The organism is Halobacillus sp. Marseille-Q1614 (assembly GCF_902809865.1).
Classification (GTDB): Bacteria; Bacillota; Bacilli; order Bacillales; family Halobacillaceae; genus Halobacillus_A.
The window spans coordinates 2067739-2529111 of sequence record NZ_CADDWH010000001.1 but is presented as its reverse complement, the minus strand read 5'-3'; the positions used below and the strand labels follow the sequence as shown (position 1 = coordinate 2529111).

The 461373-nt window shown below is 42.5% G+C and carries 438 protein-coding genes, 17 tRNA genes, 3 rRNA genes, 2 pseudogenes, 10 riboswitches and 2 other annotated features (2 of these 472 cut by a window edge); of the genes and pseudogenes, 331 read left to right on the top strand and 129 right to left on the bottom strand.

The annotated features are described in order from the left end of the window. Both HUS26_RS12680 and HUS26_RS12675 read right to left on the bottom strand, forming a co-directional pair. A protein-coding gene (locus HUS26_RS12680; RefSeq protein WP_173917499.1) for a TerC family protein crosses the window boundary here: on the bottom strand, positions 1 to 236 show its 5' end (the start). 547 nt of this gene lie to the left of the window's left edge; 236 of the gene's 783 nt are visible here — the first part of the coding sequence; the start codon lies at positions 234 to 236; the stop codon falls past the left edge of the window. 478 nt (positions 237 to 714) lie between these two features. Further along, entirely contained in the window at positions 715 to 903 is a 189-nt protein-coding gene (locus HUS26_RS12675; RefSeq protein ID WP_173917498.1) for a YjzC family protein, read from the bottom strand. 192 nt (positions 904 to 1095) lie between these two features. Here HUS26_RS12675 and HUS26_RS12670 point away from each other — a divergent pair, with 192 nt between their 5' ends. The 4 genes from HUS26_RS12670 to HUS26_RS12655 all read left to right on the top strand — a co-directional run bounded on the left by HUS26_RS12670 (position 1096) and on the right by HUS26_RS12655 (position 4877). Then, positions 1096 to 1698, top strand: coding sequence for a DedA family protein (locus HUS26_RS12670; protein WP_173917497.1), 603 nt, complete (start codon positions 1096 to 1098; stop codon positions 1696 to 1698). Between the two features lie 240 nt (positions 1699 to 1938). Next, positions 1939 to 3195, top strand: coding sequence for an MFS transporter (locus HUS26_RS12665; RefSeq protein ID WP_254434196.1), 1257 nt, complete (start codon positions 1939 to 1941; stop codon positions 3193 to 3195). Beyond that, positions 3149 to 3766: a TetR/AcrR family transcriptional regulator gene (locus HUS26_RS12660; protein WP_173917496.1), complete on the top strand. Its 618-nt coding sequence runs from the start codon at positions 3149 to 3151 to the stop codon at positions 3764 to 3766. The genes HUS26_RS12665 and HUS26_RS12660 overlap by 47 nt, the downstream gene beginning before the upstream one ends. An 85-nt stretch (positions 3767 to 3851) precedes the next feature. Continuing rightward, positions 3852 to 4877, top strand: coding sequence for a hypothetical protein (locus tag HUS26_RS12655; protein ID WP_173917495.1), 1026 nt, complete (start codon positions 3852 to 3854; stop codon positions 4875 to 4877). Between the two features lie 34 nt (positions 4878 to 4911). On the opposite strand, the gene HUS26_RS12650 is transcribed toward HUS26_RS12655, so the two are convergent. Together HUS26_RS12650 and HUS26_RS12645 are read right to left on the bottom strand one after the other, a co-directional pair. Further along, a complete protein-coding gene (locus tag HUS26_RS12650; protein ID WP_173917494.1) occupies positions 4912 to 5391 on the bottom strand; it encodes a site-2 protease family protein in 480 nt (159 codons plus the stop codon). 69 nt (positions 5392 to 5460) lie between these two features. Further along, positions 5461 to 5697, bottom strand: a complete 237-nt coding sequence (locus HUS26_RS12645; protein ID WP_173917493.1) for a hypothetical protein — start codon at positions 5695 to 5697, stop codon at positions 5461 to 5463. A gap of 202 nt (positions 5698 to 5899) precedes the next feature. Here HUS26_RS12645 and HUS26_RS12640 point away from each other — a divergent pair, with 202 nt between their 5' ends. Both HUS26_RS12640 and HUS26_RS12635 read left to right on the top strand, forming a co-directional pair. Continuing rightward, complete coding sequence (locus HUS26_RS12640; protein WP_371809586.1) at positions 5900 to 6745, top strand: DUF1206 domain-containing protein; 846 nt, start codon at positions 5900 to 5902, stop codon at positions 6743 to 6745. A gap of 138 nt (positions 6746 to 6883) precedes the next feature. Further along, positions 6884 to 7945 carry a bifunctional transcriptional activator/DNA repair enzyme AdaA gene (locus tag HUS26_RS12635; protein WP_173917492.1) on the top strand — a complete coding sequence of 354 codons (1062 nt, stop codon included), beginning with the start codon at positions 6884 to 6886 and terminating at the stop codon, positions 7943 to 7945. A 267-nt stretch (positions 7946 to 8212) separates the two neighbouring features. Here HUS26_RS12635 and HUS26_RS12630 read toward each other — a convergent pair whose 3' ends face one another. From HUS26_RS12630 to HUS26_RS12615, 4 genes are read right to left on the bottom strand one after another with little or no spacing between them, the layout of a single operon-like run. Continuing rightward, positions 8213 to 9646, bottom strand: a complete 1434-nt coding sequence (locus HUS26_RS12630) for an alkaline phosphatase PhoX (protein ID WP_173917491.1) — start codon at positions 9644 to 9646, stop codon at positions 8213 to 8215. Between the two features lie 14 nt (positions 9647 to 9660). After that, positions 9661 to 10392, bottom strand: coding sequence for a twin-arginine translocase subunit TatC (gene tatC / locus HUS26_RS12625; protein ID WP_173917490.1), 732 nt, complete (start codon positions 10390 to 10392; stop codon positions 9661 to 9663). A gap of 26 nt (positions 10393 to 10418) precedes the next feature. Continuing rightward, complete coding sequence (gene tatA / locus HUS26_RS12620) at positions 10419 to 10637, bottom strand: twin-arginine translocase TatA/TatE family subunit (RefSeq protein ID WP_173917489.1); 219 nt, start codon at positions 10635 to 10637, stop codon at positions 10419 to 10421. Positions 10638 to 10653: 16 nt separating this feature from the next. After that, positions 10654 to 12408 (bottom strand): alkaline phosphatase, encoded by a 1755-nt coding sequence (locus tag HUS26_RS12615; protein WP_173917488.1) that lies wholly within the window; start codon positions 12406 to 12408, stop codon positions 10654 to 10656. 352 nt (positions 12409 to 12760) lie between these two features. Between HUS26_RS12615 and HUS26_RS12610 the strand changes: the two genes are divergently transcribed. The 29 genes from HUS26_RS12610 (at position 12761) to hutH (ending at position 49853) form a co-directional block, all read left to right on the top strand. Then, positions 12761 to 13981, top strand: a complete 1221-nt coding sequence (locus HUS26_RS12610) for a Bcr/CflA family efflux MFS transporter (RefSeq protein ID WP_173917487.1) — start codon at positions 12761 to 12763, stop codon at positions 13979 to 13981. A 144-nt stretch (positions 13982 to 14125) separates the two neighbouring features. Further along, positions 14126 to 14947, top strand: coding sequence for a carbonic anhydrase (locus tag HUS26_RS12605; RefSeq protein ID WP_173917486.1), 822 nt, complete (start codon positions 14126 to 14128; stop codon positions 14945 to 14947). A gap of 818 nt (positions 14948 to 15765) precedes the next feature. Then, on the top strand, positions 15766 to 17037 hold the full coding sequence (locus HUS26_RS12600; protein ID WP_173917485.1) for an ABC transporter substrate-binding protein: 1272 nt from the start codon (positions 15766 to 15768) through the stop codon (positions 17035 to 17037). Positions 17038 to 17147: 110 nt separating this feature from the next. After that, complete coding sequence (locus tag HUS26_RS12595) at positions 17148 to 18044, top strand: carbohydrate ABC transporter permease (protein WP_173918838.1); 897 nt, start codon at positions 17148 to 17150, stop codon at positions 18042 to 18044. A gap of 3 nt (positions 18045 to 18047) precedes the next feature. Continuing rightward, complete coding sequence (locus tag HUS26_RS12590) at positions 18048 to 18887, top strand: carbohydrate ABC transporter permease (RefSeq protein ID WP_173917484.1); 840 nt, start codon at positions 18048 to 18050, stop codon at positions 18885 to 18887. A 72-nt stretch (positions 18888 to 18959) separates the two neighbouring features. Continuing rightward, positions 18960 to 19973, top strand: coding sequence for a LacI family DNA-binding transcriptional regulator (locus HUS26_RS12585; protein WP_173917483.1), 1014 nt, complete (start codon positions 18960 to 18962; stop codon positions 19971 to 19973). 35 nt (positions 19974 to 20008) lie between these two features. Next, on the top strand, positions 20009 to 21355 hold the full coding sequence (locus HUS26_RS12580; RefSeq protein WP_173917482.1) for a GH1 family beta-glucosidase: 1347 nt from the start codon (positions 20009 to 20011) through the stop codon (positions 21353 to 21355). Between the two features lie 64 nt (positions 21356 to 21419). After that, positions 21420 to 24395: a carbohydrate binding domain-containing protein gene (locus HUS26_RS12575; protein WP_254434194.1), complete on the top strand. Its 2976-nt coding sequence runs from the start codon at positions 21420 to 21422 to the stop codon at positions 24393 to 24395. A 718-nt stretch (positions 24396 to 25113) separates the two neighbouring features. Beyond that, complete coding sequence (locus HUS26_RS12570; RefSeq protein ID WP_173917481.1) at positions 25114 to 25506, top strand: VOC family protein; 393 nt, start codon at positions 25114 to 25116, stop codon at positions 25504 to 25506. Positions 25507 to 26008: 502 nt separating this feature from the next. After that, positions 26009 to 27097: a hypothetical protein gene (locus HUS26_RS12565; RefSeq protein WP_173917480.1), complete on the top strand. Its 1089-nt coding sequence runs from the start codon at positions 26009 to 26011 to the stop codon at positions 27095 to 27097. Further along, the gene (locus HUS26_RS12560; RefSeq protein ID WP_173917479.1) at positions 27084 to 29252 is read left to right on the top strand and encodes a molybdopterin oxidoreductase family protein; all 2169 of its coding nucleotides are present in this window, start codon (positions 27084 to 27086) and stop codon (positions 29250 to 29252) included. Before HUS26_RS12565 ends, HUS26_RS12560 begins: the two co-directional genes overlap by 14 nt. After that, on the top strand, positions 29253 to 29813 hold the full coding sequence (locus HUS26_RS12555) for a 4Fe-4S dicluster domain-containing protein (protein WP_173917478.1): 561 nt from the start codon (positions 29253 to 29255) through the stop codon (positions 29811 to 29813). It abuts the gene before it with no gap. Between the two features lie 12 nt (positions 29814 to 29825). Next, positions 29826 to 30350 (top strand): ubiquinol-cytochrome c reductase iron-sulfur subunit, encoded by a 525-nt coding sequence (locus tag HUS26_RS12550; RefSeq protein WP_173917477.1) that lies wholly within the window; start codon positions 29826 to 29828, stop codon positions 30348 to 30350. Beyond that, entirely contained in the window at positions 30340 to 30546 is a 207-nt protein-coding gene (locus tag HUS26_RS12545) for a hypothetical protein (RefSeq protein WP_173917476.1), read from the top strand. Before HUS26_RS12550 ends, HUS26_RS12545 begins: the two co-directional genes overlap by 11 nt. Continuing rightward, positions 30533 to 30862 carry a hypothetical protein gene (locus HUS26_RS12540; protein WP_173917475.1) on the top strand — a complete coding sequence of 110 codons (330 nt, stop codon included), beginning with the start codon at positions 30533 to 30535 and terminating at the stop codon, positions 30860 to 30862. The genes HUS26_RS12545 and HUS26_RS12540 overlap by 14 nt, the downstream gene beginning before the upstream one ends. After that, positions 30831 to 31118, top strand: coding sequence for a hypothetical protein (locus tag HUS26_RS12535; protein WP_173917474.1), 288 nt, complete (start codon positions 30831 to 30833; stop codon positions 31116 to 31118). Before HUS26_RS12540 ends, HUS26_RS12535 begins: the two co-directional genes overlap by 32 nt. After that, positions 31111 to 32631, top strand: a complete 1521-nt coding sequence (locus HUS26_RS12530) for a nitrate/nitrite transporter (protein ID WP_173917473.1) — start codon at positions 31111 to 31113, stop codon at positions 32629 to 32631. Before HUS26_RS12535 ends, HUS26_RS12530 begins: the two co-directional genes overlap by 8 nt. 717 nt (positions 32632 to 33348) lie before the next feature. Further along, positions 33349 to 34248: an endonuclease I family protein gene (locus HUS26_RS12525; RefSeq protein ID WP_173917472.1), complete on the top strand. Its 900-nt coding sequence runs from the start codon at positions 33349 to 33351 to the stop codon at positions 34246 to 34248. Positions 34249 to 34273: 25 nt separating this feature from the next. After that, positions 34274 to 36064: a sigma 54-interacting transcriptional regulator gene (locus HUS26_RS12520; protein ID WP_254434193.1), complete on the top strand. Its 1791-nt coding sequence runs from the start codon at positions 34274 to 34276 to the stop codon at positions 36062 to 36064. A gap of 128 nt (positions 36065 to 36192) precedes the next feature. Then, positions 36193 to 37392: an iron-containing alcohol dehydrogenase gene (locus HUS26_RS12515; RefSeq protein ID WP_305792005.1), complete on the top strand. Its 1200-nt coding sequence runs from the start codon at positions 36193 to 36195 to the stop codon at positions 37390 to 37392. 23 nt (positions 37393 to 37415) lie between these two features. Next, the gene (locus HUS26_RS12510) at positions 37416 to 38765 is read left to right on the top strand and encodes a GntP family permease (RefSeq protein WP_173917471.1); all 1350 of its coding nucleotides are present in this window, start codon (positions 37416 to 37418) and stop codon (positions 38763 to 38765) included. A 72-nt stretch (positions 38766 to 38837) separates the two neighbouring features. Next, on the top strand, positions 38838 to 40298 hold the full coding sequence (locus HUS26_RS12505; protein WP_173917470.1) for a CoA-acylating methylmalonate-semialdehyde dehydrogenase: 1461 nt from the start codon (positions 38838 to 38840) through the stop codon (positions 40296 to 40298). A gap of 98 nt (positions 40299 to 40396) precedes the next feature. After that, positions 40397 to 41842 carry an AraC family transcriptional regulator gene (locus HUS26_RS12500; RefSeq protein WP_254434292.1) on the top strand — a complete coding sequence of 482 codons (1446 nt, stop codon included), beginning with the start codon at positions 40397 to 40399 and terminating at the stop codon, positions 41840 to 41842. 277 nt (positions 41843 to 42119) lie between these two features. Beyond that, positions 42120 to 43790 (top strand): urocanate hydratase, encoded by a 1671-nt coding sequence (hutU, locus tag HUS26_RS12495; RefSeq protein WP_173917468.1) that lies wholly within the window; start codon positions 42120 to 42122, stop codon positions 43788 to 43790. 13 nt (positions 43791 to 43803) lie between these two features. Then, the gene (gene hutI / locus HUS26_RS12490; RefSeq protein WP_173917467.1) at positions 43804 to 45066 is read left to right on the top strand and encodes an imidazolonepropionase; all 1263 of its coding nucleotides are present in this window, start codon (positions 43804 to 43806) and stop codon (positions 45064 to 45066) included. Further along, positions 45063 to 46067, top strand: a complete 1005-nt coding sequence (locus tag HUS26_RS12485) for an agmatinase family protein (protein ID WP_173917466.1) — start codon at positions 45063 to 45065, stop codon at positions 46065 to 46067. The genes hutI and HUS26_RS12485 overlap by 4 nt, the downstream gene beginning before the upstream one ends. A gap of 274 nt (positions 46068 to 46341) precedes the next feature. Further along, complete coding sequence (locus HUS26_RS12480; protein ID WP_173917465.1) at positions 46342 to 47670, top strand: YjiH family protein; 1329 nt, start codon at positions 46342 to 46344, stop codon at positions 47668 to 47670. A 118-nt stretch (positions 47671 to 47788) separates the two neighbouring features. Next, positions 47789 to 48229, top strand: coding sequence for a hut operon transcriptional regulator HutP (gene hutP, locus HUS26_RS12475; RefSeq protein WP_173917464.1), 441 nt, complete (start codon positions 47789 to 47791; stop codon positions 48227 to 48229). 106 nt (positions 48230 to 48335) lie between these two features. Next, positions 48336 to 49853: a histidine ammonia-lyase gene (hutH, locus tag HUS26_RS12470; RefSeq protein ID WP_173917463.1), complete on the top strand. Its 1518-nt coding sequence runs from the start codon at positions 48336 to 48338 to the stop codon at positions 49851 to 49853. 210 nt (positions 49854 to 50063) lie between these two features. Here the strand turns inward: hutH and HUS26_RS12465 are convergent, their stop codons facing one another. Continuing rightward, positions 50064 to 51344: an SGNH/GDSL hydrolase family protein gene (locus tag HUS26_RS12465; RefSeq protein WP_254434192.1), complete on the bottom strand. Its 1281-nt coding sequence runs from the start codon at positions 51342 to 51344 to the stop codon at positions 50064 to 50066. 244 nt (positions 51345 to 51588) lie between these two features. On the opposite strand from HUS26_RS12465, the gene HUS26_RS12460 reads away from it, so the two are divergent. From HUS26_RS12460 to cysI, 3 genes are all read left to right on the top strand, one after another. Beyond that, on the top strand, positions 51589 to 54048 hold the full coding sequence (locus HUS26_RS12460) for a glycoside hydrolase family 13 protein (protein WP_254434191.1): 2460 nt from the start codon (positions 51589 to 51591) through the stop codon (positions 54046 to 54048). Between the two features lie 195 nt (positions 54049 to 54243). Beyond that, positions 54244 to 54354: riboswitch (SAM riboswitch) on the top strand. Between the two features lie 196 nt (positions 54355 to 54550). After that, positions 54551 to 56359 (top strand): assimilatory sulfite reductase (NADPH) flavoprotein subunit, encoded by a 1809-nt coding sequence (locus HUS26_RS12455; protein ID WP_173917461.1) that lies wholly within the window; start codon positions 54551 to 54553, stop codon positions 56357 to 56359. Positions 56360 to 56378: 19 nt separating this feature from the next. Next, positions 56379 to 58118 carry an assimilatory sulfite reductase (NADPH) hemoprotein subunit gene (gene cysI / locus HUS26_RS12450; RefSeq protein ID WP_173917460.1) on the top strand — a complete coding sequence of 580 codons (1740 nt, stop codon included), beginning with the start codon at positions 56379 to 56381 and terminating at the stop codon, positions 58116 to 58118. A gap of 90 nt (positions 58119 to 58208) precedes the next feature. On the opposite strand, the gene HUS26_RS12445 is transcribed toward cysI, so the two are convergent. From HUS26_RS12445 to HUS26_RS12425, 5 genes are read right to left on the bottom strand one after another with little or no spacing between them, the layout of a single operon-like run. Then, positions 58209 to 59300 carry an endospore germination permease gene (locus HUS26_RS12445; RefSeq protein ID WP_173917459.1) on the bottom strand — a complete coding sequence of 364 codons (1092 nt, stop codon included), beginning with the start codon at positions 59298 to 59300 and terminating at the stop codon, positions 58209 to 58211. Continuing rightward, complete coding sequence (locus tag HUS26_RS12440; RefSeq protein ID WP_173917458.1) at positions 59297 to 59467, bottom strand: hypothetical protein; 171 nt, start codon at positions 59465 to 59467, stop codon at positions 59297 to 59299. Before HUS26_RS12440 ends, HUS26_RS12445 begins: the two co-directional genes overlap by 4 nt. Next, positions 59457 to 60263, bottom strand: coding sequence for a Ger(x)C family spore germination C-terminal domain-containing protein (locus tag HUS26_RS12435; RefSeq protein WP_173917457.1), 807 nt, complete (start codon positions 60261 to 60263; stop codon positions 59457 to 59459). The genes HUS26_RS12440 and HUS26_RS12435 overlap by 11 nt, the downstream gene beginning before the upstream one ends. Positions 60264 to 60293: 30 nt before the next feature. Next, the gene (locus HUS26_RS12430) at positions 60294 to 60662 is read right to left on the bottom strand and encodes a hypothetical protein (RefSeq protein WP_173917456.1); all 369 of its coding nucleotides are present in this window, start codon (positions 60660 to 60662) and stop codon (positions 60294 to 60296) included. After that, entirely contained in the window at positions 60659 to 62158 is a 1500-nt protein-coding gene (locus tag HUS26_RS12425) for a spore germination protein (protein ID WP_173917455.1), read from the bottom strand. Before HUS26_RS12425 ends, HUS26_RS12430 begins: the two co-directional genes overlap by 4 nt. Before the next feature lie 151 nt (positions 62159 to 62309). Between HUS26_RS12425 and HUS26_RS12420 the strand changes: the two genes are divergently transcribed. Then, entirely contained in the window at positions 62310 to 63020 is a 711-nt protein-coding gene (locus tag HUS26_RS12420; RefSeq protein WP_173917454.1) for a GDSL-type esterase/lipase family protein, read from the top strand. A gap of 174 nt (positions 63021 to 63194) precedes the next feature. On the opposite strand, the gene yfkAB is transcribed toward HUS26_RS12420, so the two are convergent. Next, positions 63195 to 64328, bottom strand: a complete 1134-nt coding sequence (yfkAB, locus tag HUS26_RS12415; protein ID WP_173917453.1) for a radical SAM/CxCxxxxC motif protein YfkAB — start codon at positions 64326 to 64328, stop codon at positions 63195 to 63197. 176 nt (positions 64329 to 64504) lie between these two features. Between yfkAB and HUS26_RS12410 the strand changes: the two genes are divergently transcribed. Beyond that, complete coding sequence (locus HUS26_RS12410) at positions 64505 to 65488, top strand: ring-cleaving dioxygenase (RefSeq protein WP_173917452.1); 984 nt, start codon at positions 64505 to 64507, stop codon at positions 65486 to 65488. Positions 65489 to 65555: 67 nt separating this feature from the next. Here HUS26_RS12410 and HUS26_RS12405 read toward each other — a convergent pair whose 3' ends face one another. After that, positions 65556 to 66272, bottom strand: coding sequence for an N-acetylmuramoyl-L-alanine amidase (locus HUS26_RS12405; RefSeq protein ID WP_173917451.1), 717 nt, complete (start codon positions 66270 to 66272; stop codon positions 65556 to 65558). Positions 66273 to 66844: 572 nt separating this feature from the next. Between HUS26_RS12405 and HUS26_RS12400 the strand changes: the two genes are divergently transcribed. The 5 genes and pseudogenes from HUS26_RS12400 (at position 66845) to HUS26_RS12380 (ending at position 70809) form a co-directional block, all read left to right on the top strand. Then, on the top strand, positions 66845 to 67822 hold the full coding sequence (locus tag HUS26_RS12400) for a sodium:calcium antiporter (protein WP_173917450.1): 978 nt from the start codon (positions 66845 to 66847) through the stop codon (positions 67820 to 67822). A gap of 38 nt (positions 67823 to 67860) precedes the next feature. Further along, positions 67861 to 68064 (top strand): annotated as a pseudogene (locus tag HUS26_RS12395) (transposase); the annotation flags it as partial. A gap of 295 nt (positions 68065 to 68359) precedes the next feature. Continuing rightward, the gene (locus HUS26_RS12390; RefSeq protein WP_173917449.1) at positions 68360 to 68587 is read left to right on the top strand and encodes a hypothetical protein; all 228 of its coding nucleotides are present in this window, start codon (positions 68360 to 68362) and stop codon (positions 68585 to 68587) included. A gap of 135 nt (positions 68588 to 68722) precedes the next feature. Further along, positions 68723 to 70090 (top strand): alkaline phosphatase, encoded by a 1368-nt coding sequence (locus HUS26_RS12385; RefSeq protein WP_305792004.1) that lies wholly within the window; start codon positions 68723 to 68725, stop codon positions 70088 to 70090. Positions 70091 to 70146: 56 nt separating this feature from the next. Further along, on the top strand, positions 70147 to 70809 hold the full coding sequence (locus HUS26_RS12380) for a DUF4352 domain-containing protein (protein ID WP_173917448.1): 663 nt from the start codon (positions 70147 to 70149) through the stop codon (positions 70807 to 70809). Positions 70810 to 70845: 36 nt separating this feature from the next. On the opposite strand, the gene HUS26_RS12375 is transcribed toward HUS26_RS12380, so the two are convergent. Both HUS26_RS12375 and HUS26_RS12370 read right to left on the bottom strand, forming a co-directional pair. Beyond that, positions 70846 to 71463 carry a superoxide dismutase family protein gene (locus HUS26_RS12375; protein ID WP_173917447.1) on the bottom strand — a complete coding sequence of 206 codons (618 nt, stop codon included), beginning with the start codon at positions 71461 to 71463 and terminating at the stop codon, positions 70846 to 70848. Positions 71464 to 71654: 191 nt separating this feature from the next. After that, the gene (locus tag HUS26_RS12370) at positions 71655 to 72449 is read right to left on the bottom strand and encodes a CAP domain-containing protein (RefSeq protein ID WP_173917446.1); all 795 of its coding nucleotides are present in this window, start codon (positions 72447 to 72449) and stop codon (positions 71655 to 71657) included. A gap of 519 nt (positions 72450 to 72968) precedes the next feature. On the opposite strand from HUS26_RS12370, the gene HUS26_RS12365 reads away from it, so the two are divergent. From HUS26_RS12365 to HUS26_RS12345, 5 genes are all read left to right on the top strand, one after another. Continuing rightward, positions 72969 to 73934: a MoxR family ATPase gene (locus HUS26_RS12365; RefSeq protein ID WP_173917445.1), complete on the top strand. Its 966-nt coding sequence runs from the start codon at positions 72969 to 72971 to the stop codon at positions 73932 to 73934. After that, complete coding sequence (locus tag HUS26_RS12360) at positions 73931 to 75196, top strand: DUF58 domain-containing protein (RefSeq protein WP_173917444.1); 1266 nt, start codon at positions 73931 to 73933, stop codon at positions 75194 to 75196. The genes HUS26_RS12365 and HUS26_RS12360 overlap by 4 nt, the downstream gene beginning before the upstream one ends. After that, entirely contained in the window at positions 75196 to 77403 is a 2208-nt protein-coding gene (locus tag HUS26_RS12355) for a transglutaminase domain-containing protein (RefSeq protein WP_173917443.1), read from the top strand. The genes HUS26_RS12360 and HUS26_RS12355 overlap by 1 nt, the downstream gene beginning before the upstream one ends. Before the next feature lie 28 nt (positions 77404 to 77431). After that, positions 77432 to 77533, top strand: a riboswitch (purine riboswitch). A gap of 95 nt (positions 77534 to 77628) precedes the next feature. Next, positions 77629 to 79167, top strand: coding sequence for a glutamine-hydrolyzing GMP synthase (gene guaA / locus HUS26_RS12350; protein ID WP_173917442.1), 1539 nt, complete (start codon positions 77629 to 77631; stop codon positions 79165 to 79167). Positions 79168 to 79245: 78 nt separating this feature from the next. Next, positions 79246 to 79347, top strand: a riboswitch (purine riboswitch). 164 nt (positions 79348 to 79511) lie between these two features. Then, entirely contained in the window at positions 79512 to 80846 is a 1335-nt protein-coding gene (locus HUS26_RS12345; protein ID WP_173917441.1) for an NCS2 family permease, read from the top strand. 36 nt (positions 80847 to 80882) lie between these two features. Here HUS26_RS12345 and HUS26_RS12340 read toward each other — a convergent pair whose 3' ends face one another. After that, on the bottom strand, positions 80883 to 81308 hold the full coding sequence (locus tag HUS26_RS12340; RefSeq protein ID WP_173917440.1) for an Hsp20/alpha crystallin family protein: 426 nt from the start codon (positions 81306 to 81308) through the stop codon (positions 80883 to 80885). 205 nt (positions 81309 to 81513) lie between these two features. On the opposite strand from HUS26_RS12340, the gene HUS26_RS12335 reads away from it, so the two are divergent. From HUS26_RS12335 to purD, 14 genes are all read left to right on the top strand, one after another. Then, on the top strand, positions 81514 to 82065 hold the full coding sequence (locus HUS26_RS12335; RefSeq protein WP_371809631.1) for a DUF2179 domain-containing protein: 552 nt from the start codon (positions 81514 to 81516) through the stop codon (positions 82063 to 82065). Further along, positions 82034 to 82234 (top strand): NETI motif-containing protein, encoded by a 201-nt coding sequence (locus tag HUS26_RS12330; RefSeq protein WP_173917438.1) that lies wholly within the window; start codon positions 82034 to 82036, stop codon positions 82232 to 82234. Before HUS26_RS12335 ends, HUS26_RS12330 begins: the two co-directional genes overlap by 32 nt. Before the next feature lie 79 nt (positions 82235 to 82313). Then, a riboswitch (purine riboswitch) is annotated at positions 82314 to 82414 on the top strand. A gap of 180 nt (positions 82415 to 82594) precedes the next feature. After that, complete coding sequence (purE, locus tag HUS26_RS12325) at positions 82595 to 83086, top strand: 5-(carboxyamino)imidazole ribonucleotide mutase (RefSeq protein ID WP_173917437.1); 492 nt, start codon at positions 82595 to 82597, stop codon at positions 83084 to 83086. Then, the gene (gene purK, locus HUS26_RS12320) at positions 83076 to 84203 is read left to right on the top strand and encodes a 5-(carboxyamino)imidazole ribonucleotide synthase (protein ID WP_173917436.1); all 1128 of its coding nucleotides are present in this window, start codon (positions 83076 to 83078) and stop codon (positions 84201 to 84203) included. The genes purE and purK overlap by 11 nt, the downstream gene beginning before the upstream one ends. 18 nt (positions 84204 to 84221) lie before the next feature. Further along, on the top strand, positions 84222 to 85514 hold the full coding sequence (gene purB, locus HUS26_RS12315) for an adenylosuccinate lyase (RefSeq protein ID WP_173917435.1): 1293 nt from the start codon (positions 84222 to 84224) through the stop codon (positions 85512 to 85514). Between the two features lie 33 nt (positions 85515 to 85547). Then, entirely contained in the window at positions 85548 to 86270 is a 723-nt protein-coding gene (purC, locus tag HUS26_RS12310; RefSeq protein WP_173917434.1) for a phosphoribosylaminoimidazolesuccinocarboxamide synthase, read from the top strand. Next, a complete protein-coding gene (purS, locus tag HUS26_RS12305) occupies positions 86258 to 86503 on the top strand; it encodes a phosphoribosylformylglycinamidine synthase subunit PurS (protein WP_173917433.1) in 246 nt (81 codons plus the stop codon). The genes purC and purS overlap by 13 nt, the downstream gene beginning before the upstream one ends. Further along, the gene (purQ, locus tag HUS26_RS12300; RefSeq protein WP_173917432.1) at positions 86504 to 87187 is read left to right on the top strand and encodes a phosphoribosylformylglycinamidine synthase subunit PurQ; all 684 of its coding nucleotides are present in this window, start codon (positions 86504 to 86506) and stop codon (positions 87185 to 87187) included. Further along, positions 87171 to 89399 (top strand): phosphoribosylformylglycinamidine synthase subunit PurL, encoded by a 2229-nt coding sequence (gene purL / locus HUS26_RS12295; RefSeq protein ID WP_173917431.1) that lies wholly within the window; start codon positions 87171 to 87173, stop codon positions 89397 to 89399. The genes purQ and purL overlap by 17 nt, the downstream gene beginning before the upstream one ends. Beyond that, complete coding sequence (gene purF, locus HUS26_RS12290) at positions 89375 to 90787, top strand: amidophosphoribosyltransferase (protein ID WP_173917430.1); 1413 nt, start codon at positions 89375 to 89377, stop codon at positions 90785 to 90787. Before purL ends, purF begins: the two co-directional genes overlap by 25 nt. A 19-nt stretch (positions 90788 to 90806) precedes the next feature. Beyond that, positions 90807 to 91829 carry a phosphoribosylformylglycinamidine cyclo-ligase gene (gene purM, locus HUS26_RS12285; protein WP_173917429.1) on the top strand — a complete coding sequence of 341 codons (1023 nt, stop codon included), beginning with the start codon at positions 90807 to 90809 and terminating at the stop codon, positions 91827 to 91829. Next, a complete protein-coding gene (gene purN, locus HUS26_RS12280; protein WP_173917428.1) occupies positions 91826 to 92407 on the top strand; it encodes a phosphoribosylglycinamide formyltransferase in 582 nt (193 codons plus the stop codon). Before purM ends, purN begins: the two co-directional genes overlap by 4 nt. Next, positions 92404 to 93942 (top strand): bifunctional phosphoribosylaminoimidazolecarboxamide formyltransferase/IMP cyclohydrolase, encoded by a 1539-nt coding sequence (purH, locus tag HUS26_RS12275; protein WP_173917427.1) that lies wholly within the window; start codon positions 92404 to 92406, stop codon positions 93940 to 93942. Before purN ends, purH begins: the two co-directional genes overlap by 4 nt. Before the next feature lie 16 nt (positions 93943 to 93958). Next, positions 93959 to 95236 carry a phosphoribosylamine--glycine ligase gene (gene purD, locus HUS26_RS12270; RefSeq protein ID WP_173917426.1) on the top strand — a complete coding sequence of 426 codons (1278 nt, stop codon included), beginning with the start codon at positions 93959 to 93961 and terminating at the stop codon, positions 95234 to 95236. Here purD and HUS26_RS20260 read toward each other — a convergent pair. Then, positions 95201 to 95305: an EYxxD motif small membrane protein gene (locus HUS26_RS20260; RefSeq protein ID WP_371809584.1), complete on the bottom strand. Its 105-nt coding sequence runs from the start codon at positions 95303 to 95305 to the stop codon at positions 95201 to 95203. The two genes, purD and HUS26_RS20260, sit on opposite strands and share 36 nt — an antisense overlap. A 144-nt stretch (positions 95306 to 95449) precedes the next feature. Here HUS26_RS20260 and HUS26_RS12265 point away from each other — a divergent pair, with 144 nt between their 5' ends. From HUS26_RS12265 to rlmD, 14 genes are all read left to right on the top strand, one after another. Next, on the top strand, positions 95450 to 97195 hold the full coding sequence (locus tag HUS26_RS12265) for an adenine deaminase C-terminal domain-containing protein (protein WP_173917425.1): 1746 nt from the start codon (positions 95450 to 95452) through the stop codon (positions 97193 to 97195). Positions 97196 to 97244: 49 nt separating this feature from the next. Further along, on the top strand, positions 97245 to 98240 hold the full coding sequence (locus tag HUS26_RS12260) for a DUF3048 domain-containing protein (RefSeq protein WP_173917424.1): 996 nt from the start codon (positions 97245 to 97247) through the stop codon (positions 98238 to 98240). A 14-nt stretch (positions 98241 to 98254) separates the two neighbouring features. After that, positions 98255 to 98557, top strand: coding sequence for a YerC/YecD family TrpR-related protein (locus tag HUS26_RS12255; RefSeq protein ID WP_173917423.1), 303 nt, complete (start codon positions 98255 to 98257; stop codon positions 98555 to 98557). A 269-nt stretch (positions 98558 to 98826) separates the two neighbouring features. Next, positions 98827 to 99507, top strand: coding sequence for a heptaprenylglyceryl phosphate synthase (locus tag HUS26_RS12250; RefSeq protein WP_173917422.1), 681 nt, complete (start codon positions 98827 to 98829; stop codon positions 99505 to 99507). Positions 99508 to 99531: 24 nt separating this feature from the next. Then, positions 99532 to 101757, top strand: coding sequence for a DNA helicase PcrA (gene pcrA / locus HUS26_RS12245; RefSeq protein ID WP_173917421.1), 2226 nt, complete (start codon positions 99532 to 99534; stop codon positions 101755 to 101757). 13 nt (positions 101758 to 101770) lie between these two features. Beyond that, a complete protein-coding gene (gene ligA, locus HUS26_RS12240) occupies positions 101771 to 103774 on the top strand; it encodes an NAD-dependent DNA ligase LigA (protein ID WP_173917420.1) in 2004 nt (667 codons plus the stop codon). 12 nt (positions 103775 to 103786) lie between these two features. Next, entirely contained in the window at positions 103787 to 104935 is a 1149-nt protein-coding gene (locus HUS26_RS12235) for a CamS family sex pheromone protein (RefSeq protein ID WP_173917419.1), read from the top strand. Between the two features lie 438 nt (positions 104936 to 105373). Further along, complete coding sequence (gene pruA, locus HUS26_RS12230; RefSeq protein WP_173917418.1) at positions 105374 to 106924, top strand: L-glutamate gamma-semialdehyde dehydrogenase; 1551 nt, start codon at positions 105374 to 105376, stop codon at positions 106922 to 106924. Positions 106925 to 107436: 512 nt separating this feature from the next. After that, complete coding sequence (putP, locus tag HUS26_RS12225) at positions 107437 to 108948, top strand: sodium/proline symporter PutP (RefSeq protein ID WP_173917417.1); 1512 nt, start codon at positions 107437 to 107439, stop codon at positions 108946 to 108948. Between the two features lie 183 nt (positions 108949 to 109131). Beyond that, complete coding sequence (gene gatC, locus HUS26_RS12220) at positions 109132 to 109422, top strand: Asp-tRNA(Asn)/Glu-tRNA(Gln) amidotransferase subunit GatC (protein WP_173917416.1); 291 nt, start codon at positions 109132 to 109134, stop codon at positions 109420 to 109422. A gap of 12 nt (positions 109423 to 109434) precedes the next feature. After that, complete coding sequence (gene gatA / locus HUS26_RS12215; protein WP_173917415.1) at positions 109435 to 110904, top strand: Asp-tRNA(Asn)/Glu-tRNA(Gln) amidotransferase subunit GatA; 1470 nt, start codon at positions 109435 to 109437, stop codon at positions 110902 to 110904. Beyond that, positions 110904 to 112334 (top strand): Asp-tRNA(Asn)/Glu-tRNA(Gln) amidotransferase subunit GatB, encoded by a 1431-nt coding sequence (gene gatB, locus HUS26_RS12210; protein WP_173917414.1) that lies wholly within the window; start codon positions 110904 to 110906, stop codon positions 112332 to 112334. Before gatA ends, gatB begins: the two co-directional genes overlap by 1 nt. 202 nt (positions 112335 to 112536) lie before the next feature. After that, complete coding sequence (locus HUS26_RS12205) at positions 112537 to 113454, top strand: diacylglycerol kinase (protein WP_173917413.1); 918 nt, start codon at positions 112537 to 112539, stop codon at positions 113452 to 113454. Between the two features lie 91 nt (positions 113455 to 113545). Next, positions 113546 to 114925 (top strand): 23S rRNA (uracil(1939)-C(5))-methyltransferase RlmD, encoded by a 1380-nt coding sequence (gene rlmD / locus HUS26_RS12200; RefSeq protein WP_173917412.1) that lies wholly within the window; start codon positions 113546 to 113548, stop codon positions 114923 to 114925. 107 nt (positions 114926 to 115032) lie between these two features. On the opposite strand, the gene katG is transcribed toward rlmD, so the two are convergent. Together katG and HUS26_RS12190 are read right to left on the bottom strand one after the other, a co-directional pair. Further along, the gene (gene katG / locus HUS26_RS12195) at positions 115033 to 117270 is read right to left on the bottom strand and encodes a catalase/peroxidase HPI (protein WP_173917411.1); all 2238 of its coding nucleotides are present in this window, start codon (positions 117268 to 117270) and stop codon (positions 115033 to 115035) included. Between the two features lie 362 nt (positions 117271 to 117632). Continuing rightward, entirely contained in the window at positions 117633 to 119222 is a 1590-nt protein-coding gene (locus HUS26_RS12190) for a BCCT family transporter (RefSeq protein ID WP_173917410.1), read from the bottom strand. 353 nt (positions 119223 to 119575) lie between these two features. On the opposite strand from HUS26_RS12190, the gene nirB (HUS26_RS12185) reads away from it, so the two are divergent. The 16 genes from nirB (HUS26_RS12185) (at position 119576) to HUS26_RS12110 (ending at position 138612) form a co-directional block, all read left to right on the top strand. Next, positions 119576 to 121894, top strand: a complete 2319-nt coding sequence (gene nirB, locus HUS26_RS12185; RefSeq protein WP_173917409.1) for a nitrite reductase large subunit NirB — start codon at positions 119576 to 119578, stop codon at positions 121892 to 121894. Positions 121895 to 121931: 37 nt separating this feature from the next. Then, on the top strand, positions 121932 to 124064 hold the full coding sequence (locus HUS26_RS12180; protein ID WP_173917408.1) for a molybdopterin oxidoreductase family protein: 2133 nt from the start codon (positions 121932 to 121934) through the stop codon (positions 124062 to 124064). A 120-nt stretch (positions 124065 to 124184) separates the two neighbouring features. Then, complete coding sequence (gene nirB, locus HUS26_RS12175; RefSeq protein ID WP_173917407.1) at positions 124185 to 126596, top strand: nitrite reductase large subunit NirB; 2412 nt, start codon at positions 124185 to 124187, stop codon at positions 126594 to 126596. 22 nt (positions 126597 to 126618) lie between these two features. Then, on the top strand, positions 126619 to 126942 hold the full coding sequence (nirD, locus tag HUS26_RS12170) for a nitrite reductase small subunit NirD (RefSeq protein WP_173917406.1): 324 nt from the start codon (positions 126619 to 126621) through the stop codon (positions 126940 to 126942). 25 nt (positions 126943 to 126967) lie between these two features. Continuing rightward, entirely contained in the window at positions 126968 to 127747 is a 780-nt protein-coding gene (gene cobA, locus HUS26_RS12165) for a uroporphyrinogen-III C-methyltransferase (RefSeq protein ID WP_173917405.1), read from the top strand. 146 nt (positions 127748 to 127893) lie between these two features. Then, entirely contained in the window at positions 127894 to 128370 is a 477-nt protein-coding gene (locus tag HUS26_RS12160) for a DUF2243 domain-containing protein (RefSeq protein WP_173917404.1), read from the top strand. Next, a complete protein-coding gene (locus HUS26_RS12155; protein WP_173917403.1) occupies positions 128363 to 129151 on the top strand; it encodes a cytochrome c oxidase assembly protein in 789 nt (262 codons plus the stop codon). Before HUS26_RS12160 ends, HUS26_RS12155 begins: the two co-directional genes overlap by 8 nt. 160 nt (positions 129152 to 129311) lie before the next feature. Further along, a complete protein-coding gene (locus tag HUS26_RS12150; RefSeq protein WP_371809630.1) occupies positions 129312 to 130958 on the top strand; it encodes an SLC13 family permease in 1647 nt (548 codons plus the stop codon). Positions 130959 to 130971: 13 nt separating this feature from the next. Beyond that, positions 130972 to 132174, top strand: coding sequence for an MFS transporter (locus HUS26_RS12145; RefSeq protein WP_173917401.1), 1203 nt, complete (start codon positions 130972 to 130974; stop codon positions 132172 to 132174). A 166-nt stretch (positions 132175 to 132340) separates the two neighbouring features. Next, positions 132341 to 132447: riboswitch (SAM riboswitch) on the top strand. Between the two features lie 263 nt (positions 132448 to 132710). Then, positions 132711 to 133442 (top strand): phosphoadenylyl-sulfate reductase, encoded by a 732-nt coding sequence (locus tag HUS26_RS12140; RefSeq protein ID WP_173917400.1) that lies wholly within the window; start codon positions 132711 to 132713, stop codon positions 133440 to 133442. Next, the gene (locus HUS26_RS12135; protein ID WP_173917399.1) at positions 133439 to 134518 is read left to right on the top strand and encodes an inorganic phosphate transporter; all 1080 of its coding nucleotides are present in this window, start codon (positions 133439 to 133441) and stop codon (positions 134516 to 134518) included. Before HUS26_RS12140 ends, HUS26_RS12135 begins: the two co-directional genes overlap by 4 nt. Next, positions 134505 to 135653: a sulfate adenylyltransferase gene (gene sat / locus HUS26_RS12130; RefSeq protein WP_173917398.1), complete on the top strand. Its 1149-nt coding sequence runs from the start codon at positions 134505 to 134507 to the stop codon at positions 135651 to 135653. Before HUS26_RS12135 ends, sat begins: the two co-directional genes overlap by 14 nt. 24 nt (positions 135654 to 135677) lie before the next feature. Continuing rightward, complete coding sequence (cysC, locus tag HUS26_RS12125; RefSeq protein WP_173917397.1) at positions 135678 to 136271, top strand: adenylyl-sulfate kinase; 594 nt, start codon at positions 135678 to 135680, stop codon at positions 136269 to 136271. 32 nt (positions 136272 to 136303) lie between these two features. Next, positions 136304 to 137065 (top strand): uroporphyrinogen-III C-methyltransferase, encoded by a 762-nt coding sequence (gene cobA / locus HUS26_RS12120; protein WP_173917396.1) that lies wholly within the window; start codon positions 136304 to 136306, stop codon positions 137063 to 137065. Positions 137066 to 137083: 18 nt separating this feature from the next. Continuing rightward, positions 137084 to 137809, top strand: a complete 726-nt coding sequence (locus HUS26_RS12115) for a sirohydrochlorin chelatase (protein ID WP_173917395.1) — start codon at positions 137084 to 137086, stop codon at positions 137807 to 137809. Positions 137810 to 137826: 17 nt separating this feature from the next. Beyond that, positions 137827 to 138612 carry a uroporphyrinogen-III synthase gene (locus HUS26_RS12110; RefSeq protein WP_173917394.1) on the top strand — a complete coding sequence of 262 codons (786 nt, stop codon included), beginning with the start codon at positions 137827 to 137829 and terminating at the stop codon, positions 138610 to 138612. A 23-nt stretch (positions 138613 to 138635) separates the two neighbouring features. Here HUS26_RS12110 and HUS26_RS12105 read toward each other — a convergent pair whose 3' ends face one another. The 3 genes from HUS26_RS12105 to HUS26_RS12095 form a co-directional block, all read right to left on the bottom strand. Continuing rightward, on the bottom strand, positions 138636 to 139241 hold the full coding sequence (locus HUS26_RS12105) for an NAD(P)-binding protein (RefSeq protein WP_173917393.1): 606 nt from the start codon (positions 139239 to 139241) through the stop codon (positions 138636 to 138638). Positions 139242 to 139401: 160 nt separating this feature from the next. Further along, entirely contained in the window at positions 139402 to 142854 is a 3453-nt protein-coding gene (gene metH, locus HUS26_RS12100; protein WP_173917392.1) for a methionine synthase, read from the bottom strand. Beyond that, a complete protein-coding gene (locus HUS26_RS12095; RefSeq protein ID WP_173917391.1) occupies positions 142820 to 144688 on the bottom strand; it encodes a bifunctional homocysteine S-methyltransferase/methylenetetrahydrofolate reductase in 1869 nt (622 codons plus the stop codon). The genes metH and HUS26_RS12095 overlap by 35 nt, the downstream gene beginning before the upstream one ends. 68 nt (positions 144689 to 144756) lie before the next feature. Continuing rightward, a riboswitch (SAM riboswitch) is annotated at positions 144757 to 144864 on the bottom strand. A 609-nt stretch (positions 144865 to 145473) separates the two neighbouring features. On the opposite strand from HUS26_RS12095, the gene HUS26_RS12090 reads away from it, so the two are divergent. The 3 genes from HUS26_RS12090 (at position 145474) to HUS26_RS12080 (ending at position 149426) form a co-directional block, all read left to right on the top strand. Beyond that, on the top strand, positions 145474 to 146853 hold the full coding sequence (locus HUS26_RS12090) for a YjiH family protein (RefSeq protein WP_371809582.1): 1380 nt from the start codon (positions 145474 to 145476) through the stop codon (positions 146851 to 146853). Between the two features lie 221 nt (positions 146854 to 147074). After that, positions 147075 to 148391 (top strand): aspartate aminotransferase family protein, encoded by a 1317-nt coding sequence (locus HUS26_RS12085; protein WP_173917389.1) that lies wholly within the window; start codon positions 147075 to 147077, stop codon positions 148389 to 148391. Positions 148392 to 148478: 87 nt separating this feature from the next. Beyond that, positions 148479 to 149426, top strand: coding sequence for a CBASS cGAMP-activated phospholipase (locus tag HUS26_RS12080; protein WP_254434190.1), 948 nt, complete (start codon positions 148479 to 148481; stop codon positions 149424 to 149426). Positions 149427 to 149560: 134 nt separating this feature from the next. Here the strand turns inward: HUS26_RS12080 and HUS26_RS12075 are convergent, their stop codons facing one another. Then, the gene (locus HUS26_RS12075) at positions 149561 to 150301 is read right to left on the bottom strand and encodes a VCBS repeat-containing protein (protein ID WP_173917388.1); all 741 of its coding nucleotides are present in this window, start codon (positions 150299 to 150301) and stop codon (positions 149561 to 149563) included. A gap of 157 nt (positions 150302 to 150458) precedes the next feature. On the opposite strand from HUS26_RS12075, the gene HUS26_RS12070 reads away from it, so the two are divergent. Next, entirely contained in the window at positions 150459 to 151535 is a 1077-nt protein-coding gene (locus HUS26_RS12070) for a cell wall metabolism sensor histidine kinase WalK (protein WP_173917387.1), read from the top strand. 89 nt (positions 151536 to 151624) lie between these two features. Here HUS26_RS12070 and HUS26_RS12065 read toward each other — a convergent pair whose 3' ends face one another. After that, positions 151625 to 152080 carry a hypothetical protein gene (locus HUS26_RS12065; protein WP_173917386.1) on the bottom strand — a complete coding sequence of 152 codons (456 nt, stop codon included), beginning with the start codon at positions 152078 to 152080 and terminating at the stop codon, positions 151625 to 151627. Positions 152081 to 152178: 98 nt separating this feature from the next. Between HUS26_RS12065 and HUS26_RS12060 the strand changes: the two genes are divergently transcribed. Next, complete coding sequence (locus tag HUS26_RS12060) at positions 152179 to 152409, top strand: excisionase family DNA-binding protein (RefSeq protein ID WP_173917385.1); 231 nt, start codon at positions 152179 to 152181, stop codon at positions 152407 to 152409. A 274-nt stretch (positions 152410 to 152683) separates the two neighbouring features. Here HUS26_RS12060 and HUS26_RS12055 read toward each other — a convergent pair whose 3' ends face one another. Then, positions 152684 to 153064, bottom strand: a complete 381-nt coding sequence (locus HUS26_RS12055) for a RidA family protein (protein ID WP_173917384.1) — start codon at positions 153062 to 153064, stop codon at positions 152684 to 152686. Between the two features lie 191 nt (positions 153065 to 153255). On the opposite strand from HUS26_RS12055, the gene HUS26_RS12050 reads away from it, so the two are divergent. The 7 genes from HUS26_RS12050 (at position 153256) to HUS26_RS12020 (ending at position 160522) form a co-directional block, all read left to right on the top strand. Then, positions 153256 to 153618: an N-acetyltransferase family protein gene (locus HUS26_RS12050; protein WP_371809581.1), complete on the top strand. Its 363-nt coding sequence runs from the start codon at positions 153256 to 153258 to the stop codon at positions 153616 to 153618. A 258-nt stretch (positions 153619 to 153876) separates the two neighbouring features. Next, entirely contained in the window at positions 153877 to 154173 is a 297-nt protein-coding gene (locus tag HUS26_RS12045) for a hypothetical protein (protein WP_173917383.1), read from the top strand. A gap of 130 nt (positions 154174 to 154303) precedes the next feature. Next, the gene (locus tag HUS26_RS12040) at positions 154304 to 155884 is read left to right on the top strand and encodes a long-chain-fatty-acid--CoA ligase (RefSeq protein ID WP_173917382.1); all 1581 of its coding nucleotides are present in this window, start codon (positions 154304 to 154306) and stop codon (positions 155882 to 155884) included. A 104-nt stretch (positions 155885 to 155988) separates the two neighbouring features. Next, positions 155989 to 157431, top strand: a complete 1443-nt coding sequence (locus HUS26_RS12035) for an NAD(P)H-binding protein (RefSeq protein ID WP_173917381.1) — start codon at positions 155989 to 155991, stop codon at positions 157429 to 157431. A 56-nt stretch (positions 157432 to 157487) separates the two neighbouring features. After that, positions 157488 to 158429, top strand: coding sequence for an aminoglycoside phosphotransferase family protein (locus tag HUS26_RS12030; RefSeq protein WP_173917380.1), 942 nt, complete (start codon positions 157488 to 157490; stop codon positions 158427 to 158429). Between the two features lie 62 nt (positions 158430 to 158491). Next, positions 158492 to 159217, top strand: a complete 726-nt coding sequence (locus tag HUS26_RS12025; protein ID WP_173917379.1) for a metallophosphoesterase — start codon at positions 158492 to 158494, stop codon at positions 159215 to 159217. Between the two features lie 117 nt (positions 159218 to 159334). Beyond that, entirely contained in the window at positions 159335 to 160522 is a 1188-nt protein-coding gene (locus tag HUS26_RS12020) for a sugar MFS transporter (RefSeq protein ID WP_173917378.1), read from the top strand. 41 nt (positions 160523 to 160563) lie between these two features. Here HUS26_RS12020 and HUS26_RS12015 read toward each other — a convergent pair whose 3' ends face one another. From HUS26_RS12015 to HUS26_RS20255, 4 genes are all read right to left on the bottom strand, one after another. Next, positions 160564 to 161619 (bottom strand): SDR family NAD(P)-dependent oxidoreductase, encoded by a 1056-nt coding sequence (locus HUS26_RS12015; RefSeq protein ID WP_173917377.1) that lies wholly within the window; start codon positions 161617 to 161619, stop codon positions 160564 to 160566. Positions 161620 to 161644: 25 nt separating this feature from the next. After that, a complete protein-coding gene (locus tag HUS26_RS12010) occupies positions 161645 to 162454 on the bottom strand; it encodes an alpha/beta fold hydrolase (RefSeq protein ID WP_173917376.1) in 810 nt (269 codons plus the stop codon). Between the two features lie 198 nt (positions 162455 to 162652). Further along, entirely contained in the window at positions 162653 to 162805 is a 153-nt protein-coding gene (locus HUS26_RS12005) for a hypothetical protein (RefSeq protein WP_173917375.1), read from the bottom strand. Continuing rightward, positions 162787 to 162876: a hypothetical protein gene (locus HUS26_RS20255; protein WP_371809628.1), complete on the bottom strand. Its 90-nt coding sequence runs from the start codon at positions 162874 to 162876 to the stop codon at positions 162787 to 162789. Before HUS26_RS20255 ends, HUS26_RS12005 begins: the two co-directional genes overlap by 19 nt. 558 nt (positions 162877 to 163434) lie before the next feature. Here HUS26_RS20255 and HUS26_RS12000 point away from each other — a divergent pair. Continuing rightward, positions 163435 to 164883, top strand: a complete 1449-nt coding sequence (locus tag HUS26_RS12000; RefSeq protein WP_173917374.1) for a carbon starvation protein A — start codon at positions 163435 to 163437, stop codon at positions 164881 to 164883. Between the two features lie 30 nt (positions 164884 to 164913). Here the strand turns inward: HUS26_RS12000 and HUS26_RS11995 are convergent, their stop codons facing one another. From HUS26_RS11995 to HUS26_RS11970, 6 genes are all read right to left on the bottom strand, one after another. Next, positions 164914 to 165123 (bottom strand): helix-turn-helix domain-containing protein, encoded by a 210-nt coding sequence (locus HUS26_RS11995; RefSeq protein ID WP_173917373.1) that lies wholly within the window; start codon positions 165121 to 165123, stop codon positions 164914 to 164916. Beyond that, positions 165113 to 165265 carry a YvrJ family protein gene (locus HUS26_RS11990; RefSeq protein WP_173917372.1) on the bottom strand — a complete coding sequence of 51 codons (153 nt, stop codon included), beginning with the start codon at positions 165263 to 165265 and terminating at the stop codon, positions 165113 to 165115. The genes HUS26_RS11995 and HUS26_RS11990 overlap by 11 nt, the downstream gene beginning before the upstream one ends. Next, positions 165256 to 165753: a sigma-70 family RNA polymerase sigma factor gene (locus tag HUS26_RS11985; RefSeq protein ID WP_173917371.1), complete on the bottom strand. Its 498-nt coding sequence runs from the start codon at positions 165751 to 165753 to the stop codon at positions 165256 to 165258. The genes HUS26_RS11990 and HUS26_RS11985 overlap by 10 nt, the downstream gene beginning before the upstream one ends. A 121-nt stretch (positions 165754 to 165874) precedes the next feature. Then, entirely contained in the window at positions 165875 to 166063 is a 189-nt protein-coding gene (locus HUS26_RS11980; RefSeq protein ID WP_173917370.1) for a hypothetical protein, read from the bottom strand. Between the two features lie 135 nt (positions 166064 to 166198). Continuing rightward, a complete protein-coding gene (locus HUS26_RS11975; protein ID WP_173917369.1) occupies positions 166199 to 168232 on the bottom strand; it encodes a bifunctional UDP-sugar hydrolase/5'-nucleotidase in 2034 nt (677 codons plus the stop codon). 564 nt (positions 168233 to 168796) lie between these two features. Then, positions 168797 to 169906: an NADH:flavin oxidoreductase gene (locus tag HUS26_RS11970; RefSeq protein ID WP_173917368.1), complete on the bottom strand. Its 1110-nt coding sequence runs from the start codon at positions 169904 to 169906 to the stop codon at positions 168797 to 168799. Positions 169907 to 170050: 144 nt separating this feature from the next. Here HUS26_RS11970 and HUS26_RS11965 point away from each other — a divergent pair, with 144 nt between their 5' ends. Next, positions 170051 to 170677 carry a flavodoxin family protein gene (locus tag HUS26_RS11965; protein WP_254434189.1) on the top strand — a complete coding sequence of 209 codons (627 nt, stop codon included), beginning with the start codon at positions 170051 to 170053 and terminating at the stop codon, positions 170675 to 170677. Between the two features lie 32 nt (positions 170678 to 170709). Here the strand turns inward: HUS26_RS11965 and HUS26_RS11960 are convergent, their stop codons facing one another. After that, positions 170710 to 172089 (bottom strand): DUF2254 domain-containing protein, encoded by a 1380-nt coding sequence (locus HUS26_RS11960; RefSeq protein WP_254434188.1) that lies wholly within the window; start codon positions 172087 to 172089, stop codon positions 170710 to 170712. Positions 172090 to 172389: 300 nt separating this feature from the next. On the opposite strand from HUS26_RS11960, the gene HUS26_RS11955 reads away from it, so the two are divergent. Continuing rightward, positions 172390 to 172746, top strand: coding sequence for a DUF2512 family protein (locus HUS26_RS11955; protein ID WP_173917366.1), 357 nt, complete (start codon positions 172390 to 172392; stop codon positions 172744 to 172746). Between the two features lie 138 nt (positions 172747 to 172884). On the opposite strand, the gene HUS26_RS11950 is transcribed toward HUS26_RS11955, so the two are convergent. Continuing rightward, on the bottom strand, positions 172885 to 173250 hold the full coding sequence (locus tag HUS26_RS11950) for a CrcB family protein (protein WP_173918830.1): 366 nt from the start codon (positions 173248 to 173250) through the stop codon (positions 172885 to 172887). A gap of 2 nt (positions 173251 to 173252) precedes the next feature. Beyond that, positions 173253 to 173630 carry a fluoride efflux transporter CrcB gene (gene crcB / locus HUS26_RS11945; protein ID WP_173917365.1) on the bottom strand — a complete coding sequence of 126 codons (378 nt, stop codon included), beginning with the start codon at positions 173628 to 173630 and terminating at the stop codon, positions 173253 to 173255. 142 nt (positions 173631 to 173772) lie between these two features. Between crcB and HUS26_RS11940 the strand changes: the two genes are divergently transcribed. Continuing rightward, positions 173773 to 174735, top strand: a complete 963-nt coding sequence (locus HUS26_RS11940; protein WP_173917364.1) for a RimK family alpha-L-glutamate ligase — start codon at positions 173773 to 173775, stop codon at positions 174733 to 174735. Positions 174736 to 175127: 392 nt separating this feature from the next. Here HUS26_RS11940 and HUS26_RS11935 read toward each other — a convergent pair whose 3' ends face one another. Then, positions 175128 to 176189, bottom strand: a complete 1062-nt coding sequence (locus tag HUS26_RS11935; protein WP_173917363.1) for an NAD(P)/FAD-dependent oxidoreductase — start codon at positions 176187 to 176189, stop codon at positions 175128 to 175130. Positions 176190 to 176419: 230 nt separating this feature from the next. Here HUS26_RS11935 and HUS26_RS11930 point away from each other — a divergent pair, with 230 nt between their 5' ends. The 4 genes from HUS26_RS11930 (at position 176420) to HUS26_RS11915 (ending at position 180556) form a co-directional block, all read left to right on the top strand. Beyond that, on the top strand, positions 176420 to 177796 hold the full coding sequence (locus HUS26_RS11930; protein ID WP_173917362.1) for a Glu/Leu/Phe/Val dehydrogenase: 1377 nt from the start codon (positions 176420 to 176422) through the stop codon (positions 177794 to 177796). 480 nt (positions 177797 to 178276) lie between these two features. Then, positions 178277 to 179344: a C45 family peptidase gene (locus HUS26_RS11925; RefSeq protein WP_173917361.1), complete on the top strand. Its 1068-nt coding sequence runs from the start codon at positions 178277 to 178279 to the stop codon at positions 179342 to 179344. A gap of 431 nt (positions 179345 to 179775) precedes the next feature. Next, entirely contained in the window at positions 179776 to 180156 is a 381-nt protein-coding gene (locus HUS26_RS11920; RefSeq protein WP_254434187.1) for a nucleotidyltransferase domain-containing protein, read from the top strand. Next, entirely contained in the window at positions 180146 to 180556 is a 411-nt protein-coding gene (locus HUS26_RS11915) for a DUF86 domain-containing protein (protein WP_173917360.1), read from the top strand. The genes HUS26_RS11920 and HUS26_RS11915 overlap by 11 nt, the downstream gene beginning before the upstream one ends. Before the next feature lie 36 nt (positions 180557 to 180592). Here the strand turns inward: HUS26_RS11915 and HUS26_RS11910 are convergent, their stop codons facing one another. Continuing rightward, positions 180593 to 181075 (bottom strand): DinB family protein, encoded by a 483-nt coding sequence (locus HUS26_RS11910; protein WP_173917359.1) that lies wholly within the window; start codon positions 181073 to 181075, stop codon positions 180593 to 180595. A 298-nt stretch (positions 181076 to 181373) separates the two neighbouring features. Here HUS26_RS11910 and HUS26_RS11905 point away from each other — a divergent pair, with 298 nt between their 5' ends. Continuing rightward, the gene (locus HUS26_RS11905; RefSeq protein ID WP_173917358.1) at positions 181374 to 182615 is read left to right on the top strand and encodes a dicarboxylate/amino acid:cation symporter; all 1242 of its coding nucleotides are present in this window, start codon (positions 181374 to 181376) and stop codon (positions 182613 to 182615) included. Between the two features lie 59 nt (positions 182616 to 182674). Here the strand turns inward: HUS26_RS11905 and HUS26_RS11900 are convergent, their stop codons facing one another. Further along, positions 182675 to 183637: a bile acid:sodium symporter family protein gene (locus tag HUS26_RS11900; protein ID WP_173917357.1), complete on the bottom strand. Its 963-nt coding sequence runs from the start codon at positions 183635 to 183637 to the stop codon at positions 182675 to 182677. Positions 183638 to 183808: 171 nt separating this feature from the next. Between HUS26_RS11900 and HUS26_RS11895 the strand changes: the two genes are divergently transcribed. From HUS26_RS11895 to HUS26_RS11880, 4 genes are all read left to right on the top strand, one after another. Then, complete coding sequence (locus HUS26_RS11895; protein ID WP_173917356.1) at positions 183809 to 184078, top strand: hypothetical protein; 270 nt, start codon at positions 183809 to 183811, stop codon at positions 184076 to 184078. Between the two features lie 126 nt (positions 184079 to 184204). Next, positions 184205 to 184486: a hypothetical protein gene (locus tag HUS26_RS11890; RefSeq protein ID WP_173917355.1), complete on the top strand. Its 282-nt coding sequence runs from the start codon at positions 184205 to 184207 to the stop codon at positions 184484 to 184486. A gap of 246 nt (positions 184487 to 184732) precedes the next feature. Next, positions 184733 to 185164: an N-acetyltransferase gene (locus HUS26_RS11885; protein ID WP_173917354.1), complete on the top strand. Its 432-nt coding sequence runs from the start codon at positions 184733 to 184735 to the stop codon at positions 185162 to 185164. Between the two features lie 26 nt (positions 185165 to 185190). After that, positions 185191 to 185655, top strand: a complete 465-nt coding sequence (locus tag HUS26_RS11880; RefSeq protein ID WP_173917353.1) for an NUDIX hydrolase — start codon at positions 185191 to 185193, stop codon at positions 185653 to 185655. Positions 185656 to 185710: 55 nt separating this feature from the next. Here HUS26_RS11880 and HUS26_RS11875 read toward each other — a convergent pair whose 3' ends face one another. Continuing rightward, positions 185711 to 186178, bottom strand: a complete 468-nt coding sequence (locus tag HUS26_RS11875) for an Lrp/AsnC family transcriptional regulator (protein WP_173917352.1) — start codon at positions 186176 to 186178, stop codon at positions 185711 to 185713. A gap of 305 nt (positions 186179 to 186483) precedes the next feature. On the opposite strand from HUS26_RS11875, the gene nikB reads away from it, so the two are divergent. The 10 genes from nikB (at position 186484) to msrA (ending at position 196263) form a co-directional block, all read left to right on the top strand. Further along, positions 186484 to 187425 carry a nickel ABC transporter permease gene (nikB, locus tag HUS26_RS11870; RefSeq protein WP_173917351.1) on the top strand — a complete coding sequence of 314 codons (942 nt, stop codon included), beginning with the start codon at positions 186484 to 186486 and terminating at the stop codon, positions 187423 to 187425. Between the two features lie 33 nt (positions 187426 to 187458). Then, positions 187459 to 188346 (top strand): ABC transporter permease, encoded by an 888-nt coding sequence (locus HUS26_RS11865; RefSeq protein WP_173918828.1) that lies wholly within the window; start codon positions 187459 to 187461, stop codon positions 188344 to 188346. Between the two features lie 17 nt (positions 188347 to 188363). Next, entirely contained in the window at positions 188364 to 189890 is a 1527-nt protein-coding gene (locus tag HUS26_RS11860) for a glutathione ABC transporter substrate-binding protein (protein ID WP_173918827.1), read from the top strand. Between the two features lie 6 nt (positions 189891 to 189896). Further along, positions 189897 to 190916, top strand: a complete 1020-nt coding sequence (locus HUS26_RS11855) for an ABC transporter ATP-binding protein (RefSeq protein ID WP_173917350.1) — start codon at positions 189897 to 189899, stop codon at positions 190914 to 190916. After that, the gene (locus HUS26_RS11850) at positions 190879 to 191853 is read left to right on the top strand and encodes an ABC transporter ATP-binding protein (protein ID WP_173917349.1); all 975 of its coding nucleotides are present in this window, start codon (positions 190879 to 190881) and stop codon (positions 191851 to 191853) included. The genes HUS26_RS11855 and HUS26_RS11850 overlap by 38 nt, the downstream gene beginning before the upstream one ends. A gap of 103 nt (positions 191854 to 191956) precedes the next feature. Further along, positions 191957 to 193567, top strand: coding sequence for a gamma-glutamyltransferase family protein (locus HUS26_RS11845; protein ID WP_173917348.1), 1611 nt, complete (start codon positions 191957 to 191959; stop codon positions 193565 to 193567). A gap of 24 nt (positions 193568 to 193591) precedes the next feature. Further along, positions 193592 to 194173 carry a chromate transporter gene (locus HUS26_RS11840; RefSeq protein ID WP_173917347.1) on the top strand — a complete coding sequence of 194 codons (582 nt, stop codon included), beginning with the start codon at positions 193592 to 193594 and terminating at the stop codon, positions 194171 to 194173. Continuing rightward, entirely contained in the window at positions 194170 to 194700 is a 531-nt protein-coding gene (locus tag HUS26_RS11835) for a chromate transporter (RefSeq protein ID WP_173917346.1), read from the top strand. The genes HUS26_RS11840 and HUS26_RS11835 overlap by 4 nt, the downstream gene beginning before the upstream one ends. Positions 194701 to 194774: 74 nt before the next feature. After that, a complete protein-coding gene (locus tag HUS26_RS11830) occupies positions 194775 to 195467 on the top strand; it encodes an AIM24 family protein (RefSeq protein WP_173917345.1) in 693 nt (230 codons plus the stop codon). An 81-nt stretch (positions 195468 to 195548) separates the two neighbouring features. Next, positions 195549 to 195671, top strand: a riboswitch (SAM riboswitch). Between the two features lie 118 nt (positions 195672 to 195789). After that, positions 195790 to 196263: a peptide-methionine (S)-S-oxide reductase MsrA gene (msrA, locus tag HUS26_RS11825; protein WP_173917344.1), complete on the top strand. Its 474-nt coding sequence runs from the start codon at positions 195790 to 195792 to the stop codon at positions 196261 to 196263. 375 nt (positions 196264 to 196638) lie between these two features. Here msrA and HUS26_RS11820 read toward each other — a convergent pair whose 3' ends face one another. From HUS26_RS11820 to HUS26_RS11810, 3 genes are all read right to left on the bottom strand, one after another. Beyond that, positions 196639 to 197169, bottom strand: coding sequence for an RDD family protein (locus tag HUS26_RS11820; protein ID WP_173917343.1), 531 nt, complete (start codon positions 197167 to 197169; stop codon positions 196639 to 196641). Between the two features lie 13 nt (positions 197170 to 197182). Continuing rightward, the gene (gene sppA, locus HUS26_RS11815) at positions 197183 to 198172 is read right to left on the bottom strand and encodes a signal peptide peptidase SppA (RefSeq protein ID WP_173917342.1); all 990 of its coding nucleotides are present in this window, start codon (positions 198170 to 198172) and stop codon (positions 197183 to 197185) included. A gap of 79 nt (positions 198173 to 198251) precedes the next feature. Continuing rightward, the gene (locus HUS26_RS11810; protein WP_173917341.1) at positions 198252 to 198761 is read right to left on the bottom strand and encodes a GNAT family N-acetyltransferase; all 510 of its coding nucleotides are present in this window, start codon (positions 198759 to 198761) and stop codon (positions 198252 to 198254) included. A gap of 76 nt (positions 198762 to 198837) precedes the next feature. Here HUS26_RS11810 and eutH point away from each other — a divergent pair, with 76 nt between their 5' ends. Next, a complete protein-coding gene (eutH, locus tag HUS26_RS11805; protein WP_173917340.1) occupies positions 198838 to 199911 on the top strand; it encodes an ethanolamine utilization protein EutH in 1074 nt (357 codons plus the stop codon). A gap of 13 nt (positions 199912 to 199924) precedes the next feature. Here the strand turns inward: eutH and HUS26_RS11800 are convergent, their stop codons facing one another. From HUS26_RS11800 to HUS26_RS11775, 6 genes are all read right to left on the bottom strand, one after another. Beyond that, entirely contained in the window at positions 199925 to 200446 is a 522-nt protein-coding gene (locus HUS26_RS11800) for a ribonuclease H-like YkuK family protein (protein WP_173917339.1), read from the bottom strand. Between the two features lie 480 nt (positions 200447 to 200926). Then, positions 200927 to 201163 (bottom strand): hypothetical protein, encoded by a 237-nt coding sequence (locus HUS26_RS11795; RefSeq protein WP_173917338.1) that lies wholly within the window; start codon positions 201161 to 201163, stop codon positions 200927 to 200929. A gap of 36 nt (positions 201164 to 201199) precedes the next feature. Next, the gene (locus HUS26_RS11790) at positions 201200 to 201889 is read right to left on the bottom strand and encodes an MFS transporter (protein WP_173917337.1); all 690 of its coding nucleotides are present in this window, start codon (positions 201887 to 201889) and stop codon (positions 201200 to 201202) included. An 82-nt stretch (positions 201890 to 201971) separates the two neighbouring features. Beyond that, positions 201972 to 202511, bottom strand: coding sequence for a uridine kinase (locus HUS26_RS11785; protein WP_173917336.1), 540 nt, complete (start codon positions 202509 to 202511; stop codon positions 201972 to 201974). 15 nt (positions 202512 to 202526) lie between these two features. Continuing rightward, a complete protein-coding gene (gene argS, locus HUS26_RS11780) occupies positions 202527 to 204203 on the bottom strand; it encodes an arginine--tRNA ligase (protein WP_173917335.1) in 1677 nt (558 codons plus the stop codon). 147 nt (positions 204204 to 204350) lie between these two features. After that, positions 204351 to 204571: a binding site (T-box leader), on the bottom strand. A 128-nt stretch (positions 204572 to 204699) separates the two neighbouring features. Then, on the bottom strand, positions 204700 to 205227 hold the full coding sequence (locus tag HUS26_RS11775) for a hypothetical protein (RefSeq protein WP_173917334.1): 528 nt from the start codon (positions 205225 to 205227) through the stop codon (positions 204700 to 204702). A 93-nt stretch (positions 205228 to 205320) separates the two neighbouring features. Between HUS26_RS11775 and HUS26_RS11770 the strand changes: the two genes are divergently transcribed. The 4 genes from HUS26_RS11770 to HUS26_RS11755 all read left to right on the top strand — a co-directional run bounded on the left by HUS26_RS11770 (position 205321) and on the right by HUS26_RS11755 (position 209304). Next, entirely contained in the window at positions 205321 to 205644 is a 324-nt protein-coding gene (locus HUS26_RS11770) for a thioredoxin family protein (RefSeq protein WP_173917333.1), read from the top strand. A gap of 296 nt (positions 205645 to 205940) precedes the next feature. Continuing rightward, on the top strand, positions 205941 to 206783 hold the full coding sequence (gene proC, locus HUS26_RS11765) for a pyrroline-5-carboxylate reductase (RefSeq protein WP_173917332.1): 843 nt from the start codon (positions 205941 to 205943) through the stop codon (positions 206781 to 206783). A gap of 27 nt (positions 206784 to 206810) precedes the next feature. After that, on the top strand, positions 206811 to 207944 hold the full coding sequence (proB, locus tag HUS26_RS11760; protein ID WP_173917331.1) for a glutamate 5-kinase: 1134 nt from the start codon (positions 206811 to 206813) through the stop codon (positions 207942 to 207944). 97 nt (positions 207945 to 208041) lie between these two features. Next, a complete protein-coding gene (locus tag HUS26_RS11755; protein ID WP_173917330.1) occupies positions 208042 to 209304 on the top strand; it encodes a glutamate-5-semialdehyde dehydrogenase in 1263 nt (420 codons plus the stop codon). 648 nt (positions 209305 to 209952) lie between these two features. Here HUS26_RS11755 and HUS26_RS11750 read toward each other — a convergent pair. After that, positions 209953 to 210414 carry a nuclease-related domain-containing protein gene (locus tag HUS26_RS11750; protein WP_173917329.1) on the bottom strand — a complete coding sequence of 154 codons (462 nt, stop codon included), beginning with the start codon at positions 210412 to 210414 and terminating at the stop codon, positions 209953 to 209955. A gap of 57 nt (positions 210415 to 210471) precedes the next feature. Between HUS26_RS11750 and HUS26_RS20050 the strand changes: the two genes are divergently transcribed. Next, complete coding sequence (locus HUS26_RS20050) at positions 210472 to 210726, top strand: nucleotidyltransferase domain-containing protein (RefSeq protein ID WP_254434186.1); 255 nt, start codon at positions 210472 to 210474, stop codon at positions 210724 to 210726. Positions 210727 to 210800: 74 nt separating this feature from the next. Continuing rightward, a complete protein-coding gene (locus tag HUS26_RS20045; RefSeq protein ID WP_254434185.1) occupies positions 210801 to 211220 on the top strand; it encodes a hypothetical protein in 420 nt (139 codons plus the stop codon). Between the two features lie 36 nt (positions 211221 to 211256). Here HUS26_RS20045 and HUS26_RS11740 read toward each other — a convergent pair whose 3' ends face one another. Next, entirely contained in the window at positions 211257 to 212357 is a 1101-nt protein-coding gene (locus tag HUS26_RS11740) for an NADH-dependent flavin oxidoreductase (protein WP_173917328.1), read from the bottom strand. Between the two features lie 319 nt (positions 212358 to 212676). Here HUS26_RS11740 and HUS26_RS20040 point away from each other — a divergent pair. From HUS26_RS20040 to HUS26_RS11705, 8 genes and pseudogenes are all read left to right on the top strand, one after another. Continuing rightward, a pseudogene (locus HUS26_RS20040) lies at positions 212677 to 212873 on the top strand (acyl-CoA dehydrogenase family protein); the annotation flags it as partial. Positions 212874 to 212877: 4 nt separating this feature from the next. Next, positions 212878 to 213657, top strand: coding sequence for an SDR family oxidoreductase (locus tag HUS26_RS11735; RefSeq protein WP_173917327.1), 780 nt, complete (start codon positions 212878 to 212880; stop codon positions 213655 to 213657). Between the two features lie 23 nt (positions 213658 to 213680). Beyond that, the gene (locus tag HUS26_RS11730) at positions 213681 to 214547 is read left to right on the top strand and encodes a 3-hydroxyacyl-CoA dehydrogenase family protein (RefSeq protein ID WP_173917326.1); all 867 of its coding nucleotides are present in this window, start codon (positions 213681 to 213683) and stop codon (positions 214545 to 214547) included. A gap of 11 nt (positions 214548 to 214558) precedes the next feature. Further along, complete coding sequence (locus HUS26_RS11725; RefSeq protein WP_173917325.1) at positions 214559 to 214957, top strand: thioesterase family protein; 399 nt, start codon at positions 214559 to 214561, stop codon at positions 214955 to 214957. Positions 214958 to 214970: 13 nt separating this feature from the next. Beyond that, the gene (locus tag HUS26_RS11720; protein ID WP_173917324.1) at positions 214971 to 216026 is read left to right on the top strand and encodes a phosphotransferase family protein; all 1056 of its coding nucleotides are present in this window, start codon (positions 214971 to 214973) and stop codon (positions 216024 to 216026) included. Then, positions 216027 to 216755 (top strand): 2-phosphosulfolactate phosphatase, encoded by a 729-nt coding sequence (locus HUS26_RS11715; protein WP_173917323.1) that lies wholly within the window; start codon positions 216027 to 216029, stop codon positions 216753 to 216755. It abuts the gene before it with no gap. Between the two features lie 96 nt (positions 216756 to 216851). Next, positions 216852 to 217637, top strand: a complete 786-nt coding sequence (locus HUS26_RS11710; RefSeq protein WP_173917322.1) for an enoyl-CoA hydratase/isomerase family protein — start codon at positions 216852 to 216854, stop codon at positions 217635 to 217637. Between the two features lie 6 nt (positions 217638 to 217643). Further along, positions 217644 to 218618: a quinone oxidoreductase gene (locus HUS26_RS11705; protein WP_173917321.1), complete on the top strand. Its 975-nt coding sequence runs from the start codon at positions 217644 to 217646 to the stop codon at positions 218616 to 218618. Positions 218619 to 218644: 26 nt separating this feature from the next. On the opposite strand, the gene HUS26_RS11700 is transcribed toward HUS26_RS11705, so the two are convergent. Further along, on the bottom strand, positions 218645 to 219124 hold the full coding sequence (locus tag HUS26_RS11700) for a hypothetical protein (RefSeq protein WP_173917320.1): 480 nt from the start codon (positions 219122 to 219124) through the stop codon (positions 218645 to 218647). A gap of 530 nt (positions 219125 to 219654) precedes the next feature. Here HUS26_RS11700 and HUS26_RS11695 point away from each other — a divergent pair. Next, the gene (locus HUS26_RS11695; RefSeq protein WP_173917319.1) at positions 219655 to 220719 is read left to right on the top strand and encodes a hypothetical protein; all 1065 of its coding nucleotides are present in this window, start codon (positions 219655 to 219657) and stop codon (positions 220717 to 220719) included. Positions 220720 to 220773: 54 nt separating this feature from the next. Here the strand turns inward: HUS26_RS11695 and glnA are convergent, their stop codons facing one another. After that, a complete protein-coding gene (glnA, locus tag HUS26_RS11690; RefSeq protein ID WP_173917318.1) occupies positions 220774 to 222084 on the bottom strand; it encodes a type I glutamate--ammonia ligase in 1311 nt (436 codons plus the stop codon). 231 nt (positions 222085 to 222315) lie between these two features. Here glnA and HUS26_RS11685 point away from each other — a divergent pair, with 231 nt between their 5' ends. Then, positions 222316 to 222780, top strand: coding sequence for a DUF2188 domain-containing protein (locus HUS26_RS11685; protein WP_173917317.1), 465 nt, complete (start codon positions 222316 to 222318; stop codon positions 222778 to 222780). A 77-nt stretch (positions 222781 to 222857) separates the two neighbouring features. Beyond that, positions 222858 to 223052 (top strand): YwbE family protein, encoded by a 195-nt coding sequence (locus HUS26_RS11680; protein ID WP_173917316.1) that lies wholly within the window; start codon positions 222858 to 222860, stop codon positions 223050 to 223052. A gap of 543 nt (positions 223053 to 223595) precedes the next feature. On the opposite strand, the gene HUS26_RS11675 is transcribed toward HUS26_RS11680, so the two are convergent. From HUS26_RS11675 to HUS26_RS11665, 3 genes are all read right to left on the bottom strand, one after another. Further along, complete coding sequence (locus HUS26_RS11675; RefSeq protein ID WP_173917315.1) at positions 223596 to 224588, bottom strand: acryloyl-CoA reductase; 993 nt, start codon at positions 224586 to 224588, stop codon at positions 223596 to 223598. Next, entirely contained in the window at positions 224589 to 224816 is a 228-nt protein-coding gene (locus HUS26_RS11670; RefSeq protein ID WP_173917314.1) for a hypothetical protein, read from the bottom strand. It abuts the gene before it with no gap. A 119-nt stretch (positions 224817 to 224935) separates the two neighbouring features. Further along, a complete protein-coding gene (locus HUS26_RS11665; protein WP_173917313.1) occupies positions 224936 to 225601 on the bottom strand; it encodes a hypothetical protein in 666 nt (221 codons plus the stop codon). Positions 225602 to 225749: 148 nt separating this feature from the next. Between HUS26_RS11665 and HUS26_RS11660 the strand changes: the two genes are divergently transcribed. Next, positions 225750 to 226301 carry a M15 family metallopeptidase gene (locus HUS26_RS11660; protein ID WP_173917312.1) on the top strand — a complete coding sequence of 184 codons (552 nt, stop codon included), beginning with the start codon at positions 225750 to 225752 and terminating at the stop codon, positions 226299 to 226301. 286 nt (positions 226302 to 226587) lie between these two features. Here the strand turns inward: HUS26_RS11660 and HUS26_RS11655 are convergent, their stop codons facing one another. The 4 genes from HUS26_RS11655 to mreBH all read right to left on the bottom strand — a co-directional run bounded on the left by HUS26_RS11655 (position 226588) and on the right by mreBH (position 229317). Then, positions 226588 to 227508, bottom strand: a complete 921-nt coding sequence (locus HUS26_RS11655) for a ketopantoate reductase family protein (protein WP_173917311.1) — start codon at positions 227506 to 227508, stop codon at positions 226588 to 226590. A 15-nt stretch (positions 227509 to 227523) separates the two neighbouring features. After that, on the bottom strand, positions 227524 to 227874 hold the full coding sequence (locus tag HUS26_RS11650) for a DUF1428 family protein (protein ID WP_173917310.1): 351 nt from the start codon (positions 227872 to 227874) through the stop codon (positions 227524 to 227526). A gap of 14 nt (positions 227875 to 227888) precedes the next feature. Further along, on the bottom strand, positions 227889 to 228182 hold the full coding sequence (locus tag HUS26_RS11645; RefSeq protein ID WP_173917309.1) for a hypothetical protein: 294 nt from the start codon (positions 228180 to 228182) through the stop codon (positions 227889 to 227891). Positions 228183 to 228309: 127 nt separating this feature from the next. Next, on the bottom strand, positions 228310 to 229317 hold the full coding sequence (gene mreBH, locus HUS26_RS11640) for a rod-share determining protein MreBH (protein WP_173917308.1): 1008 nt from the start codon (positions 229315 to 229317) through the stop codon (positions 228310 to 228312). 165 nt (positions 229318 to 229482) lie between these two features. Between mreBH and HUS26_RS11635 the strand changes: the two genes are divergently transcribed. The 7 genes from HUS26_RS11635 (at position 229483) to HUS26_RS11605 (ending at position 234163) form a co-directional block, all read left to right on the top strand. Next, positions 229483 to 230229 (top strand): YkgJ family cysteine cluster protein, encoded by a 747-nt coding sequence (locus HUS26_RS11635; RefSeq protein WP_173917307.1) that lies wholly within the window; start codon positions 229483 to 229485, stop codon positions 230227 to 230229. Then, positions 230219 to 230854, top strand: coding sequence for an MOSC domain-containing protein (locus HUS26_RS11630; RefSeq protein WP_173917306.1), 636 nt, complete (start codon positions 230219 to 230221; stop codon positions 230852 to 230854). The genes HUS26_RS11635 and HUS26_RS11630 overlap by 11 nt, the downstream gene beginning before the upstream one ends. A gap of 21 nt (positions 230855 to 230875) precedes the next feature. Then, positions 230876 to 231241: a DUF1992 domain-containing protein gene (locus HUS26_RS11625; protein WP_173917305.1), complete on the top strand. Its 366-nt coding sequence runs from the start codon at positions 230876 to 230878 to the stop codon at positions 231239 to 231241. Between the two features lie 103 nt (positions 231242 to 231344). Then, positions 231345 to 232010: an SOS response-associated peptidase gene (locus HUS26_RS11620; protein WP_173917304.1), complete on the top strand. Its 666-nt coding sequence runs from the start codon at positions 231345 to 231347 to the stop codon at positions 232008 to 232010. Between the two features lie 98 nt (positions 232011 to 232108). After that, positions 232109 to 232654, top strand: a complete 546-nt coding sequence (locus tag HUS26_RS11615) for an RNA polymerase sigma factor (RefSeq protein WP_173917303.1) — start codon at positions 232109 to 232111, stop codon at positions 232652 to 232654. Then, positions 232651 to 233070: a zf-HC2 domain-containing protein gene (locus tag HUS26_RS11610; protein ID WP_173917302.1), complete on the top strand. Its 420-nt coding sequence runs from the start codon at positions 232651 to 232653 to the stop codon at positions 233068 to 233070. The genes HUS26_RS11615 and HUS26_RS11610 overlap by 4 nt, the downstream gene beginning before the upstream one ends. Then, positions 233063 to 234163, top strand: coding sequence for a hypothetical protein (locus tag HUS26_RS11605; RefSeq protein ID WP_173917301.1), 1101 nt, complete (start codon positions 233063 to 233065; stop codon positions 234161 to 234163). The genes HUS26_RS11610 and HUS26_RS11605 overlap by 8 nt, the downstream gene beginning before the upstream one ends. Before the next feature lie 90 nt (positions 234164 to 234253). On the opposite strand, the gene HUS26_RS11600 is transcribed toward HUS26_RS11605, so the two are convergent. Then, on the bottom strand, positions 234254 to 235633 hold the full coding sequence (locus HUS26_RS11600) for a sodium:alanine symporter family protein (RefSeq protein ID WP_173917300.1): 1380 nt from the start codon (positions 235631 to 235633) through the stop codon (positions 234254 to 234256). 226 nt (positions 235634 to 235859) lie between these two features. On the opposite strand from HUS26_RS11600, the gene HUS26_RS11595 reads away from it, so the two are divergent. From HUS26_RS11595 to HUS26_RS11585, 3 genes are read left to right on the top strand one after another with little or no spacing between them, the layout of a single operon-like run. Beyond that, a complete protein-coding gene (locus HUS26_RS11595; protein WP_173917299.1) occupies positions 235860 to 236339 on the top strand; it encodes a low molecular weight protein-tyrosine-phosphatase in 480 nt (159 codons plus the stop codon). Further along, positions 236339 to 236671 carry a YtxH domain-containing protein gene (locus HUS26_RS11590; protein ID WP_173917298.1) on the top strand — a complete coding sequence of 111 codons (333 nt, stop codon included), beginning with the start codon at positions 236339 to 236341 and terminating at the stop codon, positions 236669 to 236671. Before HUS26_RS11595 ends, HUS26_RS11590 begins: the two co-directional genes overlap by 1 nt. A gap of 27 nt (positions 236672 to 236698) precedes the next feature. Beyond that, a complete protein-coding gene (locus HUS26_RS11585) occupies positions 236699 to 237511 on the top strand; it encodes a YihY/virulence factor BrkB family protein (RefSeq protein WP_173917297.1) in 813 nt (270 codons plus the stop codon). A gap of 286 nt (positions 237512 to 237797) precedes the next feature. Here HUS26_RS11585 and HUS26_RS11580 read toward each other — a convergent pair whose 3' ends face one another. After that, positions 237798 to 239714, bottom strand: a complete 1917-nt coding sequence (locus tag HUS26_RS11580) for a heavy metal translocating P-type ATPase (RefSeq protein WP_173917296.1) — start codon at positions 239712 to 239714, stop codon at positions 237798 to 237800. A gap of 217 nt (positions 239715 to 239931) precedes the next feature. On the opposite strand from HUS26_RS11580, the gene HUS26_RS11575 reads away from it, so the two are divergent. Then, positions 239932 to 240801, top strand: coding sequence for a transporter substrate-binding domain-containing protein (locus HUS26_RS11575; protein ID WP_173917295.1), 870 nt, complete (start codon positions 239932 to 239934; stop codon positions 240799 to 240801). Between the two features lie 14 nt (positions 240802 to 240815). Then, a complete protein-coding gene (locus HUS26_RS11570) occupies positions 240816 to 241508 on the top strand; it encodes an amino acid ABC transporter permease (RefSeq protein ID WP_173917294.1) in 693 nt (230 codons plus the stop codon). Between the two features lie 252 nt (positions 241509 to 241760). On the opposite strand, the gene HUS26_RS20035 is transcribed toward HUS26_RS11570, so the two are convergent. After that, positions 241761 to 241985, bottom strand: a complete 225-nt coding sequence (locus tag HUS26_RS20035) for a hypothetical protein (RefSeq protein WP_254434184.1) — start codon at positions 241983 to 241985, stop codon at positions 241761 to 241763. A gap of 164 nt (positions 241986 to 242149) precedes the next feature. Between HUS26_RS20035 and HUS26_RS11560 the strand changes: the two genes are divergently transcribed. The 4 genes from HUS26_RS11560 (at position 242150) to HUS26_RS11545 (ending at position 245433) form a co-directional block, all read left to right on the top strand. After that, positions 242150 to 242923: a metal ABC transporter ATP-binding protein gene (locus HUS26_RS11560; RefSeq protein ID WP_173917293.1), complete on the top strand. Its 774-nt coding sequence runs from the start codon at positions 242150 to 242152 to the stop codon at positions 242921 to 242923. Next, a complete protein-coding gene (locus tag HUS26_RS11555; protein WP_173917292.1) occupies positions 242920 to 243777 on the top strand; it encodes a metal ABC transporter permease in 858 nt (285 codons plus the stop codon). Before HUS26_RS11560 ends, HUS26_RS11555 begins: the two co-directional genes overlap by 4 nt. Next, positions 243774 to 244184 (top strand): Fur family transcriptional regulator, encoded by a 411-nt coding sequence (locus HUS26_RS11550; protein WP_173917291.1) that lies wholly within the window; start codon positions 243774 to 243776, stop codon positions 244182 to 244184. Before HUS26_RS11555 ends, HUS26_RS11550 begins: the two co-directional genes overlap by 4 nt. A 214-nt stretch (positions 244185 to 244398) precedes the next feature. Then, positions 244399 to 245433, top strand: coding sequence for a metal ABC transporter solute-binding protein, Zn/Mn family (locus tag HUS26_RS11545; RefSeq protein WP_173917290.1), 1035 nt, complete (start codon positions 244399 to 244401; stop codon positions 245431 to 245433). Positions 245434 to 245451: 18 nt separating this feature from the next. On the opposite strand, the gene HUS26_RS11540 is transcribed toward HUS26_RS11545, so the two are convergent. Continuing rightward, positions 245452 to 246621: an MFS transporter gene (locus tag HUS26_RS11540; RefSeq protein ID WP_173918826.1), complete on the bottom strand. Its 1170-nt coding sequence runs from the start codon at positions 246619 to 246621 to the stop codon at positions 245452 to 245454. 138 nt (positions 246622 to 246759) lie between these two features. Between HUS26_RS11540 and HUS26_RS11535 the strand changes: the two genes are divergently transcribed. The 13 genes from HUS26_RS11535 (at position 246760) to HUS26_RS11475 (ending at position 258949) form a co-directional block, all read left to right on the top strand. Further along, positions 246760 to 247152, top strand: a complete 393-nt coding sequence (locus HUS26_RS11535; RefSeq protein ID WP_173917289.1) for an OsmC family protein — start codon at positions 246760 to 246762, stop codon at positions 247150 to 247152. 183 nt (positions 247153 to 247335) lie between these two features. After that, the gene (locus HUS26_RS11530) at positions 247336 to 247950 is read left to right on the top strand and encodes a YitT family protein (RefSeq protein WP_173917288.1); all 615 of its coding nucleotides are present in this window, start codon (positions 247336 to 247338) and stop codon (positions 247948 to 247950) included. A gap of 58 nt (positions 247951 to 248008) precedes the next feature. Next, on the top strand, positions 248009 to 248797 hold the full coding sequence (locus HUS26_RS11525) for a YfkD family protein (RefSeq protein ID WP_173917287.1): 789 nt from the start codon (positions 248009 to 248011) through the stop codon (positions 248795 to 248797). A gap of 318 nt (positions 248798 to 249115) precedes the next feature. Beyond that, positions 249116 to 249262 (top strand): SE1561 family protein, encoded by a 147-nt coding sequence (locus HUS26_RS11520; RefSeq protein ID WP_173917286.1) that lies wholly within the window; start codon positions 249116 to 249118, stop codon positions 249260 to 249262. Between the two features lie 101 nt (positions 249263 to 249363). After that, positions 249364 to 250680, top strand: coding sequence for a Na+/H+ antiporter family protein (locus HUS26_RS11515; RefSeq protein ID WP_173917285.1), 1317 nt, complete (start codon positions 249364 to 249366; stop codon positions 250678 to 250680). A 90-nt stretch (positions 250681 to 250770) separates the two neighbouring features. Then, positions 250771 to 251547 (top strand): delta-lactam-biosynthetic de-N-acetylase, encoded by a 777-nt coding sequence (gene pdaA, locus HUS26_RS11510; protein WP_173917284.1) that lies wholly within the window; start codon positions 250771 to 250773, stop codon positions 251545 to 251547. A 69-nt stretch (positions 251548 to 251616) separates the two neighbouring features. Continuing rightward, positions 251617 to 252489, top strand: coding sequence for a DNA-3-methyladenine glycosylase (locus HUS26_RS11505; RefSeq protein WP_173917283.1), 873 nt, complete (start codon positions 251617 to 251619; stop codon positions 252487 to 252489). Positions 252490 to 252656: 167 nt separating this feature from the next. Further along, on the top strand, positions 252657 to 254534 hold the full coding sequence (locus tag HUS26_RS11500) for an ATP-binding protein (RefSeq protein WP_254434288.1): 1878 nt from the start codon (positions 252657 to 252659) through the stop codon (positions 254532 to 254534). 228 nt (positions 254535 to 254762) lie between these two features. After that, the gene (locus tag HUS26_RS11495) at positions 254763 to 255611 is read left to right on the top strand and encodes a YitT family protein (protein WP_173917281.1); all 849 of its coding nucleotides are present in this window, start codon (positions 254763 to 254765) and stop codon (positions 255609 to 255611) included. A gap of 435 nt (positions 255612 to 256046) precedes the next feature. Next, entirely contained in the window at positions 256047 to 257621 is a 1575-nt protein-coding gene (gene mbcS, locus HUS26_RS11490; RefSeq protein ID WP_173917280.1) for an acyl-CoA synthetase MbcS, read from the top strand. Continuing rightward, positions 257618 to 258058 (top strand): GNAT family N-acetyltransferase, encoded by a 441-nt coding sequence (locus HUS26_RS11485; protein ID WP_254434183.1) that lies wholly within the window; start codon positions 257618 to 257620, stop codon positions 258056 to 258058. The genes mbcS and HUS26_RS11485 overlap by 4 nt, the downstream gene beginning before the upstream one ends. Before the next feature lie 128 nt (positions 258059 to 258186). Continuing rightward, complete coding sequence (locus tag HUS26_RS11480) at positions 258187 to 258609, top strand: hypothetical protein (RefSeq protein ID WP_173917279.1); 423 nt, start codon at positions 258187 to 258189, stop codon at positions 258607 to 258609. An 85-nt stretch (positions 258610 to 258694) separates the two neighbouring features. Continuing rightward, positions 258695 to 258949, top strand: coding sequence for a hypothetical protein (locus tag HUS26_RS11475; RefSeq protein ID WP_173917278.1), 255 nt, complete (start codon positions 258695 to 258697; stop codon positions 258947 to 258949). 30 nt (positions 258950 to 258979) lie between these two features. Here HUS26_RS11475 and HUS26_RS11470 read toward each other — a convergent pair whose 3' ends face one another. After that, on the bottom strand, positions 258980 to 259252 hold the full coding sequence (locus tag HUS26_RS11470) for a hypothetical protein (protein ID WP_173917277.1): 273 nt from the start codon (positions 259250 to 259252) through the stop codon (positions 258980 to 258982). 322 nt (positions 259253 to 259574) lie between these two features. Between HUS26_RS11470 and HUS26_RS11465 the strand changes: the two genes are divergently transcribed. Then, positions 259575 to 261209, top strand: coding sequence for a BCCT family transporter (locus HUS26_RS11465; protein WP_173917276.1), 1635 nt, complete (start codon positions 259575 to 259577; stop codon positions 261207 to 261209). 27 nt (positions 261210 to 261236) lie between these two features. Here the strand turns inward: HUS26_RS11465 and HUS26_RS11460 are convergent, their stop codons facing one another. The 3 genes from HUS26_RS11460 to HUS26_RS20250 all read right to left on the bottom strand — a co-directional run bounded on the left by HUS26_RS11460 (position 261237) and on the right by HUS26_RS20250 (position 263688). Then, positions 261237 to 261947, bottom strand: coding sequence for a DUF5694 domain-containing protein (locus HUS26_RS11460; protein ID WP_254434182.1), 711 nt, complete (start codon positions 261945 to 261947; stop codon positions 261237 to 261239). Between the two features lie 15 nt (positions 261948 to 261962). Beyond that, positions 261963 to 262904: an LLM class oxidoreductase gene (locus HUS26_RS11455; protein WP_371809580.1), complete on the bottom strand. Its 942-nt coding sequence runs from the start codon at positions 262902 to 262904 to the stop codon at positions 261963 to 261965. A gap of 568 nt (positions 262905 to 263472) precedes the next feature. Continuing rightward, on the bottom strand, positions 263473 to 263688 hold the full coding sequence (locus tag HUS26_RS20250; RefSeq protein ID WP_173917275.1) for a PilZ domain-containing protein: 216 nt from the start codon (positions 263686 to 263688) through the stop codon (positions 263473 to 263475). 166 nt (positions 263689 to 263854) lie between these two features. Here HUS26_RS20250 and HUS26_RS11445 point away from each other — a divergent pair, with 166 nt between their 5' ends. Both HUS26_RS11445 and HUS26_RS11440 read left to right on the top strand, forming a co-directional pair. Then, positions 263855 to 265654, top strand: coding sequence for a M3 family oligoendopeptidase (locus HUS26_RS11445; protein ID WP_173917274.1), 1800 nt, complete (start codon positions 263855 to 263857; stop codon positions 265652 to 265654). Beyond that, positions 265654 to 265950, top strand: a complete 297-nt coding sequence (locus tag HUS26_RS11440) for a 4a-hydroxytetrahydrobiopterin dehydratase (protein WP_173917273.1) — start codon at positions 265654 to 265656, stop codon at positions 265948 to 265950. Before HUS26_RS11445 ends, HUS26_RS11440 begins: the two co-directional genes overlap by 1 nt. Before the next feature lie 161 nt (positions 265951 to 266111). Here the strand turns inward: HUS26_RS11440 and HUS26_RS11435 are convergent, their stop codons facing one another. Continuing rightward, a complete protein-coding gene (locus HUS26_RS11435; RefSeq protein WP_173917272.1) occupies positions 266112 to 267038 on the bottom strand; it encodes an RluA family pseudouridine synthase in 927 nt (308 codons plus the stop codon). A 217-nt stretch (positions 267039 to 267255) separates the two neighbouring features. Between HUS26_RS11435 and typA the strand changes: the two genes are divergently transcribed. Beyond that, entirely contained in the window at positions 267256 to 269097 is a 1842-nt protein-coding gene (gene typA / locus HUS26_RS11430; protein WP_173917271.1) for a translational GTPase TypA, read from the top strand. A 670-nt stretch (positions 269098 to 269767) separates the two neighbouring features. On the opposite strand, the gene HUS26_RS11425 is transcribed toward typA, so the two are convergent. Then, positions 269768 to 270550, bottom strand: a complete 783-nt coding sequence (locus tag HUS26_RS11425; protein ID WP_173917270.1) for a FixH family protein — start codon at positions 270548 to 270550, stop codon at positions 269768 to 269770. A 112-nt stretch (positions 270551 to 270662) separates the two neighbouring features. Then, entirely contained in the window at positions 270663 to 271343 is a 681-nt protein-coding gene (gene bshB2, locus HUS26_RS11420; RefSeq protein WP_173917269.1) for a bacillithiol biosynthesis deacetylase BshB2, read from the bottom strand. A 181-nt stretch (positions 271344 to 271524) separates the two neighbouring features. Between bshB2 and nadE the strand changes: the two genes are divergently transcribed. From nadE to HUS26_RS11405, 3 genes are all read left to right on the top strand, one after another. Further along, positions 271525 to 272274: an NAD(+) synthase gene (gene nadE / locus HUS26_RS11415; protein WP_173917268.1), complete on the top strand. Its 750-nt coding sequence runs from the start codon at positions 271525 to 271527 to the stop codon at positions 272272 to 272274. A gap of 6 nt (positions 272275 to 272280) precedes the next feature. Beyond that, entirely contained in the window at positions 272281 to 272832 is a 552-nt protein-coding gene (locus HUS26_RS11410) for a cysteine hydrolase family protein (protein ID WP_173917267.1), read from the top strand. 394 nt (positions 272833 to 273226) lie between these two features. Beyond that, positions 273227 to 275152, top strand: a complete 1926-nt coding sequence (locus HUS26_RS11405) for an endonuclease MutS2 (RefSeq protein ID WP_173917266.1) — start codon at positions 273227 to 273229, stop codon at positions 275150 to 275152. A 368-nt stretch (positions 275153 to 275520) separates the two neighbouring features. Here the strand turns inward: HUS26_RS11405 and HUS26_RS11400 are convergent, their stop codons facing one another. Genes HUS26_RS11400 through HUS26_RS11390 form a run of 3 tightly spaced genes read right to left on the bottom strand, consistent with a single transcriptional unit; the run spans position 275521 to position 276772 of the window. Next, entirely contained in the window at positions 275521 to 275835 is a 315-nt protein-coding gene (locus HUS26_RS11400; protein ID WP_173917265.1) for a multidrug efflux SMR transporter, read from the bottom strand. Beyond that, positions 275835 to 276185: a multidrug efflux SMR transporter gene (locus HUS26_RS11395; RefSeq protein WP_173917264.1), complete on the bottom strand. Its 351-nt coding sequence runs from the start codon at positions 276183 to 276185 to the stop codon at positions 275835 to 275837. The genes HUS26_RS11400 and HUS26_RS11395 overlap by 1 nt, the downstream gene beginning before the upstream one ends. Before the next feature lie 2 nt (positions 276186 to 276187). Beyond that, complete coding sequence (locus tag HUS26_RS11390; protein ID WP_173917263.1) at positions 276188 to 276772, bottom strand: TetR/AcrR family transcriptional regulator; 585 nt, start codon at positions 276770 to 276772, stop codon at positions 276188 to 276190. 182 nt (positions 276773 to 276954) lie between these two features. Here HUS26_RS11390 and HUS26_RS11385 point away from each other — a divergent pair, with 182 nt between their 5' ends. Then, positions 276955 to 277176 carry a hypothetical protein gene (locus HUS26_RS11385; RefSeq protein WP_173917262.1) on the top strand — a complete coding sequence of 74 codons (222 nt, stop codon included), beginning with the start codon at positions 276955 to 276957 and terminating at the stop codon, positions 277174 to 277176. Positions 277177 to 277277: 101 nt separating this feature from the next. Here HUS26_RS11385 and HUS26_RS11380 read toward each other — a convergent pair whose 3' ends face one another. Beyond that, positions 277278 to 277760 (bottom strand): hypothetical protein, encoded by a 483-nt coding sequence (locus HUS26_RS11380; protein WP_173917261.1) that lies wholly within the window; start codon positions 277758 to 277760, stop codon positions 277278 to 277280. Positions 277761 to 277902: 142 nt separating this feature from the next. Here HUS26_RS11380 and HUS26_RS11375 point away from each other — a divergent pair, with 142 nt between their 5' ends. Then, positions 277903 to 278307 carry a GNAT family N-acetyltransferase gene (locus HUS26_RS11375; protein ID WP_173917260.1) on the top strand — a complete coding sequence of 135 codons (405 nt, stop codon included), beginning with the start codon at positions 277903 to 277905 and terminating at the stop codon, positions 278305 to 278307. Between the two features lie 40 nt (positions 278308 to 278347). Here HUS26_RS11375 and HUS26_RS11370 read toward each other — a convergent pair whose 3' ends face one another. The 4 genes from HUS26_RS11370 to HUS26_RS11355 form a co-directional block, all read right to left on the bottom strand. Beyond that, positions 278348 to 279118 (bottom strand): SDR family oxidoreductase, encoded by a 771-nt coding sequence (locus HUS26_RS11370; protein WP_173917259.1) that lies wholly within the window; start codon positions 279116 to 279118, stop codon positions 278348 to 278350. A 64-nt stretch (positions 279119 to 279182) separates the two neighbouring features. Beyond that, positions 279183 to 279956, bottom strand: a complete 774-nt coding sequence (locus HUS26_RS11365) for an ABC transporter permease (protein ID WP_173917258.1) — start codon at positions 279954 to 279956, stop codon at positions 279183 to 279185. After that, entirely contained in the window at positions 279934 to 280851 is a 918-nt protein-coding gene (locus HUS26_RS11360) for an ABC transporter ATP-binding protein (protein ID WP_173917257.1), read from the bottom strand. Before HUS26_RS11360 ends, HUS26_RS11365 begins: the two co-directional genes overlap by 23 nt. Positions 280852 to 280856: 5 nt before the next feature. Further along, entirely contained in the window at positions 280857 to 281066 is a 210-nt protein-coding gene (locus HUS26_RS11355; protein ID WP_173918822.1) for a PLD nuclease N-terminal domain-containing protein, read from the bottom strand. Positions 281067 to 281587: 521 nt separating this feature from the next. On the opposite strand from HUS26_RS11355, the gene trpE reads away from it, so the two are divergent. Genes trpE through pabA form a run of 7 tightly spaced genes read left to right on the top strand, consistent with a single transcriptional unit; the run spans position 281588 to position 288113 of the window. After that, the gene (trpE, locus tag HUS26_RS11350) at positions 281588 to 283099 is read left to right on the top strand and encodes an anthranilate synthase component I (protein ID WP_173917256.1); all 1512 of its coding nucleotides are present in this window, start codon (positions 281588 to 281590) and stop codon (positions 283097 to 283099) included. Further along, positions 283096 to 284118: an anthranilate phosphoribosyltransferase gene (gene trpD / locus HUS26_RS11345; RefSeq protein ID WP_173917255.1), complete on the top strand. Its 1023-nt coding sequence runs from the start codon at positions 283096 to 283098 to the stop codon at positions 284116 to 284118. The genes trpE and trpD overlap by 4 nt, the downstream gene beginning before the upstream one ends. Continuing rightward, complete coding sequence (gene trpC / locus HUS26_RS11340) at positions 284111 to 284872, top strand: indole-3-glycerol phosphate synthase TrpC (RefSeq protein ID WP_173917254.1); 762 nt, start codon at positions 284111 to 284113, stop codon at positions 284870 to 284872. Before trpD ends, trpC begins: the two co-directional genes overlap by 8 nt. Continuing rightward, positions 284869 to 285528 (top strand): phosphoribosylanthranilate isomerase, encoded by a 660-nt coding sequence (locus HUS26_RS11335; RefSeq protein WP_173917253.1) that lies wholly within the window; start codon positions 284869 to 284871, stop codon positions 285526 to 285528. Before trpC ends, HUS26_RS11335 begins: the two co-directional genes overlap by 4 nt. Next, positions 285509 to 286702 carry a tryptophan synthase subunit beta gene (gene trpB / locus HUS26_RS11330; RefSeq protein WP_371809579.1) on the top strand — a complete coding sequence of 398 codons (1194 nt, stop codon included), beginning with the start codon at positions 285509 to 285511 and terminating at the stop codon, positions 286700 to 286702. The genes HUS26_RS11335 and trpB overlap by 20 nt, the downstream gene beginning before the upstream one ends. Position 286703: 1 nt before the next feature. Beyond that, positions 286704 to 287504, top strand: coding sequence for a tryptophan synthase subunit alpha (gene trpA / locus HUS26_RS11325; RefSeq protein ID WP_173917252.1), 801 nt, complete (start codon positions 286704 to 286706; stop codon positions 287502 to 287504). Between the two features lie 27 nt (positions 287505 to 287531). Further along, positions 287532 to 288113 carry an aminodeoxychorismate/anthranilate synthase component II gene (gene pabA, locus HUS26_RS11320; RefSeq protein WP_173917251.1) on the top strand — a complete coding sequence of 194 codons (582 nt, stop codon included), beginning with the start codon at positions 287532 to 287534 and terminating at the stop codon, positions 288111 to 288113. 50 nt (positions 288114 to 288163) lie between these two features. On the opposite strand, the gene HUS26_RS11315 is transcribed toward pabA, so the two are convergent. After that, the gene (locus tag HUS26_RS11315) at positions 288164 to 288505 is read right to left on the bottom strand and encodes a general stress protein (RefSeq protein WP_173917250.1); all 342 of its coding nucleotides are present in this window, start codon (positions 288503 to 288505) and stop codon (positions 288164 to 288166) included. A gap of 179 nt (positions 288506 to 288684) precedes the next feature. Between HUS26_RS11315 and HUS26_RS11310 the strand changes: the two genes are divergently transcribed. Beyond that, positions 288685 to 288757 (top strand) — tRNA-Ala (locus tag HUS26_RS11310). Positions 288758 to 288864: 107 nt separating this feature from the next. On the opposite strand, the gene HUS26_RS11305 is transcribed toward HUS26_RS11310, so the two are convergent. Continuing rightward, positions 288865 to 289596, bottom strand: coding sequence for a poly-gamma-glutamate hydrolase family protein (locus HUS26_RS11305; protein WP_173917249.1), 732 nt, complete (start codon positions 289594 to 289596; stop codon positions 288865 to 288867). Between the two features lie 568 nt (positions 289597 to 290164). Then, positions 290165 to 290311: riboswitch (cobalamin riboswitch) on the top strand. 135 nt (positions 290312 to 290446) lie between these two features. On the opposite strand from HUS26_RS11305, the gene HUS26_RS11300 reads away from it, so the two are divergent. From HUS26_RS11300 to HUS26_RS11220, 17 genes are all read left to right on the top strand, one after another. After that, on the top strand, positions 290447 to 290986 hold the full coding sequence (locus HUS26_RS11300; protein WP_173917248.1) for a cob(I)yrinic acid a,c-diamide adenosyltransferase: 540 nt from the start codon (positions 290447 to 290449) through the stop codon (positions 290984 to 290986). Continuing rightward, the gene (locus tag HUS26_RS11295) at positions 290983 to 292353 is read left to right on the top strand and encodes a cobyrinate a,c-diamide synthase (RefSeq protein ID WP_173917247.1); all 1371 of its coding nucleotides are present in this window, start codon (positions 290983 to 290985) and stop codon (positions 292351 to 292353) included. Before HUS26_RS11300 ends, HUS26_RS11295 begins: the two co-directional genes overlap by 4 nt. Further along, entirely contained in the window at positions 292346 to 293860 is a 1515-nt protein-coding gene (locus tag HUS26_RS11290) for a cobyric acid synthase (RefSeq protein ID WP_173917246.1), read from the top strand. The genes HUS26_RS11295 and HUS26_RS11290 overlap by 8 nt, the downstream gene beginning before the upstream one ends. Continuing rightward, complete coding sequence (cobT, locus tag HUS26_RS11285; RefSeq protein ID WP_173917245.1) at positions 293857 to 294924, top strand: nicotinate-nucleotide--dimethylbenzimidazole phosphoribosyltransferase; 1068 nt, start codon at positions 293857 to 293859, stop codon at positions 294922 to 294924. Before HUS26_RS11290 ends, cobT begins: the two co-directional genes overlap by 4 nt. Positions 294925 to 295193: 269 nt before the next feature. Further along, positions 295194 to 296198, top strand: coding sequence for an ABC transporter substrate-binding protein (locus tag HUS26_RS11280; protein WP_173917244.1), 1005 nt, complete (start codon positions 295194 to 295196; stop codon positions 296196 to 296198). Next, positions 296161 to 297225: an iron ABC transporter permease gene (locus HUS26_RS11275; protein ID WP_173917243.1), complete on the top strand. Its 1065-nt coding sequence runs from the start codon at positions 296161 to 296163 to the stop codon at positions 297223 to 297225. The genes HUS26_RS11280 and HUS26_RS11275 overlap by 38 nt, the downstream gene beginning before the upstream one ends. A gap of 4 nt (positions 297226 to 297229) precedes the next feature. Continuing rightward, complete coding sequence (locus HUS26_RS11270) at positions 297230 to 298693, top strand: adenosylcobinamide amidohydrolase (protein ID WP_173917242.1); 1464 nt, start codon at positions 297230 to 297232, stop codon at positions 298691 to 298693. Next, a complete protein-coding gene (gene cbiB / locus HUS26_RS11265; RefSeq protein WP_173917241.1) occupies positions 298694 to 299647 on the top strand; it encodes an adenosylcobinamide-phosphate synthase CbiB in 954 nt (317 codons plus the stop codon). Between the two features lie 13 nt (positions 299648 to 299660). Next, positions 299661 to 300743 (top strand): threonine-phosphate decarboxylase CobD, encoded by a 1083-nt coding sequence (gene cobD, locus HUS26_RS11260; RefSeq protein ID WP_173917240.1) that lies wholly within the window; start codon positions 299661 to 299663, stop codon positions 300741 to 300743. After that, positions 300737 to 301270 carry a bifunctional adenosylcobinamide kinase/adenosylcobinamide-phosphate guanylyltransferase gene (locus tag HUS26_RS11255; RefSeq protein WP_173917239.1) on the top strand — a complete coding sequence of 178 codons (534 nt, stop codon included), beginning with the start codon at positions 300737 to 300739 and terminating at the stop codon, positions 301268 to 301270. The genes cobD and HUS26_RS11255 overlap by 7 nt, the downstream gene beginning before the upstream one ends. Continuing rightward, entirely contained in the window at positions 301271 to 302044 is a 774-nt protein-coding gene (cobS, locus tag HUS26_RS11250; RefSeq protein WP_173917238.1) for an adenosylcobinamide-GDP ribazoletransferase, read from the top strand. Next, positions 301996 to 302616, top strand: coding sequence for a histidine phosphatase family protein (locus HUS26_RS11245; protein WP_173917237.1), 621 nt, complete (start codon positions 301996 to 301998; stop codon positions 302614 to 302616). Before cobS ends, HUS26_RS11245 begins: the two co-directional genes overlap by 49 nt. Continuing rightward, on the top strand, positions 302568 to 302999 hold the full coding sequence (locus HUS26_RS11240; RefSeq protein WP_173917236.1) for a bifunctional adenosylcobinamide kinase/adenosylcobinamide-phosphate guanylyltransferase: 432 nt from the start codon (positions 302568 to 302570) through the stop codon (positions 302997 to 302999). The genes HUS26_RS11245 and HUS26_RS11240 overlap by 49 nt, the downstream gene beginning before the upstream one ends. Position 303000: 1 nt before the next feature. Next, positions 303001 to 303510 carry a histidine phosphatase family protein gene (locus HUS26_RS11235; protein ID WP_173917235.1) on the top strand — a complete coding sequence of 170 codons (510 nt, stop codon included), beginning with the start codon at positions 303001 to 303003 and terminating at the stop codon, positions 303508 to 303510. Between the two features lie 276 nt (positions 303511 to 303786). Continuing rightward, positions 303787 to 304557, top strand: coding sequence for an ion transporter (locus HUS26_RS11230; RefSeq protein ID WP_254434181.1), 771 nt, complete (start codon positions 303787 to 303789; stop codon positions 304555 to 304557). 352 nt (positions 304558 to 304909) lie between these two features. Beyond that, on the top strand, positions 304910 to 305695 hold the full coding sequence (locus HUS26_RS11225; RefSeq protein WP_173917233.1) for an SDR family oxidoreductase: 786 nt from the start codon (positions 304910 to 304912) through the stop codon (positions 305693 to 305695). A 233-nt stretch (positions 305696 to 305928) separates the two neighbouring features. Next, positions 305929 to 307104 (top strand): hypothetical protein, encoded by a 1176-nt coding sequence (locus HUS26_RS11220; RefSeq protein WP_173917232.1) that lies wholly within the window; start codon positions 305929 to 305931, stop codon positions 307102 to 307104. A 100-nt stretch (positions 307105 to 307204) separates the two neighbouring features. On the opposite strand, the gene HUS26_RS11215 is transcribed toward HUS26_RS11220, so the two are convergent. Next, positions 307205 to 307798: a TetR/AcrR family transcriptional regulator gene (locus tag HUS26_RS11215; protein WP_173917231.1), complete on the bottom strand. Its 594-nt coding sequence runs from the start codon at positions 307796 to 307798 to the stop codon at positions 307205 to 307207. 233 nt (positions 307799 to 308031) lie between these two features. Here HUS26_RS11215 and HUS26_RS11210 point away from each other — a divergent pair, with 233 nt between their 5' ends. The 7 genes from HUS26_RS11210 to HUS26_RS11180 all read left to right on the top strand — a co-directional run bounded on the left by HUS26_RS11210 (position 308032) and on the right by HUS26_RS11180 (position 316537). Continuing rightward, positions 308032 to 309192, top strand: a complete 1161-nt coding sequence (locus HUS26_RS11210) for a CaiB/BaiF CoA-transferase family protein (protein WP_254434180.1) — start codon at positions 308032 to 308034, stop codon at positions 309190 to 309192. 21 nt (positions 309193 to 309213) lie between these two features. Beyond that, positions 309214 to 309981, top strand: coding sequence for a 3-hydroxyacyl-CoA dehydrogenase (locus tag HUS26_RS11205; RefSeq protein ID WP_173917230.1), 768 nt, complete (start codon positions 309214 to 309216; stop codon positions 309979 to 309981). Positions 309982 to 310167: 186 nt separating this feature from the next. Then, a complete protein-coding gene (locus HUS26_RS11200) occupies positions 310168 to 311148 on the top strand; it encodes a nitronate monooxygenase family protein (RefSeq protein WP_173917229.1) in 981 nt (326 codons plus the stop codon). 77 nt (positions 311149 to 311225) lie between these two features. After that, positions 311226 to 312380, top strand: coding sequence for an acyl-CoA dehydrogenase family protein (locus HUS26_RS11195; RefSeq protein ID WP_173917228.1), 1155 nt, complete (start codon positions 311226 to 311228; stop codon positions 312378 to 312380). Positions 312381 to 312918: 538 nt separating this feature from the next. Beyond that, positions 312919 to 313515, top strand: a complete 597-nt coding sequence (locus HUS26_RS11190) for a YpjP family protein (protein ID WP_173917227.1) — start codon at positions 312919 to 312921, stop codon at positions 313513 to 313515. Positions 313516 to 313694: 179 nt separating this feature from the next. Then, positions 313695 to 315248, top strand: a complete 1554-nt coding sequence (locus HUS26_RS11185) for a BCCT family transporter (RefSeq protein WP_173917226.1) — start codon at positions 313695 to 313697, stop codon at positions 315246 to 315248. A gap of 455 nt (positions 315249 to 315703) precedes the next feature. Continuing rightward, positions 315704 to 316537: a YitT family protein gene (locus HUS26_RS11180; protein ID WP_254434286.1), complete on the top strand. Its 834-nt coding sequence runs from the start codon at positions 315704 to 315706 to the stop codon at positions 316535 to 316537. 82 nt (positions 316538 to 316619) lie between these two features. Here the strand turns inward: HUS26_RS11180 and HUS26_RS11175 are convergent, their stop codons facing one another. After that, positions 316620 to 318107, bottom strand: a complete 1488-nt coding sequence (locus HUS26_RS11175; RefSeq protein WP_173917224.1) for a BCCT family transporter — start codon at positions 318105 to 318107, stop codon at positions 316620 to 316622. Between the two features lie 276 nt (positions 318108 to 318383). Here HUS26_RS11175 and HUS26_RS11170 point away from each other — a divergent pair, with 276 nt between their 5' ends. The 15 genes from HUS26_RS11170 to HUS26_RS11100 all read left to right on the top strand — a co-directional run bounded on the left by HUS26_RS11170 (position 318384) and on the right by HUS26_RS11100 (position 340230). Beyond that, positions 318384 to 319901 carry a tagaturonate reductase gene (locus HUS26_RS11170; RefSeq protein ID WP_173917223.1) on the top strand — a complete coding sequence of 506 codons (1518 nt, stop codon included), beginning with the start codon at positions 318384 to 318386 and terminating at the stop codon, positions 319899 to 319901. A gap of 21 nt (positions 319902 to 319922) precedes the next feature. Next, positions 319923 to 321350: a glucuronate isomerase gene (uxaC, locus tag HUS26_RS11165; protein ID WP_254434179.1), complete on the top strand. Its 1428-nt coding sequence runs from the start codon at positions 319923 to 319925 to the stop codon at positions 321348 to 321350. Positions 321351 to 321367: 17 nt separating this feature from the next. Next, positions 321368 to 322858 (top strand): UxaA family hydrolase, encoded by a 1491-nt coding sequence (locus HUS26_RS11160; protein WP_173917222.1) that lies wholly within the window; start codon positions 321368 to 321370, stop codon positions 322856 to 322858. Between the two features lie 72 nt (positions 322859 to 322930). Then, positions 322931 to 323788 carry a sugar phosphate isomerase/epimerase gene (locus HUS26_RS11155; RefSeq protein ID WP_173917221.1) on the top strand — a complete coding sequence of 286 codons (858 nt, stop codon included), beginning with the start codon at positions 322931 to 322933 and terminating at the stop codon, positions 323786 to 323788. A gap of 12 nt (positions 323789 to 323800) precedes the next feature. Continuing rightward, entirely contained in the window at positions 323801 to 327886 is a 4086-nt protein-coding gene (locus HUS26_RS11150) for a bacterial Ig-like domain-containing protein (RefSeq protein ID WP_173917220.1), read from the top strand. Between the two features lie 75 nt (positions 327887 to 327961). Beyond that, entirely contained in the window at positions 327962 to 329269 is a 1308-nt protein-coding gene (locus HUS26_RS11145) for a multi antimicrobial extrusion protein MatE (RefSeq protein WP_173917219.1), read from the top strand. 84 nt (positions 329270 to 329353) lie between these two features. Beyond that, complete coding sequence (locus HUS26_RS11140; RefSeq protein ID WP_173917218.1) at positions 329354 to 331081, top strand: sensor histidine kinase; 1728 nt, start codon at positions 329354 to 329356, stop codon at positions 331079 to 331081. Positions 331082 to 331085: 4 nt separating this feature from the next. After that, positions 331086 to 332645 carry a response regulator gene (locus HUS26_RS11135; RefSeq protein WP_173917217.1) on the top strand — a complete coding sequence of 520 codons (1560 nt, stop codon included), beginning with the start codon at positions 331086 to 331088 and terminating at the stop codon, positions 332643 to 332645. Between the two features lie 192 nt (positions 332646 to 332837). After that, positions 332838 to 334142 carry an ABC transporter substrate-binding protein gene (locus HUS26_RS11130; RefSeq protein ID WP_173917216.1) on the top strand — a complete coding sequence of 435 codons (1305 nt, stop codon included), beginning with the start codon at positions 332838 to 332840 and terminating at the stop codon, positions 334140 to 334142. Positions 334143 to 334360: 218 nt separating this feature from the next. Beyond that, complete coding sequence (locus HUS26_RS11125; RefSeq protein WP_173918818.1) at positions 334361 to 335212, top strand: carbohydrate ABC transporter permease; 852 nt, start codon at positions 334361 to 334363, stop codon at positions 335210 to 335212. Between the two features lie 60 nt (positions 335213 to 335272). Beyond that, positions 335273 to 336070 (top strand): carbohydrate ABC transporter permease, encoded by a 798-nt coding sequence (locus HUS26_RS11120; protein WP_173918817.1) that lies wholly within the window; start codon positions 335273 to 335275, stop codon positions 336068 to 336070. A 23-nt stretch (positions 336071 to 336093) separates the two neighbouring features. Beyond that, the gene (locus HUS26_RS11115) at positions 336094 to 337203 is read left to right on the top strand and encodes a glycoside hydrolase family 105 protein (protein ID WP_173917215.1); all 1110 of its coding nucleotides are present in this window, start codon (positions 336094 to 336096) and stop codon (positions 337201 to 337203) included. Positions 337204 to 337251: 48 nt separating this feature from the next. Beyond that, a complete protein-coding gene (locus tag HUS26_RS11110) occupies positions 337252 to 338553 on the top strand; it encodes a Gfo/Idh/MocA family protein (protein ID WP_173917214.1) in 1302 nt (433 codons plus the stop codon). Between the two features lie 38 nt (positions 338554 to 338591). Then, on the top strand, positions 338592 to 339233 hold the full coding sequence (locus HUS26_RS11105) for a YesL family protein (RefSeq protein WP_173917213.1): 642 nt from the start codon (positions 338592 to 338594) through the stop codon (positions 339231 to 339233). 76 nt (positions 339234 to 339309) lie between these two features. Further along, a complete protein-coding gene (locus tag HUS26_RS11100) occupies positions 339310 to 340230 on the top strand; it encodes an AEC family transporter (RefSeq protein WP_173917212.1) in 921 nt (306 codons plus the stop codon). On the opposite strand, the gene HUS26_RS11095 is transcribed toward HUS26_RS11100, so the two are convergent. Together HUS26_RS11095 and HUS26_RS11090 are read right to left on the bottom strand one after the other, a co-directional pair. Beyond that, complete coding sequence (locus HUS26_RS11095) at positions 340222 to 340914, bottom strand: rhamnogalacturonan acetylesterase (protein ID WP_173917211.1); 693 nt, start codon at positions 340912 to 340914, stop codon at positions 340222 to 340224. The genes HUS26_RS11100 and HUS26_RS11095 overlap by 9 nt on opposite strands. Further along, positions 340911 to 341900: a LacI family DNA-binding transcriptional regulator gene (locus tag HUS26_RS11090; protein WP_173917210.1), complete on the bottom strand. Its 990-nt coding sequence runs from the start codon at positions 341898 to 341900 to the stop codon at positions 340911 to 340913. The genes HUS26_RS11095 and HUS26_RS11090 overlap by 4 nt, the downstream gene beginning before the upstream one ends. A gap of 190 nt (positions 341901 to 342090) precedes the next feature. On the opposite strand from HUS26_RS11090, the gene kduD reads away from it, so the two are divergent. Beyond that, positions 342091 to 342846, top strand: a complete 756-nt coding sequence (gene kduD / locus HUS26_RS11085; RefSeq protein WP_173917209.1) for a 2-dehydro-3-deoxy-D-gluconate 5-dehydrogenase KduD — start codon at positions 342091 to 342093, stop codon at positions 342844 to 342846. Positions 342847 to 342922: 76 nt separating this feature from the next. Then, positions 342923 to 343900, top strand: coding sequence for a dienelactone hydrolase family protein (locus HUS26_RS11080; protein WP_173917208.1), 978 nt, complete (start codon positions 342923 to 342925; stop codon positions 343898 to 343900). A 140-nt stretch (positions 343901 to 344040) separates the two neighbouring features. Here the strand turns inward: HUS26_RS11080 and HUS26_RS11075 are convergent, their stop codons facing one another. The 9 genes from HUS26_RS11075 to HUS26_RS11035 all read right to left on the bottom strand — a co-directional run bounded on the left by HUS26_RS11075 (position 344041) and on the right by HUS26_RS11035 (position 353530). Further along, complete coding sequence (locus HUS26_RS11075) at positions 344041 to 345057, bottom strand: ABC transporter ATP-binding protein (RefSeq protein ID WP_173917207.1); 1017 nt, start codon at positions 345055 to 345057, stop codon at positions 344041 to 344043. Further along, the gene (locus HUS26_RS11070; protein ID WP_173917206.1) at positions 345057 to 346001 is read right to left on the bottom strand and encodes a C40 family peptidase; all 945 of its coding nucleotides are present in this window, start codon (positions 345999 to 346001) and stop codon (positions 345057 to 345059) included. Before HUS26_RS11070 ends, HUS26_RS11075 begins: the two co-directional genes overlap by 1 nt. A gap of 27 nt (positions 346002 to 346028) precedes the next feature. Further along, on the bottom strand, positions 346029 to 347123 hold the full coding sequence (locus tag HUS26_RS11065; protein WP_173917205.1) for a dipeptide epimerase: 1095 nt from the start codon (positions 347121 to 347123) through the stop codon (positions 346029 to 346031). 19 nt (positions 347124 to 347142) lie between these two features. After that, the gene (locus tag HUS26_RS11060; protein ID WP_173917204.1) at positions 347143 to 348066 is read right to left on the bottom strand and encodes an LD-carboxypeptidase; all 924 of its coding nucleotides are present in this window, start codon (positions 348064 to 348066) and stop codon (positions 347143 to 347145) included. Positions 348067 to 348138: 72 nt separating this feature from the next. Further along, on the bottom strand, positions 348139 to 349770 hold the full coding sequence (locus HUS26_RS11055) for a peptide ABC transporter substrate-binding protein (RefSeq protein ID WP_173917203.1): 1632 nt from the start codon (positions 349768 to 349770) through the stop codon (positions 348139 to 348141). A 32-nt stretch (positions 349771 to 349802) separates the two neighbouring features. Beyond that, entirely contained in the window at positions 349803 to 350801 is a 999-nt protein-coding gene (locus HUS26_RS11050; RefSeq protein WP_173917202.1) for an ABC transporter ATP-binding protein, read from the bottom strand. 5 nt (positions 350802 to 350806) lie between these two features. Further along, on the bottom strand, positions 350807 to 351760 hold the full coding sequence (locus HUS26_RS11045; RefSeq protein ID WP_254434178.1) for an ABC transporter permease: 954 nt from the start codon (positions 351758 to 351760) through the stop codon (positions 350807 to 350809). 1 nt (position 351761) lies between these two features. Next, positions 351762 to 352694, bottom strand: coding sequence for an ABC transporter permease (locus HUS26_RS11040; RefSeq protein WP_173917200.1), 933 nt, complete (start codon positions 352692 to 352694; stop codon positions 351762 to 351764). A gap of 11 nt (positions 352695 to 352705) precedes the next feature. After that, positions 352706 to 353530 (bottom strand): M55 family metallopeptidase, encoded by an 825-nt coding sequence (locus HUS26_RS11035; RefSeq protein WP_173917199.1) that lies wholly within the window; start codon positions 353528 to 353530, stop codon positions 352706 to 352708. A 331-nt stretch (positions 353531 to 353861) separates the two neighbouring features. On the opposite strand from HUS26_RS11035, the gene HUS26_RS11030 reads away from it, so the two are divergent. After that, entirely contained in the window at positions 353862 to 354563 is a 702-nt protein-coding gene (locus HUS26_RS11030; RefSeq protein ID WP_371809577.1) for a phosphatase PAP2 family protein, read from the top strand. Between the two features lie 15 nt (positions 354564 to 354578). After that, on the top strand, positions 354579 to 354746 hold the full coding sequence (locus HUS26_RS11025) for a YqaE/Pmp3 family membrane protein (RefSeq protein WP_173917197.1): 168 nt from the start codon (positions 354579 to 354581) through the stop codon (positions 354744 to 354746). A gap of 24 nt (positions 354747 to 354770) precedes the next feature. Here HUS26_RS11025 and queE read toward each other — a convergent pair whose 3' ends face one another. Genes queE through queC form a run of 3 tightly spaced genes read right to left on the bottom strand, consistent with a single transcriptional unit; the run spans position 354771 to position 356626 of the window. Next, positions 354771 to 355502, bottom strand: coding sequence for a 7-carboxy-7-deazaguanine synthase QueE (gene queE / locus HUS26_RS11020; protein WP_173917196.1), 732 nt, complete (start codon positions 355500 to 355502; stop codon positions 354771 to 354773). Next, positions 355495 to 355962: a 6-carboxytetrahydropterin synthase QueD gene (queD, locus tag HUS26_RS11015; protein WP_173917195.1), complete on the bottom strand. Its 468-nt coding sequence runs from the start codon at positions 355960 to 355962 to the stop codon at positions 355495 to 355497. Before queD ends, queE begins: the two co-directional genes overlap by 8 nt. A gap of 1 nt (position 355963) precedes the next feature. Next, positions 355964 to 356626 (bottom strand): 7-cyano-7-deazaguanine synthase QueC, encoded by a 663-nt coding sequence (queC, locus tag HUS26_RS11010; RefSeq protein WP_173917194.1) that lies wholly within the window; start codon positions 356624 to 356626, stop codon positions 355964 to 355966. Positions 356627 to 356709: 83 nt separating this feature from the next. Then, positions 356710 to 356754, bottom strand: a riboswitch (PreQ1 riboswitch). A 370-nt stretch (positions 356755 to 357124) separates the two neighbouring features. Here queC and HUS26_RS11005 point away from each other — a divergent pair. From HUS26_RS11005 to HUS26_RS10945, 13 genes are all read left to right on the top strand, one after another. Then, entirely contained in the window at positions 357125 to 360172 is a 3048-nt protein-coding gene (locus HUS26_RS11005) for an efflux RND transporter permease subunit (RefSeq protein ID WP_173917193.1), read from the top strand. A gap of 440 nt (positions 360173 to 360612) precedes the next feature. Further along, the gene (locus tag HUS26_RS11000; RefSeq protein ID WP_173917192.1) at positions 360613 to 361566 is read left to right on the top strand and encodes a DUF6612 family protein; all 954 of its coding nucleotides are present in this window, start codon (positions 360613 to 360615) and stop codon (positions 361564 to 361566) included. A 133-nt stretch (positions 361567 to 361699) separates the two neighbouring features. Further along, the gene (locus HUS26_RS10995; protein ID WP_173918816.1) at positions 361700 to 362314 is read left to right on the top strand and encodes a class D sortase; all 615 of its coding nucleotides are present in this window, start codon (positions 361700 to 361702) and stop codon (positions 362312 to 362314) included. Between the two features lie 24 nt (positions 362315 to 362338). Next, entirely contained in the window at positions 362339 to 362881 is a 543-nt protein-coding gene (locus HUS26_RS10990) for a GNAT family N-acetyltransferase (protein WP_173917191.1), read from the top strand. A 12-nt stretch (positions 362882 to 362893) separates the two neighbouring features. Further along, positions 362894 to 363460 (top strand): GNAT family N-acetyltransferase, encoded by a 567-nt coding sequence (locus HUS26_RS10985; protein ID WP_173917190.1) that lies wholly within the window; start codon positions 362894 to 362896, stop codon positions 363458 to 363460. A 126-nt stretch (positions 363461 to 363586) separates the two neighbouring features. Then, entirely contained in the window at positions 363587 to 364084 is a 498-nt protein-coding gene (locus tag HUS26_RS10980) for a GyrI-like domain-containing protein (RefSeq protein WP_173917189.1), read from the top strand. A gap of 158 nt (positions 364085 to 364242) precedes the next feature. After that, a complete protein-coding gene (locus tag HUS26_RS10975) occupies positions 364243 to 365457 on the top strand; it encodes an EAL domain-containing protein (protein ID WP_173917188.1) in 1215 nt (404 codons plus the stop codon). 91 nt (positions 365458 to 365548) lie between these two features. Beyond that, positions 365549 to 366769, top strand: a complete 1221-nt coding sequence (locus HUS26_RS10970) for a hemolysin family protein (protein ID WP_173917187.1) — start codon at positions 365549 to 365551, stop codon at positions 366767 to 366769. A gap of 134 nt (positions 366770 to 366903) precedes the next feature. Then, positions 366904 to 367647, top strand: coding sequence for an SDR family oxidoreductase (locus tag HUS26_RS10965; protein WP_173917186.1), 744 nt, complete (start codon positions 366904 to 366906; stop codon positions 367645 to 367647). 416 nt (positions 367648 to 368063) lie between these two features. Then, entirely contained in the window at positions 368064 to 369515 is a 1452-nt protein-coding gene (gene gucD, locus HUS26_RS10960) for an alpha-ketoglutaric semialdehyde dehydrogenase GucD (protein WP_173917185.1), read from the top strand. 139 nt (positions 369516 to 369654) lie between these two features. Next, complete coding sequence (gene rpsN / locus HUS26_RS10955) at positions 369655 to 369915, top strand: 30S ribosomal protein S14 (RefSeq protein ID WP_173918815.1); 261 nt, start codon at positions 369655 to 369657, stop codon at positions 369913 to 369915. A gap of 24 nt (positions 369916 to 369939) precedes the next feature. After that, positions 369940 to 371106, top strand: coding sequence for an FAD/NAD(P)-binding protein (locus tag HUS26_RS10950; protein WP_173917184.1), 1167 nt, complete (start codon positions 369940 to 369942; stop codon positions 371104 to 371106). Positions 371107 to 371121: 15 nt separating this feature from the next. Further along, positions 371122 to 372312, top strand: coding sequence for a GTP-binding protein (locus tag HUS26_RS10945; protein ID WP_173917183.1), 1191 nt, complete (start codon positions 371122 to 371124; stop codon positions 372310 to 372312). 60 nt (positions 372313 to 372372) lie between these two features. On the opposite strand, the gene HUS26_RS20030 is transcribed toward HUS26_RS10945, so the two are convergent. The 3 genes from HUS26_RS20030 to HUS26_RS10935 all read right to left on the bottom strand — a co-directional run bounded on the left by HUS26_RS20030 (position 372373) and on the right by HUS26_RS10935 (position 374297). Beyond that, positions 372373 to 372690 (bottom strand): cytochrome P450, encoded by a 318-nt coding sequence (locus HUS26_RS20030; protein ID WP_254434285.1) that lies wholly within the window; start codon positions 372688 to 372690, stop codon positions 372373 to 372375. 85 nt (positions 372691 to 372775) lie between these two features. Continuing rightward, entirely contained in the window at positions 372776 to 373129 is a 354-nt protein-coding gene (locus tag HUS26_RS20025; protein WP_371809576.1) for a cytochrome P450, read from the bottom strand. A 52-nt stretch (positions 373130 to 373181) separates the two neighbouring features. Next, entirely contained in the window at positions 373182 to 374297 is a 1116-nt protein-coding gene (locus tag HUS26_RS10935; RefSeq protein WP_173917182.1) for a DUF2515 domain-containing protein, read from the bottom strand. A gap of 174 nt (positions 374298 to 374471) precedes the next feature. Here HUS26_RS10935 and HUS26_RS20020 point away from each other — a divergent pair, with 174 nt between their 5' ends. The 7 genes from HUS26_RS20020 to HUS26_RS10900 all read left to right on the top strand — a co-directional run bounded on the left by HUS26_RS20020 (position 374472) and on the right by HUS26_RS10900 (position 379573). Then, complete coding sequence (locus tag HUS26_RS20020; RefSeq protein ID WP_173917181.1) at positions 374472 to 374690, top strand: ATP-binding cassette domain-containing protein; 219 nt, start codon at positions 374472 to 374474, stop codon at positions 374688 to 374690. 97 nt (positions 374691 to 374787) lie between these two features. After that, a complete protein-coding gene (locus HUS26_RS10925) occupies positions 374788 to 375684 on the top strand; it encodes a LysR family transcriptional regulator (RefSeq protein WP_173917180.1) in 897 nt (298 codons plus the stop codon). 167 nt (positions 375685 to 375851) lie between these two features. Then, positions 375852 to 376385 carry an acyl-CoA thioesterase gene (locus HUS26_RS10920; protein WP_173917179.1) on the top strand — a complete coding sequence of 178 codons (534 nt, stop codon included), beginning with the start codon at positions 375852 to 375854 and terminating at the stop codon, positions 376383 to 376385. Beyond that, on the top strand, positions 376385 to 376759 hold the full coding sequence (locus tag HUS26_RS10915) for a hypothetical protein (RefSeq protein WP_173917178.1): 375 nt from the start codon (positions 376385 to 376387) through the stop codon (positions 376757 to 376759). The genes HUS26_RS10920 and HUS26_RS10915 overlap by 1 nt, the downstream gene beginning before the upstream one ends. A 103-nt stretch (positions 376760 to 376862) precedes the next feature. Further along, positions 376863 to 377675, top strand: coding sequence for an ABC transporter permease (locus HUS26_RS10910; RefSeq protein ID WP_173917177.1), 813 nt, complete (start codon positions 376863 to 376865; stop codon positions 377673 to 377675). Between the two features lie 21 nt (positions 377676 to 377696). Beyond that, positions 377697 to 378470 (top strand): ABC transporter ATP-binding protein, encoded by a 774-nt coding sequence (locus tag HUS26_RS10905; RefSeq protein ID WP_173917176.1) that lies wholly within the window; start codon positions 377697 to 377699, stop codon positions 378468 to 378470. Positions 378471 to 378532: 62 nt separating this feature from the next. After that, positions 378533 to 379573 (top strand): ABC transporter substrate-binding protein, encoded by a 1041-nt coding sequence (locus tag HUS26_RS10900; protein ID WP_371809627.1) that lies wholly within the window; start codon positions 378533 to 378535, stop codon positions 379571 to 379573. Positions 379574 to 379605: 32 nt separating this feature from the next. Here the strand turns inward: HUS26_RS10900 and HUS26_RS10895 are convergent, their stop codons facing one another. The 3 genes from HUS26_RS10895 to HUS26_RS10885 form a co-directional block, all read right to left on the bottom strand. After that, positions 379606 to 380382: a TatD family hydrolase gene (locus tag HUS26_RS10895; protein WP_173917175.1), complete on the bottom strand. Its 777-nt coding sequence runs from the start codon at positions 380380 to 380382 to the stop codon at positions 379606 to 379608. Positions 380383 to 380803: 421 nt separating this feature from the next. Then, positions 380804 to 382324 carry an AbgT family transporter gene (locus HUS26_RS10890; RefSeq protein WP_173917174.1) on the bottom strand — a complete coding sequence of 507 codons (1521 nt, stop codon included), beginning with the start codon at positions 382322 to 382324 and terminating at the stop codon, positions 380804 to 380806. A 261-nt stretch (positions 382325 to 382585) separates the two neighbouring features. After that, the gene (locus HUS26_RS10885) at positions 382586 to 383806 is read right to left on the bottom strand and encodes a dicarboxylate/amino acid:cation symporter (RefSeq protein WP_173917173.1); all 1221 of its coding nucleotides are present in this window, start codon (positions 383804 to 383806) and stop codon (positions 382586 to 382588) included. 178 nt (positions 383807 to 383984) lie between these two features. On the opposite strand from HUS26_RS10885, the gene HUS26_RS10880 reads away from it, so the two are divergent. Beyond that, the gene (locus HUS26_RS10880; RefSeq protein ID WP_173917172.1) at positions 383985 to 384356 is read left to right on the top strand and encodes a VOC family protein; all 372 of its coding nucleotides are present in this window, start codon (positions 383985 to 383987) and stop codon (positions 384354 to 384356) included. A gap of 17 nt (positions 384357 to 384373) precedes the next feature. After that, positions 384374 to 385444: a nitronate monooxygenase family protein gene (locus tag HUS26_RS10875; protein WP_173917171.1), complete on the top strand. Its 1071-nt coding sequence runs from the start codon at positions 384374 to 384376 to the stop codon at positions 385442 to 385444. Here the strand turns inward: HUS26_RS10875 and HUS26_RS10870 are convergent. After that, positions 385436 to 386014: a DNA-3-methyladenine glycosylase gene (locus HUS26_RS10870; protein ID WP_173917170.1), complete on the bottom strand. Its 579-nt coding sequence runs from the start codon at positions 386012 to 386014 to the stop codon at positions 385436 to 385438. The two genes, HUS26_RS10875 and HUS26_RS10870, sit on opposite strands and share 9 nt — an antisense overlap. A gap of 131 nt (positions 386015 to 386145) precedes the next feature. Between HUS26_RS10870 and HUS26_RS10865 the strand changes: the two genes are divergently transcribed. From HUS26_RS10865 to HUS26_RS20015, 8 genes are all read left to right on the top strand, one after another. After that, on the top strand, positions 386146 to 386790 hold the full coding sequence (locus HUS26_RS10865; RefSeq protein ID WP_173917169.1) for a FusB/FusC family EF-G-binding protein: 645 nt from the start codon (positions 386146 to 386148) through the stop codon (positions 386788 to 386790). A gap of 262 nt (positions 386791 to 387052) precedes the next feature. Further along, a complete protein-coding gene (locus HUS26_RS10860; protein WP_173917168.1) occupies positions 387053 to 387907 on the top strand; it encodes an effector binding domain-containing protein in 855 nt (284 codons plus the stop codon). Positions 387908 to 388090: 183 nt separating this feature from the next. Beyond that, positions 388091 to 388987: an NAD(P)/FAD-dependent oxidoreductase gene (locus HUS26_RS10855; RefSeq protein WP_173917167.1), complete on the top strand. Its 897-nt coding sequence runs from the start codon at positions 388091 to 388093 to the stop codon at positions 388985 to 388987. Positions 388988 to 389010: 23 nt separating this feature from the next. Beyond that, positions 389011 to 389415, top strand: coding sequence for a VOC family protein (locus tag HUS26_RS10850; protein WP_173917166.1), 405 nt, complete (start codon positions 389011 to 389013; stop codon positions 389413 to 389415). Between the two features lie 143 nt (positions 389416 to 389558). Next, positions 389559 to 389801: a hypothetical protein gene (locus tag HUS26_RS10845; RefSeq protein WP_173917165.1), complete on the top strand. Its 243-nt coding sequence runs from the start codon at positions 389559 to 389561 to the stop codon at positions 389799 to 389801. 318 nt (positions 389802 to 390119) lie between these two features. Continuing rightward, positions 390120 to 390197: a putative holin-like toxin gene (locus HUS26_RS20245; protein ID WP_371809626.1), complete on the top strand. Its 78-nt coding sequence runs from the start codon at positions 390120 to 390122 to the stop codon at positions 390195 to 390197. Between the two features lie 724 nt (positions 390198 to 390921). Beyond that, positions 390922 to 391053: a YpzI family protein gene (locus HUS26_RS10840; protein WP_173917164.1), complete on the top strand. Its 132-nt coding sequence runs from the start codon at positions 390922 to 390924 to the stop codon at positions 391051 to 391053. Between the two features lie 94 nt (positions 391054 to 391147). Beyond that, a complete protein-coding gene (locus HUS26_RS20015) occupies positions 391148 to 391240 on the top strand; it encodes a putative holin-like toxin (protein WP_254434176.1) in 93 nt (30 codons plus the stop codon). 3 nt (positions 391241 to 391243) lie between these two features. Here HUS26_RS20015 and HUS26_RS10835 read toward each other — a convergent pair whose 3' ends face one another. The 4 genes from HUS26_RS10835 to ectA all read right to left on the bottom strand — a co-directional run bounded on the left by HUS26_RS10835 (position 391244) and on the right by ectA (position 394373). Further along, positions 391244 to 391696 (bottom strand): VOC family protein, encoded by a 453-nt coding sequence (locus HUS26_RS10835; protein ID WP_254434175.1) that lies wholly within the window; start codon positions 391694 to 391696, stop codon positions 391244 to 391246. Positions 391697 to 392037: 341 nt separating this feature from the next. Further along, a complete protein-coding gene (locus HUS26_RS10830; RefSeq protein WP_173917163.1) occupies positions 392038 to 392430 on the bottom strand; it encodes an ectoine synthase in 393 nt (130 codons plus the stop codon). A 101-nt stretch (positions 392431 to 392531) separates the two neighbouring features. After that, positions 392532 to 393812 carry a diaminobutyrate--2-oxoglutarate transaminase gene (gene ectB / locus HUS26_RS10825; protein WP_173917162.1) on the bottom strand — a complete coding sequence of 427 codons (1281 nt, stop codon included), beginning with the start codon at positions 393810 to 393812 and terminating at the stop codon, positions 392532 to 392534. 42 nt (positions 393813 to 393854) lie between these two features. Then, positions 393855 to 394373: a diaminobutyrate acetyltransferase gene (ectA, locus tag HUS26_RS10820; RefSeq protein ID WP_173917161.1), complete on the bottom strand. Its 519-nt coding sequence runs from the start codon at positions 394371 to 394373 to the stop codon at positions 393855 to 393857. A 596-nt stretch (positions 394374 to 394969) separates the two neighbouring features. Here ectA and HUS26_RS10815 point away from each other — a divergent pair. The 7 genes from HUS26_RS10815 (at position 394970) to HUS26_RS10785 (ending at position 402581) form a co-directional block, all read left to right on the top strand. Beyond that, positions 394970 to 396364 carry a PTS mannitol transporter subunit IICBA gene (locus tag HUS26_RS10815; protein ID WP_254434282.1) on the top strand — a complete coding sequence of 465 codons (1395 nt, stop codon included), beginning with the start codon at positions 394970 to 394972 and terminating at the stop codon, positions 396362 to 396364. Between the two features lie 262 nt (positions 396365 to 396626). Next, positions 396627 to 398741 carry a BglG family transcription antiterminator gene (locus HUS26_RS10810; protein WP_173917159.1) on the top strand — a complete coding sequence of 705 codons (2115 nt, stop codon included), beginning with the start codon at positions 396627 to 396629 and terminating at the stop codon, positions 398739 to 398741. A gap of 6 nt (positions 398742 to 398747) precedes the next feature. Further along, on the top strand, positions 398748 to 399185 hold the full coding sequence (locus HUS26_RS10805) for a PTS sugar transporter subunit IIA (protein WP_173917158.1): 438 nt from the start codon (positions 398748 to 398750) through the stop codon (positions 399183 to 399185). Between the two features lies 1 nt (position 399186). Continuing rightward, a complete protein-coding gene (locus HUS26_RS10800) occupies positions 399187 to 400320 on the top strand; it encodes a mannitol-1-phosphate 5-dehydrogenase (RefSeq protein ID WP_173917157.1) in 1134 nt (377 codons plus the stop codon). 337 nt (positions 400321 to 400657) lie between these two features. After that, positions 400658 to 401368, top strand: coding sequence for a metallophosphoesterase (locus tag HUS26_RS10795; protein ID WP_173917156.1), 711 nt, complete (start codon positions 400658 to 400660; stop codon positions 401366 to 401368). Between the two features lie 60 nt (positions 401369 to 401428). Then, on the top strand, positions 401429 to 402238 hold the full coding sequence (locus HUS26_RS10790) for a DUF692 family multinuclear iron-containing protein (protein ID WP_173917155.1): 810 nt from the start codon (positions 401429 to 401431) through the stop codon (positions 402236 to 402238). Positions 402239 to 402329: 91 nt separating this feature from the next. Next, a complete protein-coding gene (locus tag HUS26_RS10785) occupies positions 402330 to 402581 on the top strand; it encodes a hypothetical protein (RefSeq protein WP_173917154.1) in 252 nt (83 codons plus the stop codon). A gap of 23 nt (positions 402582 to 402604) precedes the next feature. Here HUS26_RS10785 and HUS26_RS10780 read toward each other — a convergent pair whose 3' ends face one another. Then, positions 402605 to 404059, bottom strand: coding sequence for an MDR family MFS transporter (locus HUS26_RS10780; RefSeq protein WP_173917153.1), 1455 nt, complete (start codon positions 404057 to 404059; stop codon positions 402605 to 402607). 815 nt (positions 404060 to 404874) lie between these two features. Between HUS26_RS10780 and HUS26_RS10775 the strand changes: the two genes are divergently transcribed. The 5 genes from HUS26_RS10775 to HUS26_RS10755 all read left to right on the top strand — a co-directional run bounded on the left by HUS26_RS10775 (position 404875) and on the right by HUS26_RS10755 (position 410341). Beyond that, positions 404875 to 405204, top strand: a complete 330-nt coding sequence (locus HUS26_RS10775; protein ID WP_173917152.1) for a four-helix bundle copper-binding protein — start codon at positions 404875 to 404877, stop codon at positions 405202 to 405204. A gap of 203 nt (positions 405205 to 405407) precedes the next feature. Continuing rightward, positions 405408 to 405624 (top strand) — a binding site (T-box leader). Between the two features lie 50 nt (positions 405625 to 405674). Then, a complete protein-coding gene (locus HUS26_RS10770; protein ID WP_173917151.1) occupies positions 405675 to 406916 on the top strand; it encodes an argininosuccinate synthase in 1242 nt (413 codons plus the stop codon). Continuing rightward, complete coding sequence (argH, locus tag HUS26_RS10765) at positions 406909 to 408282, top strand: argininosuccinate lyase (RefSeq protein ID WP_173917150.1); 1374 nt, start codon at positions 406909 to 406911, stop codon at positions 408280 to 408282. Before HUS26_RS10770 ends, argH begins: the two co-directional genes overlap by 8 nt. An 89-nt stretch (positions 408283 to 408371) precedes the next feature. Next, positions 408372 to 408475, top strand: a riboswitch (SAM riboswitch). A gap of 112 nt (positions 408476 to 408587) precedes the next feature. After that, entirely contained in the window at positions 408588 to 409757 is a 1170-nt protein-coding gene (locus HUS26_RS10760) for an acetyl-CoA C-acyltransferase (protein WP_173917149.1), read from the top strand. Between the two features lie 233 nt (positions 409758 to 409990). Then, positions 409991 to 410341: a hypothetical protein gene (locus tag HUS26_RS10755; protein ID WP_173917148.1), complete on the top strand. Its 351-nt coding sequence runs from the start codon at positions 409991 to 409993 to the stop codon at positions 410339 to 410341. Positions 410342 to 410507: 166 nt separating this feature from the next. Here HUS26_RS10755 and HUS26_RS10750 read toward each other — a convergent pair whose 3' ends face one another. Continuing rightward, a complete protein-coding gene (locus tag HUS26_RS10750; protein WP_173917147.1) occupies positions 410508 to 411695 on the bottom strand; it encodes a M14 family metallopeptidase in 1188 nt (395 codons plus the stop codon). Between the two features lie 103 nt (positions 411696 to 411798). Between HUS26_RS10750 and HUS26_RS10745 the strand changes: the two genes are divergently transcribed. The 6 genes from HUS26_RS10745 (at position 411799) to HUS26_RS10720 (ending at position 417520) form a co-directional block, all read left to right on the top strand. Then, entirely contained in the window at positions 411799 to 412983 is a 1185-nt protein-coding gene (locus HUS26_RS10745) for a DEAD/DEAH box helicase (protein WP_173917146.1), read from the top strand. Between the two features lie 336 nt (positions 412984 to 413319). Beyond that, positions 413320 to 413961 carry a class I SAM-dependent methyltransferase gene (locus HUS26_RS10740; protein WP_173917145.1) on the top strand — a complete coding sequence of 214 codons (642 nt, stop codon included), beginning with the start codon at positions 413320 to 413322 and terminating at the stop codon, positions 413959 to 413961. 3 nt (positions 413962 to 413964) lie between these two features. After that, complete coding sequence (locus HUS26_RS10735) at positions 413965 to 414423, top strand: S-ribosylhomocysteine lyase (protein WP_173917144.1); 459 nt, start codon at positions 413965 to 413967, stop codon at positions 414421 to 414423. Positions 414424 to 414446: 23 nt separating this feature from the next. After that, a complete protein-coding gene (locus HUS26_RS10730; RefSeq protein WP_173917143.1) occupies positions 414447 to 415373 on the top strand; it encodes a PLP-dependent cysteine synthase family protein in 927 nt (308 codons plus the stop codon). Further along, a complete protein-coding gene (locus HUS26_RS10725; RefSeq protein ID WP_173917142.1) occupies positions 415370 to 416506 on the top strand; it encodes a bifunctional cystathionine gamma-lyase/homocysteine desulfhydrase in 1137 nt (378 codons plus the stop codon). Before HUS26_RS10730 ends, HUS26_RS10725 begins: the two co-directional genes overlap by 4 nt. Before the next feature lie 360 nt (positions 416507 to 416866). Further along, positions 416867 to 417520, top strand: a complete 654-nt coding sequence (locus HUS26_RS10720) for a TraR/DksA C4-type zinc finger protein (RefSeq protein WP_173917141.1) — start codon at positions 416867 to 416869, stop codon at positions 417518 to 417520. Positions 417521 to 417559: 39 nt separating this feature from the next. On the opposite strand, the gene HUS26_RS10715 is transcribed toward HUS26_RS10720, so the two are convergent. Continuing rightward, complete coding sequence (locus tag HUS26_RS10715) at positions 417560 to 417919, bottom strand: Lin0512 family protein (RefSeq protein WP_173917140.1); 360 nt, start codon at positions 417917 to 417919, stop codon at positions 417560 to 417562. 210 nt (positions 417920 to 418129) lie between these two features. Further along, complete coding sequence (locus HUS26_RS10710) at positions 418130 to 418945, bottom strand: GNAT family N-acetyltransferase (RefSeq protein WP_173917139.1); 816 nt, start codon at positions 418943 to 418945, stop codon at positions 418130 to 418132. A 203-nt stretch (positions 418946 to 419148) separates the two neighbouring features. On the opposite strand from HUS26_RS10710, the gene HUS26_RS10705 reads away from it, so the two are divergent. Continuing rightward, positions 419149 to 419820 carry a DUF3298 and DUF4163 domain-containing protein gene (locus tag HUS26_RS10705; RefSeq protein WP_173917138.1) on the top strand — a complete coding sequence of 224 codons (672 nt, stop codon included), beginning with the start codon at positions 419149 to 419151 and terminating at the stop codon, positions 419818 to 419820. Positions 419821 to 420003: 183 nt separating this feature from the next. Here HUS26_RS10705 and HUS26_RS10700 read toward each other — a convergent pair whose 3' ends face one another. The 3 genes from HUS26_RS10700 to HUS26_RS10690 form a co-directional block, all read right to left on the bottom strand. Beyond that, positions 420004 to 420552: a GNAT family N-acetyltransferase gene (locus HUS26_RS10700; protein WP_173917137.1), complete on the bottom strand. Its 549-nt coding sequence runs from the start codon at positions 420550 to 420552 to the stop codon at positions 420004 to 420006. A gap of 267 nt (positions 420553 to 420819) precedes the next feature. After that, positions 420820 to 421956: an amidohydrolase gene (locus tag HUS26_RS10695; protein WP_173917136.1), complete on the bottom strand. Its 1137-nt coding sequence runs from the start codon at positions 421954 to 421956 to the stop codon at positions 420820 to 420822. 96 nt (positions 421957 to 422052) lie between these two features. Next, complete coding sequence (locus tag HUS26_RS10690) at positions 422053 to 422955, bottom strand: TIGR01777 family oxidoreductase (protein WP_173917135.1); 903 nt, start codon at positions 422953 to 422955, stop codon at positions 422053 to 422055. 94 nt (positions 422956 to 423049) lie between these two features. Between HUS26_RS10690 and recX the strand changes: the two genes are divergently transcribed. Continuing rightward, positions 423050 to 423865: a recombination regulator RecX gene (gene recX, locus HUS26_RS10685; protein ID WP_173917134.1), complete on the top strand. Its 816-nt coding sequence runs from the start codon at positions 423050 to 423052 to the stop codon at positions 423863 to 423865. 363 nt (positions 423866 to 424228) lie between these two features. On the opposite strand, the gene HUS26_RS10680 is transcribed toward recX, so the two are convergent. Then, positions 424229 to 425020, bottom strand: a complete 792-nt coding sequence (locus HUS26_RS10680) for an HAD family hydrolase (RefSeq protein ID WP_173917133.1) — start codon at positions 425018 to 425020, stop codon at positions 424229 to 424231. Between the two features lie 186 nt (positions 425021 to 425206). Here HUS26_RS10680 and glcT point away from each other — a divergent pair, with 186 nt between their 5' ends. From glcT to HUS26_RS10665, 3 genes are all read left to right on the top strand, one after another. Next, positions 425207 to 426049, top strand: coding sequence for a glucose PTS transporter transcription antiterminator GlcT (gene glcT / locus HUS26_RS10675; RefSeq protein ID WP_173917132.1), 843 nt, complete (start codon positions 425207 to 425209; stop codon positions 426047 to 426049). 477 nt (positions 426050 to 426526) lie between these two features. Next, on the top strand, positions 426527 to 428569 hold the full coding sequence (gene ptsG / locus HUS26_RS10670) for a glucose-specific PTS transporter subunit IIBC (RefSeq protein WP_173917131.1): 2043 nt from the start codon (positions 426527 to 426529) through the stop codon (positions 428567 to 428569). A gap of 11 nt (positions 428570 to 428580) precedes the next feature. Next, a complete protein-coding gene (locus tag HUS26_RS10665) occupies positions 428581 to 428847 on the top strand; it encodes a phosphocarrier protein HPr (protein ID WP_173917130.1) in 267 nt (88 codons plus the stop codon). 45 nt (positions 428848 to 428892) lie between these two features. Here the strand turns inward: HUS26_RS10665 and HUS26_RS10660 are convergent, their stop codons facing one another. Next, positions 428893 to 429552, bottom strand: a complete 660-nt coding sequence (locus HUS26_RS10660; RefSeq protein ID WP_173917129.1) for an SDR family oxidoreductase — start codon at positions 429550 to 429552, stop codon at positions 428893 to 428895. Between the two features lie 95 nt (positions 429553 to 429647). On the opposite strand from HUS26_RS10660, the gene HUS26_RS10655 reads away from it, so the two are divergent. Beyond that, positions 429648 to 429986 carry a YfhH family protein gene (locus tag HUS26_RS10655; protein WP_173917128.1) on the top strand — a complete coding sequence of 113 codons (339 nt, stop codon included), beginning with the start codon at positions 429648 to 429650 and terminating at the stop codon, positions 429984 to 429986. 41 nt (positions 429987 to 430027) lie between these two features. Here the strand turns inward: HUS26_RS10655 and HUS26_RS10650 are convergent, their stop codons facing one another. Both HUS26_RS10650 and sspK read right to left on the bottom strand, forming a co-directional pair. Beyond that, positions 430028 to 430165, bottom strand: coding sequence for a YpzG family protein (locus HUS26_RS10650; RefSeq protein ID WP_173917127.1), 138 nt, complete (start codon positions 430163 to 430165; stop codon positions 430028 to 430030). Then, entirely contained in the window at positions 430165 to 430329 is a 165-nt protein-coding gene (gene sspK / locus HUS26_RS10645; protein ID WP_082234833.1) for a small acid-soluble spore protein K, read from the bottom strand. Before sspK ends, HUS26_RS10650 begins: the two co-directional genes overlap by 1 nt. Positions 430330 to 430439: 110 nt before the next feature. On the opposite strand from sspK, the gene HUS26_RS10640 reads away from it, so the two are divergent. Next, positions 430440 to 430706 carry a YfhJ family protein gene (locus HUS26_RS10640; protein WP_173917126.1) on the top strand — a complete coding sequence of 89 codons (267 nt, stop codon included), beginning with the start codon at positions 430440 to 430442 and terminating at the stop codon, positions 430704 to 430706. 33 nt (positions 430707 to 430739) lie between these two features. Here the strand turns inward: HUS26_RS10640 and HUS26_RS10635 are convergent, their stop codons facing one another. Beyond that, positions 430740 to 431741, bottom strand: coding sequence for a metal-dependent hydrolase (locus HUS26_RS10635; protein WP_173917125.1), 1002 nt, complete (start codon positions 431739 to 431741; stop codon positions 430740 to 430742). Between the two features lie 58 nt (positions 431742 to 431799). Between HUS26_RS10635 and mutY the strand changes: the two genes are divergently transcribed. After that, positions 431800 to 432888 carry an A/G-specific adenine glycosylase gene (gene mutY / locus HUS26_RS10630; RefSeq protein ID WP_173917124.1) on the top strand — a complete coding sequence of 363 codons (1089 nt, stop codon included), beginning with the start codon at positions 431800 to 431802 and terminating at the stop codon, positions 432886 to 432888. A gap of 9 nt (positions 432889 to 432897) precedes the next feature. Here the strand turns inward: mutY and HUS26_RS10625 are convergent, their stop codons facing one another. Beyond that, a complete protein-coding gene (locus HUS26_RS10625) occupies positions 432898 to 433107 on the bottom strand; it encodes a cytosolic protein (RefSeq protein ID WP_173917123.1) in 210 nt (69 codons plus the stop codon). Between the two features lie 335 nt (positions 433108 to 433442). On the opposite strand from HUS26_RS10625, the gene HUS26_RS10620 reads away from it, so the two are divergent. The 4 genes from HUS26_RS10620 to HUS26_RS10605 all read left to right on the top strand — a co-directional run bounded on the left by HUS26_RS10620 (position 433443) and on the right by HUS26_RS10605 (position 437376). Beyond that, entirely contained in the window at positions 433443 to 434504 is a 1062-nt protein-coding gene (locus tag HUS26_RS10620) for a LysM peptidoglycan-binding domain-containing protein (protein WP_173917122.1), read from the top strand. A gap of 141 nt (positions 434505 to 434645) precedes the next feature. Then, a complete protein-coding gene (locus HUS26_RS10615) occupies positions 434646 to 434840 on the top strand; it encodes a gamma-type small acid-soluble spore protein (RefSeq protein WP_173917121.1) in 195 nt (64 codons plus the stop codon). A 174-nt stretch (positions 434841 to 435014) separates the two neighbouring features. Further along, positions 435015 to 435542: a DUF402 domain-containing protein gene (locus HUS26_RS10610; RefSeq protein WP_173917120.1), complete on the top strand. Its 528-nt coding sequence runs from the start codon at positions 435015 to 435017 to the stop codon at positions 435540 to 435542. 61 nt (positions 435543 to 435603) lie between these two features. After that, the gene (locus HUS26_RS10605) at positions 435604 to 437376 is read left to right on the top strand and encodes an ABC transporter ATP-binding protein (protein ID WP_254434174.1); all 1773 of its coding nucleotides are present in this window, start codon (positions 435604 to 435606) and stop codon (positions 437374 to 437376) included. Positions 437377 to 437513: 137 nt separating this feature from the next. On the opposite strand, the gene HUS26_RS10600 is transcribed toward HUS26_RS10605, so the two are convergent. Continuing rightward, positions 437514 to 438581 (bottom strand): aromatic acid exporter family protein, encoded by a 1068-nt coding sequence (locus HUS26_RS10600; protein WP_173917118.1) that lies wholly within the window; start codon positions 438579 to 438581, stop codon positions 437514 to 437516. Between the two features lie 129 nt (positions 438582 to 438710). Continuing rightward, positions 438711 to 440009, bottom strand: coding sequence for a glutamate-1-semialdehyde 2,1-aminomutase (locus tag HUS26_RS10595; protein WP_254434173.1), 1299 nt, complete (start codon positions 440007 to 440009; stop codon positions 438711 to 438713). A gap of 220 nt (positions 440010 to 440229) precedes the next feature. Between HUS26_RS10595 and HUS26_RS10590 the strand changes: the two genes are divergently transcribed. The 5 genes from HUS26_RS10590 (at position 440230) to perR (ending at position 443375) form a co-directional block, all read left to right on the top strand. Further along, positions 440230 to 440631: a two pore domain potassium channel family protein gene (locus HUS26_RS10590; RefSeq protein ID WP_173917116.1), complete on the top strand. Its 402-nt coding sequence runs from the start codon at positions 440230 to 440232 to the stop codon at positions 440629 to 440631. A 69-nt stretch (positions 440632 to 440700) separates the two neighbouring features. Then, positions 440701 to 441171 (top strand): thioredoxin-dependent thiol peroxidase, encoded by a 471-nt coding sequence (gene bcp / locus HUS26_RS10585; RefSeq protein WP_173917115.1) that lies wholly within the window; start codon positions 440701 to 440703, stop codon positions 441169 to 441171. Positions 441172 to 441309: 138 nt separating this feature from the next. Then, on the top strand, positions 441310 to 442260 hold the full coding sequence (locus tag HUS26_RS10580; protein ID WP_173917114.1) for a D-2-hydroxyacid dehydrogenase: 951 nt from the start codon (positions 441310 to 441312) through the stop codon (positions 442258 to 442260). 4 nt (positions 442261 to 442264) lie between these two features. Then, positions 442265 to 442819, top strand: a complete 555-nt coding sequence (locus tag HUS26_RS10575; protein WP_173917113.1) for a cob(I)yrinic acid a,c-diamide adenosyltransferase — start codon at positions 442265 to 442267, stop codon at positions 442817 to 442819. 112 nt (positions 442820 to 442931) lie between these two features. Further along, positions 442932 to 443375 (top strand): peroxide-responsive transcriptional repressor PerR, encoded by a 444-nt coding sequence (gene perR / locus HUS26_RS10570; protein ID WP_173917112.1) that lies wholly within the window; start codon positions 442932 to 442934, stop codon positions 443373 to 443375. A 142-nt stretch (positions 443376 to 443517) separates the two neighbouring features. On the opposite strand, the gene HUS26_RS10565 is transcribed toward perR, so the two are convergent. After that, positions 443518 to 443895, bottom strand: coding sequence for a YgzB family protein (locus tag HUS26_RS10565; RefSeq protein ID WP_173917111.1), 378 nt, complete (start codon positions 443893 to 443895; stop codon positions 443518 to 443520). A gap of 132 nt (positions 443896 to 444027) precedes the next feature. On the opposite strand from HUS26_RS10565, the gene HUS26_RS10560 reads away from it, so the two are divergent. The 29 genes from HUS26_RS10560 to HUS26_RS10420 form a co-directional block, all read left to right on the top strand. After that, entirely contained in the window at positions 444028 to 444900 is an 873-nt protein-coding gene (locus tag HUS26_RS10560; RefSeq protein ID WP_173917110.1) for a nucleotidyltransferase-like protein, read from the top strand. A 338-nt stretch (positions 444901 to 445238) separates the two neighbouring features. Beyond that, positions 445239 to 446807 (top strand): 16S ribosomal RNA (locus tag HUS26_RS10555). A gap of 169 nt (positions 446808 to 446976) precedes the next feature. After that, a 23S ribosomal RNA gene (locus HUS26_RS10550) occupies positions 446977 to 449898 on the top strand. Between the two features lie 170 nt (positions 449899 to 450068). Next, positions 450069 to 450182, top strand: a 5S ribosomal RNA gene (rrf, locus tag HUS26_RS10545). The 16S, 23S and 5S rRNA genes sit together here with 15 tRNA genes alongside, the layout of an rRNA operon. Positions 450183 to 450191: 9 nt before the next feature. Continuing rightward, a tRNA-Asn gene (locus HUS26_RS10540) sits at positions 450192 to 450266 on the top strand. Positions 450267 to 450270: 4 nt separating this feature from the next. Next, positions 450271 to 450363: transfer RNA gene (locus HUS26_RS10535), tRNA-Ser, on the top strand. A 17-nt stretch (positions 450364 to 450380) separates the two neighbouring features. Next, a tRNA-Glu gene (locus HUS26_RS10530) sits at positions 450381 to 450455 on the top strand. Positions 450456 to 450461: 6 nt separating this feature from the next. After that, positions 450462 to 450537: transfer RNA gene (locus HUS26_RS10525), tRNA-Val, on the top strand. Positions 450538 to 450573: 36 nt separating this feature from the next. After that, positions 450574 to 450650, top strand: a tRNA-Met gene (locus tag HUS26_RS10520). 13 nt (positions 450651 to 450663) lie between these two features. Continuing rightward, positions 450664 to 450740: transfer RNA gene (locus HUS26_RS10515), tRNA-Asp, on the top strand. Between the two features lie 62 nt (positions 450741 to 450802). Further along, positions 450803 to 450878 (top strand) — tRNA-Phe (locus HUS26_RS10510). Positions 450879 to 450889: 11 nt separating this feature from the next. Then, positions 450890 to 450965: transfer RNA gene (locus HUS26_RS10505), tRNA-Thr, on the top strand. Positions 450966 to 450975: 10 nt separating this feature from the next. Then, positions 450976 to 451061, top strand: a tRNA-Tyr gene (locus tag HUS26_RS10500). Between the two features lie 21 nt (positions 451062 to 451082). Beyond that, positions 451083 to 451153: transfer RNA gene (locus HUS26_RS10495), tRNA-Trp, on the top strand. Between the two features lie 11 nt (positions 451154 to 451164). Then, a tRNA-His gene (locus HUS26_RS10490) sits at positions 451165 to 451240 on the top strand. A 19-nt stretch (positions 451241 to 451259) separates the two neighbouring features. After that, positions 451260 to 451334, top strand: a tRNA-Gln gene (locus HUS26_RS10485). A gap of 4 nt (positions 451335 to 451338) precedes the next feature. Beyond that, positions 451339 to 451410 (top strand) — tRNA-Gly (locus tag HUS26_RS10480). A gap of 55 nt (positions 451411 to 451465) precedes the next feature. Continuing rightward, positions 451466 to 451539: transfer RNA gene (locus HUS26_RS10475), tRNA-Cys, on the top strand. A 4-nt stretch (positions 451540 to 451543) separates the two neighbouring features. Next, positions 451544 to 451625: transfer RNA gene (locus tag HUS26_RS10470), tRNA-Leu, on the top strand. A 336-nt stretch (positions 451626 to 451961) separates the two neighbouring features. After that, on the top strand, positions 451962 to 452558 hold the full coding sequence (locus HUS26_RS10465) for a hypothetical protein (RefSeq protein ID WP_173917109.1): 597 nt from the start codon (positions 451962 to 451964) through the stop codon (positions 452556 to 452558). 401 nt (positions 452559 to 452959) lie between these two features. Then, positions 452960 to 454390, top strand: coding sequence for a sodium:alanine symporter family protein (locus tag HUS26_RS10460; protein WP_173917108.1), 1431 nt, complete (start codon positions 452960 to 452962; stop codon positions 454388 to 454390). Between the two features lie 354 nt (positions 454391 to 454744). Beyond that, positions 454745 to 454818: transfer RNA gene (locus HUS26_RS10455), tRNA-Gly, on the top strand. Positions 454819 to 454940: 122 nt separating this feature from the next. Next, a complete protein-coding gene (locus HUS26_RS10450) occupies positions 454941 to 456647 on the top strand; it encodes an ABC-ATPase domain-containing protein (RefSeq protein WP_173917107.1) in 1707 nt (568 codons plus the stop codon). A 19-nt stretch (positions 456648 to 456666) separates the two neighbouring features. Next, positions 456667 to 457800, top strand: a complete 1134-nt coding sequence (queG, locus tag HUS26_RS10445; RefSeq protein WP_173917106.1) for a tRNA epoxyqueuosine(34) reductase QueG — start codon at positions 456667 to 456669, stop codon at positions 457798 to 457800. Between the two features lie 68 nt (positions 457801 to 457868). Continuing rightward, a complete protein-coding gene (locus HUS26_RS10440) occupies positions 457869 to 458417 on the top strand; it encodes a methylated-DNA--[protein]-cysteine S-methyltransferase (protein WP_173917105.1) in 549 nt (182 codons plus the stop codon). Between the two features lie 448 nt (positions 458418 to 458865). Further along, positions 458866 to 459720 carry an amidase domain-containing protein gene (locus tag HUS26_RS10435; protein WP_173917104.1) on the top strand — a complete coding sequence of 285 codons (855 nt, stop codon included), beginning with the start codon at positions 458866 to 458868 and terminating at the stop codon, positions 459718 to 459720. A gap of 50 nt (positions 459721 to 459770) precedes the next feature. After that, positions 459771 to 460247, top strand: coding sequence for a tRNA (uridine(34)/cytosine(34)/5-carboxymethylaminomethyluridine(34)-2'-O)-methyltransferase TrmL (gene trmL, locus HUS26_RS10430; protein WP_173917103.1), 477 nt, complete (start codon positions 459771 to 459773; stop codon positions 460245 to 460247). A 331-nt stretch (positions 460248 to 460578) separates the two neighbouring features. Next, the gene (locus tag HUS26_RS10425) at positions 460579 to 460830 is read left to right on the top strand and encodes a hypothetical protein (RefSeq protein WP_173915196.1); all 252 of its coding nucleotides are present in this window, start codon (positions 460579 to 460581) and stop codon (positions 460828 to 460830) included. 132 nt (positions 460831 to 460962) lie between these two features. Continuing rightward, positions 460963 to 461373 carry the 5' portion of a hypothetical protein gene (locus tag HUS26_RS10420; protein WP_173917102.1) on the top strand. Its footprint extends 246 nt past the window's final position, so only the first 411 of its 657 coding nucleotides appear in the window; the start codon lies at positions 460963 to 460965; its stop codon lies beyond the right edge, outside the window.

The following is a 461373-nucleotide window of genomic DNA, read 5'->3' as shown; positions in this document are numbered from 1 at the left end:
GCTCCAATGGCCTGCACCTGCCAAATGTGTACAAGGTAAGAAATGACAAACAGTGAGCCGAAGCGGAAGATAAACGCGCCGGCTAAACCATAAAATAAGGCTTTCTTTCTTTTTTCCTCGGGAAGGTGCTTTACCATCGTGGCAATAACGAGAGCATTGTCAGCCGCCAAGATTCCTTCCAACCCAATCAGAATGAGCAGTACCCAGCCATACTCCATTAATAAACTAATGTCCAATTCGTTTTCTCCTTTATTGTTATTTTGCGGGTAATGATTTAGCCGCGAAATTCTGAATTTGCCCGCGATTTTTCACAAAAAAGCCGCTATTTTTTCAGTTTCGCCGCGAACAGCTGATTATAAGGCTGACATCGTTCTCCTCCTTTAAAATTCAAACAAAAAAGACCTTTACCAATTTGGTAAAGGTCTTTGGATGTGTACATTTATCCCTTTACCATGATGGCAAAGGTCTCGCAAACAACTTAATGTTGCCAGTTAAGCCGGTGACCAATCGTCACGTATTGTCGACATAACTGTAAGCTACTCCCCTTTGGAGTGTTATTCGCTCTATAGTGAGCACATTTTTTACTCAATATCTGTAGTTATATATTATTCGGTTTCCTGTAGAAGGTCAATAACTTTTTTCAAAAAATGGAATTCCGCTTCGATTTTATCACTCTTGCAGCGTAAACTATAGAGCAGGGGATTGTACGATCAATTATTTAACTTTTTTCCAGTAGGCTGCTTCTTTGCTGGAACGAAGCGGCGGGAAAGTTTCTCCGCTTTCAAGCTTAACGTGTTTTTCATCTTCTGTAGGGTTGCTGTTTTTTCTGCCGTCTGTTAAACCGTCAAATTCGTAAGTGCCGCTTTCTGGTGCTTTTTCTCCTGTCTTGTAACGATCTGCCATCTTACATCATCTCCTTAATTTTACTTATTTTGTTAACTAGTATGTTATATATCCAGGTAATAGAGTACATAAACATGTTTTTAAAATGGAGTGGGTTTGTAAAGATTTTCGTTCATTTGGAAAATTCTATCAAAAAAACTGGTTTTCGTTGTATTATGAGTATAACTTGTCCTGATGCCTAAGGAGGATACTATGGAAGATTGGTTAATGGGAATTATTAATAATTATGGATATATGGGAATTCTAGTTCTGATCGCGCTTGAAAATATTTTTCCACCGGTGCCTTCAGAAGTTATTTTAACCTTTGGAGGTTTTGTCACTACTACATCTAATTTGAGTATCTTTGGAGTAGTGATGGCCTCTACAGCCGGATCGGTTCTTGGGGCAGTAGTACTTTATGGGATCGGCCTGCTGCTAAGTGTAGAAAGGCTTGAAAGGATAATTGAGAAGTGGGGGCATATTCTGAGACTGACGAAACAGGATGTGCGCAAAGCGGACAAGTGGTTTGACCGTTATGGGCCGTGGACCGTTTTCTTCTGCAGGTTTGTCCCGTTAATCAGGAGCCTGATTTCGATCCCTGCAGGTATGTCTAAGATGAATGTGGCAGTTTTCTTTGTTTTTACAACACTGGGAACTCTGATATGGAATGTAGTTCTCGTCTATTTAGGGGCCTCGGTCGGCGAGTCGTGGGAAGAAATTGTCGGCTACATGGATGTATATTCGAAATTCATTTATACGATATTGGCTGTTCTCATTGTGGTTCTAGTTGTAATGTATATAAAAAAGAGAAGATAAATGTTTGAGGAGCCTTAAAAAGGCTTCTTTTAGTTTGATTATCATTTAGGAGCTTCTAGTAAAAACATGAACATATAGAGAATAACGATTAGATTAGTTCTTTAGCCATTTAGCCATATTTTACAAAAGGAAAAAAATTTTAAAAAACAGTTGCAAAACGACATAAGTGTCAATATAATAAAAGTATTAAAACGACATAAATGTCGTTATTGAGAGTGGGAACTAAAAATTAGCAGGTTATTGAGAAACCAAAGCTATGTAACCCTGATGTCGGCTCAAGCGATTTCGAGTATTGGTGACTGGTTGAGTATTGTAGCTGTAATTACTCTTGTCGGTTTAAAGTGGGAAGCTAGTCCGATGCAAGTTTCACTCGTTTTCTTATGTTTGGCAGTGCCGATGGCATTGTTAGGACCTGTAGCAGGGATGATGGCCGATCGATTTAACCGTAAGGGGTTGATGATCGGGAGTGACTTAGTTCGCGCAGGGTTGATTCTCATGCTCTCGTTCGCTGAAACGCTGTGGATGATATACTTATGTTTGTTTGTGATCGGCTTATTTTCAGCACTGTTTGTTCCTGCGAAAAATGGAAAGTTGAAAGAAGTAGTTGGGGATGGTGAAATGAAAAGTGCGATGTCCATAACCTCGATGATCGATTCTACTACAAAGGTTATGGGTCCGCTGTTAAGCGGGGTTCTTGTAGCTGCATTTGGAGCACAAATCGTTTTTATCATTGATTCAGCTACTTTTATTCTTTCAGCTGCTCTTTTGTTTTTCTTGCCAAAATCCTCCTGCTCAAGGGAAATTGAACGAGAAACAGAAGAGGTTAAGGGTTCTTTCAAAAAAGATATATTAATTGGATTCTCCTTTATTAAATCAAACCGGTTTATGCTGGTGGGAATGTTCTTTTTAGGGATGAGTATGCTGGTGTTACAGCTATCTGATTCTCAAATAATCGTACTTTTAAGGCAGCTTACTTCACCTTCCCCGGATTTATTTGGCTATGCAGTTACAGCTGCTGGGGTTGGGATGTTTTTATCGGGCCTTGTGCTTACTAAAAAAACGGATTACACCCCTTTTTCCCTCATGCTTCTCGGTGTTTGTGGAATCGGACTCAGTTTTGGTATGATGGCTTTATTGACATACTTTGATATGGGAAATTCAATTGTATGGGTTCCTTTAACGGCATTATCAGCTGGTTTTACAGCGGCATTAGTATTTGTACCTTTCCAGGCTGCTGTACAAGTGGATACACCTGTTCATATGACTGGCCGAGTGTTTGGAGTCATAAACAGTGTGATGACAACGGCAACGATAATAGGACCTTTACTCGGGGGCTGGCTCTCTACAGTAATGGGAGTCATTCCAACGTTTATCATTACAGGGTTGCTTCTGCTTTTGATCGCATTTAGCGGATGGGTAACCAAACAAAGAATAGAGCGGAGGGAAGAAAATGTCTCCGAAAGTCAGCGAGGAACATCTGAGGCAGCGGCGAAATAAAATCTTAACTGCTGCGAAGCGAGTTTTCATTGAGCATGGATATGAACGAACAACGATGAAGCATGTTATGGAAGCAGCAGAGGTAAGCAGGGGAGGTCTTTACCAGTACTTCTCCAATAAAGAAGATTTATATGAAGCTATTTTAGAAGAAAACATGACACAGATAATTTCTAAAAATCAAAAGATATTGGCAGGGGAAGTTGATTCTTACTGGAATTTGCTTCTTCAGAGGATCTTCGGTAAAGATGGCCAGCCAGATGATGAAATGGATCCACTTGCTCCTAGCAATCTCGAATTCTTTATCACCGGCAGAAATGATCAACGGAGAAGAAAGTATGGACAGTCACGTTATCGTCATGGATTTATGCTTTATGCCGATGTCATAAAAGCCGGTCAAAAAAAAGGAGAATTCAGCAGCAAATATGATAGTGATTTAGTTGCTAAGTCGATTATCTCTTTTATCGACGGACTGGCCCTGGACCACGCGATCTTACCGAAGGAAGAAATACAGTTAAAGAAACAGTCTGAATTGTTTATAGAATATTTAAAATTAGCTCTTCATGTACGGTAAGTACGAACCCTTAGAAGCGGGTTCGTTTTTAATGTATAAAAAACCTTATCATAAAAGTGTAAGTTGTATAGAAAAGAGGGCAGCTATGGAGTATAACGAAAAGGTGAAAAAAATTAACCCCGCTTCCGCTTCCATTATAATGGCTTTAGGAATTTTTCTGTACGCCGCCATTGAAGCCTTTCCTTTTTTGGATCGAATCATGTTACAAATTCTCACAATTATTTTTGCCATAATTGGAGGTATCGTATATAAATCTCTCACACGGCAAATCCTTCAAAAAGAATTTTTGGTTACTTTACTAAACAATCCTGTAAATTCCTTTGTAATGGGGACATGGATTGCTGGCCTAGCAGTTTTATGCGAAGTGATCACTAAATATTTTCCTGAGTTAATAACCGCCATGCAAGGAATTACAGTTCTAAACACTTGTCTTTATATATTTTTCATCGCAAGCTGCGTATATAACTTTAAACAGCTGCTCGAGCGGCCGACCGATCATTCGCCCCATGGGGTCGTCTTATTATCAACAGTGGCCACCCAATCTCTCGTTATATTATGGGTGGATATGTTCTCTTTTCTCCCAGATACTGTAATCATATTAGCCATGTCATTAGGTTTAGTTTTTTATATTCTCGGTGTGCGTTTAATCATTAAACGTTATACAGAGCATAAATGGTCCATTACTGAAGACTGGACGAATAGTAATTGTATTATTCATGGCGCTCTTTCCATTACTGGTCTGGCACTGGTATCGTCTGAAATAATGCCGCCTTTATTTATGCTCATATTTTGGCTTGTTGTCTTTGGGGTGTTAGTAGGGGTAGAGGTGCTGGAGATAACGAGAGCTGTCAAACGGGTCCGCAGATTTGGCTGGAGAAAAGGAATTTTCACTTATAATGTTAGTCAATGGTCACGGAATTTTACCTTTGGTATGTTTTATGCTTTTACGATGATGAGACATCAAGATCCCTATTATTTAAACAGCATGTACGATTTTCATGCAGGATTTCTCACAATTTGGGTCTGGGTGGTGTTCTTCTTTCTCGCAGGAGAAATTATCTTATGGATAGGATCTAAATGGCAGTCTTTATGGACGCCGTCTAGTATATAGAAAAAAGCTCTCTAGCTATAGAGAGCTTTTTTCTTTAGTCAATTGGATCCGCGGCTTTGCCGTATCGAATGACATCGTGGATGGCCATGCCATCACTCGGCTTTCCATCATCATTTCGATAAGGGAATAAGGAAAAGAAAATAAAGTAAATAGAAAAATAGGCATACTGATAAAAGAATAACGTCGCCGGCAATACGTCTATAGTAATTAAATAATTCATAATTAATATGACGATCAGGTTAAAGAGACTTCCTGCCAAATAAATAGAAACATGAGCCCATGTTTTGTTATAGGACAAAGCTTCATATTGGCACCATCCCTCCATGAAATACTTTTTCTTTATTTCTAAAGGCCCGATATTAAAAAGGGTTTTTCCGGTACCTATACAAAATTTTATTTTTCCGCCAAATAACCTGGCCGTAAATACGTGACCTGCTTCATGGACAAGGGTTACGATGGGCAGAATCAAAAAGAAATTCACAAAAAACATGGGGATATCACTGAGAGTAAACATAAAAACCTCCAAACAAATGAGTGAATAGACCTATAAGGAGAGGATGTTTGTCTTATGAAAAAGGAGGTTTTAAAGAACCTGTTTTAATAACTTAATTTTCAAAGTTTTTTCTTTTTCAATACAATAAAGGTAAGGGTGTCTTTCTAAGGGGAAGTATTGTACCGTTGTGGGAACAATTTTAAGATGGTGAAAAAGTTGATCATTCGAATGAATGGTTTCTAATAAGAAACTGCAGTCATTTCCATCATTATCCGTAAACTGGGCTTGTGTAAATCCTGCATTTTTAATAATCGGAAGTAATTCCAAAGTAAAGACTCCTTAAATTCAGGCATGAACCAACCTTAACATATTCCTTTCGTATTATCCTCATATAGTGATTGGTAATTGTATCTAAAGGCATATATTCCTTTTTTATCAGCTTTTAAACTGGAACTTTCAAGTGGGTTTCTATTTTTAGTATAAAGGGAAGGATGGAAGGGAGAACTTCATAGGAAATGAGGCGTAGGAAATGGGTATGGATACTACTGGAAATATGACAGCTGAACAGGCAAAAGAAGAAATTAAGCCATGGGTCAGACGTTTAGCGAGAGCTGGTTATATGGCGAAAGGGCTGGTTTACTCCCTTGTTGGACTTCTTGCTTTTATGGCTGCCATCGGTATAGGAGGTAAAACAACAGGAACGACTGGAATGCTTAGATCTCTAGCTGCGATGCCTTTAGGGAATACACTTTTATGGCTGATCGGAATTGGATTGACTTTTTATATTATCTGGGTATTTATTAAAGCTATTAAAGACCCGACAAACGAAGGAACAGATGTAACTGGGTTAATTGCCCGAACCGGTTATTTCGTAAGTGGAATTATTTACGGAACCCTGGCCTTTAATGCTTTTAAAATTGCAATGAATGCCGGAAACGGAGGAGGCTCCAAACAATCGATGTCCGCACGGCTTCTTGAAATGCCTTTAGGTGCGTGGATCCTCGGAGCGGTTGGGGCTGTCACTATTGGATATGGTATTTATGAATTGTATGGCGGTATCAGCCAGAAATTTTTAAATAAATTTCGAGTGGGAGAAATGAGCAGGCACGAGAAAAAAGCAGCCAAGAGATTTGGGACAATGGGGTTAACCGCACGTGGCATTGTTTTAGGCCTTATTGGTTTTTTCATCATTCAAACAGCCCTGACGCATAATCCTGATAAAACAAGAGGACTGGATGGGGCACTATCAGAAGTAGCTAAGCAGCCTTTTGGCCAGGTGCTGTTAGGTTTAGTGGCGCTAGGTTTAGTCCTCTATGGCGTATATCAAATGATTAGAGGACGTTATGAACATATGAGCTTCGGAAAACGAAAGTAAACGATATGGCATGGGCTTCCTGCAGGGACCTATGCTTTTTAAATGAATAGATTGATAAATTAATGCCTGATTTTCGGCTGCGCTGATTTATCCAGCGATTATAATTAAGGTAGCAGCATATGAAAGAGGTGGAGGGCAATGCTTACTTTAGAAGTCGAAAAAGAATACTACCAGGCATTACTTGATCGAAAAGCAGAATATGAAGGGGTCTTTTTTGCAGGGGTAAAGACGACAGGTGTCTTCTGCCGGCCAACCTGTCCTGCAAGAAAGCCAAAATTCGAAAACTGTGAGTTTTTTGAAACGGCAGAACAAGCTCTTCTTGCTTCGTTTCGTCCCTGCAGACGTTGCCGGCCTCTCTCACATCCAGACCATGTTTCCGAGGTTGTACGAACTTTAGTGGATGCGGTGGAAAAAGAACCGGAGAAGCGATGGAAAGACGAAGATCTTCAGGCTTTTTCCATTGATCCTTCAACGGCCAGAAGACAATTCAAAAAAAGGTTTGGTATGACTTTTGTGGAATATTCAAGGGCTAGACGAATGGGAATGGCTTTTAAACAGATAAGATCCGGCCATTCCGTAATTGATACCCAGATTACAACGGGTTATGAATCCAGCAGCGGGTTCAGGGACGCGTTTTCTAATATAATGGGAGCACCGCCCGGGCTCCAAGAGGAGTGTAACGTACTGAAGGCTTCCTGGATTGATACAAAGCTTGGCCCTATGGTAGCTGTTGCAGATGACCAGGCTCTATATTTATTAGAATTTGTACAGCGGCGAGGGCTGGAGCGAGAAATCGAACTCTTGCGGCAAAAGACAAAGTCGGCAATCATTCCAGGCTCCACAAAAATCTTGCATTCCATTGAAAAAGAGCTGACTGACTACTTTGAAGGAAGCTTAACGGCGTTTAAAACGCCTATACACATGCTGGGCTCTCCATTTCAACAACAAGTATGGAACGCATTGAGGGAGATACCTGCAGGGGTGACCCGTTCATATGCAGAGGTGGCTGCATCGCTGGAAAAACCTTCTGCTTATCGTGCTGTCGCAAGTGCAAATGGAGCTAATCAACTGGCCATTATCATTCCCTGCCATAGAGTAATTAACTCAAATGGAGAATTGGGAGGATATGGCGGAGGACTGCCGAGGAAAAGATGGATGATCCAGCATGAACGAAAGATAAGGTTGATAACTGAAAATTAACCGAAAGTCACAGTAATGTTTTGCGCAGTCTCAAAGTTTTGATTTTCTTAGCGGAAGGCGAGGTAATTTCGTTCCCTTTCTGCGGACGACCTGACAAAGCCGCCCTCACTGTGCGGTGTCTTGCCAGCCTGTTCTTCAGCAGGAGTGTCTCAAATTACCTTTACTTTAACAACATCATACGTATTACTCATCTCTTCCTTAAAAAGAGCTATTGAAGATAAGAAAAGCCGGGCCGAATTTCGGCCCGGCTTTTCTTATTCTTATATGTTAGCTAATTGGTATTCCATGACGCTGAAAAGCGGCAGCTTCCAAATCGGACATTCCATTCACTTCTGCAAAAGCTGATAATTTATCAGATAGCTGCGGTGCATATTGTGTAGGTGGAGCTGCATGTCCCATCTGTCTTCTGCGGCCGGCATTTTTTCGAGCGAAAGGTCCCCAGATGGCAAAAGTAAGACCGGGAGTCTGAATATTCATAAAGAAGGTATCTCCGTTAGCTGAAAAAGTTGGTCCTGCCAGTTCAGAATCGTTCAAGCGACTTTCCGCAAAGACGTAGGTTTCTCCTTCAGGTGTCATTCCTATCATGCGGTCAATTCCGTCACCATCTTCGGCTATCCAGAGATCTCCCCATGGGGTAATACAGATATTATCCGGCATTTCCAAATCGTTCTTGGACGTTGATTCATAGAACAGCTCGAGTGTATTGGTCGATGGAATATAGCGGTAGACTCGTCCTAATTCCTTGTCGCCGGCAGATGTGTCATCGAACCAGAAGACCCCTCCTTCAAAATAAGCCCCTTCTAAACGGCTGAATTGAATACAGCCTTTCTGGCCGGCCTCTAAGGTCGGTTTTTCTGGGTCCACATCTTTCCATACGATACCAAATTTTTGTCCGGTATAGAATTCGCTCGTTTGATCAGCGCTCATTTCTTCCATTGCGGCCGCCTGCAGCGTACCACCTTTTTGAAGAGCGCCAATTCTTTGGCTGCGGTCGTTTGGGATAAACCGGTACAGATAGCTTGGTCCTGCATCTTCTGTTAAATAAACGATTCCTGTAGCTGGATCAATCGCCGTTGCTTCATGGGAAAAGGCACCCATATCTCGAATCGGCGTCCGTGACAGCTTATTTTCCGGATCGTTTGGATCCACTTCAAAGACATAGCCATGGCCTTCTTCCAGCGTTTCTTCACATGTGAGCCACGTTCCCCAAGGGGTCGCGCCGCCTGCACAATTTCGTATCGTCCCGGAAGAAGATACGTACTCTTTCTTAATCTTGCGGTCAGGGCCTACGATAAGGGTGGTCGTGCCGCCGGTATGATCTTTTTGATATGGATTTTTCCCAATGACAGGGTACTTCGTATTTCCATCTAGTTCATGATTTCTTACAAGAATTGTAGAGTTATTGGAGCCAGGAAAAGCTGCCATGCCGTCAAATTTTTCAGGGATGGGCCGTCCATCAGACAAAGATTTTCCTTCCTCAGAAATAATTCGGTATTGGAAGCCTCTTGGCAGGTTGAGGATACCTCCTGGATCTTTTACAAGCGGTCCATATCCGGAAAATCCTTTCTTAGAACTTCCAGGAGAAGCTAACGCTTTGCTTTCACTAAAAGATAGAAGCCCAGTGGAGCTTAAAGCTATAGCTGCTGTGCTAATTCCTCCTGCCTTTAAAAAATCACGTCGGTTCATATTATTAGTATTCATTTACTTTGCCTCCTTTAAGCTGCTGAATGTTCGGCTGAAAGCTTTAATTGTTTTTTGTAGACAACACTCGATAAGGTGATGCTGATTTCATACAAAAGCAGTAAGGGTACAATGACCAGCACGTCTGAAAGAAAATCGGGCGGAGTAATGAGTACGGATACGACGATCAGAATAAAGTAAGACACCTTTCTTGCTTTTTTAAGGCGTATCGGATTTAAAATCCCAAGCCGTGTCAGGAACAGAACGACTAACGGCATTTCAAACAACAGTCCAAATGGTACGGTAAGGCTTAGCATGAAGCGGAAATATTTATCAGCGGTAAACATCATTTCAAACTGGCCTTCAGACAAGGACAATAAAAAACCAAGCACGATAGGAAACAGTAATAGGTAGCCAAATGCTATCCCCGCCAGAAAAAGAAAGAAGAGGGGAGGGATGAATCGCAGTGTGATTTGCCTTTCCCTCCTGCTCAATGCGGGTGAAACGAACCGCCAGACTTGAAAAGCCGCCACAGGTATGGTCAGAGCCATAGCAATTACAGCAGCAATCATAAGGTAAACCCACAGAATTTCACTTGGTCCAAGAACTGCCAGCTTAGTATTTAAATCCTTGATCAGCCAGCTGTAAATAGGCTTTACGAAAATAAACCCAATCACTACAAATCCGATAAACGACAGGAGCGTAAGAATAATCCGGTTCCGAAGCTCTTCTAAATGCCCGATGAGCTGCAGGTTTTTACCATCCACGACTTGTTCCTCCCATGCTGTGAATTCTATCCTGCTGAATTATTCTGCTTCTTGTTTTCAGAAAGATCATCTGCCTGCCCCTTATCTTTTCCATCACCAGAAATCAAGTCGTGGGAAGCATTTTTAAACTCTGTTAACGTTTTGCCGAAGGCACGGCCGATTTCCGGGAGCTTAGATGGTCCGAATATAATCAGGGCAATGACCAGGATTAAAATTAAACCTGGGATACCAATGTTTGTCAGCATAAATAAGGTCCTCCTCTTATTGTGTTAAGTTCAGCTGCTTTTGTTTTTCTGACTGGATCTTATGTGCTTTATCATGGGCTTCATAGCGGTCCATCTCTACTTCATTAGACGACTGCTTTCCTTGTGGGACGATGGCAGCTGATATTTCCTTGAGTCCTTCCTGATCTTTTTCATAAACGAAGGATGCTCTTGTAGATATATCAGCTCCCGGCTGAGTTACAAATGGAATAACGCGGTAGTCTGTTTTCCACTGTGAAGGAGTGACTTCGCAGCGGACGTAACCCCGGTAATCGTTAAAAAATTTAATATGCTGGTTCTGCTCAAGGATCCGGTCTGTATCTGCCCGTTTATCAGCACCATTGCCGCCGGATGTGATGGAAGTACCGACAAACTCAGCACCGAGAATACGGGATTTTAAATCATCAAAATCTGCTAATAAGTTAGATGCCCAGTTGGCATGTACATCTCCTGTTAAGACGATTAAATTGTTCAGGTTTTTATTGCCGGCAAAATTGGTTATCCGCTCGCGAGCTGGTGTGTAACCATCCCACCCATCCATGCTGTATAATGGGTCTTCCGGGCTTGGCCCGTAGTTGCGTTTAGCAAAGAAAATTTGCTGAGCCAATACATTCCACTGAGAGTGGGACTGCTGAAGGCTATCGAGCAGCCATTTCTCCTGTTTTTCTCCGAGAAGTGTGCGTGATGGGTCAAGGGACTCTTCAGTCTGCGGAGAGCTTTTATCGCCATTGGCTTGATCCGAGCGGTATTGACGAGTATCTAATACATAAAAGTCAGCTAAATCCCCGTAAGAAAAGTTCCGGTATAATTTCATATCTGGTCCATGAGGCATGGAGGATCTGCGCAGGGGCATATGCTCGTAATATGCCTGGTAGGCCGCAATTCTGCGTTTCACGAATTCTTCTACAGATTGTCCTTTCTCCGGAATCTGGTCTGCATAATTATTTTCTACTTCATGGTCATCCCACGTGACGACCCATGGAAAAGCTGCATGAGCTGATTGCAGATCCTTATCGGATCGATACTGAGCATGACGGTTTCGATAGTCTTCCAATGTTCTAATTTCTGGACCTTTGTGCATTCTTACATTCCCTGTGCCTGCTACATATTCGTTTGGACCATATTCATATATATAGTCTCCGAGGTGAAAGACGAGGTCGAGCTCTTCTTTTGCCATATGCTTATAAGCTGTGTAATAGCCGTGTTCATACTGCTGACAGGAAGCAAAAGCAAAAGCAAGACTCGATACAGGTGTGCCGGGGGCCGGGAGCGTTTTAGTTTTGCCCGTTGGACTGAAGTCCTGCCCGGCTTTAAAACGATAGTAATAAACCGTGTCAGGCTTAAGGTTTTCAACCTCAGCATGGACAGAATGTGCCAATTCAGACATAGCGATTTCTGATCCTCTTTGAACAACATTCCTGAAATGATCATCTGTGGCTATTTCCCATTTAACCGCAATATTGCGGTTCGGCATCCCGCCGCCATTTAGCGGGTCTACAGCTAATCTCGTCCATAATACAACACTGTCATGCAGAGGGTCTCCTGAAGCTACACCCAGTGTAAAAGGATAGTTTGTAAAATTCTCTTCAGCTTTTACGTGTACACTGCCTAAGGATTGGGCAATGACCATTCCAAGAGAAATCCCGGCAATTTTTCCCGCCCCATGAATAAAATCTCTGCGGCCTAAATCTTTTGCTAACGTTTGTTCATTCAGCTGCTGAATTAATTGATCCATTGATCTTTTTTCTGTCATTCGATCTGCTCCTTTCTCATGTATGTAACACTTGCTATTATAGGAGCTCATTTTTAAGAAACTGTTAATGATTGTAAATGCAAAAGGGGAGAGGTTGGGACATATTTCCTGGGAGATGAATTTCGCAATGAGAGGTAAAAAAAGAGGATGCGTCTTGGGAGTGGGTGGATGATGATATAGGATTAGTAATATAATCCTGTATTTTTTTACAGTTTAAAAATGAAATCTAAATATTACCATCGATTGTGGTAATATTTTAAATATTGGCCAGCGAGTTTAAAAGTCTTATAAAAATGGTAGATTTACTGAGGGCTTATTACTAATAGATTGGCAGGAAAGGTGTTTTTATATTATGATTCATAATCCAACAGGAAAAGAGCGTTTAGCGCTGGCTTTTCTGCTCGGTATGCTTGGGATTTTAGGTCCTTTAAATATAGATATGTATCTGCCGAGTTTCCCAGGAATTGCGAGTGATCTAGAAGCCAGCGCTTCGCTTGTGCAGCTCAGTTTAACGACTTGTTTAATTGGACTGGCGGTCGGTCAGATTGTAGTAGGTCCGATCAGTGATGCTCAAGGAAGAAGGAAGCCATTAATCATTTCGTTATTATTATTTGCACTTTCTTCTCTCCTTTGTGCGCTGGCGCCGAATATTACGATTTTAGTCGCCGCTCGTTTCCTCCAAGGCTTCACTGCTTCAGCGGGGGTTGTTCTTTCTCGTGCTGTTGTTCGTGATGTATTTTCAGGAAGAGAGCTTACTAAATTCTTTGCATTATTAATGGTGATCAATGCAACAGCGCCGATGATTGCTCCAATGGCTGGTGGAGCGATTCTTCTCCTACCATTTTCAAACTGGCAGTCGATATTTTACACGCTTAGCTTACTTGGGCTGTTAATTGTTTTAACAGTTACGATGAAGTTACCGGAAACATTGCCGCCGGAGAATCGAATTCCGAGCTCAGTCGGCAGTTCAGTCCGTACCATTGGAAGCCTTTTTAAAGATCGTTCATTTATTGGCTATGCCCTGACGATCGGATTTGTCCATGGTGGAAGCTTTGCATATGTATCGGGAACTCCGTTTGTCTATCAGGAGATTTACGGAGTATCACCCCAGGTGTTCAGTATCTTATTTGGAATAAATGGATTGGCGATTATTTCAGGGAGCTTTATTATCGGAAGGTTAGGCGGGATTATTCATGAGCGGACATTGCTTAAAACAGCGGTAATTATTGCAGTCACAGCGACCTCTGTTCTTTTAACCATGACGATAGTAAAAGGACCGCTGGCCTCAATCGTTATCCCGATCTTTATCTATATGACTTCGATGGGAATGGTCTTAACGAGTACGTTTACCCTTGCCATGGAAAAACAGGGGCATCGAGCTGGAAGTGCAAGTGCCGTATTAGGGATGCTCCCGTTATTGTTCGGATCGTTCGTTTCCCCTCTTGTTGGGATTGACGAGACAACGGCTGTACCAATGGGCGCTATTTTATTTAGTACTTCATTTATAGGGCTGGTCTTATTCTTTACTTTAACGAAGCAGCCAGACCAGCTGACACAGCAAGAAGCGAAATAAAAGGATCACTTCATGTGATCCTTTTTTATATGCTTTTAAACTTTTGATCCTAAAGTCTAGATTATTTTTTTATGAAAGAGGGGAAGCAAGTGATTAATTGGATTTGGAATAAATTAACTGAAGTAAAAAGGAGATGAATACTTAATGTCTAAGAAGCTCGCTTATCCATTTATGGCGATATCGATTAGTTTTGGAATCGCAGGGTGCCAGGAACAGACGAGAGAAACGGGAGCGCCTCAAAAAGAAGAGCAAGGCTCCGGGGAGGAAGAGAATTTAGAGCCTGCAAAATGGTCTTACCAAGGGGAGACAGGACCTGAGCATTGGGGGGAGATCGCCCCTGAATACTCGGCCTGTGCAGAAGGAGAAGAACAATCACCTATTAATATAGATTTCTCTCAAACCGTTAAAAAGGACGAAATGGAAAGCATCAAAACTAATTATCAAGAATCCTCCTTCACCTTAGTAAATAACGGTCATACTATCCAAGCAGAAGCAGCAAGTTCAAATAATAATATCGTCATTGATGGAGAGGAATATCAACTTAAGCAATTTCACTTCCATACACCAAGTGAACACTTATTTAATGACCAGTCCTACGCTATGGAACTCCATCTGGTACATGAAAGTGAAAGTGGGAAATCAGCGGTTCTTGGAGTGATGATGGAGGAGGGGGAGAAGAACGATGCTTTAGCTGAATTCTGGGATGAACTGCCTTCTGAACAGACAGATGAAAAATCGGGCCTGGAATATTCATTGGATGCTTCAAGTTTGCTGCCTGAAGATCAAACAACGTTTCAATACGGAGGTTCCCTTACCACACCTCCTTGTACGGAGGGAGTACATTGGATAATCTATGAAGAACCCCTTGAACTTTCTAAAGAACAAATCCAATTATTCGAGCAGATTTATTCTGATAACCATCGACCTGTCCAGCCTCTAAACGACCGTGAACTCATTACACGTTAGGTCTTAATTATATATAAGAAAAATCAATGAAGATTAATAAAGACTATAAAAAATCCTGACATCACAAAAGTGATGTCAGGAAAACGTTAAACAACTTAGGTGACCCAACCATGTAAGAATCATCCGTGATCTTACATATTTTTAAACTATACCTCGAAGGATAATTCCCTAAGAATTCGTTTCCTCCAGTCAGTGGTTAAGTCTAATTTTTTCACCATACCTTGATAAAGGATGATGTATCCTTGCAAGAGTACACTTAAATGTTAAACTACCTCTTTAGGGTGGGATATTCATTCCTATTGAGGTCATCGTCTTACAAGTTAAATGGTAAAACGAGCTCTCTCTACAGTGCTTTTAGCATGCAGAGCCTATCTGGATGGCCTGATATAAGGGCGTTTCCCCATTCCTCTCCACAGGTTGTGTTCCCTTTTATGACCATCATTTTATTCGTTTTGGAAACGAATTTACGATGGTTGAGCCACCTAAGCTGTTTATTTAATTTTTTTATCTTTTTCACACTCTCATTATAACACCATAAGACGAAAAGGTACATAATTTTTTAAGAAAATGTTAGCGTTTACATAGTTGTCATAACAATTAATGTGCTTAAAGGGATCCTTGTGTAGGAAACCGGTTTACTTAAAATTTGATGAATTTTAAAAATATTTATAAAAAAGTTTTTGAAAACGAATACATTACACCTTATAATCAACTTAAGTTTTCAAATTAATTGATTTTTTTTAGAGTTTTAGGAAACCGGTTTCGTTAATTTGGAAGTTGTTGTTTTTTGAGTGAAAAATTGGAAGGGGAAGGCTTAAATGAGATTGAAGAAAAGTTTGCTTTTAGTGCTGCTGCTAAGTATAAGCGCGTTTCTTTTTGCCTGCAGCGGAGATGATTCGGCTTCAGGAGAAGGAAATGTAACTTTAGATTTCTGGGTGTTTGGAGCAACGAATTATGAAGAGTTAGCGAAGGCTTACGAGGAAGAAAATCCTGATGTAAAAATTAATATTAAAAAATCTGAATTAGAAGATCATCATAACAGTCTTTTTACTGCTATATCAGCAGGGACAGGCGCTCCTGATCTTACAATGATTGAAGTAGATCAGCTCGACAGGTACAGGGAAGCACAGGAACGGTTTGTTAATTTGTATGACTTAGAGGCTGACGAAATTCAGGATCAATACTTAGAGTGGAAGTGGAACGTGGCAGAAAACGGAGAAGGAGATTTCCTTTTTGGACTTCCAACTGATATCGGACCAAAAGCAATGTACTATCATACAGAAGTGTTTGAAAAAGCTGGGCTTCCTACAGATCCAGATGAAGTCAGTGAATTAATTTCATCACCTGAAGCTTTCGCGGATGCTGCCGATAAAGTGTTAGAGGCTGCGGATAAACCAATGGTGGATAGTATGGAAATGGCGTTTCGTGCCAATATGGATGCACTTGAAGAAAGTTATTTTAATCGTGATGGAGATTTATTGATCAATGAAGAAGGTAACGGCGTAAAAGATGCTTACGATTACGCGGTTAGTTTAAACGAAGAAGGATATGTCGGCGACTATGAAATGTGGACACCTGAATGGGCTAATGCTCTAAATAAAGGAGATTTCGCAGTTGAAATGGCGCCCGCTTGGCTTAAAGGCTACATGACAGAGAATGCTCCGGAAGCTTCCGGTAAATGGAGAGTGACCACTCTGCCTGAGAAGTTTGCTGGTAACTGGGGAGGATCTTATGTATCCATTCCGGCAGAAACAGAACACAGTGAAGAAGCTTATGAATTTGCCAAGTGGCTCCTTTCACCAGAGAATCAAATGAAGTCCTTTACGGAAAACGGTCTGTTCCCTTCTACACCTGAAGTGTATGAGATGGAAGAATTCAAGACTAACTCTGATGAATATTTCGGCGGTCAAAATACAGCCGCATATTTTGCAGAAGCGGCCAAAGAGATTCCGGAAGTTTACAAAGGACCTAAATATGTAACAGTTAACAATGAAGTATTAATGGCTCTAAGAAATGTTCAGGAAGGCGGAGATCCAGAGAAAGAGTGGCAGGATGCTGTAGAACGTATTGAAGGCTTACTGCAGAGATAAGTACAAGGGAGGCCGGATGATTTCTTAATCTGGCCTTTACTATGTCAGGAGGTAGAAAATTGGAAAGTGTAGAGAAACAGCAGTATGTCTCCTCTTCAAAAGTCAGCAAAATGTCTGAGAAAAAGAAGGATATGCTCTCTGGTTATTTGTATGTTGCTCCTTTCTTTATCATTTTTGGAATAATTGGTCTTTATCCTGCCGTTTTTAGTATTGTTCTGGCATTTCAGGAGTGGAATGGTCTTGGAGAAATGGATTTTGTTGGTCTTAGTAACTTTACGATTGTCCTTCAGGATCCTTTATTTTGGAAATCCTTGTACAATACCGTCATTATTGGCCTGATGGGGACAGCCCCTCAGCTGATTGTCGGCTTAATTTTGGCTTGTTTTCTTAACATGGCGGCGATCCGGTTTACGAACTTTTTCAGAGTTACGATCTTTATGCCATACATTACCTCTATGGTAGCCGTGGCGTTAGTATTTGGAGTATTTTTCAGCAGCAATGAAACAGCGCTTGCTAACTATGTGATCGGCTGGTTCGGCATTGATCCGGTAAGCTGGAAGACGTCTGAGTGGGGAGCCAAATTTGCAATTTCACTGATGGTCTTCTGGCGGTGGGTAGGCTATAACACGATTATTTACTTGGCAGGCCTGCAAAGTATTCCGAAGCATTTGTATGAAGCAGCGACAATTGATGGAGCGAATAAAGTTCAGCAGTTTATTCATATTACTATTCCTTTATTAAAACCATTTATTTTACTGACAGTATTCATGTCAACTGTAGGTGCACTTCAGTTATTTGCTGAGCCTACTGTATTTCTAGGCGGATCTGCTTTTACACGTGATGAAGCGATGACGGTTGTTATGTACTTATACCGAGATGCATTCAGCTTAGGTTCATTTGGTACTGCCTCAGCTACAGCAGTGCTGCTCCTGATTATAATCGTTGGAGCTGCTGCGCTCAATACTTGGTTAACATCAGGGGCCGGCCGCAGAAAGAAAGGGGCTTAAACTATGGAACAGCATCGAAAAAAAATATTTAAGCCTGGAAACATTCCGGTGTACATTACTTTAGGGATTGCATCAATTCTATCAATTTTTCCATTTTACTGGATGCTGGTAATGGCCACACAGCCCAGCGCTGCGTATAATTCCATTCCGCCTACACTGGTGCCTGGCACTATGCTTGTAGAAAACTTTCAGAAGGTATTGGATACGATTCCGTTTTTTCAGGCGATGTGGAATACAATCCTGCTATGTACAAGCGTAACGGTTGTTGTATTGCTGATCAGTTCGCTTTCCGGGTTTGCATTTGCTAAATTTTCGTTTCCCGGGAAAAACTTTTTGTTTATCTGTATTCTCCTAACGATGGTGATCCCGCCTCAATTAGGGCTGATTCCGCAATACTACTTGATCTCTCAATTAGGGTGGCTCGATACATTGTTTGGTGCGGGAGTATTATTCTTATTAAACCCGTTGGGAATTTTTCTAATGCGGCAGTATATCAGCGAATCTGTACCAGATGAACTGATAGAAGCTGCCAAATTAGATGGATGCTCGAACTTTAGAATTTACCGAAGCATTGTACTGCCGATTATTAAACCGGCCTTTGCTACGCTTGGAATTATAGTGTTTACCCTCGTATGGGGAGAATTTTTATGGCAGTTCACGGTTCTGCGCGATCCCTCTTCTTATACATTACAAGTGGCGCTCGCTTCATTAAACAATGCTTTTCGGGTTGATTTTGGAATGCTGCTTTCAGGTGTATTCTGGGCAACGGTTCCATTGATTGTGATTTTCCTTATTTTCAACAAATGGTTTATTTCCAGTATTACGGAAGGTTCGATTAAATAAGCGATGCTACTCTAGCCGATTGTTGATACAATAAGTTATTGAGATGGCGGTTCCTTAAGGAGATGTAAAGAGATGGATTTAACTATACGGGATATTGCAAAAATGGCTGGTGTATCTCCTGCTACTGTGTCAAAAATTATCAACAACTATGGCGGCATCAGCGAAGCAACAAGAGACAAAGTATATAAAATCATTAAAGATACAAAATATCAGCCGACTTTCTCTGCGAAGTCTTTAGCCACTAAGAAATCAAATTTAATAGGCTTGATTTATGCAGGGAAAATCAATGTAGACTTTAAACACCCATTTTTCAATGAGGTTGTGAACACTTTTAAGAAAACAGTCGGTGCCCAAGGATATGACCTTCTCTTATTTTCCAACGAGAAATTTTATCAGGGGGAAAGTCAGTATTTGGAAAGGTGTAAGCATTTCCACGTTGATGGCTGCCTGATTATTGCGGGCGATGAAATAGAAGAGGAAATCCTTGAGATTGCCGAAAGTGATATTCCTTGCATCGGCATCGACCTTAAGCTCGACGGGCCGAAATCGAGCTATATTATGACGGATAATGCGAAAATAGGATTAAAAGTTGTAGAGTTCTTCTACTTAAATCAAATAAGAAAGATTGCTTATATTGGCGGGAAACAGGATTCTCTTGTAGCAGGCATTCGTAATCAGGGCTTTGTCGATGCGATGGAGCAATTTGGACTGTCTATAAAAGACGAGTGGATAAAATTTGGAGATTTCTTCGAGGAAAGCGGCTATACAGCTATGAAAGAAATATTGCAGGAGAAAGAATTACCTCAAGCTGTTTTTGCTGCATCGGACATGATGGCGCTTGGAGCTCTTAAAGCAATTAAAGAAAAAGGGATGTCTGTGCCTGAAGATATTCAATTAATCGGCTGCGACGATATTGAAGCCTGCCGATACAGTGATCCGCCGCTTACCACCGTCAAGCAGGATAAACAGAAATTAGGGAAGCTGGCTGCTAATATGCTGAATGATCTCATTCAAGGAAACAATAATATTCACCCGGTAAAAGTGGATCCAGAACTTGTAATTCGATCATCCAGTATAGAAAGTTAGGTTTCCTCTTACACGCTAGTAATGGAGGTTATCGAATGACAACAATAGAATTTTCAAATGAATTAAAGTGGGGAGCGGCCACCGCTTCCTATCAGATTGAAGGAGCGGCTCATGAAGACGGGAGAAGTCCTTCAATATGGGATACTTTCTCGCATACTCCGGGAAACGTAAAAAATGGAGACCACGGGGATCAAGCCTGTAACAGTTACCACTTATATAAAGAGGATATCCAGCATTTAAAGGAGCTTGGAGTGGACCTCTATCGTTTCTCGATTTCCTGGTCGAGAGTGATGCCTGAAGGAACAGGAAGCTTGAATGAAAAGGGTGTCGCCTATTACCGTAGCTTGATTGAGGAGCTGCTCAATCATAATATTAAACCAATGATTACGCTCTATCACTGGGATCTCCCTCAAACTCTTCAAGATAGGGGAGGCTGGGAGAACCGTGCCACTATCGTTGCTTTTGAAGAGTATGCTGAGGCTATGTTCAAAGAGTTCGGAGGTCAGGTGAAAAGCTGGATTACCATTAATGAACCATGGTGTGCTTCCTTTCTATCGAATTACTTAGGGATTCATGCTCCCGGAAAAAAGGACTTGCAGGCAGCGGTTGATGTATCACATCATCTATTGACCGCCCATGGGAAAGCTGTTCAGTCTTTTAGAGAGATCGTACCTGATGGAGAAATCGGATATGCACCAAATATCGGCTGGCTGGAACCTTTTAGTGCGGACGTGGAGGATCAGGATGCGTGCCGCCGCGGCATGCTATGGCAGAAAGAATGGTTTATGGACCCTGTATTCAAAGGATCATATCCAGAAGAGCTCATCCTACTGTTTGAAAAGCAGAACGCCTTTTTAAAAATTGAAGAAGGAGACCTTGAGCTTATTTCGCAGCCTATTGATTTCATGGGCATTAATTATTATACAGGCAGCCTGGGACGTCATCAGGAAAACGCAGGATTGTTTCAAGTGGAAGAGATTCCTCTTGACTACCGTCAAACAGATATAGGATGGCCGATTTACGCGGATGGTTTTTATAAAGCCCTGACGGATCTAAAAGAAACGTATGGGGACATTCCTATTTACATTACAGAAAATGGTGCCTGCTATAATCACGGAGTGGAAGACGGCAAAGTCAACGATCAGGAACGGATTGACTACTTAAAACAGCACTTAACTTCTTTGTACAGAGCCATAAAAGCAGGGGTGTCGATTAAAGGATATATCGTCTGGTCACTGCTTGATAACTTCGAGTGGGCAGAAGGATACGAGAAAAGATTTGGCATCATTCATGTCAACTTTGAAACATTCGAAAGAACAAGGAAAGAAAGCTATTATTGGTATAAGAATACTATTGAAAAGCAAAGGTTTGAGATAACCTAATTTTTTTCGATATTAACGCAACCGGTTTCCTAATTGGGAGAATTCAATTTTAAGGAGGAGTATTTTGAAAAAACTCTTAGTTGTCCTTTTAACGTTAACTGTTGTTTTTCAAGTTATGTCACTGCCTGTCTATGCAGAGAATGACAAGGCAGATGAAAGGGTCGAGTATTGGAAAGACAGAGGGCTGCTTGCGGAGCTGAATCAGAACAAGAATGAAAATGCAGAGATGACTTATGCAGAATATGCCGTACTGCTTGGGAATTTGTTCAATATCAGCAGTGAGCGTATACTTGAATTCTCTAAAGATGCCGGGTTCATAGAAAAGAACGAGAAGGCGGCCATTAAACAGGCGGCAGCGGTAAATATTCTTCAATCTTTATTACCTGAATCCTTTACAAGCGAATGGGAGGAAGGTTCAAACCATCCATTAAAGCGGATCGATGCGATTTTAATGGTCGACTCCCTTATCCAGGGCTACTTTTATAAGCAATGGACGTACGCAGATCAGCATATTAAAGGAAATGCCTGGATCAATCATTCTGATGTTTCTTTAGAAAACACCTCAATCAATGGTGATCTTTTTATTACTGAAGGTGCCGATCCGGGAAACATCATCTTGAAAAATACGAAAGTCAGCGGCACGCTCTATATTGATGAAAAGCTTCAGAATAAAGTGAAATCCGTTAACTCGGACTTAAACAAAGTCGTTATCGTGGATGCGGACCAAAAGGAATCAGACTGGTCTCTCGTATGGTCCGATGAGTTCATATCTAGCGAAATTGATCAATCGAAGTGGTCGCATGATACTGGAAACTGGCTTGTAGACGAAAATGGCGAGGGAATCTCTCCGGGCTGGGGCAACAACGAATTACAGTATTACACCGATTCATCAGATAACTCTTATATCGAAGACGGTAAACTGGTCATCGAGGCTAAAGAAGAAGAGGAACCTGTCAGTGACTCATTTGGAAGTTACGACTATACTTCAGCTAAGTTAACATCCAAAGGGCTTTTCAGCCAAAAGTACGGAAAATTCGAAGCAAGAATGAAGCTGCCTGAAGGTCAAGGCTATTGGCCGGCCTTCTGGATGATGCCTGAAGATGGAGTTTATGGGGACTGGCCGGTTTCCGGTGAGATCGATATTATGGAAGCAGCCGGAAAAGATACGAGTAAAATCGGCGGTACGATTCATTACGGAGAGGAATATCCGAATAATACTTACAAAGGAACCGAGTACCATTTTCCTGAAGGAGAAGATTACACCGACTTCCATACGTACTCTGTTGAATGGGAACCAGGAGAAATACGCTGGTACGTTGATGGAGAATTATATCAAACATTAGATAATTGGTTTGGTAAAGGGATGAACCAGTCTGATAAATATGCTTTCCCTGCTCCATTTGACCAGGAATTCTATTTAATTATGAATCTAGCGGTTGGCGGCTGGTATGGCGGCAATCCGGATGAATCTACAGAGTTTCCTGGAAAAATGGAAGTAGACTATGTAAGAGCCTATGAGCTTACAGGTCGTGATTATAAAGAGCCTGTAGAACCTGTTGTTGTAAAAGATGAGCTGCCGGAAGATGCCAAACAGCCATTAGAAGATGGAAACTTAATTTATGATAACGAGTATAATGAGCCTTTTACAATAATCGATCAGCATGAAGATACGTTTAACGAGAATTATTGGAATCTTGTCCAGCTGCCGGACTTTCAAGGGAACGGCACCATTGAGAAGGAAGAGCTAGACGGCATTCCTTTTGCAAAAACAAATGTGGGTAATCCGGGCAATGCTCTCTGGTCTCTGCAGCTGATTCAAAAGCTTGCGATTCTTGAAGGTAATACGTATCGAGTTACTTTTGATGCGAAATCTGATACCAATCGTAATATGATGACGAAGATTTCCGGTGGAGAAGAAAGAGGATTTGCTAATTATTCCGGAGAGAAAACGATTGAGCTTAGTGATCAAGTTCAGTCCTATGAATATACTTTTACCCTAAACCAAGATACAGATCTAGGCGCTCGCATAGAGTTTAATATGGGAAGCAACGGAACGGCACCTGTCTGGATTGGAAATGTCCGAGTCGAAAATATCACGGGGGAATATGAGGAGAATAACTCAAAGCCGCCTTTAGCGGATGGAAATCTCATTTATAATGGAACTTTTGATCAGGGGGATATGACAAGAACCAGCTACTGGGAACTTGTGACATCAGAGCAGTCTTACGCTGAAATGAGCGTTTCTGAAGAACAACGAGAAATGCAAGTTGATATTCTAAAAGAAGGTGTAAATCCTGAAGATGTTCAGTTAAAACAATCAGGGATCCCATTGGAAAAAGGGGAAGATTATGAACTGACATTTAACGCAAGAGCAGAGCAAAACAAAACCATCGAAGTAGATTTAGTAAGTGAAGATGGCAGAGAAATCTATAAGAGCGAAGCGATCACACTAACCGAAGAAATGGAAAATCATACTGTAGAATTTACCATGCCGGAATCCGCTCCAAAAGGACAGTTGACGTTTATGGTCGGCGGTCAGCCTGGTGACGTCTATTTAGATAATGTAAGAATGATTCAAACATCCAGCGACATTGAGCTTTATCCATTAAAAAATGGTGATTTTTCATCAGGTCTAGACCATTGGACTGAATATATTCACTTCGATGCGCAAGCGAATGTTTCAACTGACGAAGGTGTGCTGAATGTAGATATTCAAGAGGGCGGGAATGAAGCCTGGAGTGTTCTTATGGAACAAAAAGGTCTTTCGTTATCGAAAGGAATCACTTATGTTCTCTCTTTTGACGCGAGTTCCAGTGTGGCAAGAGATATTGAAGTTACCCTTGAAAATGACAATTATCACCGTTATTTCAATGAAGTAGTTGCTGTAAATGAAGACAAACAGCGCTTTGATTTTGAGTTTGATATGACGGCTGATGACCAGGCTTCGCTTAAATTTTTGATGGGGAAACTAAGTAAGGAACATGATATTACAATTGATAATGTAGTACTTGAAGTGAAAAATGCAAGCGAATATGAATGATAAAAAGGCTATCCTCTTTAACTTGAGGATAGCCTCAGCTTGTAGAGAAACCACGTGTTTTTTAAACGACCGACTTCCTTTCAAAGGATAAGATGCAGCGAAGGGCTCCGGGAAACGGATCGCTTTCCATGGGCGTACGGTGAGCTTCCTTAAGGCTTCGCCTTTTAGGAATCTCACCGTTTCCTTTCGCCCTTATCCTCATAAGTTTTTCTCTCTCGTTCTATTAGCTCTCTTCATGGAGCCTGAACTCTTAAGGATGCGATGTACCAGGTGAAAAGTCAGCTTACTCCTCTTCTCACATGAATAGGATTCCATTCCTTTCTCTTCGTAATGGGGAGGGAGGCAGCGAGACTCCTGCGGGAAATGCAAGACTGGCTAGCCCCCGCAGGGCTTAAAAGCCCGAGGAGGATTGCCGTCTTCCCCGTGGAAAGTGAGGTGGTTCCCGACCCATTTCTCCCCTTTTATGGCCAATGGAATCCTGCCTGCTACGCTAGGCTTTAACAGAAAACTATATAAAAAAAACCTGTTGTGACTTTCTCGACAGCCTGAGGCTATCCTCTTTAGATTTGCAGAACCTACTAAGCAAGCGGAACCAAACCTTATCAGACCAAATGAAATATTTTTGTAAAATAATAGTAAGCGAATTTAGATATGGATGTTACCGCTTTCTTGATATAATGGACGAATAGATGACTATTATTTATAAGGAGCGGATAAGGTGGAAAAAGTTACGCCATTTCTGATGTTTCAGGGACAGGCTGAAGAAGCGATGAATTTCTATACAACTTTAGTGGAAGACTCTAAAATTAAGGAAATCACCCGTTATGGATCTGAAGAGGTCGGTAAAGAGGGAAGTGTTATGCAGGCGATCTTCTCATTAAAAGGACAGGAGTTCATGTGTATTGACAGCCATGTGCATCATGAGTTTACTTTTACGCCTTCGTTTTCCATATTTCTTACTTGCGAGAGTGAAAAAGAGATTGATCAGCTTTACAGCAGTTTGGGAGAAGGCGGGGATAAATTAATGCCGCTGGACGATTACTCTTTCAGCCGGAAGTTTGCCTGGATTGTTGATCAGTTTGGGATCTCGTGGCAGCTGAACCTTCCGTAGACAATTAGTTAAAAGATATTTAGTAGTTAGATGCAGGAGAGTCTTTTAGGGCGAGGCGAAGGGATCGAATCCTTCGAGGCTTCTGTGGAAAAACGGGCGATCCGAGACCCCGCGTCTGTTGGGCACGGAAAGCGTGCGGTCTTCGAACCCGCAGCTATATAATATAAGGCATACAACGAAGAGGTCGAAATCTAAATAAAGAGCTGTGAGACATTATCGGCAGCGTTAAGCTCTTACCGGGCATTCCCGTAAGAGCTTTTTTGTATGCATAAAAAGCCGCAGAAAAAGGAGAGAAAGTTCGAGGGGAAAATGAATATCATAGCATGTAGTTCTAACCTTGATAAGAAAGAGGGTGGCCATGTTGAAAGTCATCTGATAAAGATATAGGGGAATCCCCCTTTTCGATATCGGGAAGTTCCCCTATTACAAAATCAACAGTAAATTTCTATACTGAAATTATAGGTTTTGGGAAAAAGAACCAGAACTGGGGAGGAAGAAAGACATGGAAGAAACTGTGCAAAGAAATATAGGAAAGACCACCCGTTCTTTTGATAATGCGTTCGCTTCAAAGTTTGCTAAATCTGTTTTTATATCGATAAGCATTCTTGTAATTCTTTCATTCATCGGAACGAGGATGTTCACTCATGTTGATTTAAATTTATACGGCTACATAATTGGAACATTTGTCTTTATCGGGGGATTCTTCTACCGATTTATTGCCTGGGGAGAAAGGCCTCCAACGAAAATATTCATAAAAAAAGGAATCCGTCTGTTATTTCGAAAGTCTACTCCTAAAACGTCCTTGGAGCACTTAGGAACTTATAAATTTATTTGGAACCGCGGGATTTATCGATGGACACAGCACGTAATGCTCGGCTGGGGTGTTATCCTTTCCTGCCTTGTCACTTTTCCGCTCGTGTTCGGATGGATATATTTCACGATGGAGGAAGGAGGTTATTACACGGTCGTCGCGATGGGGATCGATGTAATGACAGTGGATGCTGACGGGATCATTGCTTTCTTCTTTTATAATGCTCTTAACTTTACAGCCATTATGGTAATCATTGGAGTATGTATGGTGCTCTACCGCCGTTTGAAAAACATGCAGGCCAGAGCTGAGCAGAAGTTCATCTATGATTTTCTCCCGCTGTATCTCCTTTTATTTATCAGTATTACAGGCTTGATTTTAACTTTTATGAACGTATTTTTACATGGGGCGGGCCACTATGTCATGTCAATGATCCACCAATACTCGGTGATTATCACTCTGATTTATCTGCCTTTTGGAAAGCTTGCTCACATTCCTTTCCGGCCTCTTAGTGTGTTTGCGCGAAATTACCGCGAACATTACGGTGAGCAGTCGATGAAAAAATGCAAAGTATGTAACGAGAAATTTGTATCTACGGAACAATCTCAGGATGTCATTCAAGTACTCGGACAAAATGAAATTGATTTTCATATGGAGAAAGAAGGATTTCATTTGGCGGAGTTGTGCCTGCCTTGTCGCAGAAAATACCGCGTAGCTAGATTTTCTGGATTTCCTACACATGAAGTGAAGACGAAGGAGGCCAACCAAAATGCAAAGGGATAAATTTTTCCGCGAGATTGAAAACGTAAAGCACCCGAATGAGAAGCTGATTAAGACGCACTGCAGTTATTGCGGGATGCAGTGCGGGATGAACTTAAGGGTGAATACTTTGAATAATAAAATTATCGGTGTAGAACCACGATACGACTGGCCGGTGACGGTTGGGAAAATGTGCCCGAAAGGAGTTACAGCTTACCAGCAGACGAACCATGAAGACCGGCTGCTGCGTCCATTAATTCGTGATGATCAGTCACTGAAGGGGACGAAGGAAGGTTTTCGCGAAGCCAGCTGGGAAGAGGCCTATGATCTGATTGTCAGTAAGTTTAAGAAACTGCAGTCAAAACATGGGAAAGACAGCCTTTCTGTGTTTAGTGGTGTATCGATGACCAATGAAAAATGTTACCTAACCGGGAAGTTTGCCAGAGTAGCGTTAGGCACAAGGTACATTGATTACAACGGACGCTTCTGTATGTCCAGTGCAGCGGGTGGATTCTTGAGGTCTTTCGGAGTTGATCGCGGTTCGACCCTGCCATGGACGGATCTTCACGAGACGGATTGCTTGTTTATCGCTGGAAGCAACACGGCGGAATGTCACCCTACTTCCATGTTTCGCGTTTGGAATGTGCAAGAGCGCGGAGGATATATTATTGTCGTTGACCCGAGGGAAACACCTCTCGCTAGGAGAGCGGATGTCCATCTTGACTTAAAACCCGGGACTGACCTTGCGTTAGCCAACGGAATTCTTCACCTTTTGATTGAAAATGGTTATGCCGATGAAAATTTCATCAAAAACCATACAAACGGGTTTAAAGAAACAAAAGCATTAGTAAGGGATTTCACACCTGAATATGTGAGCCATATCACAGGAGTGGCCACTGAAAAAATTGAACGGGCAGCTGAGATTTATGGGAAGGCTCCTAACGCGGTGGTTATGTTTGCCCGCGGTATCGAGCAGCAGCATAAAGGGGTAGACAATGTCTCTGGCTATACGAATATGGCGCTTGTGACCGGGAAGATCGGCCGGCCGAAATCCGGAGTTGCCACATTCACAGGCCAGGGAAATGGGCAGGGCGGCCGTGAACATGGTCAGAAATCAGACCTGCTCCCGGGTTATCGTAAAATTACCAATCCACAACACGTAAAAGAAGTGTGTAAAGTATGGGGTATTACACCAGAGGAAATGCCCAAACCAGGGGTCTCCGCTTATGAAATGTTTGAGCTGATGAATGAAAAAGAAATCCGCGGCCTTTACCTGCTTTGTTCCAACCCGGCTGTTTCAGCTCCCAATTTAAATTTTGTGAAAAAAGCAATGAAAAACCTGGATTTCATGGTGTGTGCTGACTTTTACTTATCTGAATCGGCAGAGTTCGCCGATGTAATTCTTCCTTCTGTAACTTGGGCGGAAGATGAAGGAACGGTCACTAATCTGGAAGGGAGAATTATAAAAATCAATAAAGCCCAGGAGCCGATTGGAGAGGCTAAACCCGATTGGCAGATTCAAATTGAATTGGCGGAGCGTCTTGGGAAAGAAAAGTACTTTTCTCATTTAAAATCAGCGAGAGATGTGGCTGAAGAATTCAGGCTGGCTTCTAAAGGTGGAAACGCTGATTACTACGGCGCTACGTGGGATAAGATCGATAAGCAGGATGGGGTGTTCTGGCCGTGTAAAGATGAAAGTGATACAGGGACTCCTCACATGTTTTTAGATAAAAAATTCTATCATCCTGATGGGAAAGCGAAAATCTGTGCTCTGCCTTACCGGCCTCCCGCAGAAGAGCCTTGTAAAAAGTATCCGCTCCGCCTAACGACAGGGCGGGTCGTTTACCACTACTTATCCGGTAATCAAACGAGAAGGATACCGTTTTTAAAAGATATGTGTCCAGAAGCTTATGTGGAGGTTCACCCAAAAACAGCAGCTGTGTATGAGATCGAGCATGATGAAGAAGTCCGGCTTTATACGCGAAGGGGAGAAAGTATCTATAAAGTGAAGATAACAGAAGCGATTCGTAAAGATACCGTATTTGTTCCTTATCATTTTGGTCATGAAGAAGCGATTAATCTTCTGACGATTGCAGCGCTTGATCCAATATCTAGAATGCCGGAGTTCAAAGCGTGTGCAGCTCAAATTAAGAAATTATCACCTAAGAAGGTGCTGTAAATGAAAAAAAGATTATATATCGAATTAGAGAATTGCATCGGCTGCCGTTCTTGTTTAGCGGCGTGTACGCAGTGTGGAGGACATGAGCAGCGAAACAGAAACTATGTCTATGACGTGAATCCTCATGTCAGCCGTCAGACGATGCCGCTTATGTGCCTGCACTGTGAGAATCCGGCTTGTGCCAGAAGCTGTCCGGCGCAGGCGATCCAGATTCATGAAACAGGAGCCGTTTTATCTGCCTTAGTTGAAAAGTGTATTGGCTGCCAAAACTGTACGATTGCCTGCCCTTATGGTATTCCTAAATTCGATGAAGAACAGAACTTAATGTATAAATGCGACCTTTGCATTGACCGTACGAAAGACGGTATCCCGCCGATGTGTGCCAGTGTCTGCCCTTCCAACACGCTGCAGTGGCTTACGGAAGAAGAAATTGAGCAAAAACAGCAGAAGCATGACCTCGATAATGGGAAATGGGTGACCAGTCTGCCATATCTCGAAGGGAGCACAAACGTTAAAGTGAATCTGCCTGGCATATTACAAGGAACGGAGAAACTCTTTTAAGGAGGAGACCTAATGACAGATCGAAATGATAACATCCCATTTGATGAAGATAACTATACCCATAATATCAATCGAAATAATGAGCGGATGCTGGATCGAAGAGGCTTTATGAAAACATTAGCTGGAGCGGCAGGTCTATTTGCGGTGTCTACCCTGCCTTGGGGAGCCGTTGCAGCCAAAGAGTTAATGGGCCTTGGCAATAAAGAATATCCTCACCAAAAAATTGCGGATGTAAAAGACGTAGCACCAGGAGAGTCTGTGAAATTTACTTTTCCAAGCGAGCATGACAGCGCCCTGCTCATCCGCCTGAGTGAAAATAACTATGTTGCTTATCAAAATGCTTGTACCCATCTAAGGTGTCCCGTCTACTGGGTGGAAGAAGAGAGGGAGATGATCTGCCCGTGTCACCACGGAAAGTTTGATGCGTTTACGGGAGCTCCTACAGCAGGACCGCCTAGACGGCCGCTCCCGGAAATAGAAGTGAAGGTGGACAATGGCAGCATCTATGCGGTAAGGGTGAAGCGATATGAAGCGTAGCTATTGGGGAGTTCTGGCTCTTAGTTTTATCCTTTTGCTTAATATCGTTTTTACTCAATTAGTCGTTCATCAGTTTTTTTATGAAAATTATTGGACGACGCTTGTGTATGCCGCATGTAACCTTCTTTTATTTCCTGCGGCACTAATCATTTATAAAAAAGAAAGAGACAGGGGTGCCGAACATGAAAATAAATGAAACGTATTTAGATTTCTGTTTTATACAAGAGACAACGGGCAGCCTGGCCGGTGATGTGAACAATATGTTCAAACGTATCTTCAGCGGCCAGCGGTTAAATTGGTATATGGATGAGAAGTCAGAAGATGGAATAGAAGTGGTCGTTGCTGAGGTGAAAGGAATGAGCAGCTGGACTTCCGTGGAAGAAGTAATTCACCACCTTGATGAAAATGCCGGAGAAGAATTCTGGGAAACACTGCAAGGTTATCAGTTTAATGTTTATCCAGCAGGGGGGTGCAGCAGCTGTGGGCAGCGTGAGAGTCGAAGAATTAATTGAGTTTGTTTCTGAAACTGTTCAGGTATGTATTCATGGCTGGGAAGGGGAAGACCGGGCCCCTTGGGCAGATAAATATATCGCAAAGGTTGAGAGATGCCCAGACGCTACGCATGTACGTGTCTATTTTGATGATTTCTATTTTCTAGCCGTTCCTCTTAACAGTGAAGTTGAGAGAGCCGCCGGAGAATGGTCAGCTTTTGATCAGAGAACAGGCCTGTCTTATGTCATTCGATATAAGGAGAAGGAAAATGTATAAACTTCAGCTTCCATTACAAACATTAAATCTTGTAACTGGATTCATGGTTTGGGTGCTGATCTCCTCATTGCTGCCTTTTATTACTGAAGATATCGCCATTGCTCCAGACCAAGTGGCTTGGGTGACCGCCGTTCCGGTAATATTAGGGTCGCTCCTGCGTATTCCAATGGGGTATTTCGCCAACTTGTTTGGGGCTCGTCTAGTCTTTATTGCAAGCTTCTTGTTTTTACTATTTCCTGTTTATTACCTTAGTGAGGCGGATACATTTGTTGATTTGCTGATCGGGGGATTATTTCTAGGGGTAGGAGGTGCGGTGTTTTCAGTGGGGGTGACGTCCCTTCCGAAGTACTATGAGAAGTCAAAACACGGATTCGTCAACGGTATTTATGGGGCAGGAAATATTGGTACGGCCTTGACCGCTTTTTCCGCCCCCGTTGTGGCTGCTAGTTTCGGCTGGTCATTTACGATTAAACTCTATATGGGATTACTGCTCATTTTTGTGATCTTAAACTTTTTTCTGGGAGATAAACAGGAAACTCGAGTGAAGTCTCCGTTGGCCGATCAGATAAAAGGGATTTATCGAAATGAGAAATTGTGGCTTTTCTGCCTTTTTTACTTTATTACCTTCGGATCTTTCGTTGCATTCACTGTCTACCTTCCGAATTTTCTCGTTGCTAATTTTGCTTTAGATAAAGTGGATGCGGGCTTACGAACAGCAGGATTCATTGCTGTAGCTACCTTCCTGAGGCCTGTTGGCGGCTGGCTGGCCGACCGTTTTCATTCACTTATTCTGCTCATGTACGTATTTGGCGGATTTACTTTGGCGGCAGTGCTGCTATCGTTTGCTCCAAGTATCGGGCTGTACACAGTCGGCTGTATAACAATTGCCGGGTGTGCAGGTGTAGGGAATGGAGTCATTTTTAAACTCGTCCCTATGTATTTTCAAAAACAAGCGGGAATCGCAAACGGAATTGTTTCAGCAATGGGCGGCTTAGGGGGATTCTTCCCGCCATTAATCTTAGCATCTATATACCAGTTGACAGGACATTACGCGATCGGCTTCATGGCGCTCTCACAGGTGGCTTTAGCAAGCTTAATCCTCGTCATTTGGTTGTACTATCAAGATAAGCTTTCCGTATCCCACCAAGTAATGACGACTACACCGCTTGGAATGATGGTCACTGATATAAATGGAAACATTCTTACGGTCAATCCAGCATTCACTAACTTAACAGGCTATACGGCCGAAGAGTCAATTGGCAGCAATCCGAATATGTTAAAGTCAGGGAAACAGCCGGACTCTTTTTATACGGAGATGTGGCAAACGATTAAGACAAAAGGTTATTGGCAGGGGGAAATCTGGAATAAGAGAAAAGACGGAAGTTATTATTTAGAATGGCTTACCATTAACGCTATAAAAGATGATGCAGGCGAAACCATCCAGTATGCTGGAGTATTTAGCGATATGACAGAAAAAATAAGCCACCAGGATGAAGGCCAGTTAGTTGAATAAATTACGATCGAAAGCTCTGCTTGAAAAATAAGCAGAGCTTCAGCTTGTAGAGAAACCTCATGCTTTTTAGATGACCGACTTATCTTTTAAAGGATAGTGCAAAGGGCTCCGGGAAACTGATCGCTTTCCTTGGGCGTACGGTGAGCTTCCTTAAGGCTTAGCCTTTTAGGGATCTCACCCTGTACTTTCTTCCCAAAGGAGTCTCCCCGTTTCCCTTCGCCCCTATCCTGATAAATTTTCTCTTTCGTTCTATTGGCTCTCTTCCCGGTGTCTACGCTCTTAAGGATGCAGGAGACCTGGTGAAAGGTCAGCTGATTCCTTTTCTCGTATGAATAGGATTCCATTCACCTTCCCCCTTGTAATGGGGAGGGAAGTATCGAGACTCCTACGGGACAAGCAAGACTGGCAAGACACCACAGGGCTTAAAAGCCCGAGGAGGCTTGCCGTCTTCCCCGTGGAAAGCGAGGTGGTTCCCGACCCATTCGTCCCCTTTTATGACCAATGGAATCCCGCCAACCACGCTAGAGGAAACTCCATGAGAAAAAACTGGTGCCTGAAGCTCTGCTTGAGAAATAAGCAGAGCTTTTTTGTTTAACTAGAAAATTTTTGCAGGGAATTCTCTGGCATTTGAAGAAACTCTTATTTATAGCGGTGCGGTGAAGGCGGGATCCCTAAAGCCAGACAATCGCACCCTGACTTCAAAAGGAGGAATCGAAATTGGCGATAAGTGCTCATGAAAAAGAGGAGCTCCTTTCTGTAACTACAGATTCCGAGCGGTTAAGCAATATCCTCACTAAGGCTGTTAAAACGAAGAAAGAACTTCAGGATAATGAGAAGCCCTACTATGACAGGGAGAAAGATAAGCAGGCAGTAGAACAATACTATAAATCTATTAATCTTGAACAAATAAATATAAACGAGTTAGGAAAACTGCTGAAGGAAACTCACAGCCGTCCGCTCCGCTATGATCCGAGTGAATATGTGTATCCCTGGGTTGATTTACGTCCTGACGGCAAGTTAAAGAGCATTTATTCCGGGGAGAATCGTGAAGTAGAAGACGTTATCAAGGAAGACTATGAAACTTCTATTAAGCGTGAAGAAGCAATTGAGATGGCGGAAGCAGTGGAACAGGACCAAGTGAAGGTGTTAGAACAGATTGCCAGTAAGTTTAAATATAACTGTGAGCATGTCGTTCCGCAGTCTTGGTTTGACAAGCAAGAGCCTATGCGGGGAGATCTGCATCATCTCTTCACGTGTGAACCAGTATGTAACTCGATTCGCAGTAACTACCCGTATCATGATTTTAAAGATTATGAGCCGGAAAAAATGAAGGTCAGCCGGATAGAAGATAAGTGTGGAAAAGCTGAGGAAGAATTGTTTGAGCCTGAGTTTGCAAAAGGAACCGCAGCCAGAGCGATGCTTTATTTTTTAGTCCGGTATCCTGAAAAAATTGAGAAGGAACATAAAGATAAAATAGATATCGAACTTCTATTTAAATGGCACAATGGAGATCCGCCCGCGGAATATGAACTTCACCGCAATCAAGCCATCTATGAGATTCAAGGCAACCGCAACCCTTTTATAGATTTTCCCGATAAAATTACAGCTTTAAAATAGCAGCTATGCAGAGAAGGTGAGAACTGTGCAAAATGAATACCTTCAAGACTTAGAGGTAAATAATGAGGAGAAATTACTGAAGGTCGAGAACTGGATGTCTCCACTGCCCTTTTATATAACGATAGAAAAAACAGCAAGAGAAGCGGCTGGGAAAATGGAAGAGCTGGATCTTGACTGTCTTCCGGTAATTGATAAGAATCGCTTCCCTGTTGGTGTCCTGACTGCAAAATCACTACTGCATCGATTTGTGCGCGGCGAAATTGATCAGCAGATCGGGAAGGTGCTCACCAATGAAAAGAGTTCGGTCGTTTCCTGCCAGGATTCTCTTCTTGATGTCATGAAACTACCGTCTGAGCAATTTTGTGTGGTTGATCATAAAGGGGAATTGGCAGGAACGCTTTCTAAAAGTGAAATGATCGAGGGACTTTCCCGGCTGGTAAATGACCTTAACGAAAAGGAACATACGGCTGAAATATTGAGTGAAATCCTTGAGAGTACGTATGAAGGGATAGCCGTTGTCGATGAGCACGGGATCTTGCTAGAATTTAATGAGGCCTACAGCCGGTTTACAGGGATCGACAAAAAAGACGCTGTCGGCCGCCATGTGAGGGACGTCATCGACAACACTCATCTCCCGGAAACACTGAAAACAGGAATGCCTGAACGCGGCGTTATTCAATATATTCAAGGCCAGGCTATGATTGTTCACCGTCTGCCTATCTGGAAGAATAATAAAGTCGTAGGAGCTATCGGTATACTGATTTTCGAAGGTGTTTCTGAAGTCTACCGTATTTACGAAAGAATCCAGAAGAATTCAACGGAGAATCAGGAGAGTCAGCCTTACTTATCAAATGAAAAACTGTCAAAAAATAAGATGACATTAGATCGGATCATCGGCGACAGTGAAAGTGCGGCCAACATTAAGCGACTCGCCCGTAAAGTTGCCAAGACGAATGTGACGGTTTTAATATCCGGAGAAAGCGGGACAGGAAAAGAGATGTATGCAAGAGGAATTCATCATTTAAGTTCTCTGTCACCAGGTCCATTTATTTGTGTGAACTGCGGAGCCATACCTGAGGCCTTATTTGAATCAGAATTGTTCGGTTATGAAGAAGGAGCTTTTACAGGAGCGAAAAAAGGAGGCAAACCGGGTAAATTCGAATTAGCGGCAAATGGAACGCTCTTTCTTGATGAAATCGGGGAGATGCCTTTAATGATGCAGACGAAGCTCCTTCGAGTGCTTCAGGAAAAAGAAGTGGGACGTATTGGGTCTGTGAAGGAACAGCCGATCGAGTTAAGAATTATTGCCGCAACTAATCGGAACTTAAAGGAAATGGTAGCTGAAGGAACCTTCCGGGAGGATCTTTATTATCGAATCAACGTTATTGAGATTCCTATTCCGCCGCTGCGGGACCGCTCAGAAGACATTCCTCAGCTTGTGTCTACCTATTTAGCAGATCTTTGTGAGAAGCATCAATTACCGGAAAAAGTGATAACTTCTGAAGCTATGAAAGCTTTCCTGTGCTATTCTTGGCCGGGAAATATAAGAGAGGTCATAAATACATTAGAAAAACTCGTCGTCCTGGTGGATAGAAAAACCATTGAGCTTAAGGACCTCCCATCTGTTATGAAAAATGGAGTGACGGAAGAAAAGGAAGAAAACGAGGGATTGATGAAGAAAGCTAAAGTGGAAAGCGAAAAAGAACTGATTCGAAATACATTAAGAGAAATGAAAGGAAACAAATCAGAAACAGCAAAGGCATTAGGCATTCACCGTACGACCCTTTATCATAAGCTGAAAAAATATGGGTTGTAGCGTTTCAGCAACAGAGTGTAGCTTTTTTCCTACAATCTACCTGGATATGTAAGCGTTATCAAAGGGTTTGAACTTGGCACTTTTTTTGCATCTATAGGGATAAGGGAAAATAAAGGAGTGTGAATATAGTGGAAAGCTATGCTGTGTTAAGAATGCCTCAAACCATTAATTACGGAAGAGGGGCTTTTGAAAAAGTAGGGGAAGAAGCAGCAGGAAAGGGAAAAAGAGCGCTGATTATTAGTGATAAGATTATGGACCAGCTCGGTTATGTCAGGGAAGGACGTAATCATCTGGATCAGGCGAATGTGGAAAGTGTCGTTTATTTAGGTGTTGAATCGGAGCCGACTGATATTTATGTCGAGGAAGCTCTAACATTATGTAAAAAAGAAAAATGCGATGTCATCATTTCCATTGGGGGCGGCAGCTGCATTGATACAGCAAAGGCTGTTTCCATACTTGCCACTAATGGCGGGTATATTGGAGATTATATGGGTGGTAAAAAAATAGCGGGTACCGATCCGATTCCGCACATTGCTGTACCGACGACAGCGGGCACGGGGTCAGAGGCTACAGATGCTACCATCATCACAAACACAGTCAGTGATGTAAAGATGATGATTAAGCAGCCTGCCTTTATGCCGAATATTGCGATTGTTGATCCGCTGCTGACGATCTCTTCACCGCAGCATGTAACGGCTGCGACCGGAGTGGATGCCCTCAGTCATGCAGTAGAAGCCTATATTTCAAGAAAGTCTCATCCAATGACAGACGTGATTGCTTTATCTGCGATGAAGCTGATCATAGATAACATTGAAAAAGCTTATGAGCATGGAGATGATCTCGAAGCGAGGGAAGCGATGTGCTTAGGGTCCCTGCAGGCAGGGATTGCTTTTTCCAATTCTTCGGTCTGTTTAGTACATGGCATGTCCCGTCCGATTGGGGCTTTATTTCACGTTCCTCATGGTTATTCCAACGCGATGCTTCTGCCGGCCGTGCTGGAATTTAGTAAAAATGACGCGGTTGAACGGCTTGGCGATGTAGGGGCTATTTTTATGAAAGAAGAGGAAGAGTATACAATGGAAGAGGCAGCTGACCTGGCTGTTGACTCTGTTAAAAAGCTCTGTCTCAAATTAAACATCCCTAATCTAAACGGGTGGGGAATTGATAAACAGGAATTTGAAAGCGTTATCAATAAAATGGCATCCGATGCTTTAGCCAGCGGAAGTCCAGCCAACAATCCGCGGGTCCCCCGGCAGTCTGAAATAGCAGACTTATACAAAGTCTGCTATGACTATAATTTTTCAACAGCGAGCAGAGTTGCCAGATAATTCATGATGGGGGGGAAGCCAGGATGGATATTATTGGAATGCTGGGGCTGATAGCCTCACTCGTTTTACTTATTTATTTAACAATGAAAGGAATAAACATCATCATTGCAGCCATTCTCAGCTCTGTTGTCGTTGCGGTAACAGGCGGGCTGAATTTAGAAACTGCTATTACTGAAAACTATATGGAAGGTTTTACAGGTTACTTTGCATCCTGGTTTTTAGTGTTTTTACTAGGAGCTATATTCGGAAAGATCATGCAGGAAACAAAGTCAGCAGAAAGTATTGCCCAATGGATTAAAAATACGTTTGGCGCAAAGCGGGCTGTTTTTGCGGTAGTAGCCGCAGCCGCCATCATGACCTATGGAGGGGTTAGTCTATTTGTCGTTGGCTTTGCAGTCTACCCGATTGCTGTATCCTTGTTCAGAACAGCAGATTTACCGCACAGATTTATACCTGCTGCTCTTGTGTTTGGGTCGGTATCATTTACGATGACATCTCCCGGATCTCCAGAAATTCAGAATATTATTCCTACAGAATTTTTTGGGACAACGCCTACTGCCGGAGGGATCATTGGTGTTTTAATAGGCCTGTCTATTATGGTATCAGGCGGGTTATGGCTTGGGCGCATGGTGAGAAAAGCTTCGGCTGACGGCGAAACGTTTATGCTCCCATCGGAAGCTGCAGCAGGAAAAAATGAAACAGCGTCTGCTGTGGAAGCGAGAACGGAAGAAAATCTGGACCCTGAAGCTCAAGCTCTGCCGAATATTATAGTATCTGTTTTGCCATTAGTACTGGTTATTGTGCTCTTAAATATATTAGGTCAATTTATGAATCCTACCACCGCCTTGTTGATTGCATTAACATTGGGGATATTTTTAGCCTGCACCATGATGTATAAGTTTTTAATAGAATTCTGGGGATCGCTTGCCGCAGGGACACAGAATGCTTTGGTGGCTTTGGCCAATACTTGTGCGGTTGTCGGATTCGGAAGTGTGGCTGCCCAGGTCTCCGCATTCGATAGTTTAGTTGATGGCCTTGTTAACATGCCGGGGCCTCCTCTGCTCAGTCTGGCAGTAGGGGTAACTCTCATTTGCGGACTTACAGGCTCAGCATCTGGCGGATTAGGAATCGCCCTCCCGATCCTTGCTCCCCTCTACATGGCTCAAGGATTAAATCCAGGAGAAATGCACAGGGTGGCCGCTTTAGCTTCAGGCGGGATGGACTCCCTGCCGCACAATGGATATGTCGTTACGACAATACGTGCAATTTGTGGAGAGTCTCATAAGAGAGCCTATAAACCTGTCTTTATATTAAGTGTGCTGATTCCATTAGCAGCTATGTTCTTAGCTGTAATAGTTTATTCTATTTTTTAATTTTATGAGCTTAATAGAGAGGGAATCCGCTCCCTTTTCAAACAGAACAAATTTAATAAAGGAGAGGATCATATGACACAAACAACTGTAAAGGAAATTAAAAACTATATCGGCGGTGAGTGGGTGGAAGCAGCCACCACCAGGACGGAGGAAGTATATAATCCGGCAACGGGAGAAGTTATCGCTCATGTGCCAATTTCAACACAGGAAGATGTGGACAGGGCCGTGCAGAGCGCGAAGGAAGCATTTCAGGAGTGGAAAGAGGTAGCTGTACCGCGCAGAGCACGAATTCTGTTTAAGTTCCAGCAGCTGCTTGTTGATCATTGGGATGAGCTGGCGGAGATTGTTACAATAGAAAACGGAAAAAACTTTAAAGAGGCAAAAGGCGAGGTTCAGCGCGGAATTGAGAATGTTGAATTTGCGGCGGGGGCGCCAACGTTAATGATGGGCGATCAGCTGCCTTCTATAGCAGCAGGACTCGATTCAGCCGTTTATCGTTATCCGATTGGAGTCGTCGGAGGGATTACACCATTTAATTTTCCAATGATGGTGCCGGCCTGGATGTTCCCAATGGCGATTGTAACAGGGAATACGTTTGTTCTAAAACCATCCGAACGCACACCGCTGCTCGCCAATCGTCTTGCTGAGCTATTAAAAGAAGCGGGACTGCCTGATGGCGTATTCAACATTGTACACGGTGCGCACGATGTCGTGAACGGACTGCTTGATCATAAAGATGTCCCTGCCATCTCATTTGTAGGCTCACAGCCGGTGGCCGAATATGTGTATAAACGCGGTACGGAGAACTTAAAACGTGTTCAGGCATTAGCAGGTGCGAAAAATCATTCTATCGTATTGGAAGATGCCAACATCGATAATGCGACCACACAGATTTTAAATGCTGCATTTGGATCAGCCGGGGAGCGCTGTATGGCCGCTTCTGTAGTAGCAGTTGAAGAATCGGTGGCTGATGAATTTATTGAAATGCTTAGTCAAAAAGCAAATGAAGTAACGATTGGAAATGGAATGGACGAAGGAATTTTTCTCGGACCAGTCATTCGCGAAAATCACAAAGAACGGACATTGAACTATATCGAAACAGGGGAAAAAGAAGGCGCTACTCTCGTCCGCGATGGTCGGACTGATGAAGAAGCAAGAAGAGAAGGCTATTTTGTAGGACCAACTATTTTTGATAATGTCACAACAGAAATGAAGATCTGGCAGGATGAAATTTTCGCGCCTGTACTTTCTATCACTCGTGTAAGAGATCTGGAGGACGCCGTGAGGTTAACCAATCAGTCCCGCTTTGCTAACGGAGCCTGCTTATTTACGAAGGATGGAGGAAAGGTAAGGCAGTTCCGTGAAACCATTGACGCCGGCATGCTTGGTGTAAATATCGGTGTTCCTGCCCCTATGGCCTTTTTCCCATTCTCGGGATGGAAGGATTCTTTTTACGGAGATTTGCATGCGAATGGAAAAGACGGTCTTGAATTCTATACGAGAAAAAAGGTATTAACATCACGCTGGGTATAAAATCTTCCAGAACCCCTTCTTTAGAAAAGAAGGGGTTTTTCTTATGCTAATATGGAAGTATAAGAAGTCAGGCAGGGAGGTGTACCCATTTGTATAAAATGATGATTGCTGACAGGGATCAGCAGGAAGCGGCGGGTCTTAACTGGCTGGTTGATAAATATTCGTTTCCTATTTCCGAGTCTAAACAGATCTCGGAGCTGGCAGAGGTTATGGCAGTCCTGGAAAATGAGCGCCCGGACGTGCTCTGTCTTGAACTCGATATGGTCCCGGAAGAAAAGTGGGACATGATGAAGACGTTTATTGACCGTTATGTCCATGAAGTGATAGCGGTGACAGCTGAATCTACTTTTGAGCGGGCGATGCAGGCGATGAGTATTAAAGCTTTGGATTTATGGGTCAAGCCGCTGTCTCCAAATTCAGTAAAGCGATCGCTTCAGCAGGCCTTCCATAAGCTTTCGAACAGTGTCCGGGCTTTAGAAGACAATTACTCTGTGCCGTCCATCCGTTACGAATCACTTTTTATGGAAGACCACCTCTCCTTTCAATACCCTGTATATCTCGTGAAAACGGAATCTATGGACGATCTCGCCGTTTTGCGTTCGTTTATCGATCAGTTCGATTTTTATTACCAGCCGCTCGTTTTCTCTACAAGTGACCGGATTGCCCTTGTGTTTCAGGAGTATATTTCTGAACCGTTAAAGCAGGCACAGAACTTTATGCAGGAATGGGATCGTGAAGTTGGAAAGCCGCTCGTGATCGCCGTGCATTCTGAACCAGGGGAAGAATCCCTTCACCAAATTTATATGAAGCTTCGTCAGGTCATGGAGACGACCTTTTTCACCGGATACCAGCAGGTGCTTACAAAAGTATACGAGTGGCAGGACATGGATCCATTTTTAACGATGACAGAGCAGCGGACCTGGGTCTACATGCTCGATGAAGGGCGGAGAGACCAGATCAAAAGCTGGCTCTATGAACAATTCTTTAACATCAATCCTCCTTATCCCGATCCCGGGCTGCTTCGAACGAGGTTAACGAGCATCTTAGCTCAGGTTCGCCGCTTCATGATTCGAAAAGGGATGATAGATGAAGAGAATGAAAAGATGTATAAACGAGTGTTTGACAGTATCTTGTACAGCCCTGTCCTTTATCGGATCGTCCAGGATCTTATCTTGTTTATTAATGATTTACTAGGGGTGATTGCTGAAACGCCGGGCCCTGGGAAAAAGGATGCAATCGAAGAAGCGATTGTATATATGGAAGAACATTATCGAAAGGCTGAATTGACTCTTCAGGACGTAGCCGACCATGTGCAGCGCAATCCTTCTTATTTAAGCTATCTTTTTATGAAGCGATACGGACGTTCATTCCGCGAGGTATTAAGTACGATTCGAATTCAGGAGGCGAAAGAGCTGCTTGTTGCTTCTGATGATACGATTCAGTTAATAGCTGATCAAACGGGTTATTCAAGTCCTAATTATTTCAGCCGGGTATTTAAACAAGCTACCGGTAAGACGCCAAATCAATACCGCCGGCGTCATTAGCACTTGGTTGTACTCCGGGAAGGGCACCTTCCAAATGAAACGGGCTGCCGCTCTTAACCTAAAAGCTGCTTATATAAGCGGCTTTTTTTATTTAGAGATACACTTAAAAATAATAAAATTATATTTTCTAAAATTAGTGCTGTAATAAATGGAGTTTTTAAAGCATATCTTTATCCTTGGCATAAAATGAATCCATTTATTCAAAAGCGGATGGTCTATTTTCTGAAAATTCTAAGTGCTAATCTTTAGATATCAAATGGAAGAGAGGACGGATGAGATGTCTAAAACACAACCAAGCAGAGTGAAACAATACAGCGGTACAGAGCTTCATACAAAGGGATGGATTCAAGAGGCGGCCTTGCGGATGCTGAGTAATAACCTGCACCCTGATGTAGCCGAAAATCCCGATGATCTTGTTGTCTATGGAGGGATTGGCAAAGCTGCCCGCAACTGGGACGCTTATGAAGCTATTGTTGAGTCGCTTCAAAAGCTGGAAAACGATGAAACTTTATTGATCCAGTCTGGAAAACCTGTTGCTGTTTTTCGATCTCATACAGATGCACCAAAAGTGTTAATCGCCAATTCGAATCTCGTACCGGCCTGGGCGGATTGGGAGCATTTTCACGAGCTCGATCGAAAAGGACTCATGATGTATGGACAAATGACGGCAGGCAGCTGGATATATATTGGCAGCCAGGGGATTGTTCAAGGGACGTATGAAACATTTGCCGAATGTGCGAAGCAGCACTTTAAAGACGGCTTAAAAGGGACGATTACATTAACGGCCGGACTTGGAGGAATGGGCGGAGCTCAGCCGTTAGCCGTTACGTTAAATGGCGGCGTTTGTATCGCCATTGAAATAGACCCGCACCGGATTCAGCGCCGGCTGGATACGAAATACTTAGACACTTCTACAGACAGTCTTCAGGAAGCAATTAAACTGGCGGAAGAAGCTCGTCGCCAAAGAAAAGCATTATCTATCGGTCTGTTAGGAAACGCGGCTGAGCTTTTGCCGGAAATGATTGAAAAAGGGTTCGTGCCTGATGTGTTAACAGACCAGACTTCCGCTCATGATCCTCTCAATGGCTATATACCAGTGGATATGACGCTGGAGGCTGCAGCAAAGCTTCGAAAAGCAGATGAAAACAAATATATTCGCCTGTCAAAACAGAGCATTGCGGCTCATGTGAAAGCGATACTTGATATGCAGAGAAAAGGCGCCGTCACTTTTGACTATGGAAACAACATTCGCCAGGTTGCTAAGGATGAAGGAGTGCAGGATGCTTTTAATTTCCCTGGCTTTGTACCTGCCTATATCCGTCCACAGTTCTGTGAAGGAAAGGGGCCGTTTCGATGGGTAGCTTTATCAGGAGATCCGGAAGATATTTATAAGACGGATGAAGTGATTTTACGGGAGTTCAGCTATAATAAGCACCTTTGCAATTGGATACGTATGGCTCGGGAAAAAATTAGTTTTCAAGGATTGCCGGCTAGGATTTGCTGGCTCGGTTACGGCGAAAGAGCCCGCTTTGGGAAAATCATTAATGATATGGTAGCAAGCGGGGAGTTAAACGCTCCAATTGTTATTGGTCGTGATCACCTGGATTCAGGGTCGGTTGCCTCGCCAAACCGTGAGACAGAAGCGATGAAAGACGGCAGTGATGCGGTCGCGGACTGGCCGATTTTAAATGCAATGATCAACAGTGTGGGCGGTGCCAGCTGGGTGAGTGTCCACCACGGAGGCGGTGTCGGTATGGGGTATTCTCTGCATGCTGGGATGGTTATTGTTGCGGACGGAACGAAGGAAGCCGAGCAGCGTCTTGAACGAGTACTTACGACCGATCCAGGGATGGGAGTGGTCCGCCACGTGGACGCCGGCTATGAATTAGCTGAAAAGACGGCAGTCGAGAAGGGAATTCAAATTCCGATGTTAAAGAAAAAACAGTAGGAGGGTTGTTTCTATGGGAGATTCATTATTAATTAAAAATGCGGCGCAGCTGATTACGATGAAGGGGCATTCGGATAAACCGGCTGTCCGCTCCGCCATGTCGGATTTAGATGTAATTGAAAATGGGGCTGTTTATATCGAAGAAGGAAAAATTTTTGAAGCGGGACCGAGTGAAGAGATCTGTGCGAAATATGAAGCAGATAAGCAGATAGACGCTTCTGGAAAAGTAGTTACGCCAGGATTAATCGATCCGCACACTCACCTCGTCCACGCCGGCACAAGGGAAAATGAGTATGCGATGAGACTTAAAGGAAAAACATACATGGAGATTATGGAAGCTGGCGGAGGAATACATGCCACTACACGGGCGACTCAGGAAGCAAGCCATGAAGAACTTTATGAACAGTCGAAAAAGCGTCTCAATAAATTTTTATTGCACGGGGTTACGACTGTCGAAGCAAAAAGCGGCTATGGACTGACACTTGAACATGAAATGAAGCAGCTTGAAGTAGCCAAAAAGCTGAACGAAGATCACCCGGTAGATATCATTTCTACCTTTATGGGGGCTCACGCAATCCCGATGGCGGAAAAAGAAAACCCAGAGCCGTTTATCGATCGAGTCATTAATGAAATGATTCCGAAGGCAGCGGAGCAGAAGTTGGCCGTGTTCAATGATGTGTTCTGTGAAAGAGGAGTTTTCACCCCGGACCAGTCGAAGCGGATCTTAGAAGCCGGCAAGGAGCATGGCTTAATTCCAAAAATACATGCTGATGAAATCGAGCCTTATGCAGGTGCAGAGTTAGCCGCCTCTGTCGGTGCCATTTCAGCTGATCACCTTTTAAAAGCTTCTGAACAAGGAATTAAGGATATGGCAGAAGCGGGAGTCATCGGAGTACTGCTTCCGGGAACCGCCTTTTTCCTTATGGCTGAATTTGCGCATGCCAGAAAAATGATCGATGCTGGTGTGGCCGTCGCGCTTTCGACCGACGCCAACCCTGGTTCGTCTCCAACGATTTCTCTGCCATTCATTATGAACCTCGGCTGTTTGAAAATGGGGATGACGCCTGAAGAGGTGATCACAGCAACAACCATTAATGCGGCTCATGCGATCGGTCAGGCAAAAGAAGCAGGAAGCTTAGAGGCTGGTAAAAAAGCGGACCTTACGATTTTTGATGTTCCTAACTATTTAACACTTTCCTATCAATACGGTATGAACCATGTAGATACCGTTATAAAAGGTGGTAAGCCGCTGGTAGTGGGAGGACAGCTGCAATGAGCGGGTACCCATATCCGATGCTTGAACCTCCCATGATGATCTATCCGAAGCAGACAGATCAGACGAGAGATTTAAAAGTTCATGAGTGGATCGAAAATGCAGGCAGCTCAACGCCCGAATGGGAGAAGTATGATGTAACCATTCTTGGTGTCCCCCTTTCCAAATCGTCGATCAGCACCTCTGCGGCGAGTGATAACCCTGAAGCGATGCGGCAGGTTTGGAAATCGTTTGGTACCTACAATTTGGATGAAGATATCGATTTAGCTGAGTTGAATGCGATCGATTTAGGAAATGTAAAACAGCATGCTACAGATATTCCTTCAACCCACGAAAAAATTAAAGAAGCGATGGCTGCGATGAGAACTCATCATCCGCACACTCTGCCGATTTCTCTTGGAGGCGACCACTCGATCACCGCCATGCTGATTAAAGGGTGGAAGCAGGTTCATTCTAATGAAACGATAGGAATCCTGCAGCTTGATACCCATTTTGATTTGCGCGATTTAAATGAATTCGGCCCGGCTAATGGTACCCCGATCCGCAATCTGATTGAAAGCGGTGCGGTTAAAGGGGCACATGTTCACAATATTGGGCTTCACGGATTTTTTAATGCAAAAGAACTCAAAGACTATGCCAATGAACACGGCATTAATTATGTGACGATGAAACAGGCGCGGAATAAGAAAATGGCTTTTGTGATCCAAGAGGCTTTAGATCAATTAAGCCAGGAAGTTGATACGATTTATTTAACCGTAGATATGGATGTGCTGGATATCACCCACAATCCGGCAGCTCCAGCAGCGACGCCTGGGGGGATGTATACTCACGAACTATTTGAAGCTGTACAGTTAGCCGGAGAGTATCAGAAGGTAAAAGCGATGGATATCGTCTGTCTGGATCCTCGAAAAGATATAGGAGGCATGGCGGTTAAAAGCGCTGTGCATGTGATGCTCTCATTTTTAACAGGTGTTTGTAAAAGGAAGGGGAGATATTCCTCTTAAGCCGAAGATAACGAGAAATGTTTGACAACGGTCTCCGCCCAAAGGAGCAGCATATTTTCGCTTTGAAGCGAAGGGATCGAATACTACGAGTCTCTGCAGTGCGTTTTTTCGCGAGGAGGCTCGGGCGTTCGTCCGCGAAAAAGGGAATGGTATTCGTCTCCAAAAAGCAAGCTGCAGAGTTAATTAGGTTCACTATAACTTAAGGCGAAGTTATATCATCGCCATTTCTTTTTATAAAATGTTTTCCGAATATTCATACTAAGGAGGAAAGAATATGGAATCTGTCAAAACGGAAACGCCGATTAATCCCACCGTAACTCCTCGTTCTAGTGTCTGGAAATTTTTTATATTCAGCTTCATTGGTGTGGTCACATTTTTTATTCCAATGACGATCAATGGAACTTCTTCTATTTTACTTGACCATATCGTTACTTATCTTCAAACATCGTTCTCTGCTGTTGTCCCTTACTATGCGCTAGCTGTTATTATTTTAGGGGCTGTTTACCCGTTTGCTGCTGGTTCTTGGAATAAAGATGCTGTTAATGTTGTGTTATCTATCTTCAAGGTGCTAGGGGTAGCAGTTGCTTCTATGTTAATTTTCGGTTTCGGACCAGCCTGGCTGTTTAGTCCTGACATGGGACCGTTCCTTTTTGAAAAGCTTGTTATTCCTGTTGGTTTATTAGTTCCAGTTGGTGCCGTGTTTCTAGCGCTACTTGTCGGATACGGCCTTCTTGAATTTATCGGAGTCATTCTTCAGCCTGTTATGCGTCCAATTTGGAAAACTCCCGGGCGCTCAGCTATCGATGCTGTCGCTTCATTTGTCGGGAGTTATTCGATCGGCCTTCTAATTACGAACCGCGTATTTAAAGAAGGAAAATACAATATTAAGGAAGCTACGATTATTGCCACAGGTTTCTCTACCGTTTCTGCTACTTTTATGATCGTTGTAGCGAAAACGCTTGGCTTAATGGACATCTGGAATACGTACTTCTGGGTGACGCTCTTTGTTACTTTTGCAGTTACTGCGATTACCGTCCGGATTTGGCCGCTGAATAAGATGAGTGAAGAATATTATGTAGGGAAAGAAGATCCTGAGGAAGTGATTAAGGTGAATCGGGTAAAAGCTGCGTGGACTCAAGCTATGCAGGCAGCTGAGAAATCTCCTTCCTTAGCTAAAAATGTCTGGATGAACTTAAAAGACGGTTTTATTATGACGATGGCGATTCTTCCCTCGATTTTATCGGTTGGTCTGCTCGGCTTAGTCCTTGCTGAATTTACGCCGGTCTTTGATATTTTAGGGTATATCTTTTATCCATTCACACTGCTGATGCAGGTGCCGGAACCGTTATTGGCTGCCAAAGCTTCTGCTATTGAAATTGCGGAAATGTTTTTACCGGCACTACTCGCAGCAGATGCTCCGCTGGTTACTAAATTTGTAATTGGCACAGTTTCGATATCGGCTGTCTTGTTCTTTTCTGCACTGATTCCTTGTATTCTATCAACAGAAATCCCTGTCAGTATTCCAAAGCTGATCGTCATCTGGATTGAACGGACGATACTTACGATTATTATCGTGACGCCGATCGCCTATCTTTTACTATAAATGATACGAATGAATCGGCCGCACATACGATAAAATATACAATAACATGCCATTGACAACCAATTAAGAAAGCGTTTACAATTTAAGTAGTAAGCAGTTACTAGGTCAGGTGAAAACGATGACTCAAAAAATTCCAATAGGGAAGCTGGCAATGCTTGTAGCATCGCTGACACCCGAAGAGCTGGAGCCGTTTGCTGATCAGTTAAAAGACGTTGACTACTGTCAAGGTAAATCAGGTTCTATGAACATGCAGAAGGTCATATCAGCTGTTGAAACATCAGCGAAGAGAAATCAAATTATTTCGGATGAACTTTATCGTGAAACACATGCTCTCTATCACGCGATTTTAGAAGCGCTGGAAGGCGTTATGCGCGGGCAGATGGCTGCCGGCGATATGATGAGAACCGTAGGACTAAGGTTTGCGATTGTGCGAGGATCGCCATACGAGAAGCTGGATGAAGGAGAATGGCTCGCCGTCGCGTTTTACGGAACCATTGGAGCACCGGTAAAAGGGCTCGAACACGAAACGTTCGGTCTGGGAATAAATCATATAGGGTAGCTGCCTATAGTCAAAAGTTATAAGGAGGCGGCAATGGTATTTGGTATGCCATTGTCGCCTCCTTTTTATTTGAATGAATAGAGCATAGAAAGAAGGGGGAACCAACATGATTGTCTTAAACGGTTTGAACTTAACTTTAGAACAAATGAAGAGAATTTTATATAATAATGAGCCGATTTCTATTGATCCGGCAAGCATGGAGAAAGTAAGACAAAGCCGGGAAGCTGTCGAAAGAATTGTGGCGGTGCAGAAAACGGTATACGGAATAAACACAGGATTTGGGAAGTTCAGCGATGTACGGATTCGTGAGGAAGATGTCGATAACCTCCAGCTTCATTTAATTCGTTCACACGCCTGCGCTCTTGGAGATCCTTTTCCGGAAAAAGTAAGCAAAGCGATGGTCGTTCTGCGGCTGAATGCACTGCTGAAAGGATTTTCCGGCGTAAGACCCTGCATCGTCAACCGCCTGTGTGACCTTGCCAATAATGACCTGATTCCGGTCATCCCTAGTCAAGGATCGCTTGGCGCGTCAGGCGACCTCGCTCCGCTTTCCCACCTTGCTTTAGTTCTGATCGGTGAAGGGGAAGTCCATGATGAAGGAAAAATTAGACCGACAAAGCAGGTTTATCAGGAGCAGGGTTACCTGCCTTTAGATTTAAAAGCGAAGGAGGGGCTTGCACTGATCAATGGCACTCAGGCGATGACGGCGATGGGAGTAGTGAATTATATAGAAGCTGAACGGCTCATCGATCAATGTGATTGGATCGGAGCGATGACGCTTGAGGCTTTAGAAGGAATCATCGATGCATTCCATCCTGCCATTCACGAAGCCCGCGGCTACCCTGAACAAATAGAAGTAGCCAAAAGAATCCGTCATTTGACGCAAGGGAGCAGGCTGATCACACATCAAGGCGAAAAAAGGGTACAGGATGCATACTCCCTCAGGTGCATCCCTCAAGTTCACGGTGCTTCCAGGCAGAGCCTCGGATACGTAAAAGAGAAATTGGAAATTGAAATGAATGCGGCTACGGATAACCCGCTCATCCTCGAAAATGGGCAGACAATCGTCTCAGGAGGGAATTTTCACGGGCAGCCGATTGCTTTAGCGATGGACTTTTTAAAAATATCAGCAGCGGAAATGGCGAATATATCGGAGCGCCGCATCGAAAGGCTGGTCAACCCGCAGTTAAATGATCTGCCGGGCTTTCTAAGTCCTGATCCCGGCCTGCAGTCGGGAGCGATGATCATGCAGTATGCTGCCGCATCGCTCGTGTCGGAAAATAAAACACTTGCTCATCCGGCCAGCGTTGATTCGATTCCTTCCTCCGCTAACCAGGAAGACCATGTCAGTATGGGAACGACGGCAGCCCGCCATTGTTATCAAATCATCAGAAATGCTCAGAAAGTGGCCGCAATTGAATTGATTTGTGCCATGCAGGCGCTTGAGTACCGTGGGATTTCATTAGCATCTGGAAGCGCAAGAGAACTGTTTTCTAAAGGAAGAACAGTAGTCCCTTCGATAACAGAAGATCGAGTTTTTTCAAAGGATATTGAAGCACTGGACGAATGGCTCATTAGCGGCCGGTTTGACTGGTCTGTACAAACGTCATCAGTGGCTAACTAAAAAAGCTATCGTCTGTCGGGGAAATCTCGACAGACGATAGCTTTTTTTACATTACTCTAAGCATATTTGTATCAAATGAGAAGGGTTTAATGTATTGAAAAGAGAAAGTCCGTCAGCATATGAAGAAGATTTCCCTCCACTTAGGTGAAGGGAAGTTTTTCGCTCCCGGATCCTACTTGAAAAATTGTATAAAGATCTCGAGGTTCCAGCTTATTCTTCGAAAATAGAAAGGTCAATCGTTTCTGCAATTTTTTTATATCCTTCATCATTAGGGTGGAGATTGTCTCCGGCATCATATTCAGGGAGAAAGCGCTTTGGCTCTTCAGGGTCCCTGACTGCTTTGTCAAAATCGATCACTCCATCGAATTCTCCGCTCGTTCTGATCCACTCATTGACTTCCTGGCGGGTTTTTTCGCCTTTTTCTGTATACATGCTTGATCCTTTAAAAGGGGTTAAGGTTCCGCCATAAATTTTAAGCCCTTTATCGTGAGTGGCGTCGATGACCTTCTTCATCTGCTCAATAATTTTTTCTGAATCATAGTCAGGGTGATGCCTGATATCGTTTAAGCCTTGGTGAAGAATGACGCCTTCGACTCCTGTCTGGCTGAACACATCCCGATCCAGCCTGTCGAGGGCATTCTCACCTTTTTCCGGCGGGCTGTTAATCAATTGGTTTGCCGAGATGCCTGCATTCAGAACAGACATTTTCACTTCAGCGTCTTCTGAGTTCATACGGTCGGCTAAATAATCAGGCCAGCGATTATTGGCATCTATTTCCGAGTAGTTCCCGTTCGCAATCGAACTTCCTAGGACAACGAGAGCTCCTTTTACCGAAGGATCTGCTGTAACATCTACGGCCTCAAGCCAAAACCATGATTCTTCTTCTGTTTCAAAATTTGAAGCACCGGCTTCGGATACATGATCACCGGAGCTGATGTAGTTTGTCTGCATCGAACGCGGGTGCCAGGTTGCCGGGCCTGTTTTTTCATTTGCATAGATAGACACGGCCAGCTCTTTTTCACTCTTCACCTTTAAAGGAATAGGATCGCTAAACTTTTTCTCTCCTGGAGGAATGGTGACCTTCTCTTTCCCGTCAAAGGTTATCTTTTGGTCGGTATCAGGGTCAATTTCTGCTCCGCCTTTTGATACCGCTGCATGGACTTTCTCAATAGTCAGCGGCTCTTCACCGAAAGCATTCGACAAGCGGATCCGCATTTGATCTCCGTCCATCTGCGGGTGGACAACCATTCTTACGGTTTGATCCTTAAAGCCTTTATGAGAAACCCCATCCTCAAAAGGTGCTTGCATGCTTGCTGCCCAGGCACCTACCCAATCGCCTTTGACAGTCTTTATCTCTGTCTCAAGAGAAGAAGCTCCATCATCGTCCTTACCGATCCAGGCTACATTTATAAAATAGAAAGAAATAATGATGATTCCAATAAGAATATATAGTGCGCGTCGTCTCATTTTTAATTTGCCTTTCTTGTTCATTTGCATATTCTCCTTCAATTGACATCATTCGATATATTTTACCCTTTTATTGGGGGTGAAAACCAGAAAAGATAGCAATCTAAATCGGTGAATAAGCTGATATGATGGATTAGCGCTCTAACCTAACACAGGGCGGCGGAGTAAGACATTCAGCAAAAAGGCCTAAACCTTTATAACTATAGACTTCTTAAGGAAATTCCATTATTATGAAAACGATTACATTAATAGGAAGGAAGAGATGCATTTGAAAAAGTTACTGCTGGTAATAGTCGTTGTCCTTTTTTTAATGACTTTTGTGCAACCGATTGCGCAAATCGAATCGAATGCTGATGAACAGACGTATGACACTGTAGTTCTGCGAGGAAGTGCAGATTCACTAGATTGGGGATCTAACAATAACCCGCTTACATATGACGAGGAAAACAAGTATTGGGCCAGTGCGCCAATTACTCTCGAAGGCGGAAAAACAGTTGAATTTAAGTATGTTTATGATGGTAATTGGATGCCTGGTGCTAATTTAACGTTTACTCCTCCGCAAGACGGCGACTACATTTTTACCTTTTACCCTGACGAGGAAAGAAGAGTGGATGTTCAGCTTGCCGATACTTCTTCAGGAAGCTTAACGTTAAACCTGACGGTACCTAAAAACACGCCGGGTTGGGTGGTTCCGACACTTGCTTCCAATCTTAACAGCTTCGATTATAAGGTCAGCCCGTTAACTAAGGTGGCTGAGGGAATTTATGAAATTGAAGTTAGAGGAGAAGCGGGGGATCGCTTAGAGTATGTATACAGCTTGGGCGGCGAATCGTATAAAGAAGTCATCGATGCACCAAGGGAAGCGACTTTTACTGAAGATAATCAAGTGTATAACGACAAAGTCTCTGAATGGGAAAACATTCCTGTTGCCCATCAGGTCACTCACAATTTTAACCATACACCTTACACCCCTGATAAACATGATGAACCGAAAGTCACAGTTACGGTTGAACATTATGGGCCGATTGATGAAGGAGCTGTTTACTTTACAACAGATGGTTCCTCCCCTGAAGGAAAACGCGGCGATGCAGAAAATGGAAAAGTTACCGGACTTAAGGTAGTTGAAACGACTTCAAACAAAGAAGGGTTATACACTTCGACTTTAGAAGGAACGATTCCTAAGCAGAAAAATAATACACGTGTGAAGTATAAAATTGACGTATGGAATTCTGGAAGCGAAGGTTCTCAGTTTGCCGACAACAATTCGTTAAGTTCCGATGAAGCAACAGAGTTTGCCTATTATGTGGAAGACTATCAATCACCAGAATGGGCGAAAGAATCGATTATCTACCAAGTGTTTGTCGATCGTTTCCGTGATGGAGAAGAAAGCAACAACACATCAACAGATCCTTCTCTTCCAGAGGATGAGAGGCTGAAAGGCTGGATGGGCGGCGATCTGCAAGGCGTGATCGAGAAGCTTGATTATATTGAAAGCCTTGGTGTAAATACTCTTTGGGTTTCTCCAATTTATGAGGGTCCTTATTCCCACGGCTATCATGCAACAGATTTCATGAATGTCGATCCGCGTTTTGGCAGCAATGAATTGATGAAAGAGTTAGTTGATAGGGCTCATGAGAGAAATATGAAAGTCGTTTATGACCTTGTGCCGAACCACGTTTCAAACAAGCATGATTTTTTCCAGGATGCTGTTGAAAAAGGAGAAAGCAGTCAATATTATGACTGGTTTACTTTCTTAAAGTGGCCGGATCAATACGAAACTTTTTATGATGTAAAAGAACTTCCGGAATTAAACAACGACAATCCGGAAACGAGAGAATATATGCTTGAGACTGTGGTGCCATTTTGGATGGATGAAATCGGTGTTGATGGTTTCCGTTTAGATTATGCCAAAGGTCCAAGCTACAGCTTCTGGGTCGATTTCCGTCATGCGGTGAAGCAGAATGATCCGGACGCATTCATTTTTGGAGAGGTATGGGACAGCTTAGAAAAAATTACGTCATATACTGGGAAATTAGATGGGGCCATTGATTTTGAAACGCAGACGGCTATTTACGAAGCGATGATCAACGGAGGAAGCATGAACGATTTTGGAGCTTCGTTAGACCGGATTTTCAGCACCTATCATGACGAATTTATTCCGGCAACCTTCTTAGACAGTCATGACGTCCCAAGGTTTATTTACGAAGCTGAGGGAAATACGAATACATTGAAAAATGCGGCTTCCCTGCAATTTACCCTGCCGGGCGCTCCAATCATTTATTACGGAGATGAAGTCGGATTATCTCAAAGCGGTGATCATAACCTTGTGGATGAGTGGAAAGATCGCTACTATCGTGAAATGATGCCCTGGGATCAAGATGAGCAGGATCTTGATGTGAAAGCACACTATCAGAAATTAATTGAAGTGAGAAAAGAAAATAAGGCTCTGACTGAGGGAGAACTAAAGATTGTTCACAGCACAGAGGATCTTCTCATTTATGAAAGAGCGGCAGGCCAGCAGAAAGTGGTGGTTATCGTCAATCAGGGAGATGAGAAGCAAAGCGTCGAACTGCTTGATATTTATAATCAAAGAACACCGAATACCGTTATGTTCGAACCACTTCTTGAAGACAAACCTGTAATTAAAGGGAAAAAAGGAAACTTGGCCATAGAAAGCCCGGCCCAATCTGTAGAAGTTTATAAAGTAAAAGGGAAACTCTATAACTAATCAGGTACCAGGATCCGATGATTTATCATTCGGTACCTGGTACGTTTTTTTATGTATCGGTACCCGGTACTAAATAGCTGTAAGGACAATTTAATACTGATCGGAATTGTAGGATTTTTTTCAAAATGTATTGACAATTGGCTCAATAAAGCATAAGATATGTACCATTAATTGCCTTAAAATTTCATAGCGGCTTTCTTATTGAGAGAGGTGGAGGGACTGGCCCTTTGAAGCCTCGGCAACGGGTCTGGATTTCTTTTTCAGATACTGTGCCAATTCCAGCAGGGATGACCTGAAAAATAAGAAGAAGGAATCATAATGATATTGATTAGCCTCTCTTCTTATTTGGAAGAGGGGCTATTTATTATTTTATGTAAATACCCGACTAAACAACTATGATTACACTGACTTACATAGTGTATAGGGAGTGATTCTAACCTAGGGTTGTATCCTTTTCCATCAGGGGTCTTACGATTTTATAAAATTTGGCGAGGTGGTATTTTTGCAACTTAAAGAAAAGAACAGTCCGTTTGATCAAGTGCAGGCCGAACAGCTCAATCAGCTGCTGCCTACTCTTACAGAAGCCCAAAGGCTGTGGCTGAGCGGTTACTTAGCTGCACCTTTAGCAAATGGTGCAGAAACACAGGTCAGTAATGCCGGAAGCAGCCCAAGTAAAACGAGGGAAATTACAATTTTATATGGTTCTCATACAGGAAACTGTCAGTCGCTGGCTGATGAGTTCTCACAGAAATTAAAGCAGCAGGATTATCAGGTGAACGTCGCTTCTTTAGATGATTTTAAGCCTAAATCTTTAAAGAAAGTAGAGGATTTGCTTGTTCTTACAAGTACCCATGGTGATGGGGATCCGCCGGATAATGCGCTCTCTTTCTATGATTTTCTTCACAGCAAACGGGCACCGAAATTAGAAGGGGTTCGGTATTCGGTACTCTCACTTGGAGACAGCTCTTACGAATTTTTCTGCCAGACAGGTAAAGATTTTGATAAGCGGTTAGAAGAGCTAGGCGGGGAGCGGATTTTCTCCCGCGTAGATTGTGATTTGGATTTTGAAGAGCCGGCTAATGAATGGTTTAATGGGGTCTTAAATGAAATTGCTCAAGGCCAGGAAGAGCAGCAGTCACATGGGGCTGCTCCCGCTTCAGTTGTCAATATGGATAGCCAGCCTTCTTACTCACGAAGCCATCCTTTCCAGGCGGAAGTGTTAGAAAATATTAACCTGAATGGACGTGGGTCGAACAAAGAAACGCGTCATTTAGAAATTGATCTTGAGGGGTCTAATCTTGAATATGAGCCTGGCGACAGCCTGGGAATTTTCCCTGAAAATGACCCTGAATTAGTCAACAAGCTGATTGAACTTATGGGATGGAATCCTGAAGAAAGTGTATCGATTAATAAGCAGGGAGACCTGCGGGCGATCCGTGCCGCATTGTTGTCTACTTTTGAGATTACAAGTCTTACTAAGCCATTATTAGAAAAAGCAGCTGACTTAACAGGCAGTGATCCACTTAAAAAACTGACAGCACCCGAGAACGCTGAAATCCTTAAAGAATACATCTATGGCCGAGACTTGTTCGATTTAGTTCAGGATTATGGTCCATGGGAAGTGAAGCCACAGGACTTTATACAAGTGTTACGCAAAATTCCTGTCCGTCTGTATTCGATTGCAAGCAGCCAGAAAGCTAATCCTGATGAAGTGCATCTTACAATCGGTGCCTTAAGGTATGATGCCCATGGCCGAGAACGCTCCGGCGTCTGCTCTGTGCAGTGTTCAGAACGATCTGAGCCAGGTTCCACCCTGCCGGTATTTGTTCAGCGCAACCAAAACTTCAAGCTGCCTCAAAACCCTGACACTCCAATTATTATGATAGGGGCAGGAACAGGGGTTGCTCCTTACCGTGCTTTCCTGGAAGAAAGGGAGGAGACGGAAGCTTCAGGAGGTTCCTGGCTATTTTTCGGGGAACAGCACTTTGTTACTGATTTTCTATATCAGACTGAATGGCAGAGATGGCTGAAGGAAGGCGTGCTGACTAAAATGGATATCGCATTTTCCAGGGATACTTCAGAAAAAGTATATGTTCAGCATCGTATGCTTGAACAGAGTGAAGCTTTGTATGAATGGCTGCAGGCCGGGGCCCATGTTTATGTATGCGGGGATGAAAAGTATATGGCGAAGGACGTCCAGGACACGCTGCTTGCGATCATTCAGAAAGAGGGAGAATTGAACGAAGAGGAAGCGAACACCTATCTTAATGAGATGCGTAAAGAAAAACGATACCAGCGTGATGTTTATTAATAGAGAGAGGAGCTTTTGAATGACAAAAAATAGATTTCCTGAACAGCACGGCCCTCCCAGTGAAATGGAAGATATAAAGGAACGCAGTGATTTCTTAAGAGGGAACCTGACGGAAAGCTTCGCTGAACGATTAAGTGCGGGAATTCCTGATGAAGAAACAAAGCTGCTTAAATTCCACGGGAGTTATATGCAGGATGACCGGGATGTCCGCAATGAGCGTAAACAACAAAAGCTTGAGCCGAACTATCAGTTTATGATCCGTGTACGACTGCCGGGAGGTGTCGCCACCCCTGAGCAGTGGCTGACGATGGATGAGCTCGCGGTGAAATACGGCAACGGTACAATGAAGCTTACGACAAGACAGACATTTCAGCTCCATGGCATTTTAAAGTGGAATATGAAAAATACAATTCAAGGGATGAACGAAGCGCTGATGGATTCGATTGCTGCCTGCGGGGATGTAAATCGAAATGTTATGTGTAACTCAATTCCTTATCAGTCTGATGTTCATGCAGAAGTGTATGAGTGGTCCCGTAAGCTCAGTGAACATTTGCTCCCGAGAACGAGAGCTTATCATGAGATATGGCTTGATGAAGAGAAAGTGGCCGACACCAGGGGTGAAGAGGAATCCGAACCGATCTACGGCCCGCTTTATTTACCACGGAAATTTAAAATCGGTGTTGCAGTGCCTCCTTCTAATGATGTCGATATCTATTCACAGGATCTGGGATTCATTGCGATCCTGCAAGGTGGCAAGCTGCAAGGCTTTAATATTGCGGTAGGCGGCGGAATGGGGATGACCCACGGGGATACAGATACATATCCTCAACTCTCGCGCGTAATCGGCTTCTGCAAGCCAGAACAGATGATTGAAGTCGGTGAAAAAATCCTTACGATTCAACGCGATTATGGAAACCGCTCAGAAAGAAAAAATGCCAGATTTAAGTATACGGTCGATCGGAAAGGTCTCGATTGGATTCGAAATGAGTTAAACGAAAGATTAGGATGGAGTGTTGAGGAAGCACGTCCCTATAATTTTGACCATAATGGCGACCGTTACGGCTGGGTAAAGGGAGACGGGAAATGGCATCTCACTCTTTTCATTCAAAATGGCCGGGTGAGAGATACGGAAGATTATAAGCTGATGACTGGTCTTCGTGAACTTGCCAAAGTGCATACGGGTGACTTCAGGCTGACCGCTAATCAGAACTTGATCATCTCTAATGTGTCCGAGGAGCAAAAAGGTAAAATCGATGAGCTCGTCGCAAGTTATGGATTAACAGATGGAAAAGAAAACTCGGCACTCAGACGGAATTCAATGGCGTGTGTTGCTTTTCCTACGTGCGGTCTTGCGATGGCAGAGTCCGAACGCTACCTTCCTTCATTAATTGATAAAATTGAAGATATGCTTGATGAACAAGGGCTGCGTGATCAGGAGATCATTATCCGCATGTCCGGCTGTCCAAATGGCTGCTCACGCCCGGCGCTTGGTGAAATTGGCTTTATCGGTAAAGCCCCGGGTAAATACAACATGTATTTAGGCGCAGGATTTGCAGGGGATAGATTAAATAAAATGTACCGGGAGAATATTGGCGAAGAAGAAATCCTTCAGGAGCTCAAGCCTATCATTTCTCACTATGCAAAAGAGCGTAAAGAAAATGAACATTTCGGAGATTTTGTCATTCGCGCGGGGTATGTAGAAAAAGTAAACTCCGGCCTTGATTTTCATAAGATGGAAGAAGGGGCAGGAAATAAATAAATTATTGATTAAAGCCTGTTGAAAGCTCTCAACAGGCTTTTTTCATTGTTTCCTATATATCTGTTTGTAAATAATCTGCAAGGTTTCCTGCTAGGATGTATTGACCTTTACTTTTCTCATGAAACCAATCAAAAATATTAGGATAATAAAAAAGTAAAGGGAAAACCAATATAAGGTCCAGCTCGTATTTACAAAGTTATTGAAATCCATAATAGACTTATGCAAATGGTTACTCATTGCCCAAATAAGTACACCGATTGGTATAACAAAGAAATAATAATTGGACGATTTTGCTAAATGCTGCAAGCCAATCATGGCTACTAAGAAGCATGCCGTTATTTTAACGAATAAACCATTTATCCAGGCGACGGCCATCAGGATTTCTACTCTTTCAAAGACAGTGATAAAGTCGATATCTCTCAGTACGGAATAGGTTGGATAGGATTCTCGTCCTACCATATAGGCGCCTTCATCTCCAATGATAAAAAAAACGGTCACTGACAGAATAAGGCCGCCGACAGCGATTCCGGATAAAAAGGTCATCATAGCTTTTTCTTTCTTCTCCATATATTGAAGGAAGGTACTTAATATCAGAACTTCAATGAACGGGAAGCCTAAGGTAGGGTAAGCCCCTTCAAAAATAGGGGCGAAACCAGTGTTGAAAATAGGTTTTATCTCTAGAAAGTCGAATTCTTCAGTGACTAAAAGCAGTGAACCCAGCAGGAACAATATGACCAAGGGAAACAATAATTCACTTACGAGAAAAAGCTTTTTCACACCCAGCACTGCTGTGTAGGATACGAGTACAAGAATCATAATTTGATAAACCCAGGGATGAGAGTAAGGGATAACACTCACTACCATGAAATTACTAAGATTTCGAACAACAAGAGCGGCAAGATGGATAGCATAGAAAATAATAAGCAAGTTAATAATGGTTCCGCCCCATTTGCCTGCTGCTTTATCCATTAGTTCAAACAGAGAAGGGTAATTATATTTTTTAAATAGGAAAAGGTAAAGCGCCATTAAGAGTAATCCTATGATTGTCGCCAGCAGCATGGAGATCCATCCGTCCTGCTTAGCCCCTGCAACCGTAAGCGCCGGAGCCATGAGAATGGAGCTGAAAATGATAAAGTTAAAAACAACACTAAAAAACTGATAATTGGAAAGCTTAATCTTCATGTTTTACCTCCAAATAAAGCTTCATAGACAGGCTCATAAATCCCCTTCAGCCCTTCAGTGATCGGAATATTGATGTCCCATATATAGGAAAAGGCATACACGAACGAAAACACCCATACTCCAGAAATAAATAATTTTTCTTTTAGTGTTTTTTTATTATTCTTCATTATTATCGACTCTCGCTCCGGTGGATTCTATATAGATATTTACATCGGCTTTTACTTTCATGTTTTCATATAAGTTTCCCCAGTTGTCCTTTTCTTTCTTCCATTGTTTTGGGTAGTTTCTGGAAATCTGGTTTCGAATGCCGAAATAGTCTAACCCTTGCTTCTGAGCATTTGTTACGGCGGTCTCCAAATCTTTTTTTATCGAGTCATTTATTACTTTTTGAAGCTCTGTGATTCCCTTTGTCGTTGAAAGTTTATAGTCACAATGAAGACCTTGTAAGGAAAGGTGGCCTTTTAGCTGCAAATCGTAGGTTAATTGACTATTCTTAAGTTTAGGCTTCGCTTTTATTTTCATTTCTTTTAATAAAAATTGAATGGATCCTTTTCCTTTGTTTTCAGGGCAGCTGATATTATAGGATTTTACCTTGTTCGTTTTTTTAGTGATAATACTCCAGGCAATCGAATCTTTTTCTGACAGCCAATCGACTAAACGGGATTTATTAAATACAGCAAACCCTGTTAAACGGACGGCATTCATATTTCCTTCAATATTGTTTAATGTTTCAGAGCTTGAAGAGTCATATTCTTTACTGACCTTCTCTATACCAGTAACTACAGGATCCTGCTGATCAGCATACCTCCACCGGATAAAATCTTCTAATTTTATCCCGTCTTTCAAACTCAACTTGCTATTGGGCATATAAATTAACTGTTCCATGTTCTGAGCGGATGAGTTTTCCAAGGGAGGAAATGTGTTTAAAATATGGTTCGCTGTATCCTCTTTCGCAATAAACACTAAATAACTGTCTCTTATTTCATAATGACGCTACAAAAAATTAACAAGAAGGTCCACCCCTCTTTCCTTTGCAAATTCTTCACTTATAACGAGTGTTGAGATATGAGGAAAAAATAGTTTACGTGATATTAAATTCTTAGAGTTTTCTACCGCTTCAATAATATCTTTTCCTTCACTTTCAAAAGTATAGGCATTCGCCTGACTCACTCCGCCTGCAACAGACTGACCACCAGCTTCTGACTGAGGGTTTGTTGCTTGAAAGGTGATCTTTACCTCTTCATTTTCTCCTAAGTCTACACCTATACCTGTAAGAATAAGCAGATCATCTAATTCCTGTTGTCCGCTGCACCCGCTTATCAAACCAAGCGTGCAAAAGAGGATAAAAAAGATACGCTTCATGTTTTTGCCCCCTGTTTCTTTTTGGATTGACGGGAACTCCACCATAGGGGGAACCTCAAGATCGTATCTATTTGTTTCTTTAAAGAAAATGGCGCAAATGGATACATAAAAGGGCGCCCCAGCGACTGCAAGGAAACGAGGTGTACACATAGTATTAATGAAAAAATCATCATTCCAAATACTCCGGCTGTTCCGGCAAATATAATCAGCACAAATCTTAGGATACGAATCGAGCCTGCAATAGAATAGTAGGGGTTCGCAAAGCTGGCAATTGCGGTCAAGGAAACGACGATTACTATAGCAGGGGACACAAGTCCGGCCGAAACAGCGGCTTCACCAATTACGATAGCCCCTACAATTGAAACAGCAGGCCCAATCGGCCTTGGCATGCGAATGCCTGCCTCCCTTAATATTTCAAAGATAAACTCCATAATTAAAGCTTCAACAATGGCAGGAAAGGGGAGACCTTCCCTCTGAGCAGCCAGGCTGATAAGAAGATCAGTAGGGATTAATTCCTGATGAAAAGTAGTTAGTGCTACATAAGATGCCGGCAGGGCAAAAGCAATAATGAAAGCCAGCATATGGATCCAGCGCAAAAAAGTAGATAAATCAAAACGGTTATAGTAATCCTCAGCTGTTTGAAAGTAAGAAATAAAGGTGGCCGGTCCAATTAATGCGAAAGGCGAACCTTCCATCATGATCGCCAGCTTTCCTTCTGTAAGAGCCGCACAGACCACATCAGGGCGTTCGGTATCTATTAATGTAGGAAAAGGGGAGTATCCTTTTTTCTCCAACACTTCCTGCAGCATTCCGGTCTCGAAAATTTCTTTGATTTTACTGTTCATTAACCGGTCATAAACGAGGTCTAGTGCCTCCTCATCTACTAAACCATCAATATAAGTAATGAAAACAGAGGTCTGACTCAGCTCGCCCACGGTAAATCTTTTGAAACGTAGTTTAGGGTTTGTAATTCTTCTCCGGATAAGGGTGGAATTAACGGCGAGTGTTTCAACAAATCCTTCCCTTGGTCCTCTAACCATCGTCTGCGAAGCTGGTTCTTCAATAGACCTGGTCTCCCAGCGCTGATCAGCTATTAAAAATGCCTTATCACTCTTGTTAACGAATATCAGAACATGGCCTCGCAGAATCGCTTCGGCAGCTTTAGAGAGCTTTTCTGTTTTCTTCAGAGTTTGGGGAATCTGAATATGCTGCTCAAAATCTTCTATTAACCGGTCTTTTAAAGAGTCATTTTCCTTAAACCAGCGCATAAGCGGGGGAATGACGCTCAGTTCGATGTCTTCTTTACTGATTAATCCATTTATATAAACAATGGCAAACGAAGAATGTTTATAGTTAAATACTCGGTAAGTCAGGTCAAAAGGACGCCCGAGCAGCATTTTTAAATGATCGATATTCTTTTCGATATCCGGAAAGATCGGCTGTGAATCTGCAGATTGAACCGATGAAGATTCACCGTTTGAATTATTCGTTTTCATAAACGCAGCTCCTCGTCCTTTTTTTATCATTGTCGCCTTAAGGGAAGAAAAATATTCTATAAAATTAGAATTTAGTTTAGGAGACAATTACGGTTTAACAGCATTAGGAAAAGGGAAGTTTACAATCCTAGACAGATAGAGGAGGATCATCATGAAAAAAATAATAGGAATTGCAGCAGCAGCGGTTCTAATCATCGCAGCTGTAATCTGGTATATAAATTCTAATCAGCAAAATGATATAGCTGCTACGAAGGAAGAAGACCTTTTTGCATTAGGAGATTCCTTAACTTATGGAGTAGGAGATGAATCAGGGGCTGGCTATGCAGAAAATTTAGGAAAACTGCTGACGGAAAACAAACAAGGCAAAGTTTCCGTACAGAATTTTGGAATCCCCGGCCAGCAGACCGACGGTTTATTAGAACAAATCAACCGGCCGGATATAGAAATGCAGTTAAGTGATGCCGAGTACTTTGTCATTTTTATTGGGACGAACGATTTAATTAAAAGTAACGGCAATGACTTGCAGCCTCTCTATGATGAGCGTATTCAAAAAGGAAAAGAAGACTATGTAAATAATCTAAGAGAAATTTTTAAGATTATTAGAGAAGAGAATCCTGATGCACCCATTTTATTCTTAGGTCTTTATAACCCTTATCCTGATTCTGCAGAAATTGAAGAAGTGGTCACAGATTGGAATGATACGAGTAAAGATCTTGTAGGCGACTATGAGAAGATTAAGTTCATATCGACAAATGATCTCTTTAAGGAAAAGTCAACCGAATACTTTAGTGATGAACTGCACCCGAATAAAAAGGGATACGATTTAATTACACAAAAGATCCTGGAGGAGTATGATTTTTAGGGAAGTTTCATTAAATAAGTGACTAAAAATTAGTGACTAAAATAAAGAGCCTGTAGTGAAACTTTCACTACAGGCTCTTTATTATCTGTTCGGCAAGCTATTGCAGCCTCGTTATCAGCGAAAGGCGGCAGGGGAATCTCTCACTTCGCTTGAGGGGTCTCGTTTTGGCCTCAACTATCTATTCAAGGAAATATTAGCTTGTTTCTTCTGGAAATCAACGTCCTGATAATATGTGTTTTTTACGAGCAGGTTCGGTCCGAGACACTGGGCAGCCGGGCAGTGACAGTTCAGTGCCGCCGCTGTCTTCGTGCCCATCCACTTTTTAAATGCGTCTGGAAGAGATGTATTCTGAATGTTACCAAGAGCGGGCTCATCTCCAAAGTCAGTGACGTTGACTTCCCCTGAAAATATGTTCACATTAAGACGAGAGCGTCCGTCCGGGTCGTTTCGTACCGTTACATTTGGCGCTTCATCCAGTCGTTTAAGCATATCCAAGTCTTCTCTAGAAGTATTGCATGGATAAAAAGGAAGGGTGCCGAAAAGCATCCATGTGTCCGGATCGCGGTAGTCGAGCAGACGAATAATTCCTTCACGCATTTCTTCTAAAGATAAGGTTTCAAGGTTGCTTGCGAAATCTACGGGATACATAGGATGTACTTCGTGCCGGGCACATCCCATTTCTAAAATGTGGTCATGGATTTTTTCCAGGTGGGGAAACGTCCGCTTGTTGAGCATCGTTTCCGCCGATACCATAACGCCTTCTGCTGATAAAGCCTGGCTGTTTTCAACTAAGCGGTCAAAGTATTTCGCGCGGTTTTTAAAATTGGGGCGGCGCTCCATATTGGCAAAGCCTGTCTCCGCAAACTCTTCCACCGTACCCCAGTTATGAGAAATATGAAGGACGTCTAAGTAAGGTATAATCGCTTCATACCTGGAAAAAGGAAGAGTGAGATTCGAATTAATCTGGGTGCGGACACCGCGTTCATAGGCGTATTTTAACAGCGGCAAAACATATTGCTCGACTGATTTTTTTGAAAGCATAGGCTCGCCGCCGGTGATACTTAATGTACGCAGATGCCTGATTTCATCCAAACGGCTGAGAATTAAATCAATCGGCAGCGCATCTGGATCTTTATTTTGAAGAGTGTAGCCGACAGCACAGTGGGCACAGCGCATATTACATAAGTAAGTGGTGGTGAATTCGACATTGGAGAGGGTCATCTCTCCATGTTCCTCTACATCCATGTAGGCTTCCCACGGGTCGAAAGTTGGAGAGAGCGCGGTAAAAGGTTTTTTAGCAGCTGACATGTTAGTAAAACTCCTTTTAACATTAACAAATCTTTTTTTATTGTATCACGTTTATGAGAAAACAAACTATGTTTAAAAAAGAATAAGACAATTATCTTGAATTTGAGATAAATAGAAGATACGATAGAAGTAAAGAATATAACTATACGCGGAATCTATACGATGGAGGAATGAAAATGAATGAATTAAAAGGCATACACCATGTGACGGCGATAACGAGCAGTGCTGAAAAAAACTATGAATTTTTCACATATGTGCTTGGCATGCGCTTAGTCAAAAAGACGGTAAATCAGGATGACATTCAGACGTACCATTTGTTTTTCGCGGATGATAAAGGAACCCCGGGTACGGACATGACATTTTTTGATTTCCCCGGCATTCCTAAAGGCTCGCATGGAACCAACGAAATTTCGACGACTTCATTTCGGGTTCCTTCTGATCAAGCTCTTGAGTACTGGGTGAAACGATTTGACCGTTTAGACGTTAATCATAAAGGAATTAAAGAAAGATTTGGGAAGAAGGTTCTTCCATTTGTTGATTTCGACGATCAATCATATGAACTAATTTCGGATGAACATGATGAGGGAACAGCCCCCAGAACCCCTTGGCAGAAAGGGCCGATCCCGCTTGAATTTGCGATTACCGGTTTAGGGCCTATTCATATACGAATAGAGAACTTTAAGTATTTTAAAGAAATGCTTGAAAAAGTGCTGCGATTTAAAGAGATCGATGAAGAAGGGGCCTTTCACTTGTTCGAAGTAGGAGAGGGAGGAAATGGGGCCCAGGTAGTTGTTGAATACAACCCGGTTCTGCCTCAGGCTCGTCAAGGATATGGAACGGTCCACCACACAGCCTTTCGTGTAGAAGACCGCGAAGCACTTGAAGAATGGATTGAACGTATCCCGCGGTTCGGATATCGAACATCTGGTTACGTAAACCGTCATTATTTCGAATCCTTATATGTGGGTGTTGCCCCGCAAATCCTATTTGAATTTGCAACTGACGGGCCGGGTTTTATGGGTGATGAACCATATGAAACCCTTGGGGAAAAATTATCTCTGCCTCCGATGCTTGAACCAAAGCGTGAAGAAATTGAACGAACCGTTCGTCCGATTGATACAGTCAGAAGTACGAAAAATATTGACAAAGAATGGGAATAAGTAAAAAACCGCCAATAGGGCGGTTTTTTCTCAATGGGTGCTGTATAGGTCTGCCAGATCGTATTTCTTAGTTGTCAAAATAATTGATGGCGCCATCTGTGATTGCTTGGGATACTTGAGCTTGATAGGCATCAGTTTCTACTAAAGCACCTTCCTCCGAATTGGATAAAAAGCCAAGCTCTAATAGAGCAGCAGGGCTTCTATTTTCTCTAAGTACATGGAAGTCTCCGAATTTGACTCCATCATTTTGGCGGTTGGTTTGACCAGCCAGCTCATTTTGAATCTGCCGGGCAAGGGAAGAATCACTATAGTAATAGCTGCTGATACCTTTAGCACTAGGAGCGGTGCTTGCGTTGTAATGGAAACTGATAAATGCATCTGTATTTGAGGAATGGCTGATCTCTACTCTGTTTTCTAATGTTAAGTATTGGTCACCGGAACGGGTCATCGTTACATCTGCACCGGCTTCTTGTAATCGAGCGGAAGTGTACTGCGCTGTTTTCAGGTTAACATTTTTTTCGTAGTTCCCACTTACGCCTACAGCCCCAGGATCAAAGCCTCCATGACCTGGATCGAGCGTAATATGTACTCCTTCTAGCGGAGAAGAAGAAGAAACGGGTACTAAATAATAAGCAGCAACCCATCCTGTTTCACCATTATAGCTGATTTTAGCCCAGCCGTATGTAACTTCATTCACCGATATAACTGTATTATCAGGAAGAGATCCAATGATCGGTGCATCTAGGCTTGGAGAGCTCCTTACATTTAGGGAGTCAGCATCCACTTGGTATTCCCCGTTACTTTGAGCATGTGCAGAACCTGGTGAGAAATAAAAAAGAATACCTATAGCCAGTAGTACGGTAAATAAGGTGAGGATTGTTTTTTGATTCAATTGTGGCAGAAATGGAATAATGAATGCTCCTTTCTCTAGTAATTTAATAGAATGTGATACTGGTAACCTATAAGCTATCCATTAATTTCATTTCATCATATCAATTATCTTCATGATTACAATACGTTCTCAAATAAACTGGACGAAATACCATGAATATAGGAATAAAAAGGAAAATGGATATAGGGATGATCATCAGATGAGGACTTTCCTCTAGGGGCATTAGGACAGGTTTACACAGAGAGCATACATAACAGCTTTTTTCTTGACTGTACCTATTAAAGTAAATATAGTGTAGGTTAACAAGGGGAGTAGCGACCGTATATTTGCGGCTTATGAATCGTCAATTCAGTAGATTACTACTCGGTTCATAAGGCTCTATTCTGTTAAGTTCGCGAGACCTTGGTGCATATTCTGTACCAGGGTCTCTTTTTATTTGCTCTAATTAATGAGAGGAGATAGGTATGGTTTATATTATCTTTCTGATTGCCGCTGTGATTGTCGTATTAGCTGCAGTTCAACTCAATAAATATGGAGATATTATTAGTAAAAAGTCAGTGTTAAGCGGAGCGGCCGTGGGAACTTTCCTCATTGCAGGTGCTACGTCCCTGCCTGAACTGACAACAAGTTTGACAGCTGTTTATATTGATAATCCGGATATTGCCGTAGGGAATATGATTGGAAGTAACGTGTTTAATTTATTAATATTAGCGGTTGTTGATATTGTTTATAGACGGCGCCGTTTATTTCAGAGAGTTGGCAGAAAGCATCACTTGAATTCAGCGGTCATTGGGCTGGTGTATATGGCGATAGTAATCTTTGCCCTTTTGAATCCCATTTCCTTTGAGATATTGGGTGTTGGGGTAGAAATGCTCTTCATTGTAGCGATTTACATTGTAATGACGAAATTCTTGTCCAATAGTGAGGAAGAAGAGGAGGCTGCACCGGCAGCTGAAGAAAAAAAGTCTGGAAAAGATTATAAGTTAAAAAAAGCCGTTATTCGTTTTATTCTGTTTGCACTTCTTGTGTTTGCCGCAGGCAGTGTGTTGGCGGTTTCAGGAGATCGGCTGGCTCAGGTTTCCGGCCTGAATGCAAGCTTTGTCGGTAGCTTCTTAATCGCAGCTTCTACTTCACTGCCGGAATTAGTGACGGTGCTGGCAGCATTTAAGATGGCCAATTACGGTATGGCTGTAGGCTCTATTCTGGGAAGTAACTTATTTAATATGCAGCTTCTGGCTATTACGGATGTCGCCTTTCGAGATGGTGCGGTGCTGGCAGCTGCAGATACGTCGCATGCTTACATGGCCGGTCTTGGATCATTTATGACCCTCGTAGTTATTTACCTGCTGTTCCGGCCGAAAATCTCCAGCAATTGGAGGTATGCTTTGCCTTCACTCGTGGTAGGTGCAGTTTATATAGTAACTTCATTTCTTTTGTTTTAAAATTTTGATTTTTATTTAAAAAGGGGGGAGCCATAGATAAAGAGCAGGTTCGTTTGAACCGACTTTCCAATGAAGGGAAGTGGATTTATCGCATGAGAAAAGTAAAGGTTGAGCGTAGCTTCGCAGATTCAAAAGAACTGCATGGGCTGTGTTATTGTCGCTTGCGCGGAAAAGAGAAAGTTCGAGAACAGGGGCTGATGACAGCTGCCTGTCAAAACATGAAAAAACTCTCCTCCACCTAGCTAGGGTGAGCTAGATGGAGGAGAGTCTTTTTCGGCTATAAGCTAGAGCGAAGGAGCACAGACCGTGACACTCCTGCGGAAAAACGGGCGATCCGAGACCCCGCAGTGTGGGCGTTCGTCCGCGGAAAGGGAATGGTCTGTGCTCCTGGAGACAAGAAAAAAGCTTGTAGAAAAACACGGGGTTTCTCTACAAGCTGTAAATTCCTCCCAGTTGTGGAGGGCTTTTTCATTTGCATGATTTAGACTTTTTAACATATAATAAGAACAAATGTTCGTGTTTAAAGGAGGGCTTACTATGGATTGTTTGCTGAATCGCTCTGCTGAAACGAAGGAGAAGTTAGAGATCATCTACATTACAAATAGCTGGGATATTTCTCAAAGGACAATAAGAGTGTTAACTGTTCAATCTGATAAAATACTTGCTTATTGCTTTCTAAGAGAAGAAGTTAGAACCTTTTCCAAAGACCAAATTCTCTCCGTTTTCCCTTATAAACCTGCCCAGAAAAATTTGCTCTCCTCTTAATTACTCCTCTTAAAGATTTATTGAAAAACCAGAAAAATTATATATTTTACAAACTGTTAATACTTTCTAAATATAGTATTAACAGTTTTTCTTTATCATTTTCTTTGTGAATACATATCTGAGGAGGAAACAGTTTTGTTTAACAAGAAAATATCTAAGAAATTATTACCTATTGCAGTAATGTCTACGGTTATATTAAGTGGTTTTGGATCAACTGCTGCTAACGAAGCAGCGGCAGCTCCTAAGCAAGGAAATAATGCCGAAATAAAAAATGTCATATTCTTAATCGGGGATGGTATGGGAACGTCTTATACTTCAGCATATCGTTACCTTAAGGATGATCCATCTACTCCTTATACCGAAAATACCGCGTTTGATGATCATTTAATTGGGATGCAGGAAACTTATTCCTGGGATGATGAAGAAAGTATCACGGACAGTGCAGCAGCAGCCACATCTATGGCAGCAGGAATTAAAACATATAATAATGCGATTGCAGTGGACAAAAATAAAGAGGAAGTGAAAACTGCACTTGAGCTGGCCAAAGAGAATGGTAAATCTACTGGTCTAGTATCCACTTCTCAAATCAACCATGCAACACCAGCTTCTTTTGGGGCTCATGATGAATCACGCCACAATTACAATGATATTGCCGATGATTATTATGTTGAAAAAATTAACGGTGAACATAAAGTTGACGTAATGCTTGGAGGCGGCACAACTTATTTTGATCGTGAAGACCGTAGCCTGATTGAAGAATTCCAAAAGGATGGATTTTCTTACGTAGACTCCCGGGAAGAAATGCTTAAGGATGACAGTGCACAGGTACTTGGATTGTTTGCACCAAAAGGTATGGATAAGATGATTGACCGGACGGAAGAGACTCCGTCTCTTGCAGAGATGACATCATCCGCAATCGATCGTCTCGACAAGAATAAGCAAGGGTTTTTCCTGATGGTTGAAGGCAGTCAAATTGACTGGGCCGGCCATGATAATGATGTCGTATCTGCAATGAGTGACATGGAAGATTTCGAAAAAGCATACAAAGAGGCTATTGAGTTCGCTAAGAAGGATAAACATACTGTAGTGATTACAACAGCTGACCATTCAACTGGCGGTATGGCAATGGGGCGTGACGGAGAATATATCTGGAATCCTGAACCAATTAAAGCAGCCAAGCGTACACCTGACTTTATGGCGCAAGAAATTTCTGATGGAGCTGAAGTAGAAGAAACTTTAGCGAAGTATATTGACTTGGATCTTTCTAAGGATGAAATAAACTCAGTTAAAAAAGCTGCGGCAGATGGAACAACGGTAGAAATTGATAATGCAATCGAGCGTATTTTCGACCTTCGCTCTGGTACTGGCTGGACAACAGGTGGTCATACGGGTGAAGATGTGATTGTTTATGGTTACGGGCCGCAATCCCAGAACTTTGCAGGATTGCATGATAATCATGAAGTTGGACAAAAAGTTATGGAGTTATTAGGTAAGAGTAAGTAAAAGCTTTTAGCGGGGCGCTTCTATGTCCCGCTATATTTTTGCAGGAGGATTTTAATATGAAACTTCTTTTCTTGCTTTGCAGTGTTTTCATTATATTGGCGGGGTGTGCAAACGATCAGCAGGTTAATGAAAGCCATGCCGAAGAGAATGCCGGCGGAGAAAAAGCAGAAGAAACAACCAAAGAAAAAGTGAAATATGTTAATAACCCACAAGCTTCTGATGATCGTAATTTAGACAATCCAGGGGAAATAAATGAAGATACGGATGGCGTACTTGAACTTAAAACTATCTCTAAAGATAATGAGAAGTTTAAAGTCGGTCCTATGGAAATGGAAATAGAACATGTAAAGGTATTAAATTATTCCCCTTCCCCTGACTTAATCGATTTCTTTCATGCCTATACTCATGAGGAAACCAATTTCGATTATGTGAAACTTAGAGTTTCTATTACAAACACATCGGATAAAGTAACCGATTTTGCTCCTGTTTCGGTATTAAAAACCGGGCAGGGGGAAGAGAAGGATTTTGAGGATGATTTTTATCTGGAAAATTTATACGGCAAGTATGAGCCGGGCGAGGAAAAAGTCGGAGACTTAGGCTTTGTATTAGAAAAAACAGATACAGAGAAATTAAAAGATTTAACGATTACAACAAGTGATGCTTTTGATGCGGAAGGGAATTCACTAGAAGAGGCAGAGAGCATTACGATTAATTTTTAACAGAAAAGACTCTGCGAGTAAGCAGAGTCTTTTTTTTTAATCTTCTTGCTCAGTAATTTCTCCACAAGCGATCCGTGCGCCTGCGTCTCCGGATGGCTGTGATGCATGATCATCCGCCTTAGCATGAATCACTAAGGCTGTCCCGTCTTCAGCTAATAGAGAATTATCGGCTTCTTTCTCCAATGTAACATTTTCAGCTGTGAACTCCTTCTGAACTGTTCCGTCTTCACCTACCTCTAAGTTTGGTAAATCACCGGCGTGAGGGCCGTCTTCTGATTCAGTACCGTGGCTTGCATCCGTCGGGTTAAAATGATCACCGGCTGATTTAAATTCAGGAGCTTTGCACAGCGCTGCTTCATGGACATGAAATCCATGTTCTCCTTCAGGAAGATCAGAAGCTTCTACATTAAATAATACTCCATCCTCCTGGTCGATGAGCTCTGCAGTGCCAACCTCATCTTCGTCTCCATTCATTAAGGTGACGTTCACCATATTGGCTGTTCCGCCGCTTTGATCCGTTTCTTCTTTATTAGCCTGCTGCTCAGAACTCTCTTCGCCTGTTCGCGGAGCATCTGACTGTGTATCATCACCGCCGCAGGCAGCCAATAACCCTGCAAGCAAGAAAAGCAATAATAAAATGATCCAGTGTTTCATCAGCATTCTCCTTTTTAAGATTAGTACTAGCTCTTTTTACGATCTAAGGAGTACATAAACCAAAATAAGCAAAATTCAATCTTTCTTCCTATTATTAGGAGATATCTTCTATTCTATGAATATAAAAAAGTCGGATGGGAGATAATAAATAAAAAAAGAACCTGCCAATTTGGCAGGTTCTCTTGATTTAATTATTTTCCGATGAACATTTGAGTCCAGTAGTTCCCACCTTCAGCGTGACCTACACCGATGTGAGTAAAGTTAGGATTCATAATGTTCTCGCGGTGACCTTGACTGTTCATCCAGCCTTGAACAACCTGTTGTGGAGAAGTTTGCCCTTTAGCAATGTTTTCACCAGCTGTTCTGTAGTCAATACCATATGCTTTCATCATATCAAACGGTGACCCGTGAGTTGGGCTGTTGTGAGAGAAGTAGTTATTTTGCTGCATATCTAGTGATTTGTCTTTAGCTACTTTACTAAGCTCAGTGTCTAGTTGAAGAGGAGCTAGACCTTGCTTCTGTCGTTCTTGGTTAGTAAGTTCTACAACTTCTTTTTCAAAGGCAGAAACTTCAGATGCTGCCTGGTTATCTTCAGCAGTCTGCTGCTCTTGTACTTGCTGCTGCTCGGCAGGCTGTTCCTGTGCTTTAGGTTGTTCTTGTGCAGGCTCTTCAGCTTTAGGTTCGGCCTTAGGCTGCTCTTGCTTTGGAGCAGGCTGTTCTTGTTTAGGCTGCTCTTGTGCTGGCGCAGGTGTTCCTTGAAGACTTGGGAAACCAAACTGCTTCAGCAGTGATTGGATATCAGCTTGTTGAAGGTTGTTACTTTTCAGGGCTTCTTCATTTTCGTAAACCCAGTTTAGTACGCTTTCTATATTAACGTTCGCTTGCTTCTGTACTTGCTGTTCTCCTGTAGAAGCTAGTAATGTTGCAGGTGAAGCTAGTAATGATAGAGCAAGCGCTCCTGAGATGATAAGTGACTTTCTCTTCATACGTAAATTCCTCCTGAGTAAGTTTTTGGTCTTGTTCGACAATTTCATACTACCATCGGATTTTTGTAATATAATAGGAGAGAATTGGAAATTGAGAGAAAAAAGAATGATAGAGTGTCAAAAGTCCCGTATACCTGTCTTTAATTGCCTTTAAATCGTTGAGACATCTGGGATTTCCTAATATTTCAAATTCAGACATCTGAATTATAGATTGGAAGATTTATGTTTCAATATATAAAAATTAGTATTTATTAAGCCTTGACAGTGTTTCCGAGCGGTATGTAATGTTACAAATGTTACTGTCATATTACAATATTTACTGTAATATAATAGAGGCTGTCCTAAATTGAGGAAATAAGTAGAATACTGCATTATTTCCCCGGAAATAACAATATACTTGCTGTATATAAGAGCATATTTCACCGACCACAATTTTTGTCGTAATACTTTCGATATAGTATAGTTAAAATAGAATTAACTTTTCAGAAAATAGGGTCATAGAAACGGGGGATTTGACGAATGAGTAAGCAGACGTTTATACATCAGCCCAAGATTTCAGAAGTCTTAAATAACGTCAATAAAGTTATGATTGGCAAGGACGAAGAGGCTCTGTTAAGTATTGTAGCTTTGCTGGCAAAAGGCCATGTTTTATTGGAAGATGTCCCGGGCGTTGGGAAGACAATGCTTGTGCGGACACTCGCTAAGTCACTGGACTGTGAATTTAAAAGAATTCAGTTCACCCCTGATCTACTGCCGTCTGATGTGACAGGCGTCTCTATATATAATCCGAATACATTAAAATTTGAGTTCCGTCCTGGTCCTATTTTAGGAAATATCGTTCTGGCTGATGAAATCAACCGTACGTCCCCTAAGACACAGTCTGCTTTACTGGAAGGTATGGAAGAAACGAGTATTACAGTAGAAGGGGAAGCTGTGCCATTAAAAGAACCTTTTTTTGTAATGGCCACACAGAACCCGATTGAATATGAAGGCACTTACCCGCTGCCGGAAGCCCAGCTTGACCGTTTTTTACTAAAGCTGAAAATGGGATATCCAACTGCGAAACAAGAAATGCAGATGCTGGCTCGCACTTCAGGCAGTCATCCGCTTCATGAAGTCAGCGCTGTATTAAATCGTGAAGAACTTGTTGAGCTTCAGCAGCAGGTTTCTGATGTTTATGTCGATGAGACTGTTCACCATTACATCGTGAATTTAGTAACAGGAACACGTCATCATAAAGGAGTTTACCTTGGTGTAAGCCCGCGCGGATCGATTGCTTTAATGAAAGCGGCCAAAGCTTATGCCTTTATACGGGATCGGGATTACGTGCTCCCTGATGACGTAAAGTATTTAGCTCCGTTTGTGATGTCCCATCGTATGATCCTTACATCAGAAGCCAGGTTCGAAGGAACTGCCCCTGAAGCCATTATTTTTGAACTTCTGTCTGAGACTTCTATCCCAGTACAGAGGAATGTGCGTGAATGAAACAGACTTTTCAATTTACAGCCAGAATAATCACTGTCGTATTGATTTTCGCTGTGCTTTTTTCATATGCCATGTTTCAAGGAGGTTTTGTCAGCTGGTTTCTATTTATCAGTTTTCTGCCTTTTCTTCTCTATATGGCTGCTCTTACTTTCTATAGAATAGATCGCTGGGAAGTTAAACGAACATTGTCTAAGCGGGTAGCTACAGCTGGAGAAACGATTACAGTGGATATTTCTATAGATCGCAAGTTCCCATTCCCTATGTACTACTGTGTAGTGGAAGAATATTTTCCTGAGTCTCTCATGAAAAAGGACCTCCGTTTAGATAAATTTAAAAAGATGAGCGAAGAGACAGATATGGAAGAGAAAAGGGTTGTCAAAAAGGTCTCTTTCCCGTGGATGAAGCGAAAGCTTTCTTACCGTTATGTTTTGAATCATATACCTCGCGGAGCTCATCAGATTCGCATGCTTAGAATAAAGACAGGAGATTTCTTTGGCTTTATTAGAAAAGAGCATGTGTTTGAAGTGGAAGATCATTTAGTAGCTTTTCCTTATCAGCGTCCAGTCCGGCTGTCAGAGAAAGCGTATAGCTTTGAACAGGGGGCTAGTCCATCTTTTAGGCTTAATGAAAAAAGCACTAACGTCGTTTCAGGCGTCCGGGAATATGTACCGGGGGACAGGGTGTCCTGGATTGATTGGAAGAACACGGCCAAGAACAGGCAAATGATGACGAAAGAGTTCGAACAGGAAAAAAACGTAGAAATGCTGCTTATCTTAAATGCCGTCCATCATAATGGAATGCATCCTCTAAGCTTTGAAGGAGCTGTGGAATTCAGTGCTTCCCTGCTGGGTGAACTGCATAATCGTTCCTCACAGCTTGCTTTTATGACGCTTGGCGATAAGAAGCGCTACTTTCCGATTCAGCAGGACCCTATGCAAAAGGGGAACATTGAAAAACACCTTGCTGAAATCCAGCCTATGGGCGTGGTCTCTTTTGCGAAGCAGCTTGAAAGAGAAAGATCAGCCCTTCCCAGGGGAATGGTTGTCATGGTCGTGAGCCATCAATTGGATGCTCAAATTGTAGAAATCCTCTTCAGGCTTGCCCAGAAAAGCAAACAGGTCGTATTTTTTTATGTAAAGCCTGCCCGTCAGTTAGATTTTAAGGATCATAAACTCATGAAAAAACTATCAAACTCGAGGCTCCGCGTTCAGCTGTTAACAGAAGAGCAGCTTAGCCAGAAGGAATTTGAGGTGAGTACATAATGAACCTCACCAGGCCGCAGCAGACCATCTATCACAGTTTAATTTATATATGTGGATTCTTGCTGTTTTTAGAATGGCTGCGCCCACTTGATGAAATTGCTGAATTTAATAACGTAGGAATATTTTTTGTATACGCCGGTTACTGTTTCTTTATCTCATTTCTGCAGTTCTCGTGGCTGATCTCTGTGCCGTTAAAGTTGGCAGGGTTAGTCTTTATTATAGATGGCTCTTACATTGCGGAACGGATTTTCAGCAGGGATTGGTTCTCTGCCATTTACGATCAGTTTCTCTATAATATTCATATTATCCAGGCACAAGAGTGGTGGCAGATGACGCCGATGTTTAGAACGCTGTTGTTCCTTGTGCTTTTATGGCTGATGAGTTACCTCCTGTATTATTGGTTTATAATAGCGAAGCGCATGCTCCTCTTTATCCTTATGACGATTATTTATGTAACCGTCATTGATACATTTACGATATATGACGGAAAATGGGCAATCATCCGTACATTTGTGGTGGCTATGATTGCTTTAGGACTCACTCACTTTTTCAAAGAAATGGAAAGAGAATCAATTGCGCTAAATAACCAGAAATTCACGTGGATGGCTCCGCTCATCACATTCGTCCTTTTTGCTTCCGTCTTAGGATATGCAGCACCGAAGCTTGAGCCTCAGTGGCCTGACCCTGTGCCGTATTTGACAAGTGGAAATCCCGGAGCCGGTTCAGGATATGGAGATGGTGTGCAAAAAGTGGGCTATGGAGAGAATGATTCTCGTCTCGGAGGCGGTTTTATTCAAGATGATACGTTAGTTTTTCGGGCTTTTGCCCAGGATGATCAATATTGGCGCATCGAATCTAAAGATACGTACACAGGCCGGGGGTGGGAGGACACCTTGCAGGGGGAAACAACAATGGTTTCTCCTTTTGACTTGGAATTTAGTACTTTTACCGAAAATGTTGAAACAGAAGAAAGGGTCTCTTACTTGTCTTTTACAGGAGAGGCTAACTTTAACAAGCTCGTCTATGCTTACGGGGCGCGGTCAGTTAACCGTTTTCCGCAGGACATGAGTTTGCAGCTTCATAATTATACGGGTGAAATTGATACCTTAAGGGGCGGCAATCCAACTCAGGTCGAGAGTTATATCCTTGATTATGATTCTCCTTCCTTTGAATATAATCAGCTTCGGGAAGCGAGTGACGAAGATCCTGAAGAAATTATTGAGTTTTACACTCAGCTGCCGGACAGTCTTCCTGAACGGGTAAGGGAGCTGGCCGGAGAGATTATTGATGATCAGGACAATCGTTATGATCAGGTGAAAGCTGTGGAGACTTACTTTTCGGCGAATGGCTTTGAATATGAAACAGAAAATGTAGCTGTACCTGGAGAAGAGGAAGACTATGTCGATCAGTTCTTATTTGAAACCCAAGTCGGTTATTGTGATAACTTTTCTACTTCCATGGTTGTGCTGCTTCGTTCCCAAGGCATTCCAGCCCGGTGGGTGAAAGGCTTCACTGGCGGTGAGCGTCTGGAAGAAAGAGCTGCAATTGAAGGGGAAGAATTAAGTATTTACGAAGTCACGAGCGGGAATGCCCATTCGTGGGTAGAAGTGTATTTCCCGGATGTCGGTTGGGTTCCATTTGAACCAACACAAGGCTTCTCCAACAATACGGACTTTTTCCTTGAAGTGGAGGACAGCGAAGGCAGTGATGCTGAAACCGAAGAAGGTGGAGGAGCCTCTGAAGCTGAAGAAAGCGACATGGAAAATCCAAACCAGGCTGCCCAGCAGGATCAAACAGAGACTGTTGAAGGGGGAGCAGCTGATTCAAATAATGACAATTTCCGCCTGGCTCCGCTTTTAATTGCCTTAGCAGTAATAGCCTCTTTAGGATCTGCTGCCTACTTTACAAGGTTCCGGTGGCTGTCGGGAATTTATGGTCGACGGTTTAAAAACAATCCGAATGGAGATACGTTTGAACGGGCTTATCTCTTTTTACTAAAAGCACTTGAGCATAGAGGCCTGAAGCGCTACTCTGGTCAGACGCTCCGTGATTTTGCAGCGAGGGTGGACTCCCGTTATCAATCGGGCGAGATGAGGCAATTAACCCATTATTATGAGCGAACGCTGTATCGTAATGAAATGGACCGGGAATCTTCAGGGAAAGTCACAGAATTATGGGAAAATTTAATTAAAAAGACATTGTCTTGATTCAAGACGCGGCGATTGATAGAATGAATAAAATCAAACGAACTACCTTCATATATCCTCGGTAATATGGACCGAAAGTCTCTACCGGAGCACCGTAAATGCTCTGACTATGAAGGCAGAAATTTCTTGTACTTAAAGGACTTCTGCCTTCACGTGTATTTAACGGGAGCGGAAGTCTATTTTTATAGGGGTATCGTTATATCAATTAAAGGAGCTGAAGAGCATATGGAACAAGTGCAGGGTATGATTCTTGTCCTTGACTTTGGAAGTCAATATAACCAGCTGATCACACGTCGGATTCGTGAATTTGGCGTATATAGTGAATTACGCTCACATAAGGTTACAGCTGAGGAAATTAAAGAGATCAATCCGAGCGGTATTGTATTATCCGGAGGTCCAAATAGTGTATATGGAGAAGAAAGCTTTCGCTGTGATGAAGAGTTATTCGAACTCGGCATTCCTGTCCTTGGCATCTGTTATGGAATGCAGCTGATGACTCACCACTTTAACGGAAAAGTAGAAAGAGCTCATCAAAGAGAGTATGGAAAGGCTGATATTTCGGTGAAAAACGATCCAGTTATTTTTAGAAAAACACCGAAAGAACAAACGGTATGGATGAGTCACAGTGATAAAGTAATTGAAGCTCCCGCAGGGTTTATGGTAGATGCGACGAGTCCTTCCTGCCCGGTAGCTGCCATCAGTAATGATGAAAAGCAAATGTACGGCGTGCAGTTCCATCCGGAAGTCCGTCACTCAGAATACGGTAATGACATCTTGCGCAGCTTTGTATTTGATGTATGTAACGCAGTAGATGACTGGACGATGGAGCATGTCGTTGAAATGGAAGTAGAAAAAATCAGAAAAGAAGTTGGCGACCGCAAAGTTCTTTGTGCGTTAAGCGGAGGGGTCGACTCTTCTGTAGTAGCCGCCCTTATTCATAAAGCGATTGGAGATCAGCTGACGTGTATTTTCGTTGATCACGGGCTGCTTCGTAAAAATGAAGCGGATGATGTCATGCGGACACTAGGTGACGGTTTTAATATGAACATCATCAAGGTGGATGCAAAGGACCGTTTTCTAAGCAAATTAGAAGGCGTATCTGATCCTGAGAAGAAACGGAAAATCATTGGTAACGAGTTTATTTATGTATTTGATGATGAAGCGGGTAAGCTGAAGGATATTGATTTCCTTGCTCAAGGTACTCTTTATACAGATATTATTGAAAGTGGAACAGACACGGCTCAAACGATTAAGTCCCACCACAATGTAGGCGGTCTGCCTGAGGATATGGAATTTCAACTGATCGAACCACTAAATACTTTATTTAAAGACGAGGTTCGTGCACTCGGTCTTGAACTAGGAGTGCCTGAACATATCGTTTGGAGACAGCCGTTCCCGGGGCCGGGTCTTGCGATTCGAATTCTTGGAGCCGTTTCTGAGGACAAGCTCGAGATTGTTCGTGAGTCTGATGCTATCCTAAGAGAAGAAGTCCGAAATGCTGGTTTAGAACGCGATATTTGGCAATATTTCACCGTCCTTCCTAACATCAAGTCTGTTGGAGTAATGGGGGATGAGCGAACGTATGACCATACGATAGGGATTCGTGCGGTTACATCAATTGATGGCATGACTTCTGATTGGGCGCGTATTCCTTGGGAAGTATTAGAGCGCATCTCTAATAGAATTGTAAACGAGGTAGACCATGTCAATCGTATCGTGTATGACGTTACAAGTAAGCCGCCTTCCACAATTGAATGGGAGTAAAACGAACATTATCTGCGTTTTTATGTGTTAACGTTCGGTTTTTAGGTTGACGACATTTGTCGACACTTGTATGATAGAGAAAGAATTAAATAATCCTGTCGTATAATTTTGGGGATATGGCCCATGAGTTTCTACCGGACCGCCGTAAATGGTCTGACTACGCCGGGAAATTACTGCACGTCTGTAGTTTGTGCAGCTCATTTCCTGTTTGTAATGGTAGAACACTCTCGGCCGGCTGCTGAGGGTGTTTTTTATATGCTCTTATTCTTAAATGATCACGCTGCCTTCAGCAACCCCTTAATGAAAGACAGACTGGTTGATAAAAAAGGGGAGGAACATCAGTAATGAAGAAATTTTTTAACTTCGAAGAACACGGCACAAATTACCGTACAGAATTCCTGGCGGGTATGACGACTTTCTTAGCTATGGCTTACATTTTATTTGTAAACCCGGCCACTCTGGCTTTAACAGGTATTGAGGAACTGCCTGAAGGTGTAACCCGTATTGACCAAGGTGCCGTCTTTACAGCCACAGCTATTGCTGCTGCTATCGGTACGCTTGTTATGGGGATTTTAGCCAAGTATCCTATCGCCCTTGCTCCTGGAATGGGCCTTAACGCATTTTTCGCTTATACAGTTGTTCTTGGCTATGGCATTCCATGGGAAACAGCTTTAGCTGGGGTGCTGGCGTCTGGTCTGATCTTTATCGTGTTAACACTAACTGGATTACGCCAAAAAATTATTAATGCAATTCCTGCGAACCTGAAGCTTGCCGTCGGTGCTGGAATTGGTTTGTTTATTGCTTTTATTGGTTTTCAAAACAGCGGAATTGTCCAGGGGAACCCGGACACCCTCGTTTCTTTGGGAGATTTAACACAGCCGACAACCCTGCTTGCGATCTTCGGAATTATTGTATCTGTTATGTTAATGGCTCTTGGCATTAAAGGCGGAATTTTTTACGGAATGATTTTAACCGCGATTGCTGGTATGGTGACCGGATTAATCGCACCTCCGACGGCTGTTACCGATGTGGTAGGCCAGCCGCCGAGTATGGCTCCAACATTTGGTGCTGCTCTTACTCACTTTGGAGAAATCTTTACGCTTGAAATGCTTGTTGTCATTTTAACTTTCCTGTTTGTAGACTTTTTTGATACTGCAGGAACGTTAGTGGCTGTTGCGACACAGGCTGGCTATATGAAAGATAATAAATTGCCGCGTGCCGGCCGTGCGCTTTTTGCGGACTCTACGGCAACAGTTGCAGGTGCCATTGCCGGTACATCCACAACGACTTCTTATATTGAATCAACGGCAGGTGTAGGAGCTGGAGGACGTACAGGGTTTGCTTCCGTTGTGACAGCTGGGTTCTTCCTGCTTGCGTTATTCTTCTCTCCATTATTGTCTGTGGTAACTGCTGAAGTTACAGCTCCCGCTCTTATTATCGTCGGTGTGCTTATGGCTTCCACATTAAAAAATATAGACTGGGATCAATTTGAAATTGCAGTTCCAGCGTTCTTTACGATCGCAGCTATGCCGCTTACGTACAGTATTGCTACTGGAATTGCGATGGGCTTTATCTTCTACCCAATTACGCTTTTATTAAAAGGAAGAGGAAAAGAGATCAACCCCCTCATGTACGTGCTGTTTTTCATATTCATCCTGTACTTCATTTTCCTTGCTTAATCACAAATAAAAGGCCCTAATTTATAGGGCCTTTTCTCACTCATCCTCCAGGTGGCGGATTTTGATGGGTTTAGGATTGGTTGATTCTGAAATAAATCGGTGGAGCTGAATGATTAACAAGCCGTGTTTGTAGGTAGCTTCAATTTTATCACTGCGGACAGGGAATGGAAGGTCGATTGAACGTTCAAAAGCACCTGTTGCAATTTCAGATTTGATTTGATGGCCGCCTCTGTGGTTGATATTGATCGTACCTTTAATTGTCAGTGTGGCATGGTTGACAAGGACATCGACATTTTTAGGATGATTCATGCCGGGAATATTCACCATACAGAGCAGTTCATTATCGTACTGATAAATGTTCATATGGGGAATCGACGGGGCCATCAGTCCCTCAAAGTCTCCCCAGAAATCCTGGCCGAAAAAACGATCTAAATTTTGTTTCCAATCCTCAAATGGGTTCATAATAAAAAGTCTCCTTCCGTTCGACAAACTTTTTAAGAAAATCTTGTTGTGTAAGCAAGATGTGATGGTATATAGTGTATGCAGATTGTTCATTTGGGTGAAAGTCCCAGTGTGGGCGCATCACGGTGAGCGGTCGAATATGCTGATGCTTTTCATGAAGTTGTGAAAGGCATAGGAGGAATAAAATTTGCTGCAGAACCCATGGATGATGGTTTCCATCATATTAATTGTCAACATCGTTTATGTCTCGTTTTTTACACTTCGGATGATATTTACTCTAAAGGGACAGCGTTATTTTGCGGCGTTTATTAGCACGTTTGAGATTCTCATATATATTATTGGGTTAGGACTGGTGCTCGACAACTTAAATCAAATCGAGAATGTGATAGCTTATGCAGTCGGTTACGGTCTTGGTGTCATCGTTGGCATGAAGATCGAAGAGAAATTGGCTCTCGGCTATACGACTGTCAATGTGATTTCTTCCAATCCGGATATTGAATTCACACGTAAACTCAGGGATGCAGGTTATGGAGTAACCAGCTGGTCTTCTTACGGGATGGAAGGAGATCGTTTAACGATGCAGATCCTTACCCCCCGCAAGTATGAACTTAAGCTTTATGAACAAATTAAATCCATTGATCCTAAAGCATTTATCATCGCCTATGAACCGAAGCAGATCCACGGAGGATTCTGGGTGAAGCAGGTGAAGAAGGGGAGGATCCGCGATGCCCAAAAAGAACAGCAAGAAGCGTTATGAAGTCGGTGAGAAAGAAACGATTGGGCAGTGTCTTGATCGTATGAAGAAAGACGGTTATGTTCCTGTACGCCGGGCAGAAGAACCGATTTTTAAAGAATATGTAGAAGATGGTGAGAAAAAATTTGAACCCGTAGGAAGAACGATCGTTTTTCATGCGGTAAAACAATAAACACGAACAATATTGTTTGCGGATTTGTTAACGTTCGTTATTTGGATTGACGACAGAACCAGTTACTGCTATGATGAAAGCAGAATTGCATATTGGACCTCATATAAGTCGGGAATATGGCCCGAACGTTTCTACCTGGACACCGTTAATGTCCGGACTATGAGGGGAGACCCAAGCAGCTTATTTATTTTACTGGCTCTACGTCTGCCTGTTTTTCTCCTCTCATACGAGGGAGAAAAGCAGGCTTTTTTAATTGGTACTGTTAAACGACTATGTTGATTTTGTAGAGATTCTCTCAAAGAATCAAAAAAACAGCCTTTTAATTAGAGAGCGACTAATACGTTGAAAAAGAGGGATAACATGGCTCAAGTTGGAGTGATAATGGGGAGTATCTCAGACTGGACAACTATGGAAGAAACTTGCAAAGTACTGGATGAACTGAACATCAGTTACGAAAAGGAAATTATCTCGGCTCACCGCACACCTGATGATATGTTCCGTTACGCAGAAGAAGCCCGGGAAAAAGGGTTGAAAGTGATTATTGCGGGAGCAGGAGGGGCCGCTCACCTGCCGGGAATGGTCGCTTCAAAAACGACGCTTCCGGTCATTGGAGTTCCTGTTCAATCCAAAGCATTAAGTGGAGTAGACTCCCTCTATTCGATTGTCCAGATGCCCGGAGGTGTTCCAGTAGCCGCTGTAGCAATTGGTTCGGCTGGAGCGAAAAACGCAGGAATATTAGCAGCTGAAATGATAGGCGCTTTTGATGAGCAAGCTGCTCAGCGCCTAGAAAAATACCGTGATCAAATGAAAGAAAAAGTAGAGGATATGCGAGGTGAACTTCGTGATCAATAAAGTCGTGAAGCCTGGAGATACCATAGGAATTCTTGGAGGCGGCCAGCTGGGACGAATGATGGCAGTCGCTGCTAAGCATATGGGTTACCGAATTGCCGTACTTGACCCTGCAGAAGACTGTCCGTGTGCCCAGACAGCTGATATCCATATTAAAGCAGAGTACGATGATACAGCGGCAGCCAAGGAATTGCTTGAAGTCAGCGACGTCGTTACGTATGAATTCGAAAATGTTGATTTGAAAGTAGCAAAGCTTCTTGAGGAAGCAGGTAAACTTCCGCAGGGAGCATATTCCCTCGAAGTGACCCAGAACCGGGAAAAAGAAAAGCAGGTGGCTGTAGATGCCGGCCTTCCTGTTGCAGAATTCGCGATTATCGAATCCTGGGACGAGCTCAATGAAGCTGTTGAAACAATCGGCTATCCTTCCGTCGTTAAAACAATCAGTGGAGGCTATGACGGTAAGGGTCAGCTTAAGCTTGAAAGCAAGCGGGATTTAATGGACGCCGAGAGCTTTTTGAAAGAAGGCGGGAAATACATCGTTGAACAATGGCTTCAATTTGATCTTGAAATCTCTCAAGTATTTACGAGAAGTCTTGATGGAGATATTACTTACTTTCCAATAGGGGAGAATGCCCACCGCAATCAGATTTTACATGAGACGAGAGTACCGGCTCCAATATCTTCGAAGGTAGAAGAAAAGGTGCATGAAGCGGTAGCCGTTCTTTCAGAAAAGATGAACATTGCCGGCACCTTTGCCGTAGAAATGTTCGTAAAAGACGGCGAAATTTATATCAATGAAATGGCACCAAGACCTCATAATACCGGCCATTATACGATTGAAGCCTGCAATGTTTCCCAATTTGAACAGCATATAAGAGCCATTTGCGGACTTCCGCTGCTGCCGATTTACAGTTTTCCGGCAGCTGTGATGGTCAATGTGCTTGGCAAGCACCGGGAAATTCTGCTGTCAAAACTAGCAGACTATCAAAACATGCACCTCCATGATTACGGAAAGCAGGAGTCCCGGACGAACCGTAAGATGGGGCATATCACTTTTATTGGAGAATCATTGAAAGACATTGATAAACTTATAGCAAAAAATCAGATTCATATGTGGTAATACACGAGGAGGAAAACAATGATAGAACGTTATACAAGACCTGAAATGGGCGCAATTTGGACAGAAGAGAACCGTTACCAAGCTTGGCTTGAAGTAGAACTGCTGGCTTGTGAAGCCTGGAGCGAGCTTGGGGTTATCCCAAAAGAGGATGTTGAAAAACTAAGAGAAAAAGCTTCTTTTAACATCGAACGTATTCACGAAATTGAAGCGGAAACGCGTCATGATGTCGTAGCGTTTACACGGGCGGTTTCAGAAACAGTCGGTGAAGAGCGCAAGTGGGTGCACTACGGACTTACTTCTACGGACGTAGTCGATACAGCACTGTCCTATCAGCTTAAGCAGGCCAATAAAATCATTCGCAAAGACCTAGTGAATTTTATTGATATTTTAGCAGATAAAGCGTTAGAGCATAAGCACACGGTCATGATGGGCCGTACACATGGAGTACATGCGGAACCGACAACTTTTGGCTTAAAACTGGCCCTCTATTATGAAGAGATGAAGCGTAATCTGGAGCGCCTGGATTTAGCGATTAAACATATTGAAGTCGGCAAGCTTTCAGGAGCCGTAGGAACTTACGCGAACATTGATCCATTTGTTGAGCAGTATGTGTGTGAAAAGCTGGGCTTAGAAGCAGCACCGGTTTCTACACAAACGCTGCAGCGTGACCGCCATGCTCACTACCTATCTACACTATCCCTGATTGCAACATCTATTGAAAAAATAGCCGTAGAAATCCGTGGGCTGCAGAAAACGGAAACGCGGGAAGTAGAAGAATACTTCGCCAAAGGGCAAAAAGGCTCCTCTGCGATGCCGCATAAGCGAAATCCGATCGGTTCTGAGAACATGACAGGAATGGCGCGTGTCGTGCGCGGCCACATGCTGACAGCTTATGAGAATGTTCCGCTCTGGCACGAGCGCGATATTTCTCACTCTTCAGCGGAACGTATTATTTTACCTGATGCTACGATTGCGCTGAATTATATGCTGAACCGCTTTGGAAACATCGTGAAAAACTTAACGGTTTTCCCTGAACGTATGCAGGAAAATATGGAGAAAACCTACGGACTCATTTTCTCCCAGCGTGTCCTGCTTACGCTTATCGATGAAGGGTTTGTACGCGAAGAAGCCTATGACCTTGTACAGCCGAAAGCGATGGAATCATGGGAGCGGGGAATTCCATTTAGAGAACTTATTGAAGCAGATGAAAAAATTACATCTGTTCTATCCAAAGAGCAGCTTGATGCCTGCTTCGATTACAAGCACCACTTAAAACAGGTTGACCGCACATTTGACCGCATCGGACTATAAGGTTTAATCAATTCAAATCGCGAGGTGTTCTTAATGAAGGGTTCTCTTTTATATGAAGGAAAAGCGAAAAAGGTGTATCACGTTGAAAACGAACCAGAACAGCTGATTTTATCTTACAAAAATGACGCCACAGCCTTTAATGGGAAGAAAAAAGACCAGTTTGAAGGCAAGGGACGGCTCAATAACTTAATAACGTCGAAAATTTTCGAGTATTTAAAGCAGCAGGATTTAACTTCCCACTTTATAAAAGCACTGAATGATACAGAACAGCTTGTTGCAAAAACGACAATTATTCCATTAGAAGTGGTTGTCCGAAATATTGCCGCCGGGAGTATCACAAGACGGCTCGGAATAGATGAGAAGCAGATATTCAACCCGCCGCTTGTTGAACTTTTTTATAAAAAAGACGAGCTGGATGACCCGATTATCAATGATCAGCATGCCCTTTATTTAACAGACGTCAATGAAGAAGAACTGCAGCAGATTAAAGATTCAGCCCTTACGATTAATGAACACCTTAAGGATTTGTTTAAGCAGACGGGCTTGAACTTAGTAGATTTTAAACTGGAGTTCGGCCGCCTGCCGGATGGCACAATTGTTCTGGCGGACGAGATATCCCCGGATACCTGCCGGTTATGGGATGAAAAAACAGGCGAAAAAATGGACAAAGACGTATTTCGCGAAAACTTAGGCGACTTAATCTCTGTATATGAAAACATATTACAACGACTGGAGGAAAACACATGCGCAAAGTAAAGATTTATATCACTCTAAAAGAAGGCGTACTTGATCCACAGGGAAAGGCTGTACAGAACTCATTACACTCTCTTGAGTATAAGAACGTAGCTGATGTACGTGTCGGCAAATATATGGAAGTAATGCTTGAAGACTCGAAAGATATTGAAGAGCAAGTCGATAAAATGTGTGATCAGCTTCTGGCCAATCCAGTCATTGAAGATTATTCCTACACGATCGAGGAGGTCGTTTAAGTGAAATTCGCTGTCGTCGTTTTTCCAGGTTCCAACTGTGACCGGGACATGTACTATGCAATTACAGAAGCGCTTGGAGAAAAAGCTGATTTAGTCTGGTATCAGGAAGCTGACCTTTCTTCCTATGATGCTGTTCTTTTACCGGGCGGATTCTCTTACGGAGATTACCTGCGTCCAGGTGCGATTGCTTCGACATCTGGCGTTATCGAGCAAATTCGCGAAGCTGCCGATGCAGGGAAGCCGATCCTTGGGGTATGCAACGGGTTTCAGGTGCTTTTAGAAATGGGACTGCTTCCTGGTGCGATGCTGCCAAATAAACACCTGAAGTTTATGTGTCATTATGAAACGTTAATCGTTGAAAACGCCGATACGATGTTTACCCACCATTATGAAGATCAAGAGGAAATTGAGATCCCGATCGCACATGGTGATGGTAATTACTACTGCGATGAAAAAACGTATCAAAACCTTTTAGCCAATCAGCAGATTGCTTTTCGATATAAAAATAACCCAAACGGTTCAGTGGCTGATATCGCTGGCATTACCAACGAAAGCGGAAATGTCCTTGGCATGATGCCTCACCCTGAACGTGCCGTTGATTCACTTGTTGGAACAACAGACGGTCTTCGTTTGTTCCAGTCGATCCTTACTCATTGGAGGGATAAGCATGCCATCAAAGCTTGAAGTCAGCCCAGAACAGATCAAAGAACAGCAATTGTACAAAGAAATGGGATTAACCGATGAAGAATTTCAGTCTGTTGAGGAAATTCTCGGACGCCTGCCGAACTATACAGAAACAGGGCTTTTCTCTGTCATGTGGTCCGAACACTGCAGCTACAAAAATTCCAAGCCTCTTTTACGGAAATTTCCTACCGAAGGGCCGCACGTCCTGCAAGGTCCGGGAGAAGGAGCAGGTATTATAGATATTGGTGATGAACAGGCTGTTGTTTTTAAAGTGGAAAGCCATAACCACCCTTCAGCTGTCGAGCCTTACCAGGGAGCGGCAACTGGGGTTGGCGGAATCCTGCGCGATGTTTTTTCAATGGGAGCGCGCCCGGTTGCACTTTTAAACTCGCTGCGTTTTGGTTCACTAAAGCAGCCTCGCGTAAAATATCTGTTTGAGGAAGTCGTTCGCGGCATTGCCGGCTATGGTAACTGTGTCGGAGTGCCGACAGTCGGTGGTGAAGTCCAGTTTGATGATGCATATAACGGTAATCCGCTCGTTAACGCGATGTGTGTAGGTTTAATTGATCATAAAGACATCCAGAAAGGCATTGCCGCTGGAATCGGAAACACCGTCATGTATGTCGGTGCCAAAACAGGACGGGACGGTATTCACGGAGCGACCTTCGCATCTGAAGAACTATCTGAAGAGTCTGAAGAGAAACGTCCTTCTGTTCAAGTCGGCGACCCGTTTATGGAAAAACTGCTCATTGAAGCCTGTCTGGAAGTCATCCATCATGATGCGCTTGTCGGGATTCAGGATATGGGGGCTGCCGGCCTTACATCTTCAGCCAGTGAAATGGCGAGTAAAGCAGGAACAGGCATGCTTATGAACCTGGACTTAGTGCCTCAGCGTGAGCTTAATATGACTCCATACGAAATGATGCTTTCAGAATCCCAGGAGCGCATGCTGCTCGTTGTGGAAAAAGGACGTGAGGAAGAAATTGCCGAAGTTTTCCGTAGGTACGATCTAGAAGCTGTGTCTGTCGGGGAAGTAACTGACGACAAGCGATTCAGACTTAAGCACCTCGGCGAAATCGTTGCCGATGTTCCTGTTGATTCATTAGCAGAAGATGCACCCGTTTATCATCAGCCTTCTGCTGTACCAGCTTATTATGAAGAATACCAATCGATGGATAATTACGTCCCGGAGATTAGCAGCTACGGTGAGACGTTAAAGGAACTGCTTCAGCAGCCAACGATTGCAAGCAAAGAGTGGGTCTATGATCAATATGATTCAATGGTACAGACGAATACGGCTGTCACTCCAGGTTCGGATGCGGCAGTAGTGCGCGTACGCGGAACGAAGAAGGCTTTGGCAATGACGACTGACTGTAATTCCCGCTATATCTATCTTGATCCGGAAAACGGCGGCAAAATTGCTGTTGCGGAAGCAGCACGCAACATCGTTTGTTCCGGCGGACGTCCGCTTGGTATTACAGACGGGCTGAATTTCGGCTCGCCTGAGAAACCGGAAATCTTCTGGCAGATGGAAAAAAGCGTGGAAGGGATGAGCGAAGCGTGCAGCGAACTAGGCACGCCGGTCATCAGCGGAAACGTCTCTCTCTATAATGAATCCTTTGGAGGACAGGCTATTTATCCGACACCAATCGTAGGCATGGTTGGTCTGATCGAAGACATCAGCCATATCACTCAGTCCCATATGAAGAACGAAGGTGACCTCATTTATGTTATCGGTGAAACTTATGAGGAATTTGGAGGCAGTGAACTTCAAGGGCTGCTCGAAGGACGTCACTTCGGAAAGGCGCCTGCAATTGATCTTGAAATCGAATCAATTAGGCAGAATCAGCTCCTTACAGCTATTCAAACAGGGATTATTGAATCTGCACATGATTTAGCAGAGGGCGGACTGGCTGTTGCGTTAGCCGAGAGTTTATTTGACCAGGAGCTTGGCTGTGAAGTGGAAGTAAAAGGAGATTTAACAGCGGCGTTATTCTCTGAAACACAGTCCCGCTTCTTAGTTTCTGTTAAACCAGAGAACCAATCAGCTTTTGAAAAGCAGATGGAGGATATTACCCTTCTAGGAAAAATTACAGGAGATGGGGTGTATCACGTCCAATCGGAAGGAAAAACCGTCGTGGAAGAGCAGACAACTATATTAAAGCAGCTTTGGAAAGGAGCTATTCCATGCTTGGTGAAATCAAAGGACTAAACGAAGAATGCGGAATTTTCGGTGTGTTCGGTCACCCGGATGCATCTCAGCTGACGTATTACGGATTACACGCCCTGCAGCATCGCGGCCAGGAAGGGGCAGGAATTGTTACAAGTGATGGCGGTCAAATGAAAGCAGCCAAAGGTCATGGCTTGATTTCGGAAGTATTCCCACAGGACCGTTTAAACGATCTCGACGGAAATATTTCTATCGGCCACGTCCGTTACGCAACAGCAGGTGATGGAAGCTTTGAGAATATCCAGCCGCTCATGTTCCGTTCGCAAACCGGCGGGCTGGCCCTTGCTCATAACGGTAATCTTGTGAACGCCCAGGCGTTAAAAGGACAGCTTGAGGCCCAAGGTTCTATTTTACAGACAACGTCAGATACAGAAGTTGTCGCTCACCTTATTAAAAGGGCCGGACACCTGCCGATGCATGAAGCGATTACTCAGGCCTTATCTATGATTAAGGGGGCTTATGCCTTTTTAATCATGACCGAAGACAAAATATATGTAGCTAATGATCCTCGCGGCTTAAGACCAATCAGCATCGGTTACTTAGGAGATGCGTGGGTCGTATCTTCTGAAACATGCGCGTTTGATGTCATCGGTGCCACGTATGAACGTGAAGTTATGCCTGGCGAACTGCTTATCATCGATAAAGACGGCATTGAATCGAAACGCTTTTCAGCACCGATCCAGCGCACACTTTGTTCTATGGAATACGTATATTTCTCCCGTCCGGACAGCAACCTCGATGGGAAAAATGTTCATGCGGCAAGAAAGCGTATGGGTAAGAAGTTAGCACAAGAGGCTCCGATCGAAGCGGATGTCGTAACAGGTGTACCGGATTCGAGTATTTCAGCAGCTATTGGTTTTGCTGAAGAATCAGGAATTCCATATGAACTTGGATTAATCAAAAACCGTTACGTAGGCCGTACGTTTATACAGCCTTCACAGGAGCTTAGAGAGCAAGGGGTGAAAATGAAGCTGTCTGCAGTGCGAGGGATCGTGGAAGGAAAGCGTGTTGTCATGGTTGATGATTCGATTGTGCGCGGAACGACGAGCCGGCGAATTGTTAAGCTTCTAAAAGATGCAGGTGCGACTGAAGTACACGTTCGAATCGCTTCACCGCCTATTCAGAACCCTTGCTACTACGGGATTGACACTTCCACGAGCGGAGAGCTGATAGCAGCTAACAATACAGTAGAAGAAATAGAAGAACTTATCGGAGCGGACAGTCTGTCATATTTAACCGTGGATGGCCTGAAAGATGCGATTTATCAAGGGCAGGAATCCTTGAACCATGGCGGCTGTGCGGCTTGCTTTACTGGAAACTATCCAACAGAAATCTATCCAAACACTGTCCCGCCTTACGAAAAGGCTTAAAGCAGAGGAGGACTCACCTATGAGCCAATCTTATAAAAAAGCTGGAGTCGATGTAGAAGCCGGCTATCAGGCTGTCGACCTAATGAAAAAGCATGTAAAGCGAACGATGAGACCTGAAGTGATCGGAGGGTTAGGGTCATTTGCCGGCTTGTTTGATATCAGCTCGATGTCCTATAACCATCCGGTTCTTGTCACAGGGACAGATGGAGTAGGCACTAAGCTGAAGCTTGCATTTGAAATGAATAAACATGACACGATCGGCGTCGATGTCGTCGCTATGTGTGTGAATGATATTGCAGCTCAGGGAGCAGATCCTCTTCTTTTTCTAGATTATATTGCTTGCGGAAAGAATGAGCCGGAGAAAATTGAGCAAATCGTTAAAGGGATTGCCGATGGATGTGAGCAGTCTAATTGTGCGCTCGTCGGCGGTGAAACAGCGGAGATGCCGGGGATGTACAGCCCGGAGGAATACGACTTAGCCGGGTTTGTCGTCGGCATGGCTGACAAAGATCAACTGATCACAGGAGAATCTGTTCAACCGGGAGACGTTCTTATCGGCCTTCCGTCAAGCGGTGTTCATTCCAATGGTTTTTCTCTCGTACGAAAGATTCTTGAAGAGCAGGGTCTTAATCTATCTGACGCTTATCCCCCTTTTAATAAGCCTTTAGGTGAAGTTCTTTTAACACCGACAAAGATTTACGTTAAAGCTTTGCAATCCTTAAAGGAAAAAGTCCAAATCAAAGGGCTGGCTCACGTAACGGGCGGCGGATTTTATGAGAATATTCCTCGTGCACTTCCTAAAGGGTACGGTGTGAACTTAAAAGAAAACAGCTGGGAGGTTCCAGCCATCTTCAACTTCTTGCAGGAAAAAGGAGATCTTTCGATGACGGAGATGCTTGGAGTTTTTAACATGGGAATCGGAATGGTCGCTATAGTAGAAGAGCATGACGCAGACGCAGCTCTAGCTGCTTTAAAAGAACAGGGAGAAGAAGCTGTTCAATTCGGATATGTCACAGCACAAGAAGGAATTCAGTGGTCATGAGTAATAAAATAGCTGTTTTCGCTTCAGGGACAGGATCCAACTTTGACGCGATCATGGATGCTGTGGAAGCAGGAGAACTTGATGCAGATGTCAGCCTGCTCGTTTCTGATAAAATACAGGCAGGCGTAATCGAAAAAGCGCAGAAGCGGGATGTCGATACCGTCGTCTACAGCCCGAAATCATTTTCAGATAAAAAGGCGTATGAGTCCGCTTTGCTGGCTGACTGTCAGTCAAGAAATATAGAGTGGGTTATTCTGGCCGGATATATGAGATTAATCGGACCGACGCTGCTTGAGGCCTATCCTAATCGCATCATTAACATTCATCCTTCACTGCTGCCTGCTTTTCCAGGGAAAGACGCAATTGGCCAGGCGATGGATAAAAAGGTAAAAGTGACAGGGGTTACGATTCATTTCGTCGATGATGGCATGGATACAGGGCCGATTATTGCCCAGGAAGCGATATCCATTAAAGAAGGTGACACGAAGGAAGAGGTTCAAAAGAAAATACAAGCTGTCGAACACCAGCTTTATCCTCATGTCATTCAATCATTACTCACCAAGGAGGAAGCCAAATGACAACTAAAAAACGTGCACTGCTCAGCGTATCAAATAAAGAAGGGCTTACAGATTTTGCGAAAGGCCTTGTCGAGCTAGGATATGAATTAATCTCTACGGGAGGAACAAAGCGTGCGATTGAAGAAGCGGGACTTCCTGTGCTTTCCATTTCAGAAGTAACTAATTTTCCTGAAATTATGGATGGACGTGTGAAAACCTTGCATCCTTCTGTTCATGGCGGCCTTCTGGCGAAAAGAAGCAATGAAGATCACATGCGCCAGCTTGAGGAACTTGAAATTGAGACGATTGATCTTGTAGCCGTTAACCTTTATCCGTTTAAAGAAACGATTGCTAAGCCTAATGTAACGGATGCTGATGCCATTGAAAATATCGATATCGGCGGTCCAACTATGCTCCGTTCAGCTGCGAAAAGCTTTGAAGATGTCGTGGTGGTTGTTGATCCTAAAGACTACAAAGGCGTAGTTGACAGTCTTAAAACAGGAGAGCTGTCCTTTGAAGCCCGCAGAAAGCTGGCTGCCAAGGTTTTCCGTCATACAGCGAACTATGATGCTATGATTGCCGGTTATTTTGCCGATTTGACAGAAGAAGCGTATCCGGAAACCTACACGGTTACATACGAGAAGGTTCAGTCGCTTCGCTATGGAGAAAATCCTCACCAGACCGCTGCTTTTTATAAAAAAGCGAATCATCAGGGAGCTTCACTTGCTCACGCTGAGCAGCTTAATGGAAAAGAGCTTTCCTATAACAATATTCAGGATGCCAACGCTGCGCTTGACGTCGTTTTAGAATTTACAGAACCAGCAGCGGTAGCTGTTAAGCATATGAATCCGTGTGGTGTCGGTACTGGAGAGACGTTGTTTGAAGCTTACGGTAAAGCATACGCAGGCGACCCTGTGTCCATTTTTGGAGGCATTGTTGCCCTTAACCGTGAAGTAGACGAGGAGACAGCGGCCAAACTTAAAGAAATCTTCCTTGAAATTATTATTGCCCCTTCTTTTAGCGAGGGAGCGTTAGAGATCCTGACGAAGAAAAAGAATCTTCGCCTGTTAACGGTAGAAATGAACAAGCCGGAAACTCAGACGCATAAGTTAACTTCAGTAAGCGGCGGTCTGCTCGTTCAGGATACTGATGAAGGATCTCTTGAAGATGTCGAACTTGAAATAGCAACGGAACGCCAGCCTACAGAGCAGGAACTGAAAGATCTTGAACTTGGCTGGAAAGTTGTAAAACATGTAAAATCCAATGCAATTGTTGTGGCGAAAGGAGATCAGACGCTTGGTGTTGGAGCCGGCCAGATGAATAGAGTCGGAGCGGCCAAAATTGCTTTCGAACAAGCGGGTGAACAGGCGAAAGGCGCGATCATGGCGTCAGATGCATTTTTCCCAATGCCGGATACAGTAGAAGCTGCTGCGGAAGCTGGAATTACGGCGATCATTCAGCCGGGTGGATCGAAGCGCGACCAGGATTCCATTGATGCTTGTAACAAACATGGCATTGCAATGGTCTTTACGAAAATGCGCCACTTTAAACACTAGTAGAGGAGCTGACGAAATGAAGGTATTAATCATTGGCCGTGGAGGCCGTGAACACAGCTTAGTCCAGAAATTTGCAGAAAGCCCTCAAGTTACACAAGTATATGCGGCTCCGGGAAATGCCGGCATGCAGGAACAGGCAGAATGCCTGCCTTTTTCAGAAACTGACCACGAGAAGCTCGTAGGCTTCGCTAAAGATCAGCAGGTCGACCTCACATTTGTAGGGCCTGAAAACCCTTTGCTCGATGGAGTCGTCGACAGCTTTCAGGAAGCCGGGTTACAAGTATTCGGTCCGACGAAGGCTGCTGCGCTTATTGAAGGCAGTAAGCATTTTGCCAAACAGCTGATGCAGAAATATGAAATACCTACGGCACAATATGCTGCATTTACAGATGCAGATCAGGCTAAAGAGTATATTCAGAAGCAAGGTGCTCCTATCGTTGTTAAAGCAGACGGATTAGCTGCAGGAAAAGGTGTAGTAGTAGCAGAAACGGTGAAACAAGCGCTTAAGGCCGTGGATGATATGCTTTTAAATCAGCAGTTTGGTGAAGCGAGCGAAGAAATTGTTATTGAAGAGTTTTTAGAAGGAGAAGAGTTTTCACTCATGGCATTTGTTCATGGAGAGAACGTCTATCCGATGGTTACAGCACGAGATCATAAACGCGCCTATGAGAACGACGAAGGCCCTAATACGGGCGGAATGGGTGCTTATGCTCCTTCACGAGTGGTCACTGAAGAAACCTATCAATACGCGATTGAAAATATTTTAAACCCGACAGCGCGTGCACTCCTTAAAGAAGATCGTTTTTTCTCAGGTATTTTATACGCAGGGCTTATCCAGACAACGGAAGGTCCAAAAGTAATAGAATACAACGCCCGCTTTGGCGATCCGGAAACGCAGGTAGTCCTGCCGCTTCTTGAGAACGATCTTTTTCAAGTGATTACAGATGTTCTTGAAAACAAAGATCCTCATCTTCGCTGGGCAGATGAAGCGTGTGCAGGAGTGGTTGTTGCTTCTGCCGGTTATCCAGGCTCTTATGAAAAAGGCGTACAGCTCCCGAAATGGACTCCTTCAGAGGAAGTATTTACGATTCACGCCGGTACGAAGAGTAACGGAGAGCATTACTTATCAGACGGTGGACGTGTTCTTTTATTTGGAGCAAAGGGAGAAACGCTGGCCTCTTCGTTGGAAAAGGTTTATCAGGCATTAAAGGTCTTCGAACCCCAGGATAAGTTCTTTTACCGGACGGATATTGGACGATCAGTCTCGGTTTCGCCTGATCAAAACGTAGAGTAAGGCAGCGATTGTACCAATGATGACTGAGATGACAAAACCTACGTCAGTTAAGTATTCCAGGAAATTCATTTAATAACATCCTTTACTTTATAAGGCGGGCTATCCCGCCTTTTTTATTTTTTTCAATACATATGTGCTCGAAGCGTTTGCTTTTCTTAGCGAACGCTTTCGTGGTGTGTTACGATATAAAAAATGACTCAGGGGGTGAGCTCCATGAATGAACAACGCTTCCGCTGGCGAAATCGGCAGCTTAGAGAACATACAGCTGTAGTAGACGGAAAGCTGGCACCTACAAAACTCATTAAAAATACAACCTATCTAAATGTCTATCTTAAACAATGGCTCAAGGGCCATATTTGGATCTATGAAGACAGAATCATATATACAGGGAAAGAGCTCCCGGCAATGACGGAAGGGACAGAGGTGATTGAGGCTGAGGGCAGCTTTGTTGTCCCGGGCTACGTTGAGCCGCATGCTCACCCATTTCAGTTATATAATCCCCGTAGTCTGGCTGATTATGCAGTGCAGACAGGAACGACAACACTGATTAATGACAATTTAATGTGGCTGTTCTTAATAGATCAAAAGCAGGCCTTTTCACTGCTGGAGGAATTTATGAACTTATCGGCTTCTGTTTTCTGGTGGGCAAGGTTTGATTCTCAGTCAGCACTGCAGGAAGATGAGCAGCTTGAGTTTGATGAACAGATTCTTCCGTGGATTCAGCACGATGCCGTGATTCAGGGCGGAGAGTTAACAGCCTGGCCTCACGTGCTTTATGGCGGAGATGATCAAACGCTTCACCGCATGCAAGAGACGAAACGGTCCCGCAAGCCGCTTGAAGGTCATCTTCCTGGGGCATCCTGGAAGACACTTGTAAAAATGCGTCTGCTCGGTATTGATTCTGAACACGAATCTATGACCGCCGATGAAGTCATCGCACGGGTGACTTACGGCTATCAGACCGGACTGCGCTATTCCTCAATCAGACCGGACCTTCCGGAAATATTGGAAGGCTTGATGGAGAAAAACATAAAAAACTTTGATCATATGATGTTTACAACTGACGGCTCGACGCCTAACTTTTACAGGGAAGGAATTATTAATCCTTGTATTCAAATCGCGATTGAAAAAGGGATCGATCCTATTGACGCGTATATGATGGGGTCTTATCAGCCGGCCCGCCATTTTGGCATTGAGGACCGTGTGGGGAGCCTGGCTCCGGGAAGAGTCGCTCACTTAAATTTCCTGGATAACCCAAACAATCCTCACCCTCATTCTGTCCTGGCAAAAGGAGAGTGGGTGAAAAAGGATAATCAGCTCGTTAAAGACCAATCGGAGATTAATTGGAAGAAAAACGGAGTCGGACCACTTGATCTTTCCTGGGAGCTGACAGAAGATGATTTGCAGTTTTCCATGCCTGTTGGAATGGAAATGGTAAATGACGTTATTATGAAGCCATATCCTGTAGATATTGAGGCTTCTGTTGAGCGATTGTCCCATGACCATAATGAAGCGTTTCTAACCCTTATTGACCGTGATGGAAAGTGGAAAGTCAACACAATATTGAAAGGGTTTACAAACTCATTGGGCGGTTTAATCAGTTCCTATTCTAATACAGGCGATATTATTATTTTAGGGAAATCACGTAAAGACATGAAAATGGCTTTTGACCGCATGAAAGAGATTGGCGGCGGCCTTGTGCTCGTAGATGAAGGGAAGGTAATCTTTGAGCTTCCGCTGTCATTAAGCGGAATGATGGCTGATCTGCCAATGACGGACTTGATGAAGGAAGAAGTGAAGCTGCGAAACTGCCTGAAGACTTATGGGTACAAGTTCGGTGATCCGGTGTACACCCTGTTATTCCTATCTTCTGTCCACCTTCCATTTGTCCGCATTACGCCGCAGGGCTTAATGGACGTGAAAAAGAATGAGGTTCTATACCCCGCCATTATGAGGTAAAATAAAAGTTAGAAGAGAAAGATATCATATGGATGAGGGGTATAAGAGAATGAAAAAATCAGGGATCCTTTTTCTTAGTATCCTGATTGTGCTTCTTACTGCCTGCAATAAACAAGGGGAAAGTAAGACCGATGACGGCCGAGAGGAAGTCAGCGGCTCCGAATACGTTTACCCTCTAACAGGGGAAAGCAGTAAAGAGCCGGTGGACCAACGTGTAATTGCTGTTATGGTAAACAACCATACAAACGCAAGGCCGCAATCAGGATTGAGCCAGGCGGATGTCGTTTATGAAGTGCTGGCTGAAGGTCAAATTACAAGGTTTTTAGCCTTATTCCAAAGCAGCCTGCCGGAAACGATCGGCCCTGTTAGAAGTGCACGTCCTTATTATATGGATATCGCAAAAGGTTTCGATGCGCTTTATACTTATCATGGAGCAGCTGGCTTTATTAATCAGCAAGTAAGGGAAAGCGGCATTGACTATGTGGATGGAGCGAAATATGATAATGATGGGATGCTTTTTAAGAGAACGACTGACCGTAAAGCCCCTCATAATTCTTATCTACTCGTAAATGGGATAGACCCGCTCATTCAAAGTAAAGGTTATCAAATGGAAAAAAACATCGAACCACTGCCGTTTAGTGAAGAAACTGACATCAAGGGGAAAGCTGCAGAGAAGGTGACCATCACTTATGGTAAGAACGAGATTGTGCAGTATGAATTCGATTCTGATCGCAAGCAGTACCTTCGTTTTAGCGATGGAGAGCCTAGTATTGATCAGGAAACCAATCAACAAATTTCCCTTGATAACGTATTGATTGTTCACGCTTCTCATGACGTAATAGATGAAGAAGGCCGGCGCGATATCGACCTTTCCTCAGGAGGGGAAGGATATTTGTTGCAAAATGGACGGCAATTTGATGTAGAATGGAAGAATACAAAGGGTCGAATTCTACCATATAGAGATGGCAAACCTGTCTCTTTTTCGAAAGGACAGACATGGGTGAATATCATACCTGATGATCCTGGCATAGTAACGACAGAGTAATGGGAGGGAAATTAGTGCAGATTGATAAATTACGAGGCAAGACCCTCGACCAATTGTTCGAAGCAATTCTATCACTAGAGAATGTAGAAGAGTGCTATGAATTTTTTGATGACCTGGCAACGATGAATGAAGTTCAGTCGTTAGCCCAGCGGTTAGAAGTAGCTCGAATGCTGAGAGAAGGCTATACCTATCACAAAATTGAAACAGAAACAGGGGCCTCCACAGCAACGATTTCTCGAGTGAAACGCTGCTTAAACTACGGAAATGATGCGTATACTCTGGCACTCGACCGTGTGCAGGAGAAGAGAACGAAATAATAGAGCTGGCCAAAAGCTCTTCTTTAAAAAATCTTCGGTGGAATTTACCGAGGGTTTTTTTATGCTTTTTTTCTTGGCTGTTTCGTAAACGGAACTAAACACTTTGAACATCTTTCATTAAGCAGCACTTAGTCTTTTTCTAAATGGATGTTCTTTTCGTAGTCTCAAGATAGACTTTCTTTCGTAAAATCTTCTCGATCAATTCATGTGGGAATCGAAAATTTGCTATAATATATGAATGGACAAAAGGACCTTGGAGGAATAAACACTTGTTACAAGTAAAGGATTGGCAGCATGTTTTTAAATTAGACCCTAACAAGCCGCTGGATGAAGCATCCCTAATGAAACTTTGTGATTCAGGAACAGATGCCCTTATGATCGGAGGTACAGACGGAGTAACCTTTGAAAAAGTATTCGATCTCTGGGATCGAGTGCAGCATTATGATATAACCTGTGTTTTAGAGCTTTCTAACCTGGAAGCGATAATGCCGGGATTTGATGGTTATTTAATTCCAACCGTATTAAACAGTAAAGATAAACAGTTTGTGGTCGGCCTTCATCATGAAGCGGTCAAGGAATATGGAGATCTCATTCAATGGGACGATGTCTTGGTGGAAGGCTACTGTGTAATGAATGAACAAGCGAAGGTTTATCAGGAAACTAACTGTCAGCTGCCGGCTGTCAAAGATGTGGTGGCGTATGCTAAGATAGCGGAGCACATGTTTCACCTGCCGATTTTTTACTTAGAATACAGCGGAACATGGGGCGATCCAAAGCTTGTAGAAGAAGTCAGCAGAGAACTTGATAAGACACTTCTCTTCTATGGCGGAGGGATTGAGTCGGAAGAGCAGGCAAGAACGATGAAGCAGTATGCTGATGTAATTGTCGTCGGCAATATTATATATGAAGATATTCAGGCAGCGTTACGAACGGTAAAAGCCTGTAAATAATTTTTGAAAAAGGAAGGTGTCCTTATGACTCAAGCGATGCATCCGTTAGTCAAAGGATTGAATGAACAGCAGCGAAATGCGGTGACCCATACGGAAGGACCGCTTTTAATCATGGCAGGAGCAGGAAGTGGAAAGACGAGAGTGCTTACACACCGAATTGCCTACCTGCTTGAAGAGAAAGAAATCTCACCAAGAAATGTTTTAGCGATAACTTTTACCAATAAAGCTGCACGCGAAATGAAAGAGCGAGTCGAAAAACTCGTAGGTTCAGAAGCGGAAAAAATCTGGATGTCTACGTTCCACTCGATGTGTGTACGAATTTTGCGCCGAGATATTGATCGTATCGGATATGACCGCAAATTTTCTATATTGGATTCCAGCGACCAGCTTTCCGTGATTAAACAGGTGTTAAAAGAATTGAATCTTGATCCTAAAAAGTGGGATCCACGTGCGATGCTTGGAGCGATCAGCAACGCGAAGAATGAACTAATTACCCCAGAGGAATACGTGAAGGATGCAGCGTCCATTCATGAAGAGCAGATTGCTCAAGTGTATAAGTTTTATCAGAAGAAATTACGGAAAAACCAGTCGCTTGATTTCGATGACTTGATCATGCAGACATTGACTCTATTTGAGCGCCTGCCGGAAGTGCTTGAATACTACCAGCGCCGTTTTCAATACATTCATGTGGATGAGTATCAGGATACGAACCACGCACAGTATCAGCTCGTTAAACATTTAGCTAGCCGATATCAGAACCTGTGTGTAGTCGGTGATTCCGATCAGTCGATCTATCGCTGGCGCGGAGCGGATATTACGAATATTCTTTCTTTTGAAAAGGACTATCCGGCCGCACGCACGATCCTGCTTGAACAGAACTACCGATCCACAGAGCTGATTTTAAATGCAGCCAACCAGGTGATAAAAAACAACTCTGGACGTAAGGCGAAAAATCTATGGACCGACAACAACGGCGGACAGAAGATCCAATATAAAGAAGCAGGAACAGAGCGTGAAGAAGCTCTTTATATTACCGATCAAATTGAATATTTAACGAGAACCGGGCAGTTTAACTATAAAGACATCTCCATTCTTTACCGCACAAATGCCCAGTCGCGTTCAATTGAGGAAACTTTTGTGAAGGCCGGGATCCCTTATCAAATGGTGGGCGGAACAAAGTTCTATGATCGTAAAGAAATTAAAGACCTGCTTGCCTACCTTCGTTTAATCGCCAACCCCAATGATGATTTAAGCTATCAGCGGGTCGTCAATGAGCCGAAACGCGGTGTAGGAAAAACAAGCCTGGAGAAACTACAGGTATACGCGGCGGATCATGATATCTCTTTATATGAAGCTTCAGCTGAAATTGATTTTGTCGGTGTCAGTGCTAAAGCAGCGAAATCGATTATGAGTTTTTATACAATGATTAAAAACTGGACACAGCAGCAGGAATTCTTATCAGCAACAGACATGGTCGAACAGGTCATTGAAGTTACGGGTTATGAGGAAATGCTGAAAAACGAAAAAACATTAGAAGCCCAAAGTCGGATAGAAAACATCGAAGAATTCAAAACCGTTACGAAGAACTTTGAAGAAAGCGCGGAAGACAAAACTCTTGTCGCCTTTTTAACCGACCTTGCCCTTATCGCAGACATTGACACGATGAATGATGATCCTTCAAGTGATGATACAGTTACGTTAATGACGCTTCACTCTGCAAAAGGGCTTGAGTTCCCTGTCGTGTTCCTTATTGGCATGGAAGAAAACGTCTTCCCACACAGCCGCTCACTTATGGACGATGATGAGATGGAAGAAGAACGCCGCTTATGCTATGTAGGGATCACACGGGCAGAAAAGCAATTGTATTTAACGCATGCAAAAATGCGTACATTGTTTGGCCGTACGAACATGAACCCTGTCAGCCGGTTTATCGGTGAGATTCCTCAAGATCTGCTTGAAGGAAAAGAGGAGAAAGAAACTCTTCCATTCTTCAATCAAATGAAGGAGAAGAGCTCTGCCCAGGCGGCCCCTTCTAAGAAGAGATTGCCTAAGCGTGTAGAGAAACAAACATCCGGTGGAGAGAAGATCTCCTGGCAGCCAGGCGATAAAGCCAGCCACAAAAAATGGGGAGAAGGAACAGTCGTTAAAGTGCAAGGTGAAGGGGAAGCTATGGAACTTGATATCGCGTTCCCGGCTCCTACCGGCATTAAACGACTATTGGCGAAGTTCGCCCCTATAACGAAAGCGTAAGGAAGTGTTGGATATGAACCAAACCGAAGCCCAGCAGCAGCTAGAAACATTACGAAAACAACTCCATCGCTATAACTACGAATACCACACGCTCGATAAGCCGAGTGTTTCTGATTATGAATATGATAAAAAGATGCGTGATCTGCTTGATATCGAAGCGGAGTTCCCCGAACTGATTACACCGGACTCGCCTTCTCAGCGGGTAGGTGCCGAACCGCTGAGTGCTTTTCAGAAAGTACGTCACAACGTACCGATGCTCAGTCTTGGGAACTCATTTGATGAGCAGGAATTAAGAGATTTCGACCGCCGCGCCCGTCAAGGGACGGAAGAAGAAGTCAAGTATGTCTGTGAGCTGAAAATTGATGGTCTGGCGGTTTCCCTTACTTATGAAGATGGGGTGCTCGTGCGGGGAGCTACCCGTGGAGATGGAACAACAGGTGAGGACATCACGGTCAATTTACGTACGATCCGGAGCATTCCTCTTCGTCTTGATTCCCCGGAAACGCTTGAAGTCCGTGGTGAAGCCTTTATGCCGAAAAAATCATTTTTAAGCATGAATGAAACACGGGAAGAAAAAGGGGAGGTTCCTTTTGCCAATCCGAGAAACGCAGCGGCCGGCTCTTTAAGGCAGCTTGATCCTAGGATTGCTGCTAAGCGTAACCTGGACATTTTTCTATATGGTGTAGGTGAATGGCAGGGTGAGTCTTCCAAGTCACACAGTGAGCGTTTAGAACGCATGAAGGAGCTTGGCCTAAAAACTAATCCCGAATGGAAAAAGTGCGAGACGATTGATGAGGTCATCGAGTATGTGAACAGCTGGGTGGAGCGCCGCCCGGATCTTGATTACGAAATTGACGGGATTGTTATTAAAGTGGACAGGCTCGACCAGCAGCAGGCTTTAGGATTTACCGCGAAAAGTCCAAGATGGGCGACAGCTTATAAATTTCCGGCAGAAGAGGCGGTAACGAAGCTTAAGGATATTGAACTTAGTGTCGGCCGCACAGGGGTGGTCACGCCTACGGCTATCTTAGAACCCGTTCAGGTAGCAGGTACGACGGTGCAGCGCGCTTCTCTGCATAATGAGGACTTAATCCGCGAGAAAGACATTCGTATCGGTGATACAGTTATCATTAAAAAAGCGGGTGATATTATTCCGGAAGTCGTCCGTGTGCTTGACGACAAGAGAAGTGGAGAAGAAGAGCCGTTCTCCATGCCTGAATATTGCCCGGAATGTGAGAGCAAGCTTGTGCGGTTGGAAGAGGAAGTAGCGCTTCGCTGTATCAATCCAAATTGTAAAGCTCAGCTGCGCGAAGGATTAATTCACTTTGTATCAAGAAATGCCATGGATATTGAAGGGCTTGGAGAAAAAGTGATTGCCCAGCTTTTCCAGGAAGAGCTGATTCACAATATTTCCGATCTTTATAAGCTGAATCGTGAAGAACTTCTTCAATTAGATCGTATGGGTGAAAAATCAGTCGATAACCTGTTAAAGGCGATTGAAGCGTCTAAAGAAAATTCGCTTGAAAAACTTCTTTTCGGCTTAGGAATACGCTACGTTGGAACAAAAGCTGCCAGCACGTTAGCCCAGGAGTTTGGAACAATCGATTCCCTTATGGAAGCAGACGTGGAGCGGCTGGTGCAGGTTCCTGAAATCGGGGAGAAAATGGCCGACTCTATTGCACGGTATTTCGATAAACCGCAAGTGACGGAATTAATTGAGGCTCTTAAACAGTCCGGTATCAACATGGAATACAAAGGTACAAAATTAAATGAAGGACCTGAAGACTCTCCGTTTAAAGGCAAAACGGTTGTATTAACAGGCAAAATGGAGAACTTCACGCGTTCAGAAGCCAAAAACATTGTGCAGGAGCTTGGCGGTAAGGTGACGGGCAGTGTCAGCAAGAATACAGACCTTCTTATTGCAGGGGAAGATGCCGGCTCGAAATATTCAAAAGCTGAACAGCTGGGTGTAGAAATTTGGAACGAAGAAGAATTTGCGAATGCTTTAGATAATTAGGGAGTGGAATACATGAGGAAGCTGCACGCACTATTGCTAGCTGTTATCCTATTGGTCAGCGCGTGTACCCCGGTTTATGATAATACTGATGAAGTTGTGCGGGAAACAACAGAAGAAAACAGTGAGGAAACAGCGATCATCCCTAACTACGATTTAGAAGATGATAACTATCGAATGATTTTAACAGATGGAAGTAAAAGAATATCAGCGGCGCGCGGAGTGACGACGAACCAGATGGGGAATCGTTTGGACATTGCCGAGTTTGAGCGCGGGATGATGCGTCACTCTAAAGGGTATTACGATCCGGAAGAATACTATTTTCAGCCGGGGCAGTTTTTAGATGATGATACAATCTTAAGCTGGCTGTCTCGTTATGATAAAGATAGCAACCCTGAAGGACTTAATCCTAAATTAAACGAGGAAAATGCTTCAGAAGAGGACTTTCGGGAAACCCCAAGGTATATCTCTAATATTGTGGAACAGGATTACCTTATCCGGTCAGAAGATGACGTCGTAGAGCTTTCCGGACTGACGATTGGAATATCCATGAGGTCTGTCTATAATTTCACTGCTGAAGGCCGTGATTATTCACAGAACATACCTACGAGTGAATCCGTTGAAAAAGGTCAGGAATATGCAGGTAAAATCCTTGAAAGAATTAGAGAAATGGAAGAGCTTCAGGACATTCCTGTCGTGTTTGCGATTTATGAAGAAGAAAAAAGCAACTCTGAATCTCCGGGGAATTTCTTAATGAAGGGACATGCCCGCGGTTCTGATAATTCTATTAGAAACTGGGAAGAAATCAATGAAGACTATGTGCTGTTCCCTTCTAAGGAAGCAGAAGAAAATTATTTCGACGATGCCGAGAAGTTTTCAGATTTCAGGTCAGCTGTTTCTGACTATTTCCCTAATTTTGTAGGCATGATAGCCAATGGATTTTACGTTGATGAAGAACTGAGCGAAGTGCAAATTGATATTCCGATTCAGTTTGATTCTCAGACAGAAGTGATTGGCTTTACTCAATATGTGTACAGTCTGGTGATGGAAATGTTTGAGGACCACTATTCGGTACAGGTCCGTATTAACAGTATGGATAAACAGGAAAGCCTCATCGTGAAAAAGCGCGGAGAGGAAGAGCCGTTTGTTCACATTTACGACTGATAAAAAGCTTGCAGAGAGCCATTAGGGTTCTTTGTAAGCTTTTTTTAATTCTATTATAGGGCTCGTTTTGCTAGTTCCGTTGATTAGAATGGAGGAAGAGGACGGGGGAAACGGTTCGCTTTCCATGGTGGACGCCGAGCTTCTTCGGGCATTTGCCCTTCGGGACTCGCCATGTCCGGTTAACCATAGGAGTCTTACCGTTTCCCCTCGCCCTTAAGGTAAGAAGAGTTATGGAACGTGATGACCCTTTATCAACGTTCTGCCAAATGAGAAAAGAGCTCCAATCTGAGTATAAACTTTTCTAAAAGTTTTATGGATAATTATTGAAAGAATTTGAACAATAAATAGAGTTACGGTAGAATATTTTGTGGAAGCGCTTACTGTATTAATTTTCAAAAAGTAAAAGCATCCCAATCAATATTTAGGAGGCGGTTGATCATGGTAGTACCATATAAACATGAACCATTTACTGATTTTTCACAAAGTGAAAATCGTCTGGCACTAGAGGAAGCTATAAAAGGAGTAGAAGCTGATCTAGGGAAAGACTATCCATTGATAATTGGCGGCGAACGGATCATGACAGATGAAAAGATTAAAGTCGTGAATCCTGCCAATAAGAAAGAAGTCATTGGTTATGTTTCAAAAGCGAATCAGGATTTAGCTGAAAGAGCTCATCAAGTCGCAGATGAAACCTTTAAATGGTGGCGTAAGACGAAGGCACAATTCCGTGCGGATATTTTATTCCGTGCTGCCGCTATCATTCGCCGCCGTAAGCATGAATTTACAGCGCATCTAGTAAAAGAAGGCGGTAAACCATGGAAAGAAGCTGATGCAGATACAGCTGAAGCTATCGACTTTTTGGAATACTACGGCCGTCAAATGATTGAAATCGATAAAGGGGTGGAAATCAACTCCCGCCCGATTGAAAATAACCGTTTTCACTATATCCCATTAGGTGTCGGTGTAGTCATTTCTCCGTGGAACTTCCTGTTTGCCATCATGTGCGGAACAACTGTTGCTTCAATGGTGTCTGGAAACACGGTACTGCTAAAACCGGCAAGTGCTACTCCTATCATTGCCTATAAAATGATGGAAGTTCTTGAAGAAGCAGGAATGCCAGGAGGAGTTATCAATTATATTCCAGGCAGCGGAAAAGAAGTCGGGGATTATCTAGTCGATCACCCGCGTACAAGATTCATCAGCTTTACCGGCTCACGTGAAGTAGGTACACGTATTTTCGAGCGTGCAGCAAAAGTTCATCCAGGACAAAAATGGTTAAAGCGCACCATTATTGAAATGGGCGGGAAAGATACAATTGTCGTTGATAAAGATTCTGATTTAGAATTAGCAGCAGATGCGATAACTTATTCAGCTTTTGGATTCTCTGGACAAAAATGTTCGGCTTGTTCCCGAGTTGTGGCCCACGAGGACATTTATGACGAACTGCTGGACAGGGTCGCAGCGAAAACGAGGGAATCCGTTTCATACGGCGATCCGAAAGCTCACGATACTTATATGGGACCAGTGATTGATCAGGGAGCCTATGACAAGATACTCGAATATATCGAGATTGGTAAGAAAGAAGGCAAGCTCGTCACAGGCGGAAAAGGTAACGACAGCAAAGGCTGGTTTGTAGAACCGACGATTTTCGCAGACCTTGACCCTGAAGCTCGTCTCATGCAGGAAGAAATTTTCGGCCCGGTAGTAGGTTTCACGAAAGCGAAGAGTTTTGACGAAGCGATTGAAATTGCGAATAACACTGAATACGGTTTAACCGGTGCCGTTATTACAAATAATCGCCAAAATCAGGAAAAAGCACGTGACGACTTCCATGTAGGAAACCTTTACTTCAACCGTGGGTGTACAGCAGCTATCGTAGGCTACCATCCATTTGGCGGATTCAACATGTCTGGTACCGACTCTAAAGCAGGAGGACCTGATTACCTGATCCACCACATGCAAGGTAAGACAACATCCGAAATGCTTTAATACGTTTAAAAGTCTCTTTTTGTACATCAAAAAGAGACTTTTTTTATGAGTTATTGTAACATGGTAATACCAAGACTAATTTATTAGGTGAAAAGACCTTGTTACCACGCAGCGATAAAAAAATGTAAATTTTTATTTATAAAATTTATTGAATAGATATCATATATATGGGAGAAAATTGTGTATATAAGCAAATAATATGTATAATTATGCGCGAAAAAGTTAATATTATAATTTTTGCAATGTTCTAACGATTATAATATGCTATAGTTGTACCTGTGTTTGGCTTTTTTCACTTCTATGTCTGAAAAACAGGCATTCTGAATTATGCGAAAAATGCATAGGAGTGTATATTACAATTAAGCGGAGGTGACAATGTGTTTGAATTAGCAACCGCAGCAGGGCAGCACTCAATTGCTGGAGTAACATGGTTTTGGTTATTTGTACCGATGCCAATTTTAATTATTCTATCATTAATTACACTATTTACTGGGAGGAGCGAATAAAAAAACATGGGTTCAGCAACGTTAATTACGTTTATAGTATATCTAATTGGTATGCTTCTTATTGGATTTGCCGCATACCGTTTAACAAGTAATTTATCAGATTATGTATTAGGAGGACGTCGTTTAGGACCGGGAGTAGCCGCATTAAGTGCCGGCGCATCCGACATGAGTGGATGGCTGCTGTTAGGTTTGCCTGGTGCCATTTACGCCTCTGGTTTAGCAGAAGCATGGATTGGTGTAGGTTTAGCGATTGGTGCTTACTTAAACTGGCAGTTTGTTGCACGCCGCCTTCGTATTTATACGGAAGTAGCAAAAGACTCTATTACTGTTCCAGACTATTTGGAGAATCGTTTTCACGATCACTCTCATATCTTACGTGTGATTTCCGCACTTGTAATCTTAGTTTTCTTCACCTTTTACACTTCTTCCGGAATGGTTGCCGGAGCAAAACTCTTTGAAGCTTCATTTGAATTGAGCTACACACAAGCTCTTTGGATTGGTGCTATTGTTACCATTTCTTATACTTTCTTAGGCGGTTTCCTTGCCGTAAGCTGGACAGACTTTGTGCAGGGTATTCTAATGTTCTTAGCTCTAATTGCAGTACCAATCGTAGCAATGCAGGAGCTTGGCGGATTCAGCGCGGCTGTTGATGCAGTAGGACAAATTGATCCAAACCATTTACAAATGGTACAGGGTGTAGGTGCGATGGCTATCATTTCATCTCTAGCCTGGGGTCTAGGCTACTTCGGTCAGCCGCATATTCTCGTTCGTTTTATGGCCCTTCGTTCGGCTAAGGATGTGCCGAAAGCCCGCTTGATCGGTATCGGCTGGATGGTTATCGGTTTATATGGTGCGATCTTTACTGGTTTATTTGGTTTAGCCTTCATTGCAACACAGGATATAAGTGGACTTGACGATTTTGGAGTTTCGTTGACAACTGAAGGCGGCATGCAGATGCTTGCCGACTCAGAGAAGATCTTTATTACTTTCTCTCAAGTCTTGTTCCATCCAGTCATTGCAGGTATTTTATTAGCAGCGATTCTTTCTGCAATCATGAGTACAATTGACTCCCAATTGCTCGTATCGTCTTCAGCTCTGGCAGAGGATTTCTATAAAGCGATCTTCCGTAAAAATGCGACAGAGCGCGAGCTTGTATGGGTAGGCCGTGCAGCTGTAGCAGGTATTGCTCTTATTGCTGTACTAATTGCAGGTAACCCTGATAGTACAGTATTAGAGCTTGTATCTTATGCATGGGCTGGCTTCGGTGCTGCTTTTGGACCAATTATCATTCTTTCTCTATTCTGGAAAGGAATTACACGTAATGGTGCACTGGCGGGAATTATCGTTGGTGCTGTTACCGTTGTGGTATGGGCAGACTTCTTAAGCGGCGGCATTTTCGACTTATATGAACTTGTACCAGGATTCTTGCTGTCTGGTATAGTTGCGATTTTAGTCAGCCTTGGCGGTAAACCATCTCCAGAGGTTGAAGCAGAATTTAAAGAAGTTACTCGTCAATAGTTTTTTAGGCCAAAAAAGGTCTCTGGCATAAAAGCCAGAGACCTTTTTTTTAAGGGCGGAGAGATTTTCCCCGCCAACCCCCTTTATGTTATGATAGGTAAGGTGCTATAGCTGTACGTTGCGTATGAAAATAGCTTTTTGGTATGATCATATATTATGTGAGATCGAAATGGAGGTAATGATATGTCTCGTATTAGTAAAGATGAAGTCAAACATGTGGCGCACTTAGCCCGTTTATCGATTACAGAGGAAGAGGCCGACATGTTTACGAAACAGCTTGATGATATTATTACGTATGCTGAGCAATTGAATGAACTTGATACAGAAGGCGTTAAGCCTACAACACACGTTCTGGATATTCAAAATGTCATGCGTAAAGACGAGCCTAAGAAATGGATTGAAAAAGAAGATGCATTAAAAAATGCACCAGATCAACAGGATGGGCAATTCAAAGTACCATCTATTTTGGAATAAGGAGGGACCTGCATGTCTTTATTTGAACACTCTTTACGAGAGCTGACAGAAAAGCTACATAGCAAAGAAATTACTGTCACCGATCTTGTAAATGAATCTTACAGCAGAATTGAGGAAGTCGACGATCAAGTTAAGGCTTTCCTTACATTAAATAAAGAGGCGGCTTTAAAACAGGCGGCTGAATTAGATGAGAAACGCGGAGAAGAGGCTGCCAAACTATTTGGACTACCCATCGGCGTTAAAGATAATATTGTAACGAAAGGCCTTCGCACTACGGCTGCCAGTCAATTTTTAGATAACTTCGAAGATCCGCTTTATGATGCAACCGTCGTTCAAAAGCTTAATGAAGCGAAGTCGATCACAATTGGTAAACTGAATATGGACGAGTTTGCGATGGGGTCTTCTAATGAAAACTCCAGTTATTCTCCAACCCGTAACCCATGGAATACGGATTACGTGCCAGGCGGCTCCAGTGGTGGATCAGCTGCAGCTGTTGCGGCGGGAGAAGTACCATTCTCCTTAGGATCAGATACAGGAGGCTCTATCCGCCAGCCTGCAGCTTTCTGTGGAGTTGTCGGACTAAAACCTACGTATGGCCGTGTTTCACGTTTTGGCCTGATTGCTTTTGCTTCTTCTCTTGACCAAATTGGTCCGATTACGCGTTCTGTTGAGGATAATGCGTATCTTCTTGAGACAATCGCAGGATATGACCGCATGGACTCAACATCAGCTGATATAGAAGTGCCAAGTTATACAGATGCTCTTACGGGTGATGTGAAAGGATTGAAAATTGCCGTCCCTAAAGAATATCTTGGGGAAGGAGTAACTCCAGAAGTTAAAGAGGCTGTACAAACGGCTTTGAAAAAATATGAAGAGCTTGGAGCTGCGTGGGAAGAAGTTTCTCTGCCGCACTCTAAATATGCAGTAGCGACGTATTATCTGCTTTCTTCTTCAGAAGCTTCAGCAAACTTAGCACGCTTTGACGGTGTTCGATACGGGAAGCGTACGGATGATGCTGAAACGATGCTTGATATGTTTAAAAACTCCAGAGCCGAAGGATTTGGCGATGAAGTTAAGCGTCGGATTATGCTTGGAACATTTGCCTTAAGCTCAGGATATTATGATGCTTATTACAAAAAAGCCCAGCAAGTACGTACTCTGATCAAGCAGGACTTTGAGAAGGTATTTGAAGATTACGATGTAATCATTGGACCTACAACTCCGACACCTGCCTTTAAAGTCGGCGAGAAAATTGATGATCCGCTAACGATGTATGCAAATGATATTTTAACAATCCCAGTAAACTTAGCTGGAGTACCGGGAATTTCAGTGCCTTGCGGCTTCTCATCAGATGGCTTGCCAATCGGCCTGCAGATTATTGGCCGCCACTTTGACGAGAAGAGCGTTTATCGTACTGCTCACGCTTTTGAACAGGCAACTGACTTCCATAAACAACGCCCGTCCCTTGGAGGTGCGCGCTAATGAATTTTGAAACAATTATTGGGCTTGAAGTACACGTAGAATTAAAAACAAATTCAAAAATCTTTAGTCCTTCTCCGAACATGTTCGGAGATGAACCAAATACAAACGTAAATCCGATTGACCTTGGTTACCCCGGGGTTCTTCCCGTACTGAATGAAGAAGCGGTAAACTTTGCGATGAAAGCAGCAATGGCTCTAAATTGTGAGATTGCTACAGACACTAAGTTTGATCGTAAGAACTATTTCTACCCGGATAACCCGAAGGCTTACCAAATTTCTCAGTTCGATAAGCCAATTGGCGAGAACGGCTACATCGATATTGAAGTCGACGGTGTGAAAAAGCGAATCGGTATTACCCGTCTTCATATGGAAGAGGATGCTGGTAAACTGACACACAGTGATGATGGTTATTCACTTGTTGACTATAACCGCCAGGGTACACCGCTTGTAGAAATTGTTTCGGAGCCGGACATTCGTTCACCTAAAGAAGCATATGCTTATTTAGAGGCACTTAAAAATATTATTCAATATACTGGTGTGTCTGACTGTAAAATGGAAGAAGGTTCATTAAGATGTGATGCCAACCTTTCACTTCGTCCAATTGGACAAGAGGAATTCGGGACAAAAACGGAGCTTAAGAACTTAAACTCTTTCTCTTTCGTTCAAAAAGGTTTGGAATTCGAAGAGAAACGCCAGGAGAAAGTTCTTTTATCTGGTGGGGAAATTCCTCAAGAGACTCGACGTTACGATGAACAGACAAAAGAAACGATCTTAATGCGTGTTAAAGAAGGATCAGATGACTATCGCTACTTCCCAGAGCCTGATCTAGTTCCGCTTCATATCGATGAAGCGTGGAAGGACCGTATTTACAGCCAAATCCCTGAACTTCCTGATGCACGTAAGAAGCGTTATATCGAAGAACTGGAACTCCCAGCGTATGATGCGATGGTATTAACGAATAATAAGGAAATGTCCGACTTTTTCGAGGAAACGATTGCTGCTGGAGGCGACGTAAAGCAGGCCTCCAACTGGCTGATGGGTGAAGTTTCTGCTTATATGAATAAGCATTATAAGGAATTTAGCGACCTTGCGCTTACACCTGAAGGGCTGGCTAAACTGACAAAGCTTATAGAGGATGGCACAATCTCCTCTAAGATTGCTAAAAAAGTCTTTAGTGACCTTGTTGAAAAAGGCGGCGATCCTGAGAAAATCGTTAAAGATAAAGGTCTTGTTCAAATCTCCGATGAAGGACAGCTTCGTGAGATTATTACCGGAATCTTAGATAATAATCAGCAGTCGATTGAAGATTACAAGAACGGAAAAGACAAAGCCCTTGGCTTCCTTGTTGGTCAAGTTATGAAAGAGACTAAAGGACAAGCGAACCCGCCAATGGTTAATAAGATTATTCTAGAAGAAATGGAACAAAGATAAATATGGAACGGATGAGGGACTGACCCTCTCCGTCCATATAAAGAGCACGCACTTGGAGTGTGCGTGCTCTTTATATGGACTGCTGCCAATAAGAAAAAGTTCCAGTTAAGAAGACATTCTTGCTTACTAACATAATTGTTTGCAAATAACAGAAAAAGAGCTATGATGTTATTTGGAGCATGATGAATGAGGAGGTCATAGTATGCAGCGTGCCCGAATTATATATAATCCGACCTCTGGAAGAGAGATTATAAGAAAAGTCCTCCCAGATATTCTGCAGCGATTTGAGCAAGCCGGTTATGAAACATCGACCCATGCGACAACCTGTGCTGGAGATGCAATTAAAGCAGCAAAACTCGCTGTGGAAAGGAAGTTTGATGTGGTTGTAGCCGCAGGAGGAGACGGAACAATTAATGAAGTAATCAATGGGATTGCTGAACAGGAGTTCCGCCCTAAACTTGGAATTCTTCCGGTTGGTACTACTAATGATTTTGCGAGAGCTTTGTACGTTCCGCGAAACATTCATCAAGCAGTCGATATTATTTTAGCGAACTATACAACACCTTTAGATATTGGCCGGGTCAACGACCAATACTTCATGAACATCTCCGGAGGCGGAAAAATTACCGAAGTATCATACGAAGTGCCAAGTAAGCTGAAAACAGTACTAGGTCAGCTGGCGTATTATTTAAAAGGTATTGAAATGCTGCCGTCCTTACGCCCGACATACGTAGAAATGGAATTTGACGGACGTATATACCAGGGTGAGGTTATGCTGTTTCTTGTCTCTAACACTAACTCTGTTGGCGGTCTTGAAAAGCTTGCCCCAGAGGCGAAGATGGATGATGGAGTCTTTGATTTAATGATTATCGAGAAAATGAATATTGCCGAATTTGTCAGACTCGCCACATTAGCCATCCAAGGCAACCATTTAAGTCATCCGAAGTTCATTCATACAACGGCCAGCCGTGTGAAAGTACACACGGAAGAAAAGATGCAGCTTAACCTCGATGGTGAATTTGGAGGCCATCTTCCAGGAGAGTTTGTTAATCTCTACCGGCATATTGATTTTTTTGTGCCGGAGGATAAATTTTCAAAAGTGCCAAAAGATAAAGAATAACCGTGAACGCTGCCGTTTCTCAAACGGTAGCGTTTTTCTCGTAAATACGATAAGCTTTGTACAGCAAAGAAATGAAAAGGACGGATGAATGATGGCGAAAACCAAACCGCCTGTACAAAAAAACCAAACGATAGAACTGAAATTTGAAGATCTGACACATGAAGGCAATGGAGTAGGGAAAGTAGATGGCTATCCGCTTTTCGTTCCTTATGGCCTTCCCGGTGAGCGGGCTGAAGTAAAGGTCGTAAAAGTGAAGAAAAATTTTGGGTTTGGAAAACTAATGGATGTAATAGAAGCGAGCGGCGAACGGGTAGAGCCGCCCTGTGATGTTTATTATCAGTGCGGCGGATGTCAGCTGCAGCACATGAGCTACGAGATGCAGCTTGAGATGAAACAGGATCAAGTCAAAAACGCATTGAAAAAAATTGCACATTTAGAAGACGTGCCTGTTCATGAAGCGATTGGAATGACTGATCCATGGCGTTACCGAAACAAAGTTCAGATTCCTGTTGGAGAAAAAGAAGACGGCCAGCTAATGACAGGCTTTTACCAAAAGCGAAGCCATAATATTATAGATATGGATACTTGCCTGATTCAGGATGAAATGAATGACCGGATGGTGGAAGCGGTACGCCGCATTGCCACAGACCTCGGCATTACTGCTTATGATGAAGAAAATCATCGCGGGGTGCTCCGCCATATCATGGTAAGAACAGGCCAGGCGACGAAAGATATTATGATCGTCCTTGTAACGAAAACAAAGAAGCTGCCGCATAAAGAAGCCCTTATTGATAAAATCCGTGAGGCCTACCCAAATGTGAAATCCATCGTTCATAATGTGAACAGTGCAAAAACGAACGTTATTCTTGGGAAAGAAACTCACGTTATCTATGGTGATGAATATATTTATGATACAATTGGCGACATTAAATTTATGATCTCGCCAAAATCATTTTATCAAGTGAACCCTTCTCAAACGAAGAAGCTTTACGACCAGGCACTAAAATATGCCGATTTACGAGGCGGTGAAACGGTTATTGATGCATACTGCGGGATCGGTACGATCTCCCTTTTCCTCTCACAAAAAGCGAAAAAAGTATATGGTGTGGAAATTGTGCCGGAAGCTGTGACAGATGCGAAGAAGAATGCACGTCTGAATAAAATGGACAATGCTGAGTTTTTCGTAGGAGAAGCCGAAAAACTCATGCCGTGGTGGCGCAACCAAGGCCTGAAGCCTGATGTTATTGTAGTAGACCCACCTCGTAAAGGCTGTGAGGAAGACTTGCTGCATGCAATGGCCGATATGGAGCCGGAACGAATTGTGTATGTGTCCTGCAACCCATCAACATTAGCGCGTGACTTAAAAATTCTGGAAGATAGAGGATATGCGACGAAAGAGGTTCAGCCGGTAGACATGTTCCCGCAGACGAGCCACGTGGAGTGTGTGGCGTGGTTAGAAAGAAAGTCGTAGATTACGCAACGTTTTTGAAGGCTTCCATCAAAAATTGAAAAAAGCACCTTACCTCATGCCTTAGAAGCAGACAACCCGCTTCAAGCATCCAGGTAAGGTGCTTTTAATTATGCGTTATACATCATTAAATCCCTGTTTGTTTTAAGATCAAAACGGTCGGCGTTCATGACTTTAACCCATGCAGCTACGAAGTCGTGCACAAATTTCTCTTTATTGTCTTCTTGGGCGTATACTTCTACAAGGGCACGCAGGACGGAGTTAGAACCGAATACGAGGTCAACGCGTGTCGCTGTATGGACGACTTCACCTGTTTTGCGGTCGCGTCCTTCGTATAAGTTATAGTCCGCTGGCTTCCACTCGATACCCATGTCAAGCAGGTTCACGAAAAAGTCGTTCGTGAGTATGCCTATACTGTTTGTGAATACACCGTGCTCTGTGCCGCCATGGTTTGTACCAAGTACACGCATGCCGCCAATAAGTGCAGTCATTTCCGGTGCGGAAAGGCCTAACAGCTGAGCTTTGTCTACTAATAGTTCCTCTGGGCTCAGCGTGTATTCCTTCTTCTCATAGTTGCGGAATCCATCTGCCATCGGCTCTAATACTTCAAAGCTCTCCGCATCTGTTTCTTCTTGTGTCGCGTCGCCGCGTCCGGGCGCAAATGGAACGGTTACCTCAACACCTGCATCTTTTGCAGCTTTTTCTACGGCTGCACTACCGCCAAGGACAATCAAATCAGCAAGGCTGACTTCCTTCTTCAACTCGCTTTGGATGTCTTCATATACAGAAAGCACTTTTGAAAGCTGCTCAGGTTCGTTTACTTCCCAGTCTTTCTGCGGAGCAAGACGAATGCGGGCACCATTCGCGCCGCCGCGCATGTCAGAACCACGGAACGTGCTTGCAGAAGCCCATGCCGTTGTAACAAGCTCACTGACTGTCAGTCCAGAACTAAGCATTTTTGCTTTCAGGTCTGCTACTTCAGCGTCTGTTAATTCATAATCAACAGACGGGATTGGATCCTGCCAGATCAGATCTTCTTCTGGAACTTCAGGACCAAGGTACCTTGATTTAGGACCCATGTCACGGTGAAGCAGTTTAAACCATGCACGTGCGAAGGCATCTGCGAATTCATCCGGGTTTTCATGGTAGCGTCGTGAAATTTTTTCATAATCAGGATCCATACGTAACGCCATATCGGCTGTTGTCATAAACGTAGGAACGCGGACAGAAGGGTCTTCAGCGTCCGGTGCAAGATCTTCTTCTTTAGGGTTTACCGGGGCCCACTGGTTGGCCCCTGCAGCACTCTTGGTAAGCTCCCATTCGTAGCCGAATAATAAATCATAGTAACCGTTATCCCATACTGTTGGATTAGCCGTCCAAGCACCATCTACACCGCTTGTGATTGTGTCTCGGCCTTTACCGCTTCCGTGAGTGCTCTTCCAGCCTAAGCCTTGTTCTTCAATATCAGCTGCTTCCGGTGCTGCGCCAACATGTGCTTCAGCATCCCCTGCGCCGTGTGCTTTACCAAATGTGTGACCGCCGGCTACTAAGGCAACTGTCTCCTCATCATTCATTCCCATGCGGGCAAAGGTTTCCCGGATGTCGCGTGCACTTGCAAGCGGATCCGGGTTTCCGTTTGGACCTTCAGGATTGACATAGATGAGCCCCATCTGAACGGCAGCAAGCGGACTTTCAAGCTCGCGGTCGCCTGAGTAACGGTTGTCCTCCAGCCATTCTTTTTCAGTACCCCAGTAGACGTCTTCTTCAGGATGCCAAACGTCTTCACGTCCTCCGGCAAAACCAAATGTCTTCAAGCCCATTGATTCAAGAGCGACATTCCCCGTCAGTACAAGCAAGTCAGCCCAGGAAATCTTGTTTCCGTACTTTTGTTTAATCGGCCATAGCAGGCGGCGCGCTTTATCAAGGTTCGCGTTATCCGGCCAGCTGTTAAGCGGTGCAAAGCGCTGTGTTCCAGTTGCGCCGCCGCCTCGTCCGTCACCTGTACGGTACGTACCGGCTGCGTGCCATGACATACGGATAAAGAGTGGTCCATAGTGTCCGTAGTCAGCAGGCCACCAGTCCTGGCTGTCCGTCATCAGCTCATGAAGATCCTGCTTCAGTTCGTAATAGTCCAGCTCTTTGAATTCTTCTGCATAATCAAAGTCTACTCCCATTGGATTCGTCTTCTTGTCATGCTGATGTAAAATGTGCAGATTGAGCTGGTTGGGCCACCAGTCTTTGTTTGTTGTACCAACTTTTGTGGTCGTAATAGCATTTTCTTCCTCTGTTTTTCCGTGTGATACAGGGCACTTCCCAGCTTGACTCTCATTCATTTCGTTCTTGTCCATTTGTCATGCTCCTTTCTGTATGTGGGAATAAAATAATTACAATAGCTCTTAAGTTATAATTATAATAAATTACTGAATAATTTGAAAGAAAGATGCACCAATTTTCTAAAAATTATTAGAAAAAATATGACCGGGCTTACAGAGGTATGAAGCTGATGGTCTGGAGCATTAAAGATTCTATTAACTTAACAAACTTGCTGAATATAAAGGCCATTCGCGCTATAGAGTTTTCTCGCCAGCACCTATGTGTTACCACATTTATTTTTGACATGTTGAGGCAGCAGCTTTAATTGAAAAAAGTAAATAAGATTTAGCCGCAAAGAAGCGCCCTCTCCCAATTGGAAGAAGCCGCTTCTTTTTTGTTAGTTATCAGAATTATAGCTTTCGATCTGCTTCTGTATCCTTCTATGTCTTTCTCTCTCCTGTTCTTCTCTCGTTTCCCTATAATCTTCCCGTATCGCTTTCAATAAGGATATACAGGCGATAAACAAGACGACAGCGAAAGGAAGTGCGCCGATTAGGGAAGCTGTCTGAAGACCCTCAAGCCCAGCACTAATGATTAAAATGATAGCGACTGAGGCGATCAGTGTACCCCAAATCATTTTTATGACTGCTGAAGGATTCTTATCTCCATTTGTAGACATCATACCGAGTACAAAGGTTGCAGAGTCGGCAGATGTGACTAAGAAAGTGAAGAGCAGACAGATTGATAGAATTGCTAAAATTGAGCCAAGCGGCAAGTTATCCAGCATGCTGAATAGAGCGGTGGCAGGGTCGTCAGCTACAGCACCTGCAATATCTGTTCCCTGGAAGAGATCGAAGTGGATAGCCGTACCTCCGAAAATTCCGATCCAGATAATTCCGATTAAAGGTGGAGCGACCATAACACCTAGGACAAACTCGCGGACGGTTCGTCCTCTGGAAATACGAGCAACGAACATTCCAACAAACGGTGACCATGCAATCGTCCAAGCCCAGTAATAAATCGGCCAATCCTGAACCCATGTCCCGTCTGTGTAACTGTCCATTCTCAGGCTTGCCTGAAAGAAGTTCTGTAAGTAATCGCCAACTCCCATTGTAATGGTTTCTAATATAAATCCTGTAGGGCCGATAAATAATACAGCAACCATAAGAATAAGAGCTAATGCTAAATTTGTATTACTTAAGTATTTTATTCCGCGGTCCAAACCAGAAAGGGCAGAGACAGAAAAGAATAAGAACATAACTATGACGATGATCAGCTGAGTTGTTGAACCTGTTGGTGCGTTAAACACACTCCCCAGACCGCTGTTTATCTGCAGTACGCTTAATCCTAATGTAGTTGCTACTCCCATAACCGTCGCAATAATCGCTATGATATCGATGGTATTGCGAAGCGGTTTCTTACCTGTACTTCCAATTACCGGATTCATAGTATCACTGATTAAACTTCGTTCTTCCTGACGATAGATGAAGTAGGAAATGGCCAGACCTACGAATGTAAAGGACGCCCATTGGTGAATCCCATTGTTGAAAAATGCGTTCCACATAGCTGTCCTGGCAGCTTCTGTAGTTCCTGCTTCTACGGAAGGGTCAAACGGAGGAGGACTCCCAAAGTGTGTCATCGGCTCTGCAACACCCCAGAATACGATACTTACACCGAATCCACAGCTGAAAAGCATGGCAATCCAAGTGAAGAGCGGGTATTTTGGCTTTGTATCATCACCGCCAAGCCGGATTCTTCCATACTTACTAAAGGCAAGGTAGAAATTGAAGAGAACTAAAAATAGTACAAATCCTAAATAAAACCATCCAAAGGTGCCTGCAATAAAATCATAAATAAAGGTTGCCTGCTCGCCCAATTGCTTTGGAGCTAATGCACCCCATAACGCAAATAAAGAGACAACGATAAAAGAAATCCAGAATGTACTGTTCATGAATTTCAATCTTTTCTCTTTTTTGTCTTTGTCCATAAATGACTCTCCTTAATTAAGATTAGTATATTTATATAGCCATAGGTTAACAAACTTTTAATTTTTTCAACAAGACCTCCTTTCCTAGAATAAGTTTTAATACAATACCCTATTCTGAATTATTCAATGTCAAAAATGTATAAATTCTCCTATTAAATTCTCAAACTCGTTCTTAACTCCTACACGCCGCTTGATCCTAATTAAAAATTAATCTGGTGAACAGAGGTTTTAAATGTAAACGCTTTATGTAATTTCTGTGTTAGGTTTTCTGACATAAACACTTACACACTCCTGATTGCATGATATATTGAACCAAATATTCAAAATATTAACGCGAATCGGGAGGTGGAGAATTGAATAAGCAGCGGCTTGTGGTCATTGGAAATGGAATGGCAGGTGTACGGGTTGTTGAAAACATTCTCCGCGAAAATCCGTCGGCTTATGAAATTATTGTAATCGGAAGTGAACCACGGCCTGGTTACAGCCGGCTCATGTTGTCGACTGTTTTGCAGGGCGGAACATCCATTGATGATATAACGATTCATCCTTCCTCATGGTATAGACAAAGTGGAGTGAATCTTATTACTGGAGAGACGGTGGTAAAGGTGGATGCCAGTCAAAAAGCTGTCTTAACCGATCAACATCGAAAGGTCCATTATGACAAGCTGATCTTCGCTACAGGTTCTTCTCCTTTCATGCTTCCTTTAAAGGGAGCCAAAAAAAAAGGAGTGATAGCTTTTCGTACCATTGAAGACTGTGAAAGCATCCTTACCGCGGCGCGTGAATATAAAAAAGCTGTTGTTATTGGAGGGGGGCTGCTTGGGTTAGAGGCAGCCCGGGGTCTTTTGAACATCGGAATGGAGGTTGATGTTGTTCATATTTCCTCACATATTATGAACAGGCAATTGGATGAGAAAGCATCTATTATGCTGCAGCGGCAGCTCGAAGAACAGGGCATGAACTTTTTATTAAATAAAGCTTCTGAAAAGATTTTAGGGCGCAGCCGTGTGGAGGGTGTCCGGTTTAAGGATGGTTCTGTTGCAGAAGCTGACCTGGTCGTAATGGCCGTTGGGATAAAACCCAGGATCTCGCTGGCGGAAGCTGCCGGCTTGGAAACAAATCATGGGATTATTGTAAATGATTATTTAGAAACAAGCTGCCGGGATATTTATGCGGTAGGTGAGTGTGCAGAGCATAACGGAAGGGTCTACGGACTGGTTCAGCCGCTTTATGAGCAGGGAGAAATATTGGCAAAACATTTATGCGGGATAGCAACAGATGGCTACCAGGGTTCTTTGCTTTATACACAATTAAAAATTTCTGGAGTTGAAGTTTTTTCTATCGGCCAATTTGAACCAAATGATGATGAAACAAAATCGATTGAATATCATAACGAGGAAATATCCGTGTACAAGAAAGTTCTTTTTAAAGGTAATAAAGCAGTAGGAGCTGTATTAGTCGGAACGACAGAACCCAGCCAATTGATTAAAGAGGCTGTTATTAAAAGGAAGGTGCTTGCTAGTAAGGATAAAGCTTTGTTACTGGAAAACCCTGATCCTAAAAATTCAGCAGCTGCTTCTTATCCGATGAATCAGACGATATGTACGTGTAACCAGGTAAGTAAAGGTGCAATTGTGGAAGCCATGAGGCAGGAAGGACTGTCGACGGTTGAAGATATTAAAGAAAGTACAAAAGCATCCAGTTCTTGCGGTGGATGCAAATCTCTTGTAACAGATCTTCTTAACTATATTAGAAGTGAGCCATCAGAGCTGGAAAATGCGATGGATTTGTCTCTTTGTTCATGTACCAGCTTGACGGAGGATGAGCTTGTCGAACAGATCCAGATTCAGAACTTAAGAACGGCAGAGGCGGTATATAGACAGCTTTATTGGAAGAGAGAAGATGGCTGTTCAATTTGCCGGCTGGCTGTGGATTACTATTTAGAAATGATTTACCCGCCCTATAAAGGATCGATGCAGGCTCAGGAAAAGAAAAGGAATACGGTTGTGCCGCAAATATATGGCGGGATGATGACTCTGGAACAGCTGAGGAAAATCACAAAAGCTGCGGAAAAGTTCCCTTACTTGCAAGTGGCTGTTTCACGAGATCAAAGAATCCATTTGATAGGTGTAAAAGATCATGATTTTCCTGCTCTTAGAGAAGAATTGGACATGCAGCTAAGAGAATATAACGGCCATCAAGTAGCCCCTATCACTACCGCTGCCGGAGATTATGAGTGTGATTGTGAGAAATCTTCTTCTGTAAAAATTGCTCAAGTTATCGAGAAAGAGACGGAAGGGCTTCAGGTTCCTTACCGTTTGAAGCTGGGGATATCCGCGTGCTTTCACAACAGAGCAGATGCTGAAGCAAAAGATATAGGAGCCCTGTATTCAGGCGGGAAATGGGAGATCTACATCGGCGGAAGCAGTATGAGGAGGGGGCAATTGCTTTGTGTCGTTCAGGAAGAGGAGAGAGTAGAAACTATTGTCTTAGCCTGTCTGCAATACTATAGGAAATCAGCAAGGTATTTAGAAGAAACGAGTCAGTGGGTTGAAAGGCTCGGACTTATTCATATAAGAGAAGCTTTATTTGATGAAGAACTTTGTCATCATTTGATGGAGACTTTGGAAGAAGATAATGATTTAAATAGGAAACGAGTGCAGAGGAGTTGATCATCCTCTTACTTACTGTAAAAAAGGGTGAGCCGGATTGACGGAACTAATGCTGAAATATTTTCGCAATAAGCAGAAAGACATCCAATCCGAAAAGGTCTATGATTCTCAATGTCCTTTTTGCAGCATGCAGTGTAAAATGCAGCTGATTGAACAAAGAGTGGTTTCAAGGAACACCTACAAAACAGTGGGAGTAGATAATCCAACAACGCAAGGAAGGCTTTGTGTGAAAGGGATGAATGCCCATCAGCACACCTTTTTAAGGGACCGTTTGAAGGAGCCATTAGTAAAGAAGAATGGAGAATTTGTCCCTGTAAGCTGGGAAGAAGCCTATGAAGTCATATACCGAAAATTTTCAGAGATTCAAAGAGAAAAAGGATTAGATGCACTATCTGTGTATGGAAGTGCTTCTCTAACCAATGAGGAAGCCTACTTACTCGGGAAGTTTGCCAGAGTCGCGCTTCGAACGAAGCATATTGATTACAATGGCAGGCTCTGTATGGCTTCAGCTGCTACGGGCGCTAATCAGAGCTTTGGCGTTGATCGGGGTTTTACAAACAGCCTGCAGGAAATTTCAAAAACGAGGTGCATCGTATTGGCTGGAACCAATATAGCCGAATGTCAGCCGACCATTATGCCGTATTTTGAAAAAGCTAAAGAAAATGGGGCATACATCATTGCAATCGATCCAAGGGAAACAGCAACGACAAATCTGGCTGACTTGCATTTAAAGAATAAGCCCGGAACTGATGCGGTGTTAGCTCATGCTCTTTTGAAAATTATTATAGAAGAAAATTTAATGGATCGAAAATTTGTAAGTGAGAGTGTCAGCGGTTTTGATGAACTTTATCAATATATTTCTACCTTAAGCATTGAAGAATGTGCAGAGAAAACGGGGGTTCCCATAGAGGAGCTGTATCAGGCCGCCGTTGCCTTTGGACAGGAAGAGTCGGGCATGATCTTTACGGCTAGAGGAATTGAACAGCAAATCGATGGAACTGATGCCGTCCGGAGTTTTATCAATATTTTATTAGCCACTGGAAAAATTGGAAAGCCTTATTCAGGCTACGGAGCCATAACTGGCCAGGGAAATGGCCAAGGTGCAAGAGAGCACGGGCAAAAGGCAGATCAGCTGCCAGGCTATCGGTCGATTGAAAATAAGGAGGACCGGTGTTATGTAGCTGAAGTGTGGGGCGTAGATCAGAAAGACCTCCCAGGTAAGGGAGTGTCGGCATATGAACTTTTTGAAAAAGCAAATGAACAGATGATAAACGGAATGCTGGTCATGTGTTCTAATCCGGTTGTCTCAAATCCAAATGCTTCCTTCATAAAATCAGGCTTGAAAAAACTCGATTTCCTCGTCGTTGTCGATATGTTTATTTCAGAAACAGCGGAACTTGCAGATGTGATCCTGCCGGCTTCTTCCTATTTAGAAGATGAAGGAACAATGACTAATGTAGAAGGTCGGGTGACTTTAAGAGAAGCCAGTTACCCACTGCCCGGGCTGGTAAAGCACGACTGGCAGATTATTTGTGACTTAGCCCGGACTTTTGGCAAGGCAGATCAATTCCCCTTCCAATCAGCCGAAGAGATTTTTGAAGAATTACGACTGGCCAGCCGCGGGGGAAAAGCTGATTATTATGGAATCACCTATGAAAAAATCAGAAGCCAAAGCGGGGTGTTATGGCCGTGTCCGAGTGAAGATCACACGGGAACAAAGCGTATGTTTGAGCAGGGTTTTACCCATCCAGACGGAAAAGCTCGTATGTTTATTCCAGAGAAACCAGCTCGGAAAATGGAGGAAGATGAAAATTATCCTCTTATTTTAACCACTGGACGGGTGATGGCTCATTATCTAACAGGCGTCCAAACACGAAAGAGTCCCTCGTTAGCAGCGAGACACATTGAATCATTTCTTGAGATTCATCCGGAGACCGCTAAGAAATATCAAGTCCAAGATCAATCCCTTGTCAGCATCGAATCAAGGTTTGGAAAAATTAAAGTCAGGAGCAGATTTTCAGAGAAAATAAGGAAAGATACCGTTTTTGTACCTTTTCATTGGGGAGGGGAGCAAAATGTGAATCAGCTTGTCTCTGATGAGCTTGATCCTATCTGCAAAATGCCGGGATTTAAAGTAACAGCTGTCCGAATTACTCCGTTTTTAAGTTAGCCGCTGTTAAAAGTCGTGTTGAAATCAACCATAAAAAGAAGGGGTTCTGCGAGACTCCCCATTTTTTATGAGAATTAACATTAAAGCTTGAGATAACTAATCTTTGGAGGGATACATTCTATGGAAAAACAAAAGCTTGTGCTGATCGGAAATGGAATGGCAGGCATTCGGGCCATTGAGGAAATATTAAGCATAAAACCGGACCAATTTGAGATTACGGTTTTTGGAAGCGAGCCTTATCCAAACTATAATCGGATTCAATTATCCAAAGTCCTGCAGGGTGACACGGAAATTGATGATATCACGCTTAACAGCTGGGATTGGTATGAGGAAAATAATATAGCACTTTATCCAGGAGAAACAGTTACCCATATGGATACAAACCGGCAGTTCATTTTTACTGATAAAGATCGAATGGTTTCTTACGATAAGCTGATTATTGCTACAGGATCGATTCCGTTCATGCTGCCTCTTCCTGGGGCGGATAAAGAAGGTGTCACCGCGTTTAGGGATATTAAAGACTGTGAGAGAATGATAGAATCAGCGAAAGATTATAAAAAAGCGGTCGTCATCGGCGGCGGATTGCTAGGACTGGAAGCTGCGCGGGGCTTATTAAATTTAGGTATGGAAGTGGATGTGGTTCACATTGCAGACAGCTTAATGGAAAGACAGCTCGATAAAACCGCAGGGAAAATGCTGCAAAAAGAACTAGAAGAACAGGGGATGAATTTCTTACTCGAAAAGCAGTCTGTTGAGATTACGGGTGAAGATCGAGTGGACGGCTTAAAGTTCAGTGACGGAGAGGAAGTCAAGGCGGATCTAGTCGTTATGGCAGTAGGGATCAAGCCTAATATAAGCTTAGCTAAGGAATGCGGCATTCCCGTTAATAGAGGAATTATCGTCAACGATTATTTAGAAACAGAAATACCTAATGTTTTTGCTGTGGGAGAATGCGCCGAGCACAGGGAAATGGTTTACGGACTTGTGGCTCCCTTATTCAAGCAGGGCAGCGAACTGGCAAAAAGAATCTGCGGAATGGAGAGCGAAGGTTATCAGGGGTCCGTTTTATCGACTCAATTAAAAGTTTCAGGAGTCGATGTTTTTTCCACCGGCAAAATAACAGAGGATCCTAACACAAAATCTATTAAAGTATTTGATGGCTGGCGCGGCGTTTATCAAAAGGTTCTTGTTGATGAAGGGGTAATAACGGGTGCCGTTTTATTTGGAGATACGAAAGACGGCAACCGACTGCTTAGCTTAATCAATAAAGGAGCAGCCATTGAAGAGTACTTGGAGGCTGAACAGGCTGAAGGTTCCGGGATCGATCTCATAGCCTCGATGTCCGATGAAGAAATGATTTGCGGATGTAATGGTGTTTCTAAAGGGACAATTGTGAAAGCTATCCAAGATGAAGGATTAACAACTGTTGAGCAAGTCAAAGGGTGTACGAGCGCATCCCGTTCATGCGGCGGCTGTAAGTCTATGGTAGCCGATTTATTAGAGCATACGCTTGGAGATGAATACGACCAGAATCAAAAAGAAACCATTTGCGCCTGTACGACTCTATCTCGTGATGAAGTCATTGAAGAAATAAAAGAAAAAGAGTTAACCCATGTGCGGGAAGTTATGAACGTGCTCGGATGGACCACTGATGAAGGGTGCTCCAAATGTAAACCGGCGTTGAATTATTATTTAGGAATGGTCCACCCGACAGTATACGAGGATGAAAAAGAGTCACGTTTCGTAAACGAAAGGCTCCATGCGAATATCCAGAAGGACGGCACTTATTCCGTTGTTCCACGGATGTACGGCGGGGTCACAAATGCAGAAGATTTACGAAAAATTGCCGATGCTGCTGATAAATATGACGTGAAGATGATTAAAGTAACAGGCGGCCAGAGAATTGACCTTCTAGGTGTACAAAAAGAAGACTTGCCGAGCATTTGGTCCGATCTCGGTATGCCATCAGGCTCTGCTTATGCGAAAGGGCTTCGAACCGTAAAAACGTGTGTGGGAGCAGACTTCTGCCGGTTCGGCACACAAAATTCAGTCGGTTTAGGCATTCAGCTTGAGAAGAAATTTGAAGGGCTGAATACCCCGCATAAAGTAAAAATGAGCGTCTCCGCCTGCCCGAGGAACTGTGCGGAAGGCTCTATTAAAGATGTGGGTGTCGTCGGACTGGACGGTGAGTTTGAGATTTATGTAGGCGGTAACGGCGGCACACATATGAGAAAAGCCGATCTGCTGGCGAAGGTGAAGACAGAGGAAGAGGTGCTCGACACAGCTGCTGCTTTCTTACAGCTTTACCGGGAGGATGCAGCTTATCTAGAAAGAACTTCGGCTTGGGTGGAGAGAGTAGGAATCGAACACGTTCAGAAAGTTCTTTCAGATAAAAAAGTATTTATCGATCTCATTCAGCGGATGGATGAAGCCTTATCTGTTGTTCAAGAACCATGGGAGCAGGCACTAGGGGATGAAACTTTATTAAGAGATCTGTATCAAAACGTAAAAGTCCCAGCAGGTTCAAACTAATTCTTTTAGGGAGGAATGGAAATTGAAACAGCTGATAAAAAGAGTGTTTGTAGCAAATGTTGAAGAGCTTCCGGAAAAATTAGGGAGAACCGTGCACATAGGCGATTGGGAACTGGCCATCTTCAAGCTTTCAAACGGGAGAATTAAAGCGATCGAGAATCGCTGTCCTCATAAAGGCGGAGTCTTAGCCGAAGGTATGGTGAGCGGGGACAGCGTATTCTGCCCCATGCATGACTGGAAGATCAATGTAACAGACGGTCAGGTGCAAGGACATGACAGCGGCTGTGTAAAAACGTTTAAAGTAGAAGTAGAGAACGAAAAGGTCTACGTTTTATTACCCGAATAACAGCTTTTTTAGGAGGCAGAAAGGTATGTCAAAAGTTTACTTGGTGGGGGCAGGACCGGGAGACCCGGATTTAATTACAGTAAAGGCATTAAAATGTATTCAGCAGGCCGACGTCATTCTTTACGACCGTTTAGTTAATGAAGAGCTGCTTAAGAAAGCTAAACCGGGAGCTGACTTAATATTTTGCGGCAAGCATCCGAAATTTCATATTCTTAAACAGGAGACGATTAATTCCTTATTAGTGAAGTATGCCAAGCAGGGGAAAGTCGTCACGCGGCTCAAAGGGGGCGATCCCTACGTTTTTGGAAGAGGAGCGGAAGAGGCAGAAGCTGTTGCTAAGCACGGTATTTTATATGAAGTTGTTCCTGGTATAACATCCGGTATTGCGGCACCTTCTTACGCAGACATCCCTGTTACGCATCGCGAGCTGGGAAGTTCATTTGCCGTCGTCGCAGGACACCGGTGCAAGTCCAATCACAAAGAAATAGACTGGCAGAGTCTCTCCCAGAATATTGATACATTAGCCATCTACATGGGGGTCAGCAATCTTCCGTATATTTGTAAGCAGCTGATGGAGAATGGCAAGAACTCTGACACGCCGGTTGCTGTTATTCAGCAGGGGACTACTACTGAGGAACGAGTTGTCACAGGAAAGATCTCAAATATAGTGAGTGTCGTTGAGAAAGAAGAGATTCAGAACCCTGCGATGATCGTAATAGGAGAAGTTGTGCGCTTTCGCGAGAAGATCAGCAGACTTAAAATGATGAATCAGTCGGTTCCTTTGCAGGGAATTGCTGAAGCATAATCAAAGCCCAAGCGGATTAGCCGCTTGGGTTTTATTGTGCACGCGTATCTATTTATATTTTTTCGATATAATAAGTTTATAGTTAGGAAGGAAGGGAATTTTTTCTACATACCTTTTAACTTTAAGAATCTCAAGAGGAGGATTATATGCCTGATATAACGAGTGGGAATCACACTTCGTACTTAAACCGTAATCTACTATCAGGAATTTTATTCGGGGTCGGTCTCGCGGCCTTTTTAGATGAAACTCTTTTCCACCAATTACTGCATTGGCACCATTTTTACGATAAATCTACTACAGATATCGGTCTTGTTTCAGATGGCTTTTTTCATGCGTTTAGCTGGTTTGCCACAGTTGGCGGTCTGTTTTTAGTCGCTGATCTTCGAAGAAGGAAAGCATTCTGGTTTAAGAGATGGTGGGGCGCCAGTCTGCTTGGGGCTGGGGCTTTTCAGTTATATGACGGCACTATTCAGCATAAACTGATGCGCCTTCACCAGATTCGATATGTAGACAACGTCATAATATATGATCTAATCTGGAACATTCTTGCGTTGATTATGATTGTGGCCGGGCTCATTTTGCTGAACCGTACAAAGAAGGCGGCGGTGAAAGGAAATGCATAACCATTCAGGCACCTCAATCGTAGATGCAGCTCAGATCATATTGGCTGTGCCTTTTATATTTGCTGCAGCTCTCTATGTCGCTGCCCTCGTTTATTCACGTCGAAAGGGCAGGAAATGGCCGGTCTATCGAACCGTCCTTTGGATGGCTGGTGTATTGTCTGGTTTAGCGGCAGTGAGTGGACCGATAGCAGTGCAAGCCCACAGCAATTTTACTGTTCATATGCTTGGTCATTTACTGCTTGGAATGCTGGCACCTCTTCTCATGGCTTTAGCGGCCCCTATGACACTGTTTCTAAGAGCTTCAAGTGTGAATCCAGCAAAGAAGGTTACTTCAATTCTAAGAACGTCTTTTGTCCGTTTCTTAAGTGATCCCATTACAGCGTCGATTCTGAATGTGGGAGGACTCTGGGTATTATACACTACCTCTTTGTTTGAAGCGATGCACGAGAGTTTACTCCTGCATTTGTTCATTCACATTCATGTATTTCTTGCCGGTTATCTATTTACGATCTCTCTAATTTACATTGATCCTGCTCCTCATCGCCGGAGCTTCGTCTACCGGTCAGCCGTCATGGTAGCCGCGTTAGCAGGTCATGGAATATTATCGAAGTATATTTACGGCAACCCTCCGTCTGGCGTGCCCAGACATGAGGCGGAAAGCGGAGGAATGCTCATGTATTACGGTGGAGATCTCATTGATGTCATCATTATCTTTTTCATTTGTCTGCAGTGGTACCGTGCGTCCCGGCCGTACCCAGCCGGCGGTTTTCAGTCGGCTTAGCTCGCGAACTTTCATTCGCTGGCTCTTTCTTGTTTGCTCCCTCTTGCTCCTAAAGCCTGTGTCTTCTGCTGCTGAATTGTGTTAAAATTTGATAATATATGAAAATTTAAATATATTATGTGACCACACGATGGGAGGAGAAAACTTGGAAAATCAATCACTGTTAAAAGGTTATTGGTCTCGTCTCTGGGAGATGCATGATCAAGCAAAGGACTTGATGAAATTTACCGTTACCGGAACTACGAAGGAACAGACAGAGCAGAAAAGAGAGAAAAGTAATTCAGCTAGTAAAGGGACCGGACCTGCCGGATCAGGACCTTCGTATGGAACTAGACAGAAAGCCGGACTTATTATAGGGCCAATTTTGTTTGCGCTTACTTTACTATTTATGGATGCTGAAGGTTTATCGCAGAGTGCCGTAGCCGTTTTGGCGAGTACCCTATGGATTGCTACATGGTGGATTACCGAAGCAATTCCGATTCCTGCAACTTCTTTATTGCCTCTGATTTTGTTTCCGCTTACAGGAGGACTGGATGGGGGAGCCACAGCTTCTTCCTATGGAGATAATACTATCTTTCTATTTATGGGCGGGTTCCTTATTGCCCTGGCTATGCAGAAATGGAATCTACATAAACGAATCGCCTTATTTATTATCTCTTTAATTGGAACAAATACCGAAATGATCGTGCTCGGCTTCATGCTGGCTACAGGTTTCCTTTCTATGTGGATTTCGAATACTGCCACAGCGATGATGATGGTGCCGATTGGTCTTGCTGTAATCTATCAATCTTCTGAACAGCTGGAGAAACAGCAGACGAAGTCAGTCGATCATTCTTCTTTTAATTTTGGTAAAGTAACAATGCTTGGGATTGCTTACAGTGCTTCTATAGGAGGATTAGCAACACTAATTGGTACGCCTCCAAACACGATATTCCGTGCAGTAGTGGAGCAAAACTACGGCGTTCAAATTTCGTTTGCCGGCTGGATGGCTTTTGGGGTTCCACTAACCTTAATTTTAATGGGACTCACCTGGTACTACCTGGTTAAAATGGCTTACCCAATGAAAATTAAAAAGCTTCCAGGTGGAAAGAAGGTCATTAATGACGAGCGTAAAGCCTTAGGCGTAATGTCTAGAGAAGAGAAAATTGTTTTAACGATCTTTACACTTACGGCTATAGCTTGGATCTCAAGGTCTTTCGTATTAGTGCATATTAATGAAAATATCGATGATACGATCATTGCGATGATTGCCGCGATTATTTTATTTTTAATCCCCGCCAGGAAAAAAGGAGAGTTTATCCTTGATTGGGATACAGCAAAAGGGCTGCCATGGGGAATTCTTCTGCTGTTTGGAGCTGGACTTGCGATCGCATCCGGATTTCAGGAATCCGGTCTTGCGGAATGGATTGGAACACAGCTGACGGTACTTGAGGGCATTAGCTTTATACTCATACTTACAGTTGTGGCTGTGCTGGTAATTTTCTTAACGGAGATTACTTCAAATACGGCTACTGCAACGATGATGTTCCCGATCATGGCTTCATTGGCTGCCGCTATTGATGTGCACCCGTACAGCTTAATGATCGCAGCAGGGGTGGCTGCAAGCTGTGCTTTTATGCTGCCTGTTGCTACACCTCCAAACGCCGTTGTGTTCGGTTCAGGTTATTTGAGAATACCCGACATGGCTAAGGCCGGGTTTGCTCTGAACATTCTATCTATCGTACTTGTGACCTTGGCGATCTATTTCTATTTACCTGTTATCTGGAACATTGATTTAACATCATTCCCGGCGAATTTCAGTCAATAAAAGGATGAAAATTATGGACATCAGCAATGAAGCACCGGCTCCCTATACCCCCAAGGATCAGGGGTTCTGGCGGATAACGGCTGCATTAATGCTTGCTTCACTATTGGTTTTTTCCACATTGTATGTGTTTCAGCCGTTACTCCCTGTTTTTGTCAATGAATTTAATGTCAGTGCTACGCAATCCAGCCTGCTTATGTCTGCTTGTGTATTCTCAATGGTACTCGGATTATTTGTATTGGGATTTCTTGCAGACCGCTACGGACGGCTGTCAATAATGAATGTTTCTTTAGGCATAACGGTCCTTTTATTGATCGTTATGCCTTTCTCTCCTTCTTTTGGAGTCCTTGTCGCCTTAAGATTTCTTCAAGGGTTCTTCTTGGCAGGCGTGCCTGCCGCGGCAATGGGATATTTAGGGGAGGAGGTTTCTCCTAGAGACATTGGTCTTGCCATGACATTGTACATATCAAGTAATGCACTTGGTGGAATGGGCGGGCGAGTGATTGCCGGTTATTTAACAGACATTTTTGACTGGGAAACTACGATTCTGTCAGTCGCCGTCTTCGGAGTGGCAGCTGCCCTTCTTTTTATGTTCCTGCTTCCTAAGGAAAGATTTTTTGAACAGCAGAATCAGCCGCTGTGCCAGGACTTAAGGGGAATGATGATCCATTTGACTGACAAACAGATGCTTTCCCTTTTTCTAATGGGGCTGCTGCTTCAAATCGTCTTTACAGCGGTTTGGACGTATCTGCCTTTTTACTTGCAGGCGGAACCTTACAACTGGCCGCTTAAGTGGATCGCGTTTACTTATTTTGCGTATGGGCTAGGGGTGCTGGCGCCGCCGCTGGCAGGAAGAATTTCGAATCAGATCGGCCTTCCCAAAGTGATGCTCGCCGGTGTCATTTTGCTGTTATCAGGCGTATGGATGACGGTAACCGCACCTGTTGCTTTAGTTCTGATCGGGCTCGGTCTTCTTTGCATGGGATTCTTTATTGCTCATTCGATGGCAGCTGCTTTAGTCAGCAAATCTGCTAAGCATCACCGAAGCGGGGCATCCGGCTTTTATTTAATCAGCTATTACATTGGAGTAGCTATTGGCAGCACAGGGGTAGGAGCCCTGTGGGAAAATTTCCGGTGGATTGGAGTAACAGGAACGAGCCTGGTCTTTCTCCTTGTTCTGGGATTTTTGCCTTTTTATAAAAAGATGCACAAAGAGTGAGAGGCCATTTTTTTGGCTTCTCAAAATTTTTTTATTTTTTTAAAACCAACTAAAACACTAGGGATAAAAGGGTTTAGAGCATCTAATGGCCAAATTCTGCTAAAAAACCCCTTTGACAGGTGCTCCCGCATACTGTATATTTCCATATAATCACATAAACAAATATTTCTTATCCAGAGAGGTGGAGGGACTGGCCCGATGAAACCTCGGCAACAGACTTTTGAAAAAGTACTGTGCTAATTCCAGCAAGCATAACTGCTTGAAAGATAAGAAGAGTTTATAAGCCGTGGTGCTTTTCCTCTTCTTATCTTGAATAAGGAGAGGATTTTTTTTCGGTTTTTCCAATAGGCGCTGTTAGACGACAGTGTTGATTACACAGAAAAAGTAAGGGGTTCTGCGGCTTAAAAAACGGGCGGGCAAGACCCCGCAGAGAGGAGACCTGAACGTCCTCCGCTTAAGAGCGAGCAGGCTCACCCTTTTTCAGGGAAGTCAACATTAACATTTAACAGAGTCTTTTAATAAAGGGGGGTAATAAAGTGAAAGAACTCATAACTTATGATTCATTCCAGAAGGATCCTTTTGCTGGTCAAATACCTGATAAAGAAACAAAGGGAGCCTTATCTATTCTGGAATGGGCATATAACGCATATGACGACATTGTCTATGCCTGCAGCTTTGGGGCAGAAGGAATAGTGTTAATCGACTTGATTTCACGGGTGAAAAAAGATGCCCGAATTGTTTTTCTAGATACACACGTTCACTTTCAGGAAACATACGAATTGATTGACCGGATAAAAGAACGGTTCCCTGGTTTGCAGATTACGATGAAGCAGCCAAGTTTAACCCTGCCGGAGCAAGCCGAAAAACACGGAGATGAGCTGTGGCAGTCCAATCCCGATAAATGCTGTTATATCCGAAAAATCAAACCGCTCGAAGAAGCATTAAAAGGAGCAACAGCATGGGTATCAGGATTGAGGAGAGAGCAGTCTCCAAGCCGCAGTAAAACGGATTACGTAAATAAAGACGATCGTTTCCGTTCCATCAAAGTCTGTCCATTGATTCACTGGACGTGGGAGGATGTCTGGAATCATATTAAGGAAAACAATCTCCCTTATAATGATCTGCATGATAGAGGTTATGCGAGTATCGGCTGTATGCCATGCACCTCGCCGTCTGATGACCCTCATAACCGATCGGGCCGATGGCAGGGATTTGAGAAAACCGAATGTGGATTGCATACTGTTCAAGCTAAAGGCTCAGAAACATGAGCTTCCTGCTGGCAGGCTTTCTTGTCGCTTATTTCTTTGCTTTTAATGTCGGTGCCAGCGGGGCTGCCGCTACCATGGGTACTGTGTATGGAGCGGGAGTTATAAAGAGGAAGCGTATAGCCTTAATCCTGAGTGGAACGGGATGTTTACTTGGTGCTTTATGGGGAGGAGAAGTAGTAGAAACGATTGGAAAAGGTTTAATCCCAGAAGGTGCTTTAACGATTCAAGTAGCTACGATAATTTTAGCCGTTTCTGCTTTTACCCTGTATTTCACTAATATGATCGGGATCCCCCTTTCTACAAGTGAAGTAACAATAGGATCAATCGTTGGAGTAGGGCTTTCCTTACAGCAGATATATTTATTTAATTTACTGGAGATTGTTCTATTTTGGGTTTTAGTTCCCATCATCTCCTTTCTTATCGTCTTTATATTTGTATCACTATTCAATCGGTTAAGAAAATGGTTTTCCTTTCCCGCTTCCAATAAGGTGACAAAGTGCCTTTGCTTTCTATTAATACTTACAGGCTTTCTTGAAGCATTTGCTGCAGGGATGAACAATGTCGCAAACGCAGTAGGGCCTCTGGTAGGAGCAGGGGTGCTGGATAAGGAGTTAGGGCTTCTGACGGGAGGCATCTTTATTGCATTGGGCAGTATTTTTCTCGGGGGCCGGGTTCTTGAAACCAATGGGAAGAAAATTTCACACCTTACACTGTCAGACGGAATTATGGTGTCTGGGACTTCAGGGCTGTTAGTCATTGGAGCTTCCGTGTTTGGAATTCCGATTCCGATGACCCAGGTAACCACTTCCGGTATTGTCGGAGTAGGAGCCGCGAAAGACTGGAAGGGTATATGGAGGAACCAGACAATCTATCAAATTTTGAAAGTATGGGTGACCTCTCCGATTATTTCGTTAGTACTCGCATTCAGCCTTACTGAAATATTCCTAAATTCAAGTTTCTATAATGTTGCCATTATATCGGGAGGCATTCTAGCTACATTAATCATCACAAATTTCGGCCGAGGGGCCATGCTGAAGAAGCCATTTAAGGAGGAAATGAATTATGACAGTCAGTAAACCACACGGAGGACAATTAGTAAACCGAATCGTAGAAAAGGAAGATTTAGCAAAAGTTGAAATTACCAATGATATCGCTTTAGATGAAATTGCTATAAGCGATCTCGAGCTGATCGGAAATGGAGCCTACAGTCCAATTACGGGTTTCTTAAACCAGAAAGACTATGAATCTGTCGTTAACAATATGAGGCTTTCTAACGGGATCGCCTGGAGTATCCCAATCACACTGCCCGTTAACGAAGAAAAAGCTCAGGAGCTCCAAAAGGGAAGTAAAGCGACACTCTCTAAAGACGGAGAGGTTTATGGTTGGATTGACGTAGAAGAAGTCTATCAGCCTGACAAAGAGCTTGAGGCACAAAAGGTTTATCAAACGTCTGAAACAGAGCACCCTGGAGTTAAGAAGTTATTTGAACGTCCTGCTTACTACGTAGGAGGAGCGATCCATTTAGTCAAGCGCCCGCCGCGCAAGCATTCAGAAGTATATTATCTCGACCCGGCAGAGACAAGAAATGAATTTGCAGAGCTTGGCTGGGAAAAGGTCGTTGGCTTTCAAACCCGTAACCCTGTCCACCGTGCTCATGAACACATCCAGAAGACAGCTTTGGAAACCGTCGATGGTTTGTTTTTAAATCCTCTCGTTGGCGAAACGAAAAGTGATGATGTACCCAGTGATGTACGCTTAAAAAGCTATCATGTGCTGCTCGATAATTATTATCCGAAAAATCGCGTCTTCCTCGCCGTATTTAACGCAGCGATGCGCTATGCAGGACCAAGAGAAGCTATTTTCCACGCTCTCGTTCGTAAAAACTTCGGCTGCACCCACTTTATCGTTGGAAGAGACCACGCAGGAGTAGGTGATTATTACGGAACCTATGATGCACAGAAAATCTTTTCTAATTTTACAGAGGATGAGCTGGGCATCACACCGCTGTTCTTTGAACACAGCTTCTACTGCCATACGTGCAAAGCAATGGTTTCAAGTAAAACATGCCCGCACGATAGCGACCAGCACGTGATTTTATCAGGAACGAAAGTAAGAGAAATGCTTAGAAATGGGGAGAAGCCGCCTGAAACATTCAGCCGTCCTGAAGTAGCCGGCATCCTTATTGACGGCCTAAGAAAAGTACCACAATAAAGTAAAGAAGAGGAGCGGGTGAATATGAGTTCTAATTTAACGTGGCATGATACCTCAGTAGTAAAAGCAGATTATCGAAAGAAAAATAACCATTCAAGCGGCGTGATTTGGCTTACCGGCCTTTCGGGGTCAGGGAAGTCTACGATCGCAAATATAGTGAATCAGAAGCTTCATCAAAAGGGTCTGCAAACCTATGTTTTAGATGGTGACAACGTACGGCACGGTTTAAATAAAGACTTAGGTTTTGGTGAAAAAGACAGACAGGAAAATATTCGGCGGATAGGAGAAGTGGCTAAACTATTTGCCGACAGCGGTACGATCGTGCTGGCCTCCTTTATTTCACCTTTTCGATCCGATCGTGATCAAATCCGTGAAAGTTTAGAAGATAACGAGTTTATCGAAGTCTACGTAAACTGTCCTTTAAAAGAATGTGAACAGCGTGATCCTAAAGGAATTTATAAAAAAGTGAGAAACGGCGAAATTCCTTCTTTCACAGGCATCGATTCTCCTTATGAAGAACCGGTCAATAGTGAGCTGGTCGTTCATACAGATCAAGAGTCTGAGGAAGCTTCGGCTGATCAAATTATTCAGTTATTAAAACAAAAGAGTTGGATTTAATGAGGCAGTTCAAATAAAATGGGGGTATAACAGTGGCGAAGGTATATTTAGTTGGTGCAGGACCAGGAGACCCAGAGTTAATCACCGTGAAAGGCATGAAAACGATCGCAAAGGCTGATGTTCTTTTGTACGATCGTCTGGTAAATGAAGAGCTCCTTCAATACGCTTCCCCTGGGACTAAGTTCATTTACTGCGGTAAAATGCCGGATCAGCATACATTAAAACAAGAAGAAATCAATGACTTATTGTGTTATTATGCCCGGCAAGGGAAAGTCGTTACCCGTTTGAAAGGAGGAGACCCTTTCATCTTTGGACGAGGCGGCGAAGAAGCAGCCGTCCTCTATAAGGAAGGAATCGACTTTGAAATCGTACCCGGAATAACATCCGGTGCAGCTGCACCCGCTTATGCAGGCATTCCTTTGACTCATCGAGAGCTCAGTTCTTCAGTCACTTTTGTATCCGGGGTGGATCCGAATCAGGACACTGTAGAATACTGGACTGATCTAGCGAAACATAAAGGAACCTTATGCATCTATATGGGAGTGAAAAAGTTCCCTTATACGTGTGAGCAGCTAACTAAGTACGGAATGGATCCTGATCTGCCTGTTGCGATTATTCACTGGGGAACTACAAGTGAGCAGAAAACCATCACAGGAACCTTGGCGACCATACAAAATAAGCTCCATCTAATCGCTAATCCTTCGATGATTGTGATTGGAGAGGTCGTACGTCTGCGAGAGCAGCTTCAATGGTTCGAGAAAACACAGCTCTCTGCCGTATCTTCCGCCATTTAACGACAAAGGAGGACCACTATGCAAGGAGTACTTTATGTCAGTCACGGCACACGATACGAAAAAGGCAAGCAGGAAGCCATTGATTTTATCCGCTCGATCCAGTCGGAAGTTGATGCACCTCTTCAGGAGATCTGTTTTTTAGAGATCAATAACCCGAATGTTGAGGAAGGTATTCAGAAGCTTGTCGAGGCAGGAGCCCAATCCATCTCAGTTGTCCCTATTTTATTACTGACGGCCGGCCATGCGTTAAAGGATATCCCGATGGAACTGGAGAAAGCCCAGCAGAAATATCCTTCTATTTCATTTACATACGGTGAACCTTTAGGTGTGCAGGACCGGTTAATCGATGTAGTGGAGGAACGGATTCGTGAGGTTAATGAGGACAGTGATGTTCTTTTGGTAGGAAGAGGAAGCTATGATCCTCAGACGAGAATAGACATTGAATCAATTGCCGGATCGTTAGAAAAGAGACTCGGCAGAAAAGTAGAAACGGCTTATTTAGCTGCGATAAAGCCTTCGTTTGATGAAGCTTTAGAACAGGTGAAGGACGGCCGGGCTCTTATCGTTGCTCCTTATTTATGGTTCGACGGCCTGCTGATTCAATCTATGAATAAAAAGGTAGAGGCATTGAATGATAAAGGATTGGATGTGGTTCTTGCTCATTATTTAAGCGACCATCCTAATTTCAAAGAAGCATTGGTCGACCGTGTACACCAATCATTTGAAATGCCGTTTAGTAAATAAAAGAGAGGCTGGAATTTATGGATGCACTTTTAAACAAAACTATTGGAATTGCAGCCGACCGTAATTCAGAAGCAATTGAAGAAATGATCCGAAAGCAAGGCGGAACAGCTGTCATCAAATCAATCCAGGGAAGAAAATGGCTTCATGAAGCCAGTGCTGAACAGGACGTAAAGAAACTGATTGACACTTCCTATGACTGGGTGATTTTAACGACTGGAATCGGGGCTAAGGCTCTTGAAGAAGCAGCTGAACGCTTGGGGAAGCAGAAGGATTATATTGACGCTTTAAAACAAACAAAACTCGCTATAAGAGGAAGCAAAACCATCAAGTGGCTGAAAGAAAAAGGTTTATCGGCTAAAGTAGTTTCTAGTGACGGAACAATGGCTGAACTGATTGAACATTTGAAGCAGGAAGATATCGAAGGCCGGAACTTTTTCCTGCAGCTATATAATAAAGAAGAGAAGCAGCTCATTGAGCGTTTAACATCTCTTCCAATTGAACTCTATCAATCACTTCCTTATCACTACGAAGAACCCTCTGAGGAAACGGTAGGCGAATTAAGAAATATGATTGCTCATAAGCAGCTGGACGCCTTACTTTTTACCAGTAAAACACAGGTTCAGAACTTATTTGCTGAAAAAGGTGAAGGGTTAGCGGTGGCTTTTAATCAGCATGTTATAGCAGGGGCTGTAGGGAAGGTGACAGCTAAGGAACTTAGAGACTTTGGCGTGAAACGAATGATTGAGCCTGAGAAACCAAAAATGGGCGCACTAGTAGTGGCGCTGACTAAATATTATAAGTAAAAATAATCCCGGCCTGGCCGGGATTATTTTTTGAAGCGGGTAAGAATCTGCTGCTGTTTGTTACTGTCTAAATAATCTTCTTCTACAATTTTGCGAAGAAGGCTCTGTTTTTCTTCTTTTGAAAGCTGAGATTGCTTAATCAACGACCGAGCTTCAAAAAGGAAGTCTACATAATGTTCATAGCGTTCATCATATTGTCCTTCTAAATCTTTTTTAATGCGAGAGGTTAGTATCGGACTTGCTCCGCTCGTAGATATACTTATTTGCAGCCGGCCCCGTTTGAAAGTGGAGGGAAAATGAACATTCCCATATTGATGATTGCCGGCACAATTCACTAATGCGTGAGGGGGAGCCCACTGAGAAACAAGCTGATCCATTTCTGGCATATTGGCCGCTGAGATAATCAGAAAAGCCTCCTGTAAGTCTTCTCTTTCTGCGGTTTTCTGATGCCAAGTAATTTTTCCTTCTTTATGTAAGGAATGAATCGCTGAACTAACTTCAGGACTGATAACTTCTAAGTTTGCATGTGCAGGCAGGAGGCTTAGGATTCTTCTCTCTGCAATACGGCCTCCACCGATCACAAAGACTTTTCTGCCTTCGAGCTGAATCATTAAAGGGATGATTTCCATAGGCGTAACCCTCCATTCTGTATATTAATTGTGAGCGACAAAGGAAGCTTCGTCAATGCAGTTTTGTGTTAGTTATGCCCGCGAATTTTAAGAATTTCGCCGCGAACAGCAGTTATAGTAAAAGCCAGCTCACAAAATGTGAACTGGCTTTCTTTTTGCCTTAATGAACATTAAAATATCGGGCTTCAGGGTGGGCAAATACCATAGCTGTTACAGAAGCTTCAGGTTCCATCATGCATTCCTCTGTAAGTTCAACACCGATCTGTTCAGGCTGAATTAACTTAAATAACTTCCTTTGATCTTCTAAGTCCGGGCAGGCAGGGTAGCCAAAGGAATAACGCTGACCCTGGTATTTGGCGGAAAAGCGTTCCTGCATCGTAAAGTCTGTCGCATCAGGGAAGCCCCATTTATCGCGCATCAGCTGGTGAATATGCTCAGCCAGTCCTTCTGCTGTTTCCAGGGCAAGGGCTTGAAGGGCGTGGCTCTTCAAATATTCTCCCTCTTCTTTTAGCTTTACAGCTTGTTCACGAATTCCTTTTCCTGCGGTAACGGAGAAGAAACCGACATAATCCATTTCGCCGCTTGCTACTGAACGGAGGTAATCCGCCAGGCAAAGGTAAGGGGAGCGGTTCTGTCTTGGAAAAGTAAATCGTTCGATAACTGTCTGTTTGTCAGCCGGGTCATAAATAATAACATCATCACCGTCCGACTGGGCAGGGAAGAACTGATACAGGGCAGATGGCTGGATCAATCCTTCTCTTTGGGCTTTTCCAATCAATTCGTCTACTACTTCTTTTAAATGAATTGCTTTTTCATTTTTCTCCTCAATCAGTTTAGAAAACTTGCCTTTTAAACCTAAGTGATGCCCGATCAGCATTTGCATATTGATGTAAGGCTCAATATGGGCAACAGAAAAGTTTCTTATGATGTGCTGATCAAAATCGTGAGGGGTGTAAACAGGCACCGTTTTAGATACCGTTGAAACTGGTTTTTCTAAAACGGCAGTGTTAGCGGCCTGCTTTGCCTTTTGCTCTGCTCCCAGGGCGACCGCCTTTTCTTGTTTCTCCTGCTGTTCCTTAATAAGCAGTTCACGCTCTTCTTTTTTACTTAAACGATTAGACAAAGCGAGCCCATCCATCGCATCTTTTGCATAAAATACAGTTCCATCATATTGAGGGGCAATCTTTGTATTGGTGAACTTTCTGGATAAAGCCGCGCCGCCTACTAATATGGGAATACTAATTTCCTGCTGTTTAAGATCTTGTGCGGTAAGCACCATTTGCTGTGCGGATTTAACGAGTAAGCCGGAGAGCCCGACAAAGTCCGGGTTCTCTTCTTTAATTTGAGAAATCAAGTCTGTAGAAGTTACCTTAATCCCCAAGTCAACGACTTCAAACCCATTATTACTTAGAATGATATCGACGAGGTTCTTTCCGATATCATGCACATCACCTTTAACAGTTGCTAATAAGATTTTCCCTTTCTTATTAGAAGTATCATCCTTCTCCATGTACGGCTCCAGATGGGCAACCGAAGTTTTCATTACTTCTGCACTTTGCAATACCTCTGCTACGATCAGCTGATTATCGTTAAATAGGCGCCCGACTTCAGCCATCCCGTCCATGAGCGGTCCATTAATGATATCAAGTGGTGTTTCATAAGTTTCGAGGGCTTCATCTAAGTCGGGAATCAAACCTTCTTTTGTTCCTTCTACAACATAGTGAGCGAGTCTTTCTGGCAGGCTCATCGTAGAAGTCGGTGCTTTAACTTCTTTTTTCTTTCCTCTATAAAAAGCAGTAAAGTCAGCAAGTGTAGCATCGGTAGTTTCAAAAAGCAGTTTGTTGGCCTGGTCAATTTCTTCCTGAGCAATGGAAGCGTAGCGTTCCAGCTTCTCTGTATTAACAATTGCGTAATCAAGTCCTGCTTTTGTACAGTGGTATAAGTAAACAGCATTTAAAACTTCTCTGCCCACAGGAGGCAGCCCAAAGGATACGTTACTTACCCCGAGAACCGTTTGACATTTGGGAAGCTTCTCTTTAATTAAGCGAATACCATCAATTGTTGCTTCTGCAGAACCGATATATTGTTCATCTCCTGTCCCTACTGGGAAAACGAGAGGATCAAAGATCAGATCGGATTCGGCTAATCCATACTGATCTACAAGTATATCTCTAGACCGAATGGCAATTTCCAGTTTCCTTTCAGCAGTTACTGCCATTCCTTCTTCATCAATAGTTCCTACAACAACTGCCGCACCGTATTGGTGAATCAACGGTACAATTTCCTCAAATCGTTCCTCGCCGTCTTCTAAGTTAATTGAATTTATGATTACTTTTCCCTGCGAGTACTTAAGTGCTTTTTCGATAACTTCCACATCTGTGGAATCAATGATCAGCGGCACTTTTACTTTATTAATGACCTGCTTCATAAATTCTTCCATATCCTGAGCTTCATCACGGTCAGGATCAGCCAGACAGATATCAATTACTTGAGCACCTTTTTTTACTTGAGCTCGTGCTACTTCAGATGCTTCTTCAAATTTTTCTTCAGCAATCAGCCTTTTAAATTTTCTCGATCCAATAACATTTGTACGTTCACCAATTAGAATAGGACGGTCGCTTTGATCTTCATAAATAAATGGCTCGATCCCTGAAACAGCATGGGGGTGAGAAGAAGGAGCAACCCTTGGAGAGTAGTCCTTTACCGCTTCTGAAAGAGCTTTTATATGTTCAGGTGTCGTTCCGCAGCATCCTCCCACTAGATTCAGCCAGCCTTTTTCGGCGAAGCCTGCAATCTTTTCAGCTAAGGATTCAGCGGTTTCATGATAGTTTCCTTCTTCATCCGGGAGGCCGGCGTTAGGATAACAACTCACGGAAGAAGTCGCTAAATCTGATAAAGAACGTAAATGGTCACGCATGAATTCAGGTCCTGTGGCACAGTTCAGTCCCACAACGGCCGGTTTCATATGCTCTAGGGACAAATAGAAAGCTTCAATGTTCTGGCCGGCTAATGTAGTACCCATCGGTTCAATCGTGCCAGAAATTATTAAAGGAAGCTCGACAACCTGGGATTTAAAAGCCCGGGTTATTCCGATATAGGCGGCTTTTACATTCAGCATATCCTGAGAGGTTTCTAGTAAAAGAACGTCCACTCCGCCTTTAATTAACCCTCTTGCTTGTTCCTCATAGGCCTTTGTTAAATGGTCAAAAGTCGTCCCGCCTGTTACAGATAGAGTTTTTGTAGTAGGTCCCATTGCGCCGGCAACAAAGCGGGGATGCTCTTCGGATGAATATTGAACGGCTGCCTGTCTGGCGATTTGGGCCGCTTTGATATTGAGTTCTTCGGCCAAGTGACCTAATTCATATTCATCTAAAACGAGATCGGTAGCTCCAAACGTATTCGTCTCAATAATATCGGCGCCCGCCTCAAGGTATTCTCGGTGAATTCTTTCAATAACATGGGGGGCGGTAATGTTTAAATATTCATTACATCCATCATACAGTTCGCCGCCGAAGTCTTCAGGTGTAAGATCGGCGTTTTGCAGCATTGTTCCCATTGCGCCATCGAGGACAAGAATTTTACTGGATAGTTGTTTGTGAAATAATGTGGTCATTTGCATCTGTCCTTCCTTTTGTTTTTTCTTTAAAGTAGCGGGTGAGTTCTACAGTAATCTCGTAGCGCAAAAATGGGGTGATTAAGTAAATTCCATTAAAGAGCTCTACTGCTGTATCAATTAATGATTTAGCTATCGCAATCCCTTCCTCCTGAGCGAGGGAAGGGTTGTGGCTTACGGTTTCCATACGTTTTCGGATATCATCGGATAAGCTTATGCCTGGCACTTCATTGTGTAAAAACTCAGCATTCCGGGCGCTGATCAGCGGCATGATTCCAATATAAATCGGTGCTGAAATATGTTTAGTGGCATCATAAATTTCTAAAAGCTGTGCTTCACTGTAAACGGGCTGGCTGATAAAGTAATCAGCTCCACATTTTATTTTTTTCTCAAGCCGTCCAACAGCCCGGTTTAAGTTTCTTACATTAGGATTAAACGCGGCGGCCACAGAGAAGTTTGTTTTCATTCCTAACGATTTCCCTGAAAAGGACTGCCCTTCATTTAACTGCTTAATGGATTGAATCAAGTCTAATGAAGAAAAGTCATAAACCGAGGTGGCTCCGGGAAAGTCTCCAATTTTAGTTGGATCACCGGTAATAGCTAACACTTCTGTAATTCCTAATGTATGAAGCCCCATTAAGTGAGACTGCAGGCCAATCTGATTGCGGTCCCTGCAGGCGATGTGGACCAATGGATTAATATTGTATTTTTGCTTTATGATTGAGCCCATTGCCGTGTTGCAGACTCTCGGTGAAGCGAGAGAATTGTCAGCCAGCGTAATCGAATCAACTCCGGCCTCATGCAGAGCTTTTGCCCCTCGCAAGTATCGGTCAGTATTTAATTTTTTGGGAGGGTCAAGTTCCACAATGACTGACGGTTTCTTTGCAACAATTTCATGTAGGTGAGGCTTCGTCTGTTTTACCTCAATTTTTTCCTGAGGTTCTTTTTCATCAATAGGAACCTCCTTATGAAGAATCGGTTTCTTTCTTTTTACTTCATTGGCTATCGCGGCGATATGTTCCGGTGTTGTGCCGCAGCAGCCGCCAATTAGACGGGCTCCTTGCTCATAGAGGGAGCGGGCACTTGTTTTAAAATAGTCGGCATCTGTTTTATAGACGAGCCTTCCATCCTGATAAGATGGCAGGCTGGCATTAGGGTAGGCAGACAATACAGATTGTTTAGGTAGTGGCACTTTCTCCAGTGACTGAGTCATATGGTAAGGTCCAAGCCGGCAGTTCACTCCCGTCACGTCAGCGCCGAGCTTTTCCAATGTAGCCAGGGCTTCAGGCAAAGGCGTACCGTCCTGAAGAACACCGGGTTCATGCATAGAAGCCTGTGCAATAATCGGCAGGTTCGTTTCTTTTCTGGCGATTTGTAAAACGGTCGTCAGTTCTTCCAGATCGTAATAAGTCTCCAGCAAGATACCGTCGACCTCTTCAAATAACATCGAGTAAAGCTGTTCACGGAAGCTGCGCTTTATTTCTTCTAAGGAAACCGCCTGCTTCTTAAAGGAGCGGATCCCTCCAATCGTTCCAACGACATAATTGCTGTCTGTCGCTGCCTGCTTCGCAAGTTCTATAGCTGCTGTGTTTATTTCCTTCACTTTGTCTTCAAGCCCATAACGGGAAAGTTTCACGTAATTGGCGCCATATGTATTCGTCTGAATCACATCAGCGCCTGCAGCTACGTAGGCATTATGGACATCAAGAACGCCTGAGGGGTGGGAGAGATTTAATTCTTCAAAACATTGATCAATCCCGTAGGAATATAATAGTGTACCCATAGCACCGTCTCCCACTAACGTGTAATTATGCAGGGCTTTTTTTAAATTCATGAATAGTCCTCCTCGCTAAAATAAAAAAAAGCCTTCTAAGAAGAAGACTTTTGAACGTTCAATTCTCCTTCTTATCTTTTCAAGTTTTAAAACTTGCTGGATTTAGCACCATACTGATTGATTCAGTGGTTGCTGAGGCTTCATCGGGCCAGTCCCTACACCTCTCTGGATAAGAAAATCTTTAGTATTAAGTTATAAATATCGTTGCGATTTAGACTACACGAAAAAGGAATGGGAATCAAGGGAAAATTCAAAATTTTTTCCTTTTTTATAACTTTTGTTAATTGTAAATGTTGCCCTTCATGAAAAAAGGAGCCTGTTCCCATTCCGCGCACGAACGGTCAAGCCTACTCGCGAACCTCGCGCTGCACGGTCTTGCCCGCCCATTTTTTAAGCAGAAGTCTCGCATAACCCCTTGCTTTTTCTGTTCCAACAAGGCCGTTTAACAAACCTTTTATACAAATAAATTTCTGACAATCTTTTCCTTCAGGTATTTTTACATTAAAAACCATTTATGTGGCCCAATGGACATTTGTAAATTTTATAATTTTCTGTAATTTATAATTAAAATGTAGTGAATTTTCAAAATATAAAGTTATGCAGGGGATTATTTTGATATACTTGTCAAAAGGTTGATATAAGCGCATTTCTGCGGACTTACATAAAAACAGATCCTCTATTGAATCTTTATACGTAAAAATGTATTATCAAAAGGTCGCTTTTATGAATTGAGTACTATGTACTAATAAATATAATATTTTAATTCATCAATGGGGGGATTATTTGTGGAATTACGAAAGCAAGAAGCACAAGAAGTTACTGAGCAGTATTCGTTCAAACAGCTGATGAAATTTTTGCTGCCATCATTAGCAGGAATCCTTCTTTTCCTCGTACCTGTCTCTGTAAATGGAACAGTTACGATAGGGCTTGGGATATTAGCCGACGGCCTTCAGGCTGCCATTTCGGATATTATTCCTTTATTTATGACATGTGTGTTATGGATCTCAGCGATAGGATGCCTGGTGATAAAAACGGCTGCTGCACCTTCTATTCGCCAGCAGCCGTTTTTGTCTTCACTGTTTGATATCGGATTATTCTGGATACTTCTCCGATTTGTTGGAGCGCTCTTTGCGACGATAACCTTAACGGGAACCGGTCCATCTATTATTTCTTCTGAACTTACCGGCCAAGTGGTCCTATATGATCTCGTGCCTGTACTAATGGTTTGGTTTTTGTTTGCCAGCTTATTTATGCCGCTTCTATTAGAGTTTGGACTTATGGATTTTATAGGGTCTATGGTTCGTAAAGTCATGCACCCGATTTTTAAACTGCCGGGACGTTCTTCAGTAGATGCGCTTGCTTCCTGGATGGGAAGCGGAACGGTAGGGGTGCTCCTTACAACACAGCAATATGATGGCGGATATTATACAAAACGTGAAGCAGCCGTTGTAGCCACAAACTTCTCAATTGCATCGATTGCCTTCAGCCTTGTTATTGCAAGATTTCTCGGAATCGATCATCTCTTTGTTCAGTTTTACTTGACGGTAGTAGTATGCGGGGTTGTGGCCGCTATTATATGTCCGCGCATTCCGCCATTATCGAAAAAGAAAGATACATATTATGAGCCTGTCGGCAAGCAAATTGACGAACGTGTCCCAGAAGGGGTTTCGAGCTTCCGGTGGGCCGTAGATCAAGCAGTAAAAAAAGCAGACCAGGTAAAAAGCGTCCGCAATGTCATTAACCGGGGAATCTACAACGTAGCTGATATTTGGTTTGGTTTAATTCCGCTTGTCATGGCATTAGGGACCATTGCGCTGATCCTTGCGGAATTTACACCGGTCTTTACACTTTTATCGTATCCGATTATTCCTTTGCTGAACGTCTTGCAGATTCCGGAAGCGAGTGCTGCTGCCCCTGCGATGATCGTAGGATTCGCGGACATGTTTTTACCAGCTGTTGTCGGATCTGGCATTGAATCTGAGCTCACCCGTTTTGTAATCGGAGTTATGTCATTAACTCAGCTGATTTATATGTCGGAAATTGGAATTTTGCTTATCAAGTCAAAAATACCAATTAATTTACTTGAGCTTTTTGTCATCTTTTTGCAGCGAACCGTGATTACTCTGCCAATCGCTGCTTTAATAGCGCACCTGTTTTTCTTTTAGGTTCTTTTACCTTTTCACTGTTGATCTCACAGGAATTCCGCTCGCTTTTTAAGCGGCCGCACACGATGTGGAGTCATAGGACGTACCGAATTTAATCGAACTTCCTTCGTACATCACTGCGGGGTTTTGCCAGTCCGTTTTTTAAGCAGAAGTCTCGCCGTTCCAAGCTGAATCAACAATCTATTATCAAAATATACAGAACGATGCAGGAGGTTGTATTTATGGGATATGAGTGGAGTCACCTTGTAGATAATATGTCTGAGCGTCTAGCGCCCAGTATGGCGAAAGACCATCCGAATTTGCCAGTTGTAAAAGAAGAAGGATGCTATTATTTCGGGGCGGATGGAAGAGAATATTTAGATTTCACATCAGGGATAGCCACGACAAATGTTGGTCACAGACACCCTAAAGTAGTAGAGGCGATTAAAGAAGGGGCTGATCAGCTCGGACATGGTCCTTCAGGCGTCATTATATATAAATCGATCCTGAAATTGGCAGACCGGCTTGCCGAAATAATGCCGGGAAACCTGGACTGCTTCTTTTTTGGAAACAGTGGAGCTGAAGCGGTGGAAGGAGCCCTTAAGCTTGCCAGACATGTGACAGAAAGACCTTATATTGTATCCTTTATCGGTGGTTTTCATGGCCGGTCGATGGGAGCGTTAAGTGTAACGAGTTCTAAAAGCAAATATCGGAAGTTTTTAAATCCGACGGGTTCTTATCAAATACCGTACGCTCAAGTAGATGAAAGTCCAGCTGGGGTCGATCCTGAACAGTATGTAGTGGATCAGCTTGAAAAAGATTTTGCCCGCTTATTTGCTCATCAGGTGACGCCTGAAGAAGTAGCTGCTGTGCTGGTAGAGCCGGTTCTTGGTGAAGGAGGTTATATCGTTCCTCCAAAAGCATGGCTTAAAAAGTTAAGAGAGCTGTGTGATCAGCACAATATTCTGCTTATTTTTGATGAAGTGCAGACCGGTTTCGGGCGGACAGGAGAATGGTTCGCTTCTCAAACATTTGATGTAACGCCTGATATTATGGCGATAGCTAAAGGAATTGCGAATGGTATGCCGCTTAGCGCTACAGTGGCATCTAAAGAACTGATGAAACAGTGGCCGCTCGGGAGTCATGCGACAACCTTTGGAGGGAATCCGATAGCGTGCTGTGCGGCAAATGCTGTATTAGACGTTATCGAAGAAGAAAATTTGCTGAAGAATGCGAGAGACACAGGGGCCTATGCTGCAGAGAAACTCCAGCAAATCAAACAAAACCATCCGGTTATCGGAAGGGTCCGGTCCGTGGGGTTAATGATTGGAATTGAAATCGTGAATCCTGCTACAGGAGAACCAAACAGTGAAGGGCTGTTTAAAATATTAGATGCCGCCCTTGAAAATGGCGTCCTTTTCTACTTTGGAGGCAATCAGACAGAAATTATCCGGATGATTCCTCCTCTGACCGTAACGAAACAGCAGATCGATGAAGGTCTGCAAATGTTCGAACAGGCATTAGCGGTATACGAAGAAGAGATAGAGGTTACTCAGTAATTAAAAAGCCGGCAGAGGAGTATTCCTTTGTGCGGCTTTTTTTCTATAGATCACAAAGCCGCAAAGTGTGCATAAGGTTGTTCATGAGTGGACAAACTATACCAAAATCTGTGCGGCCGGGTGAAGGATATGAAAATGTTATGTGTTGACGGTGGAGGAATTCGCGGAATAATTCCGATAGTGGTAATAAAGCAAGTTGAAGAAGAACTTGAACAGCCGATTGGAAGGTATTTTGATTTAGTGGCGGGAACGAGTACAGGTTCAGTTATTTCTGCGTCGATTGCTTTAGAACATCCGATGAAAGACGTATTGAAATACTACCAGCGCTATGCCAAGAAGATTTTTAAACGGCAGGCCCGAGTGGGATTAATGAAAAGTGTATATAAAGATGTAGAATTGAGGGAGCTCTTACAAGAGGTGTTTGGAGAGATCACAGTTTCGGATGTTGAGAAACCATTGCTTATACCGGCAGTAGATCTAACTCATGGAAATCCATATATTCATCGTTCCAGAGAAGTCGAGGGAAAATTAGATTCCATTAAATTATGGGATGCCGTCCTTTCTTCTTGTTCTGCCCCTGTTTACTTTCCACCGAATAATGTAGGAAGCCAGTATCTTTCGGTGGATGGAGGACTATGGGCAAATAATCCTTCCCTTGTGTGCATTACAGAAGCTCTTCATTATTTTAATCAATCACTGAATAATATACGTATCATATCCTTTGGAACGGGAAAGCAAGACATTAAATTCTCACATAACCACGGGAAATACTGGGGCCTGCGGCAGTGGATGCCTTTGAAATTTCCTTCCATTACTGCCAAACCCAAGCTGCTTGATTTAGCGCTGCACTTGTCGTCCGAGTCCGTTTCCTACCATTCCCGCCTTTTGCTTCAGAAAAATTATCTGCGTATTAATAAAGAGCTGACAGATGAAATTTCGTTTGATGAGATTGAAAGAATAGATGAAATGATAGACATTGGAAAGCAAATATATAAAGATCACCGTAAGGAAATCATCAACTTCATCACTTCTTAACATTTTTCGCCTATTCAGCTATTTATAAAGCTTAGAAAAGAGGTAAACAGAGATCTATAATTATGGCAGGGACAAAGAGCAGCAGAAGATGGATGAACCTGCCGCTCCTTTAAATAATTGTCAGTTAAATGAAGTTATTCATTAGCAGTGCCTAAAACCGCCACATACTGAAAATCATTATAAATAACAAACTCTTTTCCATTCCAGGTCAGGGGAGTCTGGACTAAACCCAGTCCATCGGCATTGTATCGTCCGGCAATACGCTGAAACGCAAACAGTTCGAATACGCCGTCTCCATTAAAATCAATTGGATAGGCCGTATTCAATCCGGATACAAACCCTTGAACCGGTGCTTTTAACTCGCCATTTGGCAGATAGATTTCCGACAGATAATCTTCTCCCCGATTACTTATATCAATAATAAATGAGGTATTTAACGTCTGGTTGGTAACCAGAACTTTATAATTGTTCTGATACATGACGTCGTAGAGATACTGGTCGTTAAACGTTTCATAATTAAAGATTTCGTCAGCTTCGTTATTTAAAAAAGAATAAATATAGTAAAAATAAAATCCGCCGCTTCCACCGGAATTAATACTTATTAAAATGTCATCGACTTGATCGCCTGTAAAATCTCCTAGAAAAAGAGAAGGTTCATAACCAGCATTGGAAGCTAATGGAACACTGTAGAAAGCTTGTGTTCGTCCATCTTGTATGACAAGGGTAATTTCTGTAGTAAACGGGCTGCCTGTACCGTTTGGTTTCTGTCCGGTGAGATAAACGTTATCAGGAACACCGTCTCCATTTACGTCTCCTCTGGCAAAAGCAACGATGGTCGGCTGGCGAAAAGGTGCTCTCTGGTTTATTGAATACATAAGCTCCTTCCTCTCATACATCCTTAAATTGGGCTTAGGCCATTATATGCTCTACCTGAAAAAAGAGTTAATGAAAGCTGTACTTACGCTTTGTGTAGACGTCTCCTTTATGTTTGGTATATGCTAAAGTCATTACGGAAATAAAGGAGCGGGAATCATGTCGATTCGGAAACGGTTTGTGCGGTCGAACGTTGCGATCGTAATTATACCAAGTTTACTATTCTTATTAATTGAAGGTTATCTTCTTTTATATATGTTAGACTTTGGCGGAAGTGGTGAAGGGAATCAGCACCTTACCTTTACATTCATTCATCTTATCGGATGGCTTTTGCTTCTACTTATCAGCAACAGTTTGTTTATCTATTATGTAGGTAGATATATACTTAAACCGATGAAGAAGCTTACACAGGCTTCCGAAGAAATCAGTTCAGGACAGCTGGATACTCCTTTCGTTCGGATGAGGAAAGATGAGATTGGAAAGCTGTCGGATTCTTTTGAGGAAATGAGGCTGCAGCTTATAGAGTCGCTGGAAGTGAAAGAAAAGTACATGGAAAATCGTCGGAAGCTGATTGACAATTTGTCCAACGACTTAAAGAATCCAGTAACTTATATGAAAGAGCAGGTGGAGGAAATCCGTTCACATGACCGTCCTCTGCCGGAACAGGTGAAGACACCTATTTCGAATATTCACATGAAGACAATCGTCATTGAGCGGATGATTGACGAACTTTTTCAGCATTCCCAATTAGATATGGGAAGACTCTCCTTTCGATATAGAAAAGTAGATATGCGCGAATTTTTAATAGAAGTCATGGCTGAGTTTGAAACGGAATGGGATGAGGTCGTCTTTACGTTTAAAGCGGAAGAGGTCAAACCTTATTTTGCAAGAATAGACACTGATCAATTAAGAAGAGTCTTAGTCCATATCATGAACAACAGTCTTAAATATATGGATAAAGAGGAGAAGAAAATAGATATCCTTCTGAAGGAAAAGAAGGGGGAGATTACGGTAGAAGTTACGGATAACGGCCACGGGATTCTGGATAATGATCTGCCTCATATCTTTGAATTGTTCTATCAGTCAGAAGAGACGAAGAAGTTTATTGAAGGGGGAAGCGGGCTCGGGCTGCCGGTTTCCAAGAGAATTATTGAAGAGCACGAAGGAATGATGAAGGCGGCGAGCAGAATTGGACACGGGACAACGATCAGCTTCACCCTGCCTGCTTACCAATAAAATTTTATGAAGGAAAAGAATAATAACCAAAAAAATCAGGCTGCCGAAACTATTCAGGCAGCCTGAAAGGAGCCTTTAGCAGGCTCCTTTTATATGCGATTAAACCCTTCCTGTTCGAGGAAGTTAGCCGCTTCACTATAAGAATTGAAAGTTCCTTCGAGCGTTTCTTCGGCATACACGTTGTACCCATCATCTTCGCGCATAAGTACTAGAGATTGTCCAGAGCGGTTCAACCATTCTTCCATAATCGGATTTTTCTCAGCAGGTGTCTTTGACAAGGAGTCAATAGCTTCTCTAATAATGGTGCGAAGCTCGTTTTCATTATAGTCCCGGATATTCACCATTCCACGGTCATCTGTTTCACAGCCTTCGATTTCAGCACCATAGACAAAACCATTGCGGTTAGGGTGTAAGTGATAAACGACATTCTTTTTATCATAAAGACTTTCTTCAAAGTGAAAATTCACTCGTCCAAGAGAGATAGGGCTTTTCTTAAGTTCTTTAAATTCTTCAATAATACTTAATTTTTCTTCAAAAGTGAGCATAGTAACCTCCAGCACTAGTAATTGATTCATTATAGCATAGACAAAAGGGCGAGAGCATGTAGTGATTAGAAAAGACGAATAATGGAGGAGTGCGTGAGATGTATTTAACAGTAAGAGAAACTGCAGAGTACCTTGATGTACCGGTGACGCATGTGGAAAGACTGGTGCAAACAGGAAAGATCCGTTCGGTTTTTGACGGTGAAAAAGATATGATTAATAAGCAGCAGTTTGATACGTATTTTCAGCAGATAGAAAAGTACAGGGAATCAATGATTGAATATTTAAGTGAACCACTTCCAAAAGACAGAGATATCAAAGATGAAGATTAAAGCAGAGCAAAGATTACCTTTGGGGATAGCACCTTTATAGGTGAGGTTTTATTTAAGTTAATAAAAGTAAGGCAGACGCCAGGATAGGTGAAAGAGAGTTTCTCTTTGCAAGACGGAGGTGCGACACTCCTGCTTTAAAAAACGGCCTGCCGACACCCCGCAGCTAGCGAGGAGGCTTGGCAGGTCGTCCGCGGAAAGGGAGTCGTCTTCTCTCACAGAAGCCGCCGGATATCATAGCCAAAAAAAGCAGAGCAAAATTTGCTCTGCTTTCACTTTATTTTCTTACAGCAATAGCTTCAATTTCAACTTTGGCTCCCTTAGGCAGCTTTGCTGCTTGGATCGCCGCTCTAGCAGGATAAGGCTCACTTAAAAAGCTGGCATACACTTCGTTTACTACAGCGAAATCATCCATAGAATCCATAAAAATATTTGCCTTTACAATATGTTTATAACTTAGTCCAGCTTCTTGGAGAATAGCACCGATATTTTTCATCACTTGTTCAGTTTGTTCTTTCACATTATCTGATACAAATTCCATAGTTTCAGGGTCGAGCGGGATCTGTCCGGAAATAAACAACAGGTCTCCTGTTTCCACAGCTTGAGAGTAAGGTCCGATTGCTTCTGGTGCCTGTTTTGTAGATAGTGATTTGAACATAAACATGCAGCTCCTTCATATGTAATACTCTCATCCTACCATGTACGGATTAAATCGAAAAGTTAATCATTTCCCAGGAAATATTGGCCGATCCTGTCGAATGCTACTTAGCGGTTCCATTTACTTAATTTATAATAGTAAAAGGTATTATCAAGGATTATGAAGAAATAGTGCATGAGAGGTGGATGATTATGATTATTAGGCATATTACACCTGCAGATGCGCCTGCTTTCCTGCAGCTGATCAACAAGGTGGAAAAAGAGTCTGAGTATATGTTAATGGAACCAGGTGAGAGAGATTCCAATATTGAAGAAGAAAAAGAAAAAATTAAAAAGATCACCAGTATGCCGAATTCTACGATTATGGTCGCAGAACTGGATGGCAAGCTTAAAGGATATATTATAGCTATTGGAGGCCAAGCCATTCGTAACAAGCATTCCGTTTATTTAGCGGCTGGAGTGGATCAAGGGTATCGGGGACAAGGGATGGGGACAAAACTCTTTAAAGCAATTGAAAAATGGGCAGTGTCAAAAAAAGTTCACGGCTTGAACTGACGACAGCCGTAGATAATAAGCCGGCTGTTCACCTCTATCAAAAAGCAGGCTTTGAAATTGAGGGGGTAAAAAAAGATTCTCTTAAAATCAATCATACCTTTGTAGACGAGTGTTATATGTATAAACTCATAGAAAGCTAGGCCATTTGTTTTCCATATTTCCTAAAAAATGTTCCGCAGAATTCCGTAAATCGACACTTTCTGTAATAGATCATTAAGCATATAATAGAGTAGGCAGTTTTGTTTTAGGGGGGTAAATATGTTAAACGGATATAGCTTTAATGATGACACACAGCGTAAGAAGAAATTTAATATGATTTCTCTCGTATTATTTGCGATTTTTATAGTTATGTTCACACTTATGGTAACTGGGTTCAGTTACTGGGGACTTGGAAAGATTGCGTTTGTTCTTATGCTTGTTTTTCCACTTTCAGGAGGACTAATTGCTTTTAAAGGAACTGGATTTTTAAAGTGGCTTCTAATCTTACTTAATTTCTTCGCGTTTCTTTTAATGGTATATATTTTATTGGCAGCTATTGGGATAGGTGGAATGTAAAAAAAGGGGGGAATGGTTAAACCATTCCCCCTTTTTATTATGGAACCTGTTATGTAACAATCATTTGAAATATGACAGAATTTTCATTAAACTTAAATGTAACCGCTTTTATGGAAGGGGAATTAAGCACATGCATGTGCCATTAGTATTAACCGATTGTTTAGACAGAGCTGTAGAATTATATGGTGAAAAAGACGCTGTTATAGGTGATGACAGAACGTTGACTTACCGTCAGTTAAATGAACGAGTGAACCAGCTTTCAAGAGGCCTGCAGGATCTCCAGGTGAAAAAAGGAGATAAGATCGCTTATTTGGCTCCTAACACTTTGGAAATGCTCGAAGGCTTTTATGGGGTTTTTCAAGTCGGCGGGGTCATGACACCGTTAAATACTAGATTAAAGCCGGCTGATTATAAGTTTATTCTGACTCATAGTGAAAGCAAGGTCTTATTTGTTGATGAGGAACTCTACCCGCTGGTCGAGTCGGTCATACACGAAGTACCCTCTTTGGAAAAAGTAATTATTCATGGGGAAGCTAAGGAAGGATATGAAAGCTATGAACGGTGGAGAGACCAATTTTCTTCTGAACCTGTTGACCGGGTTCCGTTAGAAGAGACAGATATAGCAAGCTTGCTTTATACAAGTGGAACGACAGGAAATCCTAAAGGAGTGTTACTTTCCCACCGTTCTAATTATTTACATGCCTTATCTACGATGCATCATTTAAGAGTGTCAGACCAGGATACTTTGCTCCACGTTCTTCCTATGTTTCACGTGAATGGGTGGGGTTCGCCCTTTTACTATACGATGAACGGATCCACACAAGTAATGCTGCGAAAAACAGATCCAGAAGTCATTTTAAATAAAGTAAAAAATCACAACGTCACCGTCATGCATATGGCCCCGACTGTATTAAATATGATCTTTGAGCAATATGAATCTCAAAAGCCGGAAATCGACCAAGAGGTCCGGGTGGTCATTGCGGGTTCCGCTCCTCCGCCGGCTTTTGTGAGAAAAGTGGAAGAAGACTTGGGCTGGGAGTTTATCCAAGTATATGGAATGACCGAGATTACACCGCTCGTTACAACGACAATCTTACGGTCTTCCGAGCAGGACTTATCTGCGGAGGAAAAGTACCTTCTTAAAGCAAAAACAGGTTACTCTATGATAGGCTCTAAAGTAAAAGTTTTTGATGAGCTTGGAGAACCTGTGCCGCACGATGGGAAAACGATTGGTGAGATCGCCACAAGGTCCAACAACGTAATGGAAGGGTATTATAAAAATCCGGAAGCGACGAATGATACGATCCGCGATGGCTGGCTCTATACAGGGGATATGGCCGTAGTGGATGAACACGGTTTTATTGAGATCGTCGATAGAAAAAAGGATGTCATCATCAGCGGCGGAGAAAATATTTCTTCTATTGAAGTAGAAGCGGCACTTTATGATCATCCTTCCATTTTAGAAACAGCCGTGATTGCCGTGCCGCATGAAAAATGGGGAGAAGTTCCTCACGGGGTCATCGTCGTACGTGATGGCCACACGCTTTCAGAAGAAGAATTAACGTTATACTGCAGGGAAAAGCTTGCACATTTTAAAGTGCCGAAAAGCTTTTCGTTTGTGGTGGAATTACCTAAGACGGCCTCTGGAAAAATTCAAAAAGTGAAGCTTAGAAAAGAATTTTGGAAAGACCAGGATAAAATGGTTAAATAATTAAGGAAGCTGTCTCTAAATGGAGACAGCTTTTTAAAACTAATGGAAAAGTTAAATTTTTTAAGAGAAGGGTAAATGTAACCGTATAGGAGGTTTCTAGAAAAATGAAAGAAAAAACAAAACGGCCGGTTATTGCCCTTACCGGGGCAAGTGGATATATAGGAAGTAACCTATTAGATAAAATTACAAAATATGCTGATGTGATTGCTCTTTCGAGAAACGGTGATCAGAAAGAAGACAGCGCTCATGTGACATGGCGTTCCTGTGACTTGTACTCGCTGGATGACGCAGAAAAAGGGTTAGAAGGAGCGGATATTGCGGTTTATCTCGTTCACTCGATGCTGCCATCGGCGAAGCTGACGCAAGGGACTTTTGAAGATATGGATGTCATCCTAGCCGATAACTTTGCCCAAGCTGCCAGGAAAAATGGAATAAAACAAATCGTTTATTTAAGCGGTATCATCCCTAAGGCTAAAAGGCTGTCGCGGCATTTAAGGAGCAGGCTGGAAGTCGAAGAGGTCTTAAGAGCTTATGGCGTTCCGGTTACTACCATCAGAGCCGGGCTGATCGTCGGGCCAAAAGGGTCTTCTTTCCCTATTTTAGCCAAGCTTGTAAAAAGGCTTCCCGTAATGGCGCTGCCAAAATGGACGAGGATTAACACACATCCGATTGCCTTACCAGACGTACTCACTGCCCTTGATAAAAGTATCGATAACGAGAATCTTTCCGGCAAGGCCATTGATGTAGGGGGGCCTGATATTATGACTTACAAAGATATGATGATCCAGACAGCACAAGCCATGGGCAAGAAGCCGAGGCTTTTTGATGTCCCATTTATTACGGTTAAATTATCCCGTCTATGGGTCAGCATAACGACGGGGTCTCCTAAGGAAATGGTTTATCCCCTCATCGAAAGCCTGATTCATCCGATGACAGCAGATACAAGGAACATGGAGGAGGAAGTGAGCTATGGTAAAATGACTTTTAAAGAATCGGCTGAATGGTCTTTAAAAAAGGAAGAAAAGCAATCAGCGTCAAGTAAGAAAAAATCCAAAGCTCCTAAACGACAGCAGGATGTCCGGTCCGTCCAGAGAATTGAGCTTCCTGAAGGAAAAGATGCACAATGGGCTGCCCGGCATTATATCCAGTGGCTGTCGGATAAGTTCTCACCCCTCGTCACAGCTGAAGTTGATGATCAAAGAAACTATAAAATTAAGCTTACCTATCCGAAGGAGCCCCTTTTAAAGCTGTCCTATTCGAAAGAAAGAAGTACAGCAAATAGAGCCTTATACTATCTGACCGGTGGAGTTTTCTTTGATCCGAAGAAGAATAAAAGAGGGCGACTTGAATTCAGACAAATACCCAACACTTCACAATGTATCGTTGCGATACACGACTATCTTCCATCCTTGCCGTGGTTTATTTATAAATACACCCAGGCAAAAGCTCATCTGTTCGTTATGTATTTATATCGCAAACATTTGCAGGCAATGGGTACAACATCCAGCAGCCGGGATATTAGAGAAAAAGAATGGCAGATATCTTAGCACCTAAGCCCGGAAAAAAGCCGGGCTTTCATACTGGGATAAGGAGAAGGATACAAATGAAGCTGCAGGACAAATTTGTGCGAAATGTAAAATCAGCCTGTCCTAAAACTGGAGAGAAGTGGCTGAACGAGCTCCCTGAGCTTTTAAAGTACTGTGAATATCATTGGAACCTTTCGATACATGCTCCTTTCGAGCTCTCCTATAATTATGTGGCACCTGCTGTAAGAAAGGATGGGAAGGAAGTGGTGGTTAAGCTTGGGCTGCCCGAAGACGGACACAGTGATGAGCGAGAAGCACTGCAAATTCTAAACCCTGAGGGAATTGTCCAATTGATCGATGAAGATCCACATAGGCGGATTTTAATTCTTGAGAAAGTAAGCCCTGGCACGATGCTTGCCGAGCTTGAAGATGATGAGGAAGCCACGAGGATAGCAGCCGATGTTATTGAACAATTAACTGTTCCTAAGCCTGCTGGGTGCCGTCTGTATTCCACGAAAAGCAGGGAAGAGAATCTTAGGATTATCTATCAAAATTCCCCGAATGGACTGGGGCCAATCTCAAATGAAACTCTTCAGGAAGCGTTACAGATCTTTACATATTTGAATCAATCGATGAGTCATTTATATGTTTTACATGGCGATTTTCACCACTATAATATACTGCAAAGAGGAGGCAATTGGGCAGCGATAGACCCTAAAGGACTCGTAGGCGAGGTGGAGTATGACCTTGTTCAGTATTTATTGAATTGCATGCCGCCTGATGCTGGAGAATTGAATATTATTAGAAAAAGAATAGATCTGTTCACGGATAAGCTAAACTTAAATAAAGAGCGTTTCCTCATGTGGGGGTTTGCTCATACGGTTCTTGCCACGTCCTGGTCAGTTAATAAACAAACAGAGGAGTACAGCGAGAGCTTCTATAAAGGAATTAATATTTTTCAAAAGCTTTATTACGATAATTTTCATCATTCGATGGCAGAAAAAATTAAATCACTTTGATAGTTTATGAAGAAACGGGAAGGGAACGATAAGATAAAATTCTTAATTAAAAGGAGAAGTTTATGAGACTAGCATTTATTTCAGATATTCACGGCAATGCCCAAGCTTTAGAAGCGGTATTAGCAGATCTTAAAAAAAGAGAAATAGACAGGTTGTTTGTCCTTGGAGACCTTGCTTTTAGAGGATTGGAGCCTGAACGATCTGTTCAAATGGTACGAGAGCTCGATGCTAAGGTTATAAAAGGGAATGCAGATGAGTGGGTCGTACGCGGCGTCCAGCACGGGGAAGTTCCCGATGAAGTTATCGATGACATGAATGAGGAGAAGGAATGGACCACTAATAATATGAGTAGTGAGTCCGTCTATTACTTAGACCAGCTGCCAAGTGAAATCAATGAAGATTATGAAGGTGTTCATATTCACGGGTTTCACGCTGCCCCAGATGACTTATTTGAAGTGGTCCAGCCATCATCAACAAAGGAGACCATGAAAGAAAAGCTTATGAAGAATGATAAAGCAGATATCTATATCTACGGTCATATCCATAAGCCTTATGTCCGTCATATCGATGGGAAAATTATTATAAATACAGGCAGTGTCGGGCTGCCATTTGACGGGCTCGCCCAGCCTTCTTATGCAATGGTTGATATTGAAGAAGAAGGAGTCCAGGTGTCGATTATACGAACAAGCTACGATCTGGAGGAAACAGTGGAAGACGTTAAATCCTCTGATTACCCTCAAAAGAAATTGTTGAGTAATCTGTTAATGAATGCTTCTCCTGCAGGCTGACCATTTTTCAGAAAAAATGGATTTTTTATTGGTATCGTTTACAAAGTTTTACTGAAAAAATGACCGGGTATCTCCGCATATGTATTAATTTTTATATCTATTCAGGAGGTCCTTGTCATGTCAAAAGGAAAAAGTATTCATGCGTTAATCATACTCATGTTTACTCAATTTATATCAGGTGGAGTTACAAATACGAAAGGAATTGTCTTAGATCAAGTAGAAAATGATCTTGGTCTCGATATGGGCGAGTTCGGTTTTATCGTTTTTATCTTCCAGCTCGGGTTTACTTTAGCTAGTGTAATCATCGGCTATTATACCGATAAAAAAGGTTTGCGCACGATGACGATTATTAGTGCGATTGTGATGGCCCTTGGATTTGCAGGTACGGGTGCGGCGCCTAATATTATGTTTTTCTTAGGCTTTTATATGATTATTGGATTTGGTTTAGGGGCGCTTGGTGTAGCTTCTAACGCTATTGTACCGGCTGCTTATCCTGATAAGCAAAGACAAATGTTTAACTACGCGATGGGTGTTTATGGACTTGGGATGGTTCTCTTCCCGCAGATTCTAAACTATATGTTCCAATTTGCTTCATGGCGCGTTTTCTATGTAGGGATTGCAGTGGCAATCGTAGGCATTATTATTTATATTACTTCTGTATCATTTCCAACAGGCAAAGCTGAAAAAGTTGATCTTAAGGCATTCATTCCGATGTTAAAAGACGCACAGTTTGTTTTCCTTATGGTGTTCCTAATGCTTCAGGTATCTGCAGAAGTATCGTTTACCAACTTCTTTCCGAGTTATTTAAAATCACTCGACCTCGGAGGATTATCACAGTCTGCTAAGGAAGACATGGTAGCTGCAATTCTGTCGCTGTTTTCTATATTCTTTATGGTTGGACGGCTGGGAGTCGCTTATCTATCGAATTGGGTAAATGAACGTAAGATCCTAATCACTTTCTCGGCAGGATCGGTTATTATGGTAGGAATCAGCTTCCTATTTGCAAACAGCTTCCCCTATCTTTTTGCGGGAGCCGGCCTGTTCTTCTCAACATTATTCCCGACAGCTACAGCTTTTGGTACACAGCTGTCTAAAACGAGCGGTTCCGCGCTGGGATTAATTTATATTGCTTCAGGAATCGGCGGAGGTATTGCCGGTTATATCGTAGGATTGGCATCTGAAACGTTTGGTCACACAGGCGGATTCGGTGTCGTGCTTATCTTCCTAGCGCTTATGTTAGTGATGTCTCTGTTCCTAAACAGTGAAAAATCCAGTCAACAAGAGCAGGCTCGCTCAGCCTCATAAAAAATACCCTGAAGAATCTTTAGAAGATTCTTCAGGGCTTTTTAATGTGTAAAATAAGCGTTGATAATCATTTGTACTGTCTGTGGCGGCAGGTTTAGATGTTTAACACCTGTACCTTCTATTAACCTTTGAGTGTTTTCATCACGGAAGGACACATTGCCCGCTAAATAAACACTGAAAATATCGACCATGCCATTCAATTGTTTTTCTTCTTCACTGAGCTCATAATCACCCTGGCTGTTTATTAAATCAAGCTGCTCAAATTGAAGAGCTTCTTTGAACATTTTCATGATCTCATAATTAGTCGGAGGATTAGGATTCGTGATGTTGTAAATCGTATGAGGTTCAGCTTTCGTCACAGCTAAACTTAGTATATCCGCTACATAATCAACAGGTACAAAGTTAGAAGTACCCTCTTGATTGGCTATTACCCGATACTTTTCATCTTTGTTGGCATCACTTTTTCTCATCATACGGCGTTTAAAGATATCTAAAGCTCTCATGAAACCATACAGTGTAAATTCAGAATCAGCTTCCCCGGTTTTAGAATCACCGACGATAATCGCCGGACGAAAAATCGAGACATCCATTTGATTACCATAAGAAAAAACAAGGTGCTCTGACTTGACTTTACTTGCTTCATAAGGGTTATGATACTCAGCGTCCAAGGGATAGAGCTCTTCGACACCATGGCTCTTTTTACCAACCGTATAGGCTGTACTGATATAGAAGAACTTCTTCACCGCAAGCTCTTTCGCAAGCTCTAAGGTGTTTAACGTACCTGTATAATTAATCTCGAACAATTCATCGCTGAGCTCTACATCAAACTTCACGAGGGCAGCCGAGTGATAGAAACAATCAATCTTGCCTTTCAGCTGATTAAAAGTTTCTTCAGTTATTCCACAATTCGGAGAAGTAATATCTCCCTCCAAAATGTGAATTCTCTTCTGGTTCTCTTCTGAAAAAGATTCTACGAGCTGTCTGGCTTTTCCTAAATTGCGAACTAAAAGATAGACATGATGATCTGTATCTTTCATTAAGTTTTGAATTAATTTACCACCTAGAAAACCAGTCGAACCTGTTAAAAATATATTCAAATCATTCACTCCTGTTTCGGCTTTTCTAAGAAATCTGTTTGGCCGGCTTCACTTTATGATTCCGATTCCCTTTAAGAAAGTCGAGAGTGATCCGATTAAATTCTTTGTACTTTTCAATGTTACATACGTGGCCGCACTTTTCAATAAGCTTTAAGCTGGCATTTATATCCTGCTTAATGTCTTTCTTAAGATTGTTTAAGAAAAGGTGGTCCTCGCTCCCTGAAACATAAAGTTTAGGAATTTTGTCAGTAAGTTTTGGTACCAGGTCATAACTTTTAGCCACTCGATGAGCGATGTTAAACCATCCAATAAAATCTTCACGCTTCATTTTCTTCGCTTCTTTGATGAACGTATCCCTGGATTGTTTATGATTTGCTTTAGGCATAATGATAAACGCGAAAAGATGATACAGCCATAAATGAGGCGTAATTGACTTGATCATTTTTCCAACAAAAAGAAGAACTTTAGAGATGAAATTAAATTCTGTAATTGCTCCCGTGAGCACAGCACTGATTACTCGGTCAGGGTGGGATTTCATCAAGTAGTGAATCATAACGGATCCGAGGGATACTCCAATGAAATGGGCTCTCTCAATTTTTAAAATATCCAATGTTGCGATGATATCTTCAACTACGGCTTGTTCAGAGAAAGCATTACCGTATTTATCTATTCCAAATGATTTGCCATGACCCGGCAAATGGATCGTAATCACATTGAAGTGGTCCTTATAGAACTTTAATTGTTTCGCAAAAATATTCGAGTTTCCACCTATTCCATGAAGTAAAACGAGGTATTCTTTACTGTTATCTTTGCTGTAAATTTTATAATCTAACACGAGGGGGTCCTCCTGTATTTATTTCTTTCTGTTAACCAGTCTCTTTATGACTAACTTCGACAGATTAATCTGCCTCCCCTCATAGTAAAGCATAGAAGCGCCCTGTGCTAGTATTAATAGGTGAATTCTTTAATTTTTTGTGAACTTTGTGATGAGCTCACAAATATTTTGGATGAGCGTGGTAATTTTGAGTAAAATTTAGGAAGGAAGGGAATGGATCGGAGGGATAGGCAGCTTGTTTTCAATCAGCCGGTTTTTTAGGTGAGCCAGCTGACTGTCGGCTTGAGTGATAGGGTTCGGCATCCCGGCTTCATTGTCATCGAGAATGCGAATCAGCTGATGGTTATCCATATCAATACTTTTTCCTGATTTTTGACTTCTAATATAAATATATACTTATTAGAAACGATGAGGGCATCGATAGTTGTACTAAGAAATCATTCAATAGGGGAAGGCGTACATCGTAGAAAATGTAAAGAAGTTAGATGCTGGAATGTGAGAGAGCCCGTAATGAAGGGATTCTTCTCTATAAGCACCAGCTTTCTGCCGGCCTAATAATTCTGAAATGGCTTCGTGCTTAGGATGGGAGGGGCTTATTCTGTGAAGTAAGGAAGGTGGCTGTTCTTGAAGGGAAGCAGTCAAACGCATCACTCCAATTAACTTTTTGTTTATTATATAGTATTTTCCTATAACTTGCTTTGCGTTCATCTGCTGTGCTATTTTATTAGTAATGCCACCCCATCGCTAAAGCGACTGCGGGAACTTAACCATTCTCTTATGGGGTGGCAGGTTACATAAGGCGGGCGAGACTCAATGCTGAGTCTCGCTTTTTTTGTTAGCGTTACTAATTGTTTCCATTGAAAACGCTTCAAAATATAGAGAAAAAAGAAAAAATATAAAATTTTCAGAAATATGGTTGTTATTGTCGATGGACCGGTATAGAATACTCCTTACATTGATTTTTGAGAGGAGGCTCAGCGATGCTCACATTTGTTGCATCCATTTTATTATTAATCGCAGGTTACATGATCTACGCAAAGGTGGTTGAGCGAATTTTCGGCATTAATGACGAAAATCCTACACCTGCTTATACACACAAAGACGGCTTTGACTATACACCAATAAGCTGGTGGAGAGCGAGTTTAATCCAATTGCTAAATATCGCTGGGCTTGGACCTATTTTCGGAGCAGTTATGGGAGCATTGTATGGTCCTGTAGCGTTTATCTGGATCGTCATCGGCTGTATTTTTGCAGGAGCCGTACACGATTATTTCAGCGGTATGATGTCAGTCAGATATAAAGGGGCCCAGTTCCCGACGATTGTTGGTAAATTTCTTGGGAAAAACGTTCAGGCTTTTATAAATGTTTTCTCTATTGCTTTAATGGTGCTTGTTGCAGCTGCCTTTACGGCAGGTCCAGCTGAACTCGTAACCCAGCTGACACCTTTAAACTTTCTTACCTCATTAGCTATTATCTTTGGTTATTTCTTAATAGCAACGTTACTTCCGGTCCATAAAATCATCGGCCGCATTTATCCGCTTTTGGGAGCTATCCTGATTTTTATGGCGGTATCTATCGGAATCGGGTTATTTTTCTTTGATAATCCTGTGCCTAATTTAGCGTTAAGCAATCTGCATCCTGGAGAGCTGCCTATCTGGCCGCTGATGATGGTGACCATTTCCTGCGGGGCGATTTCCGGATTTCACAGTACGCAAAGTCCGATTCTTGCACGAACGCTGAAAAAGGAAAGTGAAGGACGTAAAGTATTCTATGGAGCGATGATTGGAGAAGGAGTCATTGCACTTATTTGGGCCGCTGCGGGTATGGCCTTCTTCGGCAGTACAGGCGGACTTCAAACAGCTTTAGATGCAGGGGGACCTGCTGGAGTTATTAATGAAATCAGTTCCACTACGCTCGGAACGTTTGGCGGGATTCTCGCTATACTTGGAGTCATTATTCTTCCAATCACTACAGGGGATACAGCTCTTCGCTCTTCACGAATGATGTTAAGCGAACTTCTGCGTAAAAAAGATTCCAATCAATCACCTAGTAAACTTAAAAATGGTCTTCTCGTGCTAGTCGTGGCGACGCCTGCTTTTTATCTATCTACGATTGACTACACGTTCTTATGGAGATATGTGGGGTGGTCCAATCAGGTAGTAGCTACCATCATGCTCTGGACAGCAGCTATTTATCTGCTGGAAAAACAGAAATTCCACTGGATTTGCAGTGTACCGGCTCTGTTTATGACGGGTGTTGTGAGCACTTATATTTTTTATGCTCCTGAAGGTTTCGGGCTTCCATATGATGTATCCATGTGGAGCGGCGCTGTCATTTGGGTAGCCGTTTTAACCTGGTTCATTAAAAAGTTGGTCCAAAATCATTCAGCTAAAAACAAAGAAGCGAAACTGGCTTCAGAAGCCAGTTAATATTTATAAGCTGCCTTTAGATAAGGCAGCTTATTTTTGGTTTTCTTCTTCAATATTAAATTTTTTAACAGCATGCAGAACTTGAATGCGCAGTTCCTGCTCAATATCGTCACGGTCTTCTGACGGGAATGTCGAGCTCAGCTTTTTAATTTTTGGTTCAAAACGCTGAATAAGATCACTCATGGCTTCCTGATGTTCTGCTTTAGCAAGCAAGAGTAAATAATATAAATTATTTTTCATCCTCTTTCTCCTCATTGATTAATTCTGTAACAGCATCCTCCAGCCGATTAATGCTTTTGTCTAATCGATATAAAATAAATGAAGCGACAACGATCGGAAACCCAAAACTTTCAACTGCAGAAACCCATAAGTCTAATCCCATAAAGGATGGCCTCCTTGCGTGTTTTTAAGTTTCATTCGTGCACGCTGGAAAGATTTTGATACAGACTGCTGAGAAACTCCCAGCTGATCGGCAATTTCCTTGAAGGTATACAACTCTACGGCATGCTTGTACATAATAAATTTCTGTCTCTGGGAAAGCTGCTTTAGCGCGTGATATAACTTTTTATTCTCGAACGTTTCAAACAGCGTATCGTAAGTTAATGAATCTTCATGGACAGGTGAGCTGTTATCTATGTGTTCAGCGTTCAATATATGAAGGTCTTTCCATGTCCACACCTTTTTTTGCTGATCCTTCGCCGCCCGCCATAAGGACGTGTTTAAATAGGTCACAAACTTCGCTTCAATCTTATTCTTAGACTCGTTGACATAATTATTGCGCGAAGACGATGGGACCGCTTCGTTTGCTTTGCTGATGGTTTTTTTCCCAACTGAATAGAGCGGGTTAAGGTTTTGTCCTGACTTTGTCATCTTCCAACCCTCCTTACTTAAGAATAAGGGATTTTGTTAAAATTTCACAACCTACTTACGAACTAGTGTTCGCATTTTATTATAAAAAAATACCCCTTTTAGTAAAAAAAGGGGAACAGTGTTATGAATTTTGCAGTTTTTTATACGCCCGACGATAGAGAAATAGCTGGACACAAGTGATTCCAATAAAAAGACCAATCACGACCGGCCATTGGAACGTACTGTTCCGTGCAGTTTGTAAAAGGTAATACAATATTACAGTTAGGAATCCTGTTAAGAAAGGATACGCGTACACTTGCCATTTTTTCATAAAAAACTCCTTTAGTTATGCTATGAATTACCTTACATTAATTGCCCTCCCAGGGCAATGGAGGGAGTCTGTTTGACTAACGAGCACCTAAAAACCCGGCAGTGACTTTTTTTAAAGTCTGCCGGGTTACTAACATTATTCTTGAATGAGACGGCCGTCGAATGCTTCATCTGGGTTAATCGTTTCGCCGCGATCTCTAATGTCTCTTAAGTAGTCTGCAAACAGTTCACGCTGGAAATCAGGATCGGATTCCCATTCTACTTCGCCAAAGGTATAGTAGCCGTCACCTGAACCAGTAGATAAGAAGTTATTTGTAACGACTGAGAAAGTTTCGTCATTTGCCTCGCCTTTCGTGTAAACAGGAGTACCATCCCATAATTCAATTGAAGATACCCGTTCGCCATCAGGCTGAGATGGATCATAAACAACGTTCATGCCAGAGAATTGAATCTGCATAAAGTTCCAATCATCTTCAGCTGGACCTTCTAAAATGTCCTTAATCTGCTCTCCGGTCATTTCGCTGGTCACATTATAGTTATCAAAAGGAAGGACGGAGAATACTTCGCCATATGTGATTTCACCAGAATTGATATTGTTACGGATACCGCCGCTGTTTTGGAAGGCAATATCAGTGCCGGCTCTTTCGCGCATAGCATCGGTAATCATGTTACCGAGCTGGCTGACTCCAAGGTCGCCATATTTGCGGTCGCGAGTGATTGGACCTTCAGTTGTTGCAACCACTTCGCTTTTAATTTCCTCCACTTGATCCTTATAGTAATCGACAATCTCGCGCACGTTTTCAGCTTCGCCAGCAAGGTGAGAATATGTTTCTAGCATGTCGACTTCTGAATGATAGATTTCTTTAGAATCACGATCGACGAACAGCTGAATATGTCCGATGGCTTCAGTATATCTATCTGCTTCTACAACAGGGATACTATTGATATGGCCGGCTACGCGTTCATGCGAATGGCCTCCTACTAGTGCATCAAGACCTCCATTTTCGGAAGCTGCCAAATCAGCCAGTTCACCCATAATTTCGTCCGTTGTTTCTTCATGCCAGCCGGGAAGGTGAGAGGTCACCATGACGATGTCCGCCCCTTTAGCTTTCATTTCTGCTGACAGCTCTTCAGCTATTGGAGCTGGGGTAGGGAATTCCAAGCCTTCCACGTGAGTAGACAATGTAGTTTCAGGTGTTTCGGTTGTAGCAAAGCCGATGATGCCTACTTTGTATCCGCCGATTTCAACTATCGTATAAGGCTGGGCCCAGTCTGGACGCTCGCCTGTTTCTTCTTCAAAAATGTTAGCTCCTAAAATTGGATAATTAGCATCTTCCATACGTTCTTTCAAGACGTCAATGCCCCAGTCGAACTCGTGGTTTCCTATAGAACCGGCGTCATATCCAATGGCATTTAACGTTTCAATTGTAGATAACCCATCAAACGAGTTAGAGATCAATGTTCCCTGCATCGTATCTCCGCCATCAACAACTACGGTTCCTTCTTCATTTACAGAGCGAAAGTCTTCTACAATTCCGCCAACTAAAGCCATTCCGCCTTGTTCATATTCGGGGTTTTCTTCAATGTTTCCATGAACATCATTGGTTGATAGAATATCGATGACATCAAATACAAGTGGTTTAAAAGATTTAGCGACTTCTTCACGTGATAGTGGTTCTGTCGGATTAAAATTTTCTTCAAAGCCAATATCGAAAGCTCCAGCTAAAACAGCGTAAGCGGCATAGGGCTTGGCTTCTTCTGGGATGGAGTCTGTGTCGTTAAAGTTGTTCAGTACTTCTAGATCAACTTCCGGGATCTCCCCATCATTCATCGCAAGCGTAAATACTTTCGCCATATCAATCTTAGTTATCGGCTCCTTTGGGTTAGCCCCTTTACCCTTATTAGAAGAGTCTGTGAAAAAGAGATCTTTAGCGTTTAAACCTTTCATTTCGTCGGCCCGCTGCAGCATCTTTTTAACTTCATTTCTCGTAATCTCTGCATTGTTATGTATGCTGCCGTTTTTCTTCATAATCTTTTGTTCGATCATCAATTCGGTATTGTTCATGTTGACTGTATCAAAGTTCGTATCCGCGCTGGCTGAATCTGCCTGAAATAGGGAAAAAGCGATCACCGGTGCAGCTAATACCGTCAATAACTGTTTCTTTTTCATAGGTTCCTCTCCTTAAAAAGTAATAGTAAACTATTACCAATGTAACAAAATGTTAACAATACAGGTATCAACCAATCTATCTAAATTTTCAGGGTAATTTATGTAGGTTTTTAAAGGAGCCTGTCTAACTATGTCATTAGGACTAGTTAGAGCAATAGTAGAAATGGATACACACTATAATAAATAGCTACGTTAATGGTGCCCTCTATGCACGGTCTTGACCGGTCCGTTTTTGCGCAGGGGTTTAGCAAACCTCCTCGTATCTAAAGGATAACCTCAAAATTATTTTCATTTAACAGAGCCTATAAGAAGAAGGTGGGATGAGGAACGTGAGTGTTAAATCTTCCATTTATAAAATATTAAGAATCTGGAATGATGTAGAGGCAGTAAGAAAGGGAAGAATAGGCCGGCGAATTGGGAGGAGAGCTGCCGGGAAGGTGTCTGGAAGGATCATTCGAACAATATTTAAGTAGAGAAATATATAAATAGTCTAAAGGTAATAGTCTTATAAACTCATGAAGAAAGCCGATTCAAAAAAGAATCGGCTTTCTTCATTTCTTCAGATTATTGAACAAGTTCTTTTTCTACTTCGTGTTCCTTAATGTGGGCTTTAGGGAGTAATGTCTTTTTAAAATCAAACTCTTCCATTTCCATTCCGAATTTAGCTTTGTTTGGAAAATCCGGATTGGCGAGTGCACTTGTACCCAGAGCCGCTAAGTCAGCGTGTTTTTCCTTTAAAAGCTGTTCCGCTTTTTCAGGATTCCCTAATTGGCCATTCGCAATGACAGGAAGCTGGCTGAATTCTTTGGCTGCTTGAGCAAGAGTTTTTGTCCCTGGTCCAAACGAAGATTCTAAGGCATCCTGATCTGTCACATGAATGTAGTCTAATGGAGTGTTGCCCAGGGCAGCAAAGATTTGTTCGGCTTCTTTTTCACCTTTTTCCCACTTATGCGAGCTGTCGGATACTTTAGCTTGAGAAATCCGAATTCCTAAGATGAAGTCTTCGCCAACAGCTTCTCTGACAAGTTCGATCACCTCTATCATGAGTCGCATGCGGTTCTCGACTGTGCCGCCATATTGATCATCACGATTATTTAAATAATCCGTTAAAAATTGATCGAGAAGATAGCCGTTGGCTCCGTGGATTTCCACACCATCGAAACCGGCTTCCATTGCCCGAAGTGCGCCCTCTTTAAAAGCTTTTTTCGTATTTTCAATCTCTTCTATCGACATTTCTCTAGGTTCTGAAAAAGCTCCTTTTCCTCCGTAAAATTCCAGCTGGTTTCCTTTAGGGGCGACTGGAGAGGGAGCTATCGTCTCATCCGTATAACTGTTCCCCTGGCTTTGTCCGCCGGCATGCATGATCTGAGCGATAAAGAGAGCCCCCTGGTTCTTAACCGCTTCTACGACAGGTTTCCACGATTCTGTATGACTGCCGTTAGCTAACCCTGGCTGATTATAGTAGCCCTGACTGTAGTTATCATCAGGATAAATACCTTCAGAAATAACGGCGCTGAACCCGCCTTTGGCATAACGTTCGTAGTATTTTTTCATCGTTATATTGGCTCTGCCGTCATCTTCCGCACTGATTCTTGTCATCGGTGCGACGACCATCCGGTTAGATAATTCTTTTTGATTTAGTTTAGTCTTAGAAAATAAATGGTGATAGTTCATATCTTTTTCCTCCTTAAAAAACGATCCTTTAGATCCATACCCGTCTCACAAAGATTTAAAGATAATGATCGGTTAGAGTAGAGAGTTTTTGTGGAAAAAAGAAGGGAATACACCCTATATCTATCATTGAAAGGAGAAATGAACGTGGCAAAATTAAAAGCTCTGTTCTTAAATGCTTCCTTAAAATCTTCTGAGGAACCATCCAATACAGAAGGCCTTGCTCAAGAGGTTATCGATATCTATACGAAAGAAGGAGTGGAAAGTGAAATCGTAAGGCTTGCCGATTATCATATCCCTTATGGAATTGAAAAGGATATGGGAGAAGGGGATGAATGGCCGCTTATTTTCGAAAAAGTAATTAATTCGGACATAGTTATCCTCTGTTCACCTATATGGCTTGGGGAAAAAAGCAGTCTGGCTATGGCGGCTATCGAAAGGCTGTATGGGAGCAGCAGTGAGACGAACGAAAAGGGGCAGTCTATTTTTTATAATAAAGTAGGAGGAGCAGTAGTTACGGGAAATGAAGATGGGGCGAAAAATGCAGCTTCTTCATTATTATATGGTCTCTCTCATATTGGATTTGTCATACCTCCAAATGTTGATACCTATTGGGTAGGAGAGGCAGGTCCCGGGCCTTCTTATATGGATGAAGGCGGCCAGGAGAATGATTTTACTAAGAAACATGTGGAAATGCTCGCCTGCAATACGATGCATCTAGCTAATATTTTTAAAGAAAATCCTATCCCGGCAAAAGGAAATACGATGGAATAGGAAAAGGACGGCCATTCGACGGCCGCCCTTTTTTAATGGTGCATCAGCTTTTTTTCTACTAAATAAAAATCTTTCTCGTGTCCGGTTAGGAGGGCTAGTTCATGCAGCTGCTCAAGCAGATACCTTCGATCGATGTCATAGATAAAGTTATCTAAAATATGGTCAGCGGTATTGCTGGCAAATTCCCATAAAGTATCCTGCTTATCCTCAGGCATCGACTCTGCCATCATGTTGATTACTGAAATAAGTTCGGTGATCATCGTGTAGTCATTTTCCATATGGTGACGAATCTTCCCAAACCCTTTGTGTAAATAATACTCAAAATCTTCGACTTCCATAATGATTCTTGTCTGCTTCTCACTATCCTGTAAATAAGGAGTGAAGCTTATATCTTCATTAATTGTCAGCAAAAGATCGGCAATGTGATGAATGGTCGTCAGTGCTGTTTCCGGGTCAGAAGCGCCAATGGCTTTTACGGCAACCTCACTTAATTTAGAAATTCCCATCTTCATTTCCTGAATTTCGGTTTTCTTATGACCGAACTCAATCATTTTCAAGTATTTATCCGAAGATACCTTCTCAGCACCCGGTCCCCATATAGCGAATAATCGGTTGTCCTTTAAACTGAAGTCGCCGATTTTTTTATACAGTTTAATCACGACATCATCTTTTTGAGCTTCATCAATCATGTCTTTAAAGTGAATCATTTGAATGTATGCTGATTTCGGAATAGATGCCACTTTTTTTGAAGCAAAATACTCGCTCTTTAAATCGCCGGACTGATATCCTCTATATTCTTCAAGTTCAAATCTAAGCGTTTCTTCAATAATTTGCTTTGAAGTATTTTTCATCGAGTAAGTAAAATTATGAACCTGCATCCAGCTCGACGCATGATTGATGAAAAAAATAAACGTAATCAGTGTTAAAGCTGCAAGAATCACAGCCATAATCGGGATCGCTGAGTAGTATTCGTTCTCATTGTTTGTAAGAAACAAAAAGACAAACAATACATAGATGAAACTTGCATGAAAAATGCCCAGCAGGTGCTGAGTGGTTTTATCAGAGATAAAGTTAAACATCATTCTCGGCGAAAATTGAGCGCTGAAGTTGGTTAATACTATAAGCAGCGAGTTAAGGGTGAACGCACTTAATGTCAGGATCCCGCCGATTAAAGTACTGACTAACGTCTGTGTAGCTTGACCGCTGGCACTAAACCAGTGATGAACATAATTGGACATATTCAGCTGAAGATCCAAAAACAATGTAATTAACACAATGATTATAGTACCTCCAATATAAATAAGAGGCAGCGACCATAATGTCATCTGGAGTTCATACTTTCTCTGGCGGCTGGACATTTGAAGATATTTACGCATATGAACGGGTAAAGAGTTAATTAATTTATCTATCACAAGGCAGCCCTCCGTGTTGGTTGGATCATAATTGAATAAATTCAGTTTATCCGCAAGGCTGCCATTGTAAACTCTAACTTTTTACCAATTGAAACGGCGTTGCGTATAGGTTGATGCACAGGGAGGGAGCATGATTAAGGACACCGATGCCCTGGGGAGTCAATGACTATTGACTCGATAAAATTGGAGCCATATACCAAAAAGCGGTGTGGTCTAATCAAATATTAAATGAAGGTGAATATTATAGCGTCTGTTACAAAAACTAACAGACGTTATAATTTTGAGAAGGCAGGGATTATTTTGACAAGTATACTCGTTAAGATTTTCGCATTACCCAGTGTGCTTATTTTGTCTATGTATTTCTTAGAAACCGTCAATTATGGGCTAATATGGCAGCCGATCGTACTTGCCGTAGTTCTGCTTATAGTGGGAGTAGGGATGGAGTACTTATTATTAAGGCGGGGAAATCTGTGGTCGAGTGTTTTTCTCGATTTTGTCGTGACGCTCTTTATGGTGTGGGGGCTGTCTAATTTGTTTGCTGGTGCTTATGTCACCTTCGCCGGAGCCCTTATCGTTTCAGCTGTGATTGGAGTGTGTGAATACTTCCTTCACCTTCATTTAATCACGAATAGAAAGGTAGCAGGTTCACCTGCCTGAATGCTCAGACACTTGTCTGGGTTTTTTAGCTTAAAAGGGAAGAGCAGCCACTCGTTATCTAAAGCGGCTCTTCCCGCACAAAGTCCAAGCTGCGGAATCTTGCCTATTCCCCCACCTATAGCATTATTTAATAGAGCCTCACTTTAGAAGGGTTCCTATGTATAATCCTATGAGTGCAAATACAATACCGGCAGCATAGCTTAAAACTGTGTAAATCACTAATGTCTTTCTTAGCCGATCCTTTTGTAATTGAATGCTTTCGAGCTTGAAGGTAGAAAAGGTAGTGAAAGCTCCGAGCACCCCTGTGCCGAGAAATAACAAAATTCCACTGCTCACATTTAATCCAGTCAGGAGCCCCAGCCAAAAAGAACCTGTGGTATTTACAAAAAAAGTAGCTGCAGGAAATCTGGATGTACGTTTTTTTTTTGCATATTGACTGATGAAAAAGCGTAAAACGGCTCCAATAAATCCGCCCAGTCCTACGAGTAAAAAGCTGGCTAACATTGTCATGCCGCCCACCTCCTTTTACCCAGAAGACAGCCAAGGTATGAGAGGGAATAACCGCCCGTCATACTTAAGGTGACGTATATTAAGGCTAATAAAAATTCACTGTTTTCAAGCAGGATTACAGTTTCCAGGCTAAATGTTGAAAAGGTAGTAAAAGAACCAAGAAACCCTGTAGCTGCAGCGGTTTTTAATTGAGAAGACATTTGTAATTTAGTGAATGCTGTGTAAGTAAACCAGGCTAGAAAAAAGCTGCCGATGAGATTCACAGACAGAGTTGAAAAAGGGAAATACTGATCAGCTCCATACATCCAGATACTTAAAAGATAACGCAGGGAAGCACCTAAAGCCCCAGCAATTCCAACCCATACATAAATCATAACGATCCTCCTTCTTCCAATGACTTTTATAATACACTAACTGCTGAGCAGACAGCAATTCTATTTAAAGCAAAGCGGAAAACTCGGATTTATATGTTACAATGATCTTAAATATATCTCACCTTAGAGAGGGGATCATCACATGTCAAAAATTTATGTTATCCATGAAAATGAGGAGTGGACTTCTCATCTGACTACATGGTTAGAAGAGTTGAACTTACCATATGAACTCTGGCATTTAGATGAAGGAACCATTGACTTAACAAGTCAGCCGCCAGAAGGTATCTTTTATAATAGAATTAGTGCATCGTCCCACACAAGAGACCATCGGTTTGCTCCGGAGTTTACAGAAGCCGTTCTTGCTTGGCTTGAAAGTCATAACCGAGTTGTAGTAAACGGAAACCGCGCGCTGCGCTTGGAAGTTAGTAAGGTGAATCAATATATGGCTTTAAACAGTGAGGGGATTCGTACACCTAGAACTGTAAGTGCTGTAGGGAAGAATCATATTATAGAAGCAGCCAAACAGCTCAATGAATCATCTTTTATTACAAAACATAACCGTGCCGGCAAGGGACAGGGTGTACAGCTTTTTCATTCCCTTGAGGCTGTAGAGCAATATATAAATGGGGAAGATTATGAGGAGCCGGTCGATGGAATTACGTTGCTCCAGCAATATATTGAAGCGCCAGAACCTTATATTGTCCGTCATGAATTCATCGGCGGTAAATTTGTATATGCTGTTAAGGTGGATACGTCGGAAGGGTTTGAATTATGCCCGGCGGATGCCTGCAAAATAGATGATTCTTACTGTCCGACAGATAAGCCTGATATGGCGAAGGGTGCTAAATTCCAGATATTAGATGGTTATTATAATCCAATTATAAAGAAATATGAGAAATTCCTTAAGGATAATAGAATACAAGTGGCAGGTATTGAAGCGATCCAGGATGCTGAGGGTCATTTGTATACCTATGATGTGAATACCAATACGAATTATAATTCCGATGCAGAACGTGTAGCAGGAGTCTATGGAATGAAAGAATTAGCTCTCTATCTACAGCAAGAGCTTGCTGATTTCAATGAAAAACAAGCGGTTGTCCGATAGATTTCCATTCTATGAAGGTGATAAAATAGAGGTGCAGCTATAATTAACGTGGCGTAAAGGCGGTTGGCCATCTCCCTAAGAGGGGAGGTGGTTGTTTGTCAAACTATGAAGTGCTGATGGTCCTTTTGACTTCAAACTTAGTTTTGATTGGGATCATCAAGATCGTTGTTGCGATTATTAAAGAAACAAAAAAAAAGTAACTGTCCATGCCCCGAGTAAAGGATAGGATGTTACTTTTCAATGAATATTTGGTCAGCCGCTTGTTATGCGGCTTATAGTTGTTTTTAGACTGAGTGCGGTAACACTCAGTCTTTTTTCTTATAATTATTATACATAGGAAAATGAAGAACATTCAAGCGATAAATACACCCCTGTAACCAGGAGTTTTTCTATTAGTGGCGTTTATTAAGCCATAGGACACCTGATTTTGCCAGACGGGGAAGTCGTCCGGTAACCGGCTGCTGCATCATATTTCCAAATCCATCTGATTTACCAAGAGAGCCGAGCGTTCCTTTTAATTTAATCTCTTTAGGTTTACTTGGCTCTTTTCCTTGAAATAATGCTAATAGAACTTCAGCAATCTGCTCTCCCTGCTGCCCGGCTAATTGAGCACTCGGTGAAAAATGAGAAGATGCGCAGTCGCCAACTACATATACATTCGGCTGAGATGGCACCTGATAGAAATCATTGAGAACGACCTTATCCTGTTCGTCTTTCTCAAACGGCAGCTCACGCACTAGATAATTCGGACGAACTCCTGCGGTCCAGATCGTTACATCGTTAAGATAGCATACGCCGTTGTTGCATACGCCGTCTTTTTCTACATAACCGACATTTGCATTATGGAGGACCTCTACCTCATTACTGGCAAACCATTCTTCTACGTAATTTTGAATCTTTTTATCAAAAGCCCGCAGTACGGTCTCGCCTCGATCCAATAAACGAATGTTAAGGTCAGGCCTGCTTTCGCGGATTTCTGAAGCTACTTCTATTCCGCTTAGCCCGGCACCAACTACCGTAACTTTTCCGTAGGCTTTTAAGTTACCGACAGATAGTCCGGTGCTCCTTGCTTTTTGGAAGGTTTGAACACTCTCTGTATATTCTTCTGCGCCATCTATGCCATGATAGTTATCTTCACAGCCGAGGCCGATAACTAAATAATCGTAAGGCACTGTTTCTTTAAAATCCTTTATGAAAATTTGCTCGCTTTCTACGTCAATTTTATTAATCTCTTCAAAAATGCAGCTTACTTGCTCATGCACAGGAAACTCCATACGAACGTTTTTGTCAGCTTCCGTCCCAGCTGCAATTGCATAGAATTCCGTCTTAATGGAGTGATAAGGATTTCGGTCGATTAATGTAATATGTACATCTTTTGGTATTCCTGAATCCAACAGGCTTAACAGCATTTTTACACCGCCGTACCCGCCTCCCAGTATGACTAATCGTTTCATGCCAAACACCATCCTTTATGGGGCTTTAATATATCATGTGAAAATATAAGCAGGCTTATCCATGGAGAACGCTTACTGATGTTTTACCACTAATAGACTACCAAAAAACTTATTATAACACTAGGTAATCCCGAATTTTTTTAACAAATTCAATAGTTTGAATCTTCAATGAAAGGGTAGGACATTAATAAGAATGGTAAATAGGACATATGACATAGGGAGGTATTAATATGAGTGAACGAAATACAGTGATCGAAAACTCATTGACAACTTTGTTAAAAGACGAAAGCTTTTTACCAGACTTAAAAGCTCAGACACGGGAACAGGCTTTTAAGTCATTGGTAGCTTTGCTATCCACACCGAATCATGTACATAAATCATACTTGCGGGTGTCATTAGAAAATGGAACGATCGTAAGAATCCCCTCATTCCGTGTTCAGCACAACGATACACTTGGCCCTTATAAAGGCGGCATTCGTTTTCATGAAAGTGTTAATGAAGGAGAAGTTTCAAATTTAGCACGGCTGATGACTTTAAAAAACGCCCTGCACGAGCTTCCTTTTGGAGGAGGCAAGGGAGGAGTCATCATAAACCCTAGAGAATATACAGTGAAAGAGCTTCATCTCATTTGTAAGAAATATGTGCAGTACTTTAATGATATATTAGGCCCTGATAAAGATATTCCCGCTCCGGATGCAGGTACAGGAGAGCGGGAAATGGATTGGATGATGGCTGAGTATAAAAACATTCATCCTGGGGAGCCTTATCGCGGGAGCTTTACAGGAAAAAGCATCATTAACGGTGGATCTTTAGGGAGAAAACAGGCCACAGGTAAAGGAGTGTATTTTACATTCCGCTATATGATGCACAATTTCTTGAAGGAGCAGGAAAGATGGCTGCAGACGCAGGATAATATTTTTGCTGAAACAGCCCTGAATCATTTGGATAAAAAGCTGAAAGTAGCTGTGCAAGGTTTTGGAAATTTAGGTTCAGTGGCAGCTCTTGAAGCCTTCCAATGCAACTATCTGCAAAACGAAGTGATCGCCGTAAGCGATAGACAAGTGATGCTGTATAACTCGGATGGACTGGATATCCCGGCCCTTCTTAAATTTGCTGAAGAAAATGATGGAGATTTACCGTCAGCCAAAGAAGACTTGTCAGCACATGATATAAAAGCGGAAATCAGGGATAGAGATTCCCTTTTAGAAATTGATGCTGATGTACTTATCATGGCAGCTCTTGAAAACCAAATTCATAAGGACAATATGAAGAAGATAAAAGCACCTCTTATTGTAGAAGGAGCAAATGCTCCGATTACGGAGGAAGCCGATAAATATTTAAGTGATCAGGGTACATTAATTGTTCCGGATATTTTAGCGAATGCGGGCGGGGTTATTGTGTCTTATTTAGAATGGATTCAAGGAAGAGAAACCCAGTTCTATAAAGAAGAGCAAATTTACGAATTGCTCTATGAGAAGATGCAGAACACGATGGACACGATTCTTCCACAATTCTTTGGAGATCCTTTCCCGCTGCGGCAGAATTGCTACATTCATTCTGTTATGAAACTCTCAACCGTATTGTTTAGACAGGGTAAACTTTATTAAGCATATAAGCTTCTTTTAAAAGTCCTCTTCAGAGCCGCTGCTTTTCTTCCCATTACGAGGAAAAAGGTTAATCGAACCCTACTCAGAGGATTCAGCTAACCTTTCACCTGGTACCTTGCATCCTTAAGAGTGTAGCCCCCCGGGAAGAGAACTAATAGAACGAGAGAGAAAAACTTATGAAGATAGATAGGGGCGAAGGGAAACGGGGAGACTCCTGTGGGAGAAAAGAACAGGGTGAGATCCCTAAAAGGCGAAGCCTTAAGGAAGCTCACCGTACGCACAGGGAAAGCGATCCGTTTACCGGAGCCCTTTGCTGTATCCGATCCTTTGAAAGAAAAGTCGGTCGTCCGCTGCATGAGGTTTCTCTGCAAGCTGAGCTCCTTTTTGAAAGGAGCTTTTTTCATTTAAAACGAAATTCTTTCTTTAGCCCAGGATTTCCCGTAAGCTAATAGCAAAACTACAGAAAAAGAGGGTTAATTCATGAAACAAATATACAGTGAAATCCTTCAGTTCCGGGGTTCACATTATGATTTTGGATATAAACAGGGGGAGCTATTAAAGGACTCATTAACTGTAGAGAACCGCCGCCGGCAATGGAAGGTGAGAAAGCCGCGGTTTGTGGTTGAGGAAGGGGAAGCCAAAGATGCCATTACTCAGTTTGCTCCTCAGCTGTGGCATGAATTAGAAGGATTAAGAGATGGCTTAAAGTGGCCGATGGAAAAAGTTCTCATGGAGTTTGGAGGCTACCGTGTTGATTATAAACGATCGGGTTGTTCGATTATGACGGGCAATGGCTATTTTATCAGGAATTATGATTATATGCCTAAAACGTATGAAGGCCGTTATTGTTTGTATCAGCCGGCAGATGGAGGCTATGCGATTGCCGGCCCGACTCAGCGAATTACGGGGCGAATGGATGGGATAAACGAGCATGGTCTGGTCCTCGGGTATAATTTTATGCATCGCAAGAAACCAGGCGATGGATTTATCTGCTGTATGATCGGACGATTAGTCTTAGAATCATGTGCAAACGTAGATGAAGCGGCAGCCATGTTAAAAGAAATCCCTCACCGTCATTCATTTAGCTATATCGTTTTTGACCGCAGCAACCGTACTTACGTAGTAGAGGCATCTCCTCGGGGAGTGGAGACTAGAGAATCTGATGTCTGTACAAACCATTTCGAATTGCAGAAAAAAGAAAACCGCAATCACCTCCTGGACTCAATGAAGCGCATGGAATCGATTAATAACGCCCGCCCACATATTAACGGAGCTTATGATGCATTCCGCCATATGAATGATACGGATAAAGGGGTATTCTCCAAGCAGTACAGCAACTGGGCAGGCACGATTCACACATCTGGTTACTTACCGCAGGATATGAAGGCATGGTTTGCTCTAGGAGGAGACAAGGAACCTGTAGAATTTGATTTTAGCGATTGGTTAATTGGAAAAGACGTTGCATTGTCTAAAATAACCGGAGAAATTGATACAGATATTCCGTTTGTTCATATGGAAAAAGGGGCATATTGGAGCGCTCGAAGGTAGCAGGGAAGGATATCTATTCATAAGGAAGGGAAATCCTTTGTTTTTTATTAATTATCTCCTTCAAACTATAAATTTCTCATAAACTAGCAGCGTTAGTCGTTTCTCCGGTTAAATGGGGCGCTGATTTCTCTATTCTGTAGAAAGCTGTGGAGTGGAAAGGGAAATCCCCCCTCTAAACTGAGAGCTGATTTCTTTATAAATATTAATCTTCTTTTTTTTGGAAAATACGTTTACAAATGAGGTAATTGAGGAACATTCCAAATATATAGGAATTATGAACCTGTTGGTTAATAGTATGGTATGAAGAATACATTGAGGAAAGAAGAGTTTTTGAGAGCAGGAAAGAGCTGACTGGGTGTCAGCTCTTTTCTTGGTGAACCAGCATTAAGGAAAGGAGAGATGAGCTACATGGGAATACCATCCCTCAGTTTTTGAAAGAGTTCCTGAAAAAGAAGTTAAATCCGTCGTTTATCATTATGTTTGGTTCTTATCCTCATGGGTCGGAGCGGGGAGAAAGCGATATTGATTTAGCTTTTTGGGGCGAGCAAAAGCATTCATCTTATAATCTTTTTCTGATATCTCAACAATTAGCTGATTTAATTGAAGTAGAAGTGAATTTAATAGACTTAAGAGATGCCTCATATGTCCTTCAAACCCATATATTTTCAAACGGGACAGTTATCTATTCTGAAAATGAACAGCTGCGTATGAAATTACAGATGGACGCTTGCAGTAGATATGCTTTTGTGAATTGTGAAGAAGGTTCCATCAAGTATTGTTTCGATGAAAGAAGGACTTATGATGAACGATGAACTAATCATAAGCAAGATAAACTCTATGGAGAGAAGTATCCATAGAGTTTACGAAGTTTATGATCAAGAACCGAATCATCTGCTGGATGTAACAAAACAGGATTCCATGGTTTTAAATATCCAGAGAGCGTGTAAAGCAGCAGCAGACCTTGCGATTCACTTAATTGCGGAGTATCATTTTGGTCTCCCGCAGACGTATGAGGAATCGTTTGATTTATTATTTAAGAAGGGCGTTATTGATCAGCTTATGAAGGATAATGTGAAGAGCTTAGAGAAGTTTCGGCACCTCGCCACCGAAGATGCACGCAAGATTAACCTGAATGATTTAAAAAGGACGATCGAATCGGACTTAGAAGAGCTGTCCTCATTTGGAAAACAAATATTGAAATACCAAATATAGAGGCAGTCTCCGAGAAGACTGCCTCTTTTTTAAAAGTTATCCAGTTTTTAATGTTTCCTTCATTTGATCCAAATGCCGAAGTTCATGCCATCCAATAAATTCTACCCATTGTGCGGCACTCAAATCTCCAAACGCAGGGTGTGGGAATGAATATTCCTTCAATGTCTCTTCATCTTTGTTGTGAACGAGAAAAAGCAGGGCTTCTCTGGTTTTCTTAAGAGCTTCTCTAGCTTCATTTAAAGTCTTAAACTGCCCTGCTGGCTTTAATTCTTCAGGGGCTTCCACTTTATATTCTCTGTTGAGCGTGCGGTTAATAGGTTTCTCTTTAGCTGAGTTTGGCTCTTTATTTTCTAAAGTGCGGCTGATTTGGTAAGTAATTGATTTTTCAATTAAATAAAGGTGTTCTAGAATTTCTAATATTGACCATTTGTCAGCTTCAGGTTTTTTATTCGCTTCTTCATTCGTCAGTTCATCGGTAAACGAAAATAATTTTCGGCGTTTTTCTTCTATATCATACATTTAACTGCACCCTTTCTTATATTAAGATAATATTTACCATATATGACTTATATTACATTATGAAATTAAGAACAGCACGTTTTATAATATTCGCAGACTGATAAGTAATAAAATGGATACAATATAGTTTTTTTATCCTATGTTATTTTATTCTTTAGTTTGTTAATTTTATAAAGCACCCTTAACTTATTAGCGCCAGAAGAAATTAATTCGGCTGAATTTTCAGACAGATATTCCATTGTATGATAACATATACAGGGAAAAAAGAAGAAGTACAACGACTTAAGGAGGCAGATACATGAATTTAACAATAAAGATTTTTATTGGTTTAATTTTAGGTGCTGTAATTGGTTTAATTTTAAATTTCACCGCACCGGATTTGTTTACAACATTAGATACTTACTTATTCAGCCCTCTGGGGACAATCTTCTTAAACCTTATTAAGATGCTCGTTGTCCCTATCGTATTCTTTTCCATTACCTTAGGAACCGCTTCACTTGGTGATCCTAAGAAACTGGGCAGAGTCGGCGGTAAGACTATTGCGTTCTTCCTTGTTTCTACCACGGTTGCTATTACTTTGGCTTTAAGTTTAGCGTATATTTTTGAACCGGGTAACGCGAATATTGACCCTTCAGGTGCTAATTATCAACAAGAACAGGAGTCACCTGGGGTAGTTGAGACATTTACAAACATTATTCCTGAGAATCCTATTCAATCAATGGCTGAAGCTAATATGCTTCAAATCATTACATTTTCCGTTTTCCTTGGTTTAGCACTAGCCATGCTTGGCAAGAAAACCTCTGGAATTTACAGCTTATTAGAACAGGGTAATGACATAATGATGTGGCTTGTTACATTGATCATGCGTTTCGCTCCATATGGTGCTTTTGGTTTGCTGGCTTCCGCTGTAGGGGAAATGGGGCTTGATGGCGTGAGAGCGATGGGCGCTTACATGCTTATTGTAATCGCTGCCTTAATTATTCATGGTGCTTTATTTTACGGTTCTATAGTATCTTTCTTTGGAAAAATGAACCCGCTTCATTTCTTCAAGAGCTTCTTCCCAGCTATGACCGTAGCATTTAGTACCTCAAGCAGCAGCTCCACGCTCCCTATTTCTATGAAAACTGCGCAGGAGAAATTAAACGTATCTAAACCTGTCAGCAGCTTTGTTCAGCCGTTAGGTGCTACTATAAATATGGATGGAACCGCAATCATGCAAGGTGTGGCGACTGTATTTATTGCACAGGTTTACGGTGTAGATCTTTCTTTCGGCCAATTAATCATGGTTGTCTTAACCGCTGTGCTTGCGAGTATCGGTACAGCAGGTGTACCGGGTGTAGGGCTCATCATGCTGGCTATGGTTCTTAACCAAGTATCGCTGCCAGTGGAAGGTATTGCTCTAATCCTTGGTATCGACAGGGTGCTTGATATGGCTCGAACAGCTGTTAACATCACTGGCGACGCGGCGTGTGCCGTAGCTGTTGATAAATCTGAAGAGAGATATCGAGAAAAAAGTGAATTAAAACAACAATCTGTATAAATAAAAAGCCCGCTTAAACAGTGGGCTTTTTATTATTGAAAGCTATGGATGTAAAAACGTTATGAAACATTTTGAACAGTAGAATCAACTTTTTCTTTTTCCTGTTGTTTTCGAAAGATGGTGGCAATAATCGGACCAGAAATATTGTGCCATACACTGAAAATAGCACTGGGAACGGCTGCCAGCGGACTGAAATGTACGGAAGCCAGAGAAGCTCCAAGTCCGGAGTTCTGCATCCCTACTTCAATAGAAACAGCCCGCTTTTTAGCTGCCGGCATTTTAAACACTTTGGCCAGGCTATATCCTGCGATGTAACCTAGGATATTATGCATTGCAACTATTGCAAAGATTAGCGGCCCGGATTGAAGTATCTGATCCTTGTTTAATCCGATAACCGCAGCGACAATCGCAACGATGGCGACAACAGAGATCATTGGAACTGACTTAATTCCGGCGTTAATTTTGGACCCAAGTACAGCGCGAACAATTAATCCTAAAATAATAGGAACAAGAACGACGTTTACTATAGAAAGAAACATATCTCCTGCTGATACAGGAAGCCATTGGCTGGCAAATAAAAACATGAGTGCAGGTGTCATGATTGGTGCTAGCAAGGTTGATACAGAGGTTATCGCAACTGACAGGGCGGTATCTCCTTTTGAAAGGTATGTAATAACATTAGAAGCCGTACCGCCAGGACAGCAGCCTACGAGGATAACGCCGACGGCTACTTCTGTAGAAACAGGCAGTATAGTTCCCAGCAAAAAAGCTAAAAGAGGCATCAGCAGGAACTGTGCAAAACCCCCGACCGCCACATCTTTAGGTCTGCGGAATACTTCCTGAAAGTCTTTCTTAGAAAGAGTCAGGCCCATACCAAACATAATAATACCGAGTAATAGCGTAATATAGGGAGCAATCCAAGTGAAGGCACCTGGAGTTACTAGAGATAAAGCTGCAAATAAAACGACCCATACAGCAAATGTACGGCCGACAAAGCCGCTGATGGCGTCTAAGGTTTTCATTTAAGAAACCTCCTTTAAGTTTATAGGTGTAATTTCAGATTATACGTTATTTTCAGAATAATTGTATAGGTTTGTTAAAGAAAAAAATGAAAATAAATCGAGTGAGTATTATTTGTATTTCTATCACAACATGAGAGAATAATTAGTGTGAAAAGAAGGGGGAATAAGATCATGAATGAAAGACAAAAACTGGTTAATGAACGATGGAAAAAGACGAGGGAGATGGGGCAGTTTAAATATATATTGTTTTATGGGATTCTTGGATACGGTTCAGTTTTTATCATTTTCTCTTCTTTGATGGATATCTTCTTTGGGGAAGGAATAACCGGCCCGGTATTAATTGAGAAGTTAATCATAGGGATAGTCGGTGGTTTTATATTTGGATCACTTACGTGGTGGTTAAACGAACGAAGACTAACTAAATATAAGGAGAATCAATAGAGACCGGCCCATGATGCTGGTCTCATTTTTTGTAAAAGAATCGTAATCGAATTTCTCTCCTAACCTGTGATACAGTAAAAATTCTAAGGCTATTTATGACGCACATCCTAGACAAGGAGAGAGACTATGAAATTCCGTTCCTACTCTATCCCACTTATAATTTTTATAGCAAATATTATTCTATTGTTCATGCTGCTATTTGAAATGAGCGGCATACAGCCAGTAAACCATGGGGGACTGGGCTTTTTCGTACCATTCCTGTCTTTTCTTTCTTTTCAGTATATCCGTGCCCAGCAAAGGAAAAGAAATGAAGTCAGCCGGGGATTAAGTATGCTTCAAGTTATCAATGCTTTCACCTTTATATTGCCTTTTGTTATTTTTATTGTTTTTCTAGTCAAATTTCTATAAGCATTAGGTAAGAATGGACTATTCTCTCGTACATATGGGGCTATTAGACCTTTTTTGCCGTCTCATTCTTCATAATTGTCTAAAAAACCCTTTATTCTAAAGGAAGAGTGTAAATATTTCAAAAAAATTGTCGATGAATAATTGTTCAAATTCTAGTGTCTTTATGCTAAGATATTTTTTGTGATTAAATCAGTCATTATGCCTTATATCTCGGCGTGATTACTTAAATAGAGGTGACAAATAAAAGTGAATTATAATGTTTCAGTGGACATGGAAGGTAATGAAGAATTGAGAAGTTATTTGCGGGAAAAGGTCACAGAATGCAAGGATAGTACATATTTTCAAGCAAGAAATAAAGATGCTGCGCAGCCTATCAACATGTTCGTCACCGATGAAAAGCAGAAATGGCTTGGCGGGATCACCAGTGAGTTATACTGGAACTGGCTTGAAATTAATGACTGCTGGGTTTATGAAGAATTCAGGGGACAGGGAATTGAAAAAGAACTGGTGCAAAAAGTAGAGAGAATGGCAAGAAAAAGAGGGGCCGATTATTCGATGCTGACAACATTCGAGCAGGAAACGATGGCTTTTTATAAAAAGAACGGTTACGAAATTGTTGGCAAGATCGAAGACTATGTACCTGGCACGAACTTTTATACATTAAAGAAATCACTATAATACGGTTTAGCAGAAAGGTAGATTCTTTGGGTTATGTTGAGGAGCTTAGAGCATTAGTCGGACACCAGCCGTTAATCCTGACAGGTGCTGTTGCGATTCTGGTAAATGAAAATGGAGAGATTCTGCTGCAGGAACGTACTTCCCCAAAAAGAACCTGGGGACTGCCCGGAGGACTTATGGAGCTTGGTGAATCGACAGAAGAGACCGCCAAGAGAGAAGTATACGAGGAAACCAACTTAAGAATAGAACAATTAAAGCTGATTAATATTTTCTCTGGAGCTGATTATTATACAGTCGCTCCAAATGGAGATCAATTTTACTCAGTTACGACCGCTTATTATACCACTGATTATCAGGGAGAGCTGAGGTCCAATCCTGAGGAAGCCTGCAGATGTGAATTCATTTCTCCTCACCAGCTGCCAGAGAAGATGATTGGCAGCCATAGAAAAATGATAATAGAATATGTTGAAAAGTTTTCTTCAGAAAAATAGAAAACTAAAGGAATTATAAGAGGACAAGTTCTCCTGCACAGGAGAGTTTGTCCTCTTATAATTTTAAACCGCTTCGGCTCTTAAACCTTCTCAGTAAGATATGACTTTCCACTCTTGTTATCCCTTCCAGTGCATACAATTCCTTATTTACAAAAGACTCGAGCTCCGTAAAATCACTGACCAGCACATGCATATGCAGCGTGCTTGGACCGGTCATTTGATAACAGCTGGCCACAAAAGGGTTATTAGCCAGATTTTCTGCAACTTCTACAAGAGCGCGAGGCTCGCAGTCTACCTCAAAAAAAGCAGATACTTCTTTTCCCACCTTCTCGCTGTTTACGACGGCTGTAAATTTCTCAATAATGCCGCAATCAATAAGCTGATTGACTCGGGAACGTACAGCCACTCTAGACATGTCCAGCTTTTTTCCAATATCCGCATATGATAAACGACCATCCTCGATTAACAGCTCGAGGATTTTTTTATCTGTATCATCAATTTTTAATTTCTTCTTTTCCTCCATAAGCACCCGTCCTAACTTTTAGGTTTTAGCCTACTCTTTAGTTTTAAGGCTTTTCTAATAGAGTGTCAAATCAAAACGAAAACAAAACATCAAGAAGAGCATAAATATTCAAGAAAGACTAAAAGAATACATTTTTCTTCTAAAAAGGGGTTTAAATTTTTTGAAAATTCGCTTATAATCATCAGGAACATAAACGTTTGTTAATTAAAATTAACCATTTGGTTAACGTTTGTGGATAGAAAGGGGGTGTTTTAATTAAAAAGTTAAATCAATCTCTTTATTACTGCTGAAAGGAGGGAAATTAATTGCTCAGCTTAATTTTCAACAGGTTATTTCAACTGGTTCTGCTGCTAATAGGTATTTCATTTCTCGTATTTATGAGCATGCATATCGCACCGGGAAACCCAGCAACTATTATAGGGGGACCTACTGCTACGGAATCTGATCTTGCAGCTATCCGGGAAGAACTAGGCTTAAACAAACCAGTACTCGTCCAATACTACGATTACATAATAGGCGTAGTTCAAGGTGATTTAGGATACTCGTTTCAAAACAACCAGGAAGTTTCAAACGCAATCATTGAGCGGTTTCCCCAGACACTTAATCTGGCCATTGCCAGTATGATTGTAGCTGTGGTAATTGGCGTCCCTGCTGGAATAATCTCAGCCATAAGACAAAATTCGTGGTTTGATGTGTCCAGTACTACCATAGCTTTACTTGGTGTTTCCATACCGAATTTCTGGCTGGGGACGATGTTAATCCTTTTGTTTGCAGTAGAGTTGCAGTGGCTTCCAGTGGGAGGACTAAGTGCTCCATTTTGGACTATTGAAGGAATGAAACAGTTAATACTGCCTGCTATTACCTTAGGAACAGCGTCTGCCGCTATGATCGCCCGTATGAGCAGATCCGCAATGCTTGAAGTTATCCGGGCAGATTATATACGAACTGCAAAAGCTAAAGGAGTCAAAACCAGTGTTGTGGTTTGGCTGCATGCTTTGAGAAACGCAATGATACCTGTAGTTACTGTAATTGGTTTAAATTTTGGCTTTTTATTAGGAGGCACCATCATTACGGAACAGGTATTTGCAATAAACGGGGTCGGCCGATTAATGATTGATGCGATTGCTGCCCGGGATTTTCCGGTTGTACAAGGCACCGTATTGCTCGTGGCTACTCTATTTGTAGTAGTAAATCTCTTCGTGGATATTATATATGCATTTATTGATCCAAGAATAAGTTATGAGTAGAAAGGGGGTTATAAGTTGGCTGGTTCAGAAGCAATGTATAGGGATGTGAATGAAAACAAAAAAACCGCTAAAAAGCAAAAACTCATCACAAAGACAGTGAAAAGATTACTAAAAAACAAACTTGCCGTATTTGGTTTAGTTATTATTCTTTTACAGATTATTATGGCTGTGTTTGCCCCTTGGCTGACAGGTTATAACCCTGCGGCGCAGGATTTGGCAAATAGTGAATTAGGAGTTGGATCTCAAGACCACTGGCTGGGAACAGACAATTATGGAAGAGATGTATGGTCACGGCTGGTATTTGGAGCAAGGATATCTTTACTGGTGGGTGTTACTTCCGTTTTCTTAGGACTGGTCGGAGGAGTCTTTCTTGGATTAATCTCAGGGTATTTCAAAAAGTTGGACGGCCCCATTATGAGGTTTGTTGATCTTCTGTTTGCTTTTCCGGGCATTCTGTTGGCTATGCTGATTATCGCTATGCTGGGTACGAGCCTAGTAAACGTGGTAATCGCCATCAGTATCTGGTCAATTCCAACATGTGCAAGGATCGTAAGAGGAAGTGTACTATCGGTTAAAAAACAAGAATACATACTGGCCATGCGCTCGCTTGGCGCGAGTCATAACCGTATTCTTTTAAAACATATCCTTCCCAATTGCACGGCCCCAATTATAGTATTTGCCACGATGAGAATGGCAACTGCCATACTATCAACAGCAGCTTTAAGTTTTTTGGGTCTTGGTGCTCAGCCTCCATCTCCAGAATGGGGAGCCATGATAGCTGCAGGACAAGATTATATGTATTCATCTCCCCACTTAACGATAGTTCCAGGCATAGCAATTATGCTGGTGGTTTTTGCTTTTAACGTAGTAGGAGATGGGCTAAGAGATGCGTTAGATCCAAATATGAATTTAGATACATAAAGAGGAGGAGAAATATGATGAAATTGAGATGGTTAGCGTTCCTAATATTAATTGGTGCATTTCTGACAGGGTGCAGCAGTGAAAGTTCTTCAGATAATTCGAGCGGAGAATCGGCTCAGGAGCTTACTTATGCAACGACATCAGATGTTGTCGGACTTTCACCTATTGATACAAACGATTCGGTTTCAGCTGCAATGATCGGGCAAATGTATGAAACTTTATTCACAAGAAACCCTGAAACAATGGAAATCGAGCCTCTGCTCGCGGAATCTTACGACAACCCTGACGAGAATACTTGGGAAATTAAACTAAAAGAAGATATTACTTTCCATGATGGAACTCCATTTAACGCTGAAGCAGTTAAATATACGTTTGAGGAATTTGTAAATGAGGAGAGGGCGGCACCTCGTGCGTCCTTGCTTGAGCCAATTGAATCGATTGAGGCAAAAGATGAATACACAGTTGTTATCAAAACAAAGGAACCATACGGAGCCTTACTGGCAGCCTTATCTCACACAAACGCTTCTATCGTGAGCCCCGAAGCTGACCAAAACCAGGATATCAACCAAGAACCTGTAGGGACAGGTCCTTTCAAATTTGAAAGCTGGTCCCAAGGTAAAGAAGTTGTTTTAACAAGAAATGAGGAGTATTGGAAGGAAGCTGCTCAATTAGAAAAAGTCACTATGAAAGTCGTACCGGAATACTCCACAGCTGTTTCAATGTTAGAAACTGGTGAAGTACAGTTTATAGATGCTATCCCTACCCAGCATCTATCTCGAATCGAATCTATCGATGGAATTGAAACTTTAGAAAAAGCTGGTACTCCTGTCTATTCCGTAGGATTTAACTTTGACAAAGCACCATATAATGAGTTGGAATTTAGAAAAGCCGTTTCTCATGCAATCAATCGTGAAGCTTATGTGGGGCAGTTAAAGGGATTAGGAATTAAAAATGAAAGCATTATCGGACCTGAAGTGTTTGGTTATAATGAATCCGCCGAAGATGCAGGTTACAGTTATGACCCGGAGAAAGCTAAACAAATTATTGAAGAAAACGGTTATGGGAATGAGGAAATAACTTTACTGACTGCTAATAGAGAAGCTTATACGAGAATGGCTGAAGTCGTGCAGTCTCAGCTTTCTGAGGTTGGTTTAAATGTATCCATCGAGTCTATGGAATGGGGAACGTTTTTAGATACTACACCTAAAGGTGACTTTGACATGACCTTTACAAGCTGGTCAAACAGTACTGCTGACGGCAGTGAACTTCTATATCCGAACCTGCATTCTGATAATATCGATTCTTCCAACTGGGTGAGATATAACAATAGCGAGTTTGACGATTTAGTAGATGCTTCAAGATCCCAAGTGGACCAAGAAGCACGCCAGAAAAATTTAAATGAGGCCAACTTAATAGCCGTTAAAGATGCAGCATGGATACCGATGCACCACGGTGTAGTAACAGCCGCATTTGATGAGAGCGTGAAAGGACTTCAAATGGATCCTACAGGTCAATGGTCATTATACAACGTTCACAGGGAGTAAAAATAAATGACACAACTATTAGAAGTGAAAAATTTAGTCACCTCTTTTCGCACGGCTGAAGGAAAGGTTCAAGCAGTAAGGGATATTTCTTTTTCAGTAGATAAGGAAGAAACGCTTTGCATAGTAGGTGAATCGGGGTGTGGGAAAAGTATCACGAGCCTGTCTTTAATGGGATTGCTTCCTAATAATGGTGAAATCACATCGGGTTCTATTAAATTTAAAGAAGAAGAACTAACTGCGAAAACCGAAGAGCAAATGAGACGTATCAGAGGCAATGAGATATCGATGATCTTTCAGGAACCTATGACGGCTCTTAATCCAGTTTTCACTATAGGATTTCAGCTTATGGAGCCATTAAAAGTGCACACCAGCTTATCGAATGCAGAAGTGAAAGAAAGAGCTGTTGAACTCCTTGATCAAGTAGGCATACCTGATGCAAGGAAGAAACTCTCTCAATATCCGCATGAATTGAGCGGAGGAATGAGGCAGCGGGTTATGATTGCTATGGCACTTGCCTGCAGTCCTTCATTATTAATAGCCGATGAGCCGACGACTGCTCTGGATGTCACAATCCAAGCCCAGATCCTTGAACTAATGGATGATTTAAAAAGAGAATATGGGATGGGCATGATTATGGTTACCCATGATATGGGTGTTGTAGCTGAAGTCGCCGACAGGGTTATGGTTATGTATGCAGGGAAAGTGGTTGAAACCGGAACTGTCGAAGAGATATTTAATGATCCCAGCTACCCCTATACAAGAGGACTGTTAGCTTCTGTTCCAAACATAGACGACTTAAATCGAAAATTAGAAGCTATCCCTGGTTCACCGCCAAGCTTAACTGAAAAAATACCTGGCTGCCGGTTTCATCCAAGGTGTGAGTTTGCTGGTGATAAATGTATCCAAGAAGAGCCGCCAATGTATAATGTTTCATCAAGTCATCATTCAAAATGCTGGTTAGAAGAGAAAAAGGAGGTGCCCGTTGGTAATGGAAACAGAGACACAGCCTCTTATAGAAATATCTAATGTGAAAAAGTATTATCCTATCAAAAGTGGACTTTTAAAGAGAACGAAAGCGAATGTAAAAGCTGTTGAGAATGTTTCCCTTGAGGTGATTGAAGGTGAAACACTTGGTGTGGTCGGAGAATCAGGATGTGGTAAATCTACTTTTGGACGAACCATTCTTGGTCTCGAAGATTTAACAGATGGATCCATTAAATTTCGTGGAGATGAAATCGGCGGGCTCTCAGAACGTAAACTTAAGAAATATAAAAAAGATATGCAAATGATTTTTCAAGACCCTTATGCTTCATTAAATCCCAGGCAGAGAATAGGAGATGCATTAGAAGAAGCATTTATTATTCATACCAGACTTAGTAAAAAGGAAAGAGAAGAACGGGTCAAATCTCTATTAGTTGAAGTAGGTTTAAAGGAAGAACATGTGGATCGATACCCTCATGAATTCAGCGGGGGACAAAGACAGCGGATCGGGATAGCCCGGGCTTTATCTTTAAATCCTTCTTTAATAGTCTGTGATGAGGCTGTGTCTGCCTTAGACGTTTCTGTGCAGGCGCAAATTATTAAGTTGTTGAAGAGTCTGCAAGAATCTTATCAGTTAACTTACGTATTTATCTCACATGACCTCGGCGTTGTACGCCATGTATGTGATAGAGTGGTAGTGATGTACTTAGGTGCTACGGCTGAACTTGCTGCATCAGAAGATTTATACAACAATCCTTTACACCCTTATACAAAAGCATTATTATCGGCTATTCCAAGACCGGTACCTGGGAGAAAGCGAAACAGAGTGAAGCTTGAAGGGGATTTGCCAAACCCGGCAAATTATCCTTCAGGATGTCCGTTTCATACCAGGTGTCCATTAGCACATGAACGCTGTAAGGTGGAAAAACCTCAGTGGAGAGAAGTTGAACCTGGCCATTTTGTTGCTTGTCACGAGGTATAACAGTCAGGAATGAGCACCTTCACCCCACCTGTGATATTTTGTTGAAATCAGGATGGTGGTGAAGGTGTTTTTGTCTAAAATCATTAAAAAGGAGCTTATACATATGAATTCAATTGATTACTTAAACCAGCCTTATTACGCGAAGAGAACAACGGCTGTTGCCAATAAAGGCATGGTTGCTACCTCCCAGCCGCTTGCCTCTCAGGCTGGTCTGGATATTTTAAAAAAAGGCGGGAATGCGATTGATGCAGCGATTGCAACTGCTGCCACGCTGACTGTGGTGGAGCCGACTTCCAATGGAATAGGAAGCGACGCCTTCGCACTTGTGTGGGTGAAGGAACAGCTTTATGGCTTAAATGCCAGCGGTTCATCTCCTGCATCCATTTCAATAGAAGCTGTTAAGGAAAGAGGGCATGAAGAGATTCCAGCTTACGGATTGATCCCTGTGACAGTACCGGGTGCTCCAGGAGCCTGGGCCGAGCTTTCCAGCCGATTCGGGAAGCTTCCTTTAACAGAAGTACTTGCACCAGCTATTGAATATGCTGAAGAAGGATTCCCTGTATCTCCAGTTCTTGGGAAGTTTTGGGAAGCTGGATATAAGAAGTTCAAAGAAAACTTGGAGGGAGAGGAATTTCAGGCATGGTTTGATACTTTTGCTCCTGAAGGAAAAGCTCCAGAAATCGGTGAAGTGTGGAAGTCTCCCGGGCATGCAGATACGTTAAGAAAAATAGCTGAGACGAATGCCGAAGCATTTTACAGCGGGGAAATTGCCGATAAAATTGATGAGTTCTCGAAGAAATATAATGGTTTTATCCGCAAAGAGGATTTAGAGAATTATAAGCCGGAATGGGTAGACCCGATTTCTATTAATTACCGCGGCTATGATGTATGGGAAATCCCCCCCAATGGCCATGGGATCGTAGCACTTTCTGCGTTAAATATAATGAAAGGATTTAAGGTTAATAGTAAAGAAGACACGGACACCTATCATAAGCAGATCGAAGCAATGAAGCTGGCCTACGCCGACGGTCAAAAATACGTTGCGGATCCCAATTACATGGATGTAACTGCGGAACAGCTGTTAAATGACATTTATGCTGAAGAAAGAAGAAAGTTAATTCATGAGGAAGCTCTTACTCCAGAGCCGGGTACCCCTCCTAAAGGCGGCACGGTTTATCTGGCGGCAGCTGATGATGAAGGAAATATGGTTTCTTTTATCCAAAGTAATTATATGGGCTTTGGGTCAGGGGTTGTTGTCCCTGAAACCGGCATCTCTCTGCAAAATAGAGGCCATAACTTTACGATGGAAGAAGGTCACGCGAATTCGCTGCAAGGAAATAAGCGCTCGTATCATACGATCATTCCAGGCTTTTTAACTATAGAAGGAACTGCGGTTGGACCATTTGGAGTGATGGGCGGATTTATGCAGCCTCAGGGACATATGCAGGTGATTATGAATACTGTGGATTTTCATTTAAATCCGCAGGCAGCTTTAGATTCCCCGAGATGGCAATGGATGAAAGATAAGACGGTTTGGGTAGAGCCTGATTTTCCTACACACATTGCAGCAGAGCTTCGACGCAAGGGACACGATGTTCAGGTGCAGCTGGAGACCGGGGCTTTTGGAAGAGGCCAGATCATCTGGCGGGATACGAATGGAACCTTGTACGGAGGCACGGAATCAAGAACGGACGGTACGATTTCTGCCTATTAATTTTTTAGAGAGGAGCGGGAAGCTGTGCAGCAATTGAATCTCTTCCTTGCTTTTTTTAGAGTAGGGATTTTCGGATATGGAGGGGGGCCTTCCTCCATACCTCTCGTTCATAATGAAGTAGTAAAAAAATATAAGTGGATGTCGGATGACGAATTTGCTGACATATTAGCTCTCGGCAATTCGCTTCCTGGGCCGATTGCGACTAAAATGGCCGGCTATATCGGGTATCGGGTTTCAGGGCTGCTGGGCATGATTAACGCTGTTTTAGCCACTATTCTGCCAACGATCGTCCTTATAATCATCTTGCTGACCTTTTTAAATAATTTTCGCGATCTCGCCTGGGTAAATGGCATGACCCAGGCTGTCGTCCCAGTCGTAGGAGTAATGCTTGCAGTGTTAACCTATGACTTTTTGAAAAAATCACAGGGCAGTCTTGGTTACCTGCTGACCATTCTATTAGGATCAGGGTCACTGATTTTAATTGAAGGAATAGGCATACATCCCGGCATCATAATTGCAGCCTTATTGTTGTTCGCCCTTTTAAAACCTATGAAGAAAACAAAAAATGACGTCACTAAGGAACAAAGCAAGGAGTCAACTCTATGATATATTGGCATATCTTTATCGCATTTTTCATACCCGGCATCGTAGGTTACGGCGGCGGGCCGGCTTCCATTCCGCTGGTTGAAAATGAGGTAGTCGGCCGATTTAAGTGGCTGACGGTGAATGAATTCAGTGAAATGCTTGCTATGGCCAACGCATTGCCAGGCCCGATTGCGACTAAAATGGCTGGGTATATAGGCTATCAGCAAGCCGGCATTCTCGGAGCTTCTGTCGGAGTATTTGCTACCGTAGCTCCTTCGTTAATTTTAATGATCGCATTACTAAGCCTGCTCAATAAGTATAAGGGATCACCTCGGGTGAAGTTGATGACTTCCCTGATCCGGCCTGCAATCGCCGTCCTGTTAGGTGTCATGGCCTACCAATTTTTTCAGACATCATATGTATCGACAGGCACCCTGCATACTATACTACTGATTGTATTAAGCTTTGTACTGCTTGAAAAGGTAAAGGTACATCCGGCCTTTGTAATCGCCGGGTCGCTTCTATATGGAGCCGTTTTTCTCGGATAATAAAACCATTATTTGAAACAACTGCACGCCTTGTCTCGTATATACATATATGACGGAGAAGGGAGTTGTTAATTATGAGCAATTATTCAATTGATGAATTTATTCGGCAGACAAAGCAGGATGAAAGTGAAAATGAGTTCTTTGAATTAGAAACACCGCGTATATTAGAAGTAAATCTCTCTGATCAAGTATGGGCCAAATCAGGTTCCATGATCTCTTACAATGGAAACATTAAGTTCGAAAGAGAAGGGATCTTAGAACATGGAGTCGGCCGCATGTTTAAAAAAGCTTTATCAGGTGAAGGCAGTTCACTTATGAAAGCCACAGGCCAGGGAAGACTTTACTTAGCCGATCAGGGAAAAAAGATTACGATCTTTAACCTTGATAATGAAGCGATAACGGTAAACGGCAACGACTTATTAGCATTTGAACCAGGTATTCAATGGGATATCAAATTAATGAAAAAAGTAGCAGGAATGATGGCAGGTGGACTGTTCAATGTTACCTTAGAAGGCAGAGGAAGGGTGGCGGTCACTTCACATTATGAACCTTTAACTTTGCTCGTTAAGCCCGGATCTCCTGTGATTACAGACCCTAATGCTACGGTAGCCTGGTCCGGTCACTTAAAGCCGGAATTTCGCACAGACATCAGCTTGAAAACTTTTGTAGGGCGGGGAAGTGGTGAATCTATTCAAATGGAATTTAACGGAGAAGGTTTTGTCATTGTCCAGCCATTTGAAGAGGTGTATACGTCTGGAAGCAGCTGATTTTTAAAAAATAGTGCTTTCGCCTTTACTTCGACTAAAAAAAATTGTATTATATAGAATAACTAAAAAAATAACGGAAACTTCTTATCCAGAGAGGCGGAGGGACTGGCCCTTTGATGCCCGGCAACCATCGAATCAATCATTAGATTGACGAGAACGGTGCCAATTCCTGTAGAATGGTTGATCCATTCTAGAAGATGAGAGGATCGTACGGAAATGACGACCCCTTTTCTTTATCTCGGATAAGAAAAGGGGTTTTTGATTGTATAAACCGTCAAGCTCTCTTAGGTAGAAGTTGCGTTTAGAGAAAGGGAAGATGATGATGGCAACAGCTATTTTTGCAGCAGGATGTTTTTGGGGAGTTGAAGCATTTTTCGAACGCTTTGAAGGAATTACGAAAACAAGAGTTGGATATACAGGCGGGCATGTACCCCACCCAACTTATGAGCAAGTAAAAACAGGAACTACCGGGCATGCAGAATCCATCCGAATTGAGTATGATCCACAAGTGATCACTTACGGAGGCCTGGTTAATATATTTTTCGAATCACACGATCCTACAACAAAAGATCGCCAGGGTGGAGATGTTGGCCACCAATATCGTTCCGCTATCTTTTATCAGAATGAAGCGGAGAAAGCTATAGCCGAAGAAAAAATTCAACAGTGGACGAATAAAGGCGTTTTTAAGCGACCGATTGTTACGGAAGTTACTCCGGTTGAAACTTTCTATGAAGCTGAAGAATATCATCAGAAATATTCACAAAAGCACAGCTCATTCGCTTGTGGAATCAGCTGACGATTTGGCAAGCACCTTTTCTAAATGGAAAAGGTGCTTTTTTATGTTGTCTAGGAAATTAAAAAATTCCAAGCTGTGGATATGTTTAGAAGAGCGACATCCAGCTCCATCCCCCAGACACTCGGGTCATAAGCAATCCGCCCTGCTAAAAGGGAAGGCCACCTTCCTCCGGCCGTTTTGCTTATGCGTTTCGTGTCTACCAGGCGCTTTAAGCCTTTGTTCTGTGGTTGTGGTACGGCTGAGGAGGGAGAGCGTTGTAGAAGCAGTTATGAACGTTGAAAAGAAATTGAAAAACCGGTGAAAGCACCCGGAAATTCTAAAATCGCCGCGCGCGCTAAAAAAAGCTCCTCTTAAAAGAAGAGGAGCTGCATCCGTCTAGCTTAATGAAGTTTTTAAATCACGGTTTAACTTTTTCATTTTTTCTTTAATTACTGCTGTATCGGCAAACATATCGTGAATACCTTGGTGTTTCTTCGTGAAAATGACGACAAGGTAAGGCAGTCCAATGACCGCCATGCTGATATATCTTCCGATGACTTCTCTAAAAATCACTTGTCCTTTTGATAATGAATCTCCTTGAAGCGATTCTACGGACAAGCCGAGAATCATTTTTCCGAGTGTGGCCCGGAAGAACCAGGTCATTAATGCAAAATACAGAAAGAACACAAGGGATTGAACGATATTCGATGCACTAAACAATTCTATCCATAGTTTTGCATCTGAGAGGTTAGTTAATCTTAACAGCGGTCTTGTGATGATAGAATTCAGACTCCAAATCACTATTAAATCAATAATGTAAGCAAAGAAGCGAGGAGCGAATCCAGCGTAGATGACGCGGTGAAATTCTGTTAAGTTTTCCGTAACGGTCTCGTTTAAGTGGCTGCGGTTCGGCTCTACGGTATCCATTTAATCTCCTCCTTTACTCTGAGTACATATACATCATGCGTGGTCCTTGGCGGTTATCGATCATCTCATTTATCCATTTAATTTCATTGTTTGGTAAAAAACTTTCCACACTAAGCGGAATCCCAAGGAAGCTGTCAGTGTTGGTGTATTCGAAAATTTCTGGGTTACCGCCGATTTCTTCTTTTAAGGAATTCAACGCATCTTCTTCAAACCCGATCTGATCAATCAGGCCGTTGTCCGCAGCTTGCTGTCCTGAATAAATACGGCCATCTGCCAGTTCTCTCACTTTATCTTCGGACATTCCCCGTCCTTCGCTGATTACGTTGACGAACCCTTGGTAAGACTCATCGACTAGGGTTTGAAGGATTTCGCGGTCTTCTTCTGTCATCTCTTTTGTAGGGCTCATGATGTCCTTGAATTGGCCGCTCTTAATCGTATTGAATTTTACACCGTATTCATTAGCAAGCTCTTGATAGTTAATGCTTTGCATAATGACACCTAGTGATCCTGTGAAAGTTTCTTCAGATGCAAAAATTTGATCAGCGGGTGCTGATATGTAATATCCTCCTGATGCGGCCATGCCGCCCATTGAAACATACAATTTCTTATCCTGTTCTTTAATTTCCTGAAGCTTGTCGTGGATTTCTGCGCTTTCAAATACCCCTCCGCCTGGAGAGTTAACGTAGAGCAGAACTCCTTTTACGGTACTGTCATTTTTAATAGCTTCGAGCTGTTTCATGAACTGCTCGTGGTTATATCCTTCGCCTGAAAATGGGTTGGACCCCTCGCCTGAGATAATCGTTCCATCTACGGTAAGGTGGGCAATTCGGTTTGAATTTGATCCATTCTCTACTACTTTCTCTTTGGGACCTTCATCCTCAGTAAACATGTTTCGGGATTCATTAAATGTATCAGACATTAAAAATCCAATGCTTTGAGTAAGAACGCCGATAAGTAATAACCCTGCTGCAATTCCTATGGCTATCAGCCGCTTTTTCTTCATATTCACCTTTCCTTTCATAAAATCTCTGAAACCTAATCGTAGCAAAAAAATACCAAATAATATATAAAAAAGTGGGTGTTCACGAATCGTTTACATTCCATTCACTTTCCAGGATGCTCATCTCCCATAAATTCCAGAATTCATGATCCACCAGTTTGTGATCGAGCAGGCAGCCGTCGATTTGAAAGCCGGCTTTTTTATATGTATGTACGGCCGGCTCGTTAAAATCAAATACGCCAAGGCTGACTTTATGTAATTGCAGTTCATTAAAGGAAACCTCAAGCAGAGCTTCCAACATTTTTAATCCCAACCCTTTACCTCGTTCTTCACTACTTATAAAAATATGGCCGACACGTGCGGAGCGGTTTATGTGATCAATATTTTTTAAAGCTGCGTGGCCTACTGTAAGTCCGCCTTCCACCGCTTTATAAATTTGACAGTTAGCTTTTTGTCTATAAATCTCAAGCTGTTCGGACGTTAGAGGGAAGGTAAAAGACGAGCCCGCCCATTGCACAAGGAGTCTTGGGTCAGAGATCCAGGCTATCAACTGCTGTTCATCTTTTTCTGTAAAGTTTTCTAATCGAAGCACAGATTATTCCTCCTTTTCTGTTACTCTTAATTTACAATAAAAAGAAACAACAGAGAAGAAAAAAGGGGGAGAAGGCATGTGGCTGAATGACGCGATATTAATTATCATTACCATCTTCATGGCAGCGGGTGCGGTGGACTATGCCTTTTTACATAATCGTTTTGGACTTGGTGATAAGTTCCATGAAGCTTTTATGATGATGGGGCCTTTGGCGTTGGCAATGGTGGGGATTATTTCACTGGCTCCTGTTATTTCTGAGCAGCTTGCTCCCTGGGTCGTTCCATTGTATAACCGGATCGGGGCTGATCCGGCCATGTTTGCGTCTATGATCTTAGCCATTGATATGGGGGCATATCCATTAGCTGAGTCGTTAGCGGAAACAAAGCAGGGGGCTGTCTTTTCCTGGGCGTTTCTTGGAACTATGATGGGGCCGACGATCGTATTTACAATTCCGGTCGCCCTGACGATTATTGAAAAAAGCGACCAGCCTTATTTCGCACGTGGGATATTAATAGGCATCATCACGATCCCCTTTGGATGTTTGGCGGGAGGGGCTTTAGCGGGGTACGAAATTCTATGGATGATTAAAAACTTAGTGCCTACAGTCTTTCTAGCATTATTTATAGGACTTGGAATATGGAAATTTACGAGAATTACGACTCGTATGTTCTCGCTGTTTGGAAAAGGGATAGAGTGGGTGATCATTGCCGGCCTGATCGCTATTATTGTCCAGACATTAACTGGAGCTGCTGTTATTCCGGGCCTGGCTCCAATAAATGAGGGAATTCAAATCGTAGGGAGCATAACAATTACTTTAGCGGGGGCTTATCCACTTGTTGCTTTTATTAATCAGGCAGGAAAAAAACTGTGGGAAAAAGCAGGAAAACAGATAGGCATCAACTCGATAGCTGTGACAGGATTAATCGCTTCATTAGCCCACCACCTTCCTATGTTTGCTGTATTAAAAGAAATGAATTCTAAAGGGAAAGTTGTGAATTCAGCCTTTGCAGTCAGCGGGGCATTTGCCTTTGGAAGTCATATCGGGTTTGTGGCAGGGATTGAAAAAGAAGTAATGGCTGCTGTAATGGCGGGTAAGCTGACAGCAGGTATCCTTGCCGTTATTATCGCCTTGTACACGACTTCAGATTAGAAAAGTTTAATTACTATTTTGTGTATTTATTGGCATAACAGCTTGCAGCAATGGAGTCCGGTTTTATTTTAGGTTCAAATCCTAGTGATTCAATTCTTGCAATCATTTCGTTTACGTATGCACGGGTGCGATTTCTTTCACCAGCTCCAATATCAATATGTCCTTCCATCGTAAAAGTCGCATCTTTATAAATATGAGGGAGGATAATATCAATCATTTGATCAATTTTCTCTTTCGTAAATAAAGAAGCAACTTCTTCGGTCAAAGTTGTTTCATAAGAAATTCTTTCATGAAGGGTGTCCATACAGCGGGGGATTTTCACTTTACGAATACACGCCCACGCTCCTTTACCAACTCGGTGAATAACGATGCCTGTAATGAATAAGGTGTGGTCATAATGGACTTGAGAATCAGTTCCCAGCATTAATCTGTAATTTCCAATGGGGTCTTCCTTCATAAAAAAGATAATATTAGTGAATACCTCTTCAAAAGTCATGTGGGGATGACTTATATTTTGAAAGGAAATGGAATCCATGATTACGCCTCTCTCCACTTTTTTTATTATCGTATTCACTTTTTATTATGTACGTGTATTAAATAAAAATTGACGGCATATGCCGTCATTCAGCTTGTAGAGAAACCTCATACTTTTTAGACGACCGGCTTAGATACAGCAAAGGGCTCCGGGAAACGGATCGCTTTCCATGGGCGTACGGTGAGCTTCCTTAAGGTTTCGCCTTTTAGGGATCTCACCCTGTCCTTTTCTCCCATAGGATTCTCACCGTTTCCCTTCGCCTGATACGTTTTCTCTCTCGTTTTATTTGCTCTCTTCCCGGGGTTTAAGCTCTTAAAGGTGTAAGTGACCTAGTGAAAGATCAGCTGATTCCCTTTCTCGCATGAGCAGGATTCCATTCACCTTTACCTCGTAATGGGAAGGAAAGCGAGGTGGTTCCCGATCCCATTTGCCCCCTTTTATGGCTATGGAATCCTACCTCATGGAGTTTATTAAATTGCTCTAGAATATAAATATCCAAACTAATAAGATTGTGATTACAAAAGTAATTGCATAGATAATCGTTAACCTTCGTATACTTGCATCGGCCCCGGTCTTTTCCTCCTTAAGACTGTTTAATTCTGCTTCTCCTGTATTTTCTTCTTTTTCCTTGGCTGTCATATCTTTTGCTACTTTAATTGTTCCAATTAGGGCAATCAGGCAGAGCATAATAGCGGCTACATAATAGACAGGATACATCTGATAGCTCCCCTTTCATAGTTAAAGGTACTAAGATTACTGTAAGTCGATAGGCTTTGCCCTTTTAACGAACAAGGACAGAATAAATCCTAGGGCTGCAATGGAGAAGGCTACAAAATAAACAAGTTCGACACCAGCGGTCGTGGCCTGATTCATTGAGGATAGAGACGCTGGATTCTCCATCGACTGCAGTACACTTTGTTGTTTGGACGTTAAAATACTGATAAAAACAGATACACCGATCGCGCCGGCAACAGGTTGTAATGTATTCATGATCGCTGTCCCGTGTGGATACAGGCGTTTAGGCAGCTGGTTGAGTCCATTCGTCTGAGCCGGCATCATAATAGCTGAAACAGAGATCATCAGCAGAATGTAGCTGATAATGATCACGTAAACAGGGGTTTCCCCGCTGACACGGCTTAAGGAAAACATCGTAGCTGTTAGAACAGCCGCCGCCGGAATAATGAGCTTTCGGGGGCCGAAATTGTCGAATAGCTTTCCCATTATGGGAGATAGTAAGCCGTTTAGAAGCGCGCCGGGCAGAAGTACCAGGCCGGCAGCCGCCGGTGTTAATTCAAGCGGACCCTGCATAAACATCGGAAGTATAATTTCTGATGAAAACATGGACATCATGACGATAATAAACATAACCAGTGCGATAGAGTACATTGGATATTTAAAGACGCGTACGTCAAGGAGCGGATCATCGTTCGTATTTCCTTCCATGTATAATCTCCTTTTTGTAAGTTTCCCCAATAGACATTATATAGGAAAGAACTCAAGTACAGGAGGTTTTTACTTAGAAAAATTATGAAAATCCTTTAACAATCTGATCAACCTTTTTGTGAGGCTGCTGTTTCTCCATATAAAGATCTTCTTCCGCCATCCATTCCTTCCAGAACGAAAGTCCGGAGTCTCCGTCTCTTTGAAGGCCGCGCTTTAATCTCAAGTCTTCTGGTGTCTCCACCCAGATCGTATAATCATAGAATTCTCGCATTTCGTCTCTTGTGCTGTAACAGCCCTCAATAATGACCATTCCTTCAGGCTCGATGGTATGCCACTCAGCCAGGTCGTTCAGCTCCCAGTCGTAACGCTGGTAGCGGCACTTTGTTCCTTTTAAAAGCGGGGTGATGACTTGATCAATCAGACGCTGATAATCAAAGTTTCCTCCGATATCGCGAATTATCTTCCTTTCTGAGGAAGGAAGATAAAAGTCATCCATATGAACAATGGCTGATTTGGAGTATCTTTGAGAAATTCCTTCAGCCAGAGTACTTTTTCCTGCGCCGCCGCAGCCATCTATTCCAACGAGAGTCAGGTTCTTATTAAAGCCAGGTAATTCTGTCATCACGTCATCTCCTATTTACATGGCTTCTGGAGTTTCTATTCCCAGTAATGAAAGCCCCTCTTTTAATATTTGAGAAAAGCTATAGACGAGTGTTAATCGAGCATGTAATTGATCTTCCTGTAATATTTTTGTGACTGTATAGTACTGATTGAAAGATTTCGCCAGATCTAACAAGTATTTAGCTATCTTGCTTGGGTCATATTCTTTCCAGGCTGTTTTGACGACATCCGGGTAGGCACGCAGCTGTTTAATAAGAAGCCATGCATTCTCGTCCAAAAGAGAAGGAGAAGCTTCCTGCAGGTTAAAGCCTCCTTTTGATAAAAGTGAATTTGCACGTACGCAGGAATATTGAAGGTAAGGTGCCGTATGACCTTCAAAGGTAAGCATGTCTTTTAACGAGAATTCTACATCGTTCTGACGGTCATGCTTTAAATCATGAAAAATCACAGCACTGACACCGACTTGTTGAGCCACTTTATCTTTATGCGTGAGTGTGGGGTTCTTTTCTTCTATATTTTTCTTCGCCAGATGAACAGCTTCTTCCAACACTTTTTCTAAAAGCACAGTTTTTCCTCGGCGTGTAGACATTTTTTTTCCTTCTTGAAGCATCATTCCAAATGAAATATGCTTCATATTGTCTGCCCATGGGAACTGGAGCTTCTTTAACACTTGCATCACTTGATGAAAGTGAAGCGACTGTTCATGACCGACTACATAGAGCGCTTCGGAAAAAGAATAGCTTTGATAGCGATCAATTGCAGCTGTCAGGTCGCGCGTGGCATAGGTCGTTGTTTCGTCGCTTTTTTTAATAAGGCAGGGAGGGAGGCTCTCTTCATCCAAATGTACGACTTGCGCTCCGTCCGATTCTTCTAAAAGACTTCGCTCCTTTAAAAGCTGAACGACTGCCTCCATTTTATCATTATAATAAGCTTCCCCACGGGTAAGATCGAATTTGATTCCAAGCAGTTGGTAAACTTTATTAAACTCTTCAAGAGAAGCGTCTTTAAACCACTTCCACAATTTAAGAGCTTCCGGTTCATTTTGCTCAAGCTTTTTAAACCATTGACGGCCTTCGTCCTCCAGGGAAGGGGTTTTTGCTGCTTCTTCGTGAAATTTTACATAAATTTTATTCAGCTCAGCTATTGGATTTTGACGAACTGTTTTTTCATCACCCCAGCGTTGATAAGCAGCTAACAACTTGCCGAATTGAGTGCCATAGTCACCGATATAGTTGATCTTTACTGTCTTATAACCGCAGTGTTCCGCAATCTGGGCCAGGGAATTCCCGATGATTGTTGAACGTAAATGACCCATAGAAAAAGGCTTCGCAATATTAGGTGCGGATAAGTCAATTGCAATGGTTTTCCCAGTGCCAAAATCATGTTTTCCATAGTGTCCAGAGAGAACTTGTTTAAGAGTATGGGCAGCGATAAAATTCTGATCAAGAAAGATATTAATATACCCTTTTATGGGCTCCGCGTCAGCGAAGATATCATGTTTTAACTTAGGAGCCAGCTCTGCTGCAATCTCATTTGGGGATTTGCGAAATTTAGCAGCAAGCTTAAAGCAAGGGAATGCGAGGTCGCCGAGTTTATCCTGCTTGGGTATTTCAATTTGAGAATAGACCCATTCACGCGAAAATTCCTCACCTAGGAGATGGGACAATTGTAAGGCAAGAATATGTTTTTCCATTCTACTTTCCTCCTTATAAATAAGTATAGGCGTCTGCTCCTTTTTAAAGGAAGAACTTTTAAGCCTCCCTCCGAAGGGTGATAACAGTCGATGTGCCGTTAAATTCCCTTCCATTAACAGAACCTAAAAAAACCCCCGTCTCTTGGAAAAAGAGACGAGGGTGTATACTCGCGGTGCCACTCTTATAGCTATAGTAAAATAGCCGCTCAACATTGGTAACGGGGTTCATCCCCGGCCTTTCCTACTAAAAGTATTCAAAAAGGCTTCTCGAAAGTCCGGTTCACTCATCTTTCGCTTCTCAGGCTCCCACCATCCCTGACTCGCTTTAAGCGGCTTCAATGAGCTACTCTCTTTCTCAACGAATGTAAGATATTAAGAGTGATTATAGCTGAGAGCTGTAATTAAAGCAACAGGAGAATAGAAATTTAAAGGAGGTGGCACTATACGAGCGAGGAGGTTATTTATGGATTGGGCTAACCCTCATTCTGAAACAGGACTATTTTCTTCTATATAAATAAATGGAACTGTAAGAAACTTTAGATTCAACCGGCCATATTAAAGAAGGCTTCCATCTTGATAGAGCAAAGGTGTTCGACAATACATGAGAGGTACGAGGATCCAGCTTGTCCTCAAGAAGGTCCATCGCTTTCGGGTATAAATAGGTAAAAATCAGGTCATATTGCCTGAGATCTTCATCCATAAAGTTACGACGCTTTATAATTAAATTACACCGCGGCTGAAACAGCTTTCTAAGATGTAAAAAACACCAGGGGACCCATGCGGTTTCATAAGCGGTCACTGTGGAATCAGGGAAGCGGCCGGCAAATGAAAAAGCCATTGTCCCAAAGCCCGCCCCTAAGTCAGCAATCGTTTGAGGAGCGAGGGATTCCGCAAGTAATAGAGTGGCATCTCGCTCTTTTCGGGTAGAAGGAGTCGGTGTAATTCCGTTTTTGGCTGAATCCAGTAAGAGGAGCAGCACGAGTAATAGTAAAAAGGAAATAAGGAAGACGCTAAACACATTCATTACATTTCACCTCTTCGTTTTATTATAGAGGAATGAGACATTTTGCGGGTAGAAAGAAGCAACAATTGATAGAATTGAAGAGAGGTGATGAAAATGGAACCAGTCCATACTATAGAAGAGGTTCGCACGAAGCTTCAAAAAAGTCCGCTCACTTTACTTTATATATCGCAGCCAGGCTGTACAGTTTGCCATTCACTGCTTCCGCAGGTAGAAGAAATGATGAAAGAGTTCCCGCAGATTAATGCCGTCCATGCAGATGCACAGGAAGTAAAAGAAATTGCGGGAGAATTTGAGGTTTTCACCGTTCCAGTCGTTATATTATTTTCAGAAGGGAAAGAGCTGACTAGAATGGCACGGTTTGTTCCGATGGGAGATCTTCACCATCAGCTCACAAAATATAGGCATTTTCTTTTATAAAAGACGTTCTCCTTCCATTAGATGAGAACGTCTTATTTTTATGAAATGATCGCTTCATAGCAGGATTTTCAAATATTTCCCTTAATATCAATCTCCATATACTCTCCTGAGACGGAATTATTTCCGATGAGACGCAGTCGTGTTGATATATCTCTCTATGAAACCGTTTACGCTCACTAATTGGACAATATAAGCATGACTTGCAAAATACCCCTTGAAGTTAGTTCCCCAAGTGTTATGATAAAAAACGTGTTGTTGAGAGCGAACAAAATGCGAACGGGAGAGATGTTACCCAAATGATGAATCAAACGATTGCTTTTCTAGGTGCAGGATCAATGGCAGAAGCTATGATCTCAGGAATGGTGGAGTCAGGAAAAATTCCTGCAAAGCAAATCATTGTTACAAATAGAAGTAATCAAGCACGACTAACTGAAATTCAAGAAAAATACGGTGTGCGCACAGTTTTAAAAGATGAACTGAATTTCGCAGAAGTTGATCAGTTTATCCTTGCTATGAAGCCAAAAGATATTGATGCCGTATTACAAGATTTAAAATATAAAATTAATCCAAACCAAGTACTCGTTTCTGTACTTGCCGGGATTTCAACCTCATATATGGAAGAACGCTTAAATGACGGACAGCAAGTTATCCGTGTAATGCCGAATACTTCAAGTATGCTGAGAGAATCTGCTACGGCAGTAACTCCAGGAAAGCATGTAGCATTTGATCAGGTTGTATTTACAAAAGAGTTAATGAAGGCCATTGGAGAAGTCTTCATTATTGAAGAAGATAAAATGGATGTTTTCACGGGAATCGCAGGAAGCGGTCCAGCATATTTCTACTATCTAATGGAGCATATCGAAGAAACAGGAAATGCGGAAGGCATGGATCGTGAAACACTTAGAGAAATCGGTGCACAGACTCTGCTTGGAGCAGCGAAGATGATGCTTGAGCGAGAAGAATCTCCAACTGAGTTAAGAGAAAACGTAACATCACCAAACGGTACAACAGCGGCTGGCTTGAATGCACTGCACGAAGCAGGCGGCGGTGAAGCCATCGCAGAAGCCATTAAAGGCGCAGCAAGCCGTTCAAAAGAAATGAGTAAACAATTAGAAAATGTACTAGTTGGTTCTAAATAAATAGATAAGTGAAATAGGAGTGATATATTGGTTAACGGCACGAACAAGAAGCGTGTAGTTATTAAAATTGGAAGTAGTTCATTAACAAGTCTTCACGGTGAAATCAGCCGCAGGAAGCTTGAGAAATTAGTAGATGAGATTGTACGAATTAAAGACGACGGGCATGAAGTATTACTCGTATCATCAGGAGCCGTAGCGGCTGGTTACCGTAAACTAGGCTGCTTGACACGACCGGATTCCTTACCAGAAAAACAGGCAGCAGCGTCCGTTGGCCAAGGATTGCTTATGGAATCATATTCTGATTTATTCCTATCTCACGGCTATATCGGTTCACAAATATTAATAACTCGCAGTGACTTTTCTGATGAAAATCGTTATAATAATGCGAGAAACACAATAAATGTTCTTTTAGAACGTGGAATTATTCCAATTGTAAATGAAAATGACACGATCACGATTGATCGCTTGAAGTTTGGCGACAATGATACTCTATCTGCAAAAGTTGCCGGACTTGTTGACGCGGATGATCTTATCATCCTTTCTGATATCGACGGCTTATATGATGCCGACCCACGTAAAAATAAAGATGCCAAACTGCTTGACACGGTGCATGAAATTACACCGGAAATCGAAGCGGCAGCAGGAGATCCTGGAAGTGATGTAGGAACAGGAGGTATGAAGTCTAAAATTGATGCCTTCAAGATTGCTATGGCTTCGGGAATCTCATCCTTCTTAGGAAAAGCAAGTGAAAAGAGCGTAGTGTATGATGCCGTGTATCGTAAGGCAAAAGGCACTTACTTTGAGCCTGAACCAGACCAGGAAAACTTAAATCAGAAGAAACAGTGGATTGCGTTTAACTCTGGTCCTGAAGGTAAAGTAACAGTTGACCATCAGGCACGTGAAATTATCGTGGAACAGCGAGACAATCTGCTGCCAGTAAACGTTCACCATGTTTCTGGACGTTTCAGCAAAGGTGCAGTTGTAAGAATTCACGACCTTGATGGCGAAGAAATCGGTCTTGGTGTAGTCAATTACTCTTCCGACCAAATGAAGAAAATGATCAGCTTAACGGACAATGAACTTGAATCCTATGATATGGCAGCAATCGAAAGTAAAGATTTAGTTTGTCACTTAGAAGTTAAACTGCCAGTCGGTGTATAAAAGTCTATAAGGAAACGCCCTGCATGCGCAGGGCTGGGATTCCTTTTTAAAGCATATATCCCACTAAAGTGGGCCTAAATACTCAAGGAGGTCTTGGATGACACTAATGAAAAGTAATGTGAACGTTGAGGAACAAGCAAAAGAGGCACAGAAGGCTTCGAAAAAGTTGTTAATTCTTTCCGAGAACGAAAAGAATGAAGCATTAAATCACTTAGCTGGCGTGTTAGAAGAAAATTATGAAACGATCTTACAAGCGAACAAGAAAGACTTGGAGAACGGCGAAGAAAAAGGTTTTTCTGAAGCTTTCATGGACCGCTTGTCTTTATCTAAAGAACGTGTTTATGATTTTGCTAACGGACTACGTGAAGTAGCAAAGCTTGAAGACCCAACAGGGAACATTCTTTCCGATTGGACGTTAGACAATGGCCTTCGAGTCGAAAAAATAACCGTGCCTTTAGGCGTAATCGGCATGATTTATGAAGCTCGCCCTAACGTAACAGTAGATGCTACTGGATTAGCGCTTAAATCTGGAAACGCCATTGTACTAAAAGGCGGATCTTCTGCGATTAACTCCAACAAAGCCATTGTTGAAGTGATGCACAAAGGTCTTCAAGAGACGAAAATTCCAAAAGAAGCGGTTCAATTTATCGCGAGCACGGACCGTGAAGCTACTAATCAGCTGTTTACAATGAAAGAGCATATAGATGTTCTGATCCCTCGCGGAGGCGGTAAGCTCATTCAAGCCGTTGTAGAAAACGCAACAGTACCGGTGCTTGAAACAGGAGTAGGGAACTGCCACATCTATATCGACCGCGAAGCGGATGTAGAAAAAGCGATTAACATTCTAGTGAATGCGAAAACCGATCGTCCAGCAGTTTGTAATGCTGCTGAAACGCTTGTCGTACACGAAGAATGGTTAGAGAAAAACAGTGAGGCCCTTGTAAAAGCTTTCCAACAACACGGCATTAACGTACACGGAGATGAGAAAGCTATTGCTCATATCCCAGGTGCCGTTCCAGCTGGAGAAGAAGACTGGGCAAACGAATACTTGAGCACAGACATCGCTGTGAAAACTGTAAGTGACCTGACCGAAGCAATTGCTCATATTGAAACTTACGGAACGAAGCACTCTGAAGCGATCGTTACAGAAAATAATGAAACAGCTCAGAAATTCCTAAGCCTTGTTGACGCAGCTGCTCTTTACCACAACGCATCTACAAGATTTACAGACGGCGGCGCACTTGGTTTCGGTGCTGAGATCGGAATTTCCACACAGAAACTTCACGCCCGTGGACCAATGGGCTTGCCTGCATTAACAACGATCAAGTTCCTTATGAAGGGCGACGGACAAATTAGATAATATGTTAGCTGGAAGAGAAGCGGAGTGCCGCTTCTCTTTTTTTTTGCTTGGGTGGAGAGTGTGGATTCTCAAATAACCGTGGTAGCTTCTTAAATAAGGGAGTGTGATTCTCAAATAACGCGGATGAATTCTAAAATAGCGGCATGGGTTTCTCAAATAACGCATCATTTTTCTAAAATAAAGGTTTCAGGACATATTTTCTGTCTTTAGTTTTCCCAATAATTTTTACGCTGTTCTCAATAAGAATGGTTTTTGCCTGATAGTCAGAACGAATCCCACTGAATCTTTTGAACTCCGCACTCGTAACTACACTTCCAAACAATATTTGAAAATCACGGAGCACCTCAAGGTGAGCCTCTTTTGATTTTACTCCACAAGTCTTACAACACCAGTGGTCACGCCGCCGCTCCATGGTATAACTGGAGCATTCCCCACATAAAACACCCATCCTAAGATCCTTTATGGAGAGATTGTACTTTTTCAATAAGGAAACATGGTAAGGTATATTTTCAGCCATAAGCCGATCGAATAACCGTGTCATTTCATTCATTGCATAAAATTTTTTTGAATAGCGAGCCCTTAGATTGTAAACAGCAGTGACAAGCCCTTTCGCTCGAACCAGCCTTTCTTTTTTACAAGGCTTGTCTCCTATCGTTTCAATTTTTGTTTTAGGGTTGCGATGGCTACAAAAGAGTAGATCGGAATCTCTCTGAATTTATAAAGGTCTAACCACTGAGCCAGCTGGACCTTCTGGTGTTCTACTTGCAAAAAGGGATCTGGAAAGACATCTAACGTCTCTGATAATCTTCGTAAAAGCTGGGAATTGTCAAAGTCAAAGATCAATTCTCCTTTAAAGTTCTTCACTTCAATAATTAATAAAAAGCTTTCTGAAATCACCAGGAAATCGAGTTGAAAATGGGTATGACCGTCGAATAAGTGAAGGTCCTTTAAAATGAGGTAGTCGGTGGATAAATAGTGAAGGAAGTGATTGACTGTATTTTCACCGTATTGACCGGCTGACTGTTTAAGAAATTCAGACTCGATCTCGCTAAAAAGAGGATGTTCGCACGGTAAACGTTTATATAGAGTGGTTAATTGCATTTGGGGCATTGGTTTCCTCCTAAAAGTTAAGGTAAGATAAGGGAATACAAAAGGGAGGGGATAAAATTGATACAGCATGAAGCAGTAGAAGTGATCACCAATAGTTTGAAAAATGATCCACTTGTAAAAGCAGTTTTCTTAAAAGGGTTGATGGGCCGGGGAGAAGAAGATGAGTTTTCGGATGTGGATTTGTATGTACTGGTAGATGAGGAGGAAGCTTTTCTTCCTAATAGAGTGGCACATGTCAGCTCCTATCGGAAGTTATTGTTCTATGATGATATCTTTATTATCGCACCACAGATTCTCGCCGTCTACATCTAGATTTATTTACGGTTACAGAGAAAACTCTCTTAGAAAAAGATTACATTAAAGTGCTGTACGATCCCGAAAAGAGAATGGGAAAATTTATTCCTGCTCAAAACTTAGAGCTCTCAAATGAGGAATTTATAGATGCGGTAGATGACGCAGCTTTCTTTTTGCTGCAATATAAGAAGGCGTCAGGCCGGGGGAATGATTTGTGGAGTGTGAAAATGCTGCAAAATAGTGTGGAAAATCTAGCAAAGATCCTATTGCATCGATATTTTCCTGAACGAGCCCAGCTTGGATTAAAGACAGCGAATCGTTCTCTGCCTGATGAACTCGTCGCAGAAATCATCTTCATTCAAAACCATGCAACTTCAGCCTCCCATACAAAAGCAGTAAAGAAGATTGCCTGCTTATTAGACGAGGAATACGCCTGGATAGAGCTGCACTTAAAAGACCAGACCGTTTACACCCTCCCCTTTCTAAAAAAGATTCTAAAAGAATTTACATAATAAGCCCATCCTCTTCAAAAGGATGGGCTTATTTTCTTACTCTTTAACAGGGATCCAGTTTGGTACATTCATAATTCTCGTCCACATCGGTTCTGGAATTAAGACATCTTCCTTGTATTCTTTATCCATTTTAGTTCTGACCGTTTCCCCGTTTTCTACTTTACGCACCCAGTCCGGCTCAATTAGAAGTTCACGGCCTAAGGACACGAGAGGGACAGTTTCTAATGCTTTTTCTACTTCTTCCGGTGTATAGAGAGAGCCTACTCCCATGACCGGAATTTTGGAATTTATACGTTCTTGAATCACCCGAATCACGGGCTGAGTCATCGTCTTATCTCTCATAGAGCCTTGGTAAAAGTCACCTAGAGAGAGATGAAGGTAATCCAGATTTTGCTCAGATAATACGTCAATAAACTGCAGAGTATCTTCCATTGTAATCCCTGGTTCTACACGTTCTTCCGGTGATAAGCGGTAGCCGACAATAAACGGCTCCTTCGCATGAGAGGCTGCTGCAGCTAAAACAGACTCCACAACGGCTAATGGGAAGTTCATTCGGTCTCTGATGTTTCCGCCCCACTGATCTTCACGGCGGTTAGAATGGGGGGAGAAGAACTGCTGAAGTAGGTACGTGTTCGCTCCGTGAACTTCTACCCCATCAAATCCAGCTTCGATCGCCCGTCTTGTCGCTTCACCGAAATCGACGATCGTACGCTGCACTTCTTCCTCGGTCATTTCCCGAGGTGTTTTTGCTCCTTCACGAACTGCTGCTACGGCACTGGCACTGACGATATCTTCATTAGGTACTAAATGCGGCGGACACATGCGGCCTCCATGATAGATCTGTAAAATAGCTTTCGATCCTTTTTCGTGAATGCTGGCTGCAAGCTTTCTCAGTCCAGGAATTTGGTCGTCTCGATCGACACCGATTTCTCCGTCAAACCCTTTTCCATGTTTATTAACATTGGCACAGGCTGTAATGACCGCGCCTACACCACCAGAGCGCCGGGCATAGTAGTCGAGTTCATTAAGGGATACAGTTCCATCGTCGTTGGATAAAAAGTTTGTCATAGGGGCCATCAGGACACGGTTTTTAAGCTCAGCTCCTGAGGGCAGAGTGTATTTTTCAAAAAGTTTCATGAGTGGGTGGACCTCCTCTTTCAAGAAATAGTTTATCACCGTTCTTTAAAAAAAGTCCTCTAATCTGCTTTGACGGTGTCTAATGAATAACCATTCATTTACTGCTTGAATTATCAGAATAGTCGGTATAAAATGGAAGATACTTACCGGTTGGTATGTTAGGGGTGATTACATCAGAATTTCTTTGTAATGTGCTTTTGCCTGACGATACATATGGGGATGGTTTATCGAACTTGGAGGACGCCCCATCTTTGTGAGCTGATGCATTCTTTAATGGCTTCGGAAGTGTTTAATTGCAGTGCGACTGAGACAGAAGCCCATGATAAAAGTCGTCGCATCAAATATGGCTTTACGAGTGAGCGATCGGGCGATCCAGGGTCATGGTGCAGCAGGGTAAGCGACGGACTATACATTAGCATCTTAGTGGGCAAATTCGCGGACTTTGCGGCTTGCTGATGGCCGGGCGAAGTTCACGGAACAGCCAAGCTTGAACGATCGAAATACAAGGAGGGATAAAGGAATGCATGTAATGGAGCTGTTCAATTTAAAAGGTAAGACAGCGATTGTGACAGGCGGAGGCCGAGGTTTAGGGGAACAAATTGCAGAAGGATTGGCTGAAGCGGGAGCTGATATTGTTTTGTGTTCGAGGAAAAAGGAAGCCTGTGAAGAAGTGGCTCAGCGACTTCAAGAGCAGAGGGGTGTAAAAACACTGGCTCTTTCTTGTGACATAACAAATGCTCAGGATATTCAAAATGTTGTTAATCACACTGTCCAGGAGTTTGGGAAGATCGATATTTTAGTAAACAACAGTGGAGCCACTTGGGGAGCTCCGGCGCTTGAAATGCCGCTTGAAGCTTTTCAAAAAGTAATGAATGTCAATGTGACGGGCACTTTTCTTATGTCGCAGAAAGTCGGAGAGGTCATGGTCAAACAGCAGTCCGGGAAGATCATTAACATTGCTTCTATAGCAGGTCTTGGAGGAGCAGACCCTCGTTTTATGGATACGGTCGGCTATAACGCCAGTAAAGGGGCTGTGATTACTTTTACAAAAGACTTAGCCGTGAAATGGGGAAGCTCCAATGTTCAAGTAAATGCACTGGCACCTGGATTTTTTCCGACAAAAATGTCGCGGGGCCTTCTTGAACAGGGAGGGGATTTTATATTAGACCGTACACCGCTGGGGCGGTTTGGCAGTGAAAAGGATTTAAAAGGAGCGGCATTGTTCTTGGCTTCTGCTGCTTCTGATTATGTGACGGGAGATGTATTAGTTGTTGATGGCGGAATGCACGCTTCATGCTGATTCATAATTAAGGAGGAAAGGTAATGAATATCCAAAATGTGACGGTCATCGGCGCAGGTTCAATGGGGCATCAAATTGCCATGCTAAGCGCTCTAGCCGGTTTTGATACCAACATTCATGACGTAAATGAGGAAGTGTTAAAGCAGGCGAGGCACAAACTTAACAAAATTATGGATAAGTGGGTAGGGAAAGACAAGATCTCTATGGAAGAGCGGGACCGTGCTTTTGAAAAGCTGTATTTTACGACAGATCTTGAAGAGGCCGCTCGCCATGCCGACCTCGTAATCGAGGCGGTGATCGAAAAGCTGGACGTGAAGCAGGATGTCTTTGAAAAGCTTGATAAGGCAGCACCGGACCACGCGGGGCTTGCGACTAACTCTTCTACCATCGTCAGTTCCCTGATCGCTGATGTTACCAGCAGACCGGATAAGGTGTGCAATATGCACTTTTTCTTTCCGCCGCTAGTTATGGATTGTGTAGAGGTAGTAAAAGGAGAACATACCTCTGAGGAGACGGCCCGGCTGGCTATGGACGTGTGTAAACGGATGAACCGGACGGCGGTCCTTTTGCAAAAGGAGATTTCCGGGTTTATTGCTAATCGGATCCTTTTCGCCATTCAGAAGGAAGCGATGGCGTTATATGAGGACGGCTATGCTGACTTTAAAGATATCGATAAGATTACCCGAAAAGCTTTAAGTCACCCGATTGGTCCTTTTGAGTTAATGGATTTATCAGGAATCGATGTAGGTTATTACGTAATGCTGCAGCAATACGCGGAAACCGGGGATCCAAAAGATAAACCGTCCAAAACGTTAGTCGACAAAGTAGAAGCAGGAGAACTTGGCAAAAAAACAGGCAAAGGATTTTATGATTATCATTCAAGGATCTAGGAGTGAAGCAGATGCATGAAACACAGATTAATGTCCGGTTTTGTGAAACAGATTTACTGGGACACGTAAATAACAACAATTATTTTGTCTATATGGAAGATTCACGGATTAAGTTTTTTGAGGATTTAAACCTTATAGATGATGACTGGAATTTCATTGTGGCTTCAATCAAGTGTGATTTTATAAAACAGGTCTACTACGGACAGGAGCTCATCTTAAAAACAGGTGTGAGTAAGATTGGCACTTCCAGTTTTCACATGGAGCAGGATATGTATATCAAAAGCTCCGGCGATTTAGCGGCTAAAGGAAGTACGGTAGTCGTTCAATTTGATTTTAGTGAGCAGAAAAGCCGTCCTTTAACAGATGAAATGAAAAAAGGGCTGGAAGCCCATCAGCTTGCGGTTAAATAAGGAGGATGTTCATGTGACAAGAGTGAATGATACTCAAAAAGTTCGTAAGGGGGAGGAGCTGCCTCATGACCAGCTTGAAGCCTTCCTTAGAAAAAGATTTCCTGACCTGCCTTCAGATTCTCTTATTATTAACCAGTTTGGCACAGGCCACTCAAACCTTACGTACGAGTTGAAGATTGGAGACTGGGAAGCAGTGCTCCGCAGGCCTCCTATGGGACCCGTTGCACCGAAAGCTCACGATATGGAGCGTGAGTATAATGTATTAAAGGCGCTGCATCCGGTATTCCCATTAGCACCGGAGCCTTTAGTCTTTGATGAGGGCAGTGTACTAGGTAAGCCATTTTTCCTTATGGAGCGAAGACATGGACTTGTGTTAGACACTGAGTTTCCAGAAGGGATAAGTGGAAGTGCTCAAATGGGGCGCAAAATCTCAGAAACTATGGTTGATCGTCTGGTAGAGCTTCACAGGATTGATTATGAAAAAACAGAGCTTCAAAGGATGGTTAAGCCTGACGGGTTTATGGAACGGCAGATTCATGGCTGGATTAAACGGTTTGAAAAAGCAGGAACGGATGATGTCGTCTCAGGAGAACGAATCAAAAAATGGCTGATCGCACATATCCCTCCCCATTCAGAAGCGTCCGTTATTCACTATGATTATAAGCTGAATAATGCCCTTTTCAATGGAAAAGGTGACATGGTTGGTTTGTTTGACTGGGAGATGACAACAGTCGGTGACCCTCTGGCGGATTTAGGTGCTGCTATGAGCTATTGGATTGAAAGCGACGACCCGAAGATTTTGCAGCGGGGGCTTGGTAAAACACCATTAACCGCCCGGGAAGGGTTTTACACTCGTGATGAATTTATAGAGCAGTATGCCGTAAAAAGCGGTCGTAACGTTGAAAAGATGCACATTTACTTAACGTTCGCTTACTTTAAACTGGCAGGCATCATCCAGCAGATTTATTACAGATACAAAAATGGCCAGACGAATGATCCGCGGTTTGCGAATATGAATGTATTCGTCAATAACTTGATACAGCATGCGGAAGAAACGGCAGGTATATAAATGGGGAGCATCCAGCTGATTTTTAAGAAGGAAGATATTCATCCTGAGTTAATGAGGGGAAAAGTAGCAGTCGTATTCGATGTTTTATTTGCTACTTCAACCATAACAGCGGCCTTAGCTGATGGAGCAACATCTGTAATACCCGTTTATGATCAGGCTCAGGCACGTGAGAAGGCAAAGTCATTGGATGAAGCTCATGTACTTGCCGGAGAAGAGCAGGGGCGGACGATCAAAGGCTTCCACCATCCTTTAAGGTCATTCCTCAATCCTATAGTAAAAGGAAAGCATCTGATCCTGTCGACTACGAATGGGACAGTAGCTGTTAACCGTTCCAGCCAGGCGGATCATTTATATACTTCTTCCCTGTTAAATAATCGGGAAATGGCTAAGCATATCGTTGAAAATCATCTTGAGGAAACGATTGTTCTCGTCTGTTCTGGTACCAGTGGTCACTTTACAATGGAGGACTTTTACGGTGCGGGAAGCCTGATTTCCTACCTTGTAGAAATGGGAGAGTTCGATTTAACAGACTCTGCTCAGACCGCTCTTTTGTTTTATAACGGAATTCCAAACTCGCCCTTTGATCTGCTGAGATCCACTAAAATCGGTCAAATCTTGATGGGATTTGGGATGGATGAAAAGGAGATTAAATTTGTCGCCCAGGAAGGGTTGTTTCACGTCATTAGTAAATACGATTCTTCCTCAAGTCAGATAAGGCTGGTTGAATAAGGAATTCTTTTAAAGAAACGAACTAGACCAACCGTTTCATGAAAAGAAAACAGAAAGACCCGAAATAAAAAACACCCATTTGGGAGGAATGAAATTATGAAACTAGGAAATAAACATTTGCTGGCCAGTCTGGAAGGCCCGATTCTTTCTTGTGTACTAAATCAGCCGGAGCGGTTGAATGCTTTTTCAGACGAGATGATCACCGGTTTGCAGGAGGCATTGACAGAAGCTGAACAAAATCCCGAAATCAAGGTAGTTGTGCTTAGTGGCGCCGGACGTGCTTTTTCAGCAGGCGGAGATGTAAAAACGATGGGTGACTCTACGGCTAATCACCTCTATGAGCATGTAGGAGAACTAAACAAGTTAATCCTAAAGATTAAAGATTTATCAAAGCCTGTTATTGCGGTGGTTCATGGATATGCGGCTGGCGCTGGATTTAATTTGGCCCTTGCCTGTGACCAGATTTTAGCAGCAGAAGAGAGTAAGTTTGTGTTAAGTTTTGCACAGGTAGGACTAGTGTCAGATGGGGGCGGCCACTACTTCTTATCCAAACTGATTGGCCCTTACCGTACGAAGGAACTCCTTTTCACAGCTGAACCGATCCCTGTTGAGACGGCCGCACAATGGGGGATTGTCAATCGAGTCATACCATTAGAAAATCTGGAAGCCGACGCCATGGATTATGCTTTAAGGCTGGCTAAAGGACCTGGTCGGGCAATAGGAATGATGAAGAAACTCGTAGATCTATCAGAACGCTCTTCCCTTGAGGATATTCTGGAGCAGGAGCGCTTAACACAGGCAATTATGGTTTCCACAGAAGATCACAAAGAAGGAGTTCAAGCTTTTAAAAACAAACGTAAGCCCGAATTCTTAGGGAGGTAAGAGCTGATGAAGGTTGTTCAATTTAAGGAATTCGGTTCCCCAGATGTTCTCAAATATACGGATATCAACCAGCCGGCAGCAGAGGGTCATGAAGTACTGTTAAAGGTTACAGCGATCGGGGTTAACTATGCTGATACAGCTCGAAGGGAAGGGGCCTATGTAGTTCCGACACCGCTGCCTTTTATCCCGGGCGCTGAAGTAGCTGGAGTCATTGAGGAAGTCGGAGATCATGTGAAAAACTTTTCCGAGGGAGATCGTGTCGTTACTCTGATTTCATCAGGAGGCTATGCAGAGTATGCGGTGGCTGATGCAAACAGCCTTATTCCTATCCCTGAAGGAGTAAGTGACCAATTGGCTGCTGCCCTTCCACTGCAGGGCCTGACCGCTTATCACATTTTAAAAACGATGGGAAGGCTCACTGAGGGGGAGACTGTATTGGTCCATGCTGCAGCAGGTGGAGTTGGATCATTGGCCGTTCAGCTGGCAAAATACTTCAAGGCAGGTAAAGTCATTGCTACAGCAAGTACGGAAGAAAAGCTGTCTCTGGCTGCAGAGCTTGGAGCGGATGAGCTGGTAAATTATACGGAACCGAATTGGCGGGAGAAAGTCTTGGAAGTTACCGGCGGAAAAGGTGTTGATGTAGCTTTAGAGATGGCAGGAGGAGAGATTTTTCACGAAACGATCAAATGCATGCGTTCCTTTGGCAGAGTGGTAGTATATGGGGCAGCCAGCGGAGAACCGCCTGTTATGTACCCTGCAGGACTAATGAACCGAAACTTATCAGTTGTTGGGTTTTTCCTTCCGCAAATTATGAAAAAGCCGGAGCTGTTTCAGCGAAGCCTGAAAGAAATCCTTCAGCTTGTGATGGAAGACAAACTCAAGCTCACGCTCGGAGGAGTATATCCATTAGAAGATGCGGCTTTAGTGCATGAGCTTTTGCAGGGCCGGAGAACGAAAGGCAAAATAATCTTAACACCATAAAAAAACCGTCCATATGGGCGGTTTTTTCATGGACAACTCCTTTCCCTGAAAAATGGAGGAGGCTTATGCCTCCTAACAGTCAGCCTTTTCTCCTTTTCGGTGTTCATCACTTTGTCTTCCTCATCCCGTTGCTTAGATACTGCTGAGCGAGGGCCAACAGGCTGTTTTTGAATGGGTGGATGTGAGCTTTTTCTATTGCAGTGACTAGTTTTGGAGCTCTGTTTTTTGTTGTGACCATAAAAAGAGGGGGAATGTCTAATTAAAAAATTTAATTGGCGGCGAGTCGGTAACCCGCAATGATTTTTATTATGGAAATGTGATTTTAAAGGGACTTTAGAAGGAGGGAAAGGACAAGAAGTCGGAATTGCCTCAGATAACAAATCTTCCTTAATCGATAGATCTACTTTATGTGCAATATTGACACTCCCCAACATTTCTTTATTAGAATCAAATCTCTTTTTTAGGTGATCCATTTTTTTGGCATTAGTAGCTTTCTGATGCTTCATGAATGTCTCCTCCTTAAATATGTTTTGTCGTTTCTTGGTGTCTTGTTATTTTTTTGGTTAGTAACACCATATGCTTGTACCGAAAAAATAATAAGTAAGGAATAAATATTTTAAAAAAGCCACTAAGGTACGGGTGATATTGAAAAATATTTAAACATACGATAAAGAGAATGAACTCTCTTTTTGTGTGTGCAAACTACTATTAGCTGTTTTACATATACAATTTTAAAACAGGAGGAAAACGATGAGAAAAATTGAAGGAAAGGATCGCGAATCGATTGGAAAACAGATTGTCAGGCAAACATTCTTATGCTCTATTTGAGGATGAATTGGGAAAAACACCTGCTGGGAAATAAGGATTCTTATCCGGCAGAAGAGTTGTTATTAAAAATAGATAATGTCTTCGCAGCTAATCAAGAAAACTTCGATGAGGTAATTTCACTTCTTAACTAAAAAGTTTAAAAATAAAATGATGATGTAAAAGACTGAATAAAACACCTGGACCTAAGGTGGTATGGGAGGTAGTATGGATGAAAAGTGATCCTATTCAGCTGCAGCAGAAATTAATTTATTTTAAAGCCGAATTAGACAAATATAAGGAAAAAGTGAAGGACTACCAAGACAATTACCACTATTCCTTATTAGAGAAATTACAGAATGATAATGAACGGCTATTGGATGAAAGAGAAAGCTTAAGTTCCCAAGTGCAGGCAGCGAAAGGAGAACTTGAAAAAAGGCACCGCCTGCTCGAAAAAGAGCTGGCCGAATCAAAAGAGAAATATCAAAAGCTTTCCGAAGAAACATCGGCGCTAAAAGGAAGGAATTCGAGTCTTCTCAGTCAAAAACAAAGCTTAACGAACGAAGTAAGATCGCTGGAAGGAGAACTTAAGAAAAATCGGCAGCGTCTGTCCCAGCAGCAGCACGATATGGCATTATTACAAGCCAGCTACGTGAATTTGCAAAAAGAACATGAAGAAAAGAAAAGAGAGATCCACGCTTTAAAACTGGGAATTACTAAGGCGAAAGATAAAGAGGAAGAGCTTAAAGGTAACCTGCAGGCTTTACAAGAAGAATTAAATACAGCAAAGAGTGAAGCAAGCAAGAAAGAAGAAAGTTTTGCAGCAGAAGCTTCTAAAAACAAAGAAGTAATACATGAATTTGAAGTGGCCATCAAGAGTGCCAAAGACAAAGAAAAAGAACTCGAAAAAAATATTCAGTCTAAACAGAAAGAATTAGTGGAGATAAAGAATAAAGCAAAAGAGACTGAAAATCAATTGGAACAAAAAATCACCTCACTCTCGAAAGAAAATGAAAGCTTGCAAGGTGAAAATACTAATCTGAACAATATGATCAAAGAGCTTGATGAAAAATTAAGTGAACAGGAAGAGGATCATGCCACTTTAGAGCTGGTAGAAGAATTGGAGAGGCAAGTAAAGCAGATTCTTGGCCAGACATTAAAATTTGAAGAGGAGGACGTTGATTCACGACTTTTGTTTATGAGTGCACTTGAAGGGAAATTGGATGAAATCACGGAAGAAATTAATGAGATGGAAAAAGACTTAAAGAAGAATGAACCTTTAGAGGAAGAAGAATAAGCTAAAAAAAACCTGCTTGCTTTGAATTAAAAGCAGCAGGTTTACTAATTGAGATTATTTGTTCATATAATGTTCAAGCTCCCAGCTGCTTACTTGCAGGGAGTACTCCGTCCATTCAGCTTCTTTCTCGTCGATAAACACTTTTGAAGTATGTTCTCCAAGTGCATTAAGAAGAAGTTCATCTTTCCGAAGAGCTTCAAGCGCTTCCTTCAGGTTGGTTGGAAGAGTCGGGATGCTGTCATCTGTAACCTCATACAGGTTACGGGATTCAGCTTCGCCTGGATCAATTTTTTCTTTAATTCCTTCAAGACCGGCCTGAATAAGGACAGCTAAAGCTAAATAAGGGTTAGCTGTCGGGTCCGGATTTCGAACTTCGAAACGGGTGCCCATGCCGCGTGTAGTTGGCACACGGATCATACAGCTGCGGTTAGCGTGAGACCAGGCTACACTTACCGGCGCTTCATAGCCGGGAACTAAACGCTTATATGAGTTAACATTCGGGTTGGTAATAGCAGTAATTCCGCTGGCGTGCTTAAGAATACCGCCCATGAAGTATTTCATAATCTGGGAAATCTCATCATGTGCTCCATTATCATAGAAGGCGCTGTCTCCATCCTCAAACAAGGATAGGTGGCAGTGCATACCAGAGCCATTATCTGTTGACACTGGTTTAGGCATAAATGTCGCGTGGTAATTATGATTAGTAGCGACGTCTTTTACGACGTTTTTAAAGGTTTGAATATTGTCAGCTGTTTTAATCAATTCGTCAAAACGGAAGTTGATTTCGTGCTGCCCTTTGGCAACTTCGTGGTGGGAAGCTTCCATTTCAAAGCCGATTTTTTTCAGCGTGCGGACAATATCACGGCGGACATTATCGCCTTTATCTTTAGGAGAAGCATCAAAATAACCGGCACGGTCGTTCATTTTACGAACTGGATAGCCTTCGTCATTCAGTTTGAAAAGGAAGAATTCAGGCTCCGGCCCTACATTTACGGTATAACCTAAGTCATGAGCTTCTTTCATTGCTCTTTTAAGGATATAACGAGGGTCTCCTTCAAATGGCTCACCATCAGGAGTATAGATATCACAAATAAATCGAGCAATCGGATCTTCGTCCAGTTCTTGGGGCAAGATTAAAAATGTATCTAAATCAGGATATAAATACATATCGCTTTCCTGGATATCAGAGAAACCGGAAATCGATGAGCTGTCGAACATAGCTTCATTTTCTAACACCATTTCAATTTCTTCAATAGGAAGCTCTACGTTTTTCGTATCTCCCATCATATCTGTGAATTCCAAGCGAATGAATTCCACTTTTTTCTCTTTCACAGTTTCTAAGATTGATTGTTTAGTATACGTCATACTTTTCTCCTCACCTTTGTTTTTTTGAGAATAAAGGAAAACCTTAATCTCTGAAAATTGTTATGTTAGAAATACTAACACAATATGTAACGTTTGGCTAATATTTATACTCGAAAAATTATAAAAATATCAAATTGTTGGATTTTTCCGTATTCTGGATGATAAAATTTGTTTAAAGACATTATAAAAGAGGAAAAGAATGAGAAACTTTAAAAAAGGAGCGTGTGTGGTATGCCTTGGGATTCAAATGATTATCCAAGCTCTTTAAAAAACCTCGACACAACCGTCCGTAAGAAAGCCATAGACATTGCTAATGCAATGATTGATGAAGGCTATGATGAAGGGAGAGCTATCCCGATCGCGACTGAACAGGCTAAGGAATGGTACGATAATGCGAGTAAAAGTGAAATTGATCAAGTAAGAAATATGTCTGATAAAAAATTGCGAAGCAGGGATAAAGAGGCCAAAGAGCAGGATTCCAGCCGCCCTGAGCTAATGGATAAAGGTGAGCATGTCGTCAGCCATGAAAAGGGCTGGGCTGTTCAAACAGAAGATGCCAAGCAGCCGTCTAATGTTTATGAGAAAAAACAAGATGCTGTAGAGAGGGCTGAAGAAATTGCCAGGAATAAAGGAACTAAAGTGATTATTCATAAAAAAGACGGAAGCGTTCAAAAACAAAAATCTTTTAAAGAATAATTTTAGATAAAGCACCAGGACGGGTGCTTTTTTTAATGAGTTAATGCTAGAATAATTGGAGGAAGGGGACGTTTTCTTTGAATGGACAAAATAGAAAAGATATAGCACCGGGAGCAGAAGTGGAAATTGTATTAAAGAAAGATCAGCGCAGCGGTGCTTTAACACATGGAATCGTAAAAGATATTTTAACTAATTCACCTTTTCATCCTCATGGCATTAAAGTGAGGTTAGAGGATGGACAGGTTGGACGAGTGAAAAATATTGTGAAATAAAGCGGTGGGCGTGGCCTATCGCTTTATTTTATTTTGATAATTCCCCGATCATTTCCTCTGTTATATCTTTAAGCTCTGAAAAATCTACTAAAAACCGTACATCTTCAGGTATAAGCTTTTGCAGATATGAGGGCATGAAAGATTCCTCCTCATAAAAAGTACGCCAATAAATTGAAAAGCGAGCCAGACTTGTGTCTGACTCGCTCGTAGTTTGTTCGGATTAATGAATAATTCATTTATGTGTTTCGTTTATCAAACAGGTTTTTTTAAAACCTACCTAGCCGCGGTTGTGATTCTACATGGTAGTTTCTATCAACTTAAACGACGCAATCCCTACCTCTATTGCATCCTTACAGCTCCGTAGCTGATCCAGTGTGATTAAGTCGTGATAAAACGTAGCAGAACGCCAGTCTCATTCACATCACTCTTTCTTTCATTGTTCCGAAGTTACCTCCTAGCGAAGGTACTAATATAAAAATATACTATACAACTTATTCATTGTCAATTGTGAAGTGTTTCTGCCTGTTTTAGTACTACCATTATTTAAAGTTTTACTATTACTCGACCGCGGGTGTTTCCTTGAAGAATACTCTGTAATGTATCGGTTACTTCCTCTAGGTTTATTACAGATTTAATCTCTTCAAAAGCATCAGTCGTCTTCAAGTCGTCAGCCAGCCGGTGCCAAATTTTCTTGCGGAGCGGCATTGGACAGTTCACAGAGTCAATGCCTATCAAGCTAATACCCCGTAGAATGAATGGATAAACCTGTGTTGGAATTTTTGTTCCACCTGTTAATCCGCTTACGGCGGCACCGCCCTGATATTTGAGCTGTCCCAGCAGCGAAGCAAGCTGCTCACCGCCTACAGGATCAACGGCCGCTGCCCATCTTTCACTTTGGATAGGCTTTAAATTGCCATCATAGACATCTTCCCGGGAAATGACTTTTTGTGCGCCGAGTCTTTTTAAATAATTTTCATGTTCTTTACTGCCTGTGCTGGCTTCGACATTGTAACCTCTTTTAGCCAGCATTGCGACGGCCATGCTTCCGACGCCGCCAGAAGCTCCGGTTACAAGGATTGGTCCGTCTTCAGGTGTGAGGCCGTTTGCTTCAAGACGATGAACCGAGAGGGCTGCAGTAAAACCAGCCGTTCCATAGATCATTGATTCTTCAAGTGAAATCCCATCAGGCAGCGGGACCACCCATTCAGAAGGAATACTGGCATATTCGCTGTAACCGCCAGGATGATTGACTCCAATCTCATAGCTGGTGGCGATGACTTGGTCTCCTTCTTTAAATTTAGGATCATCAGACTCTTCGACGACCCCTGCCAGGTCAATTCCTGGAATAATTGGATAATTCTTAACGAGTGGATTATCAGGTGTGGATACCATCCCATCCTTATAATTAACACTTGAGTAATGAACTTTAATAAGAACATCGCCTTGAGGGAGATCTTTCTTATTTAAGTTTTCAATCTGTGCATTTATTTCTCCGTTATCATTACGGCTGATCTGAAAGGCCTGAAAGGTTGTCACTTAATCATCACCTTCCTTGTGGTTGTTTTCTTTGTTTTTTAAGTCCTCGTCATACTTTTCTTCAGTTGAGGAGTTGTCTTTCGTTTTCTCGCCTTTTTTAATCTCTTGTTCTTCTTGTCTTACATCCTCTGTAGGGATCGGGTCTTCTGTGAACCGATCTTTTTCAAATTCTTTCTCAATTTCTTTTTGGGTAGGTTTATTTTTATTATGGTCAGATTTATTACTCATGGGCTCACCTCCACTTAAAATGTTCCTTTTTTAAAAAAGGTTTAAACAACATACATGGAAGTATTTGAAAAATGTGAATTTGAGATTAAAAAAACGCTGATTTGCTATAATCAGCGTTTTTAAGATTCCTTTTTATAAGGCTGCTCTTGCTTGCTTTGGCCTTTCCATTTTCTTCTTAATATTTTTGCAAAAGAACTATTCCAGACATAATCAATCACGGTGCTTATAATCAGTCCGTGTAATATGACGCCAAGAATAGTTAACACTACAATAATGATCTGGCCGCCGGCTGTCTCTGGTTCAAAACCTGTTCTTCCAAAAAAGGTAAGAGCAGTGAGTGAACTGATAAAAGCTCCAGCGTAGCTTTCAAGAGGAGGTTCCATAATTTTAAGGGGAATAATAAGAATAAAAATGATGACCAGAGTGAGTCCGGCTACATAAGATAGGTGCTGCTTCCTAAGGAAGCGAATAAAAGGAGCTGTGTAATACTTAGTAATTGATTTTAAGCGCAGAAGGTGGAGAATCCGGGCGAATCTGGCAAATTGAAATACCGCGTCCAGAGGAATGGCTGCGATAACAATAAACGGATGCTGCTTTATGAAGTCCCATTTATTCGGACTTTTCAATAATCTATAAATGAAATCTATAAAAAAGATCCCCCACGTCCCCCATACAATGTAACTGTCATAATCCGATTGCTGCCACAAAGTAGCGACAGAAAGGGCAGCGAGAACGATCATCAGGATTTCATAAATGGTTTTTGTTTTTTGTCTGCCTGTTTCCATAATGGCCTCCTGATCGAAAAAGTCGTTAGGACTATTATATCATGAGGGCCAAGTGTCGATAAATGTAGAGCCAGGAGGGATGTGATAGAATAGGTGAAAAGTTTTGTGAAGAAAGGAACGAGCATATTTGAGAGCAGGTTTTAACCGAATGGTCTGGTTTGTGTTCCTTGCTTTCGCTGGAGGTTTATTTTTTTATTCACTTATTGAAACGCAGGATCAGCGTTCGAACATATACGAAGTGGAGGAAGGGAATTTGCCTTCACAGCTCCATCCAACCGTTGAGAAAAAGAAGGATGAATTGATTGAGCGGGCTGCAGAAAAAAATATTGATGTAGTCATTACAGACGGCTTGCGCACGATCGAGGAACAGGAAGAAATATATGAAAGGGGACGCTCAGCTAAAGGGAACGTTGTTTCCTATGCTAAAGGAGGAGAATCCTATCATAATTACGGACTGGCGATCGACTTTGCTTTAAGAACTGATGCAGGTGACATCGTCTGGGATTTAGAACGAGATGATAATGAAAATGGAAAAGCAGACTGGATGGAAGTTGCAGATACTGCGAAGGAATTAGGCTTTGAATGGGGAGGAGATTGGAGTTCCTTCAAAGACTATCCCCACTTGCAGATGGATTTTGGTTTGAGCATCCGGCAGCTGCAAAACGGAAAAAGGCCGCGGGTGGACCCTATAGAAAATTAAAGAGGGGCTGAGTTTTAATGGAAGACCTGCGAGATTAGGCGTATATGAAGAATTATCCTCTAATTAGCAAATGAGCTATGAGAAGGAGAGTTTATTTCATTTTCGTGCAAGGCGGAGGGATTGAATAACGAGAGACTCCTGCTTAAAAAAACAGGCGATCCGAGATCCTGGAGCGTGGGTTTTTCGCGAAGAGGGTTTGGCGTTCGTCCGCGGAAAGCGCAGTGGTCTTCGAGCCCGGATTCAATAGTAAAAAAAGGAAGATCCTCTAATTGAGGATCTTCCTTTTTTATTCCTGATAAGCTTCAAACGGTTTAATCATCGCATGGATAGTTTGCGTGTAAGGCATAGGTACATTATGATCGGCAGCTAGTCTTAAGGCCCCTCCGTGAAGGTGCTCTACTTCAAGCGGGAGCCCTTTGCGGCGATCCTGGTGCATCGAAGAAGTCATATCGTGATCAAAACCTTTAAGATTGTCAAAAGCTTTATTTACATGTTCTTCAGTTAAATGAATATCATGTGCATTCGCTAAATCCTTCATTTCTTCAAGAAGTCTTTTTGCAATAATAAATGTCTGCGGAAAGCTTCTTATTTCACCGATAGGAAGGTTGGTCGCTGTAGTTATTCCTGAAAAAGCAGAGATAAACATGTATTTGTTCCAAATATCTTCTAAAATATTTGAACTTTGGCTGCCATTCATATTGGCTTGATTACAAGCCAGGTTTAACTCCTCGCAGATTTGCTGCTGAGATGGGTGGAGAGGGCCGAAGACGACATCGTGAAAAGGGCTCGTATGTACGACGTGGCCGTTTTCATCGAGAGTTGCAATGATATAAGCCAGCCCGCCGATGACTGCTTCCTCTCCAAGCTCTTTTTGAAGAATCGGTAAGTGTTCCACTCCATTAAGAACAGGAAGAACCTTAGCTCCTTTTTGAACAAGGGATTTCAGCCAATGGACCGTTCCGTGAAGGTGATAGCCTTTTACGGAAAGAAAAATGAGGTCAGCTTCTTCGATTTCGTCCGGGCTTTCCGCAATGTTAACCTCTGGAACTTCGTAATCACCCATCGTGCTGTGGAGCTTTAGTCCTTTTTCCCGCAGCTGCTGGGCCCGTCCTTCTCTTACCAGGTTAATAACTTCATGGCCGGCCTCCTGCCACCTTGCTCCGTAGTATGCGCCAAGAGCTCCTGCTCCTAATATAACAATTTTCATTCTCCGTCTCCTCCCCTAAGCTGAATGAAACTTCGAGCTTATCGTTTTTTCCATTTCGACTAGATCTTCCATATAGCTGCTTAAGTATTGAATAATGTCATCGTTTCCTGTATCTTTCATCACTTCATAATAGTGTTCTTCACTATTAAATACGCTTTGTCCCATGATGAGTTCTTCGCCTTCGTCCAGTTCGAAAAGGTTCAGCAGCCCCATGGATCCTTGCTGTCCGGTTAATTCACTAGAGCAGTACAGCTTGTGATCTATAGCTCCATGTGACATAAGTAAATTCCCTGTTTTCTTTGCTGTTTTTAAAAAAAGGTCCAAGTTTTCTTCTTTAACTCGAAAGAAGCAGATGATTGTATACATAAGAAATCACCCTTTCATTTTTTTGTTTCGACAGCCGCATCAATTAAAAGCACAATCGCCGTAATGGTATGCATCACCCAGCCGACAAACGGAATAGCTCCCAAAAAGCTTGTGATCATGCCTAAGATGCTGCCCGAGCTAAAACGGGCATCTTTAATTGATATAATGAGAGTAATCGTATGAAGGACAAACATAAACAGTAAAGGGGTCCATGTCATACTTACTATAAATGTACCTCCTGCTATGGGAATAGCTAAAAGGCCTTCACAGATTCCTGTGATCCACTTTAAAATTGTCGTTCGATTCATTTTGGTGCTCCTTTAATATTAGGTTCTTTATACTAGTTATTCGCTATTATTATAATTAATACCTCTTTATTCTACATAAAAAACAAAGAGACCTCTAATTGATGAGATCTCTTTGCTGTGAAATTGCTTATTTAGCTGCTTTTTGCAGCTTCTGGATCATTTTTAGTGAACGGCCCGTACCAATGGCAACGGATTCTAATGGGCTTGGTGCCATGTGGACAGGAACAATTATTTCATTGGAAAGCCATTCCTGCATTCCTTTCAGCAGGGAACCGCCGCCTGAAAGAATAATGCCGTGATCAACGATATCACCGCTGAGTTCAGGCGGGCAGTCTTCTAAAGTAGCACGGATTGTTTCTAATAACTGTTCTAATGATTCTTTAAGAGCAGACTGAATTTCGTGGGAAGATAATTCGATCGTTTTTGGCAGCCCTGTGACCATATCTCTTCCACGGACATCCATTTTCAGTTCATCGTGATCCACTAAAGCATATCCAATTTCCATTTTAATATTTTCAGCAGTACGTTCACCGATGAGGATGTTATAAGCTTTTCGGACATATTGAATGATTTCCTCATCCATTACGTCGCCTCCCATACGGATGGATCGGCAGGAAACAACTCCTCCAAAGGAGATAATAGCTACTTCGCTGGTACCTCCGCCTATATCTACGATTACGTTAGCAACAGGTTCATCAACTGGAAGGTCTGCGCCAATAGCCGCAGCAATCGGCTCTTCAATCAGGTGTACTTGCTTAGCTCCATAGCTTTTAACAGCGTTGTGAATTGCTCGGCGCTCTACCGAAGTAGACCCAGATGGCGTACAGATGACTACTGTCGGCTTACGCATAGAAACACCTGACTTGCGGCTTACCTTTTTCATTAATTCCTTAAGCATTTGAGCCGTCATATCATAATCGGCTATTACTCCGTCACGAAGCGGGCGCACCGGGATGATGTTTCGGGGAGTCTTCCCCACCATCTCCTTAGCTTCTTTACCTACAGCGACTACATTTCTAGTTTCCGTGTTATAGGCTACAACGGATGGTTCATTTAAAAGGATCCCTTTAGACTTTGAATATATTAAAATATTAGCCGTACCTAAATCTATTCCAATTTCTGCAGTTGAAAACATTTACGCGTACCTCCAAATGATGACAGATTCTTGTATAATTCTTCTCTAATGGTAAATTTTTTATGGGGGTCGTTTCAAGAGGAATTAAATGAGTGGTTCGATGTCTAGGATTTTAGCCCCTTCCCCATGTATAATAGATTATAGCAGGATTAAAGGGGTTTTTGTATGCAGAAATTTTTAAAACATCAAGAAATTATCGATAAATCTAAAACAATAAATGAACATTATGAACTAGATGCCCGGGTTTTTGATGAAGTGGTAGATCAGCTGCTTGACAGTGATTTGAACACAGAAGAGGTCATTATACGTGGTTTTCAGCGTCTGCTGTCAGAAGTCGACAATGAAATTGAGCGTATGGAGTCCTTTGCAGACATGAAACCGAGCTGTTTTAAAGGGTGTGCCTTTTGCTGTTACTTTCCGATTATCACAAGCAGAATGGAAGCGAAAATCATGTTTCGCTCGATTGAAAAATTCCCGGAAGGTCGTAAGAAAAAAATTTATGATCATTGGGAACGCTACTATAAAGAGCATGAGGATAAGCTCCAGCAAGCGATGTCGATGGATCATACTGAAGAAGGTACAAAATTTGAGTACAAAAAACTTAATCTGCCTTGTCCGATGCTCGATCCAGAGACTCAGGCATGTATGGCCTATGAAGTCCGTCCTATCCCGTGCCGTACCTATTTAAATTATAGTGACCCGCAAGTCTGCGCTGAAAATCATCTTCCTAAAGAACCGTTCAGCTATGAGTTCTTATATGATTTTTACTTCGGTGCTTTGAATGAACTGATTCAGGCACTATATGAAAACGGCGAGGACTTGAATGTGGATTACCCAAGTGATGCCTGGAGCTACGATTACCTGCCGGGGTGGATTGAAAAATACCGAGAGGGGACATGGAATGAATTTTAAGCTGCTTTCTTTAAACGTAGGGCGTCCTGAGCGTTACCAGACGAATAAAGGTGAAATAAAAAGTGCCTATCGTAAAAAGCCGGTAGAAGAACCTGTGTTTTTGGGGTCTCTAAATTTCTCCGGAGATGAACAGGCGGATAAAAAGAATCACGGAGGAGCCGATCAAGCCGTTTGTCTTTATCCTGCCCAGCATTATCGCCACTTTGAACAAGAGTACGAGAAGAACTTTTCCTATCCGGCGTTTGGAGAAAATATGACAGTTGATGGAATTGATGAACGTAAGACAAATATAGGGGATATTTTTACGATTGGTGAAGCGGAAGTACAGGTAACGAAGCCGAGAAAGCCCTGCTATATTATCGCCAGGACACATGGAATTGATGATTTCCCAAAGAGGGTGCAGCAGAGCGGTTTTACAGGATTTTATCTTCGTGTATTAAAAGAAGGTTATGTACAGGCAGGGGATGAGATGAAGCTGAAAGCCTCTGACCCGCAGGGAGTAACTGTAGCGGACGTAAATGATGTCATTTTTCAGGATCCCCATAACATATTGAAAATTAAGCGTATATTGGAAGTGGAGGCCTATCCAAAGAAAGATAAAGAAGCACTGAAAAAACGGCTATAACTCAGAAAGGGGTTATGCTTTATGGATTTTGGTCATCTTATTGAAGAAAAGATAAAGAAGTCCATCGAACAGGGGGATTTCGACAACCTCCCTGGAAAAGGAAAACCATTGCCAAAAGACGACCTATCATATGTGCCAAGTGAATTAAGAAACAGCTACCGTGTATTAAAAAATGCGAACATTCTTCCGGAAGAAATGCAGCTTAAGAAAGAAATTGTCCAGCTCGAAGAATTATTAGAGCAGCAGAACAACCCTGCTCCTGAAAAACGTAAGTCTTTAAGTGAAAAGAAAATCCGCTATAATATGCTGATGGAAAAAAGGAAGATGCAGTCTTCTGCCGCTTACAGTCAATATGGCGGAGGGATCAGCAAAAAGCTCGGGTTTTAGAAAGAGCTCTGTTGCTGATAGAAAGCTAGCGGATTTCCTATCTTAAAAGTTGGGGCTGTAATAAGTTAGGGGTTCTAAGAGATTTAAAAAAGGAGGCAGGCTTATGTGCGGAAGATTCACGCTGACAGCTCCTAAAGAAGATATTCTTCGTTACTTTAATATCGATGATTTACCCGTTGACTTTGTTCCTAGGTTTAATATAGCCCCGGGGCAGAAAATATGGGCCATTATTCATGACGGGGAAAATAAAAGAGCGGGACAGCTTGATTGGGGTCTGATCCCGCCGTGGGCCAAGGATCCTAAGATTGGATATAAAATGATTAATGCCCGGAGTGAAACGGCTCATGAAAAGCCGTCTTTTAAAGGTTCGATGAGCAAAAAGCGCTGCTTAATTATTGCCGACAGCTTTTATGAATGGAAAAAGGAAGAGGGCAAAAAACAGCCTGTGCGAATTCTCCCTCAAAAGAGAAAGCTGTTTGCCTTCGCAGGCTTATGGGAGAAATGGAAGTCGGGTGAAGAGGAACGTTTTACCTGTACGATTCTTACTAAAGAAGCGGATGAATTCATGAGCAGCATCCATGACCGTATGCCGGTCATTCTGCCTAAATCACTGGAAGATGAATGGATAAAACCTGTGAAATGGGCAGCGGGTGAGGCGCATCAATTTATCGAGCAGCTGTCCATAGACGATTTGGAGGCTTATCCTGTGAGTACGGTCGTCAACTCTGCGAAAAATGAGACAGAAGAATGTATAAAGCGTCTGGCGTGAAATGGAGTGAATTTGCTTCATTTTTTTTGCGTGTTTGTAGGGGGATTCCTGTAAAAGTGTGTCTATAAAGAAGGTACGGAATAGAAAGGAGGGGGGCTTTGATTCCAGAAGAACGATTAATTAAAAAAGTATTGGCAGGAAACGTTCAGGCAACGAGGATGCTGATTGAACGTTATAAGCATCATGTGTTTAAAGTTTCAATGAGCGTGATGAGAGATGAGAAACTTGCAGAGGATGTAGCGCAGGAAACATTCCTGAAAATGCTGGCTGCCCTCCCTTCTTACCAGGGGCCTGGTTTTAGAACATGGATCAGCCGAATTGCCTACCGTAAAGCTTTAGATGAGAAAAGGAAGATGAAGCGCCGGCCGGAGGAGCCGGTTGAATGGGACTTTGACCGGGAATCAAGCGGGCAAATTAGTCCCGAAAGCCAGTTATTTAAGAAGGAATCAAAAGAATCCATCTATCAGGCGATTAATCAGCTGCCTGAGAATTACCGTGAAGTTGTGGAGGCTTACTACATAGATGAGCTGAGTTACAAAGAAATGGGAAAGAAGTTAGGGCTGGCCGAGAAGACAGTCGAAATGAAATTGTACAGAGCTCGAAAATGGATGAAAAAACATTGGAAGGAGGACGATTTTATATGATCCATGTGACTGAGGAAAAAATGTTTGCTTATATTGAAGATGAGCTGCCGGAAGATGACCGGCTTCTGGTAGAGGGTCACATCGACAAGTGTTCTCAATGCTTTGATTCTTACTTGGATGCGGTGGACCGTTTAAATACGTCTTATGAACTATCTCCTTCCTTTACTGACGACATCATTGACGTAATCAAAGAACATACACCTAAAAAAGCAGGAAAAGCCAGGGGGACTTTGTTCAATTATGCGATTGCTTCATCAATGACTCTCTTGTTAATGGGAAGCGGGGTCTTTCAATATGTTTTTTCAACTTTTGATGATCAGCAATTTCAGGAACAACCTTCCATTACAGAGAAATTATTAAATGAAACAGATCGTTGGAGAAATGATGATCAAAGAGGAGGGGTATGGCATGAATAAGTCACCTATATTAGCTTTTTTCCTGGCCTTCATTCCAGGTTTTGGACATATGTATCTGGGGCGTGCTGTCAGAGGGATCTTATACCCATTGGTATTCTTCGGTATTTTAGCGGCCGCTTTTTTTACTGTTTTAATGAATTCAGTGAATGGAAGAATTCTTGCTGTCTTTCTTATCGCGGCTTTATTCATCTGGGCGGTCAATATGTTAGACATGGTTATTACGCTGCTGTTAAGAAATAAAAACTCTTCTGTAAAAGGGGAAGCCACCTCGCTGACAGCTGCGGTTCAATTAGAAAGTGAAAAACAGAATGAACGCTTTTTTACGATTTTACTTTCCTTTGTTCCGGGAGTAGGCCATTTTCAAATGGGCTTAAAACAAAGAGGCTTAACATTTCTTGCGATTTTCCTTGGATCGGGAACAATGATTATTTTTGTAACATTATTAACTTCACAGTCAGGTTTTCTCGTCTTTCTGCCTGCTCTGCTTGTGATTTGGGTATACAGCCTGTTTGATGCTATTCAGGCACTCAATAAAAAACAGGCAGGTGAGCCGATTGAAGACCGGCCGTTAATGGAAGATCTTAATGAATTAAGAATAAGAGGGGAAAAGAGCGGGATGCTCGCTACAGTACTGGCTATCTTTCCGGGAGCGGGGCATATGTACTTAGGGCTGCAGAAACGCGGACTTCAGCTTATGCTCGGATTTCTTGCAGCTATCTATGTATTAGATGTTCTAAGGTTATCGTTGTTCTTGTTTCTCATCCCGGTCATTTGGTTTTACAGTTTCTTCGATGCGCTTCAGCAGACCAGTAATGTGAAGCAGGGAAGAGCGGAAGATCGGCCGATTATAAAAAATCTCCATATACGTAAAGGCCTGATAGGCGGTGCACTTATTGTATTAGGTATTTATTATCTTATAGATACCGTTCTCTTTCCTTTATTAGCGGATGATCTGCGGAGGGTCTTTCATATCGATATTTGGTATTACTACCAGCGCTATTTCCAGGTGGTGCTTGTATCCGCCATCCTAATAGGAAGTGGTCTTTATTTACTGAAAAAGAACAGTAATAGAGAAGTTAGGGAAACCGAATAACAAAAATCCCCTTTAAGCTCAAAGGCTTTAAGGGGATTTTAGCTTGTATAGAATCATTTTGTTTTTAACCCCCGCGAGAGGGCATACCATTTAGCTGGTGGATCTAGCTCGTTTCTCTTCTAGTCGTTCCTGTCTGGCCACATTTAGGAATTTATTTGTTTCAGATGCAACTACACCAGAAAGGAGAAGAAGTCCGATCAAGTTAGGAACAGCCATCAGACCATTCATTACGTCGGCAAACAGCCATACAGTATCCAGCTGAGCCACAGCTCCCACTAGAACAAAAATAACGAACAGAGACTTATATAGCGTAATTCCGCGGTCGCCTGTCAAATAACCGAAACATTTTTCTCCATAATAGGACCAGCCCACAATGGTTGAAAAGGCAAAGAAAATAACTCCAATTGTAACAATGTACATTCCGATATCACCTAAGAAATATTGGAAGGAAGTTGTCGTTAGGTCTGCACCATTTACCTCTTCATTGGCGTACTGACCAGCCATTACAATCGTGATACCAGTCATGGAACATACGATAATCGTATCGATGAACACCTGAGTCATAGAAACCAAGGCCTGACGTCCAGGGTAATCCGTACGCGCCGCAGCAGCAGCGATCGGTGCAGAACCAAGACCTGCTTCGTTGGAGAATACCCCGCGTGCCACACCGAAACGGATAACAGTACCTAAAATACCGCCTCCAACAGCACTTCCGGTAAAGGCGTCATTAAAAATCACGCCGAATGCTCCCGGCACAGCATCTAAATTTAAGAAAATAATAATAAGTGCACCTATTATATAAAAGAGAGCCATGATTGGGACGAAAAACGCTGTAACACGACCAATTCCTTTAATTCCACCGATAAGTACAAGTGCAGCAAATACCGTCAGAAGAATACCTGTAATCCAAGGGTTGATGTTAAAAGTGGATTCTACTACGTCGGAAACAGTATTTGACTGCACCATATTTCCAATTCCAAAAGCAGCCACTGCTCCAAAGATGGCAAAAAGTACTCCGAGCCATTTTTGTTTCAATCCTCTTTCTAAGTAATACATAGGACCGCCCGACATTTTACCGTTTCTATCAGTAACACGGTATTTAACAGCTAAAATGGCTTCTGCGTATTTAGTAGCCATTCCAAATATAGCGGTAATCCACATCCAGAACACTGCTCCAGGTCCCCCAAGAATAACTGCGGTAGCAACACCGGCAATATTCCCTGTTCCTATTGTAGCGGCTAGAGCTGTGGTCAGAGCTTCATAGTGGGAAATATCCCCTTCTTCTTTCTTTTGAGTCTTGCCTGGTTTAAAAACGAGTTTTAGTGCATAAGGTAAAGTTTTAAATTGTAAAAACCCTAACCTCAGGGTTAAATAAATACCTGTACCAACGATTAAAATCAATAATACAGGACCCCAAACAAATGCACTTGCTTGTGATAAAAAATTGTGAATAGCACCTAAATGGCCCATTCGACTCCCCCCCTTTATTAAATGTGAAAAAATGTCTATATATAAAATATTCCGAAAATTTAACGTAAAAGTCAAGTTTATTTATGAATAGGTAATCAATGAGGAGGGTTTAATAACTGCAAGTTAGGGATAAGAAGAAGTATAGTGATTGCGCTCTTTAAAGGGGAGTTAGAAGCTTTTCATGATATAATTAAATGAAAATGGAGATGATGGGGGACGCTAATAAATGATAAAAGTTTTATTTGTTTGCCTTGGCAATATTTGCCGGTCACCGATGGCAGAAGCTATATTGAAAAATCTTCTTGAAAAAGAAGAGCTCTCAAAAGAAGTTATTGTAGACTCGGCAGGAATAGGCCATTGGCACATTGGAAAGCAGCCTCATGAGGGGACTAAAAATATTTTAGATCAAAATAAGATTACTTATGAAGGAATTTCAGCTCGTCAGGTACAAGACAGCGATTGGGATCGTTTTGATTACATTATTGCCATGGATACTCAGAATATGGAGGATTTACGGGCGATACGTGAAAAAAATGATGTCAAAGTCAGGTTGTTTATGGATTATGTAGAAGGTGAAGAATCAAATGACGTTCCTGACCCTTATTTTACAGGTAATTTTGATTATGTATATGATTTAGTAACTGAGGGCTGTAAGGGTTTACTAAAAGAAATAAAAGAACAAAACCAATTGAAGGAGGAAAAATAATGATGGATAATAACAAGTTAATAAAAGGGATGGCAGCAGGCGCATTATTAGGAGGTGCCATTATGATGCTGGATAAAGAAACCCGACAGTATGTAATAGGAAAATCGAAAACGGCGGCATGCTCCTGCAGAAATGCTGCTCAGCATCCTTCTGAAGCGATTCATACTTTACGAACCAATTACGAGTCATTCTCCGAAAGGTTAAACAATGGAATTGACCAAGCTATTGAACTTCTAAACAAGATCGAAGCTGCATTAAATAAAATAGGCGAGGTAGATGAAGCTGTGAATAATCAGTTAGGATCAGCAGATAATTCTAAAGAAGCTTCGTAACGACATCATTGGAAGGAGACGGGGGATATGCGTTTTATTCAGGAGCTGCTTAGCAAAATTGGTAAACACGAAGTGCCAGGAATGGCAGCTCAGCTTTCATATTTTTTCCTGCTGTCTCTATTTCCGCTTTTGATTGTTTTAATAACCTTGCTTGGCTATGTAAATATAGATGAACAAAGGGTGCTTGTCATTATCAGCACTTATGCCCCCCCTAGTACTTATGAATTGATTTCTGAAAATGTCATGACTCTCTTAGGTGAACGAAACAGCGGGCTTCTCTCAATAGGTATCCTTGGTACCCTTTGGGCGGCGTCTAACGGGGTAACGGCTCTTATTCGCTCATTTAACCGCGCTTATGAAGTACGTGAGAGAAGATCTTTTATAGTCACTAGGCTTGTGGCACTGCTTCTGACAGTTTCCATGGTGCTCGTGATTGCGGTTGCCTTTTTGCTTCCTGTCCTTGGAAACGCTATAGGTATTTTTGTTGCATCTATTTTTGGATTGTCTGATGGGTTCAGGGAGTTATGGGATACATTAAGATGGGTAATCTCTTCCTTTATCTTCTTTGTTGTACTTTCCTTCTTGTATTTTATGGCGCCTGATCAGCATTTAAAGGTGAAAGAGGTTTTTTACGGGGCATTATTCGCAACTTTAGGGTGGCAGCTGGTTTCGTTGCTGTTTTCTTTCTATGTAGCTAATTTAAGCAATTATTCTGCTACTTATGGAAGCCTTGGAGGGGTGATCGTCCTTATGATCTGGTTTTATATTTCCGGGGTAATTATTTTGCTGGGCGGCGAAATTAATGCCTTGGTCCATAAAAGCCAAGTTCATCACCAGTGATGAACAATATAGTGACTGTTAAAAGAGCGTTTGCGAGGAAGTTAAAAAGACTATCCTTCACCTGGCTAGGGTCAGCTAGGTAAAGGATAGTCTTTTTTTAGTGTCGTGACATTTAGCAGGTACGAATATCCCGACACTCCTGCTTAAAAAACGGGCGATCCGAGACCCCGAGCATGGGTTTCGCGAGGAGTCTCGGGCGTTCGTCCGCGAAAAAGGGAGGGAGTTTTGCTCCTGCGGGAAACCTGGGGGTTACTCTACAAGCTGAGACTGCTTATAAAGCAGACTCTTATTTTAATAACCTCAACCCGTTTAATATAACGAGGATCGTACTGCCTTCATGGCCGATGACGCCTAAAGGCAAATCAAGTAACTGTAAAAAGTTACTGGCGATTAATAATGTAATGACTGAAATCGAAAAAATAACATTTTGTTTAATAACTCGATTCATTCTTTTGGAAAGGTGAATGGCTTCCTCCAGCCGGTTCAGGTTATTTTTCATTAACACTAAGTCGGCTGTTTCTAATGCCACGTCTGTTCCTTCTCCCATAGCAATTCCCAGGTTTGCTGAGGCTAATGCCGGCGCGTCGTTAATACCGTCTCCGATCATAGCGACGTGTCTGAAGTGCTGCTTCAATACCTTAAGTTCACGGACTTTGTCTTCAGGCATGCACTCAGCGATATAACTTTGAACACCTGCTTCTTTGGCAATGGCTTCAGCTGTAATAGGGTTATCCCCCGTTAGCATGACTGTATAAATTCCTTGCTTTTTTAAGCTTTCAATTGCTTGTTTGGCTTCTTTTCGAACCGTATCTTTAAGAGCAAATAAAGCCAGTATTTCATTATTTTTTGAAATGAAAACAATCGTTTTTCCTTCAGAAGCCAAGTGTTCGGCTAAACCATATTTGAAAGAAAGTGCTTCCTCTTTACCTGCGAATTCTGCATTTCCTACTTTCCAGGTTTCACCTTTATATTGCGCTTCTACTCCCTGGCCGCTGACATTCTCGACATGGTCCATAGAAGGGAGAGAGAGCTCATATTGAGAAAGGGCATAAACTATGGCTTTCGCCAGAGGATGATTGGATTCTTGTTCAATAGCCATAGTGACAGCGAAAATTTCTTCTTTTAAAGATTCATCCTTAAGCACAATGTCCGTGACTTTCGGATTTCCGTTAGTAAGTGTTCCTGTCTTATCAAAAGCGATGGCTTCTATATGGGATAAGTTCTCTACGTGAACGCCGCCTTTAAAAAGCAGTCCCTGGCGCGCGCTTTTAGAAATAGCAGATAAAGTTGCCGGCATAATGGATGCCACTAAAGCACATGGGGATGCGACCACAAGCAGTATCATTGCCCGGTAAATCGTATCTGTCCAGGACCATCCGAAAAGATAATGAGGAAGAAAAAGCATTATGGCCACTGTAATAAGGACGGCTTTTACATATATATTTTCAAATCGTTCGATAAACAGCTGGGAGGGAGACTTCTCACTTTGAGCCTGCTGGACCATATGAATAATCCGCTGAAAAAGAGTATCTTCTGCTCGTTTTGTAATTTCGCAAGTGATGCTTCCGGTTAAATTCACGGTGCCTGCAAAGACTTCGGTTTGTTTTTCCTTATAAACGGGCAGTGACTCTCCTGTGATGGCACTCTCATCAATTGAAGTGCTTCCTTTTACAATCACTCCGTCTGCTGGGAGCCTTTCTCCGGCTTTAACAAGGATACGATCGCCGATATTTAAATCCTCGGCAGGGACCAGCTGATACCCCGTTTCGGTTACTTTTAAAGCTTCATCAGGCTGTATGTCCATTAATGCCGAGATTTCCCGGTTGCTTTTATTCAATGTATAGGTTTCAAGTGCCCCGCTGAGCGCGAAGATAAAGATGAGAATAGCCCCTTCTGTCCAATAGCCGATCGAAGCACTGCCGATGGCTGCTAAAATCATCAGCAGTTCAACATTCATTTCTTTTTCCTGGAGCGTTTCCATAATGCCTTCTTTTGCTTTCGCATATCCGCCTATTACAAAGGCCAGAATGTGCAGGGCTGTGAAGCTCGCTGAAGACGGTTCGGAAGCGATCCATGCAAATAAAAGAAGAGCCCCGCTCGTTAAGGCTGCGATTAGTTCAACGTGCGGTTTTACTTTTGCCAAGAAAGCAGGGGACGGCCGGGATAACATTGATTTACGCAAGGCAGAAGACAGAATGGACATTAAATCAGCCCCTTTTTATAAGTATTCAAAACATAAGGTGAACAGATTAAAATGATTTTAATTTTATATTAATTATTATCATAGCATAACTAAGGGATAGTGCAATATAGGATTACGAAATATCCATTAAAAGTAAAGAGAGCAGAGAGGTTGATATTCCCGTCAACATGTTGCAATATTGTATAGGTATGAAATTTTTACAGGAAGGTGAAATATAATGCGAAAAGGTATTTTAACTATACTTATCCTCTTATTCTCAGTTGTACTTATCGCTTGTGGTACAGAAGGAAGCGAAGAATCCAATGAGAGCAGTGAGTCTTCATCTTCAAAATGGGATGAAATTAAGGAAGATGGTAAGCTTGTTGTAGGTACATCCGGAACCTTGTACCCTGCTTCTTTTTACCCTGAAGGATCCAATGAATTAACAGGGTATGATGTTGAAGTTATGAAAGAAATTGCCAATCGTCTCGATTTAGAACTATCTTTTGAAGAATACGGAGTAGATGGCTTGCTGTCTGCCATTGAAAGCGGCCGCGTAGATATGGTCATTAACGATATGGAGATCACGGAAAGCCGGAAGGAAAGCTTTAACTTTAGTGAGCCTTACAAATATTCCTATTCTACTATGATTGTCCGAGAAGACGATTTATCTGGAATTGAAACGCTTGAAGATATAGAAGGAAAGAGACACGGTGGGGGAGCAACTACTGTATTTGCTCAAATTGCTGAGCATTACGGTGCGGAAATTGTCTCTTACGGCAATGTTGCGAATGATGTGTATTTGAGAGATGTTGAAAACGGTAATACTGATTTAATTATTAATGATTACTATTTACAGACACTTGCTTTAAAAGCTCTGCCTGATATAGATGTAACTCTTCATCCAGATCTTAAATTCCATCCAACCGAATCTGCTATTGTCATGCCAAATGGTGAAGAAGAGCTGAAAACTAAGATCGATGAAACTCTTCAGAAAATGCGTAAAGACGGAACATTGACTGAACTGTCTAAAGAATTCTTTGGCGGTAAAGATGCTTCTGTGGAGCCGGAAGAAGAAGTGAAAGAGATTGAAGGACTGGATCTGTAAGGTGAGGAGTTCTTATGTTTTCAGTTGACGTTCGAGAAATCAACTTAGAAAAGTTCTTTGTTCCCGAGCGGGCTTGGGAGAATCTGCCCTTTATTTTAGAAGGGGTCCCGTACACTTTACTAGTTGCGGTCATAGGTATGGGAATTGGACTAATCCTCGGATTTTTCCTTGCTCTGGCAAGAAGCTCGGGTAACCGGCTGCTGCGGTGGCCGGCCCGGCTTTATATTTCTTTTATGCGGGGAACTCCTGTTTTAGTATATTTATTTGTTCTTTACTTTGGGCTGCCTATTCTGGGTATCACACTGTCTGCAGTGATGTCTGCCATAATTGGTTTTGGGACAAACAGTGCAGCCTATATTGCTGAAATCAACAGATCATCCCTAGGAAGTGTTGCTAAAGGCCAGTGGGAATCAGCCAGGGCTTTAGGACTCTCCTATTGGCAGACGATGAGAAGAATCATCGTTCCACAGGCTACCAGGATTGCGATTCCGCCGCTTAGCAACGTATTCTTAGATTTATTAAAAGCCACTTCCCTGGCGGCTATGATTTCAGTACCTGAAATATTAAATCAAGCTCAAATTGTTGCAGGGCGGACTAATGATTCAATGACGATGTATGTATTAGCGGCTCTTGTCTACTGGCCGTTAACTATGGTTTTTTCCTTTTTACAGGACCGCCTTGAGAAAAGATACAGTAAATATTTATAAAAACCCTTCACACCAGTGAGTTCACTGAAAAAGTCCTTTCTCTAAAAGAGCTGTTAAAGTTTGTTGTTCCGAACCGCTTCTCGGTGGATGCTTGCCGCGGGCACGGCCTCAGCTAACTTGGTCAAGAAGATCACTTGACCAAGTGGATCTTCGACTCGCGCTGGTCCCGCAGGCGTCACCACCGAACGCTCATCGTGGAATCAACAGAGGCCAATCTAAAAAGAGTGATTTTCTTTGATTTATAAAAGAAAGTCACTCTTTTTTCTTGTTGTCTAGTAAATTATAAAACACAACGAGCAGGATAAAGGGGATGGCCTCAAGCACGATGCTTAGAAAGATTGTGTTTACATCCAGCAGGGAAGGGGCGATTGATGCAATGACGGAAGTAGGGAAAAGGTCTCCATAGATAAAAGCCGCAAAAAATAAAAAAAGTAATAGATATCCCCACTTATTGGAAGGTTGATTTACTTGATCCAATGGTTGTCCTCCTTTAAAGTGTAAATCGTAACTATTACATTTACCATTCACTATTCTGCCTTAAAAATAGTTTTTGTCAATTAAAAATTCACTGCCATTTACTTCAATATATGAACGTATTATAATTTAATTCGTAATGATTATTATTTTGAGAGGGATTATCTATGAATGCTAATAAAATTATAGAAATGAACCAGGTGTCTTTTAAATACGACAGGGAATGGGTCGTTAAGGATGTCAATCTTTCTATTGAACAAGGCCAATTTCTAGGGTTGGTTGGACCGAATGGTTCAGGCAAATCCACTTTGATCAAACTGATGCTGGGGCTTCAAAAAGCAGACAGAGGATCCGTAAAGTTGTTCGGCCAGCCCCTAAAGCAGTTCAATCAGTGGCAGGAGATTGGGTTTGTCTCGCAGAAAGCCAACAGTTTTAATTCCGGGTTCCCTGCAACCGTAATTGAGGTGGTTAAAACAGGATTGGTTTCAAGGATAGGTGCTTTTCGCTTTTTTAATAAGAATCATAAGCAAAAAGCAATGGAAGCTCTGCGGACAGTTGAGATGGAAGACTATGCAGATGTAAGTATCGGAGAATTATCCGGTGGTCAGCAGCAGCGGGTTTTTATTGCTAGAGCTTTAGTCAGCGACCCTGCACTATTAATTCTTGATGAACCAACTGTGGGTGTCGATGCTGAGCATGTGACGGCATTTTACAATCTGCTTGGAAAATTAAATAAAGAAAAAGGCATCTCGCTGCTGATGATCACCCATGATATCGGGACGATTACAGAGCATGCAACGCACGTGGTTTGTATGAACAAGACAATCCACTTCCATGGAGCCTCGGAGGAATATAAAGAGTTTGATGAGGAAGACCTTAACCGTCTCTATGGTCATTCGGTTCAGCAGCTCACCCACAATCATGAGGTGAGTCATTCATGATCAGCGGCTTTCTGGAATATGAATTCTTACAAAATGCCGCAGTGACCGGCTTATTAATCGGAATCGTAGCACCATTGCTGGGCGTATTTATAGTAGTCAGGCGTCTCTCGCTAATCGCAGATGCCCTTTCACACATCACCCTGACCGGAATAGCGGCCAGCCTGTTATTAGAGAAAAGGGTGTCTAGTATCAACGAGCTTAACCCAGTTTACATGGGAATGGTGTTCTCTGTGGGCGGGGCCATTCTAATTGAAAAACTGAGGAAAGTATATAAGCATTATGAAGAGCTTGCGATCCCTATCATTTTATCTGGAGGTATTGGGGTAGGAGTGATCTTAATTTCCCTGGCTGAGGGTTTTAATACAGACTTATTCAGCTATCTGTTTGGAAGTGTAACCGCCGTAAGCCGGTCAAGTATGTGGACGGTAGTGTTTATTACACTTGCAGTTGTTGCTATTGTTATCATGTTTTACAAAGAGCTTTTTATCCTTTCTTTTGATGAAGAACATGCTGCCATCTCAGGAGTGAACGGCCGCTGGATCCACTTAATGTTTATCGTTATGGTGGCACTGGTTATTGCTTCATCAATGCAGGTGGTTGGAATTTTGCTTGTTTCAGCGCTGATGACACTTCCTGTTGCGGCTGCCTTAAGGATTGCGTCCAGCTTTAAACAGACGATTGGTCTGTCGATATTCTTTGGAGAGTTCTCTGTGATACTTGGTTTAATTTCTTCTTATCATTTAAGCGTGCCTCCAGGTGGAACGATTGTAGTAATTGCCATACTCGTTCTCATTATGGCTATCTTATTTAAAAAAGTTAGAAATCAGTTACACGTAAAGGGTGAAACCGCATGAAACTAGAATCGGCTTTACAAAAGTTAAAAAGCAGCGGATATAAGAAAACAAGGCAAAGGGAAAGAATATTAGAGATTTTTATTGAGCATGATCAATATATTGCAGCGAAATCAATATTAAAAAAGATTCAGAAGGATTTCCCGGGAGTCAGTTATGATACGGTTTACCGTAATTTATATCTGCTCACAGAGGAAGAAATCCTTGAATCTACAGAGCTTAATGGGGAAAAACATTTTCGTATGGGCTGCGATACAAAAGGTCACCATCATCACTTTATCTGCACCGATTGCGGAAAGACCAAGTCCATTAATTTTTGTCCGATGGAGAGTATTAACGAGAACCTCCAAGGCTATGATGTTGAAAATCATAAATTCGAAATCTACGGTAAGTGTCCTTTTTGCAGTTGATTCTTTATAAAAGATCTTTCTTAGCTTGAAGAGAAACCTTAGGTTTTCTTCAAGCTTTTTTAGCCTGCCGCCTTTAGCTGCCGTAGCTTAGAGACTTTCTCAACCGCCTTAGAAAGGTCTCTTTTCGAGGTTAGAAGTAATGATTACTATTTACAGAACGTAATCATTACTATATACTGTTGAAGTGTGATTAGATCAAGGAGGATTACAATTGATGAGACGTGCAATAATTAGTGTTTTTATACTTATAGGAATTTTATTACTTGGAGCGTGCAGTAATCAATCATCTGAAGAAGAAAAGAAGACGTTAAAAATCAATACAACTGTTTATCCTCTCCAGTATTTTACGGAACGCATAGCAGGGGAGAAGGCAGAGGTGAATTCTATCCTGCCGGCTGGATCTGATGCCCATTCGTATGAACCATCGACGAAAGAAATGGTGAAATTGGCAGAGGCTGAAGCATTTATTTATAATGGTGCAGGACTTGAGTCATATGCTGAGAAAATCTCAGACGCAATTGAGTCAGAGGATGTAGCCATTCTAGAAGCCGCAAATGGTCTGGATCTTGAAAAGAGCGGCCACTCGCATGATGAGGAAGAAAATCATGACGACGATCACGTCTATGAAGAAGAGAGTCATAGCGATGAAAATAGTCACGAAGAGGGTAATGGGGAACAGGACTCCCATGATGAGAAGGAAAGCCATGAAGGACATGACCATGGAGAAAATGACCCGCACATCTGGCTGGATCCGGTGCGTTCCATTCAGCTAGCAGAAAATATTAAGGAAATGCTGGTAGAGCTGCAGCCGGAATCCGAGGAACAGTTTAATGAGAATTTTGAAGCGTTAAAAGCTGAATTGGAAGAACTGGATAAAAAATTCCATGATGAAGTAGCAGGACAGGATAAAAAAGAAATTATAGTTTCTCATGCGGCTTATGGATACTGGGAGCAGGCTTACGGCATAGAACAGATTGCAGTTTCCGGCCTTAGTCCGACAAACGAACCTTCTCAGAAAGAATTGGAAAACATTATTAAGACAGCCGAAGAGAATGATTTGAATTACGTACTATTTGAACAGAATATCACGCCGAAGGTTTCTGAAGTCGTCCAGAAGGAAATTGGAGCAGAGCCTCTTCGTGTTCACAATTTATCCGTACTTACGGAAGAAGATATCGAAGCTGAGGAAGACTATTTCAGCTTAATGAATAAGAACATTAATGTGCTGAATCAGGCGTTAACAGAATAAAGCAAAAAGCTGCCCTTCTCATGCGGAAGAGGCAGCTTTTTGTGGTGCCGGTTTTAGTGCAACACCGAGAAAAACAATAACTAACGTAACGACTATGAGATAAAAGAAAGAGATCCCTTCAAATACGTCAATAAAAATCCCTGTAATCGACGGTCCTCCAATACTTCCGATACTAAAGGACATGCCGCAGAGAATATTACCCGCTGGAAGGAGCTCTTTTGGCAGGAGATCAGTCATATAGGTAATTCCGAGCGAAAACAGTGAACCGACAAAGAAACCGCCGATTGCAAATGTAATAAACAGTCCAGCTGTTGAGCTTTCAAAAATGCCGGCTAACGTAAAGGCAGCAATTCCACCGGCTATTACTGTAGTAATGACAATTTTTCTTCCATATCGGTCGCTCAGCGATCCTAAAGGAATCTGAGACAGCAGGCTGGCAGCCGCAAACGATGGAATGATAAGCGACAGCGTATTAACGTCGTGCCCGATCCTTAATCCATAGATCGGAAAAGTAGCATGCAGCGTTGCTTCCAGAAACCCGTAGGTTAATGGAGGCAGGAAGGCAGCCCATCCAAGCTTGATCGCCAGGCCGAACCTTTTGATAGAACTCGTGCCATAAGCAGTTTGATGCTCCTGTGGCGGCATCTGATTGCGTACAAACCACATTGTCATCCAGACAGCTAAGCTGATGACAGCTGAAATAATAAACGGCAGGTAAATACTAATCGATAAAAGGTTGGTCATCAGCGGCCCTAATGTAAAGCCAACGCTAAAGAAAAGCCCGTAGTAAGCGATGCTTTTGCCGCGTGATTTTTCATGGGCGGTAGCCGTTATCCATGTCTGGGTTCCGAAATGCAGAATCTGGTCGCCAATCCCGATCGTCATGCGGAGAATGAACCAGAACCACAGGGACTGCCAAACTGGAAAAAGTGCCAAGGAAACAATCACTAATATGCCTCCAAACATAATGACGGGTTTATAGCCGAACTTTTGCAGAGGTTTTTCCATAAATGGCGATGAAATTAAAATACCTATGTATAAAGCAGCGGCATGAAGTCCGTTTACCGATGATGAAACACCGTTCTGCTCTAAAATAACAGCAAGCAAAGGAAGCAGCATCCCCTGGGAGAATCCTGAGATCGTAACAAGACCGATAAGTATCCAAAAACGCGTTCTATTTGATACTATTAAAAACACCCCCCTGAAAAGACATCATACTTTTTAATCCTATACGATTTCCTTTTTAAAGGGCAACTACATTTTATCGATACGTGAAATTAGGTTACTATACTAATATGGGACTAAGAAAAAGGAGGAGGATTATAAATGGACTTTTACCTGAAAGAAGGCGGAATCCGTACATCCTTTGAATATGGAGAATTAGAAATTTCCGGAGATGAGACATATGGCTTCAGACCTTTTCAGCTGATGGTTGCCTCAGTCGCCGGCTGCAGCCTGGGGGTTTATCGGAAAATCCTGGACAAGCAGAGAATTAATTATGAAGACATTAAGGTGTCCGCTGATATTGAGAGAAATCCGGAAGAAGCGAACCGGATCACTCGAATCAACCTTCATTTCGTTGTTAAAGGTTATCGCCTGAATCAAGACAAGCTGCTTAAAAACCTGGAGATTTCTAAGAAAAACTGTTCCATGGTTCAATCGGTACTCTATAGTATAAAAGTAGAAGAAACCCTTGAGTCTATCGAATTATCGAAGTAAAATAAAAAGAGCCTCGTCCTGGAATCAGGAGAGCGCTCTTTTTTTTGTTCGCTATGTAAACGTTATATTTAATCCAAACGACTAGTCGCAAAAGTGAGTTCCGTTAACGAAGAATAAGGAATTACTTTTTTTATAAACCTTTAACATTCTCACTTAAGAATAAACAGAAGAGAAGGTGCACAATTGAAAAAATGGTTCATTAGAGGTTCGTTTTATATCATTGGCCTTATTATCATTTCATTAGGAATTACTTTAACCATCAATGCCGATTTGGGCGCCGGTGCATGGGATGCCTTGAATGTCGGCTTGACGGAGAAAATCGGCTTGACCATAGGTAACTGGGTCATCATTATTGGTGGAATGCTCATTGTATCCAATGCGTTTATAGCAAAAGAAAAACCGGACTTACTCGCCGTTATCACAATAGTAATTGTTGGTAAAATGGTCGACTTCTGGATGATGATCGCTTTAGCTGATATGGAGATTATTGGCTGGTTTTACCAGGGTTTCATACTATTGCTTGGTATTTGTGTAATTGCCATCGGTGTAGCTTTGTATCTACAGCCTGAATTTTCCTTAAATCCTATCGATAATTTCATGGTAGCTTTGCAGAAAAGATTCGGCTTAAGCCTTACCGTATCTAAAACTTTGACAGAATCGTTTGCTTTAATTATTGCGCTTTTAATGGGCGGACCTATAGGAATCGGTACAATCATTATTCTTCTTTTTATTGGTCCATTTATACAATTTTTCAATCCGAAAGCCGAACGAGTGATGAATCGTCTCATTTCATCTTAACGAATAGGCGGGGGTCATTTTTCACATGATAAAAGAAAAAAGAAAGGTGGTCCCCGCCATGAGAATAAAATATTTAGGACTTATTGTACTTATTGGTTTTATCTCTCTTTCTCTGCCTTTTCAAATTGGGGCTAAAGAGAAAGAAGGCCAATCTGAGATACCGAGCCACGTGTTGAATATCTCAAAAGACAATACGTACCCTAATTCAACAGACCAACAGGAAATTCTTGAAGCCGAAGAACTTACGGGGGAACTCATCAATAAATCAGAGGTTCCTGTCGTAAATCCTGAGCTTATTGAAATGTTAAATGAAACAACGATTAAACCTTCACCGCTTGCTATCGGTTATCGAGGTGAAATCTTTCTTGGCCGCTGGCCTCTATCCTATGAGTCCAAAGAAAGCAACGTCAACTGGGAATATCAGCAGATTAATACGAATGAGCTCAATAACCAAGGTGGACAGAAAACCGAAGAGATGAGTTATGAGCAGAAGGAAGAAAAGACCGTCAATGGTGGTCTTACCACAAAGGCTGAAGAAAGTGAGCAGATGATGAGGCTTATCTTACTCGAAGCCCAAAGTCATTCCAACCTTCCCCTTTCTTATGAAGCCGTGATTGGAAGAGGAACTACCCAGCAGAATAAATACTCGGTTCCAGTTAATAAAATCGGTCATCTGAAAGCATACGCTCCGGCCCTTAATGAAAAGGGAGAGGTAGCTTTTGGAGATGTTTACATCAAACTTAAAGGTTCGAAGAAAATGCTTGAGATTAAAAATGTAACAAGGCAGAACGTGGGAGCCTGGATTCCTGTTCAGGATCATGTCAGCTTCTCCTATGAATTAAATTAAGAAAAGGCGCTATTGAATTTGAGCGGTAAGCCCGAATTCTTCCGCGCTTTTTTAATGTTTCAATACCCTTAGGGGAACCGCGGTTTAAAACGTGGCGGCACGGGGAGCGAATACCGCGAGAATTCTGCATAATAAACGGGCGGACCCGAGACCCGGCAGCTAAAGTTTCTCGAGTAAGCTCGTGCAAAAAGCGAAAAAGTATTCGCTCCCCGTACCCTTCTATTTGGTAATTAGTGGAGAACGCGTTCAGTGGTGGACAGAACAGGAGACATGTACTATGATAGGCAAGGTGCAATCAATTGAAAAAGGAGTTTGCCTGTGTCACAAGATGAAAAAATGACTGAACTGAAGCTGAGATTGACGGATTTTATGAGCAGAATTGAAGAAATGGATCCTGAACAAACCTCCCTTGAGGATATAGATGCATTAATTAGAATGCTGGAAGATCTAGAGAAGAAGCTATAAAAAGCTGCTCTCATTTCTATATGAGGGTTGCATTTTTTACCCTCGTCCTTTATTATGGTAAATCGCTAATGAAGAAAAGAAACTAGAAAGGAGATCGTGTCATGGCACTAGCTGTTATAGTGTCAGTCCTTGTGCTGACTGTTTTAAGTTTATTGCGTGTAAATGTCATTATTGCTATATTAGCTGCTGGTTTAACAGCAGGCGTGATGAGCGGAGAATCCCTTATTGGTTCTTTACAGCTGATCGTTGACGGTATGGGAAACCAGGCGAGTGTAGCGTTAAGTTATATTTTGCTTGGAGCCTTCGCTGTGGCTATTACGTATTCAGGAATTACGAGTATATTAGTCGGGAGACTGCTAAAAGTATTTAAAGATAAACGCACATTCACAGTATTAGTAATCGCCGGGGTAGCCAGTTTATCTCAAAACGTGGTACCCGTTCATATTGCTTTTATCCCAATATTAATTCCTCCGTTATTGCATTTATTTGATCGAATGAAGCTTGACCGCAGAGCTGTAGCGACTGCTTTAACTTTTGGCTTGAAAGCGCCCTATGTAATGATCCCTGCAGGTTTTGGGCTTATCTTTCATCAAACAATCCAAGAGGCAATGGAAGCGAATGGTGTATCTTTGGGAATCAGTCAGATTGCCCAGTCTCTGCTTATTCCGGGTTCTGGAATGATTGTCGGGCTGTTAATTGCTGTTTTTATCACATATAAAAAGAAAAAAGACCCTAATGAAGCTCAGGCTTCACACGAATTAGATTTCCAACTAAGGTCTGAAGATCTTCAATCAATTAAATTCACAAAAAAACATGTCTTTACGATTCTTGCTATTATCGTTACTTTATTTATCCAGGCATTTTACGAAGAATTGGTTCTTGCGGCTTTAGCCGGACTGATCATAATGTTTGCGTTTAGAATTGTCCCTTTTAAACAAGGCGATAAAGTAGTCAGTGATGGTATTGCGATGATGGGAACGATTGCGTTCGTTATGCTGATTGCAAGTGGATATGCGAATGTGCTGACGGCAACGGAATCAGTTTCTTCTTTAGTAGATGTAAGTTCTCAGTTCCTTGGAGATAATCAGATGCTGATCGCCTTTGTACTGCTGTTAGTTGGACTGATCGTTACTATGGGGATTGGATCTTCATTTGCCACAATTCCTATTATCGCAGCATTATTTGTTCCGATTTGTATCGGTGCAGGCTTCTCTCCATTAGCCACAGCTGCTTTAATTGGAACGGCCGGAGCGCTTGGTGATGCCGGTTCTCCTGCTTCTGATAGTACGTTAGGGCCGACATCCGGATTGAATGCCGATGGAAGACACAATCACATTTGGGATACGTGTGTACCGACATTTATCCATTTTAATATTCCGCTATTTATCTTTGGATGGGCAGCAGCTCTCATACTTTAATTAAAAAGGCGAATGGGTATTATTCCCGTTCGTCTTTTATAATAGTAAGAAATCAACCCACACATACTAAAGAAAAAGTGGGTGACCTACATGAAAAAATTACTGGCCCTCATCCTTTTAGCGGCAATGCTCGCTGCGCCATCAGCCGTACATGCAGAAGGATGGGGATTTTCAAAAAATAAAGAAGGTAAACTTCCTGACGTAGGACGCTATGGTCCTATGGTGGAAGAATATGACGGATTTTATGCAGACCGTTCCGGAGATAAAATGGTGTATTTTACATTTGATAATGGTTATGAGCAGGGGTATACCGGAAAGGTGCTTGATGTTTTAAAGGAACAGCAGGTACCGGCGACTTTTTTCGTAACTGGGCATTATATTAACAGTGCCCCTGAGTTAGTAAAAAGAATGAACAAGGAAGGCCATTTAATTGGGAATCATTCATGGTCTCACCCTGACTTCACCAAGATACCTAAAGAAGAGATGAAAAAAGAACTCGATCAAGTAAATGAAGCGGTTCAAGAATTAACCGACCAGGAAGCGATGACTTACGTCCGTCCGCCAAGAGGTACTTTCAACTCGCAGTCCTTAAAATGGGCGAAAGAATTTGGGTATACTCATGCCTTTTGGTCGATTGCCTTTAAAGACTGGGAGACAGATAACCAAAAGGGGTGGGAATACGCTTATAATAACGTTCTTGAGCAAATTCACCCTGGGGCTGTAATTTTAATGCACACTGTGTCAGAGGATAATGCTGAAGCGTTGGAACAGATGATTGTGGAGCTGCGTAAACGCGGGTATCAATTCGGAAGTCTTAATGATTTAATGTCTAAAGAATTACTGCCTTATCCTGTTTTCCGCCTTTAAGTTTGATAAAATAGAGATCTGGCTATTGTATAAAATAGCCAGATCTTTTTTATTGAATGAGGTGAACTTATGTGGAAAGAAGAAATAGCGTCCGTTCGTGAATATGATTTCGATTATACGCTGCTGCGATGGTCGCTGGATCCTTTAACGCGGTTAAATCGTGAAGAGCGCTGGGTGGATGTTCCCGTGAAGCTTAATGATGAGCATCATATTGTACGGGTGAAAGCCCTAGGCACGACATCACACCCCTGCTTTGAAGTAAGCAGCTCAAGTAATGAGAACAGAGACATTCTTCTTCAACACATTTTTGAGCTTTTCCAATGGGGGAGAGACTTAGAAGAAGTTTATCAGCATTTTCAAAAAACCAACCTTGCTAAATTATTTCACAATCATTATGGGACACCAATTGTTAAAGATTTTCATTTGTATGACTGCTTAATGAAAGTTATTATTCATCAGCAGTTAAATATGAAATTTGCCTATACGTTAAGCACAAGGTTTGTTCAGAAGTTCGGTTCAGAAATAAATGGCGTCTGGTTTTATCCTTCTCCTGAAAAAGCCGCCAGCCTTGATTACGACCAGCTGCGCGAGCTTCAATTTAGTCAAAGGAAAGCAGAGTATGTCATTGACACATCTAAACTTATAGCAGAAGGTGAAGTTGATTTGAACCACCTGGCGGAACAGCCGGATGAAGAAGTGATTAAACAGCTCGTAAAGATTAGAGGGATCGGTCCGTGGACAGCTGAAAACTGGCTCATGTTTGGAGTAGGAAGAGAAAATTTATTTCCAAAAGCCGACATAGGAATTCAAAATGCAATGAAGCAATATTTTCGGCTTGATAAGAAGCCAAACTATGAAGAAATGGTAAAGTTAAGTGGGGAATGGGACCCATTTAGGAGCTATGCGTCACTGACATTGTGGAGGAGCATTGAAGGGGCTTAACAAGGAGTTATATCTTTCTACAGAATTCCTTTTTAATACTACTGTTGTTTCTACAATTATTTTATTTGTATAATGGTAATATAATATTCAAAATTTTGCTTTTATGGTTTATAATAAAAACCGTGTTGGAAAATATTGAGTACTAAAGGAAAGAGGTCATACTATTGGTGATAAAAGAGAGGTATTCAGACCACGTTTATAGCGATGAAATGCTTTACATCCTAGGTGTAAGCGGAACTCCAGCGTGTCTTCTAGATGTACATCACCAGACCGTTACGCTTAATAACGTACTGAAAAATGAACTTTTACTCGATGAATCAAACCTTCACATGTCAAGATGGCTCTCTCTGTTTCAAATGCTGGAACGGGGCGAAATTTACCGTATGATCCACCACTCTTCGGAATGGAGCGAAAAAGAATTAAGCGTTTCTGTAAAGACCGCCGATATCACGAAGCGTTACTATTGCAAGATGCTTCATCTTTCTAATGACAATATTGCCTTTATTTTTTCCTCACAATATAAAAAACCCTACCTGCCCGTTTTTAAGCATAAACATAAAGAAAATTATGACCAGATAAATCCTTTGCCTCATGGGACGGTTCTGCATCAGACAGAGGTGCTTGCTACACACCCAAAAGCCATCCGTACGTCCCAGGTGAAAGAGCGGCTTGTACAAGCTTCTGATTATTTTCCACACGGCATTGCCATGCTTAATCGAAATTGGGAAATAATTTATGCGAATACGACGATGGAAAAAATGGTTAATTTACAGATCTCCCAATATTACCGTAAAAAGTTATGGGACCTCTTTCCAATTGATGACTATTACGACTTTTTTCAACACTATTTAAGAGCGATGGAAACACAGGAAACGGTGAACTTTATCGGGGAGGTTTACAACCCGCACATTTTAATGGGAGTTACTGTCGTTCCAAGTGAGCAGGGCATCACGATTATAGCTCAGGATGTAACGAGTTCCACCCAGCAGCTGAGAGATTTGGAAGAGGTTAGAGAGCGGTTTACACTGCTGTCTGAAAACATTAAAGAAGCCTGCTGGATCTGCTATCCTCAGGAAAACCGGCTGCTTTATATCAGTCAGGCTTTCAATGACATCTACGGTTTAGATAAGGAAGAAGTTATGAAAGAACCTTCCTTGATTTTTAGTTTAATCGACGATGAATTTCTTCCTGAGGTACACGAAGCTGCTAAGCTGATGATGGAGCAGAATCATGAAGTCGAGTTTTCAATTACCACTCCGGCTGGTGATAAAAAATGGGTCCGCATGCGTGGATTCCCTATTAAAGAAAACGGACAGACGTTCGTAATCGGTATGGATGAAGATATTACGAAGTTCAAAGAGATGACCGAGCTGCAGGAAAAATCGCAGCAGCTTTCTACAATTACACAGATGGCAGCAGGCGTGGCCCACGAGATTAAGAACCCGCTCACAGCCATTAAAGGCTTTCTTCAGATTGGTGCGGCCAATCCTGATCTCAGGGACAGCTATCATGATATTATTCTGGACGAAGTCAATCGGATTGAATCCATTGTTCAGGACTTTATGATGTTGTCGAAGCCGAAATCATCTGTTCAACTGGAAACGGTGAATTTAGAATCAATCATCACTTATGTCAGCCGGCTTCTGGATCCGGACTCCGCAAACAAAAATATAAAGCTGTATCATACGTGTGATCCAGAACTAAGTCCTTTTTACAGTGAACCGAAAAGGCTCAAGCAGATTTTAATCAACTTATTGAGTAATGCCATCGATGCTCTTGGGGAAAAGGGCGAAGTTCAAGTAGAAGCCCTTTTAAATGCCAATGAGCTTGTTTTATCTATAATTGATAATGGACATGGGTTAAGTGATTACGAGCTCACTAAACTGGGAGAGCCTTTTTATACGACAAAAGAAAAGGGAACCGGTTTAGGGATTATGGTTACGAAAAAGATGATCGATGACCTCGATGGAAAAATCTTATATGAAAGCACAGTCGGCGAAGGTACTCGTGTTACAGTCCGGCTTCCTTATAAAACCGAAGGCTGATTTTAGTCTTCGGTTTTTTATTCGTATTTCCTGGGAAATTATAAGAGAAAGTGTCAAAAAAACGGCAATGGAAAAGGATAATTTTTGCAATACTTTTACTACAATCGCTTACAAAAACTTAATAAAACTTTTTCTTGCATAATGGTTTACAAGCGCCAGAAAGCCTTCTATAATCCCGTATGTAACGTTAACTGCAGCGGAATAAATTCCGAAGAAGGAGGCTTTCAAATGACAAAGAAATTGCTATCATTTTTACTCATAAATCTAGGTGCTTTTGCAGTAGCTGTAAACGTCCATTTCTTTCTTTCACCTAATGACTTAGCTACTGGAGGAGTCAGTGGTTTATCTATCGTTTTAAATAAAGTCTTTCCTGATTTAACCTTAGGTACAATTATGATCCTGCTAAACATTGTCTTATTTATTATCGGCTTTATCTTCCTAGGTTTTCAGTTTGGAACGAAAACAATTTACGCAAGTTTCGCACTTTCGTTTATGGTATGGGGGCTTGAAACATTTTTCCCTATTCAGCAGCCGTTAAGTAATGATTTATTAATTCAGCTGATCATCGGGCAGATTATTGCTGCATCCGGAATGGCACTGGTATTTCACCAGGGTGCCTCAACGGGAGGTACCGATATTATCGCGATGATTCTAAATAAATATTTCTCTGTTGAAGTAGGAAAAGGCGTTCTATTCTCTGATATTGCAATAGCTTTATCTTCTGCGTTCATTTTTGGGCCTGCTATTGGAATGTATGCCTTCTTCGGTGTTATTTTAAACGGACTAGTGATTGACTATGCTCTTCAACAGTTCGATGATAATAAAGAAATCGTCATTATCAGCCGTAGAAGTGATGAAGTACGTGAATTCATCGTTCAACATCTGGGAAGAGGTGCTACGATTCATTATGCTCGCGGCGCCTTTAATCAAGAGGATAAAGAAGTTATCACTTCCATTATGAATAGAAGAGATTACTCCAAACTAAAAAAATATATGCTGGCAGTTGATGAAAGTGCGTTTATCACTGTTCATTCAATGAACGAAATCCTCGGGCAGAACTTCAAGCGTTTAGCCTGAAAATTCGCAGATTGCACGGAGTCTCACGGTCTTCTCTCTGGCTAGCGTAAAGAGGCATGCAAGAAGACAGTGTAACTACAATCAACTTGTCTATTTCCTATAAACATTCATTTCATTAAAGTTAGTCGATTTTCTCAACAGTCTGTAAGAGCGGCAAGACAGCCGCTCTTTTTTTATTGTCTAGGAAATTATAAAATTCCAAGCTGTGGAGATATATGTTTAAAAGAGCGACATCCAGCTCCAGCGCCCAGACACTCGCGTCATAAGCCATCCGCCCTGCGGAAGGGAAGGCCACCTTCCTCCGGCCGTTTTGCTTATGCGTTTCGTGTCTACCAGGGCGCTTTAAGCCTTTGTTCTTAGTTGATTTTTAATAATTTTGAATTTTTGATATAATAAAGACGTTGCTATCAATGGATCTTAAGGAGGAAATGAAGAATGAATCGTGAAGAACTGATCGCTCCGGAAAATTATAATCTGGTACAGGAATTCGAAAAGCATGCTAGTGACCCATCAAGGAAAGCTATCCTGTGGGAAAATGAGCAAGGCGAAAAAGATGAGATTACATATGAAACTTTAATAAAAAATGCGAACAAGATTGGAAATACTTTTCTAAATGCAGGTCTGAAAAAGGGAGATAAAGTGTTAGTAATGATCCCTCGACTTATTTCAGCCTATGAGGTGTATATAGCAGCTTTAAAAACGGGTCTGGTCATCATCCCGAGTTCTGAAATGCTGAGACCTAAAGATATTTCATATCGCTTATCCCACGGGGAAGCCAATGCGGTCGTCTGTTATGCCCCGTTTACTGACCAATTTAAAGATGTCCCAGAACTTAAAAATGTAACCGCTTTCTCGGCTGGGGGACAGACGGAAGGGTGGCTGAGCTTAGACGACCTAAAAGAAGATGAAACAAGTGATCTGCCAATTGCTCAAACGAACCGGGAGGATATGGCTTTTCTCTCCTATACCTCCGGAACGACGGGCAACCCTAAAGGAGTGGTCCACACACACGGCTGGGGATTTGCTCATTTAAAAACCGCTGCGTATCAATGGCTTTCGATTAAGGAAGGGGACACTGTTTGGGCGACTGCTGGTCCTGGATGGCAGAAATGGGTATGGAGCCCGTTTTTATCCGTTCTTGGAGCAGGAGCAACAGGATTAGTCTATAACGGAAAGTTTAATCCTAAGACTTATCTAAACCTGTTGGATGAACATAAAGTAAATGTCTTATGCTGTACGCCGACTGAGTACCGCCTTATGGCCAAGGTTGATAATTTGCCTGATTACAAGCTTGAGAATCTGCACAGCGCCGTATCGGCCGGTGAGCCGTTAAACAGGGAAGTGATTGAGACTTTCCAGAAACATTTTAACGTAACAGTCAGGGATGGTTACGGGCAGACTGAAAATACACTCCTTGTAGGGATTATGAAGGATATGGAAGTACGTCCAGGCTCCATGGGGCAGCCTACACCGGGGAATACAGTAGAAATCATTGATGATTTGGGAGAACCCGTGGGACCCGGAGAAGTAGGAGATATTGCCGTACACTTAGAAACGCCGGCATTATTTCGTGAATACTATAAAGACCCTGAGCGAACGAAAATGGCTCAGCGTGGTCAATACTATATTACAGGAGACCAGGCCTCTAAAGATGCTGATGGATATTTCTGGTTTGAAGGCAGAAGTGATGACATTATTATCAGTTCCGGGTATACGATTGGACCTTTTGAAGTGGAGGATGCTCTTGTTAAGCATGCTGCGGTTCAGGAATGTGCGGTTGTCGCCAGTCCAGATGAAGTGAGAGGAAACGTCGTGAAAGCTTTCATCGTTTTACAGGAAGGATATAAGGGAGACGATGAATTGATTAAAAATCTTCAAGAACATGTGAAGGAATTAACCGCTCCATATAAATATCCAAGGAAGATCGAATTCATTGAAACTCTTCCGAAGACTACTTCCGGCAAGATCCGCCGCGTGGAATTAAGGAGACAAGAACAACGTCAGATATGAAACCAATAGGGTATGTTCGAACAGCTGAAATTGCGGATGCGAAGGATATGGCCCGCCTTATGTCCTTCTTAGGATATCCGGCTGCTCTTGAAGAAATGGAGGATCGGCTTCCTTTAATTTTGAATGATCCGATTTACCATACCTGCGTATATGAAGCAAAAGGACAGTTAATCGGGATGATTGGTATGATGTACAGCCGCGCGTACCATACGGATGACTCCCATATCCGCGTCATTGCATTTGTTGTCCATCCTGATTATCAAGGCAATGGAGTGGGAAGAGCCCTAATGAATGAAGCTGAAAAATGGGGGCGTGATAAAGAAGCGACACGCCTGACGTTAAACAGCGGTAATCGGGATGAACGTAAGCAGGCGCATTCCATTTACGAACAATTAGGATTTGAAGGAAAAGCGACTGGTTTCTATAAAAAATTATAGTGAAAGCCCTAGATTCTTCGAGATAAGGATTTAGGGCTTTTTTGTCATTTTACGGAATTTTTATGAAACGAATGTAGGAGTCTATCGTATGAATAGGTAGGAAAGTGAAAGTAATCAGGGGTGATGGAATGAAGAAAAAGTCAGTAATCTGTCTAGCAATTGTAGTGTTGGTTTCTTCAAGTTTACTTTACATAAATTACCAATACTTCTATAATCCACTATCTTTTGAAAAAGATAAAGTAACTCCACATAATTGGAGTGCATACGAGCGTCCATTAACGATTAAGCTATATACATTAGAGGAGCAGCGCGAAACGAAAATTGTTTATGGAGAAGTGGAGATTAGAAAAGTACTTCGTGAATTAAAAGCAAGTCCTGCTGAAGACGAAGCTAATCATGCCAGTGATGTAAGAGGCGGCTTGACACTCACTTCAGATGGAGAGACGCTCTTAGAAGTTTTATTTTACAGCGATCACTGGAGAATTCTAAAAAGGAATGGGTCGTCATTTCAGATCACAAATTCACTCCAGAAGGCCGTTAATGAATTGTAGCCAAAAGGCGGCTTATGTTTTCTGCTATGAACAAGATTCTGCTATACTGAATGAAGGTTAAAGTTCTAAATGGAGTGATGGAAACATGAGCAAGTTTTTTACCCATACATTTAATATCGCTGTTGGACTTCTTTTATTAGTCGAAGGCGGTGTCTATATTTTTACTAATAATAAAGATGGCGACTTTCACTTGCGAAGCATTATAATGACAGTCCTGCTTTTCATCGCTTGGGGGATGTCCTACCGCAAGCAGCTGACGAGTGATAACCCGAGTGCGTGGCTGATCTTTACTATAATCATAATGATTCCAATGATCCTGCCATTCCTGTTCTTTATTTAAGTATTTTGAAATGTAAAAACGAAAATTGGATTAAAATAACCAGCGAATAAGACCGATAACCGCCATGGTGAGAGCCAGCATCATATATAAACCGCCTAACAACTGTGGTTTTAGTTCTTCATCGCTGATCTCAACAGCACCGGAAAAGGTTAAAAACCCTATGAGCAATAAATAAAGACTAAGATATGTACTCGTCCATGGAGGATTAGAGAAGATCAGCCATATGCCCGCTGGAACAGCTGTAAACAAAGGAAAATATAACGGATTTAATTTATACCATAGCTCTTTAAGCCTTTTAAACATGGCCGTTCTCCTTTCTAAGAAAACATAGTTGATAAAGCGCAGCTCTAATAAGGGGCTGCGTTTTTGTTTGTTCAGCCTTCTTTGATCATAACGAAAGTAAAGCGTGAATTCTACAAAAAGCTTGATCGTGAATGGATTGGTATAAATCATCAAAGAATATAGTGTAACCATCTGTGTTTGTCGTGAAATGTCGAAAAAAGCTTTATTTTTGTCGAATGAAGGGTATAAAATAATAGTTATATATCCTGACTTTATGAATGTTAGCAGGAAATCGTTATTAATTTAGGTGGCAAAGGCATCTTAATGAAAGGAGAAGGGTTTAATGGATACTAAATTAATTGATTGGAGTACGTTTATCGGGGCCCTTGTTTTACTGCTCGGGGTCACCATTCCTTTAATACTATTTCCTGACGCAGGTAAAGAGGTAGTCAACCAGGCGAATGGATTTGTCAGCGGTAATTTTGGCGTTCTTTATATGATGATGGGATTAATAATCTTTGCTTTTTTATTATTTGTCGCTTTTAGTAAAAATGGACAAGTTAAACTGGGTGATGAAGGGGAAAAGCCGGAATTTAATACTTTCTCCTGGGCAGCCATGTTATTTGCTGCTGGTATCGGATCAAGTATCCTATACTGGGCGGTTATTGAGTGGGCTTACTATTATGAAGCACCTCCTTTTGGTGTAGAAGGCGGTACACAAGAAGCCATCCAATGGTCTACAGCCTATGGTATTTTTCATTGGGGGCCTATTGCCTGGGCGATTTATACACTGCCGGCACTGCCCATTGCCTATTTTTATTATGTAAGGAAAAAACCTGTCCTTAAAGTGAGTGAAGCAGTCCGTCCAGTCTTAGGGAAACTGGTGGACGGACCGGTAGGAACAATCATTGATGTGTTCTTTATGTTTGGACTGATGGGAGGAGCAGGTACTACTTTAGCACTTGGAACCCCAATGATTGCAGAGGGGATCAGTGACATAACCGGTTTAGAAGTAACTTTAGGGATGCAGGCTGTAATTATGCTTATTTGTACGACGATTTTTGCGATCAGCGCCTATTCGGGTCTGCGCAGAGGAATTAAAGTACTAAGTGATATAAATTTGTGGCTTGCGATATTTTTGTTAGGATATATCTTTATATTTGGTCCTACCCGGTTTATTAGTGAAACGACTTTTAATTCTCTTGGTATCATTCTAGATAATTTCTTTAAGATGGCCACATGGGTAGAACCATTTGGTAACCTGGCCGAGTTTGAAGAAACTGCTTTTCCTGAATCATGGACCGTTTTCTACTGGGCATGGTGGCTCGTTTACGCTCCATTTGTTGGTTTGTTTGTAGCGCGTATTTCGAGAGGACGAACGATCCGTCAGATGATTTTAGGAACGATGCTGTATGGAACACTCGGGTGTATCTTATTCTTTGGAATTATGGGGAACTTCGGCCTTTACATGCAGCTGACAGGACAATTTAATGTTATTGAGTTTTTAAATACAAATGGTGCGCCTGCCACGATTATTGAAATAATCAACCAGCTGCCGCTTGCTAAATTTTTAGTCCTTATATTTACGGTGCTGGCCATTATCTTCTTAGCCACCACTTTCGATTCTTCTTCATATATTCTGGCTGCTGTTGTTCAGAAGCGGGTTGAAGACGAGCCAATTCGCTGGAACCGTTTGTTCTGGGCGTTTTCGCTCTGTATCATGCCTTTAACCTTAATGTTCCTCGGCGGACTTGAGACATTGCAGACAGCAAGTATTGTAGGCGGCTTCCCGCTGATATTTATTATATTCCTGCTGGCCTGGTCATTTATGAGAGCTTCTAACTCTGATATTCAGGCCTCTGATGATTATGAATCCCCGACGATTTATATAAAACGCTGGAAGGATAAAGGGAAGAAAAAGAGAAAGCGCTCGGCGCTTGAAGTATTGGAAGATAAAAAAAGAGAAGATGATGAATAAAGAAAGGGATCGCTTATGCGGTCCCTTTTATTGCGGAATAAACTTGAGGCTTGGGATTAATTCAAAATCCTGACTTTCTTTTAGAAATTGGCTCAAGAGATGGACATGATCTCCGCCGATTAAAACTAGCACCCGGTCTTCCGGCTCAGTGATACGGGCGATATTCGCCGCAATTGCCAAATCACGTTCATGCCACTGTTTTATCCATTTAACGCCAACTTGGTGCTGGCGGTCACCAACACGTGTGAGCTTCATATAAACACGCTGAAGCTCCTTGAGGTAGGAGGGATCATTAATTGTTTTTAGAGTGGAAAGGAAGGTTTGGTCATCTTCCATTTCTTTTAACCGCTGCTGCACCAATAAAATGTCCTGGAAAAGGCGGGGCTGGTGCTCTTTTGCCCACTCAAAAACTTGATTTAATGCCGGGTTTGACATATCGACAATTTCATCCACTGGGAAGAGAGCAGAGTGTTCAAAGTGGTGAGCCAAAGGGAAGGCAATCTGCTCCACTTCATCATAGGCTGGAATTAATTGCCCTGAACAGTATTCATGATATTTTCTTTGTAACTCTTCTTCAATAAGAAAGGGTTTTTCGACAGCGACTTTAGTCGGCTGGAACTCTTTTAATGCTTCCACGACTGCGCTGATATTATCTTTTTGGTGATTAACGATGTCAGGATCCATAGCAAAATGAGAAATGCCTAGTATTAGTATTTGGGGTTTTGGTAAAGAGTTCACTGCTGTTTCCTCCTGTTACTGAAAATGTGGAATGACTTCATTTCCAATTTCTTTGATTATTTCTTCTACAGGTCTTGTGCTTTGGGAAAGGCCGAACATAATATGATTTACACCGATCAGCCTATACTGTTCGATCAGCTTAATTAAACCTAATCGTCCGGTCCGATATCCCGCTGGAATTTTTTCCACCGGAGCATGACGGTCTTTCAATAGGTCGATTGGCAAGGGCATAACAAATGGGCGAAAAACATCCCCATGGTACATGTTTACTTTTTCGTGGTAGAGGTCGATCGTCTGTTTCTGCTGTGTGGGTCTTTGCGGATAGAACATCCAGCCATCGCCATTTTCGGCTACCCAGTCGATCGTTTGCTGGCAGTAACCTGTGAGCAGCATTGGAATGCGCTGGGAAGGTTTTGGCACGAGGTTTGCTTTTTCCATCTTTCCAAATCGTGATTGATAGTGAGGGAATTCTTCATAGAGAGCTCTCTGTATATCTTTGTAAGTCTCTCTGAATCTTTCCCCCCGCTCCATAATGGGTATCCCTAATCCTTCAAAATCTTTTCGGCGGTCTCCTGAGGAAACTCCCAATATGAAGCGGCCGGGAAAAAGACGGTCAATGCTTGCGGCTTCTTTGGCAATTCGTAAAGGATGACGTAATGGAAGGACAGTAGCCGCTGTTCCTATTAAGATGGAAGACGTATGTGATGCTAAATAGACTGTGTAAATGAAGCTGTCATAAATCTGGCCTGTGGCTGGATCTTCAAACGTAGGATCCTCTAACAGAACGTCTTGAAGCCAAAGCGTGTGAAAGTTTATTTTTTCTGCGAGCTGGGCAAGTGAGATTTGATGTTTCATTACAGGTGTATCCCTGCCGTAGTTTTCGAGAGGTATCGTCAGCCCGAAGCTGATTTTACCAGTCTGAAAAGCGGAAGAATAGCCTTTATGTACAGTCATCATGTATCACCTCTTGCCCCAAGTATAGGTGAGAAAAGTACAAAACGAAAGAAATTAGCGCATAAAAAAGCCCGGCCTTTTTTAAAAGGAACGGGCTTATATAATGTATGAATGCAGAAATTTAAATGACATAAATAAGTACATATAAGAATCCAGTTAGAATAGCCGAACCACCTAAACCATAGATAAAATCAGTTGAATCATACTCAGCTTTGTGTCTCATTAAAAAAGCTCCTTTCTATGGAAGAATTGTAATATAACTAATAAGAATAATTTCTTAAAGGACTTTTCCCATTAGTTCATCGCCTTAAACTAAATGTTTTCTTTTTCTAAGGTGTTAAATCGACATATTGTTACAAAAAACTTTCTTATGTAACAGTAATATTTCATTTATGTTACAAACATAGTGTAACATAATTTGGATATAAAGCAACCATATTAGGATAATTTTTGAAAAATTAAAAAACCTTGAAAATACAAGGTTTAGAAGGATTTTTGAATGGGAATAGCAGCTGCCGCTGCTTAAATATCTTTTATTTTTCTGCTTTATTCAGAGATTTAAGCATTTGAATTATTTCTTCCCGGGGTCATCCAGCAGCCGAAGTCCGTAATGAGATTTAGTTCGCCATGGTTTTCCCCAGACTATTTCTGCCTTACATAGAAAGGGATGGTTATGTATAAGAGTAGTTTCAATCAGGAGCTGAATGTTTTGATGGATAGGCAATTTCAGGTTAGTGGAGAGAAGCATTCCATTTGGGCTTATATTTAAAAGTGATCCCCTTCCCATGGTGGAAGCCAGCTCGAAATCTTCGGCATCCAGAACAGTAAAAGAAGTAGAACAAACCGTTAAAAAGGGGGAGGGAATAACTGAATTAACAGACAGCTGGAAAATCTCTGATATAATAAAATAAAGCGATTACATAATATTTTAGCGGCCGAAAGGAGCTTATTCTATGGAAGAATACAAGCTGACATGGGATTTAAATAGTATCTTCAGCGGAGGCAGTCATTCAAAAGAACTGGAGGATTATGTGAAAAACCTGCAGGAAAGAATGGAGCAGTTAAGAGGATTGGTTGATAGGTTTACCTATCCTATGAATCCAGAGCAGACAAAAGATTTGATGGAAATCATCGATCACTCGCAGGATGTTATAAAAAGGCTTCGGGAGTTTGGAGCTTTTTCAAGTTGTCTTTCAGCTCAGGACGTTGAAGACAAACAGGCACAGAAGTGGGTCACAAGACGAAGTGAAATGGCTGCACGTTATCAAAACATTCAGCTTGAGCTTGATCAGAAGCTTCTTCAGACAGACGATAATATTTGGAAATCTCTAATCAGTGAACCAGAAATCAGGGAAGTAGCGTTTATCCTTGATGAACGCCGCGAGAAAGCCAAGGAAAAATTGGCGATCGAAATTGAGTCCATTATCAATAACTTGGCGGTCGACGGCTACCACGGCTGGGGTCAGATGTATGATGCCATTGTCGGTAAAATGACGTTGACCTTAGATGGAAAGGAATTGTCGATGGGCCAGGCTTCTAACAGGATGACTGATGGAAATCGTGAGGTAAGACAGGAAGTTTTTAAAAAGTGGCAGGAGGTGTGGAGTACTCAAGCGGACTTATTTACAGAAACGCTTAATCACTTAGCCGGATTCCGCCTCCACACGTACAAACACCGTGGCTGGGAGAACCCATTGAAAGAGCCTCTTTCTTATAACCGAATGAGTGAAGATACATTAAACGCGATGTGGACGGCGATCAATAAATATAAATCCGATTATTTAGAGTACTTTGATGAAAAAGCAAAATGGCTTGGAGTGGAAAAGCTAAGCATTTTTGATGTCAATGCCCCTATTGGCAAAACGGAAAAAAAGATGGATTATCAGACAGGGGCTCAATTTATCATTGATCATTTCCGCACGATTAGTCCTTTACTAGCCGACTTTACAGAAATGGCCTTTGAAAAAAGCTGGATTGAAGCAGAAGACCGGCCAGGGAAGAGGCCTGGAGGGTTTTGTACAAGTTTTCCACATAGTCAAGAAACGAGAATTTTCATGACGTATTCAGGAACACTTTCCAATGTGGCCACTTTAGCTCATGAACTGGGGCACGCGTATCATCAGCACGTAATGAATGAAATGCCTATATTCAATCAGGGTTATGCGATGAACGTGGCTGAAACAGCTTCAACTTTTGCCGAAATGATCGTCTCTGATGCTGCAGTGAATAATGCTTCTGACGATAGGGAAAGGCTCATATTGCTTGAAGATAAAATCCAGCGTAGTGTTGCCTTTTTCATGAATATCCACTCACGCTTCCTGTTTGAGACAAGCTTTTATGAAGAAAGAAAACATGGTGCGGTTTCTACTGAGCGGCTGAATGAATTGATGGTCGAGGCCCAGCGTGAAGCTTACAAAAATTCCTTGGAGGAATACGATCCGACCTTCTGGGCTTCCAAGCTGCATTTTCATATTACTGGTGTTCCTTTTTACAACTTTCCTTACACGTTTGGTTACCTGTTCAGTTTAGGAATATATGCGATAGCTGTTAAAGAGGGAACCAGCTTTGAATCGAGATATATTTCCCTGCTTCAGGATACAGGGCGAATGACGGTGGAAGAGCTTGCGGAAAAACACCTTGGGGCCGACTTGGAAAAAACAGAATTCTGGGAAGAAGCGCTTAAGTTATGCATGAAGGATGTCACGGAGTTCATGGAATTAAGTAGACGACTACGAACAGAGGAGGGTGTATAATGGAAAAGAGAATTCCTGTGGAAGAAAAACAGAGTCGTGTAGATGAACTGAATGGCTGGAAGCTCGAGGACGATAAATTTATCGTGAAGAGGTATCGGTTTAAAGAGTTTTTAACAGGCATTGATTTTGTAAACAAAATTGCTTCTTACTCTGAAGAGATTCAGCATCATCCTTTTATAAGCATTGATTATAAAATGGTTACTCTAAAGCTTACTTCTTGGAATGCAAAAGGGCTGACGTATTTAGATTTAGAATGTGCCGATCATTATGATGAATTGTACCAAGAGTATAAGTAGGAACTGCCGGTCTTTACTCACGCTGTCTTTTGGCGAGTCGAAACAGGTTCAAAGAATAAACCCTCAGAGAAATGAAATTCTCAGAGGGTTTTCTATTTTAAGTGCTCTTACTGAAAAAATTGGAGCAATCTAAATGATAGATCAACAATAGTCCTTTAAAGTCATTCAAGCAAGCGTACATGCTCCGGCTTGAAGATGGAGGACGTATCGGAAGGCATGGCGAGGCATTCAATTGTCTCCTCTGTAAATGGATGGACAAAAGCCATTTTGGCAGCATGCAGCGCCTGATGTCCGCTAAAGTTTCTTTTGCCTCCATACAGTTCATCACCTAACAGCGGATAACCAATATGGCTCATATGAACTCTAATCTGGTGGGTCCGTCCGCTTTTCAGCTGAAGCTTAATCAGGCTGGCTTTTTGATCAGCCTCATACCGAAGCAATTCATAAGATGTTTCAGCTTCCTGACCGCCTTTAGAAACTCTTCGTCTTACAGCGTGATGCCGGTCTTTGCCAATCGGCTCATTGATGTTTCCTTTGGCAGGCTTTATTTTTCCTTCCACCCAGGCAATGTAAGTTCTTTGAATATCGCGTTTCTTTAACTGTTCCCCAAGCATGGCAATCGCTAAATCGTGCTTCGCAAACAAGACGGCCCCTGAAGTATCACGGTCGAGTCTATGAACATATTTAGGTGTTGCTTCAATTCCGTTTATTTGAAAATAAAAGGCAGCAGCGTTTACTAACGTATCGGTCTGATTCGGCTGGCTGGGATGTGTATACTGTCCGGCTGGTTTATTGATTACGAGTAAATGATCATCTTCATAAACGACATCGATATCGATAAATGCTGGCGTGACTTCAAGCTCTTGCGGTTCAAAGACTCTCACCCGAAAAGCATCCCCCTGCTTCACGGTTGACTGCTTCCAATGTTTCGATTCTCCATTGAGTGTGACCCCGCGCTCTGTTCGAAACTTATGGAGAAGTTTGCGGGGAACTTTCCATTCTTTTTTCATAATCCGTTCAATTGTAAAACCGTCCCATTTTTCTGGTATGGTGACTTCGAGCCATTCTCCCAGCCTTCTTGTTTTCATGAAAATCTTCCTTTCCCTATTGCCGTGCGTAAACACAAGTGATTCTATTGTACAAGGATTCCCTTGTTTGCGAAAGAATACAGCCGTTTTTATTTAAAGATTTTCGCGGGGAATGTGTAAAATAAGCCATATATGTGTACTCTAGCTATTGACAATAGCTGAAGTATGTTATACTAGGTAAGTTGAATAATTGCAATTTGAAAGAGGTGTGTGCTTCATGCAACACAGAAATGATATTCGAAATATCGCGATCATCGCACACGTTGACCACGGGAAAACAACATTAGTTGACCAGATGCTTCACTATTCTGGAACTTTCCGTGATAACGAGCAAGTCGATGAGCGAGCCATGGACTCTAATGATTTGGAAAAAGAACGTGGTATTACGATCTTAGCGAAAAATACTGCGATCAATTATAATGATGCGCGAATCAACATTCTGGATACACCGGGTCACGCGGACTTCGGCGGGGAAGTAGAACGTATCCTTAAAATGGTGGATGGTGTACTTCTAGTAGTCGATGCTTATGAAGGATGTATGCCGCAGACTCGTTTCGTTCTTAAGAAAGCTCTTGAGCAGAAACTGACTCCTGTAGTTGTGTTAAATAAAATTGATCGCCCGAACGCTCGTCCAGAAGAAGTAGTGGATGAAGTTCTTGACCTGTTTATCGAGTTAGGTGCTGACGATGAGCAGCTCGATTTCCCAGTTGTCTATGCTTCTGCTCTTAATGGTACGTCTGGTGATGAACCAGATGAGCAGGCAGACACTATGGATCCAATCTTTAAGCTGATCATGAACAACATTCCTGCACCAGTTGATACAAAAGATGAGCCATTGCAATTCCAGGTAACTTTGCTGGACTATAATGATTATCTTGGCCGTATCGGAGTAGGACGTGTGTTCCGCGGCAGTATTAAAGTAGGACAGCAGGTCTCACTCATGAAAAAAGACGGATCGGTGAAGAACTTCCGTGTTTCTAAGCTGTTTGGCTTTATCGGCCTTAAGCGTATTGAGATTGAAGAAGCGCAGGCTGGGGATATCATTGCCCTTGCTGGTATGGAAGACATTAACGTTGGTGAAACGGTTTGTCCGACAGACCACCAGGAAGCTATGGAAATCCCGCGTATTGATGAGCCTACTCTTCAAATGACATTCCTTGTAAACAACAGTCCTTTCGCAGGCCGCGAAGGTAAATATGTAACGTCTCGTCAGATTGAAGAACGCCTGTTAACTCAATTGGAAACAGACGTAAGCTTACGTGTAGATCCTACTGATTCACCTGATGCCTTTACAGTATCCGGCCGTGGGGAGCTTCACTTATCTATTCTTGTAGAGAACATGCGTCGTGAAGGCTTTGAGCTTCAGCTTTCCAAGCCGAAAGTTATTCTTAAGGAGATTGACGGCGTGACTTGTGAGCCTGTTGAGCGCGTTCAAATCGATACACCTGAAGAGTACCAGGGTGCTGTTATGGAATCCATCGGTATTCGTAAAGGTGAAATGCAGGATATGGTTAATGATGGTAACGGTCAAGTGCGGCTTGAATTCCTAGTGCCATCTCGTGGATTAATCGGTTACTCTACAGAGTTCATGACACAGACACGTGGTTATGGAATCTTAAACCATACGTTTGACGGTTACGCACCTTTAGCACAAGGCCAAGTGGGCGGACGTCGTCAAGGTGTGCTTGTTTCTCTAGATAAAGGGAAAGCATCCACTTATGGAATTATGAACCTTGAAGATCGTGGTACGATTTTCGTTGATCCTGGTACAGAAGTATACGAAGGAATGATCGTAGGAGAGCACAATCGTGATAACGACCTAACGGTTAACATTACGAAAGAGAAGCACTTAACAAACGTGCGCTCTGCAACGAAAGATTCTACGTCAACAATTAAGAAGACTCGTAAGCTTACTCTTGAAGAAGCGATCGAGTATCTTGATGACGATGAGTACTGCGAAGTAACACCTGAAGCGGTCCGACTTCGTAAGAAACATCTTAATAAAAATGAACGTGAAAAAGCAGCGAAGAAGAAAAAACTTCAAAACGCTGAGTTATAGAAAAAAACGAGCCGATTACTGAGGCCACTGAAAAACTGAAGAAGATCTGTGAAAGGTAGAATTTTAAAAAGCGGTCTGTGTGGAATTTAATTTCCAAACAGACCGTTTTTCTTCTAATTTTAAGAGATTTATTCCCTCTATGCTTTCATAAGTTTAACTATACGTTTCACATTAGCTGTAAAATCGCCATCGCACCTTGAATTGTTTATGACCCGAGTGTCTGGGCGCTGGAGCTGGATGTCGCACTTTTAAACATATATATCCACAGCTTGGAATTTTATAATTTCCTAGACAACAAGAGAAAAGAGTGACTTTCTTTTATAAATTAAAGAAAATCACTCTTTTTAAATTGGCCTCTGTTGATTCCACGATGAGCGTTCGGTGGTGACGCCTGCGGGAACAGCGCGAGCCGAAGATCCACTTGGTCAAGTGATCTTCTTGACCAAGTTAGCTGAGGCCGTGCCCGCTGGCAAGCACCCACCGACAAGCGGTTCTAAACAACAAACGTTAACAACTCCTTTAGATTAGTAAGGACTTTTTCAGTGACCTCCGATTACCGGCTCTTTTTTTTATGGGGTGGAAGTCAGGGGGCGAGTCTTCTAAGTCAGCACGTTAGCACGTGATTAAACTGATCCATAAAAACTGAACACAATCTAAAGTCAGCTTTTACTTAATTTACTTGGACATTTATTTCCTTATGGCCATGGATATCTTCGTCTTGTTTAACGTAATGAACATTTATCAGGTACTCCCCGGCGGATGGGAACTTATACTGGGCGGAATACTCTCCATTCTCCTGTTCCTGAGCTGCAATAAACTCATGCTTGTTTAATTGTTCAGAACTGATTTCAAAGGAAACTTCAGCACCTTCAAAATTCTCACCCTGTTTCTCAATATGTGTGAGAAGCTCAGACTTCTTTCCGCTCGTAAACTCATTCGAATTTAAAGTAACGCTGTATTTTCCTCCACCATGATCATGATGTCCATCCGTTTCTTCATCATGGGAGTGGGAATCATCATGAGTATCGGATGCTTCGCTTTTCTCTCCCGCCTGTACTTCTACCTGAGGCATTGTATGAATGTTTCGTGCTTGAGTATGCGCGATCACTTGATAAGTACCTGCCTCTTCAAATGTGTAGACAGCTTCGTACACGCCTTCACCTTTGTGTTCAGTCTCTATCGTTTCTGAAGAATCCTGCCCCTTCGCGTCATTCCAGATTTCAAATTCAACATAATCTGCGTCTTCTACAGGGGTATTATTAGAAGTAACAACAGCTTGAATGGCAGTATCTTCACTAAGTGGCAGCGGTTCTTCCTCAAATTTTACCTCAACTTCAGGGTTAAAAAGCTCTTCTTCGGCGACCGTGTTCTTTTCCTCTTCTTTAGATGAGCCGCATGCTGCTAAGATAGCAGATAAAATTATTAAAGCCATAAGTAATGTCAATTTTCTCATATCAAAAGACTCCTTTGATCTATTCCTAACAATAGATTACCACGAATCCAATACCCAATCCTATGGCTCAACCCTGATGATTTTGTCGATTCAGTGAAAAAAAGCTGGTCAATTAGACCAGCTCATCAAAGTTGTACGTATAAAATCGTTCGTTCGTTACCCATTTCATTGCTTCAGGGTCGTTATTTTTAATGCCTTCATCGAGCATCTCAAGCATTCGGGCGGTTTGGGAAATATGGGCCCGCATCGTATTGAGCTTTTCTGTCTGAACATGGCGAATGTCATGAACAACGTCCGGCTCTCCTAAATCTTCTTCCGTATTATTAGCAAACGCCACCGCGTGAAGCTTTGGACGGCGGGGCGGATCGATTTCTTTTAGGGCTGCTACGACAGCCCGGGCCGTTGCTTCATGGTCGGGATGTACGGCGTAACCTGGAAAAAAGCTGATAATAAGAGACGGATTTAATTCCTCTATTAAATCGGACACCAGCTGCTTCATTTTGTCATCGTCTTCAAACTCTAAGGTTTTATCACGAAGCCCCATCATCCTTAAATCCTCAAGCCCCATAGCCTCCGCGGCTTTTAAAAGCTCTTTGCGGCGGATCTCAGGCAGGCTTTCTCTTGTCGCAAAAGGCGGCATGCCGAGATTTCGGCCCATCTCGCCAAGTGTAAGACAAGCATAGGTGACAGGTGTTCCGGCTTTTATATAAGAAGTGATCGTTCCAGAGACTCCGAAGGCTTCATCATCGGGGTGTGGAAAGATAACGAGCACATGACCTTCTTGTTCAATCATTTTATTTCCTCCTTGACCAGTCGATCTTATCTTTCATTATCACGTATATTTAAATCTATGAAAAGTCATTTGATTACGTTTCAGTTATTGCTGCACTGCTTAAAATGTTTATTGGGAGAATTTTTCAGGAACATATAAATCAGAACATATAAATGCGTAAAAAAAAGAGAGGGGTATTATTATGGAGAAACGAGTGAATTACTTAGTATCCTGGCTTCAGGATAAAATAAAAGATGCTGGAGCAAACGGAGCACTTGTAGGAATAAGCGGTGGTATTGATTCAGCGGTAGTCGCTTATTTAATTAAAAAAGCATTTCCGGATAATTCCTTAGGTGTACTGCTTCCTATAAATAAACCTGTTGAAGAGCAGGATGATGCTTTAGCGGTCGTGGAAGGAGCCGGCCTTGACTATGTCTGCATTGAACTGACAAATGGGTATCAGGCGACGTATGACTCCATCAAGCAGAAGCTTGAAGAAAAGGGAGACTGGAACGAAGAAACCGCACAGTTAAGAAGCGCCAATCTGCAGGCACGTATGAGAATGAGTACGTTATATGCCGTTGCCCAAAATTATAATTACTTAGTCATAGGCACAGATAACGCAGCGGAAGATTATACTGGTTACTTTACAAAATTCGGCGATGGAGGGGTAGACCTCGTACCGCTTATTAATATGAGAAAAGAAGAAGTAAGAGAAATGGCACAGTATTTAGGAATAACTGAAAGTGTGATTACGAAGAAGCCGAGTGCTGAACTATGGGAAGGGCAGTCGGATGAAGAAGAAATGGGCATCACTTATGCAGCGATCGATGCTTATTTAAGAGGAGAATCCATTGACCCTGAAGATGAGAAGACCTTACAGAATCTTCATGAGAAAAGTGCACACAAACGCCAGATTCCAGCAGGGCCCCCGAAGTTTAGTGAGGAGTGATGAGGAATGGCCAATAATACGGCCTTACTAGTTATAGATATGATCAATAAAATGGATTTTGACGGAGGAGAGGACCTATTAAAGCATACGAGAGAAATTACAGGTTCTATTAATCATTTAAGAAAAGAAGCAAATGAAAAAGAAATGCCGGTAATCTATGTTAATGACAACTTCGGATTATGGCAGGATAATGCAGATGAGCTTATTGAAGAATGTAAAAAAGGCCCTGGTAAAGAGATTGTCGAGGAAATACTTCCGGAAGAAGACGATTACTTTATCATTAAACCGAAGCATTCCGGTTTCTTCGGTACTCAGTTGAGCATACTTCTTGAACAATTAGAAGTGGAGAATCTGATCTTAACAGGAGTAGCCGGCGATATTTGTATTCTCTTTACCGCAAACGATGCTTATATGAGGGATTACAACCTTTGGGTTCCTAGAGACTGCATTGCTTCTGAACAATCAGAAGATAATGAGAACGCGCTAAAGATTATTAAGCGATCAGTATTTGCAAATATTAAAGGAACGAGTGAAGTCTCGATAGAAGAAGCATTTTAGGTGAATGCCTATTGACTTTGTTATTTGGAATGGCTATTCTGTAGAGGAGGGATTTCTTTCCTCCTCCGTCATTTTAAATTTAAGGAGAATTTTTATGAGTGTGGTTGTTCTTAACTAAGACCGTTAATTTTATACGGATTTCTAAAGAAGCTTCGAAAAACTTGCGCGCTTTGCATGTTTATTTAAATATGGCTTTTTTAGGAACAGTTAAGAACAAGCATAACCATAGCAGACTTTTCAAGATATTCTGAGCTATGACGTGATGTCATGGCTTTTTTTATATCTTGGATTAAAAAATGGCGAAGAGGAAAGAGTCTCTTTGATTTCCCATGGGCTGCAGCGGGCTTTAGCTTGCTGCAGCTTTTTTTATGGGCATAATTGGAGGAAAATGAAATTGAATCAACAAACATTTGAAAACGTGAACTTTATAGATATTTTAAATGAAGTGAGCACTTATGCTCTAACTGAACAAGGAAAGAAGGCGATCCATGCCTTAACTCCATCTCGTGATAAGAAACGAATCGATCATTTACACCGGGAGATTGAGGAGGCCAAAGCGATTCTGCATGTGAACAGCCATGTGCCGATTCATTCTTTAAATGAAATTCATCAGATGGTCGAGCAGGGGAAAAAGGGAATGTATATCCGTCCCTCCCAGTTCACACATTTACTTTCATTTTTGGAACACTGTACGAAGCTCAAAAGGTTTATGAAGGATAAACAAATCATCGCACCTATGGTCAGCTCGTATGCTTATTCCATCGGCGAGCTTGACCAGCTTGAAGAAGAAATTGCCCGCTCGATTCGTCACGGGCAAGTGGATGACTATGCGACACCTTCTTTAGCGAAGCTTAGAAAACAAATGCAGCACAAGAGAGAAAAGATTAAAGAAAAAATCCAGCAGATGACGAAGTCCCCGAAGGTTGTCACTCACCTTCAAGAAAAACGGGTGATAGAGAAAAATGGGAAGCTGACGTTGCCGATTAAGCGGGAGAGCAGAAATAAACTGAAGGGAACCATCGTTGATCAGTCTGCTTCTGGTGCTACTCTTTTTATTGAGCCGTCAGAAATCACTTCACAGCAGGAAGATCTGCACCTTCTTAAAATGCAGGAAGAGCAGGAAATAGAACAGATCCTCTATTCCTTAACGAGCCAGGTATTATCCTACGAACAGGATCTCTCGATTGCTGTAGAAACGATGCTCGTTTATGACGTTATTTTTGCCAAGGCGAAGTACAGCCGAATGATCAAAGGCGAATCACCCATTATAAATAATGAAGACATTATCGACTTAAAAAATGCCTGCCACCCATTGCTGGGAGAATCGGCGGTACCACTGACGATCCTTTTAGATAAAAGCCCTCAAGGGCTTCTCATTACGGGACCGAACACTGGAGGGAAGACTGTTACATTAAAAACAGTCGGATTGTTATCGTTAATGGCTCAGACAGGGCTCTCGATTCCTGCAGATAAAGGAAGCTCACTGCCGATCTTTCAGCATATTCTCGTAGATATTGGCGACGGGCAGAGTATCCAGGAAAACTTGAGTACGTTTAGTTCACGGCTCGTCAATATTATTGGAGTGCTGCAGCAGACCAATGACCAATCGTTAGTGCTGTTAGATGAAATCGGGTCCGGAACAGATCCAGGAGAAGGAATGGGACTTGCGATTGCGATTTTAGATCAGCTCGCCTATAAAGGAGCCAAAATTCTGGCAACCACTCACTACAGTGAAATGAAGGATTATGCTCAGGATAAAGAAGGGTTCGTAAATGCGGCGATGGAATTTGATTTAGAAAGTCTGCAGCCCACGTACAAACTGATTCAAGGGTCAGAAGGAAAGAGCCAGGCGTTTGATATTGCTCAGAAGCTGGGTCTTCATCCGCAAATTTTAGAAAAAGCGTATGAGATCACCTATAAATCAAAAAAGAATTTTACAATTAACAGTGAGGAATTAGCCGGAGATAATTATACAAAACAAATGGCAGCCAATCGTTACAGAAAAAAATCCAAAGAAAAGACGTTGATGCAAGAGGCGGTTACCCTTTATAAACAGGGGGATAACGTAAAGATTCTCGCCACAGGAGAGACAGCGATCGTTTATAAAGGTCCTGATGAAAAAGGGGACTATGTCGTTCAACAGAAAGGAGAGAAATTTTCCCTGAATCATAAGCGGATCCGTATCCATATTCCGGCGGAAGAACTCTATCCAGAAGACTATGATTTTGATATAGTTTTTAAATCGAAGGAATACCGTAAGAAGAAGCGGGAAATGGATCGAAAGTACGTTGAAGGCGAATGGCTTAACAGCGAAGAATAAAATATAAAGAGCCGCTCTCCCACAGTGGGGAGAGCGGCTCTTTTTTTACTAAAACTGAAGATCTGAATTTTCTTGTTCAGAAGTTTCAGGAGGTGTGGGATTAGAATCCAAGTCTGTGTAGCCTATAAAGCTAAAGGATAAGACAATTAAAAGCAATACTCCAAGTAAAAATCTTCTCATTGAAAAAGCCCTCCATAAGATGGTGATCATTATATAATATAGACGAAAGATCTATTATATACCCCTACAAAACTATTAGAATTAATTTTTTAGTATCGAAAATTGTCGAAAATTAAGGAATTTACACTATTTATTTTACTTTCTAACTAGATACATTGCAATGCGAGTTTGGGAGTTTTATCGAAAAATCAGGACACAAGTTTTAGGCCGACTACCCCAGAAATAATGCATCCAATAAAGAAGATTCTTCTAAAGCTTGCTTCCTCTTTAAAAATGAGCATCCCTAGTAAAACGGTCCCTGCAGATCCAATTCCTGTCCAGATTCCATAAGCTGTTCCTATCGGAAGTTCCTTTAAAGATAAGGAAAGAAAATAGAAACTTGTGATTCCGGAAACTAAGGCTGCGATCGCAGGTTTCCCTTTGCGAAAACCATCCGAAAGCTTTAAGAAAAACATCCCTGACATTTCACCTAGACCAGCAATTAATAGAAAGATCCAAGCCATTATAATTCCTCCTGAACCTGGGCAGTTTCTTTATGGGAATCTGCCATTTTTAAACCAATGACTCCAAAAATTAAAAGCACAATAAAAAAGACCTTTCCCGCGCCTGTTCCATCGCCAAGAAATGTCATTCCAATTACAGCTGTACCCGCAGCACCTAAGCCAGTAAAAATCGCATAGCCAGTTCCGATATCGATGAGTCGTAAAGCTTTCGTAAAGAAATAGAAGCTAATAAAAATAAATAGAACGGTGAGTGTAGAAATGACGGGCCTTGAGAATCCGTCAGATAACTTCAACCCAACGGCCCATCCAATCTCGAACACGGCACCGATTAATATATATACCCAAGCCACTTTTATTCCTCCTTTGCCTGTATCCCGAGCCAAAATATTTTAAAACTTGCTTTCTGCCGGTCAGTAAGCGTTTCTCGGTCGTAGAAATTTTCCTCTAAAAACAGACCATCAATAATCGTGTAGAAAGTAGAGGTCAGTTCTGAAATTTCGAGCGGACGGATTTCCCCCTCGGTTATACCTCTCTGGAAGATCGGCCGAAGGATTTTGACTACCTGCTCTTCCGTTTGTAAAAATACCTGCTGAATTTCACGGGCGAACTCTTCTGGAGGGAAAAACGTAAACCGCTTAAAAAAAGCCCCTTCCGTAGAGTAGGCCATGTGATCCACGTATAAGAGAAAAACTTCATGAATTTGTTCTTTTACCGAACGATCTTTCGTATATTCCGCAAATCCTTGTAAATGCTCTAATTCCTTATTCGCTACTTCTTCAAGCACCCTTAGGAAAATCGCTTCTTTACTGGAAAAATGATTATAAAGCGAAGGCTTCTTAATCCCGACCTTATCCGCGATTTCCGCAAGGCTCGTATTCTGATAACCCGACTGAGCAAAGCACTCAAGACCGGCATCAATAATTTTTTGTTCTGTCATCGAAGCCCTCCTTTGTTAAACTAACTAACGGTTGTTAGTATCTAATTTATCACCATTTTATTTTGTTGTCCAGAGAAAAATGTTTAATCTCCTCAGAGGAGGGAACTGTCTTACTACAGCGTAAATTGTCGGAAAATTGCGTATTCCAATAAATATAAGGAAACTATAAGGAGTAGATATATATGAATACCTACACACTGGATCGCTACGAAAAAGACTACGCCATTCTGGTACAGCAAAGCCTGGCCAAGAATGAGATTATGGTCTTAAAAGAAAGGCTTATCGCATTCGCGCAGCCTGGAGATATTTTGTCCATCGATTTTGATCAGATGGGTAATTTAAGACAAGTGGAAGTCATCGTTAAATATGAAGAAAATCGAATGAATGATTTAGAAGGAGTATAGTATGCACCTGAGGCGCTCAGGTGCTTTTTAATTTATTCGATGTTGAAGAAGCGTGGACCGCCGGACCTAAAAAATCCAAGAGAATATCTCTTGGATTTTTCCTAAATGGAGTTGACCATTTCTAAAGCTTCCTCAAGCCTTTTTTCATCATCGCCGCTTGTGTACTGAAACTGATAGATGACGTTGTCTTCACTATCGTACCACTCAAAAATAACGGAGGCGTCCCCTCGTTTTATACCGGCTACAGAACCGGAGTCTAACGTGACTTGTTCTTCCGCGGTTTTAATATTATTCTCCGGGTTAAACTTCGTGAGGACAAGGACTTCTTTTTCACTGTCAGAAGAGTAGGTCACTTCGGTTTCTTGTTCCTGCGAAGCTGCTTTTACTTCTTCAGGTGTAAAGGCAAGTTCAGAGGGAAGGCCGAGTGCCTCCTGCTCTGATTCAGATAAAGTATCTTCGACAGGTTTTCCGAAGTTATCTGGATAGGTTTCTTTTAGTGCTTCCAAGGTTAAGTTTTTATCTGATGAGCAGCCGCTTATAAATAAGACGGCGGTCATGAAGATGACGGCTGATAATTTTTTCAACTGATTCACTCCTACTTAAAAATCCTCGCATCACATTTTAGCATATATTTCCGTAAATCTAATGTTTTTTGAAACGAAATGAGCGCTGGTTCGTTTATATATTAGTGCAGCAAGAATTGATTGATAAAGGGGATTGGTGGAAATGAAGAAACTTGTGATTCGTTCTTTTCAGGAAAGGGATATTGACGCAATCCTGGAGCTTAACAGGAAAGAAGGCTGGGAAGGGCTTGTGAGCAAAGAGGATACGTTACATGCCTGGATTAATTCAGAACCGGCCCTGGTAGCCGTTGTCAATCAGGAAATTGTGGGGTATTTAAGGGGGATCACTGATGCAGCAGTGACCTTGTATATAAGTGAAATTCTAGTCAGGGAAGAAGATAGAGGGAAAGGCGTATCACTGCGTCTGATTCAAGAAGCGCACAGCTGTTATCCGAGTACAAGGATGGAGATGCTTGCGACAGGGAAGTCGGAAGAATATTATAAAAAACAAGGTTTTCGTCCATTTTACGGGTTTAGAAAAGCGGCCGAAGAGTTCAAGCGTGCGTAAAAAGATAACCTCAAATGCTCTAGAGCATTTGAGGCTTTTTTTATTTGTCCATATAATGAGCTACTTTAGCAGCTGCCGAACGGGACATGAATTTTGTAGCGATCGCCATCGAGCGATTCATCTTTCCAGGGATCACAACACGTTTTCCTTTTATAAACCCAACGAACCCTTCGTTGGCCACTTGTTTAGGAGACATCATACGATCGGTTAATTTTGTGTCCTGGGCATTGGCGGTTTCGAAAAATTTCGTTTCCGTTGCGCCTGGGCAAAGAGTGGTAACAGTGACTCCTGTTCCTTTAAGTTCTTCCACTAATGCTTCGGAGAAGGACAGGACATATGCTTTTGATGCGTAATAGACAGCCATTCTCGGACCTGGCTGAAACGCTGCGACGCTTGAAACGTTAAGCACGCCTCGAGGAACTCCATTCATGCGGGTGTTTTTCATATCTGGAAGGAAATAATGGGTGAGTTCAGTCAGTGTCTGAATATTTACCTGCATCATCGCCTGCTGATCTCTAAGCAGAATTTCATCGAACAGGCCGTTTAAGCCAAATCCTGCATTATTTACAAGAACCTCTACAGTGCGTCCCTGTTCTCGTACCTTATTGTACAGTGCTTCGGCAGCGCCTGGTTTAGAAAGGTCCTGCACAATAATAGTAACCGAGTGCCCTTTTAGTTCTTCTTTCAGCTGCTGCAGTTTGTCCTCTGATCGTGCGACTACAATCAACGCGTAACCTGATTTTGCAAAAAGCTTCGCTAGTTCATACCCTATTCCGCCGGAAGCTCCAGTGATTAGTGCTGTTGGTTTCACAAAGTATCTCTCCTTTTCTGGTAGTTCTACCCCATCCTTACCCTTTTCATGTATTCATCAATCTTTAGGCCATTTCTTTATGTTTTAATGTGAAGCTCGCTGCAGTAAGCAATATGGCAATCAGCACAACGATAGTAATTGCAGTTCCCCATAGCTCACTCGATATTTCTCCAGTCTGCAGCACCTCTGGCAGGTGGCTTGTTGTGAGCGAAGGCGTCCATTTAATGACATGGTCGAATATACCGCCTATGATTTGCATGAGGATCAATATAAAAATGGTCAAGAACGCAACCACGCCGGGTACCTTCACTAACGTATTCATGAACAGGGTAAGAGCCATGATGAAAAGGATCCATAAGCTGTAAAAAGCAGCCGTGATCAATAGATGAGTAAATGGGATTTTTTCAAATAAAATTGAGACATAATACCAGCTAGAAAGCATGCCTGCAAACACCGAGGCTGCTGCTAATAGCGAATAGCCCGCCCATTTGGCTGTTACATACGCAGAGAGTCTAACAGGCTTAACGAGTATAAGTTCGGCAACACCGCTTTTTCGCTCACCGGCAATTGTATTCATGGCAATCAGCACAATAACAGCAATTCCTATCATATTAAACTGGCCGACACTCATCATAAATACGTCCACAGCAGGAGGAGTAGGAATGTCTATGACTGCACCTTCAGGAAGCCCTCCGACTGCATCGAGAATCTGCGGCATGTAATAAGCCGTGAGCGGATCCATCAGGCCTAACAGGATGAAGACCAGAGGTACCCAAATCCATTTATAATTTCGCGACAGTTCGAGCATTTCTTTATTAAACACGGTCAGCCATTGCATCCTGGCTCACCACCTTCATAAATAGTTCTTCAAGAGACATGCTGCCGGCTTCAAAATATTGAACAGGCAGATCATGCTCGGAGAAATATTGAATTAATTTTTTACGGCCCAATTTCATATCTTCCATATAAATATGAATTTCCTTATTTTTCTCTTCCACCCGGTCCACGTAGGGGAGGTTCTGCAGATCACTAATAGAAGTAAGTGAATCATCTAATTTAAGGACAACCTTATTTAACGCATGACGCTGTCTCACCTCAGCAAATGAACCCGATTCAATAATCTTACCGTGGTTCATTAGAAGTAAGTGGTCACTGGCTTCCTCGGCGTCATTTAAAATGTGAGTGGAAAACAGAAGGGTCGTTTCCTCCTTCAGTTCTTCCATTAAATTAAGGACATCCCGCCTGCCGATCGGATCAAGGGCGGAAACAGGCTCATCCAGCATGAGGAGCTTTGGCTTATGTATCATCGCCTGGGCTATTCCTAAGCGCTGTTTCATGCCTCCCGAGTATTTTCCAATCCGCTTGCGGCCCGCATCACTTATTCCGACACGTTCAAGTAATTGATCGGCACGAGCCGCGGCTTCTTTTTTAGATAAAAAGGCGAGCCTGCCGACGTAGACGAGAAATTCCCTGCCGCTCATCCATGAATGAAACTGTGGATGCTGCGGCAAATAGCCAATCTGCTGGCGGATATCTTTTACAGGCTTCTCTGAAAGCTGAATACTCCCATGGGTTTGATGAATAAGTCCGGCCATCATTCGAAGTGTTGTTGTTTTCCCTGCTCCATTTGGTCCTAAGAGGGCGGTGCAAGTTCTAGGCTCAAGTGTAAAGCTGATATTGTTTACAGCTTCCTGCCTATTGAACGTTTTGGTCAGATTCTCTACTTTAATCATGACGGTTAGTCCCTTCTTCCAAAAATGAAGTACGCAATCGGTCCGAGGATATTAATAAATAAAATGATAAGTGCCCACACCCATTTCGGCCCGTTCGTATACTCTGCTTTAATAAGACTTACTATGGCAATAACCATGAGTATTAATTGAATAGCAATAACAGGAGCCAGCAATGCGAGATTCTGGTGTATAAATTCGGTGATCGTTTGATCCATTAACAAGAGAGTCACTCCTTTCCTATAATTAAGTTTACGAAAATTTTTGATGAAAAGTTTCTTTTTTTAAAATTCCTTGGCAATTTTATGCAGCAACTAAAGATATAAAAGGAACCTTTTTCTCTGCCTGATTGATGAGGAAGAATACATTCTACCGTTGAAACGTATATATCAAGGCGCTGGTGGGTTGGAAAGCCGGAAGACTCCTGCTTAAAAAACAGGTGGGTCAAGGCCCTGCTCACTTGTGCATGACATCTGGTTATTAACCCGGTTATGTTTAACAAACTGCACAGTTGACATTATTATCAGAATTTTATACACTGTTTGAAAGTGTTGAGTAGAGAATGAGATGAGAAGAGTTGAGGAAGTTAAGGATGAGCAGAGCGAGCTTTAGGGATCGACGGACGAAGGAGCTGTCAGATAGCCTGAGCCTATTTTGACCTACAATTTTTCATCCGCTTCTATATAAATCCCCTCAACGTCTCATTTTCCATAATCAATTATGGAGAGGTGAGCACACAATGACTATAACTACAAAGGAATCATTCCTTGCTGATGCGAAGGAATACCGCACGATTCCAGTTTCCCAATCTTTTTATACAGATACATTAACACCTATTCACATGTTTCATGCGTTAAGAGATGAAGCCGTATATATGCTCGAAAGCCAGGACCCTGAATCACCATGGTCTAATTTCTCATTCATTGGTTTAGATCCGATGATTGATATCAGCCAGCAGAAGAACGGCACATTTATGATCGAAGATTTTCAGGAACATCAAACGAGAACAGCGGAGAGCTTTAAAGAAGCATTTGAGCAGACCGTTGACCGCCTTAAGGTAAAGCAGGCGAATGTTTCTCTTCCTTTTAAAGGCGGAGCGGTCGGCTATATTGCCTACGATGCGATCTCTGATTATGAACCGGTACCTAGAGCGCTGCCAGATGATATCGACGTTTCAAACTACCATTTATTATTTTGCCAGACACTTGTTGCCTACCATCATCGGACGAAGGAAACGACGATTTTAACGTTTGCCCGAATTGAGGAAGGTAATGAAGAAGAGCAATATGAGCAGGCTGTCCAGCGTGTGAAGAACGTCAGCCGCCGGTTAAAAGAGAACAGCTTTTTACCGGATCTGATGCTCAGTGATGAATCGACTTCTCACAGCATTGAACTTCACAGCAACTATAAGAAAGAAGATTTTAAACGCGATGTTGAAAAAATAAAAGACTATATCGTAGCAGGTGATATCTTTCAGGCTGTCCTGTCCCAGCGGTTTCATACAAAAACTGAACGAAGCGGATTTGAGCTTTATCGGATTCTTAGAAAGGTAAATCCATCGCCGTATATGTTTTATTTAAAGTTTAACGATGTCGAAGTGATGGGAAGTTCACCTGAAAGGCTGCTTGAAGTTCAGGACGGTCAGCTGGAAATTCACCCGATTGCCGGGACGAGAAAACGAGGCCTGACACAGGAAGAAGACGATGCACTGGCAGCCGAGCTGCTGGCTGATGAAAAGGAGCAGGCTGAGCACCGCATGCTCGTAGACTTAGCCCGAAATGATATGGGCCGGGTTGCTGAATTTGGCAGTGTAAAAGTATTTGATTATATGACGATCGGCCGATTTTCGAAGGTCATGCATATTATCAGTAAAGTGACCGGAAAACTGAAAGAAAATGTATCTCCGATCGATGCATTAATTTCTGCCTACCCGGCAGGAACCCTATCTGGAGCACCAAAAATAAGAGCAATGCAGATTCTAAGAGAATTAGAGCCAACTCCCCGGCATTTATATGGTGGAGGCGTTGTTTATCTAGGCTTTGACGGGAATATTGATTCCTGCATTACGATTCGAACGATGACAAAAGTAAAAGATCAAGTATATGTACAGGCGGGGGCCGGCGTTGTAGCCGATTCCGATCCTGAAGCCGAGTATCAAGAGACGATTAACAAAGCCAGTGCTTTAAAACGCACGATAGAAATAGCAGAGCAGGCATTTGAGAAGAGCAGAGAAGGAGTCGAGACGAAATGAAAGAAATATTAAGCCAGATTGTAGAAGGTAAAACGTTATCCGAAGAAACGGCTTACGAAGCGATGAACGAGATCATGCAGGGTAATGTTACAACAGGCCAGCTGATGAGCATGTTATCCGTTATTCGCCACCGCGGGGAAACCGTTGAAGAAATGACTGGATTCGTTCGTGCGATGCGGGCGAATATGACGAAACTCGCGATTAAAGATGATAGTATTGTAGATACATGTGGAACGGGGGGAGACGGAAGCTCTACTTTTAACATTTCAACGGCTGTATCTATTATTCTGGCAGCCATGGGTGTAAAAGTAGCCAAGCACGGCAACCGTAAAGTTTCTTCTAAAAGCGGAAGTGCTGACGTCTTAGAAAAGCTCGGTATTCCGATTGATACAACACCAGAACAGGGAGCTAGAGCTCTTAATGAAAAAGGGATGACATTTATGTTCGCCCCGAATTACCACCAGGCGATGAAGCATGCCGGGCCTGCCCGTCAGGAACTAGGCTTCCGTACCGTGTTTAACCTATTAGGCCCTATGTCGAATCCAGCAAACGCCAAGCGTCAGCTGATCGGCATTTATGATACGGCTTATGCAGAAAAGATGGCCGAAACGCTGTCCAAACTTGGTTCCAAGCACGTACTGCTTGCAACCGGACGGGATGGACTCGATGAAATCACGATGACGGGCGTAACCGACATTGTTGAGTTAAAAGACGGACAAATTACACGATTTACGTTAACACCAGAAGATGTGGGACTGCCTTCTGGTTCCTTAGAAGATATTCAAATCCGCACATCTGAAGATAGTGCGGAAATCATCCAGCAGGTTATCAAAGGTGAGGCTAACCAGAGTGCGATGACTATCGTAATAATGAACGCTGCCGCTGGATTATATATATCAGGAAAAGCGAATGACTTAAAAGAAGGCGTATCCCTTGTTCAGGAAGCGATTCACAACGGATCCGTCCAGCAATACTTCACATCTATTCAGGAAATTAAGGAGCGACGTCAGTATGCTTGATACCATTCTTGCTATTAAACATCAGGAGATCGAAAAACTATATTTACCCGAACGCGCAGAGGTAGAGCGTATCTCATTTGCTTCCTCACTAAAAAATACAAATTATCCAGCCGGACTGATCGCTGAGGTGAAAAAAGCCTCTCCGTCTAAAGGGATTATTCGTGAAGATTTCAATCATGTCATGATTGGCAAGCAATATAACGATGCAGGTGTTCAGGCGATTTCTGTCCTGACAGACCAGCATTTCTTTCAGGGGCACCGTGACTTTTTAACTGATATTAAGAAGTTCGTCGATGTGCCGGTGATGCGCAAGGATTTCATTATAGAGCCTGTCCAAGTGGAAGAAAGTAAGCTGATCGGTGCCGATGCTATTCTATTAATTGGTGAAGCACTGGAGCCGAAGAAGCTTCACGAGCTATATTTACAGGCTTACGAAAGCGGCCTTGAAGTATTAGTTGAAGTGCACAGTGAAGATACTTTAGAAGGTGTTCTAAAGGAATTCACGCCAGAGGTGCTTGGCATCAACAACCGTAACCTCCACACTTTTGAAACGAAGCTTGAGCAGACTGAAAAAATGGCTGAGATGGCCCCGTCAGAATGTCTATTAGTTTCTGAAAGCGGGATTTTCACTTATCAGGATATTGAGCAGGTGGTCGGTTATGGTGCTAAAGGCGTGTTAGTTGGTGAATCTCTGATGCGCCAGAAGAATATTAAGAAAGCCGTCACCGAATTAATGAGCGGGGTGAGCGTATGATTCACGTACCGGTCGTTAAGCTGTGCGGCAACCGTTCAGCAGCCGACGTCGAGAAAAGCGCCTCTTCAAATGCCAGTCATCTAGGTTTTATATTTGTAAGAGGGACGAAGCGCTACGTGAGGCCGGAGAGGGTCAGACAGTGGATCCGTACAACACGTCCAAAGCAGAAGCTTGTCGGTGTATTTGTAAATCCATCTGTAGAATTATTGGAAGAGGTATTATCCTTCATTTCATTAGATGTCATCCAGCTTCATGGCAGTGAGACTGTATCTGAAATCTTACAAATTAAAGCTTCATTTAACCTGCCAGTCTGGAAGGTAATTAAGCACCATGGTGATGCTTTTAAAGAGATGGAAGTCTTTAAAGGGGTGGCCGATGGCTATGTTGTTGATTCAAAAGTCCGCGGTGCCCATGGAGGAACAGGAGTCAGCTTTGACTGGAGCACGGTTGAAGAATACAGCCGGATTGCGAACGAACAGAACGTGCCCTGCCTGATTGCCGGCGGGATTACTCCAGAAAATGTGGGAGAACTGCTCGAGCATGAACCAGAAGGCATCGATATCTCAAGCGGCATTGAAACAAATGAACAGAAAGACATTTATAAAATCCAATCTATTTTAAAAGAGGTGAACCAGCATGTTGCAAACATTTCCTGATATAAAAGGACGTTACGGAGATTTCGGCGGGAAATATGTTCCGGAAACTCTAATGGGTCCACTGCAAGAATTAGAAGAAGCACTGGATGAAGCGATGAATGATCAAGCTTTTCTTGATGAATACCATCATGTCCTTAAAGAGTATGCTGGACGCCCGACGTCTTTAAGCTATGCCGACCAGCTGACGGAACATTTAGGCGGAGCAAAAATCTATTTAAAACGTGAAGATTTAAACCATACAGGGGCTCATAAACTGAATAATGCAATCGGCCAGGGTCTCCTTGCGAAAAGAATGGGTAAAAAGAAAATTATCGCAGAAACCGGAGCCGGCCAGCACGGTGTAGCATCAGCGACTGTAGCGGCAAAATTCGGCCTTGAATGTAAAGTGTTTATGGGCGAAGAAGATATTCGCAGGCAGGAGCTTAACGTCTTTAGAATGAAACTCTTAGGAGCAGAAGTGGTTTCTGTTTCAAGCGGAAACGGCACGTTAAAGGATGCAACAAATGAAGCCATCCGTTACTGGGTGGCCAATTGTGAAGACCACTTTTATTTAATTGGATCTGTCGTAGGCCCTCACCCGTATCCGCGCATGGTCCGTGACTTTCAGCGTGTGATCGGTGATGAGTCGAAAAAGCAGTTCCTGGAAGTGGAAGACGAGCTTCCTAATCGCATTTATGCCTGCGTAGGCGGCGGCAGTAATGCTATGGGGATTTTCTATCCATTCTTAAGTGATTCACCTGAGCTGATTGGTGTAGAAGCAGCAGGTAAAGGGATTGATACACCAATGCATGCAGCCACGTTAACAAAAGGGACACCTGGAGTCATTCACGGTTCTATGACCTATCTGATGCAGGACATTAATGGTCAGATCACCGAGCCGTATTCGATTTCTGCCGGGTTAGACTACCCAGGTATCGGGCCGGAGCATGCCCACCTTTTTCAGACAAAGCAGGTGCGCTATGAGTCGATTACTGACCAGGAAGCCCTTGATGCTTTAAAACTGTTAACTCAGCAGGAAGGAATCATACCCGCGATTGAGAGTGCCCATGCGTTAGCACAGGCCTTTAAAGAGGTAAAAGACATGCCGAAGGACCAGACGATTTTAATCAATCTTTCCGGACGCGGTGATAAAGATATGGCGACACTTATGGAACACTTTCAGGAGGGAGAATAATATGCTGACACAGACATCATTTCAAGGCAAACTGACAAAAACTAAAGATCTCTTCATCCCGTTTGTGGTAGCCGGCGATCCCACGCCTGAACTAACGATCCAATTTGCACTAAAGCTTCAAAAAGCCGGTGCGGATATCTTAGAGCTGGGTGTTCCTTACTCTGATCCGCTCGCAGACGGTCCAACCATTCAAAGAGCCGCTCAGCGTTCCTTAAAAAACGGCATGTCCTTAACCGCAGCTATTGAATTAGTACCTAAGCTTCGTGAAGCTGGGGTTGAAATTCCGGTCGTTATTTTTACGTATTATAACCCTGTACTGCAGCTCGGTTATGACCGCTTTTTTGAAATGCTTGAGGAAAATGGGGCAGAGGGTGTATTAATCCCTGACCTGCCTTATGAAGAAAGTGAAGAAATCCGCCAGCTGGCAGACGAGAAAGGTGTAGAATTTATTTCACTTGTCGCTCCTAACTCAGATGCACGCATTAAACAGATCGCTGAGCATGCGAAGGGTTTTGTGTATTGCGTATCTTCGTTAGGTGTAACAGGGGAACGAAATGATATGTCTGCAGAAGCTTTATCTTTTATTAAAAAGGTAAAAGAACACAGCCAGGTTCCCGTTGCTGTCGGGTTTGGCATCTCAAAGAACGAGCACGTGAAGCTTGTTCGCGAGCATTCAGACGGTGTGATTATCGGAAGTAAGATTATCCGCTTGATTGAGGATAATCTGGAAGACTTAGAAAAAGGAAATCAAGAAGAGGCACTTGAACGTTTTTATCAAGAGATTCATGAACTTGTGAAGTAAGTGCAGAGTGAGAGGAGCTGAGCCGAGTTGATTTATATGATTGATCATTATGACTCGTTTACCTATAACCTCGTTCAGTACCTGGGTGAACTGGGTGAAGAGGTTGTCGTAAGGCGGAACGATGAAGTGACATTTGCAGAGATAGATGAGCTGAAGCCGGATTTATTGTTTCTTTCCCCGGGTCCTTGCTCGCCGGATGAGACCGGGATTACACTGGAAGTCATCGACCATTACAAAACATCGATTCCTATCTTTGGGGTCTGCCTGGGGCACCAGTCAATCGCACAGGTATTTGGCGGAAAAGTCGTACGAGCCGACAGATTGATGCACGGAAAGAGTTCTGAAATTCACCATGACGGCCGTTCTATTTTCAAAGGTTTAAATAACCCGATGGAAGCGATGCGCTACCATTCCTTGATTGTCGATGTCAAAGACGTGCCGGAATGCTTTGAAATTACCGCTGCGACCGTTGAAGGTGAAATCATGGGGATCCGTCACCTGGATTACCCAATCGAAGGTGTCCAATTTCACCCGGAATCCATTGGAACGAGTGATGGCATGCAGCTGTTAAAGAACTTAATTGAGCAGAAAATAAAAGCTCCGGCATAAATTAAAAAGTCCCTCAGATATTCTCTGGGGGACTTCTGTACTTATAGAATTTAAAATTTTACAGCGTCTTCGTTTCTCACGACCAGCAGGGACTTTCCTTTGTTGAGCTCTTTTTCAATACGCTGTGCCTTTGCCTGGTCAAAGCCGATCTTCTTCATTTTGGAGACCAGCTTATCACTTTTGTTTCTAAATATGTTCTTCGTAGCGGTACCAACTCCAGTAACCCGGACACCAATCTTATTAGCGTCTGTTCTCCGCTTCGTGCGTCTTAAGTGAGAGTTATCGTAGGCAAGAACATAAATATCTTTTTCACTTACTCCGCCTGATTTCAGGGTCTCGATTGATTCACTGAGTGCTTCATCATCATGAAAAATTTTATATTTTGGTTCCATTCGAACATCCTCCTTTATAGTCTGACGGATACCCGATGTAAAAAGGGCTTAAACGAAAAGGAGCCCATCTTGACCATAACCCTACGAAACACCCAGTCACATTAAGGAAATTAGTCATGTAAAAAAGTATTGAAACTTAATGGAAAAGACGCTATAATAATCCTTGTCGGTTCACATATGGGGCATTAGCTCAGCTGGGAGAGCGCTACACTGGCAGTGTAGAGGTCAGCGGTTCGAGCCCGCTATGCTCCACTCTCAAAACCCTTGCCCTGCAAGGGTTTTTCTTATGTGTATACATAGCGGTAAACCATTCAATTTAGTGACTTGTTGACGAATGTAGCAGGAAGCCGCATCTGCATTTATTCATATTCTTTCATTGATGATTGGATAGCTTCTACATATATTTTGAACTCTTCCGTTTGATTGGAGGAGTTGTTGCGAGAGGAAAAGCTGATATCTCCGTTTTTAAAAAATGCTTTTCTCTGTGCTCTTGTAATCTCCAGCTGCACGCCTCGTTCTGTTTTTGTTTTGTTTGTGAAATTGTCAGGGTGATCGCCGTTAAGGTGCTCAGGAGTTACAGCTACTTCAAACCCATTTTCCTCTAAATGCCGACTCACGATTTCCTTCATATCTTTGTCCAGCCCACCGATCATTGTTTTTGGCTCATCTCCGGCTGAACCGTGAATGGAAATATGATATTCAGCATTAGCAACCATCTCTAGAGCCTCCGGTTCATCGAAACGGGTGGATGTGATGTGTAAGTTGCTGAAATTATTCGACTTTAACCTTCCTTTAAATGAGTAAAAGGGATAAGAGGATCCGGCAATTGCCTCGGCTAGTGTAGAGGTCGCTTCTTCAATCCCGCCGCCATGGATCGCACTCACGAGCCATCGTTCATTACCGGCGCTGCTTTTCTCAATCTCCCAATCTTCCCCTTCCTCATATACTTCTCTCAGCTCGTAAAAAGAGCAAAAACGGTTTCCAGAGCAATCGTCCGTGATCGCAGCTGTTATTTCCTCATATAGAGATAAAATCACAAGAACTGAAGCCACTACTGCGACCGCCGTAGACAGTATGAATTTCAAATTCATGATAAAACCTCCTCCTATTAATAGTATCGGCTTGATTTTTAAATAAATGAGTTCATGCAAGAAAAATGGATATAAAGGAGGCCCTTCTCATAATATGGTTCATTCATACAGGTACTGATTGTAATTCATGTAGTGAGCAGTTTTATCGTTCTAGTAAACTGGCATTTAATTATAAACGATCCAAATTAATTCTTCCTTCGTTCAAAAACTGCTGTCTTGCTTTTTGACGTTTTTTCTTCTTCATATCACGACAAGACTGGCAATTTAAAAAGTCTTGTCCTTTACCTATAAAGTGATAAGATGACTTTTTCTTTCTACATGTAGAACATATTTTATCCCTATGGTAATTCAATGTATCCCTTCTTTATTATGGAAGTTTTGTTCATTATAATAGTCTTTATCTCCTTTGTAAAACGGTTAAATATTTTTCGATTTTAATGATGTAATTTAAATGGCTCTATTACTGTCGGTTCAGGGGGCTGAATTCTTTTTCTTTTGTGTTAACAAAAAGTCCTGACAAAAAAATGTCTGGTTTACATTATGTTCGTGTTCGTCTACAATAAGGTTAATTTAATAGCACCAAACAGGTCCTAAAAGGGAAGCTTTTAAGGTAAAAGGGGGAAGTTGGTGAAAGTCCAACAGGGTCCCGCCACTGTAAGCATTCTAAGGTTTTAGAATGTAAGTCAGGATGCCTGCCTGTTTGCTGAGAAAGTTCACCCTTCGAGGAAAGGGGCTTTTAAGTACGTGGAATACCTGTGGTTTATATTCTGCCTATTTAGATAAACACCTTTCCTTTTAGGAAGGTGTTTTTTTATGTTTATATATCGTTATGGATACAGGAGGAGATTCTATGAAAAAGAAACAGGGATTGACACTCGTTTTTACCGGAAATGGTAAAGGAAAGACGACAGCTGCGACGGGGCTTGCTGTCCGCGCATTAGGACATGATCAAACGGTGAAAATGCTGCAATTCATCAAATCACCGAGGCGTCCATATGGGGAAAGAAAATCCCTGCAGAAGCTGGGGGCTGAAATTGTGCAGCTTGGCGAAGGGTTCACCTGGACGAAAACACCGGAAATCCACCGGGCAGCCTTAAAGAAGGCCTGGGCTGTCGCCAAAGAAACGGTCATGTCCGGGGACTATGATGTGGTCATCCTCGATGAACTAAACAATGCCCTTGCGATTGATTCTTTTCCAGTCGATGATGTGCTGCCGCTTGATGAAGTGATTGAACTGATCAACAATAGGCCGGAGCATGTCCATCTTGTGATCACTGGAAGGAACGCTGCGGAAGAGGTGAAGGAAGCGGCTGATCTGGTCTCTGTCATTAATGTTGAAAAGCATTATTATGATGAAGGAATTCCAGCCGTGCGTGGTGTTGAGTTTTGACTTCCCGCCGTCTCGTTCTTGCAGGAGTATCCAGTGGTGTCGGCAAGACAAGCATTACGATCGGCTTGATGGCGGCCTTCATGAAAAAAGGGTTCACGGTCCAGGGCTTCAAATGCGGTCCCGACTACATTGATCCCTCTTATCATACTGCTGTAACCAACCGGCCTTCACGCAACCTGGATAGCTGGATGCTTCCTAAAGAAGTCGTAAAAGAAGTTTATGTCAAGGGCAGTGAGGGGGCGGACATTTCCATTATCGAGGGTGTCATGGGCTTTTATGATGGAAAGTCGCCGACTTCCAATCAAGGATCGACAGCAGAGCTGAGTGTCGTTTTGGATGCACCGACGTTTCTGATTGTCGACTGCTCTGCAATGGCACGAAGCGCTGCTGCCATCGTCAAAGGATTCCAGGTGCTGGATCCTGAGGTTAACATTGCCGGTGTTATCGCTAATAAAGTCGGAAGCAAAGGACATTACGAGCTGATTAAGGAAGCCGTGGAACAGGAATGCGGCATACCAGTCTGTGGCTATCTGTTAAAAAACAAAAACATCGAGATGCCTGAGCGGCACCTCGGGCTGGTGCCTTCGATCGAGCGAGGGGAACTGGATGAGCAGCTGGCGCAGCTGGGGGATGCGGTGGCGGAGACCATCGACGTTGAACGAATTTATCAAATCAGTAAGCGTCCTCCATTGAATGCTGAGCCGTCCTTGTTCCAACGAAAGGCATCGATTGACGTTAAGGTAGCGGTAGCCCGTGATGAAGCCTTTAATTTCTATTACCCGGAAAATCTTGAGCTAATCGAGGCTTATGGAGCAGAAATTCTATACTTCTCTCCCGTAAAGGGAGAAGTGCTTCCTTCTGAAGCAGATGGATTGTATTTGGGCGGCGGCTTTCCGGAACAGTTTGCTGAAAAGCTGGCGGAAAATAATGAGGTGAAGCATTCAATTGCAGAACGAATAGAAAAAGGGATGCCGGTTTTAGCGGAATGCGGCGGACTGATGTATTTATCCGAATCTATCACTACCATCGATGGAAATACTTACCCGATGGCAGGAGTGCTTAAGGGGAAAACGGAGATGCAGGCGAAACTTGCAGCGCTGGGCTACCGGGAGATTTCTGGTCTTGAGAACAACTATTTGTTTAATGATGGAATGGAAGTCCGCGGGCATGAGTTCCATTATTCCACCTTCAAGCCGGCTGTAGAACTGCCTGGTGCATATCGTGTGAGCAGCCGGTTTGGAACAGGAGAAGAAGGGTTTCTTTATAAAAATGTCATTGCTGGTTATACGCATATCCATTTTGCTTCTAACCCACTTGTATTGAAGAACTTTTTGCAGAAATGCAAGGAGGAACAGCGTAATGGTTGATAAAAAGGCAGTTCCCCTCATGGTCCAAGGTACCCATTCCGATGCAGGCAAAAGCATTCTCGTCACCGCTTTGTGCCGGATATTTACCGAGGATGGCTATCAGACGGCACCCTATAAGTCTCAGAATATGGCCTTGAATTCCTACATAACCGTAGACGGAAAAGAGATCGGACGTGCCCAGGGGGTTCAGGTCGAAGCAGCCGGGATTCCGGCTGTTACCGACATGAATCCGATCTTGATCAAGCCGAACCGTGACCTTGATGCCCAGATCGTCATCCATGGAAAACCGGTGTCGAACATGAAAGCCAGTACCTACCGTTCTGATTTTTATGAAACAGCCAAAAGAGTGATCACAGAGTCTTACTTCCGTCTTGCTGGAACTTATGATCGGATTGTTATCGAAGGGGCCGGCAGTCCGGCTGAGGTTAACCTGAACGACCGCGAGCTCGTTAATATGAGCGTAGCCCAAATGGCAGATGCGCCTGTCATCCTGGTCGGGGACATTGATAAAGGCGGGGTGTTCGCCAGTCTGGTAGGGACGCTCCAGCTGCTCGCGGAAGAAGACCGCCCTCGTGTAATTGGTGTGATCATCAATAAATTCCGCGGTGACAAAACGCTTCTTGATCCCGGGCTGGAATGGTTTGAGGAATACACGGGAAAACCGGTGCTCGGGGTCATTCCGTACATAAACGACCTCCATATCGACGCTGAAGATTCTCTAAGCCTGAATCAATATACACGGAATCAGAACAATGACAAATCGATCGACATTGCCGTCATCGAATATCCGAAGATTTCTAATTTCACCGATATCGACCCGTTCCTTATCGAGCCTGATTGTCATATCCGATTTGTCAGGGATGGTGAGGATCTTAGGCAGCCGGATGTGATCATTTTACCTGGCAGTAAAAATACGATCGAGGATCTCATTTTTCTAAAAGAAAGAGGACTGGATCAAGCGATTGCTGCGGCTCAAAAGCAAGGAGCATCCGTGTTCGGGATTTGCGGCGGCTATCAAATGTCAGGCATGCGGGTGAAGGATCCGCACCAGGTCGAAACCAGCTTGGAAGAAGTTCAGGGGCTGGGACTGCTCCCGATCGAAACAAGGCTTGCAAGGAATAAAACAACGGTCCGTTCAAGCGGTACAGTCGCAATGAATGGCCGCATTCTCCCTGTAACTGGCTATGAAATCCATATGGGCACAACGATTGCCACGGAGGATGCAGAAGTTTTTATAAGCATGGACGGGCAGACCGATGGAACTAAAAAAGGAAATGTGATGGGAACTTATTTTCATGGAATTTTTCATAATGATGAGTTCCGGACCGAATTCTTGAACTTGGTGCGAAAGAAAAAGGGGCTCGCTCCACTCCCGGTGGCAGCTTCGTTCCGGGAGCATCAGGAGCAGGAATTTGATCGGCTGGCCGAGCATGTACGAAAAGCTGTGGATATCCCGAAGCTTTATGAGCAAATCAATAAATTCATGACAGCCGGAGGAATGAGATGAATAGACAAATACAGAAGCTGATTCAATCGATTGAACCGATCCACCAGGAGCGAATGGGAGAAACAGAAGCCTATTTGGATACGTTGACTAAGCCGCCGGGAAGCTTAGGGAGGCTTGAGGACATTGCGGTGAGATTATCAGGAATCACAGGCCAGGAGGCACCGCCGGTTTCCCCGCCTGGAATTCTTGTGTTTGCCGGGGATCACGGAATTGTAGAAGAAGGTGTATCTGCTTTTCCACAGGAAGTGACCGTACAAATGATCCGGAATTTTCTAGAAGGCGGGGCGGCGATCAATGTGTTTGCCCGGAAGATTGGTGCCGAGCTTCAAGTGGTCGATGTAGGCGCAGTGAGTGAGATACAGAATGAACGGTTAGTTTCCAGGAAAATAGCTGCCGGAACACGGAATTTTTTAAAAACAGATGCGATGACAAAGCAGCAGGCGCACGCAGCTTTACTCGCGGGAATCGAATCTGCGGAAGAGATGATTGCCCGGGGAATAAAATGCCTCATCTTAGGCGAAATGGGTATCGGAAACACCACCCCTGCAAGTGCCATAGTTTCGGTGCTGACTGGATGCAGTGTCGAGAAGGCAGTCGGCTATGGCACCGGGATATCTGATGATAAGAAGCTCCATAAAAAGTCAGTTATAGAAGAAGCGGTAAGGCTTCGTGACCCTGACCGTACGGATCCTATCGACGTGCTCAAAAAACTGGGCGGATTTGAAATTGCTGCCATTTCAGGGGCGATTCTGGCAGCAGGAAAAGCAAGAATTCCTGTCATCATCGATGGTCTTATCTGTACATCAGGTGCGATGGTCGCCTGCCGGCTGAATGCCAATATCAAAGATTATCTGATGGCAGGACACGTATCTCTAGAGCCTGGCCACCGAATTGCTCTTGAGGACATAGGTCTTGAACCGCTGTTAGATCTTGAGCTGAAGCTTGGGGAAGGAACCGGGGCAGCACTTGCATTTCCCCTTCTTGAGGCAGCGGTCAGAATGCGGAATGAAATGGCTACTTTTGATTCTGCCAGAGTCACGAATAAGGGACGGCCCATTCAGTGAATTTCACAGGATATAACCATACAAAAAAACTAAATAGTTTAAACAGCAGGTTCTTGGACATGTAAACGGGAAGGAAAAGCTCTTACGGTGATACGAAAAAGCCGGGAGACCTGCCTGCTGTTCTTAAGAAAGTCGGATTCTTCGGGGAAAAGGTTAAGCTTTAGGTACCGTCTTCATACATATACCGTACCGTTCTTATTGCTTAATTTTCCTTTTCCCCAGGAGCAGGCGTGTGTTTTGTTGCTAATAAAGAGGAGAGTGTTTTAAAGATGACGGTAAGTAAATCAAAAGGGTTATTATTATCTGTCCTTCTGGCAGTTATGATGGCTGTAATGCTTGGCTGCGGAGCAGCGGAAGAAGGAAGCGAAAACCAGGAAAGTGCAAATGAAACGGAAAACGAAAGCGGAGAAAAACAAGGGGAAGAATCAGGTAGAGCCTTCCCTGTCACTATTGAGGATGGCTCGGGAGAGAAGGTTGAGATAGAATCTGAACCGGAAAGTATCGTATCGGTGCTTGCAAGCAATACCGAGATCGCCTTTGCCCTTGGTCACGGAGATAAAGTGATTGGTGTATCCGATTCCTGTAATTATCCTAAAGAGACAAAATCGATCGAAAAGGTCGGAGGCCAGGAAATGAATGCAGAAAAGATTCTGTCGATGATGCCTGACATGGTACTTGTATCCCCATACCACCACGAAAACCACGCTGACATCCTGAATCAATTCAAGCAAGCAGGCATCGATGTCGTAGTCGTGGATGATGCGAATTCGTTCGAGGCTGTGTATGACAATATCCGTCTTGTAGGAAAAGCAACAGGCAGTTCCGAAAAAGCGGAGGAACTAGTGAAAGACATGGAAACACGTTTAGCTGAAGTAAAAGACAAAGGAAAACAAGTGGAAGAAAAGAAAGAGGTCTGGGTAGAAGTGGCCCCTGCTCCTGACATTTTCACCACAGGTACAGACACTTTTATGAATGAAATGCTCGAAGCCATCAATGCGAGTAACGCAGCCGCGGATGAACAGGGATGGGTCAAATTCACGGAAGAAGAAGCGGTGACCCTGGACCCTGAAGTCATCATCACTACGTACGGTTATTATGTGGAAAATCCAGAAGAAGAGGTTTTGAACCGCGACGGGTGGAGCGAAGTGCCTGCTGTCAAAAATGAGCAAGTATACGATGTAGACAATGATACCGTTACTAGACCGGGACCGCGCTTAATTGATGGAGTTGAGAGACTTGGAGAACTCATTTATCCGGAAGTTTTTAGTGAATAAAACAGTTTGGCTGTACTTAGTCAGTGGAGGGTTTGTACTTAGTACAGCCCTTCTTGGTTTATTTGTCAGCAGTGTTGCTTTTCCACTGTCTGCAATCCTTGATGTGCTTTCTGTAAAAATGTTCGGTACAGCTATCTTCGGCGGGGAAGCCGTTGATAATATCGAAGTTATCATCTGGGAAATACGTTTGCCGCGTGTATTGTTAGCGTTATTCGTCGGTGCATCTTTATCGGTAGCGGGAGCTTCTTTTCAGGGTCTCCTCAGGAACCCTCTGGCCGATCCATATACAATTGGTGTTTCCTCTGGGGCGGCACTTGGAGCAGTGGCCGTCCTTTACTTTCAAATAACCATCGCTTTTTTGGGCAGTTATACGCTGCCGGTCATTGCCATCCTCGGCGGTTTCATCACGATGATGGGCGTTTTTATTATCACCAGGCTGGCAAGCCGTGACTTAAATATCGAGACGATCATTCTGGCTGGAATTATAATCAGTGCGTTCATCGGCGCGGTTATTTCCCTGATTATCGCGCTCAGCGATCGGGAAGATATGCGCCAGATCCTCTACTGGTTGATGGGGAACATCGGCATGAGAGGCTGGGAACATGTACAGCTGATCGTTCCATTCTTCATCGTTGGTGTTCTCCTCCTGTTATCACGAGCCTCTGATCTCAATGCTTTTGCACTTGGTGAGGAATCTGCGGGGCACTTAGGTGTGAATGTCCAGGGAGGGAAAGTGATGATTTTAGTCGGGGCATCATTACTGACAGGTGCATCTGTGGCCGTTTCCGGATCTATAGGTTTCGTCGGCCTCGTTATTCCTCATTTCGTCCGGCTCATTACTGGTCCGGACCACAAGCATGTCCTGCCATTATCGATCCTGACAGGTGGAGGTTTTCTTGTTCTCGCCGATTTGATTTCGAGGACGCTCATCGCACCGAAGGAACTGCCAATCGGGGTTATCACTGCACTGATTGGCGCACCGATTTTTGCTTTATTATTGATTCGTGAACGTATGAGGAGGGGGTGAACAAATGATTGAAGTGCGGGGCATATCAGGCGGATACCAGAACAAAGATATTCTTAAAGGCATAGACCTTACAATTGAAGAAGGTGACTTTTTCGCCTTGATCGGACCAAATGGGAGTGGAAAGACGACACTTCTGAGGCTGATGACTGGAGCTTTAGAACCTTCAAGGGGAACAGTCCAGGTTTTAGGGAAGTCTATCCAATCGTATTCTTCGAGAAAAAAAGCAGAAACAATGGCTGTGCTCGCCCAGACCTCCCATGTGGAATTTGATTTTTCGGTAGAAGAAATTGTGATGCTTGGCCGCTATCCCCACCAGAAGGGTCTGATCAAGCATATCTCCCGGAGGGATAAGGAAATCGTCTCAGAAGTCATGAGGCAGACGGAAGTCTACCAATATCGCAGGAAACCCTTCAAGTGGCTGAGCGGAGGTGAAAAGCAGCGAGTGCTATTGGCGAAAGCTCTTGCCCAGGAACCGAAGATCCTGTTTTTAGACGAGCCGACCAATCATCTGGACGTCAAGCATACCGTCGAGATGCTGCAGCATTTAAAGGAGCACCAGGCCAACCGCCGGATGACGATCATCTCCATTTTGCATGATTTGAACACGGCAGCCTTATTCGCAAATAAATTTGGCGCCCTCCATAAAGGACGGCTTGTGAAAAAGGGTGACCTTTCCGTATTGAAAAATGAATCCTTACTGCAAAAGGTGTATGAAGTGGATATTAAACATCACAGCCATCCTACCCTCGCGAAACCGCAGCTGCTTGTCGCTCCACAGGAAATGAAACATAACAATCCTCATTCACTGGAGGCAGCAATCGACGAAAATGATCACCGTATCCATATTACGTTTCCACGGCCGCTCCGGGTTCTTTCCAATGCTGTTGTAGGAGAAGGATTTCAGTGGCTCAGCCATTTTTGTAATTTTCATGTACCCAAAAATTACAACTGTTCACACCCGGCAGACGATATTCTTAAGTGGCTGAAGGAAGAGGACATTTCTGCGGGTGAAACACTGGGGATGATGACCGCGGTGAAGCTCACCGATAAAGCGTTCGTTAAGGAAAAAATCCAGGATACTGATATTTTCACTGTCGTAACAGCAGGGGTTTCCAACGCGTTGGATATTTCGAAAGATCATTCACTAAATGAAGCATGGCAGATCGGCACCGTAAATATCATGGTTTTCCTCGATGCTCATTTGACAGACGGAGCCTTCGTCAATGCGGTACAGTCCGCAACAGAGGCGAAAACCAAGGCATTTGCTGACCTGGAGGTGATCGATCCGGCTGCAGATAGTATAGCGACCGGTACATCGACAGACAGCATCGCAATTGCCGCTGCTCAGAACGGCAAGCCCACTCCGTATGCAGGCTCGGGAACCCGGGTCGGCAAGGCAATTGGACAAAGTGTTTATCGCGCTGTTACGGAAGCAATAGAAAATTACTGGAAGAGAACGGGCAAATAAATGGGCTGTTTTGAATCTCATCTATTTCTCATTATGGCAGCGATAATTCTGGACCTGCTGATCGGAGACCCGAAATTTTTCCCCCACCCTGTCGTGTTGATCGGTAAAATCATTTCATTCTTGGATGAAAAGTGGAATAAAGGGGCCCGGCTGAGGGCAAAGGGATTCTTGCTGCTGACTGTCATAATTGCTATGACTACCTTGATTACAGCAGCGGCTGTCTATCTGGCGGGGCAATTGTCTTTCTGGGCAGCAGCTGTGCTTGAAGTCTACTTTATATCATCGACAATAGCTATCAAAGGCCTGCAGCAAGCGGGAGAAGAAGTAGAGAAGCCTTTACGTGACGGGGATATGGAGACAGCGCGTGAGAAGCTTAGCTATATCGTCGGGCGTGATACAAAACACCTGCCTGAATCAGAAGTCGTCCGCGGCACCGTAGAGACAGTCGCAGAGAATACGGTCGATGGCATCATCGCTCCGTTGTTTTGGGCATTGATCGGAGGTGCCCCTCTGACAATGGCCTACCGGGCCGTGAACACACTTGATTCGATGGTCGGTTATAAAAATGACAGGTACGAAAACTTTGGATTTGCTTCCGCCCGGTTTGATGATTTTCTAAACTGGATACCCGCTAGAATTACCGCCATTTGTATGTGGCTTGCTGCCTGGCTGCGGCCGGGGTTCAATAAAACGGCTGCTTATCGGATTACGCTTCGTGATGCCAGCAAGCACCCAAGTCCGAACAGCGGCTGGCCGGAGGCAATGACAGCTGGATTGCTTGGTGTCCAGCTCGGCGGTGTTAATACATATAAAGGGGTAGTATCCAACCGTAGTAAAATCGGCAATACGTTAACAGCACTGAAAGCGGAGCATATCCACCAGTCGATCGTGATCATGCACGGCGGATGGGGTGTGTTTGTATTAATTTCTATGTTATTGCTATGGCTAATATAAGGAGGAGAAAAGAATGGTACTGCCAGCCCATGGGGGTCAGCCCCGACGCATCATTGCTTCTTTTAATATAGAGGAGAAAGGGAGAGTCTATGATTTCAGCGCTAATATAAATCCCCTGGGACCGCCTGCCTGGCTGTCCGCGCGCCTTCCTCAGCTTATGGAAGAGGTGGAGCATTATCCCGACCCCTCCTATTTGGAAGCAAATTCCTCCCTTGCACGACAAGAAGGTGTGGATAAGGAACAGGTCCTTTTGACGAATGGCGGAGCAGAAGCGATTTTTCTAACGGCACAGCTTTTCCAAGGCCGAACAGCGTTGATCATTGATCCGACGTTTTCGGAGTACGAGCGGGCATGTCAGGCATTTGACGTTACGGTTACACGTCTCACACTTGATGATAGGTTTTATTTTCCAGTCGATGAGATGGTCCAAGTATTGCCTGAGGTGGATGTGGTGTTTCTATGCCGGCCGAATAATCCCACGGGAAGTGTTCTGCCGATCAACGATGTGGAGTATCTGTTGAAGCTTGGTTTAAAGACCGGCACGACAATCGTGGTTGATGAAGCGTTCGTGCATTTCTTAATGGATGAGGAGGCCTCGGTTCAATGGCTGCTTGCTGCCTATTCAAACTTGATCATCCTTCGGTCATTGACGAAGATATTTGCACTGCCAGGCCTTCGGGCTGGCTATGTGATGGCATCAGAAAACTGTATAAAGAAGCTGCAGTCAAAGCAGCCTACATGGAGTGTCAATGGAATCACGGCGGCTTTACTGCCTGCGCTGCTGACAGATGAAGAGTATATGAAGGAAACGAAAAAATGGCTGGACGGGGAACTGGGGAAGCTGGCTGAAAAGCTGACGTCACTTGATTTTACACATACTATCTCGAGCATCAACTTTTATTTGCTGAGGGATGAAGCCCGCCCTCAGGATATGGACGAGCTGTTTCGGTTTTTAGTTGAACATCATATCATTCCCCGGCATACCGATAATTTTCTCGGATTGAACGGTCAATATCTGAGGCTCGCTGTCCGGTCTTCTGAGGAAAATGATCACCTCCTCCACGTGCTTAGAAAATGGAGGGAACAGAAGTGCTGACGTTTATCTCAGGCGGGGCCCGTTGTGGAAAGAGCAGTTTTGCAGAAAAGCAGGCACTGGCAAGCTGTCACAGCCAAAAGAATGGAAAGCTGTATTATGTAGCTACTTCCATGACCTCAGATGAAGAAATGGAAGCTCGCATTTCTCGTCACCGATTGGAAAGAGGAGAAGAGTGGCAGACTATCGAGGCGCCTGCCGAGGTGCAGGCCGCATTAGAAAAAATAGAACAAGGAAGTACGGTGTTGATCGATTGCCTGACGGTATGGCTCAGTAATAAGCTTTTCATTAACCAGTCTGGATGGAAAGAAATATTCCAGGAAGTCAGCAGCTGGACAGCGATAGCCAGGCAGCAGCAATTGCACCTCTATATTGTTTCCAATGATCTCAATGAAGGGATCCCTTCGGACATGGATAGTGTTAAATCCTATGTCTATATGCTGGAACAGCTGCACCAGTGTGTAATCACAGCAGCAGATGAAGTTTATCAAGTGATTGCAGGAATTCCTGAGAAGTGGAAGGGTGGTTGAATGAAAGGATTTGGTTATGGACTTGTGCTGGCCTTGCAGTTTCTGACACGGCTCCCGATGCCGGTCACGGTACCGTGGGAAAAATCTGTATTAAAGGGGGCATTGAAGTCTTTTTGTTTAATAGGTTTTTTAATAGGTTTTCTTGTTATAGCTGTTTTCTCCCTTGTGGATACGTGGCTGCCGGGATGGTTTGCAGCACTTGTCCTGCTGTCGATCTGGGTGGTTTTAACAGGGGGACTGCACCTTGATGGTTTGATGGATGTAGCGGATGCCGCCGGTTCTCATGCTCCCTTAGAAAAGAAGTGGGAGATCATGAAGGATCCCCACATCGGCAGTTTCGCTATGCTTACTCTTATCTTTCATCTCTTATGGAAACTGGCCCTGATTTATGGGGTGCTGATCGATACAGCGTTTGATTTTCAGCTGGCAGCTGGCCTGTTTCTGCTGATTCCCGCATGCAGCAGGTTTGTTGCCATATTACTGTTACGAACCACAAGGACGGCTAAGCAGGAAGGGCTGGCATTTACATGGCAGCAGCACTTGACCACTGGAGATATAGTTGTCGGATTTCTTCCTATCTTCGTTTTCGTTGGATTTTTGCCGGCAGCCTGGTTCCTCCTGGTCGGGTATGCGATTTTTTTTATTTTTATCAGAAGGTGGTACCTTAATAAATTCAAGGGACTCAATGGTGATATGCTTGGGGCGGCAATTGAAGGAGGAGAGCTATGGGGACTCTTGATTCTGTACATATATACTTTGTCCGCCACGGGATGACGAAGTGGAACAAGGAAAAACGCTACCTCGGTCATACGGACCAGCAGCTCATGACTGACAAGCCCACGGACCTGTTTCCTTTAAAACAGTATTTATCTGAGATATCGATTGATCGGATTTTTACGAGCGACCTGTGCCGCTGCTTGGAAACTTCCGCATATCTTTTGCCCGATCAGCAGGCATGTGCCGAGCCGAGGCTGCGTGAAATGGATTTCGGCGACTGGGAGGGAAAGACGCATCACGAACTCCAGAATGATCCTTCCTATAAGTGCTGGATCAATCAGTGGCAGACGTCAGCACCGCCAAATGGGGAACACTATCAATCTTTCAGAAGCCGGGTCAGATCAGCCTTAGATGAATTGCTGGAGACTAATGAGAGGAAAAATGTTTTAATGGTGACCCATGGTGGAGTGATACGGGAAATTATGAACAGGTATATACAGGGTCTGTCATTTAAAGATACAAAAATTACCCATGGACAAGGTGCGCGATTGATATTCAACCAGGATGGAGGTGACTGGAGATGCAGCTCGTGGTCGGTGGTGCCTATGCTGGGAAAAGAAAATGGGTGAGGGAGAAGTTCTATGACGCTCAATGGTTTTCAGCGTATGATAATCAACCATTAGCGCAATGGGAACAAATATATGAAAACAGCAGTTCTTCGATTGTCATTGAAGGATGGGAAGTCTGGGTCAGACAGGAATGGGAAAAAGTCAAAGAGCTGGAACCTGTCAGAAAGCACTTTGAATCTATCATTGCCGATATGAAAATTATTGAAAAACAGAGAAAGCAGCCAATCGTATTGATCATGCTGGAAGTCGGGCGTGGCATTGTACCGGTCGACAAGGATGAACGGGCATGGCGTGATTTATGCGGCTGGGTTCTCCAAAATGCCGCTGCTTTATCGGAAGAAGTCCATTATTGCTGGCACGGTCTTTCAAGGCAGTTGAAATAAGATGGAGATTTGTTTTGTCAGGCATGGAGAAACAGACTGGAATGTGGAAGGCAGACTGCAGGGGCATACGCCGACATCCCTCAACGAGACAGGGATTTGTCAATCCAGGCAGTGTGCGGAACGGTTAGCCGGGGAAGCCTGGGACTTGATTGTCAGCAGTCCGTTACAAAGATCGAAGGAATCGGCTGATATCCTTTCCTCTTATTTAGCTGTCCCCTGGATCGTCTCCAATGGCTTTTCAGAGATTGATTATGGGAGTTGGAATGGAGAAAAGCGGCAGAATTTAATGGGGAATTCCTCGTTTTCAAAATGGTACAGCGTAGAAATTAGAAAGATAGAGAAACGCATATGGGGAGATCTGGATAATCTCTCAAATACCTTTAAAAATAAGCGCGTCATTGTGGTCACTCATGGACTAGTCATTCAACGGATAGAAAAAAGGTTCAGCAAAAATTCCCTGACGAACCAGGGTATTATCTCTAACGGCAGTTTTATAAACATCAAGCTATAACATCTATCTCTATTCTTCTGATCCACTCATACAGTCAGAAAAATCCTTGGAAGCCTACAAGCAAGAGGTTCAATCCAATTTTACAATCTGCCAAAAAATTCTAAATATACAACTTGAGAATCACTATTGGAAGCTCAGAAAAGTTAGTCGATTTTTTGACGGTTAGGTGTAAATCATTTATAAAAGAAGGGGTAGAGAATATAATGGGGTCAAGCCTATTGGGCTGACATCTTACAGGTGGAAAGTAGGGAGAAGAGAATTAAATTACGAAATTTCGTGGAACATTCACTGTTTTCACAGATCATTTTAGCTATTATTTTAATTAATGCCGTTCTCATTGGCCTATCAACCAATGCATCGATTTATGAAAGCTATCAACCGACCTTTGAGTTACTGGATATTTTCATTTTATCTATCTTTACCGTAGAAATCGTTTTGAAGATAATCGTTTACCGTAAGGACTTCTTTAAAGATGGATGGAATATCTTTGATTTCACGATTGTGTTTGGAAGCTTAGTATTGTATAACACTCATTTTGTTGGGGTTTTGCGGATATTACGAGTGTTGCGTGTACTCCGCACGATCTCCGTCGTCCCTTCCTTAAGACGGTTAACCACTGCTTTGTTTATGGCGATACCAGCAATCGGTTCTGTTATCGTACTTATGGGAATCATTTTTTATGTCTATGCGATCATTGGTACGAATTTTTTTGGGCAGATTACACCGGAATATTTCGGTAATGTTGGATTAAGTGCTTTAACCTTATTCCAGGTTTTTACCCTTGAAAGCTGGGCGAGTGGCGTATTTCGTCCGATATTTAGCGAAGCATCCTGGTCATGGCTGTACTTTGTATCTTTTATAGTTGTATCAACCTTTATTATCTTAAATTTAATTGTCGGGGAAATCGTTAATAATGCCCAGCAGCTCTCAGAACATTCAAAGGAAGAGAGCGAATCTATGGAAAAGATCATGAAAGAGCTGGATGAACTCAAGCTTATGATTAGAGAACAGGATACGAAACGAGAAAAAGAAAGCAATTCACGTTAGGCTTATGTATGCAGAAAGAAGCTTATTTTATATAAGCTCTCAGGCTGTCGAGAAAGTTCTCGACAGCCTGTTTTTTCCTAATTCCAAGGAGCGAGGACCCTTCCACTCCTGCGGAAGAACGAGTGAACCGAGATCGCCGAGCGTGGGTTTTGCGAGGAAGCTCGGGCGCTCGTCCGCGGAAAGGGAAGGGTACCTTCGTTCCTGGCGGCAAGAAAAGAGTTTATATAAAATAAGCTCTTTTCTAAGGCTTCATGTAAATAACGATGGAGACTTAAGTATTTTTGGGAAGTTTTAGAAAAAACGGAGACGGGAACTCTCTTAACACGCTATGATTTTAAGGGAGGAAGAATATATGAGCAAAACGATTTTTATTACCGGTGCAGGAAGCGGATTAGGCAAAGGAACAGCGATTGGTTTAGCTAAAAAAGGCCACCGCGTGATTGCGGCGGTTGAAATAATTTCACAGATTACAAGTTTACGTGAAGCAGCTTCAGAAGCGGGCGTTGAGCTCGAAGTCATTAAATTAGATATAAGGAGCGAGCGTGACCAGCAGTTAATTGCTGAGTATGACTATGATGTTTTTGTAGCCAATGCAGCTATCGGCGAAGGCGGTCCGATTGCCGAAATTCCAGTAGACCGTGTTCGGGACGTATATGAAACCAACGTATTTAGTACGCTCGAAAATGCTCAGATTGCGGCGAAGAAGTTCGTGGACAAGAAACAGGGCAAAATTATTTTTCTAAGCTCCATAGTCGGCATTGTCGGTATGCCTTACCTTGGAGCATATGTATCCTCTAAGCATGCGGTCGAAGCGATTGCGAAGACGATGAAAGCCGAGCTTGAAGAATTCGGTGTACAGGTGGCTACGATTAATCCAGGACCATTTGAAACTGGTTTTAATGACCGTATGTTTGAAGAGAAGCACAAATGGTATGACGAAGATAAGAACTTCACGCCAAGAGAATCGATTGCTGAAACCGAGAAAATTCTCGACCAACAGTATGATCCACAGGATATGATTGATAAGATGGTGGAAGTTATCGAAGCTGATCATCACGCTTACCGCACGGCGTATCCACAGGAAGCAGAGGATATGATGAAAGAGGAAGAGAAGAAAAACTGGGAAGCGAAAGTATAGATTAATACAGGAAAAGGCCCCAGCTAAAGGAAAAACTTCCTTTAGCTGGGGTTTTTTATTTTATAACCACTCTGCCTGCTTTAGTCCCCGTGCGATTCGCCGGTAAAGTTTCTTTATCCCGCCATGTACTACATTGAGCATGCTCCATAAATTCCGTCTTGATATGTTGAAGCTGGGGGTTCCTAGTAGATGAAACAGATCCAACGGCAACAGAAAAAGCTGTTGAGCACTTAATGTTTAACGATATTAACGTATCTGAGGCTAAGAAAGGCTTCACATATGATGGAGTATCCTACCCTGAAGGAACTTATATCGTCGACATGAGCCAGGCAAAAGCAGGACTTGCGAATACGATGCTGTGGGATGGCGAAGACATTACGAACATAACCCCGGCCATGTACGACATTTCTGCGTGGAACTTACCTGAGCTGTGGGGCTTTGAAGCCTTAGAGATAGATGCTGAGAGTTCGTTTAACGTAAAAACACAAGACGTGAAGAACGTAACAGCTGCCGGTGAATTAGTCGGCGACGGTCCTTATGTGGTTCCGAACTCCTCTGTAAAATCTGTTAATCTAGTAAATACGTTGGTAGAGCGTGGATTTGAAGTAAAAAGAGATGAAGGTCAATTTTATTTAGAAACGAGCAAAACTCCTGAGCTGAGAAAGCTTGTGGAAGAGTCAGGTATTACTGTCGAAACAGTAGAAAGTATTAGTGGTGACACAGTCACAGCCCAAAAAGTAACGATCCTTAAAGATGGCGGCATGAATAAAGGACAGTCTCACGCAGGCACTCTTTTAGCTCTTGAGCGCTTAGGATTTGATGTGAAAGAAATAACACCAAGACAGCTTGCTGAAGAAGGTCTTGGAGATACAGATGTTTTCTTTTACAGCGGCACTTCACGCCTGATTTCTTATAATAATTCACAAGCAAACGCCGAGTTTGGACTTGAAAATGAAAGTCAATATGACGCCTTTAAGGAAAACGTCCATTCCTTTGTTAAGAGCGGCGGCAAGTATATTGCCGTTGGCGCCGGTGCTTCCGATGCTGCCAAACAGCTTGAATTAACTAATGTGAAGGTTAATAAAGGGTACTCCAACAGTAATGGCATCGTAAGGGTTGACTATGGTTCCACTCCATTAACTTCCGGTTACGAAGCTGTAGATTATGGGTTTGTTTTTCAGCCTGTCTGGTATAGTGAGGTTGAAGGAGCAGACGTACACGCATCCTTTATAAACAGTGATGATTTCTTTGTGGCAGGTCACTGGGAAAACCGTTCAGATGCACAAGGTCAGCCAGTGATTGTAAAAGAACAGGACGAGGATGTTACAATGATTGGTCTAGAAGCTGGTTTCCGTGATCACACCGACTATTTATTCCGTTTGTTCTCTAATGCTATATACACTAAATAAATTGAATAGACCATGCTTTTTACATTTAATTCCGGCGAAGCGAGTGGTATTCGCTCCGAGGAAGATAAAAAATAAAACCCTTACCTTTAAGGCAAGGGTTTTATTTTATTTCAACCATACGTAATAAATAATTGGCAAAAGACTCGGCGATTTCATCACCTGATTGCGGCCCTTCATCATTGTACCATTGCAGGATCCAATTCAAGGCTCCTAAGATGATGAAACGAACCATACGTATATCAATGTTTTCGTCGAAATCTCCTTTTTCTATGCCCTCTTTTAAAATCTCATCGAAATAGTGAGCATACTTTTTTCTTTGCTGTAAAGCACTTTCCAAGTGGCCGCCGGTAAAGTTCTGGTTAGGCTTATCCATCATCATGAACATAGACTTCTCGCTGGTTGCCAGTAAAACATGGGATTTAACAGCTTTTTTCAGTTTTTCGCTAGGATTCAAATCACTATGTACCGCATCCTCTATTTTTTCTATACTCATTCCCATGATCATTTGATGACATTGGTAAAGGAGGTCATCTTTATTTTTAAAATAATAATACATCGACCCTTTGGTCATAAGCAGATTGGCCGCAACGTCTTCCATCGTAGTGCCGTGAAAGCCCTTGTCGGCAAGGACGACAGCTGCTGACCTCAATATTTCTTCCTTTTTCTTCGCAGCTTTTTTCTCTCGTAAAGACATGCAGGTTCCTCCTAAGGATAGATGTTCAAATTTTGAACATCTCTTTATTTTTATACTAGTTGTTTAAATATTAGGTTAAATATTCTGAAAAATCAACTGTAGTTCTTCAGTTCAAGTATAAAATTTAAACAATTATTCAAAAAATAAATATATTGTATAAAAATCTGAAAATTGATATTATTGGACATGGAAGCGCTGTCAATAATTAGCAGTCTGGAAAGGAGAGGTATGCTGTGTCCTTGCCTCTTGATGGTATTCGTATTTTAGATTTAACTAGATTATTGCCCGGGCCATATTGTTCTTTATTGCTGGCCGACTTTGGAGCAGATGTTATCAAGGTTGAAGCTCCTGATGTGGGGGACTATGCGAGGTGGAACGATCCTAAGATAGGGGATCAGAGCGCGTTGTTTCTTTCGTTAAACCGAAACAAACGAAGTGTCACCCTTAATCTTAAAGACAAAAAAGATCAGGGAATATTTATCGAATTAGTGAAGACGGCGGATGTGCTGATTGAATCTTTTCGACCCGGCGTGATGGAACGTCTCGATCTCGGTTACGATGTATTGAAAAAAAGTAATCCACAATTAATTTATTGTGCGATCACAGGATATGGGCAGACAGGACCGTATGCTTATGAACCGGGCCATGATTTGAATTTTCTCAGCTATTCCGGTCTTTTGCATCTGCAAGGGCAGCCAAACGGCAAGCCACTGATTCCCTCCGTTCAAATTGGAGATATAGGCGGAGGATCACTGATGGCTGCGGTCGGTATTTTACTATCGATTATTGATGGTCAAAAGTCAGGGAAGGGCCAATTTGTTGATATCTCGATGTTAGATGGAGCGGTTTCTTGGATGCAGACCATTCTCCCAGATAGTTGGGCAGATCCTGATCAAACTCCAGGTCGCGGGGAGCTGACATTAAACGGTGGAAAAGCCTGTTATGAAGTATATCGCACAAAAGACCACCGGTATCTTTCGGTAGGCGCATTGGAATTCAAGTTTTGGAAGAACTTCTGTGAAGTGATCGGGAAGAAAGAACTTATTGAAAAGCTTGAGGTGCCAGTTGAACAGCAGCGTTCGATGAAAATTGAAATAGAGGAAATCATCGGGCAGAAAACTTTGAAAGAATGGATGATTCTCTTTGAAGGGATTGATGCCTGTGTTTCTCCTGTACTCACCCCCAAAGAAGTGATGGACCATGAACAAATTAAAGAGCGAAATATGATTGAAGAGGTTACCCATCCTAAGCTGGGTCCGATGAAACAGATCAATAATCCGATCAAGCTGACAGGTAAGAAGCTAAGCCTGAGGCGCCAGCCGCCTGGCCTTGGCGAACATAATGAAGAAATCTTTGAGGAACTAGGCTATGTGAAACATGATGAACACAAATAGCAGTACGAAAGGAGTAAATATATGAAAATTCAAGAATCAATTGCTGTTGTTACTGGAGGAGCCTCTGGACTAGGAGAAGGTACTGTCAGAAATATTGTAAGCAGAGAAGGGAAAGCGGCCATTCTGGATTTGTCTGAAGAGAAGGGCCGGCAGCTAGAGGAAGAGCTGGGGAAGAATGTCGTCTTTATTAAAACAGATGTAACCAGTGAAGAGGAAGTGAAAAAGGCATTGGATGGAGCCGTTGAAAGATTTGGCAGCTTCAATACATTGGTGAACTGTGCCGGGATAGGTTTAGGTGAAAAAACAGTCAGCCGGGGAGAACCGCATGACTATGATACCTTTAAAAAAGTTATTCAGGTTAATCTCTTAGGCACGTTCAATGTTATTCGTCTAGCCGCAGTGAGATTAGTCGATCTGCCAGCTAATGAAGAAGGTGAAAGAGGAGTCATTATTAATACGGCTTCCGTTGCAGCTTACGAAGGTCAAATTGGCCAGGCTGCCTATAGTGCTTCCAAAGGCGGTGTCGTTGGTATGACACTTCCGATTGCCCGGGACTTGGCCAAAAGTGGAATTCGCGTCGTCACCATCGCTCCAGGACTCATTGAAACACCTCTGTTCGGTAGTCTTTCAGAAAAAGCCAGAACAGCCTTGGAAGCACAAATACCGTTCCCTTCCCGATTAGGACGTCCTTCTGAATATGCTCAATTGGCCCAGTCTATTATTGAAAATGTCATGTTGAATGGGGAAACCATTCGTTTAGATGGTGCGATTCGCATGTCTCCTAAATAAGTCGATGGTTTACCTTTGTTTTATAAGTAATAAGGAAGTGAAACGATGATTGAATTCCAGAGATCTAAACAGCTGCAAAAAGCCCCGGCATGTGGAGTTCGTTGCAGAATTACCGCGCAACGCAGCAGGGAAGATTTTGAAAACAGAATTAAGAAGGATGTTCATTCTTAGAAGGGAGATAGAACTATGAAAACTCGAATAACTGAATTGTTAGGAATAAAGTATCCGATTATTTGCGGAGGGATGTTTCAAGTTGGGCGAGCGGAACTGGCTGCCGCCGTTTCTGAGGCCGGCGGTTTAGGAACGATTACTTCGAAAACTCAAGGAACGCCAGAAAACTTACGAAAAGAAATCCGGAAAATAAAAGAACTGACAGATAAACCTTTTGCCGTTAACTTGAATCTTTTCCCCAGCCAATCAGCGACTCCTAATGAGGAGTTCATTGAAATTTTGATTGAAGAAGACGTTAAAATTGTAGAAACAAGCGGCCGCAGTCCTAAAGACATTATGCCATTGCTTAAGGAAAATGGATTTATAGTTCTTCATAAAGTCCCCGGTGTTAAATATGCGGTCTCTGCAGAAAAGATGGGGGTGGATGCGGTGATCATTGTCGGGAATGAAACGGGGGGACATCCTGGTATGAGTGATGTAGGGACATTGGTTATGCTGCCAAGAGTAGTTGATTCTGTTAATATTCCTGTTATCGCCGGGGGTGGATTTTCCGATGGAAGAGGTTTAGTGAGTGCCTTGAGTCTTGGAGCAGAAGGCATATTGATGGGTACGCGTTTTATGGCTACGAAAGAAGCCCCTGTGCATGACAATGTGAAGCAGTGGATGGTGTCAGCCGATGAAACGAATACGATGGTTGTGCAGCGCAATATCGGCAGCCCCTCTCGAGTGGCGCTGAATGAAGTCAGTAAGGAAGTTGACCGGCTGGAGAAGGATGGCGCGACTTTAGAAGATTTGCTTCCATTGATTACAGGAAAACGAGCCAAACGTGTCTATTTTGACGGGGAACTTGATGGAGGGATCTGGTCTTGTGGTCAGGCGGTTGGGCTAGTTAAAGAAGTGTTGTCTATTAAGGAGCTCTTTGCGCAAATGGAAGAAGAGGCCTATCAATCGCTTAAGCATATCCAGCAGCGATTGTCTTCCAATATCTCAGTTTAAATCTTATTAAAAGATCTGGGTAATGCGCTGATGCGATAGAATCGATACATAAAGATATGGCGGGAGCGTGTGGTTGAATGGATAGACCATTTTTAACTGAGATTCATGAAATCTTTCGGAAGTCATTAAGAAAATACTTAGAAAAAGAAGTCATCCCTAATTTCGAAAAATGGGAAGAGAACCGTCAGCTTCCTCATTCTTTTTGGAAACAGCTTGGTGAACTCGGATTTCTATGTCCTTGGCTGGAAGAAAAATACGGAGGCATGGATGCCGACTTCGGTTATTCCGTCGTGTTAGGAGAAGAATTAGAAAAAGTGGGTACGGGCTTAAGTGGACCAGGCATCCACAATGATATTGTCATGCCGTATATCGCCTCTTTTGGTTCAGAAGAACAAAAACAGAAATGGCTGCCAAGAAGCACGACAGGAGATATCATTTCTTCGATCGCGATGACGGAACCAGGGACAGGATCGGATTTGGCAGCTATTAAAACGACAGCTTTAAAAGATGGCGGCGATTATATTATCAACGGTGAGAAAACGTTCGTATCCAACGGTTATACAACTAACTTTGTCGTCGTCGTTTGTAAAACAGATCCAACAGCCGAACCAGCACGTAATGGCATCAGTCTTCTCATTGTAGATGCGGTTGATGAAAAGGTTCCCGGTTTCAAGAAAGGGAAAAAGCTGAGAAAGGTAGGACAGCATGCGGGGGATACCTCAGAGTTAATTTTCGAAGATTGCCGTGTGCCGGCAGAGAACTTGTTAGGGGAAGAAGGCAAAGGATTTTATTATTTGATGGATAAATTGCAGCAAGAGAGATTAACAGTTGCAATTGCGGCCATGACCTCGGCGGAACGGATGCTCGAACTAACGATGGATTATGTAAAACAGCGGGAAGCCTTCGGTAAACCGATTAGTAAATTCCAGAATACCCAGTTTAAAATGGCTGAAATGGCGACAGAAATCCAGATCGGGCGCACCTTTGTCGATCAACTGATCGTCAAGCACATCGCAGGGAAGGACATCGTAAATGAAGTTTCGATGGCCAAATGGTGGACGACAGATTTGGCTAAAAAGGTTGCAGGAGAATGTATGCAGCTGCACGGAGGTTATGGGTATATGGAAGAGTACGAGATTGCCAGAAGGTATCGGGACATCCCGATTACGTCTGTATATGCGGGAACGAATGAGATTATGAAGATCATAATCGCTAAGAGCATGGGGCTGTAACGATTGGAAAAGGGAACGATGTATATTTGCAAATCGGTTTCTATAAGAAAAAAACACTGGTACGTAAAACTTCTGTATCAGTAGTACATGATCTAGAAAATGCTAGAAACTGCCGAAGCCGATCAACCCTAATGTACGTTATTGTTCATCCACTTTAGGTTATCTGAACGAGAGATGGCATAAAGTGGATTTTAGTTTAAATTTATATTACTTCTATAAGGAATCCGTTTGAAACGGAACCTTCCGTGGAAAGTGTAGGTATACAAAACAAGAAGGAGGGATGACCATGAGACTGATTCGTTCATTAATCCATACTATCGTCGATATCCTTCTATTTATTCCACGTGCGATTGGAAGATTAATCAAGAGAATTGTATAACGTCTTTATAAGATATCAGTAGAAAGCCCCTGGATTCCAGGGGCTTTTTTTGTGGGTCGCTGTTTCTCAGCAGGGCCTTTAGTGCAAAGATTGTTATATAGACATTTTCCTTAAAAATGGTAGAATTTAAATAGAGTACATACCGAGGGAGCCAATTCTATGAATCTTTGGATGAGAAAAGTATTCGTCGTCTTAGTGACAATTATGACGTTAGGACTGTACATTCCACCTGCTTATGTAGAGATGGAGGCAGCCGATAAGAAGGAAGTTACAGAAAGAGAAGATTCTGTCTCTCTTGAGGATGCTGAACCCGCTGAGCTAGAAATGGAAACATCAGCTGTACCTGATGATTATTTACATACGATCACCGAACAGGCGAAGGTCCAGATGATAACGAAAATGGGACCTAGAATAGCTGACAAAGTAGAAGATGATGTAGAAAAAGAGATTCTTCCTAAAATGGAGAAAGTTATTAAAGCGATCGTGACTGAACGTGGCGAAAAGGGCGAAGAGGAAGTTCCTTATTACGAAATTACCGAGGAGCTTAACCGTGGTTATGGGGAGAAGATTTTTACAATCCTTGATGGCCGTACAAAAGAAGAAATCGCACGCTTTGATGTGAGACGCGATAACCGCCCCGGCGAAGGCTACTGGTTTAATTTTCACTATCATTTAAGTGAGGATGAGTTTGAAGAGCATCACGTGCTTGGAGAAGTGTATTGGGATAAAAACACACCGCCAAAATGGATGTCTTAATGAATGGAAACACCTTTCTTCAGTTAGAAAGGTGTTTTTTATTTTCAAACTCTAATAGTTTCTAATTTTAAACCTGATAGAAAATTTCTTAATGAAAACTTAATATTTTTCTTTTATTCATCCTCCTGAGCGGGTAGAGGGTAAGACAACCTTAAACAGAGAGAATAGAGGAGGATTCGATGAATAGAAAGAAATTAATTGATTACAAAATATTTATTCCATCCTTATTAATTATTATTGGAATTAGTATTCCGTTCGCTCTATATGAAGCAGAGTCATTGGAATTATTGAATTCTGTTTTTGATTATATCGTAGAAGTGTTTACGTGGGGTTATTTATGGTATGGAATTGTTTTAGTTGTTGCGGGTTTATATTTATCTTTTTCAAAATATGGCCAAGTCGTACTGGGAAATCCAAAAGAAAAACCCCGTTTTAATCTCTTTGAATATGCGTCCATTCTAATCGCCATGGGTGTAGGTTCAACGATTATGAGAACAGGGATGCTGCAGTGGACATCTGTTGCAAATGATCCACCGGCGGGAGTGGAGCCTGGCTCAGCTGAAGCTCTTCTTTGGGGGAATGCCTACAGCATGTTCTTATGGGGGCTGCAGGTTTTCGCTATATTCGTCATGATTGCACCGGCTATGGGGTATATCCTGCACGTAAAAAAACGCCCGCTCATGAGAATCTCTGAAGCCTGCCGGGATATTTTTGGCGATAAGTTTACTGATGGAATCGGCGGAAAAATCTTTGATATTCTATTTCTTATCAGTATTTTATCTGGTGCCGCCGTTACTTTAGGTCTTGGAGCACCGATTATCACCCATAACTTGTCCCACCTTACAGGTTTTGAAGTTACATTTACTATGACCATTATCGTCACAATCGTGTGGGTATGTTTATTTTCACTAAGTGCGTACTTAGGTATAGAAAAAGGGATAAAGCGTCTGAGTACATGGAACATGTATCTGGCTGGGATTTTCGTTATATTCATACTAATAGGCGGACCGGGCGTATTTATATTAAACTATTTCTCAGATAGTGTACCGTTTTTATTATCTAACTACCTTAACTTCTCCTTAGATACTCAATCTGTTCACGGAGAAAGCTCCCATATTCAAAGCAATACCGTCTTCTGGTTTGCCTACAGCGCCACATGGGCTATGCTTCACAGTGTGTTCGCTGCCAAGATTTCTAGAGGAAGAACGATCAAAGAAATGATTCTCACGTACTTCCTGGCACCTACCTTGATCTCCTGGATTGCGACAGGGGTACTAGGCGGGTTGGGCGTCCACCGTTATCTGAATGGAGATCTTGCCGTGCTTGACCTTGTAGAGAATGAAGCAAGAATGGCTGCTATTCCAGAGATATTATCCACATTGCCATTTGGAGAAGTTTCCATCATTATCTTTATGATTGTTGCCCTTATCTTCTTAACAACCACTCTTGATTCAACAACGTATACGGTGGCTGCCTATACGAGCACAAGGGATATGAGTAAGTTTGAACCGCCAAAAACTCTGCGTATTATTATTGCTGCGATCATTACGGCGCTTGCTCTTGTCCTGATGAGAATCGGGGGTCTTGCTCCATTAGAGGTGATTTCCGGTCTTATGGGGCTGCCAATCATCGTTATTCAATTTATTCTCATCTATGCGGCGAAGCGGATGATTGATAAAGACAAGGCTTGGAAACATAATGTAAGACAGACCCAGTTGAAAAGAAGCTCTTGAAAATAAGGGCTTCTTTTCCTTTTTAAGGGAAATGTTCTTATTTTTTCTGATAAACTGATATAATTAATTAACCAACTCTTTTAATCAAGGCCATATTCTATTGCCAGCCTTTCCATATGAACCGCTTTTCAGATCGTTAAACTCGTACTTATTCCAAATAATAAATACTTAAAATTAAATCCTCCACATTAGAACGAGGACCAACCACCTTCATTTGTTCCCTCTTTTAATTGAATGCCAGTACAATTATAGTTTAAATACACTTGTGCTGATGGTGCTCCTGCTGCCACTAAGAAACAAAATGAATCCAACCTGTTATAAAAATAACTATTCGCGAGGAGTTGTTTTTGTTAATGGAAAAAGCCGAAGCCAAAACCAAAACCGAAGCCAAAACCAAAACCGAAGCGAAAGCTGAAACCAAAGTCAAAAGTGAACACAAAAAGCTGAGTAAAACGATGATTCTGAAAAGAGGATTGTTTATTTTTTTAGGTGCCATCCTTATGGGGGCAGGAATTGAAATTTTTCTTGTACCTAACGGCATTATGGATGGAGGGATAGTGGGTATTTCCATTATCCTCTCCTACCTGTCAGATATTCCGATTGGACTTTTCCTCTTCTTTTTAAATATTCCATTCCTTTTTATGGGATATAAAATTTTAGGTAAAACTTTTTCATTCTCCACATTATTTGGTATTTCTGTCCTTTCAGTTACCACCTATTTATTGCATTCTGTACCTCCGTTTACAGAGGATGTATTGCTGGCTACTGTTTTTGGCGGTATCACGATTGGTGTCGGCATAGGTTTTGTGATCAGGTATGGTGGTGCCCTGGACGGTACAGAGGTATTAGCGATTTTATTTAACCGCAAGCTAGTCTTCTCTGTCGGTGAAATTATTATGTTTATTAACTTTTTTATTTTTACAGTAGGAGGATTCGTACTCGGTTGGAATAACGCTATGTATTCGGTATTAGCTTATTTCATTGCTTTTAAAACGATTGATATTGTAATCGACGGTCTTGATGAATCGAAATCGGCTACAATCATTAGTGATCATTGGGAAGAAATCGGCCGAGCTATTATTGACCGTCTTGGCAGGGGAGTCACCTATTTTCACGGGGAAGGCGCCTATACAGGCGACGATAAAAAAATTGTGTATTGTGTCGTGACCCGGCTCGAAGAAGCGAAGCTGAAGGCTATTGTAGATGATATTGATCCTGGAGCTTTTTTAGCCGTGGCTGATGTAGATGAAGTACGCGGCGGGCGATTCAAGAAGCATAATATTCATTAGGGTGCGAAGCAAAAAAGAATAAATACAAAAGAGAGCCCTAAAAGAAATTAAGGGCTCTCTTTTCAATTAGGTTCATTCGTTTTCACTGGCGGTCAAGTGCTGCTTTGTCTGCTCTTAAAGCTTTAAACAGTGAATAGACCATCAGCAGCATAATGAATGAGAACGGAAAGGCTGCTGAAATTAATGCATTTTGCAGTGCCTGTAAGCCGCCGGTGTACAGAAGAACAGCGGCAGTAGCAGATTGGGCAATCCCCCATGCAAACTTAACAGCTTTTGGAGGATTTAACGAACCGTTGGTGGTCTGCATCCCTAATACGAAGGTTGCAGAGTCAGCTGATGTAATAAAGAATGTAGCGATGAGCATCATCGCAATAATCGATAACAGCAAGCTTAAAGGGTATTGGTCAAATACACCAAACAGCATTTGCTCAGGTGCTAAACTAGCAAGGTCGGCACCGGCATTCTGCTTTTCTATTGCAGAACTTCCAAATGTAGAGAACCATAAGAAGCTGACAAGAGATGGAACAAGTAACACACCGGACAAAAATTCCCGGATGGTTCGACCTTTGGAAACACGGGCGATAAAAATACCGACAAATGGAGACCAGGCGATCCACCATGCCCAGAAAAACACAGTCCAGTTATTAATCCACTGTTGTTGATCTTCGTTATTGGGAGCTACGCGCAGGCTTTCCCGCGGCAGGTTTTGAAGATAAGCTCCAAGTGAATCAACCATCATATTCATAATATAAAGGGTAGGTCCGATAATGATCATGATTAGAAATAAAATAACGGCTAATCCCATGTTGGCATTACTTAAATATTTAATGCCTTTACTTATTCCTGTATAAGCGGAAATCATAAATAATACCGTTACAATTACAATAATGAGAAGTTGTATCCCAAAACCTTCTCCTATCCCAGTTAAATAAGTAACTCCTCCATTAATTTGTGCGGCACCGAATCCAAGCGTAGTTGCCACACCTACCACTGTAGCGAATACAGCTACCACATCGACAAGTTTTCCCCACGGACCTTTCATTTTCTCTCCAAATAAAGGTTCGAGTGTGGCACTTACTAACCCCGGAGCCCCACGACGGAATTTAAAGTAAGCTAATACAAGGGCAACAATTGCATAAATCCCCCAGGCGTGAACACCATAATGGAAAAAAGTTATAGGCATTGCATTGGCGAGTGCTTCTTCTGATCCGGGTTCACCATAAGGAGGGTTAGTCATATACTGCTGAATCGGTGCAGCAGCACCAAAAAAAACAAGCCCGATTCCCATCCCGGCACTGAATAACATGGCAAACCAGGTAGGATAGCTGTAATCAGGCTTATCGTCAGGCTTCCCTAATTTCATTTTGCCATAAGGACTTACAATCATGTATAAGCAGAAAACAACGAAGAATGTAACAATTAATAAATAATACCAGCCAAAATGAGTAGAAATATAAGCTTGAATATTTCCTGTAATCGTTTCTAAATTTTTTGGAGCTAGTGAGCCCCATAGAACTGAAAATAAGGTAATCGCAAGAGCGATCCAAAAAACTGAAGTTACCTTTTTCATAGAGATCTCCTTTCAAATAATTTTGGTAAAAAATGGGTCATTAGATGGAGGGTGAAGGCAGGGGTTAGTTCTCCATACCCACTTAGTGATTTCCTAAACAAGAAGTAATATTCAAACTTTTCATACAAATGTTGTGTTATCCCATTGACTTTTGGAAGATATATAAATACACTATAAATAACAACGTTGTTACATTCCCTCATTTCCCCTGAGTATAATATTTTTTTCATTAAAAATAACAACGTTGTTATTTTTAATATAGGAGGTAAATCCTTCATGATCACACTTAATAAAGATAATATCTCAAAGCTGTCTCATATTTCAGCTACTGATAAAGAGTTAATCCAAAAAGAGCTGCCAGAGAAAGTGATTCAATTTGGTGAAGGAAATTTTCTTCGGGCTTATATCAATTGGATGATTCAGCAAATGAATAAACAAGATCTTTTTAATGGCCGAACCGTGGCGATTCAGCCAACCCCTCATGGGAAGGTAGTTCCTAAGCTGAAAAAACAGGATAATCTCTATACAACTATCCTTCAAGGAATTGAAGACGGAAAAGAAAAACAGGAGATTGAAATCAACTCTTCAATTTCAAGAAGTATTAATCCTTATGATGAGTGGGAAGCTTTTCTCTCTCTTGCGGAAAAAGATTCAATCGAGTTTATTTTCTCGAATACGACAGAAGCCGGTGTTGTGTATATGGAAGAGGATTATCCTGTAAAAGAATCTCCGTTATCCTTTCCAGCAAAGCTGACCGCCTTGATGCACCGACGCTTCATTTATGCTAAAGGTGATCCTGAAGCAGGTTTTGTCATTATTCCATGTGAACTTATAGAAGAAAACGGGTCACTGCTTCAGTCGATTGTTATCCGGTTAGCGAAAGAATGGGACTTAGACGAGGAATTTATCCAATGGGTTGAAAAGCATAATATATTTTGTAATACACTAGTCGATCGAATTGTTCCAGGATTTCCGAGGGAAAATCTTGACGAATGGGAGCAAAAGCTGGGTTACCAGGATATTTTAATGGCTGTGGGTGAACCTTTTCATCTGTTTGTGATTGAGTCAGATAAAGAGCTGAAGAATAAGCTTCCATTTCTAGAGGCGGGGCTAAACGTAAAGTGGGGCGAAGTTCAGCCTTTTAGAGAAATGAAGGTGAGTCTTCTCAATGCTCCTCATACGTTATTATTTTCTGTCGGATTTTTATCAGGATTAAAGACTGTTAGAGAAGTGATGGAAAATCCGGTGAGCAGCTCTTATGTTAAACGGGTGATTTTCAAGGATATCTTACCGCTGCTTTCTTTTGAACAAGAAGAAAAGAAAGCGTTTGCTGACTCCGTTATGGAACGATTTCAAAATCCATTCGTTAAACACCAGTTGTCAGATTTAGGGTTAAACGCCGTTCAGAAAATGAAAAGCCGCGTATTTCCTTTATTAAATAAACATATCGAGCTTCATCAGAGAGTGCCGGATGCATTCAGCTTCTCGATCGCTGCGTTATTCCATTACTACCGACCGACAACGATTCATGATGGCCACTTTTTAAGTGTAAAAGACGGAGTGGAGTATAAGGTGAGAGATGATGAAGTCGTTCTGCAGACGTTTATGCAATTTTGGCAGACGGAAGGTTCGATCACCATTCAAGAAGTATTAAGTAATGAAAAGGTATGGGGAAGGGACCTGAATCAGCTGCCTGGTATGACGAGAGCTGTCGTTCATTTCTTTGAAGCTATCGAGGAAAATGGAGCAAAGGTTGCGATGAAGGAAATGCTTAACAGCGCAAAGCCTGTATAAAAACGCAAAGGTGGGATCCCATTGAAAAATTTTATGGATGAGAAGTTTTTATTAAACAGCAAAACAGCTGAACACTTATATAACAATTATGCAAAAGACATGCCGATCATCGATTATCATTGTCATTTAAGTCCAAAGGAAATCTATGAAAACAAATCCTATAAGACAATTACTGATATCTGGCTCGACGGTGATCATTACAAATGGAGGCTGATGAGGGCTAACGGCATTGAAGAAAAGTATATTACTGGAGATGCCTCCTCTTACGAAAAGTTTCTGGCCTGGGCCAAGACGGTTCCAAAATCAATCGGAAATCCTGTTTACACCTGGACTCATTTAGAACTGCAGCGTTATTTTAATATTTATGTTGCTTTAAATGAAGATACAGCGGATGAAGTATGGGAGAGCGTGAACCATCAGTTAAATAAAAACGACTTTGGTGTGCGGGATTTAATCAAAACTTCCAATGTAAAAGTCATATGCACAACAGATGACCCTGCAGATACTCTGGAATATCATCAGCAATTGAAGGAAAGTGATTTTGAAACAACCGTACTTCCTAGTTACCGGCCTGATAAAGGCTTAGAGTTAAATCGGGAAGGGTTTACTGACTGGGTGGAAAAGCTTGAACAATCAGCGGACATTTCCATTCAAAATTATGAAGACTTTTTAGCAGCGCTTGACGCTCGGGCTCAATTTTTCCACGAGGTTGGCGGCCGGGTATCGGACCATGCCTTAGATGAAATTCTGTACGAAGAAGCAACTCTGGAAGAGGTCAGCCAAATCTTCGCCAAAGCAAAGAATGGCAGCAAAGTCAGCCGTTCAGAAGAAGCGAAGTATAAAACATACACGCTTAATTTCTTAGGTAAAATTTATGCTAAATTAGGCTGGGTGATGCAGTACCACATTAGTGCTTTAAGAAACAACAACTCAAAAATGTTCGACAGGCTGGGACCGGATACTGGTTTTGACAGCATGAATGATGGACAGATCGCAGAACCATTGACTAAACTTCTAAATTCTCTAGAAAAAGAAGATGCTCTTCCAAAAACAGTCTTGTATTCACTAAACCCTAAAGACAACCCGGTACTGGCATCAATCACTGGAAGCTTCCAGGGGGAAGGGATTCCTGGGAAAATTCAGTTTGGTACGGCCTGGTGGTTTAACGACACAAAAGAAGGCATGCTGTCACAAATGAAAACGCTTGCTGACATGGGGCTGCTCAGCCAGTTCATTGGAATGCTGACAGATTCAAGAAGCTTCCTCTCCTATACAAGGCATGAATATTTCCGCCGCATCCTATGTGACCTGTTAGCATCATGGGTAGAAAATGGCGAAGTTCCAAATGATGATGAATTGCTTGGACCAATTATTCAGGATATTTCTTATAGAAATGCTGAACAATATTTAGGTTTTCAGAAGAAGACTCAGAATCTCACAGTATCGTGAGGAAGAGGTGAACAACAGTGGAAGAGTTTCTAAGAATTAATGACAAAGATAATGTTGTGATCGCTTTAAAAGAGTTGAAAAAAGGAACCTCTATTCACTTGGAAGGGCAGAACCTTGAGCTGAAAAGCGATATCCCAAGAGGTCACAAAATCGCTCTTGCTGATATGGAGGAAGGAAGCGATATTCTTAAATACGGTTTCCCGATTGGTCATACAAAGACGGCAGTGCAAGCGGGAGATTGGGTGCACACGCACAATACGAAGACGAACTTAGACGGTGTCCAAGATTATCATTATGAGCCGAAGTTCGTAGATAACCCTTATTCTTTGGAAGAACGCACATTCAAGGGATTCAGAAGAAAAGACGGCAATGTCGGTATCCGCAATGAGCTGTGGATCGTTCCAACGGTAGGATGCGTTAACGGCATCGCTGAGCAGATTATTAAAATTTTTCAATCAGAAGTTGGCGATATTGCTCCGTTTGATAATATTCAAGTGCTCAACCATAACTATGGCTGTTCACAGCTGGGAGACGACCACGTAAATACGCGTACGATTCTGGGGAATGCTGTAAAACACCCCAATGCTGGCGGCGTCCTAGTTCTCGGGTTAGGCTGTGAGAATAATAGTGTCAATGAATTTAGAGAATCACTAGGAGATTTTGACGAAGAGAGAATCAAATTCCTTACCTCTCAAGATGTATCAAACGAAATGGAAGAAGGCGTCAAACTTCTTCATGAAATCTATCAGAGTGCGAAGGATGACCATAGAGAAGAAGTGCCTTTATCTGAATTGAAAATTGGATTAAAGTGCGGCGGTTCGGATGGATTTTCAGGAATTACAGCGAACCCGCTGCTCGGGCGATTATCAGATTATCTCGCAGCTCAAAACGGCACAACTGTTTTAACAGAGGTACCAGAAATGTTCGGGGCAGAGACCCTCTTAATGGAACGTGCCCAAAATAAAGAAGTGTTCCATAAGACGGTAGAGTTGATTAACGACTTTAAACAGTATTTTATCGAGCATAAACAGCCTATCTATGAAAACCCTTCTCCCGGGAACAAAGATGGCGGGATTACAACCCTTGAGGATAAATCTTTAGGGTGTACCCAGAAAGCGGGAACATCTATAGTGACAGACGTTTTGAAATACGGCGAACGTTTAACGACAAAAGGGCTGAATTTGCTGAGTTCACCGGGAAACGACCTCGTCGCATCGACAGCACTGGGAGCTGCAGGATGCCAAATGGTTTTGTTTACAACAGGAAGAGGTACACCATTTGGTTCTTTCGTTCCTACGATGAAAATTTCTACCAACTCTCAACTTTATGAAAATAAAAAGCACTGGATCGACTTTAATGCAGGAGGCTTAGTAGAAGGCCAGCCGGCAGAAGAATTACTCGAAAACTTCATCGAGTACATTATACAAGTCGCAAATGGCGAGTGGTTAAATCATGAGAAAAACAATTTCCGTGAGATTGCGATCTTTAAGTCAGGTGTCACACTGTAGTTGAATTAGAATGAAAGCCTTACTTCAGCTTTTCGCTGAATTGAGGCTTTTTTTACGAAGGAGGAGCTTATGATGACAGTTGGAGTTCTCGCACATTTATTTGGAAAAATGTCTTATAAAGAGATTGCTTATAAAACAGGGGCAAAAAATTTCAAGCATGTTCAGCTCGCTTTATGGAAGGCATTTAATGATTATGATTTTACGAAGCCTGGGGTGCTGAGCCCTGGCTTAGCTTTAGATATTGCTGAAGAGTTTGATAAGCATAAGGTTTCGATTTCGGTATTAGCTTGTTATTTGCACTTTTTTCACGAGGATGAAGCTGTAAGGCGTGAGAATCTGGAAAGGTTTAAGGAATTAATCCGCCATGCCAGGTTCTTTGGAGCGCCTATGGTAGCGTGCGAAGTGGGAAAAGTTACAAATAAAGCAACAGGAGAGGAGTGGAGCATTCTTCGAGAGGGGTTAGAGGAGCTTGTGGAAGAAGCAGAAAAGTGGGGGGTGTATATCGGAATAGAACCAGCGAATGAGCACTTGATCGGCACGGCGGAATCATTGAGCCAAATGCTTGAAGAAGTCCCATCTCCAAACATTGGAGTGGTCTTAGACCCGGGTAACTTAGTCCATACGAACAACTTCTCACAGCAGGATGAAGTGATCAGGCAAGCTTTTGACCTATTAGGCGAGCGTATTATTGCCTGCCATGCCAAGGATCGAATCATTAGAGAAGACGGGGAGATTCAAACCGTCGTTCCCGGAAAAGGTGACATAAACTACGAGCTGTACATGGAGCTTCTGGAGCAATATAAACCGCAGGTGCAAATCATTATGGAGGCCGCTAAGGAACATCAAATGCTTGAAGCGAGAAGCTATATCGAAGGAATTCGTGAAAAGGCACGCTGGAAGACTTCTGTATCAGACAACATACTTAAATGAGGAGAGATGTGAATGAGGAAACGCTGGGAGAGAAGCTGGGCCATTTTATTAATAGTTGTGATGGCGTTCTCAACGGTTTATACACCTTTAGGAGCGAAAACCGTAAAAGCACAGGAAGGCTGGGAATTTGCTGCTTTTGGTTCAAATACGGGTGAAGAGAAGAATCCCCCTCCGGAAATTTCAGAGGATGGATCAGTAACGATCGAAGCGGCGGGAGGGAAAATTGCCAGCAGCGAAGTAGGTCTGTCTTATTATTACCTGCCGCTTGACAGCGAGACTAATTTTGAAATTACGACAGAAGCTTATGTTGACAGCTATAGCCCGGACAGCCAGAGGGCTTTTGGTTTGATGGTCAGCGATGGAGTGGGGGAGAATGGTGACAGTTCGAAAGCTGACGCAAACTATGCCGCTGTAGGTGCGCTTGATGATGCAGTACGCGGTTTTTACAGCCAAGGCGGGCTTGATAAATTAGACGTATTCTCTGACAGCGGCTTGCCGACAACTGGTGAAACGTATGAGCTAAGTATCAAGAAATCCGGTGATACCTTTGTCTTAACGTCAAACGGGCAAAGTGAAACGGTAACATTGGAAGACGCTTTTACCGATGATCTTTACGTTGGTTTATTTGTAGCTAGAGACGGTAAAGTTACTTTTAAAAATACCGAAGTCGAGCAGCTTGAGGATAATGTAGAAGAACTTGTGGTCGACACGGATAATATGAAGACTGAATATCTAATCGATGAGGCTCTTGATCTTGAAGGTCTTGAAGTAACAGCTGTTTTAAACGATGGAAGTGAACATACGTTAACAGCTGACGATTATTTCGTCACAGGGTTTGATAGTTCAGAAGCAGGGACCAACAGTATAACCGTCCATTATAATGGAGCTGCTGCAGGTATAGATTTAACCATCAGGGAGCTGCAGCTGACCGATATGACGATTAAATATTACCCGGCTAAAACCGACTATTATCTTCTCGATACATTTGATCCAGAAGGGCTTGTAGTTATCGGGGAATATGAAAATGGTTACCAGGAAGAGGAGTTAACCGAAGAACAGTATCAGCTGCTGTTAGATGGAGAAGAGTTAGGAGAAGAGCCGCTTGACCAGGCGGGTACCCAAACCGTAACCGTCCAATCGACACAGTCTGATGTAAGTACGTCCTTTGATATCGATGTAAAAGATGAATCCGTAACTAAGCTTGAAGTCACTCAGCTTCCGCAAAAAACACAGTATTTCATTGGTGATGAGCTGTCGCTTGATGGTCTTTCCGTTACAGCTACATATAGTGATGGAGAAACCGAAAGATTGACGAAGGGTCAGCTTGAAGTATATGGATTCGACTCCAGCACAGAGGGAGACCAGGAAGTCAGCCTTTCCTTTAAAGGGGAAACGACTTCTTTTACAGTCAATGTGAAAGAAAAAGAAGTGGAAGGAATCCAAGTCACCAATTATCCGCAGACAACCTATCAAGTTGGAGATGAGCTTGATCTTTCCCAGATGGAAGTATCTACGGTTTATGATAATGGGGAAAAAGATCTGCTAAGTGAAGATCAATATACGATTGATGATTCGGCATTTGATGCCAGTCAGCCAGGCGTTTATCCTCTTACGATCTCCCCTGTTGATGATTTTCTTGAAGCGATTGAGCTAGAAGTAACCGTAAGAGAAGCTTATGAGCCTGAATGGAAAACCATTCAATTTGGCCAATCGACTGGTGATGACACAAACTATATTGAAGAAAATGATGGAACGATTCGAATTGTAGCTGAGCCGGGTGCCGGAAAAATTACAGGCGACCACGACGGCATTACGTATTACTACACAGAAATTAACGCTGAACAGGACAACTTTAAATTATCTGCTGACATTAAAGTCAATGAATATGCGAAAAGTCCCAACCACGATGGTCAGGAGTCATTTGGTATTATGGCACGCGACGTAATTGGTGAAAATGATAATTCCAGCGTATTTGCTTCAAATATCGCTGCCATTGGAGGCTACAGCGGCGGAACCCAGGAACAGAACGGTACGCAGCTGTTCATCCGTACAGGAGTGGAATCTCCAGATGGTGCCGGAAGTCAAGGGGTTCAGAAAATCATGCTTCAAGACGAGAAGCCTGGCCCTGACAACACTTATCCGGAACAAGACTATCGCCTAACGCTCTCGAAAACGAACAGTGGATACACTGGACAACTAAATGATGGGTCTGAGGAAATATTCTTTGAGCCAGATATTTTAAATGTCCAGGATTCTAAGATTTATGTTGGTTTTTACACAGCACGCTTAGCAGACATTGAAGTGAGTAACATAGACTTTAATATCTCTGATCAGGCAACCGACGCTCCTAAAGTAGATCCGCCGCAGGAACCGGTGAGCCCAGAGTTTTCCGTAGAATCCCGCAGCCAGACATCTGAAGCGGATTATGATTTGCTGATCAAATCAAATGTTGATGGTATGGCAGCGGTTAAGCAGGGAAGTGAAATAATTGCAGATGATCTATCTGTGAAAAAAGGTGAATTAACTTCCCTTGAAACACAGCTGGAAAGCGGCGCAAATAACTTCAGTTTAACCTTCTATCCAGATGATACTCAGTACTTAACCTCTTATGATAAGCAGGTTAAAAACTTTACTGTAAACTTAAAAGCTTATGCAGAAGGCGGAAATATCCATGTATCACCTTCTGGAACGAGTGATGGTGATGGAACGAAAGATCAGCCGCTTGATTTAGATACGGCGATTGAGTACGTCCTTCCGGGACAAAAAATTGTGCTGGCTGAAGGCGATTATGTACGCAGTTCCAGTCTAGCCATAGACAAATATAACGATGGTTATGAAGATCAATACAAGTATTTAGTAGCCGAAGACGGATCGCGTCCAGTCATTGATTTTGATAAAAAGTCTGAAGGAGTCGTGCTCAGCGGAGATTACTGGCACATTAAAGGAATCGATTTTGCACGCTCAGCTGGAAATACAAAAGGCTTTACGATTGGCGGAGACCATAACATTGTAGAGTTGAGCCGTTTCTATGAAAATGGTGACACAGGCCTGCAGATCAGCCGGACTGATGCTGAGGAACCAAAAGAGGATTGGCCGTCGCATAACCTGATCTTAAACAGTGAGTCTTTCGATAACCGCGATCCATCCGATAACAACGCGGACGGATTTGCTGCTAAACTGACGTCAGGAGAAGGAAATATCTTCCGCGGCTGTATCGCTCACCATAATATTGATGACGGCTGGGACCTATATACGAAAGCGGGGACTGGTGCCATTGGACCTGTCCTGATTGAAGATAGCATCGCTTATGAAAATGGAAGTTTAACAGATGGAACAGTTGGTGATGGAGATAAGAATGGATTTAAGCTTGGAGGAGAAGGCATTCATGTCCCTCACGTGCTGAAAAACAGTCTTGCTTTTTATAACGGGGCTGATGGAATTACAAGCAACAGTAATCCTGGCGTTATAGCAGAGAACAACACCGCTTATAATAATGAGGGAAGAAACGTGTCTTTAACCACTTACTCCAACATAGAAGAAGACTTTACAGTTGATGGTTTAATCTCTTATCAAACGGCCGCCGATTCACCAGATCAGTATCCAGAAGAAAATGAGTCAGAAGACAACTTTTTCTTTAATGGTACAGATAGTGTGAATAAGTCAGGAACGAAGCTTACGGAAGAAAACTTTGTAAGTCTAGACCCGGACTTGCCTTTTGAAAGAGATGAGGAAGGCAATATTATCACAGGAGATTTCCTTCAATTACAAGTAACGGCAGATGTTGAAGTAACTCCTGAGACCCTTAAGAAAAAGAATTATAAAAAGAATGGCCCTAAAGTAAAAGCATATGTAACTCTTCAGGATGGATACTCTGTTGAAGATATTGATGGAGACACCATTCGTCTAAATCATTCAGTTGAGGCGCTTTCTTCAGCAGTCGACGACTACGATGAGGATGGGGAGCTAGAATATCTTGTAGAATTTTCTCGTCATGAGGTAGTCGAGCAGCTGGAAAAAGGAGAACAGCAAGTAAGCTTAAGCGGTCAACTAAAATCAGGATTTCCATTTAAAGCAACAACAACAGTACAGGTGAAGTAAAGTTAGAAGAGGGATAACATCCCTCTTCTTATTTTTAAATCATTTATTTACAATTTTTTGAAAGAAGGAATAATTGTGAAGGATTCCAAATTGTCATACAAGCAGCTTAATGCTTTTTTTATTCCTCTTGGTTTTTCAGCGAGTTTAACAGCTATAACTCACGTTATTATTAATGGCACTTTAAGCAGGGGAGACAATGCCGCGTTTATTATTGCCTGCTATGCTGTAGCGTTTGCGATCTTTGGAATTATTGAAAGACCGGTGATCGTATTTAGGCAGACTTGCTCAGCCCTGGTGAAAGACATTCGTTCCTTTAAAACGCTGTCTAAGTTTATGATTTGGCCGATGGCTTTTATTATGGGTATTTGTCTCTTGATGATTTACAGTCCATTTGGAGATTGGGTTTATGTCCATTTGTTTAATGCCAGTGAGAATATGGTGCATACTATCTCTGAAACATTTAAAGTCATTCTCTTCGTTATTATTTTCTCGGGAATCCGCGGTCTATATCAGGGAGTGATCATTAACCAACTGGAAACTAAATGGCTTACGATTATGGTAATTATACGGTTAGCGGCTATGTTCATAGCTGCCTATTTATTTGTAGTATTTGATTATGTGACAAGTGCTACGGGGGCGATTTTATTTCTAACGGGTATGCTGATTGAATGCCTGATCAGCATTTGGAAAGGGCAGAAAATATTAAATACAAGCTATCAACAACAGAAGACTACAAATTTAAGGAAAAAAGAAATATCTAAATTTTACTTTCCGCTTGTTTTTTACTTTGTCATTCAGACGATTCTTGTGCCGGTTATTTATGTTTTTTTAGCACAAGCCAGCGATATAGAAATGGGAATTGCCTCCTTCGCTCTTGCTTTTAGTATTACACAAATGCTGCTTAGCTTTTTTATGTACACTCATCAGCTCGTGCTACAGCTTTATGAGGTAAGTAAACAGAAGGTTCTACGTTATGTCATTTTTATTAGTCTGATTCCCACTTTGTTTCTTGCGTTATTATGCTACTCCCCGCTTGGACTCTGGTTTATGAACTCCATTATGGGAGCAGAAGAAGAACTGGCACTTGCTACGTTAGGGGTGCTTAAGTTTTTTATAATAAAAACGCTCGTCTTTCCATGGGTTGATTTTCTAAATGGTTATTTAATGCTCAACAGGGAGACCCATCGAATGATTGCAGCTCAAATTGTAAATCTGGCCACAGTGGTCGTCACGCTTTTTCTTCTCGTTCGTTTCTTTCCGTCGTGGAACGGGGTTAGCGGATCGATTGCTGCGTCTTTAGGAGAGCTTGCGTGCTTAATTCTCGTTTTATCGATTGTTTATCGTATGGGTGAAAGAGAAAAAAGAGAAGCACAATCTGCATAACTTAAACCATACCCATTATTTAACATTTAGTAAACATAAGAATATGATATAATTTTCTTAAAAAAGCAAGAGGGGGGAGGGAGAATGAAATACAAGCCATTTTACAGCAATTTTTCGATTAGAAATAAGATTTTTTCTATGTCCCTCTTACTATTGATGATATTTGGAGCAATGGGGTTAGTTACTTATCATTACTTCACTAACCTTTACGAAAAAAGGATCTATGAAGAGTCAGCCGATATGCTTCAGCTATCTTCCTCTGTACTGGATAAAGAGCTTAATATTGTAGAAAATTTATCGTTTCAGGTAAGTACCGATTTTGTGATTCAAAACTATTTAAACATTATAAATGAGCAAAGCCTCAATATTGAAACATATCAAACGAGAACAAGACTGCTAGAGAGGCTGCTGGCTTATGCTTCGACAAGAAAGTATATCTCTTCTATGCAGATTATTGATCGAAATGGAGAGAAGTATACTACAGGCTATAATACCGAAATTGAAAGCAATTATGGAAAGATTAAAAGACTCTTAGATGATGCTCAAGGTGCGAATATATGGACAACAATTGAGGGGCGTAATGGAATTTCCTCGGCAAGACTTATTCGGAAAACCCAGAATCTCAGTCTTCAGGAAATGGGTTCTTTAATTATCTCCATTGATATGGATGCATTTATTAAAGAAACATTGAACTTTTCTCCCAATAACGACTTTGTCATTACGAGCAATAATGAAATCTTTTATCAAAGTAATCAGGAAAATCGATGGCAAATTGAAGATTTTTCATCGGAAGGAAATGGAAACGGTTACAATGTTGCGGAGATAGACGGGAATGAATATCTGTTATCTTACTCTCACTCGGATTTCTCTCAGCTCACCTATCATCACTTATTGCCATATGACAATATAACATCGCAGACGCGAACGATTAAAAATATTATGATACTCTGCTTTTTGCTGATGCTCTCCTTATCGATCATTCTCAGCCGAAGGGCTGCTCATAATATTTCTAAACCTCTTGAGGACTTATCAGTGCGAATGAAGAAAGTGCAGAGTGGTGACTTCGAAGAACCGCTTCCAACAAAGTATTACAATGATGAAGTGGGAGATCTGCATGATAATTTCCGCTTAATGATTAACCGGATTAACGAGCTTATCAAAGAAAATTACACGAAGCAGCTGATGATTAAGGAAACAGAATATAAAGCTCTGCAGGCACAGATCAATCCGCACTTTTTATACAATACGTTAGATTCCATTAATTGGATGGCAAAAGTAAACAAGCAGGAGAAAATTTCTGTCATGGCGGCGGCCTTAGGAAATATGATGAGAAATATTATTAGTAAAAAAGCGCCGATGATTACGATTAGAGAAGAGCTTGAGATTGTCCGAAATTATATTACGATTCAAAAATACCGCTATGATCAACGACTTGACTTTACTCTCGACGTCTCCCCTGAATTGGAAGAGAGCCTAATTCCTAAGCTTTCCATTCAGCCGATCGTAGAGAATGCGATTCAGCATGGACTCGAGGAAATGGTATCGTCCTGTCGAATTATTGTAACTATCTCTGAAGCAGAAGATAACCTTGAAATTATAGTCTCTGATAATGGGCCAGGCATTGAAGAGGATAAGCTGGAATCCATCTACCGCGGCTTGATTAAGTCGAAAAGCTCAGGCATAGGGATAAACAATATCAACGAGCGGATTAAGATGATGTATGGGGAAGATTACGGCATAACGATTAAGAGTGAAGCAGGGAAAGGTACAGAAGTGGTTATAAAAGTCCCTTTCACAAATGAGATGGGGTGATAAAATGTACAAAGTTCTGTTAGTCGATGATGAAATAAATATCCTTGAAGGTATTGCGGCCATCGTGGATTGGAGGGGCTGCGGAACCGAATTAGCAGCTAAAGCACACCATGGTCAAATGGCGTACGAAATGATTGAAAAGAACCCGCCTGATATTGTAATTACGGACATAAAAATGCCCGGATTAAACGGAGTTGAGCTGATCCAGAAGGTGTACAGGACCTATCCTAAGGTGAAATTTATTGTCCTTTCGGGTCACGATGAATTTGAATTTGCGAAAACCGCAATGGAATGTAATGTTCAGCATTATCTGTTAAAGCCAAGTAATGAGAAGAAAATAGAAGAAGCGTTGTCAAAAGTCGTACAGGATCTCGACGAAAAAAATTCTAAGGAATTGTTTCTTGAAAAAATGCGGCACAATCTGCAAAACGTAATGCCAAAAGCAAAAGAACAATTTTTAAAGGAATTTATTACGACAAAGAAATACGGAGTAAAGGACTGGGAGTATTACAGCAGTGTATTTGAGATCGACTCCTCAGCGGAAGAATATCGTCTTATATTACTAAAGGTTGATGGCGAGTCAGAATATGAACAAGTGCTCGCGTTAAAAGAGCTGGTCGTTGAGCAGATGAGCGACACGTATATTCCGCTGGAAACAACGATTGGAGATAAAATTGTCATTCTAATTGAAAACACATCACTATCCGACCTTGTTTCGAACTTGCAGGAAATAAAGGAGACCTTTTTTAACTATTATGAGCACGAATTCTCCGCAGCCATTAGCGATATAGGAAACACCCAGCAATTACGTCAATTGTATAAGGGAGCCCTGCATTGTCTCACTCAGCAGTTTTATGTGGCAGGGGGCAGTATCATTACTGTTCAGGATGTAAAAAAACAATCTTCTCCTACGGAAGAGCTGCAGTATGACCATGAAGATTTAATTTTCGCGATGCGGAGTGGTGATACGAAAACAGTTTTAAATTATTTAAATGATTTCTTTGAAGAAATAAAACAGGAAAAATATGAAGCCAGCATCGTACAAACCCACTGCCTTGAATTATTTTTGTCGATGATAAGACAAGCGAGCAAAGAAGGAATGGACGGTTACTTTAAGCAGATACTTATCTTCCAGCAATATGATAAATTTCATGAAATCAAGGAATTTATGGAAAACACAGCCGCTGAAATCACTAAATATCATTATGAGCGGACGAAACAGACACAAAGCCATATTATTGACCGTGTGATTCAGTATGTTGAAGAAAACTTGGGAGATCAAGAGCTGTCACTTTCCAGTATTGCTGCGGAAGTACTTTATATGAACTCCGATTATTTAGGGAAGCTTTTTAAAAAAGAGAAGGGGGAAAGATTTTCGAATTTCCTGATTAACCGCAGGATTGAAAAAGCGATCGAGATGATTGAACAGTCGGATCAAGTTAAAATCTTTGAAGTAGCAGAAGCAGTCGGGTTTGGAAATAACCCTCGTTACTTCGGCCAGGTCTTTAAGAAATATACGGGTGTCACTCCGACAAATTATATGAGTAAGAAGCTGGAAAGCTAACTTATAGAGGATCTCTCTATAAGTTTTTTATTGTATTTTTGTTAAAAAATAGATAATGATGACGTTTTACAGAGAAGTCTGTTTTTTATACATAGATGTCTGAAAATTTTATTTATTAAAAAAACGATAGCCTCTATGATAAAGACATGAAGCAGAAAGCGCTTTCAATAAATGAAGGGGGAGTAAAGCAATATGAACAGTAAGTTATGGTTAAGTTTTTTGATGACGTTAATGGCTGTCTTAGTTCTTGCAGCTTGTTCAGGTTCTGACGAAGCAGAAGGAAATAGTGATGAAGGTGGAGATAGTGAGGTAACAGAACTCAGCATGTCTTGGTGGGGCTCACAAAGCCGACATGACCAAACACAGGAAATTATAAAGGCTTTTGAAGAAGAAAACCCAGACATTAAGATTAACGCCGAGTTCACTGGATTTGATGGATATTTTGAAAAAATGGCAGCCTCTGCTTCAGGGAATAACCTGCCAGACATTATGCAGCAGAACTTTGGAGAATACTTAAACCAATATGCTGACAAGGAATTATTAGCAGATATTACTCCATTTGTGGAAGATGGAACAATTAATTTAGATGGCGTAAGCGAAACTGTAATGGAATCAGGTAAGAAGGATGGCAAATTGCTAGGTGTTCCAACTGGAACAAATGCCCTCACAGCTTTCTATAACAAGGACATGCTTGATGAAGCAGGTGTTGATGTTTCAGATGGAGAATGGACTTGGGAAGACTACGATGAATACGTAACAAGTATTAATGAAACTACAGGCGAATATGGTGCTCGTTTAATGGAGCCGAAAAACCTTTTTGAGTACTTCTTAAGAGAAAAAGGAGAAACGCTCTTTAGCGAAGATGGTACAGCTTTAGGATACGATGATGATCAGCTGCTAGTTGACTACTTTACCCGTAACAAAGAATTACAAGAAAAAGGTGCTGTTCCTGGATACGATACGATTCAGCAGATCAAAGGGGTAGAGGATGAATTAATTGTACGTGGAGAAGCAGCATTTGACTTCAGATGGTCTAACCAGGCGACAGCTTTAAATAGCTCAGCAGGAGATAAAAATATTGAAATGACACTACTGCCAGGAGAGAACAACGACCAAGGAATGTACCTGAAGCCAGCCATGCTGTGGTCAATCAGCGAGAATTCCGAGCATAAAGAAGAAGCTGCACGATTTATCGATTTCTTTGTGAACAACATTGAAGTATATGAAATCGGCGGTTCTGACCGTGGTGTCCCTCTTAAAGAAGAAATTAGAAGTGAATTGATGGCTGATTTAAGTGAAACTGATAAGAAAGTATTTGAGTATATCGAAAAAGTAACAGAGCATAGTTCTCCAATCGATTCAAACTTCCCGCCACAGGCTTCGGAAGTACTAGCCTCCTTACAGAAAGTAGATGAACTTGTTATCTACGGAGAGATTTCTCCTGAAGAAGGCGCCAAGCAGTTTAGAGAAGAAGCAGAAGCTATTTTAGCCAGATAATTGTTAAAAAATGGTCCTGAGGCCATAGTAATCAGGACCATTTTTCTTTCATAAAACCGCTTAGAGTTAAACCGAAAGAGGTGAACACATTGATTCCAGAAAAAGAAACTGAGGAATCAGTAAAGATTCCTGAGACAAAACAGAAGAAAAAAAAGCAAGTGAAAGTCGTGCCGCCTAACAAAAAAATAAAGTCAGGTAATAAAAATTTCACGGGGTATATGTTCATTTCTCCTTTTATTATCGGATTTCTTTCGTTAACCCTATTTCCAATTCTTTACTCATTATATTTGTCTTTTACCGACTTCGATTTAATGGGGACACCGAATTGGATTGGGCTTGGAAACTATGAACGTATGTTTACAGCAGATCCGACTTTTTGGAAGGCAATGAAAGTTACCTTTTTCTACGCAGGAATTGCCGTGCCTTTCCGACTAGTTTTTGCGTTACTTGTAGCCCTCGCCTTAAATAAAATTGTTGAAATGGTTGGTCTGTATCGAACGCTGCTTTATCTGCCTTCTGTTGTAGGAGGAAGTATTGCGGTATCAATCATGTGGCGTCAACTATTTGGTAGTGATGGAGCTTTTAACTCGATCCTGGCTCTTCTTGGAATACCGACTCACTCTTGGTTAGGAGATCCAGATACGGCAATCTGGACGCTGATTTTACTTTACGGATGGCAGTTTGGATCATCAATGCTGATTTTCCTGGCTGGACTGCGTAATATTCCAAAAACTTTCTACGAAGCATCCAGCGTAGATGGAGCAGGACCGCTGCGTCAATTCTTTATTATTACAATTCCGCTTCTGACACCTGTTATTCTATTTAACACAATCATGCAGGTAATCCAAGGTTTTATGGCATTTACACCAAGTTTCGTAGTAACAAATGGCGGACCTGTAAACAGTACCCTGCTATATGTACTTTATATGTACCGCCGAGCTTTTGAATACTTTGACATGGGCTATGCTTCAGCTATGGCATGGGTAATGCTTGTCATCATTGCAATCTTTACCGCCTTGATCTTCAAGAGTTCTGAGCACTGGGTTCACTACGAATCAGATGCCAAGTAGAAAGGAGGAAGCACATTGAAGAAAAACAAAGTAAGCAAAAAGATTATTCAGCATGGTTTCATGGCTACATTCGCAGCCATTATGATTTATCCGCTAGTATGGATGGTGAGCAGTTCGTTAAAAGAGAGCTCCAGCGTATTTGTTGATTCACACTCTCTTATCCCTAAAGGCTTTCATATTGAGAACTATATCGAAGGCTGGAACGGTTTTGCCGGGATAACCTTTACAACCTTTTTTACTAACTCTTTGATCATTACGGTCATTGCCACAGTCGGAAGCATTGCTTCATCAACTCTGATTGCCTATGGATTTGCCCGTATTAAATTTGCCGGTAAGAAATTCTGGTTCGTCAGCATGATGCTGACCATGATGCTTCCTTTTGAAATGGTCATGATTCCGCAGTACATCATGTTTAATGGGTTTGGCTGGATCGACACCTATTTACCATTGATTTTACCGACATTCTTCGGGATTCCGTTTTTTATTTTCTTGATCATGCAGTTTATTCGAACCATTCCAATGGAACTTGATGAAGCTGCTAAAATCGATGGCTGTAACAGCTGGGATATTTTCTTTCGAATTATCGTACCGCTGATTATTCCAGCGATGATGACATCAGCCATTTTCTCTTTCTACTGGAGATGGGACGATTTTATGGGACCGCTAATCTATCTATCTACTCCTGAGAAATACCCTGTGTCCCTGGCTCTTAAACTATTTTCAGATCCAAACTCAGTGACAAACTGGGGAGCCATGTTTGCGATGTCCACATTAAGTATTTTACCGATTTTCGTGATTTTCTTTGTTTTCCAGCGTTACATTGTGGACGGTATCAGTTCTACAGGTATGAAAGCTTAATTTTTTCTAAGGGAGAGATATAGATGGACGCACAAGTAAAAGAAAAATTACAAACACCGCTGGATTGGGGGAAAGCGGCCTGTGATTCTTTAATGAACACATTTGAGCCTTCAGAACTGCCGCCTGATGGCCGGTGGCATTATCACCAGGGGGTTTTCCTGGAAAGTATGCGCCAGCTTAAGGAAATTACAGGCGGGGATGACTATTATAACTATATAAAAGCCTATGTAGACCACAACATTGATGAAAACGGGAACTTCCTATGGAACCGTAAAGAACTTGATGCGATTCAAGCCGGGCTGCTTTTATTTGAACTTGATGAAACAACAGACGATGACCGTTACAGAATCGCGGCGAAAAAGCTTCGCAGTATGTTTCCTACATTAAACCGTACATCTGACGGGGGATACTGGCATAAAGACCATTATCCTTACCAAATGTGGTTGGACGGGCTTTATATGGGCGGCGTCTTCTCGATGAATTATGCGAAAGCTTACAATGAACCAGAGCTGCTCGATATGGTACTTGAGCAGGAAAGACTGATGAGAAAGCATACACTTTGTGAAAAGACAGGCCTTTATCATCATGCCTGGGATGAAAGCAGACAGCAGGAATGGGCCGACCCTGAAACAGGTAAATCACCGGAATTCTGGGGTCGTGCGATCGGCTGGTACGGAATTACCTATAACGAAATTCTTGACTTTCTGCCGGAGAAACATCCTTCTACGGCAGAATTATCAGGAGCATTAAGTGATCTAGTGAAAAGTCTTGTACGCTATCAGGATGCAGAAACAGGTATGTGGTATCAAGTTGTAGATAAGCCGCAGGAAAAAAACAACTGGGCCGAGACATCTTGTACTGCTCTATTTGTCTATACGATTGCCCGCGCAATTCGCGGAGGACATGTTGATGAAAGCTATAAAGAACAAGCGATTAAAGGTTACCGCGGTCTTCTAGAGCGCATGAAGTTTAATGAGAAAGGACATTTCATCATGCCGGAAATCTGTATCGGCACAGGCGTTGGAGATTACGAGCACTATGTGAACCGTCCGAAAACAGATAATGACCTTCATGGTGTAGGATCTTTTGTTTTAGCCAGCTTAGAGATGCAGCATCTACTGCCTGAACTGTAACTTCCAACGTCTCGCGCTGAGATATTTAAAGAAAACGGAGTTGTAATTATGAGGAAATATGCTGTGTGCGGTGTAAGTAAACGTGCCAACGATATGTTTATTCGACCGATGATTGAAACCTTTGGGGGAACAAGCCGGCTGGTGGCACTGCTTGATAAAGATCCAAAACGGTTTGCGGTATGTAAATCGACTTTTCCAAAAGTAAAAGAAGTACCAGAATATAGTGAAGAAGAATTTGAAAACATGATCCTCGAAACAAAGCCGGATGTGGTCATCGTGGCAAGCCGCGATGATACACATGTGGATTATATATTAAAGGCGTTATCTCATGACCTTGATGTTATTACAGAAAAGCCGATGACAACGACAGCCCGGGACAGCCGGAGGGTAATGGAGGCTGAAAAGAGCAGCAAAGGAAAAGTGACCGTCACTTTTAACTATCGCTACAGCCCATACCATATGAAGATAAAAGAACTCATCCTTTCCGGAAAAGTCGGGAGGGTCACTTCGGTGGACCTTAACTGGTATATAGATACGTACCACGGCTCCAGCTACTTTCAACGCTGGAACCGGATGAGAGATTTCTCTGGGGGATTATCGATTCATAAAAGTTCCCACCATTTTGATTTAGTGAATTGGTGGCTCGATCAGAAGCCTGTTGAAGTGTTCGCTTTTGGGGCGCTGAATTATTACGGACCTGAGAGTGAACACAATCCTTTAAAAGAAGATGGCCGTCACTGTCAAACCTGCCATGTGAAACATGACTGTTCCTATTACACGAGGTGGAACTCGAGAAGCAACAGTGCAACGGTGCAAGATGATCATATTGATTCAGATGCTAAGAGAAAAGATGGATATACAAACTACCGGCCTGATCAATGTATCTTTGATTCTGAAATCGAAATTGAAGATACGTATACAGCAACCGTCCGCTATAACAAAGGGGCGCTGCTCAGCTATTCGATTAACTTTTCTCTCCCTTACGAGGGGTACCGATTAACGATCAACGGGACGAAGGGGCGGATTGAAACTACTGAATATCACGCCCCATCACGTGTTCCTTTTCCTGTACCTGAGCAGACGATAGATTATTTCCCGCTGTTTGGTTCAAAAGAGACCATCCATGTTGTGAAGCAGGAAGGCGGCCACGGCGGAGGCGACCCTGTCATTCAGGAGGATATTTTTCTTGGAGAAGAACCAAACCGCGGCTATCCGGTCCTTTCAGGAAGCGAAGATGGAGCCTATGCGGTGACCACAGGAGAAGCTGTCTGGCGATCGGTGAAAGAGAAAAAATCTATAAATATTGAAGAACTGCTCAGTCTAGAAGCAGATCATTTATCAAGGTTGTAACGATGCAGGATCGGTAAATTTAAAGGAGGTTTTAGAAAATGTTAGGTGGACGTTTGTTAACAGGAGTCCTTGCTTTTTGTAACTGGGTCACTCATTTTGCGCTGCTCAATCTTTTGTGGATCGTAGGCACCCTGATGGGCGGGATTGTACTGGGACTTGCTCCAAGTACTGTTGCGATGTACACAGTATCAAGAAAGCAGGCGAGGGGAGAAGAAAATGTCCGATTAGCTAAAACCTTCTTTTCAACCTACCGAAAAGAATTTTTTCGTGCGAATGGTCTGGCTTTGATTCTTACCGTAGCAGGATGGCTTTGCTTCTACGACCTGCAATTCTTCCAACAGATGGAAGGGCCACTTTATACGTTTCTGACATATGTAGCGATGGCGGCATGTTTAACTTTTATAATATTACTGGTTTATATACTGCCCGTGTATGTTCATTATGATCTCAAGCTTATGCAAATGATGAAGCAAGCACTTTTTATTGGATTTTTAAAACCAAGTAATCTAATATTAATGATTATTACCAGTTTATCTACCTATTATTTCTTTATTTCGTTCCCAGGATTTATCCCGCTATTTGGGTTTACAATATTTGCTCATTTGAACATGTGGATGGGGCTGAAATGTTTTGAAACAATAGAAGAGATTAAGCTGGAAAGTGATAGTGAAGCAGCTTAACAGAGCAGCGGTCCTAGCCTGGACCGCTTTTTTCTAATAGACAGGCAGGGGATGGAACAGGCAGGGGTGTTGGGTAATGGAAATCATTTTTATCTTTTTGAATATAATTGTTCCCGTTTTTATCTTAATCGGGCTAGGCGCCTGGATGCATATTAAGTTCAGGCTGGATTTATATACGTTAGCCAAACTTAATATCTATTTTTTAAGTCCGGGATTTGTCCTCGTGAACTTATATGAATCTTCCTTTTCATTAGATTTACTGGGGCAGATCTTTCTTTTCTTCAGTATATTTATCGTGAGTTTGTATGTCCTAGTCCAAATCGTCGGGAAAATCGGAAGGTATAAGAAAAGCGTCAGAGGGGTTTTTACAAACAGTGTGCTTCTTTATAATTCAGGCAACTATGGGGTGCCTGTTAATGATTTAGCTTTTAAACAGGATCCGTTTGCCGCGACTGTACAAGTCATCATTATGACATTTCAAAATGTACTCTCTTATACTTTTGGAGTTTTTTCACTGAGAGCTGTGGAGGAAGGAAAATTAAAAGCCCTCACAGGGTTGTTAAGGATGCCGGCCATTTATGCGATGGCAGCCGGCGTGCTTTTAAATGTGTCAAACGTACAGCTCCCCGAGTTTGTTATTAAACCCGGGGAGTACATTGCCAATGCCATGATTGGTATTGCGCTGCTGACACTGGGAGCTCAAGTGGCACAGCTGAAATTTAAGCTGAAGCTGCTTGTCGTCTATTTAAGCTTAATGATTCGGCTGTTGCTCGGTCCTGTGATTGCCTTTTTCATTATTGTACTGCTCGGCTATGACGGATTACTCGCGCAAGCCCTGTTGATTTCATCAGGAATGCCAAGCTCTGTAAACAGTGCTATTATCTCACAGGAGTATAACAACGAGCCTGAACTCGCTGCTCAAATCGTTTTATCATCCACAATATTCAGTATGATTACCGTAACACTAACGATTTTTGCAGCTCAGCAGTTATTTTAGGACTTCTTTATTTATGTAGTGGGCTAATGGAAAAGAGAAATTGGAGATCTCTTCTGCCGCCAATCTGGCAACCGCTTTTGCTCCCTCTTCGTTTAAATGGGTATCATCCTGTACTCCATCAGGAAAGTTTGTTGATTGGCCTGGAGCAAGCCACATGAAGAAGGATTTAGACGATTCGAATCCCAGGGATTTAAGGTAATCATCTGTAATCTTTGTTAAATCAATAAGCGGAACATCTAATTCTTCTGCTAATTGTCTCATCGCATCTGGATATTTCCCGTGAGTTTGTAGAATCTGGCCGTTTGAGTTAAAGCGCCGTCTTTGGATTGGTGTCAGTAAAAGGGGGTGAGCACCTTTTTGTTCTGCTGCTTTAATGTATTGGTTTAAATATTCCTGATAGGTTGAGAAAGGCTTTGTTCGTCTGGATTCTTCCGGTTTGCTGTCATTGTGGCCGAATTGAACCAATAAATAGTCGTTTTTCGCTATCTGTTTTTTTATGTCATCCAGTCTTCCTTCTTCAATGAAGCTTTTGGAACTTCGTCCGTTGGCTGCTTTATTGTGTACAACAGCTTCACTTTTTAGAAAAAGAGGAAGCAGTTGCCCCCATCCTGTTTGCGGAGACTCGGCAGCAGGATAATCAGCCATCGTTGAATCACCCGCTAAAAATATATTAATCTTTTTCATCGCTCAGTCTCCTTTGATATTGGCCGACAGGAGGAAGTAATGTTTAACTCAGGATCTAAATAAATAGCTTCCTCGATATTCTCTTCTTGAATAACGGAAATAAGGGTATCTGTTAATATTTTTGTAATTGTATTAATTGGAACTCCAACCGTAGAGAGCGGGACTTCTAATGTTTCGGTGGAGGGAATATTATCATAGCTGATGACAGAAAAGTCTTCAGGAACTGAAAATCCGTGTTCCTGAATCGCACGTAAACAGCCTCGTGATAAATCATGACTTCCGTTGATGATGGCTGTAGGACGGTTTGGCTGGTCAAAAAAGTTCCTCATTGCCACATACCCGTTATACTGCTCAAGGTCAGAAACAGAAATAACCGGACAAGCAGATGGATCTTGTGTATGGTGATTAATCGCTTCGGTAAAGCCGTCCACTTTTTCCTTCTGCAGGTGGTCTTCCTCCATCGCTCCGATATAGCCGATCTTTTGGTGGCCGATGGATGCGAGGTAGTCAACCGCCTTCATGATCGCCTGTTTCCGATTAACGTCCACAGTGGGGCAGGAAGAATGGCTGGCTATTCCATAAGTAACAATCGGCACCGTTGACTCCACAGGTTCCCTGGAATTTTTATCATCAAACGCTACGATCGCGTCCACTTGATACCTGTTGAAAGTATCAATCGCTGATTGCATATCATTGATTGAAATTAACGTTGTGTAAGAATGCTTTTCAAGCTGCTTATTCAGACCGGTAATTAAAGCAGAATGAGTGACCCTTTCGATTGTCGGCCATACTACTCCAATCGTATGTGAGCGTTTGGAAACGAGACTGCGGGCTGCTGCGTTTGGGCGGTACCCGAGTTGATTGGCAATTTCTATAATTCGCTTCTTTGTAGGCTCTTTTACGAGCGGGCTGTCTCTTAATGCTTTTGAAACAGTGGAGTAGCTTACTCCAGCTGTCTTGGCTATATCTTTAATCGTGACTCCCATTTCGGCCAGCCCCCTTTTAAATAGTATTATAATTCACGCTGGGTCGGGATACAATGTCTGAACATCTGGTGCAATTGACAAAGTAAACCTTTACATTTACAATAATAACAACGTTGTTATTATTGTGCAAATCGAACTTTTCTAAACTCAAAGGAATAATTTTATAACGACTAGAGGAGGCGTTTAGTAAATGAATTCATTATTCTCATTAAACGGCAAGGCAGCTCTTGTAACAGGGGCGAGCAGAGGGTTAGGACAAGGAATTGCAGTGGGTCTTGCTAAAGCCGGTGCGACAGTTATTGGTGTTGGGACCCGTGATTTACAGGCAACGAAAAAGGAAGTGGAAGCAGTTGGCGGCACCTTTCATGAAATCATCACAGACCTTTCCAAACGAGGAGCCGCAGCGCAGCTGGCTGCCGATGCTGTGGCAAAAACAGGACGAATCGATATTTTAGTGAACAATGCGGGAATTATCCGCCGGTCGGAAGCCGAGAATTTTTCTGACGAAGACTGGTACAGTGTCATTGATGTCAATCAGCACGCCGTCTTTCAGCTGACACGTGAAATCGGTAAACATATGCTTGAAAATGGTTCGGGAAAGATTATTAATATCGCCTCAATGCTTTCCTATCAGGGAGGATTAAAAGTTCCTGCTTATACAGCTAGTAAGCATGCGGTAGCGGGCTTGACGAAATCCTTTGCTAATGAATGGTCAAGCCGGGGAGTGAGCGTCAATGCGATTGCCCCAGGTTATATGGCTACAGATAACACGGCTCCTATCCGTGAAGACGAAGATCGCAACGCTTATATCACATCACGAATTCCTCAAGGAAGATGGGGGACGCCGGAAGATTTACAAGGTGCCGCCGTTTTTCTTGCCTCAGACGCCTCAAATTACGTAAATGGTCATATCTTAAATGTAGACGGCGGGTGGATGAGCTCATAATATAATTACAGTCATGAAAAAGTCCGGTTTAACGCTAAAGTTAAGCGGGACTTTTTTTATAGGAAGGAGGTCAGCTATGGGCAATAACACCGATGATTATCTTGAGGGATTATATAGTGAAGCTGTTGGACAGAGAAAAGGATCCAGGGAAGACATGAAAAGATCACTGGCTTCTTTACTGGGTAAATTTGAGGAAACGTCACTTCAAGTGAGGAAAGCGGAACGGGAGACTGAAACCTACGTAGATTACAAAAGAGAGAGGCACTATTTAAATACAACCGCCGGGCTTGAAATGCCTATCTATGTATTTACGCCAAAAGAAAAAACAGGCGGTAGTGTTCTTGCGATTCATGGTCATGGCTATGGAAGTAGGGAACTTGCAGGATTGTCTAAAGAAGGGAAGCTTTGCTCCTTAGATAACGGCCTGCATAAACACTTTGCAGTCTCGCTCGTCCGTAGGGGTCTTACGGTATATGTCCCGGAGATGATAGGATTTGGTGAACGAAGGCTTCAAAAGGATAAAGAAAAGGAGAACGTGAACTCCTGCTATCGTTTGGCCGTTCATCTCCTAATGAATAGCAAAACCTTGGCCGGACTGAGAGTTTTTGAAATGAAGGGAGCGCTGGACATAATCAGGCAAGAGGAGAGAGGAAAAATTGGAGTGATGGGTTTTTCTGGAGGAGGATGGATTGCTGCACTTTTAGCTGTTTTAGATTCACGTATTGATGCTGCGGTATTAAGCGGGTTTGCCGGAACCTTTAAAGGGAGTATCTTAGCTTCTGACCACTGTTTAGATAACTATATCCCCGGATTGCTTCAAGTGGGCGAGCTGCCGGAAATATTGGAGTTAATCGCCCCGCGTCCACTTTTTATCGAAACAGGAAGAGAAGACACGACTTTTCCATCCGTTGAAGCGGAGAAAGCCTATCATATTTTAAAAGGGATTTATGGTGACGCGGGTGCATCTGATTGTCTGGCTATTGATGTATTTGAAGGAGGTCATAAAGTAAGCGGCAGAAAATCACTGGACTGGCTGAAGGAAATGCTAAAATGATCGGTACCTTGTTCGCGGCTAAAAGCTGATTTTCGCGGGCAAATCCTGATAACCGCGGTAAAATCATAGAAATCACAAAATTTAAATAGTTTGGACCTTATTTAAAAAGAGATCTGAACGATAAGCTCAGATCTCTTTTTTTAACTTTTTATTAAGCTGGGCTGACCCTTAATAGGCGTTTTATCTTCAATATCATCATTATAAAGGTGGCAGGCCGCAAAGTGTCCATTTTCGATTTCCTGCCACATCGGTTTTATCTCTGCGCAGGCTTTCATGACAAACGGACAGCGTGTTCTAAACACACAGCCGCTTGGCGGATCGATGGGGCTTGGAAGCTCACCTTCGATAATCACCTGTTCCCGGCTGTCTTCCACATCAGGATCAGGAATAGGGATGGCCGATAGCAAAGCCTGCGTATAAGGATGCAGCGGCTTGTCGTAAAGCTGCTCACTTGTTGTCAGCTCGACCATATGCCCTAAATACATAACGCCGATGCGGTCTGAAATATGCTGAACCATCGACAGGTCATGGGCGATAAATAAATAGGTCAGGCCTTTTTCCTCCTGAATTCTTTCGAGAAGATTAACAACCTGGGCCTGGACCGAAACGTCGAGTGCGGAAATCGGTTCATCGGCAATAATAAGATCTGGGTCAAGCGCCAGCGCCCGTGCAATTCCTATCCGCTGACGCTGTCCTCCGCTGAATTCATGCGGGTACCTGTTCGCATGGTCGCGATTCAGCCCGACTTCTTCTAATAATTCATAGACACGGCTTAACCGCTCTTTTTCTGTCTTGTACAGTTTATGAACTATCATCGGCTCTGAAATAATATCTGCGACCGTAGACCGTGGATTTAAGGAAGCGTAGGGATCCTGAAAAATCATTTGCATCTGTCTCTTTAATTTAAAACTGTCTACTGTATCAAGGGAGTGGACATCACGGGAGTTGAAAAGCACCTGCCCGTCTGTCCGTTTGTACAAGTTCATAATTGTTCTTCCCGCTGTAGACTTCCCGCATCCCGATTCACCGACAAGGCCGAATGTTTCCCCTTTATATATATCAAAGCTAACACCATCTACGGCTTTCAGGGTTTTCCCTTTACCTAGATGGAAGTGCTTTTTCAGGTTACGGACCTGGAGTGTTTTTTCTTCTTTCATCAACGATCCTCCGATTCTTTCCAATATCTTCTGGCTGAGCATAGTTCGTTTTCATAGATTGTCCCTTTTAAAGGGATAATTTCGATGGTTTTTCCTGTCTTAGGGGAGTGAATCATTTGTCCATCACCATAATAGATGCCAACGTGGTGGATGTTTCCCTTGCCATTTTCATAGGCGAAAAATAAAAGATCCCCAGGCTGAACTTCATCGAGTTTAATCTCTTCACCGCTGGCCGCCTGGTCGGTCGCATCCCGTGGAATTACATATCCATTGGCTTTATGCATGTTATAAGCAAAGCCTGAACAATCATATCCATAAGAACTCATGCCGCCCCAGAAATAGGGAAGGTCAAGGAATGTTTTTCCAGCTTTTAATATAGCTTCTCCGTTCCCTTTAGGGATATGTTCTCTTGAAGGGTAAATAGAAATATCCTGTGCAGGCACCAGACCGATGCCGTGCGGAGTTATTACTTTAATAAACTCGCCTTCTTCTGATATCGCAGGAAGGGAGGTCAGATAACTGATTTCAAACATCGGCTCGCCTTTATCATCAATTAAAAGTGTGGTGTTTTTAATCACCACAGCAATTCCGTTTCCTGTCCATTCTTCTTCTGGAATTTCTTTGAGTTGTCGTACGGGAACATAACCTGGATAGCCTCGCTCGTCTTTTTTCGAAGGCTGGGTGGGAATTACAACACTGGCCCACTCACCTTCAATATTATCAACAATTACTTCTTCCCCATAAAGCAGCTGGGACTGTACGAGGTTATCGTCACTGAGTGCCAGGCTTGTTTCATAGGTTAATTGATCCAGCCATTCCTTAATTTTTGATGGATTCGAAACCCCCGGTAAATCTATCGATCGGGCGGATTCCGAAGAGGTCCATACTGTGGCCACAGGTACTTGGACCACCCATGTCGTGCGAGTGGCTTCTGCTTGAGTCATCAGGTTCCCTCCTCTTTCAATTTTTTTCTAGACGTGAATGCGTTCAAGCTCCATAGATTGTATTCCTAATCCATGATCGGCTGGCAAGGTGATAAAGTTTTTGTTATAAACCACACCGCCGCCGACGGGGTCAAAGGAAAGCATAAGCGGAGCATCAAAATCAAAGTGAATAATATTTTTTTGGCTGGCCGCAAGATGAGCAGCGGCTGTAATCCCAAGCTTCGTTTCTATCATACTGCCGACCATGCAAGGAATTCCATAGGCTTCTGCCAGCTGATTAATCTTTAGTGCCTGATAAATACCTCCGGCTTTCATCAGCTTAATATTGATCATGTCAGCACTTTTCGTTTCAAGGACTCTTTTGGCATCGTGAATGGAAAACACACTTTCGTCAGCCATAATAGGGATAAATGTGTGATCTGACACTTGTTTTAAACCATCAATGTCGTGGGCGGGCACTGGTTGTTCGACAAGTTCAATTCCCAGGTCAAGATTCTCCATGCGGCGTATTGCATAAATAGCTTCCTTCACTGTCCAGCCCTGGTTGGCATCAAGGCGAATGACAGAGGAAGGGCCGATCGTGTCACGGACTGCCTTAATTCGCCGGATGTCTTTTTCGATTTCATCTTTGCCTACTTTAATTTTTAAAATGTTAAATCCATCGGCAATATACTGCTTAGCATCAGATGCCATTTCGTCCGGCTCATTAACACTGACAGTGTAATCCGTTTCCAACTGGTTTTGATAACCTCCTAAAAGCTGATAGAGAGGGAGCTGGCAATGCTGGGCAAGACAGTCATGAAGGGCCATATCGACGGCTGCTTTCGCACTTGGATTTCCTATTAAACTATGATGAAGAGTTTGGAAAAGCTCTTCTCTATTTAAGAGTGTTTTCCCTAAAATGGCAGGTTTTAAAATACTTTGTACCGCGTATTCAATGCTGGATAGGCTTTCTCCTGTAATCACGTGGGTAGGAGGTGCTTCTCCAAAGCCGGTTATTTTATTGTCGCAAATTACTTTTACATAGATGGACTCTGCTACAGTGACCGTTCTTAAGGCAGTTTTAAACGGCTTTTTTAATGGAACGGCAATTCGGTAGGTTTCTATCGATTGAATGATCATAAATCCGCACGCTTTCTCTTCACCAGACCACACCGGGCTGGATGGTTAATGTTTTAGTCTTACTGGACAATTCAGCTTTTGGACCAAGCGGTACTGCATAGTGGGGAAGACAGTGGCCGATCTTAAAACCGGATAATACCGGACCGTCCAAGCCGGAGAAATAGTGATCGAACACTTCTTCTAAACTTAAAGAATCTTCTCTTTTCTTTGGTTCGGCATCTTTGAAATCTCCTACTACGATCCCTGCGGCTTCTGCTAATTTACCAGAAAGCTTAAGCTGGCTTAAAAACGAGTCAATGCGGTAAGGTTCTTCCCCTACATCTTCGATCAGCAGCAGTTTTCCTTTTGTATTAATTTCATAAGGAGTGCCGATCGAATTGACGATTAAAGACAGATTTCCGCCGACTAACTCTCCCGATGCTTCGCCTTCTGAAAGAGTATGTAAGGAATTAACAGCTTCAGTGTATGTAAGCTCGGTGGGGTGAAACAATTGATTAAACATTAAGGTAGAAAAAGGGTCAAAATCATCTTTGCCAATATCCGAGCTGAGCATCGGTCCATGAAATGTAACGAGCCCGGCTTTTTGGCGGATGGCTGTATGTAAAAAAGTAATATCGCTGTATCCCCAGAAAATTTTAGGGTTTTGTTTAATTAACTTATAATCGATCTGATCAGCTATACGGCTCGTGCCATAACCTCCGCCTGCACAAAAAACAGCATCAACTGTGCGATCGGAAAACATGAGATGAAGGTCATACAGCCGTTCTTCATCGGTTCCTGAAAGGTAGCCATATTTACTGGAAACATGCGGAGCGATTTTTACATGTAAACCTAAGCTGTTAAAGAAAGGAATCGCCTTGTGCAGATTCGCTAGATTGGGAGGACTTGCTGGAGCTATAACACCTATCGTTTGACCGGGCTTTAATCGTTTAGGATGGATCATCGTCTAGCCTCCTATTTTGTGAAAAAGCAGGGGAGAACCCATACAGATGTATGGGTCCTCAAATTGGTTTCTTTATTTTTTTGCAGCCCATTTCAACTCCATGTAACCTACAGGGTGACGGACAATGCCATCTACGTTCTCTTTTTGCAGGTGTACTTGGTTATAGAAGTGGATAGGGAAGATCGGCATTTCTTCAAATAAAATTTTCTCTGCTTCATACATGTATTCGAAACGCTGTTGTTCATCAGTTTCTTCTTTCGCTTTGGCAATCAGCTCATCATACTCTTCATTAGACCATCCGGTACGGTTCATAGAAGAATCGGTGATAAAGCTTTCCAGGAAGTTGATTGGATCCGCATAATCAGCAAGGAAAGAGCTTCTCGAAAGCTGATGATTTAAAGCCTTCTGATCCTCTAGGAATACGTTCCACTCTGTGTTTTCCAAGGTGACATCGATGCCCAGGTTTTCACTGTACATTTCCTGAATGGTTTCAGCAATGCTCTTGTTCGTTTCATCTGTATTGTAAGTAAGGGTGATTTCAGGCAGTTCATCATAGCCTTCTTCTTCCATACCTTCTTCAAGGAGTTTCTTAGCTTCTTCCGGGTGGAATTCAACAAGCTGACCGTTTTGTTCACGGAAATCGTTGCCGTCAGCGTCGTTGAAGCCAGGAGAAACAAATCCATAAGCAGGCTCTTCGCCCATTTTCGTAACGTAGTTGACGATATCCTCACGATTAACCGCCATAGCTAAAGCTTTACGTATTTTTTCATTTTGAAAAGGCTCTTCATTTACATTAAAACGATAGAACTGGTTTCCAGCCTGGTCTTGAATCGTAACATCTTCACTGTCGAGGAGTTGGTCAGCAAGGTCAGCAGGGATTTCGGAGTTATCAAGATCTCCACTTTCGTACATTTGATATTCCGTATTAGGGTCATTTACCATTGCAAATTTAACCTGTTCTAATTGTACGGTATCTGCATCCCAATATTCCTCATTTTTCTCTAATACCATTTCTTTATCATGTTCCCACTCAGCAAGAGTAAAAGGACCGTTGCCGACAAAAGTATCGGCTTCTGTAAACCATTCTTCATTCTCTTCAGCTGCCGACTTATTAATCGGGAAGAAAGCAGGGTTTGAAATAATGTTTAAAAAGTAATTCGTAGGAGCGGTAAGCGTTACTTTAAGCTCTTTATCCCCAGTTGCTTCAACCATTACATCATCTACTGAACCATCCCCAGTGTTAAACTCTTCGCCGCCTTCAATAAAATAACCGAGAAAAGCAGCAGGAGAAGCCGTTTCTGGATCTAATAAACGTTTCCATGCAAATTCGAAATCTTCTGCCGTTACATCGTCACCATTTGACCATTTAGCATCTTCACGAATAGTGAATGTATATTCTGTGCCGTCATCAGAAACTTCAATTGACTCGGCTGTTGCTTCTTCAGGTTCATGATCTTGATTTAAGCGGGTCATACCTTCCATTAAATTGTTCAACACGTTCCAGGAAGCTGCGTCAAATCCAATCGGAGGATCAAGCGACGTTGGTTCAGTTCCATTGTTCAGCAGAAGGGTGGAAGTGTCGCTGCTGCTGGATTCTTCTCCGCCCTCACTGTTGTTGTCTTCACCTGCACTTTCATCAGCTGTACAGGCGGCAAGCATGACTACAAACAATAAGCCTAGTAAAACGGTCAACCATTTCTTCATACTCATTTTCCCCTTTCAAATAAAAGATTTTCCTAACTAGATGAAGCTATATATTTTTTAGCCCTTTCATCCTGAAGCCAGCAGTCTACCGTATGTGTATCGCTGAGTTCTGAGTGAAAAGGGTAAACCCTTGAACAAACTTCCATCGCTTTTGGACACCGTGCAGTAAATGGACATCCCTCTGGCGGAGAAAAAAGGTCGGGAGGAGTGCCGTCTATCGGAACCAGTTTTTCTCCTTTTTGGTCAAGGCGAGGAACTGAATTAAGCAGCCCTTGGGTGTAAGGATGTTTCGGCCGGTAGAAGATGTCCCTTCTCGTACCGGTTTCCACGACTTTTCCTGCATACATAACTGCAACGCGGTCGGCAATTTTAGCTACTACTCCGAGGTCATGGGTAATTAAAATAATGGAGACCCCGGTTTCCCGCTGAATTTTTTGAAACAGCTGTAAAATTTGGGCCTGAATCGTGACATCAAGAGCGGTAGTTGGTTCATCAGCAATTAACAATTCAGGTTCACAGATTAGAGCCATTGCGATGACAATCCGCTGTCGCATGCCGCCGCTGAATTGGTGGGGGTACTGCTTCATTCTTTCTTCAGGATTAGGAATTCCGACGAGTTTCAGCATGTCGATCGCCTGATGGTTCGCTTGTTTTGAAGAAATTTTTCGATGCTGCTTAACTCCTTCGGTCAACTGATTACCAATGGTTAGCGTCGGATTTAGTGCTGTCATTGGATCCTGGAAAATCATAGAAATATCGACCCCGCGCACCTTTCGAATTGCTTTATTCGACATTTTGGTAATGTCCTTGCCTTTAAAAGTGATCGATCCTTGTTTGATCCTGCCGGCAGGAGAAGGGATGAGCTTCATAATGCTGTTGGCTGTTACGCTCTTGCCGCAGCCTGATTCTCCAACAATGGCTAGTGTTTCTCCTTTATTGAGTTCTAAATTTACTCCACGCACAGCTTGGACTTCACCGCCATAAGTTTGAAAGGCCACGTGGAGGTCTTGAATGTCGAGTATTTTCTTCATAGAAGCTACCTCCTCAATTTAGGGTCCAGTGCGTCCTGTAATCCGTCTCCTAATACGTTAAACGCGAACATGGTGGCGGAAATGAAAAAGGCCGGGAAGAATAATCGCCACCAGTGGCCAGATAGAATCGTTCCAAGAGCATCGTTTGCCATAACGCCCCAGCTGGCAAACGGAGATTGAATGCCTAGCCCGAGAAAGCTTAGGAAAGCTTCAGCGAAAATAGCTGTCGGCACAGTCAGTGTCATTTGAACAATAATCGGTCCCATGGTATTTGGCAGCAGATTTTTGCGAATAATCCGTTTTGTCTTCGCTCCAAAAGATTGGGAGGCAAGGACGAACTCATTGTGCTTAATCTGCAGTACCTGTCCCCGGACAATACGGGCCATCCCGACCCATCCGGTTACAGTTAACGCTATGATGATCGTCATAAGGCTTGGCCCTATTACAACGAGCAGCAAAATAACAACGAGCAGATAAGGCAGTCCATATAAAATTTCAATAATCCGCATCATAATGCTGTCCGTCCGGCCTCCCTTATAGCCGGAAATCCCTCCATATGTAACACCTATAAAAAAGTCAATCATTGCTGCCATTAAGCCGACAAATAGTGAGATTCTAGCACCGTACCACGTCCTTGTGAAAACATCACGGCCAAGGTCGTCTGTTCCAAACCAATGGGCTAAGGAAGGCGCCTGATTCTGGTTCGCCAGCACCTGGTGGGAAACTGAGTGAGGCGAAAAGATCGGTCCGAAGATCGCCATGATGCCAAGGAAGATTAAGAAAAATAATCCGGACATAGCAAGCTTATTTTTCCTGAGCCTGTGCCAGGCATCCTGCCAGTAAGATAGGGAAGGGCGCACGACGGATTCAGCTTCCTTCTCATCCTTCTCCTTTGGACGAAACCATTCATCCGGGATCTCGGAATAATTGGGCTTTTGCTCTTTAGTAACAGGAAGCATATCAGCCACCACCTTCATCGTGTAACTTGATTCTAGGGTCTAAAAGTCCATAAGCAATATCCACTAAGAAAAGCATGAAGACAAGGAAAGCACTGTAAAAAACGGTGGTTCCCATAATGACGGGGTAATCTCGCTGATTTATACCTTCGACGAAATATTTGCCCATCCCTGGGATTGCGAAAATCTTTTCTATAACGAACGTCCCTGTTAAAATTCCGGCCATCAATGTGCCAAGTATAGTCACAACTGGCATGAGGGCATTTTTTAGTGCGTGTTTGACGACGACTTTAAAAGGTGAAAGTCCCTTAGCTCTGGCCGTTTTAATGTAATCCTGGGTTAATGTTTCCAGCATGCTTGAACGAGTCAAGCGGGCAATGATAGCCATAGGCCCTGTAGCCAGTGCCAATATCGGAAGCACCATATGGGCTGGCGAGCTCCATGTTGCTGCGGGGAACAGATTTCGGTTTACGGCCAATTCCTGAATTAACATGGTTGCTAATACAAAGTTAGGAATCGATATCCCAAGAACGGCAAGCGTCATAGCAAGGTAGTCGATAATTCCATTGTGTTTTAAGGCTGCCACTACTCCGAGTGTAATACCGGAAACCAGGGCAACTAGAATCGTCCATATTCCCAGCTCAGCTGAAATAGGAAATCCTCGATTCAACAAGGAATTCACAGTTTCTGTCGGCTGCTTAATCGATGGACCAAAGTCCAGTGTTGCAATGGATTTTAAATATAAAACGTATTGCACGATGAGAGGTTCATCGAGATTAAAGTGGGCTTCCAGATTCTGCTGAACGGTTTCGTTTGTTGAACGTTCTTCATTTAGTGGAGAACCAGGAAGCAGATTCATTAAGAAAAAAGTTAAAGTAGCTATGATTAATACTGTAACCAGCATAAGAATAAATCGTTTAAATATGTATTTTCCCATTCCTGCTCCTCCTAGTTAAAAGTCGTCCGCATCGCTAGCTCTGTCATAACGAGCATAGCCTGATATGCTTCTAATATGTCTTTAGCTTGATAGGAGACAGTAGTAGTATTGGGATCTATTTTTGTACCTGGCATAAGGTTTGCCCATTCGGCTTGTCCATAATTAGCAAATTCAATTCTAAGCAGCGGCCTCTCAGGCGGTGTTAACGGCCGAATGTCTTTCAAGTTATGTATAGCTTCTGCCGTTTTTTTCTGCAAAAGCGTTCCCGCTTTTACTGGAGTTAACGTTTTTACGGCTGATCTTGAGATTGAATGCTTCACAGTAGCGGTGATCACATTTGGGATCAGTTGTTTCGCTTCTTCAGCTACCCTGTCATCTCCTGAGACCATAATCAGGGGGACACCATAATAGCCAGCTACATAGGCATTAAACCCAAGCTCCCCAACAGCGACATCGTTTATATAAAAATTGCGGACTCCAAAGGTCATGGAGTGCGACATTACACCTGGCTGATCAGCCCTTGAATGATACCCGATAAATAATGCTCCGTTATATGTTTCATCCAGCCCCTGTACCATTGAATAAGGCTTTACATCCCCTGTAATTAAATGAGCCTCCGGGTGGATATGTTCAATAAGTAAATTGTTCATTTTGGAATGACTGTCATTGACCGTCACTTCGTTGACATTTTGACTTAAAGCTGAAGAGATAACGTAGTTCGCTTCCTCTGTCATGATTTTTTGAGCCCTTGAGTAATTCGGCTTCATTGAATCAACAAAGGTAGCGTCCGGTAATCCAGTGATTCCTTCCATGTCAACGGAAAGGTAAAGCTTCATTTATGTACCCCCTTGCGATGTGTATAAAATTAGTAATTTTCTAATAATTTTATCAATATTTCCTTTAAAAGGCAATCTGCTTTAAAAAAATATTACGTTTTAATTACATTAATTTTGAAAAAGTATTTTACTTATTGCTTGAGTTTTCGACACTTCAGTGATGTTGAAAACGCCGAAAGGGAGAGGGAAACCGCTGAAAGAGCGTGAAGGAATGCCAAAAGTGAAAAGAGATTCGCTAAAAAAGAACCTGGACATCCTTTAGATAACACACTCGTTTGATCGTAAGACAATAGGGGAATAGGATTCTATCGCATCGTTCAACCTAAGGAGGATGACCGTGTTATTTTCTGAAACTAAGGTTTCGGATCTCTCCAAAACCTCCATATTTACTATTATCATAGGCCTCCTGGCAGTCGGAAGCGGCGGAGTTTTATTTATAGAACTGGCTGATGATGTATTAGAAAACGAAAAGTTTGCCATTGATATCGTGGCCGCAGATATTGTAAGTAAAAGTCCTGCCTGGATCATAGAAGCAATGGGATGGATTACGGAGGGCGGGTCTGTTACTTTAATTACGATCTTATCGATTATTTTGTTTGTCGGCTTAATCTTTTTTATCCCAGTCAGTAAGTGGGTGGCCGCATACTTAGCTATTAGTATGATAGGGATTTCCGTACTAACAAAAGGTTTGAAAATTTTGTTTGCGAGGGATCGGCCGGAATTACTCGACCAGTATGATGGAACGGGATATAGTTTTCCGAGCGGACATACGACAGGATCATCCGTATTTTATGGATTTATGATTTACCTTATTGTTATCAGTCCATTAAAAAAGCCGGCTAAATGGTCCATTAATATTGGCATAGGCCTTTTGATACTCTTAATAGCTTTAAGCCGGGTCTTCTTAAACGTCCACTATTTTACGGATATTCTGGGAGGGTTGACGATCGGAATTTCCTGGCTGCTGATCTGTATTACAGCTTTGGAACTGATGTTGTGGAGGCAAAGGAAACGTCAATTAAGAAAACAATAAAAGGAGTTTTTAAGCATGCTTTATATTTTAGCTATCTTTTTACCGCCGGTAGCCGTATTATTTACAGGACAGATTGGAAAAGCATTACTGAATTTGCTGTTAACGGCCCTGTTTTTTGTTCCGGGAGCGATTCATGCAGCAGTTATAATAAAAGGCCATTATGATAAGGAAAAAGCCCGGTAGCATTTTACAGCTACCGGGCTTTTTTTATACACCGCGCTTATTACCCCATAACAATGCATGCACTTGAGGGAGAACTCTTACGTGATTTAATGAAGCTGACTCCATCACCTGATCTATCAGCCATTCATATTTAGTGAGCAGGTCTGAAGCTAGGCGCACCGGCTCTTCTTCCTCGAGGTCATCGTTTCCTACCTGCAGGAAGAACGGCACATCCGGGTACCGTTCGTGTACTTTTTCCGCGTAGTAGAGATCTTCCTCATCAAAAATCACTACTTTAAGGCTCGTGTGGGACAGCCGGCTGTTTTCTTTTTGTTTATCGATAATATCATCAAGCACTTCCCAGTTGGTCTCCATTTTGGAGCTGGGGGGCTTTGGAGATATAGTCAAATCATCAATCGTTAAAAACCAATCCTGCCATCGGCTTCCCTGGGTTTCAAGGGCGACTTCCACCTGCTGTGCGTGAAGCAGGCCGATGACTTCATGCAGATTTTTTAAAAGGGCCGGGTTGCCTCCTGAAACGGTCACATGATCAAACTTGTTACCGCCCGTCTCTCTAAGTTCCCGTACGATTTCTTCCGCCGTCATGCGGCGAACTTCTTCTTTGGCGCTTCCATCCCATGTAAAGGCTGAATCGCACCAGGCACAGCTATAGTCACAGCCCGCCGTCCGGACAAACATTGTCTTTCGGCCGACGACCATTCCTTCTCCTTGAATCGTTGGGCCGAATATTTCTAAGACCGGGAATTTGTTAGCCATCGATCATCCACTCCCGTCTGACTTCTGCGTAGCTTGTCGGCGTTTCATAAAGCTTCACAAACTCGACGTGATAATCCTCGCGTTCGCCTGTAAGAGCTTCCTGCATTTTTTCATAAATCCAGACGACCATATTTTCGGCTGTAGTATTCATCTTAGGCAGCGTATCGTTTAAGTAACGGTGGTCTAAGTGAACTTCAATTTGGTCTTTCCAAATTTTTTTAATATCTCCAAAGTCGATTACTAAGCCAATACCATCTGTGTAACCGCTGATTCCAAAAACGACTCGATACGTATGGCCGTGAAGGTTCTTACACTTGCCTTCATAACAATGAAGGTGATGGGCTGCGTCAAACGTAAACTCTTTGCTGACAAGAACACGCTTGGTATGGTATCTAAGTTCGTGTTTTTGAATATCTTTGTCCATCTTTTGGAGATTCTCTACGATCGTAAAGCCGAACATGTTATTGCACCTCTGCTTTTCTATTAAGGTAAGTTTCTAATCCATTTTGACGAAGCTTACAAGCCGGGCATTCTCCGCAGCCTTCACCGCGTACTCCGTTGTAGCAAGTAAGCGTATTTTCACGGACATAGTCAAAAGCATCTAACTGATCAGCAAGCTCCCATGTTTCTGCCTTATCAAGCCACATAAGAGGTGTATGAACAACAAACTCATCATCCATGGATAAATTTAACGTTACATTCAGAGATTTAATAAAAACATCCCGGCAATCCGGGTAGCCGCTAAAATCGGTTTCGCAGACTCCGGTAATGACATGTTTAGCGCCAATCTGCTTGGCAAGGATCGCTGCGAAGGATAAGAAAAGATGATTGCGTCCCGGTACAAAAGTGGTTGGGAGCTCTCCGTTCTCACCATCCTTCACTTCAATATCCTCACGCGTCAAAGCGTTAGGAGCGAGTTGGCCCAGCAAGGACATATCTAACACATGATGCTTTACACTGAGGTCACTCGCAATTTCTTTCGCCACTTCGATCTCGTCGTTATGGCGCTGGTTATAATCAAATGTTACGGCTTCTACTTCATCATATTTTTTCAGGGCCCAGAACAAGCAGGTCGTACTGTCCTGTCCGCCGCTAAAAACAACAACTGCTTTATTATTTTTCATAAAAAAATTCCCCTTTCATAAGAAAAAGAGAATTCTACTAACCCAAAAAACATAAAAAAACCGCACCTAAGGCAGGTACAGTTCCATCCTTAGTTTTTTATAGAGGGTGTAGCTAGAACCTCTCCTGCTTGATCCGCAGACTTTTATAATAATTTATCCTATTGCTTATTATAACATAAATCTTGGGGATTGAAATGATGGTTTGCTTGTAATTAAGGTTCGGGAGTATTTCTTGATTTTCGCTAATAAGCCGCGCGCCCCTCCTTAAACATCCATAATAAAGGAAAGTCTAATTTAGATGAAATTTTCATATATAAGTCTGTGGTCTTATAAAAGATAGGTCTCAGGCTCATTAGCATTACTCGAAAACGCAAGTATGATAAAAGTAACAAACGTGAACAAGATTTTCATTCAACAGGAGGGGGTGGCAGGTCATAGTATTTATATAATTGTAAAATTGTAGAACTAAAGTGATCATTTGGGATGAGGAGGGGCTTTGTGAATTTATTAAGGTTTATAGTTCAACGAAAGATTTTAGTGGGTCTAATGGTTGTGCTGGTACTTATGGTGGGAGGTTATTCATTACTTAAGCTGGATAAAGAGCTTTTGCCTTCGGTAACCATGGATGGAGGTTACATAGAGGTGCTTGCAGGAGATACAGCAGCCATCGAAGTGGAGCGATCGATAACCGATCCTTTAGAACAACAGCTCCAAGGAATTGAAGGGGTGGAGGAAATCACCTCAACGACCAACATGGGAAGAAGCTCGTTCCAGTTAACGTTCAAAGAGGGGGAAGGGGACGAGGTTTATAAGGAAGTAGAATCCTTAGTAAACGCGGCAGCCTTAGAGAACTCAGCCATTAAAGAGGTGGAAGCCGGACAATACGGAACGACGACAGGGTACGAATTTTTCATGGATGTATCTGGAGAGGACATGAAGCAGGTTACCACTTTTGCAGAAGATGTACTAAAGCCGAGACTGGAAGGTTTATCTGAAGTCCGCGATGTTTCACTTTCGGGTGCTGCTGAAAACGAATTAACGATTGAGTTTAACCGTGATGAAGCAGCTAAAAACAGCCTGAATCTTCAACAGATCGTTGGGGCGATTGAGGAATCTAACCAGGAATTAACCTTAGGCGAGTTAAGTGAGGAAGAAGAATCTCCCACACTCCGCTGGAATACCCAGCTTGAGAGTGTGGAGGAAGTAGAAAACATTCAAATTCCTATTGAAACCGGATCTGTCGAACTAAGTGAGCTGGCAAAAGTCTCCCTTCAGCCAGTAAAGAATGCTTCTTTCGTTTATAAGAATGGATCAAGCGATTTCATTTTTTTACAAATCGGCCGTACCTCTGATTTCACACAGATTGAAATGACAGAAGCAGTGCGGGCAGAAGTCCAAGAAATGAAAGACGAAGGATTAGTCAAAGGCTTGGAAGTAAATGAAATTGTTGCCCAGGCGGATTATGTAGAAGAATCTCTGGATGGCGTGACTTCTAATATTCTCATAGGTGGAATTTTAGCGATCATTATTCTTTTGCTGTTCCTTAGAAATATTCGAGCAACCTTTATAATTGGACTCACGATTCCCACATCGATTCTATTGACTTTTGCTTCGATGTGGCTGCTTGACTACAGTTTTAACATGCTTACATTGATTGCCCTAGGGTTAGGGGTAGGGATGATGGTTGACTCTTCGATCGTTATTCTTGAATCCATCTATAGGAAAAAGGAACAAGGGTTACAGAATATCCAAGCGGTTCTAGAAGGAACAAAGGAAGTTGGAACAGCTGTATTAGCATCCATGCTTACCACGATAGTGGTATTTGTGCCGATAGGATTGCTTGGCGGAGAGATGGGTACTTTTATGATTATGCTGTCTGTCGTCGTGGCCATTACCCTCATTAGTTCAGTTATCGTTTCCTTTACTGTGATCCCTTCTCTTTCCGAGAAATATTTAAGGCTTCCTCAATCAAAAGGAGTACAGCGAGAAGGTAAATTGATAAACGGATATGGCCGAATGGTTTCATGGGTAGTAAAAAAGAAAAGGTACAGCTTTGCCGTCATCTCTATCTTTACGATCATGTTTGCAGGTTCGCTTACGCTTGTCACTAAAATACCAATGACGATTATGCCTGATGTATTTAATCGCTATACGGAGCTGATGGTCGATCTAGACATGGGACTTACCAATCAAGACAAAGAAAAAATTGCTCAGGAAATAAATAGGGAATTGTCGAATGTAAAGGACGTTGAAACAAACTATTTAATTGATAGCGGAGGTATGTTTTACTCCATCATTAATATGACAAAAGGAAACGACATTACGGTTGAACAAGAAAAAGTAAATGAGAATATTTTAAGTTCCCTAAGGGAGTTAGAAGACTCCTTACCAATTAACTCTGTTCAAAGTGCTATGTCTGGAGGCTCTGCTTACCCCGTCCAAGTTAATATTAAAGGGGAAGAGTTTGCAGAACTGCAGACGATAAGTGAAGATTTTATGAAAGACTTAGAGAGTATTGAAGGAATCGTAGGAGTATCCAGTTCTAATGAAAGGACCTCCATTGAACAGGAAATTGTTTTAAAAGAAGCAGCTATTGCAGGCGCTGGACTTACGAACGGCCAAGTCAGGCAGTATATTGAACAGTCCATGGCTCAGATGCCGGCTGGCGAAATGAGTATAGAAGAAGAGAATATCCCGATTGTAGTGAAATGGGAAGAGAACACTGCTTCTCAATCAGAACTTTTGGATATGGAAGTAATTACTTCAGAAGGGGAAAAGAATCTTTCCACTTTTATAGAATTAAGGGAAGTTGAAGCACCAAATGAAATTAAGCATTTGGATAGTGAAAGGTTTGTCACTGTCTCAGCTGATATAGAAAATACAGATCTAGGTACCGTTAATCGCGAAGTCCAGAATTTAATTGATGATTATGAAGCACCAGCAGGGTACACTCTATCGGTTACTGGAGATTTAGAACAGCAGCAAGAGCTCATTCAGGAAATGATCATAATACTTGGAATTGCCATATTCCTTGTTTACTTAGTTATGGCGGTCCAATTTAACCACTTAGCTCATCCGCTTATCGTGATGTCTGTTATACCAATGACCATCGTAGGAGTGATCCTCGGTCTAGTCGTTACCCAAAGAGAACTGAGCATCATGTCCGGAATGGGTGTTATCATGTTAATAGGAATCGTCTTAAACAATGCAATTCTTTATATTGACCGGACAAATCAGCTTCGCACCCAAGGGCTTCCAGTGGAAGAGGCCCTCGTTGAAGCAGGAAAAAATAGAATCCGTCCTATCTTTATGACAACATTAACTACCGCAGCCGGGATGTTTCCTCTTGCGATAGCCACTGGATCAGCAGGAAACTATCAAGCACCAATGGCGACGGTAATTATTTCCGGTCTGATGTTCGCCACGGTTATTACTTTATTACTTATTCCGGCGGTCTATCGCTTGTTTAGTAACATTCGTTTTCGTTTTTGGAAAAGGAGAAAAACTAAAGAACCGGTTATTAAAGAGACCGAATCAGCCAGTTAACTAAAAAAGCGAAAGTGCATATTCTGCATTTTCGCTTTTTCCAAGTTTGTGAAACATTTAAAGCTGTAGACACATTATTATGTAGTCAGAAGCACGGGCAGTCAGCCTGATAAAAATCAGGTAGGGGATGATTTGCCGGATGTCTTTAAAAAGAAATACATATAAGCAAATTGAAATTATATTTGATTTTCTAAGGGATCCCAATAAGATTCCATTAGTTGATTAGAAAAAGTATATCGTGATTAATTAACCAATTATTAAGTCCTTATTTTTTGTAAAAAAATATCAAATATAGAAGAAATATGTTTAGTAATAACTAGAAAGGGAACAAAGGAATTAGTAAAATGAATGGAAGATGCGGCCTTCCAGTCAGCAAGTCACTACATAGTTGTACGTTATCACTCTATTTGTTTTGCAATAAAAATAACAGGAGTGTTTAAATGTTTAAGAGATTAACCTCAATTGCTTTTGCTGCAGTCTTATTGTTAGCAGCACCAGCTCATTTTTCCGCAGCGGAAATGGGTGCGACGGAAGTTTTGCAGAAGTCAAATGAAGCTATGGCCCAGCTTGAAAGTTATTCTACTCAAATGCAGATGGAGCAGACGATGAATATGAGCGGTGAAACCGTTACTTTATCCTCACAGTCAGATGCTGATATTACTGTCAATCCTCTTGCCATGCATCAAGTGGTTACTACTACTATTCCTGACCAGGGCGAAGTCAGCGTAGAGTCCTATTTTACAGAGAAAGGTTTCTTCCAGGAGGATCCTGTGGAAGGCTGGATCAAACTGCCGGATGAATTAAGCAATTCATTAAGCGAAATGGCAGGAATGGGAATGGTCGACCAGCAGATGGACCAGGCGGAAGCGCTGGGTAAGGAGATGAGTGTTGAAGATCAGGGGGGCACTTATCTGTTAACATATGAAGGTGATGGGGAAGTTATTATGGAGGCTTCCCAGCAGATGCTTGGTTCGATGATGCCAGAAGGTGAGTCTTCCGCTATGATGAGTGAGCTTATGAACCAAATGACGATTAACAATATCAATTACGAAGTGACGATAAATAAAGAAAATTATTATATGACTGAGCTTATGATGGATATGGACATGGAGATGAATATGGAAGGCGAGACCACAAATACTGTACTGAATATGCATATGACGATGGATAATTTCAATGGAGTCGGTAAAATTACTGTACCTGAAGAAGTAATTTCTTCAGCTGTACCTATGGATGACATGATTCCTGAGGAAATGGAGAGCGGCGCTATGGAAGGGGGAGAACTTCCGAATACAGCCACACCATATCCGACTCTTGCACTTACCGGTCTTGCTTTGATGCTTGGGGGAGCATTTGTCTTCTTTTTAAAAAGCAGAAAGCCGAGTGTCTCTTAAGTCATAATTAATTTTATAAGAAAAAAGCCGCATAAGGGTATGCGGCTTTTTCCTATTTATTGTAAGATAAAAGGAAGTGAGGTGAACGAATGTGAAAAAGGTATCTCTTATCATAATAGCCCTTGGTGTTTTCATGGTCAGTTATTATGGGTTTCAGTGGTGGAAGAGCAGTCAGGCGGTGGAATCTGTCCCTGAAGAAGAGCTCCAAGAGTGGCAAGAGTCCTCTGAAAAAACAAGTGAAGAACCGATAAAAAAAAGAGAAGGTCCAGATAAAGCAGAAGGTACAACGGCGCCTCAAGTTCCCAGTAAGATGAGTGATGAAATTGATCGTTTAACTAAGGGGGAACAGGTTGGAAGACTGGTTATTCCAAAGCTTGAAAAGGGTTATAGAACGTACTGGGGTGCTGACGATGATACGTTACAACAGGGTGTAGGAATGTATGTCAGCGAATGGACGACGACTCCGGAAGAAGAGAGGCATACCGTATTGAGCGGGCATAGGGATACGGTTTTCTCCGAGTTGAAAAACGTAGCTGAAGGAGACACTTTATTTCTCGAGTTTGAAGGAAAGAGATATGAATATGAAATTCAGAAAATATGGATTACTGATGCTGATGACCGCTCTGTTGTCGTTGATAAAGAAGAACCTACTCTTACTTTAACAACCTGTTATCCATTTGAGTTTTTAGGGAATGCACCGGATCGCTATATTATTGAGTCTGAATTAGTTAAGACATCAGAAATGTAGCGGAACAATGAAGGGAGAGAGACTATGTTAAAAGGAAAGAAAGTTTATATTAGACCGCTCGAGGTGGAAGACTCAAAAGATATGGCCGTATTTCAGCGTGACAATCGTGCTTTTTTTGAAAAGTTTTCCATGGAGCGGGGAGATGAGTTTTACTCTGAGGATACACAAAGAAGCCGGATTAAGGACTTTCATGAAGAAATGCTGAAGGACGATGGCTATTATTTCGGTATCTTTAAGCAGGAGGATGACCAATTAGCAGGGACGATCAACCTCTTTCAAGTTCTGCGGGGATCTCTTCAGGGAGCCTTTGTCGGATATTTTATCGACCAAAAACATAATGGCCACGGATTTGCGACTGAAGCAGTAGAGCTAATTGTGGAGTACGCTTTTAAAGAATTGCAGTTACATAGAATTGAAGCAGGAGTTATGCCCCGGAATATTGCGTCCATCCGAGTCTTAGAAAAAGCAGGTTTTCATAAAGAAGGGATTGCCAGGAAAAATGTGAAAATTAACGGCAAGTGGGAAGACCACCAAATGCTTGCGTTAATAAACCCAGAAGACGAGTAAGGAGATAAATAAATGGATTCAATACTTCTTGATTTCCCAGATCATTTTGAAACAGAGAGGCTGCTGATTCGGATGCCCAAGCCAGGGGATGGCAGGGCTGTATACGAGTCCATTCAAGCTTCCAGAAATGAATTAAAGCCTTGGCTTCCTTTTGCCCACCATGAACAAACAGAAGAAGAGACAGAAGCCAATATTAGGCATGCCCATATCCGGTTTTTAAAGCGTGAAGACTTAAGGTTCCTTGTTTTCTTAAAAGATACAGGTCAGCTTGTCTGCTCTTCCGGTCTTCACCGGATGGATTGGCAAGTCCGGAAATTTGAAATTGGATATTGGGGAGATTCACGGTTTAGCGGGAAAGGATATGTAACAGAGGCGGTTACCGGAATCACGGACTTCGCTATTAGTGAGCTCGATGCTAAGCGGGTGGAAATCCGCTGTGATGCCAAAAATTCAAAAAGCCGAGCTGTGCCTGAACGGCTGGGGTTTGTATTAGAAGGAGTTCTTCAAAATGACGATCTATCTTTGGATGGAGAAGAGCTAAGAGATACTTGTATTTATTCAAAGATTATAAAGGGTTAATCATAAAAAAACTGTCTTAACTGATCGATAAAGGTAAAGTAAAAGAAGGAAATCCCAGCACGATTCCAGAAATTTATTAATATATGTAAGAGGGGATATATTCTACATATGAGAGCGAGGGAAAGCATGGGAGAGTCACTATATAAAATTGCCAATCTGCCTGGCTATCGAGGTATCGGGCTAAGGTGGGAAGGCCCTTATACTGAAATACATTCATTAAAAAAAGTAATCTCTTCTATGAATAAGCGGGTCAATGAACTGCCATTATCTGTCGATCCAGAAGTGCAATTAGGCCTTTCTTATCATATAAGACCAGATGGATTTGTTCATTACTCGGTCTTCGAGGTAGAAGGTAAGCAGCAAATACCTGAAGATATGGTTGAAATAGTTGTTCCTGCGCTGACTTATTTATTGACTTCACATAAAAAAGGTCAAAACATTGGTAGTACCTATGAACGTATTTACGAATGGCTGCAAAAAAGTGATTATGTTCCGTATGCAGAGCCGGAAGTTGAATATTATGACAAATTGCCAATTAAATATGAAAGATATCCCGCTAATCGTGATCTCGAGGACCCACATTTTGATATTTTGATCCCGATAATGAAATCGGCTGAAAAATAATACAGTGAGTTTAAAGCTTTGTAAATATCATATGACAATTTAAGAAGCTGGGATATATAATGAATATGTATTCTAGTTTCTTTTTTGCTGATTTTCTAATTAAAAACAGTCCTTCCTAAAGTCAAAATTAAATATAAATGTAAAAAGGAGGGAGACTTATGGACCCTTTAGACGTTGTTGGAAATTTACATAAAGTTAAACCGGCTTATCAGCCGATTATCAGCGCTATTAAGTATGATGTGATCGGGTATGAAGTGCTCGGCCGATATCATGATAAAAATGAATCTCAAAGCTTAGGAACTTTTTTTCAGGATGATGAAGTACCTGAGGAATTTAAAGTGGAAGTGGATCAGCACATATTACAGTTAGCGATAACCGATATGCTCGAGGAAGAAAAAGCAGGTTATTTATTTATAAATCGTACGGCGAAGCAGCTGATGGTGAATGATGGGGAAGACTTATTGGAAATGCTGCTGATGTTTGAGCAAAAAGGTTTTGCCATGAATCGGGTGATTATTGAAGTGACCGAGCATGATTTTGACCAGGAATTCAAGACACTCAGTCATCTGCTTCTCTATTACAAAACTTACGGGATACAGGTCGCAATTGATCATGTGGGAGCCAAAAGCTCTAATATTGACCGAATACGGCAGCTCGAGCCCCACATTTTAAAAATAGACACTAAGCATATCCGGACCCATAATTCAGAAGGCTTTCAAGATATTATGTATTCTTTATCAATGTTAGCGCACCGTATAGGGGCTGCTCTCCTATTTGAAAATATAGAAGATGATTTCCAGCTTCATTTTGCCTGGAAAAATGGAGGGCGGTATTATCAAGGCCATTACCTAGCACGACCGGATTTCAATCTCCTCAGTAAAGATTCTCTTTCCTTGAATATTAGCGAAAAGGTAGCCGCTTATATTCAGCGTGAAAAGATGTTAATAGAGCAGCGTTTATCGATTCTCACTACCTGGGAACAAAAAGTAAAAGGACTTCTCTCTAAATGGGAAGGACCCAAAAAGGTCGATGGATTTATTGATTTAGTTACTCATCAATTCGATAAAGAAAGCTTTCGGATGTTTATTTGTGACAGTAATGGGCTCCAGGTTTCCTCGAACTTTCGAAAACGTGAAAAAGAGTGGGAGCTTGAGCCGCATAAGAAAGGGTCTAATTGGGCGTTTCGTCCATACTTTTTAGAAAATGTCATGCAGATGAAAATTTCAAACAAAGGCATCATATCAGATATTTATTCAGATATTGAAACGAAGGAAATGGTCCGTACCTTCAGCTTTCCATTGAATGACCAGCATTTCTTATTTATAGATATCCGCTATTCGTTTATCTATGAAAATGAATGTCTGCTCATCTAAAGAATGTATTGCTTTCCTCCCTTTGTAAAATAATCTATAGTAGGTACTAACTCTCGCTAAAGTTTTGAATGTTTTAAGGAGGAAATGTACTGTGATCATCGCGATCATTTTATTAATTTTTGTTTCTCTGTTTTTCTCAGGAAGCGAAACTGCTCTGACGGCAGCTAACAAAATGAAATTGAAAACGAAAGCAGATAATAAGGATAGGAAAGCTGAAAAATTACTGGACTTAGTGTCTAAGCCTGGTGAATTTATCACGACGATTCTAATTGGAAATAATATCGCAAACATATTGCTGCCTACGTTTGTAACTGCCTTAGCGATCGAGTATGGCTTTAATATAGGAATTGCTTCCGCTATATTAACTATTGTGATCATCCTTTTTGCTGAGGTACTGCCAAAATCGGTGGCCGCTGCTTTTCCAGATAGAATTGCATTCCTCGTATATCCGGTCATCCGTTTTTTCGTAATTATCTTTAAGCCAATTACGATTGTCTTGAATAAATTGACTGGAATGGTAACACGGGCACTTTCCAAAGGACAGCCGGAGGATGTTTCCATCTCCAAAGAAGAACTGCGGACAATGGTAGATATCGCCGATTCAGAAGGAACCTTTAATGAAAACGAGTCCTTCCGTATAAAAGGAGTTTTAGATTTTTATAACCTGAATGTTAAAGATGTCATGAAAACACCGAGGGTTGAGATTGAGGCACTGCCTAAAACAGCGACATTTGAAGAAGTTCGTGATACTGTCATTGCCCACCCGTATACGAGGTATCCAGTATTTGATGAAGATATTGACGATATCATAGCTGTATTCCACTCGAAATATTTACTTGCCTGGTCCATTGATCAGGAGAGGCCCTTTGAAGCATTTTGTGATAACGACCCAGTGATTGTGTATGAGTTCCAGTCCATTGAATGGGTGTTCCGTAAAATGACAAAAGAGAAAAAACATATGGCCATTGTACTCGACGAATATGGCGGTACAGAAGGCCTGCTTACGCACGAAGACATCATTGAATCCATGATCGGACTAGAAATCGAAGATGAGCTTGACCGTGAGGATGGGCCTCTGGTAGAAAAACTGACAGATACAGAGATTATCTGTGATGGTAAAATTACACTTCGCCGTCTGAATTCCGTTTTTGATACGGAGATCCCTGAAGACGAAGATGTCCTTGCAGGGTACCTTTTAAAAGAATGCAACGAAATCCCTGAGCAGGGAGAAGTATTAGAACGGGAGAACCTTACATTTAAAGTTCTTGAAATTGAAGGTCATATGATTCGAAAAGTACAAATCGTAAAATAACTAGGAGAAGCCTCAGCTGATCAGAACAGCTGAGGTTTTTTATTTTGATCAGCCTATTGGAAAGTTTATGTAAATAGGAGAACGGTAACAGTAGCCTGTGAGTCACATATAAACTTTTGCTAGGAGGATAAATAGTGTCTAATCTTAAAGATAAAGTGGTTATTATCACAGGAGCCTCAAGCGGGATCGGCGAAGAGACCGCGAAGGAATTATCTTCTAAAGGGGCGAAGCTGGTATTAGCAGCCAGAAGAGAAGAGCGATTAAAAGAAATAGCAGATGATCTTAACAATAATGAAGGCGATGCCGTTTATAAGCCAACTGATGTTACTTCTTCTGAAGAAATGGAAGAGCTGGCGAAATTCGCCCATGAGAAATACGGGCAAATTGATGCGATTATTAATAACGCCGGCCTGATGCCGCTCTCTTATTTAAATAAAAAGAAGATTAAAGAATGGGATCAGATGATTGATGTTAATATTAAAGGAGTATTATATGGAATCTCCGCTGTTCTGCCGTATATGCGGGAGAAAAAACGGGGTCATATAATCAACCTGTCTTCTGTAGCAGGACATGTCGTTTTCCCTGGCAGTGCGGTTTACAGCGGAACTAAATTCGCGGTGCGCGCTATTACGGACGGCCTGAGAATGGAAGAGTCTCAGGATTCTAAAATTAAAGCAACGATCATATCGCCTGGTGCCGTATCCACTGAACTGACATCTACGATCACAGATGATGATATCAAATCCGGAGTGGACGACCTTTATCAAATGGCGATTAAGCCCGATAGTATTGCAAGAACAATTCGTTTTGCACTAGAAGAGCCGGCGGAAGTAGCCGTTAATGAAATTGTCGTTCGACCTACCGACCAAACTTTATAAAAAAAGGAAAAGCAGCCCTTCGCCTGAAGGGCTGCTTTTTTATTTTCTAGGAAATTATAAAACTCCAAGCTGTGTATATATATGTTTAAAAGAGCGACATCCAGCTCCAGCACCCAGACACTCGCGTCATAAGCAATCCACCCTGCTAAAAGGGAAGGCCACCTTCCTCCGGCCGATTTGCTTATGCGTTTCGTGTCTACCAGGGCGCTTTAAGCCTTTGTTCTTTTTATCGAAGTAACTGAGAAACGACGATAGGGCGGGAAGAATCGTCAAAAAAACCGAATAGGAGAGAACCCCCTTCCTTCTCTGGAGAGATAAATTCATATATACAGTAAGGCTTGTACTTAATCACAGCTTGTCTTTCATAGGATAGGTTGTAGGAGAAAAAGGGATCAAAGAAACAGGAGGTTAAAAACTTGAGCGAAACAAAAACATACTTAAATTTTATTAATGGAGAATGGTTGCCATCCTCTTCTAAAGAATTAGTGGCCAGCTATAATCCCGCCAGTCCATCAGAAATTGTTGGAAGTGTTCAAAACTCAACAGAGCAGGATTTAGAAAAGGCTGTTTCTGCTGCTAAACAATCTCAGAAGTTATGGAGAAAGCTGTCAGGACCAGAAAGAGGAGAATATCTTTACAAAGCGGCTGATTTATTTGAACAAAATATAGACAGTATTGCTGAAACTTTGACGAGAGAAATGGGGAAAACTCTCGTGGAAGCCAAAGGAGAAACAAAGCGGGGAGCAGCTATCCTAAGGTACTACGCAGGTGAAGGTATGAGAAAAGAAGGCGATTTAATTCCTTCGGCTGACCGCTCGGCCCTCATGTTCAGTAAGCGGGTGCCCCTTGGTGTAGCAGGGATGATTACTCCGTGGAATTTCCCTGTGGCGATTCCTGTTTGGAAGATGGCGCCGGCTTTGATTTATGGGAATACCGTGATTCTTAAACCAGCTACAGAAGCGTCCGTTACAGCTGCAAAAGTCATTGAATGCTTCGATCAGGCCGGGTTTCCAAAAGGCGTCATCAATTTTATTACAGGAAGGGGCTCTGTGATTGGGCAGGGCCTTGCGGAAAACAAAGACGTTTCGGCTGTTAGCTTTACAGGATCCAATAGTACGGGCAGACAAATAGAAAAGGCGGTTGCTGAAAGAGGAGGGAAGTATCAGTTAGAAATGGGAGGGAAAAACCCTCTGATCGTAGCGGAAGATGCTGATATCGACTTAGCAGTGGAAGCGGCATTAAATGGCGGACTGAGATCGACCGGGCAGAAGTGTACATGCAGCAGCCGGGTGATCGTGCAGGAAGGAATTTATCAAGATTTTAAAGAAAAACTGTTAAGTAAAGCAGAGAAAATTACAGTAGGGGACGGCCTTAAAGAAGATACGTGGATGGGGCCGTGTGCTACGAAAGATCAGTTTGAAAATGTGAAAAAATATATTGATACAGGACAAAAGGAGGGAGCAAATCTGATATTTGGCGGCTCTCCGGTCTCACACGAAAAGGGAGGGTATTTCTTACAGCCTGCCATTTTTGAAAATGTCACATCCGTGATGACAATTGCCCGGGAGGAAATTTTCGGCCCGGTACTTGCTCTCATGAAAGTGACCTCAATAGAAGAGGCCATTGAACTGGCGAATAATGTAGAGTACGGCTTAAGTGCATCCATATTCTCGAAAAATATCAATCATATTTTAACGTTTATCGATGATATAGAAGCCGGACTTGTCAGGATTAATTCGGAAACCGCAGGGGTAGAGCTCCAGGCTCCGTTTGGCGGTATGAAAGCATCCAGCTCGTTCTCAAGGGAGCAGGGTGAAGCTGCGAAAGAGTTTTATACAACTCAGAAGACGATATTTATTAAAGGCTGACAAAAGCGGAGTCTAATGGCTCCGCTTATTTTTAAAGATAATCCTATCTTACATAAAAGATAATATGGTTTACAAAGATCCATAACCCATTTATAATTATAAATCGTAATTATTACTATTTAACTCATGGTTATTTTTTATTATCAAAGTAGTGAAAGAGAAAAAAAGGCAGGAACTCGTGGAGAAATATGCTTATTTAAGAAAAGAGTTAAAAGAAAAAGGAGACTATGAGGCTCTTAGAAAACTGCCAAAAGATTCTTCGCCAACTCGTCTGAACAATCGTTGTGAGGTAACCGGACGTCCTAGAGGCTATATGCGTAAATTCAAAATGTCCCGGATTGCTTTTCGGGAATTCGCTCATAAAGGACAGCTGCCAGGAGTAAAAAAATCCAGCTGGTAAACGAATGAAGAAGGAGGACTAAACGTGTATCAATGGGTGATCATAGGTGGAGGGATTCACGGCTGTACGATCGCCGCTCACCTCCTGCATAGCAGTAAGGTAAAGACAAAGGATTTACTGATCATCGATCCTTTCCATAAACCTATTGAGAAATGGAAGAGGATGACTGGTAGAGTTGGGATGGAGTATTTACGTTCACCCTCTGTTCACCATCTTCATCCAGATCCGTATAGTTTGAAGAGCTTTGCCCAATCCCATGACTACGCAGGAGGATTTAAAGGTTATTACAAACGTCCTAGACTGGATATGTTTAATGATCATTGCGATCAACTATTTAAGGGTGTTGAACTTAGTGACTGCTGGGAGAACGACAGGGCAGTATCGTTAACGAGACAAGGGGAGCAATGGAAAATTTCTACTGCTTCCCATCGTGAGATCGTTAGTAAGCAGGTAGTGCTTGCTCTTGGAGTAAATGACCAGCCCCATTATCCTGACTGGGCCAAGCCTTTACATAAAAAGGCTCCACATTTAATAGGTCACATTTTTAGTGAACAGGATATGAAAGCATTCGATGCCTCAAAACCACCGGCCATTGTTGGGGCTGGTATAACAGCTGTACATTTGGCCATTAAATGTTCTCTAGAGAGTTCTTCTCCTGTTTCTATCATCAAGCGCCATCCTTTTCGGATTGAAGATTTTGATAGTGATCCAGGGTGGCTTGGCCCTAAATATTTAAGTAGTTTTAATAGAGTCAGCAGTTATGAAAAGAGAAGAACTATCATCCAAAAGGCAAGAAATCGGGGCTCTGTGACACAAAGTATTTATAGTCTTTTAAAACGTCTTGAAGCTCAAGAAAAGATTAAAATAATCACAGCTGACATTGAATCGGCTCGTGTATGTAACGAGAAGATTAATCTCAAACTCGAAAAAAAAGGTGAGCTGCTGGCAGAATCCCTATTACTGGCTACAGGAGCGGCGTCCTGCCTGCCAGGGAAAGAATTATTGGAACAAACAATACAAGAACATCGGCTTCCATGTGCACCCTGCGGCTTTCCTATAATAAATAAGCAATTAGAATGGACCGCCGGCCTGTTTACAGCAGGAGCTTTAGCGGAACTAGAAATCGGACCTGCAGCCAGAAATATAGCTGGAGCCCGTAAAGCAGCACAGCGCATTGTGCAGGCAATATAGGATGGAGGAGAAATGATGAAGAAGAAAATACCAGTTACCGTTCTCAGCGGATATTTAGGATCGGGAAAAACGACCCTATTAAACCATCTTTTAAACAATAAAGAAAACAAGAAAATTGCTGTGATCGTCAATGATATGAGCGAGGTAAATATTGATGCCGGCATGATAAAACAGGGCGGGTTCAGCCGGACAGAAGAAAAGCTGGTCGAGCTGCAAAATGGCTGTATCTGCTGCACGTTAAGAGAGGACTTAATTAAAGAAGTTAAAAAACTGGCTTCTCTCGGTATTGATTATATCGTCATAGAGTCTACAGGTATTTCTGAGCCAATCCCTGTCGCGCAAAGCTTCAGTTATATGGATGAGCATCTCGGAATAAATTTAATGGAAAGCTGCAGACTCGATACGATGGTAACAGTCGTTGATGGCCATCGATTTTGGAATGATTATGGAGCCGGTGAAAGTCTTCGTGATCGAAACCAAGCGGCTGATGTAGATGATACGAGAGAAGTGATCGATCTGCTCATCGATCAAATTGAGTTTGCTGATCTTCTGATACTTAACAAAATAGATTTAATAAATAGTCAGGAAAAGCTTGAGCTTAAAGCACTTTTGAAACAGCTAAATCCAAGTGCACACATTATCGAAACATCTTTTGGACAGGTGCCGGCTGACAAATTGTTAAACACTCGGCTGTTTAATTTTGAAAAGGTAAGCCAAGGAGCTGGTTGGATTAAAGAATTAAATGAAGAACATGTGCCTGAAAGTGAGGAATATGGAATTGCATCGTTTGTCTATCGGCGCAGAAAACCATTTCACCCAGAGAGATTTATGGAATGGCTTGAAGGAAGCTGGCCGGAGGAAGTGGTACGGGCTAAGGGCTTCTTTTGGTTAGCGACAAGGAATGATGTGGCCGGCTTGCTGTCCCAGGCGGGTACGTCTCTTATGATAGAGGGGGCAGGTCAGTGGATAGCTGCTTATTCTAGCGAGGAACAGGAGGAAATCTTTAGAGAAGATCCTGAGTTAAAAGAAGATTTGGACCTTGAACATGGAGACCGAAAGACAGAGCTTGTATTTATTGGAATTGATATGAATAAAGAAGAAATCGAAAGCCAGTTAGATGCCTGTCTGTTAACGGATGAAGAAATGAAGGAATCTTGGGAAACCTTTAAAGATCCCCTTCCCGACTTTCACGTGCATGCTCATTAAAAAACAGCCCCTGAACATGGGTCAGGGGCTTATTTTATTAAAGTTCAACAAAAAGGTGGTCTAAGCCTCGAAGTAAGAATACAGTCCGCCATTTAGGCTCCTTGTACATACGCATGTCTGGAAAAGTCTCCAGCAGTTTTTCAATTCCGATCTACCTTCTAACCGCGCCAATGGTGCACCAAGGCAGAAGTGAATGCCATAACCGAAAGCTACATGAGCATTAGACCTTCTCGTAATATCAAACTGATCAGCTTGCTCAAATTTTTCTTCATCCCGATTAGCGGAACTTAAAGATGCTAATACCGTATCGCCTCGTTTAATGGTTTGTCCTTTAAAGGTTAAATCATCTTCGGCCCAGCGCGCTGTTGAGAAGTCTATGGGACTATAGTATCACAGCCCTTCTTCTATAGCTGATGGAACGAGGGAAGGGTCAGTCTTAAGCTTCTTAAGTTCGTCAGGGTTTTCAAATAGGTCGAGCCATCGTATTCGTGATAAGATTTACTGTCGTTTCATGGCCGGCAATAATCAGAAGAATCATCATAGAGTAGAGTTCGTTTCGGCTCAGCTGTTCCCCTTCTTCCTCGGCTTGAAGAAGGTTTGAAATCAGATCATTCCCAGGTGCGCTTCTGCGTTCATCAAACAGCTCTTTTAAATAGGCAAGAAAGGCTTCTACATCCTCGATAAAATCTTCTTCAAACTCATCGGCTGCCGCGATAATCGTATTGGACCATTTCCTGAAATTGTTGCGGTCTTCCGCAGGGACGCCTAGCAATTCGCTGATTACAATAATTGGAAGGGTGAGCGAAATCATCAACAAGATCAACAGGTCCTTTTTTTCTTTTCCAAACAATAGATGGAAAGGAATGTTTTTATTTTTTATGGAAGAATTTGTTTTTAGTGAAGGCTGCGAGCTCAATTTCTTCAATCGTTTTACAATAGACCTCTTGAATATTTTCATTCAATACTTTAATAGGTTTCTTAATATGATGAAGCATCTTCTTATTTGTACACCAGTCTCCAGCTTCAGGAGGCCGGTGAATCCAGTCTTCCCAAACGTCCGTAAGCTTCGGGCTGTAAATTCTGGCGGCCGGCTCCGTCATAGAACAGGGACTGCCCTTTAATTCATGGACCTGGCCGGGCGCGCTTTCTTTTACATCGTTAAAAAGCATCGGCCAGAAGTCCTTGCGCGATCCTGTATGAGGATGAGTCTCGGCCCAGGTGATGATCTGCTGCAGCCTGCTCTGGATAGAGAAAAGTAGATCATACAGCCCCTTGCCAAATATAATCCTGTCTTCCACAGATGAAAAATGATGAACAGTCCCGCCGACTAGCTTTGTTTTCTTCTGAAGAGGTGTCGTGTAAGGGAACAAAATATGGTTAAAGTCGAAGATGTTCTGCAGTTTAAACAGCGCAGTGTCTAAAACAGTTTGTTTATATTGGTTATCCTGGACAACACGCCCTTCGATGTACTGCTGTTCATTAATGATTAAGGCAAATGTAAGCTCTCTACTCGAAGGCTGTTTCCAAAAGCTCTCCCAGAAGGGCCTCACAAATTTTGAAACTTGAAACTGGGAAAGCAGATGAAACAAGGGACGCTTTTGTTTTTTACTCTCTTCATAAAGCAGCAGCTGCGGATAGGCATCCTGGAAAATTAGCCAGTTTCCTCTTTCAAGAAAGGCGAAAAAATCTACTTGTTCTTTATGCGTAAGCAGCTTTGGCAGGTACTCGCCTTTAATGTCGGTCATATTCCAGCCTGCATTTCTGGACACAAGGTGGGCGAGCAGCGCCCAATGGATTTCAGGATGCTTTTGATAAAAGTCAAAATAGGCCTTCGTTCTCGTAATATTGTTTTGATTATTATTTGAGGTATCGACTCTTATTTGTTTGATTAGCTTTTCATCTTCTTTGCTTATATCTGTTAAAGGGGGGGCATGTTTAAGCTGTCTGCCCAAGTCCCTCATATGCTTTCTGGTCGGTTTAAACATGCTGTTCTCTGCCCCCTTTATTGTTACACCACTCTTATAGAAAGTGTATTATGCGGATGAGTGAATGATGTGAAATGGAAAATAATTGCATTACTAGTATTTACGCCTGACTGCATCTTATGCAGGTAGGTAAATGAACTCAATCTTCTGGATTCTCTAAGTTAATTATCCTTAATGGAACCTTTGGATTATCAAAAAGATAGAATGCCTTCCTTCCTAGAAAATGTGAGAGATGATCACAATAAAACCGCGGAATACTTAATGGAAATGGTAGAATTCCTAAAAGAATATTTGTCCTGTTATCCGCATGAATTAAGCGGGGGTCAAAAACAGTGGGTCGTTATTTCCCGGGCTATAAGCACAGAGCCCGCTGTGATTATATTTGATATTTGACACATGTAAGACGCATCTCTTACAAGGAGGTGCCTTTTCCGTTATCCCTCACTATTTGATATGATCAATAATAAATAAATTAAGGGCAGGGAATCTAATGGATATCAGGCATTTAAAATATTTCATTGAAGTAGCCAGGTCGAGCAGCTTTACAAGAGCCGCAGAAAACTTGTTTGTAACACAGCCGACAATTAGTAAAATGATTAAGAATTTAGAAGCTGAACTGGGTGTGGAATTATTTGAGCGATCAAGGAAGCAGCTCATTTTAACGGATGCCGGGCGTGTGATATTAGATCAGGCCCAAACAATAGATAAGGCATTTTCCAACCTGGAGACAGAACTGGATGATTTACTGGGACTCCAAAAAGGCCACATTCGTATCGGACTGCCGCCGATTATGGATGGGGAAGAAATTATTCAAATCCTCGGTGACTTTCATCAACTGTACCCTAATATTACGTTTCAGCTTTTAGAAAATGGAACCAAAAAGATTGAAGAGGACATTAGTGCAGACCATTTAGATGTAGGAATTACTGTGCTTCCAACAGAAGTAGAGAACTTTCACTATTTTTCTTTTATGCGTGAGGAATTAAAAGTAGTTATGCCGCCGAACCATCCCCTGTCTAATCGAAAGCAGTTAAAGCTTGAGGAGCTAAAAGATGAATGGTTTATTTTGTTTAATAAAGATTTTGCATTAAATGACCGGATACGTGAAGCCTGCAAGAAAGCCGGCTTTCTTCCAAAAGTCATTTCTGAGAGTTCCCAATGGGATTTTATTGGAAAAATGATCGCAGCTAATTTAGGGATCTCCATTCTGCCTTATAGTGTTTCCATGTTATTAAAAGAAGAAGTACATACCGTAAAGGTAATTAAACCTATGATTGAATGGGACTTAGCCGTCATCTGGAAAAAGAATCATTACTTATCTTATGCGACTAAGGAATGGCTGAAATTTATGCAGGATCGGTTAACTTTGAAAAATTCCTCTCTTTAGAGGAGTTTTTTTGGCTGATTTTAGAAAGTTCATTCTATCATTACATGGGTGAAAGCATTTGCATTGATTTTATCTATGCTGGCAATGAGAAATAACTATTTCACTTCCTGGAAATTGGGTCTTACACTTAAGTGGAACTAAATTTTGAAACGGAGATGAAATGGCTTATGACAGAAACAAAGAGTCCGAAAGAAAGCCTTATAGTCAATACAGACCAAGTGATGATTAATGATTTAAATAATTATAATACCCTGTTTGGCGGAGTCCTGATGAAGAAGCTGGATAATAACGCAACATTATCTGCCCGCAGACATGCCCGGGTTAAAGAATGTGTCACAGCTTCAACAGATTCAATTGATTTTCTGTACCCTATCCACCAAACTGATTCCGTTTGTGTAGAGTCATTTGTATCGTATACAGGAAATAAATCGATGGAGATCTTTTGCAAAGTAATCGCGGAAGATATGATATCCGGTGAACGCAAAATGGCAGCTACAGCGTTCTTAACCTTTGTTGCGCTAGATGATAATAAGCATCCAATAAAGGTACCTGAAATTGTGCCGGAAACCGAAGAGGAAAAATTCCTGTATGAATCAGGAAAAGAAAGAGCTCAAACAAGAAGAGTTAGAAGAAAGCACAGTAAAGAATTAACCGAAATCATTGGCTTAGAAAAGCCTTGGGAAAAAGGAGTGTATGTTTAATGGCACAAGTAATGGCGGGATTAAACGATATTCGTAGAGCAAAAGATGATATCGAAGTATTAAAAAGAAACTATGATGACATTTATGAGCAGTTGACTCACGTCGTCAGCTTAACGAGGCAAATGCAGCTCAAATACGGATATATGGGAGCGCTGCTAATGGATAATGAACTGCCTGAGTTTAAACCAAAGTTTGTTAGGGACTCTATTCTAACGTTGTACCAAAAAGAAGTTCAAAAGCTTAAAGGTCATCAGGACATTGCTCAGGTTAAAGCTCTGCTTCAGAGAAACAGCAAAGTAGGAGAGCCTAAAATTTTTCTGTTAATTCTTGGAGCCAAACCAGAGTTAATTCAAGGTTCTACCTTCATTAAATAATGTAGTGGGCTGTCTCTTAAGGGACAGTCTTTTTTTGCTTCTGCTTTTCTCTTCTCACACATTTGGGCACATATACATATGTTGTCAGAAGAGGTGGTGAAAAATGGACCATTTACAGAGTCACGACCCAGTGGTGGTCGAAAAAGAAGAATGGAAAAAAAGGCAGCTAAAAGGCCGTTTAAAGCAAGTACTTACGATATCCTCTCCCATATTTATTCTCATGCTCTGGGAATTTTTATCCCGCACTGGACTAGTGGATGCCCGCTTTTTTCCACCCCCGACAGATATTATTCAAACATTTTTAGTAATGGGGACAAGTGGTGAATTATTTAACCATATTGGAATATCCTTATTTCGTATTTTCGCCGGATTCTTACTGGGAGTTATTCCTGCTATTGCCCTCGGGCTTGTAATGGGGCTCTACTCTCCTATGCGGCATTTCTTCTCGCCATTAATTATGGCTTTAATGCCTATACCTACGCTCGCTCTTTTGCCGATCATATTGATCCTTTTTGGTGTGGGAGAGGTTTCAAAAATCGTAACCATCGCTGGCAGTGTATTTTTTCCTGTCGTCATTAATACCGTTGCCGGGGTTATCAACATTGATCGGATTTACCTGGATGTTGCGAAAAACTATGGAGCGAACTCGAAGAACTTTTTCTTCAAAATTGCTCTGCCGGGATCACTCCCCGTCATGCTTGAAGGAATCCAGATGGGGCAGGCAATTGCTCTTTTAACAATCGTAGCTGCGGAAATGATGGGGGCTACTTCAGGGATCGGCTACTTGATCTGGACTTCTTACAAAGCCTTCCTGCTGCAGGAGATGTACGTAGGGCTTGTACTGATATCGTTCTTTGGCTACTTGTTTTCGCTTATCCTTCGAGGCTTCCAGAAAAAGCTGGTTCCTTGGCGCTAGCAGCAATAAAGGGGGGAGTTTATGGAAGCAAAGATTTCAATTAACCATTTGACTAAAGTCTTTTATAAAAAAGGGAACAGTGTCACTGCATTACAGGACATTTCCCTAAATATTAAAGACGGTGAATTCGTCTGCTTAGTGGGGCCGAGTGGATGCGGAAAAACGACTCTGCTCCGTATCCTGGCTGATCTTGAAACACCGAGTACGGGAGATTTCACAATAGCCAGAGGCAAGCAGGACCGCCCGCTGCAATCAATGGTCTTTCAAGAGAGAGGGGTTATCCCCTGGCTTACAGTTGAGGAAAATGTGGCGTTTGGATTAAAGATGAGGCATTTACCTAGAAAAGTAATAAAAGAGCGTACGGACTATTATTTAGAAAAAGTCGGACTCGGCAGATTTGCTAAACTGTATCCGAAAGAACTCTCAGGCGGTATGAAACAAAGAGTGAGCATAGCGAGAGCTTTTGCGAATGATCCGGAAATATTGCTGATGGATGAACCGTTTGCCGCTTTAGATGAGCAAAACAAGTTCATTCTTCAGGAAGAGCTGCTCAACATTTGGTCAGAAACCAAAAAGACGGTCTTATTTATCACCCACAGTATTGATGAAGCATTGCTGCTGAGCGACAGGGTCCTTCTTATGAGCTCACAGCCCGGCCGGATTGTGGATGAAAAAACCATTCATATGCCGAGACCGCGAACTATGGAACAGGTGCGGGCTGATCCTGTGATGGCTGAGCACTTCGTGGAAATTTGGAAACACCTGCAGGATGAAGTTCAAGGATCTAGAGTGTAAGAAAGGTGATGGACGTGAAAAAGTTCACGAAACTATTTTTTATTCCAATGGTTTTGTTTATCATGCTTATAAGTGGATGTTCTAATGGAGAAGAGAAAGTTGACGATAGTATGAGTGATGAAAATCCATCTGGCGACTTGGCCCCTTTAAGCAAGGAAGTTAAAGTCTTAATTGCGGAAGACGGCGCTGCTTCTGGAGCCGGGTTTTATATTGCAAAAGAGAAAGGGTATTTTGACGATTATAATATCAACGTAGAATTCACACAGTTTGCGAACAGTGATGATATGCTGCCGGCCTTAGCGGCAGGGGAAGTTGATATCGCTGGAGGAGTTTCGACCTCTTCCTTCTTTAATGCCATTGCACAGGGAATTGATGTAAAGATTATTGCTGATAAAGGTCATTACGTTGATGGAAATTCTTACTTTTCCTTTGTGATCCGAAACGACCTGGAAGATGAAATCAAAGATTATTCTGATTTAAAGGGTAAGAAAATTGCTGTCTCCTCACAGAACGCTGTTGACGATTATATCTATCACGAAATGCTTAAACATGCCGGACTGACAGAAGATGACGTCGAGTTCGTCTTAATGTCTGACTTTGGAAATATGCTGGCAGCTATGGGGAATGGCACGATAGATGCGGCTCTTCAGATCGAACCGTTAATCACACAAGGTGTCGAGCAGGGGATTCACACCCGGTTTGGCGATGCAACGGACTTCGCGCCAGATGCCCAAATTGCGATGGTTCTGGCTTCACCTGTATTCTTAAATGAGGAAGAAGACGTTTCCTTAAGATTTATGGCAGCTTATCTTAAAGGAGTACGCGATTATAATGATGCTTTCATCAAAGGGGAAGGCAAAGATGAAATTATCGATATCATGACCAAACACACGGCGTTAAAAGACCCTGCGTTATGGGAAAAAGTTGCTGTAACTGGTCTGGATCCAAATGGAGAAATGTTTATTGATGACATTAAAAAGCAGTATGATATGTATGAGAAGAATGGGGCGACCCGTGGAGAGTTTGATTTCGATAAATCCATTGATACGTCAGTTACTGAAAAAGCTGTAGAGGTTATTGGCAAGTATGAAGAGGAAGAATAGTTAAGGAAAAGCCGCTGCTACTGCAGCGGCCTTTAACATTGGTAAAACTTCTTCGTGTTTTCCAAAAGAATGTCATATACTTTGTCCAGCTTTATGCTTTTGATTTCGCTGATCATTTTTACAGAATCATGAATCATACGAGGGTGGGTAAGCTCATCTTTAAACTTGCCTTTAAACGGCCAAGGGCCATCTGTCTCAACCATCATTAATTCAATCGGGAAGGTGGAAATGATATGCTGAATTTCCTTTTCATAAAGACAATCGGGAGTAATGGATATATAAAAACCCGTCCTTTTTATCTGCTCCAGTGTGTTATCTGATCCCTTGAACCAGTGAAAATGAGCTTTTTCAATAGAATAATTTTTTAACAAATCCAATACGATGTCTGCATCTTCATAAATAGCATGTAAAACGATAGGCTTATTAAGATGTTTAGCCGTCTGTATAAATGCTGCTAATACTTTGATATAGTCGTCCAGTTCTACATGCTCATCTTTTTTTCGTAAATAATATGGAAGTCCGACTTCTCCAATCGCGGTTATACCCTCTTTATTTTCTCGGGCCAGCTTTAAAATTTGGTCGAGTTCTTTTTTAGAAGGAAGTGGCTGCTCAGGGTGATAACCTATAGCGGTCTTTATTTTGCGGTGATTTTTTTGCAGCTGTAAATTCCGTAAAGCTGACCTATAATCACTTGATACAGTAATTAATGCTGCAATCTTATTCTTGAAAAGGCTGCTAAGTATTTTATTTCGTGAATTCTCTTCGTACATATCTAAGTGAATATGGGCATCAATCACCGGCCGTTTCATAATAAATCCCTCCCTATCTTGGATTGCTTTTTTTGAGCATGACATACCAAAATTTAGAATTCAACATAGAACATATTTTCTTTTTAAATAGCTAAGCTACCTAGTAAAGGAGGGGGAATTTTAATGGGAAAGAAAGCTAAAAATAAAAGCAAAGAAGATATTAATGCTTTAAAAAGACAAAAAGGCGAGCAGGGCAAACGCACTAAATAATTGGTTCTGTTTTAAAACGAACTGATTTCTCATGATATAAGGGGTTCTGCGAGACTCCTGCTTAAAAAGTGGGAGGTCGAGACCCCGCAGAGAGAGGTCACAAACTAGGGGGCTTGACCGTTCGTCCGCGGAAAGCGAGCAGGTTCCCCTTTTCATGAAGTTGATAAATAATAAAAAAGTAACTATCCAAGGTGATAGTTACTTTTCTCATTTAATACGTAATTGGAGATCCCGGTCCAAGATCGATTCCTAAGAGCATCCATACGATTAGGAATAGAGACCATGTAACAAAGAATAATATGGAATATGGGAACATAACCGAAATCATTGTCCCAATTCCCATTTTTTTATCATACTTCTGTGCAAAAGCAATAATGATGGCAAAATACGTCATTAACGGTGTAATGATATTGGTTGAGGAATCAGCAATACGATAAGCCATTTGAGTCAGTTCTGGGGAATAGCCAAGCTGCATCATAATCGGTACAAAGACTGGTGCCATCATAGCCCATTTAGCGGAAGCACTTCCGATAAATAAGTTAATGAATCCCGCAACCAGCATAAATCCGATAATTAGAGGAATACCTGACAGATTAATAGATTCCAGGAACTGTGCTCCAAGCACACCTAAAACAATTCCCATGTTGGACTCGGTAAAATAAGCAACGAACTGACCGGCGGTAAAGGCAAGAACGATGAACATTCCCATCGATGCCATCGTATCAGAAAGCTGGTCCGCTACATCTTTATCATTTCGGATCGTTTTTGTAACCTTTCCATATACGAGACCAGGAATGAAGAATAGAATTGCAATAATTGGTACGAGTGAGCTCATGAATGGTGATTGGACAATCTTTCCGCCTTCTCCGCGCATGATCGCATCAGGAGGAAGGATAAGTAGTGAAAATGCAGCTGAGGCAGCAAGCAGTGAAACACCTGCCCATATCAATCCTTTTTTCTCAATTGGTTCCAGTCCATTAAGATCTTCTGTGTAGTCACCTTTGTATTTACCCAGACGAGGTTCAACGATTTTTTCAGTAACCAAAGCTCCTACGATGGTCAGCAGAAATACAGAAGCGGCAATGAAATAATAGTTCATCGCAACGTTCATGCCTTCTGCGTACGCAGGGTCTACAACAGCTGCTGCATCAATCGTTAATTCTCCAAGCATTGGGTCAGTAGCCGATAGGAAAAGGTTAGCACTAAACCCGGCAGATACTCCGGCAAAAGCAGCGGCCAAACCAGCCAGCGGATGTCTTCCAAGAGCCGCAAAGATTACTGCACCAAGCGGTGGAAGAACAACATAACCCGCATCTGATGCAATACTGGACATAATACCAGCAAATACTAAACCAAGAGTAACCAGACTTCTTGGCACGGATAATACAAAACCTCTTAGGCACGCACTGATTAAACCGGTTCGCTCAGCAATACCAATCCCTAACATAGTTGCCAGAACAACACCTAAAGGCGCAAAGCCAATAAAGTTGTCGACCATGCTTTCAAAAATATACTGAATGCCTTCAGCACTTAATAGGTTTTTAACCTCTACCGTTCCGCCATCTTCTCCCGGGTGTTCAACGCTAACCCCAGTGGCAGATACAATAGCGGAAATTAATATAACAGCCAATGCTAATATAGCAAATAGCGTAACAGGGTGGGGAAGCTTATTTCCTAGAAATTCAACCCCGTCAAGAAAACGCTGGAACAGTCCGCGACGCTTTTTTTCCATTGTTTTCGAACTCCTTTCATTCCTCAGAAACAGTGTTAATAATTTAAGATTTCTGAAAATTTATTACAAAATTTACTATGTAAATTCCATGTAAAACATTATAAAAGAATATGAAATAATTGAAATAGATTAGGAAAAAGTAGAATAAATAAAAATATTTTGTCATTTTTTGTCGAGGTGGTATATTGGGGTTTCTAATGGAAACGCCAATATAACGTTTCCAGGAAACAGCCAGCCTCTTTAATAAGGCTGGCTGTTTTTTTAAGATGAAGTATTCTTTTCTGTCTTGTTTATAATGGAAGTACCTACCAGGTCCCCTGTTACATTAAGTGCCGTACATCCCATCCCTACAAGAACATCAACTGCTGTTAATAAGGCAACAGCTTCCATAGGCAGGCCGATTTGCGCAAAAACAGTAGCGATCATAATTATACCTGCGCCGGGCACTCCAGCCGTTCCTACAGAAGCAAGGGTGCCTATAATTACAATTTGGACGATAGCGGCAAATGATAATGGCTCGTTAATTACGTTAGCCGCAAACACAGCAGATACAGCAATTCTTATAGCTGCCCCGTCCATATTTATCGTCGCACCTAATGGAAGGCTGAAGCCGTATAAGCTTTTATTTAAGCCTAAGTTACGTGCAGCGTTTAATGTAAGAGGCAGGGTGCCTGAACTGCTTTGTGTCACAAATGCCGTCGTTAATGGTGTTCTTGCTTCCTTAAAGAAAGAGTCAGGGCGGACCTTTGCCAGCAGCAGGGCTATAATGTATAAGCCGAGCTGCACGAGTAGAGCTACATATAAAACGATGATAAAATTACCGAGTGAAAATAGAGTGTCAGCCCCCTGACTGCCGACTACATCTGCAATAATTGCAAAAATTCCAATCGGTACATATTGAAGAATTCCCTTCATTACCGTTAAAGTCGCTTCATTTAAAGCATCGATTAATCGATACAGACGGTCTCCCAAGTCCTTTTGTTCGGAAGATGCTCTCAAGTAAGCGATACCGACACCAAACGCCAAGGCTGTAAAGATAATACCGAGTAGATTTAATTCAGAAAATGCTGTAACGATATTATTAGGAACAATATTTAGTAAAACTTGCACAACTCCTGGATTTTCAGGTGTTTCAAAACTTTCATTTCCCGTCAGGCTCGTTCCAGTGCCCGGATTAAAAATGCTGGCTGTTGTTATCCCGACAACAATGGCAATGGCAGAAGTCGCTAAATAATAGATAAATACTTTTCCGCCCATCCGTCCCAGACTTTGAAGATTAGTCTGATTCACACCAATAATTAATGTGAAAAGGATTAAAGGTAAAATGATGAACTGCAGAAGACGAAGCAGCAAGTCACCTAAAGGTGATAACACTGCCGCGTTTTCCCCTAATAGAAGCCCAGTGAGAATACCAATAATTAGAGCGAAAGTGATTTTCTTAATAAGGGATGTTTCTATATATTTTTTTGCTAACTTTTTCATTAAAAAACCTCCTTTTATATATAATTCCTATCTTTTTACTAAGTTTTAACCTTCCTCACAATAAACAATTATATTTAGTGTGTCAAAATGAACGCTTTCTACCCGGGAGGAAAAGTTAATAGGAATAAAAGTAAAATTATAGTAACCTAAAGGTAATAGTCAGAAAGGGGTTTTCGTTATGTATGAAGGGATTCACCATGTATCTTTGCTGGTCACTGATATTGAACGAGCGAAACACTTTTATGGAGAGAAATTAGGTTTTCAGGAAAGCGACGACCGACCGGACTTTGGTTTTCCTGGCGCATGGTATCAGATAGGAAACACGCAATTGCACCTTATCGTGTATGAAGAAGGAAAAACATTAAGAGGGACGACCGCTATCGAAAGCCGTGACGGTCATTTTGCCATTCGGGCGGCCGATATTCATAAATTGATTGAAAGACTTGAGGAGCAGGAGATTAAGTTTGTGAATAAGCCGGACAATAAAACAGAGTGGCACCAGGTTTTTGTCACTGATCCAGACGGCAATGTTATTGAGTTTAACCAATAAAATAGGGGGACCCATGGATGTGGAAAAATAGTGTGTTTACCAGTATGGCTGGTATTGATTATCCGATCGTCCAAGCAGGTATGGCAGGCGGTGTAACGACTCCGGAATTAGTAGCAGCCGTTTCTTCAGCCGGAGGGCTCGGTACTTTAGGAGCCGGATATATGAATGCGGAATCGATGGAGAAGAGCATCCAGAAGATTAAAAGCTTAACTTCCGCAACGTTTGGGGTGAATTTATTTATCCCTGAGTATCCGGAAATAGATCAAGAGGAATTGCAGAAAGCTTCCAAAAAGCTTAACTCTTATCGTGAAGAATTAGGAATAGAAAGAAGTGAACTGCCTTCCAATACCACTTCCTCGTTTAAAAGTCAGCTGGAGCTTGTATTAAAATACCGTGTGCCGGTTTGCAGCTTTACTTTTGGTGTGCCTGATAAAGAGGTAGTGCAGGAATTAAAAAGAGAAGACATATTAGTGATAGGAACAGCGACCACCGTACAGGAAGCTGTAGTTAATGAAGAAAACGGAGTTGACGTCATCGTAGCCCAGGGAAGTGAAGCTGGCGGACACCGCGGTTCCTTTTTAAGTGCTTTTGATAAAGCGATGATTGGAACCATTTCCTTAGTTCCCCAGGTTGTTGATGAAGTCAATGTTCCGGTTATAGCCGCAGGCGGAATTATGGATGGCAGAGGACTGCTGGCAGCATGCGCATTAGGAGCCCAGGGCGTTCAAATGGGGACTGCTTTTGTAACAAGCCTTGAAAGCGGAGCAAAAGAACCTCATAAACAGGCGATCTTACATACAACAGAAGAGAAGACGGTGATCACTTCAGCCTTTAGCGGAAAGCCCGCTAGAGGAATTGAAAATCAGTTTATCCGTAATATGAAATCATATGAAGGTGACCTGCCTGCTTATCCACTTCAGAATTCATTAACGAAAGACATCCGAAAAGAAGCAGCGAATCAAAACAAGCCCGAATATATGTCGTTATGGTCGGGACAAAGTCCGCGTTTAAGCCAGCAGCTTTCAGCATCCGCTATAGTAGAAAAGGCTGTGGCTGAGGCGGAGCAGTTAATGAAACGATTATCTTGAAACAAACTTATTTCCTGCGACCGAGAACCTCCAAGGGTAATCACGGGCCTCACCAGAATTGTCGATCCCGATCCGCTTGCCTTGGGAGATTTCGTGAGGCTGATATCCGTTTTTTATATAAAGAGGAGGAACATTTAACGCATGGCCGTAGTCTTCCTGGGAGATGCCAAGAGCTTTTGTCAGTTTGCCCGGCCCGTTCGTTAAATCCTTCTCCTTTTTATCTCCTCTTCTTTCATACATTAAATCAATGCCTTTCACCGGTTCAACCGCTCGAATAAGAACAGCCTCCGGTTTACCAACAGGACCGCTAACCACATTGACTAAGCAATGAGTGTGCATAACATACGTATAGGCATTTCCGGCTGGCCCAAACATGACTTCCGTCCGCTTCGTTCTAAGATTGTTAAAGCTGTGAGCCGCTTGATCTTCTGGACCCATATAGGCTTCAGTTTCAACGATAAAACCGGAAGCTGGACCTTCCTCTGTTTCTTTAACAAGTTCACACCCCAATAAAGCCCGGGCCAGCTCCAGCGTCGGCTGCTCGTAAAAATCTTTAGGCAAAATACTCATAGAGGTACCTCCTGTAAAAATACTTGCCTCAAAGTATATCATTGGAGCAGCGATGCAGGAAACGAAGTAACTTTTTTAATTAATGATTATGGAAGAATCGTTTACAATAGGAGGAGGAAGGAGGTAAAGGTATGGAACCCTTTATCAGAAACGACCAATTTAATTTTATTAAAGATCAGATCAATCATCTTATAAATGCGCACACCACCGTTAACGACACAGGTGTGATCAGCGCTATGAAATCTTTGACAGCAGAAAAAGTCGGAGAAGTTTTTGAAGAGCTTTCAGAGCAGCAGTCCGACATGTTAAATAAAAGCAGGGACATTGAAGACCAGGCTGATGCCGTCCTCTTTTTATCACAGCTTCGCGCCTTTGTTATTCCTTTTCCTAAGATTAATGAACAGAAACTGAACAAGCTGTTTCCGAAAGTGAAAAAATTTAAAGCTCCTTCATTTCAAGATATAGATCGAAGAGACCTAAGCTACATCGGATGGAACGATTACGGAGCTGGCCGTAAATTTTTAGTCACTCATGTAGATGGAAAGTGGCACGGCTTGGAGGGAAGTTTTACAAGAGCCCAGCAAAAAAATATCTGTACAATTTGCAATGGACATGAAAAGGTCGGCCTGTTTACAGCTAAGGTAAAAGAATCAGGTGATTATATGCTCAAGAGAGGAAACTATATTTGTCAGGACAGTTTGGTCTGCAATCGAAACTTAATGAAGCTGGAGGAATTGCATCGATTTGTTCAGCAGATGAAGGAAGCGTCTTCTTAAAGGAAGACGCTTATTTTTAAAAGGTAATGTTAAACAATGTTGGTATTTGAAAAGGATCTGCGAGAGTTCTGCTTAAAAAACGGACTGGCAAGGCCCACCGTGAGGGGTGAGTGAGCAGGATTGACGGTTCGTCCGCTTAAAAGGGAGCGGTTTGCATCCATTTTATCAAAAGGAGTCTTTTAAAAATCTGTTCTGAACGAGCAGAAAAAGACAGGATGGATCTGAAGGTTACTGCTAGCATGTTAAATAAGGAGTGGGTCATATGACTATGGTCGAATCATTGCAAAAAGCAATCAATTATATGGAAAATAACCTCACCGAAAACATCTCCATGGAGAACATTGCCAAAGAGGCAAATATGTCGCTTTATCATTTTCAGCGGACGTTTTCTGTATTAACAGACATTTCCGCAGGGGATTACTTAAGGCGCAGGCGGTTAACTTTAGCCGCTCAGGAGCTCTCAAGGACCCATCACAAAGTAATTGATATCGCCTATAAGTATGGCTATGAAACTCCTGAATCATTTTCCAAAGCTTTTCGAAAACAGCACGGCGTTTCTCCAAAAGAAGCCCGCACTTTTTCCGGAAAGCTCACTTCTTATAACCGCCTGATCATTCAGGTGAACTTGAAAGGAGCAGAACCTATGCAGTATCGGATTATTGAGAAAGAAGGGTTCCATATTGTCGGAGTAAAAGAAAAGTTTTCCTTAGAGAATGGGGAGAATGAAGAGGGTATAACTAAAATGTGGAAGAGGGCAAACTCTGATGGTACAAGTGAGAACATTATCAAATTCAGCAATCATATGATCAATGGATGGCTCGGGGTTTGTGTGGGCGAACCTGAAGGCAAACATATGGACTACTGGATTGCCGTTACATCAGATGAAGAAGTTCCCGAAGGTTTTCAGACAAGAGAAATACCAGCAGCCAAATGGGCGGTTTTTGGAGTTCATGGTGCCATGCCGCACGCTATCCAAAGCGCGTGGAAGCAAATTTTCTCGGAATGGTTCCCATCAAGCGGATACGAGCATGCCCCATCACCTGAGCTGGAAGTTTATGGTGAAGGAGATCCATACAGCGAAGATTATTATTCAGAAATATGGATTCCGGTGAAATAGAGACGCTTGCTGGGGATTCTTTCCACAGTTGTTTTTGGATATACAGGAGACAATCCAATATTTAAAGAGACTTTCGATAAAGAAAGTCTCTTTTTTCTGCAAAACCATCCATTTTTTATCAAAAAGGTATCGAAACCTCCGAAGAGAGAAAAGATAATAGAAACTAAGCGGGAGGTCAATTACATGACATATGATTGCATAATTGTTGGCGGTGGAATCGCGGGTCTGCAAGCTTCTATTTTATTTGGTCGATACAAGAGGTCTGTGCTTGTAATAGACTCCAGTGACGGTCGCTCTAATCGATGCAGAAAATATAACAACATCCTTGGTTTTGATAATGGAGTAAGCGGCAAACAATTAAGAGAGACAGGACGTAAGCAGGCGGAAAGCTATGGTATCCATTTCCTAGAAGGAAAAGTAACACACGTACATAAAGATACAAAACAATTTACCGTGCACACGCAGCGGGGAGAAAGTTTTTCAGCAAAGACAATGCTTCTATCCACAGGAGTTAAGGACAACATTCCTCCATTTCCAGGGCTTGAACCTTGTTTAGGGCTTTCTGTATATATTTGCCCTGATTGTGATGGATATGAAATTAAAGATAAGAAAACGATCGTAATGGGGTCCGGAGATAAGGGGGCTTCTATGGCATTGGCCCTGCTTTATTGGAGTTCGGATATTCTTCTTATAAACCACGACGGCAGAAGGATTTCCAGAAAGCTGAGAAAGAAATTAAAGCTGGCTGATGTAAAAGTAGAAAAGAAAAAGGTCAGGCAGATTATCCAGGAAAAAGGAATTTTTCAAGGAGTAGAGCTGACGGATGGACAAAGGATTGAAGGAGAAAAGGGGTTTGCGGCCTTTGGCGGAAATGCTGTTCATTCAGAGTTGGCCAAATCACTTGGCGCGAAGTCTTTAAAGAACAACCATTTAGTGGTCGATCCGCATACGAAAATGACTACGGTCAATAACCTGTGGGCCGCAGGAGATGTAGTTGCTCATTCGGAACTTGTCAGTGTGGCGATGGGTGAAGGAGCCCAGGCAGCTATTTTTATCCATAAACAGCTTTTTCATTTATAATAAAATGAAAAGGAGATGCTGCAATGGAGGAAAAATTAATACGAGTAGGCACCACTTATCTTCCTGTGAGAGATGTGGAGGAGTCTGTCGATTGGTATGTAAGGAATTTAGGGGCAGCGCTCAGCTATCAGGATAAACAGAAAGCAATTATTAATTTGGCGGATCAGAGCTTCTTTCTCGTTAAATCTCAACAAGGTCAAACAGCTAATTTTCATGATGAAAATGGAGACATCCAAGCTTCCTTAACTTTTGAAGTAGATGGCGTGGAGGCCCTCACTGAGTTACATAGTGAATTAATAGAAAAAGGCATTAAAACGGGTGAAATTGAGGATAGAGGACATCCGGGCAGAAATTTCATTTTTAATGACGTAAACGGCAATATGTTTGATGTATGGAGTGAGCTAAGTCAGCATTTTAGGAAAAAATAAAAGAGAAGCCTTCTAATAGCAGCCTCTCTCTTTTATAATTCTCCGCTGAACAAAGAAAAGTATCCAAAATGTATAGAAATTACTACCAAGACTCCTAGTATGCTGAAATGCCGGCATGATTAGTTCCCTGCCTAAGATGATAGATGTACAAGCTGAATCTTGTGCTCCTTATAGCTCAGGCGTTTATCCATAAACATCCCGTATATCCTGGGGGGCACTCAGGCAGAAGCCATAGCGAACGCTTATCCAGTAAGAGGGAACAGATTTCAAAAGCAATAATAACCACGAATGGAAATGTGATTAAAGATCCGGAAGAAGGAATTGAAAAAGCGAGAGAAGCTCTCGGAAGAAAAGGTTTCTATGTAGAGACTACAGCAGATGCTTAGGCGGTTTATTAAAATACCAGTCAGAGGTTTTACAGGAGAAAACTATTGTAATGTCCTTGTGTGGGTCAGGGGAAAAAGTAAACGATTGTGCAGAATGACTGAATATGAGGTTTGATGTAGAAAAAAGAAAAGAAGGCACAAAAAAAGACGGCTGCACCGTCAAGACACACCTAAGCATGGTCATTATTTACCAATACTTTCCTATCAATTTTCAGAAAAATGGAAATAATTACACATACTATAATGAACTTGTGATATACTCTAAGCGCAGGGCCTGTATCAGAATGAGTAAGACCTCATACAGGGAGGTGATCGCCCGTGAGTCCGTTTGAAGCAATAAGCGTAATGTTAAGCTTTGGGATGCTGATAGCGGTTTTAATTCACAATAAACAATAGAATATTAGGCTCATTCTGAATTTTTTAATCCAAGGTGTTGGGGCACCTTGGTTTTTTTCATTAACAATTATATACTTATTTCTACATGATATCAAGTAGCCGACGACCCACTTCTTAAAATACATTGATCTGTTTTGACCTATAAACAGGACAATTGGTCTATTTACTCGCCATTTTTTAGAGTGGAATCGAATAAATTCACCATTGTTCCCAGCTTTTCAACATGTTTCTATCAGTCAAAAATGTCTCATAAGTGAATATCTCATAGTTAAAGTTATGCTCACTATAACCGTTTTATGATCAAGTTAAACCTATAAATTGGCTAAAGGAAGCACAAAAATGAAACCTTTATTTCTTCTTGGAGCGGAGGCAAAGATAATGCTCTCTATAAATGTATGCTGGATAAAAATTATGATGTAAAAGGTTTGTTCTCAACAACTTGTTAAAAAGCTTAACTGATAACCCTCAGTGATCTAGGATTCCCGACCGTTTGCTATTATATATGAATTTTTAAATTTTTAAATCTAGGAACGAAAGCGTTGGAGAAACTTAATATTAAAAAGAAAAATCTTTTTGGACAGATGCTGTACTTTCTTTTTCGGATCTGATCATTTATGGGCTGCGAGCCCTCTTTAAATCCTGCTGGACCGTAATCAAATTTTGGATTTACAGAGGATGAAATCTGCCTCCCTCTTCATACTAATCAGGAAGGGAGGGATGAAGGATGGGAAGAGACCGACAAGAGAAAAAGCTAAGAGAATCTGGAAGGGTTGAATCTGATCGTGATCAGAGTCTGGAATATCCAGGAGCTACCAAGCTTGAGGGGCCGGAGGAGGCTCGAAAAAGAAACCAGTAAAAGAGACCTCATCTGCTTATGAGCAGATGAGGTTTTTTATTTTGTATAGGACAAACTGGGGTCTGGAAAAGCTAAGTGACAAGGGGGATTTCATATGATGAATGTGTTTGAGGCTTTGTCACTTATGATTAACTTTAGTATGCTGGTGATCGTTGTTTTGAAATTCCATGATCGTGATGAAGAATAAATCTTAGAATTTAATTTCCTGCAGATTCTTAATATGGTTTTTATGAAATAGTGAATCGGGCTTTTCACAGATAATGCTTATAGCGTTTCCATCTGGATCGTAAACATCGAAACTTGTCATCGTGTCTCCATCTTTAATTTCTGTAGTCTCTGCTTTGTTACGCTTAAAACTTTGATGGGCCCGTGAGATATCGTCTACCGTTAAATTAAAGTACACATTTTTATTTTCTTCTGTTACTACAAATTCAGAAGGCTGATAACTATTGACTTCGATTAAAGCAATGCCTGTTGTACCTGAAGGAAAAACGTAACCAGCTCCGCCGCTCCAATCGTCCACAAGAATAAGACCTAAGTTTTCTTCGTACCAAGGTTTTGACTTCTCTAAATTAGTCACGGGAATGAAAATACTTCCTACTTGAAACACGCAAATCACTCCTTTTCTTAATTGATTCGTCATTAGTGGAGAAAATCCTTTTATCCAGTATATCAATGTTTAAGAAAGACCTCTTTAATAAAGAGAGGTCTTTAGCTTGGAGAGAATCCCGTGATTTTTCAAGAAGCTTTTATATCGCTTTTTAGCGGACGAATACCCGAGCCTCCTCGAAGAAACCCCACACTATTCAAAAAGAAACTTACTCGATCCAGCTGATGGCAGCTAAGTCAGGGGAGTGTTTCCTTTTTAGAAAAGACAGTAAGTCTGACCCTCTATTCTTTTGGGGGATGCGAGTGGGGGATGCGAGCTCTATTCCATAAGAAAAGGGCTGTCGAGAAAGATTCGACAGCCCTTTTAGCATTTACTTATTTGTCATCTTCAATCAGTGGATATACGCCGTTTTCATCGTGTGTTTCCTGACCAGTGATTGGCGGGTTGAACACACAAACCATGCGCATATCTGTGTTAGCACGAAGCAGATGCTCGTCATACTCATCCAGTGCGTAAATTTCATTGGCTTTGATCGGCCATATTTTACCGTCTTTCAATGTTTCTACTTCACCGTCACCTTCGATGCAGTATACAGCTTCCAGGTGGTTTTGATACCAGATGTGAGTTTCAGTTCCTGCTTTAATGGTTGTATCGTGTACGGAATACCCCATGCCATCTTTCTTAAGAAGCAGACGGCGGGACGTCCAGTTATCACCTTTTACTTCATTTTCTGTACCGATTACATCTTCTAGTTTAACTACTTTCATGTTTGAATCCTCCAATTAGTGTTGTATGGTTTGATTTATTTATTGGATGGGGAGGGAAGCTGTGTGAGTTCATTCCCTCCAATCCGAAAGTAACTGTAGAATTAGGAAGTGACTAGGTCGTTTTCTTTAGCGACAGATCGAACGGATTCTTCAATAATCTTGAAGCCTTCTTCCAGTGCCTCATCGTCAATGTTAATCGGCGGGAAGAGTTTAAATACTTCATCGTCAGCCCCGGCTGTTTCCATGATTAGTCCTTGTTCAAAGGCACGGGCAGCCACTTTTTCAGAGAAGCCTTCTACACTAGAAGAGATCCCCTGCATTATGCCCCGGCCTTTACGGTATCCTTTCATTTCAGGATATTTCTCCACAAGTCCTTCAAGGAAATCAGTGATCTTCTTAGCTTTATCCTGAATGCTTTGTTCGAAGGCTGGGTCATCCCAGTAGTTGAGAGCTTCTGTAGCTGTTACAAAAGCCATATTATTTCCACGGAATGTTCCATTATGCTCTCCTGGAGCCCATACATCATGCTCAGGTTTAATAAGTGTAATCGCAAATGGAAGACCATAACCGCCGATTGATTTAGACAGGCAGACAACGTCAGGCTTAATTCCCGCAGGTTCAAAGCTGAAGAATGTACCTGTACGTCCGACTCCAGCCTGCACATCATCAATGATCAGGAAGATGTCCCAGCGCTTACAGATGCTTTCAAGCTTCTTCAGCCATTCAAAGCTTGCCGTATTCAGTCCGCCTTCACCTTGAACGGTTTCTAAAATAACGGCAGCAGGGATTTCTACACCGCTTCCTCCATCTTCAAGATAACGTTCCAGGTAATCAAGTGAATCAGAACCTTCATCCATATAGTTGTCATATGGCATCGTTACCGTATTATGGAGCGGAATTCCAGCTCCTTTACGCTTAAAGGAGTTACCTGTAACGGAAAGCGCTCCAATCGTCATTCCGTGGAAGCCGTTAGTGAAGCTAATCACTTCTGTGCGGCCTGTTACTTTACGCGCCAGTTTTAGAGCGCTTTCCACAGTGTTCGTACCTGTTGGTCCAGGGAACATTACTTTATATTCTAAATCTCGTGGTTTTAAGATTACTTCGTTCAATTTAGTTAAGAAGTCTTTTTTAGCAGTAGATGCCATGTCAAGACTGTGAGTAATTCCATCATTAGAAATATAATCAATCAGTTTCTTTTTCATATTCGGATCGTTGTGGCCGTAGTTAAGTGCCCCGGCTCCACTAAAGAAGTCGAGATATTCTTTTCCTTCTACGTCCCACATTTTATAGCCCTGTGCTTTCGTGAAAATCGTTGGAAAGCTGCGGCAGTAAGAGCGTACCTCTGATTCTAATTGATCAAATACACTAAGATCGTTATTCATTTCCTAAAATCCTCCTTGGTTGGGTATCAAAAAATTAGCTTCTTATTTATTAATTGGTCCGACTCTATACGTAAGTTCTTCCTCATGGTCGTCTCCAGGGAAAAGTTCTTCTCCGAAACAATCTGATACTTTACATTTCGTATCATTGTCTCGGGCAAGGCGTTTAAACAGGGATTGGGAAGCTTTATTGGATGGTGTAACCGTTGCTTCCACATATTTCACATCTTTGCAGCTTTCTCGCTCCAACAGCCCGTTTAAGAGTCTTGAGGCTACCCCTTTGCCTCGCTGGGATTTATCGGTTCCTACCTGCCAGATAAATAAGACATCTTCCTTTTCCGGCGGAATAAACGCTGTCACAAATCCAACGAGTTTGTCATCCTGTTTTGCTACAATACAAGTCTCCGAAAAGAATTCACACATCATTATATATTTATAGGGTGAATTTTGATCGAGGGTTGAATTGTTGACCAGTTCCCACATTGCGGAACCGTCTTCAAGAGTGGGTTTTTCGAAGGTTAAGCTATCAGTCTTTTGAATAGTTGCGGTTGTTCCCGTCTCCATGGTCTTAATGATAACGTCCTCCTTTGATTTTTTATTCCCATTGGCAGGGGTCAATCTTTACTAATACATTCCCTTTTTTCAAAAAATCAACCCTTTAGATATATTTGGGAATAATCAATATTTTTATAATAGAGGGGCTTTGGGATATTATCAAACCAGCTTAATGTCGATTAAGCGTGATTAAACGTAAAGAACGATGATGGCACACACTAAGTGGGGCCGTTGTTTAGTTTGCTTATGTATAGTAGTGATTACAGAAGATTTTAAGCAATTTGGAAATTTCATTCTTTTTTAAAACCTTGTTTATCCCTTGTGTATCAAGGGGTTTGAGGGAATGGACATTAGACGTGAAAAAAAGCACATTAAATCGGCTGAAAATAGCGTCAGGAGCACATTCAAAGTGAATTTTGGCAACATGTCGTGTGTCAAACATACATTTAGATTATATTGAAGCATCTGGTGTAACCGCTTTAAAATAAGATTACAGAAAGATACACGAACAAAATTTTAGACGAGGAGTGGTTAACTTGGCTGAACAAAGTCAAAAGACAGGAATTAGAGCAAGAGTGCAAAAGTTCGGCAGCTTCTTAAGTGGAATGATTATGCCGAATATTGCCGCTTTCATCGCTTGGGGTATTATAACTGCATTATTTATAGAGACAGGGTGGATGCCCAATGCAGACTTAGCCGAGATGGTTGGACCTATTTTAACCTATCTTTTACCTATTTTAATCGCCTTTACAGGTGGTAGGTTAGTTCATGGATTGCGAGGCGGGGTAGTCGGGGCCATAGCTGTAATGGGTGTTATTGTTTCAGCAGATGTACCAATGTTCTTAGGAGCAATGGTAATGGGACCATTTGGCGGATATGCGATAAAACAAGTGGACAAGCTGTTGGAAGGACGCGTACGTCAAGGTTTCGAAATGCTTGTGAATAACTTCTCGGCAGGGATTCTCGGTTCTATCCTTACTATTATTTCTTATTACATTGCAGGGCCGGTTATTTCCGGGCTGACGAAAGCACTGGCAGCTGGTGTTGAATTCTTAATTAATGCTGGACTTCTTCCATTAGTTAATATATTTATTGAACCGGCTAAAGTACTTTTCTTAAACAATGCAATTAACCACGGGATCTTAAACCCGATTGGAGCAAGTCAGCAGCAGGAGCTTGGTCAGTCAATCCTGTTTATGTTGGAATCAAACCCTGGACCAGGTCTAGGAATCTTACTTGCGTTTATGGTTTTTGGTAAGGGCGTTTCTAGACAGACAGCACCTGGTGCAGCAATTATTCACTTCTTTGGCGGTATTCATGAGATTTACTTTCCATACGTTTTATCTAAGCCGGCATTAATTTTAGCAGCTATTGCCGGTGGTGTAAGCGGGACGGCAACATTTGCAGCATTTGGTGTAGGATTAAGTGCGACTCCTTCCCCTGGCAGTATCTTTGCTTACTTGGCTTTAACACCGCGCGGCAACTTTGTTGGAGTTCTATTAGGTGTATTAATTGCGACAATCGTTTCCTTCGCGGTAGCATCATTGATCCTGAGGATGAGCAAACAGGAAGAAGAAGAAGATTTAACAGAAGCTACAGCTAAGATGGAAAGCATGAAAGGTAAGAAGAGCAGTGTTTCCGGCAACCTTTCTGTAGAGAAGAATGAAGCTCAGCCAACACAGGCTTCAACTGATGAAGTTCCTTCGTTAAACAGGGAAAATGTAGAGAAAATTATCTTTGCCTGTGATGCGGGGATGGGCTCCAGTGCAATGGGCTCCTCATTATTGAAAAATAAATTTAAGAAAGCGGGAATTGATATTAACGTCACAAATATGGCGATTAATGATCTTCCAGCCGATGTAGATGTAGTTATTACTCACAAAGATTTAACAGAGCGCGCGATTCAAAGAGTACCTAACGCGTACCACATTTCTGTGGATAATTTCTTAAACAGCCCTAAATATGACGAATTAGTAGCAGAATTAAAAACAGATCAATAAATAAGTAAAAGAGCCTGAATCATCTTCAGGCTCTTTATACTTTGGAGATTCTAATCGCTCTTCATGCCATTCTCTCCCACGCGGGGTGATCTGCAAACAGCAATTTGATTAAAACTCTTTTTCTTTACGGTATCCTCTATTAAAAGTTGTCACCAGTCAGATTGAAAGAATTAGTTTTTCTTTTCATTGTGATCATGCGGATAAGGACATATGATGAAGGTGCAAACTATTTAAATAAAACTTGAGAGGAGGTGGAAGCTGGATGTATATGACAGCAAGAGAACGTAAAATCATCGATCAGCTGCTCGAGGCGGACCATAGTGTAACGGTCAAGGAGATTGCCGCTCAACTTGATGTGAGTAAGAGAACGATTCATCGGGATTTAAAAGGTGTAGAGGACATTTTTTCTTCTTATCAACTTCATCTTGAAAAGAAGGCAGGAAGCGGTCTTGAAGTTCTAGGTTCAGATGAAAAGAAAAAGCAGCTTCAGGAAGAGATTAGTCAGCAGACACCTTCGGATTATACGCCTGAAGAAAGACATGTCATTATTCTCTCTCGACTGCTTGAAGCCAAGGATCCGATCAAGCTGATGTCTCTCGCCAATGAACTTGGAGTTACGGTAGCAACCGTAAGTAATGATCTGGATAAAATCGAAGAAGACTTATTCGGCTTCCACCTTACTCTTCTTCGAAAACGCGGATACGGGGTTGAAATCCAAGGAGAAGAAAGCAAGATTCGTGAAGCTATCGGATTTCTGATCATGCGTCATATGGATGAGCTGGATTTTATTAATATCTTAAGGGAAAACTTAGGGAATTCTTCGGCACGAACCGTGGATAGTGTGTCTGACCAGCTGCTGGGGCTGGTGGATAAAGAAAAACTGATGCTGATTGAACGAAGTGTTGACGAAATACGTGCATCTTTGACGTATGACTTAGCAGACAGTGCATACATTGGCCTGGTCATTCACCTCGCTTTGGCTATCGAGAGAATTCAGCAAGGGGAAATCATTGAAATCGATGAGAACTATTTATCGGAGTTAAGGGAAACGAAGGAGTTTTCACTTGCCAGTCGTTTAATCAGACAGCTGGAAGCAACCTTTCAACTGAAGATCCCCGAGGCGGAAATGGGCTATATTACGATGCACCTGATGGGGGCAAAGGTTCGCTATAACCAGGACTCCTTCTTAGAATCAACGAGTCTCAGCGTAGCCTTTAAAGCCAAGCAGCTGATCGATTTTGTTTCAAAAGAAATTGGGGTAAACTTACATGCCTCGTCGCATTTATTGAACGACTTAGTCGTTCATTTAAAACCGAGCATCTATCGCATTGAGCAGAAGATGGATATTCAAAACCCTTTAATGGATCAGATCGAATCTGATTACAAAGAGCTGTTTCGAATAGTAGAGAACGCCGCGGCTCACGTTTTCCCTGAATTTCATTTTCCAAAAGAAGAGACCGCATACCTCGTCATGCACTTTGCGTCAGCGCTGTTAAATGATGAAAAGATTCAAGGGGTGCGCGTATTGGTTGTCTGTTCGAGCGGAATTGGAACAGCAAAGATTCTTGCCGCTAAACTAAACCAGGAATTCAAGGAAATCGAAAAGGTTGAGCACGTATCCCTGTTTGATTTAAATGATATGGACCGCTACGAATTTGATTTAGTCGTCTCGACCGTCGGGCTTTTAGACTTTAAAGATTATATCCAGGTCAGTCCAATGCTTCCTTCAGGGGATGTGCAAAAGATTGAACACGCGATTCGCCGCCTTAAAGTGACGAAGCAGACGCGTATCAAAAATGAAAGCTTTCCTGAGATGCCTGCTGAAGATGAGACGGTCAAAACCATTCAAGCCTCAGTGCAGTCGGTTCAGCGCTATGCGACGGCCGTTCACCAGCTGCTGGACTCCTTATCTATTACACAAGGACAGGAAACTGCGAGTGATGAAGCAGTTAATCAAGCTGTTTCCAGACTTCGAAGCAGTGGAATTGCAAAAGATGCAAGCCTCGTAAAAAAAGCGCTCACAGAACGTGAAAAGCTCGGAGGCCTCGGCATTCCAGGGACAGGACTTGCGTTGTATCATACACGCACAGATGAAATAAAGCAGCCATCATTTACGGTTCACATTTTAGAAGATCCAATTAAAATTATGGGAATGGATCAGCAGGAAACTGAGATGACAACCATGCTGTTAATGCTCGCGCCAAAAGATTTTCATCAGGAAGGTCTTGAATTACTCAGTTTCCTCAGCTCATTAATTGTAGAAGATTCAAATGCCATAGAAACTTTAGAATCAAAAGATAAGGATAAGATTCTCCATTACTTATCCAATCAGCTTCATCATTTTCTTAGAAAAAAATTAAACACAAAGGGAGATTGATTAATAATGACAACAAATATTTTGACAGCAAAAAATGTAAAGCTAAATGCCAGCTTCAGTGAGAAGGAAGAAGCGATCCGCTATGTTGGTGCTGTGTTAAAAGACCAGGGATATGTAAAAGAAGACTATATCGATGAAATGCTTAAGCGTGAAGAGCTTACGTCCACTTTTATGGGGAATTTCGTCGCGATCCCGCACGGTACAGAAGATGCTAAAAAATCTGTTCTGGAAACAGGAATTGCTGTAGTGACTGTGCCGGACGGCGTTGATTTCGGTGACGGCAACATCGTTAAGCTCATGATTGGAATCGCAGGTAAAGGAGACGACCATTTAGAAGTCCTATCCCAAATTGCAATCGTATGCTCTGAAGAAGAGAATATCGATAAAATCCTTTCTGCACAGACAGAAGAAGAAGTCCTTGCCATCTTCAGTGAGGTGAACTAATATGCTTGCTGTTCACTTTGGAGCAGGAAACATCGGCCGCGGTTTTATCGGTACTTTATTAGACCAGGCAGGCTATGAAACCATTTTTGTTGATGTGAATGATCAAATAATTAATGCCCTAAACGATAAGCAGGCGTACGAAGTCATCCTTGCGGGTGGAGGACAGACTATCCAGGTGAAGAACGTTTCCGGGCTTAACAGCATGACACAGGAAGTTCAGGTTATAGAAGCTATTGAAAAAGCAGACCTTATAACAACAGCTATCGGTCCGCACATTCTGCCGAAAATTGCCCCGCTTCTTGCGAAGGCGTTGAAAAAACGCTTTAAAACAAATGAAGCTCCTATTAATGTTATTGCCTGTGAAAATATGATAGGCGGAAGCTCCCTATTGAAAAAGCATGTAGAAGAGCTGATGTCCGAAACAGAAGAGCTGAACCGGCTGGCAGGTTTTCCAAATGCCGGAGTAGACCGTATCGTGCCGATTCAGAATCATGACGATCCACTGACTGTGGAAGTCGAACCTTTTTATGAATGGGTAGTGGAAACTTCTGAAATCAAAGGGGAACCTCCTGCTATTGAAGGTGTTACCTATGTTGAGGACTTGACTCCTTTTATTGAGAGAAAGCTGTTTACCGTTAATACAGGCCACGCCGCTGCAGCGTATATCGGCCGAAAGTATGGCTATGAGACGATTCAGCAGGCAATGCAGGATGAGAAAGTCGTAGAGAAAGTACGCGGGGCCCTTCAGGAAACGGGAGCAGTACTCGCCGCGAAATATAACTTTAACAAAGAGGAGCACCAGGCTTACATCACAAAGATCCTGGATCGTTTCACTAACCCGAGTATGACAGATGAAGTTACTCGTGTCGGAAGAGGACCGATTCGCAAGCTTGGCTCACAGGACCGTTTAATCCGCCCGGCTTTGGACTATCTGGAATGGATTGGAGAAGCCCCTGTCTATCTTCCGGAAGTAATCGCAGCTGCACTGGCGTTTGATGACTCAAACGATGAAGAAGCGCGTGAATTACAGAATCGAATTAATGAAAATGGAGCTATTGAGACATTAAAAGAAGTTTCTCAATTAGCCGATGAACATCTGCTTGTACAATTAGTGGAAAAGCATATTGAAAGTTAACTTTAAACGGCAGGCTGTTGAGATTTTTCTCAACAGCCTGCTTTTTTCAATGGAAGTCTTTGAACAAGCAGGAGTTGAGATTATCGAAAGGAGAGGCTTTTTTATGTGCAAGGACCCGATACTTTTTAGACAGGAATGCTCCTGCTAAAAAAACGGACGACCCGAGAGCGTGGGTTTCGTGAGGAGGCTTTGACCTTCGTCTGTTGGAAAGCGCAGTGGTGTTCGCTCTAATGTGGGGCACTGCTAGTTTTTAATGGATTCTAAGTTTTAACTATAGGATAGTATTCATTCTTATGAGACTATAGAAATATAATAAGGAAAATAAGGTGGAATAATTTTGACTAAAATTGCTGTGATCTCAGATATCCATGGAAACGAAACAGCACTTCAGGAAGTGCTCAATGATGTCCATTCCCGCGGGATAAAGCGAATTTTCTGTTTAGGAGATTTAATTGGGAAAGGACCTCAAGGTTCAGAGTGCATTCAGCTGATACGACAGAACTGCGAGAAAGTCATTCGGGGCAACTGGGATGTTTTTATCCAAAATCCTTCGCCCAATTCATTTATCCAATGGTTTCAGGACCGTTTAACCGAGGATGATTTCTTATATCTGAACTCATTGCCGTTTCACATTGATCTAGAGTTGAACGGCAAGCTGCTTCGATTTTTTCATGCGTCCCCAAGAAGTGAATTTGAACGAATCCTGCCCCATCATTCATTGGAAAAAAGGTTATCAATGTTTGAAAACAGTCCGCATACAGGGGATACAGCTCAGCCTGATGCTGTTTTTTATGGCGATATACATACAACCCTTCTGCAGACCTATAATCAGGGGATTTTATGTAACGTAGGAAGTGTCGGAAATTCTCTCGATTTGACGTCAGCCTCTTACGCTATTGTGGACGCTGAACAGCCAAATATCGCTATCCAATTTATACGTGTCCCTTACGACCGAAGAGCAGAGCTGGAAATATCACGTAAAGCGGGCCTGCCGGAATTAGAGAAATATGAACAGGAAATTATAAGTGCAAAGTACCGAAATGCATAGATGTACATTTAGAAACTTAGGGTGAATCGCTGTGGCGGTAAGCCTGGGAGAGGAGTAATTATGAAGTTTGCTATTAACTATTCTCCAGAAGCAAAAAAGCTGGTAGATGACCAGCAAATTGAAGTTGATCTTTTTAAATGTCCCGATTTTGACAGGAAGCTTATTGAAGATGCAAAAAATTCAAGGCCTCCTTACATCCATTTTGATTTAAACGCCGGCGCCAATTCTCTTTCGTCTGTTAACTGGAAAATGGTTGATGAGCTTTTAAAAGATACATCAACGCCCTATATCAATTTACATCTCGTTGCCTATTCCAGTCACTTTCCTAACTTGGCGATTGATACTTTTAAAGAAGATGAGTTAGATCAGATTATTGAACCGATCCTTCTGGACATTAATAGGATGGCCAAGAAGTATGGGGAAGATCGGATCATTTTAGAAAATGTCGTCTACCGGGATGAAAAAAGTGATATGCAGCGTGCGATTATTGACCCTCGGGTGATTTCGCGCATTGTCGAAGAAACCGGGTGCGGGCTGCTGCTTGATATTGCCCATGCACAAATGACCTGTTTCTATACGGGAGAAGATGTGTATCAATATTTGAGTAAATTCCCGGTAAACCACCTGAAAGAACTTCATATAACCGGGATTCAGAAAAAAGAAGGGAAGTACCGGGACAGTATGCCGATGAGCGAAAAAGACTGGAAGTTGGCAGCATGGGTTCTTGAGAATATTAAAAAAGGATTATGGCAGGAGCCATGGGCGGCTTCTTTTGAGTATGGAGGAGTGGGTCCGATTTTTGAGTGGCGGACAAATTCAGATGTGATAAAAGAGCAGACACCAAGGCTCTATCAATTAGTAAAAGGCTGATATTTTTACCGTAAATTAACAGATATGCAGATTTGTCTTTATATCATTGGGGTACCCTTATTACGAATCATTAGAAGAGGAGGAAGTTAGCTTGAAAAATTGGATTCTAAAATTGGGTACCATAATGTTTGCTTTAGCCATTCTGGGAGCCTGCGGTGGAGAGGAAGAGCCACAGGAGAACGAAGACCAGGAAATGAATGATGATATGAGTGAGGAACAACACGACGGAGACGACTCGCAAACTGGCGATGGGGAAGATGGCTCTGATGATAACAATGATGCGAATGAAGAAAATGATGATATGAATGAAAGCGAAGAAGATGACGATCAGGACGAACAATAATAAAAAGCACTTAAGGGAAAGGCTCAGCCATTCCTCTTAAGTGCTTCTTTTTGTTCCTGCTTTTCAAGCTGTGATTCATCCCATTCTTCATCCGTAGGCGGATAGGTCCTTTTTACAAAAATTGATAAGACTAACGCCATAAATGAAAGAGCAGTTACAACTAAAAATGCGACATTGACGCCGTGAATTTCAGGGTTAGGAATAGAGGCGCTCTGATCAGCTGTCTGGGCTGTCGTCGTCATCACAGTAACTAGGATAGCCGTTCCAACGGAAGCCGCAATTTGACGCATTGTATTGCTCATGGCCGCTCCGTGCGGAATTAATTTCGGCGGCAGCTGATTAAGTCCCGCTGTCGTCACAGGCATCATGACCATGGCAAATCCAAACATTCGAATTGCATACATAATGGTAAGAAACATAATCGAAGTATCGGTTGATAGAAAGGCAAACCCTAAAGAAGCGGCCGTCATAATCGTTAAACCAACGATCGAGAGAAGCCTTGCACCGATTCGATCAAAAATCCTGCCTGTAATCGGAGACATAAAACCGGAGATCAATGCCCCCGGCAGTAAAACAATTCCTGACTCTAAGGCAGTAAAATCTCTCATATTCTGCATGTATAGCGGGATCAAGGTTTCTGCTCCGATTAATCCCATAAACCCTACCATTCCAATAATAGTGGTAATCGTAAAGGTACCAAGCTTAAATACTCTGAACTCGAGCATAGGATGTTCCATCCGAAGCTGGCGAATAATGAAAATAACGAGAGTGATGGCTGCAAAAATAAGTACACCGATCGTTATCATGCTGTCCCATCCGTTATTACCGGCACTGGTAAATCCATAAAGCAGACTTCCAAATCCGAGAGAAGAAAGAATAATGGAGATCGGATCCACTTTAGGATTTTTAAGTTCCGTTACATTTCTTAATATATAGTAAGCGACAACAATCATAATGATAGCCAGAGGGAAGATAAACCAAAATAGAAACCGCCAGCTGTAGTTGGCTGTTACCCACCCTGACATAGCAGGACCGATTGCAGGGGCAAAAGAAATAACAAGGCCGATATACCCCATGGCTGCGCCGCGTTTTTCTACAGGGAAAATGAGCAGGAAAACGGTCTGCATTAAAGGAAGCATGACGCCTGCTCCTGCCGACTGAATAACTCTTCCGGCCAGAAGAATCTCAAAGTTAGGAGCAATCCCTCCTACCACTGTACCAAAGGCAAAAATACCCATCGCCGTAATAAAAAGCTGTCTCGTCGTAAAGCGTTCGATCAAGAAAGCACTGACCGGAATCATAATACCGTTAACGAGCATAAACACCGTCGTCAGCCACTGTCCGGTGTTAGCCGATATATTCATTTCCTCCATAATAGGAGGGATGGCCGTAATCATGAGCGTTTGGTTTAAAATGGTAATAAACGATCCAGCAATCAGCAGTGCAGCAATTAAAATCTTATTATAATTTTGTGGCATCGAGGGCCTCCTCTTCTACACACGACCAAATCTATGAATATGGCATTTGTGTTCAATGACTAATGCAAAATTATACTCCTAGAAAGGATTGCAGACAACTAAGATGACCTGAAAAAAGAGAATTTTTTACTGGGAAAAAGAGGAGGTGTTATTAGCGGACAGAAGAGGTTTTTTAGGGTGGGACAGGCGTCAGTTCTCCTATAATAAAAAAATCGCCGGAAGCATCTCCGGCGAATAGAGTTTATTTAAAAAGGGGGGATAAGCGTGAGGGAATGATATAGAAGAAAATTAGCGGAATATTTTTGAGGAAGATGATCTTATAGAAAACTAAGTATCATTAAAAAGTAGATTTTTATAGGATTATGTTTGTAGGATATAGTAAAATCATCTTCCGCTGCCCATTTCCTTAAAAGTGATAAGCGACGACATCCCTTCTCATAGGATTAATAGTTTATTTGGCTTCTAACAGCTGAGGATAATGACTAATTTTGCGAAGGATATAAAGCTGTTCCTGCTTAGAAAGCATTCTCCAGTTACCTGCTTTAATTTTCATTAAAATCTCCTCCATAATTAATATTTGGTTTTCATATTCTACTTAATACCGTCATTTGACTTTATTTAAACAACAAAAATATCTACAAAATTCGCATAAAACGGCATGTAACACCGTGGATAAGAAGAAATAACGCGTGTCGGTGTCTGTTTTTTTATACATTATTTTTTATAAAAATTCTTTTTCTAGTAATAGGGGGTTTAAGAAATCCTTCTATAGGTTAGTACTCTAATATAATACTTTTACCTGGGAGGGTTTTTTAATGCCACACTTAGAGTATCAATCCACCATTGAAAAATTACATGAATGTATGGAGGCCTGCAACCATTGTTATAATGCCTGCCTTCAGGAGGAAGATGTGAAAATGATGGCAGGGTGTATTCGTACCGACCGCGAATGTGCCGATATTTGCGGATTCTTCGAACAGGCGCTTACAAGAGGGACTCCTTTTGTCTCAGAATTAGCAGAAGCCTGTGCGAAAATCTGTGAAGCTTGCGGAGAAGAGTGTAATAAGCATGATCACGATCACTGCAAGAAATGCGCCGAAGCATGCTTTGCTTGTGCAGAGGAATGCAGAAAGCTTGTTTCATAAATGTATAGAAAAAAAAGGGCACCCGTTCATACGGGTGTTTTTTTATGCTTTTTTTTGCACTCCATATCCATTTTCTTGGAGCTTAAAACGGGGTCTGACAGGCACTCTCTGATTCTAGAAAAAAATTTACACACAACCGTTGACTTCTTTTCATATCCATGTATAATTATAAACAATTAATAATAAAAATACAGAAACGATAAATTGATTCTACGATGAAGAGAGTAGATATGTTGAGAAGTACAGCGAACCGGGGGAGGTGGGAGCCTGGTGTTTGAGACATATCGAAACGCACTTCTGAGAAGTTCGGGTGAACACAGTAGCCTGGGCCGGGGACTCCCGTTATCAGTTTTTAAGGTGGTCTATGAAAATAGGCAATTAGAGTGGTACCGCGGACTATAAACCAAGTCCGTCTCTTTTATACAAAAGAGGCGGACTTTTTGATGGACAATATTAAGGAGGCATTTATGATGGCGAAACCTAAAGTAGTATTAGCATATTCAGGCGGATTGGACACATCTATTTCAGTAAAGTGGATTCAGGAAAAGTATGGTTATGATGTCATTGCACTAGGATTAGATGTGGGCGAAGGAAAAGATTTGGAAGCTATTCGCCAAAAAGCACTGGATGTTGGTGCTATTAAGGCGATCATGGTAGATGCAAAGGAAATGCTTGCAAATGAATATCTAATGCCTGCATTAAAAGCAAATGCATTATATGAAGGGAAGTATCCATTATCTTCAGCACTTTCCCGTCCGCTTATTTCTAAGCTGCTCGTTGAGGTAGCTGAGCAGGAAGGGGCTGTAGCGGTTGCTCATGGCTGTACAGGGAAAGGAAATGACCAGGTAAGATTCGAAGTTTCCATTCAGGCCTTAAATCCTGATTTAGAAATCATTGCTCCCGTAAGAGAATGGGGCATGACCCGTGATGAGCAAATTAAATATGCCGAAGAAAAAGGAATCCCGGTTCCTGTTAATCTGGATAATCCATTTTCAATTGATGCCAACATCTGGGGGCGTGCCTGTGAAGCAGGAGTACTTGAAGATCCTTGGATGGAAGCTCCAGAAGCTGCCTATGCTTGGACGAATCCGATCGAAAAAACTCCGGATACACCTGATACGATTGAAATTGATTTTAAAGAAGGGGTGCCTGTTGCTATAGACGGCCAGCCGATGGATATCGTCCCGCTGATTGAGAAGCTGAACGATCTTGGCGGCCTGCATGGAGTAGGTCGTATCGATCACACAGAAAACCGTCTTGTCGGTATTAAATCAAGAGAGGTTTATGAAAATCCGGCAGCAATGATTTTAATTAATGCTCATAAAGAACTTGAGTTCCTGACGTTAACGAGAGAAGTTTCCCAATATAAAGTGAATGTAGAACAGCAAATGGCGAAAATGATTTATGACGGCCTTTGGTATTCACCGCTTCAGCCGGCGCTGCAGGCATTTATCGAAGAGACTCAAAATGTTGTAACAGGAACGGTTAAAGTGAAGCTGTTTAAAGGACATTACAATGTAACAGGTAAAAAATCACCTGTCAGCCTTTATAATGAAGAGCTTTCCACTTATTCCAAGGATGACGCATTTGATCATAATGCAGCTGTAGGATTCATCAAGCTTTGGGGTCTGCCGACAAAAGTGAATGCGGATGTGCATAAGAAGCCAAAAGTAATCGAAGCGAAGAAAGTGCCGGTGAGTATGAATGAGTAAGCTTTGGGGCGGAAGATTTACAAAACCAACTGATAAGCTGGTCGAGGAGTATACCTCTTCGATCGGCTTTGACGTTAAATTGGCTTTACAAGATATTCAGGGCAGCTTAGCCCATGTCGATATGCTTGGCAAATGCGGCATCATTAAAGAAGAAGAAGCCGATCAAATCACAGAAGGGCTGCAAATTATTGAGAAAAAAATTGAACAGGGCGATGTAGAATTTTCTGTTGCGCACGAAGACATTCATATGAACATCGAAAAAATGCTTATTGATGAAATAGGCCCTGTAGGAGGTAAGCTTCATACCGGAAGAAGCCGTAACGATCAGGTAGCTACAGACATGCATCTTTATTTAAAGGAAAAAACGAATCACTTAATTCAGCTTGTGGAAGCTGTCCAAAAATCACTGACAGACCAGGCTGAGCAGCATGTGGACACGATTATTCCCGGCTATACCCATCTTCAGCGCGCACAGCCGGTTTCTTTTGCTCACCATCTATTGGCTTACTTCTGGATGTTTGAGCGGGATAAAGAACGCCTTAAAGACAGTTTAAAGCGGATTGACTGGTCACCTTTAGGGGCTGCAGCGCTTGCCGGCACGCCTTATCCTGTCGACAGAAAGCTGGCAGCTGAGACGCTTGGATTTGAGAACGTTTATCCAAACTCATTGGACGCTGTCAGCGACCGCGATTTTATTCTTGAATTCTTGTCGATCTCATCCATTTTAATTACTCATATTTCAAGATTATCTGAAGAGCTGATTCTGTGGAGCAGCCAGGAGTTTGATTTTGTCGAACTCGACGATGCTTTCTGCACGGGTTCAAGCATTATGCCGCAGAAGAAAAATCCTGATGTTCCCGAACTGCTGCGCGGAAAGACGGGTCGTATCTACGGGAACCTAATGGGACTGCTGACACTGCTTAAAGGCCTTCCGCTTGCCTACAATAAAGATATGCAGGAGGACAAGGAGGGCATGTTCGATACGGTTGAGACGCTAGATGGGGCTCTTTCTTTATTAGCTCCGATGCTTGCTTCTATGGAAGTGAAAAGTGAGAATATGCGTCAGGCAGTTAATGAAGATTACTCCAATGCGACCGATATTGCCGATTATTTAGCAGTGAAAGGGCTGCCTTTCCGCGATGCGCATGCGGTGATCGGCCAGGTTGTGTTATATGCAATCCAGCAGGGGAAGTATCTGCTTGATTTAACCTTAGAAGAGTATCAGCAGTTCTCCGAGCTTTTTGAAGAGGATATTTATGAAAAATTAGCCCCGGATCATGTGGTGGCTGCTCGGGCGAGCGAAGGCGGGACTGGTTTTGAACAGGTGAGAGAACAGCTTTCTCTTGCTAAGGAGCATCTTTCTTAATTAGGTATATCAGCGGAATTTTCTAAATATTGTTGACTTTGCCATGGTTTATTTGTAGTATGGCAATTAACTTCATAGCGGTAGACACTTTCTTATCTAGAGCAGGCTGAGGGATTTGGCCCTTTGACGCCCGGCAACCGGTCTTTAAGGCACGGTGCTCCTTCCAACGGATGCATTATCCGAAAGATGAGAGGTCAGAACTAGTATCTTCTGCCTCTTTCATTTTGGGAAGAGGCTTTTTCTGTGGATTTATACAAATTACCGATGAAGGTCAACATCCTTGACTACTAAGGAGGCATGTCAACATGACAGCTGTAATTTTAGAAGGTGTCCGCACACCTTTTGGAAAGTGGAAAGGCGGCTTTACGAAGTTAAATGCAAAGGACTTAGGTGTTCAAGCCACTCAAGAGCTTCTAAAGCGTGTTCCGGAAGCTAAAGAGGCAAACGGAGTCATTCTTGCTCAAGTCATTCAGGCAGGACAGGGACAGAACCCTGCGAGAAGTGTAGCCGTACAATCAGGTATCTCTCTTGAAGTGCCTGCCATTACGGTAAACAATGTTTGTTTAGCTGGAGTCGCTTCTGTGATTGATGCGACGAGAAGAGTCCGGCTTGAAGAGGGGAATTTATACGTTGTTGGCGGGTTTGATTCGATGACGAACGCTCCACATGTCGCTTCACTTAGAAATGGTTCAGGAGCGGGACCGCTTGAACTGACAGATTCTCTTATACAGGATGGGCTCTGGTGTTCACTTAGTGACCAGTCGATGGGCATATTAACCGACAAGCAGAATGAACGGTTTTCAATCACCCGCGAAGAGCAGGACGAATTTGCTGTACAGTCCCAGTTAAAAGCAGCAAAAGCGCAGGAAGAAGGATGGCTGGCTGAGGAAATCGTTTCGGTTTCAACACAGAAAGGAGAGGTCAAAGATGATGAAGGTATTCGTTTCAATTCTACTCTGGAGAAGTTAAGGACGTTAAAACCAGCTTTTCGAGATGAGGGAACCATCACAGCAGGCAATGCATCACAAATGTCAGATGGAGCCAGCGTCGGGCTAGTGGCAACTGAGGAGTATGCTCAACAGGTTGGAAAAATGCCTCTGGCTCGAGTGATCGGCTGGTCAGAAACTGCCGGACCAGATACAAGCCTTCATACGAAGCCGGCCGATGCGATTTCAAAAGTACTGAGGAGACATGGCCTTAATAAAGAAGATATCGATTTATATGAAATTAATGAAGCATTTGCAAGTGTAGCCATCGCAACTATCAATGAATTAGGGTTAGATCCTGATAAAGTTAACGTTAACGGCGGCGCAATTGCAATTGGCCATCCGCTTGGAGGCACAGGCTTTCGGTTAATTCTCACCCTTATCCATGAATTGAAGCGGCGTGGAGGCGGAAGAGGCATCGCGTCCTTATGCGGAGGCGGCGGACAGGGATTCGCTATTTTAGTGGAAGTTCCAGCTGAATGGGCATAGCTCTTACCTATCCGGTGTAAAGGGTTGTGTAAAATGAGTGCACTCTAAGGAAAGGGCCTGGGGAAACAGCTCGATTTTCCTGCCCTCTTTCCGCTGGTACAGTATTTAATCGGGCTTCCCATTTTATATGCCGTTAACAACCCACAGCATTCATATATATAACCCTGTTATAGTTGAGGTCGTTTGGGGAATAGTGAAAATAAGACACACTATTCTTTAAAGGAGGGAACTCAATGAAGAAGCATGTTGAAGCTTTTTTTAAAAATGAAAATGATGCCGAGGGGGCACGCGCGGCCCTGCAAAAGGTTGCTATTGAAAATGACACCATAGAAGCTATACCTGAACAGAAAAATGTAAAAGGGGTTGTTCCTGTTCTCAATCAGAGCGGGACATCTGCCGTTACAGGAGTAGCTGGTTTTACAGATTTTCTTAACCCTAAGAAAGATACTCAAAGGGCGGAAGAGGATGAAGAAGCGGGTCACTTAACGCAGCTTCTGCAATTTGATGTGAAGGAAGAAGATTATCAAGAAGCTCTATCGATTCTTGAAGAAAATAAAGCGCATATGGATCAGGATAAGATTTAAAGGACTTTGCAAAGAACCTGAGAGACTCCTGCTTTAAAAACGGATGCCTGCAACCCACGTTCGAGAAGGTGACCGGTCGCCCCTGGATAACGATCGGGTTCCCGGAAAATCAACAGCAAAAGTTAACAGAAAAAAAGCGATGGCTCTTATAAAGAGCCATCGCTTTTTACATATACATACTGGCAAGAAAAATACCGAGCGTCTTCTGGTAGATTTCATCGAATTGGCTTATCGGCAGAGGATTTATTCCTTGACCGAGCTCTACGGTGAAACCAGGCTGCCTGAAATCCTGGATAAACCAGTCTTTATATCCGGCAAAGCTGTCGACATAGCGGATAGGCTCATATCCGCTTACTCTTGAAAACTCGTTGACAATAACGCGCGAGCGTGGAGGTTCCAACCCTTCAAACCCCCAAAAAATGACTTCGCCCTGCGTGTGAAAAGCTAGCATCTTTTCAAATTTTAAATCACCGGCTAATTCAGCCATAGCGATAGCTTCGGGCTCTGTCAGCGGCTCAAAGCCAGGAAAATCCCTCGGAGCCGGCTCTTTCGGCTTTCGTTCGGCTTCTACTTCCCACTTTGCCGGGTATTGATTATTAAGATCCACCCCGCGAATATTAGCTTTCCAGCCGCTGAAATCCGTGCTCCCGCCATTTATTCTTAATGCTTCCTCGCCAAAGCTTCCAGAAGGGGCGCCGTTTAGCACGAGGTCTACGCCATCTGGATCGACCATCGGAACAATGGATAAGGTAACCTGGTCATAGAACGGAAACATCGCGCGGCCTCGGATCACCTCATTATTCGTTAAAGCTGCTAAGTATTCGTTCACAAATTGCATGATGACAGGTGTCGTAATCCATTCATTGGCATGAAAAGCTCCGTTCCAGTGGACAATTTTTTCACCATTGCCAATTTGAACTTCAATCAGCTCTTTTCCCATCACGCTGTTGCCAATCGAACGGCGCCTCATGAAAGGATAAAGCTGTCCTAATGCTTCGAGGTCAGCGGCCAGGACTTGAGAGTCGTAATTTTGCCGCGGATTGATAATTGTTTTCGTTACCCGCGATGGAATATCAATAGTTTGGCCGATTTGTAAGGCATTAGGATTTACGTTTGGATTTGCCAGCAGCAAGCTGTCGATCGATATTCGATCTTGTGTGGCAATTTTATAAAAGGTATCTCCAGCTTTTACGGTATGTTCACGCACACGATATCCAGGAATTTGAACAGCCTGCCCGATCGACAGGGCGTTAGGATTTAAGGTAGGATTAGAATTAATGATCAGCGGTAGCGGAACATTAAAAGTGCGGGCATAAGACCATAAGGAATCTCCCGGTCGCACTCGGATTTCCATAGAATATCTGCCTCCTTATAGTCGTTTTATCTCTACTATATGGCTGGGTGGAATTAAAAATGTTACCTCCGTTCAATTCTTAAGGAAAGTAGGAAATAAACAAATGACAAGTTTTAACGATCTCGGGGTCGCCCCTTTTTTAATGGATAAATTATCACAGCAAAGAATTTCTGCTCCAACACCTATACAGGAGGAAGCTGTACCTGCTTTACTAGATGGAATAGATGTCATCGCTCAGGCGCAGACGGGTACAGGGAAAACACTGGCTTTTCTCATCCCTCTATTGCAAAAATTAAATAAGGAGAAGTCCTATGTTCAGGGACTGATTATTACTCCAACCCGGGAACTCGCTTTACAAATTACAAGTGAACTGGAAAAGCTGGTTTCTGGAGATATTCGGGTGCTTTCGGTTTATGGAGGTCAGGAAGTCAGTCAGCAAGTTAAAAAGCTGCAAGGCCTCCCTCATATCATTATTGCTACCCCAGGCAGACTACTTGATCACCTGCATAGAGAGACCGTGGATTTATCTCAAGTGGATCATGTGATTTTAGATGAAGCGGACCAAATGTTAGAGATCGGCTTTTTGCCTGAAGTAGAAAGGATTCTTTCCTATACTCCAACGGACCGCCAGACGAGCGCATTTTCCGCAACGATTTCTCCAAAAGTAAACAAGCTTGCTAAGAAATATTTGAAAAATCCGATGCGGATCCAGGTAAAATCGGAAGCAGTCACCTTATCAGAAATTAAGCAGCTGCTCTACGAAACAACTGATCGAGCGAAGCAGGACACGCTAATCCAAATTATGAAAGAACACCGGCCGTTTCTTGCAGTGATTTTTTGCCGTACGAAAAGAAGGGTTAGCAAGCTGTATGGGGCATTAAAAAGTGAGGGCTTTAATGTAGACGAGCTACATGGCGATCTTTCTCAGGCGAAGCGGGAAAAAGTGATGAAAAGATTTCGGGAAGCTGATATCCAGTATTTGGTGGCGACAGATGTAGCCGCAAGAGGACTCGATGTTGAAGGAGTCACGCATGTCTTTAATTACGATATTCCACAGGATCCGGAAAGCTACATCCACCGAATTGGGCGAACCGGGCGTGCCGGTGGAAAAGGATTGGCAATTACGTTTGCTGCACCGAAAGATAAACAGGCTTTGGCGATGATTGAAAAAAGTATTGACGATAAGCTGCAGCGCAGGTCTTTACAATCATTATCGCCGGGAAAAAGAGAGGCTGAACCCGTCAGTCGTGAGACGAGAAAACCAAAAACAAAACGGAAAAGAAGGTAATCAGGTTGTCGAGACTTTTCTCGACAGCCTGTTTTTTTATCTTTTACTTCGGGGAGATATCCCTTGCTTTTTAGCAGACGAACGACCAAGCCTCCACGCGAAACCGATGCTGCGCAAGTTTTTCTGCAGTATTTTTGGGGATTCCCTCTGCGGGAGTAAAATACTCTTTCCAGCTGACGAATAAAGGGGAGGAAAGATTTTCTATCTTTTAAGCTGCAAAGTCGCCCTCAATTTTAAAAAAACAAGAACGTTGAGGAAATAATTCTTATATGATAAAGTAAAGATGTAATTCCTAGTATACATATAGGAATTATAAATAATAAGGGGATGAAAAAGATGGGAATCGAATTTGTGGATCTTTTTAATCAGTGGGCGAGCTCATATGATGAAACTGTGGGCGGAAGCGATCCAGAATATCAGGAAGTGTTCGCTGGATATGATGAAATGCTTCAAGAATTAGCGAACATGGCAAGTTCCCCAGTCCTCGAATTTGGAGTAGGCACGGCTAATTTAACGAAGAAAATAACAGCTCAAAATAAAGTAGTCATCGGTGTGGAGCCATCAGAAGAAATGAGGAAGATCGCCAACGTAAAATGTCCGGAGGCCGCCATTTATAGCGGAGATTTTATTAATTTTCCGCCACTTGAAATGCCGATTCGGTCAATCGTCAGTTCCTTTGCTTTTCACCATCTAAAAGATCAGGAGAAACGATTAGCTCTGAAGCAATATTATGATAAACTGGAAGCAGATGGAGAAGTTATTTTTATAGATACACTGTTCAAAGACGAAGCCTATAAGCAGCAATTGATTCAGGATGCGGTGCAAAAAGGACATTTAAATTTAGCTCAGGATTTGCAGGAAGAGTTCTATCCGTTCCTCGAAGACTTGGAGCAGATGTTTTTGCAGTTAGGCTATGAAGTATCTTTCAAGCAGTTGAACAAATTTGCTTGGTTAATTCACGCTAAAAAAGGAGAATGATGTATGCCAAAAATGAACGTAGAAAGCTTTAACCTGGACCATACCAAAGTCAAAGCGCCTTATGTACGCCTTGTAGGTGTTACAGAAGGAGAACACGGAGATAAAATTTACAAATATGACATTCGTCTAAAACAGCCAAACAAAGAGCATATGGAAATGCCGTCTCTTCACTCATTAGAGCACTTGATGGCCGAGAAGAGCCGTGACCATCACGATCGAATTATTGATATTGGTCCGATGGGCTGCCAGACAGGTTTTTACTTGGCTGTGCTGAATGATGACAGCTATGAGAATGTTTTAGATGTTTTGGAAAACACTTTAAAAGACGTCCTTGAAGCTGATGAAGTACCGGCTTGTAATGAAGTACAGTGTGGATTTGCTGCCAGCCACAGTCTTGAAGGGGCCAAAGAACTGGCTCGCGAGCTGCTTGATAAACGCAGCGAATGGACGGAAGTTTTCTAATAGCAGAAGGTGAGGAAATCACGATGGGATACGTGAAGAGTGTTCAATCCTTAATTGGAAGGACGCCGATGATTGAGATCAGTCATATAGCGATTCCAAATCAGGCCAGGATTTTTGCGAAGCTTGAATTTATGAACCCAGGCGGGAGTATTAAGGACCGTCTGGGTTTAAAACTGATTGAGGATGCTGAAAGTAAAGGTTTATTAAAGCCTGGAGGAACGATCATTGAACCAACGGCCGGCAATACGGGGATTGGTCTAGCGTTAGCCGCTGTTGGTAAAGGGTATAAAGTGATCTTTGTCGTTCCCCAAAAGTTCAGCCAGGAAAAACAGACATTGATGAAGGCGCTTGGCGCGCAAATCGTAAATACGGAAACGTCCCGCGGAATGAAAGGGGCAATTGAAAAAGCTAAGGAATTACACAAAGAGATTAGTAACTCTTACAGCCCCCAGCAATTTGGGAACCCCGCAAACCCTGCCGCTTATTATGAAACCCTCGGACCAGAAATTTACCAGGATATGAATGGCCAAGTGGATGTCTTTATCGCCGGAGCTGGCACAGGCGGAACTTTTATGGGTACGTCCCAATATTTAAAAGAGAAAAAAAAGGATGTTAAGACCGTGATCGTGGAACCTGAAGGATCAATACTCAATGGAGGAGATCCAGGACCGCATCGAACCGAAGGCATAGGTATGGAATTTTTACCGGAATATATGGATGAACAGTACTTTGACGCGATTCATACAATTACAGATGAAATCGCTTTCTTAAGGCTGAGGGAGCTGGCTGTTTACGAAGGACTGCTTGTCGCAAGCTCATCAGGCGCAGCGTTTGAAGCAGCTATGCGTGAAGCGGAATCAGCAGAAAAAGGCACAAAGATCGTTACGATTTTTCCAGACAGCAGTGAACGTTATATCAGTCAAGGTATTTATGAGGAGGGAATTAAATGAGGAAAAAAACACAGCTTATTCACGGAGGAATTACAGGAGATGAACGCACGGGAGCCGTTTCTGTCCCAATTTATCAAGTAAGTACGTATAAACAGGAAGGTGTAGGAAAGCATTCGGGCTATGAATATTCCCGGACAGGAAACCCTACGCGCTTTGCTTTAGAAGAGTTAATCAAAGAGCTTGAGGGCGGCCATGCTGGCTTTGCCTTCGGTTCAGGCATGGCGGCAATAACCGCTGTGCTAATGACCTTTAACCAGGGTGACCATATAATTTTTACTGATGATGTTTACGGCGGAAGCTACCGCTTAGTTTCTAAAGTAATGAACCGCTTCGGCATTGAAGCCAGCTTTGTAGATACGAGTAGTATAGAAAACATTGAAGCAGCAATCATAGATCGCACGAAAGCCATTTACGTAGAGACGCCGACAAATCCGTTATTAAAAGTAACAGATATGAAAAAAGTCTCTAAACTGGCTAAATCTAAAGGACTGACTTTTATCGTGGATAACACGTTCAGCACACCTTACTGGCAGAATCCAATGGAAGATGGGGCGGATATCGTTCTTCATAGTGCCACGAAGTACCTTGGAGGTCACAGCGATGTCGTCGCCGGTTTAGTCGTTGTAAACTCTCAGCAGCTGGCAGAAGACGTACATTTTGTTTTAAATTCTTCCGGTGGAGTGTTAGGTCCTCATGATTCCTGGCTTTTAATGCGAGGCATTAAAACTCTTGGCGTGCGTATGGAAGAAATTGAAAGCAATACGAAGGAGTTCGTCGAATTCCTGCAAGGACTGCCTGAGATCACAAACATTTATTATCCTGGCTTAGAATCACATCCTGGTCATGAGGTTCATAAGCAGCAGGCGAGAGGAAATGGTGGTATGATTTCCTTTGATGTAGGAAGCGGAAAAAAGGCGGACCAAGTTCTGCGCAATGTTAAATATTTTACACTTGCTGAGAGCCTTGGGGCTGTGGAAAGCTTAATATCTGTGCCTGCCATGATGACTCATGCTTCCATTCCGGCAGACCGAAGAACAGAGCTTGGCATTACGGATGGTCTTGTACGTGTTTCGATCGGATTAGAAGATATTGAAGACTTAAAAGAAGATTTCCTGGAAGCTTTACGTAAATAAAGCCAGCCGGCTACATGCTTTTTGATATGTGGCTGCGGGAGCGAATACCGCTTCGCTTACCACGGACGAACGCCCAAGCCTCTCCGTGAAAAACCACGCTGTGGGTTCTCGGCTCGTCCGTTTTTTAAGCAGGAGTCTCGCGGCATTAGCTCCCTCTGCTTCTAAGGTATTGAATATGGATAAGACTTTCCTTCACCAGTTAGGTGGCGGAGAGTCTTTTTTAGTTTTTATAGACCGCTGTCAACTGCCTCTGCTCCAGAGAAAACTTCTAACTGTCGTGAATTTTTATTATTAATTGGCTGTGCATACAAAGAGGCGGTCAAGCCAAACTAATGATAGTACGAAAAAGGAGGGATAGGATTGGACTATTCTCATATGAAGGCGCAATTAGAAGAGAGAAAGCGGGAAATCGAACAACGACTGATTAATAATAAACAGTTCGGGCTCGAACGCGGCTTTGCCAGTGATACTAGATCCGGCGAGTTATCTCAATATGATAATCATCCAGCAGACTCTGGTACCGAACTATTTGAAAGAGAAAAGGATATGGCTTTGCTCGATCATCTGGAGGAAGAACTGGAAGAAGTGAAATATTCTCTAGACCAAATAGAAAAAGGAACGTACGGCACTTGTGAAGTGACGGGGCAGCAGATTCCATATGAACGGCTGGAGGCTTATCCGACCGCCCGCACCGTCATTGAACATGCAGAACAAAGCGTACCTAAAGACCGCAGCGTGGAAGAAGCTGTTTTAAAGGAGATCGATCAAGACGATAATCGTGATACCAATCCTTATCAGCAGGCTGCCTCATTTAATGAATCAAGTATGACTTACGATGACTCTTCAATTATGGAAGAAGATGAAGCTTCCGGCTATAGCGAGGAATTTGAACCATTCGTTTCTACAGATATCCATGGCTACACAGGACAGGATAACATTCACCTTGAACATAATCTTCATTATGATAAATATAAAGAAGCGTATGATGACGCAGAGCAGGAAGAGCAGGAATAGAGAAAAGTCTGTTGAGATAAAGATCCCAACAGACTTTTTTTAGTAGCCTACTTCTACAGCAGCATTTACAAGATACATTTGATCGTTTTTGTCCCCTTTGTCTTTTAGCTCAATACCGCTCGATGTCATCATTCCGCCTTGTACTTTTTCAACAGTCACTTTTCCATAAGGAATTGCTTTTTTTACTTCATCTTCATCCAGATTATCAAGGTCTGTCGGAATCGCGAGTTTAACATGAACCTTCATATTATCAAGATCGCCATCAGGCAGAGATTCCTGAATACCAGGCATAGAGTTGCTGTTAATCGCATTTTTAATTGCTCTTACAGATGCATGCGTCACGTTCTGTCCGTGGACATCAATTCCCATTCCGGTTTGTACAAAGATCATTTTATCCATAACGTTATTCCTCCTTTAAAAGTGGACTTTAAGTACCTGTTTCCCCGTTCTGATTCTTTTTAAAAGTAAAATTATAAATAGAAAAACTGCCTTTTATAAAGGCAGTTTTCTATAAGTTTATTATTGCTTACTCCGGAAGAGAATTTTCCCCATTCCGGAACATCACAGAAAAATGTTCTCGAAAGCTTAAAATTCTAGAAAGACACTATTTTAAATGGAAGCCGGTTGTTCGGTTGCTTCGTAAATATGCATGATCCACTTTCCGATATCTTCAAAGCCAAGTCGCTTATAAATTTCTCCGGCTTTAGGATTGTCATAAAACAAGCAGAGAAGCTTTCCTTCATCTAAAAGATCTTCACACAATTGCTTCATGCAGGCACTTGCATACCCTTTATGCTGATAGGCAGGGTGGGTGCAGACGCCTACAATCATTGCGGACATTGTATTTTCCGCTGTTGTGGAAGCACTTGAAACAAATAAAGAATCTTTTTCAATAAAATAGGTGCGGGCTGAGCCGGATTCAAATCCTTTTCGCATGCCTTCTTCGCGATTGGAATCCTGTTCGAACTCGGAAATGGAACTTTGCAATTTTACAATTTTACTGATGTCCTCGACGTTCGCTAATTGGACTTGAGAAGTATCAATACTTTGATTCAGCATATCCTTGTGGTCACACTTCGCATAAAAAAGTGAGCGCGTTTTTTTAGGATTTCTTTCGATGTATGGAAGGATTTCCTGAGTGATCGATTCTAACCCTGACAGTTGTGTGAAGTCAGGATCCTTGTTTATAACCTCAGCGAACCCCCTGCTGTCAAATGGTCCAGAAGCATAGGTGATATAGTTATTTCTGTATTTCAGCAGGATTCCTCTAAGCTCATCACCATCAAAGTCACCCCATAATTTCTGAAAGTCCTGTTCGAAGCCGAAATTTTCGATATCCCCAATAATAAACAGGTTTTCGGCTGGTTTCTCTGATAATAAACGCTGACATTTTGGATTATCTTCCTCGGTAAGTCTCCTGATCACTTGTTATCCCTCCAGACTTTTATAAATTGAGATAATTTTACCAAATAATGAAAATAATGCAATCCTTTTTTGTTTTTGCTCGGTCGAGCTTACAAAGGGTTATCTATCCATAAGGTTACAGTAAAAAGTAACAGAGCTTTCTTGCGATAATAATTACTAAATGTGGCCAAACTAACGGCAAAGACTCTAAGGAGGAATACGTGGTGAAGAAATGGTTGATCATCCTCACCCTATGCTTGCTGTTTATGAATGCGGTGACTGTCCAAGCGGCAAACTTATATAGCGTAAAACATAAGGACCAAGTAAATTCGGATTATGAAATCCATGTCGACTACCCGTTGTTTAATGGTTTGAGAAATAAAAACCTTCAAGAAGATGTAAACGAGAAGGTGAAGGGGAAAATTGATGAAGTGGTCAGAGAATTAAAGCGGATGGAAAAACAATCCACCGGCTTTCCGGTGCTTTATTATGAAGAATTCACGGTTGCTGAAAATAAAGGCCTGTGCTCAATTGTTATGACGTCTAACATATCACAAGGGAATAAACATGACTCAACAGTTAGATCGATAAATTTTGAAAACGATGAAAATGGAATATTTTTAGAACTGAAAGATGTTGTAGATATTCACAAACTCAATATCGAAGTTAAGAAAATCATCTCCAGCGAGCCGAAGGCATTTAATGTTCAGGCTTTTACAGGAATCAGGGAAGATACGGCCTTCTATATCAAGGATGGTGAGCTGTTTCTAATCTTTAATAAATATGAGGTTGCTGCAGGTGTATACGGGACACCAGAACTTAGTATTCCTTATAAAAAAGTAAAAAAGGATATCCCCCAGCATAAGAAAAGTATCCCCGTCCCTAAAGAGGTATAAGAATTCCTCAATCAAAGGCTATATTAGCTATAAAATAGAGTTCTCTAATAAAAATGGAGAAAGGTCTCCGGGAAGCGATTGATTTTCCAGTCCTATCTTCATTTTTATATAAAATGTCCGTTCAAAAAAATCCCCTCAGCCTTTTACAAACCCGAGGCAGAGGGGATCTTTCTTTATGAAATATTAGGCTTCCAATACTTCTTCTTCCTGCTGGCCGCCATAGTAGTGGAACAGGTACTGCTCTTTTGAAATCATATAGAGATCATACACATTTTGTTCACGGTTTATCCAGTCGTAGACTTCCGGATACTGCTCATTGGCTTTTGTTACATATGGCATTTTTAAAGCTGCTTTTAACGATCGGATGTTGGAGCGGCGGATCTTCATAAATATCCCTTCGATGTCCAGCATGAAGAACAGCTCTTGAAAAAAAGCTTCTTTCGCTGGCTGATTATAACCTTTACCAAAGTAAGGCTGACCGATCCATGTCGCTAAAAACCCTTTATTATCTTGAATATCGAATAAGTTAATTGTTCCAATTGGCTGTCCCCACTCATCAAGGATCGTCCGGGATATTAACTCACCGCGTTCTTCAGCTTCTAACGTTTGTTTAGTGAGGAAGTAAAACTCATCACTTGTCGATGCCTTTTGGCGAACGTATGGGAAAACTTCTGGGTGAATCATCAAATCAAACAAAACTGGAACATCGTGTAAGTCACGCTTTTTCAGCATAAAAAATCCCTCCTTATGGGTAGAGGAGGGTAGTCTGAACCTTAGGGAAAAGTGCAGACTTAGCTGGCTCAAACCACCCTCGAATTTTTATCAATAGCTCACAAAAATTCGGGGTGGGAATCGAACCCACTAGAACCAGCACTATTACTGGTGGCGCACCATTTGCCTTCCCTAAAACAACATATTTGGTAAATTCATTTTAATCGATTTTTTTCTAAAAGGGAATAGGCTTTTAGAAAAAATATTTTGGTAAATTTTCTCCTTATCTTATGCATTTTTCAGCTCACAGGTGTAGACAATTTTCCCATCAATCATCGTCCAAATTGGTGTGGACATAAACTCAAAAGGGTGTCCGTTCCAAAGTACTAAATCGGCATCCTTGCCTTTCTCAATCGAACCGACTCGATCCTCAATCCCGAGGTTTTTTGCAGGGTTGATCGTAATGCCTCTGAGCGCATCCTCTAACGGGAGTCCTTCGCGGGCGGCCAAAGCTGCACAAAGATTTAAATATTGAATCGGTGTATAAGGATGGTCGGTCATAATGGATACTTTTACTCCGTGCTCATGAAGCACCTTATACGTCTGCCATGTTTTATTTCTTAATTCTATCTTCGACATTCTTGTAAAAGTCGGACCTACGGATACCTGCAGGTTCCGACCAGCAAGCTCGTCTACAATGAGATGACCTTCCGTGCAATGTTCAATTCTTAAATCGAGATTAAATTCATCAGCCAGTCTTAAAGCAGTCACTATGTCGTCTGCCCGGTGAGCATGGATGCGGACAGGAATCTCTCGGTGAAGGGCTTTAAGGAGCGGCTGCACCCGTAAGTTTTCAGGATCATGGCTTTTTATCGCCGAATAGAACGCTTCCCTTAATGTCCCCATTATGCCAAGTCGTGTAATCGATGCGTTTCTTGACGGAGAGTGGACCCGCTTTGGATTTTCTCCTAGAGCCATTTTTAACCCGGCGATATCCTTTAAAAGCATTTGATTTATCGAATGTCCGACCGTCTTAATAACAGCTGTCATCCCGCCGATAATATTCGCACTTCCCGGCATAATATGAGCCGATGTAACGCCGGCTTTCCTCGCGTGAAAAAATGCCGGATCCATTGGGTGCGCCCCGTCAATAGCTCTTAAGTGGGGGGTAGTCGCTTCAATTGTTTCATTGGCGTCACTCCCGGCCCAGCCTGTACCTTCATCATAAAGTCCAATATGTGTGTGGACATCAATAAATCCTGGGAAAAGCATTTGACTCTTTCCGTCAATCACTTCTGCCTGCTTAGGAAGTTCTATATCTGAACCGAAATCCATGATCTTGCCATCACGAATATGGACGAAACCCTTTTGAATCGGTGGTGAAGTGATAGGATAGAGGCTTACATTTTTTATCACCGTCTCCATCGCCAAGCCCCCTTAATATAGTCTTTTTTCTTATTATACTTCGAAAAAGGGATTTCAAGGCATAAAAAAGCAAAGCTATATGCTTTGCTTAATAAATTATTTTAAAATAGATTGTAAGGCCGGCTCTAATTCGGGGTATTTAAAAGTATAGCCTAATTCCATTGCTTTTTTAGGAAGGACTGATTGACCTTCTAATAAAAGAGAACTCATATCGCCCAGAGCAGCTTTTAATGCAAAACCGGGAGCAGGCATCCAGTGAGGCCGGTTCAGCACCTCTCCAATTGTCTTTCCGAAATCTTTATTTCGTTTCGGGTGGGGAGCGGTACCGTTTAAAGGGCCTTGGACCTTATCATTTTTAATAGCGAATTCAATAAGACCGACGACGTCATCGACGTGAATCCAGGAAACCCATTGCTCGCCTGATCCTACACTTCCTCCAATCATCAGCCTATAGGGAATGATCATCTTCTGAAGAGCGCCTTCTTCACCTAAAATAATGCCAAAGCGGATGAAGGTCGTACGGACTCCCAAGTCCCGTGCTTTTGCGGCTCTATTTTCCCATTCAACAACCACATCAGCTAGAAAGCCGCGGCCGGGTTCATTCGATTCTTCGGTAAACGTCTTTGTTTTTGAAGTACCGTAAAAACCTACAGCCGACGCATTGACTAATACTTCAGGAGTTTTCTTCAGATTGCGGATAATCTCAAGGATTGCTTCTGTTGCATCTATCCGGCTGTTCATGATTGATTCTTTTTTTTCTTCAGTCCAGCGGCCGCTGTTTAACGATTCACCTGCCAGGTTGACGATGGCGTCTACATCAGGAAGCTCCTCCCACGGTGCGAACTTGTCCTTCAGCCAGCCGACATGTGTCGTTTTGTCGGTATCATGGTGTTTATCAGGACTTCTTGTAAGTATGTAAACATGGTGGCCCTGCTGAACGAGAGATTGTGTTAATTTTGATCCTGCAAATCCGGTTCCGCCGGAAACAACGATATTCATATAATGAGATCCTCCTTTGTGCTGCTTACGATTCTTAATCGTGACCGAGTGATGGAAAACCATGATACAATTAAGGGAAAGGGGTGAAATTAAGATGGTAAAAATCACTCGGATCACGACACAGAAGAAGAATAAGAATCGGTACAATATCTTTTTGGACCGAGGCCAAGGGGAGTCCTACGGTTTCAGCGTAGACGAAGACATCTTGGTTAAGTACAGACTCCAGAAATCCATGGAGTTGGAAGAGTCAACAATCAATGCTTTAATCCAGCAAGATACAATACATAAGTCATATACCCTTGCTATTAACTTTTTAAGCTATAGAATGCGTTCTGAGCAAGAAATTCGTGAGTATCTGGAGAGAAAAGAAGTGGATGAGGAACATGCAGAGGAAGTAGTGCGTCTTCTTTATAAAGAGAGGCTGCTCGATGACCAGGAATTTGCTAATTCTTTCGTGCGCACAAAGGTTAACACGGCCAGCAAAGGTCCGCTTTTAATCAAAAAAGACCTCATTCAAAAAGGGGTAAGTGCTTTGACTGCCGATGAAGCACTAAACTATTTTTCCTTTGACAAACAAGTAGAAAAAGCGAAGAAATTTGCCGAGAAAAAGATGAACAGCGACCGGAAAAAATCACAGCGCCAGCAGATTCAAAATGTCCAGCAGACTTTGATGCAAAAAGGGTTTACTGGTGATGTCATTCAAGAAGTAATCAGCCAGCTTCCTAAAGAAAATAATGGGAAGGAAGAATGGGAGGCTGTCGTCTTTCAAGGAGAAAAGCTGCTCAGGAAATACGAGAGAAAATCAGAAGGATATGAGCTGAAACAGAAGCTTAAAACAGGTTTATATCGGAAAGGCTTTGCATTTGACAACATTGAACGGTTTATTGACGAGTATGTGAAAACGGAATGATCATGTAAAAATATGGGCGTTTGTAAGGGGAAGTATATCATTTAGCTAAATTAAAGAAGACCTCCTTGTTTTGGAGGTCTTCAGCTTGTAGAGAATCCTCATGATTTCGAACGACCGACTTTTCTTTCAAAGTATAGGATAAAGTAAAGGGCTCCGGGAAACGGGTCGCTTTTAAGCGGGCGTACAGTGAGCTTCCTTAAGGCTTTCGCCTTGCGGGGTCTCACCCTGTACGTACCTCCCACAGGAGGCTCCTGGTATTCTCTTTCCACTGAATTTCATGAAGCCCCGTTGTCGAGAGACTAATTCGCTGCTCTAATCTCTGTTCTCCTCTCCTTTCATGCGGAACTCGAAAGGGGTCTTGTTTTAGATTAATTCTTTTACTATTAAATCTTCGATCGCTTCATATACATGGTCAACGACATAAGCGGCTTTTGACTGGACATCAGGGTGGGCACTAGACATAGCATAACTGTGCGGAGTGACTGCAAACATTGGCAGGTCATTAAATGAATCTCCAATACAGGCTGCTTCTTCCGGTTTGATTTGAAGTTCTTGCAATAGTGATTGAATTCCGTTTCCTTTGTTAATCTGCTTCGGCATAATATCAACACAAGATTCATGAGAAATGAAAATATCTAATTCGGCACCAAAATGTTTTTTTAGCCGCGAATGGGCCAAAATAACATCATCTTCTTTTCCGTGCAGCGTAATTTTAGCCGGTGTAATTTTCTTACCAAACTGGGAGGTTAGTTTAGGTTCAATGATTACATCCTGAAACAGCTGTTTAGAGATGATCTCTACCCATTCGTTGTGTTCGCTCGTATAAATATGATCTTTAGTAGAGACGGTCTTTACCATCGGCTCTTTTTCAATGAAATCCATTATCCTTTTGGCTGGTTCCGTATCAAAAGCGGCAGAATATATCTTTTTTTCCTTAAAGTCTTGTACAAAAGCGCCGTTTTGGCTGACACGATGGCCGTTTACTTCTATTTTTTTTAATACTTCAGCTATATCAAGGTCCATGCGGCCGGAAGCTACGACGAAGCCGATATCTTTTTTTGACATTTTTTTAATAGCTTGAATATCTTTATCTTTTATATAGTGATCCATTCCTAACAGCGTACCGTCAAGGTCACTGATAAACAGTTTAATCATTAGAAATATCCCCTTTTCGTTTCTTGGCTCACCTCATTGATCTTACAGGTTTTCGCAGTTTTGGACAAAAGAAACACATACAAATTCCTGCGTCAAAGGTTGTCAAAATCAATTGTCAATTATACGATAGAAGTTACTGACGAGATGTAACCGTTTTTAGTGCCACATTTTGCGGAGGAAACCATTATGAGTGAACAAATAACGATCGATAAAATTTTAAATAATAATGTTTTAATAGCCAAGCACCCGTCTTATCGAGAAGTTGTTCTCATAGGAAAAGGGATAGGATTTGGAAAGAAGCGTGGAGAGTCTGTTTCATTTAACAAAGCGGATAAAACCTTTCTGTTAAAAAATGAAACCGAAAAAGAGCAGTACATGAACTTGCTTCCGCACATTGAAGAAGGTTTTATCGATTTTATGAACGATATCCTTTATCATATTGAAAAAAGGATGGGACAGGAGTTAAATGAACATATCCACGTTGCGTTAACGGATCATCTGGCGTTCGCGATTAAACGTACACAAAAGAATATGCAGTTCACCAATCCCTTCCTCCCGGAAATAGAATCACTTTATCCAAAGGAATACCAAATCGCAATGGAAGTTGTCACGATGGTGTACGACAAAACGGGAGTTGAGTTCCCTGAGGGCGAGGTTGGGTTCATCGCTTTGCATATTCATAGTGCCGTAACGGATAAAACGTTACGAGAGCTGAATCGGCATAATCAGCTGATTACCAAGCTTGTTGATATTATAGAAGAGACGATGAACGTAAAAATTGACCGCCACAGTGTGGACTACCACCGTTTAGTCCAGCATCTGCACCGGGCAATCGATCGTGTCTACCAGGACGAGAACATCGGGGATGAAATTCGTTTAGCAAAGATGTTGAAAGAAGAATATCCTGTATGTTATAATTTAGCATGGAAGTTGATCAAAGTGATGCAAAAACAACTGAATAAACCCGTGGATGAGTCTGAGGCGATTTACTTAACGATTCATCTGCAGCGTTTAACTAATAAATCTTAAAGGTACGTGTTACTGATACGATCAGGCATGAGTATCGAAGGATCAAAAGGTTACGAAGAGGCTACGTATATCTTCTCGTAATATTTGACCCTTTGTACTCATGCCTTTTTTACTTTCTTTATATTCTTTTTGCTTCAGGCGGGAATCCTCGACTTTTCGTGGTGTCTAGTTTCGAGGGGCAGACCTTCGCGTCATAAGCAATCTGCCTATGTGAAGAACAGCGCTTCACTTCGGCATTTTGCTTATGCGTGTCAGGTCTTCCAGCCCCTCTCCACTTTTCATTGTGTCCAGCTTGGGTGCCTAGCTGCTCGAGGGCATAAGACAATCTCTTTCGTGAAGATAAATCGCTTCACTGCAGATCTTGTCTTATGCTTGACGCAGCTGATCAAGGCACTGCCGCTTTTCGTGTAACCGTTTTATTTTTCTGATAATTGTTGTTTTTGTATCACATAATATAAAAAATGGGAGGAAATACTTATGTTTAAGAATGCTTTTGGTACTTTGCAAAAGATCGGTAAAGCTTTAATGACGCCGGTTGCATTGCTTCCAGCCGCTGGTATTTTACTGGCATTCGGTACAAGCTTCGCTCAGGATGACTTTGTGGACAGGGTTCCATTCTTCGGGACTCCATGGGTACAAACGTTTCTTGAAGTTATGGCATCCGCTGGTAATGTTGTATTTGCCAACTTGCCTTTACTCTTTGCTGTAGGTGTGGCCATAGGGCTCGCTAAGGGCGATGGAGTAGCAGGTTTAGCCGCGATTATCGGTTATTTAATTATGAATGTTGTTATGGGGGTTCTTGGGAATGTAGACGCAGATATGGCGGCCAGTGATCCTGCCTATGCAGATGTCCTGGGGATACCGACCCTGCAAACGGGTGTTTTCGGCGGTATCATCGTTGGTGTGTTAGCAGCTTTTTTGTATAATCGATACTTTAATATTGAGCTTCCGCAATTCTTAGGGTTCTTTGCTGGTAAACGATTTGTTCCGATTATCACCGCTTTTTCATCATTATTTCTAGGTATGATTATGTTATGGTTGTGGCCTTTTGCTCAAAATGGACTGAACGCTTTATCCCACCTGATGCTTGAAGGGAACCAGACAATTTCTGCTTTCTTCTTTGGTGTTATCGAACGTTCACTCATTCCATTTGGTCTCCACCACATCTTCTACTCACCGTTCTGGTTTGAGTTTGGATCATATACAACTGAAGCCGGTAACATTGTACGTGGTGACCAAAGTATTTTCTTTGCTCAGTTAAGAGATGGTGTTGAGTTTACAGCTGGTACCTTCATGGTTGGTAAATTCCCATTCATGATGTTTGGTCTGCCGGCAGCAGCGTTAGCGATTTATCATACAGCCAAGCCTGAAAGAAAGAAAGTTGTCGGAGGTATTATGCTTTCTGCCGCATTAACATCTTTCTTAACAGGTATTACTGAGCCAATTGAATTTTCTTTCTTATTTGTTGCACCATTATTGTTTGGTATTCACGCCATTTTTGCGGGTCTGTCGTTTATGACTATGGAACTGCTTAATGTCAAAATTGGTCAGACGTTCTCTGGAGGGCTTATTGACTTTATCCTCTTTGGAATTCTACCTAACCGTACCGACTGGTGGTGGGTCATCATCGTTGGTCTGATCTTCTCTGTCATTTACTACTTCGGTTTCCGCTGGGCTATTCTTAAATTTAACTTGGCGACTCCAGGACGTGAAGATGAATCAGCAGACAGTGATGTAGGTGGGGGATCCACTGACGATAAGCCATTTGAAATTCTTGAAGCTATGGGCGGAGAGAAGAACATCAGCTATCTTGACGCTTGTATTACACGTTTAAGAGTTTCAGTACATGACAAGGGAAATGTTAATAAAGACCGCTTGAAGCAGTTAGGGGCTTCCGGAGTTATGGAAGTTGGAAATAACATTCAAGCAATCTTCGGGCCTGTTTCTGATACACTAAGAGGTCAAATGCAGGATATTATTGATGGGAAATCACCGAGAGCCCGTGAAGAGTCAGTTAAGGACAGCACGGCAGAAGCAGGGGCAGCAGCTCCAGTTTCCGGTGGAGAATTAGATTTTGTAAGTCCGATGAAAGGTAAAGTTTTACCAATTGAAGAGGTGCCTGACCAAGTATTTTCAGGTAAGATGATGGGAGATGGCTTTGCAATTGAGCCGATTGATGGTAAAATTATTTCGCCTATCAATGGTAAAGTACTGAATGTCTTCCCAACCAAGCATGCGATCGGTTTACAGGCAGAAAACGGTATGGAAATTTTAATTCATATTGGAATTGACACCGTGAAGCTTAAAGGTGAAGGGTTCACTTCTAAAGTAGAAGAGGGCGATACAGTAACAAAAGGACAACCTCTCATGGATGTTGACCTTGACTATATAAGTGAGCATGCTGCGTCGATCGTAACACCAATTGTGTTTACCAACCTTGAAGAAGGGCAAAAGGTAGAAATAACAGCAGCTGGTGAAGTTGACAAGACAGAAAATATCATTACCATTACTAAATCTTAGGAGGAATTATTATGGCAGAACAAACAATGAAAATCACTGCAGCTGATGGAGTGCACGCTCGTCCAGCTACAGCACTTGTACAGGTGGCAGGCCAGTACGAAGCAGACGTAAACATCGAGTACAAAGGAAAGTCAGTAAACATGAAATCCATTATGGGTGTTATGTCTCTTGGTATTCCTAACGGTGCGGAAATTAAGTACACAGCGGAAGGTTCTGACGCTGAGGAAGCAGTAGAAGCACTTGTGAAGAAAACAAAAGAAGAAGGCTTAGGCGAATAATAAAAAGGATCCGGTGTAAAAACCGGATCCTTTTTTGTTTGCCTATTAACGATCAACGATGATCTCGGCGCGCCCGTCGTCTTCCTTGAAGATTTGGTCTGCTACTACTTCAGGTCCTTTTAGCTGAGAAGGGTCTTTTACGTGTTCACTCTCGTCCCAAAAAGGTGTGTTCATTCCGCCCATATAGACTGCTGTAGCAGTGATCGGCTCGTTTTCCCATTCTTTATGAAGGCTTTCGGTAAAACCTCGTACAGCAAACTTGGAAGCGCAGTATATCGTTTCGTTATTTTTGCCGCGCAGACCGGCTGTTGAAATAATGTTTAATACACGCCCGTTTGCCTGCTTAAGAAGGGAGGCCGCCCGCTGGGTCATTAAAATCGTTCCTTTAACATTTGTATCGAAAAGGCAGTCGATGTCTTTTTCCTTGTACTCATCCAGCGGGCCAAATATGCCAAGCCCTGCATTGTTAATAAGAACATTTAAATGATCAAGCTGTTTAAAAACTTCTTCTACAGAAGCCGGCTCTCTTACGTCACATACAATAACTTCAGCTGATCCGCCGTTTTCCTGAATTTCTTTCTGTACCATCAGGAGATTGAGATCCGTTCTTCCTGTTAAAATAACGTGATAATCATTTTGAGAATACTTCAGGGCGAGAGCTCGGCCAAGCCCCGTCCCTCCACCTGTAATTAAGACATTTTTCATTCTGCGTTTCCTCCCCTTGATGTATAGGTTCCTCATTTCTATTGTGACAAAAGACTGATAAAATGAAAACAGGATACTTTAAAGGAGCGAGTTAAATGGAAAAAAGATATAGTGACTACACGCAAACAGAGCTAAGAGAGGAAATAGCACAGCTTAAAGAAAAAGCGCTTAAAGCAGAACAGCTTGGAATTGTAAATGAGTTCGCCGTATACGAACGTAAGATTATTATGGCTAAGTCGTATATGCTTGACCCCGGGGAGTTTCAGCCGGAGACTTATTATGAAATAGAGGGAGATCCAGCCCACAATTTTTATATTGAGTATATGAACGGGGTATTCGCCTGGGGATATCGCGTGAAGGGTTCCGGGGAAAAAGCAGGAGAAGAGGAAGAAGCTCTGCCTATCTCAATGTTGGGCAGCCAAGTAAGGGTATAAGCGGGGAAAACGCAGCCTGAGGGAAGGCTGCGTTTATAGAATTAGCGTGTTTTACGCATTTGTGTTTCAATAATTTGCTGAGACTGTGTCTGTTCGGTTTCGCCGTTTACCCGGTGGCTGAGATGCTTTGTCCCTCTATGGAGGGTACGTGAAGAGATAGATTTTTTTCGCTTTTCCATCAGTACCTTCCTCCTTTGTTAACATCGCGTTCTCTCGAATGCATGGCTCTTTCTTGAGGGTTTGAATTAATGGTGCCATTTGGACGCAGCGCCAAAAATTCGCTTTGATCATCAGGTGCTGAAGTCATTTTTTTATTGGGAAATCCTTTTGCTTTATTTCGCATCAGTTCTCCTCCTAATAGGCCACAGTTGTGGCAAGCTTAGTATGTGCAGTACAGCAGGCGTTATGTGGTAAAATGGATTGTAATCATTGCCAGAGTTGAGGTGAAATGCTATGGAAGATATCTTTAAAAGGCTTGCAGAAGATCTGTATAATCGTAATGATCATTTAACGATTGAACAGGCAAGAACCTGGGTGGAATTGCTCTGGGAAGACTTTGAAGCGACGAGAGCGAAATCAGGTCATGAGTATCAGGGCAAACAGATGACTGAACAAATTGTTTCTCAATGGATCTCATTTTACGGACCAAAGCTTCATGAGTATGCGGCGACTAATCCAAAGTATAAAGAGATGCTGAAAAAAAGAGGATATTTACAATAAAAAATGAAGGATCCTAAGCCTGCTTAGGATCCTTCATTCTGGTTCTGCGGCCACTGTTAATTTGTCCTGTAATTTTTCTTCGGTAAATACCCATCCCGTATAGGAATTGAGAATTTTTAGCTGATCGCCATGTTCATCGTCAATCTGAGCAACCGCAACAAATGGGTAGCGTCCTTTTGAACGGTAGCGCAAATCTATAAACCGGACTTCTGTGTACTCATCGTGATAACTGAGCTCGTAACGGTAAACCGGAGAGAATGAAAGGAATGCCCTTATATTAGGATCACTTAAGGCTTTCTTTACAATCGGGTCTTCATCGTCAATTTCTTTGTATTCAAATTCATCAAGGATTTTAATGTGCCCGTCTACTGCTCTGCCTACATAGTAATGGGTGTCCGTCTCGATCGCAATTCTCCACACATTCTGCTTCATCGTAGGTGATGTGGCGATTTGAACGATATTAGAGAAATTCTTGGAAATGATCTTAACGAGTTCACGTTTATCAAAATATCGTTTAACATAGTACAAGGCAATTACAAAATATATAATCAGCCAGACATATCCGGGATTAGCTCCGAGATTCCATGCGACGATACCGGCTAAATGCATAATAAATATATAGGGGTCAAAGGTGTTGATAAAACCATAAGCGACCCATCTTTTCGTGAACGGGCGGTAGGCCTGTGTTCCATAAGCATTAAATACATCAACAAAAACGTGCAGTATGACAGCCAGAAACGTCCAAAGCCAAAGATGCAGAAAATTGACTTCAGGCGCGAATAAGTAAATGGTTGTGGCAATTCCTATTCCCCATAATATCACAGCCGGAATAGAGTGGGTGATGCCACGGTGGTGTCTAATATACACGGCATTGTTTTTGAGTTTTAATATTGTGTCAGAATCGGGGGCTTGGGAGCCGACGAGTGTTCCGACAAGCACCGCGTTAAATAGTGTGGGGTCAGCATGTACAACCGGGTCTAACGTAGCCAAACCGCCAAGAGCCACCCCCATAACTACGTGAGTGCCTGTATCCATAAAGCTTCCTCCTTTGGCCGACATTCATATTAACAAGTGTACCACGAAGGGTGATTTGATGAACAAACAAGATAAAGTATCGATTATTTTAGAGAATTTTGATCGCCAAGCCTTTAGAGATCTTTTAATTGACTGGTTTAAAAGAGAACAGCGTGAACTCCCCTGGAGAGAAAATCAGGACCCATATCGGGTATGGGTATCAGAAATTATGCTTCAGCAGACAAGAGTTGATACTGTCATCCCTTATTTTAATAACTTTTTGACTCAATTTCCGACTCCTAAAGCCTTGGCAGAGGCCGAAGAGCAGGCTGTCCTCAAAGCCTGGGAAGGGTTAGGATACTATTCCCGTGCCCGCAATCTGCAAAACGCGGTGAGAGAAGTTGTTGAACAATATGATGGGAAAGTGCCGGATGATAAGGAAAATCTAGGCCGGCTAAAAGGAGTGGGCCCCTATACAAAAGGCGCCATCTTAAGTATCGCTTATGATCTGCCGGAACCAGCGGTTGATGGAAATGTCATGAGAGTTTTATCAAGAATATTAGATGTAGATGACGATATTGCTAAAGCTAAAACGCGAAATTTATTTGAAGCTTTAGTGGAAGAGCTAATTTCAAAAGAAGATCCTTCTTCTTTCAACCAGGGCCTGATGGAATTAGGTGCGATTGTATGCACGCCTAAATCTCCTTCCTGTCTTCTTTGTCCTGTACAAACGGAATGCCGCGCCTTTCATAAGGGAATAGAAACAGAACGCCCTGTAAAGTCATCTAAGAAAAAACAGAAGAAGCAGCCTTTTGCCGCTATATTTATTGAAAACGAGGCAGGAGAGGTATTAATTGAAAAACGGCCTGACAGCGGCCTGCTCGCTTCGTTATGGCAGTATCCAATGGTTCCCTTAACGGATGTCGATAAATCTGATATCCCCTCATGGTTTTTCGGAGAATATGGACTGGAAATTGAGCTAGGTCCGACAATCGACAGAGTCCGCCACGTTTTCTCCCACCTCATTTGGGATATGGAAGTCATTCATGCCAAAGTAATCAATGGAGAACTGGATCGCGAAAATGCCAGGTTCACATCTCCTTCGTTGGTGACTTCTTATCCATTTCCTGTGTCCCATCAAAAGGTGCATAAACACCTCGAACTTTAGTCTGTATTGTTACAAAAATTCTTCCGTTGAAGCTTCGCAAGTGGATAATCCACCGCGGAGCTTTATTTCTTTGTTAATTTCCCGCAACAAAGTGACCCCTTCCTGATTCAAATAAGGAGCTATTTGCGATAACGCATAGTGATAATAACCTAATTCATTATTCATCCAATCATTTTTCGACATCATGGTCAGTTCCGCCATATCCCGTTGTTTATCCATTAATCAAGCCTCCTTTTCCTTGTTATTATTGGTTTTATAACAAAAAATATGTAGGAAATAGTGAGGAGGAAAACCACAAAAAATGGTTTTGTAACGGAACTGTAAACTAACTGTAACGAAAGATGGTGAAGCTTGTCGTATCAAGGGGTTTCATAGATTCATAGGCAAAATGTCAGGTTCAGGTGTGTAGACAACCCTTAGGAAAATATGAATAATAGGTAACAGAGTTAAAAAACACCAATTATTCGACACAGTTTACTACATAACAAATTATTCGTTTTTTAAATAGAGAGTTATACAAAAAAAGAAAATTATTAAAGAGAGGGTTACAAAATATGAATAAAAAGCAAATGGCTACTACTATTTTTGGGACGATTGTTGGAGCATCACTTTGGGGAACTACGGTTATGGCCGATGAGGCTCATAACGTTAAATCAGGGGACACACTTTGGGAATTAAGCCAGAAGTATAATACATCTGTTGCTAATTTAAAATCATGGAATAGCTTGGACAGCCACTGGATCTATGTAGGACAATCCTTAGTTGTAAATAAAGACAGCTCTTCTAATTCAAACGCTGGCAGCACAAATGCAAGTACATATACAATTAAAAGCGGAGATACACTCTCTGAAATTGCTTACAAACATAACGTATCAGTTAGTAAGCTGATGGACTGGAACAACTTGAGCTCTTCCTTAATTTATACAGGGAATACCCTTAAAATTAATGGGACAAGCAGTTCTAGCTCTAGTTCTTCAAGTTCATCATCAAGTTCTTCCAGCTCTTCAAGTTCAAATGCGAATGCGACTTCTTACACTGTAAAAGCTGGTGACACTCTTTCTGAAATTGGCAGCAACTACGGAGTCAGCGTTTCTAACCTGAAAAGCTGGAATGATATCTCCGGCCACATTATCCATGTCGGTCAAGAATTAACACTAAAAGGAACTTCTAATAATAGTTCCTCAAATAACTCAAGTTCAAACACGGAATCTGAAAAATCTTATGAGAAAGTATCCAAAGCTCCAAGCAGCTCAAGCTCTGATCTGATTTCAATTGCTAAGCAGCACATTGGTACTCCATACGTATGGGGCGGAACTTCACCATCTGGATTCGACTGCAGCGGTTTCTTACAGTATGTATTCAGTAAAGCAGGTACAGATCTCCCTCGTACGGTTGCATCGATGTATGCTGACAGCCGCGGAGCTTCTGTAAGTAAATCTAACCTTCAAGTGGGAGACCTTGTATTCTTCGAGACATACAAGCCCGGTGCATCTCATGCTGGAATTTATGTGGGAGATAACCAATTCATCCACGCTGGATCTTCCCGTGGAGTAGAAATCAGCTCATTTTCTAACTCTTATTGGAACCCGCGTTATGTTGGAGCAAAACGCTTCTAATACATTTGAAAATATTAGGACAAGGCATTTCCTTTCTAAAGGGAAATGCCTTTTTATTTTTTTTAGCCGGAAAAAATATTACATAAAAAACGAATGAAATGTGTAAACCTGCGCACAATAATTTTTGCGGAGGTGATATTAATGGCTAAACAACCGAAACAAAACCAAAAACAGCAAACTCAAGCTGGTACAGATGCAAACCGTGTGAAACAACAAAACCAACAAGCTCAACAAGGTCAGAACCAATATGGTACTGAATTTGCTTCTGAGCAGCAGACTGACGCTCAAAAAGTACGTCAGCAAAACCAACAATCTCAGGCTAGAAAAAACAAATAGTCTTTGATTTATCTGTACAGGCAGTTTTTTAGCCTGAATCAAACTCCCGGAAGCCGTCCAGATTTGGACGGCTTCTTACATATATAGATACTCTTTATTTTCATTCGGGAGAGTTAGCCGTTATAATGGATAAAGATGAAGAAGCAGTTATGAACAGGGAAGGGGAGATGGAATATGCCCGGCCCAGAATCTGGAATTCGAACTGAAATTCAGAGCTATAAGCATAATGGGAAATTGCATCGTGTTTGGGAAAGCACTACCGTTTTAAAAGGTACAAAGAATGTAATTATCGGTGCAAATGACAGGACAAGAGTTCATGAAAGCGATGGACGATCCTGGGTCACCAGAGAGCCGGCCATCTGTTATTTTCATTCAAAGCATTGGTTTAACGTCATAGGAATGCTGAGGACCGATGGGGTTTATTATTATTGCAATATCAGCTCCCCATTTATTTATGAAGACAAAATCATAAAATACATCGATTATGATCTAGATGTAAAAGTTTTTCCGGATATGACGTACAAGCTCTTAGACGAAGACGAGTATCAGCTGCATAAACGCCAAATGAACTATCCCCATGTGCTTGATCGTATTTTGTATAACAACGTAGAAACGCTCGTACGCTGGGTAAGGCAGAGAAAGGGCCCTTTTTCGCCAGAGTTCATTGATCAATGGTACGAACGATATTTAACGTATAGGTAATGTGTAAATGCGCACTGCTCATAGTGCGCATACTTCTTTTTATAGGAGAGAGGTGGAGTATTTGGACAGTATAAAAAGGTATCTCAAGTTTGTTAAACCTTACAAAGGCAAAATTATTATTACCATAATTATAGGTCTTGTGAAATTTTCTATTCCTTTATTAATGCCTTTAATCATAAAATACGTAATTGACGATATTATTGGGGCGGAAGGGATGGCTGATTCTGAAAAAATCAATCAGCTGCTTCTTTTAATGGGAGGTGCGTTTTTCCTATTCCTGATACTCCGGCCGCCGATTGAATATGTGCGCCAATATTTAGCCCAATGGATCGGAAGTAAAATTCTTTATGACGTCCGAGGGAAGCTGTTTGATCATATTCAAAGGCTGAGTCTAGGATTTTATTCAAGGACGAAAACAGGAGAAATCATTTCAAGAGTCATTCATGATGTGGAACAGACAAAAACGTTTGTTATCACTGGACTTATGAACATTTGGCTCGATATGTTTACGATCGTGATCGCAGTAATTATTATGCTGACGATGGATCCGTGGCTTACGCTTGTTTCTATCGCTCTATTCCCATTATACGGTTTTGCGGTTAAGTATTTCTATGCCCGTTTGAGAAGCTTGACGAGAGATCGTTCTCAAGCTTTAGCAGAAGTACAGGGCCACTTGCATGAACGAGTTCAGGGGGTACCGGTTACGAGGAGCTTCGCTCTAGAGGATTATGAGCAAGAGCAGTTTGACACGAGAAACTCTAATTTTCTCGATAAAGCCTTAAAGCATACAAACTGGAACGCTTATACGTACTCTGTCACTAATACCATAACGGATTTAGCACCACTGCTTGTCGTACTTTTTGCCGGATATCAAGTAATCGGCGGGGCAATGACAATCGGTACGATGGTGGCTTTCACCGGATACATGGACCGTGTGTACAGCCCGCTGCGCCGTTTGGTGAACTCCGCTACGGTGTTAACACAGTCGATTGCATCCATGGACCGTGTCTTTGAATTTATGGATGAAGATTATGACATTGTTGATAAAAAGGGGGCCCCCCCTCTAAAACAAGTGCACGGCCACGTTTCCTTTAAGGACGTTTCCTTTCGATATGAAGACGGTGACCCTGAAGTTCTTAAACACGTTAATTTGGAAGTGGAAAAAGGAGAAACTATCGCGTTTGTCGGGATGAGCGGTGGAGGGAAATCCACCCTGGTCAGCTTGATTCCAAGGTTTTATGATGTCACAAGCGGCCAGATCTCGATCGACGGCCAGGACATTAAAGACGTTCAGGCCCGGACGCTCAGAGATCAAATCGGCATGGTGCTGCAGGATAATATTTTATTTAGTGATTCGATTGAAATGAACATTCGAATGGGGAATCCTGAAGCCAGCGATGAAGAAGTTATCGAAGCAGCCAAAGCGGCAAACGCCCACGATTTTATTATGGAGCTTCCTAATGGATATGACACCCTTGTCGGTGAGCGTGGAGTGAAGCTTTCTGGAGGACAGAAGCAAAGAATCGCGATTGCCCGCGTCTTTCTGAAAAATCCGCCGCTGTTAATCTTAGATGAAGCGACTTCTGCTTTAGATCTCGAAAGTGAAAGCTTAATTCAAAATGCTTTAGAACGATTGGCGTCTGATCGTACGACGTTCATCGTTGCTCACCGTTTGGCGACGATCACTCATGCCAGCCGCATCGTTCATATTGAAAATGGGGAAATCGTGGAAGTGGGGACACACGAGGAACTCATTCAGCAAAAAGGACATTATTATGACCTTTATCAAGTACAGCAGTTGGATGATACACCAACGGAATATATGGGAACGTAAAAAAGAGGCCAAAAGATGGCCTCTTTTTTTACGTTATTGAACAAAGTGTTTTTTTGATTTACCTATAAAGTAAAAAGAAGAGCCATTGATCATATCTGTCCGAAAAAGCTGCCAGAAAGAGTCTGGATGACTCCATTTTATTTCTCTGCTGTTTGAATGTAAGTGCCGGGATGGTACTTTTGATAGCTTTTTAACAGCCGCTTTAATTTCTCGAGCTGTTCGTAATATTCCATAAGCTGGGAAGCCAGTGGAAGAAAAATCAGCTTATCTGTGCTGTTGCTTTCTTCATACACTTTCATCAGCTGGTCAACAACGAGCGTAATGTCAGGCTCTTCAATCTGCCGTAACGACTGTCTGTGCGTTTGTTTAATTCGGCCTTTTAGGCTGAGAAGAAGCTTTTCGTGAGCGTTGATCAGTTTATCAAGCTCTTTAACTAACGTATCCTGAAAGTCAAGGGGGATTTGTTCGATCTTATGCTCAAGCCGGTGAAAAGCTTTTAGCACATCGAACGATTTCTTTGTTGTAGTAATCAGCTGGCGGAAAAGTACGAGCTTCCGGCCTTTTGAAAAGCGTGCTCCTTTAAAATAAGTCCGCTCCTCTGAATAAAGCAGGTACGTATGGTCCAGCCAACGGATATTATCCTGAATCCGTGTAATTTCATATTTTAATGCAGGCTCATCAGATAGCTGACGCGTCGTTACTCTTAACCACTGCAGGATATCATTTGTGGCACTGTCTACTTTTGAAAACAACCTCGTTTCATAACGCGGCGGCAGAAATACTAAATTAACAATAAAGGCAGCAAGTATCCCTAAAAGCAGTGAGCTCAAACGGGAAGCTGCAAAGTAAATAAAAGTCTGGTCTGTCGAGTCCATCAGGGCAATAACGGCGACCGCTGCCAGGGAGATAGTGTTTTCGTTCATTTTCAGGTTCATCGTAACACCGATAACGATAATGATGGCAAATGCGACGATAAACGGGTCATTCCCTAAAGTGAAAACGGCAATAACCGCGATGACGGCTCCAATAATGTTCCCTTGAATCTGCTCAACGATCGATTGGTAGGATCGATAAATGGAAGGCTGAATTGAAAAGACAGCGGCAATAGCTGCAAGTAACGGGCTGAAAAATCCGAACAGGCTCGCTATGTAAAGAGCGACGGCTGCCGCTAATCCCGTTTTCATCATCCGGGCTCCAAGTTTCATGGCATATCATCCTTTTTGACAAAAGTTCTTTTCTATTATATAAAATCATATCAGGCTATAGGTTAACCTTTTACCCCGATTACTTCTTAAAAGTCCTCAGCTTAGCGGTTAAGCTGAGGACATAGTGAATTACCCTTCTTCACTCATTTGCTTGAAGGATTGGTCTACTGCTTCTAATGTCTGTTTAATATCTTCTTCCTTATGGGCAGTGGTAAGGAACCACGCTTCATATTTAGAAGGAGCCAGGTTGATGCCCTGGTTCAGCATGAGCTTAAAGAAGCGGGCGAATTGTTCACCATTTGTATTCTCGGCCTGCTCATAGTTTTCAACCTTCTCTTCGGTAAAGTACACGGTTAACGCCCCTTTTAGGCGGTTAACTGTGACAGTGATCTTATGTTTTTCTGCAGATTTTAAAATTCCTTTTTCTAACATGGCGCCTAACCGGTCCATTTTTTCGTATACGCCCTCTTCTCTAAGGACTTCAAGGCACGCAATACCTGCAGACATAGAAGCTGGGTTTCCGGCCATCGTTCCGGCTTGATAAGCGGGACCAAGCGGTGCCACCTGTTCCATGATGTCTGTTCTGCCGCCATAAGCACCGATCGGAAGGCCGCCACCGATGATTTTGCCCATCGCTGTCATGTCGGGTTCGATGCCGAGCAGCTGCTGTGCACTTCCATAAGTGAAACGGAAAGCAGTGATGACTTCATCATAAATGACTAAGGCACCGGCTTCGTGAGCCAAGTCGTTTACTTGTTGTAAGAAATGCTCTTTCGGTTCAACAATCCCGAAGTTACCAACAATTGGTTCCACTAATATACCGGCAATTTCATCACCATAGCGGCGCAGTGCTTCTTTAAAAGGTTCAATATCGTTAAAAGGGACAGTAATAACGTCCTGAGCGATGGAAGCAGGAACGCCCGCCGAGTCAGGTGTGCCTAATGTAGAAGGTCCGGATCCTGCCGCAACGAGTACTAAATCAGAGTGGCCGTGGTAGCAGCCGGCAAACTTTATAATTTTATTTCTTCCTGTATACGCTCGTGCCACTCGGATTGTGGTCATCACAGCTTCGGTGCCTGAATTGACAAACCTCACTTTATCGAGTGAAGGAATGGCGTCTTTTAACATTTTGGCAAAACGGTTTTCAAGAACTGTCGGAGTTCCGTAAAGAACCCCGTTTTGTGCCGCCTTAGTAATGGCTTCTGTAATATGCGGATGGGCATGGCCGGTAATAATCGGACCGTAAGCTCCTAAGTAATCGATGTATTTCTGGCCGTCGACGTCATAAAAGTAAGCTCCTTCGCCACGCTCCATATAAACAGGCGTTCCACCGCCGACTCCTTTGTATGCCCGTGAAGGAGAGTTCACTCCACCTACGATATGTTTTTGTGCTTCATCATATAATAATTCTGATTGCGTAAAATTCAACTCAAATTCCTCCCAAAATTGCATTCATTTCCTATTGTAGCATTTTGAGGTTTTTCAGTACCAGGTACCTTCAATCTCTTTTTCGGTACCAGGTACAGAGAGAAAAAAGAAAAAAAGTTTTCGGTACCAGGTACGCTGATTGAGGACAAGCATAAATAACGATGTTTCCGCATAAAAAAGGAATAAGCCTGTCTACTTTTTGAAAAGGGCGTGCTTAAATATGTTAAGTTTAACGGTAACTTTTCTCAGCTTAGTTTTAATAATAGGCAGTATTAGACAGTTGTTTACTTCTTTAGAAATAGACCATCACATGTTTTCATATCAAATCTTTATGACGCTCGTCCTTCTCTATACAATTGTGACGATAGGTTTTGGACTTATTTATGCGACGCTTTCGATGCAGGGAGTCGAAGTGTTTGCCAGATCGCTTTATCACTACTCATATTCCTGGGTAAATGAAGTGGAGAAAGGGATTTATTTCAGCGGGGTGACACTCTTTACTGTCGGCTATGGAGATATGATGCCAATAGGGGTGGGACGCTGGATTGCACTTTGTGAAGCGGTGATTGGCTACACGATTCCTGCCGCTTTAGTCGCGAAGGTGTGGCAGAGCTCTAAATAGCTGACATTGGAAGTTTCCTTTTAGATAAGGTAGTCTAGTCATAGATACTTTTCTAGGAGGGATTTTAGCATGACAGTTGAAGTAGGACAGAAAGCACCAGGTTTTGAACTTAAAGCTAACAATGGAGAAACCGTAAAGCTTTCCGATTATCAAGGGAAGAACGTAGTCCTTTATTTTTATCCAAAAGATATGACACCGGGATGCACAACAGAAGCGTGTGATTTCCGTGATCATCATGAAAGCTTTGAAGATGTAGATGCTGTCATTCTTGGGGTCAGCCCGGATCCGGTGGAAAGCCATGAAAAATTCATTGATAAACACGATCTTCCATTTCTGCTGCTGGCCGATGAGGACCATAAGGTGGCTGAAGAATTTGGCGTATGGAAGCTGAAGAAGAACTTTGGCAAGGAATATTACGGCATTGAGCGTTCCACTTTCATTATTGATAAAGAAGGAAATCTCGCCGAAGAATATCGTAAAGTCAAAGTAAAAGGCCACGTGGAAGCAGCCTTGGAATACATTCGTGAAAACTTATCCTAAATGAAAAACCGTGGTAAAGGGAACTTTGCCGCGGTTTTTAGTTTATTTTTTTTGGGGATTGGAAATCAGGGATTCTCTCTTGCCATTTCGAGAAGGTTCCGCCCATAATAAAGGAAAGGAAATAAAGGGGGGAACATCATGTATATACTTTCCGCTATCAAGCGAGTGCCGGAAGAAATTAAACAGAGTTTTCTGGAGAAATTTGGAGACGTTGAATTTGCTTTCTGTCATGGAATTGAAGAAGCAGAACAGCACCTGCCTAAAGCTGATGTGTTTCTTACATATGGGGAAGATTTAACTAATGAACGCATCGAAAAAGCAGAAAACCTCCGCTGGATCATGGTCCTCTCAGCTGGAATGGACCGGATGCCTTTTAAAAAGATCGAAGAACAAAACATCCTTGTAACCAATGTAAGAGGCATCCACGCTAAGCCGATGGCGGAATACGCCATTTCTATGCTGCTTCAGGTTTCACGAAATGCAAAAACTCTCTGGCAGCGGGAGCGGGATCATAAGTGGGATCGGCGCGTGCCGATGACCGAGCTCAATCACCAGACGTTAGTGTGTTTAGGAACAGGAGCCATTGCCCAGGAAACAGCGAGGCTGGCGAAGGCCTTTCAAATGAAAACCATTGGGGTGTCCAGGTCGGGAAGTGATCAGCCGCATTTTGATGAGGTTTATACAGTAGAAGAATTTGATCGCGCCCTGTCGCACGCTGACTATTGTGTGGCTGTGCTGCCTAGTACACCTGAAACGAGCTATATGCTGCAGAAACAGCATTTTAAGATGATGGCTGAGCATGCTGTATTTTTAAATATGGGGAGAGGAGACCTCGTGAAGTCAAAAGCTGTGCTTGAAGCTGTCAGGGAAGGATTCATTGCCCACGCGGTACTCGATGTCTTTGAAGAAGAGCCGCTTCCTGAAGATCACCCGTTCTGGGAGGAAGAAAACGTCACCGTTACGCCTCACCTGTCAGGGATTTCTCCGCAATATTTGCCAAGGGCGTTTGAAGTTTTTGAAAGAAACTTGACTGCATATTTATCTAATGAAGCTATGGAAAACGTTATTGATCCAAAAAGGGGGTATTAGTAAGATGCGAATCTACACTAGATCTGGAGATAAAGGCGAAACATCATTAATCTATGGAGCGAGAGTCCCTAAGAATGATAAACGGGTAGAAGCGTATGGTACATGTGATGAGGCAAATTCTTCTATTGGAGTAGCTTTAAGTCATTTGTTGAAAGAAGACTGGGAAGGAAAAGAGGCTTTTCTATCAGCAATGCAAAAAATCCAGACGATCTTATTTCATGTGGGAGCGGAATTGGCTACTCCGAAAGGAAAAGATGTGACCTGGCAGCTTAAGAAAGAACATATCGATGAATTAGAAAACTTTATCGACCAATGGGATGAGCACTTGACTCCGTTGAAAAATTTTATCCTGCCATCAGGGCATGAAGCTTCTGCCGGCTTTCATATGGCAAGAACCATTGTTAGAAGAGCCGAACGCTGTGCGGTAGCTCTTGAGGATGAAGTTAACCCTCTAGTCGTTTCTTATTTAAACCGTCTTTCTGACCTGCTCTTTGTAGCGGCGCGGTATGTCAACCAGCAGCTCGGTGGACAGGAGTGGCCGCTGCACCCGGATGTATAAGCCGCTTGAGACTTTGATTGACAATTTCTTTAATAAGAGGTTAAACTAATTATAAGGATTCTAATTTAATAATACTCTAAATCAACGATTAGTTTATAGGAAAGCGAGGTGCATGGCGGTGTCAGATCATCGACTTCAAGAAGCCATTGATACGTTAAAAGATTCTGGGGTTCGAATTACACCACAACGTCATGCGGTGCTTGAATACCTACTAAATGCTATGACTCACCCGACAGCTGATGATATTTATAAGGCGCTGGAAAGTAAGTTTCCTAATATGAGCGTAGCAACGGTGTACAACAACCTGCGCGTATTTAAAGAAATTGGTCTAGTCAGAGAACTCACTTATGGTGATTCATCCAGCCGTTTCGATTGCAATACTTCTGATCATTATCATGCGATTTGTGAATCATGCGGCAAGATTGTAGATTTTCACTATCCAAGCTTAAATGAAGTGGAATCATTAGCTGAACAGGTGACTGGATTTACAGTTAGTCATCATCGCATGGAAGTGTACGGGACATGTTCAGAATGTAAGACAAAAGCTGCTCATTAAACAGAAAGCATAAAGCTTTCTGTTTTTTTATTTTATATGAGGCCGCTTAAAAGCGAGCAGGCTCTCCTATTTCATGAATCAACGCTGACATTTAGTCTTTACATAAAAAAAGGCCTGCTGATTATATTCAGCCAGGGCCTTTTTAAGTTCTTTGTTTTGCTTCTTGTTTCTGATAGCGTTTTGTATTATATTTTTCGTCAAACTCTTCGCCTTCAAGCTTCTTGTCCATCGTTAAAGGCTGTTTGCAGTGCATACAAGCATCCACACGGCCGAGCATTTTGGTCGGTTTCTCACAAGTGGGGCAGATAATCTGAATGGTTTTCGTTGATAACATTCCAATCCAGAAATAAACGACGGTACTTAACCCGACAAAGCCCATTCCAAGAATCATGAATAAGGCCATAGCCCAAGGGGTTTCTTTAAATAGAAGACCGATGTACATGACACCGATTCCAAGAAAAATCAGCCAGAATGCAAAGGAACGAATTTTGTTAATCTTACTTTTATACTGTAGTTCCAATCGTATTCCCTCCTACGAAGCTTACACACGTAGTATAGCATCTTTTGTTTGAAAAATATATTTCAAAAAAGGATTTTGGCTGGCTATATCGAATTACAGTAGTGAAGCGAATAACACGATGGGGGAACGACAATGGAAGATCTACTAAGGCCCATTTACCAGGAACGGGCCAGTCAGGCGGATACGCTGGGGATTCTGTTAATAGAGAAAACGAAACCGATAAGCCCTGTTACAGACAATTTTGACGTCATTTTATTCATTATTGTTAAGCAGGCAGACGATCCGTGGTTTGTGAAGCATTATGAATTTGAAAACAAGTCGGCGGCCATGCATGTCGTCTCTGAAGAGAAACTGCAGCATTGGATTGAGACGAGTTCTTATCGAAGAGCAGTCGAATGGGTCATCAATGGCTCTATCGTTTTTGAGCGAAATGAATACGTAAGCGATCTTAAGGAAGAATTGAGATCGTTTCCTACGCCTACCCGTGATTTAAAGAAGGCGATTGAGTTTGCCAAACTGATCCGCAGCTATACAGAATCCAAAGATTTATTTGAAGCGGGTCAGCATTTGGATGCATTCAGCCGAATGGTTCATTCTCTTCATTATTTGGCACGACTCGCCATTATCGAAAAAGGATTTCACCCAGAAGTTACAGTATGGAATCAAGTGAAGAAAATCGAGCCTGAAATTTATAAATTCTACGAAGAGCTGATAATGAGTAAAGAAACGACCGAAAAGAGAGTTCAGCTTATGACTCTGGCTGTTGAGCATGCGATTAGTATCCGTGCCTCAACAAGCGCCAAGCATCTGCTGAATCTAATGGGAGAAAGAAGGGAGCCTTGGTCGTTTGGAGAGTTAAAAACCCATCCGGAAATCAAGGAGTATGCTCTTGATTTATCTTCTATGATTGAATATTTAGTAGAGAAGGAATTAGTTGAAGTTATACTCCAGGATACAAAAGGTGTATTTATTTATCATCGTATGTATAAACTATCGAATGTATAGAAATGATAGGATTGACCAGTCCCTTTCTTCGTTTTTAAAAAGAAAGGGATTTTTATTTGAAAAACCTATTGACTATTGTTTTTAGACCGTGGTATATTATTAAACGTCGCATCGAGAGCGGCACAGCAAACGATAAAAACTCAATTATAAAAACGAAAAAAGTTGTTGACTTAAACAAGTTATCGTGGTATATTAATTGAGTCGCTGTTTTAAAGCGAAACGACATTTTGATCTTTGAAAACTGAACGAACCAACCAGTACGTCAATTTATTCTTTCTATTATATAGAGAGAATTCAAACAAGCACATTCGGTGTGCAAATGAGCAAGTCAAACTACTTTTATGGAGAGTTTGATCCTGGCTCAGGACGAACGCTGGCGGCGTGCCTAATACATGCAAGTCGAGCGCAGGAAGTTAACTGATCCCCTTCGGGGGTGACGTTAGTGGAATGAGCGGCGGACGGGTGAGTAACACGTGGGCAACCTGCCTGTAAGACCGGAATAACCCCGGGAAACCGGGGCTAATGCCGGGTAATCTCCTCCCTCGCATGAGGGAAGAGTAAAAGATGGCTTTCTGAGCTATCGCTTACAGATGGGCCCGCGGCGCATTAGCTAGTTGGTGAGGTAACGGCTCACCAAGGCGACGATGCGTAGCCGACCTGAGAGGGTGATCGGCCACACTGGGACTGAGACACGGCCCAGACTCCTACGGGAGGCAGCAGTAGGGAATCTTCCGCAATGGACGAAAGTCTGACGGAGCAACGCCGCGTGAACGATGAAGGTCTTCGGATCGTAAAGTTCTGTTGCGAGGGAAGAACAAGTACCGTGCGAATAGAGCGGTACCTTGACGGTACCTCGCGAGAAAGCCCCGGCTAACTACGTGCCAGCAGCCGCGGTAATACGTAGGGGGCAAGCGTTGTCCGGAATTATTGGGCGTAAAGCGCGCGCAGGCGGTTCCTTAAGTCTGATGTGAAAGCCCACGGCTCAACCGTGGAGGGTCATTGGAAACTGGGGAACTTGAGGACAGAAGAGGAGAGTGGAATTCCACGTGTAGCGGTGAAATGCGTAGATATGTGGAGGAACACCAGTGGCGAAGGCGACTCTCTGGTCTGTTTCTGACGCTGAGGTGCGAAAGCGTGGGTAGCAAACAGGATTAGATACCCTGGTAGTCCACGCCGTAAACGATGAGTGCTAGGTGTTAGGGGGCTTCCACCCCTTAGTGCTGAAGTTAACGCATTAAGCACTCCGCCTGGGGAGTACGGCCGCAAGGCTGAAACTCAAAGGAATTGACGGGGGCCCGCACAAGCGGTGGAGCATGTGGTTTAATTCGAAGCAACGCGAAGAACCTTACCAGGTCTTGACATCCTTGGACCACCCTAGAGATAGGGTCTTCCCTTCGGGGACCAAGTGACAGGTGGTGCATGGTTGTCGTCAGCTCGTGTCGTGAGATGTTGGGTTAAGTCCCGCAACGAGCGCAACCCCTAATCTTAGTTGCCAGCATTGAGTTGGGCACTCTAAGGTGACTGCCGGTGACAAACCGGAGGAAGGCGGGGATGACGTCAAATCATCATGCCCCTTATGACCTGGGCTACACACGTGCTACAATGGATGGTACAAAGGGCAGCGAAGCCGCGAGGTGTAGCAAATCCCATAAAACCATTCTCAGTTCGGATTGCAGGCTGCAACTCGCCTGCATGAAGCCGGAATCGCTAGTAATCGCGGATCAGAATGCCGCGGTGAATACGTTCCCGGGCCTTGTACACACCGCCCGTCACACCACGAGAGTTGGCAACACCCGAAGTCGGTGAGGTAACCTTTATGGAGCCAGCCGCCGAAGGTGGGGCCAATGATTGGGGTGAAGTCGTAACAAGGTAGCCGTATCGGAAGGTGCGGCTGGATCACCTCCTTTCTAAGGATAAAAGGAACGGCTTTTTAGCCGTCTCCTTCGGAGGACGTACATGGTTGGTTGTTCAGTTTTGAGAGATCAAAGGATCTTCTCAATGTGAACCTTGAAAACTGGATAAGATTTGACAAGACATCAAACCAAAGTAAGAAACGTCTTTTCACGACGATTTAAAAGTTAAGTGAATAAGGGCGCACGGTGGATGCCTTGGCACTAGGAGCCGATGAAGGACGGGACTAACACCGAAATGCCTGGGGGAGCTGTAAGTAAGCTTTGATCCCAGGATCTCCGAATGGGGAAACCCGCTGTTCGTAATGGAACAGTATCCATAACTGAATACATAGGTTATGGAAGGCAGACCCGGGGAACTGAAACATCTCATTACCCGGAGGAAGAGAAAGCAAACGCGATTTCCCAAGTAGCGGCGAGCGAAACGGAATCAGCCCAAACCAGAAAGCTTGCTTTCTGGGGTTGTAGGACACTCCTTTGGAGTTACCAAGAGAGAGGATAGACGAAGTGATCTGGAAAGATCCGCCATAGAGGGTAACAGCCCTGTACTCGACATCCTTTCTCCTCCGGAGTGTATCCTGAGTACGGCGGAACACGAGGAATTCCGTCGGAATCCGGGAGGACCATCTCCCAAGGCTAAATACTCCCTAGTGACCGATAGCGAACCAGTACCGTGAGGGAAAGGTGAAAAGCACCCCGGAAGGGGAGTGAAAGAGAACCTGAAACCGTGTGCCTACAAGTAGTCGGAGCCCATTCATGGGTGACGGCGTGCCTTTTGTAGAATGAACCGGCGAGTTACGACCGTATGCAAGGTTAAGCTGATGAGAAGCGGAGCCGCAGCGAAAGCGAGTCTGAATAGGGCGATTTGAGTATGCGGTCGTAGACCCGAAACCGTGTGATCTACCCATGTCCAGGGTGAAGGTCAGGTAACACTGACTGGAGGCCCGAACCCACGCAAGTTGAAAATTGCGGGGATGAGGTGTGGGTAGGGGTGAAATGCCAATCGAACACGGAGATAGCTGGTTCTCTCCGAAATAGCTTTAGGGCTAGCCTCAGAATAGAAAGTCTTGGAGGTAGAGCACTGATTGGACGAGGGGCCCCTACCGGGTTACCGAATTCAGTCAAACTCCGAATGCCAATGACTTTGTTCTGGGAGTCAGACCATGGGTGATAAGGTTCATGGTCGAGAGGGGAACAGCCCAGACCGCCAGCTAAGGTCCCTAAGTGTGTGTTAAGTGGAAAAGGATGTGGAGTTGCTTAGACAACCAGGATGTTGGCTTAGAAGCAGCCATCATTGAAAGAGTGCGTAATAGCTCACTGGTCGAGTGACTCCGCGCCGAAAATATACCGGGGCTAAACACACCACCGAAGCTGCGGATTGATCCTGATGGATCAGTGGTAGGAGAGCGTTCTAAGGGCGGCGAAGTCAGACCGTAAGGACTGGTGGAGCGCTTAGAAGTGAGAATGCCGGTATGAGTAGCGAAAAAAGAGTGAGAATCTCTTTCACCGAAAGCCTAAGGTTTCCTGAGGAAGGCTCGTCCTCTCAGGGTTAGTCGGGACCTAAGCCGAGGCCGAAAGGCGTAGGCGATGGACAACAGGTGGATATTCCTGTACCGCCTCCTTTCCGTTTGAACGACGGGGGGACGCAGGAGGATAAGGAGTGCGCACGATTGGAAGAGTGCGTCCAAGCAGCAAGACGGTCGGATAGGCAAATCCGTCCGGCAACGTCAAGCTGTGATGGGGAGGGAAATAAAGTACCGAAGCTCCGGACTTCACACTGCCAAGAAAATCCTCTAGTGAGGAAAGAGGCGCCCGTACCGCAAACCAACACAGGTAGGCGAGGAGAGAATCCTAAGGTGAGCGGGAGAACTCTCGTTAAGGAACTCGGCAAAATGACCCCGTAACTTCGGGAGAAGGGGTGCTCCTCTGCCGAGGAGCCGCAGTGAAAAGGCCCAAGCGACTGTTTACCAAAAACACAGGTCTCTGCGAAGCCGTAAGGCGAAGTATAGGGGCTGACACCTGCCCGGTGCTGGAAGGTTAAGGGGATGCGTTAGCTTTTAGCGAAGCGTTGAACCGAAGCCCCAGTAAACGGCGGCCGTAACTATAACGGTCCTAAGGTAGCGAAATTCCTTGTCGGGTAAGTTCCGACCCGCACGAAAGGTGCAACGACTTGGGCACTGTCTCAACGAGAGACCCGGTGAAATTATACTATGCGTGAAGATGCGCATTACCCGCGACAGGACGGAAAGACCCCGTGGAGCTTTACTGTAGCCTGATATTGAATGTTGGTACAGCTTGTACAGGATAGGTGGGAGCCTGAGAAGCCGGAGCGCTAGCTTCGGTGGAGGCGCTGGTGGGATACCACCCTGGCTGTACGGACATTCTAACCCAGGACCGTGATCCGGTCCGGAGACAGTGTCAGGTGGGCAGTTTGACTGGGGCGGTCGCCTCCCAAAGAGTAACGGAGGCGCCCAAAGGTTCCCTCAGAATGGTTGGAAATCATTCGCAGAGTGTAAAGGCACAAGGGAGCTTGACTGCGAGACCTACAAGTCGAGCAGGGACGAAAGTCGGGCTTAGTGATCCGGCGGTACCGTATGGAAGGGCCGTCGCTCAACGGATAAAAGCTACCCCGGGGATAACAGGCTTATCTCCCCCAAGAGTCCACATCGACGGGGAGGTTTGGCACCTCGATGTCGGCTCATCGCATCCTGGGGCTGTAGTCGGTCCCAAGGGTTGGGCTGTTCGCCCATTAAAGCGGTACGCGAGCTGGGTTCAGAACGTCGTGAGACAGTTCGGTCCCTATCCGTCGTGGGCGTTGGAAATCTGAAAGGAGCTGTCCTTAGTACGAGAGGACCGGGATGGACACACCGCTGGTGTACCAGTTGTTCCGCCAGGAGCATCGCTGGGTAGCTACGTGTGGACGGGATAAGTGCTGAAAGCATCTAAGCATGAAGCCCCCCTTGAGATGAGATTTCCCCTAACAATAAGTTAGTAAGATTCCTCAGAGACGATGAGGTCGATAGGTCCGAGGTGGACGCGTGGTGACACGTGGAGCTGACGGATACTAATCAATCGATGACTTAACTTTAAAAGAAAAGCGAAAACGCTTAGGCGTTGCCGCTAGACATTCCTTGGTTTGATTCCATCAGTCTTATCCAGTTTTGAGGGTTTACTAAAAAGTTTTAAAATAACCCTTGATATTTTCTCAAAAGGACAATATAATATATCTTGTCCCTAAAAAAGAAACAGATCAATAGATCTGGTGACGATAGCGAAGAGGTCACACCTGTTCCCATGCCGAACACAGTAGTTAAGCTCTTCAGCGCCGATGGTAGTCGGGTATACCCCCGTGAGAGTAGGACGTCGCCAGGTTGATATTATTCCACAGTAGCTCAGTGGTAGAGCAATCGGCTGTTAACCGATCGGTCGTAGGTTCGAATCCTACCTGTGGAGCCATTACGGAGAGCTGTCCGAGCTGGCCGAAGGAGCACGATTGGAATTCGTGTAAACCGTTCACGCGGTTTCGAGGGTTCGAATCCCTCGCTCTCCGCCATTAACATCATAACGTTTGGCCCGTTGGTCAAGTGGTTAAGACACCGCCCTTTCACGGCGGTAACACGGGTTCGAATCCCGTACGGGTCACCACTTCCTGGAGGATTAGCTCAGCTGGGAGAGCACTTGCCTTACAAGCAAGGGGTCGCAGGTTCGAGCCCTGCATCCTCCACCATTGAAAATCTAATGGGAATATAATTTCCCACAATATCGCGGGGTAGAGCAGTTCGGTAGCTCGTCGGGCTCATAACCCGGAGGTCGCAGGTTCAAATCCTGCCCCCGCAACCAAATTATTTATATTGGTCCGGTAGTTCAGTTGGTTAGAATGCCTGCCTGTCACGCAGGAGGTCGCGGGTTCGAGTCCCGTCCGGACCGCCACTGATTACATTATTATACATAAGCTAGTTCAATATTTGAAAATGATAAACTATCATTTGTCTGGCTCGGTAGCTCAGTCGGTAGAGCAACGGACTGAAAATCCGTGTGTCGGCGGTTCGATTCCGTCCCGAGCCACCATTTTTTGACTAGCCGGCCTAGCTCAATTGGTAGAGCAACTGACTTGTAATCAGTAGGTTGGGGGTTCAAGTCCTCTGGCCGGCACCACTTTTAACGTGGAGGGATAGCGAAGTTGGCCAAACGCGGCGGACTGTAAATCCGCTCCCATCGGGTTCGTAGGTTCGAGTCCTACTCCCTCCACCATTTTAATTTTATTATTCAAATAGGGGTATAGTTTAATGGTAAAACTACGGTCTCCAAAACCGTCAATGTGGGTTCGATTCCTACTACCCCTGCTTTCATTATGGCGGTTGTGGCGAAGTGGTTAACGCACCGGATTGTGGTTCCGGCATTCGTGGGTTCGATTCCCATCAGCCGCCCCATTTTTTTATCTAAAAATGTTGGGCCATAGCCAAGCGGTAAGGCAACGGTTTTTGGTACCGTCATGCGCTGGTTCGAATCCAGCTGGCCCAGCCATTATGCGAGAGTAGTTCAGTGGTAGAACACCACCTTGCCAAGGTGGGGGTCGCGGGTTCGAATCCCGTCTCTCGCTCTTGAAAAGCTTCATAATTGCTACATCGAAGAATATAATATATTATTCAATTAGTGGCGGCATAGCCAAGCGGTAAGGCAGAGGACTGCAACTCCTTTATCACCGGTTCGATTCCGGTTGCCGCCTCCAATATGCCGGTGTGGCGGAATTGGCAGACGCGCACGACTCAAAATCGTGTTCCTCACGGAGTGTCGGTTCGACCCCGACCACCGGTACTTAAACGAAAATTATAATAAAAAAACCTAGACGTTTCTATTTTGTAGAAGCGTCTTTTTGTTTTATAAAATAATCATCAAGAGTCCAAAGCGCTCACTGTTACTTTGTATTACCACCTTTATTCGTAAAAGCTTTAAAGCACTACAAATACAACTAAGGGCGCAGGTCATATTAGTTTAATTCTCGACAATTTCCTTCTTGATACTAGTGGTATGTAATCATTTTTTATAAAAAGAAAGATAATCAGTTTTACCTGAGGTTTCAAGGGAAAACAATTTACGGCTGGCAAGTGAGTTAACTTTTGAGAGCGCTTACAAAAATGAGGAGGATACCAAATGAAATTAAAGTCTCTTGTTGCAGCCCTGGTGATTGCTTTAGTAAGTACGTTTGTTCTTGCCCCTGTTAACACGATGGCTGCCTCTCCATCTACCACAGGATCAAAGCTGCTTAAGAACATGAAGGTCACAGGTGATCTTGAAGATGGCAGAACTTTTAAAGGAATGGTTACCGTTGATAACCTTTCTTATGATGAAGAAGAAGGGTTATTAATGAGCGGAGTTGTTAAAGGTGAGGCTGTCTCAGCAGATGGTACCACCACTGATGTAAAAGAAACCTTCGAAAGCGTACCTGCCACTTTAACTGAAGATATGAGCGGTGATACTATGCAAGCTGCTGCTCTAGCACAAGAAGAATGTGACCTCTTAAATCTTGATCTGGGCCCTATTTTCCTCGATTTACTTGGCCTGCAACTTGACCTGTCAGAAATCAATCTAGACCTTACAGCTGTTCCGGGGCCTGGGAACCTTCTTGGAAACCTGTTATGTGCCGTTGCTGGTCTTCTTGATGGTAATGGTTTTCTAACCGGTCTTTTTGATGAAGTATCCGGGCTGTTAAATTCATTATTAGATCAGATTAATTCATTGTTAGGATAAGTGTTTGCCCTGCCAGCCAAGCTGTTTAAAGTCTTTGTTAAAAGCTCAACTAAACCTATTTAAGCTCCACTATACCTTAGAGGTATCTCATTCTAATTCCACTGATTTCAGAGTTGTATCCACTATAAATTTTTAGTAAATTGATCTATTTTCAGCTGTGTATAACAATATTGGTGAACGATTACTTAAAGCTTTCAACGCGATGTTGAAGGCTTTTTGTATTAGTAATTTACTGGTAATCCTCTATTATATGGTAAGCGCTTAAGTAAGTGGTAATAGCCTATCTTTCCTGCTTATGATTATCAGCCTATTAAAGGTTGAAGAGCTTTTCCTGTTATGATAATCTAAGCACTGGTTAGTATTTTTCAGAATAATCTAACAAATTTCCAAGGAGTGGAAAAATGGAGTTTTTAATGGAATTACTGGGGCAGATTAACAGTTATCTCTCCACATACTTAACAGTCCCTATTTTACTGGGAGCAGGGCTGTTCTTTACGATTTTTTCCCGGTTTGTGCAGTTTAGGTATTTAAAAGAAACAATACGCGTTTTATTCGAAAAAACGCCAGGAGATAATGGCAAGGAGATTTCAGCTTTTAAATCCTTCTGTATCGGATCAGCAACTCGAATAGGAACAGGTAACCTTGCTGGTGTAGCTGTAGCCATTACTTTAGGTGGTCCTGGCGCTGTGTTCTGGATGTGGATTGTAGCGCTCGTTGGAGGAGCTACAGCGTTTATGGAAAGTACACTGGCGCAGGTTTATAAAGTACGCGATGGTAAGGATGCTTTTCGCGGCGGCCCAGCCTACTATATGGAAAAAGGCTTAAAGCAGCGCAAAGTTGGAATTGCTTTTGCAATCCTCATTGCTTTTACATTTGGACTTATTTTTAATTCAGTACAGAGTAATACAATCGCTGCTTCTATTAATTCAACGTTTGACGTCCCAACTTCAGTAGTGGGGATCGGTCTTGTCGTGTTATCAGCTATCGTTATCTTTGGCGGCGTACACCGTATTGCGAACTTTACAAGTATTGTCGTACCAATTATGGCCGCAATCTACATTGTCATTGCTTTAATCGTAGTAGGGATGAATTTAAGCGCTCTTCCTGAAGTGTTTAGTTTGATTATAACCAGTGCCCTTGGATTTGAGCAGGTAATTGGAGGCGGTATTGGTGCTGTCATTATGAATGGTGTAAACCGTGGTTTATTCTCGAATGAAGCTGGTATGGGGAGTGCCCCTAATGCCGCAGCGTCTTCACATGTTTCCCACCCTGTAAAACAAGGTTTCATTCAAGCGGCAGGCGTTTTTCTTGATACGCTCGTTGTTTGTACGGCTACGGCGTTCATCATTTTAAGTGCCGGGCAGGCGGAGTTTGGGACGGAAGCAGGTATTACATTACTACAGGACTCTCTTGCTTCTCAGATTGGAGGATGGGCGAATCTCTTTGTATCTTTAGCCATTTTCTTATTCGCCTTTAGTTCAATTGCCGGAAGCTATTATTATGGGGAAAAGAATATTGAATTTATTAAAGACAGCCCAAAGGCTATTTTAATTTACCGTTTTGGTACTTTGGCTATGGTTATGTTTGGAGCCGTAGCAACTCTTGATGTTGTCTGGTCTTTAGCAGACGTATTCATGGGTATTATGACCATCCTTAATATCTATGCGGTTTTACGATTAAGCAAAGTTTCTTTCACCGTTTTAAGCGATTATATGGAACAGAGAAAAGAAAACAAAGAGCCTGTCTTTGAACCAAGCAAACTGGGAATTGACGGAACCGAAACTTGGGAAAGGCTTGATTTTGAAGAAGAGAAGAAGAAAAATGTAGTGTAAACATAAAAACCGTGCTTCGTAATTAGAAGTACGGTTTTATTTATTTTAGTAGTGTCAAAAAAAGTGGACGTACATATGATAATGAAAACAAAAGAATGGGAACCGCTTATCGATGAATTTTTTGTAGAAAATCCTCAAATTTTGGTTGTCAGCACAAGAGAGGGTTGTTATAATAAAAAATGTGCTTCCGAGAGTACGATACATCGTTATGCGGGTGTAGTTTAATGGTAAAACCTCAGCCACGAGCTGGGCTTCTGCCGAATAAACTGCGAGTTGCTTCGACGGATCCTACTTCCTTGAATGACGTGTAGAGGAAGAAGCATGTTAAAACATAGCTAATGAAGCCTTGTAAATGCGGGTGTAGTTTAATGGTAAAACCTCAGCCTTCCAAGCTGATGACGAGGGTTCGATTCCCTTCACCCGCTCCATTCAATTGTTTTTATACCTTACTACGTGAACCAACGCAGTGTTTCGTTTTATAATAAACGAAGCATTGCGTTTTTTAATATGAGTACAGTTACTATAAATAGAAGGAAGGGAGAAGTAATCCATGAAAAAGCTAAAGCTATTACTGAAGCAAATCGACGGAAAAAGCTACAAAGGATATAAACAAATTCAGGGGAGTTATTCCTTCTCTTCTTATCAGTTGAAAATTGAATATGTTCAGGGAGATCCCTTTGCGGCTCCTTCAAAAATCCGTATCCAGGTGCCAAATAAAATAAAACCGATTCTTCCGGAGTGGAAGGAGACGAAGAAACGCAAGGTTTATACAGAGGACGTGATCGCGCGTAAGGTGGCAGATGTGTTAAATCACACTCGTCCTAACGTGCGGGGATCGGGTAAAAGCGGGATAGTATCTATTGACCGGCCGCAGCAGGAAATTTTAGAGCGAACGGCAGTAAGTATTGACGGCGATCATACAACGGTTTGTTTGACAGTAGGTTTGCCTGCTAATGGCCGCCGGATTAACGGAAAAGAAGCAGACAAGCTTTTTTTTACTGTTTTGCCAAACGTAATTAAAGAATCTGTCTTATCCATTAAGGACGATGAAATTTGGGAATTTGTTCATTTAGCGGATCAGCATGATGCTATTTTGGCAAAGATGAAAGAAGAGAACTTCATTTCCTTTATTGCAGATGACTCGATTTTACCGCGTGCGAGCGGGATAAGTGACCGTCCGATGAAAGGTGCGGTCCCTTTTCAAAGTCCTGAGGAGAATCGAATCACCATTGACGTTCCGCATAGGGACGAGCCGCTGACAGGCATGGGCATTCATAAAGGAATTGTCTTAATTGCAGGCGGAGGCTATCATGGAAAAAGTACCCTGTTGAATGCGATTGAACGCGGCGTGTATCCTCATATTAAAGGAGATGGACGCGAATATGTCCTAACGGATCCTACGGCTGTTAAAGTAAGAGCAGAAGATGGCCGTCAGGTAACGAATGTAGACATTTCTCCTTTTATAAAAAATCTTCCAGGCGGAGCAGACACGGCGAAGTTTTCAACAGAGAACGCCAGTGGCAGTACGTCTCAAGCAGCTAATGTCATTGAAGCTTTAGAAGCCGGTGCAGAAACACTGCTTATTGACGAAGATACAAGCGCCACGAATTTCATGATTCGTGATGAACGCATGCAGGAGCTTGTCGTGCAGGAAAAAGAACCGATTACTCCGTTTATTGATAAAATAAGAAGCTTGCGTGGTGAGCTTGATGTTTCTACGATCCTCGTTATGGGAGGCTCCGGTGATTACTTTACAGAAGCTGATGATGTCATCATGATGGATCAATATGTTCCTTACAACGTGACGGAAAGAGCGAAGGAAATTGCAGAGCGATATCCCAGCCAGCGCCAGAAGTTAAGCGCATCTTTTGGAGATCTGCCTTCCAGGCATTATAAGCATGCTTCGATCCAGCCGCGTAAAGGTAAAAAAGAAAAGGTACAGGCTAAAGGCAAAACATCGATTTTAATGGGTGCATCTGAAATCACACTGGATGGGGTGGAACAGCTCGTTGACGCATCTCAGACAAGAGTTATTGCAGATTTGCTTATGCATTTATATAAAAAGGGAGCTTTGAAAAAGCAGCAGTCTCTTTCTCAGCTTCTTGACGAAATAGAAAGACAGTTTGACCAAGACGGCCTCGCTTCAATAGCTCCATTTAAGGATCAGCATCCAGGAGAATTAGCGAGACCGCGCAGATTTGAAATTGCGGCCGCCTTAAACCGGATCCGGACAGCGAAGGTGGAAGATATCCGGTAAATGAAAGGAGGTAGTCAAGGTGGATTACCATCAACTTAAAGAAGAAGTCATCACCTATAGTAAAGAAATCGGCATCGATAAGATCGGCTTTGCTTCAGCTGATGTATTTGGCGAATTAAAGGCGAGGCTTCAGCAGCAGCAGGACCTTGGCTATCAATCTGGTTTTGAAAAAGGAAGTGTGGAAGAGCGGACCGAGCCTTCACGCTTATTGCCGGAAGCTCAATCGATTATTTCGATTGCTCTTGCGTATCCCTCTAAGTTGAAGGACGCTCCCAAAAATAAAAGAGGGGACCGCCGCGGAGTTTTTGCGCGGGCTTCCTGGGGACAGGATTATCACGACGTCCTTAGAGAAAAGCTGCATTTGCTCGGAGCTTTTCTAAAGGAAAAAATGCCTGAAGTTGAACTTAAGTCAATGGTGGATACAGGGGAGCTTTCGGATCGGGCAGTTGCTGAGAGGGCAGGTATTGGATTTAGTGGCAAAAATAGTGCCATTATTACCCCTGAATTTGGCTCCTACGTGTATTTAGGGGAACTGGTGACGAACATTCCATTTGCACCTGATGAGCCGGTAGACGACAGCTGCGGAGATTGTAACCTCTGTGTCGATACGTGCCCTACAGATGCCCTTGTACAGGGCGGGCAGCTTAACGCCCAGCGCTGTATTGCTTTTTTAACTCAAACGAAGGATTTCCTGCCTGAAGAGTTCCGAACGAAAATTGGAAACCGGTTATATGGATGTGATACGTGCCAGACCGTCTGCCCGAAAAATAAAGGCATGGATTTTCATAACCACGAAGCATTTGAGCCGGATCCGGAAATTGTTAAGCCGCGATTAATCCCATTGCTGTCACTCTCTAACCGGGAGTTCAAAGAAACGTTTGGACCGATGTCTGGTTCCTGGCGGGGGAAAAAGCCGATTCAGCGTAACGCGATCCTGGCACTTGGTCACTATAAAGAAATAGCGGCAGTAGACGAATTGATCCGGCTGATGAAGCACGACCCTCGTCCTGTGATCAGGGGAACAGCGGCTTATTCATTAGGAAAAATCGGCACGGATGAATGTTATGATGCGATCCGAAAAGCTTATGAGAAGGAAGAAGATAAAGAGGTGCTTGCTGAGATGGACAAAGGATTGAATTTTCAGGAAGCATAATCAAAATAAGCTTTTCAGAATATACTAGATTTTGTATAATAGAAAAAACAGTTAAGAAGGGATTTTATATGAGCTACCAAACAACGCTCTACTACGATGTTGTGGATACTCCTGTCGGCCAGCTTACGATTTTGGCCAATGATGAAGGGGTTCTGCGAGTAGATTACGGATCCATTGAAGAACATCTTGCTTTTTACCAAAACTGGACAAAAAAGCACTTGATGAAAAGCTCATTTAAACACCAGGCCGATCACTGTATCATTCAGCAGACGACAAGAGAGCTTCGCGAATACTTTAAACAAGAGCGTGACTCCTTTTCAGTCCCGCTTATTTGTTATGGGACTCCTTTTCAGAAAAGGGTGTGGCGGGCATTGTTACAGCTCATCCCGATTGGGGAAACGAGGTCGTATAAAGATATTGCGATAGCCCTCCAGGCTGAGAAGTCCGTCCGGGCTGTTGGCGGGGCCGTCAACAGCAATCCCTTTATGATTCTTGTTCCTTGTCACCGGGTGATTGGAAGTAATGGCAAGCTGGTCGGTTATGCGGGCGGCTTGGAAAGAAAGCAGAAACTTTTACAGCACGAATCAAAACATGAGTTAATCAAAGCCAATATGTAACTCCCTCTCTTGAAGAGGGAGTTTTTTATTTGTTCGGTGTTTTTGTTTGTTATTAGAAAAGGTGATTCTTTATTTCAATCCAGGAAAAGACGACATAATGAAATGAAAATGGTGAGACTGATTGCCCTCCATCTTCCAAAGGTGAGCACGATGGAAGAAGGTCCAGAGAGAATACCGCGAGCCCCGTGCACCACAAGCGGGCGATCCAAGACACTAAAGCGCGGGTTTCGCTAGGAGGCTTTTTAATAAATGAAGTTCGGTTAATTTCGGCACATCATTTACCAACATCGAACGACCCCGCGTCATGTGGGGCCGCTAAAAAGCGGATGTCTTCGCTCCTGAAGCAAAAAAACGGATTTTCTCTGCACACTGAACTCCTTTGGTATAGAGGAGTTTTTTGTATGGATTGTTTTCCTCTTTCATATAGTGGAAGAGAGGAGGAGACGACATGGATATAATTAAATCGTACTGGAATGAAATCCTAAATAACTTACCTGAGCAGCAGGAAGAACAGTGGCTTGCCCGAAAGATAGAAGGAATGAGAGAGAGGGGAAGCCGCGTGAGTCAGGCTACCTTTCATATCATCCCTTATCATAGAGTTACATATGAAGCGGTAGATGAAAGGAGCTACTTATTAGCCATTCGTCTTTACGTGAAAGACGGCGCACGTTCTTATGTAGAAGAAGGCATTTACTCCTGCCGCGGCCGAATTGAACATAATCAGCTGATTGAAAATATGACCATTACCGAAAAAAATATTAGTGATAGAAGTATAGAGGCCCTGCCTTTTTTTGAAGAAGCAGGGAATGAAGTTTCTCGTTTTAATTATGACCGCAGAGAGGCTGTCCGGTATGCGGAGCAGTGGTGGGACAGCTATAATCCGGCTTACATGAATTTTGAAAATAACTGTACGAACTACATTTCCCAATGCTTACGAGCCGGCGGGGCACCTGTGTGGGGGCATCCGCACCGAGGCAAAGGCTGGTGGTATGGAGGCAAGACATGGAGTTACAGCTGGACAGTGGCCAATGCGATGCGCTGGTATTTAAGCGGTGCAAGAAAAGGATTAGTGGCAATTGAAGTGCAGTCAGCCGATGAGCTGTCGCCTGGAGATGTCATCTGCTATGATTTTGAAGGGGATGGGCGCTATGACCATACCACTATTGTCGTAAGTAAAGACAGCGAAGGGGAACCCCTGGTGAACGCTCATACTACAAACAGCCGGCAGCGTTACTGGAAGTATGAAGATTCAACGGCCTACACACCGAATATCAAGTATAAATTTTTTAAAATTGGCGGTTGATAAGTATGGTATAATAGTCTAGTTGACTAAGTGTAATTGAGGTGAAGAACATGGCAAATCATATTGTCTTATTTCAGCCTGAAATTCCTGCAAACACCGGAAATATCGCACGAACGTGTTTAGCGACCAACGCAGAACTGCATCTCATTCGTCCTTTAGGGTTTTCCACTGATGATAAGATGCTTAGGCGCGCAGGTTTGGATTATTGGCATGATGTGACCATTCATTATTATGATTCCATCGAGGAGCTGTACGAAAAGTATCCTGATGGAGAATTCTTTTATATTGAGAATTTCGGAACTAAATCCTATGCTGATTTTGATTTCAGCGATACGGAGAAGTCGTGGTTCTTTGTATTTGGAAGAGAAACGGACGGTATTCCTAAGAGTCTTCTTACGGGCCTTGAGGACCGTTGTCTTCGCATTCCAATGACTGATAAGGTCAGGTCTCTGAACTTATCGAATACGGCTTCCATCATCATCTTTGACGTTCTCAAGCAGCAAGGCTTTCCTAATATGATCAAATAAAAAATCGCATCTCTTATAAAGAGGTGCGATTTTGCTTTTATTATTTTCTTGGACGTCCCGGTTTCGTATCATAACCTGCAGAGAAAATGGAAACTAAGTATGCGACGCACACAAAGATAATTAACGTTAATTTCATGGAATTTCAGCCTCCTTTATGTAATCCATACAGACAAGCATTGATGGTAATTATTATACCTTATTTACTTAACAATGTGAATGCGCTTTTCTAAAATTAAACAGGGACAGGGTTTTCGCCCATACATTAAGTACGGATTACACATATGTTGAAATGTAGGTAAATACCCCATGTCTTTTTAACGGAGGGAACCCAATGCTACCTGACCACTACCAATACGGTCCTTATGCTGAGTTTGATGAACGCACGGCAGATCCGTATTACTATGAGGAAGAAGATCGATTCTTCGGAGGGTTCTTCGGAGGCCCATTTGTCGGTGGACTTCTCGGCGGTTTCATAGGAAGCGCTCTTCCACCCCTATTATATGGAGGAGGGTATGGCGGTTATCCCCCGCCTTACTATGGCCAGCCAGGACCCCCTTATAACCCGTACGGATATTACTGGTAAAAAGAAAAGACCGCTTCATGCGGTCTTTTCCTTATGGGAATTATGGTATAATGATTCCAACTTACATATTCCAGCATATTTTTACATAAACCGGTTAAAAGGAGAGTCGTTAGAATGAGGGGCATTTTTCCTGTGATGTTATTATTTTTGACAGGTTTCCTGCTGGCTGCATGCGGCGGCAAAAGCAGTGAAGCGGCCGGTACAGAACCGATCAAAATTACGATACAGCAGCTGGGCGAAGCTGAGATCGATGACGAAGAAGGACCGGAGATCATCACTAATAAAGAAATAGAAGGGGAAATACCGGAGAATAACTTCGTGCATGTCGAGAAGGTATTAGCCGAAGCGAAGGAAGAAGATCAGCATCAAGAAGAGGAATTGGCAGAAGAAGAAGCTCTTAAGCAGGATTATTTTATGGAGCAGCCTGCTGAAAGTGAGAGAGAAAGCAGTTATACATACACTCCACCGGCTTCAAGCTCTTCATCCCCTTCATTATCGAGAAGTTCCGGCTCCTCTGGTACAGGCAGTACGTCTACGTCTGGT

Bases quoted from the DNA above. Each gene is read 5' to 3' on its own strand.
- HUS26_RS11170 (WP_173917223.1), top strand. From the start codon at position 318,384: ATGATCACACTTAATAAAGATAATATCTCAAAGCTGTCTCATATTTCA.
- HUS26_RS10835 (WP_254434175.1), bottom strand. From the start codon at position 391,696: ATGACGAATCAATTAAGAAAAGGAGTGATTTGCGTGTTTCAAGTAGGA.
- eutH (WP_173917340.1), top strand. From the start codon at position 198,838: ATGTGGCTGAATGACGCGATATTAATTATCATTACCATCTTCATGGCA.
- HUS26_RS12085 (WP_173917389.1), top strand. From the start codon at position 147,075: ATGGGATATGAGTGGAGTCACCTTGTAGATAATATGTCTGAGCGTCTA.
- HUS26_RS11800 (WP_173917339.1), bottom strand. From the start codon at position 200,446: ATGGATTCCATTTCCTTTCAAAATATAAGTCATCCCCACATGACTTTT.
- HUS26_RS11575 (WP_173917295.1), top strand. From the start codon at position 239,932: ATGCGAAAAGGTATTTTAACTATACTTATCCTCTTATTCTCAGTTGTA.
- HUS26_RS10695 (WP_173917136.1), bottom strand. From the start codon at position 421,956: ATGGAGACGGTGATAAAAAATGTAAGCCTCTATCCTATCACTTCACCA.
- HUS26_RS11990 (WP_173917372.1), bottom strand. From the start codon at position 165,265: ATGGGATTAGACTTATGGGTTTCTGCAGTTGAAAGTTTTGGGTTTCCG.
- HUS26_RS12025 (WP_173917379.1), top strand. From the start codon at position 158,492: ATGAGACTAGCATTTATTTCAGATATTCACGGCAATGCCCAAGCTTTA.
- HUS26_RS10580 (WP_173917114.1), top strand. From the start codon at position 441,310: ATGTATATACTTTCCGCTATCAAGCGAGTGCCGGAAGAAATTAAACAG.
- HUS26_RS11215 (WP_173917231.1), bottom strand. From the start codon at position 307,798: ATGTCTTTACGAGAGAAAAAAGCTGCGAAGAAAAAGGAAGAAATATTG.
- HUS26_RS10715 (WP_173917140.1), bottom strand. From the start codon at position 417,919: ATGGATAAAATGATCTTTGTACAAACCGGAATGGGAATTGATGTCCAC.
- HUS26_RS11710 (WP_173917322.1), top strand. From the start codon at position 216,852: ATGAAACTAGGAAATAAACATTTGCTGGCCAGTCTGGAAGGCCCGATT.
- HUS26_RS11150 (WP_173917220.1), top strand. From the start codon at position 323,801: ATGAGGAAACGCTGGGAGAGAAGCTGGGCCATTTTATTAATAGTTGTG.
- HUS26_RS10465 (WP_173917109.1), top strand. From the start codon at position 451,962: ATGAAATTAAAGTCTCTTGTTGCAGCCCTGGTGATTGCTTTAGTAAGT.
- HUS26_RS11355 (WP_173918822.1), bottom strand. From the start codon at position 281,066: ATGGATCAAACGATCACCGAATTTATACACCAGAATCTCGCATTGCTG.
- HUS26_RS11905 (WP_173917358.1), top strand. From the start codon at position 181,374: ATGAATTTAACAATAAAGATTTTTATTGGTTTAATTTTAGGTGCTGTA.
- HUS26_RS11455 (WP_371809580.1), bottom strand. From the start codon at position 262,904: ATGATGACTGTACATAAAGGCTATTCTTCCGCTTTTCAGACTGGTAAA.
- trpD (WP_173917255.1), top strand. From the start codon at position 283,096: ATGAAAGAAATATTAAGCCAGATTGTAGAAGGTAAAACGTTATCCGAA.
- HUS26_RS11995 (WP_173917373.1), bottom strand. From the start codon at position 165,123: ATGAAAAATAATTTATATTATTTACTCTTGCTTGCTAAAGCAGAACAT.
- HUS26_RS10775 (WP_173917152.1), top strand. From the start codon at position 404,875: ATGCCACACTTAGAGTATCAATCCACCATTGAAAAATTACATGAATGT.
- HUS26_RS10745 (WP_173917146.1), top strand. From the start codon at position 411,799: ATGACAAGTTTTAACGATCTCGGGGTCGCCCCTTTTTTAATGGATAAA.
- HUS26_RS11365 (WP_173917258.1), bottom strand. From the start codon at position 279,956: ATGCAATGGCTGACCGTGTTTAATAAAGAAATGCTCGAACTGTCGCGA.
- HUS26_RS10660 (WP_173917129.1), bottom strand. From the start codon at position 429,552: ATGAAAAATGTCTTAATTACAGGTGGAGGGACGGGGCTTGGCCGAGCT.
- HUS26_RS10935 (WP_173917182.1), bottom strand. From the start codon at position 374,297: ATGTTTAAACCGACCAGAAAGCATATGAGGGACTTGGGCAGACAGCTT.
- HUS26_RS10575 (WP_173917113.1), top strand. From the start codon at position 442,265: ATGCGAATCTACACTAGATCTGGAGATAAAGGCGAAACATCATTAATC.
- HUS26_RS10770 (WP_173917151.1), top strand. From the start codon at position 405,675: ATGGCGAAACCTAAAGTAGTATTAGCATATTCAGGCGGATTGGACACA.
- HUS26_RS10590 (WP_173917116.1), top strand. From the start codon at position 440,230: ATGTTAAGTTTAACGGTAACTTTTCTCAGCTTAGTTTTAATAATAGGC.
- HUS26_RS11065 (WP_173917205.1), bottom strand. From the start codon at position 347,123: ATGATCATTCAATCGATAGAAACCTACCGAATTGCCGTTCCATTAAAA.
- HUS26_RS12000 (WP_173917374.1), top strand. From the start codon at position 163,435: ATGCTCACATTTGTTGCATCCATTTTATTATTAATCGCAGGTTACATG.
- HUS26_RS12045 (WP_173917383.1), top strand. From the start codon at position 153,877: ATGTTAAACGGATATAGCTTTAATGATGACACACAGCGTAAGAAGAAA.
- katG (WP_173917411.1), bottom strand. From the start codon at position 117,270: ATGGACAAGAACGAAATGAATGAGAGTCAAGCTGGGAAGTGCCCTGTA.
- cysC (WP_173917397.1), top strand. From the start codon at position 135,678: ATGAGTTCTAATTTAACGTGGCATGATACCTCAGTAGTAAAAGCAGAT.
- HUS26_RS10985 (WP_173917190.1), top strand. From the start codon at position 362,894: ATGGATTCAATACTTCTTGATTTCCCAGATCATTTTGAAACAGAGAGG.
- HUS26_RS11385 (WP_173917262.1), top strand. From the start codon at position 276,955: ATGAATACCTACACACTGGATCGCTACGAAAAAGACTACGCCATTCTG.
- HUS26_RS10830 (WP_173917163.1), bottom strand. From the start codon at position 392,430: ATGAAAGTAGTTAAACTAGAAGATGTAATCGGTACAGAAAATGAAGTA.
- HUS26_RS12035 (WP_173917381.1), top strand. From the start codon at position 155,989: ATGAAAGAAAAAACAAAACGGCCGGTTATTGCCCTTACCGGGGCAAGT.
- HUS26_RS11665 (WP_173917313.1), bottom strand. From the start codon at position 225,601: ATGGAAACAGGCAGACAAAAAACAAAAACCATTTATGAAATCCTGATG.
- argS (WP_173917335.1), bottom strand. From the start codon at position 204,203: ATGGAAAAACATATTCTTGCCTTACAATTGTCCCATCTCCTAGGTGAG.
- HUS26_RS11155 (WP_173917221.1), top strand. From the start codon at position 322,931: ATGACAGTTGGAGTTCTCGCACATTTATTTGGAAAAATGTCTTATAAA.
- HUS26_RS10900 (WP_371809627.1), top strand. From the start codon at position 378,533: ATGCTTATAAGTGGATGTTCTAATGGAGAAGAGAAAGTTGACGATAGT.
- HUS26_RS11695 (WP_173917319.1), top strand. From the start codon at position 219,655: ATGAAAAGTGATCCTATTCAGCTGCAGCAGAAATTAATTTATTTTAAA.
- HUS26_RS12465 (WP_254434192.1), bottom strand. From the start codon at position 51,344: ATGAACAAGAAAGGCAAATTAAAAATGAGACGACGCGCACTATATATT.
- HUS26_RS12260 (WP_173917424.1), top strand. From the start codon at position 97,245: ATGAAAAAATCAGGGATCCTTTTTCTTAGTATCCTGATTGTGCTTCTT.
- HUS26_RS10435 (WP_173917104.1), top strand. From the start codon at position 458,866: ATGGATATAATTAAATCGTACTGGAATGAAATCCTAAATAACTTACCT.
- HUS26_RS11225 (WP_173917233.1), top strand. From the start codon at position 304,910: ATGAGCAAAACGATTTTTATTACCGGTGCAGGAAGCGGATTAGGCAAA.
- HUS26_RS11555 (WP_173917292.1), top strand. From the start codon at position 242,920: ATGATCAGCGGCTTTCTGGAATATGAATTCTTACAAAATGCCGCAGTG.
- HUS26_RS11435 (WP_173917272.1), bottom strand. From the start codon at position 267,038: ATGAAAACAAGAAGGCTGGGAGAATGGCTCGAAGTCACCATACCAGAA.
- HUS26_RS11305 (WP_173917249.1), bottom strand. From the start codon at position 289,596: ATGAATTTGAAATTCATACTGTCTACGGCGGTCGCAGTAGTGGCTTCA.
- argH (WP_173917150.1), top strand. From the start codon at position 406,909: ATGAGTAAGCTTTGGGGCGGAAGATTTACAAAACCAACTGATAAGCTG.
- HUS26_RS11070 (WP_173917206.1), bottom strand. From the start codon at position 346,001: ATGACTCAAGCAGAAGCCACTCGCACGACATGGGTGGTCCAAGTACCT.
- HUS26_RS12440 (WP_173917458.1), bottom strand. From the start codon at position 59,467: ATGAAGAATAATAAAAAAACACTAAAAGAAAAATTATTTATTTCTGGA.
- HUS26_RS12510 (WP_173917471.1), top strand. From the start codon at position 37,416: ATGGATATTATTGGAATGCTGGGGCTGATAGCCTCACTCGTTTTACTT.
- HUS26_RS11425 (WP_173917270.1), bottom strand. From the start codon at position 270,550: ATGAGAAAATTGACATTACTTATGGCTTTAATAATTTTATCTGCTATC.
- HUS26_RS11660 (WP_173917312.1), top strand. From the start codon at position 225,750: ATGGTCTGGTTTGTGTTCCTTGCTTTCGCTGGAGGTTTATTTTTTTAT.
- HUS26_RS10920 (WP_173917179.1), top strand. From the start codon at position 375,852: ATGACAGAAACAAAGAGTCCGAAAGAAAGCCTTATAGTCAATACAGAC.
- HUS26_RS12550 (WP_173917477.1), top strand. From the start codon at position 29,826: ATGACAGATCGAAATGATAACATCCCATTTGATGAAGATAACTATACC.
- HUS26_RS11525 (WP_173917287.1), top strand. From the start codon at position 248,009: ATGAGAATAAAATATTTAGGACTTATTGTACTTATTGGTTTTATCTCT.
- HUS26_RS11875 (WP_173917352.1), bottom strand. From the start codon at position 186,178: ATGGAGGAAAAGAAGAAATTAAAAATTGATGATACAGATAAAAAAATC.
- HUS26_RS10450 (WP_173917107.1), top strand. From the start codon at position 454,941: ATGAAAAAGCTAAAGCTATTACTGAAGCAAATCGACGGAAAAAGCTAC.
- HUS26_RS12600 (WP_173917485.1), top strand. From the start codon at position 15,766: ATGAGATTGAAGAAAAGTTTGCTTTTAGTGCTGCTGCTAAGTATAAGC.
- HUS26_RS10625 (WP_173917123.1), bottom strand. From the start codon at position 433,107: ATGGATAAACAACGGGATATGGCGGAACTGACCATGATGTCGAAAAAT.
- HUS26_RS12555 (WP_173917478.1), top strand. From the start codon at position 29,253: ATGAAAAAAAGATTATATATCGAATTAGAGAATTGCATCGGCTGCCGT.
- HUS26_RS11535 (WP_173917289.1), top strand. From the start codon at position 246,760: ATGGACTTTTACCTGAAAGAAGGCGGAATCCGTACATCCTTTGAATAT.
- HUS26_RS12060 (WP_173917385.1), top strand. From the start codon at position 152,179: ATGTATTTAACAGTAAGAGAAACTGCAGAGTACCTTGATGTACCGGTG.
- ptsG (WP_173917131.1), top strand. From the start codon at position 426,527: ATGTTTAAGAATGCTTTTGGTACTTTGCAAAAGATCGGTAAAGCTTTA.
- HUS26_RS11200 (WP_173917229.1), top strand. From the start codon at position 310,168: ATGAAAACTCGAATAACTGAATTGTTAGGAATAAAGTATCCGATTATT.
- kduD (WP_173917209.1), top strand. From the start codon at position 342,091: ATGAATTCATTATTCTCATTAAACGGCAAGGCAGCTCTTGTAACAGGG.
- HUS26_RS10615 (WP_173917121.1), top strand. From the start codon at position 434,646: ATGGCTAAACAACCGAAACAAAACCAAAAACAGCAAACTCAAGCTGGT.
- HUS26_RS10800 (WP_173917157.1), top strand. From the start codon at position 399,187: ATGCTTGCTGTTCACTTTGGAGCAGGAAACATCGGCCGCGGTTTTATC.
- HUS26_RS12055 (WP_173917384.1), bottom strand. From the start codon at position 153,064: ATGTTCAAATCACTATCTACAAAACAGGCACCAGAAGCAATCGGACCT.
- HUS26_RS11700 (WP_173917320.1), bottom strand. From the start codon at position 219,124: ATGAAGCATCAGAAAGCTACTAATGCCAAAAAAATGGATCACCTAAAA.
- HUS26_RS12020 (WP_173917378.1), top strand. From the start codon at position 159,335: ATGTCAAAAGGAAAAAGTATTCATGCGTTAATCATACTCATGTTTACT.
- HUS26_RS12650 (WP_173917494.1), bottom strand. From the start codon at position 5,391: ATGTTTACTCTCAGTGATATCCCCATGTTTTTTGTGAATTTCTTTTTG.
- HUS26_RS11465 (WP_173917276.1), top strand. From the start codon at position 259,575: ATGGATACTAAATTAATTGATTGGAGTACGTTTATCGGGGCCCTTGTT.
- HUS26_RS12040 (WP_173917382.1), top strand. From the start codon at position 154,304: ATGCATGTGCCATTAGTATTAACCGATTGTTTAGACAGAGCTGTAGAA.
- hutH (WP_173917463.1), top strand. From the start codon at position 48,336: ATGATTGTCTTAAACGGTTTGAACTTAACTTTAGAACAAATGAAGAGA.
- HUS26_RS10885 (WP_173917173.1), bottom strand. From the start codon at position 383,806: ATGAAAAAGTTAGCAAAAAAATATATAGAAACATCCCTTATTAAGAAA.
- metH (WP_173917392.1), bottom strand. From the start codon at position 142,854: ATGACCACATTATTTCACAAACAACTATCCAGTAAAATTCTTGTCCTC.
- HUS26_RS11820 (WP_173917343.1), bottom strand. From the start codon at position 197,169: ATGGATACCGTAGAGCCGAACCGCAGCCACTTAAACGAGACCGTTACG.
- HUS26_RS12540 (WP_173917475.1), top strand. From the start codon at position 30,533: ATGAAAATAAATGAAACGTATTTAGATTTCTGTTTTATACAAGAGACA.
- HUS26_RS12340 (WP_173917440.1), bottom strand. From the start codon at position 81,308: ATGAACCCATTTGAGGATTGGAAACAAAATTTAGATCGTTTTTTCGGC.
- recX (WP_173917134.1), top strand. From the start codon at position 423,050: ATGGTAAAAATCACTCGGATCACGACACAGAAGAAGAATAAGAATCGG.
- HUS26_RS11315 (WP_173917250.1), bottom strand. From the start codon at position 288,505: ATGGAACCAAAATATAAAATTTTTCATGATGATGAAGCACTCAGTGAA.
- gatA (WP_173917415.1), top strand. From the start codon at position 109,435: ATGTCTTTATTTGAACACTCTTTACGAGAGCTGACAGAAAAGCTACAT.
- cobS (WP_173917238.1), top strand. From the start codon at position 301,271: ATGAAAGGATTTGGTTATGGACTTGTGCTGGCCTTGCAGTTTCTGACA.
- HUS26_RS10425 (WP_173915196.1), top strand. From the start codon at position 460,579: ATGCTACCTGACCACTACCAATACGGTCCTTATGCTGAGTTTGATGAA.
- bcp (WP_173917115.1), top strand. From the start codon at position 440,701: ATGACAGTTGAAGTAGGACAGAAAGCACCAGGTTTTGAACTTAAAGCT.
- HUS26_RS11580 (WP_173917296.1), bottom strand. From the start codon at position 239,714: ATGTCCATTCTGTCTTCTGCCTTGCGTAAATCAATGTTATCCCGGCCG.
- HUS26_RS11050 (WP_173917202.1), bottom strand. From the start codon at position 350,801: ATGAAGAAAATACTCGACATTCAAGACCTCCACGTGGCCTTTCAAACT.
- HUS26_RS12500 (WP_254434292.1), top strand. From the start codon at position 40,397: ATGATGATTGCTGACAGGGATCAGCAGGAAGCGGCGGGTCTTAACTGG.
- HUS26_RS11915 (WP_173917360.1), top strand. From the start codon at position 180,146: ATGAACGATGAACTAATCATAAGCAAGATAAACTCTATGGAGAGAAGT.
- HUS26_RS10810 (WP_173917159.1), top strand. From the start codon at position 396,627: ATGTATATGACAGCAAGAGAACGTAAAATCATCGATCAGCTGCTCGAG.
- HUS26_RS10905 (WP_173917176.1), top strand. From the start codon at position 377,697: ATGGAAGCAAAGATTTCAATTAACCATTTGACTAAAGTCTTTTATAAA.
- HUS26_RS10790 (WP_173917155.1), top strand. From the start codon at position 401,429: ATGAAGTTTGCTATTAACTATTCTCCAGAAGCAAAAAAGCTGGTAGAT.
- HUS26_RS10860 (WP_173917168.1), top strand. From the start codon at position 387,053: ATGACTATGGTCGAATCATTGCAAAAAGCAATCAATTATATGGAAAAT.
- HUS26_RS10990 (WP_173917191.1), top strand. From the start codon at position 362,339: ATGTTAAAAGGAAAGAAAGTTTATATTAGACCGCTCGAGGTGGAAGAC.
- ectA (WP_173917161.1), bottom strand. From the start codon at position 394,373: ATGGAGACGGGAACAACCGCAACTATTCAAAAGACTGATAGCTTAACC.
- HUS26_RS12355 (WP_173917443.1), top strand. From the start codon at position 75,196: ATGAACCTCACCAGGCCGCAGCAGACCATCTATCACAGTTTAATTTAT.
- HUS26_RS10610 (WP_173917120.1), top strand. From the start codon at position 435,015: ATGCCCGGCCCAGAATCTGGAATTCGAACTGAAATTCAGAGCTATAAG.
- HUS26_RS11790 (WP_173917337.1), bottom strand. From the start codon at position 201,889: ATGGAAGGAAATACGAACGATGATCCGCTCCTTGACGTACGCGTCTTT.
- HUS26_RS11375 (WP_173917260.1), top strand. From the start codon at position 277,903: ATGAAGAAACTTGTGATTCGTTCTTTTCAGGAAAGGGATATTGACGCA.
- HUS26_RS10995 (WP_173918816.1), top strand. From the start codon at position 361,700: ATGGTCAGTTATTATGGGTTTCAGTGGTGGAAGAGCAGTCAGGCGGTG.
- HUS26_RS11110 (WP_173917214.1), top strand. From the start codon at position 337,252: ATGAGGAAATATGCTGTGTGCGGTGTAAGTAAACGTGCCAACGATATG.
- HUS26_RS10760 (WP_173917149.1), top strand. From the start codon at position 408,588: ATGACAGCTGTAATTTTAGAAGGTGTCCGCACACCTTTTGGAAAGTGG.
- trpE (WP_173917256.1), top strand. From the start codon at position 281,588: ATGACTATAACTACAAAGGAATCATTCCTTGCTGATGCGAAGGAATAC.
- HUS26_RS12370 (WP_173917446.1), bottom strand. From the start codon at position 72,449: ATGAAGAGAAAGTCACTTATCATCTCAGGAGCGCTTGCTCTATCATTA.
- HUS26_RS11335 (WP_173917253.1), top strand. From the start codon at position 284,869: ATGATTCACGTACCGGTCGTTAAGCTGTGCGGCAACCGTTCAGCAGCC.
- HUS26_RS11440 (WP_173917273.1), top strand. From the start codon at position 265,654: ATGGAAAAGAGAATTCCTGTGGAAGAAAAACAGAGTCGTGTAGATGAA.
- HUS26_RS12075 (WP_173917388.1), bottom strand. From the start codon at position 150,301: ATGTATTCAATAAACCAGAGAGCACCTTTTCGCCAGCCGACCATCGTT.
- HUS26_RS11270 (WP_173917242.1), top strand. From the start codon at position 297,230: ATGATTGAAGTGCGGGGCATATCAGGCGGATACCAGAACAAAGATATT.
- HUS26_RS11025 (WP_173917197.1), top strand. From the start codon at position 354,579: ATGCTTTATATTTTAGCTATCTTTTTACCGCCGGTAGCCGTATTATTT.
- glcT (WP_173917132.1), top strand. From the start codon at position 425,207: ATGAGTGAACAAATAACGATCGATAAAATTTTAAATAATAATGTTTTA.
- purE (WP_173917437.1), top strand. From the start codon at position 82,595: ATGGCTCAAGTTGGAGTGATAATGGGGAGTATCTCAGACTGGACAACT.
- HUS26_RS10780 (WP_173917153.1), bottom strand. From the start codon at position 404,059: ATGCCACAAAATTATAATAAGATTTTAATTGCTGCACTGCTGATTGCT.
- mutY (WP_173917124.1), top strand. From the start codon at position 431,800: ATGAACAAACAAGATAAAGTATCGATTATTTTAGAGAATTTTGATCGC.
- HUS26_RS11970 (WP_173917368.1), bottom strand. From the start codon at position 169,906: ATGAACTATCACCATTTATTTTCTAAGACTAAACTAAATCAAAAAGAA.
- HUS26_RS11475 (WP_173917278.1), top strand. From the start codon at position 258,695: ATGAGCAAGTTTTTTACCCATACATTTAATATCGCTGTTGGACTTCTT.
- sspK (WP_082234833.1), bottom strand. From the start codon at position 430,329: ATGCGAAATAAAGCAAAAGGATTTCCCAATAAAAAAATGACTTCAGCA.
- HUS26_RS11360 (WP_173917257.1), bottom strand. From the start codon at position 280,851: ATGATTAAAGTAGAGAATCTGACCAAAACGTTCAATAGGCAGGAAGCT.
- purF (WP_173917430.1), top strand. From the start codon at position 89,375: ATGCTTGGTGAAATCAAAGGACTAAACGAAGAATGCGGAATTTTCGGT.
- HUS26_RS12390 (WP_173917449.1), top strand. From the start codon at position 68,360: ATGGATTGTTTGCTGAATCGCTCTGCTGAAACGAAGGAGAAGTTAGAG.
- HUS26_RS11140 (WP_173917218.1), top strand. From the start codon at position 329,354: ATGAAATACAAGCCATTTTACAGCAATTTTTCGATTAGAAATAAGATT.
- HUS26_RS11715 (WP_173917323.1), top strand. From the start codon at position 216,027: ATGGGGAGCATCCAGCTGATTTTTAAGAAGGAAGATATTCATCCTGAG.
- HUS26_RS12655 (WP_173917495.1), top strand. From the start codon at position 3,852: ATGGAGTATAACGAAAAGGTGAAAAAAATTAACCCCGCTTCCGCTTCC.
- typA (WP_173917271.1), top strand. From the start codon at position 267,256: ATGCAACACAGAAATGATATTCGAAATATCGCGATCATCGCACACGTT.
- HUS26_RS10735 (WP_173917144.1), top strand. From the start codon at position 413,965: ATGCCAAAAATGAACGTAGAAAGCTTTAACCTGGACCATACCAAAGTC.
- HUS26_RS11865 (WP_173918828.1), top strand. From the start codon at position 187,459: ATGTATAGGGATGTGAATGAAAACAAAAAAACCGCTAAAAAGCAAAAA.
- HUS26_RS11590 (WP_173917298.1), top strand. From the start codon at position 236,339: ATGATGGATAATAACAAGTTAATAAAAGGGATGGCAGCAGGCGCATTA.
- HUS26_RS12430 (WP_173917456.1), bottom strand. From the start codon at position 60,662: ATGAAGCGTATCTTTTTTATCCTCTTTTGCACGCTTGGTTTGATAAGC.
- HUS26_RS12580 (WP_173917482.1), top strand. From the start codon at position 20,009: ATGACAACAATAGAATTTTCAAATGAATTAAAGTGGGGAGCGGCCACC.
- HUS26_RS12485 (WP_173917466.1), top strand. From the start codon at position 45,063: ATGAGCGGGTACCCATATCCGATGCTTGAACCTCCCATGATGATCTAT.
- HUS26_RS11235 (WP_173917235.1), top strand. From the start codon at position 303,001: ATGGAGATTTGTTTTGTCAGGCATGGAGAAACAGACTGGAATGTGGAA.
- HUS26_RS12065 (WP_173917386.1), bottom strand. From the start codon at position 152,080: ATGCTCACTTTTGAAGAAAAATTAAGTATTATTGAAGAATTTAAAGAA.
- HUS26_RS11115 (WP_173917215.1), top strand. From the start codon at position 336,094: ATGGACGCACAAGTAAAAGAAAAATTACAAACACCGCTGGATTGGGGG.
- hutP (WP_173917464.1), top strand. From the start codon at position 47,789: ATGACTCAAAAAATTCCAATAGGGAAGCTGGCAATGCTTGTAGCATCG.
- purC (WP_173917434.1), top strand. From the start codon at position 85,548: ATGAAGGGTTCTCTTTTATATGAAGGAAAAGCGAAAAAGGTGTATCAC.
- queC (WP_173917194.1), bottom strand. From the start codon at position 356,626: ATGAAAAATAATAAAGCAGTTGTTGTTTTTAGCGGCGGACAGGACAGT.
- HUS26_RS10755 (WP_173917148.1), top strand. From the start codon at position 409,991: ATGAAGAAGCATGTTGAAGCTTTTTTTAAAAATGAAAATGATGCCGAG.
- HUS26_RS10680 (WP_173917133.1), bottom strand. From the start codon at position 425,020: ATGATTAAACTGTTTATCAGTGACCTTGACGGTACGCTGTTAGGAATG.
- rlmD (WP_173917412.1), top strand. From the start codon at position 113,546: ATGGCGAAAACCAAACCGCCTGTACAAAAAAACCAAACGATAGAACTG.
- HUS26_RS11605 (WP_173917301.1), top strand. From the start codon at position 233,063: ATGAATAAGTCACCTATATTAGCTTTTTTCCTGGCCTTCATTCCAGGT.
- HUS26_RS12505 (WP_173917470.1), top strand. From the start codon at position 38,838: ATGACACAAACAACTGTAAAGGAAATTAAAAACTATATCGGCGGTGAG.
- HUS26_RS10700 (WP_173917137.1), bottom strand. From the start codon at position 420,552: ATGCTGAAAAAGCGTGACTTACACGATGTTCCAGTTTTGTTTGATTTG.
- purM (WP_173917429.1), top strand. From the start codon at position 90,807: ATGAGCCAATCTTATAAAAAAGCTGGAGTCGATGTAGAAGCCGGCTAT.
- HUS26_RS12135 (WP_173917399.1), top strand. From the start codon at position 133,439: ATGAGCTTCCTGCTGGCAGGCTTTCTTGTCGCTTATTTCTTTGCTTTT.
- msrA (WP_173917344.1), top strand. From the start codon at position 195,790: ATGGCAACAGCTATTTTTGCAGCAGGATGTTTTTGGGGAGTTGAAGCA.
- HUS26_RS11835 (WP_173917346.1), top strand. From the start codon at position 194,170: ATGATATATTGGCATATCTTTATCGCATTTTTCATACCCGGCATCGTA.
- HUS26_RS12375 (WP_173917447.1), bottom strand. From the start codon at position 71,463: ATGAAACACTGGATCATTTTATTATTGCTTTTCTTGCTTGCAGGGTTA.
- HUS26_RS11180 (WP_254434286.1), top strand. From the start codon at position 315,704: ATGATTCTGAAAAGAGGATTGTTTATTTTTTTAGGTGCCATCCTTATG.
- HUS26_RS12605 (WP_173917486.1), top strand. From the start codon at position 14,126: ATGTCTAAGAAGCTCGCTTATCCATTTATGGCGATATCGATTAGTTTT.
- HUS26_RS12445 (WP_173917459.1), bottom strand. From the start codon at position 59,300: ATGAAGATTAAGCTTTCCAATTATCAGTTTTTTAGTGTTGTTTTTAAC.
- HUS26_RS11855 (WP_173917350.1), top strand. From the start codon at position 189,897: ATGACACAACTATTAGAAGTGAAAAATTTAGTCACCTCTTTTCGCACG.
- HUS26_RS11630 (WP_173917306.1), top strand. From the start codon at position 230,219: ATGAATTTTAAGCTGCTTTCTTTAAACGTAGGGCGTCCTGAGCGTTAC.
- HUS26_RS12335 (WP_371809631.1), top strand. From the start codon at position 81,514: ATGATGGTTTCCATCATATTAATTGTCAACATCGTTTATGTCTCGTTT.
- HUS26_RS11090 (WP_173917210.1), bottom strand. From the start codon at position 341,900: ATGGGAGTCACGATTAAAGATATAGCCAAGACAGCTGGAGTAAGCTAC.
- HUS26_RS12595 (WP_173918838.1), top strand. From the start codon at position 17,148: ATGTCTGAGAAAAAGAAGGATATGCTCTCTGGTTATTTGTATGTTGCT.
- HUS26_RS11205 (WP_173917230.1), top strand. From the start codon at position 309,214: ATGAAAATTCAAGAATCAATTGCTGTTGTTACTGGAGGAGCCTCTGGA.
- HUS26_RS11190 (WP_173917227.1), top strand. From the start codon at position 312,919: ATGAATCTTTGGATGAGAAAAGTATTCGTCGTCTTAGTGACAATTATG.
- HUS26_RS11860 (WP_173918827.1), top strand. From the start codon at position 188,364: ATGAAATTGAGATGGTTAGCGTTCCTAATATTAATTGGTGCATTTCTG.
- glnA (WP_173917318.1), bottom strand. From the start codon at position 222,084: ATGACGTATACTAAACAATCAATCTTAGAAACTGTGAAAGAGAAAAAA.
- HUS26_RS10880 (WP_173917172.1), top strand. From the start codon at position 383,985: ATGTATGAAGGGATTCACCATGTATCTTTGCTGGTCACTGATATTGAA.
- HUS26_RS11060 (WP_173917204.1), bottom strand. From the start codon at position 348,066: ATGATCCATCCTAAACGATTAAAGCCCGGTCAAACGATAGGTGTTATA.
- HUS26_RS12160 (WP_173917404.1), top strand. From the start codon at position 127,894: ATGCCTGATATAACGAGTGGGAATCACACTTCGTACTTAAACCGTAAT.
- HUS26_RS12145 (WP_173917401.1), top strand. From the start codon at position 130,972: ATGGACATCAGCAATGAAGCACCGGCTCCCTATACCCCCAAGGATCAG.
- purD (WP_173917426.1), top strand. From the start codon at position 93,959: ATGAAGGTATTAATCATTGGCCGTGGAGGCCGTGAACACAGCTTAGTC.
- HUS26_RS11125 (WP_173918818.1), top strand. From the start codon at position 334,361: ATGTTCATTTCTCCTTTTATTATCGGATTTCTTTCGTTAACCCTATTT.
- HUS26_RS12400 (WP_173917450.1), top strand. From the start codon at position 66,845: ATGGTTTATATTATCTTTCTGATTGCCGCTGTGATTGTCGTATTAGCT.
- HUS26_RS11750 (WP_173917329.1), bottom strand. From the start codon at position 210,414: ATGCCCCAAATGCAATTAACCACTCTATATAAACGTTTACCGTGCGAA.
- HUS26_RS11280 (WP_173917244.1), top strand. From the start codon at position 295,194: ATGACGGTAAGTAAATCAAAAGGGTTATTATTATCTGTCCTTCTGGCA.
- HUS26_RS10865 (WP_173917169.1), top strand. From the start codon at position 386,146: ATGGAACCCTTTATCAGAAACGACCAATTTAATTTTATTAAAGATCAG.
- HUS26_RS11620 (WP_173917304.1), top strand. From the start codon at position 231,345: ATGTGCGGAAGATTCACGCTGACAGCTCCTAAAGAAGATATTCTTCGT.
- HUS26_RS11045 (WP_254434178.1), bottom strand. From the start codon at position 351,760: ATGCTTCCTGTTACTAAAGAGCAAAAGCCCAATTATTCCGAGATCCCG.
- HUS26_RS11895 (WP_173917356.1), top strand. From the start codon at position 183,809: ATGAATGAAAGACAAAAACTGGTTAATGAACGATGGAAAAAGACGAGG.
- nirB (WP_173917407.1), top strand. From the start codon at position 124,185: ATGGAAAAACAAAAGCTTGTGCTGATCGGAAATGGAATGGCAGGCATT.
- HUS26_RS11300 (WP_173917248.1), top strand. From the start codon at position 290,447: ATGAAAAAGAAACAGGGATTGACACTCGTTTTTACCGGAAATGGTAAA.
- pdaA (WP_173917284.1), top strand. From the start codon at position 250,771: ATGAAAAAATTACTGGCCCTCATCCTTTTAGCGGCAATGCTCGCTGCG.
- HUS26_RS11785 (WP_173917336.1), bottom strand. From the start codon at position 202,511: ATGACAGAATTACCTGGCTTTAATAAGAACCTGACTCTCGTTGGAATA.
- HUS26_RS10815 (WP_254434282.1), top strand. From the start codon at position 394,970: ATGATTATGCCGAATATTGCCGCTTTCATCGCTTGGGGTATTATAACT.
- HUS26_RS11075 (WP_173917207.1), bottom strand. From the start codon at position 345,057: ATGAAAGAAGAAAAAACACTCCAGGTCCGTAACCTGAAAAAGCACTTC.
- HUS26_RS11095 (WP_173917211.1), bottom strand. From the start codon at position 340,914: ATGAAAAAGATTAATATATTTTTAGCGGGTGATTCAACGATGGCTGAT.
- HUS26_RS11930 (WP_173917362.1), top strand. From the start codon at position 176,420: ATGAGTGAACGAAATACAGTGATCGAAAACTCATTGACAACTTTGTTA.
- HUS26_RS11120 (WP_173918817.1), top strand. From the start codon at position 335,273: ATGGCTACATTCGCAGCCATTATGATTTATCCGCTAGTATGGATGGTG.
- hutI (WP_173917467.1), top strand. From the start codon at position 43,804: ATGGGAGATTCATTATTAATTAAAAATGCGGCGCAGCTGATTACGATG.
- HUS26_RS11845 (WP_173917348.1), top strand. From the start codon at position 191,957: ATGAATTCAATTGATTACTTAAACCAGCCTTATTACGCGAAGAGAACA.
- HUS26_RS11830 (WP_173917345.1), top strand. From the start codon at position 194,775: ATGAGCAATTATTCAATTGATGAATTTATTCGGCAGACAAAGCAGGAT.
- trpC (WP_173917254.1), top strand. From the start codon at position 284,111: ATGCTTGATACCATTCTTGCTATTAAACATCAGGAGATCGAAAAACTA.
- HUS26_RS12565 (WP_173917480.1), top strand. From the start codon at position 26,009: ATGGAAGAAACTGTGCAAAGAAATATAGGAAAGACCACCCGTTCTTTT.
- yfkAB (WP_173917453.1), bottom strand. From the start codon at position 64,328: ATGTCAGCTGCTAAAAAACCTTTTACCGCGCTCTCTCCAACTTTCGAC.
- HUS26_RS11560 (WP_173917293.1), top strand. From the start codon at position 242,150: ATGAATGCTAATAAAATTATAGAAATGAACCAGGTGTCTTTTAAATAC.
- sppA (WP_173917342.1), bottom strand. From the start codon at position 198,172: ATGAAGAAAAAGCGGCTGATAGCCATAGGAATTGCAGCAGGGTTATTA.
- HUS26_RS12110 (WP_173917394.1), top strand. From the start codon at position 137,827: ATGGATGCACTTTTAAACAAAACTATTGGAATTGCAGCCGACCGTAAT.
- queD (WP_173917195.1), bottom strand. From the start codon at position 355,962: ATGTTCGGCTTTACGATCGTAGAGAATCTCCAAAAGATGGACAAAGAT.
- HUS26_RS10655 (WP_173917128.1), top strand. From the start codon at position 429,648: ATGGAAAAAAGATATAGTGACTACACGCAAACAGAGCTAAGAGAGGAA.
- HUS26_RS12615 (WP_173917488.1), bottom strand. From the start codon at position 12,408: ATGACAGAAAAAAGATCAATGGATCAATTAATTCAGCAGCTGAATGAA.
- pcrA (WP_173917421.1), top strand. From the start codon at position 99,532: ATGACTCAAGCGATGCATCCGTTAGTCAAAGGATTGAATGAACAGCAG.
- HUS26_RS11515 (WP_173917285.1), top strand. From the start codon at position 249,364: ATGGCACTAGCTGTTATAGTGTCAGTCCTTGTGCTGACTGTTTTAAGT.
- HUS26_RS11290 (WP_173917246.1), top strand. From the start codon at position 292,346: ATGGTTGATAAAAAGGCAGTTCCCCTCATGGTCCAAGGTACCCATTCC.
- HUS26_RS10460 (WP_173917108.1), top strand. From the start codon at position 452,960: ATGGAGTTTTTAATGGAATTACTGGGGCAGATTAACAGTTATCTCTCC.
- trpA (WP_173917252.1), top strand. From the start codon at position 286,704: ATGCTGACACAGACATCATTTCAAGGCAAACTGACAAAAACTAAAGAT.
- gatC (WP_173917416.1), top strand. From the start codon at position 109,132: ATGTCTCGTATTAGTAAAGATGAAGTCAAACATGTGGCGCACTTAGCC.
- HUS26_RS12205 (WP_173917413.1), top strand. From the start codon at position 112,537: ATGCAGCGTGCCCGAATTATATATAATCCGACCTCTGGAAGAGAGATT.
- HUS26_RS11610 (WP_173917302.1), top strand. From the start codon at position 232,651: ATGATCCATGTGACTGAGGAAAAAATGTTTGCTTATATTGAAGATGAG.
- HUS26_RS20015 (WP_254434176.1), top strand. From the start codon at position 391,148: ATGATGAATGTGTTTGAGGCTTTGTCACTTATGATTAACTTTAGTATG.
- HUS26_RS10890 (WP_173917174.1), bottom strand. From the start codon at position 382,324: ATGGAAAAAAAGCGTCGCGGACTGTTCCAGCGTTTTCTTGACGGGGTT.
- HUS26_RS12095 (WP_173917391.1), bottom strand. From the start codon at position 144,688: ATGAATTTAAAAAAAGCCCTGCATAATTACACGTTAGTGGGAGACGGT.
- HUS26_RS12640 (WP_371809586.1), top strand. From the start codon at position 5,900: ATGGGTATGGATACTACTGGAAATATGACAGCTGAACAGGCAAAAGAA.
- HUS26_RS11670 (WP_173917314.1), bottom strand. From the start codon at position 224,816: ATGAGTAATAAATCTGACCATAATAAAAATAAACCTACCCAAAAAGAA.
- HUS26_RS11195 (WP_173917228.1), top strand. From the start codon at position 311,226: ATGGATAGACCATTTTTAACTGAGATTCATGAAATCTTTCGGAAGTCA.
- HUS26_RS11030 (WP_371809577.1), top strand. From the start codon at position 353,862: ATGACCGTGTTATTTTCTGAAACTAAGGTTTCGGATCTCTCCAAAACC.
- HUS26_RS12480 (WP_173917465.1), top strand. From the start codon at position 46,342: ATGGAATCTGTCAAAACGGAAACGCCGATTAATCCCACCGTAACTCCT.
- HUS26_RS11985 (WP_173917371.1), bottom strand. From the start codon at position 165,753: ATGACAAAGTCAGGACAAAACCTTAACCCGCTCTATTCAGTTGGGAAA.
- HUS26_RS10910 (WP_173917177.1), top strand. From the start codon at position 376,863: ATGGACCATTTACAGAGTCACGACCCAGTGGTGGTCGAAAAAGAAGAA.
- HUS26_RS11740 (WP_173917328.1), bottom strand. From the start codon at position 212,357: ATGAAACTTTTTGAAAAATACACTCTGCCCTCAGGAGCTGAGCTTAAA.
- HUS26_RS10560 (WP_173917110.1), top strand. From the start codon at position 444,028: ATGGAAGATCTACTAAGGCCCATTTACCAGGAACGGGCCAGTCAGGCG.
- trpB (WP_371809579.1), top strand. From the start codon at position 285,509: ATGTTGCAAACATTTCCTGATATAAAAGGACGTTACGGAGATTTCGGC.
- HUS26_RS12420 (WP_173917454.1), top strand. From the start codon at position 62,310: ATGAAAAAAATAATAGGAATTGCAGCAGCAGCGGTTCTAATCATCGCA.
- HUS26_RS11770 (WP_173917333.1), top strand. From the start codon at position 205,321: ATGGAACCAGTCCATACTATAGAAGAGGTTCGCACGAAGCTTCAAAAA.
- sat (WP_173917398.1), top strand. From the start codon at position 134,505: ATGACAGTCAGTAAACCACACGGAGGACAATTAGTAAACCGAATCGTA.
- HUS26_RS11550 (WP_173917291.1), top strand. From the start codon at position 243,774: ATGAAACTAGAATCGGCTTTACAAAAGTTAAAAAGCAGCGGATATAAG.
- guaA (WP_173917442.1), top strand. From the start codon at position 77,629: ATGGAACAAGTGCAGGGTATGATTCTTGTCCTTGACTTTGGAAGTCAA.
- HUS26_RS11080 (WP_173917208.1), top strand. From the start codon at position 342,923: ATGGGCAATAACACCGATGATTATCTTGAGGGATTATATAGTGAAGCT.
- ligA (WP_173917420.1), top strand. From the start codon at position 101,771: ATGAACCAAACCGAAGCCCAGCAGCAGCTAGAAACATTACGAAAACAA.
- HUS26_RS11035 (WP_173917199.1), bottom strand. From the start codon at position 353,530: ATGAAGCTTTACCTTTCCGTTGACATGGAAGGAATCACTGGATTACCG.
- HUS26_RS10620 (WP_173917122.1), top strand. From the start codon at position 433,443: ATGAATAAAAAGCAAATGGCTACTACTATTTTTGGGACGATTGTTGGA.
- HUS26_RS11000 (WP_173917192.1), top strand. From the start codon at position 360,613: ATGTTTAAGAGATTAACCTCAATTGCTTTTGCTGCAGTCTTATTGTTA.
- HUS26_RS10665 (WP_173917130.1), top strand. From the start codon at position 428,581: ATGGCAGAACAAACAATGAAAATCACTGCAGCTGATGGAGTGCACGCT.
- purN (WP_173917428.1), top strand. From the start codon at position 91,826: ATGAGTAATAAAATAGCTGTTTTCGCTTCAGGGACAGGATCCAACTTT.
- mbcS (WP_173917280.1), top strand. From the start codon at position 256,047: ATGAATCGTGAAGAACTGATCGCTCCGGAAAATTATAATCTGGTACAG.
- bshB2 (WP_173917269.1), bottom strand. From the start codon at position 271,343: ATGATTGAACAAGAAGGTCATGTGCTCGTTATCTTTCCACACCCCGAT.
- HUS26_RS10690 (WP_173917135.1), bottom strand. From the start codon at position 422,955: ATGAATATCGTTGTTTCCGGCGGAACCGGATTTGCAGGATCAAAATTA.
- crcB (WP_173917365.1), bottom strand. From the start codon at position 173,630: ATGATTTATGTATGGGTTGGAATTGCTGGGGCTTTAGGTGCTTCCCTG.
- HUS26_RS12530 (WP_173917473.1), top strand. From the start codon at position 31,111: ATGTATAAACTTCAGCTTCCATTACAAACATTAAATCTTGTAACTGGA.
- HUS26_RS12050 (WP_371809581.1), top strand. From the start codon at position 153,256: ATGATTATTAGGCATATTACACCTGCAGATGCGCCTGCTTTCCTGCAG.
- HUS26_RS12660 (WP_173917496.1), top strand. From the start codon at position 3,149: ATGTCTCCGAAAGTCAGCGAGGAACATCTGAGGCAGCGGCGAAATAAA.
- HUS26_RS10635 (WP_173917125.1), bottom strand. From the start codon at position 431,741: ATGGATACAGGCACTCACGTAGTTATGGGGGTGGCTCTTGGCGGTTTG.
- HUS26_RS10870 (WP_173917170.1), bottom strand. From the start codon at position 386,014: ATGAGTATTTTGCCTAAAGATTTTTACGAGCAGCCGACGCTGGAGCTG.
- HUS26_RS20020 (WP_173917181.1), top strand. From the start codon at position 374,472: ATGGAACCTTTGGATTATCAAAAAGATAGAATGCCTTCCTTCCTAGAA.
- HUS26_RS10915 (WP_173917178.1), top strand. From the start codon at position 376,385: ATGGCACAAGTAATGGCGGGATTAAACGATATTCGTAGAGCAAAAGAT.
- HUS26_RS11975 (WP_173917369.1), bottom strand. From the start codon at position 168,232: ATGAAAAAGAAACAGTTATTGACGGTATTAGCTGCACCGGTGATCGCT.
- queE (WP_173917196.1), bottom strand. From the start codon at position 355,502: ATGGCTAACAAATTCCCGGTCTTAGAAATATTCGGCCCAACGATTCAA.
- perR (WP_173917112.1), top strand. From the start codon at position 442,932: ATGGCGGTGTCAGATCATCGACTTCAAGAAGCCATTGATACGTTAAAA.
- HUS26_RS11040 (WP_173917200.1), bottom strand. From the start codon at position 352,694: ATGGGAAAATACATATTTAAACGATTTATTCTTATGCTGGTTACAGTA.
- HUS26_RS11470 (WP_173917277.1), bottom strand. From the start codon at position 259,252: ATGTTTAAAAGGCTTAAAGAGCTATGGTATAAATTAAATCCGTTATAT.
- tatA (WP_173917489.1), bottom strand. From the start codon at position 10,637: ATGCTGACAAACATTGGTATCCCAGGTTTAATTTTAATCCTGGTCATT.
- HUS26_RS11585 (WP_173917297.1), top strand. From the start codon at position 236,699: ATGCGTTTTATTCAGGAGCTGCTTAGCAAAATTGGTAAACACGAAGTG.
- HUS26_RS12330 (WP_173917438.1), top strand. From the start codon at position 82,034: ATGCCCAAAAAGAACAGCAAGAAGCGTTATGAAGTCGGTGAGAAAGAA.
- HUS26_RS12115 (WP_173917395.1), top strand. From the start codon at position 137,084: ATGCAAGGAGTACTTTATGTCAGTCACGGCACACGATACGAAAAAGGC.
- HUS26_RS12545 (WP_173917476.1), top strand. From the start codon at position 30,340: ATGAAGCGTAGCTATTGGGGAGTTCTGGCTCTTAGTTTTATCCTTTTG.
- cobD (WP_173917240.1), top strand. From the start codon at position 299,661: ATGGTACTGCCAGCCCATGGGGGTCAGCCCCGACGCATCATTGCTTCT.
- HUS26_RS11940 (WP_173917364.1), top strand. From the start codon at position 173,773: ATGTCAAAAATTTATGTTATCCATGAAAATGAGGAGTGGACTTCTCAT.
- HUS26_RS10640 (WP_173917126.1), top strand. From the start codon at position 430,440: ATGGAAGATATCTTTAAAAGGCTTGCAGAAGATCTGTATAATCGTAAT.
- putP (WP_173917417.1), top strand. From the start codon at position 107,437: ATGGGTTCAGCAACGTTAATTACGTTTATAGTATATCTAATTGGTATG.
- HUS26_RS11130 (WP_173917216.1), top strand. From the start codon at position 332,838: ATGAACAGTAAGTTATGGTTAAGTTTTTTGATGACGTTAATGGCTGTC.
- HUS26_RS11910 (WP_173917359.1), bottom strand. From the start codon at position 181,075: ATGTATGATATAGAAGAAAAACGCCGAAAATTATTTTCGTTTACCGAT.
- HUS26_RS11055 (WP_173917203.1), bottom strand. From the start codon at position 349,770: ATGAAGAAATGGTTGACCGTTTTACTAGGCTTATTGTTTGTAGTCATG.
- HUS26_RS11755 (WP_173917330.1), top strand. From the start codon at position 208,042: ATGACACTAATGAAAAGTAATGTGAACGTTGAGGAACAAGCAAAAGAG.
- HUS26_RS11645 (WP_173917309.1), bottom strand. From the start codon at position 228,182: ATGAATCGAACGACAATTTTAAAGTGGATCACAGGAATCTGTGAAGGC.
- HUS26_RS12190 (WP_173917410.1), bottom strand. From the start codon at position 119,222: ATGGACAAAGACAAAAAAGAGAAAAGATTGAAATTCATGAACAGTACA.
- HUS26_RS11445 (WP_173917274.1), top strand. From the start codon at position 263,855: ATGGAAGAATACAAGCTGACATGGGATTTAAATAGTATCTTCAGCGGA.
- HUS26_RS10945 (WP_173917183.1), top strand. From the start codon at position 371,122: ATGAAGAAGAAAATACCAGTTACCGTTCTCAGCGGATATTTAGGATCG.
- trmL (WP_173917103.1), top strand. From the start codon at position 459,771: ATGGCAAATCATATTGTCTTATTTCAGCCTGAAATTCCTGCAAACACC.
- HUS26_RS11595 (WP_173917299.1), top strand. From the start codon at position 235,860: ATGATAAAAGTTTTATTTGTTTGCCTTGGCAATATTTGCCGGTCACCG.
- HUS26_RS12345 (WP_173917441.1), top strand. From the start codon at position 79,512: ATGAAGAAATTTTTTAACTTCGAAGAACACGGCACAAATTACCGTACA.
- HUS26_RS12560 (WP_173917479.1), top strand. From the start codon at position 27,084: ATGCAAAGGGATAAATTTTTCCGCGAGATTGAAAACGTAAAGCACCCG.
- HUS26_RS10840 (WP_173917164.1), top strand. From the start codon at position 390,922: ATGGGAAGAGACCGACAAGAGAAAAAGCTAAGAGAATCTGGAAGGGTT.
- HUS26_RS11410 (WP_173917267.1), top strand. From the start codon at position 272,281: ATGGCCAATAATACGGCCTTACTAGTTATAGATATGATCAATAAAATG.
- HUS26_RS12675 (WP_173917498.1), bottom strand. From the start codon at position 903: ATGGCAGATCGTTACAAGACAGGAGAAAAAGCACCAGAAAGCGGCACT.
- HUS26_RS11705 (WP_173917321.1), top strand. From the start codon at position 217,644: ATGAAGGTTGTTCAATTTAAGGAATTCGGTTCCCCAGATGTTCTCAAA.
- HUS26_RS10845 (WP_173917165.1), top strand. From the start codon at position 389,559: ATGTACAAGCTGAATCTTGTGCTCCTTATAGCTCAGGCGTTTATCCAT.
- HUS26_RS12105 (WP_173917393.1), bottom strand. From the start codon at position 139,241: ATGGAAATCATCCCTTTAATGATTCAGCTCGAAGGCAGAAAAGTCTTT.
- HUS26_RS11175 (WP_173917224.1), bottom strand. From the start codon at position 318,107: ATGAAAAAGGTAACTTCAGTTTTTTGGATCGCTCTTGCGATTACCTTA.
- HUS26_RS11625 (WP_173917305.1), top strand. From the start codon at position 230,876: ATGGATTTTGGTCATCTTATTGAAGAAAAGATAAAGAAGTCCATCGAA.
- HUS26_RS11655 (WP_173917311.1), bottom strand. From the start codon at position 227,508: ATGAAAATTGTTATATTAGGAGCAGGAGCTCTTGGCGCATACTACGGA.
- HUS26_RS11105 (WP_173917213.1), top strand. From the start codon at position 338,592: ATGTTAGGTGGACGTTTGTTAACAGGAGTCCTTGCTTTTTGTAACTGG.
- HUS26_RS11495 (WP_173917281.1), top strand. From the start codon at position 254,763: ATGACAAAGAAATTGCTATCATTTTTACTCATAAATCTAGGTGCTTTT.
- HUS26_RS12380 (WP_173917448.1), top strand. From the start codon at position 70,147: ATGAAACTTCTTTTCTTGCTTTGCAGTGTTTTCATTATATTGGCGGGG.
- HUS26_RS10740 (WP_173917145.1), top strand. From the start codon at position 413,320: ATGGGAATCGAATTTGTGGATCTTTTTAATCAGTGGGCGAGCTCATAT.
- HUS26_RS11685 (WP_173917317.1), top strand. From the start codon at position 222,316: ATGCCTTGGGATTCAAATGATTATCCAAGCTCTTTAAAAAACCTCGAC.
- HUS26_RS12630 (WP_173917491.1), bottom strand. From the start codon at position 9,646: ATGAATACTAATAATATGAACCGACGTGATTTTTTAAAGGCAGGAGGA.
- HUS26_RS11245 (WP_173917237.1), top strand. From the start codon at position 301,996: ATGGGGACTCTTGATTCTGTACATATATACTTTGTCCGCCACGGGATG.
- cobA (WP_173917405.1), top strand. From the start codon at position 126,968: ATGTCAAAAGTTTACTTGGTGGGGGCAGGACCGGGAGACCCGGATTTA.
- pruA (WP_173917418.1), top strand. From the start codon at position 105,374: ATGGTAGTACCATATAAACATGAACCATTTACTGATTTTTCACAAAGT.
- HUS26_RS12670 (WP_173917497.1), top strand. From the start codon at position 1,096: ATGGAAGATTGGTTAATGGGAATTATTAATAATTATGGATATATGGGA.
- HUS26_RS11485 (WP_254434183.1), top strand. From the start codon at position 257,618: ATGAAACCAATAGGGTATGTTCGAACAGCTGAAATTGCGGATGCGAAG.
- HUS26_RS11185 (WP_173917226.1), top strand. From the start codon at position 313,695: ATGAATAGAAAGAAATTAATTGATTACAAAATATTTATTCCATCCTTA.
- HUS26_RS12265 (WP_173917425.1), top strand. From the start codon at position 95,450: ATGAATGAACAACGCTTCCGCTGGCGAAATCGGCAGCTTAGAGAACAT.
- HUS26_RS12070 (WP_173917387.1), top strand. From the start codon at position 150,459: ATGTCGATTCGGAAACGGTTTGTGCGGTCGAACGTTGCGATCGTAATT.
- HUS26_RS12005 (WP_173917375.1), bottom strand. From the start codon at position 162,805: ATGGATAACCATCAGCTGATTCGCATTCTCGATGACAATGAAGCCGGG.
- HUS26_RS20045 (WP_254434185.1), top strand. From the start codon at position 210,801: ATGGGAAAATTTATTCCTGCTCAAAACTTAGAGCTCTCAAATGAGGAA.
- HUS26_RS10980 (WP_173917189.1), top strand. From the start codon at position 363,587: ATGGGAGAGTCACTATATAAAATTGCCAATCTGCCTGGCTATCGAGGT.
- HUS26_RS10750 (WP_173917147.1), bottom strand. From the start codon at position 411,695: ATGGAAATCCGAGTGCGACCGGGAGATTCCTTATGGTCTTATGCCCGC.
- HUS26_RS10600 (WP_173917118.1), bottom strand. From the start codon at position 438,581: ATGAAACTTGGAGCCCGGATGATGAAAACGGGATTAGCGGCAGCCGTC.
- HUS26_RS12610 (WP_173917487.1), top strand. From the start codon at position 12,761: ATGATTCATAATCCAACAGGAAAAGAGCGTTTAGCGCTGGCTTTTCTG.
- HUS26_RS12155 (WP_173917403.1), top strand. From the start codon at position 128,363: ATGCATAACCATTCAGGCACCTCAATCGTAGATGCAGCTCAGATCATA.
- HUS26_RS20250 (WP_173917275.1), bottom strand. From the start codon at position 263,688: ATGGGAAGGGGATCACTTTTAAATATAAGCCCAAATGGAATGCTTCTC.
- HUS26_RS10440 (WP_173917105.1), top strand. From the start codon at position 457,869: ATGAGCTACCAAACAACGCTCTACTACGATGTTGTGGATACTCCTGTC.
- HUS26_RS10850 (WP_173917166.1), top strand. From the start codon at position 389,011: ATGGAGGAAAAATTAATACGAGTAGGCACCACTTATCTTCCTGTGAGA.
- gatB (WP_173917414.1), top strand. From the start codon at position 110,904: ATGAATTTTGAAACAATTATTGGGCTTGAAGTACACGTAGAATTAAAA.
- ectB (WP_173917162.1), bottom strand. From the start codon at position 393,812: ATGAATAACGATCTTAGTGTATTTGATCAATTAGAATCAGAGGTACGC.
- HUS26_RS11890 (WP_173917355.1), top strand. From the start codon at position 184,205: ATGAAATTCCGTTCCTACTCTATCCCACTTATAATTTTTATAGCAAAT.
- proC (WP_173917332.1), top strand. From the start codon at position 205,941: ATGATGAATCAAACGATTGCTTTTCTAGGTGCAGGATCAATGGCAGAA.
- HUS26_RS11505 (WP_173917283.1), top strand. From the start codon at position 251,617: ATGTGGAAAGAAGAAATAGCGTCCGTTCGTGAATATGATTTCGATTAT.
- HUS26_RS10805 (WP_173917158.1), top strand. From the start codon at position 398,748: ATGACAACAAATATTTTGACAGCAAAAAATGTAAAGCTAAATGCCAGC.
- HUS26_RS11400 (WP_173917265.1), bottom strand. From the start codon at position 275,835: ATGGCTTGGATCTTTCTATTAATTGCTGGTCTAGGTGAAATGTCAGGG.
- HUS26_RS12365 (WP_173917445.1), top strand. From the start codon at position 72,969: ATGAGTAAGCAGACGTTTATACATCAGCCCAAGATTTCAGAAGTCTTA.
- HUS26_RS11635 (WP_173917307.1), top strand. From the start codon at position 229,483: ATGCAGAAATTTTTAAAACATCAAGAAATTATCGATAAATCTAAAACA.
- hutU (WP_173917468.1), top strand. From the start codon at position 42,120: ATGTCTAAAACACAACCAAGCAGAGTGAAACAATACAGCGGTACAGAG.
- HUS26_RS10925 (WP_173917180.1), top strand. From the start codon at position 374,788: ATGGATATCAGGCATTTAAAATATTTCATTGAAGTAGCCAGGTCGAGC.
- HUS26_RS20260 (WP_371809584.1), bottom strand. From the start codon at position 95,305: ATGAATTTCCTGGAATACTTAACTGACGTAGGTTTTGTCATCTCAGTC.
- purB (WP_173917435.1), top strand. From the start codon at position 84,222: ATGATAGAACGTTATACAAGACCTGAAATGGGCGCAATTTGGACAGAA.
- HUS26_RS11100 (WP_173917212.1), top strand. From the start codon at position 339,310: ATGGAAATCATTTTTATCTTTTTGAATATAATTGTTCCCGTTTTTATC.
- HUS26_RS11570 (WP_173917294.1), top strand. From the start codon at position 240,816: ATGTTTTCAGTTGACGTTCGAGAAATCAACTTAGAAAAGTTCTTTGTT.
- HUS26_RS11900 (WP_173917357.1), bottom strand. From the start codon at position 183,637: ATGAAAACCTTAGACGCCATCAGCGGCTTTGTCGGCCGTACATTTGCT.
- HUS26_RS10895 (WP_173917175.1), bottom strand. From the start codon at position 380,382: ATGAAACGGCCGGTGATTGATGCCCATATTCACTTAGATATGTACGAA.
- HUS26_RS11135 (WP_173917217.1), top strand. From the start codon at position 331,086: ATGTACAAAGTTCTGTTAGTCGATGATGAAATAAATATCCTTGAAGGT.
- HUS26_RS10730 (WP_173917143.1), top strand. From the start codon at position 414,447: ATGGGATACGTGAAGAGTGTTCAATCCTTAATTGGAAGGACGCCGATG.
- HUS26_RS12030 (WP_173917380.1), top strand. From the start codon at position 157,488: ATGAAGCTGCAGGACAAATTTGTGCGAAATGTAAAATCAGCCTGTCCT.
- HUS26_RS12360 (WP_173917444.1), top strand. From the start codon at position 73,931: ATGAAACAGACTTTTCAATTTACAGCCAGAATAATCACTGTCGTATTG.
- HUS26_RS12635 (WP_173917492.1), top strand. From the start codon at position 6,884: ATGCTTACTTTAGAAGTCGAAAAAGAATACTACCAGGCATTACTTGAT.
- HUS26_RS12585 (WP_173917483.1), top strand. From the start codon at position 18,960: ATGGATTTAACTATACGGGATATTGCAAAAATGGCTGGTGTATCTCCT.
- purL (WP_173917431.1), top strand. From the start codon at position 87,171: ATGCCATCAAAGCTTGAAGTCAGCCCAGAACAGATCAAAGAACAGCAA.
- HUS26_RS10725 (WP_173917142.1), top strand. From the start codon at position 415,370: ATGAGGAAAAAAACACAGCTTATTCACGGAGGAATTACAGGAGATGAA.
- cobT (WP_173917245.1), top strand. From the start codon at position 293,857: ATGAATAGACAAATACAGAAGCTGATTCAATCGATTGAACCGATCCAC.
- cysI (WP_173917460.1), top strand. From the start codon at position 56,379: ATGACAAAAAATAGATTTCCTGAACAGCACGGCCCTCCCAGTGAAATG.
- HUS26_RS10875 (WP_173917171.1), top strand. From the start codon at position 384,374: ATGTGGAAAAATAGTGTGTTTACCAGTATGGCTGGTATTGATTATCCG.
- HUS26_RS11735 (WP_173917327.1), top strand. From the start codon at position 212,878: ATGCATGTAATGGAGCTGTTCAATTTAAAAGGTAAGACAGCGATTGTG.
- HUS26_RS11980 (WP_173917370.1), bottom strand. From the start codon at position 166,063: ATGAAAAAATGGCAAGTGTACGCGTATCCTTTCTTAACAGGATTCCTA.
- HUS26_RS11775 (WP_173917334.1), bottom strand. From the start codon at position 205,227: ATGAATGTGTTTAGCGTCTTCCTTATTTCCTTTTTACTATTACTCGTG.
- HUS26_RS10975 (WP_173917188.1), top strand. From the start codon at position 364,243: ATGGACCCTTTAGACGTTGTTGGAAATTTACATAAAGTTAAACCGGCT.
- HUS26_RS12235 (WP_173917419.1), top strand. From the start codon at position 103,787: ATGAGGAAGCTGCACGCACTATTGCTAGCTGTTATCCTATTGGTCAGC.
- HUS26_RS11600 (WP_173917300.1), bottom strand. From the start codon at position 235,633: ATGGGCCATTTAGGTGCTATTCACAATTTTTTATCACAAGCAAGTGCA.
- purS (WP_173917433.1), top strand. From the start codon at position 86,258: ATGCGCAAAGTAAAGATTTATATCACTCTAAAAGAAGGCGTACTTGAT.
- HUS26_RS11795 (WP_173917338.1), bottom strand. From the start codon at position 201,163: ATGTATCCTGTCTATTATGTAGCCGCTATTATGCTCTGCCTGATTGCC.
- mreBH (WP_173917308.1), bottom strand. From the start codon at position 229,317: ATGTTTTCAACTGCAGAAATTGGAATAGATTTAGGTACGGCTAATATT.
- HUS26_RS12425 (WP_173917455.1), bottom strand. From the start codon at position 62,158: ATGAAAACGAATAATTCAAACGGTGAATCTTCATCGGTTCAATCTGCA.
- HUS26_RS11725 (WP_173917325.1), top strand. From the start codon at position 214,559: ATGCATGAAACACAGATTAATGTCCGGTTTTGTGAAACAGATTTACTG.
- HUS26_RS12590 (WP_173917484.1), top strand. From the start codon at position 18,048: ATGGAACAGCATCGAAAAAAAATATTTAAGCCTGGAAACATTCCGGTG.
- HUS26_RS11950 (WP_173918830.1), bottom strand. From the start codon at position 173,250: ATGTTAGCCAGCTTTTTACTCGTAGGACTGGGCGGATTTATTGGAGCC.
- HUS26_RS10650 (WP_173917127.1), bottom strand. From the start codon at position 430,165: ATGGAAAAGCGAAAAAAATCTATCTCTTCACGTACCCTCCATAGAGGG.
- HUS26_RS11390 (WP_173917263.1), bottom strand. From the start codon at position 276,772: ATGACAGAACAAAAAATTATTGATGCCGGTCTTGAGTGCTTTGCTCAG.
- HUS26_RS11545 (WP_173917290.1), top strand. From the start codon at position 244,399: ATGAGACGTGCAATAATTAGTGTTTTTATACTTATAGGAATTTTATTA.
- nadE (WP_173917268.1), top strand. From the start codon at position 271,525: ATGGAGAAACGAGTGAATTACTTAGTATCCTGGCTTCAGGATAAAATA.
- HUS26_RS12410 (WP_173917452.1), top strand. From the start codon at position 64,505: ATGAATGAATTAAAAGGCATACACCATGTGACGGCGATAACGAGCAGT.
- HUS26_RS11240 (WP_173917236.1), top strand. From the start codon at position 302,568: ATGCAGCTCGTGGTCGGTGGTGCCTATGCTGGGAAAAGAAAATGGGTG.
- HUS26_RS11850 (WP_173917349.1), top strand. From the start codon at position 190,879: ATGGAAACAGAGACACAGCCTCTTATAGAAATATCTAATGTGAAAAAG.
- HUS26_RS11935 (WP_173917363.1), bottom strand. From the start codon at position 176,189: ATGAAACGATTAGTCATACTGGGAGGCGGGTACGGCGGTGTAAAAATG.
- HUS26_RS11220 (WP_173917232.1), top strand. From the start codon at position 305,929: ATGTTTAACGATATTAACGTATCTGAGGCTAAGAAAGGCTTCACATAT.
- HUS26_RS11480 (WP_173917279.1), top strand. From the start codon at position 258,187: ATGAAGAAAAAGTCAGTAATCTGTCTAGCAATTGTAGTGTTGGTTTCT.
- HUS26_RS11925 (WP_173917361.1), top strand. From the start codon at position 178,277: ATGAAACAAATATACAGTGAAATCCTTCAGTTCCGGGGTTCACATTAT.
- purH (WP_173917427.1), top strand. From the start codon at position 92,404: ATGACAACTAAAAAACGTGCACTGCTCAGCGTATCAAATAAAGAAGGG.
- HUS26_RS10855 (WP_173917167.1), top strand. From the start codon at position 388,091: ATGACATATGATTGCATAATTGTTGGCGGTGGAATCGCGGGTCTGCAA.
- HUS26_RS11730 (WP_173917326.1), top strand. From the start codon at position 213,681: ATGAATATCCAAAATGTGACGGTCATCGGCGCAGGTTCAATGGGGCAT.
- HUS26_RS11650 (WP_173917310.1), bottom strand. From the start codon at position 227,874: ATGTATACAATCATCTGCTTCTTTCGAGTTAAAGAAGAAAACTTGGAC.
- cbiB (WP_173917241.1), top strand. From the start codon at position 298,694: ATGGGCTGTTTTGAATCTCATCTATTTCTCATTATGGCAGCGATAATT.